Here is a 428,019-nt window from a genome sequence, read left to right as displayed (position 1 = left end):
CCGCACGCAACAGATCACCGGTCGAAAGTTGCACGAGGCCAAACTCCTCCTCAAGCATCCGGGCCTGCGTCCCCTTGCCAGCACCCGGAGGCCCCAGCAGGATCAATACAGCAGCGGTTGTGATCGTGTTGGCATCCATTTCACTTACCCCGCGCGGTTTGCGATCAGATCATCGACAACCGATGGATCGGCCAGCGTAGATGTATCACCGAGCGAGCCATAGTCGTTCTCGGCAATCTTGCGCAGGATACGGCGCATGATCTTGCCCGAGCGGGTCTTGGGCAGGCCGGGGGCCCACTGGATGACATCGGGCGATGCAATCGGGCCGATTTCGGTCCGCACCCATGTGCGCAGTTCCTTGGTCAACTCGTCGCTGGATTCAACACCGTTCATCAGGGTGACATAGCAATAAATGCCCTGGCCCTTGATGTCGTGCGGATAGCCGACCACGGCGGCCTCGGCGACCTTGGGGTGCGCGACCAGCGCGCTTTCCACTTCGGCGGTGCCCATCCGGTGACCGGACACGTTGATCACGTCATCGACGCGACCGGTGATCCAGTAATCTCCGTCAGCGTCGCGGCGGCAGCCATCGCCCGAGAAGTAATATCCCTTGTAGTCGGAGAAATAGGTCTTCTCAAACCGGTCGTGGTCGCCCCAGACGGTGCGCATCTGGCCGGGCCAGCTGTCCTTGATGGCCAGCACGCCTTCGACGTCATTGCCCTCGATCTCTTCACCGGATTGCGGATCGAGAACCACCGGGTGCACCCCGAAGAACGGTTTCTGTGCCGAACCGGGTTTTAGCGCATGGGCACCGGGAAGCGGGGTCATCATGTGGCCGCCGGTCTCGGTCTGCCACCAGGTGTCGACGATCGGGCATCTGCCCTTGCCAACGATATCGTTGTACCAGTTCCAGGCTTCGGGGTTGATCGGCTCACCGACCGTGCCCAGAATGCGCAGGCTGGACAGATCACATTTCTCGACCCACTCGTTTCCCTGACCCATCAGGGCCCGAAGCGCGGTGGGCGCGGTGTAAAACTGGTTCACCTTGTGCTTGTCGCAGACCTGCCAGAAACGGCTGGCGTCCGGGTAGGTCGGCACACCTTCAAACATCAGCGTGGTGGCACCATTGGCCAGAGGGCCATAGACGATATAGCTGTGTCCGGTAACCCAGCCCACGTCAGCGGTGCACCAGTAGACGTCGCCATCGTGGTAATCAAACACCAGTTCGTGGGTCAAGGCAGCATAAACCAAATAACCGCCGGTGCTGTGAACAACGCCCTTTGGCTGGCCGGTGGATCCGGAGGTGTAGAGAACAAACAGCGGATCTTCTGCGTTCATCTCGGCAGGTTTGCTGTAATCGTCTGCTTCCAGCGCCATGGCGTTATAGTCAAAATCACGACCATCGACCCAGGTGGTCTGTCCGCCGGTGCGCTTGACGACGAGACATTTGACGCTGTCCTTGCAATGCAGCAGGGCGGCGTCGGCATTCGATTTCAGCGCCGTCTTGCGACCGCCGCGTGGAGCCTCGTCGGCGGTGATGACAACCTTGGCATCCGATCCGTTGATCCGCGCCGCCAGCGCATCTGGAGAGAAGCCGGCGAAGACGATCGAGTGGATCGCGCCGATGCGGGCGCAGGCCAGCATCGCATAGGCGGCCTCGGGGATCATCGGGAGGTAGATGATGACCCGGTCGCCTTTGCCCACACCCATGGATTCCAGGATATTGGCCATCCGGCAGGTGCGGCGGTGCAGTTCGGAGTAGCTGATGTGTTGTGCCGCTTCGTTCGGATCGTCCGGTTCGAATATGATCGCCGTTTGATCGCCACGCGTCTCAAGGTGGCGGTCGATGCAGTTGGCCGAAACGTTCAGAGTGCCGTCCGCGAACCAGTTGATCTTGACGCTGCCGAGGTTGAAGTCGACGTCTTTCACTTGGGTATAGGGCTTGATCCAGTCGATCCGCTTGCCTTGCTCACCCCAGAATGCATCAGGATCATTGACGGATGCCGCATACATCTTGTCGTACTTTGCCGCGTCGACATGGGCATTGGCGATGACCTCTGCCGAAGGGGTATAGGATTTTTCCGTGGCCGATTCTGATGGTGCTGTCGTGTTCATACGAGGCTCCTCCCTCTGACTGTACTGCAAGGCTATTTTCAAGCCAGCGCCGGGAAAATGGACCCGACACATGTCCCGGCAGATAATAGCGGCGTCTGAAAATATTGGAATAACTTACCGAAACGAAACGATTAGTTTGTAAAGGTTTTTCGATTGCGGTGGGATTTCTGTAAATTCATGCCATCATTTCACATTTTCTTGTGCATGTGCAAGGCATTGACTGTTAACTGATTGTAAATGGTCCGCCGCTGTCCGGTCGCAGTGCAGGTTGCCGTCAGGTCATAAGACAAAAATACCCGGTGTGACATATTGTTCGGTCGGATTGTCTGTACCGCGATGGAGCATGGGGCGCGATGTCCAATGTCCGTTTTCGCCAGGGTCGAAGCGAATCGACCAGAGCCTGTCTTGCGGCATGATTCAGAACCCGGGGCTTGGCTTCACTGGGCCGTCGCGCTAGCGTTTGGGTCAAGCGGTCTGGTGAATGGACCGCAATATGGGAGAGTACCTTATGAACAAGATGTTGACCGGGGCGGTCGCCACGGCCCTTTCCGTATCTTTTGTCGCCGAAGCGTCGGCCACTGAATGGAACGTGTCCGTCTGGGGCAAGCGCCGCGCCTTTACCGAGCATATCGAGAAGCTGGCCGAGCTTGTGAGCGAAAAGACGGGCGGCGAGTTTACCATGAATGTCAGTTATGGCGGCCTGTCCAAGAACCGCGAGAACCTGGACGGGATTTCCATTGGTGCATTCGAGATGGCGCAGTTCTGCGCGGGCTATCACCCGGACAAAAACCGTCTGATCACGGTGCTGGAACTGCCGTTCCTCGGGGTCGAAAACCTGGACCAGGAAGTCGCCATCAGCCACGCCGTCTATGCGCACCCGGCCGTGCAGGACGAGATGGCACAATGGAACGCCAGGCTGCTGATGACATCGCCCATGCCGCAATACAACATTGTCGGCACCGGTGACCCCCGCGACGAACTTGCAGAATTCGAAGGCATGCGCGTGCGCGCCACCGGTGGTCTGGGCAAGGCGTTCGAAGCCGTCGGAGCCGTGCCCACGTCGGTCACCGCGACCGAAGCCTATCAGGCGATGGAGTCGGGTGTCGTCGATACCGTGGCCTTTGCGCAGCACGCGCATCTGTCTTTCGGCACCATCAACCAGGCTGACTGGTGGACCGCCAACCTCAATCCCGGCACCGTGAACTGCCCGGTTGTCGTCAACATCGACGCCTATGAAAGCCTGACCGACGAAGAACGCGACGCGCTGGACAGTTCGGTTGACGAGGCCATCGCCCATTACCTCGCGAACTATGGTGCACTGCTCGAGAAGTGGGACTCGGTTCTGGAAGAGAAGGGTGTCGCCAAGGTCGAGATCAGCGACGCCGAGCTGGACGCATTCCGGGCCACCGCCGCCGATCCGATCCGTGCGGCGTGGATTGCCGATATCGAAGGGCAGGGCCTGCCGGGTCAGGAATTGTATGATCTGGTGGAGTCGACACTGGCAGATGCCAAAGGCTCAAACTGATCCGGCAAGGATTGGAAATGCGGGGTCGCGCAGGGTGCGCGGCCCCGTTTTCGGATGAAGAGGTAAGTACATGGCGGGATCCGCGGCGGTTCTGGAAGACTCCAGCCTGCTGAGCCGACTGGACCGGGCGTTGTTGCCTGTCGAGCGGTTCTGCGCGTTGCTGAGCGGATTGGCGATATTCTCGCTGATGTTTCTCGCGGCCTACTCGGTCATCGGGCGCAAGTTCTTTGGCGCGCCACTCTTGGGATATGTTGACTATATCGAAGCCGCCATGCCGATCATCGCGATCATGGGGGTTTCCTATGTTCAGCGTGACGGCACCCATATTCGGATGGATATGCTGGTCGGCGCGCTGAAAGGACGTATCCTGTGGCTTTTCGAGCTGATCTCGATCCTTCTGATCCTGGCGCTGATCACCGCCCTTGCCTGGGGCGCATGGGAGCATTTCGCGCGGTCTTTCGATTGCGCACGCCCCTGGTGCAGCCGGGACAGTTCGATTGATATCGGCCTTCCGACATGGCCATCCAAGCTGGTGGTGCCGGTGGCGTTCGCCGTGCTGGTGCTGCGGTTGATCCTGCAAGCCGTGGGGTATGGGCGGGCGCTGGTGCTGGGGCTGGAAAATCCGGTGGCGGTGCCGCTGAACATGAGCGTCGCCGACCAGGCCCGCGCCGAGGCCAGCCAGCTTGCGGGGCATGACTGATGGAACCCATTGAAATCGGGTTGTGGACCAGCGCCGGGCTGCTGGTCATGGTGCTTCTGGGGATGCGGGTGGCCTTTGCCGCGGGCATGGCCGGGTTCGTCGGGCTGGTCTGGCTGCGTTGGAACGGGTTTGACTATGCCCCGGAGCGCTTTGGCAAGGCGCTGGAAGTCAGCGTGCGCATCGCCGGGCTGACCCCGCATTCCAAGGTCAGCGCGCAGGTTCTGAGCCTGATCCCGGTGTTTATCCTGATCGGCTATATGGCCTATTACGCCAACCTGACCACCGCGCTGTTCGAAGCGGCCAAACGCTGGATCGCATGGGTGCCGGGCGGGCTGGCGGTATCAACGGTTTTTGCGACCGCTGGCTTTGCTGCAGTTTCGGGCGCGTCGGTCGCCACGGCGGCGGTGTTTGCCCGCATCGCGATCCCTGAAATGCTGAAGATCGGGTACAACAAGCAATTCGCCGCCGGGGTTGTGGCGGCAGGGGGCACGCTGGCGTCGCTGATCCCGCCCTCTGCCATTCTGGTGATCTATGCCATCATCGTCGAACAGGACGTTGGCAAGCTGTTGCTCGCCGGGTTCATACCGGGTGCGTTTTCGGCGATTGTCTATGCCATCCTGATCATCGGCATCGCCGTGACCTTCAAGACCGTCGGCCCGCCTGTGCGCGGCTTCACCTGGGGCCAGAGATTCGCAGCCCTGCCGCCTGCGCTGCCGATCGTGGCGGTCGTCGTGATCATCATATTCTTTGTCTACAACCCGTTCGGCGACGCCTGGGGCACACCGACCGAGGGCGGGGCCATCGGCGCGTTCATCGTCTTTCTGATGGCACTCTATCGCGGGATGCGGTGGACCGAGTTGCGATCGGCCCTGCTGGACACTGCCAAGCTGACGGTGATGATATTCACGATCATCTGGGGTGTTCTGATCTATGTCCGGTTCCTTGGCTTCGCCGAATTGCCCGCGGCCTTTGCCGACTGGATCACATCGCTGAGCATGTCACCGATGGTGATCCTGATCTGTATCCTTCTGGCCTATGCCGTCCTGGGCATGTTCATGGATGCGATCGGGATGCTGCTGTTGACCCTGCCGGTGGTCTACCCGGCGGTCATGGCGCTCAACGGGGGCGAAATGGTGTCGGCGGCAGACAGCGCCTTTGGCATGTCGGGCAGCATGTGCGCGATCTGGTTCGGGATCTTGGTGGTCAAGATGGCAGAGTTCTGCCTGATCACCCCGCCCATCGGGCTCAATTGTTTCGTTGTCGCCGGTGTGCGCGACGATCTGACGGTTCAGGACGTGTTCCGGGGTGTGATGCCGTTCTTTGTTGCCGATGCCGTGACCATCGCGCTCTTGGTCGCGTTCCCCGCCATCGTTCTCTATCTGCCAAGCCTCGTCGGATAACAGGATCAGGGATCGCCGCCTGACAGGAACCGTTGCAGGCGGTCTGTGTCGATGGGTTTGAGCAACAGCGGCAGCCCGCGCTCCTGGCATTGCAGATCAAGCTCGATGCTGCGATTGGCCGATATGATGCAGGCGGGGGCAGGGCCAAACGCCTGGATGATGCTGGTCACGGCATCCAGGCCGGATTTGCCCTCATCAAGTTGGTAGTCGGCGATGATCACATCCGGGGCCATGTCGATATCGGTCAAGAGCGCCTGTGCCTCCGCCTCGCTCTGGCAGGGCAGCACGTCAAGGCCCCAGTTCTCCATCGTCAGGGTCAGGGCATTGCGCAGTTCTTTGTCGTTCTCGATCAGGAGCACGATCCGGTGTTGCAGGTCGCCCGGCCACGATTCCGGTGTCGTCATTTCGGTCGCCGATTGAGGTCGGTCGCGCGGGGCAAGCGGGAGTTCGACGGAAAACACCGTGCCGCGCCCGACCTGCGAGCGCAGTTGCAGCGGATGGCTCAGCAGCGCGCAGGCACGTTCGACAATGGCAAGTCCAAGCCCCATGCCATCAGCGGCGCTGGCGGTGGCGTTCAGCCGCTGAAATTCGCCAAATATCAGGTCCTGTTCCTCTTCCGCGATGCCGGGGCCGGTGTCCCAGACCTCGACCCGCACAGCGTTGCGCAGCCGTCGTGCACCCACCAGAACCCGGCCCTGGTTGGTATAGCGGATCGCATTGCTCATCAGGTTTTGAAGAATGCGACGCAGATAGGTGGCGTCGCTCTGCACGTCGGCCCCGGTGCGCAGCACGCGCAGATCCAGCCCCTTGGCGGCGGCGGTGGGGGCCAGTTCGTCGCGCAATTGCGACAACAGCCGGTCCAGCGATACGGTCGACAGGTGCAGGTTGGCCTGCCCGGAGTCGAGCTTGGAGATATCTAGCAAGGCGGAGAGGATGTTTTCCACGCTTTGCAAGGCGCTTGCCGCCATGGTCGCGCTATGATGGGATTGCGGATCAAGTGCCTCGCCATCCAGCGAGGCAACATAGAGCTTGGCGGCAGAAAGCGGTTGCAGCAAATCGTGGCTGGCGGCGGCCACAAACCGCGACTTGGAAGCATTGGCACGCTCGGCCTCGGCGAGAGCATCTTCAAGATCCAGCGTCCGTTCCATGACCCGAAGTTCGAGCATCTCATTGGCTTCGGAGATGGCCCGAATGGCCGTGCGCTCGGGTGTCACGTCGGTAAAACTGATGACAAAGCCGCGATCGGGCATTTCCTGCATGAATACCGCCAGGGCTCGGTTCGAGCGATGTTCGATTTCAAAGGACAACGATCCGCTACGGCGGGTGCCGCGAACCCAATCTTCGATCTCACCGTCAGCCAGATCGTCGGCGAGTGAGATTTCGGAGCGGAACTGATCATAGATCGTCTCGAAACTGCTGCCGATGGTGAACCGGCCGATCGGGATCGACAGCAATTCCCCGACCCGGCGGTTCCAGCCCACCAGACGGCCAAGCTGATCAAAGATGCACACGCCCTGGCGCAAATGCTCCAGCGTGGCGCGGATCAAAAGCGCCTGGTCATCCAGGATCCGGTCCCGTTCCTGCCGTTCCATCCGCATGATATCGGTCACGTCGGTTTGCAGGATCACCGTTCCGCCATCCGGCGTGCGATGCTCGCTGACCTGAACCCATCGGTCCCGCGACATGCGGACGTTAAAAATGACGCTGGCATCCTTGTGCCGGTCAAGCCGCTGAGCGGCCCAGATTTGTGGGGTTTCGCACTCCGGCAGAGAGAGATTTCCGCTGCTGCTGACGATGCGGACATATTCGGCAAAGCCCAGACCCGGCTGCAATTGGTTTCGAATGTCGGGCATGTGCATGCCAAACCGGCTGTTGCACATCACCAGTTCGTCCGCCGCATTGAAGAGCGCAAACCCTTCCTGCACCGTCTCGATCGCGTTTGCGAGGTTCGAGCGGGCCGCTTCGGTCTCGCGGTTGGCGATGGCGAGGCGGGCATTGGATTCATTGAGCAGATCAAGCGCGCGTTCCAGATCGCGTGTGCGGGCACGCACTTCTTCTTCGAGCAGGGCTGCGCGCTGAAACTGGGCATAGGCGGCACCGGCGGCATCGACGCTTTGTTCGACACGCTGCATCAGCGCGCCGGCGATGATCCGGAGCTTTTCATTCTGCCGCTCGATGGAATCCTGCGGGTTGATCAGAGAGTCAGTCATCGCGTCAGTCCTCGTCGGGCGGATAGATCGCGACGCCGGTCAGGGTCTGGTTCACATGCATCGAATTGAACTGTTCGCCATAGGTCGAGAAGCCGATCACCCGGTTGCGAGACAGGATCTCCGAGAGCGCGCCGGTCAACTGTTTTTCCTGTGCCTCAAGCCGGCGCAACACACAGTCGCAGGCAAGAATTGCATCGGGTTCCCCTTGCGTCGACAACAGACCGATTTCCCGCTCGAGATGGGCCGCCATGTTCTCGGGTTCGGCAAGGGTCAGGACAAGGCCGGTGTCGATGGCCGAAAAGAAATTCAGGTTGCCGTCCGGGTTCAACTGCTGGATCGCGCGCACGTGGTGTTGCCCGTCGATGCGCACCACAACCGGGTGCGCCGCGAAGGTAAAAGTCGTGAGCTGTTCCGGATCCTTGCCAAGCAGCCGCGCATACTCACGGGCTGCCGGTTCGGCGTTGATCTGATAGACGATCCGCCGGTCCGGATCGGCATTGGTCACCACCATTCGCTGATCAGTGGGGATCAGGTGGTCGGTCTTGAACACCTTGATCGGACAGCGGGTGCGGACCTGCAACATGGCGGCGGCATTGTCATGTGCAACACCATCGCTCAGCACATAGGTGGTGCCAAAATCCGTCCCATCCCCGGCAGAGCCACCAAACAGCGGAACAGGGCCAAGCCCGATCGAAAGTTCGGAGACAAAGGTATCTTCGCGTGTCGACATCCCGTCGATCATGAGGAAGGTGAACTCATGTCCCCAGTCCGGTTCATCCCGGATCATCGCGTTGCGATTGCGGATCATCCGGTCAATCACCGACTGGGCGTCATAGTCCCTCAGATTTTCGACCAGTAACGTCCGGGTGAGGAAATGACTGCGTGGCAACCCGACGGCCAGGATCTCGCCCTCGGCATAGCCGCGGCTTGATATCTCGCCTGCGGTCGTACAGCCGACAACCGGGGCAGGGGCAAATGCCGTCTTTGCGCGGGCGATGGTTGCGGCAACATCTGCCTTTGGCGTGACAAAGAGCAGGACAGCGGCAAGATCAGAGGGATTCAGCGCGCGGGCGAGATCGCCGACAGCGTCGGCAGCGTCGTGGTGCGCAAAGGCCGAGCGTACGATGCCTGACATGCGTGACAACGCACCGGACAGACCATTGGCCTGCTCCATGGCCGCTCCTCCCTGTTTGGCAGGCTGATGCTATGCAGATCAGATGCGGTCTGACAAGACACTGCCGAAACTGGTTTCCTTGGCAATCAGCACCGCCTGTGTTCGGCTCTGCACGCCCAGCTTGCGCATGATCGCAGTGACATGTGCCTTGACGGTGGTTTCGGCAATCGTCAGGTCATAGGCGATCTGCTTGTTCAGCTTGCCCTCACAGATCAGTTGCAGAATGCGGGCCTGTTGATTGGTCAGGCTTGCAAGGCGATTGACCGCATCATTGCGCGGTACGGTCTCGTCCTGTTCCAGCAGGTCATACCCCGGCGGTACGAAGATTTGCCCCTGGCCAAGGGTCTCGAACGCCTCACGAAAAACGGCGCGCTGGCTGTGTTTTGGAACAAACCCCGCGGCCCCGGCATGGATCACCGAACTGATCACCCGGTTGTCGGCCATGGAGGACACCACGACAATGGGCGCGTTGGCCGCATTGTGCATTCGGATCACCCCTTCGAGTCCGTTCACGTCGGGCAGGTTCAGATCCAGAACGATTACACCGGGCGCGTCATTCTGTTGCAGCCATTGCATCGCCTCTTCGAGCGTGGCGGCGCTGTTGATTCTGCCGATCCCTGCGACGGTCTGTAATGTCATTGACAGGGCGTCACAGAACAGCGGGTGATCATCTACGATCAACGCGGACTGAAACGTGGCGGGCGTGGTGGATTTGTTGATCATGTTCACGGGAAACCTATCGCCTTGCTTCCCTGAAGGCTAGCAAAGAGGTGCGAAGGGCGCACTTGTCGAATAGTCGTAGAAACGTAAATCGCGCGCCGGAGAGGCGCGCGTTCTGTCGTTATGGATGGTGACCTCAGTTGGAGGCGAGTTGTCTGGGCAGCTTGAACGTCCAGAGCATGCCGCCCTGATTGAGATAGTTGACCTTCTTGGCCACTTCGCCGCCCCAGAGCGGAACCGCACCGCCCCAACCGGAAATCAGCGAGACATATTGTTCGCCATCCAGTTCAAAAGTGATCGGCTGACCGACGATGCCGGACCCGGTGTTGAACGACCACAGCTTTTCGCCGGTTTCGTCATCAAGCGCGATGATTTCGCCCTCGGGGTTGCCAGTGAACACAAGCCCGCCAGCTGTGGTCATCACGCCGGCCCAGAGAGGCGCGTCGTTCTTGTATTCCCATTTGATATCGCCTGTGTCTGGATCAATCGCCTTGAGACTGCCGATATGGTCCTCGTAATTCGGCTTGATGGTAAATCCGGCACCAAGATAGGCGGCACCCTTCTTGTAGCTGATCGGCTCGTTCCAGATGTCCATGCCCCATTCGTTGGATGGCACATAGAAATTGCCCGTCTTCTGGCTGAACGCCATCGGCATCCAGTTCTTGCCGCCAAGGAAGGACGGAGATGCAAAGATCACTTCGCCCTTTTTCCCGTCCGCTGCGTCCGCCGGATTGCCCGGACGGTTTGCCTCGTTGAAGATCGGGCGGCCGGTTTCGTCAATCCCCTCGGCCGAGGGGATGTCCTTGACAAAGGGTGTCGCGCTGACAAACGTGCCATCTTCACGGTTCAGCACGTAGAAGTACCCGTTGCGGTCGGCGGTGGCATAGCGCTTGTTGCCCTCGCGATCCGTATAGGCCACGACTTCGTTTACACCGTCATAGCCCTAGCCTTCGCGCGGAGTGGTCTGGTAGTGCCACTTGATGTCACCCGTTGCAGGGTCGATGCCGATCCGGCTGGCGGCATAGAGGTTGTCACCGGTGTTGCCCTCTGTCGGCGTGGCCGCGTCACGCAGGTGGCTGTTCCATGGGGCAGGGTTGCCGGCGCCAAAGACCAGCGTGTCGGTGTCGTAAGAACCGCCAAGCCATGTCGCGCCACCGCCGGTTTTCCACATGTCGCCCGGCCAGGTCGCGTTCAGCGTACCGGTCATGGTGGACTCTTCGCCGTTCAGCGTGCCCATGTGGCCTTCGATCACCGGTCGCGTCCAGACCAGATCACCTGTATCCGCATCACGTGCCTGCACTTCGCCGATGATGCCGAATTCGCCGCCCGAATTCCCTGTGATGACCAGACCGTTCACGATCGGGGGCGCGGCGGTATAGGAATATCCGGCCTTGTAGTCGGCAACCTTCTTGCGCCAGGCGACGTTGCCGGTCTTCAGGTCAAGCGCAACGATGCGCGCATCCAGCGTGCCGAAGAAGATCTTGTCACCATAAATCGCGCCGCCACGGTTGACCACGTCGCAGCAGGGCAGGATACCCTCGGGCAAGCGGGCGTCATATTGCCAGAGTTCCTTGCCGGTCGCGAGGTCGATCGCATAGAGGCGGCTGTAAGAGCCGGTGATATACATCACGCCGTCATAGATCAGTGGCTGGGTTTCCTGGCCACGCTGCTTTTCACCGCCAAGGGAAAAGGCCCAGGCAGGCACCAGGTTCTTGACGTTGTCCTTGTTCAGGATCTCCAGCGGGCTGTAGCGCTGCAAATGGCGCCCCATGCCGTTGGTGACGATCTGGGTGGTGATCGACTGATCGTTTTTCAGATCGTCCTCTGTGACTTGGGCCTATGCAACGCCTGTTGCAAGAAGGCCTGCGGAAACCACGGCTATGAACCGGTTCATGGGTATCCTCCCCATTGGTGTCGAAATGCGCAGTCGACACACCAGTCAGGGCTGGCTTCGCGGCTGATTTGTATTATCAGAGGCAAGTGCTCAGCGCGAAATTGCACCATGGTCGTAGGGCGCGTTCCTGGTGCAAGATCCACCTCCATATGAATATTAAAATATCAAGAATTAAGCATGTTATGAGTCATTCTTGATGTAGATATCGAAACGAGCAGCCACATGCGCACGGTCGAATTCAGAGCGCTCAGGCGTGATCGTGGGTTACCTGCAGCATCCCTCACGCGTTAACCGCCAATGGCAGCTCGGTCAGGGGCGTGTGGCCGCGCCCCAGGGGAAACGCCCGACCTTGATCGTCTTGGTCGCCTTGCGGCTGGCCACGTTGATCACGGTCACATCGCCCGATACGCCATTGGTGGTGAACAATTGCGATTTGTTCGGTGAAAACGCCATGTGCCAGACGCGGCGACCGACCAGAACATAGTCTTCGACCTCATAGGTTTCGGCATTTACCACCGCCAGTTGGTTGGAGGGGCCGAGGGCGACAAAGGCGCTCTTTCCATCCTCGGTGAACTCAAAGCCGACTGGTTGCACGCGGTCCGGGTGCACGCCCTGGATCGCAAACTCGATCCGCGCCTCTCGGGACTGATCCCTGGTGTCAAACACCGTCACCGTGCCGCCGATTTCCGAACTGACCCAGAGCTCTGTTCCATCCGGGCTAAATTCGGCATGGCGCGGCCGGGCATCGACCAGCGTATTGGCATAAATCTCGCGGGAGTCGGTGTCGATCCAATGTGCCATATTGGTGGTTTCGGAGGTGGTGATCACCGTCTTGCCGTCCGGGCTCACCGCCATGCCTTCGGGTTCGATGCCGACATTGATCTGCGCCACCACCCTGCGGGTGTCGGTATCGACCACGGTGGTCACCGCATCATCTTCGTTGGCGATGTATAGATCGCGGTCATTGGGGTGCAGGACGAACTGTTCCGGATCCTCCCCCGAAGGCAACGCGTGCAGGATTTCGCCGCTGTCGGGGTCCATGACCTGAACCGTGTCGCTGTCCGACGCGCAGATATAGACACGGCTGAAATCCCGCGAAAACGTGATGCCGCGCGGGCGTTCGCCGGTTGGATAGGTTTGGATCACGCTCAGCGAATCGACATCGATCACGCTGACGGTGTTGTCCTTTTCGTTGGTCACCCAGATTTCGCCGGCCCATGCGGGCATTGCCAGCATCAGTGCTGTGCAGAAAAGTGGCCGTATCATTCAAATGCCTCGCATCCGCTCTCGGGCTGATCCAGCCCGAGGGAGTCCATTTCATTGAACTGGTGCAGAAAGCCGGGCAGGGGTGCCTGAATGACCAGCGCGCGCTCGATGACCAGCGGGACCGGCTGGCGCAATTGCCCGTTCCAGCGCCGGAAATTCAATGCCCGGCCTTTGAAACCCGCAAACTCGAACCGGTCCGACAGGATATAGGCCCTGAGGATGGCGACATCATCTGCATTGGTGCGGGTCACGGCCTCGCCCAGAACCCGCATGGCGGCCCACGCCGCATAGTCGTGCGGGGTCATGTCGCGGCGCGCCAGGTCATGAAAACGGCTCTGCAACTGCGCCGCCCCCCGTTGTTCGACGACCCGGTGCCAGGCGACGGGCCGCAGCCCTTCCGAACCTGCAACCGGTCGCGGGGTCCAGGTGTTATAGGCGATGTATCGGCCAAAATCATGCAGTTCATCGGCATTCAGCAGCATCGCGAAATCACCGAATTCCTGGGTGAACAACGGCACCTCCTGCGCCGCGTTCCGACGCATGTCGGCATCGAAGGTCCAGGTCTTTTCCGCAATCATGCCCAGCCCGTACTTCGTCGCGCTGTTTCTGAGAGCGGCGGCAAAGGCAATGTCCTGCGGGTAACTACCGGCCACCATCGCCAGCTTGTCCCAGCGTTTGAATACGGCGAACTGCATCAGGGCATCGGCCCGCATCGCATCCGATGGTATCGTATGAAGCAGATTGGCGCGGCAGCCGGTGTCACGCAACATGACATCGCGGGAACCAGCATTGAATAGCAGTGCCTCTGCGGCCTCGGGCAAATCTGCGATCCTCTGCGCCTCTGCCGCCGGGACATTCAGAACCAGGTTGGGTGATCGCGCCAAAGCGAGGCGCGCGGCCTCTGCCAGATCACCATCCGGGGCGACTTGCACTATGTCGAGCGTGTAGTCCTGCTTGAGAAACTGGCCAGTCGCGTTGTTTTCGATCTCCCCGAGCCGCGCCCCGGCGACCCCGAGATCATCGGGCATCGGATCGAGGTTGGACAGCACCGGAGGGCGCGGAGGGATCTGTTGCAGGAACGTGATAGTCACGTTCAGATCCGCTTGCGCCGGTGCAGCGCCGCACAACATCAACCCAAGGCCAAGTATGGTCTGTCTGAGCATGGCTCCTCCGTCACTGTCTACAGTCTGGGTGATGCGATTGGGCGCGACCATTAGACCATGGTCGAAGGAACCGCCGTGTTCGCGCAGGTCTAGAACCAAGGTCGAATACCGCGGTGCAGCATCGACGGGCTAAAAGGCCTGCAACACCAAACGTGAGGGAGATGGAGACATGTTGAGATTGCCGATCACGGTGCTTGGTCTGAGTGTGGCGGCGGGCATGGCGCTTGCGCATGGCGATGTCGCTCCACAGCCTGTCGACACCGATGCCCTTCCTGATGTGGGCGAGGAATGGCTGACCGAGAACCCCTATCGCGATGCCGGTCCCGAAGTCTGGGCCAAGGCGATCGAAACAGGCGATAGCGGCTACAACCAGAACTGTGCGCGCTGTCATGGACTGGGCGTTGTATCGGGTGGGCTGGCCCCCGATCTGCGATATCTGGAGGCCGAGGAATATGGCGACGAATGGTTCATCGAGCGATTTCAGACCGGCTATACCCAGAACGGAATCACAAAGATGCCGGCGTTCCGAGAGCTGCTGGGGCAGAAGGCCGCCTGGGCGATCCGAACCTATATCGAGACCCGCGCGGATGATGGCGCGCTGGACGAATATTCGGGCCGGCTCAAGGAAATACGGGATTCGTTGTCGCGTATGTCCGGTGGTGACGACGCCAGCGCGCTCCAGGCCGATTTGGCCGAGATCGCCGTCGAGATCGAAACCGCTTCTGGCGCACCTGTCGCCGACAGCCCGGCGTATCGCGCTGCCAACCTGATCTTGGGTGATGCGCCGATTGCCAAGGCCGCGACGGAGGCCTTGGCAATCGGCCTGTCGGCTGCACATTGATCCGACCGAAACCAAAGGGTTGCAGCTGGTGAGGGTCCAGCGGAGAGGGGCGTATGAAAAAGACGATCCATTGCGCTCTGCTTGCGCTGACGATTGGGTGCTCTGCAGCAAGCGGCGTCTGGGCGCGTTGCGCGGATCATGTGCCACAGCCCAAACCGCAGAACACCGCGCGCGACGTGGTCGGGGCAGATCTCGACACCATCCAGGAGCGCGGCTTCATCACCTTTGCGGCCTATGAGGATTTTCCGCCCTGGTCCTTTGAACAGGGTGGCAAGCCGGTTGGCGTCGATATCGATCTTGGCCGCTTGATCGCGAACGAATTGGGGGTCGAGGCCCGTTTCAATCTGGTGGCGGCAGGCGAAGCGCACGAGGCCGATCTGCGCAACTGGGTCTGGAAAGGGCCGGTGGTCAGTGGCAGCGTCGCCAATGTCATGCTCCATGTGCCCTATGACAGCGCATTTGCATGCCGGGTCGAGCAGGTCGTGTTTACCGGGCAATTCCATGTCGAGGATATCGCATTCGCCGACCGCAAGGCGGCCTATCCCGAGGATCCGCCGGTGCCGGCCTATTTCCGCTTTGATACCGTCGCCGTTGAGAATGACTCAATTTCCGATTTCTACCTGTCGGCCTTTCCCGGAGGGCAATTGGCGGCCAATGTGCGGCGGTATCCGACCATCGCAGACGCGATGGGGGGGCTTGCGCGGGGCGATACCAAGGCCGCGATGGGAACTCGCGCGCAGCTGGAATATGGGCTGGCGCCGGACCTGGGACTGCACGCGCCTCCTATGCCGGGCTTCGGCGCGGGGACCTGGACGGCGGGCATCGCCGTCCACTTCGCCTATCGCCCTCTGGTCTATGCTGTGGATGATGCGGTGGTTGCCGCCATCGGGGATGGGCGGCTGGAACAGATTTTCAACGATCACGGGCTGACCTTTCGCGCACCGGAACTGCGCTGACTCACCCCTTGGTCTCATTGCCGGACCGTGTCCCGGCCCATAATGTAAACGGATACAGCTGGAGGAGCCTAGCCATGCAGATGAATGATTCGATAGAAATTGCGGCCCCGCGACCCGTGGTCTGGCAAGCCTTGCTCAGCCCCGAAGTGCTTAAGGAATGCGTCCCCGGCTGTCAGGAAATGAGCGGCTCTGCCCAGGAGGGATTCGAGGCGGTCGTGGTTCAGAAGGTCGGCCCGGTAAAGGCGACATTCAAAGGGGCCGTGACCATATCCGATGTGGTCGACGGCGAAAGCCTGACCCTGAGTGGCGAAGGCAAAGGTGGCGCAGCGGGTTTTGCCAAGGGCGGCGCGAAGGTGACGCTGACGGATGCTGGCGAGGGAACGCTCTTGACCTACGAGGTCGATGCCAAGGTCGGTGGCAAGCTGGCACAATTGGGCAGTCGCATCATCGACGGCTTTGCCAAGAAGATGGCCGGACAGTTCTTCACCCGTTTCCAAGAGGTCGTGCAAGGACCAGAAGAAGATGATGCCGCAGAGGGTGGCGAGGATGAGCCGAGCAAGAAGGGTTGGTTGAAGCGCATGATCTCAAGCTGATTTGCCATAGCCGGCGAGATCAACGCTATCCGGCGGCCGCGAAGGCCGCCGTTTTCGCAACAGGCTTCCGGTGACTATGAGAGAGAGACAACCTGCCCGCGTGTATCCACAAGCGTTGCGTCCGGCGCTCCGGGCAATTTTGACAGGGCGTTCCGGATTGCAGGGACCGGCATCATGCAAAACGCGGTCGATGCCGCATCTGCCACCAGGTCGGTGGCATAGCCCTGTGCGATGCCGTTCAACGTCAGGGCCTGACCGGGTTCAAGCGCGACCCTATGCGGCGTTCGCCGGGTGCGAGCCCACCCGATCAGGCCTTGGGCCTGCGCGACTGGCTCTTGCCGCGATACCGCCAGCCAGAGTGGCTGGATCGTCGGGTCAAAGATACCGCCGGTGGCCCGGTGAACGCGGTCAGCGAGAGAAAGCAGCTGTGCAAACTCTGGTGCTGGATTTGCTAGCAAACCTCGCTGGTTCAGCATCGCGAGATCGGACGCCGGATCAAACAGGCTGAACAGGGTTTCAACACGCCTCAGCAAGGCGCGGACCTCTCGCAAAGCGTGCTCCGCCTGTGCGGGCGGCGCGTGGATCGTCAGCGAGGCTTCAGCCCCAAGCGCTACGTCCCGCCACCGCAGGGGCGCACCAAATGCGGGCGTTCCAACCGCGGCGGCAGCAATCGACAGAAAACGGCGGCGCGAGATCATTCGGCGGCCTCCCGGCGTCTGCCATCACGCCGCGACAAGACAAGAGGGACGCAACGGGTTTCGTCATTGTGGATACTCACGCAATCAAGACATTGGAAGCACTCGGAATATTGAATTTCGCCGGTCCTCTTGATCGCCCCATAGCTGCATTTGACCTTGCAGAGTTGGCAGGGGCTGCCGCATTCGGCACGGCGCGCGATCCAGTCGCGGCCACGCAGCAGGCCACCAATCGCTATGATCGCACCCAGAGGACAGACATAGCGGCAGAAACCCTTGAACAGCACCATGCCGGACATCAGCCAGACGGCCGCATAGGCGACATTGTACCACTCGCGCACAAAGAACGTGGTGACGGCGGTCTTGAAGGGTTCGATTTCGGCCACGAGGTCAGTGTGGTCTGGGGCCACGAACACCGTGGCAATCAGGCCGGCCAACAAGGCACATTTGACCAACTTCAGACGTGTGTCCCAGCGGGGCGATGGCTCGATCCGGGGCAGACGCAGGGCACGGCCCAGATGATGAGCAAATTCCTGCATGGCACCGAACGGGCAGAGCCAGCCACAAAACAGACCACGCCCCCACTGCACAAAACCGACAATCGTCACCGCCCAGATCAACAGCGAAAACGGATCGTAAAGCAGGAATGCAAAGCTGCCATTGTCAAACAGCGCCCGCACGGTGCCCAATACGGTGACGATCGACAATTGCCCCTGACCCCACCAGCCGACAAAACCGATCACGATCGCCAGTGTTGCCAGCCGGATCGGCGTGAACGCACGGCTTTCAGCGGGCGGGTTCATGCGGAAGAAGAGCAGCCAGACCAGAAGTGCAAGAAACCCCGCCAGCGGGATCATGTCGGTCATCCGGTTCTGCAAGGCCGACAGCCAGGGCGGCGCGGGAGTGGCCACTTCGGGCCGGTCAAAGAACCGCGCGCCCGTCGGGAACGCCGTTTGCAAGATCAAAGAACAGATCCGCATCGCGCAAGGCCACCGAAAATCCACTCTGTTCGGCGGAGATCCAGTCGGGCGCGGTGTTGCGCACGATTTCCGGGCCGACCAACCCGTGACGGGCGGTCTCGATCAACAGGATCGGTTCGTCATCGCCCGAGATTTCGAGAAAGCCCTGAAGCTCGTCCAGCCCACTGTCGTCCAGCACGGCGCGGGCGATTGACAGGGGACCGATATCGATGATCAACGGGTTCAGGTATGGGTCGTCAGGGTTGTCGGTGGCTTCGGGATCGTCGCTCTCCCAGATGGTGCCGGCAAAGGCCGCGTCGATTTCTGCGTTGGTGACCAGCAGACGCGTGGCGAGTCCGTCGCGGATGAGGGCCTCCCAGTCGAGCGGCTCTGAGTAGGCGGGATCGGGATAGGCGGGCGGCACGGTGCTGATGCCCTGCATCTTTTCCCGTGCGACGGCGAGGGCGGCGCCCATGATCGACTCATGCGCAATCCGCACAGAGGCGGTCGCCTTGGTCACACCATCCAGATAGACAAGCGAGCTGCCGCCGCTGCCACAGCCAAAAGGCGAGCCAACCACCAGCGACGAGGTGATCGAGTGCCCGGCATACTGTTCAAGGAACGCGCGAAACGGCGCTTCGCCAAGGCCCGAAACAAAGATCGGTTCGTTCTGTTCGATCAGCCGGACGTCGAGGAACTTGCCATCATGATCCAGCAGGACCAGCAGGTTGACCGGGGCGCCAGAGAATCCGGGAAGGGGAGCAAGCGGTTCTGTTTCAAAGACAAACCCGGCATCCGCGCGGCTGATGTCGATGAGTTCATAGACGCCGTCGTCGCCGATCGGATCACCCAGCGAATAGGGTTGCGGGACAAGCGCAGCGATGTTCTCGCGCAGCAAGGGTTCTGCGACAGCGTTCGCGCTGAACAGGAAGGCAAGAAGGATCGGTATGAACTGGGAGAGAGGCGCGCGCATTTGACGGAAAATGCGACCTTGGTCCAAGGGCGCGCACCTCTACGACCAAAGGATCATTTGAGCGCGGTAAAGGCCCGGCTAGAATACGCAATACAGAATTCTTGGGAGGATACGGAATGGCCTGGAAGACACCTAAACTCACGGAAGTGAACTGCGGCATGGAGATCAATATGTATTCTCCGGCCGACGACGACAGCCGCGACAACGAACCGGATCTGTTCTGAACCGATCAGGACCGTTTCGGGTGCCTGCCACCATATTGTGATGGCTGAAGGCGCCATAAAGTAGCGGTGCGCACCAACAATGCCGCGCTTGCGGAACGATACCCAAGAAGCCCGCGCCAGTGAAATCCGGCGCGGGTTTTCCGTGTCTGCCATCGGAACAATATCGGTGGCCTCGGCCACTGGTATTTCCGGTTGGTGCGTGTACCTTGGCCGCAGGGGTACGACAGCGGGGGCACCATGAAGGACACCTATCTGGAGAACGACGCCACGGGATTGGCGGCGCTTGTCGCGAGCGGCGAGGTTACACCCGATGTCCTGCTGGTGTGCGCGCTGGACCGCGTACGGACGATCAATCCTGCGCTGAATGCTGTCGTGATGCTGCAAGAAGATGTTGCGCGAAATGCGATCCGTGCCGGTCTGCCGGATGGGCCTTTCACGGGCGTTCCGTTCCTGCTCAAGGACCTTGGCGCCGAGGCAATCGATTTCCCGACCAACAATGGCTCGGTTCTCATGCGAGACAGCAGGCATCGCTATGACAGCGCGTTGTACTTGCGGTTGCGTGCGGCCGGTCTGGTCAGTTTCGGGCGCACGGCATCGCCGGAACTGGGTATTGGTCCCGTGACCGAGGCGCAGGTCTATGGTGGCCCGACGCGCAACCCCTGGAACACGGATTACACCTCGGGTGGTTCCTCGGGCGGTGCAGGGGCCGCCGTGGCCGCCGGGATTGTTCCCGTTGCCCATGGTAGCGACGGCGGCGGGTCGGTGCGCATTCCGGCAGCATCCTGCGGGCTGGTCGGGTTCAAGCCCACGCGCGCGCGCCTGCCGGAAGGGCCGGGAGCCGGCGAAGGCTGGGGTGGCATGGCGATTGACGGGTTCCTGACCCGCAGCCTGCGCGATACCGCCGCGCTGCTGGATGCGGTCAACGGGCCGGATTTGGGCGCGCCCTATTTCCCGCCACCGATGCAAGGCAACTTTGTCCAGGCGCTTGCGGCTCCGACCGGCAAATTGCGGGTTGCCCTGTGCCCCATGACTCTCAGCGGCACGCCCGTGCACCCGGATTGCGTCGCGGCAGTCGAGGCGGCAGGGCACCTTTTGGAAAGCCTTGGTCATCATGTCGGGCCGGTGCAGTTGCCGCCGGATCTGGATGTCGAGGCGATGATGATCGCATGGACCCGCATTGTTGCCTGTGGCACGGCGCTGTCGGTCCGAACTGTGCTGAATGGCAGACCTTTGAATCCTGCATTACTGGATGGCGTCACGCGGGGCGCGGTTGCGTATGCGGAACAGATTTCCGGCGCGGATTATCTGCACGCCATCGGAGAGATTCATGCCTTTGGCCGACGCATGGCGCATTTCCTGGCGCAGTGCGATGTCCTGGTGACACCAACGCTTGCGGCTCCACCTGCGCCGGTGGGCCAGTTGAAACCCGACAACGAGGATTTTCTGGCGTATCGGACCGGGCCGGGTGGTGTGTTCGAATATTCTCCCTTCACGGCCGCATTCAATGCCAGCGGGCAGCCTGCCGTGTCGCTGCCCCTGCATTGGAACGATAATGATCTGCCGATTGGTGTGCATCTGGCGATGCCCTTTGGTGCGGATGAGGCGCTGATGTCGCTGTCGGCGCAGATCGAGGCGGCGGCTCCCTGGTGGGGCAAGCAACAGGAACTCGTGGCGCGGTTGCCCTGAGACGACAGCAGGCGAGGCAAGGACAAGGTCATGACGGTCGCGGATATCATCATCGAGAATGGCAATCTGATCACCTTCGGCGGTGGTACGGGACGGGCCGAGGCCATAGCGCTGGCGGGCGGGCATATCCTCGCGGTAGGCACCAACGCTGCGGTTCGTGAAACCAAAGGGCCCGACACGCGGGTGATCGACGCGCAGAACGGTACCGTCCTGCCGGGGTTCATCGAAAGCCACATCCATCTGTTTTCCGGCGGTCTGGAATTGGGGATGCTGGACCTGTCCACCAGCCACGATCCCGCAACCGTTACGGCCAAGGTGCAGGAATACGCCGCGCAGCAACCGGATGCGCCAGTGCTCTATGCGATCGGGGCGCATTACGACCTGCTGGGAGCCGGGCGCTCTATCGACCGGCACGGACTTGACCGGGTAATCGCCGACCGGCCCTTTGCCGTTATGGCGGCGGACCATCACACCCTGTGGGCCAATACCCGCGCGCTCGCACTGGCGGGCATCCTTCAGGGAGGAAACGTGCCCGAGGGCAGCGAGATCGTGATGGGCGAAGATGGGCTGGCGACGGGCGAATTGCTCGAATCCGGCGCCTATGAATACGTATTGGCCGAGACCGCATCCGGTGGCCGCGACCTGTTGGGCATGACCACCGGCAACGATCCCGTGCCGCCTGCAACCGCAGGGCAGCGCGCGGCGGACAAGGCATGTCTGCGCGCCGGGTTGCAGCATCTGGCGAAAACCGGCGTCACCACGTTTCACAATATGGACGGCAATTTCTATCAGCTTGAATTGCTTTCCGAGATCGAGGCCGAGGGCGACTTGCTGTGCCGGGGCCAGATCCCGTTCCATCTCAAGAATTACGACCCGATCGACCGGCTCAACGAGGCGGACGAGATGCGCCGCCGCTATGACACGGACTGGCTCTGGTCCGGGCGGCTGAAACTCTTCCATGACGGAGTGGTGGAATCCGGGACAGCCGCAATGCTACGGCCCTATCCAAACTGGCCCGACAGCACAGGTGCTCCGTTGTTTGAGCCGGATCAATTCAACGAAATCTGCGTGCGCGCGGATGCAATGGGCTTGCAGATCTGTGTCCATGCCATCGGCGATGCCGCCGTGCGCGGTACGCTGGATGGCTATGCTGCCGCCCGTGCGGCAAACGGATCTCGCGACGGCCGCCACCGGATCGAACATATCGAGGTGCTGCATCCCGACGATCTGCCCCGGCTGCGGGAACTGGACGTGGTTGCCTCGGTTCAACCCCTGCATGCGCCTTGGGGTGGGCTGTTTCCACCCCCGGCAGAAGGGCAAATCCTGCACGAAGATCAAAAGCCGCTGTCCTATGCCTGTCAGACCATTCGGGAAACCGGCGTACCGATGATCTTTTCCAGCGACTGGCCTGTGGTCCCGGTCGAGGTGCTGCCGTCAATCGGAGCAGCGGTTGCGCCAATGTCGTTGGGCGGAAACTGGACCGATCAACGCCAGAGCCTGCATGATGCGCTGGAAAGCTATACCGCCATGGGGGCCTATGCCGAATTCAACGAGAGCAAGAAGGGCGGCCTTGTACCCGGCATGTTTGCCGATCTGGTGATCCTGTCCGGTGATCTGGACAAGGTTGCTCCGGAAGATGTCGGATCAACGTCGGTGCGGCTCACGATCTGCGGCGGACGCGTGACCTATGATGCCGACGCGAACTGGGACGCGCGCCAAGGCCAGTTTTGACGATTAATTCTGGCAGCAGGAGCATGAAACCTGCAATGCGTGAATTGCAGGGAGAGGATGGCCATGGATGAACCGCATGTACTGATCGCCGGTGGCGGGATTGGCGGGCTGGCGCTCGCCCTGACGCTGCATCAGATCGGGGTGAAGGCGACGGTGTTCGAAGCATCGCGTGAAATGCGCCCGCTTGGCGTTGGCATCAACCTGCAACCGAACGCGGTGCGCGAATTGCTGGACCTTGGACTCACAACCGACGATCTGGACAAGGTTGGTCTGCCTGCGCGGGAATGGGCGCTCGTCGGTCTGAATGGCAATGATATCTATGCCGAGCCGCGCGGACTTGAGGCGGGATATGCCTGGCCGCAATATGCCATGCATCGCGGCCGGTTCCACTTGCTGCTCTTTGAAACGGTCTTGGGCCGGCTGGGCGCGGATGCGGTACAATTGGGTCGGCGTGTTACGGGTTTCGAGCAACATTCTGACGGTCGCGTTACTGCGCTGATCGAGAGCGCCGAGGGTAAGTCGTTGCGCGAAACAGGCACCTTGCTGATCGGGGCGGATGGCATCCATTCCGCGATTCGCGCACAGATGTATCCGGACCAGCCGCCGATTCACTGGGGGGGTGCGCTGATGTGGCGGGGCACGACGCAAATGCGCCCGATCCGCACCGGATCGTCCTTTGTCGGTTTGGGAACGCACCGGCATCGGATGGTGATCTACCCGATCTCGCACCCGGACAGCAAAGGCCGCGTCACCGTCAACTGGATTGCGGAACAGACGATGGACCCCTCTCACGGTTGGGAAAAGAGCGGCTGGTTCCGACCGGTCAAAATCGAGAGCTTTGCGCATGAATTCGAGGCGTTCCGCTATGATTGGCTGGATGTGCCGGCGATGCTGGGTGCTGCGGATATTGCCTATGAGAACCCGATGATCGACCGCGATCCGATCCCGACCTGGGTGGATGGGCCGGTGGCTCTGATGGGGGATGCGGCGCATGCGATGTATCCGACCGGGTCCAACGGGGCGAGCCAGGCGATTGTCGATGCGCGCGTCCTGGGGAAATCGATGATCACCCACGGCGTTACGCCCGCCGCTCTTGCAGCCTATGACGACGAACTCTGCGGGCCGGTGTCACAGTTGATCCTGCGCAATCGCGGGGCAGGGCCTTTCGGTCTTCTTGATCTGGTGGATGAACGCTGTGGCGGTGAATTCGATGACATCGACGCCGTGATCCCGCCCGAGGAGCGGGCCGAGTTCATGGTCGGATACAAGCGCGCCGCCGGATTTGCCATCGAGCATCTGAACGCCGCGCCTCCGACGATTGCGATCGGGGCAAAGGTGGCCACGGCGTCCTGATCCGCGCCAGTACTTCAGAGTAAAGATCGCTGCGGTGATGTCCGGGCGGCAGGAGTCACAGGTCACGCGCGTTCGCTGTGCCTTGCTGTCCGCGAAGCGGAAGCTCCTCTTTTTGTTCGCGGGTTTGCGGCAAGTGGAGTCGAAGTCGTCTGCCCAGATATCAACTAACCGGCTGCAGCGTATTGATCGATGTTGGATTTCCCTCATTCACGAAACATGGAATCAGCACATCTCTCGCACTTGTCCGCCCTCGCGCAGTCGCAACGACTGGCGTTGATCCGCTTGCGGATGCGGCGCTATCCGGATCAGGTGGCATCGGGTGAGTTGGCGCAAGCGCTTGACCTCAAGTCGAGCACATTGTCAGGATATCTTGCGACGCTAGTAAGAAGAGGTTTGCTTGCACTGGACCGGTCGATGACAGTGTTGTTTCAGACAAGGAGATGTTGGTGTGACGGTTTATGCGATCAATGGCCTTGGCCGGATGGGCAAGCTGGCGCTGCGTCCGCTGTTGGAGCGCGGTGCACAGATCGCCTGGATCAACGATGCGACAGGCGATGCGGAGATGCACGCTCATTTGCTTGAATTTGACACGGTGCATGGACGCTGGCCCGCCACTTTTGATTTTGAGTCTGACAGGGTGATGATCAACGGGACAGGCTTGCCTTTTGTCGGCACGTCGGACCTGCAGGCGCTGCCTCTGGACGGGGTCGATGTCGTGATCGACTGTACCGGCACATTCAAGACAGAGGCGGCGCTCGCGCCTTACTTTGCAGCGGGCGTCAAGAAGGTCGTGGTCTCCGCCCCGGTCAAGGATGGGCCGACGGCCAATATCGTCTATGGCGTCAACAATGACAGCTATGATCCCGCCGTGCATCACATTGTCACCGCCGCCAGTTGCACCACGAACTGCATCGCGCCGGTGGTCAAGGTCATCCACGAAGCCATCGGAATCCGGCACGGCTCTTTCACCACGATCCATGACGTCACCAATACCCAGACCATCGTGGACCGCCCCGCAAATGACCTGCGCCGCGCCCGGTCGGCACTGAACTCATTGATTCCTACCACGACAGGAAGCGCATCTGCGATCATGTTGATCTACCCGGAATTGCAGGGGCGATTGAACGGCCATGCGGTTCGGGTGCCGGTGTTGAATGCCTCGCTGACCGACTGTGTGTTCGAAATGGAGCGAGAGACGTCGGTAGAAGAGGTGAACGCCTTGTTCAAGGCAGCCTCCAAAGGCGCACTCAAGGGTATCCTGGGCTATGAAGAGCGCCCGCTGGTCTCCGCGGATTACACCAACGACGCCCGTTCCACGGTCATCGACGCGCCGTCGACCATGGTGGTCAATGGCACGCAACTCAAACTCTATGCCTGGTACGACAATGAAGTGGGGTATGCGCATCGGCTGGTGGATGTGGCGATGATGGTCGGGGCGGTCGTGTGAGCATACGCCGCGACGGCCTGTCTGCCTACATCGTGGTGACGGCGGCCTATTGGGCTTTCATGCTGACCGACGGTGCGCTGCGGATGCTGGTGTTGCTGCATTTTCACACGCTGGGTTTCTCGCCGGTGCAGCTGGCCTATCTCTTTGTGCTTTATGAAATCGCGGGCATGGTGACCAACCTGTCGGCGGGTTGGATCGCCGCGCGGTTCGGACTCGCCACAACGCTGAATGTGGGGTTGGCGTTGCAGGTCGTGGCCTTGCTGGCGTTGGCGCAACTTGATCCCGGCTGGGCGATTGGTGCATCGGTTGCCTATGTGATGATGGTGCAGGGGGCGTCGGGCGTGGCCAAGGATCTGGCCAAGATGTCGTCGAAATCTGCGGTCAAGATTCTGGCCCCAACCGAGGACGGCGGGCTGTTCCGATGGGTGGCGCTGTTGACCGGCTCCAAGAACGCGGTCAAGGGTGTGGGCTTCTTGCTGGGCACGGTCCTGCTGGCGACCTTGGGTTTCTTCGGTTCGCTTCTCGCGATGGCGGCGGTGCTGGCGGCGATCCTGCTGGCGGTTGTGATCGCGATGCCGCCGGGCCTGCCTGCGGGACGCAAGTGCACGAAATTCTCCGAGGTATTCTCCAGATCGGCCAATGTGAACTGGCTTTCGGCGGCGCGGGTGTTCCTGTTTGGCGCACGCGATGTCTGGTTCGTCGTCGGTGTCCCGATCTACTTCCTCGCGGTGTTGTCAGATGGAACCCAGGCAGGGGACCGCGCGGCCTTCTTCATGATCGGCGCCTTCATGGCAGTCTGGATCATCCTTTACGGTGCGATCCAGGCCGTGGCGCCACATATCCTGAACGCCGCTAACCGGAGTGAGGCCGATCTCATCGGTGCCGCACGGCACTGGGCGCTGAGGCTCTGTATTGTTCCGGCAACCCTGGCGATCCTGGTGGTGCTGGCGGGTGAGGCCGCTGTCTGGCTGACCATCGCCCTTGTTGCGGGGCTGCTGATTTTTGGGGGTCTCTTCGCGGTGAACTCTTCATTGCACTCCTATCTGATCCTCGCCTTTGCGCGATCCGAGCGGGTGACGATGGATGTTGGGTTCTACTACATGGCCAATGCGGGCGGACGTCTGATCGGCACGGTGCTTTCTGGCCTGACCTATCAATTGGGCGGATTGGGTTCGTGTCTGGCAACGGCGGCCGTACTGATTGCGTTCAGCGCGCTGGCTGCCGGGAAACTCAACCCGCACGCGTCAGAAGATGCTGTTGCATGAGCTTTTGAAATGTAGCTGAGTGTCCGGTTCGCCTTGGGCCGCGCTGACGACCGGGGTCGATGTTCTGGTCGACATGCCGGTGATGTTGTCGCCGGTGACGTTTGCAAACCGGACCCGCGACACGTTCCCCCAGGGGAAATGTGACGGCGGGTTCTTTGCGGAAACTCTATCCGCCACGTGGATCAAGCAACTTTGCAAGCACACTGTCGCCGCTGATCTGGCCTATGATCTCGCCGTCCAGTGTCACGCCGACGGGACGCCCGGTTTCGAGGACCTGGGTCATCACGTCCTGGATCATCATATCCGGCGCGACGCAATCCACCGGGGCGGTCGACCCCACCGGTTCCATCACGTCCCGCGCGCAGAGCACGCCAAGCGGGTTCATGTGGGCCACGAAATCGGCAACATAGTCATTGGCAGGAGCCGAGAAAATCTCTTGCGGGGTGCCGCATTGCACGATGCGTCCGCCTTCCATGATGGCAATGCGATTGCCCAGCTTGAAGGCCTCGTCAAGATCGTGGCTGACAAAGATGATGGTGCGGCGCAGTTCCTTTTGCAAATCGAGCAATTCGTCCTGAAGCCGGGCGCGGATCAGCGGATCGAGCGCCGAGAACGGTTCGTCCATCAACAGGATCGGCGCGTCGGTGGCAAAGGCACGGGCGAGGCCAACACGCTGCTGCATGCCGCCCGACAGTTCGCCAACCTTGCGATCGGCCCAGTCCGAAAGGCCAACCAGCGCCAATTGCTGATCGACCTTGGCCAACCGGTCGGTGCGGGGCATTCCGGACAGTTCGAGCCCGAGGCCGACATTCTCGCGCACGCTGCGCCATGGCAGCAGGCCGAACTGTTGAAACACCATGGCGATCTGGTTCTGACGGATACGGCGCAGCGTCGTGGCGTCGGCACTGGTGACGTTGACCATGCCCGCGCCGTCATTGACGCTCACCGACCCACGCACCACCGGGTTCAGCCCGTTGACGGCCCGCAAGAGCGTGGATTTGCCCGAGCCAGACAGGCCCATCAGTACGAGAATTTCACCTTCCTGCACGGTCAGGGTGCAATCATGCACCCCCAAGACCTGACCCGTGGCGGATTGAATCTCGCTCCGCTCCTGCATCGCGTCCATCAACGGCAGTGCTTGCTCCGGCTTGTTGCCAAACACGATCGAGACGTTGTCGATGGCGACGGCGGCGGTGGGTTGATCAACCATCCTCTAGCGCTCCATCCGCAACATCCGGTCCAGCATGATTGCCAGCACCACGATGATGAACCCGCTCTCAAAGCCAAGCGCGATATTCACGGTGTTGATTGCCCGCAGGACCGGAACACCCAGACCGTCGGCACCGACAAGCGCCGCAATGACAACCATCGACAGCGACAGCATGATGGTCTGGTTCAGCCCGGCCATGATCTGCGGCAACGCATAGGGCAGTTCGACCTTGATCAGCGTCTGTCGGTTGGTCGCGCCGAAGGCTTGCGCCGCCTCAAGCAGCGGTTGCGGGGTCGAGGACACGCCCAGATGGGTCAACCGGATCGGCGCGGGCAGAACGAAAATCACCGTGGCGATCAGGCCCGGCACCATGCCGATACCAAAGAACACGATGGCGGGGATCAGATAGACAAACGTGGGCAGTGTCTGCATCAGGTCAAGCACCGGACGCATCGCGCGGTAGAGCCGCGGCCGGTGCGCCGCCGCGATCCCCAGCGGCACCCCAAGCGCCATGCAGAACACGCAGGCCGACAGGACCAGTGTCAGGCTTTCGGTGGTTTCTTCCCAATATCCCTGGTTGAGGATGAACAGGAACCCGATCGCGACGAACAGACAGGTTTTCCAACTGCGTTGAAACAGCCACGTGAGACCGACAAAGACCGCGATCACAACCAGTGGGTGCGGTGTTTGCAAAACCCAGAGGATGCCATCGATCAGCCCCTCCATCAGCGCCGAGAGCGCGTCAAAGAACCAAGCAAAGTTGTCCTGTAGCCAGAGAAAGAAGGCCTCGGCCCCATCGCCGATAGGGATCTTGCTGTTGGTCAACCAATCCATGGATGCTCCGTATCAGTCGCAGGGGCCGGGCACCGGATCAGTTCAAGAGGACCTTGCTGGCCTGTTCAAAGGCGTCATCGTCGCCCTCGACATCCTTGACGCCAACCAGCCATGTTTTCAACGTCTCCGGGTTCTTTTCAATCCACTCCGCCGCCGCCTCTGCCGGGTCTTTTCCATCGTCAAGGATTGCGCCCATGATTTCGTTTTCCATGGCCAGCGTGAACTCCAGGTTCATCAACAGCTTGCCGATATTCGGGCATTCCTCGACGTAACCGGCGCGGGTATTGGTAAAGACGGTCGCGCCGCCCAGATTGGGGCCAAAGAAATCGTCACCGCCGGTCAGGTAGGTCAGATCGAAGTTGGCATTCATCGGATGCGGCTCCCATCCAAGAAACACGATCGGCTCGCCCCGGCGGTCGGCACGTGCGGCCTGCGCCAGCATGCCCTGTTCGGAGCTTTCCTTGACTTCAAAGTCCGTCAGGCCAAAGGCACCCTGTTCGATCATGTCGAGGATCAGGCGGTTGCCGTCATTGCCCGGCTCGATGCCGTAGATGGTGTTCTCCAGCGCTTCGCCCTGCGCGGCGATGGTGTCAAACGAGGTGATACCCAGGTCGGCCCCGACCTTGTTGGTGGTCAGCGTGTATTTCGCGCCTTCCAGATTGGCGCGCACGGTGTCGACGGTGCCGGCCTCGCGATAGGCAGCGATATCGCCTTCCATCGTGGGCATCCAGTTGCCGAGGAACACATCGATATCGCCAGCGGCCATCGAGGTGTAGGTCACGGGCACGGACAGTACCTTGATATCGGTTTCGTATCCAAGCGCCTCCAGCACGACGGTTGTGGCGGCCGTCGTCGCGGTGATATCGGTCCAGCCGACATCGGAGAACGTGACCGAGGTGCATTCGGCGCTGGCAGTGGTTGCGGCAGCGGCAAGCGCAATCGCGGAAACAAATGTCTTGTTCATGGTGTGAAGTCTCCCTGTTTTTTCCGATTGATGCGCTCTGGTGGCAAAAATTGCAACCGCGCAGCGCGCTCAGCGTTGTTTTGCGTAGCGTTGTTCCTCTTCGAAGTAGGCGTCAAACCCGATCCGCGTTTTCAGTTCGCCAAAGGGCATCAGCGCGTCGGGCGAAGGGGTGCCGGTCTTGAAGGCGTCGAGCGTCTGCATCATGGCCCGCATGGAGGCCGCAAGCAACGTGAGGGGGTAGGCGGCGATCTTGAATCCGATGGCCTCAAGCTCGGACGGCGTCAGGGCCGGGGTCATGCCGCCTTCGACAATGTTGGCCATTTTGGGACCGTCAAGTTCGTCACAGACGCGGCGCATTTCGGCTTCGTCACGCGGCGCTTCGACAAAGAGGATGTCGGCTCCCAGACGGCGGAACTCACGTGCACGTTCAATCGCCTCGTCCAGGCCATGATCATGGCGGGCGTCGGTGCGGGCGAGGATCAGGATATCATGCCCTTGGGCGCGGGCGTCGGCTGCGGCGCGGATGCGTTCGTAGGCCTCATCGCGCGCGACCACGCTTTTGCCCGCGGTATGACCACAGCGTTTCGGGGCGACCTGATCTTCGATCATGACTGCGGCAAAACCGGCCTGCGCAAATCCTGCAACGGTGCGTTTGACGTTGAGGGCGTTGCCATAACCGGTATCACCGTCGCCAATGACCGGTATCGACACTGCGTTACAGATGTTGCGCCCCTGATCCAGCACCTCGCCATAAGACATGAGCCCGGTATCGGGCAAGCCCAGACGCGCGGCGGCAGTGGCAAACCCCGACATGAACGTCAGCGGAAACCCCGCCTGTTCTATGAGTTTGGCCGAAAGCGGATCAAAACAGCACGGCATGGTGATGAGGCCGGGTTCGGCCAGCAGCGCGCGCAGTTTGTCAGGTTGGGATTGGGGCATGTCAGGCATCACAATTTGAATGGAATATAAAGGGCGAGGTCGGGCCAAAGATATAGCAACACGACCATCAGCAGCATCAGCGCCAGAAACGGCAGGGTGCCGCGCGACACGTCAGAGAGGCTGGACCGGGTGACGGATTGGATCACATACAGGTTGAGACCGACCGGCGGCGTGATCAGGGCGCATTCGACCATGATCACCATGTATATGCCGAACCAGATCGGATCGAACCCCATGCCCATGGCGGCGGGCAGCAGGACCGGCGTCATGATCAGCACCATCGACAGCGCCTCGAACACCAGCCCCATGACCAGAAGCACAACCGAAACCAGCAGGATCAGCCCGACAGGCGTGGCGATGTTCTCGGAGATCATCACCGAGATTTCCTGCGGGATGCGAAAGAGCGTGATGGCTTTGCCAAAGATCTTTGCGCCGGCGATGATCAGCAGGATCGCAACCGTCGTGGCCATCGAGGCCATCATTGCCTCCCACAGCTTTGCCCAGCTGAGCGAGCGCAGGATGACACCGGTGATCAACAGCGACATGGCAAACCCGATGGCCGCGGCCTCGGTCGGAGTGAATGCGCCCGAGTAGATGCCGCCGAGGATGACGGTGGCGAGTGCAATGGAAGGCAGCGCACGCAAAGAGGCGCTTCGCCGTTCGCTCCAGCTTGCGGCGGGGACAGGGGTATAATCCTGCAGGAAACGGGCAGAGAATATCGAGTAGACAATGAAGAGCGCAATCAGGCCAAGGCCGGGGCCGATGCCCGCCATGAACAGCGCGATCACCGATTCTTCGGTGACAAATCCATAGATGATCAGCGGGATCGAGGGCGGGATCAGGATGCCAAGGGTGCCGCCTGCGGCAAGCAAGCCATACACGAACCGCTTGTTGTACCCGCGCGAGATCATTTCGGGGGCAGCAACCGTGCCGATGGTGGCGGCGGTCGCGACCGAGCTGCCGGAAATCGCCGCGAAGATGCCGCAAGACAGGATCGTCGCCACTGCCAGTCCACCGGGCCAGTGTCCGACCCACGCCTGGACGGCGGCAAAAAGATCGCGCCCGACCCCGCCCTTGAGCAACACGTTGGACATCAGGAGGAACAATGGCACCGCGAGCAGGATGAAACCGTCCATCGTGGACAGGATCGCCTGTGGCGCCATCAGCGGCGAAAACCCACCCACGACGAGCAGGCCAAGTCCGAGCGCCCCTAGCGAAAAGGCCACGGGCACCCCGACGAGCAGCAGGCCAAAGAGGGCGACGAGGATCAGGGCAACCGTCATTCCTCGGCACCGGCTGCAGAAGGTACGTCACCCTGCCAGGCACGCCAGAGGCAGGTCAGACAGGACAGGATCAGCAGCAGAAAGCCAATGGGAACCGAGGCTTCAGGCAACCAGGCGGGCAGGTCAAGCATGGTGCCCGTGGTGCGCCCGCGCTCAAAACTATCAAGGAAGATGTCATAGCCATAGATCAGGACAACAATCGAAAAGCACAGGATGACCAGCAAGGACAGGACTTCTGCCATCTGACGCAGGCGCGGCGGCATCTGTGCAGTCACGGCGGTGACCCGGATATGTCGACCATTGCTGAGCGCCCAGCCCATGGCAACGGGGCAGGCCCAGATCAGGCAAAGCTGGCTGAGTTCCGCAGCCCAGATCGTCGGCGCATTGAAGAAATAGCGCGCGACAACCTCATAGGTCAGCAGAACACCCGTCAGGGTCAGAAGCCCTGCTGCCAGCCACGCCATGCCGGTTTCGATCGCATTGACGATGCGCATGTCAGCTTGTCCTCGGGAAAGCTCCGCCCTGCGGTGACCGCAGGGCGGGGCGCGCTCAGAAGTTCCGGGCGGCGTCCAGCATCGCCTTGCCGGCATCGCCTGTCTTGGCAAGGAAGGCGTCATAGACAGGTTGCGAGACCTCTTGCCACTGCGCCAGTTCTTCGGCGGTCGGTGTGTAGATGGTCATCCCGTTTTCTTCGGCGGCGGCATAGGCGTTGGCCTCGATCGATGTCATTTCATCACGCACAGCGTTCTCGGCGTTGACCGCAGCCGCTGCAATGATGTCGCGGTGCTCTGCCGGCAGGCCATTCCACCAGTCGGTATTGGTCACGACAATGAACTCGATATCGGCGTGGTTGGAGACCGTGATGGTGTCCATCACTTCCCAGAGCGAGCGGGACTGAACCCCCGAAACGCCGGTCATGCCGATATCGACGGTGCCGCGCTGGTAAGCGAGGTATTGTTCAGAGCCCGAGATAATTGTCGGCGCACCACCTGCGGCTTCGCTGAAGTCACCGAGTGTCTTGCCAAAGACGCGGACCTTTTTGCCTTGCATGTCCGCTGGGGTCGCGATGGGGCCACCATTGGACAGCATGATCGCGCCGCCATAGGCCTGCCACCACAGAACGGTCGACCCGGTGTCCTTGATCGCCTCGTCGATCGGGCCGCGCACCGGGCTGTCGGGCGCGACGGCCTTGCGGACCTTGTCTTCGGTGTCAAAGAGGAATGGTTGATAAAAGATATCCACCATCGAGATATCGCCCACATAGCGCGTCAGCGACGCGACGCCAGCCTCGATGGCACCCGAGCCGACGGCCTGGGGCACTTCCTTGTCCTTGTAGAGCTGGGCGCTGTCATAGATTTCGACGGTGATATCGCCGTTTGACTTTGCCTCGACCTCTTCCTTGAACATCAGCAGATTCTGGCCCAAATGGCTCTTGAGCGGCAATTGCAGCGAGATGCGCATGGTGGTTTCGGCGGCTTGCAGTGTCACTGAACTGGCCGCAAGCATGGCTGCCGAGGCTAGCCCGGTTACTAATTTATTCATGGTTTCCTCCCTAGATCGTGCGATAGTTTTTGCCGAACAGGGGCCGGATTACAAGCAGTTTGCAGCCGGTTGTTAACGTGCCGGATGAAGTTGAGCCGGGTCGCGCGCACCGACCTATGGCACAGTACGACCCGCCAGGCTGTCTGGGGTCAGGCAACAGGGCGCCGAAGAGCGGCTGACCCCATTCGAAATTATTCCGCGCGATATCAGGGACGGCGCGAGACAGAAGAGCCCGTGTGGGATCGAACAGCGTCTGCGGGCGATCCAACGGTCGCGCTGCTGACGCCTGGGAATCGCAGGCCGACCTTTCCCAAGATGCGTTTCTGGCTTGTAGGATGAGGCTGACGCCAGGATGCGTCGCCTGATCTCCAGCTCCGCGAACGCGTTTCGTCGCATACCTGCCATACCGGGCCGATCGAACTGGGCAATCCGAAGTTGAGGCCGTGTCCAAATGGTGGGGCGAGGCGTGAAAGGCCGCATTGGACAGTCTGCCGGGTTTCCGGCTTTGGCGCCGGTGGTGCACGCCATGTTGTGACATTTGGTTTCGCTTCGACAAAAAACGTCCTAGGTTGGGGCTTGAAAGGATTGCGCCGTGCAGGACACCCCGTTGGACACAGATTCGCTGATCGCATGCCCGGTCTGTGATGCGTTGCATCATGTAACGGACGTGCCCGATAACACACGGGCGCGCTGCCACCGATGCCACGAAGTGCTGTTTGCGCCCAAGCCCGACGCGATGACACGGGTGGTAATGCTCGCCTGGACTGCTTTGATCCTGATGATCACGGCGGTGTTCTTTCCGTTTCTGGATCTGAGCGCGGGCGGATTTGAGCAGCACAGTTCGATAATGGATGCGATCACCGCCTTTTCGGATGGGTTGCTGTTGCCGCTCTCCTTTGCTGTCGCCGCGCTGATCGTGGTGCTGCCCGCCCTGCGACTGATCGCGATCCTTTATGCTGTCGGGCCAATGATGATCGGGTACGTACCGGCGCGCCATGCGACCGCCGCCTTTCGCTTTGCACAGATGTTGAGGCCGTGGTCTATGGCAGAGATCTTCATCGTTGGCGTTGCGGTTGCGTTGGTCAAGGTCGGGGGGCTGGCGACGGTCGCGGTGGGACCGGCCTTTTGGGCGTTTGTTGCGCTGGTCGTCGTGACGACTCTGAATGATACGGTAATGTGCAGGTTGACGATTTGGAAAACGCTCGAAGACCGAACGCGGTCCTGACCGCGCGCCAAGCGGGCCTTGTTGCCTGCACCACCTGTTGCAAGGTGCATCCCTCGGCGGACGCCCGATGCCGGCGTTGCGGATCGGTGCTGCGCAGCCGCGACGTGACCAGCCTTCAGCGGGTCTGGGCGTGGTGGGCGGCGGGGCTGATCATGTATGTCCCGGCAAATGTCTACCCGATGCTGCGCACGGCAACGCTGGGTCACGAAACCCAGAACACAATTGTCGGCGGCGTGATGGAGCTCATTGCGCACCATGCCTACGGCGTCGCCCTGATCGTGTTCGTCGCCTCGGTCATCATTCCAGTTGGCAAGTTCATCGCGATTGCCTTTCTCGCGCTCAGCATCAACCGCGCGTCGATCCTGAGTGCGCACGCGCGTCTGCGCCTCTACGAGGTGGTGGAGTTCATTGGACGCTGGTCGATGCTGGATGTTTTTGTCGTCGCCATCCTGTCGGCCCTTGTACAATTTCAGTTTGTGGCCAATGTGCATCCGGGGATCGCTGCGGTATCATTTGCCTTGTCGGTTGCATTCACGATGCTTTCTGCGCAAAGCTTCGATCCCCGACTGATTTGGGACGCGGATGAGGCCGATCCATCATGAGTGACGAACCGATCCCAGCCGATATGGACGTGAGCCCGCCGTCGCGGTCACCTTTGCGCAACCTGTCGGTGATCTGGATTGTGCCTGTTCTGGCGCTGATCATTTCGCTGCTGGTGGCGTGGAAGGCCTATTCCGATCGCGGCGTTCTGATCGAAATCACGTTCGAGAATGCAGCTGGTATCAAGGCCGGGGAAACCACGCTGCGATATCGGGAAGTGACGGTTGGCCTGGTCGAGAAGGTCGGATTTTCGCCGGATCTCAAGACGGTTGAGGTTTCGGTGCGGATCCAAAAGGAAATCGCCCCGTTCATGAACGAGACGGCGCAATTCTGGGTGGTGCGCCCCGAGGTGTCCGCAGAAGGAGTTTCGGGCCTCTCAACAGTGCTGAGTGGCGTCTATATTGACGGCAGCTGGGAGAACACCGACGGGCCGGCGATTAAGATCTTCGTCGGGCGCGAGAGCCGCCCCCTGATCGATGTCAACGAAAAAGGAACACGGGTGACCCTGCGGGTGTCGGAAGGCAAGACGATTTCTGGCGGCGTGCCGGTGTTCTACCGGGGTATTCGGGTTGGGCGCACGGAAGCCCCGCGCCTGAACAGCACCGGTTCAGCCGTGTTGGTAGATGCGCTGATCGAAGCGCCATATGACAGATACCTGACAACCGCGACCCGGTTCTGGGACATCTCGGGCTTTGCAGTGTCGCTTGGGGCCGGGGGCATCAAGCTGGATGTGGGGAGTTTCGCGGCACTTATCAGTGGCGGCGTATCGTTCAACACCTTCTTTTCCGGCGGTGCGCCGGTCGATGGCGGACGGGTGTACGAGCTATATTCCGATGAAGACACGGCCCGAGAGAACGCGTTTTCCCGTGTCTCGACCAAGTCGGTCATGGTTGCGACGATCTTTGATCAGGGGGTATCGGGCCTGTCAGCAGGAGCGGCCCTGAACTTCAAGGGGCTGAAGATCGGCGAAGTCGCGACCCTGTCTGCCTTTGTGAGTGAAGACGATGAAACGCCGCAGGTGCGCCAGCTGGTTACACTCAAGATCGACCCCGATCTGATGGGCCTGCCCGAAGGATCCACCTCGGAGGATGCGCTCGACTTTCTGACGTTTTCAGTAGAGAGCGGGGTCCGGGCGCGGCTGAACAAGGCGAGCCTCTTGACCTCGGCGCTGATCGTGGAACTGGTCGAGATCAAGGATGCGCCACCGGCCCAGTTTGACCGCAATGCCGAACCATATCCGATGCTGCCCAGTGTCGAAACGGACCTTCCCGATCTGAATGCCACGATGGAAGGCATGATGAAGCGGGTCAACGGGCTGAAGATCGAGGAACTGATTCAGCGGGCGACGAGCATGATGGCGAGCATCGAAGCGATTGCGACCAGCGAAAAGGTCCGCGCCGCGCCGGGCGAAATTGTCGGTCTGGTCGAAGACGCCCGCAAACTGGTTGCAAGCGACGCCATGAAAGCGTTGCCAGGTGATTTGCGTGGCACGCTTGAGGAACTGCGCACGACCATCGCCAATGCCAACGCAGAAAATCTGGTGGAGCAATTGGTTGCAACGCTGAAACGGGCAGAAGAAGCGGCGGACAGCCTGTACTCGGCTGCTGACCAGGCACCAGCAGTCATCGAGGAATTGCGCAAGGTCGCAGTCAAGGTGGAGGCATTGAAGGCGGAAGAGCTGGTCGATGCGACCACCGACCTGATGCGCAGCGCCAATGCGCTGATTGACAGCGAGGGCGCGCGTGACTTGCCCCCCGCGCTGACCGCCGCATTGGATGAGATACGCAGGTTGCTGGCTGATTTGCGTGAGGGTGAAGCCGTCGAGAACGTCAACGCCGCCTTGGTTTCGGCCAAGGATGCCGCCGGATCGGTAGAAACAGCCGTCGCGGGCCTGCCAGCTATCGCCAAGCGTCTGGAAGGGGTTGTAACCCAATCCGAACAGCTGATCGCAACCTATGGCGCGCGTTCGGATTTCAACGCCGAAACCCTGGCGATGTTGCGCGAAATTCGCACGACTGCACGCAGCATTGCGGCGCTCGTCCGTACGCTGGAACGCAGCCCCAATTCAATTCTTTTTGGAAAGTGATGCCATGACCGTATTCAGCCGTTTGGTATTGTGTCTGGCGATTGCTCCGCTGCTCGGGGCCTGTGGCGACAATGCCGCCCGTTACCTGCTGGACGCGCCATCCCCGGCGCAGAAGGTGGGCGTGCGGGTCAGAACGATCGAAGTGCGCGATGTGGCGTTGCCGGATTATGCATCGGCCTCGGAAATCATGGTGCAGGACGAGGCCGGCGCGCTGCATCCGGTGCCCAAGGCGATCTGGGCGGATGATCCGGTACGGGGCATTTCCCTGTTGCTGGCGCACAACCTGGATGCGGCCTCGACCGCCACCGCAATGACGGAACCCTGGCCGCTGGATCAGCCCCCGGATGCGCGGGTGGATGTGCGGGTCGAGCGGATGATTGCGCAATTTGACGATCAGTTCCGCCTGAGCGGACAATATGCCATTGCGTCTCCGGACCTGATCGTGCGCGAACGCATCGAGCGGTTCGATATCTTGCGGCCGATGGCGGATCAGTCGCCCGCCGCCGTGGCGAGCGCGACAAGTTCGGCCTTGCTGGCGTTGTCCGAGCAGATCGCGTCGAAGTTGCGATAACGCAATCCATTCGTTCGCCGTAGGAGTTAGGCAGACTACCCGTAGCACCAACAATTCTCCGCGCGGACACTGCCGTGTGGATATCCTTCGCAGTCGGGGCGCGGAGATACAACCGCCGCGCCCCTCCTCGTCTGGTGCTGATCAGTCCAGATCGAACCGGTCGGCGTTCATCACCTTGGTCCAGGCTGCGACAAAATCCTTCACGAATTTTGACTGGTTGTCATCCTGGGCATAGACTTCGGCGTAGGAGCGCAGGATCGAGTTCGAGCCGAACACCAGATCCATGCGTGTCGCGGTCCAGTTCGCCGTACCTGTCTTGCGGTCGCGGATTTCGTAGATGCCGTTGTCGACAGGGACCCACACGTTGGCCATGTCTGTCAGGGTCACGAAGAAATCGGTCGTGAGCGCGCCAGGGCGGTTGGTGAAGACGCCATGCTTGGTGCCGCCATGATTGGTGTCCATGGCGCGCATGCCGCCGACCAGTACCGTCATCTCCTTGGCGGTCAGACCCATCAGCTGCGTCCGGTCGAGCATCAGCTCTTCGGGGCTGACGACGTAGTCGGATTTCTGCCAGTTGCGATAGCCATCGGCCAGCGGCTCCAGCGGGTCAAAGCTTTCGGCGTCAGTCATCTCGTCGGTCGCGTCACCACGGCCCGGCGAGAACGGCACCGAAATGTCGGAGCCCGCCGCCTTCGCCGCCTGTTCGACACCGAGATTTCCGGCCAGCACGATGACGTCGGCCAGTGAGGCGCCGGTTTGCGCAGCGATCGGTTCCAGGACCGACAACACACGGGCCAGGCGCTCGGGCTCGTTGCCGACCCAGTCCTTTTGCGGAGCGAGACGGATGCGGGCACCGTTGGCGCCGCCGCGCATGTCCGAACCGCGATAGGTGCGGGCACTGTCCCAGGCGGTAGAGACCATATCCGACAGGCTCAGGCCACTGCCGGCGATCTTGGCCTTGACCGCGTCCACGTCATAGCCCGTCGGGCCCGCCGGGATCGGATCCATCCAGATCAGGTCTTCCTGCGGAACGTCGGGGCCGAGGTAACGGACCTTCGGACCCATGTCGCGGTGGGTGAGCTTGAACCAAGCACGGGCGAAGGTGTCCTTGAAATAGTCGGGATCGGCCATGAACTTTCGGCAGATCTCGTTATAGATCGGGTCCATCTTCATCGCCATGTCGGCGTCGGTCATGATCGGGTTGTTGCGTTTGGACGGATCAGAGGCATCGACCGGCTTATCCTCTTCCCTGATGTCGACCGGCTCCCATTGGTTGGCACCGGCAGGGGATTGTCGCACTTCCCATTCATGGCCGAACAGCATGTCGAAAAAGCCCATGTCAAACTTGGTCGGCTCGGCGGTCCAGGCGCCTTCCAGGCCCGAACTCATGGCATTCGCTGCCTTTCCCTGCAGGTTCGGGTTGATCCATCCCATGCCCTGTGCGTCGACGTCAGCGGCTTCGGGTTCCGCGCCAAGCAAATCTGCGGTGCCGTTGCCATGGGCCTTGCCCACAGTGTGGCCGCCAGCGGTCAGTGCGGCGGTTTCTTCATCATCCATCGCCATCCGCTTGAAGGTTTCGCGGATATGTTCGGCGGTCTTGAGCGGATCGGATTTGCCGTTCACCCCTTCGGGGTTGACGTAGATCAGGCCCATCTGAACGGCGGCAAGTGGATTTTCCATGGTTTCTGGATTGTCGACGTCATCATAGCGGGCGTCGCTGGGGGCCAGCCATTCCTTTTCGGCACCCCAATAGGTGTCGGTCTCTGGATGCCAGATGTCTTCCCGGCCAAAGCCGAAACCGAATGTTTTCAGGCCCATGGAATCATAGGCGATGTTGCCCGCGAGAACGATGAGGTCGGCCCAGCTGATCTTGTTGCCATATTTTTTCTTGATCGGCCAAAGCAGGCGCCGCGCCTTGTCGAGGCTGACGTTGTCCGGCCAGGAATTCAGGGGCGCAAAGCGCTGGTTGCCAGTGCCGCCGCCGCCACGGCCATCAGCCAGACGATAGGTGCCGGCAGCGTGCCAGGCCATGCGGATCATCAGGCCACCGTAGTGCCCCCAATCGGCGGGCCACCACTCCTGGCTCTCGGTCATGAGCGCGGTCAGGTCACCCTTCAGCGCCTCGACATCGAGCGTCTTGACCTCTTCGCGGTAGTTGAAATCCGCGTCCATCGGGTTGGTCTTGGTATCGTGTTGATGCAGGATGTCGAGGTTCAGCGCGTTCGGCCACCAATCCATCACCGACTTGCTGCTTTCGGTATTGCTACCGTGCAAGATCGGGCATTTGCCCGAAGTATCGATATCGTTTCCGTCCATGTCTTAGCTCCCGTTTTGGCTATTCTACCTGGCGTCATGAAACAGGCGTATGTCGGTTCTCTGGCCTCGGCGACGCTGTGCCGGGGCCTTGTCCGATCGGAGTATCGGCGCGACCAAGTGTCGGGCCGGCGAAGGATCGAACATGGGAATAGTGACTCCCCCCTGTTTTCTAGAATCGTTATAACAAGGCGTTGCGATCTATATAAGTTGTATTTTTTCATCGTTGCGATAAATATTTCTTATGAAAAATGTTACGCTCAAACAGTTGCGTTACTTCGAAGCGCTGGCGCTTCATCGGCATTTCGGTCGGGCCGCCGCGTCCTGTTCCATCACCCAACCGGCTTTGTCAGTGCAGATCAAGGAGTTGGAAAACGAACTGGGTGCGGTGTTGTTCGAACGCGCTGCGCGGCAGGTTCGGTTGACCACTCTGGGTGAGGCGTTCCTGTCGCGGGTGCAGGAGGTGCTGCGTGCGGTGGAAGGTCTGGGTGATCTGGCGCGGGCCTCACATTCGGGGATGGTGGGGCGATTGCGGCTTGGGGTGATTCCGACCATAGCTCCCTATCTGCTGCCCACGATCATCGGCAACCTGTCAGCGGCACATGGTGACCTAGACGTGTTCGTGCGCGAAACCATGACCCCAAAGCTGGTGCAGGAACTTCTCGACGGGCGGCTGGATGCGGCAATCGTGGCGTTGCCGATCGGCGAGCCGTCCTTGATCGAGGAGGAGTTGTTCTCGGAGAATTTCGTCCTGATCCGACCGAGTGCGGACGCGGAGAAATCGGTGCCCAACGGCGAAGAACTGCGACGAATGCGTCTGTTGCTGTTGGAGGAGGGGCATTGCTTTCGCGATCAGACCCTGGCGTTCTGCAATATCCAATCTTCGTTGCCGCGCGACGGGCTCGACGGGAGTTCGCTGTCAACCTTGGTGCAGATCGTCGATGCAGGGATGGGAGTCACGCTGATCCCGGATATGGCCGTACCGATTGAAACCCGCGCGGCGTCGGTGTCGATTGTACGTTTCGCAGACCCGCAACCCTCGCGCAGCATCGGGATGATCTGGCGCAAGACCAACCCACTGGGAAAGCAGTTGATGCAGATCGCCGACATCGTCCGCCAATCAGGCGCGCAGATACGGGATGGAGCAGGTCGGTCCAGCACCTGATCGGTCGGCGCGTTGATCGCGATCGGCCCCGTCGTCATCAATTCAGGCATTGCAATGCACGTCGAACGATCTGGTTTGATCGCTGTTGGACCTGCCCATTCTGCAGGCGGATCGAAATTTGATCGGTTGCGTTTGATGCCACCGGATTGACGCCAGAGGCAGAGTGGATGGGCCACCATCGCGCAATCGAAAACGAGACCCGATTGACGGGCTGTCAGAAAACGGTGGATATCGGAGCCGAGCGCCAGGCCATTGGCCCGTTCCAGCAATGCCTTGCGAATACTCGGAAAATTTGGAGATCGAGGCAACTGGCAGCCCGTAGGGGGCTGCCATTTACCCACCAAATCAGATGGTTATTCAAAAGTGGGACAGTCTATTTTCACATGTAACTTCATAGTTTTTCGCGGAGATTGTCCCACCGGAAGACAGCTTGTCAGAGCCAAAATTAAAAATTCTGCGCGAGGAAGCCGACAACGTACGACTCGAAATCTTAGTGCCCTGAAGATTCTGGTGTAGGCAGCTTCCACACAGTAGTGGTGATCGTTCTCCTGACGTCATAAAGGGTGAGATGCAGCATTAGATCGCTAAGCTGAAACAACTGGAGTCATGGCAGAATTGGTTAATTGGTTCCACCATAAAAGCTACGTGATCGCTCAGCCATTCTCGGTCGCCATTTCCAAAGCAGCAACTTTAGTTCCATAATCTACGGCCTGAAGGCATCCCAGATTGTCATTGATCCAATCAAAGAAAGCATCAAGCAGGAACTTCTCTAGGTAGTCATTAGGTAGAGACTTCTGATTTGCATCACTGATCAAGAGCTGAAGTATTCGTACGGCAGCAACGAGCAATGGTTTTCCAAAAACATCTCTCGCCACATCTATAGACTCTGCGCGAGGAGGGTTTATTAGACGAAAGCCAGAAACTTTTGCCTTTTCGGCTTTAACTTTAGATCGAAGTCTAGATCTATCGATCTCTGGCATTCTGTCTTGCCTCTTGACGTGCTTGAAGCAGGATGCAGGTTGTTTTCGATCAAATAACGACGAGTTTGCGGCGACAAGGATCATATCCGCCACAACTAGATGTCGGAATTGACTTATTAGAGACTGCTTGGCAGCATCAATTTTAGTTAGAATTTCTGATGGATCAAAGGTATCCAGCGCAAGCCTTCTAAAAGCGCGCAGTATAACTTCGCTGTTAAATAGTTCATTCTCCCAGCTATAAGTTCGGGTATATATCACATTGCAATTTTGAACCGATAAACCCCAAAAATTCGAATAGTCTCGGTCCATCGCCACGCAAACACTTCTTAAATTTCCATCGGAAATTTCTTTAGCAATTCCTTCAAGTGTTCTACAGCCACCAACTGCTAGGAATTTTATTGAACCGCGATTGCTGAATTGCCCGAAAATTCCTCTCCAGAAGCGGATATCAACAGATTTTTCATAGCCCCGCCCCCCCTCAAGTACTTCTTCTTTGGTGAGTGCATCTCTATCGCCGCCTTCGGTATACACAACCAAATCGACACCTTTTAGAATATGTAAGTTCTGTAGGCCAGACTTAGTTCTGATTAACGTCATTCGATCATCTTTTCCATGTCGATGACGTCATTTGAATAATGACTTATAATGTCTGGCGAATGCGTAGCAAAAATCACCTGACTATTGGGATTGAGCGCTCGCAGATTATCTACTAAGACTTCTTGCCAATCGACATGCAGAGAGAGTTCGGGTTCATCTGCAATATATGTCCACTCAGCATCTTTTTGCAGGAGAGCCTCAGCAAGGATAATGAATAGCTGCTTCTCGCCCGACGATAGTTCTGAGATTTGCATTGTTTTGCCAGACTTTGTATGGAATACCATCTCTCCGGTCGGCAAAACCTCTGCTGTTTTTCGGTGAAACATGGTATCCAGAATCGCAACAAAGGCATCTCTTGGTTTCAGGATTTCCTTTTCTTTCTCAACAACTCCATTCCATTCGCCAATCAGTGAGTGAATTTTGTACGCGTTGATTATCGCTACTAACTCAGCGGGTGTATATGAACTCTTATCCTCCTCATCTTTAATTGATTGCAATCGATCAAAGAACGCGCCTGTATCTCCAAGATACTCATCTTTGGGAATTTTAAAGCGATCAAATATATCAATAAGAGAAGATTTCTCTTCCACAAGATCAATTCCAGACAGGTTGCTATCCAGGGAAAATGAGTTATCACTAGATATAAGTGACCGAAACAGTTTTCTCTGAAAGTCCCGGGTCTGTTGGCTCGCATTCGAAGACAATTCGGAAAAATACCTCTCCAAACGATCCGAAGTTTCTCCAATTTTTCGATCTACATGAGTTTCATTAGACTTTCTGTCTGGACCGGTGCGTACGGTTGACACCCGGTTGATGGAGAGCCAATTCATTTTAATTAAGTCTGCCAACTCCATACGAAGGTCGCGGTGGCCAACTCCAGACGCAATGTGACGTCTGATAATCTTTCCTGTTCTCGGGTCGCGCACCGCTCGAGAGTAGGGGTCTCGTCGGTTAAACGGGTAATATTCCTTTACTTCATCCGCCGGAGTCTTTGCGGAATCTCGTACCTTATAAATAATGGAAGGATAGTGGTCATCTTCGTTGCGTGAGCGCTCTACAGTTACAGATGGTTTTCGTCTCGTAGCTCTGTCAAAAAGTACGATTTCAATCTTTTCAAATGGTAGCCTTTCTAAAGCATCTTCGTCGCATTGAAGAGCTGATGCGAGAATGTCGATTGCAGTAGTCTTTCCTGATCCATTGACGCCCACTAGAAAGTTTACTTCTGGGTTAAATTTTAGGAAGACGCGGTGATTCCCCCAGAAGCCTTCGATTTTTACGCTATCAATTGTCGGCATTGGCGGTTAACTCCGGATAATATTTTTTGCTTTTACTCTTTGTGGCGCGAGTGATCAGCCGAAGTGGTAAGAGTGATCCGCCCCAGAGGTAAGGGTTATCCGCCCCAGTGGTAAGGTCATTTCGACAACCAAGCAACATTTTCCGAGTTCTTTCAAGCGTGTGGCTCTTCCCCGCGCCTTTCCTCGCCCTCCCCGCACCACCCAATGGCCTCCCCCCGCGTCCCTTTTGGGGAGGGGGTGGTTTTCCAGAAGGCAGTACGCAAGTGGCCTGACATTGAATTGTGTGGGTCCGAACGTCGTTTCTGGGGAGGCCGGGGGAGACTTGAGGGAGGGGAAGCCGGGTTTTGGGGAGGGGATATATTCAATAATACTTAAATAAAACAGGTACCTAAGTAATATATTCTATCTACAGGGAAGATAGGGAGGGGTATATAACGCATACGAGAAAAACACCGGTAACAACGTATTTTTAGAGGGCGAGGGTTCAGGCCTCCCTGTCTTCCCCCGTATCCCCCGGCCGCGAAATCGACCGACCCCGATCAGGCGCTTTTGGGTCCTTCCTATAGGTCGCAACGTGGGTATATTCGCGCCCCGTTGTCTGAGGCGCGAACAGTGGCTGGCGGTATGGGCTTTTCGATTGGGGTTGTTGTTGATCGCCCGGAGGGTCCCGCAACTGGTGCTTTAAGTTGCATTCGTTGGCATGTTGGTTGTCACATTCTTGCCCCGAAAGATTTGTGCGCGCCGCGCCGAGGGCTGGGGACTGTCGTGGTCCCAGGCCAGCCGGGGCGCGGGGATACTCGTTTTTGCCTTTAGGTGCTTCCGCTTAAGCAGTTGGAGTAGATAGCCGGGCGCGGGTCCCCCGATCCACGGTTGTCAACTTAGTACCGGACGCGGGATGTGTCAGTCTTGTCGTGTTGGCTGGTGCCGTTCCGCGCCTCCGAGTTCACAACCTTCGAATCCAAAAAAATCTTGACAGGTTGCGAGTCGCTACATCGTTATGGTCCCCAGGAATGGTATAAACAAATCTTGGAGACATTAATGCAACGCGACGAAACTGCTAGGATGTATCCGCTCCTGTCGATCCTCGAAATTCTGCGGGTGACGCCAGCGGCATTTCATCAGCATGTTTACAAGGGTGCTCTCGCCGCCTCTTTGCAAGAAATTACAGAGACGTCGCTGGTCTCTCAAATATCAATCCCAATGCGTGGGACGGGCGTAGTCCGCGAGGGCGGTCGATTTATCACTCTCGAAGGTGCCGTTGGCTTGGGAGTGTTTTTTCGCCTGATTTCAGGTGGCGTTCCATCCGGTCTGGCTCTGCGCATGGCCCAGACGTTCATTTTTCTCGGTGAAACCGGGGATGGGACTCGGGCATTCCAGGCTGGCACACCCCGCCCTGGCGCGGACGTCTTTCCAACCGAGCTTGGCGACACAATCCTTGTGGCAATTTCAGACTCTTTGATCTTGGAAACAGGTGTAGGCGACGGATTCGCATTCGTTCCTGGGTCACATTTTACTGTGGAGCTGCTGGCGGCCTGGCTAGGCGAACAAGAAGCCGACAGTGCATCTGTTTGCCTGGTTAATCTGTCTGAGCTGATCGCGGAAATCCGCGCGGGCGTCGAGGACCTGGCCCCTGTTGTAATCGACGTGGAATACCTGCCCGGCACCCCCGCCGAGGACTGGCCGGACCGTCTGTCCGATCCGGTGGTGGCTTTCCTGTCAGAGCATGTGGACCGAGACCCGCGTGGGCGGACCCCGGCGCTGGATTTCCGTCTGGCGTTTTCCGCCTGGTATGCCCGTTGGAAGGGTGAACCGATTGCGGAACGTGGAAAGCGGGGCCGAGGCGTCAGTTCCGTATTGGGCGAGGCGCTGGCCGATCTTGGCGTCCGAAAAATGAAATCCAACGGAAAACTGACCTTCGCGGGCATCCAATGGCGTGAAATCCCAGCCACGCAAGCTCTGCTATCCGATGCTCTAGGCCGGGAATGATCCGGCACCCTCGTCCTTCCCCGCCGATCCCGAACCCCGAAAGGAACCCCTCCCGTGAACACCGGAACCACCAACCAAAACCCGATCGCTACGGCCCAGCTTGGCCGCGCGCATGTCGTGGCCGCCTGCCTGGCCGTGCTGACTCGTGAAATCTACGGCGCGGGCCTCGAGAAACACGACGCCCTGGACCTATTGCGGGACGCGCCGGACAAGATTGACGCCGCCTTGACGCGCGGCCCTGGCGCGCTGGTGGTTTACCGCCTTGACCGTCGCGGGGCGCGGGGTGTGGTCAGTGACAGCGAGTCCCGCCTGGAGCATTTCACGGCCGCCGCAGAACAAGAGGGCGCGACGCTTTTTGGCTTCTGTCCTGGCGCGATTGCTGAGCTGGCCGCCCATATCGACGCGGGCGCGGCGGCCCTGAAAAAGGACGCGTGAGCCATGAAACATGAGCGGTTTGCAGATTTGAACAGTCCCGCCTTCGGCCCGCAGGTTGCGGCGGAGGTGAAGGTGGAGGACGGGGACCGGACGGTCCTTCTGTCCTTCTCGAGCGAAATTCCGGTCCTGCGGGACACCCCCATGGGACCGGCCTTTGAGGTTCTGGGGCATGATCCAGGCGAGGTTGACCTGTCACGGCTCAACAGCGGATCGGCCCCAGTCCTCAAAGATCACCGGCGCAACGTGGACTCGATGGTTGGGACGGTTGTTTCCGCCCAGATCGAGGGTCGCCGGGGCCGCGCGCTTGTGCGGCTTGCGGACACGATAGAAGGCAACTCAATGCTAACCCGCGTGAAGGCGGGTGAAGTGCAGTCGGTATCGGTGGGTTACGCCGTCCATGAGTTGAAACCAGCGGGCGAACAGAACGGCTATCCCGTTTTGCGCGCCACAAAATGGGAAGCGGTCGAGGTTTCACTCGTCGCGGTCCCGGCGGACCCCACGGTCGGGGTCGGTCGGTCGCTGTCGGGCGGTTCTTCCGCGTCCATCCCTCACATTCCGAAAGGTTCAAACATGACAACTCCCACCACCGAAACGACGCAATACCAGCCCGCCCAGGCGGCCGGTTCCGTCAGCGCCGAACGCCGCCGCGCGTCGGACATTTCGATCATTGGCCGCAAGTTCAACATGCCCGCCGAGGACATCGGAACCGCCATTGCGGACGGCCTGTCCGTGGACGCATTCCAGCGGTCGATTCTGGACAGCATGGAATCCGACACCTCTACGGCAACACGGAGCCGCATGGGCCTACCCGCAATCGCGGCGGCCGAACGGTCCTATTCGCTGTCCCGTGTCGCCCATGCTCAAGTTACGAATGACTGGTCCGAGGCCGGTTTCGAGCTGGAAGTGTCCCAAGAGCTGAAACGCCAGATCGGCCGCAGCGCCTCGGGGACCTACGTTCCGACGGCCGCCTTGGCCGGGCGCGCCCTGGTCACGTCCACAACCGCGCCGTCGCTGATCGGCACCCAGCAGATGCACGATGCCTTTGTCGAGGTCCTGAAACCCCAGGTGCGGGTCATGGAGCTGGGCGCAACCGTTCTGCCGGGCCTGGTCGAAAACGTGTCGATCCCGCGCCAGACGGCCGGGTGTTCCGCCGAGTGGATCGCGGAAAACAGCGAGGCGTCGGAATCGTCGCCCGGTTTCGATGCGGTGACGCTGACCATGCACCAGCTGTCGGCGCATACGCGGATTTCCCGTCGCCAGCTCAAGCAAAGCCTGCCCGCCGTGGACCAGATCCTCACGAATGACCTGCGCGCCCAGATCGCGGTTGCCCTGGACAAGGCAGCGATTGCCGGGACCGGCGTTGCGCCTCAGCCAACCGGCATCCTGAACTTGCCTGGCATCGGGGACGTGGAAATGGGGGCGGACGGCGACTTCGTGACCTGGGCCAAGCTCATGGAACTGGTCAGCACCGTGGAGTCGGCCAACGTCGATCCCATGTCCCTGGGCTTCCTGTCCAATCTCAAGGTCAAGGGCCACCTCATGTCCACGCCGCGTATCTCGGGGACCGATACCATGATGCTGGACCCGGACGCGGCCGCCACGGCTGAGGACCTGCGCCTGGCCGGTTACAAGGTCCGCTTCTCGGGGAACGTGCCGTCTGACCTCACCAAGGGCGCGGGGACGAACCTGTCGGCCGTGATCTTCGGGGCTTGGGCCGACCTTCTGATCGGCCAGTGGGGCGGTATCGACCTGATTGTGGACGATGTGACGGAGGCCGCGAAAGGCAACGTCCGCTTGGTGGCGCATTCCGAATGGGACATTGCCGCCCGCCATGCGGAGTCCTTCGCGGCGATCCAGGACGCTCAGACTGCCTAAGAGCTAAGTCGCCATAAGACTGCACCACGCCGCAGCGGCGCTGCCCGTCCCCTTCAACGCCTGAACCGGGGCGGGCTATCCTTCCAACTCTTTGCGTCTGAGGTCCCATGCTGCAATCCGCGACCAAACACGACACTAACGCGGTGCCTCTGCCGACTCGGCGAGGCCTGTCGAGGGTTGAGGCGGCGGAATACATAGGCGTTGGCGCGTCTAAATTTGACGCGATGGTGGGGGACGGGCGTATGCCCAAGCCCAAGAAAATCGACGGAAGGCGCGTCTGGGACGTCCGTTCACTGGACCGATCATTTGATGCTTTACCTGGTGGTGACGACTCGGACTACAATCCTTGGGATGAGTAGATGACCGAGGAGACCATGAAATTTAGATTGAGATATGTTGTCGAGGATACAGACCGGCACGGAAACGTGCGGCTCTACTATCGACGCCACGGCCGGAAAGTGCGCTTGCGCGGCCCGACCGGATCACCGGAATTCCTGACCGACTACCGCCGCGCTGCGGCCGGTCCAAAGGAACCCAAGTCAACAACCAAACGGACAGGTCGCGTGAAGCCTGACACGTTCCATTGGCTCTGCACCCAATACTACAAGTCGTCTATGTGGGCCGGGCTGGACCCAAAGACTCAAAAGACCAGGCGCGCGATCCTCGAGCGTTTTGCGCTTCACAACGGCAATGGCGACAAACCGTTTCGGATGATGTTGGCGCGCCATATCCGTAAGCGTCGGGATGAAATGATGGCAACGCCAGAGGCGGCCAACAGCATGGTCAAAGTGCTACGCCAACTCTTTCGCTTCGCCGTCACCTATGACCTAGCCGACACGAATCCTGCCAAGGACGTGGAGCTTCTGAAATCGAACCCAGATGGCTACCACTCGTGGACCCTGTCCGAGATAGAGAAGTTCGAGGAAACTCATCCAGAAGGCAGCACAGCGCGCCTGGCTCTGGCTCTGGCGCTCTACACAGGTCAACGCCGGTCTGACCTAGTTTTGTTCGGGAAACAGCACGTCCAGAAGGGCTGGCTCGTATTTACGCAACAGAAGGGTAAAGGCCGAAATCCGGTCCGCTTGGAAATCCCGATTGTGCCAGAGCTGGATCGGATCATCGAGGCAAGTGAGACGGGCGACTTAGCCTTCCTCGTTAACGCCTATGGACGGCCGTTCACGAATGCTGGTTTCGGCAATCGGTTTCGAAAGTGGTGCGACGATGCAGGTTTGAAGCATTGTTCGGTTCACGGGCTCCGAAAGGCGGCCGCTGCGCGCCTGGCCGAGCTGGGATGTACCGAGTTCGAAATCATGGCGATCACGGGCCACCAGACCTCGAAAGAGGTCACACGATACACTAAGGCGGCTAGCCAAAAAGTGCGCGCCCAGGCGGCCTCTCAGAAGATGCGCGCCGGACAGAGTTAGAACAAAAGTGTCCCACTTTCCGCCCCCATTCGAAACGGTGGGACAGAACCGACGCTTAGCGCTCTGATATGTAAAGAAGAAAAATGAAAGTGGCAGCCCGTAGGGGAATCGAACCCCTCTTTCCAGGTTGAAAACCTGGCGTCCTAACCGATAGACGAACGGGCCAGCGTTGGTGCCGGTTCATTAGGCAATCGCTTTCGGGGGCGCAAGTAGAAAAATACGGTAACCGGCAAGAAAGTGATCCGGACGCGAGGCTAGGTGGATTGTGATGGCGCGGCGTCGTCGAGCCGGAGTTGCGGCGTCTTTCGGCCCCGCCAGCTGTTGATTTCGAGTCGCCCGGCAGCGTGAAAACGAGCGCCCCCGTGTTCCACCATGCGTTGGCCCAGCGGCGTATCAAAGGCGCCAAAGGCAATCGCGTCCAGCGACCCGCCCATGCCGTCATTGAGAGATAGTTTCAGATGCGCTTCGCCGACGCGCCGGGCATGTCGCACCTGCAGATCGGGCAGCGCAAACCGCGGGGCGGATGCGCCCGCGCCGAATGGGCCGGCCTGTTCGATCTGCTCGATCAACTCGATCGTCACGGCCTTGGGCATCAGAACACCATCCAGCCGCAAATCGGCGGGGCCGACCGTACCTGCGCCCTGGCGGGCGAGGAGATCGGACAGTCGATCCATCGCCTCTGGCAGGCGATCTCGCGCGACGGTGAGACCGGCGGCCATCTTGTGGCCACCTCCCTTGATCAACAGCCCTTCGGTGGCGAGCCGCTGGATTGCGGCGCCCAGATCAACGCCGGCAACGGAGCGGCCGGATCCTTTGCCTTCGTCCCCGTCCAGACCGATCACGATTGCCGGTCGGTTGGCCGCATCCTTGAGACGCGACGCGACAATTCCCACGACGCCGGGATGCCAGCCTTCGCCGGCGGCCCAGACCAGCGGGGCGTCCAATCCGCGGTTCTCGGCCTGCTCCAGCGCCGCCGCACGCACCGCGCCTTCGATGTCTCGGCGCTCGGTGTTGAGCAGGTCCAGTTGTTCTGCCAGCGCTTCGGCCTCGGTGGTGGAATCGGTCGCGAGCAGGCGCGCTCCGAGATCTGCTTTGCCGATGCGTCCGCCTGCATTGACCCGGGGTCCGAGCAGGAAACCGAGATGATAGCTGCTGGGCGCGGACTCCATGCGCGAGACATCAGACAACGCCACCAGACCCGGCCGTTCACGGCGGGCCATCACGCTCAGCCCTTGCCGCACCAGTGCCCGGTTGGCACCGATCAGAGGGGCAACATCGGCGACGGTGGCCAATGCGACCAGATCGAGCAGGGCCATCAGGTCGGGACCGGGGGGCATCTTTGCCTCGCGCATCTGTCGTGCGGTTTCCACCAGCATGAGAAACACGACACCGGCAGCGCAGAGATAGCCGAGATCGCCAGTTTCGTCCTGTCGGTTCGGGTTCACCACAGCCAGCGCCGGGGGTAGGGTTTCGCCGCCGAGGTGATGGTCCAGAACGATGACATCAGCGTCCCTGGCGGCCTCTATCGCTGCGTGCGAAAGCGTGCCGCAATCGACACAGATGACGAGGTCGTGCGCGGCGGCAAGCTGTGTCATGGCCGGGACGTTTGGGCCATAGCCTTCGTCGATGCGATCCGGAATGTAGAGCGTGGCATTCAGCCCCATATCCCGCAGCCAGACGATGAGGAGGGCCGCTGAACTGCCGCCATCCACGTCATAGTCTGCAAACACCGCGATGCGCTGGCGTTTGGCGACCGCCTCAAGGAACCGGGCGGATGCGGTCTGCATATCGCGCAGGCTGCGCGGGTCGGGCAAGAGATCCCGCAGGCGAGGAGAGAGAAACGCCTCGGCCTCGGCGGCGGGCACGCCCCGCCGGGTCAACACCTGACACACGGCCCGGGGCAGGGCCGTACCCTGCATCATCGCATCGGTGGCGCGTTCGGTTTCGGCATCCGGCCCGATCCAGCGACGCCCGGTCAGTGAGGACTCGATGTCGAGAAATGCCAAAACGGGCCTCTATCGCTGGGGTGTTCAGATCACCCGGAGGGCGGCAGGCGCGTCTCCGGGTGCATGATGTTCCGGTACTAGACTGGGGTCCGGTATTCCATGCGGCGCACGGATCCGGTCTTTGATCGCATCAAGAGGGTCTGGGTGGTCAGCCAGCCCGGCTCGCGCTTGATACCTGTCAGCAAGGTGCCGCCGGTGACGCCGGTGGCCGCAAAGATCACGTCCTGTTGAGCCATCTCATCGCGGGTATAGATCTTGTCGAGATCGCTGATTCCGGCCTTGGCGGCGCGGCCTTTCTCGTCGTCGTTGCGGAACAGCAGGCGGCCCTGAATCTGCCCACCCATACATTTCAGCGCAGCAGCGGCAAGAACGCCCTCGGGTGCGCCGCCCTGGCCCATATACATGTCAATGCCGGTCTTCTGTGCCTCGGCGCAATGCATGACGCCAGCCACATCACCATCGGTAATCAGCCGGATCGATGCCCCGGTGCTGCGAACCTCGGCGATCATTTCCTCATGGCGGGGCCGCTCCAGAATGCAGACGGTGATATCGGCAGGCCCACAGCCCTTTTCGGTGGCCAGCGCCGAGACCCTTGTGGCGGGCGGCATGTCGAGGCTCACCAGACCTTCGGAATAGCCGGGCCCGATGGCCAGCTTGTCCATGTAGACGTCCGGGGCGTGTAGCATCGAGCCACGCGGTCCCATGGCGATCACGGTCAGCGCGTTCGGCATGTCCTTGGCTGTGAGCGTGGTTCCTTCGAGAGGATCCAGTGCGATGTCGACGCCCGGGCCGTTGCCGGTGCCGACCTCTTCACCGATGTACAGCATCGGTGCCTCGTCACGTTCACCTTCACCGATGACCACGACTCCGGCGATGTCCAGCAGGTTCAGCTGTTCGCGCATGGCGTTGACGGCAGCCTGATCCGCAGCCTTTTCATCACCCCGCCCGATCAGGGATGCCGAAGCAAGTGCGGCCTGTTCGGCAACGCGGGCAAGGCCCAAAGACAACATGCGATCGTGGAATTCATTGGTTTCGGTCATGAAAAGCTCCTGTTTCGGGCAATGTTCAATATGATATCATACACTCTCGATGCGCAGCGCAACCGGCGGAGATGCGATGACATCGGTTTTTTCCATTTCGGCCAGTGCCTCGTCCAGCGCCGCGCGGGTCGTCTTGTGCGTGACGAACAGGACCGGTGCCGTCGAGTCAGAGTGACCATACTGGCGCATTCTGTCGATGGATACGCCCGCATTGCCGAGAATTGTCGCAATCTTGGCCAGCGCGCCGGGTTTGTCGAGCAGCGCCATGCGCAAATAGTAGGGCGCGGGCAGAACGGCGCGCGCGGATGGTGCGTCCATGAGGGTGGTGGCGGGCTGACCAAATGTCGGCAGCCGGAAGCCGCGCGCCAGATCGCAGACATCGCCCATGACCGCGCTTGCGGTGGGGCCTTCGCCGGCGCCGGGACCGCGCAGCACGATCTGTTCAACCGCGTTGCCCTCGATGACGATCATGTTGGTGCCGCCTTCGAGTTGGCCGAGCGGCGACGTGTCCGGCACGAGGCAGGGTTGCATGCGTTGTTCCAGGCCGCGCCCCGTGCGCTGTGCAACACCCAAGAGCTTGATGCGATAGCCCATGTCGGCAGCCTGACGGATATCGTCGATGGTGATCCGGTGAATGCCCTCCAGCTCGATCCCGTTGAAATCCGGTTTGGTGCCAAATGCGATGGAAGAGAGCAGTGCCAGTTTGTGACCGGCGTCGATGCCGCCGACATCCAAGTTCGGGTCAGCTTCGAGATAGCCGAGGTCGCTGGCTTCCTGAAACACTTTGTCATAGGGCAGTCCGGCATTCTCCATACGGGTCAGGATGTAATTACAGGTGCCGTTCATGACACCCATCACACGGGTGATTTCGTTTGCGGCGAGGCCTTCGGTCAAGGCCTTGATCACCGGGATGCCACCGGCAACGGCGGCTTCGAACCGGATCATCCGACCGGCAGCTTCGGCGCGCTCGGCGAGCGCCTGACCATGGATGGCCAGCATCGCCTTGTTGGCGGTGACGACATCCTTGCCCGCATCGATTGCCGCTTCGGTTGCATCCTTGGCCGGGCCATCGGTGCCGCCCATCAGTTCAACGAAGACATCCACGTCTTCGCGTTTGGCCAGCGCAACCGGATCGCTTTCCCAGTCATAGCTGCCCAGGTTGACACCACGGTCCTTGTCCGCGTCCCGCGCGGACACGGCGGCGATCTGAATGTCGCGCCCGGTGCGCGCAGACAACAGCGCCGCCTGGCTGCGTACAATCCTGACCACGCCCACACCAACGGTGCCCAAACCGGCTACTCCAAGCCGCAAAGGTGCTGTCATGAAGCTGTCCCTTATTCCTGTTGCTGGCTGTGCCTTAGCGGGTTCGATGCAGGGGCGCAACGCGTCACATGCCGTTGCCTAACTCTCCACCCCGACGCGCATGCGCGCCTCGGTTTCCTCGTCGACGACCGCGACACCGTTCAACCTGCGCGCTCGGTCCCGCAAGGCATCCCGGCGGCCTTCCAGGCCCTGCCGCACATCTTCGCTGCGTTCTTGCGGGTCGGGCAGGGGCACCAGCAGCGTCTCGATGGGCGCAAGCGCCGGATAGTCAGCACTCTCAAGGCGCGCAGGTACAGTGCCGTCCAGTTGTGGGATTTGCGCGCAGGCCGCCAACAACAGGAGCGGGCCAATCACCCGCACCCAGGCCTTGGGTCCTCTGGACTGTGATGACATCGGCACCTCTTGCGTCGCGATCTGGCCTTTGTGATGCCTGTTTGAAGGTCGCAGTGCAAGCAGGGGTTTTATCTGAACATATGTTCAGATAGCATCCCCGACATGGCTCGTACAACCGGTTCCCACTCCGATATCACTGGTCCGCGCATTCGCGACGTCGCGATGCGCCTTTTTGCTCAACACGGCTATGCGGCCGTTTCGATGCGCCAGATTGCCTCCGACGTCGGGGTGCAGGCCGGAGCTCTCTATAACTATACGCCCGATAAGCAAAGCCTTCTGTTCGGCCTGATGCAGGGACATATGGAAGACCTGCTCGCCGCACGGGCGGCGCGGGACGTGCCCGAGGATTCGCTTGCCCAGCTTGAGGATTTTACCCGCTTTCACATCGCGTTCCACATGGAGCGGGCAGATGCGGTCTTTGTCTCCTATATGGAACTGCGCAGTCTTTCTGACGAGAATTTCGCCACCATCGAAACCTTGCGTCGGCGGTATGAAGATGAACTTGAACAAATCCTGCGGCAGGGCGTTTGCACCGGTGTGTTTTCCGTGCCTGATACCAAGATCGCGACCCTGGCGCTGATCGCCATGCTGACAGGGGTGAACACCTGGTACCGGACCGGTGGCCGGCTGTCGGTCGAGGAGGTCGAAACTATCTATTGGGACATGGTTCGCAAAGCGGTTGCGCCCTGAGCAAAGGTTCTGGGCGCAACCGCTGTTTCTATGATCATAAACGTCCCTAGTGCGCCGGCTGAACAAACATGCCGTTGCGCAGATCCTGCATGGCCTGCCTCAATTCCGCCTGCGTGTTCATGACAATCGGGCCGTGCCAGGCGACGGGTTCATCAATCGGAGCGCCCGAGATCAGCAGAAACCGGACACCTTCGGGGCCCGCCTGAACGGTGATCTCGTCGCCGGCGCCGAACCGGACGAGGGTTCGATCACCGGACAGATCTCGGATATTGACCTCTTGCCCGGCCACTTCCTTTTCCAGCAAGACGCCTGTCGGGGCCGACGCATCGGCAAAGGCCGCAGCCCCTTCGAACACATAGGCAAACGCCCGGCGGTAGGTGTCGATGCGAAATGTCCTGCGCACACCTGCCGGCACCGACACATCAAGATATTGCGGGTCGGCGGCAATGCCATCAACCGGCCCAGACCTGCCCCAGAATTCACCCACGATGACCCGGACACGGGTGCCATCGTCGTCGATCACCTCCGGGATTTCCGCAGCACTCACGTCCTGATACCGGGGCGCGGTCATTTTCTGCGCTGAGGGCAAATTCCCCCAGAGCTGGAACCCGTGCATTTGCCCGGAAGCATTCCCGTGTGGCATTTCCTGGTGCATGATTCCCGAACCGGCGGTCATCCATTGCACGTCGCCAGCCCCCAGTGTTCCGCTGTTGCCGAGTGAATCGCCGTGGTCGACACTGCCGGACAGCACGTAGGTGATGGTTTCGATCCCGCGATGCGGATGCCACGGAAAACCCTTGATAAAATCCTCGGGCCGATCATTGCGGAAATCATCAAACAACAGGAACGGGTCGAGTTCGGTCGGATCCTGGAACCCGAAGGCACGGTGCAGCTTTACGCCTGCGCCTTCCATGGTAGGTATCGCCTTGCGGGTTTCGAGCGTTGGTCTGAGGGACATGGTTCTGCCTCCTGCGCTGAGTTTCACTCATCCTAATTTAGGTGTGATGCGGGGGTCCGCAATTATTGCTACCAAACCAAAGCTGTGCATCCGCGCGCAGACAGTCAGCGGTGGGCGACCCGCCTCGTCCGATGACATTTCAGGAAATTCTTGGTCGCAAATGGATCAGACCGGGACATCCTGACAGGTGAGGCTCAGAAAAATTCTCAGGGGAGTCTGTATCATGCGCGTTGGGTTTGTCGGGTTGGGGAATGTCGGTGGCAAGCTGTCCGGGAGCCTGCTGCGCAATGGAATCGACCTGTGGGTTCACGATCTGGATGCTGATCTTGTCACCGCCTTCGTCGCACGTGGCGCGGTCGCGGGCGGCAATCCTGCGGCCATGATGCGGGATTGCGATGTGGTAATCACCTGCCTGCCAAGCCCGGCAGCGAGCGACGCGGTGATGTCCGAAATGCTGGAGGAGGTCGTGGCGGGCAAGGTCTGGATGGAGATGTCTACCACCGACGAAGCAGAGGTCAGACGGTTGGGCGAGGCCGTACGGGCGCGGGGCGGGGCAGCAGTGGATTGCCCGGTTTCTGGCGGGTGCCACCGCGCCGACAGCGGCAACATCAGCATCTTTGCCGGGTGCGACCGACCGACGTTTGAGCGCGTGCTGCCCTTGCTGACCACGATGGGGCGGCGGGTTCTGCATACCGGGGATTTGGGCAGCGCCAGCATTCTCAAGGTCGTGACCAACTATCTCGCCACCGCCAATCTGGTCAGCTGTGCCGAGGCGCTGGTTGTGTCCAAGGCCGCCGGCATGGATCTGAGCGTGGCCTACGAGGCGATCCGGATCAGCTCGGGGACAAGTTTCGTGCATGAAACCGAAAGCCAGGTGATCCTGAACGGCAGCCGCGATATCTCGTTCACAATGGATCTCGTGGCCAAGGACATCGGCCTGTTTCAGCTGGTGGCCGACCGTTCGGGCGTGCCATTGGACATCAGCCCGAAACTGATCGACATTTTTGCCGATGGCATCGAGCGCTTTGGGCCACGCGAGCTCTCTCCCAATATCATCCGGCGTCTGGAAGAGGCCACGGGGCTGGATATCCGGGCACCCGGTTTCCCGGCCGAGATGGTCGATGACGAACCCGAGGAACCCGGCGCAGAAGTCATCATTTTGCGCGAGGGTTAGAGACTGTCTGTACATGCAGTGTCTGACTGCGATATGCGCAGGTTGATGCAACCGCCGGGAGGGCTCGATGCAAACGGACGTTATCGCAGTTGTGGAGGCCAGCGCGTTTCGGCGCTGGATGGCTGTGGCGACGCTGGGCGGGGTGGCCGTGCTCCTGATCTATTCCGGTGCCACGACAGGCACCTCGGCGATCTTGCGGACCTGTGCCATTGTTCTTGGCGTCTTTTCCCTGGTCATTGCCCTGCGGCTTTATCAGGCGACGCTGCATCGTATTGAACTCACCAGCGAAGGATTGCGCGACAGCAGTGGGGTCTCCATCGCCCGCCTAGACGAAATCCTGTCTATGGACAGGGGGTTTCTTGCCTTCAAACCGTCAAACGGTTTTGTTGTGCGAACCCATGTGCCAACTGTGAAAACCTGGCGACCGGGCCTGTGGTGGCGGTTTGGTCGCCATGTTGGCGTGGGCGGTGTTATTCCGGCACATCAGGCTCGTTTCATGGCGGATCGCCTTGCCGAACAACTCGCCGCGCGCCGCTGATCGCGGCCATCGGCGTAAGGCATAATAATTCGGATGGCAATGCTGGCCGCGGGGAGCGGTCTCAGCCGAGACTGCTTTGGCCGTTCCACTTGATCTGGTCAACGAACCGGGGCCGGGTGAACACGAAATTCTCCAGCTTGGTCTCGTCCATGCCGATCCTGAACAGTGGCGTGAACGTGTTTTCCGTTTCTACAAGGATGACAATTTCATTGTCCGGCATCGTCGGGAGCTTGCCTGCGAACTGGCTGATCGTTGCGTCGTTCAACGCGTCGGGAAAGCCGCGGTTTGCCGACCAGTTGACATAGTAGCGATTGTCGGGTTCATCCCAGCGGACGACGGAGATGCGCAAAGCGATGTCGCTCGGCGTGTGAGTCATCAAACCAAAGAGCTCGTACATGCTGTCGACATAGGCATCGTTGATATCGGTCGTTTCCCGGGAAATCAGATCGCTGATCGTATAGGCTGCTTTCAGATTTGCGGTGCTTTGATGATAGCCATCAAAATAGACGTAGGATGCCATGAACGCCCAGAACACAAAGGGCATCGCAAGGATGAATTCCACCGTCACGCTGCCACGTGTGTCATTCCAGAAAGTGGCGAGAAGGGTGCGCAGTCTTGCAGGTCGCATGGCTTACCTCGGCTCCTGCACAAATGCAGACGTGGATACGAGCGCGTATTGACCGGCGCCATCTTTCGCCATGCTCTTGCCCAGCCCGGTGGTGGGGAAAACCGGCGAAATCTTGGCGCAGGCCCGCAGGATCATCAGTTCGTTGTCGCCAGCGTCGTTCTTGAAGTTCACCTTGGGTTGCACCTCTCTGGATGCGTCGGTGCAGGAGGCTTCACGCACCACGCCCGTCCAGTTGCGCGGATCGACCTGGATCATCTCGAGCCTGAGGTTGGATTTGCAATTGCTGATGAAGCCGGCACGGTCGCAGATCAGGTCCTTGATCGCGTCGTGCTGTGGGGCAGAGCCGGTGCTGAGGCGAATATCGCGTACGGTCAGATCCATCGCCCGTTCCAGGCTGGAATGGTTCAGGGTCATGATACCCAATTCGATGCCTGACAGCATGAAGAGCAGCATGGCAGGAAAGGTGATCACGAACTCGATCGTCCCGTTGCCGTTCTCCGAACGCAGGAAGCGCCTGAACAGGATCGCAACCCGGCGCCTCACTGGGTCAACCTCAATTTGCGGATCGACGAGGCGATCGACGAGAAGGCAATTCGAATTTTCTCGCCATCCGTATCGCGTTTGACCTCAAAGAAGTGGGCGTCGGAACTGGAACAGTACTTCAGGATGTCGACACCGCCGGATGGGGCGTCAAAGCCAATTGTGAACACGATGATGTTGTTGTCCTTGGCAACATCGCAGATCCGCTCCGTGCGGCTGTTCTTGACCCAGGTATTCACATAGTTGCGAACATCCTGATACCACTTTCGGTAAGCTTCCGACGATGACATGAAGTTACTATTGTCATAGTTTTCATCCAGGTTCGCCTTGAGAGTCACATGCGCCCAAAGATCCGGATAGGCGAGGTTGATCGGCGTGCCGGGTTCAGACCGTTCCGTGCAGAACCAGTTTTCCGGTGAGGATCCGATACATCCTTCGTCGCTGCCTTCTGGATGATTTGCTCCATAGGGATGGTCGGCCCACATGTTGCCATCACTCACCAAGTTGCCATTGCTGTCGTAATGCTGCCCCTTGTTGTCGTCGGGCCAGAAATAGGCGTCCGCTGGCGGGTGATAGATCGAATACGCTTTCTCGTCATTGTTGAAGAAGACATTCGAGGACCCCTCGCGAAACCCCTCGTTGATGAAGTATTGAGGCGTGTTCTGCCCGTCGGTCATCAGGACGATCACCTTGAGTGTCTCGCCGTCGTTGTAATTTGTTGGCAGCTGCGACGCGCTTTCGGGAACATCGCCGATCGTGCTGAGCGAATTCATTGCAATGCGAAGGCTGGGATCAAGCAGCGCCGTCCCCCACTTCATTCCAACGTCGATCGACGTGTTGCCGCGGGCGGTCAGATTGCTGATATAGGATTTCAGGATCTCCGGATCGGATTGCATGAGCAGGATTTGGCGGTCGACATCGGCCTCGCAGACTGGCAGTGATTGATCGTCATTTCCGACCAGAGTGACGTCTGATTGCATAAGCCCATCAAATACGTACCAGGGGTCGAAATGCATCGTTCGCTGGTATGCGTCGATATAGGACATGGTCGCCGTATCGAAGTCATCGCTCGCGAAATTGATGCAGTTCGAATACCGGTGCTCTTCGGATACATTGAATTGTTCCATCAGGGTCTGCGGCACCGCAACTTGGGTCGCATAGGGGATGATCGACATCGACAGGTCACCCTCGGCGCTGTTGTCGGCCATGGTATCGACAAACTCTCGTGCAGCCGTGATCAGGTTCGGCAAACGGTTGTTGTTGTTCATCGAACCCGAAACATCAAGCACCAGCGAGATCTCGACACCGTCGATGCGTTCCTCTGCCGTGCCAGCGGCCGGCGCGATCAGCGTGTCCACGCCATTCATGTGCATGAACTGCGTATCGATTGCTGTGCTGGCCGTCGCCGAAACCACGCGATAGCCAAGACCCTCGTCCACTGTCACCGAGGTGAGATATTCACCCAGTCCCGATTTCGCGAAATAATCTTCCACGACCGCAGATGGGTCCATCGGTTGATCAAGGTCTGCCGCCGCGAGGACCGCGCGATCCAGAGTCGCCTGGAGTTTGGAACGGTCGCGTTCAAAGCGCATGAAGTCGATGCCGATCCCGGCAACCATCAGGATGATGAGAAATGCATAGACGCCAAAGACCAGCATCGCGCCGCTGTCGTCGCGTGCGAAGTCACGCAGAAAACCTGCACGCACGGGGGCGCATACGGATCGTCTGTCGGGGCGATTCAGTTTGCTGGCCTTGGCATTGGAACTCATCGTTAAACCTCATCCGTCCTATTAGGGACATCGGACAAAAAAAATCTATCAATCTATGTCAACGGAACGTGACGGAAATTGGACACAAATCGCGCCAGATTACGTATTTTTCCTACAAGTTTAGTACAATCCTATCTCGTTCGTCGCCGAATTCCCCGCTGAACCACGCGCCCTTTCCACCCTGCATTATGGTCGATTTCATGCAGTCATGTACAGGATCATGTCAAATATGTCGCCAAACTTCACCATCTCGTCATAGGTTGGCTCGTAGAACACAGCACAGATGAGTCGTTGTGAACGTTCGGGAGGAGTAACATATGAACCAGAGAAACGAGCCGACATTCCGCGAAAGCGTCGATCTGATGTTCAATCGCGCGGTGGCGCTGATGGACTTGCCGCCGGGGCTGGAAGAAAAGATCCGGGTATGCAACGCCACCTATACCGTACGTTTTGGTGTGCGGCTGCGCGGGCAGATCCAGACCTTTACCGGGTACAGGTCAGTGCATTCCGAGCATATGGAACCGGTCAAGGGCGGTATCCGCTTCGCCACGGGCGTCAACCAGGATGAGGTCGAGGCGCTCGCCGCGCTGATGACCTATAAATGCGCCTTGGTGGAGACACCGTTTGGCGGCTCCAAGGGTGGTCTGAGGATCGATCCGCGCCAATATGACGAACACGAACTGGAGCAGATCACCCGTCGCTTTGCCTATGAACTGGTCAAGCGTGATCTGATTAACCCGAGCCAGAACGTGCCTGCGCCTGACATGGGAACGGGCGAGCGGGAAATGGCGTGGATTGCCGACCAATACGCCCGCATGAATACTACGGATATCAACGCGCGGGCCTGTGTGACTGGCAAGCCGCCGAATGCCGGCGGTATTGCCGGCCGGGTCGAGGCCACGGGGCGTGGCGTGCAATATGCCCTGAGAGAGTTCTTCCGACATCCCGAAGACGTTGCAAAGTCCGGCCTGTCTGGGTCGCTGGATGGCAAGAGGATCATCGTACAGGGTCTGGGCAACGTCGGATACCACGCGGCCAAATTCCTGGCCGAAGAGGATGGTGCGATCATCACCGGCATCATCGAACGCGATGGCGCTCTGTTCAATCCGGGGGGTCTTGATGTCGAAGCGGTGTTCAACTGGATACGCGGGCACGGAGGGGTCACCGGTTTCCCGGATGCGGCCCATTCCGCCGAGGGGGCTGCGGTTCTTGAAGAAGACTGCGACATCCTGATCCCGGCCGCACTGGAAGGCGTGATCAACCTGCAAAATGCGGACCGGATCAAGGCGCCATTGATCATCGAGGCGGCAAACGGTCCGATCACGGCGGGGGCGGATGACATTCTGCGCGCCAGGGGAGTCGTCATCATTCCGGACATGTACGCCAACGCGGGCGGTGTGACCGTGTCCTACTTCGAATGGGTCAAGAACCTGAGCCACATTCGCTTTGGCCGCATGCAACGTCGGCAGGAAGAGGCGCGTCACCAATTGGTCGTGGACGAATTGGAGCGCCTGGACCGATATCTCGGCGATGCCTGGTCGATGACTCCCGACTTCAAGAAGAAATACCTTCGAGGTGCTGACGAGTTGGAGCTTGTGCGGTCTGGTCTGGATGACACGATGCGTACGGCCTATCAGTCGATGCACGAGGTTTGGCACGAGCGCGATGATGTCGACGATTTGCGAACGGCAGCCTACCTCGTCTCGATTACCAAGGTGGCGGCGAGTTACCGCGCCAAGGGGCTTTGAACGCCGTGTTGCATCTGAGGCCTGAGCAAACCGGCTAGATCCGGGGCCCAGGCGATCATAGCTGCGGCAAGGTCGCACCAAAGTGACAAGCCGTCGGACAAACAATTCAGCCCGCGCGTGTCTACGTACGGGCTGGAGCGTTGAATTGGCAAGGCTGGCGCTGGATGCATCTCTGCAACGGATCTTGTTCAGCATCGCATAAACGGATCGGCGTAACGGCGCGCGGCGATTCCCGTGAACCTGCCGGGTAACCTTGCAGGGCATCTCACGACGCTATCAGATTGCGTCATATCAAAATCAGTTGGGTTTTCGTCGAGAGCGCTGATAGGTCTTGGAAAATGAACGGGCAAGGGCAACGTCCTGCGCTCTCGCAAATGGGGAATGACATGCGTTTTTCCGGCTGGAAAGTCCTGACGGAGGGGCTGACCGGGAATCGGGGTTGGACGCCGCACTGGCGCGACCCCGAGCCGAAACCCGAATACGATATCATCATCATCGGCGGTGGCGGGCATGGGCTGAGCACGGCCTACTACCTTGCCAAGGAGCATGGGCTGACCAACATCGCCGTGCTGGAAAAGAACTATATCGGTGGTGGCAATGTCGGGCGCAACACGACCATCGTGCGCGCGAACTATTTCCTGCAGGGCAATTCAGAATTCTATTCGCACTCCCTCAAGCTCTGGGAAGGTCTGGAAGAGGACCTGAACTACAACGTCATGCATTCCCAGCGGGGCCTGATCAACCTGTTTCACTCCGATGGGCAGCGCGATGCATTTGCGCGCCGTGGAAATGCAATGATCAACCAGGGCGATGACGCGGAATTGCTCGACCGGGACGGGGTGCGGGCCCATCTGCCCTATCTTGATTTCGACAACGGACGGTTTCCGATCTATGGTGGTCTGTATCACCCGCGGGGCGGGACCGCGCGCCATGACGCGGTCGCCTGGGGCTATGCACGGGGTGCCGATCGGCGCGGGGTCGATCTGATCCAGAACTGTGAAGTCACCGGCATTGATATCGAGAATGGCAAGGTTCGGGGTGTTCGGACGACACGCGGAGATATCCGGGCCAAGAAGGTCGGTATCGTGGTTGCGGGGCGATCCGGGCAGGTCGCGGCGATGGCCGGGATGCGTTTACCGATCGAAAGCCATGTCCTGCAAGCCTTTGTCACCGAGGGGCTGAAGCCGGTGATCAACCATGTGATCAGCTTTGGCATGGGGCATTTTTATATCAGCCAGTCCGACAAGGGTGGGCTGGTGTTCGGCGGCGATCTCGATTTCTATGCGTCCTACGCTCAGCGGGGCAATCTGCCGATGGTCGAGCATGTGATGGAGGCGGGGATGACGCTGATGCCGATGATCGGCAAGGCCCGGGTGCTGCGCAGTTGGGGTGGCATCATGGACATGACGCCGGATGGCTCGCCGATCATCGACAAGACCGGAATTGGCGGGCTCTATATCGACTGTGGCTGGTGCTATGGCGGGTTCAAGGCGGTGCCGGCTTCGGGGCATTGTTTTGCGCACCTGATGGCGACGGATCGGCCACATGGGGCCGCGACGCGGTTCCGGCTCGACCGGTTTCGCAGCGGGGACGGGTTGTTGGATGAAGAGGGCACCGGCTCTCAGCATAATCTGCACTAGGCGATGGAGGACAGGATGGGAGCCTCCGGCGGGAGTATTGTTGCAAAGATGAAATCGGGGTGGGGCGCATGAGGATCACCTGTCCGGTGTGCGGCGAGCGGGATCGGCGTGAGTTCTACTATCAGGGCGCGGCGGTGGCGCTGGACCGGCCTCTGCCTGATGCGGATGCGGCGGCATGGGATGCCTATGTCCATCTGCGTGACAATCCGGCCGGGGTAACACAGGACCTGTGGTATCATGAGGCGGGATGCGGGGCCTGGATCGTGGTGACGCGCGATACGGTGAGCCATAATGTGCTGGGGAGCGTGCCGGCTGCGGAGATCGGGTCGTGAGGGTTGCGGGCAAAGGTCTGGTCGATCGTGCGACGCCGGTTCGGTTCAGTTTTGATGGCGCGGTGCATGACGGGTTCGCGGGCGATACGCTGGCCTCGGCGCTTTTGGCGAATGGGGTCAAACTGGTCGGGCGGTCATTCAAGTACCATCGCCCGCGCGGCGTTCTGAGCGCAGGCAGTGAGGAGCCCAATGCGCTGATGACCATCGGGACGGGAGCCGGGGCGGAGCCGAACGTACGGGCGACGGTGCAAGAGATCTACGACGGTCTGGAGGCACGGAGCCAGAGCCGCTGGCCATCGCTGAACCTTGATGTGATGGCGATCAATGATCTGGCGGCGCCGTTCCTGGGGGCAGGGTTTTATTACAAGACCTTCATGTGGCCACGTGCCTTTTGGGAAAAGCTGTACGAACCCCTGATAAGGCACGCCGCCGGGTTGGGCGCCTTGTCGGGGGAACATAATCCGGACCGGTATGAGAAAGCCTTTGCCTTTTGTGATCTGCTTGTGGTCGGGGCCGGGCCGACAGGTTTGATGGCGGCGCTGGTTGCGGCGCGGGCCGGGGCGGATGTGATCCTTGCGGATGAAGATTTTCGGGCCGGAGGGCGGTTGCTCGCAGAACGCGAAGAAATCGACGGCAAGCCCGGCGTCGTCTGGGCCGATGACGTTGTGGCCGAACTTTCGGCACGGCCCAACGTGCGTCTGAAGCCGCGCACGACCGTTACCGGGGCGTATGATCAGGGGACCTATGGTGCGCTCGAGCGGGTTGGCCATCATCTTGCGACGCGGCACGAGGCGCTGCCGCTTGAAACGTTCTGGCGAATCGTAGCCAAGCGCACCATCCTGGCTTCCGGTGCGATCGAACGGCCCGTGGCGTTTCGCAACAATGACCGGCCGGGCATCATGACGGCGGGTGCGGTCAGGGCCTATCTCAATCGCTGGGGCGTGGTTCCGGGGAACAAGGTGGCGGTGTTTGGGAACAATGACGATGCGCATCGCACCGCGCGGGATCTGCTGGCGGCAGGGGTTCACGTCGCCGCCCTGATCGACAGCCGACACGACGCGCCGGATATGGCGGGCGTTCGTGTGTTCAAAGGCGCGATGGTGTCCAACAGCAGAGGCCGCCGGGCGTTGGAAAGCATTACCATCCGCAGCGTCAGTGGTGAGGACAACCTGGCGGTCGACTGCCTGGCGATGTCGGGGGGATGGAACCCAACGCTTCATCTGACCTGCCATACGAATAGCCGCCCGGTATGGCGCGATGATATTCAAGCATTCGTTCCCGTTTCCGGTGCCGTGCCGGGTCTGCGCGCTGCGGGGGCCTGTAACGGGACGTTCTCCACCGCCGCTTGCCTGCGCGCGGGTGCCGATGCGGCCAAGGCGGCGCTGGCTGATCTTGGGCGCACACCGCAGGGAATAGATGTCCCGACGGCGGAAGACGATTTCTATAGGCTGGCGCCGCTTTGGGCGGTGCCAGGGCGCGGTCGGGCGTGGCTCGATTTTCAGAACGATGTCACGGTCAAGGATATCAAACAGGCCGCAACCGAGAATTTTCGTTCGGTTGAGCATATGAAGCGCTATACCACGCAAGGCATGGCGACGGATCAGGGCAAGAATTCGAACGTCGCGGCGTTGGCCATCCTTGCGGATGTCACCGGGCGCGCCATTCCCGAGACCGGCACGACGACGTTTCGACCGCCCTATAGCCCGGTGTCGATTGCCGCGATGGGGGCAGGGGCACAAGGCAAGGGGTTTGCGCCGCAGCGCTTTACCACCAGCCATGCCGCCAGCCTTGAACGCAACGCGCCGATGATCGAGGCAGGGCTTTGGTATCGACCCGGCTATTTTCCCGCGCCGGGCGAAACCAACTGGCGACAATCCTGTGATCGCGAGGCTGCGATGGTGCGAGACTCGGTTGGCATTTGCGATGTGTCCACGCTCGGCAAAATCGACATTCAGGGGCCGGATGCGGCCGTGTTTCTGGATTTCCTTTATACCAATGTGTTCAGTACGCTAAAGGTCGGCCGCGTGCGTTATGGGCTGATGCTGCGAGAAGACGGGCATGTGATGGACGATGGCACGACCGCGCGACTGGGCGAACAGCATTATATCATGACCACGACAACTGCGGCTGCCGGGCCAGTGATGCGACATCTCGAATTCGTGCATCAGGGATTGCGCCCGGAACTGGATGTAGCGGTCACCTCGGTGACCGAACAGTGGGCGCAGTTCGCAGTCGCGGGACCGAAATCGCGCGATCTGTTGAACGACCTGTTGGACGAGTCGGTGACCAACAAAAACTGGCCGTTCATGGCCTGTGGTGCGGTTTCGGTGCAGGGCATTGCAGGGCGCTTGTTCCGGATCTCTTTCTCGGGCGAACACGCCTATGAGATCGCCGTTCCGGCACGATTTGGCGACAGCCTGTTCCGAATGCTGCTCAGCCGTGCAGAAGCGATGGAGGGCGGGGCGTACGGGATGGAGGCGCTGAATGTGTTGCGGATCGAAAAGGGGCACATCACCCATGCGGAAATCCACGGCCGCACAACGGCGGACGATATCGGGATGGCCGGCATGGTTTCCGCCAAGAAGGACTGTATCGGCAAGACAATGAGCGCGCGTGCGGGCCTGTCGGGGCCGGAGCGCGAACAGCTGGTCGGCCTCAAACCGGTGGGAGATGTCAAACAACTGACCGCTGGCGCGCATCTGTTTGACCCCGGGGACGAGGCCGTGCGCGTGAATGACAAGGGCTATGTCACCTCGGTTGCCTATTCGCCGACACTGGGCCACATGCTGGCGCTTGGGTTCCTGCGAAACGGGCGCGCGCGGCATGGGCAACAGGTGCGGGTCGTCGATCATCTGCGCGAAATCGAGACGCTGTGCGAGGTCGTCGATCCGGTGTTCCTTGATCCCGAAGGAGGGCGTGTTCGTGGCTGATCTCATCGCAAGAACGCCCTGCAAGGGTATGTTGCCGCTGGAAATTGGCGGCGCGGTGCTGCGTGAATGCGATGTCGGCAGAATGACCTCGATCTCGCCATTCAAAGGACAGCAGGCGGCGGTTTCCGACCTTCTGAATTCTGTGCATGGGGTTGGCCTACCGGGTCCGAACCGGACCAGCAAAAGTTCCGGATGCCATGTGATCTGGTTCGCCCGTGGGCAGGTCTTGCTGATGGGTGCTGATCCGGATCCGGCGCTGGCAAGGCATGCGGCGCTCACCGATCAAAGTGACGCCTGGGCGGTTGTCGCGCTGGAGGGGGCCAGGGCCGAGGACGTGCTGGCGCGCCTGGTGCCCGTGGATCTGCGCGGCAGTACTTTCAAAATCGGGCACACGCTGCGCACGCAGGTGATGCACATGCATGCCTCGGTGATCCGCATCGCTACCGACACGTTCCAGATCATGGTGTTCCGCTCGATGGCGGAAACTCTCGTTCACGATCTCAGATCGGCTATGGAGGGTGTCGCGGCGCGGGGGTAGAGTATCTCGATCCAAACTGATTCCGGAGTACCCCAATGATCCGTCTCGCGCTTGTCGCTTGTCTATTTGCCACGCCCCTTCTGGCCGCCGAATCCAAAGAGCAAAGCTGTGGCTACCAGGCACAGGTCATCAGCGCCATTCAGAAGGCGCGGCTTGACCGTGTAAAACAGGCGGATGTGGCCTCGACCATCGCAGCCAGCAATCCGACATGGCCCGCAAACTACAACGCGGCGATCCCGCAGCTGACCGAATTTGTCTACAGCCAGAAGAAACGCGATCTGAAAAAGACCGATCTGGGTGCGAACCTGCAGCAGCAGTGTCTTGAAAACTGGGATCAGATCCAGGAAATGCAGAAGAAATTGAAGAACTGAGATGTCCCTGCCACCGGGTTTTCTGGAAGAACTACGCTCACGGGCCAGCCTGTCACAGGTGGTCGGACGCAAGGTGATCTGGGACGCGCGGAAGTCCAATCAGGGCAAAGGCGACATGTGGGCTCCGTGCCCGTTCCACCAGGAGAAAACCGCGTCCTTCCACGTGGATGACCGCAAGGGATTCTACTACTGCTTTGGCTGCCATGCCAAGGGCGATGCGATTTCCTTTATCACCGAAACCGAGAACGTCGGGTTCATGGAGGCGGTCGAGATTCTTGCGCGTGAAGCCGGGATGACGATGCCAGCGCGCGATCCCAAGGCGCAGGAAAAGACCGACCGGCGCAGCGAATTGGCCAAGGTCATGGAGCAGGCGGTGCAGTTTTACCGCCTGCAACTCAAGACCAGCGCCGCCGCCGACGCGCGATCCTATCTCGACCGGCGTGGTCTCAAGGCCGAGCCGCAGGACCGGTGGGAGATCGGCTTTGCGCCGGCTGGCTGGCAGGGATTGTGGGATCATTTGCGCGGAAAATCCGTCCCGGACGATATGATCCTGGCGGCAGGACTGGCCAAACCGTCGACCAAGGGCGGCAAACCCTATGACACGTTTCGCAACCGTATCATGTTCCCGATCCGCGACGCGCGCGGGCGGTGTATCGCCTTTGGCGGGCGGGCGATGGACCCGAACGACAATGCGAAATATCTGAACTCGCCGGAAACCGAACTCTTTGACAAGGGGCGGAGCCTCTACAATCATGGCCCGGCGCGCAGCGCGGCGGGCAAGGGGAAGCCGCTGATCGTGGCCGAAGGCTATATGGACGTGATCGCGCTGGTGTCTGCCGGGTTCGATGCATCGGTGGCCCCCCTGGGCACGGCGATCACCGAAAACCAGCTGCAGCTGTTGTGGCGCATCGCGCCGGAGCCGATCATCGCGCTGGATGGCGACACGGCGGGGCTGGGGGCGGCGATGCGTCTGATCGACCTCGCGCTGCCATTGCTTGCGGCGGGGCAAAGCCTGCGGTTCGTGATCATGCCTGAAAAAATGGACCCTGATGACCTGATCCGTGATCAGGGTGCCGGGGCGATGCAAAAGCTGCTGGATCAGGCGGTCCCGATGGTACAACTGCTCTGGCAGCGCGAAACCGAGGGGAAGAGTTTCGACAGCCCGGAACGCAAGGCGGCGCTCGACGCGACGCTGCGCGAGCGTATCCAGCAAATCCGCGACCCGTCGATCAGGGGGCACTATGGTCAGGCGATCAAGGAACTGCGATGGCAGCTGTTTTCGCCACGTCGATCCGGGGCAGGGCGCAAGCCCTGGAAACCGGGACAGACGGCAATGCCTGTTCCAATGGCCGGCACCAAGACTTCGCTTTTGGTGGCCGCGGATGACGCAGCCCAGGTGCACCTGCGCGAAGCAGTCATTCTGGCCACGATTATCGCCACCCCCAAGGTCGTTCGCGAGTTTGAGAGCGATCTTGAGCGGATGGTCTGCGCCGACCCCGCACACGCCCGGCTGCGCGATCTGGTCTTGCGCCACGCAGAGTCGCAAGATCCACCGTTAACAGACATCCTCGCCGAAGAAATTGGGTCTGGCACCCTTGAAAACCTGCATGCCCTTCGCCATGTCGCAATCAGCCCCTGCGTTCGAAACCCGGGCGATGTTGATCTGGCGCGCATGACGCTGACCGAAGAACTCGCCAAACTCACCACGCAACGCGGGCTGACTGCCGAAATTGCCGAAGCCCTTGAAGATGTTGCGGGCGGCGCCGATGAGGCTTTGACATGGCGGCTGTCGCAGGCCGCAGAGGCCCGGAACCGGGCTACACGCAGTGAACATGACGACAAGGCAGAATATGACACCGGCGACAACGGGGCGCGAATCAACAGGGATGAACGCGCGCGTTTTGAAGCCCTGTTGCAGCAGATTGGGCAACCCAAATCGCAGCGGTGATGTGTTTTGGTAAAGAATCACTAAAGAAAAACGGGTAGATGGGTAGCCGAATCACCAAATCACGCTAATGATTCGCACAGAGCGAATCACCCGAGACGCCCTAGCAGGAGCATCGCATGGCCGCCAAAGACAACGACGACCGCAAATCCGACGATCAGGACGGTGAAATGTCGCTCGACATGAGCCAGACAGCCGTCAAGAAGATGATCGGTGAGGCGCGCGAAAAGGGCTATATCACCTACGATCAGCTCAATCAGGTGTTGCCGCCCGATCAGGTCAATTCCGAACAGATCGAAGACGTGATGTCGATGCTCAGCGAGATGGGCATCAACATCATCGAGGATGAAGAGGCCGAGGAGGAAGAGCAAAAGGGCTCGACCGAAGTCGCGACGACCGAGAGCGCGCGAGAGGTTACGGTTTCGACCGGCACGGCCGAAAAGCTCGATCGGACGGATGATCCGGTGCGCATGTATCTCCGCGAGATGGGCAGCGTCGAGTTGCTCAGCCGCGAAGGCGAAATCGCCATTGCCAAGCGGATTGAGGCCGGTCGCAATACCATGATCGCCGGGCTGTGCGAGAGCCCCTTGACCTTTCAGGCGATCACGATCTGGCATGACGAACTGCTCAGCGAAGACATTCTGCTGCGCGATGTAATCGATCTCGAGACCACATTCGGCAACCAGCTGGATGAAGAGGAGGAGGTTCAGGCCCCGGTTGTCGGTGCCACCGTCACGGCCGAGAAGCCGGCGGAAGAGGAAACGCCGGAACTGGACGCGGATGGCAATCCGATCGTCAAGGAAGATGACGACGACGAGGACGAACAGGCCAACATGAGTCTCGCCGCGATGGAGGCGGCACTCAAGGATCAGGTGCTGACTACCCTTGAAACGATCTCCAACGACTATGCGCAACTGTCGGACATGCAGGATAACCGGATTTCCGCAACGCTGAACGAGGACAATACCTTTAGCGACGCGGCCGAGGCGACCTATCAGTCACTGCGCTCTGAAATCGTGACGCTGGTGAACGGGCTGCACCTGCACAACAACCGGATCGACGCCCTGATCGACCAGCTCTATGGCATCAATCGGCGCATCATGTCGCTTGACAGTGCCATGGTCAAACTGGCGGACCAGGCGCGCATCAACCGGCGAGAGTTCATCGACGAATATCGGAGCCGGGAACTTGACCCCAACTGGCTCAGCGATATGTCGGAAAAGCCGGGGCGTGGATGGAAGATGTTCATCGAACGCTCGTCGGACAAGGTCGAGGAATTGCGCAACGATATGGCGCAGGTCGGTCAATATGTCGGTCTTGATATCAGCGAATTCCGCCGCATCGTGCAGCAGGTTCAAAAGGGCGAAAAAGAAGCCCGGCAGGCCAAGAAGGAAATGGTCGAAGCCAACCTGCGTCTGGTTATCTCGATTGCCAAGAAATACACGAACCGTGGCCTGCAATTCCTTGATCTTATTCAGGAAGGTAATATCGGCCTGATGAAGGCCGTCGACAAGTTCGAGTATCGTCGGGGCTACAAGTTCAGCACCTACGCGACATGGTGGATCCGGCAGGCCATCACCCGCTCGATTGCGGATCAGGCGCGCACTATCCGTATTCCGGTGCATATGATCGAGACGATCAACAAGCTGGTCCGCACCGGTCGCCAGATGCTGCACGAGATCGGTCGCGAGCCGACGCCGGAAGAACTGGCGGAAAAGCTGCAGATGCCTCTTGAGAAGGTTCGCAAGGTGATGAAGATCGCCAAGGAACCGATTTCGCTCGAAACCCCGATCGGCGACGAGGAAGACAGCCAGCTAGGCGACTTCATCGAGGATAAGAACGCGGTTCTGCCCTTGGATTCCGCGATTCAGGAAAACCTCAAGGAAACCACGACTCGCGTTCTGGCCAGCCTCACGCCTCGCGAGGAACGGGTGTTGCGCATGCGGTTCGGGATCGGCATGAACACCGATCACACGCTGGAAGAGGTTGGACAACAGTTCAGCGTGACGCGCGAGCGGATCCGCCAGATTGAGGCTAAGGCCCTGCGCAAGCTCAAACATCCCAGCCGCAGCCGCAAGCTGCGCAGCTTCCTCGATCAATAGGAATTGAATAGACCCCGCCAAACCATTGGCGGGGTCATTCGTATCGGCGTCCTATTGCGTTTTAGTCAGGCCAGGCGTCCGACGGGCATCTTTGATAAATACAGCGTGATCACCCTTTGCCTGCGCCACAGTTGCTCTATCGTTGCTTCAGGACCAACCGGAGGACCCACATGAGCAACAAGTTGACAGGTATCGCGCTGATCGCCGGACTTGCCTTTGCAATCCCACAGACCGGCGAAGCCTTTACCAGCAAGCTGGGCGCGCGGGTGAATCAGGTCAATTCAGCGGTTTTCGAAGTCGTCCCCCGCAGCAGCGGGAATGGGCAGGTTTTCTGGTGCAGTGCCGCCGACTATGCCCAACGCGCGCTGCGGGCGTCCTGGCGGGCTCGCATCTACATTGCCCGTGGGCGCGCGCCGAGCGTTACGACGGGCCGGCGGTCATCCGTGCAGTTCACGCTTGATCCAAAGGCGGCTGGCATTACGCCTGCACCTCCGTCACTCAGCCTGAACGCGCTGAATGTCGGCGAGAGCATGACCGTTCAGGAGGCCTATGGATACTGCCAGAGATCCCCGATATTCTAGGTATCAGTGCCGCAGCAATATCTGGCGATGATCCGCGCGACAACTTTGATTGTTCTGTGCCGGCATCGCCGATTCGGGACCGTGTCCCACCACTTGGCACAGCGTGAGGTGAGCATATGAAATTCGTCGTTCGCATGACACTGGCAGGGCTGATAGCCGTGCTTCCGACCTGGGGATCGGCCTGGTGGTCGTTCAACCGACTCGAGGTGTATCCGGTCTCGGAGACCGCTTGGGAAGTCATCGCCGGAGTCGGGACAAGCGCCGCAGACTACTGGTGCGGAGCAGGGGACTTCGCCCAGCGGGTGATGGGTGTGCCCGCCGCAAGCCGCATCTATATCTGGAAAGCCGTCGGGCCGAGCGTGAACCGCCCCGGTCGAAAGGCGGTGCAATTTTCCATGTCGCCACCACCGGGTGCGGACACAACCACGGGTTACTCTCTCTCTGTAAAGCGTGCGGGCGACAGCCTTGCGCGGCATTCGGCGGTGCAATATTGCTTTCAGCTTGATGGACCCGACGTCTGGAACCGGTGGTAGGCAGATATGAAACCAAACCGAATCCCGTACCGGGCCTGCACACTCGTCCTCGCGGGCGCGATTGCTGCAATTGCCGCCCCGTCGATGGCCTGGCGGGCCACCAACAATCACACCGTAAATCCGCTCTCGGCAACCTCGTTCGAAGTGATCGGCAGAGGCGGCATCTCCAGTATCGACTACTGGTGCGCCGCCGGAGACTACGCCCGCCGCGCGCTCGGGGCACCGCTGGACCAACGTATCTACATCTCGCGTGCGCGCGGAGAGGCAGAAACCGAAAACGCAAAGTCCGCAGTTCAATTCTCGCTCGAGCCGCCCGTCGGAAGCGATCTGCGTCCGGCCTTCCTGTTGACCGTGACCAGGATTGGCGACAATCTGAGTGCCTGGGCTGCCTGGAACTATTGCCTTCCGCAGACAGGAGCCGAAGGATAGTCCGGTTGGGCTCTGCGGAACAGACCGAATTCAATATCGAAACCTGTGGGCCGGGGCTCTACGAGGTATCGCGCGATGTTGCCGGGTGGGTGCGCGGCACCGGGCGCGTCACTGGCCTGCTGACGCTGTTCGTGCGCCATACCTCCTGTTCACTGCTCATTCAGGAAAACGCCGATCCCGAGGTTCAGGATGATCTCGCGGCGTTCTTTGACCGGCTTGTCCCGCCAAGCACCGATCCTGCCATGGCCTATCTGCGGCACACTTATGAAGGCCCCGATGACATGCCCGCGCACATAAAATCGGCACTGCTGCCGGTCAGCCTGTCGATTCCGGTGTCGGATGCGAAACCGGTACTTGGCACATGGCAGGGGATCTTCCTCTTTGAACATCGCACGGCCCCGCATCACCGCCGTGTGGCCGCCCATCTGGCATGACATCCGCATCTTGCGGTGTGAAATCCCCTCTACCCAAATCCTAGCGGCTCGCCTATAATTCTCGGCAAGTGGGCCAAAGCACCCACAACGAGTGGCAGAAATCATAGGGGGACGGCTGATGCGCTGCCCGTTTTGCGGAAATATCGACACACAGGTCAAGGATTCACGGCCCGCCGAGGATCACGTCTCGATCAGGCGCCGGCGGTTCTGTCCGGCCTGTGGCGGGCGGTTTACCACCTACGAACGGGTGCAGTTGCGCGATCTGGTGGTGATCAAGACAAATGGCAAGCGCGAGGACTTCGACCGTGACAAGCTGGAACGTTCAATTCGCATTTCGATGCAGAAGCGCCCGATTGAACCCGAACGTATTGATCAGATGATCTCTGGCATCGTACGGCGACTGGAGAGCATGGGAGAAACCGATATTCCATCCAACAAGATCGGCGAGATCGTGATGGAGGCCCTGGCCCGGATCGACACGGTGGCCTATGTGCGTTTTGCGAGTGTTTACAAGAACTTCCAGGCCGCAGATGATTTTGAGGATTTCGTTCACGAACTGCGCCCGCAGACGCCGGAAGAGTGACCGACAGCGATATACGCTATATGGCACTGGCGCTGTCGCTCGGGCGCCGTGGACAGGGGGTGTGCTGGCCGAACCCCGCTGTCGGCTGTGTGGTCGTTCATGACGGACGCATTGTCGGGCGGGGCTGGACGCAACCGGGCGGGCGGCCGCATGCGGAAACCGTGGCCTTGGCACAGGCGGGCGAACAGGCTCGCGGTGCAACGGTCTATGTCACGCTTGAACCTTGCGCACACCATGGCCAGACTCCGCCTTGCACAGACGCCTTGATCGCGGCAGGCGTCGCGCGTGTCGTCGCATCGATAGAAGATAGCGACGCAAGGGTTGCCGGTCAGGGATTCGCCGCATTGCGCGAGCACGGGATAGAGGTGTCCACCGGCGTTCTGGCGGAGGAGGCCGCGCGGGATCATGCCGGATTTTTCCTGAGAACCGAACAGGGCCGCCCCTTGGTCACGCTGAAACTCGCCAGCAGCTTTGACGGGCGGATTGCCACTGAAACCGGCCAAAGCCAGTGGATCACCGGACCCCTGGCACGTCGTACGGTGCACGGGATGCGCGCGCACCATGATGCCGTGATGGTTGGAGCGGGCACTGCGCGGATGGACGATCCATCTCTGACCGTACGTGACCTCGGGATTGCGCAGCAACCGGTGCGTGTTGTGGTATCGCGATATCTCGACCTGCCGTTCATGGGCAAACTGGCGCGCACGGCGGGCGAGATCCCACTGTGGATTTGTCATGGCGAGGGGGCCGACGCCGAGCGGCTGAGGGCCTGGGCCGGGCTGGGTGCGCGCTTGTTGCCCTGCGGCGCACGCGGGATGCAGCTTGATCCGCAGGAGATCCTGCGCCAATTGGGCGACGCGGGGCTGACGCGGGTGTTCTGCGAAGGAGGCAGCGCGTTGGCGGCCTCGTTGCTGATTGCCGATCTGGTGGATGAGTTGGTCGGTTTCACCGCAGGGCTCGCCATCGGGGCTGACGGATTGCCCGCGATCGGGGGCCTTGGCATCACGCATCTGGCGAGTGCGCCACGATTTGAGCTGATTGAAACGCGCGAAATCGGACCAGACATCCTGCACCGATGGCGTCGCGCGATCTGAGCAATCCTGCTGCCGGTTGGATCAACGCCAGAGATATGCGTAGGTGGCAAACAGCCCTTGCAGCTTTGATACTGTGCGATTGACCGGGCCGGGCCGGGGCGTCGAAGCGTCATTGAGACGGTCGACAACCACTTCGACCGGGCAAGTCTGTCCGGTTACCGGGTCGAAATAACGCGGATAATCGATCAGTGCCGCATGCGCCAGGCCCAGCAGGTCCGGACGGGCCCGGCGACGCTCTGGGATATCGCCCAGATCGGTGGTCAGACCCCATCCGGCGTAGAACGGAGCGCCAACCGTGGTCACCGGGATACGGCGCAGCAACGCTTCGAACCCAAGCAGCGAGGTCATTGTCCAGACCTCGTCGACTTGCTCCAGCAGGGCGGTGGGATCGGTTTTTGTGGCGACCATGTCTGCATTCACGGCATCGATGACCCCGGGGCGAAGTCCGGCTTCGACATCGGGGTGCGGTTTGTAGATCACGCTGGCATCAGGGTGCGCGAGTCTGACCGCGCGCAACAAGGCAGCGTTGGTCGAGATATTGCCTGTGCCCAGACGGATGGAGGCGTCATCCTCGACCTGGCCGGGGACCAGGATGCGATGGCCTTCGGGCAGGGCGGTGGCCGGGCCACCGACATTGTACTTGCTGAGCCCGTTGCGGATGAGCGTCGTGATTAATCGCTCGACGCGCAGGCTCTGATCGGGCCGCAGGGTTTGGCGCGCCGCGACAAACGTTTCCAACCGGCTTGGTTGGTTGGGATCGTAGTAGATGCCCAGATCGTCAAGCGCGAGGGAAAGTGCCGGAACCAGGCTTGCGCCCAACCCGCGCGAACGCAGGAAACCGTCTTCTACACGAATCGTATCATTGGCTGAAGAGCGGGCACTGCCCCAGATCATATGGCGACGATCGGGGAATTTTCCTCGCTCCCTGTCGAATTTGACACGTTTGACACTGCCGAATGTCTGCTGCATCGGTCGGCGCTTCCAGAGGCGGATGCCGCTTGCAACCCATCCCTGCCGATCCTCGCGCCAGGCCCGGACCTGCGCCTCAAGATTGTCCAGCACTGTTTCCAACTCACACAGCCGATCTCGGAATGGATCGTACCAAGTGGGATAGAGGATCATGGCGGCGGCGAAAATCTGCGCCCGGGTCAGCTTGCGCGTGCGGCGCGGCACCGGGTTTTGATCCGTGCTCAGCCCCCATCCCGAATAAAACGGCTGACCAAAGACACGGGGCCTGTGCCCGGCAAGGATCGCCTCGAAACCCAGATGCGAGGACACGGTATAGACGCCAACGGCCCCGTCCAGAATTTCCCAGGGGCTGAGCGGATCATCTCTGAGGCTGACCCGGTTGCTGGCATCCGTCTCGGAATAATACCCGGACCGGAAACCCGCGCGGGTCTCGGGGTGCGTCTTGATGATCACCCGCGCACCGGGATGTTCTTCCTGCGCAAAGACCAGCATCTCGCGGAACAGGGCGTCATTGCCTTTGCTGGCCGTGACCGACGCATCGTCGCGGACCTGATCGAGCACGAGGACATAACCGGGATCGGGTGGTCGCAGAGCCGTGTCGTGGGTGTTGTATTTGCTCAGATGGTGGTCGCGAATGCGGGCGATGGCGCCTCTTGCACGGTCCAGAATCGCGGTGTCGTCCAACGGATCATGCGACAGGATCTGTTCCAGACCTGACGGATGTGACGGATCGAAATGAAGGCCTGCACGGTCCAGCAACAGCCCGACAGGTGGTTCTCCCGCTCGGCCTGGATGGATCGAGCGCAGAAAGGCGTCCTCGAGATGTAACAGCGGCACATTGCGAGTGCGCGCGATTCTCTGGCCGCGCCAGGCGGTAGGGCTATTGCCCCAGACCCCAACGAGGTCATCCGGGCCGGGCAGGCCAAGACGCAGGTCATATCCCGCAAGATGCAGAATTCGGCGCACCCGCCGTTGTGTCAGAAATCCGCCACTATAGGCATAGACCCGGGACCGATCGCTTTCCCCGGGTGTCGGCGCGTGGCCGCTCATACCTATTGGGTCAGGGTGGCGACATTCGCGATGGGGGTCAGCCCGCCTACGATGAGCGAAATCGACTTGCTCCACTGTGCATAAGGCGCCTCTGTCACATAGAGCGTATCACCGTCATGGATCACGAAATCGCGGGCCTGAAACACGCCGTTCGGCTCTTTGAGATTCAGCACATATACAAGCCGTTGCGCCCCCTGAAGATCGTCGCGACCGAGCACCTGGTTGGCAATTGCGGCCTTTTCGTTGCGGAAAACGAAGATACCGGTGGGATCGGAGGACACGGAGATCAAGCCGCCGACCTGCGCCAATGCATCCATCGCTGAGAGGTTCTTGGTCTCGAATTTCACACGTGCTTGCTGGCTGGTGGCGCCGATCGCGGTGTAGGCTCTGCTGTCTTCTTCAACGAGGATACGGTCGCCGCCGCGCAGGGCGATGTCCAGATTGGGGTCCTTGTAGAGGTCCTGAAACCAGACCGTTCCCTTTCGTGTGCCGCGAATGACCGTCACCAAGGCAATTTCGGGTTCGATGACGACGCCGCCAGCTTTGGCGAGCATCGCCGCCAGCGTACGGGTCGGGCGTTCGATGGGATAGACACCCTGGGCTCCGACACCGCCAACAAGAGAGACCGTCGAACCGTCACCGGCCAGGCGCCGCACTTCGACCTGCGGATCGGGAGTCTGGTCCATCAGCCGTTCGGTGATAACCGCACGCAATTGTTCCGGAGTGTTGCCGGCGGCGCGGATGCGACCGCCATAGGGTACAAAGATGTACCCGCCGCTGTCGACCTGAACCTCTTCAAGTGCGGTGGAATTGCCGACGTCGCCCGCGAGCAGACCGTCATCGACGTTTTCCCAGATCGTCAGGCCTAGCGTGTCGCCCGGGCGAATGGTGTCGGAGGTCAGCTGCGGCGTCGTCCTGAAATCGCTCGAAAACCCGAGCGCGGGTACAACGGCCGTGGCGCGGGTGACACGGTCATTGACCGAGACCACAAAGGCGTCCCCATCCTTTTGCAACGAACCGTCGAAAATCTGGCCTTTGGTCGGGCCTGCCTGCGGCAACGAACAGGCGGCCAGCGTACCGGCCATGACAGTGATTGCGGCGAATCTAACCCATCGGAACGAAACAGTTTTCACAGAGCGGCCCCCTCGACCCGGTGTCGGTGTTCATCATTTCTGCGCAACCTAGAGGAATTGGTATGGGATAACCAGTCATGGCCCAGCGATCTCAGGTGATCGCCCGCAGCTGTGGTTTCTGTGCCTCGGGACCGAATTCCCGTGCGGAATAAGGGTCCCGGGGATCAAGTATCATGTCCACGACACGGCGCAGCAATCTTTGCCGACTGCGGGCTGAATAGAAGCCTCCCGGCACCTGGCTGGTTTCCAGCAGATAGCGCCGGAAGATCAGGTAGGATGATGTATCAGGCCGACGCGGATTTGCGAAGAAGGCAGGCAACGGTTGATCAGAGATGAACTCGGGTTTGTCATAGACCGCGCGTCCGAAAATCCGCAGCGGCAGACCCCGCCAGAGGGCCTGTTGCCCGGCAGTGGAGTTGACCGTGACCACGCTGCGCGCATCATCCATAAGCCGGGCCAGCTTGCCGCCGCGCACGAAATGCACACGGTTGCAAAGCCCGTGTTCCTTTGCGATGCGGGCGATGTCCTGTGGCACAGGGGTGCGCCCGTCTTCCAGCGGATGGGCCTTGAAGACCAGATGATGATGCGGCGGCGCTCCTTCGGCAAAACCTGCGATGACCTGGGCCAGGAATTCAGCCGTGCTGTCAAAGCAGGAATGATCTTGAAAACTGGCGTCATGTTCGAGCTGCAGCAGCGCCAGATGGTAGGGATAGCCGCCCCGCCGAATGCGCGCTGTTCTCAGGCGGCGTTCGGCGGCATGCGCCGGAATCAGCAGCAATCGCTTGAGATGCAACAGGAACTCGCGGGTGACAGGCACCGTCCGATGCGGGCGAAAGTGACGATAGCCCCGGTTGGTGAACATCACGCACCAATGGTAGGCCGCGCCGTAGAACATGTGCTGGCGCATGTCGCCCCAATGCGCGGGCGGCGGTGGCGCCTCGATATCCGCGCGCTCAAGCTGTGCCTGCATTTCGGAAACGGCCATGTCCATCAGGCGGGAATTGCCGTTCGCGCCACCGCGTTCATACGTCACCCAATAGGGGCGCATATAGCCTTCCTCGAACACATGCACGGTGATGTTGCGGACGCGGGCGGCGGCAATGGCGGTGGCATGAACGCTGCGGGTGTCGCCGTAGAGCACGATATCCGTCACGCCATGCAGATCGAAGAGGCCGTCGACGGTTTCGGGCCAGTCCTCGGGGGTGCCGCGAAACGGGATGTAGCTTGGGCGATCAAACCAGAACGCGCGGTCCCCTGCATTGAATCCCACACGCAACACGCGGGCGCCAGTATTGCGCAGCATGCGTCCAAGCGCGTTGAAGAACGGGCCGTGCGGCCCCTGCAGAAACAGAAACACCCTTTCGCTGCGCGGCAATGACACCGTTGTTTGGCTGGCAGAAATGATCCGCTTGCTCCGGCACTGGGAAACAGCAAATTTATGGCCCGGCGTGTCGCGTTTGGCAAGACGTGGGGCTTGCCGCGCGGGGCATCGCTGGTTACGTGAGAAGAACAGATACAAGGGGGCGCAGCATGTTCACAGGCATCATCACAGATATAGGCACCGTGCGGGAACTGGATCAGCAAGGCGACCTGAGGGCGCGAATTGCGACTGGATACGATACTGCGGGCATCGATATCGGGGCCTCGATTGCCAGCGATGGCGTCTGTCTGACCGTGATCGCATTGGGTGATGACTGGTACGATGTACAGGTGAGTGCCGAGACGGTCTCAAAGACAAATCTCGGGGCCTGGACCGAAGGCAAGCGGGTGAACTTGGAACGGGCTCTGAAGGTCGGGGACGAATTGGGCGGCCATATCGTATCCGGCCACGTGGACGGGGTTGCCGAGGTGATCGCCGTGGTGGACGAAGGGGACAGCACCCGCGTGTCCTTGCGCGCGCCCGCCGATCTGGCGCGGTTCATTGCGCCGAAAGGATCGGTCGCGCTGAACGGCACGTCACTGACGGTGAACGAGGTCGAGGGGACGACATTCGGGATCAACTTCATCCCCCACACCAAGGATGTTACCACTTGGGGGGATGTCGCGGTCGGGGATCGTGTGAATCTCGAGATTGATACTCTGGCACGCTATGTCGCGCGACTGGCCGAGACCGCCGTGGTGTGAGCAACCGGGCAGGGGGCGCTGCCCCCTCCAGCGAAAATCCGGGATTTTCGCCGTTCACCCCCGGAGTGTTTTGACAAGGATGAAGCCAAGGGGCGAGGCTTTCGCCGATGACATCGCGTTCCGGGTCTGGCGTTCGTGACCCGTGTGGGGTATCTGCGCCGAGAGCAAACTGTGCACGGAAAGACGACCTTATGAGCTTTGAAACCCCAGGTCAGGTCGAGACCGACCTGCGCCATGCCATATCTCCGATTGAGGAGATCATTGATGCGGCAGGGCGCGGCGAGATGTTCATACTGGTCGACCACGAGGATCGCGAGAATGAAGGCGACCTGGTGATTGCCGCCGAGTTCGCCGATGCCAATGCGATCAATTTCATGGCGACTCATGGGCGGGGACTGATCTGTCTGCCGATGTCGGCGGACCGGGTTGACCGGTTGGGTCTTCCGATGATGGCCGTCAACAATAGTTCGCGGCATGAAACACCATTTACCGTGTCGATCGAGGCACGCGAAGGTGTCAGCACCGGCATTTCAGCGCCGGACCGGGCCCATACGGTCGCGGTCGCAATCAACGAACAGAACACGATGGCCGCGCTTGCGACGCCGGGGCATATCTTTCCGCTGCGCGCACGCAGCGGCGGTGTTCTCGTGCGCGCGGGTCATACCGAGGCAGCGGTGGATATCGCACGGCTTGCAGGGTTGAAGCCTGCCGGCGTGATCTGTGAAATCATGAATGCGGATGGCACCATGGCGCGCCTGCCAGAGCTTGTGGAGTTTGCCACATCGCATCATCTCAAGATTGGCACGATTTCTGACCTGATCGCCTATCGCAATCTCAACGACAACCTGGTGGATCAGACAGCACAGCAGAGCGTGACCTCGGAATTCGGGGGCGACTGGGATATGCGTATCTTTACCGACCAGACCCACGGGGTTGAACATGTGACGCTGATCAAGGGCGATATCACCACCCCTGAGCCGGTCCTCACCCGTACCCATGCGCTGCATGAGGCGAGCGATATGCTGGGATTGGGGCCGAAACCGGCGCGCGAACTGTCTCGTGCGATGGAGTTGATTGCCGAGGAAGGGCGCGGAATTGTCTGCCTTTTCCGCGAGCCGCGCCATTCGCTCTACGCCACGGAGGAAGAGGGGCCGCGGACCATCAAGCGGACCGGTCTTGGCGCGCAAATCCTGTCGGCTCTCGGGGTCAAGGACTTGATCCTGCTGACGGATTCACCACGCACGCGCTATCTTGGGTTGGATGCCTACGGGTTGTCGATCGTCGACACGCGCCCGATCATGTCCGAGGAATAGACCATGGCCAAATCTGAAACACACTATGTCCTGCCGCGTCCGGAATTCGACAAGCCGGTGAAACTGTTGATCGTCGTCGCGCCCTACTACAAGGATATCGCAGACGATCTGATCGCAGGCGCCAAGGCGGAAATCGAAGCCGTTGGCGGGAGCTGGGATTTGGTCGAAGTGCCGGGTGCGCTCGAGGTGCCGACCGCCATTGCGATTTCCGATCGGCAGTCGAATTTTGACGGGTATGTCGCCTTGGGCTGCGTGATCCGTGGGGAAACGACGCATTATGACACGGTCTGTAACGACAGCAGTCGCGCGTTGCAGCTGATGGGACTGCAGGGGCTGTGTATCGGCAATGGCATCCTGACGGTTGAAACCCGCGAACAGGCCGTGGTGCGCGCGAACTCCAATGACCAGAACAAGGGCGGCGGGGCGGCGGCGGCGGCCTTGCATCTTGTCGCGCTCGCTCGTAAGTGGGGCGGTCAGCGCAAGGGAGTTGGGTTTCGTGCCCCGACCGACCCGATTCTGCTGGCGGAAAAGAGCGACGGATCCACGACGGTATGAGCACTCCGACCACTGCCCTGTCGGGCAACCAGAAACGCAAGATGAAGTCAGCTGCGCGACTCTACGCGGTGCAGGCCCTGTTCCAGATGGAGCAGAGCGGGCAGACCAGTGAACAGGTTGTCGCCGAGTTTCTGGAACACCGCTTTGGTGCGACCTATGATGGTGACGAGATGTTGGATGGCGATATCGCGCTGTTCCGCCGCGCGGTCGAGGATGCGGTGAACTATCAGGCGCGGATCGACCAGATGACAGATCGTGCGTTGGTGGCCAAGTGGCCGATTGCGCGGATCGATCCGACGCTGCGCGGGTTGTTTCGCGCAGCCGGGGCAGAACTGATCAACAGCAACACACCGCCAAAGGTCGTGATCGTCGAATATGTTGATATTGCGCGTGCTTTTTTTCCCGAGGGGAAAGAGCCGAAATTCGTGAATGCGGTACTAGACCACATGGCGCGTGAGGCCAGGCCCGACGCATTCTAGAGCGTTTCGCGGCGTCCTGACGCGGGTGCCGCGCTTGGACCTGCGTCTATCATATGCTAGAATGAGAATATAGGAGAACGGCAATGCCCAAACTGGTCAAACTCTATATTCGCAACGTGATCATTGGTTTTGCCATCGCTGCCGCCTTTGTGGCGATTCTGTTGTGGTTCAACGTGATGAACATCTGGCATCTGGTGACCCATTCCGACGCCGGCATCCTTGCGGTGTTCCTGTTGTGGTTCATGCACGGGATTATTTTTGCCGGTGTTCAATTCGCCTGGGCGGTGATGTCACTGGCCGAGACGAAAGACAGCGGGCGGGGCGGCACACCGGTTGTCAGAACGCTGCGGCCTGCGTTTGTTGCTGCCACGGATCGCCGCAAGCACAAGGTTAGAAGCCGCCGATAAGGCTTTGGTGTTCAGGCGAAATGTGACGGGACCACCAATCAACCGTGTGGTTCTGATTCCCGAGGACCTGTATGTACAGGTGGGCGCCAGGTAAACGGACCAGGATCCGGACAGAGCCAGCTCCCTCGGATTTGCTTAAGGCCACCGGAATGCAACCGCTCACGCGCAGGGCAGAACCCGCCACCCACACCAGATAGGCGCAGATGACGGAACCGGCAAGAGGCGATCAGGCGGATTCAAGAAGAAGCGCGCGCATCCGACCAATATGTTCGTCCCAGCCCTTGTCCAGGTTGAGCGTCAGTCCGAATGCCTCCGCGCCCTGTGGCAGGCCGGAATGCTCCAGTGACAGGCGCGTGCCATCTGCCACTTCCTCTAGTGTCCATTTGACGAGGCTGACCGCATCGCCCATCGGTGCGATGGTGAAGGTGTATTCGAGGTATTCGGGCCGCCGTGCGGTGTTGACCGTCCCCCAGATCAGCAGATTGCCACTTTCGGCGCCGTACATTTTCAAATCGTTGCCCTGTTCCAGCCGAGTTGTCGGCTTGTGAAACCAGAGCGCCAGCTTTTCCGGATCGGTAAGATATGCCCAGACCTGTTCGGGTGTGGCGTTCAGATAGAGTGATTTTCGGATAACGGTGTCGGTCATGAATTGTCCTTTTCAATGGCTGTCTTGAGGTCGGCAAGCCGGTCGTCCCAGAACTGGTCGAAGTATTCGAGCCAACTGAGAACCGGGGCGAATCCAGTGGTGTTCAGGCTGTTGACGCGTTCGCGTCCGCGCGGGCGGACGCTGATCAGCCCACCATCGGACAAGACGTTCAGGTGTTTCTTTACGGCGGCTCGGGTCATGTCGAACTGATCGGTCAGTTGCGCAATTGTCATGTCGGTTTGCGAGAGCAGCTTGACGATGTCACGCCGGGTCGGGTCGGCGAGCGCACGAAAGCAACTCTGGGTCGGGTCGGTAGCAGGTTCAGTGTTCATATTGGATACCTTTTGGTATCATGCTTAATAGAGTACCAAAAGGTATCATGTCAACCTGCAGACGATGGAAATTCGATACTTGAAAAATGTTCACGTATTGTTCATGCTTGAGGCATGACTGATATGCTTTCCTCCATTGTCAAGCCAGGCCAACTCCTGGCGCGTGGTGTATGCCGACTGCTCAAGGGTCATGGCTTTGTTTCTGTTGAAGAACTCGTGCCGACCCGTGGGTTGAGGGTGGACGTGATGGGACTGGGTCCCAAGGGAGAAATCTGGGTAATCGAGTGCAAATCCAGCCGTGCGGATTTTCACTCGGACTCAAAGTGGCAGGGCTATCTGGAATGGTGCGATCGGTATTTCTGGGCGGTTGATCAGGATTTTCCGACCGATCTCCTGCCGCTCGAAACCGGCCTGATCATTGCTGACGCCTATGATGCGGAAATCATCCGCATGGCGCCGGAAGACAGGCTGGCCCCGGCACGGCGCAAGGTGATGGTTCAGAAATTCGCAATGCACGCGGCGCGACGGCTGCAAGCGCTTCGTGATCCCGGGGTGGGGACGCTGTTGTCATCCAGAGGTATCTCCGAGGAGGAGACGAGTTGATCAAGTATTGCTATCCGGATGGTGATTGGTGCTATCGCGCGCTCCACACGACGCACGCCGTGTTGCACACTGCCAAAGGCAAGCTGATCGCGCGGATGGAAAAAGGGGATGGATCAGGGCTGTATGAATTCGAGAGCACCGGGTTCGAACTGATCGGTCCGGGTCAAATCCATACCTAGTTTCAACGACCAAACTTGCCGCCGACCGCACGCGCCGCCTTTGCCGCCGCGACGATTTCTTCCGCGATTTCGTCTGCTTCTTCCGGCTCAAAGTCCATCGGCACTTCGATGCCCTGGGATTCGATGAAGATGCGCACCATGCCGGCGTCGGTCGGACCGATCTGCATGTTCGCTTCGATATCGCGCTCGGTGTTGATGCCCATGAGGTGCCTCCGTGACTCTGTTGTTCCTGCTAGCTTGGCGGGGGTTGAGAATCAAGCGCTCCCGCGCGCAGTGTGACCCATGGATGATGTCAACATACGCCGCTTCAGATCGACGGATGCACCCTGGCTGGTGCGGCAACATGGCGTGCTTTATGCGCGCGACGAAGGGTTTGACCCGTCGTTTGGTACCCTGGTTGCCGAGATCCTCGACGACTTCATTGCCAACCATGATCCCGACCGCGAGCGGGGCTGGATTGCGGTGCAGGGCGATCAGCGACTCGGCAGCATTTTTTGCGTCGCCGACCAGGAGACAACTGCAAAGCTTCGCCTGTTCCTGCTGACACCCGATGCCCGGGGCCGGGCCTGGGGAAACGCCTGCTTGCGACCTGCATGGGCTTTGCGCGAGAACAGGGCTATCGCGACATGCGGCTCCGGACACATGAGAGCCACCGCGCCGCCTGCGCACTTTACAAGGCGTCGGGCTGGCACCTTGTCGACAGCCGGCCCGTTCGATCATTTGGTGTCGATCTGGTGGAACAAAGCTGGCATATTGACCTTTAAGGTACTTGCATTCACTCTGTCCCTTGGCTAAATCGCTTGCCAGTGCCGCCTTAGCTCAGTTGGTTAGAGCGCCTGATTGTGGATCAGGAGGTCCCCCGTTCAAACCGGGGAGGTGGTACCACCACTCTTTATATCGTCGGTGATTGACGCGAAACAGGATTGGCAGCCGTTAGATGGCCCACACTTTGCGTTGTGTTGCAAGGTGGCTAGAAGCAATTCGCGTTAGATCTCAAGCGCTCAACGCTGCCTGAAATCAAGAATTTCAATACGTTAGCTGATATAAGACGACCCGAGTTGAACGCGAGACGCTCTAGGTTGCCGGTTGCGCTTCTGATGTGAGCCACGCAATCACCGCCTCAATCGCGGGGTTTCGTCTGGATTTGCGTTCGACGAGAAGATGGAAATCGTGCTGCCCCGGCATGATGTCCGGGATCACCTGCACCAGGTGTCCGGCGCTGATGTCGCGCGCCACGAGAAAGTGGCTGACCAGCGCGATGCCCTGTCCGGAGAGCGCGGCGTCGACCGCCAGGGTGGTTTGGCTCAATCGCAATCCGTGGCCGCTCTGATCCCTTACGTTCAAACGCTTGAGAAACGCGGGCCAGAGATCATGCGCGTCGTGCAGCTTGGGCAAGTGTGCGATGGCATCGCGGTCGAGCGGGACAGAGTGGTTTTCGATCAACGCCGGTGCGGCGACGGCCATGATTTCGTGCCGAAACAGCCTGATCGCATAAAGCGCTGCACCAAATGGCGGCGGGGCCTGTCGTATGGCCAGATCGATGCCGTCACTGTGAAAGCTCGACACTCTCTCGGTGGCGAGAATTTGCAGATCGATATCTGGATGAAGCGCCGAAAACCCGGGAAGGTTGGGGATCAGCCATTTCGCGGCGAAGGTCGGCGTGACGCTGATCCGAACGTCACCCGGCTCCGGTTTCAGGCTGTCCGTCGCCCGTCGCATGTCGTCAAAGGCCGTCGCGATATGCGCGTGATAGCTGCGCCCCGAGGGGGTAAGCGCCAGCCCCTTGGGTAACCGTTCAAACAGCAGCAGGCCCAGATGCGCTTCCAGTTGGCGGACCTGTTGCGCCACGGCACCTTGCGTGACGCCAAGGTCTTCTGCGGCGGCCCGAAATGTCAGGCGTCGACCGGCGGCTTCGAACGCGCGCAGACCGTTGAGGGGTGGGAGTTGCGTCATTTGACGATAGTATTTCTATTGGCAGGAAACATCAATTCTCAAGCGAAACCTATACCCCATGCGGCTAAACTACGTGGGATCATTGCATGGAGACCTCTAAAATGTCAGTAGAAAAAGTTGCGCTTGTCACCGCCGGTGGCAGCGGCATGGGCGCGGATGCGGCGCGGCGTCTGGCGGCAGATGGCTTTCGGGTCGGTATTCTGTCGTCATCCGGCAAGGGCGAGGCGCTCGGAAACGAACTTGGCGGTTTTGGTGTCACCGGTTCCAATCTCGACCCGGGTGCGCTTGCTGCGCTTGTCGATGGTGCGAAAGAGCGGTGGGGCCGCGTGGATGTGCTGGTCAATTCCGCCGGGCATGGGCCAAAGGGCCCGGTGCTGGAGATATCCGATGACGATTGGCACAGGGGAATGGATGTCTATCTCTTGAACGTGGTCCGACCCACGCGGTTGGTCACGCCAATGATGCAGGCGCAGGGTGGTGGCGTGATTCTCAACATTTCGACATTTGCCGCCTTTGAACCCGACCCGCTGTTCCCGACATCCGGTGTGTTTCGGGCGGGGCTCGCCGCCTTTGCCAAGCTCTTCTCCGATAAATATGCAGCCGACAACATTCGCATGAACAATATTCTTCCCGGGTTTATCGACAGCCTTCCGGAAACCGAGGATCGCATGGCGCGCATTCCCATGGGGCGATATGGCCGCGCTGACGAAGTATCTTCGATGATCTCGCTGCTGGCCTCGGACGGCGGCGGCTATATCACAGGTCAGAACCTACGGATCGATGGGGGACTGACCCGGTCGGTGTAACGCAAGAGACTTGCGCTGTTGCTGATTTGGATTGGGCCGCTGTGCAATCGGCGCGCAGGTCGCCCTGTTCGGTGCGTCGTTTTCAGGGTCAGCCGTTTGCTGATCCTGAATTCGAACGTCAGCGCACCGCTTCGATCGGGCCTTCGGCGCGGCCGTGAATGAACTGGTCGAGATAGGGGTCGCCGCTGCTGTCCATTTGGCTGACCGGACCCGTCCACTGGATCACGCCGTCATGCAGCATTGCGACGTTATCGGCGATAGCGCGGACGCTGCTCATGTCGTGCGTGATGGTCATCGCCGTTGCGCCCATTTCCACGACGATTTCGCGGATCAGATCATTGATGACACCGGACATGATCGGGTCCAGCCCGGTGGTGGGTTCATCGAAAAAGATGATTTCGGGTTCAGCGGCGATGGCGCGGGCCAGGCCGACGCGTTTCTGCATGCCGCCGGAAAGTTCTGCCGGGAAGAGGTCAGCGACCTTGGATTTCAGGCCGACCCTGCGCAGTTTTTCTATGGCTATTGCGCGCGCTTCCTCTTGCGGGCGCTTGAGTGATCCGCGCAACAGGCGGAATGCGACGTTCTGCCAGACCGGCAACGAATCAAACAGCGCACCCCCTTGGAACAACATGCCAAAACGCGCAAGAAAGGCATCTCGGTCTTGGGAAGCGGCGTCTTTGCCGTCCACAAGGATTTGACCGGAATCCTGTTTGATCAGGCCAAGGATGCACTTCAGCGCCACCGACTTGCCAGTGCCCGAGCCGCCGATGATGACCATCGACGTGCCCTTGGGGATGTGCAGGGTCATGCCGCGCAGCACCTCGTTGTCGCCAAAGGCCTTCTTGACGGACTCCATGCGGATCATATCGAAAAGAACACCCCTGTGAGAACGAAATTGGCAGCGAGGATCAGGATGGCTGCGGCTTCGACACTGTCTTTGGTGGCACTGCCGACGCCCTGAGCGCCGCGCCCGGATTGCATGCCATAATAACAGCCCATCAATGCCGCGATCACCCCGAAGGCCGCGCCTTTGACCAAGGAAGAGATCACGTCGCGCGCTTCCAGAAAATCGACGGTGTTCTGCAGATAGGCGGCGGAGTTGAAGCCGAGATTCTTGACCGCCACCACATAACCGCCACCAATGCCGATGATATCGCCGACGGCGACCAACAGCGGCACGGTGATGAGCGCCGCGAGCACCCGGGGTGCGACGAGGTACTTCATCGGGTTGGTCGAGAGTGTCACCAGGGCGTCGATCTGCTCGGTCACCTTCATGGTGGCAATCTCGGCGGCGATGGACGAGGTCACGCGGGCCGCGATCATCAGCCCGACAAGCACCGGACCAAGCTCGCGCACCATGCCAATGGCAACGATTTGCGGCACCACGGCCTCGGCATTGAAACGGGCCCCGCCGGAGTAGATTTGCAGCGCCAGCGCGCCGCCGGTGAAAATCGCGGTGAGTCCGACGACAGGCAGGGACAGCCAGCCAATAGTGAGCAGCGCGTTGAAGAGTTCGCGCGGGTAATAGGGCGGACGAAAGATGTGCGAAAACGCACGGGCGGCAAAGATCGAAATCCGCCCGACAAGCGCAAGCAAGGTCAGAACCGCACGACCCAGGCGTTCCAGCAGGGAAACCGGGTTCACGCGATGTACTCCCGCCGATACCGGCCACCGAGCGAGGTGAGGATCTCGTACCCGATGGTGCCCGCCGCCTGTGCCAGCGTATCGATGCTCTGGTGTTGGCCAAGGATTTCCAGCGAGTCCGGATCGGTGGGCAGGTCGGTGATATCGACCGTGATCATGTCCATCGACACGCGGCCCACCACCGGGCAGGGGGTATCGTCCGCGAAAAGCATGACGCCACCGGCGCCAAGTGCACGGTGCAGGCCATCCGCGTAGCCAGCCGCCACGGTTGCAATGCGCGCGGGACGCGGCGCAGTCCAAACGTTGCCGTAACCGACAGTCTCTCCTTCGGCGAGATCGCGGATCTGAATCACTGGCAGAGCAAGTGACACAACCGGTCTGGACTCGGTGAAGGGCAGGCCGCCATAAAGGCCGACGCCGGGGCGGGTCAGGTCGAAATGGTAATCGCGACCAAGCAGCAGACCGCCGGTGGCCGCCAGGGCGCGGGGAACATCGTTGTTGGCGGTGAGTTCGATGAAACTGCGCAATTGCTGGCGATTCATCGGATGATCAGCCTCGTCCGCGCAGGCGAGGTGAGACATCAGCAGGACCGGTTTCTGGGCCAGCGCAATGTCGCGCAGGGCCGCCCATTCGGCGGGCTCCATCCCCAGACGATTCATGCCGGTGTCCAGCTGAACGCCGAACCGGCCGGCTGGATGGCTTTCCATATGGCGCAACATCTGGTCGACCGAATTCAGCATCGGGATCAAATCATGATCGCGGATGAGCGCGGTGTCGCCTTCCATATGGCCCGAAAAGACCGAGATTCCGGGGCCCGGGCCAAGCGCCTGGCGCACAACGGCGCCTTCTTCGGCGGCGGCGACAAAGAATTGCCGGGCACCGGCGCGCGCCAGTGCCAGCGACACTTCTGCCGCATCCAGCCCATAGCCGTTGGCCTTGACCACGGCACCGGTCTCACAGCCAGTGAGCGCGTCCAGGGCATGCCAGTTCTCGGCAAGGGCGGTGAGGTCGACGGTTAGCTTTGCGGTGCTCATAGGGTGGTAATGACATGGGCGCGCGGGGCGTCAAGAGGGAATGCGGCATCGGGAGGCGGGGTGATCGGCAATTTGACGCGCAGCTTGCGTGGCGGAGCCGCTATAGGTGAGAGGCGCCGGCACCGGAAGGATGACGCCCGGGTCCCTGGATTTGCGCCGCCTTTGGCGGCGCGGTGGGCGAGGGGCGCTGCCCCTCGCGCTCCCAGGAGTATTTTTGCAAAGATGAAATCATGGATTTCGGCGCACAAAAACCTGCGACTGCAATGCACCAGGCGCGCGATGCTGCGAGGTCAGTTTCGGACTGCACGCAACTCAGAAGCTCTGTTCTCCGCCGGTTTGTTGCCAGGATTTCGCAAGGTTTCCGAAGCGGGTGAACTGGGCTTCAAAGCTGAGTTCGACGGTGCCGATGGGGCCGTGGCGCTGTTTGCCGATGATGACCTCTGCCTTGCCGTGCAGGCGCTCCATGTCGGCGATCCATTGTTCGGTGGCGGCCAGATCGTCTTCACCCGGCTTTTCACGCTCTTTGTAATATTCGCCGCGATAGACGAACATGACCACGTCGGCGTCCTGTTCGATGGAGCCCGATTCTCGCAGGTCGGAGAGCTGCGGGCGTTTGTCCTCGCGGCTTTCAACCTGGCGGGACAGCTGGGAAAGGGCGATGACGGGAATGTTGAGTTCCTTGGCGATGGCCTTGAGCCCCATGGAAATCTCGCCGATTTCCTGAACGCGATTGTCTGCGGTGCCGCGCACCAGTTGCAGATAGTCGACGATCAGCAGGTCCAGCCCGTGGGTCCGCTTCAGCCGACGAGCGCGGGCGGCCAGTTGTGCGATGGGAATGGCGGCCGTGTCGTCGATATAGAGCGGGCAGGCTTCGAGTTCCTTGGCGGCATCGACGAAGCGGCGGAATTCAGCCTCGTTCATGTCGCCCTGGCGGATCTTGTGGCTGGAGATCTCGGAGGCTTCGGCAAGGATTCGACCGGCGAGCTGTTCGGCGCTCATCTCCAGCGAAAAGAACCCGACGACGCCACCATCCACCGAGCCTTCGGTTCCGTCAGGCAGCTTGCCGCGCTTGTAGGCCTTGGCGACATTGAACGCGATGTTGGTAGCCAGTGAGGTCTTGCCCATCGAGGGACGACCGGCGAGGATCAGCAGGTCGGATTTGTGCAATCCGCCCAGCATCCTGTCCATGTCAACCAGATCGGTCGAGATACCGGCCAGACCGCCGTCGCGCATATAGGCGGCGTTGGCGACGTTGACCGCGTCGGTGACGGCACGCAGAAAGCTCTGAAAACCGCTTTCCGTCTGGCCCTGTTCGCTGAGTTTGTAGAGTTGCTGTTCCGCTTCGACGATCTGTTCGCGCGGTTCGCTGGACACATCGACGCGGCTGGCCTTGTCGCTGATATCCCGGCCAAGACCGATCAGCTGCCGCCGGATCGCCAGATCATAGACCATCTGGGCATAGTCGCGTACGGCAAAGGCGCTGATCGCCGCACCGGCGAGACGGACGAGATAGGCGGGACCGCCGAGTTCCTTCAGGCCCTCGTCATCTTCCATGAATGCCTTGAGCGTCACGGGAGAGGCGAGCGCGTTCTTGGCGATGCGGGCTGCAGCGATTTCATAGATGCGGGCATGCACCGGGTCGTAGAAATGTTGTGGACCGATGATGCTGGCAATGCGGTCATATACATCGTTGTTGGTGAGAATAGCGCCCAGAAGCTGCTGTTCTGCCTCTACCGAGTGGGGCATCGTATTCGCGCCGTCGGTTTCCGGGCTGGTTCCGTCAAAGCTGGTAATCTCGTTCATGTCGCCCCCATTTCGCCTCGTATGGCCGCGTGTTGTCGCTGGCTCTTTTTCGTACTGATTTGTCGATTGCAGTTGGTGCCGGGTGTTACCGCACGCTTGGCCAAGCCTGCAAATTGTATGTTTTTGTGGATAGCCTGTGCATATCCTTTGCCCGCTGCATGTTGAAGGCAAAAGGGGGCACAGGTCAACATCTGGTATGTGTTGGAAGGACTCGAGGAGCGCGAAAACGAGATGACTTGCCGGCAGCGACGGTGCGCCGCCGCCCGTTTGGGTCAGCTGGTCTGACGCGCTTCTTGCCAGGCGCGCGGATTGGTCAGAAACGATTCCACCTCGGTCAGGGTCTGTGCGTCAAACGCACCCGAGGCCTTTGCCTCGGCCAGCACATCCCACCAGGTGCAGAGGTGGTGCAGGGTGATTCCATGATCGGCGAGGCGCTTCTCGGTGTCCGGGAAGATGCCATAGTAGAAAATCACGGCGGTGTGGGCGCAGGTGGCGCCGGTGGCGCGAATTGCATCCACGAAGGAGAGCTTGGAGCCGCCATCCGTGGTGAGATCCTCGACCAGAAGCACGCGGTCGCCTTCGCTCATGACGCCTTCGATTCGGGCATTGCGGCCATAACCTTTGGGTTTCTTGCGCACATAGGTCATGGGCAGGCCCATGCGTTCGGCGACAAGCGCGGCAAAGGGAATGCCCGCGGTTTCGCCGCCAGCGATATTGTCAAATGCCTCGAGTCCGGCATTGCGCATGACAGTGAGGGTCATGAAATCCATCAGGGTGCTGCGGATGCGGGGATAGGAGATCAGTTTGCGGCAATCGATGTAAGTCGGGCTCGGCAGGCCGGACGCAAGGGTGAAGGGGGTTTCGGAGTTGAGATGCACGGCTTCGATTTCGAGCAGCATGCGGGCGGAGAGGCGGGCGATTTCCCTGGCGTCAGGGTAGCTTGTGGGGATCATGATCAGACCTATGAGCGTGCAGGGAGGGCAGGCGCCTCCGGCGGGAGTGTTTTTGACAAAGATGAAATCAGGCGGTGCGCCAGTAGACGTCAAATCCCGGATCAAAGACAGTGACGGGGCCATCGGCGCAGTCGATCTTTGACGGGAAGTCGGTTGGCATGTCGCCCTTTTCCATAGTCAGTGTGCGATCGTTGACGGGCAGGCCGTAAAAGGCTGGGCCGTTATGGCAGGCAAAGGCTGCGAGGTGGTCCAGCGCGTGCTCTTCTTCGAACACATGAGCAAGGAGCGGCATGGTGTTGGTCGCGGTGAAACAACCGGCGCAACCACAGGCGTGCTCCTTGAGCGCATCCACATGCGGGGCGCTGTCGGTGCCGAGAAAGAAGGAGGGTTCGCCCGAGGTGGCAGCGGCGCGCAGGGCGAGGCGGTGTTCTTCCCGTTTGGCGACCGGGAGGCAGTAGTAATGCGGCTTTATTCCGCCGACGAGGATATGGTTGCGGTTGATGATCAGGTGATGGGTGGTGATCGTGCCACCGATGGTGTCGCCACCGGCACGCACGTAGTCGACACCCTGTGCGGTGGTTATATGCTCCATCACGACGCGCAGGCCCGGCGTGGCGCGGCGGACCGGATCGAGCACCCGGTCGATGAACACCGCCTCGCGGTCAAAGATATCAATGTCGCTGTCCGTGACTTCGCCATGCACACAGAGTGGCAGGCCGATTTCGGCCATGCGGTCGAGCACGGCGCGCACCCGGTCGAAATTGGCAACGCCGCTGGCAGAATTGGTGGTGGCTCCGGCTGGGTAGAGTTTGACTGCCTTGACTAGATCGCTGGCCGCGGCGGCGGCGACATCGTCGGGATCGGTGTCTTCGGTCAGGTAGAGTGTCATCAGCGGCTGGAAACGGCTGCCCTCGGGGAGAGTCGCGAGGATTCGATCCCGGTAGGCACTGGCCTGAGCCCCGGTAACCACCGGGGGCACGAGATTTGGCATGATGATGGCGCGGGCAAAGTCACGGGTGGTTTCGGGTAAGACGGCCCGGAGCATCGCGCCATCGCGCAGGTGCAGGTGCCAGTCATCTGGGCGCGGGATCGTCAGTGTCTTGCTCATGACGCCCGGCTAGCACAGCCCGCTGGCGCAAACCAGAGGGGCGAGACGAAATGCGCCGTTTAAAACTTCGGCGCGTCGCGGCAGATTATTGGAAAAAAGGGGAAGGTAAGACATGGTGCAGCGGCTCACGTTCAGGCATCGGTACCCGATCGATGCGGACCGGTTGTTTGCGATGGCAATTGATCTAGATGTGTTGGAAACGGTGAGCCGCCCTTGGGTGCAGTTCGACCATCTGCCATCAGGACCAGCGCAGATCGGTCAGAGGATTGATGTGGCGCTGTCGTTGTTTGGTGTGCTGCCTGCCCAGCCCTATTCCATGCATGTCGTAACTTGCGACACCGAAGCGCGGGTGTTGCGCAGTGAAGAGCATGGCATCGGGATCGCGCGGCTGGTCCACGAGTTAGAGGTGAAACCGGCAGACACAGGCGCCATTCAGATTGACCGGGTAGAGATCGATGCGGGGTGGCAAACGGGGATGGCAGCACTTTGGGTGAGTACCATCTATCGCTGGCGGCACAGGATACTGCGCCGCTTGATCGAAGCGGGTTGACGGCGGGCGCTAGGTTCGTCCCTTCATGGCAAACTGGCTCAGCGTGGTCGCGGTGGCGTGATTGATTGGCTTGGACGCGGGGGTCATCAGCAAGCGGGCATAGAGTGCGCGATACGGCTCCTGCTCCATCAGCTTGAAAAACCGCGCATGGCGCCAACCGACTGCGGCCCGATGCAGGTCCGCAAGCCTCGGATCGGCGTGCAGATCGGCGAGAATGGGCGCTCGAAGCGGGTGGGTTCGGGCGATGCTATCGTCGGTGTCCGTATTGAAATTTCGATCAACCCAATACTCCATGCCGAGCATGTGGTCGCTGTGCACGGCACGCCCGCGATCGGCCTTGAGCACATAGCTTTCCATCGCACCCAGTGGATAATGGTTGAGTTGCACCAGCTTGTAGTTGGAGCGCCCGTAGTTGGAAAACAGCCGTCGGGTCTTGAACGGATCGTCCAGTTCGCGGCCCTCGCCGTCAAACCACCGGGCGTTGGGGAGCTTATCGAGGTTCGGGGCGCGGGGCCGGTGGACCCCAAGTTTTTCGTAGGTTCTGTCATTGCGGTAAAGCGTCTTGAACATGGCCGAGCGCCACGGCCAGAACATCGCGACGGGCGCGCAGCGGGTGAAGGTTTCGGTCACCGTCGAGTCGGTGTAACTGCGAATGTCGGCATTGCCGAAAAGCCGCCAGGTCAGAGTGATCGCCGTGGCCTCTGGCAGTGCCGCCAATAGCGACAGCAGTGTGTGATCGCCTGTGTGGATGTTGACAAACTCGTCAATGTCCAGCGGCAGGAGCCAGTCGGCAGAGTGTACGATATCAAGTCGTTCCGCCTGTTTCAGCGCGGTGAACTGTATGCCGCGCTTGTCATAGGGGCCATCGTTCCTGACGTGAGTGAGCCAGCCCATTTCGGCCAGCCTGTCGAGCATCGCGTCGGTGCCATCGCGGCAATCGTTGGAAAAGACCAGAAAGTCGGTGAAACCCACGGCACGATGGTGGGCGAGCCACTCCAGCAGGAACGCACCCTCGTTGCGCACCGTGAGAACAGCGAGAAATCTCACCTGCAGACCCGCATGCGCATCTCAGCTTTCCATATCGAGCGCCAGCGCATAGGCGACGCGTTCTGTTTCGGAAAGCTTGATCGCCAACGCCTGTTCATAAAGCTCCCTGAACTCGGGGTTTTCGTGAAGTTCCTCTGCCTTGGCACGATGCCAGTCGCGCCCTTTTTCATGCCATTTGCGCAGCGTATCATCCTGCATCAACCGGTCATATTCGGCCCGGACCCGTGGAATGTTGCGCTTTATGGTGATGTCGCGGAAATCGGACCAGTCCATGCGGATCCAATAGTTGATTCCGATCGAACGATCCACATGCAGCGCGCGCCCGCGTTGTCGTTTGATCAGAAAGCTCTCGGCGCTGCGCAGGGCATAGTGGTTGAGTTGCAGCAGGTCATACCCGATGGAGCGTCGCGAATTGCGCCAGCCGTTGTTGGCGACCTCTTCAGTCATGTCCTTGCCCGATCCGTTCACCCAGCGGACCTGATCGCGCAGGTCCTCGTCAAGCTTGTTGGGCCTGTGGCAGCTGATCTTGCCATAGGCACCGATATTCTTGAACATCGTCTTGAAACCCCACGCCGTATGTGGCTTTGGACAGTACTTCGGCGCGCATCGCTCGAACTGGTCGATGACGAATGCATCCGCCAGACGGGTCACACCGTCATGACCAAAGAGTCGCCACGTCATCGCAACATTCGTGGCGTCAGGGACGGCGGCGAAAAAATCGTCCAGCGTGCCGTTACCGGTGCGCACATTGATGAATTCGTCCACATCGATATGGATGAGCCACTCTGCATCGCGAATGACGGCTTCCTTGCGCGACATGTTGAGCGCATGTTGTTGCGGTGACTTGCCCCGCCATTTGTCATTGTTGCGGTGCTGAACGATGCCCAATTGTTGCAGACGGTTCAGGATCTTGTCGGTGCCGTCCGTGCAGTCGTTGGTGTAGATCAGGAAATTGTCGACCCCGATGGCGCGATGATAGGCGATCCATTCGACGATATAGGGCGCTTCATTCTTCATGCAGCCGACGATGACACGCCCGGATGAGCCGTTCGGCAGGATGCGCCGAGGTGCCGGGGCATAGGCGGCGGCAAGGTCTTCTTCGTTGACGGCCCCCAGCCGGTTATGCGGCGCATAGGGGGAATTGCGCAGCTTGTCGAAATTCTGCACGGCGAGCGGCGGCAAAACGGCACGCGCGGCGGGGGAAAGCCCTGTGGCATTTTCCGGTTTCGACGGGTGAGGCGCGGTTCCCTTGCGCGCCTCACCTGTGGCCTTGTCTATGCGATACATGAAGGCCAGTAGGTATTGGGTCGCACGAAACCCGTTGCCAGGACCGGGTTCGCGCCAGTGGTCTTGCGCCGGCTCGGGGCGGAGATCGGCGGCCCGCAATGCAGGATGGGCAGCAACAAGGGCCTGATTGTCTGCGGCAAATCGGTCTGAGATCGCCGACAACGCGCCGGGCGCAATCGGCTCACCGCCGATTTTGGTTTCGGCCAGCAGGGATTGCCAAAGGTCGCCGGGAATATTCCGCTGTCCGTTGCGCGTCAGCTGGTGAAACAGCGCATTCATCTGCCGCGCGCGTTCAACCCAGGCGGCGGAGGGCTGCGGCGGCAGTGCGTCCGCCGTGGTTTTCCCTAACGTTGGAGCAATGTCGAAGAGCGCGCGGATTGCGTCGGGCGCAGTCTCGGATGCCAGATCATCCTCATTCAGCGGGTGCAGGGTAACACTCTCCGGGCCAAAGCTGCTTTCCCAGAACCGGACAAGGGCGGCATAGTCCAGCCAGAAGGGCGCACCAGACGGAACTGACGTGTCTGCCTCTTGATCTGTGGTGTCGATACAGGATTGCCACCAATTCCCGCTGTCAGCGAGCGCCAGTTCCCGGTCAAGTGGCGTGCTGCGGCCGGTCATCACCTGCTGGCCGTAGTGCCGGGCAAATGCGCTTGCCTGTTCGTCCACCTGTGCAACGATGCGGATGTCGCCGCATATCGGGCTGAGCAGGCTCTTGAGACGCTCCAACTCACTGCCTTTGCAGAGCGTATGACCCAACCGGGAATCGGAGAGGATCAGGGCCTTGGGCTTATGGATCTCGATCTCGCGCGCCAGATCCGCACTCAGCCGGTCACGCAACGCACATTGTTGCTCTGGGCTCATCGGTTCGTTCTGATCCAGATCCTTCACCGCCTGGCAGACGGTCGCGCTTGCGGTTTGCGAAAACAGGAAGCCCTTGGCGATCATCTGATCACGCTTGTCAGACATGACACGTTGAATCCGCTCAGTGACCAAAGAGTCCAGCCCGAGATGAATCCAGATGCGCATCACTTGCTCCCCAACCGTTCGCGGATGGGGTTGGCATTGAGGTGCCCCCACCAGGGCAGGTCCCGTCCCAGAAAGGTCGCGATCCTGGCGCGGGCATCGGGGTCTGCGATATCGAATTCGAGAAAATTCGGGTCCTTCGCAAAGAACCGGGCGAGGGCGGCATAGTGGCCTTCGACCCATTGCACACGTTGTTTGGTGGTGTCGCCATACCCTTCCGGCAGGCCCGGGATCGCGCTGTCGGGCAGACGGGTCAGGCCCAGATCGGACCAGGCCAGCATGGATTGAGACAGGTCAAATGCATCACGGCGAGACGCCAGAAACCGAACGTCAGGATGGTGTCTTTTGATTGCAAGCAGCAACGCAAAATCCATCTGCGGCCACAGCGATTTCGCACCGCGCAGCACACTCATTTCCGAAAGTGCCGTGATCCCCGGCAGATGCGCGGCGGGATCGCCGGTTTCGAAATAGCCGCGATAGAGCAGATCGGCGACGGGCGTTCCCTTTTGCGCCGGATCGACGGTATTGCGCCCGCGCAAGCGATGGTCTGCCACTGCATACCCTGCCAGCCGCAGCGCCCTGGCCAGCGTGGTTGTGCCCGATTTCGGCAGGCCGAGGTTGACCACTTCCAGTGTCATGCTGCCAATCCCAAGGCGTTCAACAGTGCCTCTTCCTGCGGTGGCAGCGGATTGGCGCAGCGCAGTTGATCGCGCATCTGTTGATATTCGGGCAACGTGAGCAGCGCATCACGCCGCGCGATGTGGCGCGCAACACAGTCCCTGTGCAGAGCGTCGACCACGGGATCGCGCCGCAGGTCAGCAAGCGCGGTTTCAAGTGCGGGAAGGTAGCGATGGATGCTGATATCGGTATGGGAAGCATCGTTGCGTTCCCGCCAGTAGGTATCATCGAATGCGCGGTTTTCGCGATTCACATCGCCCCTGTCATTCTTGAGCAGGTAACTGTCCAGCGACCGCAGTGCATAGTGGTTCAGTGTCGCGAATTGCCGCGCGCCCTTTGCAGGAAAGCGGCGTATGCGCCGGGGATTCGCCGCAACGAGGAACCTGTGCGGTACATCGCGCCCCGATCCATCTGTCCAGCGCGGGCGCATGTCGGCGGCAAGGCTGCTTTTGAAAAATGGTCGGTGCGCGCCGAAATATTGCAGCGGAAAGTCATTGCGCACCAGCGTCTTGACTTCGATTGCGAATTCTCCGCACCAGAGGTCGGGGTTGTGCGAACGGGTGAACTGCGAAATCACCGGCGCATCTGCGAACGCCTCAATCCCGTTGTTGGCAAAGAACTGGAACGTCACTGAAATTGCCTGCGGATCACCGCAGGCTGTAATCAGGGCGGGGATCGTGTGATCGCCGGTGTGAATGTTCAGGAACTCATCGACATCGGCAACCCAGACCCAATCGGCGTCGGCCACGATGTTCTGCCGCCGTGCGTCTTTCAGCGCCTCCATCTGGTAGTTGCGCCCTTTCGCCGGGTTGGGCAAGTGGCGCACGATTCCACGTTCGGCCAGCGCGTCAAGCAGGTGGTCGGTTCCGTCGCTGCAATCGTTGGAGTAGAACAGGAAATCCGTAACACCGATCAGCCTGTTGAACAGGATCCATTCCAGCAGAAACGGCCCTTCGTCCTTGACGCAGGTCACGGCGGTGATCCGCATATCCGATTGCTGTCCGCCACGTGCCATGTGTTCTGCCTGATCTGAGGGCGCTGGTTCTGAGCCAATACCGCTTGTTAGTTACGCAATTGATGCCATCCGGGCCATATCGGGTCAATCATCGTGGTCAAACGCGTCGGATTTGAGGCAAATTGCGCCATTCTTCGGAGCCAGGTTTAGGACCAAGGTCGCAGGGCACCGTGCTTGACGGCACGGCGCGACTCATGACCTTTTAATAACAAAGGGAGATTTCATGCAAATACCGCCGTCTATCGAAGCCGTGCAGGAGATGTTGTCGGCGCAGGGTTATGTCTGTGGCCGGGCTTTGGCCACGGTCGTCTTCTTGTCGCTCAAGCTGGGCCGCCCATTGTTTCTTGAGGGAGAAGCCGGGGTCGGCAAGACCGAGATTGCCAAGGCGCTGGCCGCGTCGCTCAATCGACGCCTGATCCGGCTGCAATGCTACGAAGGGCTGGATGCTGCGAGCGCGGTTTATGAATGGAACTTCCCCGCGCAGATGATCGCCATCCGCACCGCCGAAGCGACGGGTACCGCAGACCGCGCCGCGCTGAACCGGGAATTGTTCAGCAGCGACTTTCTTGTCGAACGCCCGCTGCTCGAGGCGATGCGCCCGGATGAAAATGGCGCGCCGGTCTTGCTGATTGACGAATTGGATCGCACGGACGAGCCGTTTGAAGCGTTCCTGCTTGAGGCGTTGAGCGACTTTCAGGTGACGATACCGGAACTCGGTACGATCAAGGCGCCCGAGCCTCCGATCGTCATCCTGACCAGCAACCGCACACGTGAAGTGCATGACGCGCTGAAACGCCGCTGTCTCTATCATTGGGTCGATTACCCGGATTTCGACCGCGAGATCGAGATCCTTCAGGCCCGCGCGCCCGAGGCGTCCGAAGCTCTGAGTCGTGAAGTGGTTGCCTTTGTTCAGTCCCTGCGCACCGAGGATCTGTTCAAGAAACCCGGAGTCGCGGAAACAATCGACTGGGCCAAGTGTCTTCTGGCGCTGGATGTGATCAACCTCAGCCCCGAGGTCATTGCCGATACGCTGGGCGCGATCCTGAAATACCAGGACGACATCCAAAAGCTGCAGGGCTCGGAAGCCAAGCGCATCCTCGACGAGGCGAAGGCGACGCTGGAGGTGGCCTGATCGCGGGTATGTTCGCGATCCGCGATGCTGTAACCTGATCTGAATGGCGTGGGGGATAGGATGGATTTCGAGGCCCAGGATTCAACGAAGCTGATCATTCTGATGATCGCCGGCGCGGCCTTTGCCGGGGCGGGGCTGTGGCTGTTGTTGAAGCCGAAGCCCAGCGGATCGAGTGCAAAGATCGAGCTGTTCGGGCTGAAATTCGAGAGCTCCTCCGCCGGGCTGCTGGTGTTCCTGATCGGGGCGGCGTTTCTGGTGATCCCACTGTTTGTGCCGGAAAAAACCGGGGGACCGCGGATTGGTGGCGGAAGTATTGGCGAGGAACCTGCCGATCCGGTGGGCGGGCAGGCCGCGTCGGTTTCGAACCGCGCTGCGGTGGTGCTGCCCGACGCGCCAGGGATCGAAGAAGTGGAACCGAACGAGCGGGTGCAGCAGGCAAACCAGCTGAATGTCGGTGCCACGGTCGGCGGCAAGGTCCGCAAGGGTGATTTCGATTGGTACGTGATTCCTCTGCAAGCGCATCAGGGCAAGCGTCTCGTGGTGACTCTGCGCCATGTCGATGGCGGGCCTGTATACGGCGAAGTTTTCGATGCCGACGAACAGCGAGACGAGCAGTTGCAGACATCGGCGGGGGCGGATGTTGGGCGTGTCGAGATATCCGGGTCGCGTGCCTACGTGCGGGTTCAGCCGAACTTTCTCAACAAGCCGGCAGAGTATGAACTCACGTCCCGTGTAGAAGAGTTCTGAATGTCCAAATACACCCCCCTCGACATTCCCGACAATCCCAAGCTTGTCCACAACATCACGCATTTCGCCCGTGCCCTGCGCAAAGCGGGGCTGCCGATCGGCAGCGGGCGGGTGATTGACGCGATCCGCGCGGTTGAAGCGGCGGGGTTCAGCGACAAGCGCGACTTTTATTGGACGTTGCACGCCTGTTTCGTGAACAAGCCGGAACAGCGGGCGGTGTTCGCACAGATCTTCCGGCTCTACTGGCGCGATCCGCGGTTCATCGAACACATGATGGCAATGATGCTGCCCGCTATTCGTGGTGTGCAGGAGGATCGCAGCGCGCAAGCGGCGGAAAAGCGCGCGGCAGAGGCGTTGCTCGACGGCACAACCCCGGATCTGCCCGAGGGCGCGACCGACTCACCGGATGACGAGACCCTGATCGAGGTCGATGCCTCGATGACCATGTCCGCCGAGGAACGGCTGAGAAAGCTGGATTTCGAGCAGATGAGCACCGCAGAGGTCGCGCAGGCCAAGCGCATGCTGGCGCGGCTGACGCTGCCGGTCAAACCCATCCCGTCGCGGCGCGGCATCGCCAGCGCAAGGGGCGCGCGCATCGATTGGCGGGGCACGTTGCGCGCCAGCATGCGGCAGGGCGGAGAGCTGCGCGATCTGGCGCATCTGAAGCCGCGATTGCGCTGGCCCAATCTCGTCGTGCTCTGCGATATTTCCGGTTCGATGAGCCAGTATAGCCGGATCACCCTGCATTTCCTGCATGCGGTCTCCAATGCGCGCGGCGCGGGCTGGGCCAGGGTTCACGCCTTTACCTTCGGCACCCGCCTGACCAACATCACCCGGCACCTGAACCAGCGTGACGTCGATGCTGCGCTTGCGGCGGCAGGGGCCGAGGCGCAGGATTGGGAAGGCGGCACCCGCATTGGCGAGTGCCTGCACGCGTTCAATCGCGACTGGTCGCGCCGCGTGATGGGGCAAGGCGCGGTGGTTCTCTTGATCACCGATGGTCTGGACCGGGACGACCCGGAAGCGCTGGCGCGCGAAATGGAACGGCTGCACCTGTCGGCGCGGCGTCTGATCTGGCTGAACCCGCTGTTGCGATGGGACGGGTTTGCGCCCAAGGCACAGGGGATCGCGGCAATGCTGCCGCATGTCGACAGCTTTCGTGCGGGGCATTCGGTGGCCTCGATGCAGGACCTGGCCGAGGTCATTTCACGCCCGGATGATGTCGGCGAGAAAGCGCGGCTGATGGCAGTGCTGGACACGGCGCGCTAGGGGCGCGGTGTTTGTGTCGGCCACGCAGCGCAACTATGTATTCCGGGCCGGCAATTGCCCTGGGGAGGACAGAGATGGACCGATTTGACAACAGCCCGGAAACCGCGCTGGCCTGGCATCGCGAGGGCATCGGCGCGGCCTTGGCCACGGTCGTGCAGACCTGGGGCAGTGCGCCCCGTCGTGTTGGCGCACAGCTTGCAATTGGTGGCGACGGGCGGATCGAAGGGTCGGTTTCCGGCGGTTGTGTCGAAGGTGCGGTGATTGCCGAAGCGCTTGAAGCGATGGAAAACGGCACGCATTGCGTACTGGAATACGGAGTCAGCGATGACGACGCCTTTGCGGTTGGGTTGGCCTGCGGCGGCACCATCCGGGTGCTGGTCGAGCCGGTCGGCCCTGTGCTGCCCGAACCGGTGTTGGCCGAACTGGTCAAAGCCCGCGCGGGCCGCGTCGCGTTGGCCTATGAGGTCAACCTGCAAAGCGGTGAGCGGCAACTGGTGCGCGACGGCTATCCGCACCGGATGCGCATGGATCGCTCGGGGTTTGAAGAAGACGGGCAAACCTTTGTCGCCGTGCACAATCCACCCTTGCGGCTGATCGTGGTGGGGGCGGTTCATATTGCGCAGGCACTGGTGCCGATGGCGCGGATTGCGGGGTATGATCCGGTGCTGATCGACCCACGGGACGCGTTTGGATCCGATGCGCGGTTCCCCGGAGAGACCATTCTGCAGGATTGGCCGGACGAAGCCGTCTTAAAGCTGGGATTGGATACGCGTACCGCGCTGGTGCTGTTGACACATGACCCCAAGCTGGATGATCCAGCGCTTGAGGCGGCGCTGGCGGCGGACGTATTTTACATCGGCGCCTTGGGATCGACCCGGACCCATGCCAAGCGGGTCGACCGCATGATCCAAGCCGGATTCACGGATGAGCAGATCGCGCGCATTCATGGACCGGTCGGGCTTGATATCGGGGCGGCGGGACCGGCCGAAATCGCGGTGTCGATCCTCGCGCAGATGACGCAGGTTCTGAGACAGGGATGAGGTTTGGCCCGGTTCCCGTGGCCGAGGCGGTCGGGCATGTGCTGGCCCACTCCGTGCAATTGCCGGCGGGACGGTTGCGCAAGGGTATGATTCTGTCAAAGGGCGATGTCGCGGCGCTCGCGGCGTCCGGGTTTGACCAGATCACGGTGGCGCGGCTCGATCCCGGGGACATTGGCGAAAATGATGCCGCAGAGGCGCTGGCCAGGGCGCTTGTGCCTGATCCGAAGACGGCGGGGCTGCATCTGAGCGCACCGTTTACCGGACGGGTCAACCTGTTGGCGGACGGCCCCGGTCTGGCCCGGATAGATGCCGCCGCTATCGACCGCGTCAATCATGTGCATCCCATGATCACCGTCTCGACAGTGCCGCGCTGGCAGCGGATGGACCGCGATGGCATGGTCGCGACCGTCAAGATCATTTCCTACGCGGTGCCCGGAACGGCACTGGAACGGGCCTGCGAACTGGCACCGGGGGCCCTGACCCTGCAGCGCCCGATGCTGAGCCGTGCGGAGTTCATCGAGACCCGGATTTCCGGGCGGGCCGAGGGACCGACGAGCGACAAGGGGTATCGCATGATGCAGGGGCGTCTGGATCGTCTGGGCGTCGACCTGTCGGACCCTGTCGCGGTGGCCCATCGGATTGCTCCGCTGGTACAGGCGATCGCCGCCTGTGACGCCGAGCTGATCCTGATCCTGACCGGCTCCGCCACTTCGGACCCGACCGACGTGGCCCCCGAAGCGGTGCGGCGTGCAGGCGGCGAAATCATCCATTTCGGAATGCCGGTGGATCCGGGCAACCTGTTGTTTCTGGGCCGGATTGGCGCGCAAATGGTGATCGGCCTGCCGGGCAGCGCCCGGTCACCGGCTGTCAGCGGCGTGGACTGGGTCCTGGAGCGGGTGATTTGTGGTCTGCAGGTCAGCCCCCAAGATATCATGGATATGGGGGTTGGCGGATTGCTCAAGGAGATTCCGACGCGTCCCCAGCCGCGCGGATCAAGGAACTGACAGCATGTATTATGCTAAAGTCCTATAAGATTCTTGTTCTCAATGTGCGGACAGCGTGCTTAACTCCTGAAAAAGCAAACGACATCTACAGGGAGGAATGTGATGGTTGATGTGACCATGACGGTGAATGGTGTTTCGAAGTCCGGCTCGGTTGAAGGACGAACGCTGCTGTCCGGATTTTTGCGAGACGGTCTGGGGCTGACGGGAACGCATGTCGGTTGTGACACGTCCCAGTGCGGCGCCTGTGTCGTGCATGTGGATGGCGTTGCGGTCAAGGCCTGCACCATGTTCGCGGTAGAAGCGGACGGGGCCTCGGTCGATACCATCGAAGGTCAGGCCGATGCTGACGGGACATTGAATACCATCCAGCAGGCGTTTCAGGATCATCACGGTCTGCAATGCGGATTTTGCACGCCGGGCATGGTGATGTCGGCTGCGGCGTTGCTCAAGGAAAACCCCAAGCCCAGTGAAGCGGAAATCCGGGACTACCTGGAAGGCAATCTGTGTCGCTGTACCGGGTATCACAACATCGTCAAGGCGATCATGGCGGCCTCTGGTCAGGACGTGGCCGCGATCGCGGCAGAGTAAGACGGGGGGCCGGCCCCCCGAACCCCCCGGAGTATTTTCGCAAAGATGAAGGGGGCGGGGTGTAGACCGGCCTGTCGAAGTGTGGCGGGCAAACTCGCCGGGTTTTCACGGAGGACTATGAACATGCCTAAAGACAGTGGCATCGGCGCCAGCCCAAAGCGGCGCGAGGACGTGCGGTTTCTGAGCGGGACCGGAAATTACACCGACGATATCAATGTCCGGGGGCAGGCCTATGTGCATTTCCTGCGCTCGGATGTTGCGCATGGCAAGATCAACGGGATTGACACAAGTGTGGCGGCAGCGATGCCGGGCGTTGTGCGGATATTCACCGGCGCGGATTTCGAAGGGGTCGGCGGACTGCCCTGTGGCTGGCAGGTGACCGACAGGTTCGGCGAAGTGATGCAGGAACCGGGCCACCCGGTTCTGGCGCAGGGCAAGGTGCGCCATGTCGGCGATCCCATTGCGGCCGTTGTGGCGGACACATACGAGCAGGCGCGGGACGCAGCCGAGGCCATCGAGTTGGATATCGAAGATTTGCCGGCCGTTGTCGACATGAAGGCGGCGCTGGCAGACGGCGCAACCAAGGTGCATGACGATCTCACCAGCAACCTTTGCTATGACTGGGGCTTTGTCGAAGAGAACCGCGAGGCAGTAGATGCGGCGATCAAGGGTGCGGCGCATGTGACGACGCTGGAGCTGGTCAATCAGCGCATGGTGGCCAACCCGATGGAGCCGCGCGTTGCAGTGGGTGATTTCAACCGCGGGACCGGCGATCATACGCTATACACCACCAGCCAGAACCCACATGTGATCCGCCTGTTGATGGGTGCCTTCGTTCTGGGCATTCCCGAGCACAAGCTGCGGGTTGTCGCACCGGATGTGGGTGGCGGTTTTGGCACCAAGATTTTCCATTATGCCGAAGAAGCGTTCTGTACATTTGCCGCCAAGGCGGTGAACCGTCCGGTGAAATGGACGTCGTCGCGGTCAGAAGCGTTCATGTCGGATGCCCACGGGCGCGATCACGTGACCAAGATTGAACTGGCTCTGGATGCGGACAACAACTTTGTTGCGCTGCGCACCGATACGCTGGCGAATATGGGGGCCTATCTGTCAACCTTTGCGCCGTCGGTTCCGACCTGGCTGCACGGCGTTCTCATGGCGGGCAACTACAAAACGCCGCTGATCTACGTGAACGTCAAGGCGGTGTTTACAAACACGGTGCCTGTTGATGCCTATCGCGGGGCCGGACGTCCGGAGGCGACCTATCAGCTCGAACGGGTGGTCGATAAGGCAGCGCGCGAGTTGGGTGTGGACCCGATTGCGCTGCGTCGCCAGAACTTTATCACCGAGTTCCCCTACGCCACCCCGGTTGCTGTGGAGTATGACACCGGCGACTATCATGCGACGATGGACAAACTGGAAGAGATCGGCGATTTCGCTGGCTTTGCCGCGCGCCGTGCCGATAGCGAGAAGAACGGCAAGCTGCGCGGTCTGGGTGTGAATTGCTACATTGAGGCCTGTGGTATCGCGCCGAGTAGCCTGGTGGGCCAATTGGGCGCGCGCGCGGGCCTTTATGAGAGCGCTACCGTGCGGGTCAATGCCACCGGTGGTCTGGTTGTGATGACCGGCAGCCATTCGCATGGGCAAGGGCATGAAACGGCCTTTCCACAGGTGATTGCGGAGATGATCGGAATCGACGAAAGCATGATCGAGATCGTGCATGGCGATACCGCCAATTCGCCGATGGGCATGGGCACATACGGGTCGCGCAGTCTGGCCGTCGGGGGATCCGCGATGGTGCGGGCGACCGAAAAGATCATCAACAAGGCACGCAAGATCGCGGCACACCTGATGGAGGCCGCAGAGGCCGATATCGAGTTGAAGGATGGCGCTTTCAGCGTTGCGGGCACCGATAAATCGGTGGCATGGGGCGATGTGTGCCTGGCCGCTTATGTGCCGCACAACTATCCGCTCGAAGATATCGAGCCGGGGTTGGAGGAGACGGCATTTTACGATCCGTCGAACTTTACCTATCCGTCCGGCGCCTATGCCTGTGAGGTCGAAGTGGATCCGGAGACCGGTAAGGTGAGTATTGAGCGGATGATTGCGGCCGATGATTTTGGCAATGTCGTCAACCCGATGATCGTGTCGGGCCAGGTTCATGGTGGTCTGGCACAGGGCATCGGGCAGGCGTTGCTCGAGCACTGTATCTATGACGATGACGGTCAACTTCTGAGTGCGAGCTACATGGACTATGCCATGCCGCGTGCGGATGATCTGCCGTTTTACGAAGTCGATCATTCCTGCTGCACACCCTGTACCCACAATCCTCTGGGGGTGAAGGGCTGTGGCGAGGCCGGCGCGATCGGCTCACCGCCATCGGTGGTCAACGCGGTGGTGGACGCGCTGCAATCGGGCGGCAAGAACGTCACCCATGTCGACATGCCGCTCAGCCCGTCACGGGTATGGGCCGCGATGCAGGGCTAGGCTGAAGTAACGGGGCCGGGGGGCCAGCCCCCCGGAACCCCCCGGAGTATTTGCACAAAGATGAAGAGGCAGAGCTTCTTCTGGGAGGACTGAAATGTACAGTTTTGAAGTGGACAAACCGGACAGCGTCGATGCGGCGGTATCGGCATTGGCGGTCGAGGATGCACTGGCACTGGGTGGCGGGCAGACGTTGATCCCGACACTCAAACAGCGGCTGGCGAGCCCGTCGCGGTTGGTGAGCCTGACAGGGATTGCCGGCATGAAAGGGGTCAGCAGCGCAGATGGTGTTGTCACCATTGGTGGCGGAACCACCCATGCCAGGGTGGCGGTGGAAGCGGCGCCAGCCTATCCGGCACTGGCCGCTCTGGCCGGTAACATCGGTGATCCGGCGGTCCGCAATCGCGGCACCATTGGCGGTAGCCTTGCCAACAATGATCCGGCGGCCTGTTATCCGTCGGCAGCACTTGCCAGCGGCGCGACCATCGTCACGAATGCGCGCGAGATCGCGGCGGATGACTATTTTCAAGGGATGTTCACCACGGCGTTGGAAGAGGGTGAAGTGATCACCTCGATACGCTTTCCGGTGCCCGAAGCAGCGGACTATCAGAAGTTTGAACAGCCGGCATCACGCTTTGCGTTGGTGGGAGTCTTCGTGGCCCGTTTTGCAGACGGGGTACGGGTTGCCGTGACCGGGGCGTCGGAAGAGGGCGTGTTCCGGTGGAGCGAGGCGGAAGCCGCACTGACCGGAAGTTTCGCGGCAGATGCGATTGACGGGCTGAGCCTGAGCGGCGATGGCATGATCTCGGATCTTCACGGAACCGGGGATTATCGCGCGCATATCGTCAAGGTGATGACGCGGCGGGCGGTCAGGGCAGCGGGCTGAGCCGGTGAAGTCAGGTCTGACCGGAAAATTCACCTCCCTAGAGGGCCCATCCAGAGATCAGGCCCCGGGCGGTGTTGGCAAAATTCGGCCCCGGCCTGTTGCATGGTCTTCTACAGAGTTGCCAGCTAGCTGTTGAACACGTATCGTGAGGCGAGATTCAACCAGTCGGTGAATTTCTTTTGACAACAAGAGGGTGGAAGATCATGAAATTTAAGCTTTTCGCATTGGGCGCAGTCGCCCTCGGTTTGGCCGCTTGTGCACAGCCCGAGCCGGTGCCGGTTTATGTCCAGCCGACATTCGACAAGACAGGCAATGCAAGCTGTACCGCAGGTTACCAGCTGGCGACGACTGAAACCGGGGCGACAGTCTGCGCACCGATCAGCCAGTAAGGAAAGCTCTCCGGCTGATGCCGGCGCGGTTGCGCGCCGGTGACGTCAGTATCGGGACAGGCCCGAAAACGAAAACGCCCGGCAGATCATGCCGGGCGTTTGTCATTCAGCGCACGTTTGAAGCGGCCTCAGCCGCTGGTATCTACTTGTTCGGCAAAGGCCCGATCAGCATGACCATCTGGCGACCTTCCATCTTGGGGAAGTTCTCGATCCGACCGATATCCTTGGTGTCTTCGGCCACACGCTCGAGCAATTCGCGACCAAGGTTCTGGTGGGCCATCTCGCGACCACGAAAGCGCAGAGTCACTTTGACCTTGTCGCCGTTTTCCAGGAACTTGAACACGTTTCGCATCTTGACGTTGTAGTCATTGGTGTCCGTGTTCGGGCGGAACTTGACCTCTTTGATCTCGATGGTCTTTTGCTTTTTTCGGGCTTCGGCTTCGCGTTTCTGGGTTTCGTACTTGAACTTGCCGAAATCCATGATCTTGCAAACGGGCGGGTTTGCGTTTGGCGAAATTTCGACCAGATCCAATCCGGCTTCGTTGGCCATTTCGATCGCGCGGGCAGGGGTGACGACACCGACGTTTTCGCCCTCGGCTCCAATCAGGCGGATTTCGGGGGTGCGGATGTTTTCGTTTACGCGCGGGCCGGTATCTCGGGTTGGCGGCGCGTTATGGGGTCTGCGGGCTATGGAATCGTTCCTTTGATCGTTCGAATAACTGAAACGCAAACCTATCTTTGGCTGCGTCGCTGTTCAAGTCGCAATTCTTTGCCGAAATACACGCATTGCGGCACTTGAGCGGGAATTCCCCCTTGATTGTGACCGTAATGAAGCAGATCTAGCGGGCAACCGGTACCGGTCGGGTGCCCGTGTTTCAAAATTGGAGAATGTCATGAAGCCAGTGATCTGGGTTGTTGCTGCCGCCGCTGTTGTCGGTGCGGGCTATTACTACATGAACAATCAGGAAGAGGTGAATCAAGCCGTGACCGAAGCGGCCGACACGACCGAAACCGTTGCGGAGGAAGCCGTGACAGAGGCCACCGAAGCCGCAAGCGAGGCATCGTCGGCCGTCGGAGAGGCCGTTGATGCCACCGCCGAGGCTGTAGGCAGCGCCGTTGATACGACAGCAGAGGCTGTGGTTAAGGCCGTTGATGCCGCGACTGACGCTGTGGGCAGCGCGACAGATGCGGCTTCCAAAGCGGTGGATGATGCTGTGGACGCGGTGACGCCGACGGCGGACAGCGTGGAAAACGCGGCGAAGGATGGCGCTGACGCTGCAACCGAAACGGCAACGGATGCGGCAGAGACCGCCGAGGATGTGGCTGCGGAAGCAGCGGCAGCGGCGGACGCTGCCGAAGAGAGCGTGGCCAAAACGACCACCGAAGCCACAGAGGCGGCTGAAACGGTCGCTGATACTGCCGCCGACGCGGCCAGCACTGCGGAGAAGGCTGCAGCCGATGCCGTGGACAGCGCAACCGGGGCGGCCACCTCGTCGACCACCGATCTGACCGAGATCCTTACGGTTGAAGGGTTTGATTATGACAAGGCCGCAACGGCCCTGCAGGAATCGGATCTTGGCGCGGCGAAGAAGGCGACCTTGCTGGCGGGACTGAACCAGGCGCGAGACAATCCGGAACTACTCAAGGTGGCCCTGGAGCAAATCCGGTCTGCTATGGGTCTTTGATCGCTTGTACCCATCGGTAGGCCGCAGGTCAGTTGACATGCCGGCCTATCCATACCGGGAACTCGGGTTGGAACAGGGTGCCTGATGCGCCTGTTCGGAACGCCCCAGACCAAAAAGGGACGCCTGCCCAATTGAGGGGCAGGCGTTCTTGCCTTCAGGTAGCGGCGATGTCAGCCGACAAACGCCTTTTCGACCACGTAATGCTGCGGGTCGGAATTCGCGCCTTCCACTAGATCGAAATCTTCGAGAATTTGCTTGATGTCCTGGTTGAAGCTCAGCGAGCCGCAGACCATCGCACGATCGGATTCAGGGCTGATCGGAGGAATGCCGAGATCGGCGAAAACCGTTCCGTCCTGCAGCAGGTTGGTGATACGGCCCATCTTGGGGCTCTGCTCTCGCGTGGTGGTCGGGTAATAGCGGATCTTGTTCAGGTTCTCTGTTCCGATCAACTCCTGCATCATTTCGTCGGCCTTGAGCTCTTCGATCAACTGCCGACCGTATTCAAGCTCGGCGACATCGCGGCAGGTGTGGGTGACGATGACCTCTTCATAGTTCTCATAGGTTTCCGGTTCGCGCAGGAGCGAGGCAAAGGGCGCAAAGCCGGTGCCGGTGGCAAAGAACCAGATGCGCTTGCCGGGAAGCAGCGCGTCATGCACCAGCGTACCCACGGGTTTGGGACGCAGGATGATCTGATCGCCGGGCTGAATATGTTGCAACTTGCTGGTCAGCGGGCCGTCCTGGACCTTGATCGAATAGAACTCCAACTCGTCGTCCCATGCCGGGCTGGCAATGGAGTAGGCGCGCAGGAGCGGCTTGCCGTTGTCACCCAGAAGGCCGATCATCACGAACTCCCCTGACCGGAACCGCAGGCTTTGCGGGCGGGTCACGCGGAAGGAAAACAGCCGGTCGGTCCAGTGCCTGACGGCGGTGACCGTTTGGGCATCGGGCAGGGTCGGCGTCTTGACGGGTATGGCGTCGGTCGCGGCTTTGGTCACGGGGGTCATCTCTGTCATCGTTTGCACTGCCGGTCTGTTAGACCGACACCTCTGATTAAGCTTTGATGTATGTCAGGAAAAGGGGCCTTAGCCGCGCAGGCGCGATTGATAGTCGTGTTCCTGCCAATTTGCACGGGCCAGCCATTGATCTTCGGGCTGACGATTGGCCAGCGCCACGTCAATTTCGACCTCGTCAAACCCCGAACGTCGCGCCATCGCGTATTGATCTGCCAGCACATGACCCCGCGCGCGCAACCGGCCGGTATAGCCGCGCAGCCGCAATTGCCGCGCAATGGTAAAGCCGCGGCCATCAGCGGAACTGGGGAAATCAACGCGGATGATCTGCAGACCGGAATGCAATGGCACATCTGCCGGATCGGTGTCTGACGCCACATCCAGCGCCACCGCGTCATTGGCGGCCTTGCCTGCATCGCAATAGCCGGTGGTCCAGTCATCCGGGCCAAAGCCCGCGTCGGTTACGAGTACTGTCATGTTCTTGCTCCTATACGGACCATCTTGCCATTCACAAAATGGATGCCGCATTCGTCCTTGTTCTGGTCGCGCCAGCGTCCGGCGCGGGGGTCTTCGCCCTTGGCGACGGGTGACGTGCAGGGGGCACAGCCGATTGACGGATAACCCCGCGCAACCAGCGGATGCCGGGGAAGTCTGTTTTCGTCCATGTAGGCGCTCACGTCTTCGGGGGCCCAATGCGCCAGCGGGTTGATCTTGATGCGCCCGGTGCCGTCTTCGACCTCAAAGAAGTCAAGTGTCGCGCGCGTGCCGGATTGAAACCGTTTGCGTCCCGTGATCCAACCCTCATAAGGCGCGAGCGCCTTGTTCAGCGGCGCAGTCTTGCGCAGGGCACAGCAGGCATCCGGGTTGCTCCTGTGCAGGGTCCGGTCCGCGTCGCGTGACGCAATGTCGTCGGCGCGAATGATGCGCACGTTGCTCAGGCCAAGACGCTCGGACACCTCGGCCTGATAGACCAGCGTTTCGGTGAACAGCATCTCGGTGTCGATGAACAGGACCGGAGTGGACCGATCCACCACCGCCGCCATGTGCAACAGCACCACAGATTCCGCTCCAAAGCTCGACACCAGCGCGATATGCCCGGCCTCGCGCAACGCCCCTTGCATCACTGCAGTGGCGCTGTGATGCCGGTAACGCGCGTTCAGTTCGCTCACCCTGGCCGCAAGCGCAGATGGGTCGGGGCCACCGGCAGGCGCATTTTCTGCGAGATCAAGCATGGTGCTACTCGGCAGCCACGGCGGCCCGCGGATAGAGCGCCGACTTGAATGGTGCCAGCCCGATGCGCCGGTAGGTTTGCAGGAAGGTCTCGGACGATTCCTTGCGAAGGTCGAGATAGGCATAGACCAGCCGCTCGATGGCCGGGATCACGTCGTCGGCGGAAAAGCCGGGACCGACCCGTTCGCCGAGCGCCGCATCCTCGGTGGCATCTCCACCCAGGGTGATCTGGTAGTTCTCCACCCCTGCACGATCCAGACCCAGAATGCCGATATGTCCCACGTGATGGTGACCGCAGGCGTTGATGCAGCCCGAGATCTTGATCTTGAGCGGGCCGATATCGTTCTCGATCTTCAACTCATCAAACCGCGTGGCGATCTGCTGGGCGATGGGGATCGACCGGGCGGTTGCCAATGCGCAATAATCCATGCCGGGGCAGGCGATGATATCGCTGATCAGACCGATATTGGCGGTGGCGAGCCCATCCGATTTCAACGCCGCGTGGATCGCGGGAAGGTTGGACTTGTGCACATGCGGCAACACCACATTCTGCTCGTGGCTGATGCGCAGTTCGTCATAGCCATAGCGTTCCGCGATATCGGCCATCAGACGCATCTGGTCGGCGCTGGCGTCGCCCGGGGTGGCCCCATGCGCTTTCAGGCTGATCGAGACAATCGCGTGATCCGGGTCGCGATGCGCGGTCAGGTTGGTGTCGGCCCAGCTGCGGAACACGGGGTCCGCGTTGTAGGCGTCATCATAGGCCGCGACCGAGCCGGAGCGCAGCCTGGGCAAAGCAAACGCGGCTTCAAGCTCCGGCAACAGGTCCTGATCAACACCCGACCAGACCGGGCGCAGCCGATCAAAGATACGTTCCACCCGTTCGCGGATGTCGTCGATGCCATGCTCGTGGACAGTGATCTTGATCCGGGCCTTGTATTTGTTGTCGCGCCGTCCCAGCAGGTTGTAGACGCTGAGAACCGCTTCCAGATAAGGGAGCAGATCGGCCTGGGGCAGAAACTCGCGGATGACCTTGCCGATCATCGGAGTGCGGCCGAGTCCGCCGCCGACAAGCACCTTGTAGCCAATCTCGCCGTCCTGCTTCACGATCTGCAGGCCGATATCATGCGCCTTGATCACGGCGCGGTCGGTGTCGCTGCCGGTGACGGCGATCTTGAACTTGCGGCCCAGGAACTGGAACTCCGGATGATCGGTGGACCATTGGCGGATCAGTTCGGCAACCGGGCGGGGATCGGCGATTTCGTCTGCCGCCGCACCTGCGAAATGATCCGCGGTCACGTTGCGGATGGTGTTGCCACTTGTCTGGATCGCGTGCAGACCAACCTCGGCCAATGCGTCCAGCATGTCGGGGATGTCGCGCAGTTTCGGCCAGTTGTACTGAATATTCTGGCGGGTGGTGAAATGGCCATACCCCTTGTCCCAGCGTTCTGCCAGGTCGGCCAGCTTGCGCATCTGCGCGCCGTTCAGCGTGCCGTATGGGATTGCAACCCGCAGCATGTAGGCATGCAGTTGCAGATAGACGCCGTTCATCAGTCGCAGCGGCTTGAACTCGTCTTCGGTCAGGGAGCCGTCAATCCGGCGTTCGACCTGAGCGCGGAACTGGGCGTTGCGTTCGGCAAGAAACGCGGTGTCAAATTCGGTATAGCTGTACATCTGGTCTGTCCTGTCTGGAGATATCACGCGGCTGGCGGGCGGGGTGTCCTACCCGCGCGAACCTGCCTGCGTTTCCTGTTTGCCATGGGCATAGTTCGAAGGCCCGGTGCGGCGGAACTCCTCACGGAAATGAGTAGGTTGCGGCCCGGCAGCTGCGGGCAACATATCGGCCAGATAGGCACCAACCACGCGATCGGGTTGCCGCTCTGCGTTAAGCAGGCGTAGCTGGGAATGGGCCTCGTCCGTTATGATCTCCGCATCGGCAAGATCGCGGCTCCAGCCATCCGTGGCTGTCATATAGATCACATCGCCTTCAAGAAGATCCGACGCGGTGACGACTTTGGGAGTGAATTCGCGGGGCATCTGCTTGTTTCCTCAAGACTGCGTTGTTTCTGCGCTCAATATAGGAAATTTTTCTACGTTTACGCCAGACGCCTTGCTAAATAAGGAATATTGTTCCAAAAGTGACGCAGAAGAGAACATCTGACCTGAGCAAAGGGGGGAAACCGGAATGGCTGCGCGGATCGATGACGTAGATCGGAAAATTCTGGCGGAATTGCAGCGGGATGCAAGCCAGTCGCTGGACGATATTGCCCGCGCGGTGGGCAGTTCCAAGACCCCGGTCTGGAATCGTATCCGCAAGTTGCGCAAGGCGGGTGTGATCGGACAGCAGACTGTTGTACTGGACGCCGAGGCACTGGGATTCGAGGCCTGCTTTTTCGTCCTGATCCGCACATCCGAGCACGAGGCGGACTGGCAGGCGAGGTTCCTCAAGGCGTTACAGGACCGGCCCGAAGTGCAGGAAGCGCATCGGCTCGCCGGGGATATTGACTATATCCTCAAGGTCCGGGTGAAAAATGCGCGCGCCTATGACGAGTTCTATCAGGCGCTGATTTCAGAGGTGCGTGTGCACAATGTCACCGCACTCCTGTCGATGGAAGAAATCAAATCCACAACCATGCTGCCCTTGTAGGCGCGCCCGGTCTCTGCGCTCTGGTCACGACGAGGATGGCCCTGTTAGGGTCCGGGGGATGAACCGCCTACGACATCAACGAATCTGGATGGTGCTGGTATTCCTGCTTGCCGTTGCCGCTCTGGCTGGAGGCGTTTGGCGTTATGGGTATTTGCAGGCGCTCGAACAGCTTGCGCGCCGTGCAGAGGCGGATCTGGCACTTGCAAGCGACCGGCTGAGCACTGAATTGCAGGTCTATCAGGAACTTGCCGTGCTGTTGACCGACCACCCGATGCTGGTGGGGCTAGACGATCCGGACCGTCGCGCCGATGCGCAGGTGCAACTGCTGGAAGTGGCCGACAAGACAGCGGCGCTAGATGTCGCGTTTGCCGACACGTCGGGGCGCATTCTGGTGAGTGCAAACGGGCTGACAGCAGACGATGTATCCGACGAACCCTATTTTCGCCGGGCCTTGCAAGGGGCATTGGGGTCTGACCACGGGATTCGTGCGCCGCTGAACCGGCGCGCCTACTACTACGCGGCGCCCGCCTTCGATGCGGCCGGCCGGGTGCGGGGGGCGGTGGTCGTCGTGGCCGATGTGGCCAGTATCGAACTGGCCTGGCCCGGCAGCGCACCGGCGGTGTTCTTTACCGATGCCAACGGCGAGGTGTTCATCACCAATCGGTTCGAATTGCTGTTCTGGACCCGTCCTGAAAGCGGCATCGGGCTGGTCCCCCCCGAAGGGCCCGCCCCTGAGTTTCGCGCGGCGCGGACCGGGGCGCATGATATCTGGAATATTCGCTGGGGACCGTATGTTCCGACGCGCGCGCTGCATCTTCAGCGGCACCTGCCGGTTGTCGCGCTGACGGGAGAGATCCTTGTCAACGCGACACCCGCCCGGCGTCTGGCCTGGTTGCAGGCGTCTGCGGTGGCCGCGATCTGCCTGGCTTTTGGTGCCATGCTTTTTCTGGCGACCGAGCGGCGACGGACATTGGCCCAGGCCAATGCAGTTCTGGAAAGCCGCGTCGCCAAGCGCACACGGGCATTGTCAGAGGCGAACGCGCATCTGCGTCAGGAAATCATCGAGCGGCTGGAGGCAGAGGCCGCTCTCAAACGCGCGCAGGCTGATCTGGTACAGGCAGGCAAGCTGAGTGCGTTGGGTCAGATGAGCGCGGGGATCAGCCACGAGTTGAACCAACCGCTGATGGCGATCCGGTCGTTTGCTGAAAACGGCGCGCAATATCTGGAACGTGGGCGCAGCGACAAGGCGGGAGAGAACCTGTCGAAGATCACTGATCTGGCACATCGCATGGGGCGGATTATCCGTAGTCTCCGCGCGTTCGCCCGTCAGGAAAGTGAAGAGGTTCGGCAAGTGGATATCGTGGCGATCCTGGACGGTGTGATCGAGTTGACAGGCGCACGGATGCGGCAGGATGCGGTAGAAATCCGGTTTGCCCGACCGGAGCACCCGATCTGGGTTCGGGGGGGCGACGTGCGGTTGGGACAGGTTTTCGTGAACCTCTTGACCAACGCGGCTGACGCGATGGCGGGGCAAGACGACAAATGCATCAGGATCGAAGTGACCGAGACCGGCCCATTGACCGTGATCGTGCGCGACACTGGCCCCGGAATCGATTTGCCCGACAAGGTGTTTGAACCGTTTTATTCGACCAAGGTGGTCGGGGCGTCCGAGGGCATGGGGCTGGGGCTGTCGATTTCCTATGGGATCGTACAGAGCTTTGGTGGCGATATCCGTGGTGAAAATGCACCCGGCGGCGGGGCGGTGTTCAGCGTCCAACTGGAGCCTTGGCAGGCGGAGCAGGCAGCATGACGGGATTGCGGCGCGTCTTGCTGGTGGACGATGATGCGGCGGTGCGCGAAGCACTGGCGCAAACGCTGGACCTTGCAGACCTGGAGGTGACGACTGCGGGTTCTTTCGTGGCAGCCAAGGATCATATTCTGCGCGACTTTCCCGGGATCATCCTGTCCGACATCCGGATGCCGGGTCGCGATGGGTTTCACCTATTGGCCTATGCGCGCGAGGTGGACGAGGATTTGCCTGTGGTCCTGCTGACCGGCGAAGGTGATATTCCGATGGCCGTGTCGGCGATGGAAAAGGGCGCCTTCGATTTTCTGGAAAAACCCTGTGCACCAGCCGAACTTGTCGAAGTTCTGGGCCGGGCACTTGCGGCGCGGCAGACAACACTGGACATGCGGGCAGAGCGGGAGCGGGCCCAATCCGGGGATCCGGCGGCGCGCATGATCTTTGGCACATCGGCCCTGGCGGAAGGTGTTCGCGAACGGGTGCGACGTTTGGCGAAAACCGCAGCTGCGGTGTTTGTCACCGGCCCGCCCGGCAGCGGCGTGTCCAAGGTCGCCGAGGTGATACATCTCTGCTCGGAGCAGGCGCGGGGACCTTTTGAAAAGCGCGCGGCTGCGGGATTGGATCGCGCGGGCCTGCATCAGGCGTTGAGCTCCGCCGCTGGCGGAAGTCTGTTTCTGGACGAGATCCGCAATTTGCCGGCTGATACACAGATTACGCTGATCGAAGCGCTGGAAGAGACCGGGCAGGCGCGGGTGATGGCAGGCAGCACGGTCGACCTCGATGAGACCATGCTGAATGGCGATCTCTACTACCGACTGCAAGTGGCGTCGGTGCGGATACCGTCGCTTGCCGAACGTCCCGAGGATATTCCGGTGTTGTTTCGCCGCTACGTACATCAGGCGAGCGAGCAGGCGGGCCTCGGCGCGCCGCAGATCACGCCCGAACATCTGGCCGCCCTGATGGCGCAGGATTGGCCGGGCAACGCGCGATCTCTGATGAGCGCGGCGATGCGGTTCGTGCTGGGGATGCCGGAGGGAGTCAGCGAAGCGGCGGAACTTGGGCTCACTGAACAGATGGCGCGCGTGGAGCGATCGTTGCTGATTGCCGCGCTTGGCCGACAGAACGGTCATGCATCGGATGCGGCGAGGGCGCTCAAACTGCCACGCAAGACATTCTATGACAAATTGGCCAAGTACGGGATTCGCCCGGAGGATTTCCGCCGCTGAGGGTGTGCGGATTTCCGCACATTTCCCGGTTTGACTGTGTGGGAAATCGCACAACCACTCGACGCTGGTCTATCATTAATGTGAGAAGCGAGTTGTAATATGATGGAATATAATAAATAAATTGAAAGATGCTGCTATCGATCACAAAGTGTTGAGTGCTGCGATACGATCCGCTTCACTGCGTCCAGCGCGCTGATTCCGGCGCCAACTCTGGGTGCAAACCCGTATCAGACAAGATTACTTCGGGAGGAGAAACCGATGAAACTGTTTACCGCTGCCGCCACGGCAATGGCCCTGTCAATGACCGCAACCGCAGGCTTTGCGGCGTGCGACGATGGCGAAATCGTCATCAAATTCAGCCACGTCACCAACACCGACAAGCACCCAAAGGGCATCGCCGCGTCGCTGCTTCAGGAGCGGGTCAACGAAGAGATGAACGGCAAGGTTTGTATGGAGGTCTTCCCGAATTCGACTCTGTACAACGATGACCAGGTGCTCGAGGCGATGCTGCAGGGCGATGTGCAGATGGCCGCACCGTCATTGTCGAAGTTCGAGCAGTTCACCAAGGTGTTCCGCATTTTCGACCTGCCCTTCATGTTCAACAACATGGAGGCCGTCGACGCGTTCCAAACGTCCGAAGCCGGCCAGAAAATGAAGGAATCGATGACCCGTCGTGGCCTTTTGGGGCTGGGCTTCTGGCACAATGGCATGAAGCAGATGTCGGCCAACAAACCGTTGGTGACGCCAGCAGATGCGGCCGGTTTGAAATTCCGCGTGCAGAATTCCGACGTCCTCAAGGCACAGATGGCGGCGATGGGTGCGAGCCCGCAGCCGATGGCCTTTTCCGAGGTGTATGGCGCGCTGCAGACCGGTGTCGTGGACGGGCAGGAGAACACCTGGTCCAATATCTACGGCCAGAAGTTCTTTGAAGTTCAGGACGGTACCACCGAAACCAACCACGGCGTCCTGGACTATATGCTCGTGACATCGACCGATTGGTGGGACAGCCTGCCCGATGATATTCGCACCCAACTGGCGACCATCGTCGACGAGGTGACCCAAACCCGGAACGCCGCTGTGGGCGAAGTTGATGCTTCTGCCCGTCAGGCCATTCTCGATGCTGGCGCGACCATTATCGAACTGACGCCGGAACAGCGCACCGCGTGGGTCGAAGCGATGAAGCCCGTCTGGGCCGAGTTCGAGAGTGATGTCGGTGCGGACAACATTGCGGCCGCGCAAGAATTCAACGCCATGAACTGAGCGTCATACGCGCACTGGTCCGGCCCTCACGAGGGGCCGGACCCATTTGATTTCGCATCTTGAAACAGGGGGCAAGGCATTATGTCGGCCAAATACGAGTCAAACTCGGTCCTGGGCCGGGTGGTCAACGAACTCGAGGAAACCGCGATTGCAATTCTCCTCGGGCTGATGACCCTCATCACTTTCGTAAACGTTGTTCTGCGGTATGGCTTCAACACCGGCTTGATCTGGGGACTGGAGGCGACATCGTTCCTGTTTGCCTGGCTGGTACTGTTCGGGATCAGCTACGCGGTCAAGGTGACTGCGCATCTTGGTGTGGATGCGGTTATTACGCTGTTCTCCGACCCCGTACGCAAGGCTTTGGCCCTGTTTGCCGGGGCGGTCTGCATATTCTACGCGGCCCTGATCATGAAGGGTGCCTGGGATTATTGGGCTCCTTTCGCCGGGTTTGACGCGACCAGCGGGCGCTGGTTCCCGACGGGTTTCGCGCCGACTCGCGATCAGGCCTGGTACGAGGTCGTCGACATCCCGATCCCGGAATGGCTCCGCTGGATCGAGCCGATCATGAACGAAGGCGAGAGCTATGAAAAGCTTCCGCGTTTCATTCCCTACGCAATCCTGCCGATAGGTGCCGCCTTGCTTCTGTTTCGCTTTGTGCAGGCGACCATCCGGATCGCGCGCGGCGAGTCGGCAGGGCTGATCGTCAGCCACGAAGCCGAGGACGCCATCGCGGATGTCCAGCACATGAACCGGGGGGACTGAACCCATGGAAGTCGCCATTCTCTTTCTGATGGTCATCGGCCTCATGCTGGTCGGGGTACCGATTGCGGTCAGCCTTGGCATGTCCTCGATCATGTTCCTTCTGGTGCTCAGCGATACATCGCTGGCCTCGATCGCGCAGACGCTGTTTCAAGCGATGGCCGGCCACTATACGCTGCTGGCTATCCCGTTCTTCGTGCTTGCCTCGTCCTTCATGTCGACCGGCGGGGTGGCCAAACGGATCATCCGCTTTGCCATCGCGATTGTCGGCCATTTGCCCGGCGGGTTGGCGATCGCGGGTGTCTTTGCCTGTATGCTCTTTGCGGCCTTGTCGGGGTCGTCCCCGGCCACGGTTGTTGCCATCGGTTCGATCGTCATCGCCGGAATGCGGCAGGTCGGGTACTCCAAGGATTTTGCAGCGGGCGTGATCGCCAACGCCGGCACCCTGGGCATCCTGATCCCGCCCTCCATCGTGATGGTGGTCTATGCCAGCGCCACCGACGTGTCGGTTGGCCGCATGTTCCTGGCGGGAGTTATTCCGGGGCTGATGGCGGGCACCATGCTGATGTTCACCATCTACATTATCGCCAAGGTCAAGAACCTGCCCAAGGGCGACTGGCTGGGCTGGGGCGAGGTGTTTGCTTCGGGTCGCGAAGCGGGCTGGGGCCTGTTTCTGATTGTGATCATTCTGGGCGGTATCTATGGCGGTATCTTCACGCCGACAGAGGCTGCTGCCGTGGCTGCGGTCTATGCCTTCCTGATCTCCTGTTTCGTTTACCGCGACATGGGGCCACTGACCCGGCCGGAGGGGGAGCGCAATCTGACGCTGCTCGACAAGCCCGTCGCGCTGGTCACGGCGTTCTTTCACAAGGATGTGCGGGATACCCTGTTCGAAGCGGGCAAGCTGACGGTCACATTGATGTTCATCATCGCCAACGCTCTGATCCTGAAGCACGTTCTGACGGACGAGCAGATTCCGCAGCAGATCGCGGGCTCAATGCTGGCAGCAGGGTTCGGCCCGATCATCTTCCTGATGATCGTCAACGTGATCCTCTTGATCGGGGGGCAGTTCATGGAACCCTCGGGCCTGATCGTGATCGTCGCACCGCTGGTCTTCCCGATTGCCATCGAACTGGGGATTGATCCGATTCACCTCGGCATCATCATGGTGGTGAACATGGAGATCGGAATGATCACGCCACCTGTGGGGCTCAACCTGTTTGTGACCTCGGGCGTGGCCGGAATGCCGATGATGCGGGTTGTCCGTGCAGCGCTGCCGTTTCTTGCGGTACTGTTCGTGTTCCTGATCATCGTGACCTATGTACCATCGATCAGTACATTCCTTCCGAACACCTTCATGGGGCCGGAGATCATCGTCAAATAGCGCGCGATCGCGCATTTTGAACGCTGCAAATGGAATGGCGCCGTCTCAGGTCATGAGGCGGCGCCATTTGCGTTTTGCGGGCCCGTCTTCAGGGCCGGGCTGCTGTCACTGGGCGTTTCACTTGCAGCTGTCGCGCAATTCGAACCCGTGCTAGCATCTTGTCGCTGCCCGCAGACGTAACGGGAAGGGAGGCAACCGTGATACCAGAATTGAACCTGAACGCGTTGAATGCACGTGATCCTGGAGAAATGGCAGTGCTTGGCCGAGCCGTGCGCGAAATTGGATTTCTGACGGTGACCGGGACCAGCCTGAGCGCGGCGCGCGTGTCCCGTGTTCTGGACCTGTATCGCGCGTTCTTCGAACTGCCTGCGGCTGACAAACGCCCGGTGGATATGGTGCGCACGGGATCGAACCGGGGATGGGGCGCTCCGGGGTCTGAGCAGGTAGATCCGGGGGCGAATCCGGATTTCAAGGAAGTCTTTGATTGTGGATATGAACTGCCAACAGACCACCCGTTGGCATCGCAGGGCCTGAGCGTCTATGCGCCGAACCTCTGGCCGTCCATTCCGGCCGAGTTTCGGTGCGAGATACAAGACTATTACGCCGAGGCGCTCAATGTCGGGCGGCAGGTTCTGGCGGCGATCTCTGATGTGGCGGGCGATGATCCCTTTGGCTTTGACGGAGCGTTTGATGCGCCCATGGCGCTGTTGCGGGGCAACTATTACCCTGAGCGGCCGAACTGGGCTGGCGCAAAGGATTTCGGGATTGCCGCGCATACGGACTATGGATGTCTGACGCTTTTGGCGATGGACGGATCACCGGGGCTGACAGTGCAGATGCCGGATGGGAGCTGGCAGGCGATCGACGCGCAACCCGGTGTCTTTGTCATCAACTTTGGTGAGATGCTGGAGATGTGGACCGGCGGGCGCGTGAAGGCGACATTGCATCGCGTGGTCGGCGGTGCGAACGAACGGATCTCGGTGCCGTTGTTTCTCAACCCGTCTTATGACACCAACGTCGCGCCGCCGGGGGCGCGCGAACCGATCCTTGCGGGCGAGCATTTGTCGCGACGGTTCAACGAGACGTATCTACACCTGAAATCAAAGGCCTGATCGGCATCAGGCCGCGCTGTCAGGGGTGTTGAACTTGATCGATTCGCCGCAGCCACAGGCTTCGGACACGTTGGGGTTGTTGAACCGGAAACCGGATTCCAGTAGCCCGGTTTCATAGTCGATCTCGGTGCCGAAGAGAAACATCTGTGCCATCGGTGCGATCATCACGCGTGCGCCGTCCTGTTCGACCACTTCATCATTGGGATCAGTGGCTTGCACGTATTCCATGGTGTATTCCATGCCCGCACAGCCGCCTTTCTTGACGCCGATGCGCAGGCCGGAATGGTCGTTCTTGGCCATGAGCCTTGTGATCTGGTTGGCCGCTGCGGGGGTCAGGGTGACCGCCTGTTTGCCGGGTATTCCAAACATTTTACTGTTTCCTCAAAACGGCTTACGTGCCGTTCTTTACATGAATCCAAGTTCCAGACGGGCCTCGTCGCTCATCATGTCCATGCCCCAGGGGGGTTCCCAGGTGAGATCGACGTCGACCTGTTTGACACCGGGGATCGGATCGACCGCATCAGCGACCCAACCGGGCATTTCACCGGCGACGGGACAGCCCGGCGCGGTCAGGGACATGATGACTTTCACCTCGTTTTCCGGTGATATATCAATGGTATAGATCAGTCCGAGCTCATAGATGTTGACCGGGATTTCCGGGTCATAAACGCTGCGGCACGCCTCGACCACCGAGTCATAGAGCGGGTGATCGGTGGTGGAGGGCGCAATCAGCGGCGCACCTTCGAGCGGTTCCGGAGCGTGAGTCATGTGGGCCTCTGGGTTGTTCCTGAGTGATTATATAGGAATTAACGCGGAAACGTCCAGTGGGGGCGGCGACGCGGGGTGGGGTTATTCTTGCGAAACGGCCCCGGGCAACGGGTCAGAGTGCCATATGCAACCGGGGGGCGGCGGGATGGCGGCAACGTCGCGCCAGTCTTTGGGGACTGACGAGAGCCAACTCCAATAATCATCGTCCCATGCCGGATAAAGCGTCAACCAACCGCGCCAGCGCCCGAAATATTCCTTGTCTGGCAACGGATCAGGGTTTTTGGCAATCCATCGCCAGAGACAGGGCTGCCCGATTTGGTTCTTTCTGTCGTTTGGCACAAGGACGGAGCCATCAAAGAAGGCATTGCGCCAGTCTGTGAGAGCATCAATTTTGGCAGAGCGCAGATCCACGAACCTCAGCGCGCCGCCATTGTTTATGCTCGCGCTGAGGTTCGTGGCCGAAGCGATGTTCGGGTTTTCAAGGGTGCCTGTCAAGAGCGCCCAGCTGAGGTTCGCCTCCTGCATCTGCGCCCCGCTGAGGTCCGCCCCCTGCATCTGCGCCCAGCTGAGGTTCGCCCCCTGCATCTGCGCCCAGCTGAGGTTCGCCCCCTGCATCTGCGCCCAGCGGAGGTTCGCCCCCTGCATCTGCGCCTCGCTGAGGTTCGCCCCCTGCATCTGCGCCCAGCGGAGGTTCGCCCCCTGCATCTGCGCCTCGCTGAGGTTCGCCCCCTGCATCTGCGCCCAGCGGAGGTTCGCCTCCTGCATCTGCGCCCTGCGGAGGACCGCCTCCTGCATCTGCGCCTGCCAAAGGTTCGCCCCCTGCATCTGCGCCTCGCTGAGGTTCGCCTCCTGCATCTGCGCCCCGCCAAGGTCAGCACCGGACAGGGATGTTTCTGATAGGATGGCGTTGCGAAAATCCGGCGGATCGGCGTTGGGGGCGCTCCAGCGCGGTTTTTTCAGCGCAGCGAGGGCGGCGGTGCGGCGAGTTTTCCATTCGGTTTCAAAGGCCGCTGGTGGATCAGAGGCGGGTGTGGGCAACGCGGGTGTGTCGTCTTTGCCAAAGAGGAGACCGGGCAGGCGGCTGATCAGGCCGGGAACCGCAGCTGTCGGCGGATCGCAGGCTGGTTTTTCGCGGGCGCACCATTCGGACAGAAAATCCGCGCGCGCGATGTCATAGGGAAGCCAGTCGGCAGGTTTTTCGACCAGCGCGGCGCCGGTGAGATTTATGGGGGCAAGCGTGATCCAGTCCGAGGATTCAACCGTCCGGCTGTGGGTCAGCAGAGCGATGGCGGGGATCAACAGGAACAGAAGTACGGGTAATGCTTCAGTGTCCTGCCAGACACGGTGGGTGGACCGGTCTTGCGATGCCATGCGTCGTCGCATCATCGCGACACTGGCATAGCCGAAGGCGAGCGCGAAGAGCAGGCAGGTGCCCGCAAGCCCGGTCATCACCCAGTCGCGGGCGGGCATCGAGGCCCACCAGAGCCAACCGAGGATGGCGGGGCCGGCGATCCAGGCAAAGAGGGTGTTCCAGATGGCGTTGGGGATTTCCATGGCGCGGGGGGTGATGCAGGTGGGGTCGCGATAGGTGGCGCGCAACTTCAGCGCAACATCGCTGACCAGCCATGGGGTGATGGCGTCACCCAGCGGGGTTTTGTTGATGATTGGATCGGCGGCGCCGAGGGCGTCCCAGAGGCGGATCAGGTAGAGGTGGAAATAACCGTAGACGGCGGTGATGAGCAACGGCGCTGCGTAGAAGAACAGCCATGTGGGGACGCTGACGTTGACCAGGGGCAGGGCGGTGGCGCGGTCGACGCCGTAGAAGTCGATATGCTGCACGCCCATCAGGGTAATGGCGACAAAGACCAGAACACCCAGAAGCACGAACCACGTGTTGCGCGCGTTGGTGGTGAGCGCGTTGATGCGCGCGACGGGATCGGGGGTCTCGGACATGGATGCGCCTGTTGTCGGGTTCAGGGTCTGCGGGGACCCCGGATGTTCCAGTAGAATGCTTCGAGCTTGCGGCTGGGTTCTTCGAAAAACGTGTTCTCGTAGGCGGTGTCGAGCAGCGAGGGGCTGACCACGATTTTCTGCGACAGGATTTCAAAGAAACGGGCAATGCGCAGGTCGCGGATTTCGGCCCCCTCGCGGTGGCTGATCTTGCCGTAGATCGCGTAGCGGTCGTTGGAATAGGTCTGGCCGGCGCCTTCGATCTCGGCGCCGCAGCCGGGGACATTGCGGGCGTTGTAGGTGATGATCTCTCGGTCGCCGATGTAGTAGTAGAATTCATCGTTGCAAAACGCCTTGGCGGCCTTTTCGTGGGTTTCATAGCTTTGGACGACGACGCTGGTGCTGAGTGCGGTGCTGCAGGAGTTGGTCTGATCGCGCACATAGGCGCGCAACAATTCGGCATAGCTCTTGAGTTCGTTGGCCAGCAGCACCTTGGGAATGCCCGACAGCGCGGCCGTGGTGTTGCGGACGTATCCGATCAGCGGCTTTGCCGGGCAGTTGGCGTTGCCGATGCTTGCGGTGCCGCGGTTGATCAGACCCATGCCGGACAGGAACAACGGGGGCGACAGGATAAAGCCGTGCCGGCGGGCATTGGTGATCGTCGCGGGGTCGCAGAGGATGTCGATCTTGTCGCCGAGATATTCCAGACGACTGGGCTTGGGTGTGCCGTTGCGTTCGTCTTCCTGTATCAGGCAATCAACGTCCACAACCTTGACGTCCGAATAGCCGAAGCTGGTGGAGTCAGCGGGCCGGGTGACCTGCATGTCGGCGAGAACCGCATCACAGATCTTGCTCATGTAACCGGTGTAATTGTGCAAGGCGAGCGGTGCCTGGGGGGCGGCGCTCCAGACTTCGCGCAGGTTCTCGGAATAGTACGAGAACGGCCGGGCGTGACGCCGCACGCCAATGCGCAGCGATGTGATATCTGCCAGATCTGTAGAGTCAGGTTGCGGGCAGGTCGCGTTTTGGGGTGGCACGTTTGATGGGTATTGCTGTTGTGCACACAAGGGTGTTGCCAGCAACAGGAGAGCGGCCAAGGTATGTCCAAACGCGGGCTTCATTCTTCCGTTTCCTCGTCATTATCGCCACTGTCGTTGGTATCGTCCGAGTCCTTGCCAGTGTTCAGGCGTGTTCCCGAGGTTTCGGAAAACTCGACGAAAAAGGCAAAGAGAATTAGGAACAGCACCGGCAGCTGTGTCAGGATCAGCAAGTCGCGCGCGACATAGGACGTCAGCCAGAAGGCGTCGTGGTTCAGGGCCGTGCCGAGTGAGCCGGTGTTCCACCAGACCATCCAGAAACTATCGACCTCGATTGGCGGAAGGAACCGCAACGTGGCCATTGGCACCAGCCAGACAGAAAAAACATAAATCACCGACGTCAGCACCGCGAGAGAGAGCGTGGCCGGAAGGGCCCAATCGTCGTGTTTGTCGATGATGACAAAGACCGAGATCGAAAGAACGAAACAGGGCACGAAGTAGGCGACAAAATATTGCCAGTTTTCGACGAACAGAAATTCGATCTGCGATGTTGTGACATCAAAATCGGCATTCCAGAAGAGACGCAGGATAAAACCGATAGAGAGGGCGAACACACCGGCAAGCGCGGGAAGGATTGCACCCGTCAGAAGCCGCACGTAAGGTACGCGCTTCATCGTCCATCTCCGCCAAGCGTTCTGGTCCATCTGAACGTCTTTTTCAAAGATCGACATTTGCACGACGGCGGCGACCATCAGCAGCAGCGCCAGATTGTCAAAGAACGTCCACTCCATCATCTGCGTTTTCGAATCCTTGCGATAGTCTGCAAGCCCGCTCTCAAATGCCGCCTGGCATCCCTTTTCGGTGACGACATTGATCAGATCATCGGGAAGTTCATCGGAAGAATCTTCACCGGTCGGTACATAGTAGATATCACGGCAGGCGATGTAGCTGTTGTCAGTGCGGCCGAGCCGATCATAGATCTGCTCTGCCATCAGGTTTGGGTAGGTCTGAACTTCCTGTAACTTGAAGGACTGGTGAACAAAAAAGCCGGCAAAGGTGGCGATGACAGCCGCGAAAAACAGCGAGCCTGCGAAAGAATTCTGTTCCACCTTGTAGCCACGATCGGCAAAGGCCCTGACTTTTTGCAGGGCGCTTTGACGGTCGACATTCAGAACCGTGCGGCTGTTGCAGATGAAATAGACGGCAAAGACGGCGCGGGCGCTGTTGGCGACCTCGATGGCCTTTTCGCGCAACCGTTCAAGGCTCGCTTCGTCATATTTTTTGAAGTCGTCGATTTCGTCATGCAGCGTCTTTGGGCTGTCATCGTTTGGCTTGCGCTTGTTGCCCGGTTTTCCGATCGAGTCATCAAGGGTGGCGGAAATATCACCCAATTCCTTCATGCCGAGGAGCGGGAAATGGGTGGCGCGTTGACCACCGATAATCGCGGGGCGCAGCAGGTCGATGACGCGCAGGGCCTTGCAGATATCAAACAGGTACTGTTCCTTGCCCTTGGGCCGGTTATCCTCGACCTCCCGCCCCAACCTGGTTTGGGCATTGCTAAGCAATGAAGCCAGCAGGCCCTTGGTGCCCGTGGATATCTTTGCAGGGCGGCCGGGTTCGAGTGGTAGCGTGGTGACGGTCATCAGATCGCTGATTGATTTGGGCGCGATTTCCTCGGCCTTCAGCGGCTTGAGCTTCTCCCGGAAACTGGCCATCAGCGGCCCGGTCGGCGGGGTTGTTTCGGAGAGAAAATCGGGATCCTGCAGGCGGTCTAGTACCTGGTACACCCCGCGCGGAACGCCGGCGAGCCGGTGGGCAAGGGTGCGGATATGCAATTCTATATTGCGCGTGGCGCCGACCGAGTAGAATGCGATTATGAAGGCCGAGATGAAGAGCGGCTTGCCGTAATCGGTCCCGGACAGATCGAAGGGGTCGCTTTCCGGGCCGAGCGTCGTCCCCGTGGCTCCGACGAGGTTGGCAGCAGCGCTGGATTTGTAGATCAGTTCGACCAGTTCTGTCGATGAGAGAAGGACCGCGTAGCTGATCAGGTAGAGCAGCGAGTAGACGTAGAACCCGAAGTTCCATTCGCGGGGCGAGCAGAGGTGGCGCGCCTCGAGATGTTCAAGAATGCCGTAGAATGCGAAGGGATGATGCTTGGCCGAAACCGAGTAATTGCGCCGCGCCTCGATCACAAGCGTTATTGCGCCGAAAAGTATGACCCCGGCGTATATCAGATTGTTCATCTTTCAGACTTTGTCAGACGTCTACGAGCAACGTTCGACTGTCGGGTTACACGGTCCTGCGGCAGGGTCGCCAGGACGCTGCAGTGTGTCGACTGGCAAGATCAGCACAGCCAAGATGACGCTAAAAAATGCGTACTTCATGGGGTTACTCCAATAAATATTTACGACAATAAGGAGTTAGCGTAGCATGATTCTTTGTTTTCAGCAACTTTGACGCGAATTGTTCAGAGTTTTGCCCGCAGGCGGGGGTTGAAGGCTGACAGAGAAAACACCCGCTACGAGGCTTTGGAATACAAGCTTGAAATCAGAACGGGCTGATTTCGTCCGGCCATCGTCGAGGGTGTTCGCTGATGATCAGATGGACATCAGCGCCTGGCAGTTCGGTGCGAACGTCAGCAATCATCTGAAGGTTGATCCCGTCAACTCTGGACGCGGTTATGGGCTGACCGGGGTCGTAGTATGCAGTGACGAGGTGACTGCGCCCGAGCTTGATGACCGACAGGTCAACGAGTGTGCCGCCATGTTCTGCTATGGCGGGCCGGATCGCGCGGCGGGCAGTTGCCAGCGAGGCCGGGCTTGCGGTGACGCCTGCGAGTTCGCTCATGCCAGACATCAGGTCGCGCCGGTATTGTCCGACCACAAACAGGCAGAGAACCAGCACGACGATCGAGTCGCCGACAGGGGCGATCGGAGCGAGAAAGCCGTCGCGAAAAATGTAAACCGCACCAAGTCCGATGGCGGCGGCGGCGGTGATGATCCCGTCAAACATCGATGCCTTGGCCTCGAGTCGCAGGATATCGCTGGATTTTCCGGTGCGGCTCCAGGTGCGGTGATGCAGCGCCCAGAGCAGGAAGCAGGTTATGCCGATCAGGACGAAATAGATCATCAATGGCGCAAATACGAGTTGCGGTGGCGTGCCGCCGGACAGGAACTTGTAAATGTTCATGCTCGCAGAGGCGACAGCAAAAAACACGAGACCCAATAGCGACAGCGCACGGAAAGTCGCGAACAGGGCCTCGTCCGCAGCATATCCCATCGGACGCAGCCGGTCCGGACCAGCCTCGACATTCTGGCTGATGCGGCGGCCCAGAAAGGCCGCGGTAAAGCCGATCAGCGAGAACAGACCGTCAGTCAAGATGGCAATCGAATTGGACAGGATGGCTGCAACGATTCCGGCCACGGCCATGAACAGGTTGCCCCACATCGCGACTTGCAGCGAGCGGCCTTCAAGTTGGCGGATCCGCCCCGCACCCATCTGCGGGGAAGAAGCCGGGGGCCTGTCAGCCATTGATGTCGTCCTCAAAGGTCTTGACCTGACCTTTGGGCAACGCGAAATAGCGGCGCAGGCCGAGCCAGGTGACCAGCGACAGCGCCGCAAAGATCAGGAGCAGCAAGGGCAGCGTCACGGAGAGGCCAAGTGCCAGCAGCAGCGCCACGACAGCGGCACCGATGGCGAACCCCAGAAAGATAAAACCGGGGATCAGCATTTCGGCGATGCCAAGGATCAGGGCGAAACACAGCCAGGCCCACCAGAGCGACCAGAAGATCATCAGCTCCGGCCTTTCAGCATCTTGAAGGCGTCCCCAAACGCCTCAAGCGCGTTGGCGGGCAACAGGATCGTTTGCTTGCCATCGCCCGCACCGAGCGCATTCAACGCCGCGACCTGTTTCAACGCGACCTGGTATTGCGCGGCCTCCAGCCCGTTTTCCTGGATCGCCTTGGCCACGACACTGGTGGCATAGGCCTCGGCATCGGCCTCGATCCGGCGGGCCTTGGCGATCTGTTCGGCGGCATACAGCTGCGCGTCCGCATTCAATTCGACGGCGCGCTTGGATCCTTCGGCCTCGGTCACCTGCGCGCGTCGGGCGCGCTCGGCATTGAGCTGTTGCAGCATCGCGTCGCGGGTGGCCTGATCGAGATTGACGTCCAGGATCTCGGCGCGGGTGACTTCGATGCCCCAGTCATCCACCGCGTCCTCGACGCTGGTCTGGATCTGGCCAATCAACTGGGCACGGTTGGATTGCACCTCGTCCAGATCCATCTTGCCGATTTCGGCGCGCACGATGCCGGCGACGGTGGTGGCAATCGCCGCGTCCACGTCACGGATGCGATAGACGGTCTTTTCCGGCTCGAGGATGCGATAGAACACCGAGGTGTCGATCTGCACCAGCACGTTGTCCTTGGTGATCGCGTCCTGCGTTGCATTGGGCAACTGGCGTTCGAGGATCGAGATCTTGTGGCGCACCACGTCCAGGAACGGCACGATGAAGTTGATGCCCGGCCCCAGCACGGATCGCAGCCGGCCAAACCGCTCGACGACGTGCTTTTCCGATTGCGGCACGATGCGCACGCCTTTGAAGATGACAACGAACAGAAGGATCGCGCCAAAGATGTAGATGCCGCTGTCGCCGAGCAGCGCGAGAATCTGGTCTTCGGTCATGGGGACTCCTTGGGGTTGGCCGGTTCTGTATTTGACCTCTGCGGGCGCAATTATCAAGTCAATCCCGGCATGGGTGCAGGTTTTGCTGGCGTTGCGGAGACAGGCGGTGTGTGGTGGCCCGAACAGAGACGGGGGGATGGCGATGGATTGGGTTGCGATGGCGGCGCCTTGGCTGAAATGGGAAGCCGAGATCGAGGCCGCGCATGGCGTGATGCTGGACGGGCTGATGGAGCGCGCCGCGTTGCAGGCGGGCGAGGCGGTTCTGGATATCGGCTGTGGCAGCGGTGGCGCGACGTTGCGGGTGCTGGACGCCGTCGGGGCGGACGGGCGTGTCCTGGCGATTGACATTGCGCCGCCGATGACCGAGCGTGCCGCGGCGCGCTTGAACGGGCGAGCGGCGGTCGGGTTGGGTGATGCACAGCAATACGCGTTCCAGGCCGGTGGCTTTGACGCGGTGATTTCACAGTTCGGGCTGATGTTCTTTGCCGACACCGGGGCGGCGTTTGCCAATATCCGCCGTGCGGTCCGGCCCGGTGGGCGGTTCGATTTCGTGGCCTGGGGGGCACCGGTGAGAAACGATTGGTTCGCAATGCCGCGCCGGATTGCAACGGAAAGGCTGGGACCGGGAGAGCCGCCGGACCCACTTGCACCGGGGCCGTTTGCGTTTGCCGACGCGGCGCGGGTGACGGGCCTGCTGAAGGCGGCAGGCTGGCAGGCCGAGGTCGAGACCGTCGCGTTGGACATGTTGCCCAGGGGCACCCCACAAGAGCTGGCTGGCATGCAGATGGACATGGGGGCGGCGGCGATGGTCTTGCGCGAACGGGGCGGAACTGAGGCCGACCGGGCGGTCATTGCGGATGGTGTCCGTGACGGCTTTGCGGCGATGGAGCGCGACGGTCAGGTTCATGTGCCTGCCGAGGTGCATTATTTCTCGGCGGTTTCACCGGCCTAGTTTGGTGGGTGCAGCGGTTCTGCCGGTGCTCGCCGAAGGACTTGGGTCGCTTGGCCTGTGGCGTCGCAGCAAAGGGCGCGGCTGGCGCCGGGATCGTCGCCATTTGGCGAGCACGGACCGTCTGAATCCCGGACTTTGCCTTTTGCCGTATTTGCCGGTAACGGAAGCGGATGAGTGACAGAATTTCCTTTGCGCTGAACGCAACCGATGGCACCGCCCGCGCCGGGGTGATCTCGACCCCGAGGGGTGAGATCCGCACGCCAGCCTTTATGCCCGTGGGTACAGCGGCGACGGTCAAGGCAATGCTGCCCGAAAGTGTCGCCGCAACCGGGGCCGACATTCTGCTGGGCAACACCTACCACCTGATGTTGCGCCCAACGGCCGAACGCATTGACCGGCTTGGCGGTCTGCACCGCTTCATGAGCTGGGACAAGCCGATCCTGACGGATTCCGGTGGCTTTCAGGTCATGAGCCTTGCCGGGCTGCGCAAGCTGACGGCAGAGGGTGTCACCTTCAAATCTCATATCGACGGATCAAGACATGTGCTGACGCCGGAACGGTCGATGGAGGTCCAGCGCCTTTTGGGCAGCGATATCGTCATGTGTTTCGATGAATGCCCGGCCTTGCCTGCCGACAAGGCACGGATTGCCGAAAGCATGCGCCTGTCGATGCGATGGGCGAAGCGGTCGCGCGACGCATTCGGGGATCGTCCGGGTCATTCATTGTTTGGCATTCAACAAGGCGGGCTTGAGCCTGACCTGAGAGCGCAGAGCGCCGAGGCCCTGCGCGAGATCGGATTCGACGGCTATGCGATCGGTGGGCTGGCCGTGGGCGAGGGGCAGGAAGCGATGTTCTCGGTCCTGGATTTCGCCCCGGATATGCTGCCTGCCGATCGCCCGCGCTATCTGATGGGAGTTGGCAAGCCGGATGACATCGTCGGTGCGGTGGCGCGCGGGGTGGATATGATGGATTGCGTGCTGCCGTCGCGGTCTGGGCGGACAGGACAGGTGTTCACACGGCGCGGGGTGCTGAACATCAAGAATGCCCGGCATCAGGACGATCCCCGGCCACTGGATGCGGAATGTGGTTGTCCGGCCTGTCGCAACTACAGCCGGGCCTATCTGCACCACGTATTCCGCAGTCAGGAGATCATCAGTTCGATGCTGCTGACCTGGCATAACTTGCAATACTATCAGGACTTGATGCAGGGCATGCGTGTGGCCATCCGGGAAGGTGCATTCGCTGCCTGGGAAGACGCATTTCACGCTACGCGCGCTGAGGGCGACATTTCTCGCCTGTGACAAGCGGTCGGCTCGGGTGGCGTCCAAAGCCGCCAATCTAGGTTGCGACATCTTCGGGCGCGTCGGCGTGTGTAGATGCGGAGAGGGTCCGGATTTGATGCTGTTCTGTTGCGCGATGTCTTTGCGGCCTCTAGGCTTCCGGATGTCGGTGGTGCGCAGAATTGAACTCTGCGCAGCACCAGCGTGATAGCGTCTTGGGAGGACATCTGTGCGCGGTCTTTAGATTTTCGATGAAGGACGGTATTGTCTGCTGCGCCCTATGTTTGCTGGTCAGAGTCTGTGTTTTGCCAGGGTCGCTCCGGCACAAGTTGATTCCGGGTGGGATTGAGCTTTGGACAAACCAACTGGCGCACGACGCTGTTGGCCTGCGGCCAAGACGCCCCGCCCGCCATCCCGAAAGGTGTCTTTGGCTGGACGTGCGAGGGAGACGCGGGGCAGAGGCTTCTGTAATTCCGATCCATTTGACGCCTTGCCCTCGGCAGGCGCCCACGTCATTGTGACGGCCCAGAGATGTGTAGAGGTTGAATCGGCGGGGGAAGGCCCCACCTTGAACACCGAAGATCGGAGATGGCCGGGCGTTGCCGCAAAGCGGGGCGAGTGCCATCTTGCCAATGATAAGGACAGAGCATGCAAGATCCCCTGAATTCATCCTATCCGGTGCTGCCGTTGCGCGACATCGTGGTGTTCCCCCATATGATTGTGCCATTGTTCGTTGGTCGGGAAAAATCAGTGCGCGCGCTGGAAGAGGTGATGGCGGATGACAAGCAGATATTGCTGTCGAGCCAGATCGAGCCCAGTGAGGACGATCCCGACACAAATGGCATCTACGCGGTCGGCGTGCTGGCCAACGTCCTGCAACTGCTGAAGCTACCCGACGGCACCGTCAAGGTGTTGGTCGAGGGACAGGCGCGTGTGCGGATCACTGAATACCTCGAGAACGACAGCTTTTTCGAGGCGCGGGCGGAGTATCTGACCGAAATGCCGGGGGACGTGACCACCACCGAGGCGCTTGTACGTTCGGTTGGTAACGAGTTCGAGCGCTACGCGAAGGTGCGCAAGAACATCCCGGAAGAGGCCCTTGCCGCCGTTGGGGAATCGACCGAGCCTGCCAAGCTGGCGGATCTGGTGGCGGGCCACCTGGGGATCGAGGTCGCCCAGAAACAGGAGTTGCTGGAAACCCTGTCGATCAGCGAGCGACTCGAGAAGGTGTATGGCCTGATGCAGGGCGAACTGAGCGTGTTGCAGGTCGAGAAAAAGATCAAGACCCGCGTCAAGACCCAGATGGAGAAGACCCAGCGGGAATACTATCTGAATGAGCAGATGAAGGCCATTCAGAAGGAATTGGGCGATGGCGAGGAAGGCGAAGGCGAAATCGCCGAGCTGGAAGCCAAGATTGGCGAGACCAAGCTCAGCAAGGAAGCGCGCGAAAAGGCCGAGGCGGAGCTCAAGAAGCTCAAGAACATGAGCCCCATGAGCGCCGAGGCCACCGTTGTACGCAATTATCTCGACTGGATGCTTTCTATCCCCTGGGGTGTGAAGTCCCGTGTCAAAAAGGATCTGGCCAAGGCACAAAAGGTGCTGGATGACGATCACTATGGCCTTGATAAGGTCAAGGAACGTATCGTCGAATACCTGGCCGTACAGCAGCGCAGCAAGAAGATGAAAGGTCCGATCATGTGTCTGGTCGGCCCGCCGGGCGTGGGCAAGACCAGTCTTGGCAAATCGGTTGCGCGTGCGACCGGGCGCGAGTTCATTCGCATCAGCCTGGGCGGGGTGCGTGACGAGTCCGAAATCCGCGGTCACCGCCGCACCTATATCGGTTCGATGCCAGGCAAGATCATTCAGGCACTGAAGAAGGCCAAAACCACCAACCCGCTGATCCTGCTCGATGAGATTGACAAGATGGGCCAGGATTTCCGAGGCGACCCGGCGAGCGCGATGCTCGAGGTGCTGGATCCGGAGCAGAACAACACGTTCATGGATCACTATCTGGAAGTCGAATATGACCTCAGCAACGTCATGTTCCTGACCACGTCCAACAGCTATAACATGCCGGGTCCGCTCCTGGACCGGATGGAGATCATTCCGCTGGCTGGATACACCGAGGATGAAAAGCGCGAGATCGCCAAGCAGCATCTGATCGGCAAGCAGGTCAAGAACCATGGGCTGAAGGTCAAGGAATTCGAACTGACCGACGGGGCGCTGACCGACATCATCCGCACCTATACCCGCGAAGCCGGAGTGCGGAACCTGGAGCGCGAGATCGCCAAGGTGGCCCGCAAGAGCCTGACCAAGATCATCAAGGGCGAGGCAGAGAGCGTCACTGTGACGCCTGACAATCTGAACGAATTCCTTGGTGTGCCCAAGTACCGTTATGGTCTGGCCGAGCAGAAGGATCAGATCGGAGTTGTGACCGGGCTGGCCTATACCAGCGTCGGGGGCGAATTGCTGCCGATCGAGGCGCTGCGCCTGCCGGGCAAGGGGCGGATGAAGACCACCGGCAAGCTGGGTGACGTGATGAAGGAGAGCATCGACGCGGCCAGCAGCTATGTGCGTTCGATCAGTCCGAAAATCGGGGTGAAACCGCCACGGTTTGACCGGATCGACATTCACGTCCATGTGCCCGACGGGGCAACGCCAAAGGACGGGCCAAGTGCCGGTCTGGCCATGGTCACGTCGATCGTGTCGGTGCTGACCCAGATCCCGGTGCACAAGGACATTGCCATGACCGGCGAAGTCAGTCTGCGGGGCAACGCGATGCCGATCGGCGGTCTCAAGGAGAAGCTGCTCGCGGCGTTGCGTGGTGGCGTCAAGACCGTGCTGATCCCCGAAGAGAACGAGAAGGACCTGGCCGAGATACCCGACAATGTGAAGGACGGGTTGAAGATCATCCCGGTCAAGCATGTGTCCGAGGTTCTCAAACATGCGCTGGTGCGGCAACCGGAAGCGATTGAATGGGACGAGGCGGCCGAGGAAGAAGCCGCCGCAGCACGTGCCGCGCTCGCTCCGTCAGATGACAATTCGACCGCCAGGGCGCATTGATGTCAGGCAACAGAAGACAGGGGCGGTTCGGTATCGGGCCGCCCTTTTTGCGTCACTGGCCTTCGTTCGGGGGATCCGATAGAATCTCGGCGCGGCGGAGCACATGAAAGGTAACCGTATATGACAATTTCCAGTTCGACCGAAGCCGTCGACGACGTGACCGAAGCGGCCTTTGAACCCGAGTCGGCGTCAAACGAGATGAAAAAGAAAGAGCTCGTTGACCTCGTGGTCATCCGCTCGGGCATCAAGAAGAAAGATGCCAAGCCGGTTGTCGAGGCGATGCTCGCGGTTCTGGGAGAATCCATCGCCGAGGGTCGAGAACTGAACCTGCAACCCTTTGGCAAGCTGCGCATCAACCGCACGGTCGAGAAACACAATGGCCGGGTCACGGTTTGCAAGCTGCGCCAGAGCACGAACGCTTCAAACGACACAAGCACTCTTGCAGAGACGGCGCAGGACGGGTAATACCCCGCCTCACGGGTGATTAGCTCAGTGGTAGAGCGCTTCGTTCACATCGAAGATGTCAGGAGTTCAAATCTCTTATCACCCACCAAAGCCCTTCTTGTAAATCAGTGACTTGCGCGCGGTCTGCGCGAGAAGTCTGTCACTGCCTGTCGTTGCCTGTCACACACACGTCACACCGAACGCCTCCTAGCATTGGAGACACGGGTTATGGCAACTATCAGGAAACGCGGCAGTAAGTGGCAGGTGCAGGTTCGCTGCAACGGACAGACTGCATCCCGCACATTCACTAAACGCGCGGACGCGGTGAGCTGGTCGCGAAATACTGAGCGGCAAGCGGAACGTGGAGAACTACAGAACACATCAATACCTACAACCGAATGTATGACTTTGGCACAGGTGCTTGAGCGGTACCGGGATACGATTACAAGCACCAAACGGTGCGCGGATAATGAGCGGTACGCGATCAACGGGTTCCTGCGGTCGAACCTCGCACCTGTTAGGCTGGATAAGGTTACGCCAGCACGTGTAGCCAAGTATCGCGATCTTCGGCTTGAAGATGTGAAGCCTGCGACGGTCGTGCGCGAACTAGGCTGGCTACAACATGCCATCGACATCGCTTGCAGTGATTGGGGGCAGCATTTGCCCGACGGAAATCCAGCGCGGCAGGTACGTAGGCCGAAGATCGACAATAGAAGAGAGCGCAGGCTGCAGCAAGGTGAATGGCAGGCATTGCTTGATGCGGTCAGCGACCAACGCACCCCGTTGTTGAAGCCGTTGCTGCGGCTCATGGAAGCGCAACGGACCGATGACGAGGTTTATTTCCCGTCCGACAGCGCGCGCGATGTCCGGCATGAACCTGTCGTTATCGAACGAACGGACGAAGCTACAGAAACTGACAACGATGCAGGCATCAACAAGTTGGAGACCGACGCATGAACAACCGGCAAGCGAGAAGAAGAGCTGCACGCGGCGCGCATCGGGCCGATGTCGAAGCGTTTTACCGGTTGGAGGAGCGTAGGCTCTCTCAAGTGTCGGCTTTACGTATCTCGGACGCAGCAGCGACGTGTGCACTGGATACTATAGTGCCAACCTCGCGGGCTTCATGTTGGCGCGGGCAGTATCGCAGCAATCGCAGTGAAGCGTGTGCCCGGTTCAACCAATGTTTCAACGCAATGCACACGCAATGAAATGTGTGACAATCCGCAAAGATACACTCGCAATCGAGTGGTGCTTTGTGACGCGCACCTATGCCGCGCTATCTTCCCGTGCTTCTCGCATCGCTCTGTTGAAGAAATGCCGTATCGCTTTGTCCCGCGCTTCTTGGTCCGTCATGATGATGTTCCGCATCTCGGTTTCACGCTGGAACATGCGCACTGCACTTGCGAAGAATGCCTGCGAGTATGCGTTGAACACAACATCTGGCGGGTTGTTCTTCAACATCTCGGTCAGGTCTTCGGTCATGATGTCGAGATTTACTTGCTCGAACCGGATCATATCTGCTTCTGAGAACGTAGTGCCGTGACGTTCGTTGAACGCCTTCACAATCTCAGACAGTTCCTTCTGTTCGTCTTCGGTGTATGGCTTCGCGCCAAACTCTTCGATAGCTTTCAGCGCTTCATGATCGCCGGGTGACAACGCTGCATTACCGCGTTCTTTCTCCTCGATCTTGAACTTCTGCAGCGACAGCATGTCATCGGTCACCTCGATCTCTGGCGGCACTTCACGATCCGGCAGCATCCGCACGAGCCAAGCCAAGTATCCGTGCAACTTCTCCAAGTCGGTGTCACCAAGGTTCATCACCTGCGCAATGAACGTGTAGAAACGTAGATAGCTGCGGCACAGTTGCCGGAACTCTTCCTGCCGTCCTTCATCATCATCTACCTCGAAACGTGCGATTGTCTGTTTCACCAAGCCCTGCAGCGCGGCGCGATCCGCACCAGTCAACGCGCCTTTGAAGAAAGTCGTCGCGAACCGTTCGACTTCCTGCTTGTCGAGGTAGCCGAAAGTCATCAAGCGACTTTCAAGTTCATATACTTGGTTCGGATCAGTCATCGCTTCGAGCGATGTGACCTCGAAGTAAGGGCGGAATGCGGTTTGAATGTCCTCGATGGTGTTCTGGAAATCGAGCACGAACGTTTGCTTGTGAGGTCTGATCCGGTTCAGACGCGACAGTGTTTGCACCGCCTGCAATCCTGCCAGCTTCTTGTCGACATACATCGCGCATAGCTTCGGCTGATCGAACCCGGTCTGGTACTTCTCGGCGACAATGAGGATTTGATACTGCTCGGGGTACGGGGTGCCGTCCTTCTTAACGCCATCCAACCGGTTCGGCAGTTCACTCTCTGCGAAGCCTGTCAAATCAGGCTCTGTATACGTGACACCGTCTACATCGAGCGAACCCGAGAACGCTACGAGCGCTCTCAAATCATTGTAGCCTTGGTCTTCGATGTACTTCTTCAAACCGAGGAAGTAGCGCACCGCATGTTCTCGGCTTTGCGTGACGATCATCGCTTTCGCCTGACCGTTCAGTTCCTTCATCACGTGACGACGGAAGTGCTCGACAATCACTTCGACCTTCTGTCCGATAGCGGTCGGATGCAGTGACGCGTACCGCGCGACCTTGCGCTGACCTTTGCGCCCGCTCAGCGTTGGATCGTCATCGATTGCCTTCTCAAGTTCATAGTACGCCTTGTAGGTCATGTAGTTCTGCAGCACGTCGAGGATGAAACCTTCTTCGATAGCCTGACGCATCGAGTATGTGTGGAACGGATGGGGCAGGCCACCTGCGCCGACGGAGCCGAAACGCTGCATCGTTGTGTTCTTAGGTGTCGCTGTGAACGCAAAGAAGCTGATGTTCGGCTGCGGCCCACGGCTCTTCTGATACGCGGCAATGATGTCTTCTACATCGTCGCTGCTGTCAGCTTCGCGCGTCAGTGCCTGCGACATGGATTGCGCGGCCTTACCAGATTGACTGCTGTGTGCCTCGTCAATGATGACAGCAAACTTGCGCTTTCCTTGTCCGCTGATGGCCTCTAGGTGTTCCGTCGAGAACTTCTGGATCGTCGTGATGATGATCCGCGCACCTTTCTCAATCGCCTCCTTCAACTGATTTGATGTCCCGTCGATCTTCTTGACGACACCGGCAACCTGCTCGAACTGTGACACGGTCGCCTGAAGTTGGCGGTCGAGCACGATGCGATCTGTCACAATGATCGCCGTGTTGAACACCGCTTCGTCAGCGCTGTCGTGAAGATTGATTGTTTGATGCGCGAGCCAACCGATGGTGTTCGACTTTCCTGATCCGGCCGAGTGCTGGATGAGGTAGTTGTGTCCGGTACCATATGCACCAGCATGCGCGATGCACTTTCGAACAGCGCTGAGTTGCTGGAAACGTGGGAAGATCAGCACGTCCTGTTTGCCATTGCGTTCGAGGTGCATGAACCGCCCGATGATATCGAGCACCACCTCACGCGAGAAGATGGCTTTGCCCCAGTCACCTGAATGGTACAGGTATGCAACGCGGAACTCGCCCGCGACATCTGGGTTGCCTGCGCCGCCATCGCGACCGCGATTGAACGGCAAGAAACGCGTCTTCCCGTTCGCGAGGCGCGTTGTCATCGACACATTGTCTTCGTCGAACGCGAAATGGACCAATGCGCCACGCTTGAACGTCAGAAGCGGCTCGCCTGCGGGTGATCTGTCAGCCTTGTACTGTTTCTCAGCATGCTTGAACGTGGTGCCGGTCAGCGTGTTCTTTGCCTCCATTGTCGCGATGGGCAGACCGTTGACGAACAGCGCGATATCGAGCCGATTGCCGTGCTTCTCGCTGTATTCAACCTCCTTCATCACGCTTAGAATGTTGGCTTTGTATTCAGCCACGCGCTGCGGCGACAGAGCACTTGCGGGGCGGAAGTAGCAGAGCGCGAACTTGATGCCAGGAACAATCTTGATGCCGTTGCGCATCACGTCGAGCGCACCACGTGCCTTCAACTCTTTCTCAAGCTGCTTGAAGAGAGTGTCTTCAGCAGAGGTCGCGTAGTGCGCGACCAGCTTGGCCCATTCGTCAGGCTGGGTGGATTGCAAGAACTGGACGAGAAGCCCGGTGTCTATCGCCCGTTTCCGGTCGTAATGCGTGGCCGGATCGCGCTCGACGTAGCCTTCGCCATTGATCAACTTATCTATGAGGTGTTGCTGAACAACGAACTCTTTGTGCGCGCTCTGAGCAGTATGCGTCGTCATCCGGCGTCCTCATCGTCTTCCGGCACCAAGGTCCAGATGCGCTTGAGTGGTAAGGCGGCACGAATGTCTTCGGGCAAGTCAACGTACACACTCAACAAAGCGTCGATGAGTTCATCGCGCCCCCAGAACCGCACCCGGAAATACTGCCGGTTCGTCTCTTTCCGCACGGTATGCTTGAAGCCAGACCAACTGACGATCAGGCCATGGTCCGCACTCGCGTCTTGGATAAGCCCGTTAAGGCTCTGCAATGTCGGGTGATCTACAACGATGTTGCCTGACTTCACCTGCACAACTAGGCGAGGCGCATCGAAGCCAAGCGCGCCGCGCCCTGCAACGATATCATAACCACCATCCGGACCGGGCGGTGACACATGCGAAACGTATCCCTGCGCTTCAAGGATAGCGGCAACAAGTGCCGTCAACTCGTGACCGGTGAAGATGCTAGATATGCGCGCTTCGATCTGATTGCGTGCAATCTCAGACAGGTCGACAGACTGCGTACTTGCCTCACCACCGTTATCGTCAGGAGATATCGCTTGAACAGGCAAGTCAGGTGTCGCGCCGTGACCCGGATCAGTGCCACCGTTTGCTACGCTGAGTACGCGGCTCAAAGCATCATTACGACTGACTTCGCACACCGTCATAATCGCACCGAAGCTGTAGAGAAGGTCTTGTTTGAACGTGTCGCGCGGCACATCTGTGCGAAGCCACTTCACAGGTCGCGTCGGGCCAGTGACCGATCCGTCATACACATATGGACCGGTAACTTCCGCAATCGCGATGCCGCCCTGCTTCTTCAGCGGTGATACGACGATGTCACCAACCTGCATGCGGTTAACGAACTGGTTGACCTGTGCGGCGTAGTTGCGTTGCGTCCCGGTCTTGGCGTTCGGGTGCGCCGCAACAATGTGTTCAAGGATTGCTTCGCGGTCCGTCGCTGCAGACAGGTCCGTCGCTAAGCTGAACCCAATACCAAGCATGTTGTTCTCAAGGGCCGCGTCTTCACGCTCACCGTGTCTGCCAAGACGTACAAGCCAAAGTCGTTGTGTCATGCCGACATCTCCTCTTCGATCTGATCGAGGCGACGGTCGGTGCTGCCTTGCTTACCCCATGTTGTGACATCGATCTGACCGGTGACGGCGGCGGTGATCAGCGCGGATCGAAACTCAAGCAGCAGGGCGCGTGCTTCTTCGTTCTTCAACAACAACCGATCTTCTGTGTCGATGCGCGAATTCAGATCAGCAAGTAGCGCTTCTTGCGCATCTATGGGGGGGATGGGTAGCAGCATGTCTAGGAATGCATCGGGATAAAGACGCAGCCTCGATGAGTGGATACCCTTGCTACGGCGGGTGGCTTCAGCAACGAAAGGCTTCGATCTGATCAAACGCTCGACGTACTCAGGCAGCAGTGCTGCCGAGACTGGATGGTAGATGCCATACGAGGGGCTGATGATGCCATGCACAGGGCTAACTCCCATCGCACCCATCCATGCCCACATTGTGTTTATGACGATGTCGCCCTGATAGACGACCTTGTATCCCTCGTTGCTCTCGGCGAGGAACATGTTCACATCTTTCTCTGATCGCCTTGTAACACCGGTTAAGTGCGAAACGGTGAGAAGCTCTTCATCTCCTGTCGCAGAGCGCTCCTGTCTCTCCCGAAAGTGGACTTTCGCGCGCTGAGCCAACCAGCCTTCGGGCAACCGAGCCAACCAACGCGAGTTGGGCTCCATGCTTGAAGGCCCAACCAAAGAAACTGCGATGCGTGCATCGCGCGCTTCGCGAACCAAACTAGCAAACCGGTCCCGTTTCTCGATCAACTGATCGATGCGTGCGGTCTCGCGGTCGAGGAAGTCTGCGATGGATTTCTGCGTGTCGAGGTCGATGTCCGGGACTGGTATCTGCCCGAGCATCGACTGGTTGAGACCGTCTCGAGTGTCTTGGCTGGAAAGACCACGTATCTCGCGATAGAGCGACCGAAGCCACCAAAAGAGATACCGGTTGTGGCCCTTGTAGTCATCGATACATGCCAAAGACTGGTTCCCGAAAGCGTCGATGCCCATCTGAGCGACAGTTGCCTTAGTCTTGCCTTGACCGGCCAGCGCCATGACCAGCGATCCTTGCGGAAACAGCTTAGTAGCACTTCCCCGAACCGCTTGCTCCGTGATGTGCGCGGTAGGCTGCATGATCAGTGACTGGTTAACTTCGCCTGAACCGATCCAAGGCAGATCACCGTCAGTCCAGAACTCTTCGTTGTTCTTGTCAGGCGTGCCGCCTGAGTAGATACGTGCGCACAGGCCCAAGCGGATGGGAGCGCGCGGTAGGCTACTCGTTTGAGGAAAGCTGTCTTTGATGCGACCGCTCACGCTGCAACCTCCTTCAACAACCCTGCGATCTCAGCTTCGAGTGACTTCAGTTCGGCGTCGATCTCTTCAAGTGGGCGCGGCGGTACGTACTTGTAGAAGTATCGGTTGAAGTTGATCTCGTAGCCAACACGTCCGACTTCTCCGTCGCTTGCGTCTCGGTGCGTCTCATCCACCCATGCATCGGGCACGAACGGCGAGACCTCTCGTGCGACATACTCCTGCCAATCTTCGCCAAGTGGCACCAGTTCATGATCGCGCAGGTCGCTGTCAGCTTCGGCGCTGCCCTTCTTGTCGGTGCAGATGTCTGCGTCTTCATCACGCTCCGAAAGCGCCGACATGATCGCCTTCTTCACCGGTGCACCGATTTTGATGCCCGCCGCCTTGAACGTCTGTGTCAAACCGTCGTCGAACCGCGTGCGGTTGGTGATCAGTTCGTCGGGCATGGCGTGCAAAGCTGCTTCGATGGCGTCACGTTCATGCTCACCCAGCTTCATGAACGCCTTCTCATCGGCCAAACCTGCGATCCGTTCGTCTGAGGCTTGGAAGTTCAGCTTCAGCGGACGCTCAACACGCACTTCGCGATACCCGAAGTCAGTCGTATCGAACACCTTCGACACTTCCTCGTCAGCATCCGCAAAACTGGAGTAGATGCGCACGATCTCATCACGTGCTTCGTCCGGTATCTCGCGCCGTTTCGAGCCGAGCGACTTGCGCATCGACTTCCAGAAGGTCTCACCACTGGCGTCGATCAGTTGCACCTTGCCTTGACGGGCGGCGGGTTTGCGGTTCGTCAGCAACCACACGTAGGTTTGGATGCCGGTGTTGTAGAACAGGTCCGTCGGTAGTGCGACGATGGTTTCAACCCAGTCGTTCTCAAGCATCCAGCGACGTATCTCACTTTCGCCGGAACCCGCGCCGCCTGTGAACAGAGGCGAGCCATTCATGACGATACCAATGCGCGATCCGGCTTCATCGTCACGCATCTTGGCGATCATGTGCTGCAGGAACAGCAACTGTCCGTCCGAGATGCGCGGCAGGCCAGCACCAAACCGGCCTTCGTGACCCATCTCTGCAGCTTCGTCCTTGATCGTTTCGGCATACTTCTTCCAGTCAACACCATAGGGCGGATTGCTGAGCATGTAGTGGAAGTGCTTCGCTGCGTGTGCGTCCTGCGTCAGTGTGTTGCCGTACGCGATCTGTTCTGGATCGTGGCCCGTCACCAGCATGTCGGACTTGCAGATGCCGTAGCTTTCGCCGTTGAGTTCCTGCCCAAAGAGTTCAACACGGATCGACGGGTTGAAGTCCTTCAGTGCCTCTTCAGTTAGCGCGAGCATACCACCCGTTCCGCATGCGGGGTCATACACTTGCCGGATGATGCCGCGCCCGGTAAGCTTGGCGTCGTCATTTGCAATCATCAGATCGACGATGAGGCGGATCACCTCACGAGGCGTGAAATGTTCACCTGCGGTTTCGTTCGAAATCTCTGAGAACCTGCGGATCAGTTCCTCGAACAGATATCCCATCTCGATGTTCGACACGGTGTCGGGGTGCAGGTCAATCTCGGTAAAACGCTCAAAAACGTTCCACAGTATGCCGCCTTCCTTAAGTCGCTTCAGTTGATCGGTGAACAGAAACTTGTCGAGGAAGATGTCGCGCACATTGGACGAGAAGTTGGTGACATAGTCGATCAGGTTCTCATGCAGTTGACCCGCGTCTTGACCTTTGAGCGTGTCGAATGTGAAGCGCGACAGATTGTACACTTTCACGTCACCGCCGACAGCACCGAACAGCACCATGTCCCGCGTCGCATCGTCGACACCGTCAGGCAAACTGCTCTCTGCGTCGAGCACTGCTTGTTTGCTCGCGGTGAGAATGCAGTCGAGACGACGCAACACAACGAACGGCAGCACCACCTTGCCGTACTCGGACTGCTTAAAGTCGCCGCGCAGTATGTCCGCGATGGACCAGACGAAAGAACTGAGACTGCTTACCTTCGGATCGGCCATCGATCCTCCTCACTATAGTTTGTTGTGTTGTCTGTGCGGTTTCGTCGCAAGGTTGAGCCGACATTACAAACTCGCGCAAGTGTTTGCCAGTCAATCGCATGCGTGTTCGCGACATCACTACACCGCACCAAATGAACGTCGGGGGACGCGGATGACATCTCTCCCGCCAGCACCGCACTTCAACTACCCCGTGTTTGGATTTCGGCGGGGGGAGTGTTGCAGTGCGGGTGGTGGGGTCAGTCGGTAACGCACAACGCACAACTCGTGACAATGTCACAGCATCTGCAGCGATGCGTGTGTGTTTGGTCAGCATCATCAGCGTTTTTGTCACTCGCTTGTCACACACAAACGCAACATGCACCTTGCAGCGGTGCATGGCATGTTGAACATGTGCGCGCACTGTGCGATACATAACTCACTGAAATCAAATGGCGTTTGTCGGCGTGTGATGACAGTGACGATACATGCAGGGCAATAGAGCGCTTCGTTCACATCGAAGATGTCAGGAGTTCAAATCTCTTATCACCCACCAGATTTCGGGGCGCAGCCATGGGCGGCGCCCATTTCTGTTGAGGGTCTGGCATGTCCTTGCCCGAGTTGCTGGTCCAGTGTCATGGCGCGAGCGAATGGAATCGCGAGGGGCATTGCACATCCGCGTGTCGGGCAAAGGCGTTTCTTGCAGACCTGAGCGGCGAGCAAGGGGCGGAAACCACATTCGCAACGGCGAGAGCATAATGCTGTCATAAGGGCTTGCGCGCACCTGCGGCTTTTCGTAAATGCATCGTCACGGGTGATTAGCTCAGTTGGTAGAGCGCTTCGTTTACACCGAAGATGTCGGGAGTTCGAGCCTCTCATCACCCACCATGAATTCTTTACAATGTATCAAGTGCTTACGCGTCTGTTGTGAGCAGTTGTTTGCCGTTTGCAAATGTTTCCGCTGCATTCAGACGCTACAGATGTCTCTTATAAACGGAGATGTGGACGCTGGCGAAAGTGAATAGGCGACCGAGCGGCAAAGGCCATCGGAACCGCGTCCGGAAAGCCGTTGAGGCGATCCACGACAGCAATCAGGAAATTCTGGACCATGCGGCTGTCGGCGTCACGGAATTTGACACGGACATCGACCGGCACGGCGTCAGCCAAGTTCGACCCGGGACAGGGTAAACTGTTGGTTAATCTGTCGTTCCACCGTTTAGGCCGCCGATAAACATGCCCCTGATACATCAATGCCCGATGTCGCGCGGATAGCATTTGCGCGCTCTTAGCCAGTTTTTCGCCCAATTGGGGCATTGATCCGAAGGATATGATATGGCCACAACAGCCTACAGTTTATTGGCCGACTGGAATGCCGCGAACCGGTATACCTCCAGCGGTGAAACCGATGTTATTCTCAGCAACACCAGTGGGCGTGTCGTCAATTGGGTTCTGACGAGTTCTGATGCGGCGCCATCGCTGAGCGCGGCGCAGGGACATCCGCTCTTGCCGTATCAGAGCCGGGCAATGAAGGTGCTCGATGGTGAGCGACTGTGGTTCTGCGGTGCCGGGGCCAGCGTTTCGCTGGGGATCTGAACAAGTCGACCCCGGCATGTTGGCCTAGTGTCGGTAGAGGCGCGCCAGCAAGACCGGGGTCAGCAGCATGGGCAATTGGTAGCAGCCCAGGAAGACCAGCAGTGGGGCGGTGAGCTCGGGTGGCAACGCCACGAAAAAAAGCGATACGTTGCGATTACCGGCGACAAACGCGCGCGCGCCCGAGACCGGATCGCGCCCCAGGCCAAGCATGACGATCTGGGTGCCGAAATTTGCGGCAAAGGCGATCACCAGCCAGAAAACGAAGGTTGCAGGTGCTGTGGCGATGGCGTCCGAAACAGACGCCATGAGCGCGATGACGAATATCGCCAGCGCAAGGACGGACAGGCCGTCGATCCGTTGTAGGGTTTGCGGGCCGGTGTCGGTGAACGCGATGCGCCGCAACAGGAGCGCACCGCCGCCGGCCAGCAGGATGGTCAGAACCAGCCTCAGGGTCGCGCCCAGGATCTGTTCGGCGGAACCAAGGGCGGGCATGAACCAGAAGACTGGCAGCACGGTCACGGGCAGCAATACGCTGCCCAACACCATGAGTTGCATGGCGGTCGGGACATCGAGCCGCATGATGGCGGCGATGTTCGGGCTGCTGACGATGGGCGGTGCACAGGCAAGCAGAACCAGCGCCAATGTCACCGGGGACTGTGCCGCGCCAAGGGCAAAGGCAATCGCCAGCACGGTCATTGGCAGCATGAGCTGACCGACAAGCACAAACCACGCCGCACGGGGCAGGCCGCTGCCAAGCGCCCGTAAATCCGTTGGCGACAGGCGCAGCGCACCCAGAAACAGCAGGATCACGACCATCTCGGGTATCCAGCCTGACAGGACTTGAGCAGGGCCGGGCAAGGCGATGCCTGCCGCCAGTCCGGCCACCAAGACCGGCCGCGCGTAACGTGTGGCCAGCAGCAATGGGTCGGGCAGGCTCATCCAGGTGACTGGCGGATGTTCTCGGGCAGCCAGGTGGCAAGTTCCGGCCAGACCACCAGGATCACCACCATGACCATCATCAACAAGACCATCGGGATCGCGGTCTTGGCAATATAGGAGATTTCGTGGTTGGTCATGCCTTGCAGCACAAAGAGGTTGAATCCAATGGGCGGCGTTACCTGCGCCATTTCAACAACCACCACGATGAAGATTCCAAACCAGATCACGTCGATGCCGGCCTGGCGGATCATCGGTTCAACGATCGCCATGGTCAGCACGACCGAGGATATTCCATCAAGGAACATCCCGAGCAGGATGTAGAACAGGGTGAGTGCCACGATCAGCACCACGGGCGACAACTCCATCTGGTCGATCCAGCCTGCGAGTGCGCGCGGCAAGCCGGTAAAGCCCATGGCAAGTGACAGGAACGAGGCGCCCATCAGGATCAGGGCGATCATCGCCGAGGTCGCGGTTGCGCCCATCAGGCTTTCGCGGAAGGTCGACCATGTCAGCGACCCCTGCGCACCGGCGAGCAGAAGCGCGCCGAGCACCCCCACCGCCGCCGCCTCGGTTGCTGTGGCCCATCCGAAATACATCGACCCGATCACCAGCGAAACCAACATCAGAACCGGGATCAGGAACCGGCTCTCGCGCAGCATGTCGCGCAAGGATAGTTCCGGTTCGGGCCGGGCGTGTTCGGACTTGCGCAGATAGTGCCAGCCGATGATGTAGGTGGTGAAGAGCCCCGCCAGTACAAGACCCGGAATGATTCCGGCCATGAACAGCTTGGTGATCGATTCATTGATGGTGACGCCGTAAACGATGAGCGTCAGCGATGGCGGGATCATCAGGCCCAGCGTGGCGGCCCCGGCGAGCGTACCGATGATCATGTATTCCGGGTATCCGCGCGCGCGCAGTTCCGGGATCGACATCTTGCCTACCGTTGTCAGGGTGGCGGCTGACGACCCCGAGACGGCGGCAAAGATCGTGCATCCGGCAATATTGGTGTGCAAGAGCCCGCCAGGCAGGCCACGCATCCAGGGCGCAAGCCCGCGAAACATGTCTTCAGAGAGCCGGGTGCGATAGAGAATCTCGCCCATCCAGATGAACAGGGGCAGGGCGGTCAGGGTCCAGCTTGAGGCCCCTGTCCAGATTGTCGTCAACATCGCGTCGCCGGCGGGTCGGCTGGTAAACAGCTCCATCCCCACCCAGGCGACTCCCATCAGGGCGAGACCGATCCAGACTGAACTTCCCAGAAGCGCGAAGAGCACGAAGAGAAAGATGATCGTTGCATACAGCTCGCTCATTCCACGGCCTCCGATCGGATGCGGCTTTGGCCGGTGGCGGCCATGCGGGTCAGATTGTCCCAGAGCGCGACGGCGAGCAGGATGGTGCCGATCGACATCGGCAGTTGCGGCAGCCAGACAGGGGTGAACACCCATTCGCTGCCGGTTTGCGCCCACAGGTCTCCCCATTGGCCCGGTGCGGTGCGGACCATGGCAAAGACCGACAACAGCCATTCGGGTACCATGTCCTGTCCTTGCGTGCGGTCGTTCAGAATCTTGGAAAACAGGTTGGTCTTGACCGCGTAGCGCGCGAAGTAGGTGGCGGTGATCGCGGCGATCAGGGTCGCGAACAGGTCGAGCCAGCGATGGGTGAACGGGTTGAGATTGAGAAAGATCGACACCCGGATATGCGCACCACGGTTGAGCGCATAGGCCAGTGCAAAGAAGGAAGTGGCCGCCATTGCATAGCCCGCGAATTCGGTCGAGCCGGGAAAGGCGATGCTGCTCCAGCGCGCCATCATCTGCAACACGATGATCACAAGGATCAGCACAAGGAACACGGCGGAAATCGCGCCGCTGAGCAGGTAGAGCCGGTCGAGCAGGGACCAGACTGGAGATAGCAGGTGTTGCGCTGTCTCGGGGCGGATTGCGCAAAGCACGACCAGCGCCGTGGGCAGCACAAAGAGCCAGACCCAAAGGGGCAGCCCCATCCAGACGGACCAGTCGCTCATTGCGTGCTCCTTGCAGAAAGATGCGGCGCGCGACCTCTGCGCGCGCCGCCGATTTTCGTGTTACTGCGCCTTGTAGGCATCGATGATCGCCTGACCGTCCGCTCCGGAGGTGGCGAGCCAGTCATCCTGCATCTTCGCACCGATCGCCTGAAGCTCGGCAAGGAATTCAGGGCCGGCATCGGTGACGGTCATGCCGTTGGCTTCCAATTGCTCGAAATACCAGTCCGCCAGCTCTTCGGATTTGGCGAGACAGGCGGCACCGGTTTCATCGGCAGCTTTCTGAACGGCGGCCTGTGTGTCGGCATCCAGCGCATCCCATGCCTGCTTGTTCACCATCACGTAGTTGCGGGGCAGCCAGGCGTTGACCTTGTAATAGTGGCTGAGGTGTTCCCAGACCTTGCGGTCATAGCCAGTGGACCCCGAGGAAATGAACGCCTCGGCAACGCCGGTGGCAAGCGCCTGGCTCAACTCGGCCGCTTCGACCTGTACCGGAATCATGCCAAGAGCTTCGGCGAATGCGGCTGTCGCGGTGTTGTAGCTGCGGAACTTGACGTTCTGCGTATCGGCTGAGGATTTCACTTCCTTGTTGAAGTAGAACCCCTGTCCGGGCCACGGGCAGGTGTAGAGCGTGACCAGGTTCTGTTCGGTCAGTGCCGCGTTGACTGGGTCCTTGGCGGCTTGCCAGAGCTTCTCGTTGTCCGCGAAGGATGTGGCGAGGAACGGAACGTTGTCCCAGGCCAACAGCGGTGTTTCGTTGGCATGCGAAGACATCAGGCGCTCGCCGATCGGCACTTGCCCGGTCTGGATCGCGCGCTTGATCTCGCCGCCTTTGAACAGCGAGCCACCGGGATGCACGGTGATGACGAGGTCACCTCCGGAATACTCGCCGACCTTGTCCGCAAAGACCTGCCCCATTTCCGAGTGGAAATTCGAGGCGGAATAGGCCATCGGCATGTCCCAGCTATCGGCCTGTACAGCGCCGTTCAGGGCCAGCGTCGCGATGGCCGCGCCCATCAGTTTCGTCAATTTCATCGTTACGTCCTCTCTGTTGGTTGGATATTACGCCCGTCGATCCGGTGAATAGGCCGACAGGTCGGTGTTGACCGGTTGCCCGGTGATCATCTGCGCCAGCCAGCGCCCCGTCTTGGGGCCGCCGCTGAGGCCGATATGATGGTGGCCATAGCCGACATAGACATTCCGTGCTGCCGGAGTCTGGCCGATGACGGGAATGGAGTCCGCTGTCGCAGGCCGATGGCCCATCCATTCCACGGTGTCGTCGTAGGTGAGGTTGGGAAACAGCCGTGCGACCTGGCGTTTCAAAAGGTCAAACGGGGCCTTGGAGGGACCGGCCTCAAGCCCGCCGAATTCCACGACCCCGGCGCAACGAAGCCGTCCATCCATCGACCCCGCCACGAATTTCCCCGCCGCCACCATGATCGGTGACTTCAGAGTGATCGACGGGTTGACGAATTCCACATGATAGCCACGTTCGGATTCCAGCGGCACTGTGATGCCAAGTTCGCGCGCCAGCGGGTCGCTCCACACTCCTGCAGTAACGACAAAGCTGGCGGCGGTGATTGTTCCGGCGGTGGTCCGTGCGGCGACGGCGTTTGCGTCATCGCGGTCAAATCCCGTGACCTCACCGGCAAGCAACCTGCCACCCTGAGCGACAAAGTGATCGGCCAGCGCCGTCACGTAGGCACCGGGGTCGGTGATCAACCCGTGATCGGGACATTCCACGCCATAGCCAAAACAGCCATCAAGTGCCGGGTCGTAGGCGGCGATGTCTTTGGCCGTCATTTCGCGAAACTGGTATCCGCGCTTGCGGCGGATGCCCCAGCCATAGCTGTCGGCCTCAAAGGCGGCCTTGTCCGGATAACCAAAGAGATAGCTGCCGGGTTTGACAAAGGCGGCGGCCGGATTGTCCTTGGCAAGGGCAAGGTGCTGATCGGCGCAATCGCCGAGCAATTCGGTGAGTGCCTGCGAGGTGCGTTCGACCTGCGCATCCGTGCCATTGGCAAGATACCGGCGCAGGAAGGGCAGCAGGCGAGGCAGATAGCCCCATTTCAGGAACAGGGGCTGGTCGGGGTCGAACAACATCCTGGGGGCCTTGGCCAGCAGTCCCGGAACGGTCACCGGCACCACGGCGCAGGCCGCCAGAATGCCACCGTTGCCATAAGAGGTTCCGCCCGCCGGGCCAATCCGGTCGATCAGCGTGACCTTCGATCCGGCCCGCTGCAGCCAAAGCGCCGTGGACACCCCGACAATGCCCGCGCCGATGACCAGCACGTCTGTGTTATGTCCCGTCACGAAATCCCCCGGCTGCCGCTGGCGCAGATTGGCGTGTTACCGGTCTAAAGGCCAACGGTTTTTTCCTGCCCCCTAGGCAACCCATTCAGAAACCGGGGCCGCGGCCTCGTGCAGGGGCTGGCTGATGATATCGACCAGCGTCGGGCCGGGATGGACCACGGCCTGCGCCAGAACCCGGCGCAGGTCGGCGGGGTCTTCGACGGTAAAGGCCGTCACGCCAAAGGCGCGGGCGACGGCGGCGTGATCCGTGCGATTGAAATCGACGTTGTAATACCGCTTGTCGAAGCCGGCATTTTGCCCGGCCTTGATCCAGCCGAATACAGCGTTTGAAAAGACGATGCTGGTGATCGGCATGTTATGGCGCACCATGGTTTCGAACTCGCCACAGCAAAACCCGAACGAACCATCGCCCATCAAGGCCAGCGTCTTGACAATGGGTCGTCCCACATGCGCGCCCATCGCCGCCGCCAGCGCATAGCCGAGCGCTCCGTGGGCGCGATTGGTGATGAAATGGCGCCCCGCCTGCGGCCATCGGTAGTGGGCCGAGACATAGGGGCAGGGCGTGCCGGGGTCGGCCACGATCGTGGTGTCGGGGTCCAGGATGTCCGCCAGCGCCGCCATCACCGCCTCGGGACGGATCGGTCGTTCGGCGCTGTTGGCGAGCGGTGCAAAGCCAGCCTGTTTTGCGCGCCACGCGTTGGCACAGCGGCGGATGCCATTCTGGGCTGACACGTCAGCACGCGTGCTCACCTCGGTGTTCAGCGCGTCAAGGGCCAGGCGCGCATCGGCACAGATCGCCACTTCGGTCTGGTAGTTTGCGCCGATCACCATCGGGTCGCTGTCGATGTGGATGATGGTCTTGTCCGGTGGCGGTGAGCGCCATCGCTCGGTCGTGACCGATCCGGCCCGGCAGCCGATGAACAGGATCACATCGGCCTCATCGACCGCCGCGCGGGTATCGGGAATGCCGCCGTTCGATCCCACCACGCCGAGCGCGCGGGGATCGGTTTCGGCAATTGCGCCTTGTCCGGAAACCGTCGTCGCGATTGGAAGATCGAGCAATTTCGCCAATTCTGCAAGGGCATCGAACGCCCCGGCGATCACTGGTCCGCCGCCACAGATTGCCACGGCGGCTTGCGCGCGCGTCAGGACGTCGGCGGCAGCGATGATCGCGTCCGGATCGGGGGCTGTGGGTTCGGCCGGAAAGATCCGGTGGCGTGGATCGGCCCAGACTTCGGCCCCTTCGACCGGGGCTTGCTGGGTGTCAAACGGCAGCGCCAGATGCGCGGCACCCGGTTTGCCGGTGGTCATCGCCCGAAATGCCGCGCGCACCATCGCGGGCAGACGGGTCGCGTCATCCAGCGAGGCATTCCACTTGGTCACCGGTGAAAACAGCGCCACCTGATCCAGTTCGGTCAGCGGGTATCTCCCGCGTGACGTGGTGGCAACGTCGGTGGTGATGGCCAGGATCGGAACCGAGCTATCGTTGGCCTCCACCACTCCGGGCAGAATGTAGGTCGCGCCACCCCCGGACGGCCCTTCGCAGACGCCCGGCTTGCCGGTAACGCGGGCATACCCATCGGCCATGTAGGCCGCATGGCGCTCGTCGCGGGTCAGGATATGGGTGATGCCATGATCCATGCGCGCCAACGCGTCATAGAACGGCAGGGTGGTGTCACCACAGAGGCCGAACATGTGCTGCACGCCATAGGCCTGCAACATCCGGACCATGGCTTCGGCACCGGTGAGATCATTGCTCTCTGTGTTCATCTTTGTCCCCGGTTTGATATTGCAGCTTGATCAGACGCTTCGCCCGCGCAACGCTGCGGCGGGTGAGATCCATGACAGGTGCAAACGGGAGTAAAGGCAAGTGGCGAAAGTGACGGGCGGCAAGGCAGTGTATGGGGCGTCGGTGGGGATATTGATGCTGGACGCGCGCTTCCCGCGCATTCCCGGTGACATGGGCAATGCCGCGACCTGGCCGTTTCCGGTGCACTACCGCGTGGTGCGCAGGGCCTCGCCGGATCGGGTTGTGCGGCAGGGCGCCACTGGGTTGCTGGATGCGTTTGTCGACGCGGCGCGCGACCTTGTCGGCGACGGAGTGGATGGGATCACCACCAATTGCGGGTTCCTGTCGCTGTTTCAGGAGGAGTTGGCGAAGGCCGTCCCGGTGCCTGTCGCAACATCCTCTCTGATGCAGGTGGCGATGGTGAACCGGCTGCTCGCCCCCGGTAAACGCGCCGGAGTTCTGACCATCTCCGGGTCGACGTTGACGGCGGATCACCTCGCGGCGGCGGGCGTGCCCCCTGAGACGCCGATAGGATCGACCGAAGGGGGACTCGAATTCAGCCGGGCGATTCTGGGCAACGAGTCAGAGCTTGACGTCGAATTGGCGCGTCAGGACAATGTCGAGGCGGCGCTTTCGATGACAGAGGCACACCCCGAACTGGGTGCGATCGTGCTGGAATGTACGAACATGGGGCCATATGCGGCGGATATCGCAAGGGTCACCGGATTGCCGGTGTTTTCCATCGTGAATTTCATCACCTGGTTTCAGGCCGGATTGGTGCCCTGTCGCTATGATCCGCCAGCGGGATGATGCGAAAATTGAGTCCTTATCCCGCCGGGTTTTCGCGATTTCTGCGCAAATCGGTCGTTTTCACCTCGGAGCCGTGGGTTATGTCAGGCTGTTTGGCGGGATAAGAGGTTCCGGCAACATTTCAGCGGTCCTGCGACCGGTCCATCATACTGCAGACGTCACCGCCCGCCGAGAGTCAATTGAACAAATACTGATCTGGCCGGAAATCCCCTGCGAGACGCGGTACTCGTATTCCTGCGTTCTCATTGCGGCAGTGCGGGAACCAAAATCTGCCTGTTGAACGGGGTGGTCTGCCGATTTTCGGACGTCGAGATTGGATCCCGACCGGAAAGGAACTGGAATGCCTTTCTTGAACGACATCAAGGTCTTTTCGTCTTTGAAGGCAGCGGTGCAAAAAGGCGTGTCCGTCCAAAGCGCTAATCCCGGATCTTGCCAAGCCAGGCGATCACGACGTCTGCAATCGCCTGCGGATCCTGATGGATCAGCCAGTGGTCAAGATCGGGCAGGGTAATGCGGGTGAGATTCGGAGCGAACGCCTCAAGCCCTGTGGTCGCCTCGGGCAAGAGCGCGGTGTCACGATCGCCCCAGATGAGCAGGTGCGGGCAACGCACCATCAATCGCTCAACCGGCAGGGCCATCAGGTCGGTCAACGGTTTGCCCGGATCCGCGATGCGCAGGGGCGAGGCGCGATACCAATGGATCATCGTTTTGAGCCGCCCGGGCCGGGACCATTCGGCGAGATAGGCCGCGCGCGCTTCATCGGTCAGCCAGCCGGTGTCCATCTTGGCAAGGAACAGGTCGCGCATCCGGGCAAAGTCATCGGCTGCGAGCAAATCATGACTGTCGTCGCGACGCAGGAAATTGATGTATTGGCTGGCCTCGGATTGTGCACCCCCGGCCGCCATGGCGCGCTGAAACGGCGCCGGGTGGACACCATTGGCGATGATCAGGCGGCTGACCAGATCGGGTTTGAACATGGCCAGCCCATAAGCCACCGCCGCACCCCAATCGTGCCCCATGACGGTGACCGGCGTACCGATCTGTGCGATGAGCTCTGCCATGTCTCCGACCAGCGCCGAGGTGGTGTAGTTTTCGACCCCGTCCGGTGCCCAACTCTGGCCATAGCCGCGCTGATCCGGGGCGATGCAGTGGAAATGATGGGCCAGCAAGGGGGCTAGATCGGCCCATGCACCGCCATATTCGGGAAAGCCGTGCAGCATTAGCAAGGGCGGCAGGGAGGTATCCCCCCAATTGCGCAGAAAGAACGGTTTGCCCTGCAATGTGACGGTTTCGCTACGAACCTCGTTGGTCATGATCTGGCCTCGCCTGTTGGCTGATTTCCGCACCGCGCCCGAGTTTGATGACCATGACGCAGGTGTACCCCTGAATGTGACAGTTTCTTGACAGGGATCAAGGTGCGCAGATGAAAGGTGGGCTAGGCGGTGTGCAGGTCCAACCCCAGCCGGAGATGCGAATGACCCTGCCCAAAACTGCCGATGTCACCTCAAACTCAAAAGATGCCAATACGACGGCCGCCGCCCTGGATCCAGCCGCCGAGGCCGCGATCTCGTCGACATCGGCACCTGTCGCCGGACAGATACCCGGCGCGCCAACAACGGAGCAGGTGCGGCGCGCGTTTGAGAGCGGCAGATACCCCTATTCCCGCAAGCTGAGCCGGCGCACCTATGAAGCGGACAAGGCGAAATTGCAGGCGGAACTGCTCAAGGTGCAGCTTTGGAGCCAGGAAACCGGCCAGAAATTCGTGCTGCTGTTCGAAGGCCGTGACGCTGCGGGCAAAGGAGGCACGATCAAGCGGTTCATGGAGCACCTGAACCCGCGCTCGGCCCGCGTGGTGGCGCTGAACAAGCCGACCGACGAAGAAAGGGGCCAGTGGTATTTCCAGCGTTACGTTCGCGAATTGCCCACGGTGGGAGAAATGGTGTTCTATGACCGATCCTGGTACAACCGTGCGGGCGTGGAAAGGGTGATGAATTTCTGCGATCCGGCAGAGTATCTCGAGTTCATGCGCCAGACTCCCGAACTTGAACGCATGTTGGTTCGCTCGGGGATCCGCCTTTACAAATACTGGTTCTCGGTCACCCAGAATGAACAGAAACGTCGGTTCGAAAGCCGCGAAACCGACCCGCTCAAGCGGTGGAAGCTGAGCCCGATCGACAAGGCATCGCTCTCCAAGTGGGACGACTACACCGAAGCAAAGGAAGCGATGTTCTTCTATTCGGACACCGCAGATGCCCCCTGGACCGTGATCAAGTCAAACGACAAGAAACGCGCGCGGCTGAATTGCATGCGGCATTTCCTGGCATCGCTGGACTATCCGGACAAGGATCACGATGCCATCGGCGCGCCTGATCCGTTGATTGTCGGACAGGCGCATCACGTCATCCACAATTCCGGTCATATCCTCGGAACCGCGCTGCACCCCAGTGGGCGCGTAAAGCCCGCGACGGCGTCCTGAGCGGTCTTTCATGAGGGCCTGATCCGGTTCGGATCAGGCCATTGTTCAGCTGTCAGTCCGGATTTCCAAGTCAGCGGGCAACGCCGCATTCTGGATGCGGGTCGCGTTGGTCAGGTCGTTTCCCTCGGCCCGAGCCTGGGCCGCCGCAGGATCCAGGCCATGCGCCAGCCAGCGGTTGATCAGACGCGCGCGCAGCGTTTCAAGCGGTTCCTGCAAACGGATCGACACATCCCAGAGCGCAGCCAGGTCGCGCCAACCGGGCTCGTCCAGCAGCAGGTAATTGCCCTCGACCAGCACGATGCTGCATTCGGGACCGACATGCGCCCTGCCTGCAATCGCGATATCCCGGCTTCGGTCAAACTCCGGGTAGTAGACATCCGTGTCGTTGGCAAGCGCCTGGATCAGTCGCTGGAAACCCCCGAAATCAAAGGTTTCGGGCGCGCCCTTGCGCTCCAGAAGGTCGCGATCTTTCAGGATCCTGTTGTCCAGGTGAAACCCGTCCATCGGAACCACCCGAACCTGCGCGCCGATCTTGGCCAATTGTTGCGCCACATTCTCCGCCAGCGTGGATTTACCGCTGCCCGGGGCGCCTGCGATCCCGACGAGACATCTCCTGTTGGCGGATCGACAGGCAAGGATGCGGGTGATCAGCGTTTGTGTTGTATTGGCTGCTTCGCTCATGTGTTTCCCGGTTCCTGATAGGGCCATATGTGGTTCGGTTTGTCTGAGCGGGCCATTCGGGGCGATGCCCCGGATGATCGGACCCGGCCTATGAACGGCAAGCCGAAGATGGCAGAGCGCCATCCCGCGATCAACAACAGGAATAGGATGGTACCCGAGGCCGGACTTGAACCGGCACGCCCGTTAGGGCAACGGATTTTGAATCCGTCGTGTCTACCATTCCACCACTCGGGCACGGGCTGCGTATATCGCGGGCAATCGCGGTCGTCCAGACACAACCTGCGCCCAAATGCGGTGGCTGCCGCTTTTTGGATTCGGCATGATTTCAACGTCTGGCGTGCGTTTCGGAGTAGGCAGAGAGGCTCACAAATCAGTGCGAAACCGTGGCCACGGCGGAAAAAGTGACCTGACCCAGTTGACGCTGTCTGCGCCGCGTGGTTTTCGAAATGAGCCCTTTGACCAGAGTTGCAGGCCCGATGCTCAGAAAGACCTATGATCGTACGATCCAGCTTGCCGACCATCCGCATGCGCTGTGGTGGCTGGCCGTTGTTGCCTTTCTGGAAAGCTCGGTCTTTCCGATTCCGCCCGATCTCCTGATGATCCCGATGATTCTCGCGCGGCCGCAGCGCGCATGGCTGATTGCAGGGGTTGCCCTCGTGGCCTCGGTGCTGGGCGGACTTCTGGGCTATGCAATCGGGGCGCTTGCCTACGATAGCATTGGCCAGCCGATTCTCGCCGCAATGGGAAAGGCCGACGCGATGGCCGAATTCAATACGCGGTTCAACGACTTCGGGTTCTGGGCGGTTCTCACGGCGGGGGTCACCCCGTTCCCCTACAAGGTGATCACCATCATGTCGGGTTGGACCGGGATGCCGCTTGCAACCTTTGTCGCAACATCGATCCTTGCCCGTGCATTGCGATTCTTTGTTGTGGCCGGGTTGCTTCGTGCATTTGGCGCACCCGTGCGTGAGTTCATCGAAAAGCGGTTGGGGCTGGTGTTTACGCTTTTCATCCTGCTGCTGATCGGTGGCTTTGCGACGGTCAAATACCTGTGACGCGGCGGACGTTTGTACTGGCGGCCGCCACGGGGTCTCTTGCGCTGCTCGCGGGGGCCTTTGCGTTTCAGTACATCGGCGGCATGGCACCCTGCAAGATGTGTCTGTGGCAGCGCTGGCCGCATGCGGCTGCAATCCTGATCGGCGCCGTTGCGCTGGCGGTTCCGGGGCGTTTGCTGCCATTGATGGGCGGTCTGGCCGCATTGGGCACAGCCGGGATCGGGGCCTATCATTCAGGCGTCGAACGCGGATGGTGGCAGGGGCCTACCACGTGCACATCCGGGCCGACGACGGGGCTGACACCGCAGCAGTTGCTTGATCAGATCATGGCCGCGCCGCTGGTGCGCTGTGACGAGGTGCCGTGGGAGTTGTTCGGATTGTCGATGGCCAGCTGGAACATGATCGCTTCGGTGTTCCTGGCGCTGCTCTGGTTTGCGGCCATGCGGCAGTCGCGCTGAAAGATCGGCGACCATCGTCGTCGTCCTGTCAAGGTGAGTGTCGCCCGCCGCGCCGAGTTCGGAGCGACGGACTTTGCAGTTTGCGATTGTGTGGTCAGCCGTCGCGTTTCTCGGAGACAATGATCTCGAGCTGATCCGCGGGCAGGTAGCCGCGCAGCAGTTCGTCGTGCAGCACGAAGGTTGGTGTGCCGCTGATCTGCATGCGTTGTGCAAGCGCGCGGGTTTCGGCGATTTCGGCGGTGATATCCTCGTCGGCCATGCGTGCAAGGATGGGGGCGCTGTCTAGTCCCAACCCGTCCGCGAGGCGACCCAGGATCACGTCATTCACGTCGCCGTCCAGTTCCATCAGGGCATCATGCACCTGCTCATAGGCCTCATCGCCAGCCACCTTGCGCGTGGCGATGGCAAAGCGCGACGAGATCATGGATGCTTCGCCGAGAATCGGAAACTCCTTGACGATCAGGCGGATGTTTCCATCGGCGGCGAGCAACTTGGCGACTTCGGGCTTGGCGCGCCGGCAATAGCCACAGCGATAGTCCATGAATTCGACCAAAGTGATGTCGCCGTCCGGATTGCCGCCCACCCAGGAATAACCGTCATCAAACAACGCGTCCGCGTTGTCCTTGACCAGCGAGACATCCGCCTGCGCCTGGTCCTGTGCATTGCGTTCTTTCAAGAGATCGACGGCCTCGATGATGATCTCGGGGTTGTCCATCAGATAGGCGCGGACCTCGGCCCGGAACGCCGCGCGCTCGGTTTCGGTCAGGTCGGTCAAGTCTGCGGCGCTGGCCGATCCGGCCAGCAGGGCGAATGCGGTCAGGGTAGGGGCGGCGAAGCGGATCATCGTTTTCTCTTCCTTTTGGAAAGCTGTTCTGAGGCAATGAACACATCTTGTGCCCGCTGCCAAGGTGCGTAACCCTCCGGTAACGACCTTGTGGCCCCGCGTGCCTGATGTCCGGCGACCGTTTTTACGCCGCTGGAACACGGAATGATCGGCGGGGTAGGAAGAGGCCATACCGGCGCTGCCGATGCGGGTGCAGGCAAGCGCGCTGACCAGATACCAGACTTCCAGTCACAGCGGAGTTGACGTTGCTCCGGATAAGCGGTCAAAGCGCAGGACCGCACCAGGGGAGAAGCACATGCGCACCTCAAGCAGATCACAGGTCGATCCGTTCATCGTGATGGATGTCATGGAGGCGGCGCGCCGTGCCGAGGAAGCCGGTCGCCGGATCATCCACATGGAGGTTGGCCAACCGGGGACCGGTGCCCCCAGACAGGCGATGCACACCTTGTCCACAGCGCTTGAGAGCGAGCCCTTGGGATACACCGTAGCGCTCGGCTTGCCCGCACTGCGGCGACGGATCGCACGGCTTTACGGCGACTGGTACAATGTCGATCTTGATCCGGGACGGGTGGTGGTGACATCCGGCTCTTCCGCCGGGTTTCTTCTGGCATTTACGGCATTGTTTGACACCGGCGACCGGGTCGGGATCGGTGCACCGGGATATCCGAGTTATCGCCAGATCCTGCGGGCGCTCGATCTGGTGCCTGTCGATCTGCCGACGGCTCCCGAGAATCGCCTGCAACCGGTGCCCGCTGATCTTGCGGGGATGGACCTTGCCGGACTGATGGTGGCATCGCCCGCCAACCCGACCGGCACGATGCTGGATCGCGCTGCGATGAGCGGTCTGATCGATGCAGCCGCGGCACAGGATACGGCCTTTATCAGCGACGAGATCTATCACGGTATCGAATACGAAGCGATAGCGGTCAGCGCGCTGGAACTGACAGATGAGTGCTATGTCATCAATTCGTTCTCCAAGTATTTCAGCATGACGGGCTGGCGCGTTGGCTGGATGATTGTGCCCCAGGATCACGTTCGCGTACTGGAGCGGATCGCGCAGAACATGTTCATCTGTGCGCCACATGCAAGCCAGGTGGCGGCGCTGGCGGCGATGGAATGCGACGACGAACTGACCGCGAATCTTGCCGTCTACAAGGCCAACCGGGCCCTGATGCTCGACGGGCTTCCAAAGGCTGGATTCACCAATATCGCGCCTCCCGATGGTGCGTTCTATGTTTATGCCGACGTGTCCGATCTGACAGATGACAGCCGTGCCTTTGCCGCCGAAGTTCTTGAAAAGGCAGGCGTGGCGGTGACGCCGGGCCTCGATTTCGACCCGGTGCGCGGTCACGGCACACTGCGTTTTTCCTATGCAAGGGCGACTGCGGATATCGAGGAAGGTCTGTCGCGTCTTGCCCGTTTCATGGCCGATCGCGGATAGTGCTGTTCTGCTACGCTGCGTCATGCGTGTTTTTCCGCTGACTTTGTGGCATGGCCGACGAATATTTCGCGTTGTGTTTTGACCCTCTGCCCGGTCATCCCTATATAGAGGCCACCGCGCCAGCAGAGGCTATCAAGTGATCCGTTTCGTCCTATCCTTCTTTGGAGCGATTTTTACGCTCGTGACCCTTGGGATCGCCGTGCTGGCCCTCAGCATCGGTGCGGTGTTCTGGATCTATGGGCGCGACTTGCCCAGCCACGAGTCGCTGGCGAACTACAAGCCCGCGACGATCAGCCGGATCTATTCCGGCGAAGGTCACATGATCGACGAATTCGCCAAGGAGCGGCGGCTGTTTGCCCCTGCGGACGAAATTCCGGAGCTTGTAAAGCAGGCCTTTATCTCTGCGGAAGACAAGAACTTTTACACGCATGCGGGCTATGACACGCGCGGCATCGCGGCGGCGGCGTTCGAGGCGGTGAAATCGCGCGGACAGAATGTGCGCGGTGCCTCGACCATCACCCAGCAGGTGATGAAGAACTTTCTGCTCTCGGCGGATCGCAAGATCGAACGCAAGATCAAGGAAATCATTCTCGCGGCGCGCCTTGAGGAAACCCTCGACAAGGAACAGATCCTCGAACTGTACATGAACGAGATCTTCCTGGGGCAGAATTCCTACGGTGTGGCGGCGGCCAGCCAGACCTATTTCAACAAGACGCTGGCCGAGCTTACGCCGCACGAGGCGGCGATGCTGGCCGCGATGCCGCAGGCTCCGAGCAAATACCACCCGGTTCTGGCCAAGGAACGCGTGACCCAACGGCGCGATTATGTTCTGCGGGAGATGAAGGAAAACGGCTATATCGATCAGGCCACGTATGAATACGAGGTGCAACAACCGCTACGGTCGGTGCAGAACGGCGATTTCGAAGGCTTCCGGACCTCGTTGCCACCGAGGGACTATTTCACCGAAGAGATCCGCCGCCAGCTGAAAGACGATTTCGGGGATGGCGAGTTCTTTACGGGCGGTTTCACCGTTCGCGCCACGATCGACGAGGAAATGCAGACGGTTGCCGCCGAGTCGTTGCGCCGTCAGCTTGAAAGATATGACCGTGGGCGCGGAATTTGGCACGGAACCGAGGACAATATTCCTGCCGAGAGCCTTACAGACGAGGCCAGCTGGCGCGAGGCGCTGCGCGGCGCGGACGTGCCTCGCGACGTCGTGCTGAATGGCCAGTGGTATCCGGCCGTGGTTCTGGAAATGGGAGCACAGGATGCCCGGATCGGCATCGAGGGTGTCGACGAGGACGCGGATGGTCATTGGATCGTGGCCAAGGACGTTCAATGGGCGCGAAAGCGCAATCGCGATGGCACGCTGGGCCGCAAGGCGCAGGTGGCGGATGATCTGCTGGATGTCGGCGACGTGGTGCTCGTGCGCGCGATGACCAACGACGATGACGGATCGTTCATCCGCTGGACCCTGCGTCAGGTCAGCGACGTTCAGGGCGGCTTCATGGCGATGGACGTCAACACCGGGCGCGTGCTGGCGATGCAGGGCGGATTCTCCTATCAGGATTCGGTGTTCAACCGCGCGACGCAGGCGCAACGCCAGCCCGGATCGAGTTTCAAACCCTTTGTCTACGCGGCGGCGCTGGACAGCGGCTATAGCCCTGCGACGATTGTCGTGGACGCCCCGATCGAAGTGAACACGCCCCAGGGTCTTTGGCGACCGCGCAACTCTTCAAACAAGTTCTATGGCCCGACGCCGTTACGGACCGGGATCGAACAGTCGCGGAACCTGATGACCATCCGTCTTGCGCAAGAGGTGGGCATGTATACGGTCGCCAATTACGCCGAGAAATTCGGCGTTTATGACGACATGGGTCCGTATCTGGCCAACGCGCTCGGCTCCGAAGAGACCACGCTCTACAAGATGGTGGCCGCCTATGCGATGTTCGCCAACGGTGGTGAGCGGGTCGAGCCGACGCTGGTTGACCGGATCCAGGACCGCTATGGCAAGACCATATACCGACATGACCAGCGCGACTGTGTCGACTGCAATTCCGCAGCGCTGCAACCCGGGTCGACGCCACGGATCGTGAGCGATCGCGAGCGGGTAATGGATGCGGTGACGGCCTATCAGCTGACGTCGATGATGAAGGGTGTGGTTGACCGCGGCACCGCGAGCGGTGTCGTCAAGCTGCCGGTTCCGACGGCGGGCAAGACCGGTACCACCAACGAGGCGCGCGATGTCTGGTTCATCGGATTCACCAGCAACATCGTGGCGGGCTGTTACATCGGCTATGACCGGCCGCGCCCGCTGGGGCGCAGTGCCTATGGCTCGTCGTTGTGCGGCCCGGTCTTTCAATCGTTCATGACCGAGGCGACCGAAAAATATGGCGGCGGTCCGTTCGAGGTGCCTCCGGGCGGCTACTTTATCAAGATCGACCGCTTCACCGGTGGAAGGCTGCCCGACAGTGCCAGCGGCCCCAACGTGGTTGCCGAGTATTTCCGGGATGGGACCCATCCTGACTTTGGCCGGACCTATGACGGTGGCTTTGCCATGGGCTCCAACCTTCCGCTGGTTGAAGGAGTCGGCGGCGGCGGGCGACAGGTCAAGACATCGACAGGTGGCACGGCGGTTGTCGGACCCAAGGCCAATTTCGGAACCGTAAGCTCTGGCGGGCTGTATTAACGCGGTTGCTGCAAGCTGCGCTTGCCGCTCCGGCGGGGCTGGTTTATCACCGGGTCTCACAGAGTGAACCGCTAGGATTGCCATGCGCGCCGAGACCCAGAATACCGTTGCCGAAATCGAGAAATCGCTGGAGCTGTTGGCGCAGCGGCTGGACTGGGAAACCGCGCCGCACCGGCTCGAGGAATTCAATGCGCGCGTCGAGGACCCCAACCTCTGGGATGATCCGGACGCCGCGCAAAAGCTGATGCGCGACCGGCAGATGCTGGTCGATGCGATGGAAACCTACGAGACGATCAAACGCGACATGTCTGACAATGTCGAGATGATCGAACTGGGCGAGATGGAAGACGACCAGGAAGTCGTGACCGATGCCGAGAAGGCGCTCAAGGCGTTGGCGGTCAAGGCCGCGCAGAAAGAGCTTGAGGCACTGCTTGATGGCGAGGCGGACGGAAACGATACATTCCTTGAGATCAACGCCGGGGCAGGCGGCACCGAAAGCTGTGACTGGGCGTCGATGCTGGCCCGGATGTATGTTCGCTGGGCCGAGAAAAAGGGCTATAAGGTCGAACTTCAATCAGAGAGCGCGGGGGACGAGGCAGGGATCAAGTCGGCGACCTACAAGATCAGCGGCCAGAACGCCTATGGGTGGCTGAAATCCGAGAGTGGCGTGCACAGGCTTGTGCGGATCAGCCCGTTTGACAGCGCCGCCAAGCGGCACACCTCGTTTTCATCGGTCTGGGTCTATCCGGTGGTCGATGACAACATCGAAATCGAAGTGAACGCCGCAGATATCCGCATCGACACCTATCGCTCTTCCGGCGCCGGTGGACAGCACGTCAACACCACGGATTCCGCTGTGCGGATCACCCACCACCCGACGGGAATTGTGGTGACGAGTTCCGAGAAGTCGCAGCACCAGAACCGCGATATCGCGATGAAGGCGCTGAAATCTCGGCTATACCAGCTGGAGCTCGACAAGCGGAACGCGGCGATCAACGAAGCGCATGAAAACAAGGGTGACGCGGGCTGGGGTAATCAGATCCGCTCTTACGTACTGCAGCCCTACCAGATGGTCAAAGACCTGCGCACCAATCATGAAACGTCAGATACCAAAGGCGTGTTGGACGGTGATCTGGACGGCTTCATGGGCGCGACACTGGCGCTTGACGTGACCGGCAAGAGCCGCGCAGAGGCGCAGGGCGCGGGCTGACGAGGCGAAAGTACCAAGCTTCATCTGGCGTCTCGGTCTCGGCTCGAACCAAAGCCGCAACGTGACCTCAAGACAACGTATTGGATGACCTAACGCTACGTTAATTACAATTCGCCGCATTTTTGTCATGGATCGTATCTATCTGTTTCTCGCCTGGATAGGAGAGCGTGACGCATGGCTACGGAAATCATCAATTCCAGACTGACCGAAACCTACTATTTTGATGCCAATGACACTGTCATCGTCAAGCAATCCGGTTCAGTGATTACGGATGAATGGCTTGGGATCACCAATCGCGAAGAGTCCGATATCGGTGTGAGTCTTCATGTCATGGGGCATGTTTCGGCTGATGGGGCCAGCATTGGTTTCGTTTCAGATCCTGGAACCGGGCTGGGAACGGGTGCACGGACCGATGTCAGCATCGGGGACACCGGATACGTTTCAGGCCAATTGGGCTTGCTGATCTATCAAGCGTTCGGTGCCGATGTTCGCGTTGCCGGACGTATTGACGGCAGTTACGGCGGCATCCAAACAGGTTCGCCTGATACCACCATCAGGGTTTCTGGAGAGGTGAATGGCTTCAGGTCCGGGATCCAGATATCCAGCCAGGGGACCGATCCTGATGGGCTTTGTTCGGTGTTCAATAGCGGCTCAATTACATCCGACGTCGGTGCGGCCATCGAAGTCTGGGATGCCGGAGGGGTGGTCCGCAATGTTTCGATCATTTCTGGAGCGGTGGGAGTTTGGTCCCTTGGCAATCAGTCACTTACGATCAGGAACGAAGGTACGATTTTCTCGGGTCTGGACAACGCAATAGAGCTCTATGACAGTGAAGAACTGGCGACCATCAACAATTCGGGTGTCATTGACGCCAAAGGGAATGCAGTTCACCTCGTACAGGTTGATGCACGTCTGATCAACTCGGGGACATTGACCGGAGATCGTGGCATCTGGATTGATGCCGATGGTGATTTGGTCCTGCGCAATTCCGGAATCGTCGCTGGCAACACAGAGGCGATGTTTGACCATGGGTGGGGTCAACGGGACGTGGTGAACAAGGGTCTGATCGCGGGTGATATCGAGGCGAGCCAGAGCGAAGGTGCTTACCAACTCATCAACCATGGGACCATCGCGGGTGATATCCGTTTCGGGTCTGATGGGGATTACTACAAGCTGACCCAATCTGGAATCATGACCGGCGAGGTTGACGGTGGATCGGGAGACGACACACTGATCGGCAATGACGGGGCCGATCGGCTTGCGGGGAACGCAGGCCGTGATTGGCTGCGTGGCCGGGATGGCGATGATACCTTAAACGGCGGCTCTGGCGAGGACCGGCTGCATGGCGGCGCTGGAAATGACATCATTGATGGTGGCATAGATAATGCGCCCGATGGCGGTGTTGCGGGACACACGGATCGGTTGACTGGCGGCGAGGGGGCCGACATCTTTGTGTTCGGCGAGAAAAGTGGCCGGGACCGGGTTGTCGATTTCGAAGATGGTACCGACATCCTGCGGCTGGACGGGCATGCCGGCGGGTTCGACGCGCTCACGATATCCGACCGGAACGGAAATCTGCTCGTGCATCATGACAACGGATCGATTGTATTGGTTGGGCAGGCCGGTCTGATGCTGACGCAGGCGGATTTTGAGTTTGGCTGAGCACAGGGCGGGCTGGATTCTCTGAACCTGCTCGCCATCCAATCCACGGCGACACTGGTGTTCTGGCGATGTGCGCCTTCTGAGGAGGGCCATGGGTGAATTGAATTCGCCTCCGTCCCTGACCGACACTGCCGCCAGATGTGCCTATATTGTAAGCGATATTTGTGCTACCTATTCGGCGCATTATTGCGTCTGAAGATTTTAAGGGGATATAGAAAATGACAGTCATCAATCCGGTCTTTGATGGGTCCACTCCGGTCGTGCGGCTTCCGGGTCAGCCTGATGTAACCTGGGATATTTCAAGTGGTTTCATGGGGTATTACAGTGCTTTCAATGGAACACCGGCGGATCCGTTGATCGCAAACGTCAGCCTGACGGGATCGAACTGGACCGTGGCCGCGATGCGGTTTGGCGCAAGTGCGTCGAATACCACCAACATCACGGACAGCGCGGGTGGTTCAAACCGTAGGATTGACTATCTGAAACTCGGCGACAATTCGGACGTCGACCTGATTTCGACACGGGTCAGGTATATCGACGGCGGTGAAGGTGCCAGACACGATATTCAACTCGGGTCGGGCAATACGGATTCTGTAAATCTCGGCGCCGACAAGAACTTTGTGATTACGGGCTCTGGCTATGTCGGAAACATCGATATCTGGAACGGCCGTGGGATTATCACGATCACCGGCAACGCAGGAAGTGTCGATACACACAGCAGGAATGACAGGATTACGGTTGATGGCGGGAATCTCTCCTATGCCATCGTGCAGGGTGGCGCAGACACCGTCATGGTCCAGAATGGTGGATATCTCGGAACCGTGAGTGATTCCAGCGGGCGGGGCACATTTACCGTTTCTGGAGATAGCAGCATTCAGACCCTCAACGCCCAAGACGGAAACAAGACCGTGACAATGAATGATACGTCGCGCATTCAACAGATGAGACTGGGAAACGGCGATCATACAGTGACCACCGCTGACCGATGGGTGGATAGTCTGGTGACATGGGACTCCAGCAATACCGTGACCATCGGCACCGGCGGAATTGCGTCGATGGTGTTTTACAGTGAGAACGGAGAGACGCATACGATCACGGCGAATGGGTATGTCGGCAGCCTCGACACGACCGACCGGCGCAACGACCCCGATGATGATCAGGGTGCGGATGTGACACTGAACACATTCGCGGGATCGATCCGTCTTGGCAATGGCGATGACACCGTTCAGACCGGGGATGGTGAAAGCGGTTGGGTCGAACTGATCTCTACCTTCGGCGGCAATGACGTGGTGACACTCGGCTCGGGTGGGGCAGGTGCAGTGCACGCCAGCCGGGGTGACGACAGAATCAACGTCAAAGAACTGTTCTACAACGAAGAAGACGACGGTGTCGCCATACGCGGTGGCAGCGGAACCGACACGCTGAGTTTTTCGGCGTTTTCCGAAGGGGTCGCCTTCAGTCTTGAGGAGGATGGCAGATTTCAGGAAGTTGCAACCGATGCCGGGTACTTCAGCGAGGTAGGCATTGAGAACCTGACCGGAACCGCGAGTGCTGACACGTTGACCGGTGATACAGGACGGAATGAACTTATCGGCAGGGGTGGTGCGGATATCATCCTGGGTGGTGGCGGAAATGATACGATCAAGGGTTATGCCGGAAACGACACGCTCTATGGCCAGGCTGGCAGGGATACCGTGACAGGCGGTTCCGGAAGGGACACCATCGATGGCGGTTATGGCAACGACACGCTGAGCGGAAATGGGGGGGCCGACATCTTCGTGTTTGGCAACAACAGCGGCACCGACAGAGTCCTGGATTTTGTCGACGGCCCCGACACGCTGCGCCTCGTGGGGCATACTGGCGGTTTTGGTGACCTGACGTTTTCAAACGCCAATGGGAACCGCGAGATTGAGCATGATAACGGCACAATCGTCCTGGTGGGGCAGGCCGGTCTGGTGTTGACGCAGGCGGATTTTGATTTCGTTCTCGCCTGACCGTGTTGTGCAAGTGCAATCAGGGGCTTGCAAGACATAGGGCAGAGGGTAGGCTGGTCTCATCGTGAACCGAGGAGCCGCGCAGATGACCCTGACCCAGCGATCCGCAAAGAGCTTGCTCGCTGACCTGTCAAACGGTTCCCTGTCGGCGGTCGAATTGATGCAGGCGACGCTTGCGCGGATTGATGCGGTCAACGGCAAGGTGAATGCGATCGTGGGGTTGCGCGATCCGGATGCCCTGCTTGCAGAGGCGCGCGAGAAGGACCGCCGACCAAGCCGTGGTCCACTGCACGGCCTGCCGATTGCGGTCAAGGATTTGGTCAATGTCGCCGGGATCCTGTCGACCCACGGATCGCCGATATTTGCCGACGCCGTGCCAGAGAAAGATGATCTGATTGCAGAGCGGATGCGGGCGGCGGGTGCCATCCTGATCGGCAAGACCAATACGCCTGAATTCGGACTCGGCAGTCACACGTTCAACCCTGTTCACGGTGCGACCCGAAACCCCTATGACACGTCGCGCAGTTGCGGCGGCTCGTCCGGAGGAGCTGCGGTGTCGCTCGCCGCTGGCATGACGGCCTTGGCGGATGGATCGGACATGATGGGCAGCCTGCGCAACCCGGCCGCCTGGAACAATGTCTACGGGTTCAGGCCAAGCTGGGGCCGGGTGCCCTCGGAACCGGTTGGCGATACGTTCCTGCATCAGTTGTCGACACTTGGACCAATGGGACGCAGCCCTGAAGATGTGGCGATACTGTTGGATGTGGTTGCGGGGCCGGATCCGCGGCAACCGCATGGGCTGGCGGCGGACCCCGTGGCCCCACTGGCGCATCTCGACCCCAAGGGGTTGCGGATTGGATGGCTGGGCGATTGGGATGGTGCCTTTCCGATGGAAGACGGCATTCTTGACCTATCGGCAGATGCGCTGAGCGTGATGGAAACGCTCGGGTGCATCGTGGAACCCGTAGCCGCCCCGTTTTCCGCAGATGCGATGTGGCAAAGCTGGATCGACCTGCGGTCATGGCAGGTATCAGCCGGGCTTGCTGCGCATCTTGCCGAGGGCGCGAAACTGAAGGAAAGCGCGATCTGGGAAACAGAGCGGGGGCTGGCGCTGACCGCGATGGATGTCCACAGGGCAAGCATTGTCCGGTCGGAATGGTTCAAGGCCGCAGCAGCCCTCTTTGAAACCTATGATGCGTTGATCCTGCCGTCTGCACAGGTCTGGCCGTTCGATGGGGATATCCCATATCCGACCAGTATAGCCGGCCATTCCATGGACACCTACCATCGCTGGATGCAGGTGGTCGTGCCCATCAGCCTGATCGGGCTGCCGGCGCTCGCGGCCCCTGCAGGCTTTGGGCCCCAGGGGCTTCCGATGGGGGTCCAGATTTTCGGACCGCGCGGCAGCGACGCAAGACTACTCGCCCTTGGCGCGGCCTATCACGCGGCGACGGATTGGCCGCAACATCTACCGCCCCTATAGGGCCAGGCATTTCGGGGAGGAAGCAGGATGGCGACACAACTCGAGCACGGAGCTCCACCATTGCAACCGGTGTCGGGCGATATCCTGCGCACTGCACTTGCACGCGGTTGGCAGGATTTTCGACGGGCACCGGTTTACGGGCTGGCCTTTGCCGGGTTCTACGTGATGGGCGGGTGGCTCATGGCGCTGATCACGGCGCAGACACAAACGACGTTCTGGCTGGTGCTGGCAGCGATCGGATTTCCCTTGATCGGACCATTCGCGGCAGTGGGGCTGTACGAGGTGTCCCGTCGACTGGAAAAGGGCATTCCACTGGATTGGGGTGGGGTGCTCGGCGTTGTCACCCACCAGAGCCGGCGCCAGTTGCCATCGATCTGCGCAATCATCATCGTGGTGTTCCTGTGGTGGTTCTTTATCGGCCACATGATTTTCGCGCTCTTCCTGGGTCTGTCGACGATGACCAATATTTCGAGCTCGTTTGACGTGTTCCTGACCGCGAACGGATTGACGATGCTGGCGGTCGGAACGGTGATTGGTGCGCTATTCGCGCTTCTGCTCTACATGATCACGGTGCTTTCATTGCCGTTGTTGCTGGATCGCGAGGTTGATTTCGTCACCGCGATGATCACCAGTTTCAAGTACGTCACGGCCAACCCGTTGCCAATGCTGGCCTGGGCGGCATTCATCGCGATTGCAACATTTGCGGCGCTGTTGCCGTGGTTTCTCGGCTTGTTTCTGGTGTTGCCGCTCTTGGGGCACGCGACATGGCACCTCTACGATCAGCTCAAGGAGGGTGCTGCGGCCTAAAGCGTTCGGCGTTAAACCTGAGTCACCTAACGCTGCCTGAAATCATAGATTTCAACGCGTTAGGTGACACCAGATGATCCAAGTTAAACGCGAATCGCTCTACGACGACTCGCGGCCGTCGGCAATCAGCCGGGCGCGCAGGTCGGGCGCAGCGGGATGGTCCTGTTCCAGGGCAAACACATAGGCATGGGTGAGGTAGAACCCCGCCGCCTCAGGCGTGTCGGCAGTTTCGGCGGCCTCGCGGTAAAGAGCGACAAGCGCGCGGTGATCGCGCGCCGCGTGCGCCGCCAGCAACCGCGCGTCAAGTTCGCTCATTCGGCGGCCCGGGACTGCGCGCGATGGGTCTCAATCTTGCTGGCCACCCAATCGTGAAACAGGTGCGTCGGCCCGTCCATCGCCGGAGAAAACCGCCCACCGTCAAAGCCGGGTGCCTGCCGACCGCGTTGCATGCCCTCGACAACAAAGATATCCTCTTCGAACACCGTTTTCCATTGCTGGGCATTGCGGGCGCGCAGCCCTTCGTCGGTGGCCGGTTGGGTATAGAAAAGGTGCACATGCTCGATGGTGTGACCGACGCCATCGGGAACTAGGATGATGGCAAAGGCGTGATCACGATGCACGCCCAGCAGTACGTTGGGATAGGCGGCGATGTATTCGGCGGCCGTATCCCATTTGTCGGTCAGCCCGTCAAAATCGGGAAAGACGTCGCCGTTTTCGTTGCGGATTTGGCGGTAGACCAGCGTCCCCTGTCCGGAATACTCTCCCTGTTTCTCGATATGATAGTGATCTTCAAGGCGGGAATAGCTGTTCAGACCGGGGTGTACCCAGGGCAGATGATAGCTCTCGCAATAGTTTTCGATGGCGAGCTTCCAGTTGCAGTGCACCTCCAGCTGAAAGCGGCTCTCTGCGCCACCATGAAATAGGGGCTTGTCAAACTCGGACCAGCGGTCCAGCAGGTCCGACATGGCGTCCTCGAACGCAGGCGCATCGCCGGACAGGTTGATCCAGACAACGCCGAACCACAGGTGGCTGCGTACCTCGATAAGCCCGAGGGTGTCGCGATCAATGTCCGCATGGGTGTTCAGGCCGGGGCCACCAACGTGGGGCGTACTGACCAGGCGACCGTCGGTGGCATAACACCAGCTGTGATAGGGGCAGCGGATCGCGCCTTCGATCTTGCGCGGCTCTGCGACAAGGATCATGCCCCGGTGCCGGCAGGTGTTCTGAAAGACCCTGACATCGCCCTGTTTGTCGCGGATCAGAAGCAGAGGCATGCCGAGAAAGCTGATCGGAACGGCATCGCCCGCTTCTGGAACATCGAATGCGGTGGCCAAACCGGCCCATTGCGAGAACAACAGCGCCTGTTTCTCTTCCTCGAACACGTCGGCGTCAATGTAGTGGGCGTTTGGCAGGCCCTGTGCATTCTGAATTGGGCGGCGAACGGCGGACAGGTCCGAGAGGGGCTGGGGCATGGGGCACTCCTTGGCTTGCCCACCTGCCGTACACGCAAGGGTATCGCGTCTCCGCTCTCTCTGCGACGAAAGTTATCTCACCGCGACACCAATCTGCGGAAATCGGCCTCGGGCCGTCAGCGAAACGGATCGTTGGGCTGCAAGAGGCGGCGATGGAAGGGCAGGAGTTCGTCTTCGGTCTTGAACCCCGTAGTGCGCGCGGCTTCCAGAACATCGCCCCAGGTCCCTTCTAGATGCTCGTAGACCATGCGTGTCACCCGGGTGCCGGTGGTGCTCTCTCGCACCGTGCGTGTCACGTATCCGACCCAGAAGTTGTTCTCGAACGAGGCAACACGCGCCAGATAGTTGAACGAACTGGTCATCGCCTTCCGGCGCGAGATCATCAATGCGACACCGTCATCCTGGCGAATCACGTATCCCCGGAACTCGCGCGCTTTCGCGTCTATCGGTAGCCCTTGCTGCCGCATTGCTTCGCGGGCCTCGTAACCGCGGACATAGACGTGTTCGGCGTGGCGGAACACGTGCACAAGGCCAACAACGAATTGGCTTTCATTGACGAAACTGCGTCGTGAAAACCGGTAGAATCCACTGGGGAAGTTCTCGTCACTTACTTCGTTCACACCAGGCCCGGTAAAGTTTGCGAGCACCGGACCATTGAGAATCGACCCGCTGGTGTCGAGGTTGTCGACAGGATCCAGTAGGATGCGGGCATCCACCTGGAAGAACGCACAAATCCGATCGAGCACGTCCGGACGCGGAAAACTCTCGCCTGAAAGATAGCGATTGAACTGGGTCCGATTGATTCCAAGCTGACGGGACAATTCCGAGATAGAAGAATAGCGTTTGGACAACGTGCGCAGGTTTGCGCCAAACATGTTGCGCAGTTCAGCCGGAGATCGTGTCGATTTGGACATAGAGCCTCCAATAGTAATGTGCGCTTGCACATAAGTGCCTACAAGACTGGCATATGGAAACACCAAACTTGGGATTGATTTTTCGTTTTTGACGCCAAGTCGCATCAATTGTGACGCCAATATGGGTCATCAAGCTACTTGTTCAGACACAAATTGCAAGAGTGCGACGCCAGGTTTTCCATGTCTGATTGTAAAGAATTGCCTCAAACTTGGTTTAGAGAGATTAAGTGGGAAAAATCATGTTTGGTGTAGTGCTCTGGTGTGACGAGGAAGACCACAAGGCGGTTATTTGGTGCGAAGATCATGGTGATCTCGCATTTTATCGATCGCCCAGTGAAGTGCAGTCTGTTTCTATGGATGCAGGTGACTGGGTTGAATTCGACCTGTCCATGGATCGGAACATGCGGTTCGCGCACAATCCCAGATTGATCGCGGAAGGCGTGTTTCCGGAGTTGCCGGAATCGCTCGAGACTGTCGGAAACATACAGGTTTCTCCTGCCGCGCAAGCGCAAAAACATCGTGGATCGGCCGAGATCATACCATTTGCGGCAACACTTCAATCGGGACGCGGCCAGCGTCGCACTGCCACTGCAAGCCGCGCCTGAGACCACTGATCATTTCTGACTGCTGTCGCGAGTGTTCAAGACGGGCGCGGGCCCGCCTGAACAATTGCATCATCAGTCGCCGCGCAGCAGGGCTGCGATGCCAGTGCGCGCAATTTCGGACAGACCCAGTGGTCGCATGAGATCGGCAAACGCATCGATTTTTTCCGGCGCGCCGGTGATCTCAAAGACAAAGCTCGTCAGGGTGCTGTCAACAACGTTGGCGCGGAAGATATCGGCAAGCCGTAGTGCCTCGACACGCTTTTCCCCATCTCCGACGACCTTGAGCATGGCCAGTTCCCGCTCAACGGATGCCCCTTCGACGGTCAGATCGTGCACCTCGCGAACCGATACGATGCGTCCCAATTGCGCCTTGATCTGTTCGATGACCTGTGGCGTGCCGGTGGTGACGATGGTGACCCGGCTCAGGTGGCCGGTGTGATCGACTTCGGCCACTGTCAGGCTTTCGATGTTGTACCCGCGGCCCGAGAACAGCCCGATGACCCGGGCCAGCACGCCGGGTTCGTTTTCGACCAGGACGGCAATGGTGTGACGTTCCTGCGTATCGGAAAAGGTCGGGCGCAGGTTGTAGGCCGAATGCTTGGTCGCGCCTTTTTTGATGTGTAGGGCAGACATGGTGTCTTTCTCCTGAGATGTTCCGCATGCCAGGCGCGTCGCCGTGCCTGACCACCGTTATCCGGCAAGGTCCCTAAACCAGAACCGCGCCGCCGGCCTGAATCACGCCTTGGGTTTCCGCTTCGCCCAGAAGCATTTCATTATGCGCTTTGCCTGAGGGAATCATCGGAAAGCAGTTTTCGTGCTTTTCGACGAGACAGTCAAAGATCACCGGGCCATCGTAATTGACCATTTCCATGATCGCATCGTCCAGATCGGCCGGATCCTTGCAGATGATCCCCTTGGCGCCAAACGCTTCGGCGAGTTTCACAAAATCGGGCAGGGCCTCGGACCAGCTGTGCGAATACCGCTCGCCATGCAGCAGTTCCTGCCACTGGCGAACCATGCCCAGACGCTCGTTGTTCAGGATGAACTGCTTGACGGGTAGCCGGTATTGCACCGCCGTTCCCATTTCCTGCATGTTCATGAGCCAGCTTGCCTCGCCGGCGACATTGACCACGAGACTGTCGGGATGGGCCATTTGAACGCCGATCGACGCAGGAAACCCATAGCCCATGGTGCCAAGTCCACCGGATGTCATCCAGCGGTTGGGTTCTTCAAAGGTGAGATACTGCGCCGCCCACATCTGGTGTTGACCAACCTCGGTGGTGATATAGCGGTCCATGCCCTTGGTCAGCGCTTCGAGGCGGGACACGGCGTGCTGTGGCCTGATCACCTTGTCGTTGGGCGTATACGCGAGGCATTCGACCTTGCGCCATTCGTTGATCTTCATCTGCCATTTGGCGACGGCTTCGGCGTTTGTCTTGCGACCGCGCGACTTCCAGACCTTCAGCATGTCCTCGAGAACATGGCCGACATCGCCGACGATCGGAATATCGGTCTTGATCACCTTGTTGATCGAGCTGGGGTCGATGTCGATATGCGCCTTGATGGATTTCGGGCTGAATGCGTCGATCCGCCCGGTGATCCGGTCGTCGAACCGCGCCCCGATATTGATCAGCAGGTCGCAATCATGCATCGCGAGGTTGGCCTCGTAGAGACCGTGCATCCCGAGCATTCCAAGCCAGTTCTTGCCGCTGGCCGGGTAGGCGCCCAGACCCATCAGGGTCGAGGTGATCGGAAATCCGGTCGCGTCCACGAGTTCACGCAAGAGCTGGCTTGCCGCCGGACCCGAGTTGATCACGCCGCCGCCGGTGTAGAATATGGGGCGCTTGGCCTTTTCCATCGCCGCGACCAGTTCGGTGATCTCTTCGAGGTCGCCCTTGACCCGCGGCTGGTAGTGAGACGCGGTGGGCGATGGCTTGGTATACGTACCGGTCGCAAACTGCACGTCCTTGGGGATGTCTACCAGCACCGGGCCGGGACGGCCGGATGTGGCCACGTGAAAGGCCTCGTGAATAACGCCGGACAATTTGTCGGTGTCTTTCACCAGCCAGTTATGCTTGGTGCAGGGGCGGGTTATGCCAACTGTGTCAGCTTCCTGGAACGCATCCGATCCGATCATGAATGTCGGCACCTGGCCGGTGAAAACCACGATCGGGATGCTGTCCATCAACGCGTCGGTCAGCCCGGTGACCGCATTGGTGGCACCCGGTCCGGACGTCACCAGGACAACGCCCGGCTTGCCGGTGGCGCGGGCATAGCCTTCGGCCGCGTGAACAGCGCCCTGTTCGTGGCGCACCAGCACGTGCCGGACATCGTTTTGCTGGAAAACCTCATCATAGATGGGGAGCACAGCGCCGCCTGGGTATCCGAAAACCGTGTCCACGCCCTGATCCTTCAGCGCCTGCACCAACATCTTTGCTCCGGTCATTTCACGTGTCATCTGTTTTTGCTCCATCCGAGACAACGTCCTGCGCACAAAAAAGCCCCCGTTTTGGCGGGGGCGCATGGGTCGAAATATGGTTTACCGTCACCGGCCCATGCGCGTGGTTCCTGCGATTACGACTAGGCGTGACATAGTCACCGCTCCTTTTCATTCTGCGGGGACATTAGGTTCGCAAAACAGGGGCGTCAACCGCCAAATGTCGTGTAATCACACCTCAACATGAGGTCACCTGCGGCGTTTTGTTGCGTCTGGTTGGGGTCTTGCGAAATAAAACAATCAATTTCACTCGCACCAGGACCGTTTGTAACATTGGCTTTGTTTGTGGCGGTGTCGCCGGTATTGGGACGGAAACTGCCCCGGATACCGCAAATGCACGGCGTAGCCGTTGTGTGAATCCCGTCGGGACATGGACGACTCCGACGGTGAGTGGTGTCAGAGCCGGGTAGGGCGACCGTCCGGCAGGCTGATATTCGCAACCTGTTCAGCGATTGGGTCAGTAGAGAGCGGATGGGTGTCGGCGCTGAATTCCCTCGGGTTTGAGACCGATTTCCACTCGCCGCCAATATAGACCTCAAGACCCGAGAACTTGGCCTTGTATCCCATTTTCTGACTGCCCGGCACCCAGTACCCCAGATAGACATAGGGAAGGTTGGCATTCCGGGCGATTTCAATGTGATCCATGATCATATGCGTGCCCAGGCTATCCTGAAGCCTGTCGGGCGCATAAAACGAATAGACCATGCTCAGCCCGTCTTCGAGGACATCAGTCAGGCTGACCCCGACAAGCGCGTCTGCCTCGCGGTCGCTGTATTCGATGACCCGGCTGCGAATGGGGGTCTCCTCGATCATGGCCGAGAACTCGAAAACGTCCATGTCCGCCATGCCGCCATCCGCGTGTCGCGCATCGAGGTAGCGACGGAACAGGTCATACTGCTCTTCTGTTGCCCAGGGCGAGGTCGCGTGCCGAACCAAACCTGCGTTTCTGCGTGCGGTACGCTTCTGGCTCTTGGTGGGTTTGAAACGCGTGATGTCGATTCGGGCGGAGAGGCAGGCCGAGCATTCCGCACAGGAGGGCCGGTAGAGTACGTTTTGCGAGCGCCGGAAGCCCTGCTGGCTCAACCCGTTATTGAGACGATCGGCATTGTCACCTTGCAACGAGGTGAACAGCTTACGCTCCATCCTGTCCTCGAGATAAGGGCAGGGTTGAGGTGCTGTCACATAGAATTGTGGCGCAATGGGCAGGGTATGTCGCATGAATGGTCCGCGGTTGCTTTCACCAAAATGATAACAACCGATCTCTGGGTCGCCAAGAGTGGAATTAGGCGCGCAGTTCAGACCTTCGGTTTAGGGCAACCGTGCCCAGAACGGCGTCGGTCAGGCCCTGACCCCGTGCGCCGGTCAGCATCATGACGATGGAAATCACCTGCAGGATCGGGAGGGCAATGCTGACGGTGTAGCCCGCAGTATGGGCGAGCGCCATCGGCAGATCGAACTGGTTTCCGTCGGCGGTCCGGAACTCGATGCCGACAAACCGCATGCCCCAGGTCGCGGACCCGTTCGCCATGGTGACCACGCGATAGCAGAAGCTAAGGACGATCCATAGGACACCAAAGAAAAATGCGCCAACAAAGACGGTCAGCAAAACGGCAACGAGGCACATCAGCAGCACGAGGAACGTATCTATGATCCATGCGAGCAGGCGCTTGAACGGAACAGAGGAATAAAACTCCGGCTGGCGGTCCGGATCCGGCAGATTGTACATCGCAAATACCCTGAATTGACAGTCAGAACGAGACCTGCCCCCGGGTTCAGGCGGGGACAGGTGGTGTGATATCAGGCTGCTTCGCCGTCGTCACGGTCGCGGTTGGCCTGCTTGGCGCGTTCGTCCATGAACTGGTCGAACTCGGCCTTGTCCTTGGCTTCACGTAGACGTTCGAGGAAGGATTCAAAGTTGTTCTGTTCCTCTTCCAGGCGGCGCAGGGTTTCCGTCTTGTAGGCGTCAAATGCGCTGTTTCCTGTCGAGGACGACACGGTCATGCGATTTTGTTTCCACGAAGTGCGGCGGCTGCAGGATTTGCTGAACATGCGTTTGCTCCAGATCATGTAGAAAAGAAAGGCGAGGCCAACGGGCCAGAAGAACACAAAGCCAAGGACCATTGCTGCGATCCAGGCTCCTTTGCCCTTGCTGTCAAGCCAGGACTCGGCGCGGGAAAACCAGCCCGGATGGGACGTGGCGGGAACGGGTTCGGTCATCATGGTCATGGTCGTCTCTCTCCTGAAGGTGTTTCAATGTGAATGTCTTTCACATCACCAAGATCGGGATTGAGGTGCGTTATTGCAAGGCCATATGTGAATGTTTTTTACATTAACTTAATTTATGCAGTAAAGTCAGATAGTTCTGAATGGGAGATTCTTTTCAAATCGGCCGGGGAAATGCGAAAAACATGATGCGGAGTCCCTGCTGCCGCCCAGATCTCTTCGAATTCCAGCAACCTTGGGTCCATGAAGGCGCGGATCGGGTTGAGGTGTCCCACCGGCGCGACCCCACCAATTGCAAACCCTGTTTGCGCGCGGATCAGCGCCGCATCTGCCTTGCCGAGGGGTTCGCCAGCCACAGCGGCAGCCTTGCGTTCATCGACCCGTTTGCCGCCTGCGGTCAGAAACAGGATGGCGTCGGTGCTGTCCTGTCCCTGAAAAATGATCGATTTGGCAATCTGGTCAATCTCGCACCCGATGGCGCGGGCCGCATCAAGTGCCGTGCGGGCCAGTTTGGTTTCTTGTATCTCGGGCGCGAGTCCAGCGACCCTAAGGGCGGCGCGGACACGTCTCATACTTTTGCTCATGGCGCGTACCCTGACCTCATAGGGTCGAGATCCGCAAGCCGTTCCTGCATTGACGCGCTCGCCGCCCGGCTTCACTCTGCGTTCATGTCATTGTGCAAGAACATAACCCGCATGCCACGCGCCTATGATCGCGACCTCGGGGCCGAGGCCCGCGCCGCTGTGCCGGGGGCCTCTGGTGATCTGGCGTCCTTGATCGAAGGCGCGGCCGGCAGCAGCCCCTATCTGCGGGCGCTGATCGCACGCGAAGCAGATTGGCTGATCGAGGCCGCAGATGATCCTGACGCCGCGATTGCGGCCTGTATTGCGGACATAGCCGCGTTGCCGCCAAACCAGCTCAAGAGCGGATTGCGGCAGGCCAAACGCCGGGTCGCGCTGATGACGGCACTGGCCGATCTGGCCGGAGTATGGCCCTTGGAGCGGGTGACCGGAATTCTCACCGATCTGGGCGGACAGGTCTGTGATGCGGCGATCAAGTCGGAAATCGCGAACCTGATCCGGCGCAAGAAACTGCCGGGACTGACCGAGGATGATGTAGCAACTGCCGGTGGGCTGTTTGTGCTGGCGATGGGCAAGATGGGCGCGCATGAACTGAACTATTCCTCGGACATCGACCTGATTTGCCTGTTTGACGAAACGCGCTTTGATCCTGATGACTTCTACGAGGCACGTCAGGGCATGGTCCGGGCGACGCGCAATATGTGCAGTCTTCTGAGCGAACGCACGGCCGAAGGCTACGTGTTTCGCACTGATCTGCGCCTGCGTCCCGATCCGGCAGTCACTCCTGTCTGCATGGCGGCGGAGGCGGCCGAGAGGTATTACGAGAGCCTTGGTCGCACATGGGAACGCGCCGCCTATATCAAGGCGCGGCCCGCGGCGGGCGACATTGCAGCAGGGGAGCGGTTCCTGAATACGCTTACCCCGTTTGTCTGGCGTCGGCATCTGGATTTTGCGGCCATCCAGGACGCCCATGACATGCGCTTGCGCATTCGCGAGAACAAGGGCACCGGTAGGGCGCTTTCGGTGCCCGGTCACGACATGAAACTTGGACGGGGTGGCATTCGCGAGATTGAGTTCTTCACCCAGACACGCCAGTTGATCGCCGGGGGAAGGGATGTCGGCCTGCGGCAGCGCGAAACCGTGGCCGGTTTGGCAGCACTTGCCGAGAAGGGCTGGATTCCCCCCGATGTCGCAGTGCAACTGAGCGATCACTACCGCGCCCATCGCGAGGTCGAACACCGGATTCAGATGGTCAATGATGCGCAGACCCACAAGGTGCCGCAATCTGACGAGGGGATTTCCCGCATTGCCTGTCTGATGGATACGACGCCCACCGATTTGCTGGCGAGCATCGGGCAGAGGTTGGGCGAAGTTCACGCATTGACCGAGGACTTCTTTGCGCCGGATCATGCGCCACCCCCTGCGCAGGCGCCGGTCGATTTCGATGCCAGTATTCTGGCGCGCTGGCCGACCTATCCCGCGCTTCGGTCGCAACGGGCGCAACAGATATTCGAACGTCTCAGGCCCGAACTTCTGGTGCGGCTGGGGCGGACGTCAAAGCCCGAGGAGGCGTTGCTTGCCCTGGATGGATTCCTGTCTGGTCTGCCTGCGGGCGTCCAGTTATTCTCCCTGTTTGAAGCCAATACCCAACTGATCGACCTGCTGGTTGATATCGTCGGCACATCACCGGCCCTGGCGGGGCATCTGTCGCGCAATGCAGGGGTCTTTGATGCCGTGATCGGCGGTGACTTCTTTTCCGACTGGCCGGGTTTCGAAGCGCTTGAGGCCGAGTTGAAGCGGCTGTTGCGGGAAGAGCCCGACTATGAAACCCAGCTGGACACCGCGCGCCGGTGGAACAAGGAATGGCATTTTCGTATTGGTGTACATCACTTGCGAGGTCTTGTTGATGCCGAAACGGCAGGGGCGCAATATGCGGATCTCGCGAGGGCGGTGATTGCCGCGCTCTGTCCTCTGGTGGTCAGGCAATTTTCCGTCAAGCATGGCCCGCCGCCGGGGCGCGGTGCATCCGTGCTCGGGATGGGCTCGCTCGGCGCGGGGCGATTGAATGCCATGTCCGACCTTGATCTGATCGTGATATATGATCCGCAGGATGTGGATGCGTCGGATGGTCGGCGCCCGCTGGCAACACGCACCTATTTTGCGCGGATGACACAGGCGTTGATCACCGCGCTGACCGCACAGATGTCACAGGGGCGCCTGTACGAGGTCGACATGCGCCTGCGCCCTTCGGGAAGCCAGGGTCCGGTCGCGACCAGCTGGTCGAGCTTTCAAAACTATCAAGAGGACGAGGCATGGGTCTGGGAGCATCTCGCGCTGACTCGCGCGCGCGTGATCGCGGGGGTTGAGGAACTGGCGGATGATATCGAAGCCTTCCGCAAGGCCATTTTGTCAACGCGTCGGGATCGCAAACAAGTGCTGAACGAAGTTGCCGAAATGCGCAAGAAGATCGCGGGAGCCAAATCGCCAGAGGGTGTGTGGGATGCCAAGATCGGTGCGGGCCGGATGCAGGATATCGAACTCGTTGCGCAGGCCGGTGCCTTGCTGTCCGGTTCCGGGGCGCGCGACGTGGCCTCGGGATTGCAAGGGGCGGTGGATTGCGGCTGGATGGATGCAGAGAACGCGGCACAGTTGAATGTCTGCTACGATCTTTGCTGGTCGGTGCAGACCTCCGCGCGCCTGCTTTCGGGTCAAACCCTGAAATTGGCGGATCTGGGCGAGGGTGGGGCTGCGTTCTTGTGTCGAAGCACGGGATACGACACGCTGGAGGCGTTGAGCGAGGCACTTGAAACCGCATACACAGAGGCCGCCGCTGTGATCGGGTCTCTGTTGCCGTCAGAGGAAGAGCCATGAAATCACGCGGCGAAATGGATCCAAAGGGCCTGATCTTTGAAGCCTACCAGATCGAAAATATCAGCGCTGCCGAATGCCGGTCGATCTTTCTCGACTGGGCGCTGAGCCTTCCGGAAGACAGCGAGACCGGCGCCGCGCTGCGCCACCTCATCGCGCAATATGCCGATCCTGCGCCGGATCATCCGATGTCAGCAGTCCTGCGCGACGGGCTGACCTCGATTGCATCGCCGCGGCGGCGGGGGGGATGGCGCTCGCGCCCGAGAAACTGAAGGCTGGCGTTCCGTCATCGCGCTGCAACCTCTGTTATAGCGCAGATGATGCGGCTATGAGGGCGTCATGACACTATCCTTGCCAACACCCGACCTGCCGCGCGTTCGCCTGAAACCCAAGGCAAATGCCCGTGGGATTCGTCATGGTTTCCCCTGGGTCTATGCCAGTGACCTTGTAACAGACCGGCGCACGCGTGCCTTGAACGCAGGCACCATTGCGGTGCTTGAGGATGACAAGCGCAGTCCGCTGGGCCTTGTCGCCGTTAATCCGGACTCAAAGATCATTTGCCGGATGCTTGAGCGCGACATATCCGTGCCCCTGGACAGGAGGTGGTTCGGACTGCGCCTGGCCAAGGCATTGCAACTGCGGGAACGACTGTTTCGTGATCCGTTCTATCGTCTTGTGCACGCCGAGGCCGACGGCCTGCCCGGTGTCATCATCGACCGGTTTGGTGACATCTGCGTGGTGCAACCCAACGCCGCCTGGGCCGAAATGCATCTTGAGATGCTGACCGAGGCCCTGATCGAAACCACCGGTGTCGGGACCGTTCTGAAGAACGCCAGCGGACGGACGCGGACGCTTGAGGGGCTGGACGATCTGTCGGGTGTGCTGCGCGGATCGGCTCCTGACGCACCTATCCCGGTTCCGATGAACGGGGCAATCTATATGGCCGATCTGACGGGCGGGCAGAAAACCGGATTGTTCTTTGACCAGCGCCCAAATCATGCCTTTGCAGCACGGCTTGCATCCGGTGCGCGGGTTCTCGACGTGTTTTCCCATGTCGGCGGCTTTGCCCTTGCCGCGCTGGCCGGTGGTGCCGCGCGCGCGCTCGCGGTCGATGGCTCGGCCCCGGCCCTTTTGCTTGCCGAGCAGGGCGCGGCAGCAGCCGGAATGTCGGAGCGGTTCGCAACGCGGCAGGGGGATGCGTTTGACGTTCTCACGGCACTTGGTGCCGAAGGGGCACAGTTCGACATTGTGATCTGCGATCCTCCGGCGTTTGCGCCGTCAAAATCCGCGCTCGAACCCGGTTTGCGCGCTTACGAGCGTCTCGCGAAACTGGCCGCGCCGCTGGTCGCCGATGGTGGATATCTGTGCCTGTGTTCCTGTTCCCACGCCGCTGATCTTGGCCGGTTTCACGCGGCAAGTGCGCGTGGTATCGGTCGTGCCGGGCGGCAGGCGCAGCTGATCCATACGGGGGTTGCCGGCCCGGATCATCCGCAACTTCCGCATCTTGCGGAAAGCGGTTATCTCAAGTCATTGTTCTTTCGCCTGTGAAAATCGTTATCGACACCTGCGTGCTCTATCCGACCGTGATGCGCGAAGTGCTGCTGGGGGCCGCTGGGGCCGGGCATTTCGTGCCGGTGTGGTCCGCGCGGATTCTCGAGGAGTGGGCGCGGGCCGCCGTCAAGCTGGGACCAGACGGCGAGGCGCAGGCGCGTGCGGAAATCGCCCTGCTGCGCAACGCCTGGCCAGATGCAGAATGCCCGCCCGCACCGGGATTGGAACAGCGATTGTGGCTGCCCGATGCGGCCGATATCCATGTCCTTGCCGTTGCGGTCGCGAGTTCATCGGATGCGATCATGACCCTGAATGCCAAGGATTTCCCGCGACGCGCGCTGGACGAGCAGGGTCTGAAGCGTCTGGATCCGGATGGCTACCTGCTGTCTCTCTGGCAGATCGATCCGGACGGCATCACGGAAGTTGCCGAACGCGTCCTTGTCGAGGCCCGACGATTGTCCGGCGACAATTGGGAAATGCGATCGCTCCTGAAAAAGGCAAGACTGCCGCGATTGGCCAAAGCAGTGACGAAGTGATCGCGACCTCAGCTCGGGGCGTGCCACTTGCGCTCCAGTTGTTCGAGCGCCTCGATCCGCTGATCGGTATGCGGGTGGCTCAGCAACCAGGCCGGGGCCATGCCGGCCCGTTTTTCTGTCAGCGCGTCCAATTTGCGAAACAGCGATTTCTGTGGCTCGACACCTATTCCCGCCTTGGTCAGCAGGGCGGCGGCATAGGCATCAGCCTCGTACTCATCCGAACGGGACAGCCCGGCGGCAAGCAAGCTGGTCAACATGTTGGCAATCCAGATCCCGATAAAGGGGATGAACCGTCCCAACACCATGACCAGCGCTGTGCGCAAGGCGTTCTGGCCTGAAAAGTCGATCATGCGCCGCCGGGAATGACCCAGGGCGACATGTCCCAGTTCGTGGGCGATGACGCTGGCCATTTCTTCGCCGGTCACCTCACCGTTCTGAAACTTGCGATAGAACCCGCGCGTGATGAAAATCCGCCCGTCGGGCGCAGCCAGACCGTTGACCGGGTCGATCTCGTAGACATAGACCGGAATCCGGTGCAGATCGAGTGAGGCGGCGAGCCGGTCGGTCAGTCGCTTGAGGTGTGGATCAGCAAGTTCGGTCGATTTCTGGTCAAGTTCCTTGCCCGTCCGCCAGACAGAGAAGCGATACATCGCCAGGGCATACAGAATCGCCAAGAGGATCGGTGTGAACTTCAGCATACTATAGATATGGCCACCGGTGCACGTTTCGGCAAGGGATCAGCAGGTGATCAAAGCAGTTGCATGCCGCGACAGCCGCTCTGCACCTGTTGCGGTCACACGCACGCTGTGGCCGAGGCTCATGGCCAACCCCGCATCGCTGTCCATCAGGATCATGTGCAGGAAGAAGACCTGATTTTCCTGCATGAGCAATGGGTTGCCCTCGTAGAACATCGGAAAATCGACCCAGATCGGCGTATAGACCGCACCCATGCCATAGCCACAGGCCTGCAATCGGGATGTGCCGAACCCATGCGCATCAAAGACGCGGGCATGGGCGTCATAGACATGTCCCATCGGGTTGCCGGGGCGAATGGCGGCTTCGCAGGCGGCGAGCGCTTCTTCGGTGGCGTCGTGCATTCGGAGTTGGCGTGGATCGGGCGTACCGATGACAACCGTGCGCATCATCGCCGCGTGATACCGGGCATAGGCGCCCGACCATTCCAGCGTGAGTTGGTCGTGAGCATCCAGATGTCTGCGACCTGAGTAATAGCGGCAGAGCAGGGCACCGGGACCCGAGCCAAGGATGAACTCATTCCCGGCGTAGTCGCCGCCGCCTCTGAAGACTGCGCCCTGCATCGCAGCAAGAATGTCACCTTCGAATGCGCCTGCACCGGTGATCACGATCGCGGCGTCCAGCGCATCATCGGACAGGTTCGCAGCCCGGCGGTGCATGGCAATCTCGGCGGGCGACTTCACCCGGCGCAGATCCCGGATCAGCGAAGAGGCATCGATCAGATCGGGGAGTACCGCGCGCAGCAACTGGCCATTGGCATCGGTCAGACCGGCTGTCTGGCTTTCAAATCCCAAACGCCCGTGCGCCACGCCCAGATCGGCCAGCAGGGACCGGAGATTGTCCGCAGGCATCGCCCCCTGATGTTCCGGCCAGACGTGAATGTGATCATCTGGCAGCGTCGAGGTCAGCTTTGCCTGACGCAGATCCGGCAGGCGGGTCAGGAGATGCAGATCGCCTGCGGCCGTCAGAACGAGGCACTGAAACATCGCGAAACCGAAGGTGTCATATCCGCAAATCCATAAATGACTTTCCGGCGCGAACATCAACAGCGCGTCAAGCCCGGCATCCTCTACCGCGCGCGTGGCTGCGGTCTGGCGGGCAGCATATTCGGCGGTGTCAAAGTGCAATGGCATCAGGTGTCCCAACTGGCTGGCATCCGGACCGGGCCGCGAAAGGCCCAGCCAGAAAACGGAACATCGCCCGTGATTTTCAGGTTTTTCAGATGCTTGAACACCAAAGGCAATGCAACTTCGGCAATCAGGGACCGCGACGCCGCGGCACCTGCGCAGAAATGCGGTCCGGCCCCAAAGCTGATCGCGGCCTGTGTGTTGCGGGTGATGTCGAACCGGTCTGGATCATCAAAGTGAGCCTCATCGCGGCAGGCGGAACCGAACATCAGAAACACCTTGTCGTCCGGCTCGAACGTCACGCCCTGAACGGTATCAGACCGGGCAACGCGACGGGGTGACATGCCAATCGGGCTGTTCCAGCGCGCATATTCGGCGAACGCCTGAGCAAACTGTGCCTGTCCATCACGGATCAATTGCAGTTGTTCGGGGTGGGTCAGCAAGGCCCAGATCGTTCCCGCGATGGCGTCGCGGGGTTCATTCTGTCCGCCCGAAATGATCAACTTGATGTTCGCACGAATGTTCGGATCAGCGAGCCCCGCCTGTCGCTGCACCTCCAGCGCCGAACGGGGCGGAGGAGCGTCTTGCATGCGGTCGATATGGACGTCGATCAGCGCCGTCGCGGCGTTGCATCGTGCGGTGACATGCGGGTCGCCCGCATAATTGGCGCAGCCATCGATCATCGCCTGGCTGACCCCGTCCATTTCAGCCGCCTGCATTTCGGTCAGCCCGGTGATCGCCTTGAGCGCTTCGGCGGAAACGGGCATCGCATAGTCCCTGACGAGATCGCAGCGGCCTCTGGGCTGCAACTCTCGCAGGATCGACAGCGCCGCGCGCTGGAAGATCGGTTTCCAATGATCCTGTACCGTGCGCGGGCTGAGTGCAGGGAACAGGATGCGACGTTCCTGCTGGTGCCGTTCCCCATCCTTGCGCATCATGTTCTCACCCATCAATCGGGTCATCAGCCCGTCGGGCTGCACCGAAGAGAACACATCGATCCGTTTTTCCTGGGTGTGGATGTCATCGCGCCGCGTGATCAGCGTTGCTCCCAGTTGCGGCACATATGTAATGGGCGCATTGTGCCGCATCTGCGCGAGCGCCGGGTAGGGATCAGCGGTGAAGGCTTTCAGATCGATGTCGGTGATCGGTGCGTCGGACATGCGAACAGCCTAAGCAGACCGCGAGCCTGTGCAAAGACCTGATTTGTTGGACCGCACGGGTGTTAGCGCGTCAGCGCCTTCATCCCACGGCTCAGCCCGTCGAGCGTCATTGGCACCATCTGATCGGCGAAGATCTCTTGAATCATCTGGATCGAATGGGTGTAGGACCAGTATTTTTCCGGCACCGGGTTGATCCAGAGGTTGCTGCTCCATTGCTCGCGGGCCCGTTGCAACCAGACGCTGCCAGCTTCTGCATTCCAATGTTCATTGGCCCCACCGGGATAGGCGATTTCATAGGGGCTCATCGACGCGTCGCCGACAAAGATACATTTGTAGTCCGGCCCATAGGTCCGCAGCACTTCTTGCGTGGAGATTTGCGCATCCCAGCGGCGTCGGTTGTCGCGCCAGACGGCTTCATAGAGACAATTGTGGAAGTAGTAATATTCCAGATGCTTGAATTCGCTGCGCGCGGCAGAGAACAGTTCTTCCACGACTTTCACATGCGGATCCATTGATCCGCCGATATCCAGAAACAGGACAACCTTGACCGCGTTGTGGCGCTCCGGTCTCGTCTTGACGTCGAGATAGCCGTGCTCGGCAGTGGCGCGAATGGTTCCGTCAAGGTCAAGCTCTTCGGCCGCGCCTTCGCGCGCCCAGTTGCGCAGGCGCTTGAGCGCGACCTTGATGTTGCGGGTGCCCAATTCGACCGTGTCATCGAGGTTCTTGAATTCGCGCTTGTCCCAGACCTTGACCGCACGCTGGTGTCGGCTTTCCTTCTGCCCGATGCGAACACCTTCGGGGTTGTAGCCATAGGCACCAAAGGGACTGGTGCCGCCGGTGCCGATCCACTTGTTGCCACCCTGGTGCCGGCCCTGCTGTTCCTTGAGGCGCTCCTTGAGCGTCTCCATCAGCTTGTAAAACCCGCCAAGCGCCTCGATCTCGGCCTTCTCCTCTGCGGACAGATGCTTTTCGGTCATCTTGCGCAGCCATTCGGCAGGAATGTCGACGGCGTCCATCACCTGTTGGAAGCTTATTTGCTCCAAGCCCTTGAAGCTGGTGGCAAAGGCGCGGTCGAATTTGTCGATGTTGCGCTCGTCCTTCACCATCGACACGCGGGCAAGGTAGTAGAATGCTTCGACATCATAGGTGGCCAACCCAGCCTTCATGGCTTCGAGAAAGCTGAGATATTCGCGCAACGAAACCGGGACCCCGGACTTGCGCAGATTTTCGTAGAATGGAACAAACATCGGATCAGCCCACGAGCCGATCAATCAAGACGGTGGCGATCATCGCGACGATTCCGAATGCCATCGCCGATGCGGCGGCGTATTGCGCCATATCCGCAGCTTTGCCGCCGCCTTTCCTGGCGAGGATCACACCGAAAACGGCCCCCAGCAGAACACCTGCGATCACGATCATCGTCTGTTACCCGTTTGATTGGCTGTTACGCTTGTTGTGGGGGTTCAGCGACGAAATTTCCTGCATTTTCGCCCGCACCGCCCAATCCGTGCCAAAGCCGTATCTTGCCCATCCGACGCTGTCCAGCCTCACGGTGCGCGCCGCTTCGGTCTGGCCGGTCTGATCCAGCGCCTCTGCCTTGAGCAGCATCAGCGTGGACAGCAGCGCCGCGTTTTCAGATCGGGCCGCGACATCCAGATAGGGCTCGATCTGGCGCAGGGCATCGGAGCCAGCGCCCCTCGCGACCGCATATGCGGCTGTCTGGGTCACGATATAGGCCTGATGGAGTTGAGTGTCGGGGGCCCTGCGCAGATAGCTGAGCGCATTGGAATAATATTGCTGCGCCAGCTCGGCATCGTCGGGTTGGGTCATGCGGCCCAGCATGTAGTAGCCAAAGGCCCGGCGATGGTCCTGCCATCCGAGTTGCTGCGCTGTCGCGGCGGCGGATTGTGCGGCGCTGCGACGCTCTGCCGTTCCGGCTCCCGGACCCAGAACAATCTGCACCGAGTCGATCCAGGTACGCGGAGTGGGCGCTATGGCATGGGTCGGAAGCCGATTGCCGCTCGGGTTGATCCGCGACAGGATATCGGGCAGCTCGGTTGCGACTTCGGCCTTGGTCATGCCGCTGTAGATCTCGGGCGCGTAGGTGGCGCGCAGGATCAGCATGTCAAACCCGGTCAGGACCGTGTGTACGTTGTCGTCGTTGAACACCGAGTTGGACAGCCGATAGAGATCGTTCAGCGGGCCAAGCGCCTGAGCGAGTTCCTCGTGCAGGCAGTCGCGGATTTCCTGTGGAGTCGAATCATAGGGAAGAAAGATCGCCATGGTCTCGCGTTTCCTGAGCGTCGACCAATTGGTTTCCGGGCTGCGGCGTTTGCGGCGGTATTCCTCGATGCTGGACACATTCGGCACGACGAAACACGCCGCCTGCGGCAGGGCGCGGCGGATTTCGGCGCGGGAGATTGCCTGAATGGTGATGCTCGCGCGATCGCCCTGAGTTTGACGGATGTTGATGCCCGCTTCCTGGCGGAGTCGGTCGAGCAACCTGCGCAAGTCCGGCTCCAGGCTTGCGGGAGGCTTGCCGGTGACGCGCACGGTGATCGGGGCCTCAAACCGGGTAAACACCGGCAGGCTGCGGCCGCTCTCCAATTCGAAATGCAAGGAGAGGAAATCAGCCGCGATGTTGGCGTTGGATTGTGACGGCGCACTTGGTCGCGTCGCGGCAAAGCCTTTCATCGGCGGCAGGCTCGACTCGGCAATCGCGGCCCGGGTCGGCGTGTCGCCTAGTGGCCTTGCCGTGCATCCGGCGCAAATGGCGACAGTCAGAAACAGGACGATACGGATCATGGGCGTTGATAACGGATAAAGGGTGTGACCTTTGCGATGCGATCATACAAGGTTCGGGCGGTTTCGTTGAAATCCTGTGTAAGCCAGTAGACCGCTGGCGTGCCGTTCTTGTCCGCCACGGCATAGACGGCCTCGATCAGCGCGCGGCCAACCCCGGTGCCCCGGTATTCGGGGCGGGCGTAGAGGTCTTGCAGATAGCAGATATCTTCGATTTTCCAGGCGTGGCGGTGAAAGAGATAATGTGTCAGCCCCACCAGTCGCCCGTCCTGTTCGGCAACAAGGGCGTTGAAATCGCGCGGGTCATCCCCCAACAGTCGCGTGAATGTGCTGTCATAGACCTCTGGCGCGACGCTGGTCTCGTAGAATTCAAGATAGGCGGTCCACATCTCGGACCATTGCGACAGGTCTTCTGCGCGCAACGGACGGACAATGAGTGTGGGCGTATCAGACATGACGCCGAGTCTGACCAACCCGGTCGCACCATTCAAGACAAAAAACGCCTTTCACATCCGGCTTGGCGTTTTGGTAGCCGCGTCGGGGTTCGGGCACAGGATCGTCAGTTCGGCATCAATCGACGTTTGCGGCGGGTTCCCACGCCGAAAAGAGGCTTGTTCGCGTGCTGTGTGAATCCCGGTTTCAGGCGGCGACGCCGATCAACGACACCTGATTGCGGCCGGCATGTTTCGCTCCGTAAAGTGCTCGGTCGGCCTGGCTGATCAGCAACTGGGCGTGCTGGTCAGGTTGGATCTGTGCCATCGAGTGGGGTGGCGAGCCGACGACGACGCCGATGCTGGTGGTGACATTGATGGGTTGGGACACGCCGGCGCAATGAAACGGCAGCGCATTGATCTGGCGACACAGCCGATCAGCCGCGAGAGTCGCGGCGTGTTGATCGGCGTCGGGTATTACGATCATGAATTCTTCGCCACCCACGCGGGCGATCATGTCACGTGCGCGCACCTGGCTTTGCAGCCGGCGCGCCGTCTCGATCAGAACGGAATCGCCCGCCGGATGGCCAAAACAATCATTGATCTGCTTGAAATGATCGAGATCGGCCAGCATCACCGCAAAACTGCTGCCGGTCCTCGCGGCCTCGTTGGCGGTCGCGGCCAGATGCGGCAGCGCATATCGGCGATTGAACAATCCGGTCATCGGATCGCGCACCGCAGCACGCAGCCCATCGCGAACAGAATCGCGAAACCGGTCGGATTGTTTCTTGCGACGCAGTTGCGCATCGATTCTGAGCGATAGCTCTTCGGCGCAAAACCCGTTCTGCAGGATATCATGCGCGCCGCGGTCAAGCGCGTCGGCACCAAGATGGCGGTCAGTTTCCGGTATGATGGCAATAAGCGCGGCCTGACTGCTGAAAGCGCGGGACCTGAGATCGACGAGCAATCGCAATGCCGGCTCGGTCCTGTCGTCTGTCAGATCCACGATGATGGCATCGGGCGGTTGCCCGGTCATCATGGCATGAATGTCGTCAATCCGATGGCACTGCAGCTTGTGGTTGGACAGGTCCTTGAGTCGCGCCCGCCACACCGCGCCCGTGCAGGCCTGACTGGTCAGCAAGGCGATGTTCGATGGCGGGGCAAAGGCTGCGGCGGGTTCGGCAAAACCCATCGCGGGTTGGGAACTGTCGCGCAAATGCAGTTCTTCGGTGCTGCTTCTGGCGCGAATGAGACTCCGGATACGGGCCTGCAGGATCAGATCGTCGAGCGGCTGGCACAGCACGTCGTCGATGCCGCCTTTGAGAGCCGCGAACCGCGCCGCCCGATCGTTGTGCGCCGTCACGGCGATGATCGGCGTGTTGCGCATGCTGTCGTCGCGGTTCAGCAGCGCACGCACGTCGTGCGCGCTGCCGTCAGGCAGTGTCATCGCAGTCACGATAAGCTCCGGGCGGGTACGGCGAATCAACGCCTCAAGCCCGTCGATCCCGTTACTCTGGACCACATGATAATAGGCCGCAGATAGCTGAACCTTCAGCATGATGCGGTTTGTCGATACGCCGTCTACGATCAGAATGGTGCCTTGCACGCGTGGCGCCTTTCATGTCTTGCGTTAATATTGTTTCAAAGTGTTTATGAGAGTCCTTAACAAACTGTTTCCGATCAGGGAAAAGCCAGATCACTATGCAATATTCCGCCGACGCTGCCGAAACGCTCGCTCTCAAGGTGCTGACCTGGCTGCTTGGGCAGGACGATCTTCTGCCGGTTTTTCTGGGGGCGAGTGGCGCGTCCGAACAGGACCTGAGAACCCGGGCCGCAGAACCAGAGTTCCTTGGCTCAGTGTTGGATTTCCTGATGATGGACGATGACTGGGTGGTGCAATTCTGCGAGGCCGAGACGATCCCGTATGAACACCCGATGCTCGCACGCGCCGCGCTTCCGGGTGGGGCGCAGGTACATTGGACCTGATGAAACCCGACCGTGAAAGGCAGTGCCCGTGACAATTTCGGCCATCCTCTTTGACAAGGACGGAACCCTGTTCCAATTTGGCGCCACGTGGGAGGCCTGGGCCAGTGCCTTTCTGCTGCGGGCGACAGAGGGCGATAATGTGCGCGCAATCCACCTTGGAAAGGCGATCGGCTTTGATTTGCCCGCAGGCCGTTTCCGCCCGGACAGCGTCGTGATTGCCGGGACACCGGCCGAAGTCGCCGATGCGCTTGTACCGCATCTGCCGCACATGGCCCGGAATGCGGTGATCGACATGCTGAACGAAGAGGCCGAGATGGCGCCGCAGGCCGAGGCGGTGCCGCTGCTACCTTACCTGCAAGCCCTGCGTGCACAGGGAATGCGGCTTGGTGTGGCGACCAATGATGCCGAATCGCCCGCTCGGGCGCATCTGAACGCCGCTGGCGTTGCGGAGTGTTTCGATTTTGTGGCCGGGTTTGACAGTGGACATGGCGCCAAGCCCGCGCCGGGTCAGTTGCTGGCTTTTTCCAGAGCCGTCAATGTGCCGCCCGCGCATGTCGTGATGGTCGGGGACAGCACCCATGACCTCAGAGCCGGGCGCAGCGCGGGCATGACGACCGTCGGAGTGTTGACCGGGATGGCACGCGCCGATGAACTCGATCCTTTCGCGGATGTGGTTCTGCCCGATATCGGCCATTTGCCCCGCTGGCTGGGCCTGTAGGCGTCAGTCACCGAAAGCGACCATCTGGTCTCGAAAACGACAGGTGCTGTCGCGTTCAGACCGGAAGACGCGGCGGGTGTGTTGCTCAATGACGGGCACATATCGGAGGTCGGATCATGGCGGATGGTACAGCACGCAAACGGCGCGCGGGCGGTCGGGCCGGCAATGCGGCAAGGCGGGGCGGTTTGGTGATCGAGCAGATGGCCTGGAACCCGCCAATCAACATAGACCGGCCCGTCGAACCCCTGACCGAAGAGGGGGTTGCCGCCATTCATCTCGGGGCGATGGAGATCCTCGAAGACATCGGGATCGCCATTCTGAACCCCGAGGCGCTCGAGATATTCCGCGAAGCCGGGGCCCGGATCGAGGGTGATGTCGTGCGCCTTGGGCGCGACTTCATCATGGAGATGGTCGCCAAGGCCCCGTCACAGTTTACGCTGACGCCCCGCAACGCCGAGCGGCAAATCACGGTTGGCGGGCAAACCCTGTTGTTCGGCAATGTGTCGTCACCGCCGAATTACTGGGACATGGAAATCGGAAAGAAGGTGCCGGGCACGCGCGAGATGTGCCGCAACCTGCTGAAATTGACACAGTATTTCAACTGCATCCACTTCGCGGGCGGTTACCCGGTCGAGCCTGTGGACGTGCACGCCAGCGTTCGGCATCTGGATGTTCTCTATGACAAACTGACGCTGACCGACAAGGTGATGCACGCCTATTCCCTGGGCAAGGAACGGGTCGAAGACGTCATGGAAATGGTGCGGATCGCGGGTGGTCTGTCGCATGAAGAATTTGACGCAACCCCCCGTATGTACACGAATATCAACTCTACGTCTCCGCTCAAGCACGACTATCCGATGCTCGATGGCTGGATGCGGCTCGCCCGGCGCGGTCAGGGGCTGGTGGTGACACCGTTCACGCTCGCAGGGGCGATGGCACCGGTGACGATGGCCGGGGCCGTGGCGCAATCGCTGGCCGAGGGGCTGATCGCGATTGCGCTGGCGCAGTACATCAACCCGGGATGCCCCTGTGTGATCGGTACATTCACCAGCAATGTCGATATGAAATCGGGCGCACCGGCCTTTGGCACGCCGGAATACATGCGGGCGACGCAGATGACCGGGCAATTGGCACGGTTTTACGGGTTGCCGATACGATCCAGCGGTGTCTGTGCCGCCAACGTTCCAGACGGGCAGGCGATGTGGGAAACATCCAACAGCCTTTGGGCGGCGGTGCAGTCCGGCTCCAATATGGTCTATCACGCGGCGGGCTGGCTTGAGGGTGGTCTGATCGCCAGCCCCGAGAAGTTCATCATGGATTGCGAGATTCTGCAGCAGATCCAGCGCTATATGGATCCCTCACTTGTCGCCACAGGGCCGGACGAAATCGCGCTTGATGCGATCCGCGCGGTGGGCAATGACGGGCATTTCTTTGGAACTCAGCATACGCAGGATCGCTACACCACGGCCTTCTATCAACCGTTTCTGAGCGACTGGAAGAATTTCGAGGGATGGGAGGCGGCCGGCGCGATCTGGACACCGGAGCGTGCGCATCACCTGTTCAAACAGATCATTGCCGAGTTCGAGGCCCCGCCAATGGATGAGGCCATCCGCGAAGAACTCGCGGCGTTTGTCGCCCGCCGCAAGGAAGAGGGCGGCGCACCGACGGATTTTTGAACCTGACGGTTTACGCTCATCGGCGCATTCGCGCTGGCCTGTCCGCGGGGGTCGCAGTAGGCTCGCCGCGATGAAGAACAAGCGATCAGATCACGCCGCGCCAATGGGCCAGATGCCGGGGACCGAACATCGCCTGATCATGGCCGGACTGGGCGGCATTGCGGGTCTGGCGCTTTGGGGACTGGGGGATCGGTGGGGCGATCCTTCCGTGCCGCCAGCCCTGTTTCTGGCACTTTTCACCTTCGTTGCGACATATTCGATCGTTGCCCTGGCTCTGTCCGGACCGGTTGCCGTCGCGCGCGCGCTGATCGGCGCACTTGGCTTCGCCGTGTTCCTTACGCTGCTGGTCAGCATTGCGGGAATGCGATACATGGTGACAACCGATCTTCTTGATGAACCCGTGATGGTAAGCGTCGCTGCGGTCATCGTGCTGTTCTGTACGCCGTTCCTGCTGGTCTGGTTGCAGGATCGCTCGGCGCTGCTGCGCTATGACAGGCTGTTTGATGCGGCATGGATGCTGACGGCGCGCTATGCTCTGGCATGGGTATTCGTGGCGGCGTTCTGGCTGATTGCCTTTCTCAGCGATGCCTTGCTCGAACTGGTCGATATCGAGGTGATCGACTCGTTCTTGCGCCCGGGTTGGGTGCGTTTTGGCCTGAGCGGAGCGGTGCTTGGCCTCGGCCTCGCCGTCGTACAGGAACTGCGCCATACCCTGTCGCCCTATCCGCTGTTGCGGTTGTTGCGCCTGCTGGTTCCGCTGGTGCTGGTCGTCGTCTCGGTGTTCCTGCTGGCGGTGCCGCTGCGTGGGTTGGATCGTCTGTTCGGAGAGTTTTCGGCCGGGGGCACCCTGTTGGGTGCGGCGGCGGTCGCGGTGTCCCTGATCAGCATGGCGCTGGACCGCGATGACAGGATGGCGGTCCAGACGCGGGGGCTGAGGTCCGCAACGCAGGTCCTTGCGGTTCTGATGCCGCTGCTGACGGCGTTGACGGTCTGGGCGGTGATCACGCGGGTGCGCCAGTATGGCTGGACTCCGGATCGTATCATGGCGATGACGGTGGCGCTATTCCTGCTGACCTACGGGATGGCATATTGTGGTGCGGTGCTGCTGCGCGGTGGCTGGATGAGTCGCATCCGGCAGATCAACGTCGCAATGGCCGTGCTGGTGATCGCGGTGGCGGGCTTGTGGATGACACCCGTTCTGGATGTCTACCGGATCTCGACCGCCAGTCAGGTTTCCCGCTTCGAAACGGGCCGTACGACGATGGATCAACTGGCGCTCTGGCCGCTTGCGCATGAATGGGGTCGGGCCGGAAAATCGGGTCTTGCTGCGCTGCAATCCACGGCCGACACGTCGGACAGTACGGGCCTGATCCAGCGCATCGTTGCCGTACGCGAGGCCACGAACCGCTATCAGTTCGAACAACAGGTCCAGCACCGCGACTTGCCGGAGCGGGCCGCCGAACTCTTGGAATTGCTCCCGATACGCCCGGCCGGTGCGGTGCTTGATGCGGAAACTCTGCAAGACATTCCGGTCTTTGCCCTGAATATGTGGTTGAACGGATGTCGACATGTAACCGCCGATGGCCGGCCTGGCTGTGTGCTGGTCAAGGGCGCATTTGTTCCGTCCGTTTCGGCAGATGAACAGGCCATGATCCTGTTTCTGGATGACGACGCTGACACGCGCATCAGCCATGTGGTGCTGCGCCCTGACGATGGGTTCGTGATGCGTGATGTCTTTGATCCGGCGACACGGGCCTGGCCCAGCTTGCCTGCGGCGACGATATCCGAGATTCAGGACGGTGCCTTTGATCTGCGACCAAGCGGCGTTAACGCGCTGTCGGTTGGTGGAAAACTGCTGGCACCATCGCAATAGGCCATAATAACTAATTCGCATTTTACCTGTTGGGCGTTTCTTAACAGGCACCGGCGACAGTCGCTTTGATAAACAAGCGAGTCTGATATGCACGGGCTGATTAACAAGGCAATTCAATCGTTCTTTTGTGCCACCTATGGAACGGCGCGGTGGCTGCGGGTGACCGAAGCTGCGGGGTTTGAAAGCCCGGAATTCGAGGCGATGCTGATCTATGACAAAGATCAGTCGCGCCACCTGCTCGAGGTCATCGCCCTTGAACTGGACCGACCCGTGAACGAGGTGCTTGAGGATATCGGCACGTTCCTCGTTTCCAATCCCCAGACGGAGTCGTTGCGCCGGTTGCTGCGGTTTTGCGGGGTCAGCTATCTGGACTTCCTGCATTCACTCGATGACTTACCCGACAGGGCGCGGCTTGCGGTCTCGGATTTGCACCTGCCGGCCTTGGAACTGCGTGAACATGCCGCCGGTCGGTTCAGCCTGACCTGCGCCCCGGGCCTGCCGGGGTTCGGAGATGTGCTGGTCGGTGTCTTGCGGGCGATGGCCGATGACTACGGTGCCTTGGCAATACTCGACCATTCCGGCGGCAGCAACGGGCGCGACGTCATCACGATCACCTTGATCGAATCCGCATTTGCCGAAGGCCGGAGCTTTGAACTGGGAGTGGCGAAACCATGATTGCGCAGGATCATCTCGCCGACTGGCTCTGCACCCTGTGCCCGATGCATCTTATGCTGGACAAGACAGGTCGTATTACCGGAGTCGGTCCCACCCTGCAAAAGCTGCGACCGGATGCGCTGATGGTCGGGCAGCGGTTTCTGGAGCTTTTCGAACTGACCAGGCCAAGGTCCGTGACGAATATGGAAGGCCTGCTTGCGCATTCTGGCGCCAAGCTGCACCTGCAGTTGCGCGATGTCCCACGTACCGCGCTCAAGGGGGTTGCCGTGCCGATTGCACAAGGGGCGGTTCTGAACCTGTCGTTCGGCATTTCGGTTCTGGATGCGGTAAGGGACTATGCACTGACCAGTGCCGATTTTGCAGCGACGGACCTGACCATCGAACTCTTGTACCTGGTCGAGGCAAAGAGCGCTGCGATGGAAGCGTCGCGCAAGCTCAATCAGCGACTGCAGGGTGCAATGATTGCCGCCGAAGAGCAGGCATTCACTGACACACTGACCGGATTGAAGAACAGGCGGGCGATGAATCATGTTCTGTCGCGGATGGCGGCGGGGTCCCGGGCGTTTGCGCTCATGAACCTTGATCTCGATTTCTTCAAGGCTGTGAACGATACGATGGGGCATGCTGCCGGGGATCACGTGCTTCAGGTTGCGGCCCGTATCCTGGTCGAGGAAACGCGTGATCAAGATATGGTCGCGCGCGTCGGGGGGGACGAATTCGTGCTGATGTTTGACGGGCTGCGTGACAAGCGCCGGCTCGGCGGGATCGCCCGTCGCCTTGTCGCCCGATTGCAGGAACCGGTGCCATTCGAGGGTCAGGTCTGCAAAATCTCGGCGAGCATTGGGACGGTTCTTTCGGTGCAATCCCCCGGTCCCGATCCGGCGGACTTGCTGCACAAGGCAGATCTTGCGCTCTACGCTTCCAAGCGGGCAGGGCGGGGGTGCCACACCTTCTATGAGGAAACACCGACCGATCCGACAGGTTTTTCGCAGAGTGACGAGGCCGGGAGTCCATCGCTGCCCCGCGGTAGCGCGGCCTGATCCCACAGGCCGATCCTCAACCGGCGTGGCAATTGAAGACGCCTGCAGGTAACCAAAGCGTCGGCGGCGCGCTGGAGCGACCAGCCTTCCCACTGGCCCTATGAATGGCTCGCCGCGCAGGGGGAAAAATTCTCGAGAATCGTCAGATATGCATCTTGATGGCCAGCCGGGCGCGGGTTGCGCTCAATTTCTGCCGAACCGCCAATACGACCCTTGCAGCAGCCAAGCCCCCCGGCATAGGGTTAAGTTGTTGATAACCGGGCTTTCATGATGGCGCATGACAGGCGATCACAGTGCGGAGCGACACAGGAGACAGGTGTTTTGGAAAAGCAGGTGGCATGCGACTTGCCGTAACCCTTCTGGCGATTGCGCTGGTCGCAGTGATCGGGGCATCCGTTTACCTGTTGCTGCAGTCTTGCGGCTTGCGGCTGCCCTTCACCGGAACGACCATCAGCTTTTGCGACTCCGAGGAAAAGCTGCGGGTGCGGGCGGATCTGGCTTTGGTCGATCGCGCCAATGACGATCTGGCCATCCGAATAGGCGCATTGGAACAGAAACTCGGCGGGCTGGTCTGCAAGGCCGAGCCACCGGCACCACCCCCTCCACCCCCGCCGCCGCCCAAACCACCGGCAAAGCGTACAACGCCAAGCGGGCTGGCTCCGGATGCGTTCGACAAGAACGATATCTCCGTGATGGAGGGGTGCTGGCAATTGTCGTCCAATTATGCGGTGCGCGATATCAACACCGGCCGGATCACCCGGTTCAAATACTGGCGCATCTGTTTTGACAAGAATGGCAATGGAACGGAAATCATGCGTTCAACCAATGGCGTGCGATGCGAAGGACGGCTTTCCGGCAGAATGCGGGGCAACGGCACATTGACCATGCGCGAGCCGGGCAACCTGCAATGCAGCGACGGCTCCTCGATCTTTCGTCGGGATGTCAGTTGCAAGCTCGACGCGCGCGGCAATGCGAATTGCGATACGCACCAACCTGAAACCAATGGACGCGGCGCCGCGACGTTGCGCCGGGCCGGGAGATAGCAGCGATGGCCGACCACTTTCTATCCAAGACACGCGTAGCCCCCGAAGACTTTGTCGAAGCGGGCGGAACACCGGTGCTGGAACGATACGACGCCTTGCGGGCGCTGCTGAGCGAACGGGCCGGGCCCGAGGTGGCCGCGCTGTTTGCCGAGCCGCTGATCAGCCACGGAAATGATGCCGCCCCTCCGACAGTGGCCTGGTACGCCGACACGACGGGAGAGCCGCGCGCGCTGTCCAGCCTGTCACCCGCAGAACGGGATCGTGCCGAGGCCTATCTTTCGGATCATCTGCGCCCGTTGCGTGCACTCGCCGATCAGCCAGAGAGCGCCGATCTGGCGCTTGGCGCGCTCAGCACCTATGGGCGCGACGATGTCGTAATGGTCGGCGATCGTCCGATGATCGTGAACTGGGGTCTGATGCCCGACTGCCGCGGTGCCAACGTATCAACGCGCCCGGAGCATTTTGCAGCGAACCTGGGTCGCTATCTGACTCTGCCAACTACGGGCGCGAGAGTGCCGGAGGCCGCACCGGTCGCCGCGCCTGCCGTTGCCCCGGCGGCCGCTGCAGCGCCGGTGGTTGCGGATGGTCCTGTTCAGCGTCGGATCACACGATTGGCCTGGGTGCCGCTCCTGATTCTGTTGTTGTTGGCCGGTGGCTTTCTCGCCTGGCTTCTCATGCCGGGATCGCGCCTGTTTCACACCGACGCGCCGCCGGTGATAACCGAAGAGGCGACTTTGCGCGCGGCGCGTGAACTCAACGACAGCCTGCGTGAACGCCGGACCTCCCTGGCATCCGCGCTGGAGGGCGCCATGTGCCGCGCGGATGGAATGCTGGTGCTGCCCGATGGTCTGACCCCTGAAGGGCTGAGCCCGCCCGCGCTTGGCGTCAAACCCGAAAGCCGGGCGAGCATCGCTCCCAACGCGCTGTTGCCGAGCAGCCCCGCGCGCGTGGTGTTACCGGATGCGGCCGATCCGGATGCAGAGACTGACCTGCTCGCGGTCATCGAAGCGCGCACCGTTCTGGTGCTCGCCGGTTCGGGAAACGGCCGGGGCGCGACCGGTTCCGGGTTCGTTGTCGGCCCTGATCTGATCATGACCAACCAGCATGTAATCGCGCCTGCATTGGCGGACGGGGGACAGATAATCGTAACCGGTGGCAATCTCGAAGCACCGCAGATCGCCACGGTGGTCAAGAGTCAGGGCCCGCTGATGCAGACCGGGGGTGATTTTGCACTCTTACAGATTGCCGATACCGGCGTGTCCGCCTTTCAGGTCCATGTCCCGCAGGAATCGCTCAAGCTCAGCAACGTGGTGGCGGCGGGGTATCCGGGTGACGTGATGGCGAGTGATATCAACTTCGCGGCATTGAAAGCCGGAGACGTGGATGCAGTGCCGGGTCTGACCGTGACCGAAGGAATCGTCAACACGGAGCAGCAGATCGGGCCGGAAACGCATGTGTTGATGCATTCCGCCGCCTTGTCCAGCGGCAATTCGGGAGGGCCGCTGGTCGACATGTGCGGGCGGCTGGTCGGGGTGAATACATTCGTGCGCGCCGGGCGTTTGCAAAATCGCGGGTTCGCCCTGACCACTGCAGACATGATGGCGTTCCTGCAAGGGACCAACGCCACACCTGCAATCGATAGCGCCGCCTGTGCGCCTGTTGTCCAGCGGGCAGCGGCCGGTGCCCGCAAGGCAGAGGCAGAGTAGGCCGCGCATGTTCGAGACCCTGCTCGCCACCACGTCCTCCGAAGGGCTGCAACCGTTGGGATCTGCGGCGCAGCGGTCCTACGAACTGGTAAGCGATACTGTCCGCAGCCGGCTTTCGCCAGAGCACGCCAACCTGTTTGCCGAACCTGTGGCAACCGAGCATGGCGACATGATCGATTGGTATGCTCCGGTCACGGGCAGGGCGGTGCCAATCGCCGATCTGGGAGAAGACGCTGCCGCCGAATTGCGTGATCGGCTGGGTCATCTCATCGCGGATATTCGGAGCGAAGCAGAGAGTCTGGCGGACAGCCCTGACGTCCAGGATCAACGTCTGGCAGAGGCGTTGAACAATGCCATCGAAATCCCCTCGGAGTCGATGATCCACGCGGTGCGCCAACCTGATGGTTCGGTGCAGCCCGTTCTGGTGCATTGGGCCTGGCTTGGTGCGGAACGCAAATCGGTGCGCGGCATCCTGACGGCAATGGTGCCACGGCCGCAAACGATTGCGCCCGCGGGCACTGCGGTCGAGGCTGATCCGCCTCGATCAAGGACCTGGTGGTGGCTGATTTTACTCGGGTGGCTGCTGCTGGCGGCGATGCTGGCGTACATCCTCTACCTGATGATCGCGCCCTGCGGGCTGAATGGCGGTCGATTGTTCTTTTGTCCAAGACCCGCGCCTGAGATTTCCGCGATACCGGTCGAACGGCAGGTTCTGGAAGATGAAATCGCGGCGCTGCAGCATGAACTCGCCCTGTTGGATCGGGCCTGTCAGGCGACGATCCCGGTGTTGCCCACCACGCCGGATGCGGCCCCGACACCAGACAAGCCCCCGGTGGAAACGCCGGAGCCTGTGCAGACACCGACACCTGAACCCCAGGACAAGACCGAGCGCGACAGCAAGGATGTCATACGTGATCTTGATGCGCGTGGGGCGCGGCGTGCCGAACTGAACTTTGCGCTCTCCTGGAACACGCTGGATGACATTGATCTGGCGGTGACGTGTCCGTCCGGGCAAACGATCTCCTATTCCAACCGGGGCGATTGTGACGGGACGCTTGATCTGGACGCGAATGTGACACGGGCGGGTGCGATCGAGGATCCGGTGGAAAACATCGTATTCGATAAGGCAACGCCCGGACTCTACAAGGTCAAGGTGCGGCTCAAGAGCAATCGGGGCGACGGCGACAAGCCGGTGACGCTGCATGTCTTGCGGCGGGATGGCCGAAGCCTGACATATTCTGGTACAGTCAGTGACAAGGCCCCCGAGTGGTCGCTAAATATAAGTATTTCGAGGTAGGCAGGATGCAGCAATCTGAACACCTGGCGCAGTTGGTCGAGTGGCGGGACGAGGTGACGCTTGTTCCGTACTCGGGTACGCAGATCCTCGATTTTGGTTTCCGCATGGACAAGATCGAACTGAAGAACGCCCGTTTCGTCGAACGGGTGGTTGGCGGCACCGAAGCCGCCGAGGAATGGGCCTTGCTGCCACTGACTGGCGACGCGGAAAGCGACGTTGTGGTGGAAGAGGCTGCGACACCTGAGGATGACGAATATTCAGTGCGATCCGTCGCTGCGCTCGAGCCGTTCCTGTCAAAGTGGATTCCGGTTCCGGTACTGCGGGTCAAGACCGACCGCGGGGCAGGAGGAGAAGAACGGTTCGACCCCGGCCCGTCTAGCTGGGCGCGGATGCGAACGGTTGAACTGGACGAGCCCGATCCGCTGACCGGCGATACGCACCGTGTGCAACTGGCATTGGATACCGCGCTGATCGATGGGGACCAGAGTTTTCAATATCTTGCGCCCGAGCGCAGCGATGCCGAGAAATCACGCGATTTCCGTTTTGTGGCCGACCCTGCGCGGATGGATTGGTTCCTGCGGCGGCTTGACCCGGCGAGTGACGGGCAGATGCTGGACTTGCAGAAATGGGTGTCGGACTGGCTCGATGACCTGTTCATGTCCTACAAGCGGGCAGAGCGACCCGGGCGTCGGATCACGCATGACGACCTGCCCCACAAATTCGAACACTGGGCGCGATACCTGGCTTACCTGCGGCTGATCGACCATGCCGTGCGTATTCCGAAACTGCGCTTTGCCAATACCGTCAGCGCCTATGACAGCACCGCACCGGTCGAAGTCGAACTGGTTCTGGACGTGGGCAATTCGCGCACCTGCGGCATCTTGATCGAGCGGTTCCCAGGCGAGTCCCGGCTTGATCTGGCACGGTCTTTTCCGCTGGAAGTTCGTGATCTGTCGCGGCCCGAATTTCACTATTCCGGCCTGTTCGAAAGCCGGGTCGAGTTTTCCGAGCATCGCTTGGGTGACGAGCGCTATGCCAGCCGGTCAGGGCGGCGCAATGCCTTCCTCTGGCCCAGCTTTGTGCGGATGGGGCCCGAAGCCCTGCGGCTGGTGGCAGGAGAGGAAGGCACCGAAACCGCCTCCGGACTGTCCAGCCCCAAGCGGTATCTGTGGGATGACAAGCCGGTCTTGCAGGACTGGCGTTTTCACCATCATTCCGATCCCACCAATCTGCCCAAGGGGCTGCGCGCGGCGATGCGCCATCTGAACGAGGCGGGTGATGTGCTGGAGCAGATCGTGGCCGATGAAAAGGCGCGACTGCGCCCGCGCGGCAAGACCCCGAAGACCCCCGCCATCCGCCCCCGATTCTCGCGGGCATCGCTGTTCGGCTTCATGCTCGCCGAAATCATATCCCACGCGCTGATCCAGGTGAACGCACCGGCCAGCCGGGCCCGCCGCCCGCAATCGGAGCTCCCGCGCCGGCTTGACCGGATCATCCTGACCCTGCCGACTGCGACGACCGCGCAGGAACAAGCGATCATTCGCTCCAAGGCCAAGGGGGCGCTGGCACTGGTCTGGGCGATGATGGGGCTGCGCGACAGCGAGAGTTCGATCAGCCGGATGCCGGACCTGATTGTCGAATGGGACGAGGCCAGCGCGACCCAGATGGTCTACCTCTATTCGGAACTCACCCAGAAATTTGATGGCCGTATTGATCGTTTCCTGACGCTGAAAGGCAGGCCGCGCGCGCAAGAGCCGGGGCAGGCGGCGGCACCGTCTCTGCGGTTGGCCTGCATCGACATCGGCGGTGGCACCACCGATCTCATGGTCACGACCTACTGGGGCGAAGCGGGGCGGGTCCTGCATCCGCGCCAGACCTTCCGCGAAGGGTTTCGCGTGGCGGGAGATGACATGCTGCAGCGGGTCATCGCGGCGATCATCCTGCCCGGCTTGCAGCAGTCGATTGAACAGGCGGGCGGACGGTTCGTGGGGGAAAAGCTGCGCGAATTGTTCGCGGGCGATATCGGCGGGATGGACCAGCAGAGCGTACAGAAGCGCCGCCAGTTCGCCCTGCGCGCGCTGATGCCGCTCGCGGTGGCCATCCTCAAGACCTGCGAAACGGCGGTCGAGTTTGAACCGCTGTCGCTCGGCATTCGCGACGTCTTGCCGCTTGATGAAACGGCAGAGGACGACCTGCATATGCCGGTTGCGCTCATTGCCTATATCGAAGATGCAGCGCGTGATCTGGGGGCCAGCGACTTTCGGCTGGCCGATGTGCAGTTGACGTTCAGCCGCGAAGATGTGGATGCCATCGCGCGCGAGGTGTTTCAAAAGGCACTAAGCAACCTGGCAGAGGTGATCGCGCACCTGGGTGTGGACGTGGTCCTGCTGACCGGGCGGCCCTCGCGGTTGCCGGCGGTGCGTGCGATCCTCGAGGAAATGCTGGTCGTTCCACCCAACCGGCTGATTTCCATGCATGACTACAAGACCGGGCGTTGGTATCCGTTTCGCGATCCGGTCACGCAGCGGATCGGCGATCCCAAATCGACGGTCGCCGTGGGCGGTATGCTGATCGCGCTCAGCGACGGTCGCATCCCGAATTTCAAGGTGACGACCAGTGCCTTTCGCATGCAGTCTACCGCGCGCTACATCGGCGAAATGGACACGTCGGGGCAGATCATGGCCGAACGTGTCCTGTTTGCCGATGTTGATCTGGACGCCCGCAAGACGGAAAGCGACCTGATGGCGCGAACGACCATGTATACCCCGATCTATCTGGGATCCCGGCAATTGCCGCTGGAACGCTGGACGACGACGCCGCTCTACCGGCTGGACTTCGCAACACAATCGGCCCAATCGCGCGCGCCGTTGACCGTGACGTTCGAGCGAAGCGAATTCGACGAGGATCCTGACCGTGAAACCAGCGAAACGGCCCTGCGCCGCGAGGCAATGCGCGAGGCATTTGCAGTGACCGAACTTGAAGACAACGAAGGCACCGGCATGAAGGTGGGCGAGGTCGAATTGCGGCTGCACACGCTGGGGTTCCAGGATGACTACTGGATCGATACCGGCCTGTTCCGGTTGTGAGAGGGTGACGAGTATGACGGCACAAGACCAACAACTGCTGGCCGGGGATTGCACCGAGTTCGCGGAATTGACCGCACAGGCACAGGCGTGGATCGAAGACCCGGAAAATTCGGAACTGGTCGGGGCCGAAACCAAGTCTCTCGTGCATATGATGCGCCGCAATGCGCGCCGTGCGCGCAGGTTGGCCCGCGCTGCCCAAACCCGCATGTCGGTCAGCGTCTTTGGCCCGAGTCAGGCGGGAAAGTCGTTTCTCGTTTCGGTTCTGGCTCGTCCCCCGGATGGGCCGCTGGTTGCCGATTTTGACGGGCCGGGCGGGACGCTGGACTATATCCGCGAAATCAATCCCGAAGGCGAAGGCGAAAGCACCGGGCTGGTGACACGTTTCACCATGGACCGTGCGCCTACGCCTGACGGATACCCGGTGCGGCTTACATTGCTGAGCGAAGCGGACATCGTGCGCACCTTGCTCAACAGTTTCTTCATGGATGGCGACCGGTCGGAAGTCAGCCCCGAGCCCACCGAGATTGCCGCGCATCTTGATGCCTTCAAGGCCCGTGCCGTCGGCGCGCGTGCCGGGATGACCAGCGACGACGTTTACGAGATCGGCGAATACGTCGAAGCCGCCTTTGGCCGCGAGGCCTATGCCGTGGCTCTGCGCCCGTTCTGGGAAGAGGCGGCGACGATTGCACCGACATTGGACATTGCGGACCGCGCCGCATTCCTTGCTCCGCTCTGGGGCGGGCATCAGGCGTTTTGCGATCTGTATGTCCGGTTGGCCGATGCTCTGGCACAACTTGGTCACGCCGAAGAGGTCTTTGCCGGGTTGAATGCCCTGGTACCGCGCGAAACCTCGATCATCGACGTCAAGACGCTGTCGGGTTCGGCAGACGGTGCACCGCTGTCGGTGGTCGCAAAAGGGCGGTCTCCGGTAACGTTGCCCCGGTCCGTCGTGTGCGGTCTGGCGGCAGAATTGGTGCTGCCGATGCAATCGCTGCCCTCGGCGATGTTCTCGGAAACGGATCTGCTGGATTTCCCCGGCGCGAGAAATCGCTTTGAGCAGGATTTGAACAAGGCATTCGCGGGCGGTGCAGAGCAGATACTGCCCGAACTCCTGCTGCGCGGAAAGGTCGCCTATCTATTTGATAGATATGTGCAAAATCAGGAAATCACCTCGATGTTGCTCTGCGTTCCGGACAGTAACATGGAAACCGTCGATCTGCCGGGCCTTGTCCAGAACTGGATCGGAAATACGCATGGGGCGACGCCCCAATTGCGGGCACAGACCGATTGCGTGCTGTTTGTGGTGCTGACCAAATTTGACAAGCATCTGGGAGATTCCGCGGCAGAAGGTGGCGATGAGACCCGGTTTGAACGGCGCATGGCTGCGTCGCTCCTGGAAAAATTCGGACGCGGCAGTGACAACTGGGTCGGGGAATGGACCCCGGACAAACCGTTTTCCAACTGTTTCTGGCTGCGCAATCCGAACTATTATGTCGACGGGTTGATGGAGTATGACGCGGGCAAACGCGAAACCCGCATTCGACCTGAAAAGCAGCCTCGCATTGCCGAACTGCGCGCGGGTTGTCTGGCGGCTCCGTCGGTGAGACGCCACTTTGCCGATCCGTCCGCAGCTTGGGATGCGGCAATGTCATTGAACGACGGCGGTGTCGGTTACCTGATTTCGGCGCTCGAAAGAGTCTGCAAACCCGACAGCAAGCTGCGCCAGATTGGTGCGCAGCTTGATCAGGCGCGGCAGGAACTCAGACAGGCGATCAGTCCGTTCCATGTGGCCGATGATTTGCAAACCCGAATTGCCGAGAAGAAACAAGTTGTAAGCCGGATCATCGACGATCTGGAAGACGCCTTGGCGCGGCACCGCTTTGGTGCGGTACTCGCGGCGCTGATGGTCGATCAGGACGAGATCGAGGGCCGTATCGCGCGGGTGCCAAGCTCTGTCCGGATCACCAGCGCTGTGAGCGCGGCAGGCGGCGGTAGCAGCCCGGCAACTGCCGATGCCCCGGTCTTGCAGCGCCCCGGCCGGCCAGCGCGTCCGGATCCAACCGTTCAAGCTGAAGATGTGAGCCAGCCGGATGTCCGCACCATGACGCTGGAACAGTTTCAGTCCGAAACAGCGATCGAGCTCTGGATCGACCGGATGAAGCAGTTTCGCGATGACCGTCTGCGTCGCAAAGCCTATGGGCTGGGCGATGTCACGGCAGGCGATCTGGTGGCAGAGCTGATACATGCCGCGCGACGGACCGGATTGGGTCGGGACACGGCGGAAGGGCTCAAGGAAATCAACTTCGGGCTGACAGTCGAGAAACAGGCACAGCCTGCCTCGATCCTGGGTGCGGAGAGCATCAACCGGTTTGTGTCTACTCTGGGCATGCTGGACGTGGCGGAATCCGACCGCCCGCAGGTGCAGACCTCCGATGGCGGGAACCGCGCGATCTTCAGCGCGCCGCCCGCCGCTGATAGCGTCGACGACTTGCCAGCAACGCCCAAGGCGATGGCAGAGCAAATGTGGAGCGACTGGGTGTTTGCCCTGGATGCCGTTGCGCTTGCCAATGCCAAGGATGGTGCCGGTGGTGAAATCAACATCGAACAGAACCTGCGCCTTGGCCAAATTCTTGCCTCGTTGACCGGGCCGTCTGCCGCATGACCTTGCGGGTTCACCCCGACCCGCAGGAGCCTGCCGGTGGTTTTGCGTTTCTGGAGCTTGAGACAGGCAGCCTGCCGGACGGGCCGCAGCATGTCGCTGTCTTTGATGCATTTGGCGAGCGCTGGCTGGCGCGCGCCAAAGATACCGACGCGTCTGGCGGCATTGGCAAGGCGCTTTGGCAGACGGAGCGATACGAGTTCGGGCCTTACGAAGTGTATCGGCACGATGGTGCAGATTGGGTGCGGATCGGGCCGGAGATTGTCAATCAGCTAGATGAATACGCGCCTTTGCGTTTCACCTTGGCCGGTCGAACCCATGAAGTAAGCTGGCCAGACAATGTTCCTCAGCGTGCGGGCGCTGCGGTGTTGGGCGGGTTGCAGCCGGTTGGCCGCAAGCAGGCCGAGATCATCGACCGGCGAGTCGGGACGGTGGAACTGGACAGCCCCGAGGATGACGGGATCGTCGTTCCCGAACGTCCCGTCGCGACTGAAAACGCACCCGAGGAGTTGGGCGTCGAACCCGAACCCGGTCGGTCGTGGTTGTTGCCCTTGCTGTTGGCAGTAGTGTTGGTCGGGGCATTCCTCGCTTGGTATTTCTGGCCGGACCCGGAACCCGCGCCCGCGCCCGCGCCCCTCGCGACCGGGCAAGCTGAGCCCTGCAGCCGTGCAACACTTGCCGCGACCAGGGGGGGCTTTGTCGCAATTGCCGACGCGATCCGTGCCTGCGGATCGGATGTTCAGCCGGATACCGCGCTTAGCCTTGTGGAAGAGGCCGCAGCAGTCGATGATCCGGATGCGCTGTTGTTGTTTGGCACGCTCTATGATGGCGAATCGCTGGATCCGAGGATCGAGAATCTGACCGGTCTCACATTTGTGGATGATCCGGCGCAGGCGGCGGAATACTATGCGCGTGCGGTCAACGCCGGATCCGATGCAGCAGCCGAGAACCTGAGCAAGACATGCGAGCGTTTGGCCGACGATGACGCGACCTTAGCCAGAGGGGCTTATGATGATTTCTGTTCGTAACTGGTTTCATGTGCGTGCGGCCATTGCGGGCTGTGTCGTCCTGATGATGCCGATGGTTGTTCCGGTGGTCGCGGTGGCGCAGGGTACGGAACGGCCCTTGCTCGTCGAAGGGCGCAAGACAGTCTATCAACGGGTTCTGACCCGCCCCGGCGCGCTCAGCTATCCAACGCCGGGTGAGGCCGCGACGCGCGGTTATCCTGCGTTTCAGCCGCTCTACATCTATGATGTTCAACCGGGCTGGTTCCAGGCCGGCCCTTCGATCAGCGGCGGGGCGACCGGTTGGGTGCAGGCCGGATCGGTCGTGCCCTGGAAACAGAACATCGTAGCGGCCTTTACCAACCGCGCGGGGCGAGCGCGGCAGTTTCTCTTTGAGAGCGAAGCCCAGCTGCGCCGGATGATGGAACACGAATCACTGCGCGAGACGCAGACCCGGATGCTGGCCGAAGTCGCGGCCGGAAGCGTCCCGGAAGCGCGCGGGATCGTCGCCGTGGAACCGCCGGAATACGTCAACATCGTCGATCAGCTTTACCTGATGCCGATCCTTGATTTTGTTCAGGATCTGCATCCGCTGAACTACGAGGAAAACCTGTTGATGAAGGTCGCCTCGGTGCCGCTGCGCGAAGCAACAGAGCCGGCGCAGGCGCAAGCCGACAGTTTTGATGCCGGGATCGTCTTTGTTTTTGATACCACCCAGTCGATGGAACCCTACATCCAGCGTACGCAGGCGGCGGTGGAACAGATCGTTGACGATTTGCAGGGCACCGAGATCGGTAAGCGGGTGCAGTTCGGTGTCGTCGCATTTCGCGACAACACCGAGACCACGCCCGAACTGGAATACCGGACGCGCACATTGTTGCCATTGCAACGTCGTCAGGATCAGACCCCGGTCGTAGCCACGATCCGCGCCGCAACCCGTGTCGCGCAGATCAATTCGCCGGGCTTCAACGAAGACAGCCTGGCCGGTGTGGAAGATGCGGTCGATCTCACCGACTGGAGCGGTGGCGGTCGCGATCCGTTCGACGCCAGGATCGTGATCCTGATCACCGATGCCGGTCCCAAGGACGTGCGTGATCCCAATGCCCGAACCCAGATTGGGGCCAAGGAATTGCAGCGGGATGCGCAGGACAAGGGTGTTGCAATCATGACCCTGCACCTGCAGACCCCGGCAGGCGGCGAGGCTCAACATGCCTATGCCGCCGCGCAGTATCGCGATCTGTCGCGGTTTCACGAAGACACCTTCTATTACGGGATCGAAGATGGATCGCCGCAGGCCTTGCAGGATTCTGTCACGCGGCTGGTCACTGCGATTACCGATGTGATTCGCGTTGCACGCAATGACGCACCCGTGCTCGCACCCGAAGATACCGGCCAGGAGATGGTCAATCTGGGTCTTGCCCTGCAACTGGCCTATCTGGGCCGGTTGCGTGGCACCCAGGCGCCAGATGTGATCGAAGGCTGGGTGTCGGAAAAGGCGGTCGAGGATCCGTCAAAACTGGCCATCGAACCGCGGTTGCTGGTGACCAAGAACGAAATGGCGACGATGGCCGACTTGCTGTCGCAACTCTTGACGCTTGGCGAACAGAGCCGGAGCGCGGAAGATGCGGCGAGTTTTTTCACCCAGGTGCGGGATGTCGTGGCACGAATGGCGCAGAACCCCGATCGGTTGATCAACACCGAAAGCGACACGTTGGGCGGCGCGCTCGAATTCCTTGATGATCTTCCTTATGAAAGCCAGTTGATGTTGACGACCGAGGATCGCTGGGCGCAAAGCGCGATGAACAGGCGGGCCATTCTGGACGGGATGCGGCAGAAACTGGCACAATATCGCAAATGGTTGCTCGACCCGGATGTCTGGACCCCGCTCTATGAAGGCGCGCCGGATGGTGAATATGTCTTTGCGATGCCATTCGATGTGTTGCCCTAGGGCCGATGGTGCGCGGTCTGACCCTTACGGATGGCCGGATTGAACTGCGCGACCGCGATCGTGCGTTCCGGTTGCAGGTTGATGAGCTGACGCTTGCGCCGGGGCAGGCCGTGGCCCTGACGGGAGCCAGCGGATCGGGCAAGACGCTGTTGCTGGAATTGCTCGGGCTGTTGCGCGCGCCGGGTAAGGGGACGGTCTTTTTGTGTGACGGCAAGAACTTGGCGACGCTTTGGGGCAGGGGCGTGCGCGATGCCGATCTGGCGCGGATGCGCGGGCAACTGTTCGGGTTTGTGCCGCAGACCGGCGCGTTGATGCCGTTTCTGTCGGTGACTGAAAACATCGCGCTTCCCCAGCATGTGACCGGACGCGAAGATGCTGCATGGTGCACGGCGCTGATCGACCGGTTGGGGATCGGCGATGTCGCGTCCCTGATGCCGGGGGCGCTGTCGATCGGCCAGCGGCAACGCGTGGCCATCGCGCGCGCGCTGGCGCACAGGCCGCCCTTTGTCATCGCGGATGAACCCACCGCCGCGTTGGACAGTGACAGCGCTGACGTGGTGTTGGATCTGCTCCTGGCTGCGGCGAAAGAACAAGACAGCGGCGTGATCCTGTCAAGCCATGACACCGACCGAGTCGCGCGCTTTGGTATTCCTCGTCTTGCGCTGACCACCGAGTCACAGAATGGTGTCGTGACCAGCAGGCTGGAGCCGGCGCCATGTTGATCGCGACGCTGGCATGGCGCGATCTGATGCGGGATCGGTTCTTTCTGTTCTGCAACGTGGCGATCATGGTTGGAATCCTTGTGCCGCTCCTGGTGTTGTTCGGCGTCAAGAACGGCGTTTATTCGGCGCTGATCGGAGAGATGCTCGCGGACCCGGCCAACCGGCAGATCGACACACAGGGCAATGCCTCTTTCACGGACAGGGATCTTGCCCCCCTGCGCGGCTGGCCGGAGATCGCGTTTCTGACACCCAAGGTGCGGGGCCAGTTCGATTTCATGAACGTCCGCGCGAAAGGAGGGCGCAGAATGCGGCCCGCGCTGATCATCCCCACGGGGGGCGGCGATCCGACATTGCCGCGCGGCACCGAGATCGCGGGCAACCAGGTTGCGGTCAGCGCCCAACTGGCCGCGCAGCTTGATCTGGACGCTGGCACCGAACTGCAGTTGATCAGCCAGGCCGAGGGCCGTCCCAGGCAACTTGTTCTGCCGGTCACCGTGGCGGTGATCCTGCCGGAAACGGCCACGGCGGGGCGCGCGGTGCTGGCCCCTTTCGAAATGCTGGACTTGATCGAAGCCTTCTATGATTCCTACAGCCTGCCGGATCATGGCATCACAGGGACGCGCGATCTGGCGGACCGGGTGCCGTCCTACGAGGGGGTGCGGGTCTATGCCAGAGGTCTTGAGGACGTCGCAGCACTTCAGGCCCGGATCGAAGATCACTTGTCCATCGGCACCACGGCGCGCACCCGCGAGGTTGAATCGTTGCTTGGTTTGGGTCGCAAGCTGAACCTTGCCCTTGGGTTGACCGCCGCGTTGGCCGCGCTTGGTCTTGGCGCGGCGCTGGTGCTTGGGTTCTGGTCGGACGTCAGCCGAAAGAAGACGGTCCTGGCCGGCATTGCGCTGTTGGGTATTCCCGGTCACACGCTCGCGCTCTTTCCTGTGGTTCAGGCGCTGATCACGTCGCTTGCGGGTTTGGCGCTCTCTTTTCTGCTGTATCTTGGTGCCGGCCGCATCGCCGGTGCGATGTTCGGACAGGGGCTTCCCGATGGCGCGTCGCTGACGCAGATACCGGCCGCACAGGGGGTGGCGATCTGTCTTGGAGTGCTTGTGCTGGTTCTCGGAGCTGCGGCGGTTGCGGCGTGGTCGGCTCAGCGGCTGGACCCGGCAAGCGTTCTGCGGGAAGGGTCGTGATCATGCGCCTTTGGTTGATCGTCATCCTGACACTTCTGGCGTGTCAGCTTTCCGCCCAGCAGGATTGGCCGCGCGAGCTGATCGATCCCGCCGCTGACACCGATCCCGCCGATCTGCTGTTGCCAATGCCCTGTGGCGCGGCAATGGCGTTCCAGAAGGTCAGCGTACCGCTGGATGCAACCGATCCCCTGGCCGATCGGCGTGTGCGTTTGGGCCAATCGCGTGACCAGACCGGTTATTCCGACTACCTGTTGCCCGCCTATCTGCGCGGGCCATTTCGCGATGACGACGCAGGGACCACATATTACTACATTGCCCGGTACGAACTCACACATGGTCAGTATCGGGTCCTGAATGGGGATTGTGCAGCGCCAACACGGGCGGACCGGCTGGCGCAAGGTGGGCTTGGCTGGTTTGACGCGGTGACCCTGACGCAACGATACAACGAATGGCTCCTTAAGAACGCGGTCGGGGCCCTGCCACAGGTCGACGACGTCCCTGCCTTTCTTCGCCTGCCGACCGAGGCCGAATGGGAGTACGCAACGCGTGGTGGCGCTCGGGTGGACGCAACACAGTTTCCGGCGCCGGTGTTCTTTGGCAAAGGTGATCTGCGGGATTTCGCCCGCTTTCAGGCGTCCGGGTCGTCGCGCGGCAAGTTGGGCCCTGTGGGAGTGCGCAACCCCAACCCGCTGGGGCTGTTTGATGTCTATGGCAATGCCGAGGAACTCATGCTCGAGCCGTTTCGGCTGAACGCGATAGGCCGTTCCGGCGGGCAGGTCGGGGGCATCGTGACGCGGGGCGGTTCAGTCCTCTCGACGGCCGATCAGATTTACAGCGCTCAGCGGACCGAATACCCGCCCTATGATGCTGCCAAAGGCACACCGCTGCGGGCCGAGACGTTTGGAGTGCGCCTCGTCCTTGCCGCACCGATCACAACGAGCGACCAGCGGCTGAACCAGATACGCGAACGATGGATGGATTTGGCCAATGCCGACCAGACTGGCGCGACCGTGGATCCGGTTGCCCGGATCACCACGCTGATCGAGGCCGAAATCGACCCAAGGCGCAGGGACGAGCTTGATAATCTGAAGCTTGAATTCCGCCGTGCCCGCGACCGCGCGCAGACCGCGCTCCAGCAATCCGCGCGCGCGACACTTCTGGCGGGCGCTGTCTTCGTGGATTCTCTGGACGAGAATGCCGCGGATATCGAGAACAAGGCGGGCAATATCCGATTGCTTATCGATTTGCAGCGCGCCGGAGAAAACAGCGCGGTCTATGGGCGGCAGGTCGAAAAGCACGTGGCCGAGATCAAACAGATGCGGCATGTACAATCGACCTATCTGCTGTCCTTTCGTGCGGCTTTGGAAACACTGACGACAGATATCGGCGCCACCGATCGCGAGGCCGCCTATAACGTGTTGCGCGAAGAACTGTCCTTGTCCGGACGCGACAAAACCCTGCGTACGCTTGATCGTTTCTGGGAAGATTTAGCCGTCTATGATGCTCGTCCCGACATCAACCCCACACAATTGCTCAAGGTCGCACTCGATTGACCAGCCTTTGGCAGCTATGCGCCGATTCCCTTCACAATGCTGCCAGATCCGTGCCGGAACGGTGGCATTTCGGGTGGGTGATCTTGACAACAAGGGCGATGGGTGGTCCGCTGTTCGGGTAAGAATTGGTATTTCAACCGCATAAGGCTGTTGGTTGGCACGAGGCCCGTGTCTTGCCACGCCTTTTCTAGCGTGAGGTTTTTAGATATGTTCACCAAGAGATTGTTTACATCACTGGTCGCGGCCAGCCTGATTGCCGTGCCGGCGCAACGTGCCGTCGCCGGCGACGCCGCCGCGTTGCTGGGCGGTGCATTGCTGGGCGGCATCATCGTCAACGAAGTGCACAAGAACAAGCAGCGCCAGCGCACGACCACCCGAAGAACCACGCGTACTTATAGCAGCGGCATTTCATCGGCACAGCGCGCCGAGAATCGTCAGGTTCAGACGGCTCTCAATTATTTTGGATATCACGTCGGGTCCGTAGACGGATCGCTCGGTCGCAAGAGCCGCTCCGGAATTTCCCGCTACCAGGCGGATATGGGTTTCCAGCCGGATGGCTACATGGATACCTACGAGAAAGACTTCCTTCTGGGCAGCTATCAGCGTTCGCTGGCGAGTTCTTCGGTGCCGCCTTACAACCAAATCGTTGCGACGCAAGGCTATGGCGGCCTGTTGCGGACCTACCGCAACGAACAGCTGGGTATCCAGACGCCAAATCCGAATATCCAGAGCGCCGCCGTTCAAGCGCCGGCCCCCGTTCCGGTTGCGCCCGCGCCGGTGCCTGTTGCGGCTCCGGCTCCCACACCGGCCCCTGCGCCGGTGCCAACGCAGCCTGAGCCGGTGACGGCGCGTGCAGATACCGGAGCCTTGCCCGATTTCACTTTTGGTCAGGTGCCAAAATCTGTGAATGAATATTGCAATGAAATCAATGTTCTGACTGCGGCAAATGGTGGAATTACAACGGCAGGTCGGGTGACGGACGCCGAGTTTGCGCTGAACGAACAATTCTGCCTGGCACGAACCCATGCCATGGCCGAAAGCACGTCGATTGTGTCAACGATTCCGAACATGACCGACGCGCAGATCGCGCAGCAATGCGAAGGCCTGTCACAGGCGATCGCACCGCATATGGTTGCACTTGAAACTGCGCGTCCTGACAAGGTGATCGGGGATACCGCAGGCTTCCTGCAAGGTTCCGGCCGCCCGATGGACCAGTTGGTCTCCGGGGGTAAGGTATGTCTGGGTGTCGGTTATCGCACCGACAACGCGTCGATGGCGCTTGCCTCGGCGGTGTTGCTCGCATCCTCAGGCCAGCTTGGCTATGGTGAAATGGTCAGCCACCACATGCGGGAAGGGTTCGGCACGGCCAAGGCATCGCCACAACAATCCGGTGCATGGATGAACCTGGCAATGGATTCGCTCGCCGGCGGCGGCACGACTGTATTGGGCCAGTCCTCTGACCGTGTTGCCGTTCTCAAAGAGGCGATGCAGGGCGGAAGCTCTGCTGCGAACTCGGCAGCGGCGCTTCCTGTCTTTGCGGCTCCTTCGAACAACTGAGTTTTGCCAGATCTGCCCAGTGCTGTCCGAGTTGCGGACGGCGTATGACAGAGACTAGCGTAACAAGCCATCAAAGCCAATTTTGAGACCCCGGCAAGCCACTGTTTGCCGGGTTTTTTTGTGCGTTGCGGAACGGGTGTCGTTGCCTGTGTCAGACCTTCTTCTTGAGTATTTCCTTGCGCTTCTTTTCGTATTCGGCCTGAGAAATTGCACCGGCATCCAAAGCGGCCTTGAGGTCGGTCAATTCCTGTCCGGTGGTTGCCGTTGTCATGTGCGTCGTGTTGCGCGCGCCGCCGCCGCCACAGGCCGAAACCGCGACGAGTGACAGAATGAGAAAGCCGCCGATAGCGATGCGTTTCATAATGGTTCCTTGCTGCTCTTCAAGTTATCTCACATGAGTTTAGCCGGCCATTTACATCGACAAGGTTAAGCCGTGGTGCATCTTCAGCAAAAAAATCGCCGTCACGCACACGCCATGGGGACTGGTGTTATAAGGCAAGACCCGTCAGCCTGTACCAAGTCCAGATTTCGGAGACCAGGCATGATCATCGTTCACCATCTCAACAATTCGCGTTCCCAACGCATTCTCTGGCTGCTCGAGGAACTTGGGCTTGAGTATGATCTCAAGACCTACCAGCGCGATCCGGAAACCAACCTTGCGCCGCCGGAGCTGCTGAAGATTCATCAACTTGGAAAGTCCCCGATGATCGAGGATGACGGACGTTTGATCACCGAGAGCGGAGCGATCGTCGAATACATCTGTTCGCGCTACGGGGCGCAGATGGTGCCCTCCGCAGACAGCGACGATTGGATTACCCATCAGGAGTTGATGCATTTCGCCGAAGGGTCCGCGATGACGCCCATTCTGCTGGCCTTGTATGTTGGCAAGCTGGGGGCGGCAGGGGCTCCGCTTGGGCCCAGGATTGAACAGCAATTGGATACACATTTCAACTACATGGAGGCCGTTCTTCGTCCATCCGGTCATTTCGTGCTTGATGATCTGTCAGCCGTCGACATCATGATGAGTTTTCCCGCCGAAGTCGCGGTGCGTCAAGGACGCGGTGATGCGCATCCCAAGTTGGCTGATTTTGTCGAGCGCATCCATGCACGCCCCGGATTCGTCCGGGCGCTGGAGCGGGGCGGAAGCTACGCTTTTGCGTGAATGCAGCCTGCGCCGGATTGGGTCCGTGCTGCACGTATGGCTAGGCTCGAAACGCTCTAGCCGCCCTTCAGACGCTGCATCAGGAAAACCTCACTATCCGGTTGCACCGGCTCTGTCAGGCTGCTTGCAATGACGCGCCCATCGACCGCGACTGATACGCCAGCGTCAATGGCCTCCTGAAGTCCGGGATGCGCTTTGACGAGGCCCTCGAGGACCTCGCCAACTGTTTTCGCCTCGACCTCGACCTTGTCGTTGCCATCGGCAAGCGCGCGCAGACCGGACCAGAGGTTGACCTCAACCATCGCGCTGCTTTTCCAGCGCGGCGAGAATGCGGGGCGGTGACATCGGCAGTTCACACAGCCGCACGCCCGCCGCCGCAGAGACCGCGTTGGCAATGGCCGCAAGTGGCGGGCAGATCGAGGTTTCGCCGACGCCACGCACGCCATAGGGATGTCCCGGATTGGGGACCTCGACGATCACGGTGTCAATCATCGGCAAGTCGCTGGCGACAGGAATCCGGTAGTCAAGGAACACGGCGTTCTGCAGACGCCCGTCCTCGCCATAGATGTATTCCTCATTCAGCGCCCAGCCGATGCCCTGTGCCGCACCGCCCTGGTACTGGCCTTCAACATAGGTGGGGTGGATCGCCTTGCCCGCATCCTGCACCACGGTATAGCGCACCACGCTGGTCTTGCCGGTTTCCGGATCGACCTCGGCATCGACGATGTGGGTGGCAAAGCTGACCCCGGCACCTTCGGGCGTGGCCTCGAAATGGCCGACGATGGGGCCACCGGTCGCGCCCATGCGCTTGGTGATCTCGGCAATGGGCAGCGGGTCGAAATCTCCGGCATTGGGACCAGAGGGCACGGCACACCCGTTTTCCCATTTCACCGCGTCTTCGGGGATGCCCCATTTGGCGGCCGCGCGGCCGCAGAGCCTTTTTACAGCATCGCGCGCCGCCTCGATGGTGGCGAGACCGCTGGCATAGGTGACGCGGCTGCCGTGGCTGACCTCGTTGTAGCCAAGCGTCGCAGTGTCGGCGATGGTCACGCGGACGTTGTCATAGGGAATGCCAAGCTCTTCTGCCGCCATCAGCGCCATGGATGCGCGGCTGCCGCCGATGTCCGGGGTGCCGACCGCGAGCTGGGCGGTGCCATCTTCGGAAAGAGCGAGGGTCACGGCGGTTTCTCCGCCATGATTGAACCAGAAGCCACAGGAAATCCCACGGCCCTGACCGGCTTTAAGCGACGCGGTGTAGTGCGGGTGCGATTTCGCGGCCTCGAGCGTTTCGACCAGCCCGATCCGATCGAACATCGGCCCAAAGCTGGCTTTGGTGCCCTTCTTTGAGGCGTTCTTCAACCGGGTTTCGATCGGGTCGAGATCGAGTTGGTTGCAGAGTTCGTCGATCACTGATTCCACCGCAAAGGCCGCCATCGGCGAGCCGGGCGCGCGGTAGGCCGCCTGTTTCGGCCGGTTGGCGATCACGTCATAGCCGACCTGATGCACGTTCTTCAGCGCATAGGGGGCAAAGGCGCACATGGCCGTGAATTCCATCGGCGCGCCGGGAAAGGCCCCGCCTTGCAGGCGGAAGGTGCCTTCTGCGGCGGTGATGATACCATCCTTCTTCATGCCGATCTTGATATCCATCGACGTGGACGAGGTTGGCCCGGTGGCGCGGAACACCTCGGACCGGGTCATGACCAGCTTGACGGGTTTATTGGTCTTGCGGGCCAGCGCCAGCGCCACGGGTTCGATGAACACGGCGGTCTTGCCGCCAAAACCGCCACCGATTTCAGACGCCGTGACACGCAGGTTGGCGGTTTCCAGACCCAGCAGGGCGGCGCAGATTTTCTGCACATTCCAATGGCCCTGGGTGCAGCACCACAATTCGCCCTTGCCATCACCACCCAGCGTCGCGAGACAGGCGTGAGGTTCGATGTAGCCCTGATGGGTGGCCTCGGTCTTGAAATGATCCTTGATCACCAGATCGGCCTCGGCAAACCCGGCCTCGACATCGCCGTGACCACTCTCGTGATAGCGCACCACGTTGGGGTGCAAACCCTCGGGCACGGATTTGTCGGCGGCACCGGCACGGATCACCGGGGCGTCATCGGCCATTGCCTTGTCAACGTCGGTGACGTGGGGCAGGGCCTCGTATTCGACCTCGATCAGCCTGGCGGCGTCCCGCGCGATCAGGGCGCTCGTGGCGGCAACGGCGGCGACGGCGTGGCCGTCATAGAGCGCGGTGTCGCCCGCCATCACGTTTTCAAGGATGTTCCAGTTCTCTCCGGTCAGCCCGGTCGCGAAATCGCTGCGGGTGACGACACCTTTGACCCCGGCCAGTGCCGTGGCCTTCGAGGTGTCGATGTTCTTGATCCGGGCATGCGCGTGTGGACTGCGCACGATGGTCGCAAAGAGCATGCCGGGCGCGGTGGCGTCGGCACCAAAGCGTGCACGCCCGGTCACCTTGTCTATGCCATCGGGGCGGTTCGGACGTGTGCCGACCTGCGTGAAACCATTGGTTTTCTGAGCATCAAGTGCCATTACGACGCCTCCCGCATGTCTGCTGCCGTGTCCATCACGGCGCGAATGATCTTATCATAGCCAGTGCAGCGGCAGAGATTTCCCGCCAGCCAATAGCGCACTTCGGTTTCCGTGGGATTCGGGTTCTTTTTCAGCAACGCCTCGGTCGCGACCAGGATGCCGGGTGTACAGATGCCGCATTGAAGGGCGGCATACTCGATGAATTTCTGTTGCAACGGGTGCAGCTCTTCGCCGGTGGCCATGCCTTCGATGGTGGTGATGTCGTGGCCTTCCGCCTCCGCCCCGAGCACGAGGCAGGAACACACCAGCCGTCCGTCGAGCGTGACCGAACAGGCGCCGCAATCGCCGGTGCCGCAGCCTTCCTTGGCCCCGGTAAGACCGAGACGGTCGCGCAGCACATCCAGCAGGGTCTCGCGTGGATCACACAGGTATTCGACCTGATCGCCGTTGATGGTCGTGGTAACGTGTATCTTGCTCATGGTTCAGCTGTCCTTTTCGCCCTGGGCGCGGGCGTAGGCGATTTTCGCGGCGCGTTGGGCCAGCACGCCAGCCACATGGGTGCGGAACTTGACGGTGCCGCGTTTGTCATCAATCGGGGAACAGGCCGCGCTGGCCGCGGCTGCGAGGGCGGCCAGAGCCGCGTCGTCAAGCGTGGTGCCGATGATCGCCTCTGCGGCCTCGGGCACCAGCCGCACCGTGGGAGCAACCGCACCAAGCGCGACACGTGCCTCGGTGATCGTTTCTCCGTCAAGACGCAGGTTGATACCGCAGCCGACGACCGCAATATCCATTTCCGTGCGGGGGATGAACCGCAGATAGGCATCTCCGCCCTGTGATGCGCGCGGTGGCAGATGCACGGCGGTGATCATTTCGCCGGTGCCGAGACTGGTCTTGCCGGGACCGGTGGGGATGTCTTCGACCGCGACCTGACGCGTGCCGCCCGGGCCGGTCACGGTGACGCTGGCCCCGGCCGCGACCATGGCAGGCACCGCGTCGGCGGCGGGCGAGGCGTTGCAGAGATTGCCGACCATGGTGCACCGCCCCTGGATCTGGGTCGATCCGATCAGGTCGGTGGCCTCGACAACGCCGGGCCAGTCGCTGCCTAGATTGGGGTGTTCGCTCATTTCGGCGCCGGAGACGGCGATGCCAATCTGCCAGCCGCCATCGGACATGCGGGTGATGTCCTGGACGCCGCTGATCCCCTTGATGTTGATCAGGGTGTCAGGCGTCAGGATGTCGGCGCGCATCTGCACGAGCACGTCGGTTCCGCCCGCGAGAAAGCGCGTGGTGCCCGAGGCCTCTGCTGCGATCGCAATGGCGTCATCAAAACTGGTCGGAGTGTGGTAGTGCATGTGTCGGGCTCCCGCTGGACTTGCCACGCAACTGTTTCAGATCATGCAGCCAACGGCAACACCTGCCAGACTGTTTGCATCGCTGTTCGGGCTGCGCATAGGATCGGGAAAATTTAAAGGGGCAGGGTGATGACGGAAATGAACGGTGCAGAGAGTCTGGTGCGGTCCCTGATCGCAAGCGAGGTGGATACCTGTTTCACCAATCCGGGCACCTCAGAGATGCATTTTGTGGCGGCGCTGGACCAGGTGCCGGGCATGCGATCGGTTCTGGCGCTGTTTGAAGGTGTCGCGACCGGTGCGGCGGACGGGTTTTACCGGATGGCGGGGCGCCCGGCCTGTACGCTGCTGCATCTGGGGCCAGGGCTGGCAAACGGGCTTGCCAATCTGCATAACGCGAAAAAGGCCGGGTCCGGCGTGGTCAACATCGTCGGCGAACACGCGGCGAGCCATATCGAACTGGATGCGCCGCTGACCTCCGACATCGCGGGTATCGCACGCCCGGTCTCCCACTGGGTTCATGCGTCTGCGAGTGCCGCCGATGTCGGGGCGGATGCCGCACGCGCGGTCCAGGCCGCACGGACGCCGCCGGGGCAAGTCGCGACATTGATTCTGCCAAGTGATACGGCCTGGACGACAGGCGGGCAGGTGGCCGAACCCTGCGCTGTGCCCGAGCGCGGACATCTGGATACGACAGCGCTGGATCAGGCGATTGCCGCGTTGAAAGGGTCCGACAGCCTGCTGTTGCTGGGCGGCGGGGCACTGAGCGATGCAGCGCTGGATGCAGCCGGGCGGATCGCGGCGCAGACCGGATGTGCCTTGCTGTCGGAATGGTCCAACGCCCGGATGGAACGCGGCGCGGGCCGGGTCGCGGTTGGCAAGGTGCCTTACCCGATTGATCTGGCTCTGGACGCGCTCGGCGGGTACCGGCGTATCGTCTTGGTGGGCGCGCGCGCGCCGATCGGGTTCTTTGCCTATCCGGGCAAGCCAGCGGTTTTGACCCGCGACGATGCCGATATCATACCGCTCGCGGGCGCCGGCGATGATCTGGTCGGCACGCTAGAGGCGCTGTCGGACGCAGTTGGGGCGGCGGAACGGCTACCCGCCGGCATTGGAGCGCGACAGGACATCGGATTGCCGCAAGGCCCAGCCACCTCCGAAGCGATTGCCGCGGTATTGGCCCGTACGATTCCGGAAAACGGTATCGTGGTGGATGAATCGGTGACTACCGGTCGCGCTTTTTTCGGTCCAACGACAGGCGCATCGCCACACACATGGCTAAACAATTGCGGCGGGTCTATTGGCTACGGACTACCTGTGGCGATCGGGGCGGCGATTGCCTGTCCGGACCGCAAGGTTCTGGCGCTGATCGGCGATGGCAGCGCGATGTACACACCGCAGGCGCTGTGGACAATGGCCCGCGAGCAACTGGACGTGACCATCGTGATCTTTGCCAATCGCAGCTACCAGATCCTGCGCGGCGAGTTGACCAATGTGGGGGTGCAGAACCCGGGTCCGCGCGCGGTTGACATGTTGTCCCTGAACCGGCCTGATCTGGGTTGGATCGAGATGGCGCGCGGCATGGGGGTTGATGGGTGCCGCGCCGAGGATGCGCCGGGGCTGGAAGCGGCGATCAAGGCAGGCTTGTCCGTTTCCGGACCATATCTGATCGAACTGGCCTGCTGAGCGTCTGCCCGGTTGCGCCGCAATAAGGAGAAAACGAGATGGAAATATTTCCTGCGGGTAACCGCCCGTCACGGCGTGCCAGTTCGGACTGGTTCACCGGAACCGTCTGGCAAGACCCGATCGTCGAAGCGCCTGATCCGGCGCGGCTGCGTGCATTGCGGGTGAGTTTTGAACCTTCGGCGCGCACGGCCTGGCACACGCACCCGCTGGGCCAGACGTTGTATGTGACGGAGGGCGTCGGTCTGGTTGGCCTGCGGGGACAAGCGCCGCGTGTGATCCGCGCCGGAGACACGGTGTGGATACCTCCGCAAGAGGAGCATTGGCATGGCGCGGCACCTGACACCGGTATGGCCCATATTGCAATGCAAGAGGCACGGGACGGGTCGGTCGCCAACTGGCTGGAGCATGTTTGCGAAGACGATTACGGCGCCGCGCCCAAGGCGTGACGCTGTACGGGTCGGCGGCGCGTGGCCCGACGTCGATGCCGTTGGTTGGCGACTTGCCTCAGAACGGGATTTCGTCATCCATGTCGCGCGAGGATGGCGCGCTCTGACCGCCGCCTTGGCCACCACCACCCTGGCCGCCGCCAAAGCGATCGTCCTGCGGGCCGCTGTCATAGCCGCCGCCCTGACCACCGCCGTAGCCGCCGCCCTGACCGCCGCTGCCGCCATCACGACCATCGAGCATGGTCAAGGTACCGCCAAATCCTTGCAGAACAACTTCAGTCGAATAGCGATCCTGACCGGATTGATCCTGCCATTTGCGGGTCTGTAACTGACCTTCAACATAGACCTTACTGCCTTTGCGCAGGTATTGTTCGGCAATGCGAACAAGCCCATCGTTAAAGATGGCAACGGAATGCCATTCGGTACGTTCGCGCCGCTCGCCGGTGTTCTTGTCTTTCCAGTTTTCGCTTGTGGCGATACGCAAATTACACACTTTGCCGCCGTTCTGAAATGTTCGCACTTCGGGATCGCGGCCCAGGTTTCCGATGAGAATGACTTTGTTGACTGAGCCGGCCATGGCGCTTCCTGTTCCTGTAAGTTGTAGACTGCACCCGAATCCTGATGATCCGGTTTGCGCCAGACTATACGTCCGGGACAAATGTTTAAACAATGTAAACGCCACACGGACGCCGATGTCTGGCATTTCCGGATGAATTGGGTATAGTGCGCGCCGAGGAACAGTGAGCAGGAAGTGGGCCGGATGCGCAGGTTGGCGTTGACGATTGCGATCGCGGGCATAGGGCTGGCGCATGCCGCACATGCGGATATGTTCTCGACAAAGAACAAGCGGAACCTGTTTGCCTCGCAGACGCGGGTGCTCGATGGCCGCGCGTCCAAGCAGTACGCAAATTCAGCGCGGCTGAAACCGCCGACGATTCACGCGCCCAGCAAAGGCGGCACACAGTCCTATCGCGGCAAGTACCGGGGCAAGTACCTGAGCATGGCCAAGGAGGCGGCACGTCGGCACAATGTGCCCGAGGAGCTTTTCGCGCGACTGGTGCAACAGGAATCCGGCTGGAATCCGAATGCCCGTTCGCACAAGGGGGCGCTTGGGCTGGCGCAGCTGATGCCGGCGACCGCGCGGGCGCTTGGCGTCGATCCCAAGAATCCCTATGAGAATCTCGATGGCGGTGCACGGTATCTCGCACGGCAATTTCGCGCGTTTGGCTCGTGGCGGCTGGCCTTGGCGGCGTATAACGCCGGGCCGGATGCCGTCAAAAAGCACGGGGGCGTGCCGCCCTACAAGGAAACCAAGAACTACGTGAAGGTGATCTGGGGCAAGGGCTGATCCCTGACCAACCAGCTAGCGGGTTTTCGCCGCAATCCCGGGATGCCGGGAACTTTTTCAGGGCATGGACGTTCTCTCTTCAGCATCTGCCGCAGTGGCGGCGGAGACAGAAAAGGAGATCAAACATGCAAGTTCGTTCAAAATTCTTGATGCTGGGAGCGGCCTCGGTGATGTCGCTCTGCACGGCGCTGAGCGCCACTGCGGAAGATGCAAAGGTCAAGGAGGTGACCGTCGACGTCGCGATCGACGCGAGCGACGATTCCAACGTGCTCGAACTCTATCCGCAATTGCAGAACGATCTGGAAACCGCCGTGATTGAACGCGTGGCAACCGCCGACGATCCGGAGGGCTACATCGTTGACGTGACGCTTCAGGATGTCTCGCTGGACGGCGACTCATTGCTGCCTGACAGTATGGAATTCAACCAGATGGAAGGTGTCGTTGCGGTCACCAGCCCGCAAACCAACGCCACCCCGGTGACCCGCGCGATCAATCTGGTTGCCATGTCAGCCGATGGTTCAGCACCCGAAGGCTATGTGGTCATCGAACCGAGCAAGGCAGATTTCTACTTTGCCCTGATCAACGCTTTCGCGGACGAAGTCGCCGACAACCTGCCGGAATACATGCGTGAGGCAGCGCGCTGACCGAAGTATCTGAGCAAGACTGGAAATGGACTAGCAGGGACGCCCGCGGTTTCGTAAGCGGGCGTCTTTGTGAGCGGATTACTCCGCCGCTATCTGGATCACCGGTTCCATCTCGGCAAGTTTCTCGTCGCTGAGATGGCATTTGACCTGATGATCGCCAGCCAGCACCCGCACCGGGGGCACTTCTTTTTCGCAGAGATTGCCGGGCACTTCGGATTTCCAACGGCAGCGGGTCTGGAACGGGCAACCGCTCGGCGGGTTCATCGCGGACGGAATATCACCTTCCAGCACGATATGCTTCTTCTTCACCGACGTATCGGCAATGGGAACCGCCGAAAGCAGCGCCTCGGTATAGGGGTGATAGGGCGGCGAGAAAACCTGATCGGTGGTGCCCAGTTCGACCACGTGGCCGAGATACATGACCATGACCCGGTCCGACAGGTAGCGCACGATTGAAAGGTCGTGGCTGATGAAGAGCAGCGTGGTCTTTTCCTCGCGCTGGATCTCCATCAAGAGATCGGTGACAGCAGCCTGGACCGACACGTCGAGCGCCGAGACCGGCTCATCCGCGACGACGATGCGCGCGCCCCCGGCAAAGGCGCGCGCGATGCCGACGCGCTGTTTCTGCCCGCCGGAAAGCTGCCGGGGCATGCGTTCCGCAAAGGCGCGCGGGAGTTTCACCAGATCGAGCAGTTCCAGCATCCGCGCCTTGCGCTCGGCCTCGCTGTTGCCGATGCCGAAGATTTCGAGCGCCCGGATGATCTGGCGACCGACGGCCATCGACGGATTCAGCGTGTCAAACGGGTTCTGGAACACCATCTGCACGTCGCTGATGGTCTTGGTGTCTCGCTTTTCGATGGGGATATGTTCGATATTCTTGCCATCGAGCAGGATTTGGCCCTCGGTCGCCGTTTCCAGTCCCATCAGCACCTTGGCAAAGGTGGATTTGCCGCAACCGGATTCACCGACGATGGCGAGAGTTTCGGATTCGCGGGCCTCGAAGCTGAGGGTTTCGTTGGCCTTGACGACCTTCTTGCTGGCTCCGCCGAATATGGCATTTGCCGCAACCTCGTAGTATTTCTTGAGATTGTCCATCTTGAGGACGACTTCGCCGATCTCGCCCTTGACCTTGGTTTCCGCCAGTTCCATCGGCGCGTTCCAGTCGATTTCCTTGAACTTCAGACAGCGGGTGTGGTGGCGATCATTGCCTGGCACCGGCTCCATCATGATGTCGCCCTGATCACAGCGGCCTTCTTCGAAATAGTCGCATCGTGGACCGAAGTTGCACCCCTTGGGCCGCTCGTGGGGCAGGGGGAAATTGCCGGGGATCGCGACCAGTGGGCGGCTGTTCTTGTCGGCACCGGGCAGGGGGATCGAACGGAAGAGCGCCTGAGTATAGGGGTGCTGCATCTCGTCAAACACATCCTCGATGCTGCCGCGTTCGACGGCCTCGCCGGAATACATCACGCAGATCCGGTCGCAGGTTTCCAGTACCAGGCCAAGGTTGTGGCTGATGAACAGCATGGAGGTGCCATATTTGCGACCCAGATCCTTGACCAGTTCGACAATCGCGGCCTCGACCGTGACATCGAGCGCGGTGGTGGGCTCATCAAGGATCAGAAGCGCCGGTTCAGACATCAACGCCATCGCGATCACGATACGCTGTTGCTGACCACCCGAGAGTTGGTGCGGGAAGGAATTCAGGATACGTTTGGGGTCGGGCAGCTTGACGTCCGTCACCACCTGAAGGGCGCGCTCGAAGGCCTCTTTTTCCGATGCGCCCTGATGAATCATCGGCACTTCCATCAGCTGTTTGCCGATCTTCATTGCCGGGTTCAGCGAGGCCATGGGTTCCTGGTAGATCATCGCGATTTCGCTGCCCCGGATGTCGCGCAGTTCCTCTTCGCTCATCTCCGACAGATCGCGCCCCTTGAACTTGATCGAGCCGCCGACGACGCGCCCGTTTTTGCCGAGATCCTGCATCACCCCCAAGGCCACGGTGGATTTCCCACAGCCGGATTCACCGACAAGGCCAACCGCCTCACCGGGTCTGACGGTGACCGAGAAGTCCATGACCGCCGGGATTTCCCGCAACCGGGTGAAGAACGAGATCGACAGCTTGTCGATTTCAAGGATCGGTCCGTCGTAATCCAGTTTTGCCATGTCGTGTCCCCTGTTGCGGGTTGTTAGGAAAATGAGTGCCTTGCGGCACATTCTTGTTTCTTGTTTGTCGCCCATTGGTTGAGTGGGCGCCAACAATCGTCAGTGTGCGGCGCCTGCAAAAGACTGCGTCTTTCGCGCTGCGCCACCGCGCGTCAGAACATCCTCAATCCTTGAGGCTCTCCTCACGCAGTCCGTCTGCCAGCAGGTTAAGACCTAACACCAAAGAGAGCAGTGCAAACGCCGGAGGCAGGGCGGGGTGCAGGTAGATCGACAAGAGTTTGCGCCCTTCGTTGATTGTGCTGCCCCAGTCCGGGCTTTCGGGTGGCAGGCCGAGGCCAAAGAACCCGAGGGTGCCGAGCAGGATGGTGGTGTAGCCGATGCGCAGACAGAAATCGACGATCAGCGGGCCGCGCGCATTGGGCAGGATCTCCCACAACATGATGTACCACGGTCCTTCGCCACGTGTCTGCGCGGCAGCCACGTAGTCGCGGGTCTTGATGTCCATGGAAAGCCCGCGCACGATGCGGAACACCGTGGGTGAGTTCACGAAGACCACAGACACGAACACCACGAGAATGCCGCCTGGAATGTCGAAGATGTCAAGCACGCCGGGCAGGATAGAAACCTTGGTGCCGACCTCGGAGATCAGCGACAGGTAAAGCCAGAGCATCACGCCCAGCACGCCGATGAGGAGCGGGGTCCGGAAATTTGGCTGCGTGTAGTAGCGCGAGTTCAGAAGGACGCCGACAAAGACGATGGGAAAGACAAAGAGTACCGTCGCCATGTAGTTGGGCACGCCGGTCGCCACGATTTCCGGTGTGACCAGCAGGTAGAAGAGCAGGATCACCGGGAAGGCGAGGATGAGGTTGGCAAGAAACGACAGCAATGTGTCGAGCCGCCCGCCGTAGTATCCCGCCGGCAGGCCCAGCGTGATGCCGACCATGAAGGCGAACAGCGTCGCAAGCGGCGCGATCTGCACCACGACCCACGCCCCGCTGACCATGCGGCTGAACACGTCGCGCGCAAGGTTGTCGCCGCCGAGCAGGTACCACCCATACTGGCCCTCTTCGGGCGAGGCGAGCGGCGTACCGGGCACCTTGTTCTTCATACCGGAAATCTGTGCCAGCGGATCATGGGTCACGATCAGGTCGAGCGCGCCGAAGATACCGGTAAAAACCCAGAACATCACCAGGGCAAACCCGATCATGCCGATCGGACTGTCAAAGAGTTTGCCGTAAAGACCCAGCCTGCGCTTGAAGGCCACCGACACGGCAAACAGGATGATGAGCGCGATCCACACCGAGGTGAACTGATAGAGGACGCGGATGATGATATCGAATGTGCCGAGAGGTTCCATATTCTCTGCCCTCCCTTAAGATATGCGGATGCGCGGGTTGAGGTACACATAGCCGATATCCGATATCAGCTGGGTCACCAGAACCACGATCACAGAAACCACCGACACCGCGAGCAGCAGTTCGATGTCGTTGTTGCCCGCCGCCTGCACCAGCACCCAGCCAAAACCCTTGTAGTTGAACAGGGTCTCGACGATGACCACGCCGTTCAGAAGCCACGGGAATTGCAACATGATCACCGTGAACGGTGCAATCAGGGCGTTGCGCAGAGCGTGTTTCATCACGATGTTGGAGAATTTCACGCCCTTGAGCCGCGCGGTCCGGATGTATTGTGCTGTCATCACTTCAGTCATGCTCGCCCGTGTCATCCGCGCGATATAGCCCATGCCGTAAAGCGATATGGTCAGGACCGGTAGAAAGAAGTTTTCGAAATTGGCGCTCTCCATCGCCGAGGTGGCGGTGCCTTTGAACCATTTCAGGCCAACGGCGGAAGAGGCGAACACCGCGATGAAGATGACGCCGGAGACATACTCAGGCGTTGCCGTGGTGATGATCGAGAAGGTCGAAAGCGTGCGGTCGGTGGCGGACCCTTCGCGCATACCGGCGAGCACTCCGACGAGCAGGGCGGAGGGGATCATCAGCACCAGAACCCAGAACATCAACTTGCCCGTAAGACCGAGCCGCGTGGCGATGATGCCCGAGACCTCGTCCTTGAACACGGTGGAATACCCCCAGTCTCCCTGAAGGATGCCACAGAACGTTCTGGCGTCCGCGGCCTCATCCACCGTGGCGGTTCCCCGTATGCAGCGGCCAGTGATGCCGTCCTCGGTTTCAAGCGTCCAGCCGGGCAGAACACCCAGCCATTGACCATATTTGACGGGCAGGGGTTGCAAATATCCTTCCTTGGTCAGCCAGCTTGTGACCGCCTCGTCCGACATGCGGAAATTGCCCTGAGTCTTTGCGAGCTTTTCGAGGTTCGGGTAGAGATTGGTCAGAAAAAACACGATGAATGTGAGGCAAATCGCCGTTATTATCATCACGCCCGTTCTGCGCAGAATGAATAGTCCCATGATGTCCCCTGTCGGTCAGCTGCGGGATGGCCCGGTTGTGTCCGGTGTCTGTCTTGCAAGGGCGTTTGCGGCCCCGGTCCCGAGAGGTGCCCCGCCCCGGCGGACCGGGGCGGGAATGTGCGCTGGCTTAGGAGGCCAGGCCCCATTTGTATTGGTGATGCTCAAACGCAATGTGCTGATCTGTCCCGATCAGACCCTCGCGCATGTGGCGGTACAGCGCTCGCCAGTAGGGCTGAATGGTCACGCCCTCTTCCTGGATCAGCGCAGCCGCCTTGCCTGCAATCTCGCGGCGCCTGTCGGAGTCGGCAATCGCCAGAGCATCCGAGAGCAGCGCGTCGAACTCCGCATTCGCCCAGCCGAATTCGTTCCAGGCCTCGCCGGAGCGATAGGCAAGGGCCCAGATTTGCACACCCAGCGGGCGGTGGTTCCAATTGGTCGAACTGTAGGGATACTTGGTCCAGTCGTTCCAGAAGGTCGAGCCGGGCAGAACCGAGCGTTTGACCTGGAAGCCCGCGTCGCGCAGCTGTGCCGCGACGGCATCCGTGGTGTTCTTGCGCCAATCGTCATCGATGGACAGGATTTCATGCTCGAAATCCATCATCCCGGCCTCTTCCATCAGGGCCTTGGCCGCTTCCGGATCGTGCTTGGCCGCGCCGACATCAAAGTACTCTGGGTGCTTGGGCCCAAGATGGGTGTTGTTGGAGACTTCGCCACGCCCGCCATAGCCGAGTTCCAGAAGGACCGCGTTGTCGACTGCCATCGCCAGTGCCTGACGCACACGCTTGTCGGCATAGGGCTGGGCACCATCGACTTCGGCAAGCTGGTTGGGGCGGATCACGACGGTGGCCATGGTGACCACTTCGGATTTCACCAGACCCAAGCCGTCAAGCACGTCGATGAATTCGCCGACGCTTTCATGCAGCATGTCGACTTCTTCGGATTCAATCGCAGCCAGCCATGCCGCCGGATCGGTGCCGTAGTCGACATATTCCACGCGATCCAGATAGGGGCCGCCGTAAACATCGGTGCCCCACCAGGAATGGTCGGCGTTGCGCACGAGCGTGCACTTCACGCCGACTTCCAGCTCTTCGATCAGGAACGGGCCGGTACCGACATTGGCGGTAAAATCGTCAACCTGATAGGTCGAATGGGTGATGGCGGCAGGATAATCAGACATGCCCGCGATCAGCGAAATATCCGGTTGCGGCAGGTTGATCTTGATGGTGTGGTCATCGACCACCTCTATGCCGCCTTCGATGGCCATGCCGGTTTCTTCGTCGATCAGAGTGGCAAACCGACCCGCCATCGAATTGCCTTCGAGGTTCTTGTCACACCAGCCGGCAATGTTGCGCGCGACGTCTTCGGCAGTGAAGGGATCGCCGTTGTTCCATGTCACGCCCTGTCGTAGATTGAGCATGTACTGCGTCGCGTCGTCGTTGATCTCCCAGCTGTCGAGCAGCATGCCGCGGAAGGTACCGTCGGAATTGTATTCAACGAGGTATTCCAGAGTGCCGCGGGTCTGGTTACCCAATTCGCTCCAGTCATAGGTGCGCGGATCCTTCAGGGCACGCACGCTGGTCTGCACCCGGATGGTGCCGCCAGGCTGGGGTTCGCCCTGGGCCTGGGCCGGCATAGGCAGCCCGGCCATGGCATAGGCGGCCGCGGTTGCGACGCCGAATGTCGACGCGCGTGCCAGAAAATCGCGGCGGGTGATCTTGCCTTCGCGATATTCCTTTGCGTGCATCTCGGCAGCCCAATGGACCGGCTTGCCGTTGATTGTTTGCTGGGTCATGTAGCTCTCCCTGTGGATTGGATGATCGGATCGGAATGACATACCAGTTAGCCCCTGCCGGTTTGGCAGGGCCCTGCTTGGCTTATGATTGCTTTTGAGTTCATCCCCTACGGTCATTCGGCACGAGATTCGGCCATAGGTCAATGATCGCTTTCGACATTCTGGTAATATTTGCGACATGTTGGAGGTCAAGAAACGACATGACGGGATAGATGACGCAGGTTTCATGATCCGAAGGGTACGCGCTGTTTGATGGAAAAGTCGCGTGTCGCGTTCCGACGTCGCCGCTCAGATATCGGGATGAACCGGTGTCCAGCCTTGCATCCGTGCGCGAAACCACGTGCGTTGGCGTTTCGCGAATTGCCGGGTGGCAATCGTGGCGCGCTCCCGTGCGTCCTCAAGACTCAACTCGCCTTGCAGATGTGCGACCAGTTCGGGAACGCCGATGGCGCGACACGCGGGCAGGGACGGATCATAGCGGTCAAGCATTGCCCGGACTTCATCCAGTGCACCATTGTCCAGCATCTGGTCAAAGCGGCGCGCGATGCGCTGGTTCAGCCAGTCGCGCGGGGCGTCAAAGACCAGCGGAACCACGTCTTTCAAGGGCAGCGCGGGGGGCGGTGTGTCGGCCTTCCAGTCGGCCAGTGCGCGCCCGGTCGTGGCTTGCACTTCGTAAGCACGCTGAACCCGGGCGCGGTTCCGGGTGTCGAGACCGGCGAGGGTGCGTTCATCCACCGCGGAGATCAGCGCATCATGGCTCATGGCGTCGGCCTGCGCGCGAATCCCGGCGGGGGTCGGCGGAATGTCTGCGATGCCCTGGGTCAGTGCGGAAAAGTAGAGACCAGTCCCGCCCACGATGATCGGGCGGCGTGGCCCCGCGAGCAACGGCAGCACCTCGCGCAGCCAGTGCCCGGCGGAATAGGAATCGGTACACTGTACATGGCCGTAGAGCATATGGGGTGCACGCTCCTCTTCCTCTTCCGAGGGTCGTGCTGTCAGAATGCGCCAGCAGCGATAAACCTGGCTGGCATCCGCATTGATGATGACGCCGCCGTCGCGCTCGGCGATTTCCAGCGCCAGCGCGGATTTCCCCGAAGCGGTCGGACCGGCAATCAATACGGGTCTATTTTTTGGAATATCAGTAAATTGCATTCTTTTCTTCAACCCATCCCGTCGCGTATCGTGAGATTCTTTCGGATCATTGTGTGTGACCGCAGGATGGCGAGTTGTACCCGGACGCGATTTCCTTCATTTTGCGCGCAAATAAACCCGTCCTGCCGCGGAGCGCAACATGACCCCTTCCTCAAACCCCGACACCGCAACCGCGCAAGACGCGCAAACGAGCATCGCCTTTCGACGGGTGATGCTCAAGATATCGGGCGAGGCGTTGATGGGGGATCAGGGATATGGTCTGCATCCGCCCACGGTACAGCGGATTGCCCAGGAGGTGAAATCGGTTCACGATCTGGGCGTTGAGATTTGCATGGTGATTGGTGGGGGCAACATCTTTCGGGGGCTGCAAGGGTCCGCGCAGGGGATGGAGCGGACCACTGCGGACTACATGGGGATGCTGGCGACGGTGATGAATGCGCTGGCGATGCAATCTGCACTCGAGGGATTGAACATCCATACGCGCGTTATCAGCGCAATCACCATGAATGAGGTTGCGGAACCCTATATCCGCCGCCGCGCCGTGCGCCACCTCGAAAAACAGCGGGTCTGTATCTTTGCAGCCGGGACCGGCAACCCGTATTTCACCACCGACACGGCGGCAACGCTGCGCGCCAACGAGATGAAATGCGAGGCGATTTTCAAAGGCACAAAGGTCGATGGAGTCTATGACAAGGATCCGGCGAAACATGACGATGCCAAGCGGTATGATGTCGTATCCTACGATGATGTGCTGGCAAAGCGGCTGGGCGTGATGGATGCAAGTGCGATCGCACTGGCGCGCGACAACAACCTGCCAATCATCGTGTTTTCCCTGGACGAGCCCGGCGGTTTTCGCGGCATTCTCGCGGGCGAGGGCACTTATACCAAGGTTCAGGGGTAACGCTGCGCCGGGGCCAGGTCTGCACTTTTCGCGCAAAATCGATGCGACAAGTGCCGCTGGCGTTTCTCGGTTCTTCTGCTAATAACGTGGCGGAAGGCCAGCAGTGATACTGAACGGCACGAAACGGAACGCGCATTTCGGGAGAACAGAGCGATATGTCTGACGACTTCATGCTGGACACGGATGATCTTGAGCGGCGGATGGATGGCGCGATGGCCAACCTGCGCACGGAATTTGCATCGTTGCGGACCGGACGCGCAAGCGCGTCGATGCTGGAGCCGGTGATGGTCGATGCCTATGGCGCGCTGACGCCGATCAACCAGGTCGGCACCGTCAACGTACCCGAGCCGCGTATGGTTACGATCAACGTCTGGGACAAGGGATTGGTCGGCAAGGTGGAAAAGGCAATCCGTGAAAGCGGGCTGGGAATCAATCCGCAGCTCAATGGAACGATCATCATGCTGCCGATCCCCGAGCTGAACGAAGAGCGCCGCCGTGATCTGACAAAGGTGGCCGGGCAATATGCGGAACATGCGCGGGTGTCGATCCGCAATGTACGTCGTGACGGTATGGATCAGATCAAGAAGGCCAAGTCCGACGGGTCGGTTTCGGAAGACGATCAGAAATTCTGGGAAGAGACGGTGCAGGAACTGACCGACAAGCATATCGCTGGCGTGGATACTGCGCTGGAAACGAAACAAGCGGAAATCATGCAGGTTTGAAACAGGGCGGCACGACACCGGTTCCGGATACGGCGCCTCCGGGCGGACCACGTCATGTGGCAATCATCATGGATGGCAATGGGCGATGGGCGCAGGCGCGCGGTCGGCCGCGCCTGTTCGGGCATCACGCCGGGGCGCGCAGGGTGCGCGAAGTGGTCGAAGCCTGCCCGGAACTGGGCATCAAGTACTTGACGATATTTGCGTTTTCGACCGAGAACTGGAAACGGACTCAGGTCGAAGTGGCTGGCCTGATGAGCCTGTTTCGCCGCTATATCACCCGTGAGGCACGTGCATTGAAGGAGCGCGGTGTGCGGGTTCGCTTTATCGGCGACCGGCTGAGGCTTGATGAAAAACTGGTCCTGCTTATGGATCAGCTTGAGGAGATGACCTCAAACAACGATCTGGTCCATCTGACCATCGCCCTGAACTATGGAGGGCGCGACGAGGTGGCGCGCGCAACCAAACGGCTGGCGCAGGATGTCGCCGGTGGGCGGTTGAGCCCGGATGATGTCGATGAGGAAACCCTGCCGCGCTATCTCGATACCCATGTGTTGCCCGATCCGGATCTGGTGATCCGAACCAGTGGCGAGGCCCGCATCTCGAACTTTCTGCTGTGGCAGTCGGCTTACTCCGAATATGAATTCATCGATACGCTCTGGCCTGATTTCTCCGGTGAAGAATTGCGTCGCCTGTGCACGAGCTATGGGACACGCGACCGCAGATTCGGCGCCGTTCCCGCATGAGCGGTTCAGGACGCTGGGCGGATCTGGCACCACGCATTGGCTCTGCGATTGTCATGGTCACGATCGGGATACTGGCCGTCTGGGCCGGGGCCGATGTCTTTCACATCTTTGTCGCAGCCGTATGTGGCGCGATGATCTGGGAATTGTTGCGGATGCTGAACGGGCAATCCGGACCGCTGGTCATCGCGATTGCCTGCACGGCGGCCCTGTCGCTGATCCTCGCGATCCATTTGCCGTCGGTCTATGGCCTGCCAGTACTTGCGGTGCCGGTACTGCTTGGGGTTGTGACCTTGCGCCAACATCGTCTGGTCTGTGGCGCGTTCATGGGGCTTGTCCTGCTGGCCGGGCTCGAAATGGCGATTGTGCGCGATGATTTCGGTCTGGTCTGGATCATCTGGCTGATCGTGATCGTGATCGTGTCGGACGTTGCAGGCTATTTTGCCGGTCGTACATTGGGTGGCCCGAAGTTCTGGCCAAAGGTCAGCCCGAAGAAAACCTGGTCCGGTACGGTGGCCGGGTGGCTCGGTGCTGCGGTTGTGGGACTGGTCTTTGCCATGCTGCAGGACACGAGCCTGTTGCTGGTGCCATATTCCGTCCTCGTCGCGTTTGCGGCGCAGATGGGTGACATTGCCGAGAGCGCGGTCAAGCGCATGGTCGGCGTCAAGGATTCCAGCACCCTGATCCCCGGTCACGGCGGATTTCTCGACCGGTTTGATGGCATGCTGGGGGCATCGTTCTTTGTTCTCGTGATCGCGGGCCTATGCGGATTGCCGCCGGGAGCGGTGTGATGCGACGGGTGTCGATCTTTGGCGCGACCGGGTCAATCGGACAGAATACCATCGACCTGATCCGGAACGCGCAAGCGGAGTATGACGTGGTTGTGCTGACGGGTGGGCGCAACATCGCGCAACTGGCCAAGGATGCGCGTGCGTTGAATGCCGACGTGGCGGTGACGGCCTTTTCGGACCTGCTTGAAGACTTGCGTGCCGCGCTGGCGGGCAGTGGCGTTGAAGCGTCCGCCGGGCCGGAGGCCCTGGTCGAGGCCGCGTCCCGGCCCGCCGATTGGGTGATGTCGGCAATTGTTGGTGCCGCGGGTCTGAAACCGGGACTGGCGGCGTTGGAGCAGGGCGCGACACTGGCCTTGGCCAACAAGGAATCGCTGGTCTGTGCCGGGGCGCTGGTGCTTGAGACGGCAAGGACCGCCGGCGCACGATTGCTGCCCGTGGACAGCGAGCATTCGGCGGTGTTTCAGGCGCTGATCGGGGAAGAACTGGACACGGTCGAGCGGATCATCATAACCGCCAGTGGCGGAGCATTCCGTGATTGGCGGCTGGAGGATCTGAAAGATGCAACGCTGGCCCAAGCGTCAAGCCATCCAAACTGGGATATGGGCCAGCGCATCACCATCGACAGCGCGTCCATGTTCAACAAGGCGCTGGAACTCATAGAAACCAAAGAGTTTTTCGGAGTTTCTCCTGAGATGATCGAAGTCGTTGTCCACCCTGAATCGTTGATTCATGCGATGGTCGGCTTTAACGACGGGGCGCTGATGGCGCATGTGGGTCCGCCTGACATGCGCCATGCGATCGGTTTTGCCCTGAACTGGCCGAAACGGCGCACCCTGCCGGTCGAAAGGCTGGATTTGGCGACGGTCGGCGAGATGACGTTTCGTGCACCCGAAGAAGCGCGTTACCCCGCCTTGCGTCTGGGGCGGGCGGTGATGAATCGCGGCGGTCTGTCAGGGGCGGTGTTCAACGGGGCCAAGGAGCGGGCGTTGGACGCCTTCCTTGCCGGCCGCATCGGATTTGTGGATATGGCGGAGATCGTCGAAGATGTCCTGACCCGGTTTGAAGCCGAACCCGGACTAGTAGATGAGACGATGACCCTTGAAACCGTGATGCAAACGGACCATCTCGCCAGAGTATGGGCAGACTCCGCAATGGAAAAACGAGCAGGATAAGAGTTTGGATCTAGTTTCGCTGATTCCGCAATTCGGCGGACTTCTTTACACGTTGCTCGCGTTTGTCGTGGCACTCTCTGTGATCGTGGCCGTGCATGAATATGGCCACTACATCGTCGGGCGCTGGTCCGGTATCCATGCCGAGGTGTTTTCGCTGGGCTTTGGGCCGGTGCTCTACAGCCGCATGGACAAGCGTGGTACACGCTGGCAGATCGCGGCTCTGCCCTTTGGCGGGTATGTGAAATTCCTTGGCGATGCCAACGCGGCGTCAGGCAAGGATTCCGAGGCGATGGAAACCGCAGAAGGCGACCCGGCGGAATTGCGGCGCACGATGCATGGCGCACCGCTCTGGGCTCGCACGGCCACCGTTGCAGCGGGGCCGATCTTTAATTTCGTGATGTCCATTCTGGTGTTTTCGGCCATCGTTCTGACCCGCGGCGTTGTGAGCGAGCCATTGACCGTCGGTGAGGTTCAGGACTTGCCTTCCGGCTTTCATCAACTGACCGAAGGCGATGAGATCATCGAGATCGCCGGCACCATGGCACCGTCGTTTGACGATGCTGTCGCCTGGTCCGGGTTCACCCGCGACATCCCGGTCGAGCCGGGCCTTGACTACACGGTGCGGCGGGACGGGCAAGAGCGCGTGGTGCAAGGCCCGTACCTGTTTCCACCCTATGTTTCGCAAGTGGCCCCGCGCAGTGCCGCGATGGATATCGGGCTTCAATCGGGTGATGTGATCACCGCCATTGATGGCGCGCCGATATTTGCCTTTGATCAGCTGAAAACTGCGGTTGAATCCTCGGATGGCCGGGTGTTGTTACTGGATGTGTGGCGGAACGGTGAAACCCTGGAATTCGCGCTGGCACCACGCCGCACGGACGAGCCGCAGGCAGATGGCGGGTTTGTCACCCATTGGCGTATCGGCATTGCAGGGGGGATGGCCTTTGTACCCGCGACCGAGGCCGCAGGGCTGGGTGAGGCCGTGGTTGGCGGAACCGTGCAGACCATGGCGGTGATCTCCAGTTCGCTGTCGGGTCTATGGCACATGATCACGGGGGCAATCAGCACCTGCAACATGTCCGGCCCGATTGGTATTGCGGAAACATCCGGAGCGATGGCATCGCAAGGCGCGCAGAGCTTCATCTGGTTCATTGCAGTGTTGTCGACGGCGGTCGGGCTCTTGAACCTGTTTCCAATTCCCGCGCTGGATGGCGGGCACCTGGTGTTTTACGCCTACGAAGCCGTGGCGGGCAAACCGCCCAGCGACGGGGCGTTGCGCATTCTGATGGCGATTGGGCTGGGTCTGATCCTGTCGCTGATGGTGTTCGCCCTTGGCAACGATCTGTTCTGCTAGTACCGGTCAGTCAGCGCGAGACTGTTGCTTTTTGGGGTCCAAATCCCACGGTCTCGCCGAGCAAGGGACTACGGCGAATGAGTGATGCATTTCTCCGAAAGTATTGAATTTGTTCAACCCTAGAGAGTTTCTCTTCAGTCGTGGCCTCGCAGTGACGCTTTGACGGCACAAGTTTGCCCCAGTCTTGCCACATTCTGCCTATAGTTGTCTTCGCGTCCGCCAGAACAGGTCGGAAGCCAAGGGAATAGGGTCATGCACGCATTGCATAGAACATATCGCGGTCTCAGCCTGATGGTCGAGCTGAACGCGGACCGTCTGTTGTTCCTTTTGGCGATTGCAACCGCGTTGGTTGCCAGCGGGTATCTGGCCGGTCTGTAACGCCCGCTGAACCTGTTTCCGTCCGACGCCGCACCACTCAGAACAGTGCCCCGAACAGCCCGCATGCCATGTGGTTTTGACATCATCTTCCAATCCCGATAATCACAATCCCAAAGCTGTGATGAACGGGGTTAAGACTGATGGGTTTGGGCTGGGCTGTGGGTATATCTCGTGATCGCGCATTAAGATGCGTCAACATATTGTATCGAGGGGTGATCCCGTTTTTCCTTGTCTTTGCAACGGTTTCGTTGTTCTCGGCAGGGCTTGCAGCGGCGCAATCCTATACCTTCAACTCGATTCAGGTCGAAGGCAACAAACGGATCCAGACATCGACGATTGCCGCTTACACGGGAATCAATCCCGGTAAAGCAGTCAGTGCGGGTGAACTGAACGCCGCGTATCAGAGAATCGTCGACAGCGGCGTCTTTGAGAGCGTGGACCTTGAACCTCGGGGCAGTACCTTGCGGATCATCGTCAAGGAACGGCCGACGATCAACCGGATCAGCATCGAGGGAAACCGCCGGCTCAAGGATGAAGACCTTGAAGAGTTCATCGATTCCAAATCGCGGCAGGTGTTCAACCCGACCATTGCCGAAGCCGACGCCGCAATCATCGCCGAAGCCTACTCGCAACAGGGCAGGATTGCCGCCACGGTCACGCCGCGCATCATTCGGCGGAGCGAAAACCGGGTCGATCTGATCTTTGAAATTGCCGAAGGTGAAACGATCGAGGTCGAACGCGTCAGCTTTGTCGGCAACCGGGTGTTTTCCGATCGACGGTTGCGCCGTATCCTGGAGACCAAGCAGGCGGGCATTCTGCGGGCCTTCATCAGATCAGACACGCTGATCGAGGAGCGGATCGAATTCGACAAGCAGGTCTTGCGCGATTTCTACCTGTCGCGCGGCTATGTCGATTTTCGGGTTCTGGGGAGCAATGTCGAACTGACCCAGGAGCGCGACGGTTTCTACCTCGTGATGAATGTGCAGGAAGGCCAGCAGTTCAAGTTTGGGCAGATTTCTACCGTCAGCGAGATCACCGGAGTCAACGCGGCCGAGTTTCAAAATGCACTCAAGCTGCGCCCCGGTGTGGTGTATTCGCCATCCCTGGTCGAGAACTCGATTGCCCGGATGGAGCGGCTTGGAATCAAGGAAGGGATTGATTTCCTGCGGGTCGAGCCGAGGATCACACGCAATGACCGGGACCTGACACTTGATGTGGAGTTCGCCTTGGTAAAGGGGCCGCGCATTTTCGTCGAACGGATCGACGTCGAAGGCAACACCACCACTCTGGACAGGGTCGTGCGCCAGCAGTTCCGCATTGTGGAGGGCGATCCCTTCAATCCGCGCGAAATACGTGAAAGCGCAGAACGCATCCGCGCTCTCGGCTTCTTTGGGACCGCCGACGTGGAAACGCGCGAAGGCTCGACCCCCGCGCAAGTCATTGTCGATGTAGATGTCGAAGAACAACCGACCGGTTCACTTAACCTTGGTGGTTCCTATTCGGTGGTCGACGGGTTTGGTATTGCCATCGGTCTGACAGAGAACAACTTCTTGGGCCGCGGCCAGCGGCTTTCGTTCAGCATTTCGACAGCGCAGGAATCAGATGCCTATGTTCTGGGGTTCACCGAACCCTACCTTCTTGGGCGTGACTTGCAGTTCAATATCGACCTTGGCGTTGCCTCGAGTTCCTCCAGTTTTGCGAGCTATGATATCGATCGCGCCTTCTTCGCTCCATCACTGACCTTCCCGATCAGCGAAAACGGCCGGATTCAGATGCGTTACAGCTTTAGCGACAGCGAAATGGAAGCACGCGGCACGCCCGCTGAGGATTTTAGTGGCGCCGTCATCTTGCGCGAGATCGAACAGGGGCGTCGGTCGAGCAGTGCATTCGGTCTCAGCTATATCTATGATAGCCGTCTGACGGGCCTCAACCCAAGCGCCGGCGTACTGTTCCAGATTGGCGCCGATTTTGCCGGTCTTGGCGGTGACGACAAATATGTCAAAACCTCAGCCAAGGTGATCGCTCAGAAAATGATCCTGAACGAGGAGGTGGTGCTCAGGGCATCCTTTGAAGCAGGTGCGTTGAGCTGGCGCTCGGAAACGCCAAGCCGCTCCATCGACCGGTATATTCTGACACCCACCATCCTGCGCGGTTTCGAGCCCGCCGGTATCGGGCCCCGTGACCAATCCAACGGGTTTGATGACGCGATCGGCGGCAACTATTATGCCGTCGCCCGGTTCGAGGCAGAGTTCCCGCTGGGACTGCCCGAGGAATTGGGGCTGCGTGGCGGCGTTTTCTATGACATCGGCAATCTTTGGGGCACCCAAAATGTGGATACCGCCGGCGCGATGTGTGGTGGTGTTGCCGGGGTTTGTGGTGCGGATGGATCATGGCGCTCCGCGATCGGGGTCTCGCTGCTCTGGACAACCGGTTTTGGTCCGCTGCGATTCAACTTCAGCAAGGCACTGCAAAAAGAGATCTTTGACAAGGAACAGAGCTTTGATCTGACGATCCAGGCGCGGTTCTAACTGCGGATGATGCCTCTCGCGGCACGCCTGCGGTCCGCTCTGACCAGTCTGGCCCGGGTGGTCGCGCTGCTCTTGGTCCTTCCGGCCGGAGCGTTCGCGCAGCAGCTTGGATTGCCAGACAGCGTCATCCTGACGATCTCCTCGGAGCGGCTCTTCAGCGATTCCGCGTTCGGAAAACGTGTGGCGCGCGAGTTTGAGGCCGCAAGCGGCGAGCTTGCCCGAGAAAATCGGCGGATCGAACAGGAGCTTACCCTGGAGGAACAGGAGCTGACCGACCGGCGCCCCAACATGGAACCGGCGGCATTCCGCGAACTGGCCGATGCCTTCGACGCGAAGGTCAAGGAGTTCCGCCGGACACAGGACGCCAAGGCCCGTGCGTTGGTTCAGAAGAACGAGGAAGAACAGGTCAAGTTCATCCAGGCCGCGCGCCCGATTCTCACGGATCTGATGCAGGAGGCCGGCGCAGGCGTGGTGCTGGAACGCTCCAGCGTGTTCCTGAGCGTCACGGCGATTGACGTGACAGAAGTGGCAATCAACCGATTGAATGCAACGATCAGGGATGGTGTCACGCCATCTGATGACCCCGCCGACAGGAACTAGCGCTATTGGTCATTGACGTCTGCGTTACGGTTCGCCCGGATCGGGCGTTCGGAACGCCATTTGGTCAGGTCGAAATACGCTCGTGCAACTTGCCCAAGCGTGACCGGGTTGCTAGTCAGGTTCCTGCAGTCCCAATTTCAGGAACATGTTTAATGCCAGACGACTTGAAACGCGCAGACATTCATCTGATCCAGCGAATCCTGCCACATCGCTATCCATTCCTGCTGGTGGACAAGGTTGAAGAGATCAACGGCACGATCTCGGCGCGGGGCTACAAAAACGTCACGATGAACGAACCGCACTTTCAGGGGCATTTCCCGGGCGCGCCGGTGATGCCCGGTGTCACCATCGTCGAAGCGATGGCGCAGACGGCGGGCGTGATGATCGGTGTCGGTGCCGATGTGGTGGATCAGGATTTGCTGATCTATTTCATGTCGATCGACAAATGCAAGTTCCGCCGCAAGGTGATCCCCGGAGATGTCCTGATCATGGAGCTTGAGACCCTGCGCGGCAAACCCGGTGGCAAGGTCTGGAAATTCGGAGGCAAGGCAACCGTGGACGGTGAACTGGCCGCCGAGGCGGAGTTTACCGCCATGATCGACCTTCCCAAGGGTTGACGGCATGGCGCAGGTGCACCCCACTGCGGTGATCGAGGACGGCGCGCGGTTCGGACAGGACTGTGTCATCGGTCCGCTTTGCGTGGTGGGCGCAGACGTGGTGCTGGGTGACCGGGTCGAGTTGAAAAGCCATGTGGTCGTTACCGGCAAGACAGAAATTGGCGACGACACCGTGATCTTTCCCTTTGCCGTCATCGGTGAGATTCCGCAGGATCTGAAGTTCAAGGGCGAGGACAGCCGGTTGATCGTCGGTGCCCGCAACCGCATTCGCGAGCATGTGACGATGAATGCCGGCACCGATGGCGGTGGCGGCGTGACCCGCGTCGGTGACGACGGGCTGTTCATGGCGGGCTGCCACATTGCCCATGACGCGCAGGTCGGAAATCGGGTGATCGTGGTCAATTCGGCCGCCGTCGCCGGGCATTGCGTGCTGGAGGACGACGTGATCATCGGCGGACTGGCGGGTATCCATCAATGGGTTCGGATCGGCCGCGGGGCCATTATCGGAGCGGTGACCATGGTGACAAATGACGTGATCCCCTACGGGCTTGTGCAGGCCCCACGCGGCGAGTTGCACGGGCTGAACCTCGTCGGACTGAAGAGGCGCGGGGTGGCAAGGTCAGACATCACGGCGTTGCGGGCGGCGTTTCAAATGCTGGCACAGGGCGAGGGAACCTTTCACGAGCGCGTCGAGCGTCTGGGCAAGGAAAGCGATAGTCAACAGGTTCACGAGATGGTGGATTTTGTACTCGGCCATACCGACCGGTCCTTTTTGGTCCCGGGGCGCTGACCCATGGGATTGGCCCTGATCGCGGGCGCAGGCGGGTTGCCTCACGCCCTTGTCCGACAGCTTGAAACGCGCCCGGTCGTCTGTGCGCTGGCCGGGTTTGAGCCGGACAACCTACAGGTGGACGAGACCTTCCGACTGGAAACGCTTGGCTCGCTTCTGGCAGGCCTGAAGACAAGGGCCGTGCGCGAGATTTGTCTTGCCGGGTCCATCAACCGTCCCGTTATTGATCCGTCAGCCATTGATACGGCAACGATGCCGTTGGTACCGCTGCTCCAACAGGCGCTGACGCGGGGCGATGACGGGGCATTGCGGGCGGTGATTTCGGTGTTTGAGCAGGCTGGTTTCGCGGTTCGGTCGGCACATGAGATCGCGCCGGGGCTACTGCCCGCGGCGGGATGCATGACAGATTGTGAGCCGGACGATCGCGCGCGTGCGGACGCCGCGCGCGCCGAGGAGATCGTTAACGCGATGTCGGCGGTGGACGTGGGGCAATGTTGCGTTGTGCAAGCCGGACAGGCCTTGGCGATCGAGACTGTCTATGGAACCGACTGGATGTTGCAGAGCCTTTCCGCGCGGCCGGAAGCCGAGCCGAGAGGTGGCCTGCTCTTCAAGGCGCCGAAACGGAATCAGGACATGCGCGCGGATATGCCAACCATCGGTGTCGATACCATCGCCGCCGCCGCCGCAGTCGGATTGCAAGGCGTGGTGATCGAAACCGACGGGGTGATGGTGCTGGATCAGGCAGAGGTCGGGACGGCATGTGATCGTGCTGGTCTGTTCCTCTGGGTGCGGGACCGGAGCCACTGATGCGTGTCTTTCTGATTGCGGGAGAGCCATCGGGTGACCGCTTGGGTGGCGCCTTGATGGAAGGTTTGCGCAGCCTTGTACCGGACGTGCATTTTGAGGGCGTGGGCGGCGCGCAGATGCAGGCGCAAGGGCTGAACAGCCGGTTTCCCATGGAAGAGCTGAGTGTCATGGGCATTGCCGAAGTGTTGCCGAAGTACATGCATCTGAAGCGACGGATATCCGAGACCGTGCGGGCGGTGATCGAGGCCCGACCGGATGTATTGATCACGATCGACAGTCCGGATTTCTGTCTGCGTGTGGCCAGTCAGGTTAAGGCCGCCGCGCCGATCCGCACAGTGCATTACGTGGCGCCGACGGTCTGGGCGTGGCGACCGGGGCGGGCAAGGAAGATGGCGCAGATGATCGACCAGGTGCTGGCACTGTTCCCGTTCGAGCCTCCGTACATGGAAGCAGCCGGAATGCAGTGTGACTTTGTCGGGCACCCAGTCGTCGGCGAACCGCAGGCAACGCCGGAAGAGGTGGCGGCGTTTCGCTCGGTCTTTGACCTTGGCGATGAGCGCTTTGTGCTGGTGCTTCCGGGATCGCGTCATGGCGAGGTGTCGCGCTTGACGCCGGTGTTCGGTCGCGCGCTGTCACGGTTGGCGCAAACGCATCCGGACCTGCGGATCGTCGTTCCGGCGGCGGCCCCGGTTGCAGATCTGGTGCGCGAGCGCGTGGCGGACTGGCCCGTGGGGACGGTGGTGATCGACCCGCGGGAATTTGCGGCGCAGGACGCGCAGGCGCACAAGAGAGCGGCGTTTCGCGCAGCAGATGTAGCGCTCGCGGCATCAGGCACGGTATCCTTGGAACTGGCGGCGGCGCAGACGGCGATGGTTGTGGCCTATACGTTCAACTGGCTGAGCTGGCAGATCATCAGCCGCATGGCCCTGATCGACACCGTGACTTTGGTCAACCTGGTGAGCGACACCCGCGTCGTGCCGGAATGTCTGGGGCCTGACTGCCAGCCTGACCAGATCGCCACCGCATTGGACGACGTCCTGACAGACCCGACCGCGCAGGCGCAGGCGATGGAGGTCACGATGCATCGCCTCGGGCGGGGCGAGGCCTCGCCAGGGCTGCGCGCTGCCCGAGCTGTTGTGGATCGGCTCTAGAAATGGCGCGCCTTTGGCGCGACTTGGTTTCTTGGCACCGCTGCGCGGTGCGGCCTCCGGCGGGAGTATTTGTCCAAAGCTGAAAAGAGTTGCTCAATTCGAGACCAATTTGGTTCAGATCCTGACCCTGGCCCTGGACCTTCAAAACAGTTGATCGGTTTCTCCGCAAACGCCGGAATGCCCTAGCCGCGCCAGATCCAGCCGCCACCGAAGATTCGGCTGCCACCGGTTTCGTAGAACACGCAAGCCTGACCCGGAGAGACACCTTCCTCGGGATCAAACAGTTCAACCGTCGCGGTCGTCTCGGTCAACGGCCGCAAGATCGCGTCGCGTGGCGGACGGGTGGAGCGCACCTTGACCGAAATGTGCCATTCTAAGCGACTGGTCAGCGGGACATCGCCAAGCCAGTTGATTTCTCGTATCGGGATCGTTCGCGTGGCAAGCAGCTCCTTTGGGCCAACGATGACCTGACGTTTGTCGACATCGAGCCGCACAACGTAGAGCGGATCGGATAAGCCACCAATGCCCAGACCGCGACGCTGGCCGATGGTGTAGTGGATGATACCGTCATGCTGGCCCAGCACCCGGCCATCCGCGTGAACGATTTCACCTGGTTCGGCGGCATCCGGGCGCAATTTTTCGATCACGGCCGCGTAGTTGCCATTGGGCACAAAGCAGATGTCCTGACTGTCGGGTTTGTCGGCGACGCTGAGCCCGTATTTTGCGGCAAGCGCACGGGTTTCGGCCTTGGACGGCAGATGTCCGAGCGGGAAGCGCAGAAAATCGAGCTGTTCGGGGGTGGTAGAGAACAGGAAATATGATTGATCGCGCGCGTGATCTTCGGCGCAGTGCAACTCTGCTCCTCGGGTTCCGACCTTGCGCTGGATGTAGTGGCCGGTGGCCATGCAGTCGGCCTCGAGATCGCGGGCGGTTTCAAGCAGATCCTTGAATTTGACCCGTTCATTGCAGCGGATACAGGGTACCGGTGTCGCGCCGGCGAGATAGCTGTCGGCAAATTCGTCGATGACCGCATCCTTGAAGATATTCTCGTAATCCAGAACATAATGTGGAAAGCCGCGTTCTTCGGCGACGCGGCGAGCATCATGAATATCGAGCCCGGCACAGCAGGCGCCTTTCTTGGCCAGCGCGGCACCGTGATCATAAAGTTGAAGGGTTACACCGACCACGTCATATCCATGGTCGGCCAGAACCGCTGCGACCACGGAACTGTCGACGCCGCCCGACATGGCCACGACAACCCGCGTTTCAGCCGGGGATTTGGCGAAGCCAAGTGAATTGAGCGGGGTGTCTGTATCCAGCGCCATGTCGGCGTCTCCTGCACGATTGGGAAGGCCTCGCAGAATATAGGAAAATCGTAGAGACTCACAAGGGGCGGTTTCATGCCTCGTTAAGCCTGCTGGGTCACATTCGGGTGGGTGATGTAGAGGAATGGCAGATGTTTCTGAAAAAGGTGGAGGGTCCGCGCGCGGTGACGCTTCCGGATGGGGCAATCATGACGCGGGCCGATTTACCCCCGGCCAATACACGACGCTGGGTCGCGTCCCGCAAGGCGGCGGTGGTGCGCGGGGTGCTGTATGGTTTGATGACACAATCAGATGCGCTTCGAACGTACGGGCTGAGCGATGAAGAGTTCAAGAGCTGGATCGCCGCGGTCGCGGACCATGGCGAAGATGCCCTGAAAGCGACTGCACTCAAAAAGTATCGACAACCATAAGTTGCAATGTCATAATCAATTTTGACGGTAACGCACGGTTAACTTTTCTTGTTCAAGGTTAATGCGGAACGGGAAAACGATTGAGGCGGAGAACTTGGAATGCGCGTATTACTGGTTGAGGATGACCCAACGACGTCAAAAAGCATCGAATTGATGCTGACACATGCCAATCTGAATGTCTATGCAACCGATCTTGGTGAAGAGGGCATCGATCTTGCAAAGCTCTATGACTATGACCTGATCCTTCTGGACCTGAATCTGCCTGACATGCATGGCCACGATGTCCTGCGGCAATTGCGTCTGGCCAGGGTGGAAACGCCGATCCTTATCCTGTCGGGCGCTGATGATACGGAGAACAAGATCAAGGGATTTGGGTTCGGTGCGGATGACTATTTGACCAAACCATTTCACCGTGAAGAACTCGTAGCACGAATTCACGCCATTATTCGAAGATCAAAGGGACATTCGCAGTCGATTATTCATACTGGCAAGATTGCGGTCAACCTGGACGCGAAAACCGTCAGTGCCGGGGATCAACCGGTGCATCTCACTGGCAAAGAGTATCAGATGCTCGAGTTGTTGAGTTTGCGCAAGGGGACGACGCTGACAAAGGAAATGTTCCTCAATCATCTTTACGGCGGAATGGACGAGCCGGAACTCAAGATCATCGACGTTTTCATCTGCAAGCTGCGCAAGAAACTCAGCATTGCCACGGATGGCGAGAACTATATCGAAACTGTCTGGGGGCGCGGCTATGTTCTGCGCGACCCGCAAGGCGACCAAATAGAAAGCCCGCGTCTCGCTGTTGGCGCCTGACCGCGCACAGAACGAAATCGCATACCCTGACCGGGTCGGGCCGGGGTTGGTACCACCACTCACAACGATTGCGATCTGGACCTGACCCATGCTGCGCCCTATCACTGGTCTGAAAACCGGTGTGGGGCGGAGTTTTGACAGAGCATAAGAACATAGAGCAGATGACTGCCGACGAGGCCAGGGCGGAACTGTCCCGTCTCGCGGCACTGCTTGAGTCGGCAAACGCTGCCTACTACATTTCTGATGCGCCTGAATTGTCGGACGCAGATTACGACGCTCTGCGACGTCGCAATGCCGAAATCGAGGCGCGCTTCCCTGATCTCAAGCGTGAAGACAGCCCGTCAGAGCAAGTCGGTGCCCGCGTTGGCGACGGCTTTGCCAAGGTTGCCCACAGGGTGCGGATGCTGTCGCTGGGCAATGCGTTCGATGCGGGCGAGGTCACGGCATTTGATAGCAGCATTCGCAAATATCTGGGGATGTCCGCGTCCGATCCGCTCGCCTATACGGCAGAACCCAAGATCGACGGTTTGTCCTTGTCCTTGCGGTATGAAAACGGTGTGCTGCTGGAGGCCGCAACGCGCGGAGATGGTTCGGTCGGCGAAAACGTGACCGCCAATGCTCGCACCATTGATGATATCCCCGATAAACTGAGCGGCGCGCCCGCGGTTCTTGAGGTGCGCGGCGAGGTCTATATGTCGCATCCGGATTTTGCGGCCCTGAATGCGCGGCAAGACCACAGTGGCGGCAAGCGGTTTGCCAATCCACGCAACGCGGCTGCGGGGTCACTGCGTCAGCTGGATGCCGGCATTACAAAGTCACGGCCATTGCGGTTTTTTGCCTATAGCTGGGGTGAATTCTCCAAGCCCTTGGCAGAGACCCAGATGGGCGCAATGACACGTTTGGCGAAGATGGGATTTGCCACCAATCCCTTGACCAAACTCTGCGCCGGACCCGAAGAGATGATCGGGCATTACGCCGAGATCGAAGCACAACGCGCGACATTGGGCTATGACATCGACGGGGTGGTCTACAAGGTCAATGATCTGGCGCTGCAGGGGCGGCTTGGGTTCCGGTCCACAACACCTCGCTGGGCGATTGCGCACAAATTTCCCGCAGAGCTTGCCTGGACCCGGCTGGAAGCGATCGACGTTCAGGTCGGACGGACCGGTGCTCTCAGCCCGGTGGCGCGGTTGATGCCTGTCACCGTGGGCGGAGTCGTGGTGTCCAACGCGACCTTGCACAACGAAGACTATATCGCCGGTCGGGATGCGCGAGGCCAGGAGATCCGGGGCGGCAAGGACATTCGTGTCGGTGATTGGGTGCAGGTCTATCGGGCCGGCGATGTGATTCCCAAAGTTGCCGATCTCGATCTGAACAAGCGCCCGGCAGAGACGCAGCCCTACCAGTTTCCGACGCTTTGCCCGGAATGCGGCAGCGAAGCGATTCGCGAAGAGGGTGATGCGGTGCGACGCTGTTCCGGTGGAATGATCTGCCCTGCGCAGGCTGTTGAAAAGCTGAAACATTTCGTGTCGCGCGCCGCCTTCGATATCGAGGGGCTTGGCGCCAAGCAGGTCGAACAGTTCTATCTGGACGGATGGGTCAAGGAACCGGCCGACATCTTCACGCTGCGCGATCGATATGGCAGCGGTATGCAGCAACTCAGGAACCGTGAAGGATGGGGCGAGAAATCCGCAGCGAACCTCTTTGAAGCGATTGAGGACAAGCGCAGCATTCCTCTTGGGCGGCTGATCTTTGCTCTGGGGCTTCGTCATGTGGGTGAGGCGGCGTCGAACCTCTTGGCGACGCATTTTGGCACGTGGAGCGCGTTTGAGACCGCGATGACCCGCGCCGGCCCGAAAGAGGGGCCCGACTGGGACGATCTATTGTCCATTGACGGCGTTGGCGTGGTCATGGCGACATCGCTGGTGACGGCATTCGCGCAGGAAAACGAACGGGCGTCCATCGACCGGCTGGTGGCGCATCTGACCGTCAAGGAAGCGAAACGGCCCGATACATCCGGCAGCCCGGTGGCGGGCAAGACCGTTGTGTTCACGGGAACGCTGGAAAAGATGACCCGCGCCGAGGCCAAGGCACGCGCCGAGGCATTGGGGGCAAAGGTGTCCGGATCGGTGAGTGCCAAGACCGATCTTCTGGTCGCCGGTCCGGGCGCAGGCTCCAAGGCCAAGAAGGCAATTGAACTGGGGATTGAGACGCTGGATGAAGACGGTTGGCTACAGTTGATCGGCGCGGCATGAGCGGACGACCGGAGCCGCTTTTTCCGCTGTTTGCGGATCTGGAAACATTGCCGGGCGTCGGCCGGAAAACGGCGCAACAATTCGGACAACTTGGATTTGAAACGCCTCGCGACCTGCTGTTTTCATTGCCTTATGCGGTTGTGGATCGGCGTCGTCGGAACACGATCAAAGGGGTGGATTTACCCTGCACGCTGACGGTCGAAGTGACGGTTGGCGCGCATCGACCGTCCTCGGGGCGTGGCGGGGCGTATCGGGTTCATGTCGAGGATGCCGAGGCGGATTTTCAATTGGTGTTTTTTCATGCGCGCGGCGATTTCCTGAAACGGCAATTGCCCGAAGGCGCGCGGCGGGTGGTATCAGGCAAGCTCGAACTGTTCGATGGCATGGCGCAGATGGTGCACCCTGACCATATGTTTCCCCCGGATGAGGCCGGGGAGATCCCGGAGTTTGAACCCGTGTATCACCTGACCCAAGGTGTAACGCAAAAGACCGTCTACAAGGCTGTGCAAGGGGCGCTGACGCGGCTGCCAGAGTTGGCGGAATGGATTGATGCCGATCAGGCAGAGCGCCAGGGCTGGCCCGATTGGGCCACGGCGATACGCGCAGTCCATGCACCTGCGGGCCTGGATGATGTCCTGGCCACCACGCCCGCGCGTGCGCGCCTGGCTTATGACGAATTGATGGCGCATCAATTGACGTTGGCGCTGGCTCGGCAGAGGGAACGAAAGGCGCGGGGTATCGTAACCCGAGGCACCGGAGATTTGCAAGGCAAAGTATTGCAATCATTGCCCTATCGCCCAACCTCTGCGCAATCCAGGGCATTCGAGGAGATCGCTGCCGACATGGCGGCGCCTCAGCGGATGAACCGGCTGTTGCAGGGGGATGTGGGGGCAGGCAAAACGCTTGTGGCGTTCATTGCTTTGCTGGTCGCGGTCGAGGCCGGCGGGCAGGGTGTGATGATGGCCCCGACCGAAATCCTCGCACGCCAGCACCTGCAAGCGCTGCGACCTCTGGCGGAGGACGCCGGTGTCGTGCTGGAAATCCTGACCGGCCGCGACAAGGGAGGCGAACGCAGGGCCAAGCTGGCGGCGCTTTCGGAGGGCAAGATACAGATCCTGGTGGGAACCCACGCCGTGTTTCAACCGGATGTGACGTTTTGCGATCTGCGGCTGGCGATTATTGACGAGCAGCATCGGTTCGGTGTGCGACAGCGGCTGGAACTCGCAGAGAAGGGTGTGGCTGCGGATGCGCTGGTGATGACCGCAACGCCGATTCCGCGCAGCCTCGCGTTGGCGCAGTATGGCGACATGGACGTATCGGTGCTGGATGAAAAGCCTCCGGGGCGCAAGCCGATCAAGACCGCCGTTGTCAGCACCGAACGCATGGATGAAGTGACCGGACACCTGCGCGGTGCGATTGAGGACGGACGGCAATGCTATTGGGTCTGTCCGCTTGTCGAAGAGTCCGAAATCGTGGATCTGACTTCTGCCGAGGATAGGTTCAAGCGGTTGCGCGCCGTGCTGGGCGACGGGGTCGTGGGGTTGGTGCACGGCCAGATGCCCCCTGCGGACAAGGATGCCGCGATGGCGGCTTTTCAAGCTGGCGAAACCAAGGTTCTGGTCGCAACCACGGTGATAGAAGTCGGGGTGAACGTGCTGAACGCGACAATCATGGTGATCGAGCGGGCAGAGACCTTTGGGTTGGCACAGTTGCACCAGCTTCGCGGCCGAGTTGGACGAGGCTCGGCGCAATCCACCTGTTTGCTGATGTATCAGCCGCCCTTGTCCGAGGGCGGGCGCAAGCGCTTGGAGGTGCTGCGCGAAACCGAGGATGGGTTCGTCATCGCCGAAACCGATTTGGCCCTGCGCGGGGCCGGCGATGTCATCGGCACCGCACAGTCTGGGCTGCCACGCTTTCAGATTGCCGACCTGGAACGACAGGCGAGCCTGATGGCCGTGGCCCAAAGCGATGCCCGGGCATTGCTGGCCAAAGACCCTGATCTGAGTTCCCAGCGGGGGCGTGCGGCGCGGGTGTTATTGTGGCTGATGCGGCAGGATCGCGCGATCCGTTTGATTTCAGTGGGTTAGCCACGGAATGCCAAAAAGTTCGCAAATGTTCTTAAAAAGTTCTTTACAATAGCACCTCAAAATGAGAACAAAAGGTCAACAAATGCTTAACGACTGACCAAGAGAGCAAATGCCATGATGAGCCAGATCAAGATCGTCCTTCACCGCACGCAGGACACGCTGTTGCAGGACGCAATCGGGGCCGGGGCGTTGGTTGTCATGTTGGTGGTCGCGCTGCATCTGCCCGGACTTTACTGATACGAGTTCCTCTGTTTCTGCCTGCAATCTCATGCCGGACGACCTGCATCACGTCCCATATCGATGCAAAGGGGTCCTGTCCTGTTCCCCTCGGATCCATGCCTCTTGGGTCCACCGGTCGCTCCGGATCCCGCATGAGAGAGCTTTGACTGCCGCCGCCATCCGCCCGGGATGCGCGGCGGCTTTTTTTGGGGGATCAGGCGCAGTTGGCCTGTTCGGCCTGTTCGATGGCCTCGGCGGTTGCCTCAAGCGCCAGAAGGATCGAAGCGTGGCGGTTCTTGTAGTCGCGCGCAGGGATCAGCACTTCGAGACCGTCAAACGGCGCGTCAGGGACCGGACCATCCTGTTTGAGCATCGCCTTGAGCTGATCGCGCGCGGTTTCAATCTGCGCGCGCGTCGTGCCGATGATGGCACTCCCGACAACAGACGCAGAGGCCTGTCCAAGCGCGCAGGCCTTCACGTCTTGTCCGAAATCCGTGATCCGCCCGTTAGCGACGCAGACATCAACCGTAACAGTCGACCCGCAGAGCGGCGACCGCTTCTTTACCGTGGCGTCAGGGGAATCGAGCCGATCAAGATGCGGAATGTCGGCGGCCAGCGCGAGAATGCGGGCCGAGTAGAGCTTGATCAGGTCGGTGTCGCCGGACATGTCTTTCCCTCTTGCTGTCTTCCCCCTACATAAGGCCGCAAATCCGTGATGCAAAAGGTTTTCCGCCATGCCGTTTGAACCCGATACCTTGGTCTATAATGATGCCGGGTTAATTCCGGCGATCGCACAGGATTGTGAAACCGGCGAAGTCCTGATGATGGCCTGGATGAATGCCGAGTCTGTTCAAAGGACGCTGGCGACAGGGCGGGTGACCTATTGGTCCCGGTCGCGGCAAGCCTTCTGGGTCAAAGGTGAAAGCTCTGGGCACGTGCAGGCGCTTGTCGAGTTTCGGTTTGATTGCGACCGCGATTGCGTGTTGGTGACGGTTCGCCAGACCGGTCCCGCCTGTCATACAAACCGGCGGAGTTGTTTTTATACTGCGGTGCGGGACGGGAGCGAGTTTGAACTGATGGCGCCGGAAGGCTGAAGAGTCCCTTGTCGGATGAGGGGCGCTGCCCCTCAAACTCCCCGGAGTATTTATTGCAAAGATGAAGGGGCCAAGGTCGCTCGGAGTCCAACCATGGCGCGGATGTCAGCGGGGGTGGCCCCTTCAGCACGGAATTTTGAGATGGCGCGCGCGTCATCGCGTTTGGCCAGACGCTTTCCCGCCGCGTCGCGGATCAGGCGGTGGTGGTGATAGACCGGAGTTGGCAGGTCGAGAAGGTGCTGCAGAAGGACGTGGATTTGTGTGGCCTCAAACAGATCCTGCCCCCGCACCACGTGGGTGATACGCTGGGCGGCGTCGTCCAGCACGACAGACAAATGATAAGATGTACCCATGTCGCGACGCAGCAGCACCACGTCACCGACGGTGGTCAGAAGGTCCGTTCCCGGAATGTGAATGGCACCGTGCTCGCCATCGGATCCCGCTCCGGTTTCTGTGAAATGAAGCGGATTTTGTGCCACAGCGGCCAGCGCGCGGCTGATGTCGAGGCGCAGCGCGGAGTTTTTCGGGTAAGGCAGCGTTGTGTCAGGCGTTTGCGGCCTGCAGGTGCCGGGGTAAATCAGACCATCCGGACCATGAATGGGCGCGCCTTCCTGCGGTGCGGAGGCGGCGGTTTCGATATCACGGCGTGAGCATGTGCAGGGATAGAGCAACCCCCATGCCCAAAGTTGGTTCAGTGCGTCTGTATAGGCCTCACCGCGCTCTGACTGACGTAGCACGGGGCTGGGCCAATTCAGACCGAGCCAGTGGAGATCATCGTAGATTGCCGTTTCCCATTCCGGGCGGGAGCGAGATTGATCGATATCTTCGATCCGCAACAGGAATTGCCCGCCTCTGGCGGTTGCCATGTCATGGGCGAGGAACGCGGAATAGGCATGGCCAAGATGCAGGGGTCCGGTCGGGGATGGAGCAAATCTTGTGATGAAATTCACAATTTTTCAACAACATAGACGTTGCACTTGAGGTTGATGCCAGGCAAGTGGTCGCCATACTCTCTGAACAGTAGCCGGGCTGCACCGCAGTCGAGGTATTCATTCAGCCTGCCTTCGTTTGCAGGATCCTGAAGCGCGTGGTCATTGAAGGAGAACACGAGCAAGCCACCGGTTGCCAGCCCCGCCATCATCGTGTCGAAGGCTGAAATTGGGGCTGCTCCCGCGCCGATGACCCCGATGGCCGCAATCGCCGCATAATCGCCCGGCGTATTGGGCAGGGGCGCATCGGCCGCGATCTGTTCGAGGTTGCGGTAGAGCTTCTTAGTACGGGCCTGTTCCAGCATTTCGGCAGAGAGGTCGACGCCGTCAATGCTGCTGAAGCCTTGCAGCTTGAGCGCCAGTCCTGAAAGCCCGGTGCCGCAACCGAAATCGAGTATCGGCTGGTGCGGATCCTTGCTTTGGGCCCGCAGTGCGGCGGCGCAGCGGCCCGGCGTGGCATAGCCGTTTTTGCCGATTTCCGCCTCGTAGCTGGCGGCCCAGTCATCATAAAGCTTTCGGGTGCTGGCGGCATCGCGCGCGCCATAGGCCTTGTCGAGGAATCCGTTGGTCATATCGCAAGAGTAGGGGGCAAGTTCAGGCCGCGTCCAGTGCTGTTTGCCCCAGCCACGCGTGCCAATGCTCCTTGGCCCGGTCGGTGTAGGCCTTGTAGCGATCCTTGCGCCCCCGACGACCGCCCTTCATCCCCTCGACCGGGGGGAACAGGCCGAAATTCACGTTCATCGGCTGAAACGTCTTGGCATCGGCACCCCCGGTGATATGGGTGATCAAGGCGCCCGTGGCGGTCATTGGCGACGGTGGGGCGATGCTTTGACCCAGCAACTCGGCCGCGACCATGCGTCCTGCAAGCAGACCCATTGCTGCGCTTTCCACATAGCCTTCAACCCCGGTGATCTGTCCGGCAAAGCGGATATTCGGGCGCGATTTCAGGCGCATGCGGTCATCCAGCAGGCGGGGCGAATTCAGGAAGGTATTGCGATGAATGCCGCCAAGGCGGGCGAATATGGCATCTTCCAGACCGGGGATCATGCGCAGCACCTCGGTCTGTGCACCATATTTCATCTTGGTCTGGAAGCCGACGATATTGTAGAGCGTTCCGAGCGCGTTGTCGCGACGCAGTTGGACCACGGCGTGGGCCTTGATCTCGGGTTGATGCGGGTTGGTCAGGCCGACGGGCTTCATCGGGCCGTGGCGCGGGGTTTCACGACCGCGTTCAGCCATGACTTCGATCGGCAGACACCCGTCAAAATAGCCCGCAGTTTCACCGTCGTGAAACTCGGTCTTTTCCGCGGCGAGCAACGCGTCGATGAACGCTTCGTATTGCGCCTTGTCCATTGGACAGTTGAGATAGGCTGTGCGCTCTTGCTCGGTCTCGCCCTTGTCATAGCGCGACTGCATCCAGGCCTTGGACATGTCGATACTGTCGAAATAGACGATCGGGGCAATGGCGTCGAAGAACGCCAGTGCTTCGCGTCCTGTCTCTGCCTGAATGGCGGCACCCAGCCCGGCAGATGTCAGCGGGCCGGTTGCAACGATCCAGCTTCCTGCCTCGGGCAGGGTGGTGATTTCCTCATAGGACACCGTGACACGCGGGTGCGCCATGAGCCGGGCGGTTACGGATTGTGCAAAGATGTCGCGATCCACGGCGAGCGCACCACCGGCGGGCAGGCGATGGGCATCGGCGGCCGACATGATCAAACCGCCAGCGGCGCGCATTTCCCAATGCAGTAGTCCGACCGCATTCTGTTCGGAATCGTCCGAACGGAACGAGTTGGAGCACACCATCTCGGCCAAATTGCCGGTCTTGTGGGCAAAGGTCCCGACCTTGGGCCGCATCTCGTGAATGATCACGTCCACGCCCATTTGTGCCGCCTGCCAGGCCGCCTCGGAGCCGGCCATGCCACCGCCGACGATATGTAGAACTGCTGTCATGACAGGCCATGTAGGGCAGGTGCCCGCACAGCGCAACTGGTACGTGGGAAATGCCGGCAGGGCCGGGAAACGGCGACGGTCGCCGCTGAAAACCATCGAACTGGTGAGAGAACCAGTCTGGAGGGACTTTCATTCAGCGGCGACCGATTTTCGCAAGGGCCTAACCCTTAGATAAAATTTGACACAGTCCCGGCCCTTTTGAAAGCCCTGGGTTAACGAAAGGTAAACGGCATGAACTACGGCTATAATTTTGCGGGTCTACTGATCCCAATCGGGCATCCGCTTGTCGATGAAAGCCGCGATTCCCTCCTCGGTGTCGCGAATCATCATGTTCTGCACCATCACGTCACCACAATAGGCATAGGCTTGCTCCAGAGGCTGCTCAAGCTGCTCATAGAACGCGTGTTTGCCGATCTTGACCGCTGCGCCAAGTTTGGTCGCCAACGTGTTGGCAAGATCGGCCGTTTCGCTGGCCAGCCGGTCGGCAGGCACCGATCGGTTGATCAGGCCGAGGGTCTCGGCACGCGGGGCGTCGATGAATTGGCCAGTGGTCAGCATCTCAAAAGCCTGTTTTCGCGGAATATTTCGTGACAATGCCACCATCGGTGTCGAGCAGAACAGGCCGATATTGACCCCATTGACACCAAAACGCGTGTCTTCTGCCGCAACCGCCAGATCGCAGGAGGCCACCAATTGGCATCCCGCAGCGGTCGCGATCCCGTGCGCTTGCGCGATCACCGGCTGGGGCAGGGACCGGATACTCAGCATCATCGCGGCGCAGCGGTTGAACAGGTCGCCGAAATAGGCACGCCCGCCGTCCTCGCTCTGGCGTCCGGCGGTCATCTGCTTGAGATCGTGGCCTGCGCAAAACGCCTTGCCCGCGCCCGAGATCACCACCGCCCGAACGCTATTGTCTTCTCTCAGCACGTCAAATTCGGCCTGGAAGGCGGCGATCATCTCATCAGACAGCGCGTTGAGGCGCTCGGGCGCGTTCATCTTCAGGTGCGCCACGGCCCCGGTGTCGCTACGTTCCAATATTGTCATCTTGCCCTCACTCATATTTGCGGTGACGTTATGCGCCAAACGCATCGGAGGAAAGCATGCAGCCCAAATTCACGCCATCCGAGATGATGGAATTCCTCAACGAGGTATTTCCGCAGGTCAGAGGCGATTATGCCATTGATCATTTGGACGGTGAAACCGTGACCATGCGGCTTTTTACGGCTGATCATCATTTGCGCCCCGGTGGCACTGTGTCTGGCCCGTCGATGTTCGCACTTGCGGATATCACCGCTTATGTGGCGACCATGGCGCCGATCGGGAAAGAGGCGCTGGCGGTGACCACCAACATTTCGATGGATTTCATGCGCAAGCCCGAAGCCGGACGTGATCTGATTGCGAAAGGCACCCTTCTCAAGCTGGGGCGGGCGCTCGCTGTCACTGATGTACTGATCTATTCCGAAGGGACGGACAAACCCGTTGCGCGGGCGAGCCTGACCTATTCGATCCCGCCGTCGCGCTAGCCCGAGGTCAGAGTGGCTCGGGCGCGCCGAAAAAGTCGATGATCTGTGCCAGCTTGCCCTCTGCGTCCGGGGTTCCGAAATCGATCCCGGTGATGGCGACCTTTCCCTCTGCCGTGACCATTTGCCAAGTGAAGTAAACATGATCATTGTGTGTCAGCAGTTTGCTGGTCAGTTCAATCCGTGCGCCATCCGAACCCGCCTGAAATCCTGCGATCAGTGCGTCCAATTCCTGTCATCCGTTCGTCGTGTTCTGCGGACCTTGTATGTTCCGCTTTCCGCCCACGCCCGGGCCAGAAGCGTTGCGCGCCTGTCCGGATCGGTTTCGAGCCACGCGACGCCATAGGTGGCACCGGTTTCCTCGATGGTTTGGGTCATGCGACTGTCCTGTGACAATGCAACGCTGCGATCATACCGGCGCTGCCGCACATAAAGAAGGGTCTTATTGCAGGTTGTGGTTGGGGTAAAATGATACCCAATTTATAAGGTGTTGAAAAAGCGGAATAAAGTGATGATGGTGGCTCTTGACTGTGGTCTGGTCTGGACGTAAACCCCGTCCATCGAATTCAGGTGGGTGCGCGTTGCGCCCGCTTTTCACGTCAAACAGGAAACCCCTGCCATGAAAACCTTTTCTGCCACACCAGCAGATATCGACAAGAAATGGATCCTGATCGACGCCGAAGGCGTTGTTCTGGGTCGTCTTGCGTCGATTGTTGCCACGCGTCTGCGCGGCAAGCACAAAGCGTCCTTCACTCCGCATATGGATATGGGCGACAATGTCATCATCATCAACGCCGAAAAAGTGCAGATGACCGGCAAGAAGCGCGACGAGAACTTCTATTGGCACACCGGCCACCCCGGCGGGATCAAGAGCCGCACCAAGCAGCAGATCCTCGAAGGTGCCCACCCTGAGCGCGTTGTCACGCAGGCCGTCAAGCGGATGCTGCCCGGCAACCGTCTGAGCCGCCAGGTCATGACCAACCTGCGCGTCTATGCAGGCACCGATCACCCCCACGAGGCGCAAAGCCCCGAAGTTCTGGATGTCAAATCCATGAACAAGAAAAACACCCGGAGCTGATGAGTCATGTCTGAAGAAATCAACACACTCGAAGACCTGAACCAGGTCGCCGGTCTCGAAACGGCTCCGGCCGTGGAAACCATTGCGCGCGAGCCCGTTCGCGACAATCTGGGTCGGTCCTATGCCACCGGCAAGCGGAAAGACGCGGTTGCCCGTGTCTGGATCAAGCCGGGTTCCGGCAAGGTCACCGTCAATGGCAAGGAACTGAAGACCTATTTCGCACGCCCGGTGCTGCAGATGATCTTGCGCCAACCCTTCACGATTGCCGGCGTCGAAGATCAGTTCGACGTCAGTGCAACCGTCAAGGGCGGCGGCCTCTCCGGTCAGGCCGGTGCGGTCAAGCACGGCATTTCCAAGGCGCTGCAGCTTTATGATCCCAGCTTGCGTGGCGCCCTGAAAGCGGCCGGCTTCCTTACACGTGACAGCCGCGTCGTGGAACGCAAGAAATACGGCAAGGCCAAGGCACGCAAGAGCTTCCAGTTCTCCAAGCGCTAGACGCATATCGCATTCAGACTCGAAAGGTCGCGCAAATTGCGCGGCCTTTTTTTGTATCGAAGCAAGAGAGACGGCACGGCCAGAGAGCGATTTCTCTGAAATGCCTGAATGTGGCACGATATCAGCCATGCCGCGGGAACATTTGCGAAGTACAGACGGAGATTGCCTGTCTCAATCGCATTTCAAATTCATGGCGGGTTCAAGACTGTCAACCGCATCCTGATTACACTCTACGAATTTGTGCGGGACCTTTCAGGCGCGAGCGCGAAACGGCGATAGAGTAGGGGTTTGCGCCTGCGATAGGGCCGCTGACGGTGTCATTCAACACAATGCGTCACGTTTTTTTGACACTGTCCCGATTTGTGTCAGCTTCGCCAAGCAATGCACGTAAAGGGACAAGGCGGCTCTAAATATGGTAGGACGCCCTTCATGGGTGCCGATATGTGGGAAATCTATCGATCGAAAAACCTGTGAATCATGAACAGATGTGAACATCTGGCCGGCAAAACCCAAAAAAGGCTTTACGAATCATGGGCACGTCCCGCATCCTGAGCCTGTTTTGAATGAGTGATTTTTTTGACCGGAGGCAGCGGTGCAAGTCGCATATGCCATCATTTTTTTTATATTCGTCGGGGTGTCAGAGACCCTTCGGCATGGCGTGTTCGGGCTAAACTCATCTGATACACCCATCACTATCTACGGCGCGCTTACTCTTTGCGCCCTGCTTCTTCTGCGAAGTGACTTAATAACGACTATGCACTGCCCCAAAGACCCCCTCTACGGAAGCGAACGGTTGAACTGGTCATGGCCCCGGACCGCATTGGGGGTGTTTCTTGGGCCGTTGCTCTGGATTGTGCCGGTCGCCTATGGCTTTGCCTTGATCCAGATCAATGTGAACCCGATTGTCGTCGATTCGCTCATTCAGACAATTTTTGCGCAGGTGCTTTTGGTTGTTGTTGCCGAGGGTTTGTTCTTTCGCGAGGTTGTGATCAAGGCATTTGGCCGCGATATTCTGCCAGTCTATGTCATCTCGATACTAGCCTTGTTCATTTTCTATGTGCCAGCCGGCGTGCCCGAGGCCCTGATCGTGGCAGGGTCAGGAATCTATTACCTGACGTTACGCCTGATAGGGACTAACATCTGGATCGTGGCCGCGCTGCATGGAGCAACTTTGATCCTGTTTGGCGAGGTCTTGTCGCTTGGACTGGCCCAGAGCCAGCTCTGGTCCTATTCGATCTATTTTTTCTCGGCATCGGCAGCCTTGTCGCTATTGGTTTTCATGCTCTTTGCCACGTCCTCAAGGGAGGCACGTTATGCCTGACGGCCAATTCCAGAACGAAACTCCGCAGGACGCGACGACGCAAATCAAACCGTCGCGATACACCATCCTGATCCCTCTGATGGGGGACCGGCATCTGGCGTACAACACGGTTTCGCAATCCTTCTCGATCTGGGATTCCGAGGACATGGCGCTGTGGAAAGACCTGGCCATCTCCGGCACCATGGCATTCTCGCCGGTCTATCGCAGCTTTGTGCAGGGCGGCTATGTGCTCAATGCGGATGCCGACGAATTGGAAGTTGTGCGCGCCAGCTATGACCGTGTGCGTCACAATGACGGACACATGATGCTGACCATTGCGCCGACACTGTCCTGCAATTTTGGCTGTCACTACTGTTTTCAGGGGCTCGACAAACCACTCACCAAGATGACTCCAAAGGTGCGGACGGCGACCAAGGCGTTTGTTCTGGATCGGTTGCAGGGCAAGAAGAGCTTTCACATGACCTGGTATGGCGGCGAGCCGTTGATGGATCAGGAAGCGATCTGGGACATTTCTGCCGAAGCGATCAGGCATTGTGACGAGAACGGCATCAAATACAGTTCGATGATGATCTCGAACGGCTACAAGATGACGGTGCCGGTGGCGGAAAAGCTGCAAAAAGCGCGGGTGACGCGGGTCCAGATCACCATTGACGGGGATGAAGCAGCACATGACAGCCGCCGTCACCTGACCAGCGGGCGCGGCACGTTCCAGAAGATCATCGACAACATCAAGGCTGTCACTGCGCGCAAGCTGCTGAAGGTGTCTGTGCGGGTGAACATCGACGGTCAGAATGAAGGCGAGGCCCGCGCGGTTCTCGACGTGCTGAACCAGAACGGGCTGAGCCTCAAAACCGGGGTATCGGTTTATTTTGCACCGGTCGAAAGCGTTGCGGAAAATTCCAGTGGTTGCGACAGTTGCCTGTCCAAGACCGATTACGCGGACGTGGAAAACCGCCTTCAGGCGCTGGCGTTTGAAAAAGGGCTGATGGCGATGCCCAGGATGCCGCGGTTCCTTGGGATGTGCACGGCGGTCAAGCCCAACAGCTATGTGATCGTCCCGAATGGTGACCTGCATAAATGCTGGGACACAGTGATGGACTCGAATTTGCGCGTCGGCAGTGTCATGGGGAATACCCGCAAGAAAGACGCCGGGACCGAGGCGATGTGGAACAACTGGTCCCCGTTTGAAAACGAAGTTTGCGGAAGCTGCAAGTTGCTGCCCTCCTGCGGCGGCGCCTGCGCGTTCAAGTTTGTACACAATGACTATGCGTCGGGGGAGGCAGGCAAGCTGCCTTGCCCGAGTTTGAAATTCAATATGGCCGAGCAACTGTTTCTTCGCGCGAAAGCGCGGGGGTTCGTCACAGATGACGACTGGCATCAGAAAAACAGTCCAACGGTCACCGATGATGGATTGCTGACGGGCAACCGGCACACGCTGGATTCCGTGGGCGCTGTCCATCACGCGCTGAGGGCGAACGCCTGAGGCGCCACCAAAAGAGGCGCCGGACCAATTTTCGGTCTGGCGAATGGGGAGCGGCCCTTGGGTTGTCTCATTTTTTGAACTTGGAGATCTAGACTATGACACTTTTCGCAATCCTGCGTTCTACGACGGCCGTCACTGATGCCGAGGCTGAAGACATCAACGAACTGACATCCAAAGAAGCGTGCGCGATCACCGGCGGCATGCCGATCCCGGATCCGGAGCAATCCGAGAATTCCGGTAACGAAGGTGACGAAGCGGACGAGGGGAACGAAGACGACGAAGGCGACGAAAACGACGAGGGCAACGAAGACGACGAGGCCGACGAGGGGAACGAAGACGACGAAGGCGATGAAAACGACGAAAACGACGAAGGCGATGAAAACGACGAATTCAACGAAGGCAACGAAGACGACGAGGCCGACGAAAACGACGAAGGCGACGAAGGCGACGAAAACAACGAAAACGACGAAAACGACGAAGGCAACGAAAACGACGAAAACGACGAGGGTGACGAAAACGACGAAAACAACGAGGGCGACGAAGACGACGAAGGCAACGAAGGTAATGAAAACGAAGCCACAACCGTGTTCGACCAGTTTGCTGACGACGAAGGCGACGAAGGCAACGAAGGCACCGAAGGCGACGAAGAAACCGTAGTGTTCGACGAAGACGACGAAGGCAACGAAGACGACGAGGGCAACGAAGGCAACGAAGGCGACGAGGCCGACGAGAACAACGAAGGCAACGAAGACAACGAAGGCAACGAAAGCAACGAAAACGACGAAGGTGACGAAGGCGACGAAGACAACGAAGGCAACGAAAGCCTCTTCGACTTCGAGGATGAAGGCGACGAAGACGACGAGGGCGACGAAGGCAACGAAGGCGGCGAAGGCGACGAAGGCGACGAAAACGACGAGGGCTTTGAGAGCGACGAGAACAACGAAAACAACGAAGGTGACGAAGGCGACGAGAACGACGAAAACAACGACGGCGACGAAGGCAACGAAAACAACGAAGGCAACGAAGGCAACGAAAACGCCGAAGGTGATGAAGGCGACGAAGACAACGAGAACGACGAAGGCAACGAAAATATCGGAGTCTTCCAGGAAAACGACGAGGATGACGAGGGCAACGAGGAAGACGAAGGCGACGAAAACGACGAAGGCGACGAAAACAACGAGAACGACGAAGGCGACGAAAACGACGAGAACAACGAAAACGACGAAAATGACGAGAATGATGAAAACGACGAAGGCAACGAGGGGAACGAAACCCTTGTAGTCGACGACCTCGTTGGCAACGGCTTTGAGGGTGACGAGGGCGACGAAGGCAACGAAGGCAACGAAGATAACGAAAGCAACGAAGGCAACGAAAACGACGAAGGCAACGAAGGCGACGAAGACAACGAAGGCAATGAGAGCCTGTTGGATTTCGAGGATGAAGGTAACGAAGACGACGAGGGCGATGAAGGCAATGAAGGCGGCGAAGGCGACGAAGGCAACGAAAACAACGAGAACATCGAAAACGACGAAGGCGACGAAGGCGACGAGGGCAATGAATTCAACGAGGTGCTCGTAGATCCGGATGTCTACAACAACGAAAACGAAGGCAACGAAGGCAACGAAGACGGAACCGGCGGCCTTCAGGAAGGCAACGAAAACGACGAAGGCGACGAAGGCGACGAAAACGACGAAGCCAACGAGAACAATGAAGAAGACGAAGGCGACGAAAACGACGAAGGCAACGAAAACAACGAAGGCAATGAAGGCGACGAAGGCGTGTTCACCGGCAATGAAGGGGACGAATCCGACGAGGGCAACGAAGGCAACGAGGGCGACGAAGACAACCAGGGCGACGAAGACGACGAAGGCAACGAGCCTGCGATCCCTGGCCTGAATGACGAAGGCGACGAAGGCAACGAAGGCAACGAGGATATCGGGCCCCTGCAAGAGGGTAACGAATCCGACGAGGGTGATGAAGGCAACGAGAATTTCGGTGGCCTTCAGGAAGGCAACGAGAACGACGAGGGCGATGAAGGCGACGAGTTCGACGAGTTCGACGAGAACAACGAGGACAATGAGAACAACGAAGGCGACGAGAACAACGAAGGTGATGAAGGCAACGAAGACGACGAAAACGACGAAGGTAACGAGGACGACGAAGGCAACGAAGATGACGAACAGGATGAAGGCGACGAAGGCGACGAAGCCGACGAGAACAACGAAGGCGACGAAGGTAACGAGGATGCGACGCCGAATGATGAAGGCGACGAAGGCAACGAAAACGTCATGGACGACGAAGGCAACGAAGGCAACGAAGGCAACGAAGGTGACGAGGGCATCGGTGCCGGCCAGGATGAAGGCAACGAAGGCAACGAAGGCAACGAAGGCGACGAAGGCAACGAATCCGGTGCCGATGAAGGCAACGAAGGCAACGAAGGCAACGAAGGCGACGAAGGTGACGAGTCCGGTGCCGACGAGGGCAACGAGGGCAACGAAGGCAACGAAGGCGATGAAGGCAACGAGACAGGTGCCGATGAAGGCAACGAGGGCGATGAAGACGGCAACCCCGATGATGAAGGCGACGAAGGCAACGAAGGCAACGAAGGGGACGAGGGCGATGAGACTGGCGCCGACGAAGGCAATGAAGGCGACGAAGGCAACGAAGGCGACGAAGGTGACGAGCCTGGCGCAGACGAAGGCAACGAAGGCAATGAAGGCAACGAGGGCGACGAAGGGGATGAGTCCGGTGCCGATGAAGGCAACGAAGGCAACGAAGGCAACGAAAATGACGAAGGCAACGAGTCCGGTGCTGACGAAGGCAACGAAGGAGACGAGTTCACGCCGAACGATGAAGGCGACGAGGGCGACGAAGGTGTGCCTGCTGCAGCCGGGTTCGCATGTGGTGCCGATGGAGGCAGCGACGAAACCGATGCCTGCGGAACGGATGCCTGTGCGGTTGATGCCGGTGGCGCGTCGGGAGGTGATGATGCAGATGACCTCTTTGGTGCCGACCTTGCCGGTGGTCTGGATGACCTCGACGCAGGTGTCTGAGAGACCGTTTAGCTAACGGGGCGCAGGGCGGTGTTCTTTGCAAAGACATCCATCGCCCTGCGTCACCAGACGCAGACGCTCTCATGCCCCTCGGATCTGTTCCCTGCGAGCAGTTCCGCTCTGGTCGGACCCGCCTGAACGGCGACCCCGGCCCACGATGCAGGACCGGCAATGGCCCTGCATTTTTCGTTCCAGCCCTGGAGTTCCGGGTATTGGGACGCATGATTTTTTTGGCAACGCAACGCATGCAAAGACGAAGGCACGGTTATGCAGTTCATCGATCAAGCATCAGGTTTCGCGGTAAAATCCATGTCGCTGAACACGGCGATCGTGGCCGGACGGGCCACTTTGCAAATGGAACCGGATGGAGCCCGGATTGCGGCCTGCTTTCGCCCGACTTTGGAAGCCGCCAACAGCTTTGACCGAGAGATCAACGAGAGGCTGAAGTTCAACGCATTGACGACTCCGGAAAAGCTTGACCTGATGATTGCAGAGTTGCTTCCTCGTTTCTTTTATGCAGACAATTTCGCAAAGACGGGCCGCGACATCTGGCATGTGGCGTTCCTGGTGGATGGGCGGCATCGGCGCTCGCTGCTGATCGATGCAGATGGCGTGCGCGCCGTGGATGATCCGACCATTCCTCCGGCCGTCGAGATCGAAACCGACATCATGACGCTGATGGCAATTCTGCGCTCGGTGATTGCCGAGTATCACACCAAGAAGCTCGATCCGGAGGCGTTGTGATGGCTCAGTCCGCACCCAGTGCATGTGCTGCGATTGAGGTGATTGGCAGGCCCGCGTCTTGTCAACGCATTAGGATGAGGTGTTAAGCCCATGAAACTCTTTTCTGTTTCCGTCGGACTTCTGTTGGCCGCCCTGGGCGTTTTTTATGTCCCGGTCTCATTCTCGGTCGACGGGTTTGGTCTGGTCGTAAACCCGGGCGGCGTGCGGACCATTCGGGCAACTGAACCGGGCGTAGTGGTGCATTACCCATCGCAGGATGGGCGCTTCCTGCCGGGCCAGATCGTGACGGCCGTTGTTGATCGGACGGCGGTGGCGAATAACGGGTTGCTGGAAGGAACCATGCGCCGCGAACTTGCCAAGATCGAGAGCGATCATCTGGAGCGGGTCTCCAAACTTCAGGTCGAATTGGGACGTGATCGCGCAAAACTGGCCGCGACGACGGAACGTCTGGCGGCCCGCACCGACCTCAAGGACAACACCGCGGCAGTCCTCGCAGCCTTGCAATCCTTCAATGCAGACAACGTATCCGACATCGATGAGCTGAACGAAGCGCGCCTGGAGCAGATCGCCCGCCTTGAGGACCTTGTCAAACGCTCGGGCGAGGTGTCCGCGTTGCCTGCGCAGAAGCTGGCGTCGATGATGGACGATATTCAGGGTGATCGCCTGGCCGTGATTACGAGCAAAGGCACCAAGTTCTCATCAGACAAGATGGTTCTGGACATGGTCAAGACCTTGAATGATTTGAGATATGACAACTCCATCGACGCTGCAGAAGTCGAAATTCTGACCGAGCGGCTCGACAATCTGAAGATGCAGATGAAGGAGCTGGAAACGTTGCGCCAGACGACCCGCTCGGAGGCCGCTGCACGCTATCTCGCAAAGGCCGTCGTGCCGCAGGTGGCGATTTCCGATGGGATATCGCTCGATATGCGCACACTCCAGGGAAGCCGCGCGGATGTGGACAAGAGCGATGCCTTGCGCCTGCTCGCCACCGGCAAGGAAGTCTCTGGCCTGTTCATGCTGATTTATGGCACGCCCGAAACCGGATCGATTCAGCTGCGCTATGATGGCCGCGAGATCATCTTGCCGCTTCCGGCAGATCAGACCCGGTTCAAGGACGTCCTGACTGATGCAGGGCTTGCGATCCGCGATGTGCGCATTGACCGGCAGACCGCCGGGTCTTTTGAGCTTATCTCGGTGTTTGCCGAGTTTGCTGAACCACTAAAGGCGCGTCTGACGGTGTCGTCGACCATGGCCCGCACCGAGAATGATCTGCCCGTGCTGGTGACGACAATCATCAACCTGCCCAAGGCGGCCGATCCTGCGGCTGACGGGGCCGAAGCGCATGAGATCGTTGGGTTCCTCGAAAACCGACATGCGGTTGTGTTGCGCCCGGGTCAGGCCGTGCGTGGCTCGATCAGCGATACGCGGACAGGGTCGGACATCCTGTTTGATGCAATTCTGCTCGATCGGGATTTCTCGACCGTTGACACCAAGGAGCTTGGGATCCGGCTTGGGAATGCCTCGCTTGCGACCAAGATCATCAAACGCGGTGTGCTCTCGCAGGTCGTTGTCGGTGTCAGCGAAAGCTCGGCCCAGCAGATCGACCATCTGCCCGGCGCGGTGGTGCATCTCAGCTTCCCGCTGGCGCGGCAATCCCTCTTCAGTTTCCTGTTGGCCCGAAATGCTGCAATCTAGCCTCTTCTGGATCGCCTCTGTCTGGACCCTCCTGACCAGACGCCGCGCCTTTGTCCTGCAGACCGGACGCACCGATTGCGGCGTGGCCAGCGCACTCACGCTGCTGAATCTGTTTCGGCGTCCGGCGAATGCGGTACAGGCTGTCGAAGACATGGATTCCGACCGCACCGGTACCAGCCTGGAAGCCCTGCGCCTTTACTTTCAGGATCGTCACGGCTTTGTCGCCAAAGCGCTGAAGGTGCCCGCAACAAGCCTTCGCAAGATCAAGGGCAAGGCGATCCTGCATATGCGTCAGCAGCATTATGTGGTGCTGCTTCGGGCAAGCGCAGAGGGCGTTCTGGTCTTTGATCCGGCAATGGGTCCGGTGTATTACCCGACGGCCGATTTCGCGAGCCTCTATTCCGGCAGCCTTCTTGAAGTTCAAAAACCGTCGGATGCCCGGACTCTTCCGGCACGACAGGAGCATTCGAAGCCGGTTGGTGCGGCAAGGCGGCGGAGCGTCGAACCCGTGGCCCTGTTCATCGTCGGCTTTGCGACCCGGTTGCTGGAGTGTGCGATCCTGCTTTGCCTGGTCGCGGTGCTCTATCTCGTGTTGAACCAGGCCAGTTTCCCGTCACTGTTGATGGCCTTTGGGCTGATCGGCGTCTGCGGTGTATTGCTGCTGGTGGCGCATCAGGTCAAATTCGAGGGCGAGGATGGATGGATCCGTCGCAATCAGAACCGCCTGTGGAGCGGCGTTCTGCGCACGGCGGTGCGGGGCAGGGATCTCAGCGGCTTTCGGGGCCGCCCCGAACACGAAGTGTCAGGCGCGTTGCGGCGTGGCCTCAGCGTCGCAATACCGCAACGGTCCCAGGTTCCGGCAGCCCTTGGTTCCTTTGTCGCCGTGCCGGCACTGCTTTGTTTTCTCAGCCCGTATGTCGCCGTTGCGCACCTCGTGCTGTTCGGCATCCTGCTCGTCGTCGTTCAGCTCGATGACGTCAATGTCTGCCGCCGTTCGGTGCGCAAGGGTATTGGCCGCTACAGCAAGCTGGGTCTGGGTGTCGACATGCTCAACTCCTTGTCGGCCCCCGATCTCTTTGGCGAGATTGCGAAATGGATGGTGATCGGTGTCGCCGGGTTGGCCGTTCTTGTCGGGGCCCTGCCACCGGTGGCGTTGATGTTCTGGATCCTCGCCGCGATGCAGATCGTGCCACTCGATTTCCGGCGGGTGATGACCATCGCGCCGGGTCTCGCCGCGCGCAAACCGGTGTCCGAACTCACCGCCAGCGAGGTCCCGCTGCGCCGTCAGCGAGTGATGGGACCGGTTGATCTCAAGGTGAAACATGCCTCCGGCCTGACCCGGATCGAAGGCATTACGCCCCTGACACGCGGCCTGCAACAGCCGGATCTTACCGTGCGCGAACAACGTTTGATCATGGCCGATGTCGTTCGTCAGGCGCTTGAAAACCTGCCTGCGGACGAACGCCCCGACCATATCGGTGTGGTGCGCATCTTTGGCCCGGGACAAGACGCAACGCTGGCCGATTTCGAACATCTGATGATCGCGCGGGAGTCCCGTCCCGGCACCATGCTTCCTGTGCCCAAGGATACCCGCGCAATTCTCGACAAGGGGCTCGAAGATACCTTGTTGCGTGACCTGCACAGCTGTGCCCCCGGTGATTTTCCGGTGTTCTGGGATTTCCGGGAACGGCTTGTGCTCAAGGATTTGCAAGCCCGGCTGAAGGATTCCGGGGTGCACTGTGCCGGACATCTGACAATGCGGAAACTGACACTGGTGGAGGCGGCCTGAGACATGAGCATGAGCTATCCGATCCTTGGTGATATCTGGCCTTACCGTGAAGCGACGGTTCCGCCCGAACTGGCGCCACTGCCTATGGACGTGTTTTTTTCCGATCCCAAGGGCAGCAGCATCACTGCAGCGCAATGGTCTGTGACCGATGATCCCGACGAAGCACCGCGCGCCGGCTATGCGCTCCGTTTTCTGCAACGGGATGGCCAGGGAGAGCTGGCGCGCTGGCACCCGGCGTCCGGCGAATGGCGGACAGTGCGGCGTTTTCCGGTTCCGGTTCGCGACACCGCCTGCGCCATCATCGAATTGCGCGGCGTGGTCCTGGGTAACATCTCTGACGTTCCGAGCCTGACAAAGCGGCTGAACGCGCTGTTGCAGAGCGAACAGCGCGAGATGAAGGCCTATAGGCTGATCTCGAAGGTTCTGTCCGTCATGTCGATCATCGTGCTGTTCTATGCGGTGCGGCGCGGCGTGGAGATTCGCGCGATCGAACCGTTTGCCCTGATCTTTGCGCTGGCTGCGGGAATCGGGCTGATTGCCGTGGGGCTGCGCGCCCGCTGCAAGACACTCAGCGAAGAGGGGTTGATCCGGGTTCGCGAACAGTTTCAATTCGAGTATCGCGCGGCGCAACACGCGCCTCTGACGGTTAACAACCTGACCTCGATCCTGCGCGAGAACGATCGCAAGCGCGAGGAAGAGGCTGTCATTTTCGGCTTTCTGCTCTTGCTGTGTTTCGTCTATTTCATCTCGCCTCTGGTCGTGATCGGGGTGATCGTGGCGTTGATCATCGTGACATTGACCATCGGGGATCGTGGCATCCTGCGGGCACTTGGCATGGCCTATGACCGTGCAGAGACCCGGCTCGAAAAGACTTTCCTGTCGTTTCGGGCGTCCAACGATCACCTTGCGCCCGTTGCGCTCAGGACCGCCAAGAAGGAGGTCCTGCGTGACAGGTTGCGTCGCTATGGAGATATGCAGGGCAAAGTGCGTGAAACCCATGCACGGTTTCGTCTGACACAGGATCTGGGCATGGGTATCGCGTTTCTGATCATCTTTGCCTCATACGCCTTTCCGATTGCGGCCGGCTTTCAGAAAATGTCGATCACGCTGTCAGACTCCCTGGTCTCGACATCGCTGTTCTCTGTCGCGCCTGTGGTGGTTCTGCTCAGCATTGCCAAATCCACCGTCGCCTTGTCGCAGATCGCCAACAGACGGTTGATGGCATCGGCGAAGTAACAACACCCGCGATCACAACGGAATGCCACCACAAGAAAACGGCCCCGGATCACGCCGGGGCCGTTTTGCCGTTCTTGAATTGGTCTATTTCTTGGTGGGCTTCTTGAACTGGTTGATGTTGAAGCTGATGATAATCCGCTCGGCCTCGGGACCATCGCCTTGCGCCAGGTTCGGATCGACGGCGTGATACAGCCAGCTTGGGAAGAACAACATCTTGCCGGGCACGGGCTTGACCTTGACCTTGCTCCAGCACTCGGTCTTGCGGCGCTTCTTCGGGATGTACGTCGGCGCGTTCATGATCGTCACCACGCGGGGATCAACAAAATCGATCGCGCCGGCGCCTTCGGGCGCCTGGACATAATAGACACCGCTCCACAAAGCGCCGGGATGAATGTGGGCGCGGTTGGAGCTGAGAGGCGGGTTGGTGATTGACCACATCGTGGAAACCTTCAGATCGCGCCCGGTGTCATAGCCGAGATTGTCGCCGATGCCCGCCAGCATGGCGTTGATCCGCTTGGTCAGGCGGCTGAATTTGGGATCCTTGTGCAGATTGTTGTGGCTGTGCCAGCCCCCGAGCGACCGGTAATTGGACCGTTCGATCCCTTTTGAATCCTTTTCGCGTTCGGCGAGGATCGCGGCCAGGATTTCCTTGTTCATCGTCTCCGCGTCGTGCAGCTTGGTGGAATAGACCAATGTCGGAAAATAGTCATCGCGGCGCAGTTCGTCCTGCGCACCCTGTGATCCAATCTGTGCTATTGTTCGGGTCATGTTCGTCTCCTCAAAATTTGGAATTGGCAAACAACGTCAACCGTTTGAGTGCCACATTTGGTTGAATACATTTCTTCAAGTTGGGCTCCGGGTCACTCGCATCCTTCGGGCGGAGGCATTGGCGGTGAAACCTGGGGTGTGGTATTCAGAATCGTCTCTACGACGGCAATACGTGCGGGCACGAGGCGCGCAATGTCGGCACTGTCGACCGGCGGGATACGTCCGGGATGACGCAAAAGGGAATACGCGAACAGCGCCGTTTCCGCCAAATCCTCGCGGTCCGGACGGCTGGCGGCATAGCGGGTCAGGAACCGGCCGTCCTGCTCTTGTGCCGCGATCCACTCTGGCGACAACCGATATTGATCATCCAGCGTCGCGTGCACGCCTTCATGCAGCAGCGATTCCTCCAGATGGTTTTCCGAGATGCGCCGGTCGGACATCTCGGAATAGACAAACACCTTGCCGGTGCCCGCATGAAATCCCTGATCGCCCTTGTGAACGCCAAGCTGGCGGATGCCATGACGGAACACCAGTGGCACCCGACCCAAACGGTGGGTGTATTTCTCCGCCTCTTCACGGGCGGCCTCTGGGGTTTCGAACTCCGGGTTCAGGATGATATCCATCGCAGGCATGTCGCTGAAATGGGCCGTGAAGAGGAATACTTCGAGATCGAATTCATTGTCTTGCCGCTTGTCCCACATCTGGCGTGTCGTGCGACCTTCATAGGCCAGGCACACGAACGTCGATGGATCGCTGTCCTGAATGATGTCAAAGACGGTATCCGCAGTTGCATCAAAAGGATAATCGTCTGCCGCCCAAGTGGTTTGCGGGATCGCGGTCAAGGACAATGTCAGGGCCAACACGCTGCCTGCGCTGTACAACGCCGGGGTCGGCAAGATTTTTTCTGCGAAGCGCGTGAACATACCCTATCACCTTGGAGTCTGGTGGCGTTCCCACCGAAAGCCTTAAAATTCATATACTTGTAAAAAACGCTGCCGCTTTGAGCGGCACACGATCATATTGAACAAGAAAGAGACTAGCGAAGCGGGCAGGCTCGCGCAACGTAGTGTTTTCCTTACCTGTCGCCGTTTGCGCAACGGCATATCGCCGTGTCTGGCATGCCATGGATCTCTCCAATGATCGCAGGTGATTTGGTCGATGCACGGCGGTGGCCGATCTGGCAAGATCACGATCAGATTGCAAAACGGGGCAGGGAACCATGCTGAACGGTATTCGAGTTGTCGAGATTGAAGGGCTTGGTCCGGGGCCATTTGCCGGGATGCTGTTGGCAGACCTGGGGGCAGATGTCATCGTGGTGCATCGTGCGGCCGGCGAACCGGCCCCGGGAATGCCGGAGCGGCCCATTCTGGATCGCGGCAAACGCTCGATCACGCTTGATCTCAAGTCGCCACAGGACCGCAAGACCGCCCTTCGGCTGATTGCAACGGCGGACGCCTTGATCGAAGGCTTTCGTCCCGGGGTGATGGAGCGTCTTGGGTTGGGACCAGAACCGTGCCACGCACTCAACCCGGCGTTGGTTTATGGTCGGATGACCGGGTGGGGGCAGGATGGCCCGCTGTCGGATCGGGCCGGGCATGACATGAACTATATCGGACTTGCCGGTGCCCTCTGGCACGCCTCGCCAATCGGGCAACCGCCGATCGCGCCGCCGACCCTGATCGGGGATATCGGCGGCGGCGCGCTTTATCTCGTGGTCGGTATCCTTGCCGGTATCCTGAACGCGCGCGCCACCGGACGCGGAACGGTTGTCGATGCCGCAATCTACGATGGGGCCGCGAACATGATGAACCTGTTGATGAGCCTTGCGCAATCCGGCGGGTTCTCTTCTGAGCGGGGGCAAAGCCTGCTGGATGGCCCGCATTGGAGCCGCACCTACGCAACTTCGGATGGCGGGTTCATGAGCGTTCAGTGCCTGGAACCCAAATTCTATGCGATGTTCCTCGATCTGCTTGGGCTGGCTGACGATACGGATTTCGCAGACCAGTTTGATCGCAGGAAATGGCCCGTCTTGTCCAAGCGTCTGGAATCCTTGTTCGCAGGTCGATCGCTGGGCGAATGGCAGGCGGTGTTCGAAGGCACCGATGCCTGTGTAGCGCCGGTGCTGACGCCCGAACAGTCTTTGCATCATCCGATCAACAAAGCCCGCCAGACCTGGCATGACACGGGCGGGACACTTCAGGCCGCGCCCGCGCCGCGGTTTGCCGGTGCCGCAGCCTGGTCTCCGCGTCCGGTGCCCGCGCGCGGAGAGCACAGCGATGAGATTATTGCCGAACTTGACGAAAACGGAGGTTGAGGTGGCGCACTGAAATGGCGCGACCGGCCCGTTTTCCATGCCGTGCGGGTGTCGGTTGAGACTCCCTGTTGTCCTGCCTGTGCAGCAGACTTGACAACGCAGGCCACCGGTGGAACCCTCCGAGACTTCGGGAGGGGTGATGAGGCACCATTTAAATAGCTGATAGTTTGAGAAAATCGGGCCGGCGTATCGCCGCCGGAATATGGAGCCGTCAACCCCTCTACCTTCGTCTGACCAAGAATTTGACACGGGAGAATCTGGATGAAATATCAATCAAAGCTGACGCTGGGTGCGTTGGTCACAGCGGCATTCATGGCACCGGCAGCCATGGCCGAAGAGTTTATCACCATCGGCACCGGCGGCGTGACCGGGGTCTACTATCCGACAGGCGGTGCCATCTGCCGCCTTGTGAACAAGGGCCGCAAAGAGCATGGCATTCGTTGCTCGGTCGAATCGACCGGTGGATCGGTCTACAACATCAAGACAATCCGCGCGGGCGAGCTGGAATTCGGCGTCGCGCAATCTGACTGGCAGTACCATGCCTTTAACGGCACCTCCGAGAATTTCGAGGCCGATGGCCCGATGGAGGATCTGCGCGCGGTGTTCTCGGTGCATCCGGAACCCTTTACCGTGGTGGCCCGCGCCGATGCCGGGATTTCGAGCTTCGAGGATCTCAAGGGCAAACGGGTCAATATCGGCAACCCGGGCTCGGGTGCACGCGGTACAACCGAAGTCGTGCTGGGCGCGATGGGCTGGAGCATTGACGATCTTGCACTGGCGACCGAGCTCAAGGCAGCGGAACAGGCCGCGGCTCTTTGCGACAACCAGATCGACGCCATGATCTATACGGTCGGCCACCCGTCTGGCTCGATCCAGGAGGCCTCGACCGCCTGTGACAGTGTGCTCGTGAATGTCACCGGCGAAGCCATCGACAAGCTGATCGCTGACAACAGCTACTACCGGACAGCCACCATTCCCGGCGGGATGTATCGTGGCACTGACGAAGATGTCACCACATTCGGTGTCGGCGCGACCTTCGTGACCTCCGCGAATGTCTCTGACGAAGCTGTTTACGCGGTTGTTGCCTCGGTCTTCGACAATTTCGACGACTTCAAGAAGCTGCACCCGGCCTTTGCCAACCTCACACCCGAGGAGATGGCCACCGCAGGTCTGTCGGCGCCGCTGCACCCCGGAGCGGCCAAGTACTACAAGGAAAAGGGCTGGATCGAATAAACCAGCTTTGCCGGGGGCGGTACGCTGCCCCCGGTTGTCTTGTAACTGAACAACAAGAAAATCGCACGAATGCGATGATCAGGGAGAGTGAATGATGGCCCAAGATACGCCGGGCAAAGGCCCTCTAAGCGAAGAAGAACTGCAGGAACTGGTCTCGTCCAGCGATGCAGGCGCGCGCAATCCCGCCGGTGCTGTCGGCACGTTCCTCGCCATTGTCGCGGTCGTCTGGTCGGTGTTTCAGGTGCTTCTGGCCTCGCCCATTTCCAACCTCGTGCTGCCGGGTGCGGTCATCAACAACGACCGCTCGATCCATCTGGCCTTTGGTCTGTTTCTGGCGTTCATGGCCTATCCCGCGCTGAAATCATCGCCCCGACATTACATCCCGATCCAGGACTGGATCATGGGCGTCCTCGGTGCGTTCATCGCCATGTATGGCTTCTTCTTCTACGAAAAGATTGTGAAATCCGGCGGCCTTGCGGATGACACCGACAAGTGGTTCGCACTGCTCGGCCTGCTGCTGCTGTTTGAAGGCGCGCGCCGCGCACTTGGCCCCGCCATGGCAATTATCGCCACGATTTTCCTTCTCTACGTCTTTTTTGGCGCATCACCGTGGGTGCCCGATGTCATCCGCTGGAAAGGGGCCAGCCTGCAAAAGGCGATGAGCCACATGTGGATCACGTCCGAGGGCGTGTTCGGCATCGCGCTTGGGGTTTCAACCAAGTTTGTCTTCCTGTTTGTGCTGTTCGGTGCCTTGTTGGACAAGGCCGGCGCGGGCAATTACTTTATCAAGATGGCCTTTGGCGCGCTTGGCCACCTGAAGGGTGGCCCGGCCAAGGCGGCCGTTGTCGGCTCTGCCGCGACCGGACTGATTTCCGGCTCGTCCATCGCCAACGTCGTGACCACCGGTACATTCACAATTCCGCTGATGAAACGAGTCGGCTTTTCAAGCGAAAAGGCCGGCGCCGTGGAAGTGGCAAGTTCGGTCAATGGTCAGATCATGCCACCGGTCATGGGTGCCGCCGCGTTCCTGATGGTCGAATATGTCGGCATTTCCTATGTCGAGGTCATCACCCACGCCTTTTTGCCGGCCGCGATTTCCTATGTTGCGCTGGTCTATATCGTGCATCTTGAGGCGGTCAAAACCAACATGCCCACCCTGGGCGATCGGGCTGTGTCGATGGGAAAGACCATCGGCGGCATGGCTCTGTTCTTCGTGGGCTTCGCACTGCTTTGCTATGGTGTGCAATATCCGGTCAAGGCGATCATCGCCCTGATGCCGGGTGCCTCCGGTCTGACCCTTTCGGCGCTTGTCGTCGCGGCCTATGTCGCGCTGCTCTGGCTTGCTGCGGGGACCGACGACCTGGTGCCCGATGATCCCAATGCCGAAGTGGTCGAACTTCCCGTTGTGAGCGAGATTTATCGTGCCGGTCTCTACTACCTGCTGCCGATCATCGTGCTGGTCTACTTCCTGATGATCGAACAGAAATCACCCGGCCTGTCCGCCTTCTGGGCGACCACACTCCTGTTCGTGATCCTGCTGACCCAGAAACCGCTCAAGGCGATCTTCCGGGGTCAGACCAACATGACGGAAACCTTCATGAACGGCGTTGCCGATCTGTGGCAAGGCCTGATTGACGGGGCGCGCAACATGATTGGTATCGCGCTCGCAACCGCAACGGCGGGCGTGATCGTCGGCACCGTCACTCTGACCGGGGTCGGGCAGGTGATGGCCGATCTGGTCGAATTCCTGTCGGGGGGCAACCTGATCCTTATGTTGGTGATGGTCGGACTTCTCTCGTTGATCCTTGGTATGGGGCTGCCGACCACGGCGAACTATATCGTGGTCAGTTCGCTGATGGCGGGCGTCGTGGTGGAACTGGGTGCGCAATCGGGACTGATTGTGCCGCTGATCGCGGTGCATCTGTTCGTGTTCTATTTCGGGATCATGGCGGATGTCACGCCACCTGTGGGTCTTGCCAGCTTTGCTGCTGCTGCGGTGTCTGGAGGGGATGCCATCAAGACCGGGTTCGTGGCCTTCTTTTACAGCCTGCGGACCGTGGCGTTGCCGTTTGTGTTCATCTTCAACACCGATTTGCTGCTGATTGACGTCGGGTGGGCGCAAGGCATCCTTGTCGCCATAACAGCGACCATCGCGATTCTTGTGTTCACCGCTGGCACCATGGGCTGGTTCCTGACCAAGAACCGCATCTATGAAAGCGTCGTATTGATCCTGATCGCCTTTGCGCTCTTCCGGCCTGACTTCTTCATGAACCGGATCCAGCCCCCGTATCAGCAGATTGAACCGACCACATTGGTCGAGCGTCTGGACACCGCACCGACAGGTCGGGAATTGCGCGTCGTGGTCAGCGGACCTGATTTCGATACAGGCGAGCCCAAGGAAACCACCATGCTGCTGACCGTTGGCCCTGAAACCAGCGGACAGGAAAGGCTGGACGCTCTGGGGCTGATCGTCATGGAAGAGGACGGCATCGCCAAGCTGGATGAGCCGATGTTCGGGACGCCGGCTTCCGGCGATCTGGGCAGCTTTGATTTCTATGGCGATGAACCCGTGCAACTGGCGATTGTTCAGGTGCCGGCGGATCAAATGCCCAAGGAACTGGTCTTTATCCCGGCGCTGATCCTGCTCGGATTGCTCGCCTTCCTTCAGCGCGCGCGCGCGTCCCGACAAGGAGATCCCGCATGACAAAATCCGTTCTCTGTGCCGTTGATGTGAGCGACGGCGATGTCGATAGTCCGGTCCTGAAAGAGGCCGTGCAATTGGCCGATATGCACGGGGCCCAGCTTGATGTGATCACGGTGCTGCCCGATTTCGGCAACAGCCTGGTCTCGGGTTTCTTCAAGCCCGATTTTCACAAGCATGCGGAGGAAGAAGCCGCCAAGCACCTGCAGGCACTTTGCCTGGCGACCCTCGGCGAAGAACGCAACAAATCCGTGCGCCACGTGGTTGCAACCGGACCCGCCTACAAGGAAATCCTGACCGTCGCGGAAAACGCGGGCACCGATCTGATCGTGATCGGTGCGCACAAACCCGACATGAAGGATTTTCTGCTGGGTCCCAACGCCGCGCGGATCATCAACCATTCGCAGTGCTCGGTCTACGTGGTCCGCTGATCCCACGCGGTTGGACGCGGGACGCATCCTAGTCCTGGGGCTGCAGCAGCACGATGTAAAAGGCGGTGCCCTTGTACCGCGCGGCGCTGACCGTCGCATGATACTGGCCGATCCGCTGGTGCTTGATATGGCGGCAGGTGCAGGTCTGCGTGATGCCATGGGCCAGGATGTCTTCAGGTCGTTCTCGGATCTGGAGATCAAGTGCCGCATAATCGAACATCGTACGCGACCACGGCCCGTAGTTGCCCGCATCAAAGGATTGCCGCGCAATCTTGTTGGCATAGCGCACCACATGATCCGCATCCACGATCAGCACCGAGGCGGGCAAAATCTCGAGCCCTGCGCGCAGTTCGTTTTCAGGGTTGTTTGACGTCAGTATTTGCGTGACGTTTCCAGCAGTGTCGACAACGGGCACCAACAAGCGCCGCCATGTAGTGATAAATACCCGATCGGGCGGTTGATGCACGGTCAGCACGCGCTCTTTGCGCCGCCGGACTTCACCAAAAATTTCGGTGTAGAATTTGCTGATGTGTGCGGGAAAATCAGCGGTTGTCCTCTTGGTCATGTCGCGGCCATAGAACCGTGTGATCCCCTGTCCGAAATGGGCATAGCGATACGCGTGCCCATCCTCGGCCAATTCCACGATGGCGAGCCAGTCCTTCATCGCCCCGAAACAGGACAGGTCGAGCTGGTCCTCGGAAATTGCATCCTGACCACCGGTAAGCCGATCACAGGCCATATGGAACGCGGTGGTCGACCGGCATTCGACCATTTCGGCATGAGGTCGCCACATCACGAACGGTGGTGGTGCTCCTGCAGCGGCAAAGGCGTCTGCAATACCGTCGCCGTCATAGCAGGGCACTGACTGCAGAGGTTTGCCCAAGGACCGAGGGGCAGGGGGCGTTGTCGACGGCATCCAGGACAATCCAAATCAGGAAACAATTTGCAACAATATGTGATTATTGTGCTGCCAATCCTTTCGAATTGGTTAACGCGGCATGGCGCGCACGTCCCGCCATCCGCTATTGGCTAACTGAAACGTAGCGGCGACTTCTTCAGCACCGGCCACTGAGTTGGGCAATGCCCGTAGATGACAACTGCGTCCTGTTGGGTCGCCAAGGTCATGAGCCGCTCTCCATTGGCATGGGCCAGGGAGGCATCCCAAGCCCCTGCAAAGCCCCCGGCCATTTCCTCGGGTCGCGAGATCGCATCCGACGTCAGCAAAACAGACCCGGTCTCTGGCAGGCGCAGGAGCACGGCCAATTGTCCTGGCGTGTGTCCCGGCACCAAGAGGATCTGCAGGCCGGGCGCGATCTCGGTGTCGGTCTCGATCAACACATAATCCCGCGCGGGCCAGTCCATGGGCTGCGCAGCTCCCCAGTAGAGCGGTTTTGGCAATCTGCGTTCGGCCCTCGCCATCACGATCGGAGCCTGCGGGCAGGCGTCGAGCCCGCCGACATGATCAATATGCGTGTGGGTCTGGATCATCAGATCTATTTGATCCAGCGACGTGCCTGCCAGTTTCAACTGTGCAGCCGGAAGATTTTCCGGCCCGCAGTGCAGCACGGTGCCAAACACCTCCAGCCCATCCTCGGCTGTCGCCGCCACAGCGTCGCGGACGTATTTCGCGGGAAAGCCGGTATCTACCAAGAGTTGCTCCCCAGCACTGGTGCGGATGAGGAAGCCGCAGATCCCGATGACCCGCCGGTTGGCGTTAACCCGAAACAGCCCGTAGTCCAGAATCCAGAGCGCCACAGGATGACCGAGCAACAGATGCTCGCGAGCCATCGGCTGATTCAAGTTTTCTGGTTCCATTCCAACGCTCCTGTCCCTAGCGTTCTAGCACATCGTCGGAACAGAAAAACGGGGCAGACCATGAAACGGCTCGATGAAACTGCGCGGGGTGTCTTTACCATCGCCGTGACGCCCTTCAAACCCGATGGCGCGCTTGATCTGCACAGCATCGACCAGATGGTGGACTATTACGCCGAGAAGGGCGCGACCGGTCTGACAATCCTTGGGATCATGGGCGAGGCGGGCAAGCTGTCGGCCGATGAATCCAGGTCCGTTATTCGCCGCGTGGTGGCGCGCAGCGATTTGCCCGTGATCGTCGGCGTTTCGGCACCCGGTCTGGCAGCGATTCGTTCGCTGGCGGACACCGCGTTGGAGATCGGTGCGGTCGGAGTCATGGTTGCGCCACCCTGGACGCTCAGGACCGATACGCAAATCCTTGGGTATTATCGCGACGTGTCCGAAACCCTCGGCGACATCCCGTTCGTCTTGCAGGATTTTCCGTTGGTCACGAATGTTGTCATTTCTGCCGAAACCATTCTGAAAATCGTAGCGGACTGTCCCAATTGCGTGATGCTCAAGCACGAGGACTGGCCGGGCCTGGACAAGATCACGACTTTGCGTGCGGCATCTGACGCGGGGGCGCGGCGCATCTCGATCCTGTGTGGCAATGGCGGCCAATTCCTGCCCGAAGAACTGCGGCGTGGCGCGGACGGGGCGATGACGGGCTTCGCTTATCCGGAAATGATGGCCAGGGTTGTTGCCGCGCATGATGCGGGCGATGTCGACCATGCACAGGAGGTCTTTGACGCTTACCTTCCGGTTGTTCGCTATGAATCCCAACCCGGTCTGGGGCTTGCGGTGCGGAAGTACATCCTCGCAAGACGGGGCGCGATTGCACATGATACTGTAAGAAAGCCGGGCAAACCCTTGTCTGAAAATACTATTCGAGATCTCGAATTTCTTGTCACGCGGCTGGAAAAGCGGCTCGCCACGGTTCACTCATAACCCGTCATCTCAAGATACCCGCGGCCAGCGTGGCTCCCCATGACGGTCACGGGGCCTTCCCAATAGGGGAATGACGTTCCCATCCAGCTTTGCGGGTTAAGGGCCGTCACCGTGATGTTCAGGTCCTGTGCAGGCAGGGCGACCTGCCAGACGGTGGGAATGCGTCGATCCTCTACAACGGCTGTCTCAATGGGCTCGATTTCAAGAGCACCGTTTGGCAGGGAAACGCTTGACCCATCGGGGTGAATCCAGGTTGCCGACGTGTAGCCATCACCGCTGTCGCGCAATCGAAAACCCATCATGCGCGCTCCGCTGTCAAAGGAAAGCGAGAACCAGTCCCACCCGGTTTGATCTTCGGACAAGGGCTGTGATGACCACTCGCGATCCAGCCAGCCCTGGCCCGTGACATTGACCGGCCCATCGGGCAACTGCAGCGTTCCGGTGACCGAATAGGCCGGTTGCGAATAGTAATAGCTCGCCTTGCCATCTTCGGTTTTGGTCGAATATCCGGCCTCTCCATGCAAAACCAGGGGCGTATCAGCGTTCAGCAGCAACTCATACTGAAAGGCTTCGCCGCGCGCCGTCAGTTTGAGTTCGGACAACCCCTTTTTTGGCTGTCCGGTCATTTGCCAATCGTCGATCCATGCGGAAAAAGGCTCTGCGATCACACCCGCCTGACCAATCCCCCCACGTGCGATGCGCTCGTCAAACTGATGGGTGGTTTCGCTGGTGAGCGCCGCGTGACCCATCCACAACTGCGGCGACTGCCATCCGGCATCCTCATACGGTTTCAGGGCGGACCGGAACAGTGTCCACTGAACACCGTAGGAGTGACCGTCATCGCCTGTCAGTGTCGAGGTGAGATACCACCATTCGATCCGAAACGCCGGGTGCGCGCCATGATCGGCGGGAAAATCGAGGGGCTGGCCCGGTTGCGGAATTGCAAACCCCTCGGCATCCGTTCCAAGCCCCGCAAACCCCTGCGCGTTCGCAGGTTGCGAGATGCATAACATTAACAGAACTATGCAAGCCCTAGCGTTCATTGCTGAATACTCTCAACATATCTGCCGGTGGTGTGGTCCGCAGGCGTCTGGCCGGGATCACGGCGGCGATCCCCCCTGCGATCAATGCGAGAACAGCAAGACGCGCCCAGTCCAAGGGGAACAGGTGCATCGGCAATCGCCAGCCAAAGGCTTCGACATTGATGACATCCAGCAGAACCCAGGCCAGAGCCAATCCAAGTGGCAAGGCAAGACAGGCGGTCAGGGCGGTGAGCGCAACACTGCGGAGCACTTCCAGCCAGGCAAGCCGTTTGCGTGTCAGGCCGAGCGCCCAGACCGGGGCAAGCTGCGGCAGGCGCAGGGTCCACAGGGTAAGAAGGCTGGTCAGGATTGCAAAGCTGGCAGCACCCAGGGTCAGGACATTCAGGGCACCGGTGACGACAAATGTCTTTTCGAACACGCCAAGGGAACGTGCCTTGATCGCGGCCTGATCAACGATCGCCGAGGTGGGGAGGCCGAAGGTGCTGCGCAATTCATCGACGAGGCGCACGGATAGATCCGGGGCGATGCGGACACCGAATTGTCGATTGGGCACGCTGGGAACGTGCAACAAGAGGGCAGGCAATGACACGATGGCCTGAGCGTTGGGATTGCCATAGTCCGAATAGACCCCGACGATTTCGACGGTCCAGCCTGATCGCAATGCGATCTCATCCCCCGGCCACAGATCGGTGCGCCGCGCCAATTGCTCGTTGATCAGCACGGTGCGCTCGGTGTGGAGCCGGTCCCAGACGCCGGGCAGGGCCTCGATCAGCGGCCAGTGATCGCGATATGTGGCGTGATCGGCGATGCCATAGACTCGCCCGGGCTGATCCGCGAGGCGGAGTTCGCCATAGCGGATCGGCAAGACCGCATCGCTGCGCGAAAGCAGCCAGTCGCGGATTGCGGCGCCTTCGTCATCGGAGCGGGCCGTGACATAGAGTTCTGAGGCAAGGCGTTGATCGAGCCAACCGGTGAACGTCAGCCGAAAGCTCGATACCATGGTGCCGACGCCGATGTTCGTTGCAAGCGCCAGCAGGAGCGCCATCAGCGCCAACGACAGTCCGGGCATGTGGCTGCGCAGATCGGCCCAGACCCATTGTGCCACAGGATCCCGGGCGCGGGCACTGATCCAGCCGAGGACCTGCCCGAGAATCGGTGGCAGCAACAGTGCGGCCCCCAGCATCAAACCGGCCAGCAAGGCAAAGCCCGCGATCAGCCCCTGTGCGAGCCCCTGAACGAGAAAACCTCCAACGACCAACCCGACGCCGGTCAGTGCCTGAGTCCGGTCGCGGGAGGCCGAGCCAAGCCGCCAGCTTTGCAGGCCCGGGGCGGCCAGGATGGGCAGGCGGTGCAGATGCCAGACGCCTTGTCCGCCAGCAATCAAGGCACCGAGCAGGGCAATCGCGAGACCACTTGCGATCCACGCAGGGCGCAGTGTGAGGGTGCCTGTGACCGGTGCACCATACAACCCGCGCAGGCTTGCCGCGACGTCGGGCAAGAGTGCTGCGGCGACAAGATAGCCGATGATCAGCCCCAGAAATCCCGCCAGCAAAGCCAATGCCAACAGCTCGAAAAGTAACAGTTCCGTCAAGACGCCCAAAGGCACCCCAAGGGCCCGCAGGGATCGGAACATGCCGCGCCGCTGATGAAAGGCAAGGCCAACCGTTCCGTTCACGATGAAGAGGCCGACGGCAAAGGAGAGTAGGCCAAAGGCCGTGAGGTTGAGGTGAAAGCTGTCGGTGAGCCGGGCAATATCCGCGTCACCGTTGGGCTCGGAGAGGACGAGATCGGGGGCGATGTCAGATAACGGCACAAGCCCGGCGGGCTGATCGGGCAGCACCAGGATCCGGCTGATCTCGCCCGATCTTTCCAACAGGCTTTCAGCTATGGCGATATCGGTGAGAACGATGCCGACAGGCAAGTGATCGGTCACGATCAAGGGCGCGGGCAACGCGGCGACAGCCAGTTTGTCCGCGGTTTCGGGATGGGCGAAAAGGCGTCCGGGCGCAGTCAGGATATCTGCGGGGTCAAGCGTCTCTTGATCGGACGCTGGGGCAGGCGGAACCGGATAGCTGAGCGAGTCGACGCCAAGCAGGGAAATCGTAGTGCTATTCAACCTGACACGCCCTTCAAGAATGGGGCTGAGTTGCCAGCCCGCACGGCGCAGTTGCACGTATTGCGCGACGGGGATTGAACCGTTTGGTGCGGTGAGGCCTAGCAAGCGGTTCGCGCCCAGTTGTTCGGCGGCCTGGGCATAGCTCGCCCGCGCCTGCCCGTTGATTGCCTGGACGGCCGACCATAGTCCGGTGGCGAGGGCAAGCCCGAGCACGAGCGTGACGAGTTGCAGTGGCTGCCTGCGCCAATGCGACAGCAGGGCAGCAAGGCCGGTGCGTCTCATGCGATGCGGCCGCAACTGAGGAGCAGATGCCGGTCAAGCCGGTCCGCTATTCTGCGGGAATGGGTGACGAGAAACAATGCGGTTCCCGACTGTTTGACCAACTCGATCATCAGGTCAAATACAAGATCGCCGGTGCGCTCATCCAGGTTTCCAGTCGGCTCGTCCGCCAGCAGAAGCTTGGGCCGCACGGCTAGGGCGCGGCCAATGGCAACCCGCTGCATCTGTCCGCCCGACAGGTGTTCGGGATAGCGATGGGTGTGGTCGTGCAATTCGAGCCGCTCGGCCAGAAATGCGATGTGGTCGGGATCTTCCTGGCCGGCAAGACGGGCATGAAAGGCCAGGTTCTGGGCAACGGTCAATGATGGGATCAGGTTGAACTGCTGAAACACCAGGGCGACCGTGCCACGCCGCAACGCGGCGCGCGCGGCGTCATCCAGTCCCGACAAGGCCTTTCCATCAAGATGAATTTCGCCGCTGTCAAACCCGTCCAGAGCGCCGACAAGATGCAACAGCGTACTCTTGCCGCAACCGCTCTCACCGGTCAGGGCGAGCGTTTCGCCCGTGTCCAGTTCGAGCGAGACATCGTTTAGAATCGGCAGGTCCGGATCGCTTCCGGGGTATCGTTTGGTGATGTTCTGGACACTCAACAACACGCATCACTTCCTTTGCTTGCCAACTGGATGATGGCGCGGATTGCACCGGTGTCCACCACCGACCACAAATGCGGCCAAGATGTCGCGTTGGCAATGGATTCGGGTGCCCGGCATTGACATGACTGATCGCACATCGGCGAAATGAACCGCAACGCACAAGCGTCGACACGGAAACCGAAACCGGGAAATGCAGCCATGACAGTTGTCCAACAGGTACTCTGGGGAAGCGCTGTGCTCGGGCTATGCCTGATCATCCATGTGAGTTGTCTCGCGGTATGCGCACGGGTGTTGGAATCGATTTCGCAACGGGTGCGTCACCGCAAGCTCGCCATGCAGATCGCGATCATGTTGATGCTGGCCCTCGGCATCCTGATCGTTGCACTCACGATCGAGGTCTGGATCTGGTCAACGATCTGGATCCTATTCGGGATCTTTTCTGATTGGAATGAATCGGTCTATTTTTCTCTGGTGACCTTTACGGCGCTTGGCTACGGCGATCTTGTGGTTGGACCCGAGGCGCGGATTTTTGCAACCTTTGCCGCGGTGACGGGTCTGCTGAGTTTCGGGCTGAGCACTGCGTTTCTTGTGGCTGTGACCAATCGGCTCCTTGTGGCGGACCGGGAAGACCATCATTCGCGAACCCTCCGGCGTCATTGACCCTGTCTTGTGATCGAATTACGACCTATCGCGCCGGGGCGGCCGGACCAGACGCATGTTCGGCGGCCAGTCTGACCCTCAGATGGTTCACCCTTGTTCGTATTTCATCGCGAACCGCGCCATCTCTGCTTGGGTCCCGCAAGGTTTCGATCCAGTGAGCTGGCGGCTGAAAACCCGTCTTTCGGTTCCATTTCAGCGGTGAAAGAACGGCACGCGCTTTGGTTGGCAGGATGTCGGGGATGTCATAACCTGCCAGTGTCGCCCAGACACCGGTCCAGCATCGTGCGACGGACCACGGGTTGTAGCCGCCACCGCCAAGCACCAGGAACCGGTCACAAAGACGGCGCAAGGCGGCGACGGTTTTCCAATGGCTGGAGTTGGACAGCGCAAGGCGCGACAATGGGTCTTCCAGCAGGGCATCCGCTCCGCATTGCAGGATCAGGGCGTCGGGGCGAAATCGCTCCACCGCGGGCAAAATGAACCGGTCCAGGATCAGATCGTATTCGGTGTCATTGAGATCTCGCGGAACCGGCAGATTGAAGGAAGTTCCTCCGGCCGTGTCTTCAAGCGCTCCGGTGAACGGCCAGCGGTTTTCCTCGTGCACGGAGACCAGGCGGACTCCGTCCGCATCCTGAAACGCCGCCTCTACGCCATCGCAATGGTGCGCATCAATATCCACGTAGGCGACGCGCCGGAGGCCTTGCCGCTGCAGCGACAGGATTGCCAGAACCGGGTCGTTGAAATAGCAAAAACCGCTGGCGCGATCGGGCATTCCGTGATGGGTGCCGCCGCCCGGGACATAGGCGATCCCGCCATCAGCGATCAACGCGGTACCGAACATGACGCCACCGACAGATGTTGCGGGACGGCGAAACATGTGCGGGTGAACGGGGTTGGACAATGTTCCAAGTCCGTGACGTCTGCGGGTCTCTTCGCTGACCTTCTGGCTGTCTTCGGCGGTTTGCAGGGCGGTGACATAGCCGCTGGTGTGAAACGCCTGCAAGGCGCTCGGTTTGGCGCGCGGACTGGAGCGGTATTGGTGTTCTGGCAACCAGCCCATGGCGCAGCAGAGGTCCGTCACCGTCGGCACCCGTGGAATCGCCAGTGGGTGCGCACCGCCATAGCTGGAGGCGCGATAGACCCGTGCGCCGATAAAGATCGGGTCTGATTTCATGCCGCGCTCCGATTTCATCCCGGGTCGTGCCTTCCCGTACCGGTTTCGGGCGCGGTGGCGGCGGTCGCGAGGTGCCCATCCTTGGACATCAGGATCGCCAGAGGGCGCATGGCCGGGATCTGCGCGAACACGATCAGGATGCAGACGGTTAGAGGGACACTCATGAATGCTCCGAGCAGTCCCCAGATCGCGGACCAGAACGTCAGCGCCAGGATCACCATGAAGGTCGAGAGGTTCAAGGATCGACCAGTGAGCGCCGGATCGAGAATGTTGCCGACGAGAAACTGAACCGAACCGCAGCCAAGCGTGATCAACAGAAATGGCGAAATCGTTTCGAACTGAATCAGCGCGACCAGCGCTGGCAGAATTACGGCGAGTACGGAGCCGATCGAAGGGATGAAATTCAGCGCGAACGTCAAAACCGCCCAGGTTTCCGCGAACTCCAGCCCCAGAAGGCGAAACACCGCATAGCTGAACAGCGCTGTCAGGGCGCTGACAAACGATTTGACGCTGACATAGCGTTGCAGGCTCCTGGATATTGCGTCGGAAATACTGCGGATTTCGTTTCTCAGCTTTTGATCCCTTGCGGCAAGCTCGAACTTGGTGCCCAAGACCGCGCGTTCGCCGATCATGAAGACCACGTAGAGGCAGATCAGAAAAAAGGTGCTCAGAAAGGTTCCAGCGCTGCCAAGGGCGCTGACGGCGATGCGGGACATGTCGATCTGGATGATGTTGGTGCGGATGAACGCAACGACGTCTTCGCCGAGCAGGGCTGCGATGCGGGTCAGCGCGGTATCCACCTGCGACTCATAGTAGGGCAGAGCCCGTGCAAATTGTGACGCCTGGTTGGCCAGGATATATGTCACCGCAAACAAGCCCACAAAGGCCGCCGCCGTTCCCAGAAGATAGCTCAGCCATTGTGGCGGGTGCCAACCTCCGACTTGCGATCTCGCGATTTTGTCGCTGAGTGCTGTGATGAGCACAAAGATCAGCGCCGCCAGCGTCAGCGGAATCAGAAATCCCGCACCCGCATAGAGGCCGCTGATGATCAGCGTTGCGATCAACAATATGTCGCGCCAAAGCGCCAGTGCAGATTTCCCGGGCGTGTCGTTTGCCACGATTTCATCGCCTTGCGGTATCACCCTGCCACCTCTTCGCCCAAACCGGAGCAGGGCGAACGAAACGGTACACCCTGACCCGTGTCTGCAGTCTTGTTGGTTAGCTCACCGCTTTAGCGGCGATGGTTCAAAGTCACGCAGTGATGTTGCATCCCCCGCCGCAGTTGTGCAACCTTTCGGCGACTTCCTCCACGTTCCAGCGTGCGAGACAGGCAGGCATGTAGACTTCATTGAGTTACCCGGATCAGGAAAAATTGTGAACAATCCCGTTCTCTCTCAAGCCATTCTGATGGCTAGCGCCCTCAAGGACGCGGCGGTGCGCTTTAACGCCAAGGGTGGTTGGGTGATGAGCAGCCATGTGGCGATGTCGCTGATGATGGCGCTGTTTCCGTTTGTCCTGTTTGTCGTGGCACTGGCGGCGACGCTGTCGCAGGAAATTGATGTCGACAATCTGATCGAACTGATCTTTGGATCGTGGCCGGATGAGATCGCGCAACCGATCACCTCCGAGGTTCGTTCGGTTCTGGCCTCCGCCAATTCCGGTCTTTTGACGGTCGGTGGCGTTCTGGCGATCTACTTTGCCTCAAATGGAGTCGATGCGGTGCGCCAGGCCATGATTCAGGCCTATCGGGACATCGAATCGCGCCCGTATTGGAAGGCGCGATTGATTTGCCTGACATTCGTCGCCGTCGGCGGGGCGATATTGATGATTGCCGCAACGATTGGCCTCGCGGTGCCGCTGTACCTGCGTTTCGTTTCCAACGTTGTGCCATCTGATGTGATGGGCTGGCTGGCCAGTGACACCTTTGCAACCCTGATCGCGGTTTTCCTGCTTGGGGCAGGTGTCGCGGCCTGTCACATCTGGCTGCCTGGCCGTTCGCACTCTCTGTCTGAGATTCTTCCCGGTGTGATCCTGACGATCCTGCTGTGGGGTTTGGCCGGGGCTGGCTTTTCCTACTATCTCACCCGGTTTGCCAGCTACAGCGCCACGTATGCCGGGTTGGCCGGGGTCATGGTGGCCTTGATTTTCTTGTATCTGATGTCGGCGTTGCTGATCCTGGGGGCGGAATTCAACGGAGCGCTCGCAAAGCGTGCCTTGCAGGACAAGGGTGCTGTCAGCCCCTGAACCCGGTGGCCACCACGAATTTTTCCGAACTGTCCGAACGCGACGCGGGTGGCTTGACGTTCATGACCTTGGTGAATTTCTGCTTGAGCAATTTCTGCAATTCGCCCTCGGTTCCGCCCGCGAGCACCTTGGCGACAAAGGTTCCACCGTCTTCGAGCACGTCAAAGGCAAAGTAGGCCGCGGCCTCGCAGAGCGCGATGATGCGCAGGTGATCTGTCTGCTTGTGCCCGGATGACGATGCCGCCATGTCCGACATCACAACATCGGCCTTGCCGCCGAGCCATTCCTTGACCTGGGTGTCGGCATCATCGGCCATGAAGTCGAGTTGATGGATTTCCGCGCCGGCCACCGGTTCGACATCTTGCAGGTCAATACCAAGGATGCGGCCCACTGCCTTGTCCGTTCTTTCACCCATCGCGTTGATGCGTTTGACCGCCACCTGCAACCAGCCACCAGGGGCGCAACCGAGATCCACCACGCGCGCGCCCGGCACCAGGAACCGGAATTTTTCGTCGAGTTCCAGGATCTTGAACGCCGCCCGCCCGCGGTACCCCTCGGCCTGGGCCCGCTTGACATAGGGGTCGTTCAACTGCCTTTGCAACCAGCGGGTCGAACTCAGCGTGCGGCCGCGCGCCGACTTGACCTTGACCTTGAGGTCGCGTTGGCCGCGTCCGGACGTGTTTTTTCCTGTTGGCGTCTTGCCCATGGTGATCACCCAGTTCGTATCGCTTTGGTCTCTACTGCCACCGGCCCCTCACCGCAAGGCGGGCAGGGGCGCCTAGAACGGCCCGTCCTCGAGCACACCATCCGCGCTCATCTGCGCATAGAGCAGACCCTCGCGCAGCCCGCGATCCGCCACCGACAACCGGTCCGTCGGCCAGCATCGCAGCAGCGCCTGCAGGATCGCCGATCCTGACATGATCAGGGCCTGCCGGTCCTCGCCAATCCGCGGATCCTTGCGCCGTCCGACCGGGCCTAGGTCCAGATAGTTGCGGATCACCTTGTCGATCTGATCGCTGGTCATGCGCAACCCATCCACCTTGGTCCGATCATATCGTTTCAACCCAAGATGACTGGCCGCAACGGTTGTAACGGTGCCGGAGGTGCCGATGATCTGAAACCCTTCGCGCGCCTGAATGTCCTTATAGGGTGCGAACTCGGCCAGGTTCTCTTCAAAGAACCAGCTCATCAGCGCAAACCGGGCCGAGTCATCGTCGACATCGCTGAACTGATCACGCAGGGTGGCGACGCCGAGCGGTACACTGATCCAATCCACCACCTTTGCCGCCGGAAACGGGCTTTCGGGCGGGTGGAACCCGGCATGCAGCCGCATGATCGCTTTGGGACGGTCACGGCGCGGAACCGAACTGATGTCGATCCAGACCAGCTCTGTCGAGCCGCCCCCGATATCGACCACCAACAACTGCTCGGTCTTGGTGCTGACAAGGGGGGCGCATGAGATCACCGCGAGGCGGGCCTCTTCCTCGGGCTGTATCACCTCCAGCGATAATCCTGTTTCGCGCCGCACCTGTCGTATGAACTCGCGCGAATTCTTGGCCCGTCTGCAGGCCTCGGTGGTGACCAGCCGCATGCGCAGTACCTTGTTGCGCTTGAGTTTTTGCTGGCAGATGCGCAGCGCCTGAACGGTGCGCGCCATCGACGACCGGGACAGACGCCCCGTCCGCTCCAGACCCGAGCCGAGTTGCACGGATTTGGAAAAGCTGTCCACCACATGAAATCCGCTGCCCTTGGGTTGGGCAACGAGCATGCGGCAGCTGTTTGTACCCAGATCCAGAGCCGCATAGAGCTCTGCCGGATCGGGCGGTTTCGGCGCAGGGCTTTCGACCGCTATAGGGAACGCGCCCGCACCATTGGGACGCTTGGGCGCCATTTGACACGCCCTCCGATTTCAAGTTGGCCTCACGATAGGCGCGCATTTGAATTATCGCAAGATGCCGTGATTGAACGCGCATTCAATATTGTCATGAAGATTTTGGGGGCTTGCTGCGGTGGCCTAACGATTGCCACTGGTTTAGGGATTGCTGCGCAGGTCGCTGTCACCGCGTGTTCTGTCGAAAACAGGCGTCGTCCGACCCAGGTGGTGCATTAGACAGGGCGCACGAAGAGGAAGGAATCAGTCATGCCAGACGTCACCGTAGTGTTTTGGCGCGACATCCCCGCCCAGGTCATCGTGGGCAAGGGCCGTCGCGGCGCAAAACGGCAACTGGAAGAGCGCTTTGAACAAGCGATTGACCGGGCGGCGATGAAGGTCAACGCCAAGGATACGGATGCCTATCTTGCAGAATGGCGCAAAGCCGCGCCCTATGTGGTAGAAGGTGAACCGACCGAGGTGGCCGAAGCCGAGGCAGTAAGACTGGAAACTGAATACGACCGGGACCGGATCAAGGCCCTTATCGACAACGATGGATGGGCATGAGCCTGACATCATTCTGGGAGGCCACCATGGCTTTGTTGAATTTCAAGAAACGTGACACCCCGGTTTCTGGTCCGGTCAATGAACAGGTCGAGGCCTTTTTGAAGGGCTATTCGATCGAAGTGATGCCGCGGACTGCCGAAAAGGTCGATGACTTTCGCGATTTGCTTCCCGAAGGCACGCGGGTCTACGTCGCCCATATCGAGGGCACGCCGATCGAAGACATGGTCGCAACCGCAGCGCGGCTCGCCCGCGATGGTTACCCTGTCATGCCGCATTTTCCGGCCCGGATCATCCGGGACAAGGCGACACTTGCCGACTGGATCGCCCGCTATCAGGGCGAAGCCGGAGTTGAGCAGGCCCTGCTCTTGGCTGGCGGCGTGGCAAAGCCCGCCGGTGAATTCGACAGTTCCATGCAACTGATGGAAAGCGAGCTTTTTGACAAGGCAGGCTTCAAACGTTTGCATGTCGCCGGCCACCCCGAGGGAAACCGGGATATCGACCCCGATGGTAGCATGAAGAACGTCGAGCAAGCACTTACCTGGAAACAGAAGTTTGCAGAACGGACCGATGCCGAAATGGCGCTGGCCACGCAGTTTGCGTTTGACGCGAAACCGATCATCGCCTGGGCGGAGCAGCTGCGCGAGGCGGGTATCGACTTGCCGGTGCACATCGGGATCGCCGGCCCGGCGAAGCTTCAGACCCTGATCAAGTTCGCGATCGCCTGCGGCGTCGGCCCCTCTCTGAAGGTGCTGCAGAAGCGGGCGATGGATGTCAGCAAGCTGCTCTTGCCATATGAACCGACCGATGTGCTTGCGCAGTTGGCGGCCCACAAGGCGGCGCACCCGGATTTCAACATCACCAACGTGCATTTCTTCCCGCTTGGCGGGATCAAGACCAATGCAAGCTGGGCTATCTCTCATGGCGGCGCTTCTGGCCGCCCCGCAAACCAGTCCTGAAAGGCCACCCATGACCCGGACCATCGTCGAAAGCAAAACCAAGACGGCCATCATTGGCTTTGATCAACCCTTCTGTGTAATCGGCGAGCGGATCAACCCGACCGGGCGCAAGAAGCTTGCGGCAGAACTGGAAGCCGGGGATTTTTCGACCGTTGAAAAGGATGCGCTGGCGCAGGTTGCGGCGGGGGCGACCGTTCTCGATATCAACGCGGGTGTAGTCTACAATTCAAACCCCAACCCGAACGAAACAGAACCTCCGTTGATGACGAAAATCATTCAGATGGTTCAAGGGCTTGTGGAGGTACCTCTGTGTATCGACAGTTCGGTTCCCGGCGCGCTTGAGGCCGGGTTGGCGGTAGCTGAGGGGCGTCCGTTGCTCAACTCGGTGACCGGCGAGGAAGACCGGCTCGAACTGGTCCTGCCACTGGTCAAGAAATACAATGTGCCGGTGGTCGCGATTTCGAACGATGATACCGGCATTTCCGAAGACCCTGACGTGCGCTTTGCGGTTGCCAAGAAAATTGTCGAACGGGCCGCCGATTTCGGCATTCCGGCGCATGACATCGTGGTCGATCCGCTGGTGATGCCGATTGGCGCGATGGGAACGGCCGGCCTGCAGGTTTTCACGCTGGTCCGCCGCCTGCGCGAGGAACTGGGGGTGAACACGACATGCGGTGCGTCAAACATCAGTTTTGGCCTGCCCAACCGGCACGGGATCAACAACGCGTTTTTGCCGATGGCCATGGGCGCCGGCATGACCAGCGCAATCATGAACCCTGTTGCATTGCCGGTGCCGGCATCCAAGATCGCCGCGAAACGCGCCGAAGTGGCAGCGGCGGGGGTTGTCCTGCCTGACGACCTGGATGACCAAACCTTTGTGGAACTCTTCGGCATGGGCTCGACCAAGACGCTGGCCGGCTCTGAGATGGAAGCGATCCGCGCCGCGAACTTCCTGACCAACAACGACCCGCATGGTGGCGAATGGATCCGCACCAACAAGCAGCCGGTCAAGGCCGGTGACGAGGGCCGGGGGCGGGCTGGCCGCACGGGCGGACGTCGTCGCAGGGCCTGACACAACCCGCATCGGGCGTGTTCGCCTCGCCGGAACGGACAACAGGTTCGCCGGCCTTCTCAGGCAATCTTGACCTTGGCTGGCACCGGTGCCGGTTTACCGGGGTCCGGTTGCCAGGCGAGGTAAGGGAAAGCAGACTTGCGAAAGCCGAAATCGCCGGCATAGATTGAACGGGCACCGGTGCAAAGGGCACGCATCGGCGCAATTCATCGTGGCAAGGGGCAAGGCATGGGCCACCCCGGATCAGGCACCAAAGGAGACAAGGCATGACCGACACGGCAAAGGATCTGGCAGAGACCATTCGCGAAATAGAAGAGGTCGATACCTGTATCACCGACCTCGAGGCTGATGCCCGGCGCGACCCCAAGACAAATGCGGCGCGGCACAATAAATTCGCCTGCAAGACCATGCGGCGATATCGTGTTCGTCTGGTGGATGAGCGGGACAAATTGCTCGCAGGGCTGACCGGCGACGAATAGTGCCCTTGCCGATCCGGCGAATCCTGACATAGCTGTTCTGGGAGCGATCGCGTCGAACCGGGCCGCTCACCATACAGTGGAGGCGCGTAAATTGCCGGAAAATCCAAAATTCTCGGACCGCGTGGCAGTTGTCACCGGTGGGGCGCAGGGTATCGGGCTGGCGGTCGTCAAGGCCTTGCTCGCCGAGGGCGCCCAGGTTGCGGTGTGGGACATGAACCCGGACGCGGCGCAGTCGGCGCTGGACGGGCAGGCGGTTCTTGTCGTTGGCTGTGATATTGCAGACTGGGAGAGTGTTCAGAGCGCGACCAGGGAAACCGAAGCGCACTACGGGCGCATCGACGTATTGGTCAACAGCGCCGGGATTGCGGGACCGAACACAACGGTCGAGGACTATGACAACAACGCCTGGCAGCAGATCATCCAGATCAACCTGACCGGCACCTATTTCACCAACAAGTCCGTCATAACCGGCATGAAGGCGCGTGGCTACGGGCGCATCGTCAACATCGCGTCGATTGCCGGAAAGGAAGGCAATCCCAACGCCTGCGCCTATTCCGCCTCCAAGGCCGGGGTCATCGGGTTCACCAAGTCGCTTGGCAAGGAACTTGCCGGGTTTGATATCGGGGTTAACTGTGTCACGCCGGCGGCGGCGCGGACTCCGATCTTTGACCAGATGAGCCAGGAACATATCGACTACATGCTGTCCAAGATCCCCCGAAACCGATTTCTTGAGGTCGATGAGGCCGCCCGCATGATTGTCTGGCTGGCAAGTGCGGAGAATTCGTTTTCGACGGGCGCGGTCTTTGATCTTTCCGGTGGTCGGGCCACCTATTAACGCCGACAGTTGCAACGAAGGACTTCAGATGAAAACCATAGCTGGATTCGATCGCATCGGCGAAGAAAACGCATTTGCGGTTCTGGCCCGTGCCGGGGCGTTGGCGGCAGAGGGCATGGACGTGATCAACCTCGGCATCGGCCAGCCCGATTTCCGAACCCCGGACCATATCGTCGAGGCCGCGATCAAGGCGCTGCGGGACGGGCATCACGGCTATACGCCCGCGACAGGCATCCCGGAACTGCGCGCTGCGGTTTCGGGCGATCTGCACCGCCGGTTCGCGGTCGAGGTCAACCCGGACAACGTGCTGATTGTTCCCGGCGGCAAGGTCACCATGTTCAGCGCGATCATGATGTTCGGTGAACCGGGTGCGGATATTCTCTATCCTGACCCCGGATTTCCGATCTATCGTTCGATGATCGAGTTCACCGGCGCGCGTCCGATCCCTGTCCCGATCCGCGAAGAGAATGGATTTGCCTTTTCCGCCGACGAGCTGCTGTCTCTGATCACTCCGCAGACACGCTTGATCATCGTGAATTCGCCTGCCAACCCCTGTGGTGGCGTGACACCCAGGGGTGAGATTGACGCGCTCGTCGCCGGGCTGGCCGACCGTCCGGACATCGCCATCATGTCCGACGAAATCTACGACCAGATGCTCTATGACGGTGAAGAGCATGTCAGCCTGCTGAGCTATCCTGAAATCCGTGACCGGCTGATCCTGCTGAATGGCTGGTCCAAGACCTATGCGATGACCGGCTGGCGGCTGGGCTATTCGGTCTGGCCCGATGACCTCTATAACAAGGCCCGCAAGCTGGCGGTCAACGCCTGGTCGTGCGTCAATGCGCCTGCGCAATATGCGGCACTTGCGGCGTTGACCGGGCCGCAGGATGCGGTCAACAAGATGCTGCTGGAGTTCGATGCACGGCGAAAACTCGTCGTGGACCTGCTCAACGGGTTGCCCAATGTCAGCTGCATCCCACCCAAGGGCGCGTTCTATGCCTTTCCCAACATCTCGGCGACGGGTCTCAAGGCCAAGGCACTTGCCTCGGACCTTCTTGAAAAGACCGGCGTGGCGACCATTGGCGGGCCCGATTTCGGGGTGTTGGGCGAGGGCTACATCCGACTCAGCTATGCAAACTCGCAAGACAATATCCGGCGGGCTGTAGCGCGAATGGGCGACTATCTGGCCGACAGCCAAAACAGGACGGATCGGCCTGTGATATTGTAGCATCGGATTGATCAACAGATCGGCACTTCCGGCATCTCGGCGCTGATTGCCGCTGCGGCGCTCTTGCATATGACTGAAATCCGGGCAAGACAGGCAGACCATGTGCTGATCACTCTGATCGCTGCACAGACGGAGACTTGTTGAATGACCCCCTTTGCTATCGCTGGCCTGCAGATGCACGTTTCAGCGCTTCAATCCAACGTCGAAGGCATGATCCATCGCCTGGATATCCTTATGGCGCGCTTTCCCTGGACCCAGATGGTTCTGTTCAGTGAACTGGCCCCTTATGGCCCGCTCCACCGATACACGCAGCCCAGGCAGAACGAGGCGGTATCCCAGTTCTGCGAAGCGGCGCGTCGACACAAGGTCTGGCTGATTCCGGGATCCATGTTCATCAGGGGCGAAGACGGGCTGATCAGAAACACATCATTCGTCATCAACCCCGATGGCGATGTGGTGACAAGCTATGACAAGATGTTCCCGTTCCGTCCTTACGAGGTGGATGTCGAAGCAGGCACGGAATTCTGCGTCTTTGATGTGCCGGATGTCGGGCGGTTCGGCCTGTCGATCTGTTATGACATGTGGTTTCCCGAAACCACGCGACAGCTGACGGCGCAGGGCGTCGAGGTTCTGCTCCACCCTGTCCTGACCGGAACGACCGATCGCGACGCCGAACTTGCGATCGCGCGCGCCACTGCCGCACAATTTCAGTGCTACGTCTTTGACGTGAATGGTCTTGGCGCGGGTGGTGTCGGCAAATCATGTGTTGTTGATCCCACGTCCATGGTCCTGCACCAGTCCGCCGGGCAAGAGGACATGTTCCCGATCGAAATCGATCTCGACATGGTGCGGCGTCAGCGCGAAGTCGGCATGAAGGGGCTGGGCCAGGTGCTCAAGAGCTTTCGTGACCGCTCCACCGATTTTTCCGTCTATGACAGAAACAGCGGCACCGATGCCTACCTCAAGACACTTGGACCTCTGGAGATGCAAACGCAGGGAACCCGGGCGGGTCTTCACGTAGATGTGCCGGCCGAACCCGCTCAAACAGGGATGGAGCAGGAATCCGATGCAATTTCGGGCAGAGCTGCACCCGTGACCTTTCCTTTTGCAGGCAAGACTTCGAACGGCTGAGCGATTGGTTAAACTAACCTGTTGATATTTTTCTGAAACAGTCAGATGCTTGTCCTTCGGGAGGACTTTTGATGCATTCTGTTTCTGACTATTATTCAGCGATCCAACTTCGGGCGGATCGCTGGAGCGCACTTCGAGACGCAACCAGCGCGCTGACAGAGGAGAATTCCTCGAAGAGGCTGGAATCACTACGAAAGAAGACCGACGACCTCTTCAATTCACTTTCCCTGATCGAACCCTATTGGGCGTTTCCGGGTATGGCGGCGTTCGAGCATATGCGACGCCAGTTCGGCCACGGGAACTATGACGATCTCGCATTTTCCGTCGGGCGTGTGACTCGCGCCCTTGCAACCGGAGCCTACAGGCGGCGTCACATCCCGCTCGAACGCGACAGCATGGACAGCGAAGAGCATGATGACGAGTCGCAGCTGTCGCCAGAGGCCCGCGCGCTCAGCAAGCCATATTTCGAAGTTCTGATCGTCGACAATGTGAGCGAAGATCAGGAACGCTGGCTGCGCTCCAACATGGCACGTATGCGGCGTCCCGAAGATCAGTTTGCCTATCAGGCGCTTGTGGTGCCCAGCCTCGAAGATGCGTTGATCGCGGTTCTGTTCAACTACAATATTCAGGCCATTGTGGTCCGTCCGGGTTTGACATTGCGGTCCAAGATGGATCAGCCGATCCTGCACAAGTATCTGGACCGGGCCGGCGGGGTCGAGCAGTTTGATGAGATGCAGCCGGAGGCCTATGGCCCCGAACTGTGCCGCCTGATCGCACGGGCCCGACCCGAGTTGGATGCCTACCTGATCACCGAGAGATCCGTGGAAGATATCGCGGGGCTGGATCTGGGGATCTGTCGGCGGGTTTTCTACAATCAGGAGGACTTTCTCGAACTGCACCTCAATATCCTGCGTGGCGTGCAGTCGCGTTTCAAGACACCGTTTTTCACGGCGCTTGTCGAGTACTCCAAGCAGCCCACCGGCGTCTTTCACGCGATGCCGATCAGTCGCGGCAAATCAATCAGCCGCAGCCACTGGATTCAGGACATGGGCGCGTTCTATGGCCCCAACATCTTTCTCGCGGAAACCTCTGCGACATCCGGAGGGCTGGATTCTCTGCTGGAACCGCACGGGCCGATCAAGCGTGCGCAGGAACTCGCAAGCCGCGCGTTCGGATCGAAACAGACCTTCTTTGCGACCAACGGCACGTCGACCTGCAACAAGATCGTTGTTCAGGCGCTGGTCAGCCCGGGCGATATCGTGCTGGTCGACCGGGATTGCCATAAATCGCACCACTACGGCATGGTGCTCGCCGGTGCGCAGGTGGTCTATCTCGACAGCTATCCGCTCAACGAATACTCGATGTATGGAGCGGTGCCCCTCAGGGAGATCAAGCATCAACTCTTGGAACTCAAGGCGGCGGGCAAGCTTGATCGCGTGCGAATGCTGCTGCTGACCAACTGCACATTCGATGGCGTTGTCTATAACGTCGAACGCGTCATGGAAGAATGCCTGGCGATCAAGCCCGATCTGATCTTTCTCTGGGACGAAGCCTGGTTCGCGTTCGCGAGGTTCAACCCGACCTATCGCCAACGCACAGCGATGCACGCCGCCACCGAACTGCGTGCGCGCTTCAAGACCGACAAACATGTGGCTGCCTATGAAAAGCAGCAGGAAGAACTTGCCGATGCTGATGACGAAACGTTACTGAATACACGGTTGATACCGCCGCCGCATGCGCGGGTGCGGGCCTATGCAACGCAATCCACCCACAAGACGCTGACCTCTCTGCGTCAGGGTTCCATGATCCACGTCAACGATCAGGACTTCAAGGGCGAGGTGGAACAATCGTTTCACGAAGCCTACATGACCCATACGTCAACGTCGCCGAACTATCAGATTATCGCCAGTCTCGACGTTGGCCGCCGGCAGGTCGAACTGGAAGGGTTTGAATTCGTTCAGCGGCAGGTCGAGGCCGCGATGTCGATGCGCCGTTCGATCGCCACGCATCCGTTGCTCAAGAAGTACTTTCGGGTGCTGACTGCGGGCGACATGATCCCAGAAACCCATCGCGAGAGCGGCGTCACCAGCTATTTTGACGCCGAGCAGGGCTGGACCGATATGTGGGACTGCTGGCAGCATGACGAATTCGCGCTTGATCCCACCCGGGTGACTCTTGCCGTCGGCGGCACCGGATGGGATGGCGATACATTCAAGACCGAGATCCTGATGGATCGCTATGGTATCCAGATCAACAAGACGTCGCGCAACACCGTGTTGTTCATGACAAATATCGGCACGACCCGGTCCAGCGTCGCCTATCTGATCGAGGTGCTGGTTGAAATCGCAAAGGGATTGGACGACCTTCTGGATGACGCCAGCCGGATGGAAAAACTCGGCTTTGATCGTCGGGTCAAGAACCTGATGGAAGATCTGCCGCCATTGCCCGATTTCAGCCGCTTTCACGATGCATTCCGCACCGATCTCGGCACGTCGGAAGGCGATATTCGATCTGCCTTTTTCCTCAGCTACGAGGGCGATAATTGCGACTACATGGAATTGGACGGTTCCCTGAAGCAAGCGCTCGACAGCGGCAAGGAAGTCGTTTCAGCCGGTTTCATCATTCCCTATCCGCCGGGGTTTCCGATCCTGGTGCCCGGGCAGGTGGTCAGCAGCGAAATCCTCGCCTTCATGCGAGCCTTGGATGTAAACGAGATTCATGGATATCGGTCCGACCTCGGGTTGCGCGTGTTCACGCCGGAGGCACTTGAAAAGCATGCAGAACTAAATCTGAAAACTGCAGCAGAATAAGAACTGGGAGAAAGACATGGCTACCAAAGCATTGAAGAACATTTCCGAAATTCGACGGTTCTTTCACCGGAACGATGACCCGATCTATTTCATCTCGGCGACCAACTTCAATCTGCTCGGCATTGACGAGTGGGTGAAGAACTTCAAGTACATTTGCTACATTGACTGTTACGACGGCAAGCATCCCAACACATTCGTGCCCTCTGAACAGCCGCATGCCGAGTTCCAGAGCATCGAGGACATCAACAACTACCTGCTTCAGCACAAGGAAGTGATCGACTTTGTCAAACGGCGCGGCGGCAAGCCAAAGTTCGTGTTCCTGATGTTCGACGAAGAAACCGAGCGGTTGTCCAAGGAACTGGGCGCGGACGTCTGGTTCCCCAAGGCCAAGCTGCGCACCCAGATGGACAACAAGATCGAAACCGTGCGGATCGGCGACAAGGCCGGCGTTCCGTCGGTGCCGAACGTGCTGGCCGAGGTCAAATCCTATGAAGACCTGCGCAAGACCTGCGAAAAAGGCGGAATTGGTCACGACCTCGTTCTGCAATCGGCCTTTGGCGATTCCGGCCACACCACGTTCTTCATCAAGAGCGAGGCCGATTTCCGCCGCCACGAGCACGAGATCATTGGCGAAGGTGAAATCAAGATCATGAAGCGGATCGATTGCCGTGGTTCGGCGATCGAGGCCTGTGCCACAAAGGAAGGCACCATTGTCGGGCCGTTGATGACCGAACTGGTCGGTTTCAAGGAACTGACACCGTATCGCGGCGGCTGGTGTGGCAACGAAATCCTGTCCACCGCCTTTCCGCCCAAGGTCCGCAATCAGGCCCGTGACCTGACCTTCAAATTCGGTGAACAACTTCGCAAGGAAGGCTATCGCGGATATTTTGAACTGGATTTCCTGATCGACAAGAAAACCGGCGAGCTCTGGCTGGGCGAGTTGAACCCGCGAATCACCGGGGCGTCATCGATGACCAACCATGCAGCGTTTGCCCATGCGGATGCGCCGCTGTTCCTGTTCCACCTGCTGGAGTTTTCCCGCAAGAAGTTCGATCTGGATGTGGACGAGTTGAACGCCCGCTGGGCCGACCCGGACATGATCGACAGCTGGTCGCAAATGGTGATCAAACACACCGACGATAGTGTCGATATTTGCACCCAGGCGCCCGAGACCGGGATCTACAAGATGCTCGCCGATGGCCGTGTGGTGTTCGACCGGTTCGACTATCACCGCCGCGCCGTGGAGAGCGAGAACGAAGCGTTCTTCCTGCGCATCCTGCAGCCCGGCGATTATCGGTACGAGGGGGCTGATATCGGTATCCTCGTGACGCGAGAACGGTCGATGACCAAGGGTTTCAAGCTGAACGAACGGGCCAAACGCTGGATTCACGGGATCAAGCAATCGGTTTCGGCGAAACCCCTGTCCGTTGCTCAAGCCGAACCAGCGCTGAGTGATCCCGCCTTCAAGATCATGTAAGGGGTTCGCCATGCTCTGGCGCGCCATAAGCGAAGAGAACCCCGGTCCCTTATGGGCCGGGTTGTTTTCCGAGTACTGGCCCGATTACCGAAGATGGTGGTTGCGGGAGGGCGACAGCGTGCGCCCCACCTATATGGAAAGTCGACGCGCGCTGAAGCATCACATGCCGGAAATTGTCGAGCTCTACGACCAGCTCTGCGAACTGGCGGGCGGTGGCGATCAGGCATCGCGCTTTCTCAGTTTTTACTGCCCGCCGCCGTACCTGTCGGGATGTTCACAGGCAATCTGGACCGGCAAGGAGCCTGTTCTGATCCGCAACTATGACTACAACCCCAACGCCTTTGACAGCCTGATCCTCAAAACCAATTGGATGGGGCGTTCCGTCATGGGCATCAGTGACGGTCTCTGGGGGCTGGTGGATGGAACCAATGATGCTGGGCTTGCCCTGTCACTGACATTCGGAGGGCGACGCATCGTGGGGCAGGGGTTCGGGGTGCCGCTGATCCTGCGCTATGTGCTGCAAACCTGCAAGACCGCAGAAGAGGCGGGGGAAGCGCTGGCCCGCATTCCCACTCACATGAGCTATAACGTGACGGTGCTCGACAAGAAGCGGAACTATCTGACGGCGATGATGGCTCCGGACCGGCCTGCCGTCATCACCCATGCCGCCGTTGCGACCAATCATCAGGAAGCGGTGGAATGGGTCAGCCATGCACGGTTCACGGCAACCGTCGAACGCGAGCGCTATCTGTTGCAGCGGCTGACTCTGCACCGGGATCCGCAAGAGACCTTTATCAACGCATTTCTGAAACCGCCGCTCTATTCCATGGCGTTTTCGGTCGGATTCGGCACGCTCTATACGGCGGTCTACAGACCGCGCAAAAAGGAAATGGAAATCCGCTGGCCGGGTACGGTCTGGTCGCTGTCGATGAAAGATTTTCAGGACGGCAGCCGCGTCGTGCGCTTGCCGGGAAACGAAGCCGCAAACGTCACGCGGGAACTCTCATTCTAAAGTGTTTCGCGTTCGTCTTGCGTCATCCGGTATCACTTGACGCGTTGAAATCTATGATTTCAGGCCGCCCGCAGGCCGAGAATTTCACGCGCCTGCGCCGGGGTCGCGATCGGGCGTTCATGTTTCTCGCACAACTCGGCCGCCCGCGCGATCAAGGCGGCGTTTGACGGCGCCAGACGTTCGCGGTCAAGACGCATGTTGTCCTCGAGCCCCGCACGGGTATGGCCGCCGGCCGCGATGGCCCACTCGTTGACGACAAGCTGATTGGATCCGACACCTGCGGCGCACCATTCGGCATCCGGCGCGCGGCATTGCATGGTATGAACATAGAAATCAAACACTTCGCGATCGCATGGCATGGCGTTTTTGACACCCATCACGAACTGTACATAGAGGTTGCCAAACAGGACTCCCGCTTCGCTCAGCCGGATGGCGTGCAGAATGTGGCTCAGATCGAACGCCTCGACCTCGGGTGTAACCCGGTAGGTCCGCATCTCGCTGGCGAGCCAGTCAACCAGATCGGGCGGATTTTCGTAGACACGGGTGGGAAAGTTGTTGGATCCGACCGAGAGCGACGCCATGTCGGGTGCAAGAGGCAACATGCCGCCGCGCGACTTGCCCGCGCCGGATCGACCGCCGGTCGAGAACTGCACGATCACACCGGGACAGTGTTTCTCGAGCCCTTCCTTGAGCCTTGCGAATTTTTCCGGGTCCGATGACGGCGATTCATCATCGTTGCGCACGTGTGCATGGATGATGCTTGCCCCGGCTTCGAATGCCTCATGGCTGCTTTCGATCTGTTCCTGCACCGTGACGGGCAGGGCGGGATTGTTTGCCTTGGTCGGCACGCTGCCGGTAATGGCACAGCACAGGATACAGGGTTTGGACATGATAGACCTCAAACGTCAACAATGCGGTTTCACCTTCACTCCGAAGCCGGCTCTCGAAACAGTGTGGCATCTGCCGTGTCGACAAAGTTCAGGCAGTCATTCAGCCTGATAATCCCGCCCGACGCAACCATCGTCGGGGTGACAGGACGGCACTGAGGACTTTGTTGCCATGCTTGACCGGCGTTCGACGTCTTTCGCGATCACGGTTCAGATGCGACCGATACGGTGCGCACTCGGCATGAATGCCGGCGATACTGGACCGTCGTTGTGGCTTGTTGCCGTGACCTGGCGCGCTGGCACACCACAAGCGCGTCGGTGGTAACGGTGTCTGCGAGACAGCCAACCGGTTGGGTGCCTTTGGGTCAACTTGCGCCAAAGCCGATTTGCGCGGGATGGTGGCGACGCTAAACCACCGGAAGTGTCGTTTTCAGGATCGAAAGCCATTGCAATTCCGCTGCTTCCGAATACGCTGGCGCCACATTGAAGGAGGTGCGGTTGTTGTCCGCTCCCCCCGAAATAATAAAAACAGTACCGACCCAACAGGAGGAATATCGGAATATGGAACGACGCAAGTTTTTGAAGGGTGCCGCGATTGCCGGCACCGGTGCGGCCCTGGCGGCACCGGCCATCGCCCAAGGTGGCAAGACCATCACCATCGTATCGACTTGGCCCCGGGATTTCCCCGGTCTCGGTCTTTCGGCACAGCGACTGGCCGAGCGAATCAATGTGGTTTCCGGTGGCTCACTTCGGACCGAGTATTTCGCGGCCGGCGAGCGCGTTGGTGCGTTCGACGTCTTTGACGAAGTCGCCAGCGGCAACAGCCAGGCCTATATCGGCGCTGAATACTACTTTGGCGGCAAGCACCCGGGCTTCAATTATTTCACGTCCGTCCCGTTTGGCATGACCACACCGGAATGGAATGCGTGGATCAAATTCGCTGGTGGTCAGGAACTGTGGGATGAACTGGCGGGCGAGTTTGGTCTCAAGACCCTCACGTGCGGCGGCACCGGTGCGCAGGCCGGTGGCTGGTTTAACAAGGAAATCCTTTCACCCGATGATCTGAATGGTCTGAAAATGCGTATTCCCGGACTTGCGGGTGCCGTGATGACCAAGCTGGGCGTGTCTACCGTGTCGCTGCCGGGCGGTCAAATCTATGAAAACCTGGTGTCCGGCGCAATAGAAGCGACCGAATGGGTTGGTCCGTACAACGACTATTTCATGAAGTTCTACGAAGCCGCCAAATACTACTATACCGCCGGTATGCACGAGCCGGGTGGCGGACTGGGCTTTGGCATGAACAAATCCTGGTGGGAAAGCCTGTCTGACTACGAGCAGGCGGTGATTACAGCCTGCTGTAACGAAGAAATGGCGGCTCAGATCGAAGAAGCATCGGCCAAGAACGGCGAATATCTGGGCAAACTCGTGAACGAGCACGGCGTTGAAGTGCGCGCGTTCAACGAAGAGGTCTGGGACGCATTCGGCAGTGCAGCTGAAGAAGTGTTCGAGGAAACGCGCGATCATTCGCCGCTCGCGGCCAAGATCAACGATGCCTACCAGGCGTCGCTGCGCGAGATCGGTGGCTGGCGCGCCATCGCCGAGATCGAGTTCACCAAGCAACGCAACCGTATTCTGGACATTGGTTAAGTCCCGAACGGAGTGAAACAGGCAGGGGACAGTCATCAGGCTGCCCCCTGCCATTCAGCAGGTGCTCCGCTGACCCGGCGTGAGTCTGGCCCGACCTGAACCGGGCCGTATGATTGGGGAAATCGCAATGAACGCTACCTCAGAGGCAGAGATTCTGTCGCCCCGCGGTGCACCCGCGCCCTATGTGCGGTACTTCGGTTGGGCCACGTTGTTGGTCCTTTTCGCTTTCTTGGTCAACAATGTGCTTATCGTCTGGTACGACTATCCGACACTCATGTCCCTGGTCGACGGTACGGACACGCGTGCCTGGGTACTGGCCGCGACCTACCTGCTGGCGTTGGTGGGGGCGGGGCTTCTGGTTCACCGAACATCAACCCGGACGCTGCGGTATGACGCCAAGTTGATCAGCGATTTCAATGCCTACCTGATACGCGGCTGCTATTTTGCGGTCCTGTTCGTGGGGGTCGCGGATTTCACCATTGCCTTCTTGCGGGTTGAGGGGCTGCTGACAGCGCTGGTGTCGTCAGACATGTCCAAGGAGCTGACCCGGTCCCGGTTCATCGGCCCTTATGTTCACGTCCCGCTGATCCTTCTCGGGTTTGTGTTTGCGTTCTTTTCGCGGTCATTGGGCTTTATCTGGCTCGCGCTTCTGATCGTCGTCGCCGAACTTCTGATCGTCGTCTCGCGCTTTGTCTTTTCGTATGAACAGGCGCTGATGGGCGATCTTGTGCGCTATTGGTATGCGGCGCTGTTTCTGTTCGCCTCTGCATATACATTGCTGGAAGAGGGCCACGTGCGGGTCGATGTGCTCTATGCCGGTTTTGGCGCCCGCACCAAAGGACGGGTAAATTCGGTCGGGTGCATCTTCCTCGGCATCGTGACCGCGTGGACCATCATCCTCATTGGCCTAGGCTCCAAGCAGGCCATCATCAACGCACCAATCGCGAATTTCGAGGTGTCGCAGGTCGGCACCGCGGGCATGTTTGTCAAATACCAGATGGCGGCGTTTCTCGCGATCTTTGCTGTGACGATGCTGATCCAGTTTGTCAGCTACCTGTTCGAGGCTGTCGCCGACGCGCGCGACGAACCCGGCAAGCGCGAAGTCGCTGCCATTTCACACTGAGGCCGCACGCATGGAACTCCTTTTTCTATTCATCCTGATTGTCATCATGGCCTCGGCCCTGGCGTCGGGCTTCCCGGTTGCCTTTGCATTGCCGGGGTCGGCGATCATCACGATCGTTCTGGCGGCAAGCAGCGGGTATTTCTTTGCGGGCAGTCCCGACGCCTATTTTCACTCTGGCGGACCGTCGCAGTGGCTGACGGCGGGGGTGACCAACCTGCGAGGGGTCTATTGGGAAGTCGAACGGGACACGCTGATCGCGATTCCGCTGTTCATCTTCATGGGCATCATGCTGCAGCGATCCAAGATCGCCGAAGACCTCCTGGTGACCATGGCGCGGTTGTTCGGCCCCGTTCCCGGTGGTCTGGGTATCTCGGTCGTGTTTGTGGGTGCGTTGCTCGCGGCCACAACGGGGATCGTCGGCGCAACGGTGGTTGCAATGGGCATGATCTCATTGCCCGCGATGCTGCGTAACAACTATTCCCAGTCGCTCGCCACCGGCACAATTGCCGCCTCCGGTACTTTGGGGCAGATCATTCCACCGTCGATCGTGCTGATCATCCTTGCGGACCAGTTGGCCAGCGCTTCGGATCAGGCCAGCACCGCCCGCAAGGCGCTCTACAAGGAAGCAACCGGCGAGCTGAGCATGCCAAGCGTCTTTGACGTGGCCTCGACCAGCGCTGGTGAAATGTTCCTCGGGGCGTTCGTACCCGGCATCGTTCTGGTGCTGGTCTACATGATCTTTATCCTGATCTACGCGATCCTGCGGCCGAAATCCGCACCGGCCGTACCCTATGAAGGTGCCCGCGATATGGCGTTCTGGGTCAATGTCACCCTGACTCTCGTGCCGCCGCTTGCGCTCATTTTCCTGGTTCTGGGATCGATCATCACGGGCGTTGCCACGGTGAACCAGGCCGGTGCCATCGGCGCGGCGGGTGCAATCATCATGGCAGGCTACCGAATTACCGAACAGAACAAGCTGACCTACTATCCGGCTCTGCTGACGTTCCTCGCGCTTGGGATGATCGTGTTTGCGCTGTCCAGATACAACATGAACATCAAGGCCATTCTGGTTGTCGGCGGTGATATGACGGGGATCGTCATCGGCGTCACCGCCGTAATTTTCCTGATCATCGCGCTGGTCTGGAGCGGTATCCGCGTTCTCAAGGTCGACAACACGCTGCACGAAGTGATGACCGAAACCGCCAAGACCACGTCGCTGGTGTTTATCATCCTGCTGGGTGCCGCGATGCTGACGGCGGCGTTCCGTGCCTTTGGCGGCGAGGAACTGGTCCGTGATTTCCTCAATTCGCTTCCGGGTGGATTCTGGACGCAGTTCATCATCGTGATGGGCGTGATCTTTGTCCTCGGCTTCTTTCTCGACTTTATCGAGATCGCCGTGGTCGTCGTGCCAATTGTCGCCCCGATCCTGCTGGCAGATCCCGAGGCGAACATTACCGCAGTATGGCTGGGCGTGATGATCGGTCTGAATATCCAGACGTCGTTCCTGACGCCACCGTTCGGATTCGCGTTGTTCTATTTGCGAGGCGTTGCTCCGGCGATCGTCAAGACCGTGCAGATCTACAAGGGTGTCATTTCCTTTATCGGCCTGCAACTTCTCGCGCTTGCGATCGTTGGCTACTATCCGCAACTGGTCAACTATTTGCCGAACCGGATGAGCTTTCTGTCGGAAACATCGCCGCCTCCGCGAAATCCCCAGCTTCAGCAATGTCTTGAGGAATACGTGCTCGAACAGGTCCTGATCAATGGCGACGCGATCAACGGTGCGATTTCCAAGGCGCAGACGCTTGATGTGTCGGTCTTGCCCAAGAGCATGGCGTCCGATCTGAGCGGCGCCTTTGAGAGTGCGGACAAGGCTGTGAACCTTCTTGATGAGGTCACTGCAACCGAGGCCGCTGTCCAGGCCGCGTCTGATGAGTATCGACCGATCATGCGTATCGTTCGTAACCTTGAGAAAGACATGCGCAAACTGGATGTGAAAATCGAGGATCTGCAGAACTCCGCACGGTTCATGAATGAAGAAAGCGACGCACCACGGCGCGAAAGGATCAAAGAGCGCATTGCCGAACTGGAGGCCCAGAAAGACGTCATCGCTGCAGATATTCCGGAAAGCTGGGACGCGACGCACACGACCTTTGCGACGCTGACCAAGGCCGAAGATTCCGCCCGCAATCAATACCGGCGAGCCGCAGACGACGCGGTCGAACCGGCGATCGAGTTCCTGGCGGTCATGGATGCCAATGCTGAATTCGCAGCGCTTGAGGATGAGTTGAAAGGCTTGTCCGACACCGTGGCGAACGGCGCGCGTGCAGATGCGGAGGCTGCTATAGACGAGATTGGCAAATCGTTTGCCAAGATCGCTGGGTCGCGGGATGTGGCCTCGGCATTGTCCCAGTCACGCCGGGCGTTGCGTGATGGCAAGGAGGACCGGGCCAAGGCGGTGTCCGAATATGCCAAAGCCGTCTCGGCCTATGAGGAGCAGATGCGCTGGCGTGTCGCGGCAGAGAAGGACCTGCGCCCCGGTGTCGAAGCCTATATCGCCGCAATCTCCGAAAACGTTGGCGCACGCCAGCAACCCCGGTTCAGTCGCGATCAGGCCTTGTTCCTGGCGAAGTGCAACTCTGTACACCGGGACCTGTCGCTCAACTTCTGAGCGGCGGATCATCAGCGTTTCAACGGGCGGTCGTGGGAACAACGGCCGCCCGTTTCCTGTTTGAGAAGCTGCTTCGAGATCTGGCCAAGGACGACGTCTTTCTGAAGCGCCTCACCACAGGGCATGGTCCTAACGAAAAAAGCCGCTGCAATTTGCAACGGCCTTTCCCTGGTGCGTCTTTGTGTATTGTTAGGGGCGTCAGCCGCCCCAGGTGCGGACGACGCCGCAGTCCATATGGACGAAATTCGAGCGGGAATAGCGGCCGACACCCCCTGCGCTGCAGGCACTGGCGGCGCGCGCCATCTGGCTGACGGAGCGGGAGGAAAGCCGAAGATCGGCGGCCTGACCCTTCATATGCAACGAATTCTTGGCGACACCGCGAGATCTTCTGCGCAACATGGCATTGGTCTGGGGGCTGCGATAACCGGACAACAGCATGTAGGGCTCGTTGATGTCCATCAGGTTATGCGCTGCGGCCATGATGTCGATGGTCCGCAGGTCAATGCTCTTGGTTTGGTCGGTGCGCCAATCGCGCATGAAGTAGTTGACCTCTTTGACCGCGTCCTTGATGTACTGTCCGTCAATCCAATAGATCATGTCCAAACGTTCACCCGTGCGCCCGGAATACATCCGGATCCGGCGAATATCACCGCCGCCCCGAAGGAAACCTGCCGCTTTGGAAAGGGTTGGAGTCGCTGCTACTGCAGTTGCTGCAAATGCACCCAATAGGGCACGCCGGGTAAAACCCGATGAGTCGTTCTGTCTCATGTTCTGCGCCGTCCTGTACGCTTCTATTCCTGCCCGCGCGCGATGTTACGCCCGCATTCTCACATCGTTGTTACATCCATCCCCTGATGTGTCGTTTTCATGCCACATTATTGCCAACATTCCAAGCTGGGAATTGTGCAAGTTTTAGATATGCTGGATTTTCGGCGAATTTTTGCGCAACGAACAAAACGCGACTCCCGAGGGTTGGCTAGGCGATGCAGTCAGGCATCAGGGTAACATCGGGTTAGCCCTGACGACAAAGTTTGATGGACAAGCCCGTCTGCGTTCCTAATTCTTACAGAAGATGCGAACGATTTACATTGGTTACCGATTTCAAGGAACGCCCCATGACCGAATATTTGAAACTTCCCCAAGACTTCAGGCCGCTGGGTTTGATTGCTGCGGCGCTTGTCATGTGTTGGCTTTGGGTCACTCCTTCGATCGCCCAGGTGACAGCGTTCAAGCAGGCCGTTGCCGAAGCTGCGTCGACCGACTCTGACATTGCAGCGTTCTACCGTTCCAACGATTTCGAACCGCTGTGGACGGGCAAGTCCAGCGAACACCAGACCCGTCGCGTCGAATTGATACGGGCACTTTCGGCGGCCGATATCCATGGATTGTCACCCGCCCGCTACAATGTTGCGGCGCTGCTGCAGCAGATGGAAGCCGCGCGCACGACACGTGATCTGGGTCTGGTCGAGATTGAGCTCAGCAAGACGTTCCTGCAGTATGCGCGCGATGTGCAAAGCGGTACGCTGGTACCGTCGCGCATTGACAGCGGGCTTGTGCGGCAGGTGCCATATCGCGACCGGACCGCGCACATGACGAATTTCGCCAGGAGTTCGCCGCGTGAATTCCTGAAGGCGCTTCCTCCGCAATCCGCACAATATCGCGCGCTGATGAAGGAAAAATTGCGGCTTGAAGGGGTGATGGAAAACGGAGGGTGGGGCCCAACCGTGTCCGCTGGCAGTCTCAAGCCCGGACAAGGCGGTGCGCCGGTTGTCGCGTTGCGCAACCGATTGATTGCCATGGGCTACATGAGCCGCAGTGCCTCCCAGAGCTATGACACGCAAATCGAGAAAGCCGTCCGGCTGTTTCAACAGGCGCATGGTCTCACCGCAGACGGCGTCGCCGGCAAGGGGACGATGAGCGAAATCAACGTCTCGGTCCAGCAGCGGTTGAAATCCGTGATTGTTGCGATGGAGCGCGAACGCTGGATCAACATGGAGTTGGGCCCACGGCATGTGCTGGTCAACCAGACCGATTTTACCGCCAAGATCGTCGACAACGGCAAGGTCACGTTCCAGACACGTTCGGTGATCGGCAAGAATACCAGCGACCGGCGCAGCCCGGAATTCTCGGACGAAATGGAGTTCATGGTCGTGAACCCAAGCTGGTATGTCCCGCGTTCGATTGTCACCAAGGAATACCTGCCGAAACTCAGAAATAATCCGAATGCGGTTGGACATATCGAGATCACCGACAGCCGGGGGCGTCGCGTCAACCGTGCCAATGCCAATTTCAGCCAATATACCGCGCGGAATTTTCCCTATGCGATGCGCCAACCCCCGAGCAGTCGAAATGCGCTCGGTCTGGTCAAGTTCATGTTCCCAAACCGCTACAATATCTATCTGCACGACACCCCGTCCAAGAGCCTTTTTGACCGCGAGGTCCGGGCCTTTTCGCACGGTTGCATTCGACTGGCCGACCCGTTTGATTTCGCCTATGCGCTCCTCGCCAGACAATCCGACGATCCCAAGGGCAAATTTCAGCGCATTCTGAAATCGGGCCGTGAAACCAAGGTCATGCTGGACATGCCGGTGCCCGTGCACATCATCTATCGTACGGCTGTGATCGACCCCAAGGGCAAGGCCGAGTACCGCCGCGATGTCTATGGCCGCGACGCCAAGATCTGGAAGGCGCTCGAGAATGCGGGGGTGACTCTGGGCGCTGTTCAGGGGTAGTCAAGGACCCGGAGCCTTTAGCAACGGGGAGCAACAATGACTTTTACGATTGAACAGATTGCAACCGCGCTTGGCGCTGACGCGGTCGGTGATTTGTCCCTTGCCATCAAAGGCGCAGCGGAACCGGCAGATGCGAAGCCAGACGAGCTGGCGCTTGCCATGTCCCCAAAATACGGCGAAGCGCTGACGGCTGGGCGTGCGCGCGCTGCGATCCTCTGGGAAGGTGCCGCCTGGCAAGACATGGGTCTGGAGGCCGCGATTTTCACCGGGCGTCCGCGCATGACGATGTCCAGCCTAACGACGATGCTGGATCCCGGCCAGGGATTTGCGCCGGGTATACACCCGAGTGCGGTGATTGATCCGACCGCAGAATTGGCCGCAGACGTTTCGGTCGGCCCGTTTTGCGTCATTGCTGCAGGGGTACGAATTGGCCAGGGATCAACGATCGGCCCACATTGCACGATCGGAACCGACGCCCGGCTTGGTGCACAGGCCTATCTGCGCGAAATGGTCAGCATCGGTGCGCGGGTTCAGATCGGGGACCGGTTCATCGCGCAGCCCGGGGCGCGGATTGGTGCCGATGGCTTCTCTTTCGTCACGCCAGAGGTGAGCGGTGCCGAGAACGTGCGCAAGACGCTGGGCGATCAGGGGGATGCCAAGGCGCAAAGCTGGGTCCGGATCCATTCGCTTGGATCGGTGGAAATCGGCGATGATGTCGAATGCGGCGCCAATTGTACGGTCGACAACGGCACTATTCGGAACACCGGGATCGGTAGTGGGACCAAACTCGACAACCTGGTCCATGTTGGCCACAACACCCGCGTCGGAACCGATTGCCTGCTCTGTGGCCAGGCCGGGATCTCGGGCTCGGTCGATATTGGCAACAATGTGATCCTTGGCGGTCAGGTCGGTGTGGTCGACAACATCTTTATCGGCGATAATGTGATCGCAGCGGGCGGCACCAAGATCCTGTCAAATGTGCCGGCCGGACGCGTGCTGATGGGATATCCGGCGGTCAAGATGGAGACCCATACCGAGATGTACAAAGCGCAGCGCAGGCTTCCTCGTTTGGTGCGTGACGTCGCAGCGTTACAAAAGGCTGTTTTCAAAACAGGGGCGAAAGACTAGATCAGCGCCAGAAGCACAGCTTGGGACCCACCTATGAGCATCAAAGAGAAGGTCATTGCGATCATCGCGGAACAGGCCGTTCTTGAAACGTCTGACGTGGCGATGGACAGCACACTTGAGAGTCTCGGTATCGACAGCCTTGGCCTGGTGGAAAGTATCTTTTCCATCGAGGAAGAGTTCGACATCACGATACCCTTCAACGCCAACGAACCGACTGACAGCGATTTCGATATTTCCAGCGTCGCCGCCATCGTCGCCGGAATTGAAAAGCTCGTGGCGGAAAAGGTATAGGGCAGGGCGGTGTCGCAATGAACCGGGTCGTCATCACCGGCGCTGGCACGATCAACGCGCTTGGGCATTCCGTTGCTGACACCATGGCGGCAATGCGCGAAGGGCGCTGTGGGATCGGCGAGTTGGACTTCCGCGACGTGGATCGGCTGTCCATTCGCATCGGTGGTCAGGTGCGCGGGTTCGAGGCCGAGCGGCGCTTCAACCGCCAGCAGATGTCGCTCTACGACCGCTATACACAATTCACGCTGACCGCGGCCAAGGAGGCGATCAGCCAGTCCGGGCTCGAGTTCCACGGCGATCTATCGGCACGATCCGGGGTCGTACTGGGGACGGCCGGTGGTGGTGTGTCAACATGGGACGACAACTATCGCAGCGTCTATGAAGACGGCAAGAACCGGGTGCATCCGTTTGTCGTGCCCAAGCTGATGAACAACGCCGCGGCCAGCCATGTCAGCATGCAATACAATCTCAAGGGGCCGTCCTTTACGGTCTCCACGGCCTGCGCCAGTTCCAATCACGCGATGTCACAGGCCTTTGCCATGGTCCGCAGCGGCATGGCCCCGGCGATGATCACCGGCGGCTCTGAATCCATGCTCTGCTTTGGCGGGGTCAAGGCTTGGGAAGGCTTGCGGGTCATGTCGCGGGACGCCTGCCGCCCGTTCAGCCTCGGCCGCAATGGGATGGTGCAGGGCGAAGGTGCGGGTGTGTTCGTCTTTGAAGACTACGAACATGCGCGTGCGCGCGGCGCCGACGTTCTCGCCGAGGTCGCCGGGTTTGCGATGACGTCGGATGCCTCGGATATCGTGATGCCGTCCAAACAGGGCGCGGCCCGCGCAATGGCAGGCGCGCTGAGCGATGCGCGCGTCGCGCCGTCAGAGGTCGGTTACATCAATGCCCACGGCACCGGCACGGCGGCCAATGACAAGACCGAATGCGCGGCGGTTGCCGATGTGTTCGGGCCGCATGCCGACAATCTGATGATCAGTTCCACCAAATCCATGCACGGGCATCTGATCGGTGGTACGGGTGCGGTGGAACTGTTGGCCTGTATCATGGCGCTGCGCGATGGCGTTGTCGCACCGACCATTGGCTATGAAGAGGCCGATCCCGAATGCGCGCTTGACGTGGTGCCCAATGTCGCACGCGATGCAAAGGTCGAGGTCGCGGTTTCGAACGCCTTTGCGTTTGGCGGGATGAATGCAGTTCTGGTGTTGCGCAGGGTCTGACGAAAAACGCCGGACCAATTGGCCCGGCGTCTGGAGTTGAATTGTAGTCGGCCGTTACTGCTTGACGACATCCACGGCGTCAAAGCCCGCCGTAAAGCCCTTGAGCGATAGCGTCAGCGTGACCACCTGATCCGGTGCCGGGGCAGGAACCAGTGACACGGTCGCCTTGTTGCCCTTCTTGAACGTATCGATGTCTTCCTGCGTCAGCCCGATTTGCGCGGCACAGCCGATAGGGCTGCAATAGGTATAGTTGTAGCGTTTGCCCGGGGCGTCATCGACCGCGATGGTCAGCTGCGCAGGCAGCAGTGTTTCCAGTGGCACCAAGATGGTCGCACCAGCGGCAGCCTGGCCGCCGTTTTCAATACGGAACAGCGAGATTTCGGCAACCGGGTTGCCTGTGTCATCCCGCATGACCTGAAGGAGAGAACAGGGATCGGTTTCCGCTTCGGTGCGGATGCAGGCCAAATCCCAATCACCGATCTTCTCCTTGGAATATCGCTCGCCCAGTTTGGGGCCTTCGGTCACGGCCTGGCCCAGATCCAGTTGCGGGCTGGTGACCGGCGCGGCGTCTTCGGTCGCCGTGGTGTCATCGGTGGTCTCGGTTTCCTGTGCAAGCGCCGGAAACGTCATGGCCGCAAGCGCCAGGGCCGCGATTGGGGAAAGGTGTTTGAACATGTGCCTGTCTCGTTTGTTTATGTTTACACTGAGCATCCTGCACGCCATCGGCGATTCCATTGCGCACAGTCCGCAATTGCGCAGGCTTTATCATGGCAGTGCACCAGTGTCAGGCGGATATTGGTCCAGTTGCTGTACTGTTGGTTACTTTCCGCCCGTAAAACGCGGCGCGATCGACGGGCAAAGCACAACGAGAAAAGGGGGCCGTAAAGCCCCCTTTAAGTATAGATTGTCTCCCCGTCGGACTGGCCGACTTATTTATGGCGCGAGGTTACGAAAGGCCTGCCCATCGGTCAACAGCTATGCCGAGAAAAAGGCGTGAAATCTGACACTTTCACCCGAGAAACAGGTTTGAGCGCAAAAAAGGCCGTACCCGAAGGCACGGCCAGTCTAACAGGGAGGAAGTGCTCGCCGGGCCAAGCGGCCCTTGGTGGCGAGCGAATTTACTATGGCAGCCAAAAGTTAAGTTAGTATGGTCGGTGCGACAGGCGTGATAAGTCAGGGGGCAGGCGGGTATGGATGACAATGTGTTTATCGGTGGTGGAGGCGTGGATTACGCCAGCCCGCAGGGATTGAGCCTGAAATATGCGAACCGGCATGGTCTGGTCGCCGGCGCAACCGGGACCGGCAAATCCGTCACGCTGCAGATCATTGCCGAGGGGTTCAGCGATGCTGGTGTTCCTGTCTTTCTCTCTGATGTCAAAGGCGACCTGTCGGGGCTGGCCAAACCAGGACGGGTAGAACACAAGCTGCACGACGCCTTTACCGCCCGCGCGGCAAAAATCGGTTTCACCAGCTATGGATATCGGGCCTATCCAGTGACATTCTGGGACCTTTTCGGAGACCAGGGCCATCCGGTGCGGACAACGGTTGCCGAAATGGGGCCGCTGCTGCTGGCCCGGTTGCTCGAATTGTCCGAGGCGCAGGAAGGCATTCTCAACATCGCGTTCCGCCTGTCGGACGAAGAGGGGCTGCCGCTGCTTGATCTCAAGGATCTGCAATCGTTGCTGGTCTGGATCGGCGAAAACCGCGATACGCTGTCCCTGCGCTATGGCAATGTTTCGACCGCGTCGATCGGTGCCATTCAGCGCCGGTTGCTCGTACTCGAAAATCAGGGTGGCGATAAGCTCTTTGGCGAACCGGCCCTGGAGCTGGCCGACATGATGCGTACAGATGCCGACGGAAGGGGCATGGTCAACATCCTGGCGGCGGACAAGCTGATGGGCGCACCGGGGTTGTATGCGACATTCCTGCTATGGCTGCTCAGCGAATTGTTCGAAGAGCTTCCCGAGGTCGGCGACCCGGACAAACCCAAACTGGTCTTCTTCTTTGACGAGGCGCATCTCCTCTTTGACGACGCACCCAAGGCGCTGGTCGACAAGGTCGAGCAGGTGGCCCGGCTGATCCGTTCCAAAGGGGTCGGGGTCTATTTCATCACCCAGAACCCTGCTGACGTGCCAGAGGACATTCTGGGCCAGTTGGGCAACCGCATCCAGCACGCCCTGCGCGCCTTCACCGCCAAGGACCGCAAGAACCTCAAGCTGGCGGCTGAGACCTATCGCGAGAACCCGCGCTTTTCGACCGGAGAGGCAATCCGCGAAGTCGGCGTGGGCGAGGCGGTGACCTCGATGCTGCAGGACAAGGGCGTCCCCGGAATCGTCGAACGAACGCTGATCCGCCCACCATCGTCTCAGCTTGGCCCGATCACGCCCAAAGAGCGAAAGGCACATCTGGCGACATCTGACATGGCAGGCAAATACGACACCACACTTGACCGCAAGTCGGCTTACGAAATTCTAAGCCAACGGGCCGAGAAGGCGGCAGCCGAGGCCGCGAAATCCGAGGAAAAGGCCGAAGAGATGGAACCGATGTTCCGCGAATTCAATGCCGGACGCCGATATTCCGGCACGCGCGTCAGCCGCTCGACCTCGCGCAAGACCACAAAGAGCGGCGGCGGATTTGCCGAGGCCCTGACCAAGAACGTCATGAAAGAACTCTCAGGCACCACTGGCCGACGGATCGTACGCGGTATCCTCGGCGGTTTGTTCAAAGGACGCTAGGACAGCGCCTATTCCCGGAAACGAAGACATGGGCGCGGTCGCCGAAGGTGAAGTCGCCTCAGCTATTCTTGCGCCGTTCGCCCTCTGCCCGGCACACGGCATCCCCTTGCTGAACAGACATTGAATTTGGCCTGTCGATCGCACGATCCCAGAGCACCCGTTCCGGCGTATAGAGCTGGCAGGTGACGACGCCTTGTGCCGTTTTCACCTGTACGGGTGTGGTTTCGTAATCGGCAGGAGAGGGGGCGCAGCCTGCGACAGCAAGAGCCGAGAGGATCACGGCGGCGGGTACATAGGGAACTTTCATCTAGGAATCCTTACTCATTCAAGACAGCTAACGGCTTGTCTCCATTCACTACCGCGAAACGGGCCTCCGCGGCACGGGGAATTTAGCGCAGCGGAGACACCGAATTGTTAACATCAGAAGATCCACAAGCTTACACCGTCGACTCTTACTTTTCGGGGATCAATCCCCGTGGACTGAATCGCAAGACCAGGATCAGAACCAGCCCCATGGTCAGCAATCGCATATGCGCTGCGCTGTCCAGCAGGTGCGATTTCAACGGACCATCCGACATCCCCGATGTCAGAACGTCCAACAGGAAAATCCCGATCGGTTCGACCTGAACCCAGAGGAACCAGATCAGCATCGCTCCCAGAACCGAGCCGAAATTGTTGCCGGATCCGCCCACGATCACCATCACCCAGACCAGGAACGTGAACCGCAGCGGCTGATAGGTGCCCGGCGTCAGTTGCCCGTCCATGGTCGTCATCATCGCCCCGGCGATCCCGCACACGGCACTTCCCAGAACAAAGACCTGCAGGTGGCGACGGGTCACATCCTTGCCCATTGCTTCGGCTGCAACCTCGTTGTCGCGAATCGCACGCATCATCCGGCCCCAGGGACTCTTGAGCGCCTTTTGCGCCATCCAAAGCAGCACCAGCAAGACGATCAGGAACAGCAGCGCATAGCCCAACTTGACATACAGGGTAGAGGCGGTGACGGGGTCGAGACCGAACCCGGCGGCACGCTCGACAAAGCCCGGATCATTCTGCAGATCGATTTCGTACGGAACCGGGCGGGGAATGCCGACCACGTTCTTGACCCCGCGCGACAACCAGTCTTCGTTCTTGAGTATTGCGATGATGATCTCGGCAATCCCCAAGGTTGCAATCGCCAGGTAATCCGACCGCAGCCCCAACGCCGTCTTGCCGATCAGCCACGCGGCCCCCGCCGCGAGCAGCCCGCCAAAGGGCCAGGCCAGGATAACCGGCAATCCAAGCCCGCCCAGATACCCCGTGATCGCCGGCTCCACCTTTTCGACGGCTTCGACCGACGGATCAAGAACCGCGCGATACAGGAAAAACCCACCCAGCAGCAGTGCGATCAACGTGATGTTGCGCGCCGCGCCCGGCTGCATGCGCTTCAGCAGGAAAACGGCGGCCACAACCGTCAGCGCACCCAGAACAAGGCCTGCTATGACGCCGGCACCACCAGCGGCCCAGGCCGCGGGCGTCGGGGGCATGGAGACCAGAACAGCGGCCAGCCCACCGAGCGCGACAAAGCCCATGACGCCGATATTGAAGAGCCCAGCGAACCCCCATTGCAGGTTCACGCCAAGTGCCATGACGGCCGAGATAAGCCCCATGTTCAGGATCAACAGCGCCGCGTTCCAGCTCTGCATGAAGCCGGTCAGCAGGATCAACCCGCCGACAATCGCAAAGAGCCCGGTGTTCTTCACTGCCTCGCTCATAGCGCTTTCCCCCTGAAAATACCGGTTGGACGGAACAGCAGCACGATCAACAGGATCACAAAGGACACCGCGAACTTGTAATCCGTACTCAACAACTGCACGAGCCCAGAGGGTTCCAGCGATTCCGGCATCAGATAGATGAGGATTTTTTTCCAAGCATAGGTGATCGTGACCTCGGAAAAGGCGATGATGAACCCGCCGGCAATTGCGCCCAGCGGACTGCCCAGCCCTCCGACGATCGCACTGGCAAAGATCGGTAGCAGAAGTTGGAAATAGGTGAAAGGTTTGAACGACTTGTCCAAACCATACAACACTCCCGCCACCGTCGCGAGGGCCGCGACGATGAACCAGGTGTACATCACCACCCGCTCCGGATTGATTCCCGAAAGCAACGCCAGGTCTTCATTGTCGGAATAGGCCCGCATGGATTTCCCCGTGCGGGTCCGGCTCAGGAACCAGAACAGCAATGCCACAACGACAATCGCCGTGATGACCGTGATCCCCTGACTTGTCTTGATCGCAAGCCCTTCATCCAGCCCTGTCATCTGTTTGAAATCGCGCGCCGAGATAATGAACCGGGCTCCGTCCGAGAAGTTTTGGTCATCTGGCCCGATAATGAACCTGACGAGACCGTTCATGATGAACATGACACCCATCGACACGATCACGAGAATGACCGGCTTGGCTTTTTGTTCACGATAGAATTGGTAGACCATCTTGTCGGTTGCCAGGACCAGCAGCGCACAACCCAAGATGCCAAAGGGCAGGGCAAGCAGGGCGGTCGGCAATGGACCAAGGCTGATGCCAATCGATTGCATCCACCAGGTCACAAGAATGGTCACCATCGCCCCGAACGCCATGGTATCGCCATGGGCAAAATTCGAGAACCGAAGGATCCCGTAGATCAGCGTGACTCCCAAAGCCCCAAGCGCCAGCTGGCTGCCATAGGACATTGCGGGGATCAACACATAATTCGCGAGGGCGACGATGGCATTGAGAAAATCCATCACGGCATGCCCTCATCCCTGCGCGGATACAAATCGTCAGGCAGTCGGAATATCCGGCCAAAGGTCCGTTCCAAATAGATCATAACTCAGCCCCCTAGGAACGATTTGCGCACGTCGGGATCAGCCAGCAAATCCTTGCCGGTCCCTGAATAGGCATTCGCGCCCTGCACCAGAACATAGCCCTTGTCGGCAATTTCCAGCGCCTGCCGCGCGTTTTGCTCGACCATCAGGATCGGAATGCCGGTGCGCGCCACCTCGATAATCCGGTCAAACAACTCGTCCATCACGATCGGGCTGACACCGGCGGTGGGTTCGTCCAGCATCAGAACCTTGGGCCGCGTCATCAATGCGCGCCCCACAGCGACCTGCTGGCGCTGCCCGCCTGACAATTCGCCCGCTGCCTGGCTGCGCTTTTCCTTCAGGATCGGGAACAGGTCATAGATCTGAGACATCGTATCGGAAAAATCATCGGTGCGGATGAACGCGCCCATCTCAAGGTTCTCTTCCACGGTCATCGAGGTGAAAATGTTGTTGGTCTGCGGCACAAACCCCATCCCCTTGACCACGCGATCCTGTGGCGACAGCCCGGTAATCTCCTCACCGTCCAGCCGCACCGACCCCTGGCGTACATCGAGCATGCCGAAAACCGCCTTCATCGCAGTGGACTTGCCGGCGCCATTGGGCCCGACGATCACGGCAATCTCACCCTTGTCCACGGCGATTGTACAATCATGAAGAATGTCTGGACCCTTGCCATAACCACCCGTCATGCAATCCCCGATCAGAAAGGCACTTGCAGTGTCCATCGCCTGTCCGGTGCCCGGAGACGGTCGCAAGGTACCGGCCCCATGCGGGTTTGCAATGGACCGGTCCGTGTTGCCACGATCGCCATAAGGATCAGAAGACATGCCCGCCCCCTTCATCTTTGCAAAAATACTCCGGGGTTTGGGGCAGCGCCCCAACGGACAAATCGAATGCGCCGCAGGCGCGCAATTGAACCAACGGGATCATGCGCCCACCTTGTCCTTGTTCTTGAGCCCGGTCCCCAGATAGGCTTCGATCACGAGTTCATTGGCCTTGATCTCGTCCAATGTGCCTTCGGCGAGGACCTTGCCCTCTGCCATGCAGATCACCGGATCACACAACCGTCCAATGAAATCCATGTCGTGCTCGATCACCACAAAGGTATATCCGCGTTCCTCGTTCAGTCGAATGATCGCGTCACCGATGGTGTTCAGCAGAGTCCGGTTCACACCCGCACCGACCTCATCCAGAAACACGATCCTTGCGTCCACCATCATGGTGCGGCCAAGCTCCAGCAGCTTTTTCTGCCCCCCCGACACCTGCCCGGCCTTGTGATCGGCCAGATGCTCGATGGTCAGGAACTCCAGAACCTCGTCGGCCTTGGCCCGTAAGGCGCGTTCTTCGTCGGCAATCCGCTTGCGGCCAAACCAGGTGTTCCACAGTGTCTCGCCCGTTTGTCCACCGGGCACCATCATCAGGTTCTCGCGGCAACTCATCGACGCGAACTCATGCGCAATCTGAAAGGTGCGCAGCAATCCCTTGTGAAACAGATCATGCGGGGGCAGCCCGGTGATATCCTCACCCGCCATGGTGACCCGCCCGGAAGTTGGTTCAAGAACGCCAGCTATCACGTTGAAAAGGGTTGTTTTGCCGGCTCCATTTGGTCCGATCAACCCGGTGATCGATCCCTCGGAAATTTCCAGCGACGCCCCGTCAACCGCGTGAAATCCGCCAAAATGCTTGTGCACGTCTTCAACGACGATCATCGCACCCCCTGCGCCGCGCTGTCGCGGCTTGTCCCTGTTCCGCTTTGCGCGGTTATCAATGTTGAAACAGCCCGGTCATATTGCACCGGGCTGTTTGTGTGTTCAGGTTGCTGCGATCAGCGGAAGTTGACGGTTTCGTTCTTGCCGTCCTTGACCTCGATCTCCCGATAGCTGCCGGCACTTTCGCCAGGTCCGATCAGTTCGACCGCAGATGCGCCGACATAGTCGACGTCGCCGCCGTTCTTGATGATCTCAAGACCCTTTGCCAGTTCGCCGGGATAGATCTTCTCTCCGGGTGCATTGGCAACTTCGAGGATCTTGGATCCGTATTCTGCCGGATCGGTCGAATTGGCTGCCTGCATTGCAAGCATGAACAGCGCCGCCGCGTCATAGCTTTCTGGCGTGTAGGGCGAGGTCGCGTCGAACGCGTCTCCGGCCATGGCCGTCAGCTTTTCGATCCCATCACCACCGGAGCCGGCAATCTGACCGAAGGAACCGTTCAGATCCGGGCCGACATTCTCGGGCAGGCTGTCACCGATCATCCCGCCGGGCAGGCCGAAGGTGTCAAAGGCACCGGAATCGAGCGACGCGTTGATGATGCCCAACCCGCCTTGGTCCAGATATCCGGCCACAACCAGCATGTCGCCGCCAGCAGAGGCCAGCGCGCCGACCTCTGCGGAATAGTCCGCCTTGCCGTCTTCATGGGCTGCGCTGATGGTGATTTCACCTCCAACGGCCTCGAAAGACGTGACGATCGCATCGGCGAGACCCTTGCCATAGTCGTTGTTGGTATAGGTCAGGGCGATCGACTTGATACCACGATCCGTCAGGATATCCGCCATCACCTGACCTTCGCGGGCGTCCGAAGGTGCGGTGCGGAAGAACAACCCGTTGTCATCCATCGTGGACAGGCCGGGCGATGTCGCCGAAGGTGAAATCATCACCATCCCGTTGGGGATCGCAACGTTCTGAAGGATTGCACCGGTGACGCCGGAACAGTCGCCGCCGATCAGGCCGTTGATGCCGTCGGCAATCAGGCGTTCGGCGTTGGCCGTGGACAGACCATTGTCGATACATCCGGTATCGGCCCGCATCGGGGTCACTGTCGCACTGTCGAGCAGCGCACCGCTATCCGTGACTTCTTTCATCGCCAGTTCAGCACCTGCAGCCATCGCGCTGGTCAGGGATTCGATTGGACCGGTAAAGCCGATCAGGATGCCGAGTTTGACGTCTTTCGCATGGCCGTCCGCAAAGGCCGCGCCGGCGATCAATGCTGTGGCCGTTGTGGCCAAGAGCAGTTTTTTCATTTGGTTTCTCCCGTGTTGGAACGCAATGTTCAAACGGAACCCTAGGCAAGGTGCCAGCAAAAGAAAAGTCCCATGTCGCGGTGCTTTCCGCCGGGTCAGATCCTCCGGTGGTGGTTTTGCCAAACGCGGATGCCGGCCTAGGTAGAACCGCGAAGAAAAAGAGGTTTGCCATGCTCTATGCCCTGATCTGCGCTGTTGCGGCGCTCGTCACCACCGAATCGACGGCGGGAACCCTGAGGACGACCGCGGGCGATGTTCAGATCGATCCGATGATCACCGGGCTTGATCGTCCCTGGGCGGTCGATTTCCTGCCCGGGGGCGCATTTCTGGTCACCGAACGGGATGGCGATCTTCTGCATGTGGCACATGGCAAGGCGACCAGGGTCGACGGCGTGCCCCGGGTGCGCGCCTCGGGGCAGGGCGGCCTGCTTGACGTGACGATCCCCCGCGACTTTGCGAGCAGTCGCGAGGTTTTGCTGACCTATTCCAAACCACAGGGCGGTGGTGCGGACACCGCCCTGGCCTCGGGTCGGTTGAATGCCGCCGGAACAGCGCTCACAGAGCTACGCATTCTGTTTGAGGCTACCGGTGGTGGCCGTGCCGGCCGGCATTTCGGAAGCCGTGTGATCGACGCTCGGGACGGAACACTCTTCATCACCATCGGTGATCGCGGTCAAAGCGAACGAGCGCAGGATCTTGGTGCCTACAATGGCAAGATCGTGCGGATCAACCGGGACGGTTCCGTGCCTGCGGACAATCCGTTTGTCGGCGCGGCCGGGGCACTGCCCGAAATCTGGTCGCTGGGCCATCGCAATCCACAGGGCGCGGACATGGATTCGCAGGGTCGCATCTGGACTTCTGAACATGGGGCGCAAGGTGGCGACGAAGTGAACATGATCCGCAAAGGTCGAAACTATGGCTGGCCGATCATCTCTTACGGCAAGCACTACTCCGGCAAGAAAATCGGTGAAGGCACTTCACGGCAGGGGCTCGAGCAGCCCGAGCACTACTGGGACCCGTCCATCGCGCCCTCGGGGCTGTTGGTCTATTCCGGTCGGCTGTGGCCGGATTGGCGGGGTGACATCTTTGTCGGCTCCCTGAAATTTGACTATATCAGCCGACTTGACGGGACACCCCTTCGTGAGGCCGCACAGATCAAAGGTCCTGAAACCGAACGCGTGCGCGATATCGTCGAGGCACCGGACGGATCGATCTGGTTCGTTTCGGTCGGGCGAGGTTCAATCTATCGCCTCTCGCCCGCACCCTGAAACGCGGCGCGGAGCAGCCGATAATAGGCGGTATCGCACCACTCTGTCCCACCATAGAGAAAATCCTTGTCGCCGGCCTTTCCAACGCAGACACCGTCAAATTCAAGAATGAACTCGTATCTTGCCTCCGGATCCGCACGCATGAATGCCTCCAGAAACGCCTGCGTCGGTGCCAGTTCTTCATGCGCAGGATGGCTCCAGTAGCGCATGGTTTGCGGGTCCGAGAATATCGCGTGCAGCGGCATCAGGTCGTCGGGCCGCGCCGGCCGCAACAACAACAACCGCGTCCGGATCAAACCGAAAGCCGCGCCGCATGGCTGCCGCGCTCGCGGTAGGGTGTCGTGTCATAATGCGCCCGGTAGCATTTGGAAAAATGGCTGGGCGAAGCGAATCCACAGGCCAGCGCCACGTTGATCACGCTCATGTCGGTCTGCATCAACAGGTTACGCGCCTTTTGCAACCGCAATTCCATGTAGTATCGCTTGGGCGAACGGTTGAGGTATCGTCGGAACAGCCGCTCGAGCTGCCGGGTCGACATGCCAACGTCCTTGGCCAGGACCGACGGGCTGATCGGTTCCTCGATGTTCTGTTCCATCATTTGAATGACCTGGCTCAACTTGGGGTGACGCACGCCAATCCGCGTCGGGACCGACAGGCGCTGCGTGTCCTGGTCGGTGCGGATGCTTGAATAGATCAACTGATCCGCCACTGAGTTGGCAAGGTCCTCGCCGTGATCGTCCGCGATCAGCTTCAGCATCAGGTCGATGGAGGAGGTACCACCCGCCGTGGTCATCCGGTTGCCGTCGATCACGAACACCGACTTGGTAAGCACGACGTCTTCGAATTCTTCTGCAAAGCTGTCCGAGTTTTCCCAGTGGATCGTCGCCTTCTTGCCGTCGAGAAGACCGGCCTTGGCAAGCGCAAACGCCGCCGTGCACAATCCACCTACCAACAGCCCCTTGCGCGCCTCGCGCCGCACCCAGCCGAGCAATCGCTTGGTGGTCGCGGCCTGCATATTGATGCCCCCGCAGATCAGGACGGTGTCATCGCGAGTCAGCTCGTCCAGATCTCCGTCAAGCTGAAACGACGTGCCCGCCGAACAGGTCATGGTCTCGCCGCCTTCGCCGATCAGCCGCCACGTATAGAGGTCCTGTCCGGCCATGCGATTTGCAATCCGCAGGCTTTCCAGTGCCGAGGCAAAGCTCAGCAGCGTGAAGTTGTCCACAAGAACAAAAACAAAGCGGCGCGGTTTCAGCGGTTTCGTTTCGACATCGACAACTTTGCGTTGCTCTTTCATTGATCTCATTCCTTCGAACAGCACCCCGTCAATTTCACCTTGCTCAAACCCTATCTACGACGTCAAGGGACGCAATTCGCATATGGCAACCTGCGCCGGGCTTTTGTATAGAGGCAACCTGAGACGCGGAACGGAGATCAGAGCGATGAGTAAGTGGCAAAAAACCGGCTGGCGCAGCAAGCCTCGGATACAGATGCCCGACTATACCGACCAGCCGGCATTGAACGCGGTCGAGGCGCAACTGGCCAAGTATCCGCCGCTGGTCTTTGCCGGCGAAGCCCGCCGTCTCAAGACGCATCTCGGCGCGGCGGCGCGTGGCGAGGCGTTTCTGCTGCAGGGTGGCGATTGCGCCGAGGCCTTTGATCAGTTCAGCGCCGACGGCATCCGCGACACGTTCAAGGTCATGCTGCAAATGGCGATGGTGCTGACGCATGGTGCAAAGGTGCCTGTGATCAAGGTCGGACGCATGGCCGGACAATTCGCCAAGCCGCGCAGCGCCCCGACCGAGGTGGTCAACGGTGTGGAACTGCCCAGCTATCGCGGTGACATCATCAACGAACTGGCGTTTACACCCGAGGGCCGTATCGCCGATCCCGGCAAGATGCTGCAGGCCTACACGCAGGCCGCCGCCACGCTGAACCTGCTGCGCGCGTTTTCCACCGGTGGATATGCGGATGTGCATCAGGTGCACGCCTGGACCCTTGGATTTACTGAAAGCGAAGAGGCGGAACGCTATCGCGAAGTGGCCAACCGGATCAGCGATACGCTCGATTTCATGAAGGCGGCTGGGGTCAACCAGGACACCGCGCACACGCTGCAATCGGTCGAGTTCTACACCAGCCATGAAAGCCTGCTGCTGGAATACGAAGAGGCGCTGACCCGGCGCGATTCGACATCCGGCAACTGGCTCGCCGGCTCCGGTCATCTGATCTGGATCGGCGATCGCACGCGGCAGCCGGACGGCGCCCATGTGGAATTCGCAAGCGGTGTGCTGAATCCCATCGGTCTAAAATGCGGCCCGACGATGACCAGCGACGATCTCAAGCTCCTGATGGCCAAGCTGAACCCGGAAAACGAGCCGGGCCGGTTGACCCTGATCGCCCGCTTTGGCGCAGGCAAGGTGGCCGAGCATCTGCCCCGTCTGATCCAGACAGTGCGCGAAGAAGGTGCCGAAGTGGTCTGGGTTTGTGATCCGATGCATGGCAACACCGTCAAGTCGTCGAGCGGCTACAAGACCCGGCCGTTTGAGTCCGTCCTGCGTGAAGTTCGGGAGTTCTTTGCAATCCATGCCGCCGAAGGCACGGTGCCCGGTGGTGTGCATTTCGAGATGACCGGCCAGGACGTGACCGAATGCACGGGTGGCGTTCAGGCAGTCAGTGACGAGGATTTGTCAGACCGGTATCACACCGCATGTGATCCGCGCCTGAATGCCAGCCAGTCGCTGGAACTGGCCTTTCTCGTGGCCGAGGAGTTGTCCAGCCTGCGGGCAAACCGTCAGCAACGCGCAGCGGGCTGATGCAATCTCAAGGCGCCGGGGCTTCCGGCGCCTTTCGTGTTCGAATCCGTGCGATCACTCGTCAGTCTTGACCAAACGCAGCCAGGGCGCCTTGCCGCCCAGCACGGTCTGCGCCTCGGCAAAGCCCTGCACCGCCTTCTGTGCCGGCTCGCGACTCTCGACGCCTGCCGCCAGATCCCGGATCTGCGTATCGACGATATCAAAGCGGCGCGGTGCGCGGCCAAAGTCACCATCCGCGACAAGGACCCCAAGTATCCGGCTGCAATCGCCCAGATCACTCTTCAGCGGCAGCAGGATCATGCGCGCTTCGCAGGGACCGCGCAGGCTCTGCCGTTCGCCCGTCAGGCACAGTTCCGCAACCGCTGGCGTGTCAAAGACATACTCCAGCATCGCGGCCATCCCTTCGCGCCCATCCGTGGTGAAGAATGAGGTCACCGGCATACCGCGCACTTCCATTCCGGCAAGCTGGCACAGATGCTGCCCGGCCAGGCGGAACCGGCCCACGCCCGGAGCCACGCGCTCGAGGATGAAGGCATATTCCAGAACCTGCTCCAGCCCGCGCGGATCGATCTGTGAGCGGAACGGGATCTCGGCGCCGTCACGCAACGCGCTCCAATAGGCTTCGGCCTGTCGGATTGGAGACAGACTTGCTCCACTGCGGAACCGGTCCATTGCAACCACCTTTCCCGTGTCATTCTGGCGGAAAATACTGAACATGTGTTTGTCTCTCTTGCGCATCCGCCCCGATCGCGCGCGGTTTGCCGTCTGGCGAAACCCGCCCGTAGGACTTGCTTCATAATGATTACCTAAGTGTTAACGTGACATATTTTTTGAGAATTTGAACAAGAACCTTAGCATTTGGTTAACCCTGGGCCGATGTCGCATCCTCGGGCGTTTTTGGCGGGGCTTGCCCTGTATCGGGCAAACACATTAGGTAGGCCCCGACAGGACACACGGCAGTCCACGAGCAGGGCAGGGGCGCAGATGATCAACTCGATGACGGGATTCGCCTCGGCAAAAGGGGAACTCGTGCCCTATTCCTGGGGCTGGGAACTGCGCAGCGTCAATGGCAAGGGACTGGACCTGCGCCTGCGCGTGCCTGACTGGCTTCAGGGGCTGGAGGCGGCGCTGCGCGCAGACCTCGCCAAATCCGTCGCGCGCGGCAATGTCACGCTGTCATTGCGCATTGCCCGCAATGACGACTCCGGAGACTTCGTACTCAACCGGGCGGCCATGGGCGCGGCACTGGATGCAATGTCGGTGATCGAGACCGAGGCGCAGCAACGGGGCATCACGCTCGCCCAGTCACGCGCCAGCGATCTGTTCTCGCTACGCGGGATGTTCGATGCCGGCGCGGGCGACGATGACAATGCAGTATTGGTTGCACGGTTGCGGGCGGATTTCCCGGCGCTCGTCGCTGCCTTTCTGGAGATGCGCAAGACCGAGGGGACCGCATTGCAGGATGTTTTGATCGAACAACTCGACCGGGTTCAGACCTTGACCGCACAAGCCGCCACACTGGCCGAGGCCCGCAAGGAGGCGATGGCCGATGCGCTCAAGTCCAATCTCGCCCGCGTGCTGGACAATGCCGATGGGGCCGATCCGGCGCGTGTGGCGCAGGAACTCGCGATCATCGCCGTCAAGGCGGATGTGACCGAAGAGATCGACCGGCTCGCGGCCCATGTCGCCGCCGCGCGCGATCTTCTGGCCAAGGGCGGGGCGGTCGGGCGCAAGCTGGATTTCCTGATGCAAGAGTTCAACCGCGAGGCCAACACGCTCTGCGCCAAGTCCCAGTCCACGGAGCTGACCGCGGTGGGGCTTGATCTCAAGGCCGTGATAGACCAGATGCGCGAACAAGTGCAAAACGTGGAATAACGAGGGGAAATCGTACGAAATGGCAGACCGGCGCGGGCTCTTGATTATCCTCTCTTCGCCTTCGGGCGCGGGCAAATCCACGCTGGCGCGACGATTGCGCGACTGGGACGATTCGATCGTGTTCTCGATCAGCGCCACAACCCGCACCCCGCGACCGGGTGAAACAGACGGGGTCGACTATTTCTTTACGACGGAATCAGACTTCAAGACCCAGGTTGCCACCGGGGAGATGCTGGAACATGCCCATGTCTTCGGCAATTTCTACGGCTCACCCCGCAGTCCGGTTCAGGCTGCGATAGATGCCGGGCAGGACGTTCTCTTTGACATCGATTGGCAGGGTGCGCAGCAGATCCGCAACTCGGCGCTCGGGCAGAATACGCTTTCGATTTTCCTGCTGCCCCCGTCGATCACGGAACTGCGCCGCCGGCTTGAAGGCCGGGGGCAGGACGATGCCGAGACGATTGCGCGTCGGATGCAGAAAAGCTGGGACGAGATCAGCCACTGGGACGGCTATGATTTCGTTCTTGTCAACGATGATCTGGACGCCACCGAAGCGCGGCTCAAGACCATCGTCACCGCCACGCGTTTGCGCCGCAGCCAGCAACCCGACCTGACAGGCCATGTGCGCACCTTGCAGGCTGAATTCGAGGAGAACTCATGACGATATATGCTCTGGACGGAAAGTCCCCAAGGATCGATCCCGACACCTGGGTTGCGCCGGATGCCAATGTCATCGGTCTTGTGGTGATGGAGGCCGGCACTTCAGTCTGGTTTGGCACGACAATTCGCGCGGATCACGAGCAGATCCATATCGGGAAAGGTTCCAACGTACAGGAAAACTGTGTGATGCATGTGGATCCCGGGTTTCCGATGACGATCGGCACCAATTGCACCATTGGCCACAAGGTCATGCTGCATGGCTGCACGGTGGGTAACAATTCCCTCATCGGAATGGGGGCCACGGTGTTGAACGGTGCAAAGATCGGCAAGAATTGCCTGATCGGGGCAGGGGCGCTGGTGACCGAAGGCAAGGAGATCCCGGATGGCAGCGTCGTGATGGGCACACCGGGCCGCGTCGTCAAACAGCTTGACGACAAGGCACAGAAGATGCTGGCAACCTCGGCCTCGCACTATCACGAGAACATGGTTATTTTCCGCGAGCAGCTAAAGGTGGTCGGGTGAAAAAGAACGCAAGAGGGTCGCTGGTCCGTCCCGATCCGTTGCCGGATAGTGCAAGCCATCCGGTAGTTACGCCGCTGTCGCCATCGGTTGTCTATGCCAGCGAAACGCCGGACATGCTGGACGATCAATATGAGGGTCGCCTGCATGGGTATACATATTCCCGCGAAGGCCACCCCAATGCCGATGTCGTCGCCGCCCGCTTGGACGCGATGGAAGGGGTCAGCGGCGGCATCGTGACCGGTTCGGGCATGGCGGCGGTCACGGCGGTCATGCTGGGCTTGCTTGACGCGGGCGATCACGTGGTCGGTGGCAATCAACTCTACGGCCGGTCGATGCGCCTGATGAACGAGGATTTGCCTCGCCTTGGCATCGCCACCACGCTGGCCGACCCAGGTGATGCGGCCGCAGTTGCGGCGGCCCTGCGCCCCGAAACACGCATGCTGTTGGTCGAGGTGGTTTCCAACCCGACCTTGCGGGTGGCGGATATCGAAGGGCTGGCGGCGCTTTGCCGCGAGCGCAATATCCTTCTGGCGGTGGACAACACGTTTACCACCCCACGCGGATTCCGGCCATTCGAACACGGTGCCGATATCGTTATCCACTCGCTTACCAAACTGCTGGCGGGCCATTCGGACGTGATGCTTGGCTATGCGGTTGCCCGCGATCCGGCGTTGGCCGAAAAGCTGCGGGTCTTTGCCGTGACGACCGGCCTGACCCCCAGTCCCTTTGATTGCTGGCTGGCGGAGCGCGGCATGCTGTCGTTTGAACTGCGTTTTGATCGTGCCCAGCAGACGGCCGCCATTCTGGCCGATCACCTCGCGAGTTTGCCCGGCGTCACGCGGGTGATTTATCCACTGCGCGCCGATCACCCGGATCACGACCGCGCCAAACTGCTCTTGAACGGGCAGGGCTGCAACATGGTCAGTTTCGAACTGAATGGCGGTCGTGCCTCGGCCAATGCCTTTACCCGTGCCGCCGATGGGCTCAGCTTTGCGCCCACGCTTGGCGATGTCGGAACCACGCTGTCGCATCCGGCGTCTTCGTCACATCGCGTCATGAGCCCTGCCGAACGCAAGGCAAACGGCCTCAGCGAAGGGTTTTTTCGGGTGTCCGTCGGCCTGGAGGACCCTGACCACCTCAAGTCGATCTTTACGGATGCCGTTGCCGCTGCCACCGCTGTCCGGACTGATGCCTGAAACCTCGCTGGACCTGCTCTTGCGCGCGACGCCGTTGCCAACAGTCGTGATCAACGAGTCAGAGTGGATCATCGCTGCCAATGCCGAAGCGCTCAAGATGTTCAGTTCGGAGATGGTCGGTCGGCATTTCACCACCGTGTTGCGACAGCCGCAGGTGATCACCGCCATCGAGGCAACGCTAGCCGATCACGGCGAACATCTTGCCCGGCACAGACTGGGCAGTGCAGATCAGGACGCGCCGCTTGACGTGACCTGCCGGTATATCGAGATTGCCGGGCAGGGAGAGCCGGGCGCGGCGGTGGTCAGCTTTCAGGATCGCGCGGACATGGAGCATGCGGGCCAGATGCGCCGCGATTTTGTTGCCAACGTCAGTCACGAGTTGCGCACGCCCCTGACAGCGCTGATCGGCTTTATCGACACTCTGCGCGGCCCTGCACGTGATGATTCCGAGGCACGCGATCGTTTTCTCACGATCATGGAACAGGAAGCCGGTCGGATGAATCGCCTTGTCGGTGATTTGCTGTCGCTCAGCCGCGTCGAGGCAGAGGAACGTGTGCGCCCGACCGGTCGGGTCGAACTTGGCCCGTTGCTGTCATCTACGCTATCGTCACTGACCCCACTGGCGGACGCCAATGGCATCGCCCTGACCGTGGCGGGACCTGATCAACCCGTGGTCGTTCCGGGCGATGAAGATCAACTGCGCCAGGTCTTTACCAACCTCATCGAGAACGGCATCAAGTACGGTGGCGCGGGTAAAGAGGTTGCCTTGACCATCCGCCTCTGTGACCGAGACGCGGCCCTGCGTGTGCCAGCCGCCATGGTTGAAGTCCGAGACAAGGGTCCCGGAATCGACCCGATTCATTTGCCGCGCCTCACTGAACGATTTTATCGGGGCGACAATCACCGGTCTCGGCAACTCGGCGGGACCGGTCTCGGGCTGGCGATTGCAAAACACATCGTCAACCGCCACCGGGGCCGCATGAAAGTCGCCAGCGAACCCGGTGAAGGTGCAACATTCACGGTGATCCTTCCCCGCCAGAGGCATTAACGGGGCAGGGGGTCTTCGGGTTCCGCCTGCGTTGCCAACCAATCGCGAAAGCGAAGCAATGCGGGGTCCTGCGCCTTTTCCAGGGGCCAGACCAAATAGTATGCGCCATGAGCCTCGGTCGGCGCGCCATGAAGCGCAACCAGATGACCGCGCGCGAGGTCCTGCTCAACCAGATAATCCGGCATCAGCGCAACGCCCAAACCATGCTGTGCCGCCTGGGTAATGGTCGAAAACTGGTCATAGAGTGGTCCGGTCAAAGAGCCGGTCAACGCAACGTCCTGCGCCCGGAACCAGTCGGCCCAGGCATCGGGGCGCGTTTCAATATGCAGGAGCGGCATGCGCAACAGGTCTTTAGGGGTCAGCGCACTCCGATCCCGTACCAGCGACGGAGCGCAAACCGGCAGCAGGTGTTCATGTCGGAGCAGTAGATGCCCGGTTCCCGGCCAATCCGCCTGACCGTAATGAAGTGCAGCATCAAAACCTTCACTGGCAAAGCTAAAGCGTTGCAGGCGGGTGTTCATGTTGACGGTGATCTGCGGATACAAGCGTGCGAATTCCGGAAGACGCGGGACAAGCCAGCGCATTCCAAAGGTCGGCAGGATCGCGAGGTTCAGGGTTCCTCCATCCGGTGCGATCCGAAGCCGCAGTGATGCCTGCGCAATCTGTTCGAGCGCCTGCCGCACGTCGCCCGCATATTTCTGCGCCGCCGGCGTCAGCGTCAGCCGCCGTCCGTCCCGCAGGATCAGATCGAGACCCATCTGGTGTTCAAACGCCTGCAACTGCCGGCTGACCGCGCTCTGGGTCAACGAAAGCTCTTCGGCGACTGCGGTGGCGCTCCCCAGCCGATCCAGTGCTTCGAGCGCACGCAGCGAGGAAAGCGATGGCAATAGGCGGCGAGGGGTGCTCATATATGCGGTATACTCATAGGTGTATGTGAATGTCTCGCTGTATTTTGCTGTGTCGGCGACCTATGGTGGCGCGAAACCAGCCCGCTCAGGAGCCACGCATGAACATTTCGCATAAACCCAGCCTCAAGGCCAAAGACGCGCCGGATCTCGGCCAATTCACCTGGGAGGATCCTCTGCGGCTGGAAGACCAACTCACCGAAGATGAACGTATGATCGCGCAAAGTGCCCGCGCCTATGCACAGGAAAAGCTGCAACCGCGTATCCTGAATGCCTTTGCCAATGAAGAGACCGATTCCGGGATCTTTCGGGAAATGGGTGAAATGGGCCTGCTGGGCGTGACGGTGCCCGAGGAATACGGCGGGATTGGCGCGGGCTATGTCAGCTATGGCCTGGTGGCGCGCGAAGTGGAGCGTGTCGACAGCGGCTACCGGTCGATGATGTCGGTCCAAAGCTCGTTGGTCATGTACCCGATTTATGCCTATGGCAGCGAAGAACAGCGTCAGAAATACCTTCCCAGGCTGTCGAGTGGTGATTTCATCGGTTGCTTCGGGTTGACCGAACCCGACGCCGGGAGCGACCCGGCGGGCATGAAGACCCGCGCGGTCAAGACGGCGTCGGGGTATAAGCTGACTGGGTCCAAGACATGGATTTCGAACGCGCCAATTGCGGATGTGTTCGTAGTCTGGGCAAAGTCCGAGGAGCATGGAGGCAAGATCCGAGGATTCATCCTTGAGAAAGGAATGAAAGGGCTGAGCGCGCCCAAGATTGCCAACAAGATGAGCCTTCGTGCGTCCATCACCGGTGAAATTGTCATGGATGGCGTCGACGTCGGCGAAGACGCGCTGCTCCCCAATGTTCAGGGGTTGAAGGGGCCATTCGGATGTCTGAACCGGGCGCGATATGGCATCAGCTGGGGCGCCATCGGGGCTGCCGAATTCTGCTGGCACGCTGCGCGGCAGTACGGGCTGGATCGCCATCAGTTCAAGCGTCCTCTGGCGCAAACGCAACTGTTCCAGAAGAAGCTGGCCGACATGCAGACCGAAATTGCACTCGGACTGCAAGCGAGCCTCCGCGTTGGTCGCCTGATGGACGAGGCGAATGCAGCCCCTGAGATGATTTCGATCATCAAACGCAACAATTGCGGCAAGGCCTTGGATGTCGCACGTTTGTCGAGGGACATGCACGGCGGGAACGGTATCAGCCTCGACTACCAGGTGATCCGTCATCTGTTGAACCTGGAAACGGTGAACACATACGAGGGCACGCATGATGTGCATGCTCTTATCCTCGGGCGGGCGCAGACCGGGCTTCAGGCGTTTTTCTAGGGCCGTATGGCAGGGTGCGGTCGTGTTTTCGCGCGACCGCACAAATCCGAGTGGCGTTTTCTTGGAGTCTAGGCTGCTTTACAAACTTTCCTGAGATAGATGTTGCACACAGGTTGAAGTGTCACTCTGCGCGCAAAGTAGAAATGTCACCCATGGCGGTTCCGGAGCATGGCTGGGCAGGGCGGAGACCTCACGGGTCGCAGCGCTGAATAGCCACGCGTCTGTCGTTATTCTGTGCGTGTGATGGTGGCGTTTCGATCTTATCTTTGGCGCCGCTTTGTCTTGTTCAGCCTTGATGTGTTCCAACACGGCGCTGAGGCGCTTGTTCTTGGTGATCTCTGCATACTTTGTGCCTGATCGCTGCGGGTCCGTCTGGCTGAAACGTTTTCAGCAGCCGGTGAACCTGTCGTCGACTTGATCCTGACACGTTCGCCACAGTCACAGCGTCAACCGGCCTAGAGTCTTTTGGCTCAATACTTCAACACGGTTCAGCTCGCGCTCGCTCATAATTATCAGTCCCACAGCCACACTCCAATCCTACTTGCTCAACAGGGAAGTGTGACACCTTTATTTTGCAGATGTGGGACATTATCGCTTTGCGACTACATTCGAAAAGCCTATAATCAGTATTATGTTAAATTAAGCAAAATTATGTGAATTATGATCCAATTGGACGAGGCCAATACCTAGCGAAACGCAGTTTCGTCATGCGGTACACCATTGGAAGTTCTTTCGATCCGGTCTAACATTCCTCAACCGGCAGAGTCGCTGATGTCCGGACCACCGTGACCGAGCGGTCGCTTATGCCTAGGGAGGAAGTCAGATGTGTGATCTGTGTGGCCTGGGCCGCACCGGATCGTTCGGTTCGAATTTGTGACAGCGATATCGCTGAACGAGGCTGTGCGCCGCGTGACCATGACCAAACCGGGCTTTGAGGTGGAAACCGTAGAAATTCGCAGGGTTCATTACCGTGCGTTCAAGAACATTGCAATCGCATCGCTCGGCGGTGTCACCGTGTTCCAGAATGCCTGGTGGACGACCGAAGAGCTAAAATACGTGTTTGAAGACAGTCGCGCGCCGCTGGTTTTTGCGGATGCGGAGCGCTGCAAGAGACTGATGCCATTGGTGAACGAGATGGATCTGACAGTGATCGGGGTTCGGGATGCCGAGACGCTGACAGAGGCGTGCTATTCCGACCTGATCAATCGCGCGTCCATTGCGCACGCTCCTGATATCCTCATCGACACCGATGACGACTTTGCAATCATGTACTCTTCCGGCACCACAGGGCATCCCAAAGGTGTGGTTCAGACCCATCGTGGTGCAATGAATGCTGTTCATACCTGGTTGATGCAGGCCGAATTGGCACCGTTGATCAATCCTCCCACCCCCGACGCATCAACGCCCCATCGTCCGGCGGCTCTTATCGTCACACCGTTGTTCCACGTCACAGCAACGCATCCCCTGTTTCTTCTCAGCATACCTGCGGGAGCAAAGCTGATGCTGATGGAGAAATGGGATGCCATCACTGCTGCAAGGCTTGTTGAGTCAGAGAAGATCACGCGGTTTCTGGGTGTACCAACACAATCTATTGAACTGGCCAGAGCGGCAAAGACTCTGGATATCTCTCTGGAAAGTCTGGATAATATCGGTTCCAGTGGAGCCAAGCGCCCACCGGCGCAGGTTGCGGATATCGCGAATGCGTTTCCAGATGCCGATGTCGCAACCGGATGGGGCATGACCGAAACCAACACCAACGGGATCGGGATGGTCGGCGATGAATATGTGAGACGGCCGGGCGTTTCCGGACGCCTCTGTCCGCCGATCCAGGAATTGAAGTTTGTTGACGAAAGCGGGCAAGATGTCCCACCCGGATCGCTCGGTGAAATCACGGTAGAAAGTCCGTGTAACATGCGGTGTTACTTGAACAAGCCCGACGCAACGGCAGAGGTGTTTCAGGACGGATGGTTGCGCACAGGCGATTTGGGCTACATTGACGATGAGGGCTATGTCACCATTGTTGATCGCCGCAAGAACATCATCATCCGCGGCGGCGAGAACATCGCCTGTCTGGACGTCGAAAAAGCACTGCACCGGCACCCTGCGGTGATCGAGGCATGCGCGTTTTCGGTCCCGGATGAGCGGTTAGGCGAAATTGTCGGTGCTGTCGTCCAGACGGAAAGAGGCCAACCGGTGACACATGACGATCTGACCCGGTTTCTCGGCGAACATATCGCGCCATTCAAGGTGCCTGGGCATATCTGGATGCAGGCGACACCCCTGCCCCGTGGCGCCACCAAAAAGACCGATCGCCGCACGCTGCGCGAACAATGTCTGGCGACACTGGATGACAGGAAGAGATGCTCGTGAACGCGCCGAGCTGGCCGCGCGCCGTGAAACTGAACAGGTTTGACTGATATCAACAGGAAGGGGATCCCATATGGTCCATGACAACACGCCACTGGAGCTGAACAATCTGGAAATGTCTGACAAGGCCAAGCCATTGCTGGCCGCCGTGGTCAAACATATTAGAGAGAACGTCGATCCGATTACAGACGAATTCTATCGTCTCGGAGAAGGTCGCGCCGATCGCTGGTCGTATGCACCGGGTCAGCTTGAGTTGCTGGAAAGTGCCAAGGTCAAGGCGCGGAACTCCGGGCTGTGGAATTTCTTTTTGCCAAATGCGGAAACCGGCGAAGGGCTGTCAAACCTGGACTATGCCTACATCGCAGCGGAACTGGGCAAGAGCCCGCTGGCACCCGAAACCCTGAACTGTTCGGCACCCGATACCGGAAACATGGAAGTTCTGGAACGGGTCGGAACGCCCGAACAGAAAGAGACATGGCTCAAGCCCTTGCTCGCTGGCGAAATCCGCTCCTGTTTCGCGATGACCGAGCCCGATGTCGCAAGCTCTGATGCGCGCAATATCTCGACCAGCGCGGTTCTCGATGGCGATGAATGGGTCATCAACGGCGAGAAATACTATATCTCCGGTGCCGGTGATCCGCGCTGTAAGATCATGATCTGCATGGTCAAGACTTCACCAGAGGCCGAGTCCTTCCGTCAGCAGAGCCAGATCCTTGTGCCGATGGATACGCCAGGTGTCGAGATTGTCGGCCCGATGTGCGTCTTTGGGCACGATGATGCGCCGCATGGGCATATGCACATCAAGATGACCGACGTGCGCGTGCCTGCCACCAATATGCTCTGGGGTGAAGGGCGCGGGTTTGAGATCAGCCAGGTTCGATTGGGACCCGGACGCATCCACCACTGCATGCGCTCGATCGGCCAGGCGGAAAAGGCGTTGGACCTGCTGATCGAACGCGGAGTGTCCCGCGAGGCGTTTGGCAAGAAGATCATCGATCTCGGCAAGAACATGGAGACCGTGTCGCGGATGCGGATCGAAATCGAGGCGATGCGCCTGATGGTGCTCAAGGCCGCGCGGGCAATGGACGTGCTTGGCAACAAGGAGGCGCGGATCTGGGTCAGCATGATTAAGGCAATGGTGCCCGAAAAGGTCTGCCAGATCATCGATCAGGCGATGCAGGTGCATGGGGCCACCGGGCTTTCGCAATGGTCCCCGCTGTCGGAAATGTACACCGGGCAACGCACGCTGCGTTTTGCTGATGGTCCTGACGAAGTGCACCATCACGTCGTCGCACGTGCCGAAGTGAAGGATTTCCAGAACTCGAACCATCGCAAGTCCGATGGCAAGGGACAGGCCCGTGGCAGAATGTTCGAGGGGCCCTGAAAAAATGGCAGATCTCTTTGATTTGACAGGTAAGGTCGCGGTGCTCACCGGGGCCTCCAAGGGCATGGGTTTGCACATGGCAACGGCTCTGGCGCGCAAAGGCGCGATGGTCGTGATCTCGGCACGCAAGCAGGATCAACTGGATGCCGCCGCGGCGCAGATCAATGCGGACACGGGCGCGGCGCGCGCCATTCCCGTGGCCTGCAATATCGGATACAAAGAGCAGTTGCAGGCGCTTGTGGACACCGCGCATGCGCGCGCCGGCCCGATTGATATCGTCGTCGGAAATGCCGGGGTAAACCCATACTACGGGCCAACCTCAGGCATTCCGGATGACGCCTATGAAAAGACGATGTCGGCAAACGTACAATCCAATCTGTGGCTCGCAAGGATGACGGCCCCCGATATGGTTCAGGCGGGCGGTGGATCGATGATGTTCACCAGTTCCATCGGAGCGTTCAAGCCGTCGGAAATGCTGGGCACCTATGGCATGTCCAAGCTGGCGCTGATTGGACTCGTGCGCAACCTCGCAGCAGAATTCGGACCCGACGGCATACGCGTGAATGCGATCTGTCCGGGCTTGGTCAAGACCGATTTCGCCCGCGAACTCTGGGACAAGCCCGAGGTTGAAGAGCGGATCCGCAAGGATATCCCGCTGCGTCGGTTGGGCGAGCCTGAAGACTTCGAAGGGATTGCCGTATTCCTGGCATCGGATGCAAGCCGCTATATGACCGGACAGGCGCTGACAGTGTGCGGTGGCTCCAACATGTGGACATGAGGATAAGATTATGGAGTTGAAGGACAAGATTGTTGTCGTCACCGGTGCCGCGAGCGGGATCGGACGTGCGCTGGCGCTGCGGTTTTCGGCGAAGGGTGCCAAAACTGTGGTCTGTGTCGATCTCAACCTGAAGGGGGCGAGCGAAACTGCCGAGCAGGTCGATGGTGTCGCCTTTGAGGTGAACGTCGGACGTGAAGGCGATATCGCGGCATTGATCGACAGGGTTGAAAGCGACATCGGGCCGATTGACCTGTTCTGTTCCAATGCCGGGATTCTGACGCTTGGGGGCATGGAGGTGCCCAACGAAGACTGGCAGAGGATATGGGATATCAACGTGATGTCCCATGTCTGGGCGGCGCGCCATCTGGTTCCCCGGATGATCGAGCGGGGTGGCGGGTATCTGCTGAACACCGCCTCTGCCGCCGGACTGCTGAACCAGGTCGGGGCCGCGCCTTACGGCGTGACCAAACACGCGGCAGTCGGATTGGCGGAATGGCTGGCGCTCAGCCACGCGGATCAGGGCATCCGCGTCTCCGTTCTCTGCCCGCAGGCCGTGCGCAGTGAAATGACGCGGGGCCACGAAGGGTCTGTCGCAGCGATGGACGGGATGCTGGAACCCGAGGTCGTCGCCGATGCCTGTGTAAGAGCGATCAACGAGGAGACCTTTCTGGTCCTGCCGCATCCCGAAGTTCTCGGATACATGCGTCTAAAAACCGAAAATTACGACCGCTGGATCGGCGGCATGCGCAAGCTCAACCGGATATACGGAGCGGGCTGAGCCCATAGACCGAACGCGCAGTACCCGCAAACATGTGGGCCTGTGCATCGGCATCATGATCCATTGCGATTTTCTTGAAGGCGTTCCACAAAACCGCGTAGCTGACCGAGACGCGATCGACCGGAAAGTTGCTTTCGAACATGCAGCGCTCCGGGCCAAAGCACGCGATCATGTGCCGGAACCATGCGCCCTGTGCGGCCACGAGTTCATCTGACGACGGTGGCCGATGCCGTTCATGCCAGGCCCACCCGTTGTCGGGCATCGACAGCCCGCCCAGTTTGGCCATCACATTCGGACAGCGCGCCAGTGCCGTCATATCCTCTTTCCAGACCGCATGGACCGTATTGCGCCGACCGGCAAAGCGTCCGACCCCAAGCGGCGTACCAAGGTGGTCCAACACAAGCGTCGTGCCCGGAACGGCCTTTGCAAGCGCCAGAAACGCGTCTGCCTGATGATGGTAGTGCCATGTGTCATAGGTCAGACCGCGCTCGCCCAGCAGGGCGACACCCCGGCGAAAGTCGGGATCGGCATACAGCCCATCATCGCCCCGTCCGGGGATCATCAACCTGTGTGGTTCGGGATCACGCGCGCCCGAATGGCGAATACCGACCAACCGCCCCTGCCCGGCTTTTACATGTGCGTCCAGAAGATCGGACAGATCCGGTCGCCGCAGGTCGGCATGTGCGATGATCCCCGCGATCCGGGCTTTGCCTGCGGGAATCGAGGCGGCCAGCCTGGCGATATGGGCCGTTTCCCCAACCGGGTGAAACGCCGGATCACCATCGCTGCGATAATACGAACGGCACTCGACATAGACGGTCTGAACCACGTTGTGCCCGGCCCCGGTATCGCTGTGCAGCGCGTCCAGTTCATAGACCGCATCGCCGTGCCGCCACAGGTGATGGTGCGGGTCAACGATTTCCCGCTCTGGGTCGATGATGTCTTCCCGTACAGAGGCAAGCCAATCCTCGCGCAACTCGATCCCCGGCGTCCAGTTCGGATACCGACGCCCGTCGTTCATGCCTCCGGCTTCCGTATCGGGCGCATCAGGCCCTCTTGTACCACGCTGGCGACCAACGTGCCGTCCTGACGATAGATGGATCCCCGGTTGAACCCGCGCGCACCACCGGTGAACGGCGCATCCATCGCGTAGAGGTGCCAGTTCTCAAACTGGATTGGCGCGTGAAACCACATGGCGTGATCGAGGCTGGCCGTCATCGTCTTGCCCTGAAACCAGGTCAACCCATGCGGGCGCAGCGACGAGCCAAGCAGATACATGTCAGACGCATAGGCCAGCAGGACATGCTGTGTCTTTGCGTCGGCTCCTGCCGCATCCGGCATCCGAAACCAGATGTGGTTCACATCACCAGCGGGTTCAGGCGTCAGAAAATCGCGCGGAGCAACTTCGCGAATTTCGATCGGGCGTTTGCGCAGGAAATCTGCACGAAATTTCTCGGGCATATGCTCGGCAAACTCGTCCCGCCGCTCGGCGTGGGAAACAAGGCCTTCCGGGCCTTCGACCTCGGGCATCGGATGTTGATAATCCCAGCCGTCTTCCTGCACATGGAATGACGCCGACATGTTCAGGATCTGCCGCCCGTGTTGGATCGCAACAACGCGCCGGGTGGTAAAGCTGCCGCCGTCCCGTGCGCGATCAACGCTGTAGATCACCGGGATCGACGGATCACCGGGCCGAATGAAATAAGCATGAAGCGAGTGGCAAAGGCGATCGGGGACGGTCTTGTACGCAGCGGCCAGCGCCTGTGCGATTACCTGCCCGCCGAATATGCGCATCGTGGTTTCGCCGCCGGAGCCAATCCCGCGAAACAGATCGACTTCGAGCTGTTCAACATCCAGCAGGTTCAGCAGTTCTTGTCCGACACCGGTCATTGATCTCTTTTCCTTTCCGGGCCGAATTTCAAGCACGCGATCGCGCATAGACGACGAACGCGTCAAAGCTGTCCGGGTTGGCCATGGAATCGCGGTTGACCACCTTCTTCGGATCCCCGCCCAACAACACCTTTTTCACCGGTACTTCCAGCTTCTTGCCTGACAATGTCCGTGGCACTTCGGCGATCTCCACGATTTCGTTCGGCTGAAACCGCGCAGAGACCGATGTACGGATGGCGTCGTTGATCCGTTCTCGCAGCGCATCAGTCAGGGCTGCCCCGTCAGACAGGACCACGAAAAGCGGCATATAGCTTTCACGGCCCAGATACTCCAGATCGACAACAAGCGAATCCATCACCTCGGGCAGGGCTTCTACAGCCTGATAGATCTCGGCGCTGCCCATGCGCAGACCTTTGCGATTGATCGTGGCATCCGACCGCCCATAGATGATCGAGCCGCCCTCTGGGGTGATCTCGATCCAATCTCCGTGCCGCCAGACGCCCGGATAGGTATCAAAGTAGCTGTCATGCAGGCGCGTGCCATCCTCATCCCCCCAGAAAAACAAAGGCATGGACGGGAGCGGTTCGGTGCAGACCAGTTCACCCACCTGTCCGATCAGGTCGTTGCCGTCATCGTCAAAGGCGCGGACGGCATTGCCAAGGAACCGGCACTGCATCTCGCCCGCTCGGACCGGCATCATCGGATTGCCCCCGACAAATGCCCCGGCCAGATCGGTGCCGCCGGAAAACGGGGCCAGCCAGACATCCGACTTTACCGCGTCATAGATCCAGTCATACCCATCGGATGTCAGCGGAGAGCCGGTCACGCCAATCGAGCGCAGCGCGCCCAGATCAAGCGTGTCCGCGGGACGGATACCTGCCTTGACGCAGGTGGTCACAAAGGCCGCGCCTGCTCCAAAGAACGTCAGCTGGTGTTTAGCGACAAACCGCCAGAGTTCCAATAGGTCGGGATGGTTGGGGGCCCCGTCAAACAGCGCCAGTGTCGCGCCGCGCGCCAACGCGACCATCTGTGCATTCCACATGATCCAGCCGGAGGATGTGAACCAGCAGAACCGATCCTCGTCGCCCAGATCCTGATGCAACGATTGTTTGGCCCCTTCGATCAGAACCCCGCCATGCCCATGCACAATGGGCTTGGGATTGCCGGTGGTGCCGGAGGAATAGACGATCCACAGCGGATGATCGAAAGGCACCTGTGTAAAGACCGGGTCGTCGCTGCCACCTGTCAATTCCGACCATGCGGTGCCACCATCGGGAACCGATCCGACAACAGGGACCCAGATGGTCTCTTCCAGTGACGCAAGCCCCGCCGCGATGTCGTTCAGCACCTCTCGTCGGTCGATGATCTTGCCACCATGCACATACCCATCCTGCGCGATCAGCAGTTTGGGTTCGATCTGTCTGAACCGGTCCAGAATGGCCACATGCCCCATATCAGGGGCACAGAGCGACCAGATCGCACCGATGCTGACAGTGGCAAGAAATGCGATCATCGTGGTTTCGGTATTCGGCAGAACAGCGACCACACGATCACCCTGCCCCACGCCCATCGCCCGGAACCGTGCCGCAACACTGGCGACCTGTGCAGATAGATCGGCCCAACTCATCCGGGTTTCGCCAAAGGTCTCGGACTGCACGATCAAGGCTGTCCGCTCCGGTGTCTTGGCAGCCTGTCGCAGCATATGCTCTGCAAAATTCAGATGTGTGCCGGGAAACCATACGGCGCCGGGCATCTTGCGATGTTCCAGGACTGCGGTGCGGGGCGTGCTGCTTTGCAGATCGAAATAGTCCCATATGGCGGCCCAGAAGCCCTCAAGGTCGCTAACGCTCCACTGCCAAAGGACGTTGTAATCGGAAAAGCCCAATCCGCGCGTCTCTTCCAGCCATCCGATGAAGGCAGCCAATCGGGTGCCCTCGGATTGCTCGTCCGTGGGTGTCCAGAGCACCGGGCGTGTATCGGTCATTGCATCAGCGCCCCATGTACAAGCGCCTTGAGTTGTGGACGCGCGGGATAGGAACTGGACGGCGAAAGCTGCGTGAAGAAGACGATCGACAAATCCAGAACGGGGTCGATCCAGAAGAAGGTGGATGCCATGCCGCCCCAGCTGAAATCACCGACGCTGCCCGGGCTGCGAACGCGGCCGGGCTCCAGCACGACCGATCCGCCAAGGCCAAAGCCCATGCCTTCCATCGGTTGTTCGGCAAAACTCTGCGGACCCATCGAAGCGATATCTCCGGGCAAATGATTGCGCATCATGAATGCGACCGTGCGTGGCGACAGGATCCGCCCACTTGGGCTGGATCCACCCCGGCGCAGCATTTCGACAAAGGTCATGTAGTCGTCGATCGTGCCGACAAGACCGCCGCCACCCGAGTGCATGGTTGCCGTCTCGAATGGTGAGGACCCCGCTTCGTCCGTCAGTCGCAAGGTATCTGCGCCTTTTTCCGCAGCATTCAGATCCATCGCGCTGCCCGTGAGGGGCGTATAGAGCGACGCGAACCTGTCACCCCTTCCTTCGGGCACCGAGAACCGGGTCTCTGCCATCTCTAGCGGATCGAGAATGGTCTCGGCAAAAAAGACATCCAGAGGCCGCCCGGATACGACCTCTATGATGCGTCCGAGAATATCAATCCCGACCGAGTATTCCCAACGGCTGCCGGGGCGAAACGCCAGCGGCAGTGCCCCCAGATGATCGGCCATATCGGCCAGCACCCCTTGGTTTGGGCCGAACATGATCTTCTGCTCATCCATTTCCTGCGACAGCACGCCGGGATTGAAAGGATAGCTCAGCCCGCTTGTGTGTGTCATGAGCTGGTGAACCGTTGGACTTGCGCAGGGTTCGACCTGATCCAGCCGTTCGGCACCGGGCACCAGCGCGGTCATATCCTTGAAGGCAGGCAGGAAATCAGACACCGGCGCGTCGAGATGGAACAGGCCCTCTTCGACCAGCGTCATTGCGGCGGTGGTGGTGATCGGCTTGGTCATCGAGTAGATTCGGGCCACGGTATCGCGCTCGAACGGAAGCGCCGCGTCGATATTTCGCTGTCCGACCGCGTTGAAATAGACCTCCTGCCCACCGCGCGCGATCAGAACCGATGATCCCGGATATTTGCGATCCTGAACGTAACGATCCATCCACGTTGCAATCCGATCTAGCCGCTTGCGGTCAAATCCAGAGCTTTCCGGGTTGGTAGTCTGCATGTCAATTCGCCCCATCTTTTTGCCCTCAACGCCATGCGCTGCAAAGCTCTGCTATCCGATCATCTGTTTCATCGCGGCGACTGTTTCATCATTGAACCAGCCCCCCTCCGGAGTATTCCCGCCATCTGCCATCGCACGCTCGATCCTGTCGCAAACCGCGCCCCGGATCTGGCGTTTTACGCTTGCAAAGGTTTGCGGAGGGAGGGTTGCCATCTCTGCCGCCTGCGCAATTGCAGCTGATTTCAGGTGTTTCTCCGCGACGATTTCATCCACTATCCCCGCGGCCAGCGCCTTTTCTGCATCAATCGGTTGCCCGGTCAGCATCATGCTTCGCAACAGGTTGGCGTCCAGCGTCGCGCGCGCGATCTCCAGCGGTCCCACCGGGAAATCCGCACCGACACGAACCTCGGCAAGCCCAAATCTTGCGTTGGGTGCTGCCAAACGAAAATCGCTGCCCAGTACAAAGAACAGACCCCCGGCAATCGCTGCCCCGTTGACGGCCACAACCGTGGGTTTCGGGCAGGCAAACAGGGACAGGAAGCCGACGTTCAACCCTTTGACGATGGCGTTCTGTGCGTCCAGATCGAATTTCTGCGCTTCAATCAGATCCAGACCCGCAGAAAAAACCTTGAAATCACTTGAAATTGCAACGGACCTTACGGATTGGTCAGAGATCATGTCTCCAACCAGATCGGCAAAATCCATCAGGAATCCAGCGCTCAACGCGTTGACGGGTGCGCGGCGCAGCGTGATCTCAGCTACGCCGTTTCCGTGATCGGTTCGGAACAAATGATCCATTGTGACGCCTCCTCCAAAGCTCGCCGTTCCACAGTGCACCGGGCGGCCTGCCCATCATTTATCCGGTCTTGATGGCAAGATCTCAACCGACAGAGACGGGAGAAATCAGGAGGACTTGCAATGGGCTGCCAGTTATCCATCCTGCTCCTCATCAGGCAGACATGCGTGAGTGTCTGTGCCTAGACTTCGAGCCATTCCTTGCGCACATCTTCCCGGGCGCGCAATTCATCCGGGGTTCCCTCAAAGACCACTTGCCCGTGCCCCATGACATATACGCGGTGGGCGATGTCCATGGCGATGGCCAGTTTCTGCTCCACCAGCAACGTCGCGATCCCGCGCCTTGCGATTTCCTGCAGCAACTCGGCGACCTTTTGCGTCATCTGCGGCGACAATCCTTCGGTCGGTTCGTCGATCATGATGAAATCCGGGTCACCCATGAGGGTCCGGCACATGGTCAGCATCTGTTGCTCACCACCGGACAATACCGACGCTTCGACATCGGCGCGGTTCTGCAGGTTCTCGAACAGATCGAACATGTCCTGCATCGACCAGCGCCCGGCCCCATCCTTTTGGCCTGGTTTGAGGCCAAGGATCAGGTTCTGCCGCGTGGTCAGTCCCGGAAAAATATCGCGATTTTCAGGGACATATCCCAACCCGAGATTGGCAACTTCAAATGCTTTCTTGCCTGCGAGTTCCTGCCCCTTGAAACGCACGGACCCCTGCGGTGGGACCTCGCCCATGATGGCCTTGCAAGTGGTCGAGCGCCCGACACCATTGCGACCCAGAAGGGCAACAATCTCGCCTTCCTGAATGTTCATATTCACGCCCTGAAGAATGTGGGATTTTCCGTAGTAGGCGTGAAGATCTTCGACTTCCAGCATATCAGTGCTCCGCCTCCAATGCCGCGCCCAGATACGCCTCTTGTACCTTTGGGTTGGCGCGCACTTCTTCGGGACGACCGGTGGCAATGATCTCGCCATACACCAGAACCGAAATATAGTCGGCCAATCCAAAGACGACGCCCATGTCATGCTCTACCATGATCAGCGTCTTGTTGACCGTCACCTGCCGGATCAGATCCATGATGTAATCGGTTTCCGAATGACTCATACCGGCGGTTGGTTCATCCAGCATGATCACATCCGCACCCCCCGCCATCGTTATCCCGATCTCAAGCGCGCGCTGTTCCGCATAAGACAGCGTCCCGGCGGGCAACTCGCGACGTTCCGTCAGGTTGATCTGCTCAAGTACCGCGTCGGTGGCCTCGGTCAGTTCGCGGGATTTGCTGACCATGTGCCAGAAGGAATACCTGTATCCCCGGCTCCAGAGCAGCGAGCAGCGGACGTTTTCGAAGACACTCATGTTCGGGAATATGTTGGTGATCTGAAAGGAGCGGCTCAGGCCCATCCGGTTGATCTGAAACGGTGCCAGCCCCTTCAGATCCTGACCGTGTAGCTTGATCTTTCCGCCGCTGCACGGAAATCGACCGGTGATCAGGTTGAACAGGGTCGACTTCCCTGCGCCGTTCGGCCCGATCACGGCGTGCCGCTCGCCTCGGGCGATGGACAGGTTCACACCCCGAATGATCTCGGTCTTGCCAAAGCTCTTGCGCAGGTCGTCAATCAGAAGCGCGGGCGTCCCGGCCTGTCCCGGCTGACTGCTCATGACGGATTCCCTCCGATCGTATTGGCGTCGTGCCACGCGGCTTTCAGCTCTGGCAGATTTCGGCGGGTTATCCAGAAGCTGACAACCATCACGGCAAACATCGTGATCCAGGGCAACACGGCGTGACTGTCAAATGTCATCCAGAACAGCGTCATTTCATGCTCACCGGTCGCTGCATGCCGAACGTGAAAGACTGTCTCGATCAACGCCGCCAAGCCCAGAGTGCCGATCACTGCCGGAAGCAATGTCTTGATATATGGTACAACCAGCAATCCCGCCTTGCCGAGCCGAATGGCGGGAACATGCATCATCAGAATACCGGCCATGCCGCCAGGAAAATACATCACCGTCGCGACAAAGAGCGCACCCAGATAAAGCTGCCAGAGTTCGGTTTCGAGGCTGAGCACTGTTTGCAGCAGTGTGAACAACACCGCTCCGATGATTGGCCCAAAGAAAAACCCGACCCCCCCAAGGAAGGTGATCAACAAGATCCAGCCGGATTGCACAAGGTTCAGATTTTCTTCGGTCAGAATTTCATAGTTGATCGCGAACAGGCCGCCCGCAATGCCGGCGAAAAAGCCGGACGCACAGAAGGAAAAGAACCGGACCCAACGCGCGGAATATCCGAGAAATTCGGCCCGTTCCGGGTTGTCGCGAACCGCGTTGGCCATCCGACCGATCGGGGTGCGCGAATACAGATACATGAGGAATGCAGACAGCAGCAGCCAGAAGGCGATCAGGTAGTAGACCTCGATCTGTTGCAGGAACTCGACCCCAAAGACCGGCATCCCATAGGTCCGGTCGCCGCTGACACCTTCCTCACCGCCGAAAAAGACGACGATGATTACCGAACAGGCCGCGATCAACTCGCCAACCCCAAGCGAGATCATCGCGAACACGGTGCCCGCCTTGCGTGTCGAGAAGGAGCCGACAATCGTGGCCAATCCCAGACCAAACAAACCCCCAAACAGCGGCAGCACCGGCAGTGGCAGGGGCAGACTATAGTCTTCGACGTAGTTCATGATGTGAACACACATGAAGCCGCCGACGCCCATATAGACCGCATGACCAAAGGACAGCATCCCGCCCTGCCCCAGCAGCATGTTGTAGGCCAGGGCAAAAATGATGGTGATCGCCATCTGGTTCATGATCGTGATGGCGCTGTTGGATGCAAAGACGAAGGGAACAATCGCCAGGATCACAGTCGCCAGGATCCAGGGCATCGCCATAGCGAGCGTGATGCCGCTGCGGCGGGTGGTCGCGCTCTTGTTTGCCATGTCGCTCATACGTCACGCTTTCCAAACAACCCGTAGGGGCGGAAGACGAGAATGAGCACCATCAACAGATAGGGCAGAATCGGCCCGATCTGCGGCAAGGTCAGGGACCACAAATCCCGCCAGGCGCTTTCGGACAGATCGATGGGTTGTTCAAAACCCATGGCGATCAGGATGTCAGCCATGGCGACGTTGTAGCTTGCCGCGAAGGTGGTGATCCAGCCGATCAGGAGCGATGCAACCAGCGCCCCCCACAGCGATCCCAACCCCCCGATCACGATGGTTACGAACACGATGGATCCCAACAGAAAGGCCATGCCCGGAAAGGTCCCGAGAACCGGACCGGCAATAACCCCGGCGACGCCCGCAAGCGCGGTTCCAACGCCAAACACGCCCATGAAAACCAGAGGCACGTTGTGCCCCAGGGCCTCGACCGTTTTCGGATAGCTCAGCGCGGCCTGAATCACCATTCCAACCCGCGTTCGCGTAAGGATATAGAGCAGTGCCAGAAAAATGGCGATGGACACGAAGATCATGAACACCTTGTAGGCCGGGATCGAATTGCCAGAGATCGAGAACAGGGTGAATTGCAGAATTTCGGGCGGATTATACGGCATCTGGCTCTTTCCCCAGACGAATTGCACCACCTCTTCGATCAGCAGGGCCAGTCCAAAGGTAAAGATGAGCTCTGGAACATGGCCATATTGGTGCACCTTTCGCAATCCATAGCGTTCAATGCCCGCACCGGCGATACCGACGATCAGGGGGGCCAGAAGCAACCCCATCCAGAACCCCATGAAGGTGCTGATCTGGTACGCGAAATAGGCTCCCAACATGTAAAAGCTGGCGTGGGCGAAATTCAGGACTCCCATCATCGAAAAAATGAGGGTCAGCCCTGCGGACAGCATGAACAGCAGCAATCCGGTGACAAGCCCGTCGATCAGATTGACGAGTATGAGATCCATCTCAGTCTCCCCGGCGGAATGATATAGGTGGAATGTGAAAGGCCCCTACCCCCGAGATTTCAGGGATAGGGGTTAGCGTGCCGCTGTCAGGGACGCTTCATCTTGCAGGTGGTGTCACTGTCCATTGCCGCCATTTCGACGGTGTTGACAGTAACCGCACCGAACTCGGAATTGTCGAAGTCGATCTGCACACCTTCATTGGTATGCGCCATGATGTGAACATCCTGAATGGCCTGATGGTCCTGTGGACGCATATAGACCTTTCCGCCCCAGATGGACTCATGCTCCATGCCCTCAAGGGCGTTTCCGACGGCGACCACGTCATCCGCAGTGCCCGCGGTCTCGATCGCCTTCGCGAGCATTTCAATGACGTTGGTGATCCGGGGCTGCGAGGTATCGGATTCTGGATACTTCTCACGGAACGCAGAAAAATACTCCATGGCGGATTCTTCCGGCGGGTTCAGTTTGCCTTCCGAAACCTGCATCAGAATGCCTTTGCCACTTTCGCCAAAGGCTGCGGTAATACCGTCTGAACCCGCATAATAGTTGAAGATCGGGCCGGTATAGCCGTTTTCGATCACGGCCTTGCCGAGGCCCAGCATGTCGGAGCCCCAGTTGCCGGTGATCACGGCATCCGCTTCGGCAGCGACGATCTTGCGCGCGTAAGGGGTAAAGTCCTTCACCTTGCCGATGGGATGCAACTCGTTGCCGACGATCTCGATGTCGGGCCGCTTTTCCCCGAGCATACCGACAGCGGCAGCGGCGACGGCCTTGCCGAACGAATAATCCTGCCCGATGACATAGACCTTGGAGATGCTTTCGTCTTGCGCGATCACATCCGTCAGCGCGTCCATCTTGATGTCGGCGTTGGCATCAAAGCGGAAATGCCAGAAATTGCATTTGTCGTTGGTTAGCGCGGGATCGACCGCCGAATAGTTCAGGAACAGCACCCGGGTATCGGGATTGCGCTTGTTATGCTTTTCAATGGCTTCTGTGAGAGCGTTGGCGACGCCCGAGCTGTTGCCCTGTACGATGTACCGAATGCCCTGATCGATGGCGACCTGAAGCTGGATCAGGGATTCCTTGGGGCTGATCTTGTTATCAAATCCAACGATCTCGAACATATCGCCACCGAGAACCCCGCCCTTTTCGTTGACGAGCTTTTGAGCCGCGAACTCGTACTGGTTCAATCCGTTTGTCCCGGTGCTGGCAAATGGCCCCGACAGCGGGTCGATGAACGCGATCTTGATGTTCTCGGCAAATGCCGCGCCTGCACTGATGGCCAGTGCCAGAACGCTGGATACACCTACTCTGGTGGTGATGCGCATGTCGTTTTCTCCCTATCACGCAGCTTGACTGTTCTCGGTGTTCATTTCTTACGTCAAGCACTGCGCGAAGAGTTGCATATCGGCGTTCAAAGTCAAGCATTCTACAGTGCCTCACGCGGCGTAACTCCGTGGTCGCAAATGACCACCGTCGATATCAAGGTTGCTCGCGCAACCACCTGCCCATCGAGTTGCCTGTTGCTGGAGATCGACAGCGAAAAAAACACGTTAGGAAATCAAAATATATATATGTTTTCAAACCATAAATCTGATCAATTTCCGGGAAAGACTCGCTGCAACTCCCGCATGCAGGTTTAAGAGTCGGGCATGTCAAATCGCGGTCAGCGGATTGCTCCAGAACGAGCAGCAGACAGCCGCGATCGATCAAGATATCCTAATCATCGCAAGCGTGAGAACCGGTATTTGTTCCGCAGAGTAAAATCGGGTTCCACAATTTTTGAGCCGATTCTGTGGCGTGCCCTAACCGGACGGGCGGCAACTCAGAGTCTGAGCCGCATCAATCAGGCTCTTGGCGTAGTGCTGTTCAAGTTGCTTCTTTTTGACATGAAACGCCGGCCCGCCCACATTCAAACCATAGACCCGCGCACCGTTCAGGGAATAGACCGGAACCGCAATGCCATTTACATCTGGACGCCAGTCGCCGTATCCGGTGCAAAAGCCGTTCGCCTTGTATTCATCCATCGCCCGTTCGATGCTGCTCTGACGTGCCTCCTGCCCGTCCGGGTCACGTTCATTGGCATATCGAAATACTGCGGCCCGATCCCTGTCACTCATCCCGACAAGTATTGACCGTCCGGCCGCGGAAAAGAACAGGGGCAGTCGTGAGCCCACATGCATTGTCAGCGAAATCTCCTCCCGTGATCTTTGCACGGCAACATAGACCGCATCCATTCTATGCCGTTCCGCCAGCGCGCAGGTGATGTAAGAGTTTGGACCATTGCGCAACGCGCGCATTGCATCCGCAGCGCGTTCCCCGATCTCCATTCCCGACAGCACACCATAGCCCAACTGCAGCACACCAGCGCTGAGCCGATAGCTTCCGGTGCGCGCATCCGCTACCAGGTAGTCCAGTTTGCAAAGCGTATGTGTCAGGCGTGAAATCGTGGGTTTTGGCAGGCCCGTGCGTTCGGAAATATCGTTGTTTGTCAGATCGGTTTCATTGGGGCGAAAGCACCGCAGAACATCCAGACCACGCGCAAGCGCCGTGATGAAATTGCGATCCTTCGCCTCCTCCGCGTTGGCTCCGAACTCTGTATCCGACATGTTTGCCTCCCTTCACAGCGACAGTGCCGCCCTATTCTGACAGCGCTCTGAGCCCGTGATCGGCGAACACCGGCACATATTGGCCGATCTTCATTGCCCGCTCGGGGTTGCTGGCATTACCATCCAACGCTCGTTTCAAAACACCCTGAATGATCGCCGCCATCCGGAAGAAACAAAAGGACAGGTAGAACCCGAAATTCTCGATCTCGGGTAATCCGCGGCGCTCGCAATATCGGGCGATAAACTCGGCGTCACTTGGCAGCCCAAGCGCCTGACGGTCAACACCTGCAAGCCCCCGACCCTCTCGGCCCGGCGGCATCTGCCACTGCATGATGACCGATGCGAGATCGGCAAAGGGATGGCCAATGGTGGACAATTCCCAGTCCAGCACGGCGAGACAGCCCGTGCCGCCCTTTTCAAAGATCATGTTGTCGAGGCGATAGTCGCCGTGCACCAGGGTGCGTTGGCCATCCTCTTCCGGCATCCGTTCGACCAGAAGGCGCATCAATTCATTCATGGCCGGGACGGGATCGGTTTCAGAGGCGCGGTATTGTTTTGACCAACGCTCCACCTGTCGCTGGAAATAGCTGCCCGGCGGGCCATAATCCGACAGCCCAACCGCCTCGATATCGACCATGTGCAGCGCTGCTAGAACCCGGTTCATGTCGTCGATCACGGCCCCACGCCCATCGTTGGTGACATCCGGCATGGTCGGGTCGTTGAAATTGCGACCGTCCATATGCTCCATGATGTAGAACATCGACCCGATCACGCTGTCGTCTTCGCACAGCAGATGCATCTTGGCGACCGGCACGTCGGTGCCGGCCAGCGCCTTTTGAACGCGAAATTCGCGATCTACGGCATGGGCGGATTTCAGCAACGTTCCCGGCGGCTTGCGGCGCAGAACATAGTTGCGTTCCGGCGTCATCAACAGGAATGTCGGGTTGGACTGACCGGTTTCGAACTTGCGCGCCGACAGGGGGCCGGAAAACCCTTGCAGATGTTGCGTCAGGTATCTGCCGACCGCTTCAAGATCGAGTGTTTGCGTCTCGTTCGTCATGGCCAATCCTCAGCTGAAGGTAAGCATTTTTGCCCGATCCGGCGTAGAGAAATGCGGGGTGGCGTTGAATTCATGCAGCAGAAAGGTCGAGGCGTTGAAGAAGAACCGCGTCCAGGACGTATTCTTGACCTGAAGATTCAGCGCCATCATCTGTGCGTCCGGGGCACCAAGGCTTGCCTTGACCAATTCACCAATCGGGCCACCGGAACTGATCACCAGAACCCGCCGCGCCGTGGTGTCGGTGGAAAATCTTCGGGCGTTTTCAACGCGATCTGAGAATTGTTTCCAGCTTTCCCTGGCTCCGGCCAATCCACCGGCCTGCCACTCAAGAATGGTCTCGCGTAACGTGCGAAAATGGGTCTTGCGATCGTGGCGCACAGGGTCGGGTACATTTCCCTGAAACCGCACCGATAGCAGATCGTGAAAATCATATTCGTTCAGACCCGCGTGCTGCTCCGGTGGCTCGGCAAAGCCCATGGACGCAAGGGTCTCGTGCTGGCGGGTCAACGAACCGGTCACCAACCGGTCCGGCACCCACCCGGATGTGCGCAAGGCCTCTCCGGCCAGTTCCGATTGTTGATGCCCAAGATCTGACAACTGATCATAGTTATCCGCCCCAAAGCTTGCCTGAGCATGCCGGATGACCAGAAGCTCTGCCATCTAGGTCGAGAACTCGTTGGCCAGCCGCGCCCCGACCTCAAGAAACGCGCGTTCGATCCCGTCCACCAACTCCGCCGTATCCATGACTTTGTCGATGGCCCCAATCCCCTGCCCGGATCCCCAGATTTCTTTCCAGGCTTTTGGTTTGGACGATCCCGATCCGAAATTCATCGAACTCGCATCGGCGGACGGAAGGTTCTCGGCATCCATTCCTGCGGCGGTGATCGAAGGTTTGAGGTAGTTCCCAGAAACCCCGGTAAACAACGAAGACGTCACGATATCCTCGGCCCCGCTGGTGACGATCATCTCCTTGTATTCGGCCTGTGCATTGGCTTCGGTGGTGGCGATGAACGGCGATCCCGCATAGCCGAAATCCGCCCCGAGCGCGCATGCCGCCAGCAACGCCTCTCCGGTGGCGATGGCCCCCGACAACAGCAGCGGCCCGTCAAACCATTCTCGAATTTCGCGGATCAGGGCAAAGGGCGATTGCGGTCCGGCATGTCCGCCGGCCCCGGCCGCCACGGCGATCAACCCGTCGGCACCTTTGTCGATCGCCTTCTTGGCAAAGGTATTGTTGATGATGTCATGCAGAACGATCCCGCCACAATCATGCGCGGCTTCGTTCACTTCGACGCGTGCGCCAAGCGACGTGATCCAGATCGGAACCTTGTAGCGGTTGCAAATCTCCAGATCACGTTCCAGCCGCACGTTTGATCGATGTACGATCTGGTTGACCGCAAAGGGTGCTGCGGGCCGGTCGGGGTTCTCCTGATTGTGGCGGTCGAGTTCGTCGTTGATCTGTTGGAGCCATATCTCCAGCAACGGCGGCTCGCCCTCGGCCTCGCGGGCGTTCAACGCGGGAAACGACCCGATGATCCCGGCCTTGCATTGTGCAATGACCAGTTCGGGGCCGGACACGATGAACATCGGTGATCCGACCAGCGGCAGGCGCAATCCGCGCAACGCCGCAGGCAAATGGCTTTCATCCCGGTTCCAGGCAACCATCACAGCACCCCTGGTGCGGCGGCGCGGGAGCCACCAAAGCAGGTCCGGGCAACCGGCGCATGAGAAGTGGAAATCGCGGTGTCGTGCATGGCCAGTTCCTTTCAGGTCCAATCCAGCGTCAGCCCACGGGCATTCGCGGCATTGATCACGTATTTTCTCGTTTGTTCAAAGGCGTTTGAAAGTTCTTCCTGACCGTCCGGATCCGCGACGTCAGCAAACCGTTCGGCGACATCTTCTGGCGTGATGTCACCGGTCAGGGTGATGCCCTGAGTTTCATACACCCGCGTCTGTGCAAAGCATCCCGCCCCGGCACCCAGCATCACCCGGCTCGGGGCATCCTCGCTGACCAGATACAACAGGCCCGGCGTGATCGTCTCCGGTGCCATCAGCGCCAGCGCATCCGCGGGAATGAGAGATTCCGTCATCCGCGTTGCCGCAGTCGGCGCCAGCACATTGACCCGGATATTGTCACGCGCACCTTCGATATGCAGCACGTTCATCAGCCCCATCATCGCCGCCTTGGCCGCGCCATAGTTGGACTGGCCGACGTTGCCATAAAGCCCGCTGCCCGATGAGGTCAGGACAATCCGGCCATAGCCCTGTTCGCGCATGATCGACCAACAGGCATGGCTGACCGTGGCACTGCCCATCAGGTGCACGTCCACCACCTTGCGGAAATCATCGAGGCTCAGCTTGCCAAAGGTCTTGTCGCGCAGGATGCCGGCGTTGTTCACGGCAATGTCGATCCGTCCCCATGTGGCCATCGTCCGTTGGACCATGTCATCGACGCCCGCGGGATCCGAGACATCGGCCCCGTGCGCCATCGCCTCACCACCTGCGGCCTTGATCTCTTCAACCACGGCCAGCGCCGCGTCCGAGGACATGCCAGACCCGTCCGTCGCAACTCCCAGGTCATTCACCACCACCTTGGCACCACGCGCGGCCAGACCCAAAGCGTGTGAACGCCCCAGCCCCACACCGGCGCCGGTCACGATCGCCACCCGGTCGTCAAACCTGATCGTCATGCTTTACCGTCCTCTTCTATTCCATTGCACTTGCAAAGATATTCGGCGCGGTCATCACGTTGATGCCACCGCTGACCGGGATCACGGCACCGGTCACATAGGCCCCGCCACGTCCACAGAGAAACAACATGCATCCGGCGATATCTTCATCCCGCCCGACGCGCCCCAAGGGCACATCGGCACCGACCTTTTCGCGCAAGACCTCGTCGCCGGTGGCAAAGGCCGTCATCCGTGACACGAAGGGTCCGGGTGCCAGCGCATTGACAGTTACGTGATGTCCGGCAAGTTCCTTGGCGAGGATCTTGCTCAGATGCAGGACGGCAGCCTTGGAGGCGGAATAGGCGTACGCGCCATCGCCCATCGGTACTTCACCCATGACCGACCCAACATTGACCACCCGCGCCGGATCCTCTGTGGTGCCGGACGCGATCAGCATCGGCATCAGCTTTTGCGTCAGATGAAACAGCCCGGCCACGTTGACCGCGTTCACCTTTTCCCAGGCGGCAAAAGGATACTGACCCAGCGGTGCACCCCAGGTTATGCCCGCGTTATTCATCAGGATATCGAGCCGATCCGTCCGGTCCGCGACCGCCTTGGCCAACGCGTCGACACCCTCTTCGCTGCCGACATCCCCGGCAAAACCCTCGGCGGACCCGTCCGCATCCAGCGCATTCAGTTGCTCCGCGACGGCCTCGCAGGCCTCACCCTTGCGCGATGCAATCAGCACACGCACCCCTGCGCGGACCAACGCCTCGGCGGCCATGCGCCCGATGCCGGTTGCGCCGCCCGTGACGACTGCGGTTTTCCCATTCAGGGAAAACAGGATATCCGGTGTCATGGTGGGTTCCTTTCCGTCGCGCGTCGCCGTTCCGCTGTGCAGAATTGCATTTCGAATTTCGATTGACAACACTGATTTGCGGGGAAACAGTCGCGCGGTATGTTTGCGGCTCTGAACCGCGACTTCAGGGAGAGATGCACATGCATGCAATGCTGAGCCTTGCCATCGGTGGGCCCGAAACGCTGGAACTGACCGAATGTCCCGATCCACAGCCAAAAGACGGCGAGGTGATCGTCGGAATTCGGGCGTCAGGGGTCAATTTTCCCGACACTCTGATGATCCGTGACTTGTATCAGATGAAACCACCGCGCCCGTTTGCGCCCGGTGGCGAGATCGCAGGCGATATCCTGGCCGTTGGCAAGGGCGTCGCGGGATTTGCCGTTGGCGACCGGGTGCTGGCGTTGACGGGCTTTGGCGGTTTTGCCACGCATATAGCCATTGATCCCACCCGGCTCATCAAGATCCCCGACGACATGCCCTACGAGGACGCGGCCTGTTTCATCTTTACCTACGGCACCTCGCATCACGCTTTGAAGGACCGCGCCAAACTGAAAGCCGGTGAAAGCCTGCTGATCCTTGGGGCTGCGGGCGGTGTTGGGGCCGCCGCCATCGAACTGGGCAAGGCGGCAGGGGCACGGGTCATTGCCGCGGTCTCCAGCGCCGAAAAAGCAGAGTTCTGTAAATCCATCGGGACCGATGAGACAATCATCTATCCGCGCGATATGGATCGCGACGCGCAAAAGGCGTTCTCGGGCGAGATCAAGAAACTGGTCGGGTCCGAAGGCGTCAATGTCGTCTATGATGCCGTGGGTGGGGCCTATGCCGAGCCTGCCGTGCGCGCACTTGCCTGGGAAGGCCGGTTTCTTGTGGTCGGATTCCCCGCCGGCATTCCTGAACTTCCGCTGAACCTGACACTGCTCAAAGGCTGTCAGGTGGTCGGGGTGTTCTGGGGGGCGTCGACGGTGCGCGACCCCAAGGGGCATCTGGAAAACGTCGGCGAGCTGTTTCAACTCTACGCCGAGGGCAAGATCAAACCCCGGATCAGCGCACGCTTCCCGCTTGCTCAGGCCGCCGAGGCGCTCAACATGATGCAAGAGCGCAAGGTGATGGGCAAAGTCGTCGTAACGATGGATTGATCGTCAACTCAGATGCGAAATATCGTTGAACCCCTGCACGATCATCCTGTCCCCGTGGATCACGATGCGGCTGATCGAGCCATTGGCGACCTTGTTGAACGCGAAGGGTTGCGATCCGCTGGCAATTGCCAGGGCGGCCCCGACCACACCCGCATGTACGACCACCGCGACCCGCTCATCCGGATGCGCCGCCGCAATCCGCAACAGACCTGCCCGGACACGCGCATGCAGGATGGCTGTGGTTTCCGCACCGGGGATTTCGCCCCATTCCTGCCGGGCAAACGCGCGCTGGAATTCCGGCGCGTTTTCGGCGGCCTTGATGCGGTAGAGCCCGCCGTCCCACTCGCCCAGATGGATTTCGCGCAGATCGGCCTCGACACGCGGCTCAAGCCCGAGGCGTTCGGCCAGTGGCGCGGCGGTCTGATGGGTCCGGCGCAGGTTCGTCACATAGATCGCGGACAGCGGTTCACGCTCCAGGCGCGCGGCCACGGCCAACGCCTGTTCTTCACCTTCGGGATGCAACGCCGGGTCGCCATGCCCATCCTTCATCGGAAACGACACTCCGGGGCGCGCGGCTTCGGTGCGGCCATGACGGATCAACAACAGATCTGCCGCGCCCGGTGGCGGCGAAAACTTGGTCTGGTGATACTCTTTGCTCATGCGCTGCGGGCCTCCCTTTCGCTCTGTCCCGGACGACTACCGGGATCAGCCGCCGTTTAACAGCCCGACAAGCGCACCTAACCCAGGACCTGAACATGACCAACCGAATGATCGCGATCTCTGAATTGCCCAAGGGCGAACTCACACAGGCGCATTTCACGGCATTGGACGGCGACGTGCCAGCCGCAGGGGATGGCGAGGTGCTGTTGCGCACGATCCTGATGTCAATCGACGCCGCCAACCGAAGCTGGATGCAGGGAGCGACCTATCGCGATGCGGTCAAGGCCGGGGACATCATGCCGACCTACGCGATCTGCGAAGTGATGGAGAGCAAGAGTCCAAAGCTGAACAAGGGCGATATTGTCGCGTCGGAATCGGTCTGGGCCGAATATGTGACGCGTCCCGCACACAAGGTGCAGAAACTGCCCGATATCCGGCCTTTGTCCAATCTGATGTCTGTCTACGGGATCGCGGGCAAAACCGCGTTTCATGGTCTGGTGAATGTTGCTCACCCCATTGCCGGGGAAACCGTGCTTGTCTCTGCCGCGGCCGGCTCGGTCGGCGGCTATGTCGGGCAGATCGCCAAGGCCCTCGGGTGCCGCGTCGTCGGGATTGCCGGCGGAGCGGAAAAATGCGGATGGGTTGTGGACACGCTCGGGTTTGATGCCTGTGCGGACTATCGCGAACCTGGCCTGTTCAAGGCGTTGCGCGCCGTCTGCCCGGATGGTGTGGATGTCTATTTCGACAATGTCGGAGGCGCGGTACTGGAGACCGCACTGGCCGTGATGAACGAAAGAGGCCGTATCTCCTGCTGTGGCGCGATCAGCCAGTATGACACCGACGCCCCAACCGGTCCGCGCAACCTGCCGGGATTGGTGGTGGTGAAACGGCTGCGGATGGAGGGCTTTATCGTGATGGATTTCGCCAAACAGGACGCGACCGCCCTGCGTGCGCTGCAAATCTGGGTCAACAGTGGCCAGATCAAGGTCTTCGAAGACATAGTCGAAGGGCTCGACTCTGCGCCCGCCGCTCTGATTGGCCTGCTGGCAGGCGAGAACAAGGGCAAGCGCATGGTGCGTGTCGGCCCCGATCCCTGATCCCTCCATCAGACATCAACCACAGGAAAACCCATGGCCGCGATTGATGACGCATTGAAAAACGCCCAGGCACTTCTGGGAACAGAGGTCGGCGTATCCAACTGGATCACCGTGGATCAGCCGATGATCGACACCTTTGCCGACGCGACCCACGACACCCAGTGGATCCATGTAGATCCCGATCGTGCGGCGGCGGAAACGCCGTTTGGCGGCACCATCGCGCACGGGTTCCTGACGCTGTCGCTGGCAAGCCGTTTTGCCTATGACTGTTTCCCGATGCTGCCCGGTCAGGTCATGGGTATCAACTACGGCTTCAACAAGCTGCGCTTTCTGTCGCCGGTCAAGTCCGGGTCGCGGCTGCGCGGACGGTTTGTACTGTCAGAGGTGACCAAACGCAACGAGACCAATCTTCTGCGCGAGAATGCCCTGACCATCGAAATTGAGGGTCAGGACATCCCCGCACTGGTTGCGCAGTGGCTCGGATTGGCAGTTTTTGCCTGATTTGCCGCCTTGACGCCCTCGGAACTGGACAGAACCGACCATTCGTGCCTAAGACCAACGCACAAAAAGGAACCTGGCACCATGAACGGCATTCTGATCCTCAACGGCCCAAATCTGAACCTGCTTGGGACCCGCCAGCCAGAGGTCTACGGGACAACCACGCTGGCCATGGTCGAAGACGCCTGCCGCGCGCATGGTAAAGCGATCGGAGTGAACGTGTCCTGCCACCAGACAAATCACGAGGGCGGCATGGTCGATGCGATCCATGCGGCCAAGGGGGTGCAGGCGGGGCTCGTGATCAATGCCGGAGCCTATACCCACACCTCTATCGCACTGATGGACGCGGTCGCCTCGGTGGAGTTGCCTGCGGTCGAAGTCCACCTGTCCAACATTCATGCCCGCGAGTCGTATCGCCACGTATCCTATCTGGCAAAGGTCGCTCTCGGGCAAATCTGCGGGTTCGGGCCGCAGGGGTACATCCTGGCGCTTGATGCGCTCAAGTCCCATCTGGAAGGGTCATAACCTGTATGGAACTGCGTGAGTATCTGCACTTCATCACCAACACGCAAAGCCTGGAAGAACTCTGGCCGGTTCATACCGCCCAGATGGAGAAATTCGGCTTTGACCGGCTGATCTATGGGTTCACCCGATATCGGACCGAAACCTCTCTGGGTGATCCTGACGATTTTACAATTCTCAGCAACCACAGCCCGGAATACCTCGCAGGCTTTCTTCACGGAGGGCTGTATTTTCATGCGCCGATGCTGAACTGGGCGCTGGAAAATGAAGGTGCGGGCAGCTGGCGGCAAATCTACGAGAAATTTGACCTCGGCAAGCTGACGCCCGAGCAGATCAAGGTGGTGCAGTTCAACCTGACCTTCAAGGTCAAGTCGGGGTACACGATCAGTTTCAAATCGATCTCGCCGCGTTCCAAGGGCGCGATCTCGCTGGCGGCGAAGGCCGAGATGTCTCAGGAAGAGATTGATCAGGTCTGGGCGGAACATGGCACCGACATCCACCTGATGAACAATGTCGCGCATCTGCGCATTCTCACACTCCCCTACACGCCCCCCAACAGGGCGCTGACCAAGCGCCAGCGCGAGGCGCTGGAATGGGTCGGCGACGGCAAGACCACGCAGGATATCGCCATCCTGATGGGGCTGACTTCGGCCACGGTCGAAAAACACCTGCGGCTCGCGCGCGAGTCGCTCTCGGTGGAAACCTCGGCCCAGGCAGTGCTCAAGGCGGCGTTGCTCAACCAGATGTTTACGATGCCCGCAGAGACTTGATTTCATTCAGGTTTTAGCCTGTGAAGGGTGGAAGGTTTCCCCGAGGTAAGGAATACATTACTTTTGTTAACGCGCATTAAGTCGCAAAGTACAGTTGTTCCGTGAGTGGTGGCTTTAGCCTGGGAACATCGGGAAACGAACCTTGATATTGCAAGGCTCTCTTACCTGTCCGGCTCGTGCGTGTATTGATCCACGTATTGAGTCGGAAACTTTGAATAGCCCCATCCATCCCCATTGAACCGGGGCATTCAATTGATCGGAGCCGCGCTCTTGCAAACGCGGCTCCGACTTCATTTTCCGCCGGCGTTCTGCCCATCTCTCAGGGGGTCTGGACTCTGACCGAACGTCATTCCCCCAAACAGAAAGGGCCCGCCCGGCGATCTGCCAGACGAGCCCCGTCAATCATTGTGGATTTGATCAGCCCTGAACGGCCTTCGCCACTTCGCTGGCGAAATCCTCTTCCTTCTTCTCGATGCCTTCGCCCACTTCGAGCCGCACGAAACCCGTGATCGTGGCACCGGCTTCTTTTGCGGCTTCGCCGACGGTCAGGTCGGGATTCACCACGAACTGCTGGTTCAGCAGGGTGGATTCGGAGACGAACTTTTTCATCCGGCCAATGATCATCTTTTCAATCACCTGCTCGGGCTTGCCGCTTTCGCGGGCAATGTCCATCTGAATCTGCTTTTCCTTCTCGACTACGGCGGGGTCCATGTCGTCTTCGCTCAACGCCGCAGGGTTCACCGCCGCAATGTGCATCGCAACCTGCTTGCCAAACGCGTCGTCACCGCCGCTCTGTGCAACCAGAACGCCGATCTTGCCCATGCCGGGGGCGGCTGCGTTGTGAACATAGGACACCACCGCGTCGCCCTCGATGACCGACATCCGGCGCACCGACATGTTTTCGCCGATGGTGGCGATCTTGTCGGTGATCACATCAGCAACCGACTTGCCACCCATGTCCGCTGATTTCAGAGCCTCGATATCGGAGACGCCAAGCGCGGTGCGTGCGATGCCGCTGACCATTTCCTGGAATTCCGCGTTCTTGCCGACAAAGTCGGTTTCCGAATTCACTTCGACCGCAACACCCTTGCCACCGTCGACGACGACGGCAACCAGGCCTTCGGCGGCGACGCGGCCGGATTTCTTGGCGGCTTTTGCCAGGCCCTTGGTGCGCAGCCAGTCAACGGCGGCGTCCATGTCGCCATCGGTTTCGGTCAGCGCCTTCTTGGCGTCCATCATGCCTGCGCCGGTGCTGTCGCGCAGTTCCTTCACCATCGATGCGGTAATTGCCATGTTCGGCTCTCCTGTCCAGGAATTTTCAACGGGTGCAGCGCGAGCAATACTCGCGCCGCATATCAGGTTCATGTCAGACCACCGCGAACCGCGGCGGCAAACCGATCAGCTGCTTTTGGCGGCCTTTTCCAGGGTCTTTGCGGTGGACTCGATATCCATCGGCGCATCCTTGGCCATGGCGTCGTTCGACACGGTCTCTGTCGACGCGTCGCCAACTTCAACGGCTGCAGGCTCGGCAACGGCTTCTTCAACCGGAGCGTCTTCCATTGCACCCAGATCGACGCCGGCTGCCCCCAACTGTGCCGACATGCCGTCCAGCGCGGCGCGCGCGGCAAGATCACAATAGAGCGAGATTGCACGGGCGGCGTCGTCATTGCCCGGAATGATGAAGTCAACGCCATCGGGGGAACAGTTGGTGTCGACAATCGCAACCACCGGGATACCCAGCTTGTTGGCCTCGGCGATCGCCAGCGCTTCTTTCTTGACGTCGATCACGAACAACAGGTCAGGTGTGCCGCCCATTTCGCGGATACCGCCCAGCGACGCCTGCAATTTGCCCTGATCGCGTTCCATGCCAAGACGTTCTTTCTTGGTCAGGCCTTCGGCACCGGTTTCCATCTGCTCGTCGATTTGCTTCAGGCGCTGGATCGATTTGGAAACGGTCTGCCAGTTGGTGAGCGTACCGCCCAGCCAACGGTGGTTCATGTAATACTGCGCGGATTTCTCGGCCGCTTCCGCGATCGGCTGGCTGGCCTGACGCTTGGTGCCCACAAACAGGACGCGGCCACCCTTGGCGACTGTATCACGAATGACCTGCAACGCCTGATCCAGCATCGGAACAGTCTGTGTCAGGTCCATGATGTGAATGCCGTTGCGCGCGCCATATATGTAATGCGCCATACGCGGGTTCCAGCGCTGTGTCTGGTGACCAAAGTGTACGCCTGCTTCCAGCAGCTGGCGCATGGAGAACTCGGGAAGAGCCATGCTCGTTTTCCTTTCCGGTTTTATCCTCGGCGGGGGTCTCGACGCGATTGCGCCAACCGGCGGACCTTTGAGGATGTCTCCCCCATCGGCCCAACCCCGCCTGCGGGTTGAATGGTGGGGCCATACTGTACGATGATCCCGGACGCAAGCCCTTACCCACACGGTTTCGATCCACCTGCGCGTCTACATGAAACACGAATGCCGCAAAGGCAAAGATGCCTGACCAGTCGATATGGCAGAGGCGCGGATTTGTCATCCCATGCCAATCGGTGAACAAAATCGCCGGTTCTGCTTCGGCCGTCGCAAAACTGTTGTCAGAATCGCGCAGTTGGTTAGGCTGTGCTACATTGCACTAGATCAATTTCCTTGGGGGGAAAGCCATGAAAATCAAAACTTTGCTCGCTGCCGCTGCGTCTACGGTAGCCCTGTCGACGGGTGCCTGGGCGCAGACCGAGATTCAATGGTGGCACGCGTTCACCGGTCGGCTTGGCGAACTTCTTGCAGAGCAGATCGAAACCTTCAACGCCAGCCAGTCCGACTATGTGATTGTCGGAAACCACAAGGGCAACTATTCCGAAACACTCAACGCCGGCATCGCCGCGTTCCGAGCCGGTGAGCAGCCGCATATCCTGATGGTGTTCGAAGTCGGCACAGCCACGATGATGGCAGCAGAGGGCGCGATCAGACCTGTTTACGAAGTGATGGCCGAAGGTGGCGCACCGTTTGACCCGGATGGCTATCTTGGCCCGGTCAAAGGCTATTACACCACCACGGACGGCGAAATGCTCTCGCTGCCCTACAATTCCTCGACTCCGGTTCTCTGGGTAAACCGCGACGCATTCTCGGCGGCCGGGCTTGATCCCGACATGGACCTGTCCACATGGCAGCAGGTCGGAGAGGCGCTGGACGCACTGAAGGAAGCGGGCCATGCCTGCCCGCTGACCACCGCCTGGCAGAGCTGGATCCACCTCGAAAACTTCAGCACATGGCACAACCAACCCTTTGCCAGCCAGGAAAACGGATATGCCGGGCTTGATACCGAACTCACGCTGAACGGGCCGGTGCAGGTTCAGCACATCCAGCAGATGGGTGATTGGGCCAGAGACGGCAAATTCATCTACAACGGTCGTCGCAACGAAGGCGGAGCGAATTTTCGCGCCGGGGAATGCGCGTTGTTCACCGAATCTTCTGCAGGTTATGCCGGGATCAAGGCCGAAGCCGAATTTGATTTCGAGATCCGCCCTCTGCCCTATTGGGATGGTGTCGAAGGGGCTCCGCAGAACACGATCATCGGCGGCTCATCGCTCTGGGTTCTGGCCGGGCATGATCCGGAAGAATACAAGGGTGTCGCGGAATTCCTGAGCTTCCTGTCGACATCCGACATCCAGTCGAAATGGCATCAGGATACCGGCTATCTGCCGATCACCCTAGCCGCTGCCGAACAGACCAAGGCCGAAGGGTTCTACGAGGCCAATCCTGGCACCGATATCGCCATTCAGCAAATGACCGGTGCGGCCCCAACGCCGAATTCCAAAGGCCTGCGCCTTGGCAGCTTTGATCAGATCCGCGGGATCATCGACGAGGAACTCGAGGCGGTCTGGTCCGGTGACAAGGACGCGCAGGCCGCTCTGGACAGCGCGGTTGAACGGGGCAACCAGTTGCTGCGCCGCTTTGAACAAGCCAATCAATAGCGGCTTTCGCCTGAACTTTCTGCGCCCGGCCCCGCCCGGGCGCAGAGACCAATCACCCCACGGACAGCACTCTTGACCGCAACATTTGGTCAGGATCACCTGCCCCACCACTGATCGAACCGGAATGGAAAAGCGCGTAACCTTCAAGGGCTGGCTGCTCCCGCTCCTGCTGCTCTTGCCGCAGGTGATCATTACGGCGGTCTTCTTTTTCTATCCTGCGGGCCAGGCCGTCTGGCAGTCGCTATTCATACCCGATCCCTTTGGCCTGAAATCTCAGTTCGTTGGGCTTGGGAACTTTCACTACCTGCTGGGGGATCCCTATTACCGCGCGTCATTTGTGACTACGGCCGTTTTTTCCGGGCTGGTCACGATCGTCTCGATGGGCATCGCACTCTATTTCGCGCTGCTTGCCGACCGGCTGATCAAGGGAGCGGGCACCTATCGCACGCTGTTGATCTGGCCCTATGCGGTGGCCCCGGCGGTCGCGGGCGTGTTGTGGCTGTTCATGTTCAACACCCGCGTCGGCGTTGTTTCCTGGTATCTCGGCCTGCTTGGCTATGACTGGAACCATGTGCTGAACCAGACCGAGGCGATGGGCCTTGTCGTGGCCGCCTCAAGCTGGGGGCGGATCAGCTACAACTTCCTGTTCTTTCTCGCAGGGCTTCAGGCCATTCCACGTTCGGTCATCGAGGCCGCCGCCATTGATGGCGCGCGTTTCTGGACCCGGTTTCGAACGATCGTCTGGCCGCTGCTGTCGCCCACCACCTTTTTCCTGCTGGTCGTCAACATCGTCTATGCCTTCTTTGAGACCTTCGGGGTCATCCACACGATCACCAGCGGTGGTCCGCAGCAGGCTACCACGATCCTTGTCTACAAGGTCTACGCCGACGGTTTTGTCGGGCAGGATCTGGGCAGTTCCGCGGCCCAATCCGTTATTTTGCTCTTCGTCGTCGGGCTGCTCACCATCATCCAGTTCAAATTCATCGAACGGCGGGTGCATTACTGATGGCAGAGCGCACCGGCATGGTCGAAACACGTGGCACGGGTCTGTGGCTGACCCATGCCGGTCTGATTGTCGGCATTCTGATCATCTTCTTTCCGATCTGGCTCGCCTTTGTCGCATCAACCGTGACACAGCCCGAAATCACACAGCCGCCGATGCCGCTCTGGCCTGGCAATCAGTTCTTTCAAAACTACCGCGATGCACTTTTCTCCGGGGTGAACGCGCCGGTGCTGCGGATGCTGGCGAATTCGCTTGTCATGGCGATGGGTATCGCCATCGGCAAGATCCTGATCTCGCTGCTTTCGGCCTTTGCCATCGTCTATTTCCGCTTCCCCGGACGCCGGTTGTTTTTCTGGCTGATTTTCCTCACCCTCATGCTGCCGGTCGAGGTTCGTATCGTCCCCACATACGAGGTCGTCGCCGGATTTGGCATGCTCAACAGCTATTCGGGCCTCATTTTTCCGCTGATCGCCAGCGCCACTGCAACCTTCCTGTTTCGCCAGTTCTTTCTGACGGTTCCGGACGAGCTCGCCGAGGCCGCCCGCGTGGACGGTGCGCGCCCGATGCGGTTCTTCTGGGATATTCTGCTGCCGATGAGCCGCACCAACATTGCGGCCCTCTTTGTGATCCTGTTCATCTATGGCTGGAACCAGTATCTCTGGCCCCTGCTCATCACGACAGATCCGTCGATGAACACGATCGTCATGGGCATCAAGCAGATGTTTCCGTCTGGTGACGACACCGCCGACTGGCCGGTCATCATGGCCACATCGATCCTGGCCATGCTGCCCCCGATCATTGTGGTAATCAGCATGCAGAACCTGTTTATCCGCGGCCTTGTGGACAGCGAGAAATAGACCATGGCAACGCTCAAACTCAGCAACGTCAAGAAGCGCTTTGGCAAGACCGAGGTGATCCACGGCGTCGATATCGACATCGCCGATGGCGAATTCATCGTGATCGTGGGGCCGTCCGGATGTGGAAAATCCACCCTGTTGCGGATGGTCGCCGGATTGGAAACAGTGACCGGCGGTGACATCGAAATCTCTGGCAAACGCGTCAATGATCTGGAACCGATGGATCGCGACATCGCGATGGTGTTCCAGAACTACGCGCTCTACCCGCATATGAACGTATTTGACAACATTTCCTACGGCTTGAAGATCGCAAAAGTGCCAAAGGACGAGATCGCCAGCCGGGTCGCGACTGCGGCCAAGATGCTGCAACTCGAAGACTACCTGCTCCGAAAACCCCGCGAGCTTTCGGGCGGTCAACGCCAGCGCGTCGCCATGGGTCGCGCCATCGTCCGCAAGCCGGCGGTGTTCCTGTTTGATGAACCGTTGTCGAACCTCGACGCCAAGCTACGCGTGCAGATGCGGCTTGAAATCAAGGCGTTACAGAAGGAACTTGGCATTACGTCGGTTTATGTGACCCATGATCAGGTCGAAGCGATGACCTTGGCTGACCGCATGATCGTGATGCATGATGGGGTTGCCGACCAGATCGGTGCGCCGCTTGAAGTCTATGCCAACCCTGCCACGCAGTTCGTTGCCGGGTTTATCGGATCACCGGCAACGAACTTTGTGCCACCCGCGTCCCTGAGGACACCGCGACCGGGTCTTGCCACCATCGGGGTGCGTCCCGAACACGCGCACATCGTCCCTTCCGGCGAAGGCCATGCAAATGGAATCGTCACTTTTTCCGAAGCCCTTGGTGCGGAAACGCTGATCCATCTCGCGCTGCCATCAGGTGATCAGTTCACCGTGCGTCAGGACGGAGCATTGCGTGCCAGGCAGGAAGGCGAGCACTGCGGCATTGACTGGTCACCCGACGATGAAATCCAATTTGATGAGGGCGGTCAGCGGATACGCGTCGCCTGATCAGTTATCCTGGCGTCATGGCAGGCCCGAACCACGCCTTCGCAATGTGCGGCCAGCGCTTTGCGATTGGCAAAATCCGCAACCCGCACCGCCGGATGATAGACCAGTTCAACCGATCCGGGACGGCGCACCGCAAGCGTCTTGAGCAGGTGTTCCGCAAACTCCATGTCACCCCACCAGCCATAGAACCGCGCCGGTTCGCCCCGAGGCGCATGATAGATCACGTTCACCGGTTGGATATGGGCGATGTTTCTCAACTCGTCACTGAAGAACGCAGCGAACAGCGTTGTTTTGAATGGCAATATCCGAAACCCGTCGGTCGACGTGCCCTCTGGAAAGAACAACAGCTTGTGCCCGGCAAGCAGCCGTTGTTCAAAGAGCTGCGTCTGCTCGCGCGCCCGCGCCGGGTTGCGTTCGATAAAAACCGTTCCGGTCGCGCGGGCCAGCCAACCAATCCCGGGCCAGCTTGCAACTTCAGACTTTGAGACGAAATACACCCGTTTGCGGGCGTTCAGCGCAAAGATGTCAAGCCACGAGGAATGATTGGCCACCACGGCGCCGTGCTCGATCATCAATTCGCCCGATGTCGAGAACCCCATGCCAAGAATCCGAAACGCAGCCCGACAGACGAATTGGGTGATGTATGGCGTCAGTGGCCGTTTCAGGCCAAAAAACGGTTTTTCGACGAGCCGGATCAGCAGGAGTAACAGCAGGCAACCAAACACCAGGACCGCCAGCGCAGTGCCGCGTAGGATCACACGAACCCAGCCCAAGGCGCCTATGCGGATCGGATCCGGATCCGACCCACTGTTCCACGTCGGGTTCATTCTGCCCGCTCACCCGAATAGAGCCGCCTCTGGCGATCATTCATCTGTGCCGTGTCCAGAACAAGGCATACATCGGTGGTGTTGAACGCATGATCCAGACAGGCCCCTTCTCCGACGCTGCCGCCAAGCCGCAGATAGGCTTTGATCAGTGCCGGCATTTCGACCATCGCCCGGCGGCGATCAAGCTGATCCGGCGGGACAAGATCCATTCTCTGGAAACGCTCGGGTCGGGCACGCACGCGCAATTCGGGTGGCGCCAGATGGGCGTGGTGCAACATGGAAAGAGGTTGAGCAAGCGCCCGCGGATCAGTGCCATGAAAGCTGGCGACACCAAACAGGATGTCGATATCATGGGTATCGACATACCGTGCCAGCCCGCTCCACAAATGGTACATCGCGATGCCTCCGCGATAATCGCGATGCAGACAGGAGCGGCCAAGTTCAAGCAACCGGCGGCCCGTGGCTTTGAGAGAGCTCAGATCATATTCGTCATCGGAATAGAACTGTCCTGCCCTGGTCGCCTGATCGTCACGCATCAGCCGATAGACTCCGACAACCTGACGGGTAGGATTGTGAAACACCAGGAGGTGATCGAAATACGGATCAAACCGGTCACGCTCCAAACCGTTCTCGTGATCCACAAGAGCGCCCCCGCCCCCCAACTCTCGCACAAAGACGTCATAGCGCAGCGCCTGTGCTGCGCGCCGTTCGTCGTCTGTGGTTGCCAGCCTGACGGAAAATTCGGGCTCGGATTCAGGCATTTTGGCTGCGTTTCATCTGTTCGGAATTCAGTTGGAGCCAGATAGCCTGCATTGATGCGCATTGGCAACATACGCGGCGGGTTCGCGAAAAATTAACCATTCGTAAACCGGTTTCAGGAATCAAAGACGGGAACCAGCGACACGCGTGTGCCGTCAATGACCACCTTGCCCTGCTCGCGAAAGTTAACAGTGATCTTGCCGCCAACATTTGATTGCACCTGCCCCAGACCCCAATCATTGAAATCGGGGTGGCGCACAAGCATACCGGGTTCGAGTATCGCGTTGAGATCGGTCACAACAGGCCCTGAAACGGAGGAATGACGTGGGACAGAGTAACCACAATCTGGCGTCCTTGATAGGGTCCAGAATCTGCCATGACCTGATCAGCCCGATCGGCGCCATCACCAACGGGCTCGAATTACTGGATATGGCCGGGGGCATGCAGGGACCGGAACTGGAGCTGATCAGCGACAGCGTCGGGAATGCCGGTGCGCGAATCCGGTTCTTTCGCATCGCCTATGGGGCAGCCGGGGAACAGATGCTGGGCCGTACCGAGGTCCTGTCGGTGCTCGACGATGTGAGCCGCGGTGGTCGGTTACGGCTGCATTGGAGCCCCCTTGAACCACAGAGCCGCGCCTGTGTGCGTCTGGCGTTTCTGGCCATCCAGTGTCTGGAGACGTCCATGCCCTACGGCGGGGATGCCAACGTAGGGGTCGAAGGTGACCGGTGGCGCGTAACAGGCACCTCCGAAAAGCTGAACGTCGATAGCGCCTTATGGGCCGGTCTGTCCGCGCCGGACACGCTGTTGCATGTCACCCCGGCTCAGGTGCAGTTTGCCCTGATGCCGACCGTGGCCGCAGATCTCGATCGCAACGTGTCGACGGAGCAAGCGGATGGTCAGATCGCGATCTGCTTCTGAGACGGCGCGCGCCTTATGCGCGCACTGTCCCATCGCCGCGCACAAGGTATTTGAAGCTGGTCAACTGCTTAGCCCCAACCGGGCCACGCGCGTGCATCTTGCCGGTGGCGATGCCGATCTCGGCCCCCATGCCAAACTCACCACCATCAGCGAATTGGGTCGAGGCATTGTGCATCAGGATGGCACTGTCCAGTTGTTCAAAAAAGCGGGCGACGGCCTCCGCGCTCTCGGTAACGATGCAATCCGTGTGATTTGAGCCATAGGCCCGAATATGGGCAATTGCCGCGTCGATATCGGTCACCGGCTTTGCGGCGATGATCATGTCAAGATATTCCCGACCCCAGTCTTCGTCTTCGGCAACAATCGTGCCCTCAATCGCCGCCAGTGCGCCGTCCGCCCGCACTTCGACACCCGCCGAAACCAGCGCCGCGATCACGTCTGCCCCGATGGTATCGGCGATATCTTCATGGATCAGCAGGCACTCTGCCGCGCCGCAAATCCCCGGCCGGCGCGTCTTGGCATTCAGCACGACGTCAAGCGCCTTTTGCAGGCTTGCGTCCCTGTCCAGATAGATATGCACGATACCTTCCAGATGGGCAAAGACCGGAACGCGTGCCTCGCGCTGAACCAATCCGACCAGCCCCTTGCCACCGCGCGGCACGATCACATCGACCGTGTCCGTCATCGTCAACAGTTCCGACACCGCGGCGCGATCTCGGGTGGGCACCAATTGGATCGCGTCTTCGGGCAACCCGGCAGCACGCAACCCCGCGACCAGACAGGCATGGATGGTGGAAGACGAATGAAAACTCTCTGAACCGCCCCGCAAGATGACCGCATTGCCGGATTTCAGACACAACGCCCCGGCATCCGCCGTCACGTTGGGTCGGCTCTCGTAGATCACACCGATCACGCCAAGAGGCGTGCGAACCCGGCTGATGTGCAACCCCGTGGGCCTGTCCCATTCTTCCAACACCTCGCCAACCGGGTCGGGTTGTTCCGCGACGGCCCGCAGGCCCTCGACGATCCCCTGGATGCGCGTGTCGTCCAGCATCAGGCGATCCATCATCGCGGCAGACAGCCCTTTGTCGCGGCCGTACTCCAGATCACGGGCATTCGCGGCAATGATATCGTTACGCTGCAGCCAGACCGCATCGGCGGCGGCCATCAATGCGGCCCGCCTGCTCTCGGCGCTGGCAAAGGCGAGCGCCTGGCTGGCGATCTTGGCACGCGTGCCGATATCGGCCATCAATGCGGGAATGTTATCCATGTCTTTCATTGTCTGCGCCCCTGTCTGTGCGTCACTGCCGGATACCACCTTGCGTGGCGGATTCGGCAAGAAGTCTAGAATGCCATATCGTCACGATGGATCAAAGCGGCCCGGCCCGGATAGCCTAGCCGGTCTTCGATATCCGACGATTTGCATCCCATGATAGACCGTGACTCGGACGCGGTATAGCGCGTAAGCCCCTGCCCGATCTTGTGGTTCTCCGGATCGGAGATCTCGACCGGATCACCCCGACCGAACGCGCCCTCAACCTTGACGACACCGGCGGGCAGCAAGCTCTTGCCTCGGCTCAGCGCCCGTGCCGCGCCGGCGTCCACCGTGACCATCCCCCGTGGCTTCATCGCACCGATCCAGCGCTTGCGCGCGGCCTGCGGATCAAGCTGCGCCGTGAACCAAGTGGCATTCGCACCATTTTCAAGCGATTGCAACGGGTTGGCGGTCGACCCTTCGGTGATTACCATGGCGCACCCGCCAGCAGTCGCCATCTTGGCGGCCATCAACTTGGTCTTCATCCCACCCTTTGAAAGCCCTGATCCCGCATCACCTGCCATCGCCTCGATCGCGGGAGTGATGGTGTCGATCAGGTCATATCGGGTCGCATCCGGATCCGTGGCCGGATTTGCCGAGTAGAACCCGTCTACATCGGACAACAAGATCAAATGATCCGCCCCGATGGTCACCGCGACCTGCGCCGCAAGACGGTCGTTGTCGCCATAGCGAATCTCATCCGTCGCGATGGTGTCGTTCTCATTTACAATCGGCACGGCCCCCAAGCCGAGCAGCGTTTCCAGCGTTGCCCGGGTGTTCAGATACCGCCGTCGGTTCACGCTGTCTTCCAGCGTCACGAGAACCTGCGCCGTGGTGATGCCATGCGGGGCCAGCGCCTCTTCATACGCACGGGCAAGGCGTATCTGGCCGACCGCGGCCGCCGCCTGCGATTGTTCCAGGGCCAGATCGCTGGCTGGCAGGCCCAGAACGCCTCGCCCCAGTGCAATAGACCCCGATGACACCAAAATCACGTCGGCAGCAGCGCGTTTCAGCCATGCCACGTCATCGGCCAGGGATTTCAGCCAGTCTGCCCGCAGCGCGCCAGTGTTTCGATCGACCAGCAGGGCCGATCCGATCTTGACGACGACGCGCCGGGCTTTGGTCAGGGACGCCACGTGTCTTCCTCGGTGTCTGGCTTGTGGCGCAGGCGATCGGCGTCGATTTGCGAGCGCAGGCTGCGCAATACGTCCTGAACTCCCTCGCGGCTAACGCCTGACATCACCATGACCGGACCGCCGCTTGCCTGCTCCAGATCCGCCAGTGCCGCTGCACGTTCCTCCTCGTCCAGCGCGTCGATCTTGTTGAGCGCGGTAATCCGTGGCTTGTCGGCCAGTTCGCCGCCATAGGCCTCAAGCTCGCCAATGATGGTCTGGTAGTCCTCGACGACGGTTTCGGACGTTCCATCCACAAGATGCAGCAATACGGCGCAGCGTTCCACATGGCCCAGGAACCGGTCGCCAATCCCGCGCCCTTCGTGCGCACCGGCAATCAGGCCGGGAATGTCGGCGATGACAAACTCAACATTATCAATACCTACGACACCAAGGTTCGGATGCAGCGTCGTAAACGGATAGTCCGCGATCTTGGGACGGGCATTCGAGGTCGCCGCCAGAAACGTGGATTTTCCGGCATTGGGCATCCCCAGCAATCCGACATCCGCAATCAGCTTCAGCCGCAGCCACAGGGTGCGCTCGACACCCTCCTGCCCGGGATTTGCCCGGCGCGGGGCCTGGTTTGTCGAGGATTTGAAATGCAGGTTTCCAAACCCACCATTGCCACCCCGCGCAAGCTGGACGCGCTGGCCAACTTCGGTCATGTCGGCGATGACGGTTTCCTGATCCTCGTCCAGGATCTCGGTCCCGACCGGGACACGCAACACGATCTCGTCGCCATCCTTGCCGGTGCGCTGACGCCCCATGCCGGGTTGACCGTTCCTGGCAAAGAAATGCTGCTGATAGCGAAAGTCGATCAACGTATTCAGCCCGTCAACCGCCTCGGCCCAGACCGTTCCGCCATTGCCGCCGTCGCCGCCGTCAGGACCACCATATTCGATGTATTTCTCGCGACGGAAACTGATACAGCCGTTTCCGCCGGCGCCGGACCGGATATAGACCTTTGCGAGGTCCAGGAATTTCATAACTCTAACACCTTATTTTCAAGGGCTTGCGACCTCTGACCTTGGCACACGCCGCAGTTCGGTCTTGCGCTGCATCGCTGTGCCACATCGTTCGGTCCCGAGGCAAGGGGCTGCGCGATGAATGACCAAGAAGACCAGACGCGCATGAAACGACCGGGCCGATGCCGGTTGTCACCCCGCCTTCTTCTTACGGATCACCTTTTCTGCCAGATCGCGCGCGATGGCGAAGGCACCCTTGATCTTGTCGCTGTCCTTCTTCCAGTCGCGGCGCACAACAATCTTGTTGTCGCGAACCTTTGCCAGGCCGCGCTGGTCCTGGATAAAGGAGACGAGTCCTTCCGGGCTGGCAAACTTGTCATTGTGGAACTGGATCGTCGCGCCTTTGGGGCCGCCATCAAGCTTGGAAATGCCGGCGCGTTTGCACATCGCCTTGATCCGCACCACCAGAAGCAAGGTGTTCACCTCTTTGGGAAGCTTGCCGAACCGGTCGATCAGTTCCGCCGCAAACCCTTCGAGTTCGACCTTGGTCGACAGCGCCGACAGACGGCGATAAAGCCCGAGGCGCACGTCGAGATCCGGCACGTAGGTTTCCGGGATCAGCACTGGCACACCGAGGTTGATTTGCGGTGCCCATTGATCGTCTGCTTCGCTCAGACCTTCAAGTTCGCCGGCCTTGATCTTGGCAATCGCCTCTTCCAGCATCGATTGATAGAGTTCATAGCCGACGTCACGCATCTGCCCGGATTGTTCCTCGCCCAGCAGGTTGCCTGCCCCACGTATGTCGAGATCCTGACTGGCCAGCGTGAACCCTGCCCCAAGCGTGTCGAGGCTGCCCAGCACGCGCAGGCGTTTTTCGGCGGTGGCTGTCAGGCGCGCGCGCGGTTTCGTCGTCAGATAAGCATAGGCGCGGGTCTTGGAGCGACCGACCCGGCCCCGGATCTGATAGAGCTGCGACAGGCCGAACATGTCTGCGCGGTGGATGATCATGGTGTTGGCGGTCGGAATGTCGAGACCGGATTCCACGATGGTGGTCGCAAGCAGCACATCGAATTTGCCATCGTAAAAGGCATTCATCCGGTCGTCCAGCTCACCTGCCGCCATCTGTCCATGCGCGACAACAACAGTGAGTTCGGGCAATTGCTCTTTCAGGAAGGCTTCGATTTCCGGCAGATCGGATATACGCGGCACGACGTAGAACGATTGCCCGCCGCGATAATGTTCGCGCAGCAGCGCCTCGCGGATTGTGACCGCGTCAAACTCGCTGACATAGGTCCGGATCGAAAGACGGTCCACCGGTGGCGTGCCGATGATCGACAGATCGCGCACGCCTGAGAGCGAGAGTTGCAACGTACGCGGGATCGGAGTGGCGGTCAGTGTCAGCACGTGCAGATCGCTGCGCAACTGCTTCAGACGTTCCTTGTGTGTGACGCCGAAGTGCTGCTCTTCGTCGATGACGAGCAAGCCAAGGTTCTTGAACCGCACGCCTTTGGCCAGCAGGGCATGGGTTCCGATGACAATGTCCACCGTCCCGCGCGTCAATCCGTCGCGCGTGAGTTGCGCTTCCTTTGCCGGGACAAAACGCGACAATTGCCGCACCTGGAAAGGAAAGCCGCGAAACCGTTCGGCAAAGCTCTTGTAGTGTTGTCGCGCCAGCAGGGTGGTCGGCGCAATCACCGCCACCTGTACACCGGACATGGCGGCCACAAAGGCCGCGCGCATCGCCACTTCGGTCTTGCCAAAGCCGACGTCTCCGCAAATCAGCCTGTCCATCGGCTTGCCGCTGACCATATCGCCCAGCACATCCGCGATGGCGGCCAGCTGATCGTCGGTTTCCTGATAGGGAAAACGGGCGGAAAACGCCTCCCAAGCGTGGTGCTCGGACTCAAGCACCGGGGCCCTGCGCAAGGCGCGTTCGGCGGCGACCCGGATCAACCGGTCGGCCATCTCGCGGATGCGTTCCTTGAGTTTGGCCTTTTTCGCCTGCCACGCACCGCCGCCGAGACGGTCGAGCAGCCCCTCTTCGTGTCCGTACTTCGACAGCAGTTCGATGTTCTCGACCGGCAGGTACAGCCGCGCGTTCTCGGCATAATCCAGCAGCAGGCATTCATGCGCCGCGCCGGCGGCGGTGATCACCTCCATGCCCTGATAACGTCCGATGCCGTGATCCACATGCACCACCAGATCGCCGGGGCTGAGCGATTGGGTCTCGGTCAGGAAATTCTCGGCCTTGCGGCGCTTGCGGGCCGTTCGGATCAACCTGTCACCCAGAACGTCCTGTTCCGCGATCACCGTCAGGTTAGCGGTTTCAAACCCGTTCTCCAGCGCCCAGACCGCCAGATGCAACCCGCGTTTGCCGATGCGGGACGCGTTGGGGATGGCGATGGTCTCTGCCAGACCTTCGTCTTCGATCAAACCGGAAAGCCGCTCGCGCGCGCCCTCGGAATAGGATGCGATGACAACCGGTCCTGTCTGCATCCTGGCGCGAATGTGATCGGCCAGCGCGCCAAAGAGGCTGATCTGTTCCTGCTGGCGTTCCGGTGCAAAATTGCGTCCGATCCGCCCGCCCGCATCGATGACACCCGGCCCGGTCGCTTGCGGCAAGGGATGAAACTGCAGGACGTGTCGATCGGCGGTGGCGTCCTGCCAAGCAACGTCGGTCAGATAGAGCAATTCCGGCGGTGCCGGCTTGTAGACGCTGTCGATCCGGGATTTCACCTGCATGGCCAGTTTGCGGGTTTCATACTGATCCTGAATGCCGTCCCAACGGGACAGCCGCGCGGGCGTCACCTGATCGTCCTGCGTGACGTTGACACCGGGCAGATAGTCAAACAGCGTTTCCAGACGGTCATGAAAAAACGGCAGCCAGTGTTCGATCCCCTGATGCTTGCGCCCTGCGCTGACCGCTTCGTAGAGCGGATCGTCGGTGCCGACTGCCCCGAATTCGATCCGGTAATTCTGGCGGAACCTTGTGATTGCCGCTTCGTCCAGTATGACTTCGGACACCGGAGCAAGTTCGATGACGTCCAGCTTTTCAGTGGTCCGCTGGCTCACCGGATCAAACCGGCGGGCCCCGTCCAGAACATCACCAAAGAGGTCCAGACGCACCGGCCCACCCTCTCCCGGCGGATAGATATCGATGATTCCCCCGCGAATGGCATAGTCGCCCGGCTCCATCACGGTCGGACTCTGGCTAAAGCCCATCCGCACGAGAAACTGACGCAGGGCGGCCTCATCGATCCTGTTTCCGACACGCGCGGTAAAGGCTGCATCGCGCAGGATACCCCGCGCCGGCACCCGCTGTGTTGCGCTGTTGAGCGTGGTCAGCAGGATGAACCGGTCGGGCATCTGGTGCACCAGTGCCGCCAATGTCGCCATCCGTGCCGCCGAGATATCCGCATGGGGTGACACCCTGTCATACGGCAGGCAATCCCAGCCCGGAAAGGTCATGACCGGCATGTCTGGCGCAAAGAATGTCAGCGCCGCGCGCAGCGCCGCGAGACGTTTGTCATCGCGGGCGATATGGATCACCGGAGCGTTCTCGCGCGCGACCTCGTCCAGAATGAGGCGCGCGTCAAAGCCTTCGGGGGCTCCGCCGACGGTGATATGACCCGATGGCTTCATCTCTTTCCGCTCCGCTCGATTTTTGTCTTAGCTGCCCAACACGCCGATGGTGAGATTTTGGTACATCCCCCAGAGCGCCGTGAAAAAAATGGAGATCATTCCGATCACCTGCGTGAAAAAGCGGTGCCGTGCGAGACGTTTGCGCAATAGCTCGCCAGTGGCAGCTTCCTGTTCGATCCTTCTGGCGGTGGCAAGACTCATCGCGCCCACCAGGGACATCGGAAACACCAGAAACAGCAGGGCTTGCGCAAATTCGACATGATACCAGAAGCCCAGCACTGCAAGCCCGGACAACATGAAACAGGAAAAGCCCAGAAGCCAGATGCCGGAAACCCGGGCGATGTAAAGCAGCCGATTGACATTCACCCGTGTAATTGTCTCCAGGTCATGCTCGGCTTGCCCTCCGACACGACGTGCACGCAGCACCATGTCAAATGGCACGCCGATCACCCAGTGGCTGGCCGAAGACCAGAACACGGCCAGCGCGATCCAGAACCAGAGGTTCGAGAAGGACCGCATGTCGATCAGTTCGAAAATGGACGAGTACCAATCCACGCGCTGCCCTCGGTTCCGCTTGCCGGCTCGATTTGCAGGTGGACCCGCGTTGCTCTTGCCGATGACGGCTTTCCATGCCACCCAATGACGGATTGTTCAAGGAGAGTGCGCCATGAAACCCACTGTTGCCCCCTTTCCCGCGGCGCGCCTGCGCCGGACGCGGCAGTCCGCATCCCTGCGCGGGCTGGTGCGGGAGACTGCGCTGTCGGTCGAAGATCTCATCTGGCCGATCTTTGTGCGCACGGGAAACGGGATCGAAGAACCGGTTCCCTCAATGCCCGGGGTCTTGCGTCGTAGCGTCGACAAGGTCGTCGTCGCCGCCCGCGAGGCGGCGGACCTCGGCATTCCGGCGATCTGCCTCTTTCCCTACACGGGCCTTGAAGAGCGCACCGAAGACTGCGCCGGGGCCTGGGATCCTGACAATCACACCAACCGCGCCATCCGGGCGATCAAGGCCGAGGTGCCCGAGATCGCGATCATGACTGACGTGGCGCTCGACACCTACAACATCAATGGCCACGACGGATTTGTCGTGGATGGCGAGATCGTCAACGACCCAACGGTCGAGGCGCTTGTCAAGATGGCGCTGGCGCAGGCCGAGGCCGGGGCCGACATCATCGGACCAAGCGACATGATGGACGGCCGCATCGGCGCGATCCGTGCGGCGCTGGAACATGCGGGGCATCAGAACGTGATGATCCTGAGTTATGCTGCCAAGTATGCAAGTGCGTTCTACGGCCCGTTCCGCGATGCGGTTGGGGCTTCGGCGGCGCTCAGCGGTGACAAGAAGACCTATCAGATGGATCCGGCCAATTCGGACGAGGCGCTGCGCCTGATCGAACGAGACCTGAACGAAGGTGCCGACATGGTAATGGTCAAGCCCGGCCTGCCCTATCTGGACATCTGCCGTCGGATAAAGGACTCGTTTGGTGCCCCCACCTTCGCCTATCAGGTCAGCGGCGAATATGCGATGATCAGGGCCGCCCAGGAAAACGGCTGGATCGATGGTGAGCGGGTAATGATGGAGAGCCTGATGGCGTTCAAACGCGCGGGTTGCAACGGCGTTCTGACCTATTTCGCCCCCGACGCCGCACGTCTCTTGAGCACCTAGAGCGTTTCGCATTCAGCCTGGGCCATCTGGCATCAGCTGACGCGTTGAAATCTATGACTTGACGCAATGTTTGATGATTTGGGTGCAACGCGAAACACATTTGCCGGTCCTTTCACGGCTGCGGAATCGCTTTTTCCGAGGTAGGACATCTCCTACTTTTTCGTTGCCTGGAATTCTGGCACACTTGTCGTGATGACGCTCGGCCGGTTGATCCAGCCGTGCGGGCGGAGTCGCTGTGCGTGTCGGGTATTTCTCCGATGCTTCTACGGTTGGTATTTGGAACAGGCGGTATGCTTCATGTCTTTGCACTCTACTCCGATTAAAGGTGCGTCGCGGTGACCGGCGTCAACGAATTGATCGCATCGGTTCGCGCGTCGGGCGACCAACGTATCGACGCGATATTGCACATCCGATACTGGTCCGATGGAGAGATCACCTACAGCCTTCCGCGACACGCGAGTGTCTATGGATCCGGCTATGGTGGCGGTGAAAACCAGGGCCTGATACAAGCGTCGGCCCTGATGCGCGAGACGCTGATCCGAAATATTGATGCGAATAGCGAAGCGGGAACACACCGCGGTTTTGCTGTCGAAGGCTTCACCGCACTCGATGTGTCAGCCGGCCCGGCACGGAATGCGACCATCAGACTGGCCCAGACAAGCTCGGATCCCTTCGATTTCGGGACGGCGTGGGGATATTACCCGGGCACGTTCGCCACTTCGGGTGACATCTGGGTCCACACTGACCGGTTTGACTATACGAGCCCCAAACCCGGAAATTATGCCCATCACACGTTGATCCACGAAATCGGACACGCGCTGGGGCTCGCCCATGGGCACCAAAGCACCGCGTTCGGCGCCTTGCCTGCGGCCTATGATGCAATGGAATATACTGTGATGACCTATCGATCGTACGAGGGGTCTGTTCCCGGTCAATATTCCAACGAACCCACCGGATACGCGCAAAGCTACATGATGCTGGATATCGCGGCGCTGCAGTATCTCTATGGCGCAAATTTCGAAACCAACAGCGGTGACACGATCTATTCCTGGCTGCCCCAGACGGGCGATACGCTTGTTGACGGCATCAGTGCCTTCGAAACAGCGGGGAACCGGATATTTGCGACAATCTGGGATGGCGGTGGCGAAGACACCTATGACCTCAGCGCGTATGAGGTAGCAGTAACGGTGGATCTCGCACCCGTCGGGCATTCGTCCTTTGGTGAGGCGCAATTGGCGCGGTTGGGCACCGGTGTGTACGCCAAGGGCAATATCTACAACGCTTTGCAATATGAAGGTGATGCTCGTTCGCTCATCGAGAATGCGAACGGTGGTTCAGGAGCAGATAAGATCGTCGGAAACGATGCCAACAACAGGCTCGAAGGCCGGTCTGCAGATGACCTGCTTGAGGGCGCGCGCGGTGACGACAGTGCATGGGGCCAAAGGGGCAATGACACGCTGAAGGGCGGGCGCGGCGAGGACAGGCTGGTCGGCGGCCATGGCAATGACCGGCTTTTCGGCGGCACTGACAACGATAAACTTCTGGGAAGCGCCGGGCATGACCGGTTGTTTGGCCGCACAGGCGATGACGACCTGAAAGGGGGTTTGGGCAATGACCTGATCGCTGGTGGCAAAGGCAAAGACCGGTTGGCAGGCAATCACGGCAATGATCAATTCCTGTTCAAAGACTTCAGCGATAGCACCGTTGGCGATGGCGCCGACCTGATACGTGATTTTGAACAGGGCTTTGACAGAATTGATCTGTCGCCTCTCGGTGGACCACCACTTGCGTTCGAGGGCACCGGCACTTTCAAGACAGGTATCGGCAGCGTGATCTACTCCCACGACGCAGATGAAACCCGGGTGCTGGCCGATGTGGATGGCGACGGTGTCGCGGATTTCCAGATCGATCTGATCGGGCTGATAGATTTGACCGAAGCCGATTTCATACTTTGACCGGGAGCAGCGATGGCGCCGTGACCCCTTCAGAATCAAGCACAATACCATTCGAATAGCAGCGATAAGTTGCCGAGTCGCAGCGCTTGCATCGTGACAATGCGCGAGATCTTGCGTATATTTCGCGGCAAGGTCGGTCAAAACGGCCAAATCAGGCAAACATTTACAGGCAAAATTGACATGAGCAGCATCACCAGAACACCTACGCCACGCGTGGCAATGACCCGGCGCGGATTTACCTGCGGTGCGTTGGCAGGCACGACATTGATCGCAGCCTGCGGCAACGGGATTGGCAGCAACGGCGCCGCGACCATCGACGCACGTGCCGATGCCACCCTGACACAGATGTACCGAACTTATCCCAACACCCGCGATCTGGCGGCCAAATCCAATGGCATGCTGATCATGCCGCTGGTGACCGAGGCCGGGTTCGGATTTGGCGGTGGCTATGGCCGGGGCGTTCTTCGCGTGAACGACGTGACGGTGGATTACTACTCCAACACCAAGGCGAGCGCCGGATTTCAGATCGGGGCGAAGCAGTACGCGCATGTGCTGTTCTTCATGACGCAGGACGCGCTTGAGGGGTTCCGCCGCGCCAGTGGCTGGACCGCCGGGGCCGAAATTGACTATGTCACACCGGAAGGTGGCGAATCCGCATCCACGGATAGCAATGTTCTGACGGCACCGATCCTGGCGGCGATCTTCGGTCAGGCGGGGCTCTATGCCGGTGCCACGCTGGAAGGCGCGAAATACACCCGTATCATTCCCTGATTGGCCCTTGAACAGGCACGCGTCGCCTGGCGTGCGGGCGACGCGGTGGTAAATCTCACAGGCACTAGGGCGTTTCGCGTTTAACCTGGATCATCTGGTGTCACCTAACGCGTTGAAATCTATGATATCAGGCAGCGTTAGGTGATTCAGGTTTAACGCGGAACGCTTTTTGCCATCACGATTTACTGCGGTCGCTTTTATGGCGTTTCGCGCAATAGCTGAACAACCAAAGGTGTTGTCAGATAGCCGAATCCATTCGAGACGCACCCTCGTCACCCTGCTGCGCGGAGGCGCTTTATCAGGCTGGAGGTGTCCCAGCGTCCGCCGCCCATCCGCTGCACGTCCTTGTAGAATTGATCGACCAATGCCGTCACCGGCAATGATGCGCCCGTTTCATCCGCCGTGCTCAGGCAGATATCGAGATCCTTGCGCATCCAGTCGACGGCAAACCCATGTTCAAAATGATCGTCCAGCATGGTCTCGTAGCGATTGGCCATTTGCCAGGAACCGGCGGCTCCCTGGCTGATCACCTCGACCACCGCACGCCCGTCGAGCCCGGCGGTTTCGGCAAAATGCAATGCCTCCGACAATCCCTGCACCAGCCCCGCAATCGCGATCTGATTACACATCTTGGTCATCTGGCCCGCGCCACTGTCACCGATGCGGCGGCAAATGCGGGCATAGGCCGCGATAATCGGTTCGGCGCGGTCATAGACCGCTGCGTCACCGCCGCACATGACCGACAAGGCCCCGTTTTCGGCCCCGGCCTGCCCGCCCGAAATCGGCGCATCGACAAAGCCGATCCCGTCCGATTCGGCAGCGGCGTACAGCTCGCGCGTGACTTTTGCCGACACCGTCGTGTGATCGACAAGAACCGAACCCGCCGCCATGCCCGCAAACGCACCAGCCTCTCCAAGGCAAACGCTGCGCAGGTCATCGTCATTGCCGACACAGGATATAACGAACTCGGCACCTTGCGCCGCTTCGCCTGGAGTGTCTGCCCGCGCGCCGCCATGTTCCGCGACCCAAGCTTCAGCTTTGGCGGGCGTTCTGTTGAACACGGTTACCTCGTGCCCGGCTGCCTTGAGATGCCCTGCCATCGGGTATCCCATGACCCCCAAACCCAGAAACGCCAGTTTCGCCATGTGCTTTCCCTCCGACCCTGTTTGAAATAGATTGCGTCAGTATCTAACAGGCATCTTTGCCAGACAAAATCGTCAAATAGTCCGCCAAGGGCCGGCGATCATCGTGAGGACAGAATGAGCATCGTTTTTCGCTGGTTGTTGCGCGTTGCCGCCGGGCTGATCGGGTTCGTCGTGGTGATGGTCGTGCTGATCTACTACCTGGCCGGTCAATCCCTTCCCGACTATGATCGGACCGTGCGCGTCACCGGGCCATCCGCGCCGATCGAGATCGTCCGTAACAACGCCGACGTCCCGCATATCTTTGCCGAAACCGATCCGGATGTGTTCTTTGGTCTTGGCTATGCCCATGCTCAGGATCGCCTTTGGCAGATGACCATCATGCGGCGCACATCCCAAGGCCGACTGTCCGAGGTTTTCGGACCGCAGACCGTTTCGACGGATCGGCTGCTGAGGCGGCTGGATATCTATCGGCTCGCCGCGCAGTCCGTTGGCGCTCAGGACGATCAAACGCTGCTGGCGCTGAATGCCTATTCGGCGGGCGTCAACGCGCGCCTTGCCGAGATCAATGACGATGCCCTGGGTCGTGGCGCGCCCGAGATGTTCCTGTTCAACGCACCGATCGCCCCCTGGACGCCTGCGGATTCCCTTGCCCTCGTCAAGCTGATGGCGCTGCAACTCTCCGGGCATGCCAGCGACGAAGTCCTGCGGGCGCGCGTTTCCCTGATGCTGGACGATCCTGCACGGGTTTCAGATGTGCTACCAGATGCGCCGGGTTCAGGTGTCGCCTCCCTGCCCGAGTACTCGGACCTGTTTCCCGGCCTGCCCCGCTATGCAGAAAGGACGGGAACGCAACGCGCGCCGCTGACGCCTGTTGCCCGACGCGGGATGGCCGGGGCGTCGAATGCCTGGACGGCGGCTCCGTTTCGCTCTGCCGCCGGGGGAACATTGCTGGCCAACGATCCTCATCTCGGTTTCACCGCCCCGTCGATCTGGTATCTGGCGCGACTGGAGCTTGCCAGCGGTGGCGTGATCGGAGGCACCATTCCCGGAATTCCGGTTGTCATGACCGGACGCAGTGACAAGCTCGGCTGGGGGCTGACATCTGCCTACCTGGATGATCAGGATCTGTTCATCGAGCGGCTGAACCCCGACAATCCCGAGGAATACCAGACGCCGGATGGCTTCAAACCGTTCGAGAGCCGCCCGTCGATCATCGAGATCAAGGATGCGCCGCCGATTACCCTGACCCTGCGCTGGACCGACAACGGGCCGGTCCTGCCGGGTAGCCAATATGATCTCGATGCCATTACCCCGCCCGGTCACGTGGTTGCGCTGAGTTGGTCGGCGCTCAGCCCGCAGGATACGTCGCTCTCTGCGGCCATGGCGATGATGGAGGCGACATCGGTTCAGGAAGCGATCAGGCTGAACGAAGCCTATATCGCACCCGCTCAGAACCTCTCGTTGATCGACAAGGACACCATCGCCCTGAAGCTGATCGGCGCGGTGCCGCGGCGGGATCCGCAGCACCAGAGCCAGGGGCGCATGCCATCGCAGGGCTGGCGACCGGAAAACCGCTGGCAAGGGCGCATGCCCTATGCATCGAATCCGGAGTTTGTTTCTCCGACTGGCGGGATCCTCGGCAATACAAACAACAAGATCATCGAACGGCCATTTCCCGACCATATCTCGTTTGTCTGGGGCGATACCCAGCGGGTGAACCGCTGGCAACGGCTCATGCAAACACGCGAGGTTCACACGCGCGACAGTTTCATCGAAGCACAGCTTGATCCCGTCAGCTTTACCGCCCGGTCACTTCTGCCGCTGATCGGGGCCGATCTGTGGTTCACCGGTCAATCCGCGCCCGACGGCACACAGGAGCGGCAGCGCCAGATAGCACTGTCCCTCTTGGCCGACTGGAACGGCGAAATGAACGAGCATCTGCCCGAACCGCTGATCTATTCGGCGTGGTTGAGGGCGCTAAATGAACGATTGATGCGGGATGAACTGGGGCCTTTGGCGGATGAATTCAAACATGTCGATCCGCTGTTCATCGAGCGGGTCTATCGCGACATCGACGGGGCGAGCATCTGGTGCGATGTGCGTCAGAGCGCGCCGGTGGAAACTTGTACCGATATGGCGCGGCTTGCGCTCGACGACGCGCTGTACTGGATCGGCGATACCTATGGCACGGCGCTGGAAAGCCTGCGGTGGGGTGACGCCCATCAGGCGGCCCATGATCACCCGGTCCTGGGCGATGTTCCGATCCTGCGCTATTTCGTCAATATTCGGCAATCGACCAGCGGTGGCGACAACACGTTGTTGCGTGGACTGACGTCCGGCGAAGACCCGGCCCCCTTTGAGAACGTGCATGGCGCCGGGTATCGCGGCGTCTATGACTTTGCGGATCCGGACAGTTCGGTGTTCATCATCTCCACGGGTCAGTCCGGGCATTTCTTGTCGCGCCACTATGACGATCTGGCGCAGCTTTGGCGTCGCGGTGAGTACATCCCGATGTCGCTGGATCAGGACCTTGCACGGGCGGCGGCGGTCGGCACCACGATCCTCTTGCCCAAGGGCGAATGACTCTGTGACTGACTTCGCAACCGGATTGATCGCGCTTGGGGCGCTATTTCTGTTGGGGCTTGTCGCAGATCAGGCGGGTCGGCGCACCCGCCTGCCGCGCGTAACTCTGTTGCTTGCCTGCGGTCTTGCCGTCGGGCAGGCCGGGTTCGATCTGATCCCGGCAGAAATCACTGCGCTCTATCCAATGGTCTCGGTCATCGCTCTCAGCATGGTTGCGTTCCTGCTTGGTGGTGCGCTGTCCCTTCAGACCTTGCGCGCCCATGGCACAGCGATCCTGTTGATCTCCTTGTCGGTTGTCGTCGTTACGCTGGGGATGGTGTCCCTCGGGCTGTGGGCAATGGGACTTCCCCTGGCGGCCGCCCTTGTTCTTGGAGCCATTGCAACAGCGACGGACCCGGCATCGACATATGATGTGCTGCGCGAAACCGGAGCCGACAACAGCTTTACCCGCACGCTCAAGGGCATCGTCGCCATCGATGACGCATGGGGGTTGGTTGCCTTCAGTCTTGTCATGGTGATCGTTCTGGCTTTGACGGGAAGCGGTGAAGACGGACAGGTGCTTGGCACCGCCGTCTACGAAATCTTTGGCTCTGTCGCTCTGGGTGTGGCCGTCGGCGTGCCTGCTGCCTATCTGACCGGCCGTCTTTCAGACGGCGAACCGCTGCGGATCGAGGCGCTCGGGTTGGTGTTCTTTACCGCTGGCCTGTCGATCTGGCTCGGGCTTTCCTATCTGATCAGCGGCATGACCGCGGGCGCACTGATCGTGAACCTAGCGCGTCATCATACCAAGGCTTTCCACGAGATCGAGTATATTCAATGGCCGTTCATGGTGATCTTTTTCATCCTTGCTGGTGCGACGCTGGATCCATCGATGCTGTTGGCCATTGGCCCGATGGGAGCGGCCTATGTGCTTCTGCGCCTGATTGCCCGACTGGTCGGCGGCTGGATTGGCGGCGCGCTCGCCGGCGTGTCTCCCCGGCAACGTCCGTGGTTCGGCCCGGCGATGTTGCCACAGGCGGGGGTTGCCATCGGAATTGCCCTGCTGGCGGCAGAGCATCTTCCGGAGTTCGGCAGTTACATTCTCGCGCTGACCATCGGTGCCACGGTTATTTTCGAGCTGATCGGGCCATTGGCCACCGGGTTCGCTGTTCGCAAATCAATCGATGCCGAGGGGGGTGATCGAGCGCGCTAGAGTGCCTTGAACTGTGCCTGCTGACGCGCGGTCCAGATCACTGCGATATCGAACCCGTCATCGGTCTGGCTTTCCGTCTGCACAACATCCTGCTGAAACAGCCAGGCACGCTGCCGACCTTCGGAAAAGCTCAGATGCAGGTCTTCCTCAAAGCGGGTGCCTTGCAATATTTCGGCAATCGCAGTGAGCAGCGCGCTGATCCCCTCGCCCGTGAGCGCAGACAGGCAGAACAATCCATCGTCCCGCGCGGCGCGGGCCCTCAACGCATCCTGTGCCTCCGGATCCAGCAGGTCGAGCTTGTTCCAGACCTCGATCTGCGCGCGCTCCTGATCAACACCCAGAGAATTCAGGATGGTCTCGACATCTCTGGCCTGCTCGTCGGTTTCCGCGTGGCTGATATCGCGCACATGCACGATCAGATCGGCGGCAAGGACCTCTTCGAGCGTGGCACGAAACGAGGCGACCAGTTCCGTGGGCAGGTCGCTGATGAACCCGACCGTATCGGACAGGATGATCTCCGGACCATCCGGCAACGCGACCCGTCGCATGGTCGGGTCAAGCGTCGCAAAGAGCATATCCTTGGCCATGACGTCGGCCCCGGTCAGACGGTTGAACAATGTCGATTTGCCCGCGTTGGTGTAACCGACCAGCGCGACGATCGGAAACGGTACTTTTGCACGCGCCTTGCGATGCAGTTCACGGGTCTTGACCACCTTGTCCAACTGCCGGCGCAACCGGACCAGTTGTTCATCAATTGCCCTGCGGTCGGCCTCGATCTGGGTTTCGCCGGGACCACCGACAAAGCCGAGCCCGCCACGTTGCCGTTCAAGGTGCGTCCAGGCCCGAACCAGCCGGGTCCGCTGATAGGACAGCGCCGCCATCTCGACCTGCAACACGCCTTCACGGGTGCGGGCGCGATCACTGAAGATCTCGAGGATCAGACCCGTGCGATCCAGAAGCTTGACGCCCAACGCCTTTTCGAGGTTGCGCTGTTGCACAGGTGTAACCGGGCCGTCGATCAGAACGAGTTCGATCTCGGCGGCCTCAAACTGTGTTTTCAGCTCTTCGATCTTGCCTTTGCCAAAGAGCATCCCCGCATGGGCCTTGGGCAAGGGAACAATGGTTGCGCCGACCACCTCCAGGTCCGGAAGTGCGGCGGCCAATGCGATGGCTTCCTCAAGCGCCGGGGCAGATGCACGGCGGTCGGGATCGGTTCGGATATCGGGATGCAGCACCCAGGCTCGGGTGCTTATCCGGTCATGGTCCATCAAGTGGCGTCTTCGCCCTCATAGAGGCTGATCGGCTGGGCCGGCATGATCGTGGAGATTGCATGCTTGTAGACCAGTTGCGATTGCCCGTCACGGCGCAGCAGCACACAAAAGTTGTCAAACCATGTGATGACACCCTGCAACTTGACGCCATTGATGAGGAAAATGGTAACCGGAACCTTGGTCTTGCGTACATGATTCAGGAAAGCGTCCTGAAGATTCTGTCTGTCAGATGCCATATTTGAAATTCTCGCCATTGTTCTTGCCGAATGCCGCGGACCGGCATTGCCCCTAGGGCGCGAGTATGTCGCGGCAAGCAGGGAACTTCCACCCAAAAAATCAGCCTGTTACGAGAGACGCGGAAAGAGCTAATTGTTGCGCCACATGCCGGGGGTGAAAAGCGCGATGATCGCCAGTGTTTCAAGGCGCCCCAGCACCATTGCCGCGCACAGGATGCCCTTGGCGACGGCGCCCAGTTCCGCCAGCTTGATCGGCGTTTCCGCTGCAAACTCGATCAGCGGCCCGGTGGTCGAGAGCGCCGCGATGCTGAGAACGATGGCATGTTCGAAACTCACACCAAGTGCCGCGAGCGCAAGGCTGATCGCAGCAAGAGACATCGCGAACAGCATGAAAAAGACCCATGCAATGAACGCCCCGTTCTTCTGGATCCGGTCGGCGTGGTGGACTGTATCGACCGACGACGGGTGCACCAGCTTCTCCATTTCGCGCAGCCCGTTCAGGTACAGCGCATAGACCCGGAGCAGCTTGACCCCGCCCGCAGTTGTCGCAACGCCGCCCCCGATGACCGACAGGCCCAGCAGGATCAGACCGGGCGTTCCAAGTCCGGACCATTGTCGCGCCTCTTCCCAGTCCGCGCTTTCGAACCCCGTGGTGGTGAGAAAGGAGATCACCGTGAACATCGAGCCCCAGAACGCACGCAAGGCCAGCATGAAATCTTCGCCCTCGGTCACCTCCAGTGATGCGATCCAATGGCGAAGAAACAACAGGGTCGGCAGTCCAAAGACCAGGAGCAGACCGATCCGGAACTCCGGGTCGGTTTCCAGCCGCCGGAACCCGGCTGTATTGGTCGTGTCGCTGGAAAATGTCAGCCGCGACAGTGCAAAGAACATGAACAGAAAGAGCAACGCTTCGCCGGCGACGCCCGAGGTCGAGCCTTCGATCCCGCCCACTGGTGAAATTCCCGAGGTGGCCATGACCGACATCGCGTGGCACAGCGCAGTCAATGACTGTTCCCCCGACATCAGCAGAAGAACCCACAATGTCAGGGTCAGCCCGACATAGATCGGCGCAAGCATCGCAGTAATACGAATCAGACGCTTGCGCGGATCGGCGCGGGCGATCATGCTGGGACCCGACGCCGCGCGACCCGGCTCTCCGCGCGTTGTCACCTCGAAGCCGCCGAGCGACAGCGGCGCAAGGATAGCAGATGCCGCGATCCACATCAGCATACCGCCCATCCAGCCCACCTGCGCCCGCCACAGATGCAGCGGCGGGGTCAGCCGGCCCGGATCGGCAAACAGATCGGCGCCCGTGGTCGTGATCGCGCTGACCATGTCGAAATAGGCATTCAGATACGAGGTCGTCTGAAGCGCGTCTTGCAGCGGAATCGCCAGGAACAGTGGTAGAATTGCGAAAGCAAACAGCAGCGACAACAGCTGACCCAGCGTGCCATAGCGGGGAGTCCGGTCACCAAGCGCCAACCCGATGAGGATGACGCAGATCAGCCCCAGAAGGCCGGAATAGAAAAACGATTGGGATGCCGGGTGGTTATCGCGCACAACCGCATAGGCGGCAGGCACAAACATGGATGCGGAAAAAACCCCCCACAGCAGGAGGGAAAGCGGCAGGCGCCAGATGCGGCCGGTAGGGGTCCGTTCGCGCTTCATGATCAGAAAAAGTCGATCGAGACCTGCATCAGCCGCTCGACCTCGGGCACGTCGTCAGCCATTGCAAACAGGGCAATCACATCCTTTTCCTCAATCCGGAATCCTCCGGTCGGGCGTTTGATCTCGCCCTCGCGCATGATCGCGCCCACCAGAACGCCTTCGGGAAAGTCGATATCGCGGATGCGCTGGCCTGCCAGTGGCGAGGTCGACATCACCTCCGCCTCTATCACTTCGGCCTCGGCGTCACCGATAGAATACACCGCCCGCACCCGCCCGTGACGGATGTGGCGCAGGATCGAACTGACTGTGGTGGCACGCGGATTGATATACGCGTCGATCCCCAGCGGCGCCATCATTGGCACAAGTGTCGGGTCGTTGATCAGGGCGATGGCATAGGGGCACCCCTCTGCCTTGGCCCGGACCGCAGTCAGCATATTGGTCTTGTCGTCATCGGTGACCGCCAACATGGCATCGGCGCGATCGATCCCCGCCTCGCGCAGCAGCGTCGCGTCCAGCCCGTCGCCATGCAGCACGATGGTACGCTCCAGCGCATCGGCGGCCAGCTCCGCAGATTTCCGGCTTTTCTCGATTACCTTGGCGCGCGTCCGCTTCTGGCGTTTTTCCAGCGTCTTGGCGACCGTCAGCCCGACATTGCCGCCGCCGACGATGACCAGTCGTTCCTGATTGTGCTGTTCCTTGCCGAAAATCTCCATCGCGCGACCGACATCATCGACATGGGAAAAGACATAACATTCGTCGCCGACGAACAGCTGATCGTTTGGCTCTGGCGCAAACAACCTGCCGTCCCGTCGCACGCCCACGACGATCGACCGCAGCGTCGAAAACAGGTCCGTCAACTGCCGCAAAGGCGTGTTCACCACCGGGCATTCGTCATCGATGGCAATGCCCAGCAACTGCGCCTTGCCGTCCATGAAGGTTTCGGTGTCGAACGCCGCGGGTGCCGCCAGCCTTTGCATCGCGGCCGCGGCGACTTCGCGTTCGGGGCTGATCACCACATCAATGGGCAGGTGATCGCGCCGGTAAAGATCTGAGTAGATCGCCGTCAGATAGGATTGCGAGCGCAGCCGCGCGATCTTGCGCTGGATCGAAAACACCGAATGCGCCACCTGACAGGTCACCATGTTGACCTCGTCGGAATAGGTGGCGGCGATGATCATATCCGCATCACGGGCCCCTGCCCGGTCGAGTACATCCGGATAACTGGCAAAGCCCGCGATCCCCTGCACATCAAGTGTATCGGTTGCCCGTCGCACGAGATCAGGATTGCTGTCGACGACAGTGACATCGTTGGATTCGCCTGACAGGTGACGCGCGATCTGCCAGCCAACCTGACCGGCACCGCAAATGATGACCTTCATGCGCTATTGACCCTTGGTCCGGTATTCTGCGTTCATTTGCATGACAGATGCCCCTAGACGGGTCAATTCAATTGTCACCCGCGCAGAGTTGGTGCAGATTGGAGCCATGAGACCACTCATGCGGATTATCGTGGCAGGACTTGCGGTTGGCGCTTGCGGACCGCTGTCGCTCTACTATCAGCCGGGCGTCCAGGTGAGCCGGATGCAATCGGATGCAACCCGCTGCGAGGTCACGGCACTCAAGGACGCACCCGTGGCCAACCAAATCCGGCAAAGGCCACCCGTCTATTTTCCTGGCAACCGCTATTGCACAAGCAACGGTTGTTTCTACTCCCCCGGATATTGGGTTGGCGGGGGCCTATACTCGGTTGACCTCAATCAGGATCTGCGGCGACGCGTTCTGGACATCTGCATGGCGAAAAAGGGATATCAACCGGTCAGCATCCCGCGTTGTCCCGCCAATGTCGCCGCGGCTGCGCCACGTGCGGTCACGGCGACTCTGCCAGCGCTGGCGCAAAACTCCTGCGCGATACGATACGATGATGGCAGCTGGCAGATCGTGACACCGCAGGCGCCGATTTCGTCGGAGTAACCCCGGCGCGCCAACGCATGGCTCCGCCTGAACCTCCACATCTGTATCTATTGACGGCGCGGCAGGAAAGATCGTTACTTGGCGACAACTATGTTCTGCAAACCAGAGCTGATACAGAACCGAATTCATTGATCATTACTTTTTGGGAGGAAAAACGTCATGAATCTGAGACCGGACCCGACATTTCACGCGACACCGAAACTGGCCATGGCCGCCCCCGTCGAAAAACTTGCCTTCACACTCATGCTCAGCCCGGATGGGTCGCAACCGGATGGGCTGGCGATCGTCGATGTCGACCCGAGCTCGAAAACCTATGGAGACGTCGTCCATACCGTGATCATGCCCAACACCGGGGACGAATTTCATCACTTTGGCTGGAACGCCTGCTCATCGTCGCTGAGCCCGCTGACCGGACATGCCTTTCTTGAGAGGCGTTATCTGATCATCCCCGGTATCCGGTCCAGCCGGATCTATATCATTGACGTCAAGGAGCCGCTGAAGGCCAAGATCCACAAGATCATCGAACCCGAAGAACTGTTTGAAAAAACCGGCTATTCCCGCCCCCACACCATTCATTGCGGACCCGAGGGCATCTATGTCTCGACGCTAGGTGGCGGTGGTGCAGATGGGACAGACGGGCCTCCGGGCATCTTCATCATGGATTGCGAGACCTTCGATATCCTTGGCCGCTATGAGATGGATCGCGGGTTGCAGGACAAGCATTACGATTTCTGGTGGAACCTGCCCCGCGACTACATGGTCAGTTCCGAATGGGGCCTGCCGCCGCAGTTTGAAAACGGCATCGTGGCCGAAGATCTTCTCAGCAACAAATATGGCCACAGCATCCACTTCTGGGACCTGCGCGGGCGGCGCAATATCCAGACGATCGACCTGGGTGAAAACCACCAGATGGCGTTGGAGATCCGGCCGGCGCACGATCCGGCCAAGCAATACGGCTTTTGCGGCGTGGTGGTCGACACGACCAATCTGCAAGGCGCGATCTTTACCTGGTGGCGCAACGACGATGGCACGTTCGAGGCCAAGAAGACCGTTACGATTGACCCGCAGCCTGCCGATGCAGCCGACCTGCCGGAGCTGCTCAAGGGATTTGGTGCGGTTCCGCCGCTGGTGACGGACATCGACCTGAGCCTTGACGACAAATATCTCTATGTCGCTTGCTGGGGCACGGGCGAGATGCACCAGTATGACGTGTCTGACCCGATGAATCCGGTTCTTGCCGACAAGGTCGAGATTGGCGGCATCGTCAAGAAGACGCCGCATCCCAATGGCAGGACCTTTGGCTATGGACCGCAGATGGTCGAGATCAGCCGCGATGGCAAACGCGTCTACTGGACCAATTCGCTGTATTCGACATGGGACGACCAGTTCTATCCGGGCGAACGTGGCGCCGCCATGGTCATGGCAAACGCCGCAGAAGATGGTGGGCTGACGCTCGACGAGGCGTTTTGGGTCAAATTCCCCGACGGCTATCGCAGCCATCAGATTCGCCTTGAGGGCGGCGACTGCTCGACCGATAGTTTTTGTTATCCCAACAGCTAGGCGTGGATGAGCCATCTGTGGCGGCCCTGTGGTGGGCCGTCATCGCTTCGGGCGTTTACCACGGCGTGAACCCGGGAATGGGCTGGCCCTTGTCGGTCTCTGCGGCGCTCATGGAAGGGCGTCGTTCCGCGCTTGGCAAGGCGTTGCTCATGCTTGCGCTTGGCCATTTTCTGGCGATGTCGGCGATCCTGCTGCCCTTCACGATGATGTTTGCGCTGGTCGACTGGCAGCGCGAAATCCGCATCGGAGCCGGTATCCTTGTGATTGGCGCAGGTCTCTACCTGTTGATCAATCGCCGTCACCCCAGGATGCTGGCACGGGTCAAACCGACGCGTCTGGCGCTCTGGTCGTTTCTCGCAGCGATGGCGCATGGTGCAGGGCTGATGCTCTTGCCGATCTATCTGGGGCTGTGCGACATCGACGAAGGCGATGCGGGACATCAGGCCGCGGCGGACCTGATGCTGAGCAATCTCGATACATCGCTGGCTGTGGCATCGGTTCACACGGCCGCAATGACCCTGTCCGGCGGGATCGTGGCCTTTGGCGTCTATACGTGGCTGGGCCTGAAATTTCTCTCAAAGGCTTGGATCAACATGGATATTCTATGGGCGCTGAGTCTGGTGATTGTCGGCGCGCTGGCCATCTGGACTGCGCTCTGACGGGCGGCCGTCGCGAACCGCCCGCGGTGTTCCGGCGCCCTACTCCGCCGCTTCGGCGGTTTCCTGTTCCACATGCGCAACCCGCGCGCCCGATTTGCTGGACGTCACAACGCCCAGCGATTTCAGCTTGCGGTGAAGTGCGCTGCGCTCCATCCCGACAAAGGACGCCGTGCGGCTGATATTGCCGCCAAACCGGTTGATCTGCGTCAGCAGGTACTCCCGCTCAAACGCCTCGCGCGCCTCGCGCAGTGGCAGTGTTGCGAGCGCACCGGACAAGACCACCCGGCCTTCCTCGGCTGACGACACTTCATCCCCGGGCAATTCGCGCGCTTCGATCGGGCCATTGCCCTCGCCCAGGATCAAGACCCGTTCGATCAGGTTTTTTAATTGGCGCACATTCCCGGGCCAGACCATCGTCTGCATCAACGCAATCGCTTCGTCCGAGATCGTCCGATGTGGCAGGCCCTGGTTCTTGTGGCAAACATCGATGAAATAGTCGGCCAGAACGGGCACATCCTCGCGCCGCTCCTCCAGAGAGGGCACTGCGATCGGCACGACATTCAACCGGTGAAACAGCTCCTGGCGGAAGCGCTCCGCCCGAATTTCCTCCTCCAGATTTCTGTTCGTGCTGGAAATCACCCGCAGATCGACCCGCACCTTGTCGTTGCCGCCAACCCGTTGGAACTGTTGATCAACCAGAACTCGCAGGATTTTGGACTGTGTTCCTATCGGCATATCGGCGACCTCGTCAAAATAGACGACACCGCCATGGGCTTGTTCAAGCAGGCCGGGTTCGACACCGCGCTCGGCACTCTCGCGGCCGAACAGTACCTCTTCCATCCGTTCCGGCTCGATGCTGGCGCAATTGACGGTGACGAATGGTGCGCTGGCCCGGTTCGAATGCGCGTGAATGTAGCGGGCAGCGATCTCCTTGCCGGACCCGGCGGGTCCGGTCAGCATCACACGACCATTGGACTTGGTGACCTTGTCCAGATTGCTGAGCAGCGTGCGAAAGGCGGAACTGGTGCCGATCATCTCTGCCGCTGCCCCATCGCGATGCTTGAGCGCGCTGTTTTCACGGCGCAGACGCGACGCCTCCATCGCGCGGCGGATCACCACCAGCAACTGATCAATGTTGAAAGGCTTTTCAATGAAATCGTAAGCGCCCTGCTTGATCGCGGCGACGGCGATTTCGATATTGCCATGTCCCGAAATGATCACCACCGGCACATCCGGATTGTCGCGTTTCACCGCCTTCAGAATGTCAATTCCGTCCATTCTGCTGTCTTTCAGCCAGATATCCAGGATCAAAAGCGCCGGTGGCTCGGTGTTGATGGCCGACATGCAATCGTCCGAATTGCCAGCCAGCCGGGTCGCGAATCCTTCATCTTCGAGGATATCACCCACAAGTTCCCGAATATCGCGTTCGTCATCGACGATCAGAATATCACTCATATCGCTCCTGCTCTTTCTGCCGCTGCCTCGCCTGCCTCGGCGGCGTTTGGTTCAGTTACATTTAAGGTGGCCAGCCGGATCACAGCCATTGCGCCATAATGGGACTGTCCGTCAAATACCGGCGCATCCTCGAGGGACAGCGTGCCCCCATGCTCTTCGATAATCTTCTTCACGATGGGCAATCCCAATCCGGTGCCCTCGTCGCGGGTCGTGACATAGGGTTCAAACAGCCGGGCGCGATCTTCCGGCAGACCGATCCCGTTGTCCGCAATGGTGATCAAACAACCCTGTCCGGACGTCGCAAGTGAAACCCGTATCTCTGGAGCGAGATCATCCGGAGGCCTATTTTTCTTAAGGGTTTCAATCGCCTCACCGGCATTCTTGATAAGGTTTGTCAACGCCTGCGACATCATTGTCGCGTCCAGCTCTGCCGAAACCGCGCCGTCGGGCAAAGCTGCGCTGATTTTCACATCAGGTTGCCCGGTCTGCTGCAACAGGACCGCATCGCGCACCAGCGCAACCAAATCCTCGTTGCGCCTGTCGGGTTCGGGCATCCGCGCGAACTTGCTGAACTCATCCACGATCCGGCGCAGGTCGTTGGTCTGGCGCACGATCACATCGGTCATCGCCTCGAGCTTGTCGCAGTCCTCGCCGACGACGGGGCCGAACTTGCGCTTGATGCGTTCCGCACTCAGCTGGATCGGGGTCAGCGGGTTCTTGATCTCATGCGCAATTCGGCGGGCGACATCGCCCCATGCCGCCATTCTCTGGGCACTGACCAGATCGGTGACATCATCAAAGGCGACCACGAACCCTTCGAGACTGCCATCCGCCTCGCGCCGGGTCGACATCCGCACGAGCAGGTTTTCCATCCGTCCTTGCCGCGACACCTTGATCTCGCTTTGTGCGACCTCGCCGGACCCGGTTCGCAGACTTTCAAACAATGCGCCGAATTCCGGGACCGCAACGGTCAGGGCGAGATCCTGCTCATGTCCCGTCCAGTCCAGCAAGCGTTCCGCAGACCGGTTGACCAAAGTTACCTTGCCGTTGGAATCCAGCCCGACAACTCCTGAAGTCACCGAGGTCAGGACCGAATCAAACATCCGGCGGCGACGTTCGATCTGGCGCGTGTTATCCAGCAGGCGTTCCCGTTGCCCTTTGAGCTGATAGGTCATCTGGTTGAAATACCGGCCAAGCAAGGCAATCTCGTCATCGCCCGGCTCTTCGTCCACCTGAACATCCAGATCGCCGGATCCGACCTTTTGCGCCGCGGTCGTCAGGCGTCCGACCGGTCGGCTCAATCGTTCGGCAAACCAAAGGCCAGACCAGATCGCAGCCAGAACGAGGATGAGCGCAAAGCCCAGATACAGCAGCCCGAATTCAAACAGCACCCGGCCACGTTCATTCTCAAGTTGCTGATAGAGAACGACGGTTTCCTTGGTCTCGTCCAGCAGGCTCAGAATGTCGCCATCCACCTCACGGCTGACATAGAGGAAGCGGTCGACGAATGTTTCCAACGGCAACAGCGCTCGAAACTCGTTGTTGTCCCAATCCTGAATGATCACGAGGTTGTCTTCTTTTACCTCGGTCAGCTGTTGCCGGGTTGGCCGTTCAAAATCGAAGAGGTAGGAGCCTTCGCCCCGCGCCCGGATCTCGCCCGTGCCGTCGATGATATAGGCTTCGCGCAACCCGCGTTGGATCTGCGCCTGACCCTGTCCGAGGTACTGGCGCAATTCGGCATCGTTGACAAAGACATTGACCCGGCGGGTCGTGGCTAGGAATCGCGCCAGCGCTCGCGCGTCCTGCGCCAGGTTTTCCCGGTGTTCCTGTTCATAGGCTTCGGCCGCCGACAGCGACGAGCCGACCACCTGACGGACCCGTTCGGAAAACCAGCCCTCAAGCCCGATATTGACCGTCAGCCCGGCAAACACCGCGACAATCACGGTGGGGATCAGGGCAAGCAGCGCAAAAACCGCCGTCAGCCGCAGGTGCAGGCGCGAACCCGCCGATCTGGCCCGCCGCGCGGCAATCAGCCGTGTCACCTGCCCGAGAACAAGCGTGGCCACGACCAGAATATAGACAAGATCCGCCAGTAGGATAAAGCGCAGCGACGGAGACGAGGCATGTTGGTCGAACGGTCCAAGAACCATGAAGGTCGCCAAGGCAAGCGCCGGCCCCAACAGCACCAGACCCAGCGTGCCCACATTCTTGGCCCGTCTGGTCTTGCGCCATCGGTTGAAGGTCATGAACGGCCTGTTCTGTGACCGGGTTGTCACGTGTCGTCCTCATTCTGATGTGCCGCTCGCGCGGCTTACCGCAATATTTCGTGGTCTTGTCCCGGTGCAATTTGTCGATGACACCGGTCTGCCACGCTTATGTGGCGGTTTTACATCAATTTGCGTCGCCGTGTCACCTCTATATCGAGATCCGTGATCTTCTTGCGCAAAGTATTGCGGTTGATACCCAGCAGATCGGCACATTTGGCCTGATTTCCGCCTGTCGCCTCAAGAGCGATCTTGATCAATGGGATTTCCATTTCCTTCAGGATCCGCGCGTAGAGCCCCGGCGGTGGCAGCATATTACCATGCAGGTCAAAGTAGCGGCGCAGATGCCGCTCGACCGACGCGGAGAGTTTCTCCGCACTCCCCTGTCCAAGGACCGGCTCCATCTCGGGCTGGTTGCCCAGCACCGCCTCAACTTCGGCACGGGTGATTTCATCGGCGCGACTGGTGAGGGCCAGGCGGCGAATCGTGTTTTCAAGCTGCCTGACATTGCCGGGCCAGCTATAGACGCGAAACAGTTCCTGCGCCGCTTCACTGAGCCAGCGTTTGGCGGACCCCTCGCGCTCAGCGCGGGTCAGGAAATGTTCGGACAGCAGCGCGATATCATCGACGCGCTCGCGCAGGGCGGGCACATACAGCGTTGCGCCACTGAGGCGATAATAGAGATCCTTGCGTAGCCTGCCCTTTTCCATGGCATCGGCCAGATCGCCCTGCCCGGTCGCCATGAATCGCGGAACGTGATCACCCGGCGCGTCGATCATGCGGACGATGCGGGCCTGAATCTCGTCATCGACATCGGCGACCTCGTCTATCAGAACCGTCCCGCCCTTGACCCGTGCCAACACCCGCGCAGGCCCTGCGAGTTCCTGCAGATCGGCGCTGGTCACCGAGACGAATGGCAGGGTCCGACGATCGGAGAAGTCATGTATGGCACGCGCAATCAGGGATTTCCCGGTGCCGCTTTCACCCGAGATCAGCACCGGCAGATCGGTGTTCATCACCTTGGCCACCAACCCATAGAGTGCCTGCATGATCGGCGTCCGTCCGACCAGCGGCAGGTCCTCGGGGCGCTCATCCACACTCCGGGCGGCGGTGCCTCCGGGTGCGCGCCGCCTGAGTTCGAGCGCGCGTGACGTTCGCTTCATCAGGTCGGGCAGATCGAAGGGTTTGGGCAGATAGTCATAGGCCTCGGCCTCGGCGGCCTGGATCGCCGTCATGATCGTGTTCTGCGCCGAAATCACGATCACCGGAAGCCCCGGCCGATCCTCTGCAATCTTGGGCAGCATTTCGAGCCCGTTGCCATCGGGCATCATCACGTCGCTTATCACGACGTCCCCTTTGCCTTCGCTCACCCAACGCATCAGCGTCGTCAGCGAACTCGTGGCGTGTACCTTGCACCCTGCGCGGGTCAGGGCCTGGGTCAGAACCGTGCGGATCGTGCGGTCGTCATCAGCGACGAGTACCGTGCCGTCCATCAGGAAGTCTCCTCGTTATCAAGGTTGCGGGGCACTCGCGGCAGTGACAGGCGGAAAACCGTTCGCCCGGGCACCGAGGTGACCGAGATCCAGCCGCCATGCTCGGAAATGATCTTGCTCACCAGCGCCAGCCCAAGCCCGGTGCCGTTTTCGCGCCCCGATACAAACGGATCGAACACATCGGCACGGATATCCGCTGGCAGGCCAGGACCATCGTCGATGATCTCGACCTGCAGCGGCAAGGACTGTCCGCTGCCATCTGCGCGGCGAAGTCGGAAGGAATGTTCAAAGTAGCTGTGGATGCGGATCGTGCCGCCGGTTGGGTCGGCCACTTCGGATGCGTTTTTCAGCAGATTCAGGATGACCTGCAACAATTGATCCGGGTCACAATAAGCCATCGGCAGCGACGGATCGTAATCCTCGATGATCCGCATATGCGCGCCAAAGCCAAGCAAAGCCGAGCGGCGGGCACGGTCCAGAACATCGTGTATGTTCACCGCACGAAATTCAGGAGACGACAGGTTTCCAAACTGCTCCACTTGCTCAAGCAACTTTACGATCCGGCGGCCTTCTGCGACAATAAGATCCGTAAGTTCGAGTTCTTCCGGCGGCAAGTTCATGCTCAGAAGCTGGGCAGCCCCGGTAATCCCTGCCAAAGGGTTCTTGATTTCGTGCGCCAGCATTTCGGCCATGCCGATTGCCGATTGCGCCGCCGATTTCACCGAGTGGCTCTGCGTCATGCGCCCGGCCAGTTCACGCGGCGAGATCATCATGATCATCGTAGTGGGCTCGGCAATCAGCGGCGCAATCTGCAACGCGCATTGCAGCGGCGCGCGGCTGACCGATCCGACGTCGATATCATTGACGAACAGGGGTGTGCCATTCTTGCGGGCACGTGCAAAGGCGTCTTCGATCGGCGCGTCGATTGCCACCTGGTCCCAGACCGGGGTTCCGAGAACGGCTTTGGCCGAAAGATTCAAAAAACCCTCACCGGCCGAATTCACATCGATGATCCTGTCTTCGACATTGATCAGAAATGCGGGGATCGGCAAGGAGGCCCAGATATTCGCGTCAGAGATCATGCCGCGGCACCCTCTGGCTTTCGGGAAAGGGCGTCGGTCAAGTGCCGCAGCGCCTCGTTCGGATCTTTCGAAGTCAGGATCATACGGCGCATTCCAGCCGGCGTGCCGACGGTATCCATGTACCAACCCAGGTGCTTGCGGGCGACGCGCAGGCCAAGATCGACACCATAGAATGACAGCATTGCCTCATAGTGCCCGCAGACCAGAGCCACCAGCGCGCCGCCTTCTGGCACAACGGGTGCAGGCGTATCCCAAAGGTCATGCGCAACCCGCGCCAAGAGCCACGGCTTGCCCTGCGCTCCGCGTCCGATCATCACGCCATCCGCGGCGGACTGCGCCAGCGCGCTCTGTGCGGTGGTCGTGTCGGTGATGTCCCCATTCGCGATCACCGGAATATCGACCTGCTGCTTGACGCGTGCAATTGCCTCCCAATCGGCGCGGCCCTTGTAGAACTGAGCGCGCGTGCGCCCGTGGATCGTGATCATCTGCACCCCGGCTGCCTCGGCGCGGCGTGCGACGTCGGGCGCATTCAGGCAATCGCTGTCCCACCCCAGCCGGGTCTTGAGCGTCACCGGCACGTCCACCGCGCCGACGACCGCCTCGATCAGGCGCAAGGCATGATCGGGGGTTTTCAACAGGGCAGAGCCGGCGTAGCCGTTGGTGACCTTCTTGGCCGGGCACCCCATGTTGATGTCGATGATCGCGGCACCGCGGTCGGCAACCTGACGCGCAGCCTCGGCCATCCAATGGGCCTCGCGCCCGGCAAGCTGCACTGCGGTATTGGCGACGTCAGCGCTCAGTTCGGCGCGCTCGCGGACGCCGGGTTTGGCCTGGACCATTTCCTGGCTGGCGACCATTTCACTGACCACAAGGCAGGCGCCAAAGCTCTGGACCAGATCGCGAAACGGCCGGTCAGTGATTCCGGCCATCGGCGCCAATATCACCGGCGGGGTCAATACGGCCGTGTTCAGTCGTGGGGTCAAATGCCCAATCCTTGTGCAGTCGCCTCTCGTCTAGAGAAAACACCACTCGCATACAATGTTCAGCAGGCCTTATCTGCCGTCAGAAAATGCAGATGCACAATTATTGGGCAAGCAGGTCGGGGTGATTGCCACTGACTAACCCACAGCCTAAACACGAAACGCAGGATCTGCCCGGTGTTCGTCCGGAGGCAGCACGGAATTGTAGAGGCGTAGGATGGATATCAGGCTGGGAAACGGATTTGACGTGCACAGGTTTGAACCTGGCAGCAAGGTCACGCTCTGCGGCATCGACATTCCGTTTGACCGCGCGTTGCAAGGTCATTCCGATGCGGATGTCGGCATGCACGCGCTGACGGATGCGATCTATGGCGCCTTGGCGCGCGGCGATATCGGCCAGCATTTTCCGCCCAGAGATGACAGGTGGAAAGGTGCCGCAAGCGACATCTTTCTGCGCCATGCGGTAGATCTGGCCACCGAAATGGGACTGTCCATCAGCAATGTCGACGTCACGCTGATTTGCGAAGCCCCCAAGGTCGGACCACATGCGGCGTCGATGCGCGCGCGCCTTGCCGAGATCATCGGGCTGGACGTGGCGCGCGTCTCGGTCAAGGCGACAACCTCGGAGCGGCTGGGCTTTACCGGGCGCGGTGAAGGCATAGCGTCGATCGCCACCGCAACGCTGGTGTCGGCATGAACCGTCTGGCGCACCTGATCGCCACCGTCTGTGGTGTCGGCCATCTGCGTCCGGCGCCGGGAACATGGGGATCGCTGGTGGCGCTGCCGCTGGGCTGGCTTGTCCATCTGATCGGGGGGTTTCCGCTGTTCGCGCTGGCCATTGCTGCAACGTTTTTCAAAGGTCTCTGGGCCACGCGACTGGTGACGCGGGACAGTGATGATCACGATCCGTCGGAAATCGTCATCGACGAGGTGGCAGGTCAATTGATCGCCCTTGCGCCGCTCAGCTACACGGCCTGGTCGATGGATATTGACATCACCCGGATGTGGCCGGGCTGGATCGCGGCGTTTCTGTTGTTCCGCCTCTTCGATATCAGCAAACCCTGGCTTGTCGGCTGGGCCGACCGGCGCGGCGATCCGCTCGGCGTGATGCTTGATGACGTGATTGCCGGGGTGTTTGCGGCCCTTGGCGTGATCCTGCTCGCCGGAGTGTGGCATGGGGTGCTGGGATGGTAGACGTCGCCGCCCTGCTCGCCCGCGCCCGCGACGCGCAGATACGGATCGCCACCGCCGAAAGCTGTACCGGTGGTATGGTGGCCGTCGCTCTTACCGATATTGCAGGTTCGTCCGACGTTGTGGACCGAGGTTTCGTTACTTACTCCAACGACGCCAAGAGCCAGATGCTGGGCGTCAGCGCGGAAACTCTGGACCGGGTTGGTGCCGTCTCCGAAGAGGTCGCGCACGAAATGGCCGACGGCGCTCTCGCCCAGGCGCAGGTGGCGTTGGCCGTGTCGATCACTGGAATCGCCGGCCCCGGCGGCTCAGAATTCAAACCCGAAGGACGGGTGTGCTTTGGGCTGGCGATGACAGGCCGGATGACAACGACCGAAACCATCGACTTCGGCGCGTTGGGCCGTGCGCGGGTGCGCAGATCAGCGTGCGATCATGCGCTGACCCTTCTGGCCCGCGCGCTTTCGCAGAGCTGATTTGTTCCCGTCGCACGCGTAAACTTTTCGCCTGAATTCGCAAAGATTCGGACGCGCCCTCACCGGGGCGCTGTGGTACTGATCACCCCCGCTGCGGTCCGACAAGGAAACCGAAACGCCGGTCTTTATCGCAACGCCCATGGCGTGTGCGTCTATGACCTGACCGGCCCGTTCTGATGGCTGTGGGTTTTGTCTCGTCATCAAGCACTCACGAGGCCGGCAAACCCCTGTGGGCGGCCCTCGCCCTTCAGTATCGACCAGGCAAGACTCTCCAGATCGGCACCAATCAGTCCAACGGCCTTGCGACGGACGCGGTCTTGCCGCTCTGCAAGATCAAGTGGCGCTTGCAGATCATGGGTGGCTTCACTCCACACACCGACCTTGCGCAGAACGGATAGCACGGCCTGTGTCTCGTTCAGGCTCTCATCGGCTTTCACGGTGATCCGGGTACGCAAAGCGGTGATGCGAGGATCCGTGCAAACCCTGTCGGAAAAGCTCTCAAGCCGCGCCGTGTCGTAACCGACCGCCCGCATGGCCAGCACGGTCGCATAGCTGAACTTCGCCCCAAGACCGGTGGTCGGCGCTGGCTGATTGCAAACGCTCATCCAACGCGGATGGGTCCGCACGGTCATCTTTGCTATTTCCGGCGCCGCGATATCCAGGATACGCGCGGCCTCCAGTGCTGCGTGCAGCCCGTGGCAACAGGCATGGAATTTGTGGCTTACGGTTTCAAACAGCCAACACTCTCCCAGACCGTCGAGCGCCGCGGCCTCGTTCGCTTCGCCATCATGGGTCGCACCAAAACCGAACGGCCCGGTGAGCGCGTCGGGGTTTGAGCGGAACCCCCGCGCCACCAACAGTGCCGCCTCGACCCCGGTGCTGGCCGCAAGGCCTGCGTTATAGGGTTTGCCCATCGTGCCGAATTGCGCCTTGAGACCGGCCGCGCGCGTTGAGATCAGGCCAAGCACTTGCGCCATGTCGTCTGCCGACAGCCCGAGAATCCGACCGGCGGCCAGCCCCGCACCGAGCGCACCCGCCGTAGCGGTCTGGTGAAAGCCGGACTGGTAATGCGCCCGCCCCAGCCACAGCCCCATGCGGATCGAGCCTTCCATCCCGACCAAGGCGGACTCAAGTATGTCGACCGTCGGGCAAAGCCGCTCTTCCGCGAGCGCCAGAACTGCCGGGAACACCGCCACCGAAGGATGTCCGATATGGGCGAAGTGGGTGTCGTCATAGTCGAGCGCATGTGAGATCGTGCCATTGACCAGTGCGGCGGCACGCGCGGGCAGCGCTGCCGTCCCTCCGAACACATGTGCCTGCCCTGCTCCGCCTTCATCCTGTGCCATCTCGCGCACAATGCGTGACACCGGTTCCCCGGCCCCCGCACGACCGACGGCCAACCAGTCGAGCGCCGAGAGGCACGTCACTCGCTGAGCGATGGAACTTGCAGAAATGGGGCCTGCGGCAAAGGCGGCAAGGCGTGATGTCAGCGTGTCAGTCATCCCGTCACGTTACCTCTTTCGCCCGGTCCGTAAAGCAAGAAGTCTCAGCCGGCGTAGTCTGCGCATGGTTCTTCGCCGGGCCAATACATCCACCCCGCGCTCTTGAACGGGCCCCAGACCGGCGCATGCACCGTGACATAGCGCCACCCGGCCTCTCCGGCACCCTGAACGGCGTAATGGGCAAAATGCACGTAGTCTCCGGGGCCAACCTGCCCGATCGCGCGAAATGGCTCGTGATGCCCGTCGTAAAGCGGGGTCTGCGGTCCGGTCCAACCCAGGCACCCCCCTTCGAATTCATCGCGGACCGGAAAATCCGTCAGCACCCGGCGAAAATTGATATCGTCCATGTCCAACCACTGGCGATTTGTATCGATGCGGCAGGCATGCTCCACCTCAAGGCGCAGGATCTCATTGATGACAGGCCGGTAGTAGGGATCGGGCTGCACCTGCTTGCCAATGCAGTCGGAATTGTCAAACAGCGCCTGCCCCAAAGCGCTGTCGAAACAATAACCGGCGCGATCCATGATCAGATTTCGGGTGAACCAGACGTCCTCGCAGCCGGTTTCCGCCTGTGCAGGAACGGCGAGCCAGAGCAACGGGACGATGAATAGAAACCGCATGGCACGAGAGTGCGCATCCAGAGGGTTTGCGTCAAGCGCCGGTGCCATAGAGCGCGGCGGCGCGGGTTTCGAACGCCCGCACGATCCGCTGCATCGCCTCATTGAAGACAAGGCCGATCACCTTTTGCAGGATCGCATTCTTGAACTCGAAGTCCACGTGAAAGGCCACGTCGCAACCCGTTGCCGTATCGGTAAACGACCAGTTCGATTTCATGAACTTGAAAGGCCCGTCAATATACTCGGTGTCGATCTTCTTCTGTTCCGGCCAGAGCGTGACCCGGCTGCCAAACCGTTCGCGAAAGACCTTGAAGCTGATCACCAGATCCGCTTCCATCACCTCTGCGTCACCCTTTGGTGTCACGCTGCGCACCCGCGCTGCGGCGCACCACGGCAGAAATTGCGGGTAGGATCCGACGTCCGCCACCAGATCATACATCTGCTGGGCCGAGTATGGCATGGGTCGGTTTTCCGAATGGGTTGGCATGTGTTCGGGCCCGGCAGTTCATGGATGACAGTGGCGCGTCATGTCGTATGGTTGGGTCAAAAGATCAAGGGGGGACCATGCCAGAGCGGCCATATGTCATCGACGAACTGATTTCCGCCAAGGCGATTGCCGCGCGGATAGAAGAGCTATGCCGCAGTATTCACGCGGAGTTTGACGGAACCGACAAACTCGTCGTAGTGGGGCTGTTACGCGGCAGTTTTGTCTTTATCGCAGATCTGGTGCGCGAACTGGATCTGCCGATCGAGGTCGATTTCCTCGAAGCGTCGTCTTATGGCGACAGTACCGAAAGCAGCAGGGAAGTGCGCATTCTCAAAGACTTGCGAGGCGCAATTGAAGGCCGAGACGTGCTTGTCGTTGAAGACATCGTTGACACTGGGCACACGCTGAATCACGTCGTTGGTCTGCTTTCCAGCCGCCAACCCGCCCGCCTGAAATCCATCGCGTTGCTGGACAAACCCAGCCGGCGAGAGGTCGATTTTCGGGCCGACTGGATTGGATTCGAGATACCGGACGAATTCGTGGTGGGATATGGAATCGACTTTGCCCAACGCAATCGCAACCTGCCGCATATCGGCAAAGTGCGATTTACCTAGTCAATGCCCCGGATTCCGGTGGTTCCATCCAATGTCGGAGCCCGCTCGGCAAGGTAGGTCAGGATCCGCTCTCGTACGATGCGGATGCGTGGCACATCGCGCAGATCAGAATGGGTGCCGACCCAGATCGGCACCGATAACATCGGCATCGCACCCGGATGACGCACCAATCCTGGCGTTGTCTCACCCACGAAAACCGGCAGAATCGCCGTCCCCAAACCCAGCTTTGCAAGTTCGCGCAGGACGAGGAAGCTGTCGCTGCCGGTGGCGATCCTGTCCGCCGGAATATGTGTTTCCATCCACTTCGCAGGAATCGATCTCGCCAACGCACCCGACAGGCTGAGCCAGCAATCGCTGGCACCCGGCGTGTGATAGGCGCGAAAGGCAAGCGTTGCACGGCTGTCCCCGGTCATCTCATCCGGCAGGGCCAGCGCCGGGCGCACGGAGATGTCGGCCTGCATGCGGGCGAAATCTGCATGGGTGTTGGTGCTCAGCAGGTTGATCTGCAATTCTGTTGATTCCGCGTGAAGCTGCGCGACCAACGGCGGCAACAGAACCTGGCAAATCGAATCCGTTGATGAAACACGAACTTCTCCACGCAACGGTGCCACGGTTCCATGCATCAGCCGCTCGACAGAAAGTATGCCGTTTTCGACCTCGCGCGCCGCATCAATCACCCGCGCTCGCTCGGGCAAGACCTGATACCCCGTTGCGGTACGCTCGAACACGGCGCCGCCATGGTCGGCTTCAAACGCCGCCACGCGTCGCAGGACGGTTGCGTGGTTGACACCCAAGGCCCGCGCCGCTGCGCTGACAGTGCCCATGTCCGCCACCGCCAGCACGTAGCGCAGGTTATCCCAGTTGGAGCTGTGCAAGAATAACGAGTCCCTTTGCATTATTTGACAGTATATCTACAAAATATCACATGTATACTCGGCCTACTCGACAGGGTTATCTGGGAGAATCTGAATGAAATATGTACCTACTTTGATTGCCGGCATCCTTGCTGCCGGCGTGATCGGCACGGCCGCGATCAGCGACTCGCACGCGGACAAGGCAACATTGTCAGCAGTCAAGGCGCGGCAATCGTTGATGTCGCTTCAGGCATTCAACATCGGCCTGCTGGGTGGCATGGCCAAGGGCGACATCGAATACAACGCCGAAGCCGCCACCGCCGCCGCAACCAATCTTGCGGCTTTGGCAAAGTTCGACCAGTCCCGCATGTGGCCTCCGGGTTCTGACAATGCTGCACTGGGCGATGACGTGACCGAGGCGCTCCCGGCAATCTGGGCCGCGGACAGCAAGATCGGCGATGCTTCGATGGCGCTGGTAGAATCCACGACGGCAATGCAGGCTGCGGCTGGCGAAGGTCTTGACGCCCTGCGCGGGGCAATCGGCCCCGTTGGCAAGGCCTGCGGCGGTTGTCACGAGGACTATCGCAAGGCCGACGACTGACCTGTTTCAAGTGAATTGAACCGGGGGCACCTGTCGCGCCCCCGGCAAACGAGGCAAGGATGCGAAAATTCCTCATTGGTTGCCTGCTGTTGGCGGGCCTCGTTGCAATCGCCCTGTGGGTGTTGAGCCGTCCGATGCCCCTTGCGGATGACGCGATGGCGGGACTCACCGGAGACCCGGTCAATGGGGAAACGGTGTTTTGGGCCGGTGGCTGTGCCTCCTGCCACGCGGATCCCGACGCCAAGGGTGAAGACAAACTGATCCTGTCAGGCGGCTACCGGATCGTAAGCCCGTTCGGCACGTTCATCGCGCCCAATATCTCTCCCGGTCCAGCCGGGCTCGAAGGCTGGAACGCACTGGATCTGGCCAACGCGCTGAAGGCTGGCGTGTCACCAGAGCGCACGCATCTGTACCCGTCTCTGCCCTATACGACCTACATTCGAATGACGCTTCAGGACGTCGCCGATCTCAAATCATTCCTCGACACGCTACCGGTGTCCGAGCGGCCAAGCCTTGCGCATGAGTTGAGCTTTCCGTTCAACATCCGCCGTGGTCTTGGCCTGTGGAAGCAGCTCAACCTGACCTCGGCCTGGATTCTGACCGCCCCATCAGACCCCGAGATCGAACGTGGCCGCTATCTCGTCGAAGCACTCGGACATTGCGGCGAGTGTCACTCACCGCGCGATGTGACCGGGGGGCTCGACCGCAGCCGTTGGATGCAGGGCGCACCCAATCCGTCAGGCAAGGGCAAGATTCCGGCGATAGATCCGCAATCGCTGAAATGGAGCGCGAGCGACATCGCCTATTACCTGGAGACCGGCTTTACCCCGGATTACGACAGCGCCGGTGGCCAGATGACGAAGGTCGTCCAGAGCATCGCGCATCTGAGCGCCGAAGACCGCAACGCGATTGCGGCCTATCTCAAGGCCTTGCCTGGTACCGATTGAGGCCTTGCGCCAATGGTGCCGGCTCAGACAAGCCCCAGCTTTGCCTGCCGCGCGTCGCGCAAACGGGCGAAATCATCCCCGGCGTGATAGGACGAGCGCGTCAGCGGAGTCGCCGAAACCATCAGGAACCCCTTACCAAAGGCCGCCTTTTCATAGGTCTTAAATTCTTCGGGCGTCACGAAACGATCAACCCGATGGTGCTTTGGCGTTGGTTGCAGGTACTGCCCGATGGTCAGGAAATCCACATCCGCCGCGCGCATGTCATCCATCACCTGTTTCACCGCCTGGCTGTCTTCGCCAAGCCCTACCATGATGCCGGATTTCGTAAAGACGCCGGGATCGAGCTCCTTGACCCGCTGAAGCAAGCGGAGCGAATGAAAGTAGCGCGCGCCAGGGCGCACCGACGGATAGAGCCCGGGTACTGTTTCCAGATTGTGGTTAAATACATCGGGCCGGGCCTCGACCACGACCTCAAGAACAGAAGGATCGCATTTCAAAAAGTCCGGTGTCAGGATCTCGATCGTGGTTTTCGGGCTGCGATGGCGAATCGCACGGATGGTCTGGGCGAAATGATCCGCGCCACCATCTTTCAGATCGTCACGATCCACCGACGTGATTACCACGTGGTTCAGCCCCAGCTTTTCAACCGCATGGGCCACCCGTCCCGGCTCGAACGCATCCAGTGTGTCCGGACGACCGGTGGCAATATTGCAAAACGTACAGCCGCGCGTGCATATTTCGCCCATGATCATCATGGTCGCGTGGCCCTGGCTCCAGCATTCGCCGACATTTGGACAGCCCGCCTCTTCGCAGACGGTGACCAGATTATTGTCGCGCATGATCTTGCGGGTATCGGCATATCCCTTGCCGCCCGGCGCCTTGACGCGAATCCATGCCGGCTTTTTCGGCTGGGCGTTGTCAGGTCGATGCGCCTTTTCCGGGTGGCGCTGCTCGGGAATCTTCAGGTCTCGCGTCATGTCACTTCCGGTTTGCTGGATTGATTGGCTCAGATAATATCATAACGCCGCGTCATGAGAACTGCCAGCATCACATGGGCGGTATGCATCATAGCCTTGCAAACGTGTTTCGTTATGTGAACCAAATCCTTGCTTTGAGCGACGCTCTGCCGCGATACTGATTCGATAGTTGGATTTTTCCTTGCTGCCACGGTTGCCGCGGCAGCGCGAACTGATAGCGAGGTGTTGGTGTGCCGAATATTGAAGCATGGGAACTGAAGGCGAAGCTCTTTGAGAAGAAGTGCATCGCGATGGAAAAGGACGTTGCAAAGGTCTGTCCTTTAACCGATGCGACGGCGATCAAGGCCAAGATGAAGGCCAATCGCAAAATGGCCTATGACCTGGAAGACAAGCTGTCGGAGACGATCCCGGCGGCGATCAAGAAGGGGATCACCGGCAAGAAATGGAAGGACTTTTTTGATGACAAGGATTTCAAGAAAGCTCTCGGGGAATGGGAAGCGTCGCTCGCCGAACAACAAAACCTCGTCAAATCCCTCGAAGACCTGAGCAACAACGCGAAGAAGCGGTTTCAGGAATTCAAGCGCGCACGAGACGGGTTTGAAAAGGAAATGAAAAAAGCCGGCGAATCCGAAAAAGACAACCAGACAGTCAAGAAATGGCTCGACAAGTCATCGTCAGTCCTCGCTGAACTCACCCTGTCCAAAAGTGCATTCGGAACGCTGAAAGCCAAGGAGGCCTTTTTCGGCGCGAATCTCAAGAAATCGAGAGACCTGATTGTCACCAAGGCGCTGAAAGAAGGCAAAGGCGACGAACTTCCCGACATGCTGCTCGAAAACGCCAAGCGCGGGCAAACCGATACCAAGGCAAAACGTCTGGGGCGCAATATCACGAAATTTACGACGCATGCCAAAATGCTCTGCGCCAAGGAGAAGTTCGAAACAATTCCCACCGCAAATCCCGCCAAGAACAATCTGGAGAAAGATGTTCAGAGCGCCAAGGCCTGTCTGAAGAAGGCGGCTGAACATCTGAAGAACCTCGAAGGCATCAACAAGGAATTGCAGGCCGCAAAGAAGAAGCAGGCCAAATTGATCGCGGCGCATAATGAACAGGGAAAAATGAATGCGTTGATCAACACCGTCGCTGCCGAGCATAAGGCCGGCGAAGATGCGTTCAATGCGGCCGAAGATCTGGTCGAGGAAGCCGACAGCAAGCTCTGAGCGAGACCGCCTGTAGCCTTATGCTCTCGCTCCGGGTGATCAGGCCGAACCGGCCACCGCCGCGCGTCACCCGATCATGCGGTCCGGTTCGTTCAGACCGTCGTAATGCTGTTTCAATCGTTGCAATGCGATCCGCAGGACGATCTTGCCCGACCGCGCCGACCAGCCCATTTTCTTTTCCGCAGTTTCGAGCCCCTCCAGATAGCAGCAGCAACGCAGTGCCACATCGCTGAGGCCGGGGCCAAGATTGGACAGCGCCTGCGCCACGCGGTCACGGGCTTCGGAAGGGCGTGTGCCGGCATCTGGGCCCGCACCAAACCCACCGCGTCCGCCACCTGTCAGGAAATGGTCCCAGTTCTGCGCAACCCGTGGTCCCATCTGGGCCAGTTCGAAATCCTCGCGCAATCGTTCGCCCACGCGCACCAGCGCGTCTTCGAGAAACGGCTTTCCGTCCCGATCCTTGCGCCGTGCCAACGCGATCAACGGGCTTTCCGATAGGTTGTAGCGGGTCCGCCGTGGCGGCGCGGCCCGGTCACCGGTCGCCGGCGAACCCGGTTCGCCGGTGACGATGAACGGAGCCTGGGCCTCGGCGAACCCATGCTCCTTTTCCTTGCGGGCGCGGTTCTCCTGGTCGGCCAGCAATTGCCCCAAAGCGGCGCGGCCCGCCGCTGTGATGCGATACCGGCTGATCCGGCCCGGATTTGCACAAGCGATCCAGTCTTTCAGCGCCATCGCCTGCGCGATGGCACAGTCCACCACCGCAGTCCGGGTGCTCGTCGTGCCCTCTCCATCGCGCACGATCACCGCCTTTTCCATGTTCTCTGCAACCGCGAGCACAGCGCCGGATTCGCACAACCGTCGTAGAACACGGCGCGCCTCGCTTTCCAGAGTGGCGGCATCGGGCGCTGGTACTGACAATTTTGCACTGTGGTTCATAGATCTGTTGTCCTCTATCGCTTTACCCGGGCCGCCAACGTCTGATGCGTGGGATCGGGGTATGGAAAAATGGATGTCTGCCAGCATCGCCAACGCCGCATCGACCAGGGGATCGTCACGTCGTGTCTCCACCTTGCGGATCTGCCGCAGAACGGTGGACGCATGGCAACGGGCGCTCCGGGCGAGATCGCGGATCGGTTGCCCGGCTTCGGTATGTGCCAGATAGCGTTGAACGCTGTCCGGAACCCAGATGGGCAGTGTCTCCGCAACTTGATTTTCCATGTTGATCTGTCCTCGAAATCATCAGGGCAGTTTCAGTTACCTATTCATTAACCAACAACCTATGGGCGATTCTATTACTCTAGCGTTAATGGAGCACCCACCCGTTCACCATTGTTTTTAAATGATAAACAGTAGTGAAACAGCCGGACGATGGTTTCGGAAAGAGCGCAACACCCGCCAAGGTTGTGCAATAGATCGGACCCATAAGGAAAACGAGGGACAAGGGAATTCGGAAAATGCAAGATGTAATGAGCATGTTGACCGCACTGCGCCGCCCACAGCTTTTGATCCGTGCCGCACAATTCGGCGCACGGGAATATCGCCGTGATCGGCACCTTCAACGTCTGCTGGGATATGGCGCGTTGCCGCGTCCGGCTGCGGCAATTCTGCGCTTGATGGACATCGAACGCACGCTAAATGATCAGCGCAACAGCGATGATGCCGGCTACGCGTTGGCGCAGCATGTCGACGTTCTGATTGCCATGATGGGCGAAGCGCAGTTGCTGCGCTCTGCACGATCAGACGCAGCTACATGAAGGCGTCAGGCATCGACTCTTTCTTGGCTGCGACATAGGCCTCCAGCGCTGCCTGGATCGCCGGGTCAAGCGCGGGCTGTTGATAAGTCTCCAACAGCCGCGCCACGCGGTTTGATGCGAGAGTCTGCGTATCGCGCGCGCCCTCTTCATCCCAAGTCTCGAAAGGTTTGTAATCAAACACTTCCGAACGCCAGAACGCGGTCTTGAAATTTTCCTGGGTATGTTCGCAGCCCAGATAGTGACCACCGGGTCCGACTTCGGCTATGGCGCCCATGGCCTGCGCGTCCTCGTCAACGGATACGCCCTGTGCCAGCTTGTGCAATACGCCGAGCTGATCCGCATCCATGACGAATTTCTCGAAACTGCTGACCAAGCCGCCTTCGAGCCAGCCACAGGCGTGGAGCATGAAATTGACCCCGCCCAGCAACGCGGCGTTCAGCGTGTTCGTGGTTTCATAGGCGGCCTGCGCATCGGGCAATTTCGAAGCGCAGAGCCCGCCGCCCGAGCGGAACGGCAGCCCCATGCGCCGCGCAAGCTGCCCGGCGCCATAGAGGATCTGGCTGGCTTCAGGCGTGCCAAAGGTCGGCGCACCGCTGTTCATGTCGATCGACGTGACAAACGCGCCGAAGATCACCGGCGCTCCGGGTTTGATCAGCTGGGAATACGCGATCCCCGCCATCACTTCGGCCAGAACCTGTGTCAGCGTTCCCGCCACCGAAACCGGCGCCATTGCACCGCCCACGATAAAGGGTGACACGATGCAGGCCTGGTTGTTCTTGGCATAAACCTCGAGTGCGCCCATCATCACGTCATCAAATGTCAGTGGCGAATTGACGTTGATCAACGACGTCATCACAGTGTTCTGCTGAACGAACTCCTTGCCGAACAGGATTTCACACATCTCGACCGAATCCTGCGCGCGACTGGGTTCGGTCACCGACCCCATGAACGGCTTGTCGCTCAGCGTCATATGAGCCAGCAACATGTCGAGATGGCGCTTGTTTACCGGAACATCGGTCGGTTCACAGACGGTGCCGCCAGAGTGGTGAAGCCATTTGGACATATAGCCCAGCTTCACGAACTTGCGGAAATCCGCCATGGTCGCATAGCGTCGGCCACCCTCGGCATCGCGCACGAAAGGCGGACCGTAAACCGGTGCCAGTACAAGGTTCTTGCCGCCGATCTCGACATTGCGCGCCGGATTGCGGGCATGCTGCACAAAGCTTGACGGCGCGGTCTCACAAAGTTTGCGTGCAAGTCCTTCGGGGATTCGCACCCGTTCCCCGTCAATCTCGGCACCCGCCTCGCGCCAACGTTCCAGCGCCACCGGATTGTTCACGAAGTTCACGCCAATTTCGGCCAGCACCTTTTCGGCATTGGCCTCGATGATTTCCAGAGCTTCCGGCGTCAGAATTTCGAAATTCGGTATGTTCCGCTCGATATACTTGGCCGTTTCAACGCTCACCGCGGTCCGCTCGGCCCGTCGCGCAGCCCCGCCGCCACCCCGTGTTCTGCGTTTGGAATTTGCTTCGGTCATGCCCACGTCCCCTGTTGAAAACGGCTTCTGAGCCTGTGGTGTACCCTACCCTGCTAACCTTGCCGGGAAAGATTGCGGCGCATGCGGGGTAAAAGCGACATATGCAGCTTCGCCGAATGCTTTGACCCGCAGCAGATGCCGGGTCATTATGACCGTCACCCATGGGAGGGCGGCACAATTTCCGAAACAGAATCAGAACGCAAAACCCTGAACGCCGCCGAAATTGGCGCGATTGCGCATCTTTACCGTGGCGAGGTTTATCGCAGCACCATCTGGCGCACCCGGCTGGACACAACCACCAACTGGGCCGTCGTCACACTCGGGGTCGCCCTGTCCATCGCGTTTTCGTCACCTGAAGCATCGCCGCTGCCGCTGGTTCTGGTTGGCGTTCTGATCATCCTGTTCCTGATGCAGGAAGCACGACGGTATCGCTATTTCAACGTCTGGCGGGCGCGGTCCCGCTGGCTCGAAACGCATTTCTATACCCATCTGCTCTATGATGGGGATCTGCACATGGAGGAGAACTGGCAAAAGGTTCTCGCCGAGGATTATCTGCATCCGCGCTATCATGTGAGCCTGATGGTCGCCGTCGGACGGCGAATCAGACGGAACTATCTTTGGATTCTACTGATTCAGTCGATGGCCTACATCGGCAAACTGGCGGTTCATCCAACCTCGGTAGGAAGTTTCGAACAATTGATGGATCGCGCGGATATTGGCCCGGTGCCGGGCCAGATCATTGTCTCCCTTGGTTTGGCCTATGTCGTGACCTGGTCCGGGATCGCTATCTGGAGCCAGCGCTCGGACAAGGCGCGCGCGAAATTGCGTGGCAATGGTGGCGCGAATTCGATGGGGTAAGCCACGGGCCGCCCGCCCCCCTTGCCAGCGTGTACGCGCCGCCCTAAAGGCAGAGCATGACCCAGACATCCCATGACCGCCTTCTCATCATCGACTTCGGCAGCCAGGTGACGCAGCTCATTGCCCGCCGCCTGCGAGAGCTGAATGTCTTTTGCGAAATTCACCCCTATCAGAACGTGACCGATGCGTTTCTGGCCGAGTTTGCTCCGAAGGCCGTGATCTTTTCCGGCGGACCGGATTCGGTCATGCGCGACGGAAGCCCGCGGCCACCTCAGACTGTCTATGATCTCGGCGTGCCGATCCTGGGGATCTGCTATGGCCAACAGGTCATGATGTACGATCTGGGCGGCAAGGTCGAAGCCGGCGAACAGGCCACCGCCGAATTCGGGCGCGCCTATGTCACGCCTTCGGACAAGCGCAGCGAGTTCCTGAAAGGCTGGTTCATGGATGGATCAGGCCGGGAGCAGGTCTGGATGAGTCACGGCGACCATGTCTCCGAAATCGCGCCGGGTTTTGAAGTCTGCGGCACCTCGCCCGGCGCGCCCTTTGCCATCACCGCCGATCTGGACCGGGGGTTTTATGCGGTGCAATTTCACCCCGAGGTTCATCACACGCCCAATGGCAAGACGCTCTACGAGAACTTCGTCCGCGCTGCGGGTTTCACCGGCGACTGGACGATGGATGCCTATCGCGAGGAAATGATCCGCAAGATCCGTGAACAGGTCGGCGACAAAAAGGTCATCTGTGCGCTCTCCGGTGGCGTCGACAGTTCGGTTGCCGCGATCCTGATTCACGAGGCCATTGGCGATCAACTGACCTGTGTGTTTGTCGATCACGGGCTGTTGCGGATGAACGAGGCTCAGGAAGTCGTGGCGATGTTCCGCGAGCACTATAATCTGCAACTGATCCATGCGGATGAAAGCGAGTTATTTCTCGGCGAACTCGACGGCGTCAGCGATCCTGAAACCAAGCGCAAGATCATTGGAAAACTATTCATCGACGTGTTCCAGAAATACGCCGATACGATCGAAGGGGCAGAATTCCTCGCCCAGGGCACTCTGTATCCGGATGTGATCGAATCGGTGTCGTTCTCGGGCGGTCCCTCGGTCACGATCAAGAGCCACCACAACGTTGGCGGCTTGCCGGAAAAAATGGGCCTCAAGCTGGTCGAGCCTCTCCGCGAACTCTTCAAGGACGAAGTGCGCGTGCTGGGCCACGAACTTGGCCTTCCCGCCAGTTTCATCGGTCGGCACCCGTTCCCCGGCCCCGGCCTCGCCATTCGCTGTCCGGGCGAGATCACCCGCGAAAAGCTGGAGATTTTGCGCAAGGCCGACGCGGTTTACATCGACCAGATCCGCAAACACGGTCTCTATGACGACATCTGGCAGGCCTTTGTCGCGATCCTGCCGGTACGCACTGTCGGGGTGATGGGCGACGGGCGCACGTATGACTATGCCTGCGCCCTGCGCGCGGTGAATTCAGTGGATGGCATGACGGCGGATTATTACCCGTTCAGCCATGATTTTCTCGGCGAAACCGCCACTCGAATCATCAATGAAGTCAAAGGCATCAATCGCGTGACTTATGACGTCACGAGCAAGCCACCGGGCACCATCGAATGGGAGTAACCGGCGCGATGGCCTCGTGGCAGAATCCGGTTTGACGCGATGAATACCACGCTCAAGGCTGCTCTCTGGATGACCGGGGCCATTGCTTCGTTCTCCTCGATGGCAGTGGCCGGGCGCGAGGTCAGCTTTGCGCTCGATACCTTTGAAATCATGATGTACCGCAGCGCCATCGGCGTGGTCATCGTCGTCGCGATCCTGGCTCTGACCGGCACCTTGGGCCAGATTTCACGACAGCGGATCGGGCTGCATTTCCTGCGCAATCTCGTGCATTTCAGCGGCCAGAACCTGTGGTTCTACGCGATCACCGTCATTCCGCTCGCTCAGGTCTTTGCGCTGGAATTCACATCGCCGCTGTGGATCATCATTCTGTCTCCGCTGGTACTGGGTGAACGGCTGACACCGATGCGCGCCTTCTCAGCAGCACTTGGTTTTGTCGGTATTCTCATCGTCGCGCGGCCCAGCCCGGACACCATCAACATCGGCATCATGGCGGCGGCATCAGCGGCGATCTTCTTTGCCTTCACCGGCATGTTCACCAAACGGCTGACCCGGACGGACAGTGTTGGCTGCATCATGTTCTGGCTGACGCTCATGCAGCTGGGCTTTGGCTTGCTGGCTGCGGGGTTTGATGGTGATATCGCCCTGCCAGACATGCAAACGGCGCCCTGGCTGGTCGTCATTGCGCTTGGCGGCCTGCTCGCACACTTCTGCATCACCAACGCACTGGCCATCGCGCCCGCGACCGTTGTCATGCCGATCGACTTTGCGAGGCTTCCCACGATCGCGGTGGTCGGCATGCTGCTATACAACGAGGCGCTGGATGTCTGGGTGTTTGTCGGCGCGGCGGTGATCTTTGCCGCCAACTATCTGAACATCGTGTCAGAAACCCGCAAGATCCGGGTCGCCAGCGGCGGCTGACTGCCACCTTATGGCGGAATGACGAATCAAAAGATCATTTCTCCGCGGGCCTGGGCCGAATTGTTGCTGCTTGGTTTGTTCTGGGGCGGCTCGTTTCTGGCGATCCGCATTGCGCTTGACGAAGTTCCGGTGGTCACGGCGGTGCTGCACCGGACCGGCTGGGCGATGCTGGTCTTGTGGGTTGTGGTGTTCGCCGCACGCTTGCCAATCCCGCGCGAACCGCGCGTCTGGGGCGCGTTTCTGGTCATGGGGATGTTGAACAACGTCATCCCCTTTGGCCTGATGAGCTGGGGGCAACTCTATATCGAAACCGGCCTGACCTCGATCCTGAACGCCGCTACCGCGATCTTTGGCGTGCTTGTTGCCGCCGTCGTCTTTGCCGACGAGCGCCTGACACCACGCAAGGCAATGGGTGTCGGACTGGGCTTTCTCGGTGTTGCCACCGCCATTGGCCTGTCCAATCTCGCGACCTTTGATCTGCGCAGCACCGCGCAGCTTGCCGTCCTCGCTGGCACCGTCAGCTATGCCTTTGCGAGTGCCTGGGCCCGTGCGCGCCTCGGTCATCTGCCGCCACAGATCGCCGCCGCCGGGATGCTGACCGGATCGACCCTGATCCTTCTGCCTGCCGCACTGGTCATTGACGGTCCCATCTCCCTCGATCTGCAACCGGTCACATGGGCGGCCATCGCCTACTACGCGCTGATTGCCACGGCGGGGGCCTATCTGCTCTACTACCGCGTCCTTGCGATGGCTGGCAGCGGCAACCTGATGCTGGTCACGCTTCTGATTCCGCCCGTAGCCATCATCCTCGGCGCTCTGGTGCTCGGCGAAGAGCTTCACCCCCGTGCCTATGCCGGCTTTGCGCTGCTGGCTCTGGGTTTGCTGATCCTGAACGGAACGCTCGGGAAACGGCGCAATTGACCCCGCCCGCCTCGCTGAGTAGCTAGGCGAAAAAGGGACGGGTTTGATGATCTACAAATCGGCGCAGGACTGGCGCGCATCACCGACAAAACGCATTCTCTTCTTTGGCATGTCCGGCCTTGGCAAGACCCATATCAGCCAGATGCTGCGGGATTCCGGCGGCTGGTTTCACTACAGCATCGATTACCGCATCGGCACCCGTTACATGGGTGAATACATCGCCGACAACGCCAAGGCCGAGGCGATGAAGGTGCCGTTTCTGCGCGACCTGCTGCTGTCGGATTCGATCTATATCGGATCGAACATCAGCTTTGCCAACCTGACACCGGTGTCCGCCTATCTGGGCAAGCCCGGCAATCCCGACAAGGGCGGGCTGACCATGGAAGAATACCGTCGTCGTCAGGAACAGTTCCGGCAGGCGGAAGTTCATGCGCTGCTGGATACCGAGTACTTCATTGATCGTGCGCAACGCCTTTATGGCTACTCCAACTTTATCTGCGACACCGGGGGATCGATCTGCGAATGGGTCGACGCGGACGACCCCGACGATCCGCTCCTGTCCGAGCTGTCGCAACATGCGCTGATGGTCTGGATCAAGGGCGACGAGGCCCATACCCGCGACCTGATCCGCCGCTTTGACAAGGCACCCAAGCCGATGTCCTATCAACCCGATTTCCTGACTCGAATGTGGGAAACATATCTAAGCGATAACAATATACTGGAGCGCGATATTGATCCGGATGCCTTCATCCGCTGGACCTATGCGCAAGCGCTTGCACACCGCCAGCCGCGCTACGAGGCGATGGCCCGATGGGGCGTGACGGTAACGGCCGATCAAATCGCGTCGGTGCGGGATACGCAGGATTTTGACACGCTGATCACAAACGCAATCGCCGAGCGCGCCTAGGGCGTTTCGCGTTTGGTCTGGTCCCTCTTCTTTCACCAAACGCGTTGAAATCTGTGCCTCGGGCCGCGTTCGGTGATCGGGTCAGCGCGAAACGCCTTAGCCACGGCAGGCCGCAATCGCACCTTGCAAGGCCGCGGCGGCGCCCTGCAGGTTCACGCTCATGACATGGCTGCCGCGCATGTCGCTGATCCAGGCAGATTGTCCATAGATCAGCGCATTCAGAAACTGTCCACCCGGTATGACATTCATGGTCAGTTCCCCGCGTGAGCGATCGAACGGAACCGTGAACTGCTGCGCACCGATCCGAAACCGCAGCAATCCGGGCGGACCCTGATGGCGATACAGCATCAGATAGCTCTGCCCCTGGCGATCACACATATAGTAGAATCCCGTGCCATTCGCCTGCCCCGCATCGACGCCGGCAAATTGGGTGACACCGTCGGCCGCCAAACCACTTTTCCAGGGCGATCCGACCGCTGGCGCGGAATATTGCGGTGTCGGTCGCTGTACGCAGAGTCTCTCGACGCATTGATTGTATTGGGCACTATGGGCACCGGGCGAACCCGCCAGACACCGCCAGATACATCGCTGTTGCTCCATCGGATCCCCGGACTGCGCCTGTGCGACCGAGGCTGCAAGGCAGATCAGCGCCGCGATCCAGCACGTTCTCATAGCCCATTCCAGTTCATTCAGCGCGCTCTCCTTCGTTCACACTACAGTTATCACCAGCATCTTTTTCTGTCTTCCCCTGACTGTCCTGATCCGCCGGACCAAGCCCCCTTGGCACCACAGCAACACCGTACTATCTAACCCGTTCAATTTCCTTGAAAGCAGAGCCAATGCCCATCAAGATTCCCGCCGACCTGCCCGCCTACGATGTTCTGACCCGTGAAGGCGTCATGGTCATGGCCGAGGATCAGGCCGCGCGTCAGGATATCCGGCCTCTGCATATCGGGCTCTTGAACCTGATGCCCAAGAAGATCCAGACCGAGACCCAGTTTGCACGCCTGATCGGGGCCACCCCGTTGCAGATCGAATTCAGCCTGATCCGCATGTCCGAGCACCAGACCAAGACCACCGCATCTGGTCACATGGAGAGTTTCTATCGTCCGTTCTCCGAGTTGCGCGATACGAAGTTCGACGGGCTGATCATCACCGGCGCCCCGATCGAACACCTTGAATTCGATCAGGTAACTTATTGGGATGAAATCTCGGAGATCTTCGAGTGGACCCAGACCAACGTGCATTCCACGCTTGGTGTCTGCTGGGGCGGGATGGCGATGATCAACCATTTTCATGGCGTCAGGAAACATATGCTGGACCACAAGGCGTTTGGCTGTTTCGGGCACAACAATCTTGCCCCGGCATCACCCTATCTGCGCGGGTTTTCCGATATCTGCGTGATCCCTGTATCGCGCTGGACCGAGATGAGGCAGGATGAGATCGATGCCGCCAACGGGCTGAAGACACTGCTGGGCAGTGACGAGGTCGGACCCTGTCTGGTCGAGGACCGGGCGCATCGTGCGCTCTATATCTTCAACCATTTCGAGTATGACAGCGACACCCTGAAACAGGAGTATGACCGCGACGTGGCCGAGGGCACCGCGATCAATGTCCCGATCAACTACTACCCCGGCGACGATCCGACCAAACCGCCGCAAAACCGCTGGCGCAGCCACGCGCACCTGCTCTATGGCAACTGGATCAACGAGGTCTACGAGACCACGCCGTTCGATATCGAAAAAATAGGACTGGAAACGACTGATCTGCGCGCTTGATTAGGAGTATGGCTGTCAAAGCACTCATACTGATTCTCGCGGCGCTGGCGCTATTCTGGACCATCGTTCTGGTGCGCGCCCACCGACAGGAGGAGCAGGCCGAAATCCGCTTTCCGCCGCAGGGGCAGATCATCCGTGTCGGCGAAACCGACGTGCATGCGGTGGTGATGGGCAACGGACCCGCAGTGGTCTTGATCCATGGCGCGAGCGGCAACACGCGGGACCTGACCTTTTCGCTGGCGCCGCGTCTGGCCAAGAACTACCGCGTTTTTGTCATTGATCGCCCCGGGCTTGGCTATACCGACCGGCTGAACAATACCGGAGCCACGTTGCGCCAGCAGGCGGATCTGCTCAGACAGGCCGCGCAACACCTCGGGGCCGAGAATCCGATTGTTGTGGGCCACAGCTATGGTGGCGCGGTGGCGCTGGCCTGGGCAACGGATCACCCCGACAGCCTTGCGGCCCTTGTTCCGGTTGCCGCGCCCTCGAACCCCTGGACCACGCCGCTTGACCCGCTCTATCGGGTGACCTCGTCCTGGTGGGGCAGCCGGATCGTGGTGCCGATGATCACCGCCTTTGTGAGCGAGGACCGCATTGATCGGGCCATTGCATCGGTCTTTGAACCGCAAAGCCCGCCAGATGGTTACGCGGCTCAGATCGGGGCCGCTCTGACCTTGCGCCGGGTGTCCATGCGCGCCAATGCCGATCAGCGCGCCAACCTGCTGGACGAAATCAAGGCTCAGGTCGCGGATTACGCCCGGATCACCGTGCCCACCGAAATCGTTCACGGCAGCTCCGACGATACGGTCGGCCTGTCCGTTCACTCGGAAAAGCTGGTTCATCAAATTCCGGGCGCAGTTCTGACCCGACTGGAGGGGATCGGGCACATGCCGCAGCACACGTCCGAGGACGACATTGTGGCGGCAATCGACCGTGCCGCGAAACGTGCGGGTTTGCGTTAAGGCCCTTAACATCCCATATTACTGAAAAGACAGACAAAAGGATTTGTCTATGGACCTCCCGTTTGACGGCGCGATCAGTGCCTTTTTCAAGAACGACGCGCCCGAAGAGATCAGAAACGCGATCAAGCGTGCGGAAAAGGGCGATATCCTGTCTTCCAGCTATCCGCATAGCGAGCGGCTCGCCCGCAAGGTCTATGAAAAGGAATTGCGCACGCTGCAGATCGAACTGGTAAAGATGCAGGCCTGGGTGAAAGCGAGCGGGCAGCGCATCGTCATCGTGTTCGAAGGCCGCGATGCATCCGGCAAGGGCGGGACCATCAAACGGTTCCGCGAAAACCTGAACCCGCGTGGCGCCAAGGTGATCGCGCTGTCCAAACCCTCGGATGCGGAACAAAGCCAGTGGTATTTCCAACGCTACATTGATCACCTGCCCTCGGCCGGCGAAATCACGTTCTTTGATCGCAGCTGGTACAATCGCGCGGTGGTGGAAAAGGTGCACGGTTTTTGCACCGATGCGGAACGCGAACGCTTTTTCCATCAGGTCACGCCGTTCGAACAGGCGCTGGTCGATGACGGAATTCTGCTCTTCAAGTTCTGGATAAATGTTGGTCGTGCCGAACAATTGCGCCGGTTCCTGTCACGGGAATCGGATCCGCTGAAGCAATGGAAGCTGAGCAAGATCGATGTCGACGGCCTGAAGAAATGGGACGCCTATTCCGACGCGATCAGCGAAACCTTGAACCGGACCCATACCAAAGTGACGCCATGGACCATTGTCCGCTCGGACGACAAGCGTCGCGCGCGGCTGAACGCGATTCGCGCTGTTCTGGATGCCCTGGATTACAAGCGCAAGAACGACAAGGCCCTGGGTCATATCGATGACAAGATTTGCGGCGGACCGGACATCTGGGATGTCTAAGCGCGGCTACCATCATGGCAACCTGCGCCAGGCCCTGATCGATGCCGCGCTGGAGTTGATCGAGGTCAAGGGGCCGACCGGCTTTACCCTGTCGGAAGCCGCAAAACAGGCGGGTGTCACCCCGGCTGCCGTCTACCGTCACTTCGAAGGGCGCGAGGACCTGATTGCCGAGGCCGCGCGCCAGGGGTTCGAGATGTTCGCCGATCTCATGCAATACGCTTATGACAAGGGCCAGCCCTCGGCACTGGCTGCATTCGAAGCGACGGGCCGTGCCTATCTGGCTTTTGCCCGCAAGCATCCGGGCCATTACATCTCGATGTTTGAAAGCGGGATTTCCGTGAACCGAACGCCGGAACTGGCGGTGGCCTCGGCGCGTGCTCGCGATGTGCTGGAACGCGCCGCTGCGGATCTCTCGGAACATATCCCCCCCGAGAAACGCCCTCCCGCCTCGATGTTCAGTGCCCATATCTGGGCACTCAGCCACGGGGTCGTGGAGCTTTACGCCCGCGCCACGCCGGGCAACCGCTCGCCTTTTCCGCCCGAAGAACTGCTTGAATCCGGCATCGGGATTTACCTGCGCGGTCTCGGGTTGATCGAACCGGATAGCTAGACCGCCCGTCCGTTGATTGGTATGCGGTGTCTGAAGCCCACCTTCCTGAGTTCGGTGTGATTTGAGGTTCAAGGCCTGTTGGATGACAGGAGGTGAGTTTCTCAATGGAGACTACGAGAGAGTTTCTCAAAGGTCTGGGTGTCGAAGTCTCAGTTAGCGGGCATCGACGGTTGCCGGATGGCGTGAAAGCGCGGATTGTGGCGGAAACGCTGGTGCCGGGCGCGACGGTGAATGAGGTGGCGCGCAAATACGATCTGCGTCCGAACCACCTGTCGGCGTGGCGGCGGATGGCCAGGGATGGCGACCTTGTTCTGCCAGCGCCGGATGCCGGGGCGGAGTTCGCCCCGTTGGTGGTTTTCGATGTCGAACCGCCTTCGCCGGTCGAAGCTGCTGAAGCGGCGCATCAGGCAATCGAGATCATGGCCGGGTCGGTTTCTGTCCGGCTGGATGGTGCCACATCTACGGGCCGGATTGCGGAAATTGTGCGTGCTCTCGGGGGTGGCGCATGATTTTTCCGTCCATACCATTGGCTGACAGGCGAATGGAACATTCGCCGTGAGGCCGGGTGCGCATTCTGGTGGC

At 60.0% G+C, this 428,019-nt stretch carries 388 protein-coding genes, 5 tRNA genes and 3 pseudogenes; 215 read left to right on the top strand and 181 right to left on the bottom strand.

All coding sequences use genetic code 11. The features are described from left to right. On the bottom strand, positions 1-139 hold a 139-nt coding region (locus QO231_RS06830; protein ID WP_316774576.1), incomplete at its 3' end, for a nucleoside monophosphate kinase. 5 nt (positions 140-144) lie between these two features. After that, positions 145-2,115 (bottom strand): acetate--CoA ligase, encoded by a 1,971-nt coding sequence (gene acs, locus QO231_RS06825; RefSeq protein ID WP_316774561.1) that lies wholly within the window; start codon positions 2,113-2,115, stop codon positions 145-147. Between the two features lie 508 nt (positions 2,116-2,623). Here acs and QO231_RS06820 point away from each other — a divergent pair. The 3 genes from QO231_RS06820 (at position 2,624) to QO231_RS06810 (ending at position 5,740) form a co-directional block, all read left to right on the top strand. After that, positions 2,624-3,640, top strand: coding sequence for a C4-dicarboxylate TRAP transporter substrate-binding protein (locus tag QO231_RS06820; protein WP_316774559.1), 1,017 nt, complete (start codon positions 2,624-2,626; stop codon positions 3,638-3,640). A 70-nt stretch (positions 3,641-3,710) separates the two neighbouring features. Then, positions 3,711-4,340 carry a TRAP transporter small permease subunit gene (locus tag QO231_RS06815; protein WP_316774558.1) on the top strand — a complete coding sequence of 210 codons (630 nt, stop codon included), beginning with the start codon at positions 3,711-3,713 and terminating at the stop codon, positions 4,338-4,340. Further along, entirely contained in the window at positions 4,340-5,740 is a 1,401-nt protein-coding gene (locus tag QO231_RS06810) for a TRAP transporter large permease (protein WP_316774556.1), read from the top strand. The genes QO231_RS06815 and QO231_RS06810 overlap by 1 nt, the downstream gene beginning before the upstream one ends. A 5-nt stretch (positions 5,741-5,745) precedes the next feature. Here the strand turns inward: QO231_RS06810 and QO231_RS06805 are convergent, their stop codons facing one another. The 6 genes and pseudogenes from QO231_RS06805 to QO231_RS06780 all read right to left on the bottom strand — a co-directional run bounded on the left by QO231_RS06805 (position 5,746) and on the right by QO231_RS06780 (position 14,167). Further along, positions 5,746-7,950 carry a PAS-domain containing protein gene (locus tag QO231_RS06805; RefSeq protein ID WP_316774554.1) on the bottom strand — a complete coding sequence of 735 codons (2,205 nt, stop codon included), beginning with the start codon at positions 7,948-7,950 and terminating at the stop codon, positions 5,746-5,748. Positions 7,951-7,954: 4 nt separating this feature from the next. Continuing rightward, positions 7,955-9,124 carry an FIST N-terminal domain-containing protein gene (locus tag QO231_RS06800; protein ID WP_316774553.1) on the bottom strand — a complete coding sequence of 390 codons (1,170 nt, stop codon included), beginning with the start codon at positions 9,122-9,124 and terminating at the stop codon, positions 7,955-7,957. 39 nt (positions 9,125-9,163) lie between these two features. After that, positions 9,164-9,847 carry a response regulator transcription factor gene (locus tag QO231_RS06795; protein ID WP_316774552.1) on the bottom strand — a complete coding sequence of 228 codons (684 nt, stop codon included), beginning with the start codon at positions 9,845-9,847 and terminating at the stop codon, positions 9,164-9,166. A gap of 133 nt (positions 9,848-9,980) precedes the next feature. Then, a pseudogene (locus tag QO231_RS06790) lies at positions 9,981-11,738 on the bottom strand (PQQ-dependent methanol/ethanol family dehydrogenase). Positions 11,739-12,047: 309 nt separating this feature from the next. Further along, positions 12,048-13,004 carry a YVTN family beta-propeller repeat protein gene (locus QO231_RS06785; protein WP_316774550.1) on the bottom strand — a complete coding sequence of 319 codons (957 nt, stop codon included), beginning with the start codon at positions 13,002-13,004 and terminating at the stop codon, positions 12,048-12,050. Then, a complete protein-coding gene (locus tag QO231_RS06780) occupies positions 13,001-14,167 on the bottom strand; it encodes an ABC transporter substrate-binding protein (protein WP_316774548.1) in 1,167 nt (388 codons plus the stop codon). Before QO231_RS06780 ends, QO231_RS06785 begins: the two co-directional genes overlap by 4 nt. 169 nt (positions 14,168-14,336) lie before the next feature. Between QO231_RS06780 and pedF the strand changes: the two genes are divergently transcribed. The 3 genes from pedF (at position 14,337) to QO231_RS06765 (ending at position 16,557) form a co-directional block, all read left to right on the top strand. Continuing rightward, positions 14,337-15,008, top strand: coding sequence for a cytochrome c-550 PedF (pedF, locus tag QO231_RS06775; protein ID WP_316774546.1), 672 nt, complete (start codon positions 14,337-14,339; stop codon positions 15,006-15,008). Between the two features lie 53 nt (positions 15,009-15,061). Continuing rightward, a complete protein-coding gene (locus QO231_RS06770; RefSeq protein ID WP_316774544.1) occupies positions 15,062-15,964 on the top strand; it encodes a substrate-binding periplasmic protein in 903 nt (300 codons plus the stop codon). 74 nt (positions 15,965-16,038) lie between these two features. Next, entirely contained in the window at positions 16,039-16,557 is a 519-nt protein-coding gene (locus tag QO231_RS06765; protein ID WP_316774543.1) for a CoxG family protein, read from the top strand. A 74-nt stretch (positions 16,558-16,631) separates the two neighbouring features. On the opposite strand, the gene QO231_RS06760 is transcribed toward QO231_RS06765, so the two are convergent. From QO231_RS06760 to QO231_RS06750, 3 genes are read right to left on the bottom strand one after another with little or no spacing between them, the layout of a single operon-like run. Next, positions 16,632-17,255: an FAD:protein FMN transferase gene (locus QO231_RS06760; RefSeq protein ID WP_316774541.1), complete on the bottom strand. Its 624-nt coding sequence runs from the start codon at positions 17,253-17,255 to the stop codon at positions 16,632-16,634. Then, entirely contained in the window at positions 17,252-18,217 is a 966-nt protein-coding gene (locus QO231_RS06755) for a 4Fe-4S binding protein (protein ID WP_316774540.1), read from the bottom strand. The genes QO231_RS06760 and QO231_RS06755 overlap by 4 nt, the downstream gene beginning before the upstream one ends. After that, entirely contained in the window at positions 18,174-19,184 is a 1,011-nt protein-coding gene (locus tag QO231_RS06750) for a hypothetical protein (protein WP_316774539.1), read from the bottom strand. Before QO231_RS06750 ends, QO231_RS06755 begins: the two co-directional genes overlap by 44 nt. A gap of 116 nt (positions 19,185-19,300) precedes the next feature. Here QO231_RS06750 and pqqA point away from each other — a divergent pair, with 116 nt between their 5' ends. The 7 genes from pqqA (at position 19,301) to arsJ (ending at position 26,890) form a co-directional block, all read left to right on the top strand. Then, positions 19,301-19,408, top strand: coding sequence for a pyrroloquinoline quinone precursor peptide PqqA (gene pqqA, locus QO231_RS06745; RefSeq protein WP_316774538.1), 108 nt, complete (start codon positions 19,301-19,303; stop codon positions 19,406-19,408). A 237-nt stretch (positions 19,409-19,645) separates the two neighbouring features. Continuing rightward, positions 19,646-21,094 carry an amidase gene (locus tag QO231_RS06740; RefSeq protein WP_316774537.1) on the top strand — a complete coding sequence of 483 codons (1,449 nt, stop codon included), beginning with the start codon at positions 19,646-19,648 and terminating at the stop codon, positions 21,092-21,094. Between the two features lie 30 nt (positions 21,095-21,124). Beyond that, a complete protein-coding gene (locus QO231_RS06735) occupies positions 21,125-22,825 on the top strand; it encodes an amidohydrolase (protein WP_316774536.1) in 1,701 nt (566 codons plus the stop codon). A 63-nt stretch (positions 22,826-22,888) separates the two neighbouring features. Beyond that, positions 22,889-24,178 (top strand): flavin-dependent oxidoreductase, encoded by a 1,290-nt coding sequence (locus tag QO231_RS06730; protein ID WP_316774535.1) that lies wholly within the window; start codon positions 22,889-22,891, stop codon positions 24,176-24,178. Positions 24,179-24,367: 189 nt separating this feature from the next. Further along, positions 24,368-24,760, top strand: coding sequence for a helix-turn-helix domain-containing protein (locus QO231_RS26095; RefSeq protein ID WP_394356578.1), 393 nt, complete (start codon positions 24,368-24,370; stop codon positions 24,758-24,760). Beyond that, the gene (locus QO231_RS06725) at positions 24,642-25,625 is read left to right on the top strand and encodes an ArsJ-associated glyceraldehyde-3-phosphate dehydrogenase (RefSeq protein WP_394356580.1); all 984 of its coding nucleotides are present in this window, start codon (positions 24,642-24,644) and stop codon (positions 25,623-25,625) included. The genes QO231_RS26095 and QO231_RS06725 overlap by 119 nt, the downstream gene beginning before the upstream one ends. Then, positions 25,622-26,890, top strand: coding sequence for an organoarsenical effux MFS transporter ArsJ (gene arsJ, locus QO231_RS06720; protein WP_316774532.1), 1,269 nt, complete (start codon positions 25,622-25,624; stop codon positions 26,888-26,890). The genes QO231_RS06725 and arsJ overlap by 4 nt, the downstream gene beginning before the upstream one ends. Positions 26,891-27,056: 166 nt before the next feature. Here arsJ and choV read toward each other — a convergent pair whose 3' ends face one another. From choV to dctP, 7 genes are all read right to left on the bottom strand, one after another. Next, positions 27,057-28,100 carry a choline ABC transporter ATP-binding protein gene (gene choV, locus QO231_RS06715; protein ID WP_316774530.1) on the bottom strand — a complete coding sequence of 348 codons (1,044 nt, stop codon included), beginning with the start codon at positions 28,098-28,100 and terminating at the stop codon, positions 27,057-27,059. A 3-nt stretch (positions 28,101-28,103) separates the two neighbouring features. Continuing rightward, entirely contained in the window at positions 28,104-28,934 is an 831-nt protein-coding gene (gene choW / locus QO231_RS06710; RefSeq protein ID WP_316774528.1) for a choline ABC transporter permease subunit, read from the bottom strand. 37 nt (positions 28,935-28,971) lie between these two features. After that, positions 28,972-29,898 (bottom strand): choline ABC transporter substrate-binding protein, encoded by a 927-nt coding sequence (gene choX / locus QO231_RS06705; protein ID WP_316774526.1) that lies wholly within the window; start codon positions 29,896-29,898, stop codon positions 28,972-28,974. A 69-nt stretch (positions 29,899-29,967) separates the two neighbouring features. Next, on the bottom strand, positions 29,968-30,837 hold the full coding sequence (locus QO231_RS06700) for an isocitrate lyase/PEP mutase family protein (protein WP_316774525.1): 870 nt from the start codon (positions 30,835-30,837) through the stop codon (positions 29,968-29,970). Between the two features lie 8 nt (positions 30,838-30,845). Beyond that, positions 30,846-32,120, bottom strand: a complete 1,275-nt coding sequence (locus QO231_RS06695) for a TRAP transporter large permease (RefSeq protein WP_316774523.1) — start codon at positions 32,118-32,120, stop codon at positions 30,846-30,848. Further along, positions 32,117-32,614 (bottom strand): TRAP transporter small permease, encoded by a 498-nt coding sequence (locus tag QO231_RS06690; protein ID WP_316774521.1) that lies wholly within the window; start codon positions 32,612-32,614, stop codon positions 32,117-32,119. The genes QO231_RS06695 and QO231_RS06690 overlap by 4 nt, the downstream gene beginning before the upstream one ends. A gap of 55 nt (positions 32,615-32,669) precedes the next feature. Beyond that, positions 32,670-33,662 carry a TRAP transporter substrate-binding protein DctP gene (gene dctP / locus QO231_RS06685; protein ID WP_316774519.1) on the bottom strand — a complete coding sequence of 331 codons (993 nt, stop codon included), beginning with the start codon at positions 33,660-33,662 and terminating at the stop codon, positions 32,670-32,672. 607 nt (positions 33,663-34,269) lie between these two features. Between dctP and QO231_RS06680 the strand changes: the two genes are divergently transcribed. From QO231_RS06680 to QO231_RS06665, 4 genes are all read left to right on the top strand, one after another. Beyond that, positions 34,270-34,887 carry a paraquat-inducible protein A gene (locus QO231_RS06680; protein WP_316774516.1) on the top strand — a complete coding sequence of 206 codons (618 nt, stop codon included), beginning with the start codon at positions 34,270-34,272 and terminating at the stop codon, positions 34,885-34,887. Positions 34,888-34,991: 104 nt separating this feature from the next. Further along, positions 34,992-35,489: a paraquat-inducible protein A gene (locus QO231_RS06675; RefSeq protein WP_394356577.1), complete on the top strand. Its 498-nt coding sequence runs from the start codon at positions 34,992-34,994 to the stop codon at positions 35,487-35,489. Next, positions 35,486-37,573, top strand: a complete 2,088-nt coding sequence (locus tag QO231_RS06670) for a PqiB family protein (RefSeq protein WP_316774510.1) — start codon at positions 35,486-35,488, stop codon at positions 37,571-37,573. Before QO231_RS06675 ends, QO231_RS06670 begins: the two co-directional genes overlap by 4 nt. 4 nt (positions 37,574-37,577) lie before the next feature. Then, on the top strand, positions 37,578-38,144 hold the full coding sequence (locus tag QO231_RS06665) for a PqiC family protein (RefSeq protein ID WP_316774509.1): 567 nt from the start codon (positions 37,578-37,580) through the stop codon (positions 38,142-38,144). 141 nt (positions 38,145-38,285) lie between these two features. Here the strand turns inward: QO231_RS06665 and katG are convergent, their stop codons facing one another. Continuing rightward, positions 38,286-40,460, bottom strand: a complete 2,175-nt coding sequence (gene katG, locus QO231_RS06660) for a catalase/peroxidase HPI (protein ID WP_316774508.1) — start codon at positions 40,458-40,460, stop codon at positions 38,286-38,288. A gap of 241 nt (positions 40,461-40,701) precedes the next feature. Between katG and QO231_RS06655 the strand changes: the two genes are divergently transcribed. Next, positions 40,702-41,622 (top strand): hydrogen peroxide-inducible genes activator, encoded by a 921-nt coding sequence (locus QO231_RS06655; protein WP_316774506.1) that lies wholly within the window; start codon positions 40,702-40,704, stop codon positions 41,620-41,622. A 653-nt stretch (positions 41,623-42,275) separates the two neighbouring features. Here the strand turns inward: QO231_RS06655 and QO231_RS06650 are convergent. Further along, complete coding sequence (locus tag QO231_RS06650) at positions 42,276-43,199, bottom strand: DUF4435 domain-containing protein (RefSeq protein WP_316774504.1); 924 nt, start codon at positions 43,197-43,199, stop codon at positions 42,276-42,278. Beyond that, complete coding sequence (locus QO231_RS06645; protein ID WP_316774502.1) at positions 43,196-44,494, bottom strand: AAA family ATPase; 1,299 nt, start codon at positions 44,492-44,494, stop codon at positions 43,196-43,198. Before QO231_RS06645 ends, QO231_RS06650 begins: the two co-directional genes overlap by 4 nt. A gap of 906 nt (positions 44,495-45,400) precedes the next feature. Here QO231_RS06645 and QO231_RS06640 point away from each other — a divergent pair. From QO231_RS06640 to QO231_RS06625, 4 genes are all read left to right on the top strand, one after another. Next, positions 45,401-46,480: a hypothetical protein gene (locus QO231_RS06640; protein ID WP_316774499.1), complete on the top strand. Its 1,080-nt coding sequence runs from the start codon at positions 45,401-45,403 to the stop codon at positions 46,478-46,480. A 54-nt stretch (positions 46,481-46,534) separates the two neighbouring features. Further along, positions 46,535-46,915 (top strand): hypothetical protein, encoded by a 381-nt coding sequence (locus QO231_RS06635; RefSeq protein WP_316774497.1) that lies wholly within the window; start codon positions 46,535-46,537, stop codon positions 46,913-46,915. A gap of 3 nt (positions 46,916-46,918) precedes the next feature. After that, positions 46,919-48,790 carry a phage major capsid protein gene (locus QO231_RS06630; RefSeq protein WP_316774495.1) on the top strand — a complete coding sequence of 624 codons (1,872 nt, stop codon included), beginning with the start codon at positions 46,919-46,921 and terminating at the stop codon, positions 48,788-48,790. Positions 48,791-49,149: 359 nt separating this feature from the next. Next, complete coding sequence (locus tag QO231_RS06625) at positions 49,150-50,214, top strand: tyrosine-type recombinase/integrase (RefSeq protein WP_316774493.1); 1,065 nt, start codon at positions 49,150-49,152, stop codon at positions 50,212-50,214. 90 nt (positions 50,215-50,304) lie between these two features. Here the strand turns inward: QO231_RS06625 and QO231_RS06620 are convergent. The 5 genes from QO231_RS06620 to QO231_RS06600 all read right to left on the bottom strand — a co-directional run bounded on the left by QO231_RS06620 (position 50,305) and on the right by QO231_RS06600 (position 54,976). Beyond that, positions 50,305-50,379: transfer RNA gene (locus QO231_RS06620), tRNA-Glu, on the bottom strand. A gap of 89 nt (positions 50,380-50,468) precedes the next feature. Further along, complete coding sequence (recJ, locus tag QO231_RS06615) at positions 50,469-52,220, bottom strand: single-stranded-DNA-specific exonuclease RecJ (RefSeq protein WP_316774490.1); 1,752 nt, start codon at positions 52,218-52,220, stop codon at positions 50,469-50,471. A gap of 77 nt (positions 52,221-52,297) precedes the next feature. After that, the gene (gene glpX / locus QO231_RS06610; RefSeq protein ID WP_316774488.1) at positions 52,298-53,260 is read right to left on the bottom strand and encodes a class II fructose-bisphosphatase; all 963 of its coding nucleotides are present in this window, start codon (positions 53,258-53,260) and stop codon (positions 52,298-52,300) included. A gap of 36 nt (positions 53,261-53,296) precedes the next feature. After that, positions 53,297-54,583: a homoserine dehydrogenase gene (locus QO231_RS06605; protein ID WP_316774487.1), complete on the bottom strand. Its 1,287-nt coding sequence runs from the start codon at positions 54,581-54,583 to the stop codon at positions 53,297-53,299. Positions 54,584-54,661: 78 nt separating this feature from the next. After that, positions 54,662-54,976 (bottom strand): hypothetical protein, encoded by a 315-nt coding sequence (locus QO231_RS06600; RefSeq protein WP_316774486.1) that lies wholly within the window; start codon positions 54,974-54,976, stop codon positions 54,662-54,664. Positions 54,977-55,078: 102 nt separating this feature from the next. On the opposite strand from QO231_RS06600, the gene QO231_RS06595 reads away from it, so the two are divergent. Next, positions 55,079-55,666 (top strand): TetR/AcrR family transcriptional regulator, encoded by a 588-nt coding sequence (locus tag QO231_RS06595; RefSeq protein ID WP_316774484.1) that lies wholly within the window; start codon positions 55,079-55,081, stop codon positions 55,664-55,666. Between the two features lie 46 nt (positions 55,667-55,712). Here the strand turns inward: QO231_RS06595 and QO231_RS06590 are convergent, their stop codons facing one another. Beyond that, on the bottom strand, positions 55,713-56,624 hold the full coding sequence (locus QO231_RS06590) for a pirin family protein (protein WP_316774483.1): 912 nt from the start codon (positions 56,622-56,624) through the stop codon (positions 55,713-55,715). Positions 56,625-56,847: 223 nt separating this feature from the next. On the opposite strand from QO231_RS06590, the gene QO231_RS06585 reads away from it, so the two are divergent. Both QO231_RS06585 and QO231_RS06580 read left to right on the top strand, forming a co-directional pair. Continuing rightward, positions 56,848-57,798 (top strand): NAD(P)-dependent oxidoreductase, encoded by a 951-nt coding sequence (locus QO231_RS06585; protein WP_316774480.1) that lies wholly within the window; start codon positions 56,848-56,850, stop codon positions 57,796-57,798. A gap of 67 nt (positions 57,799-57,865) precedes the next feature. Beyond that, on the top strand, positions 57,866-58,336 hold the full coding sequence (locus tag QO231_RS06580; RefSeq protein WP_316774478.1) for a hypothetical protein: 471 nt from the start codon (positions 57,866-57,868) through the stop codon (positions 58,334-58,336). A 61-nt stretch (positions 58,337-58,397) separates the two neighbouring features. Here the strand turns inward: QO231_RS06580 and QO231_RS06575 are convergent, their stop codons facing one another. From QO231_RS06575 to QO231_RS06565, 3 genes are read right to left on the bottom strand one after another with little or no spacing between them, the layout of a single operon-like run. Then, on the bottom strand, positions 58,398-58,964 hold the full coding sequence (locus tag QO231_RS06575; RefSeq protein WP_316774476.1) for a TadE/TadG family type IV pilus assembly protein: 567 nt from the start codon (positions 58,962-58,964) through the stop codon (positions 58,398-58,400). A 3-nt stretch (positions 58,965-58,967) separates the two neighbouring features. Beyond that, entirely contained in the window at positions 58,968-59,507 is a 540-nt protein-coding gene (locus QO231_RS06570; protein ID WP_316774474.1) for a TadE/TadG family type IV pilus assembly protein, read from the bottom strand. Further along, positions 59,504-61,273, bottom strand: a complete 1,770-nt coding sequence (locus QO231_RS06565; protein ID WP_316774471.1) for a TadE/TadG family type IV pilus assembly protein — start codon at positions 61,271-61,273, stop codon at positions 59,504-59,506. The genes QO231_RS06570 and QO231_RS06565 overlap by 4 nt, the downstream gene beginning before the upstream one ends. Positions 61,274-61,590: 317 nt before the next feature. On the opposite strand from QO231_RS06565, the gene QO231_RS06560 reads away from it, so the two are divergent. The 14 genes from QO231_RS06560 to ribD all read left to right on the top strand — a co-directional run bounded on the left by QO231_RS06560 (position 61,591) and on the right by ribD (position 76,533). Further along, positions 61,591-63,021 carry a Glu/Leu/Phe/Val family dehydrogenase gene (locus QO231_RS06560; protein WP_316774468.1) on the top strand — a complete coding sequence of 477 codons (1,431 nt, stop codon included), beginning with the start codon at positions 61,591-61,593 and terminating at the stop codon, positions 63,019-63,021. A 386-nt stretch (positions 63,022-63,407) separates the two neighbouring features. Continuing rightward, the gene (locus QO231_RS06555; RefSeq protein WP_316774465.1) at positions 63,408-64,661 is read left to right on the top strand and encodes a sarcosine oxidase subunit beta family protein; all 1,254 of its coding nucleotides are present in this window, start codon (positions 63,408-63,410) and stop codon (positions 64,659-64,661) included. Between the two features lie 68 nt (positions 64,662-64,729). Further along, complete coding sequence (locus tag QO231_RS06550) at positions 64,730-64,993, top strand: sarcosine oxidase subunit delta (protein ID WP_316774463.1); 264 nt, start codon at positions 64,730-64,732, stop codon at positions 64,991-64,993. Beyond that, positions 64,990-67,923 (top strand): sarcosine oxidase subunit alpha family protein, encoded by a 2,934-nt coding sequence (locus QO231_RS06545; protein WP_316774460.1) that lies wholly within the window; start codon positions 64,990-64,992, stop codon positions 67,921-67,923. The genes QO231_RS06550 and QO231_RS06545 overlap by 4 nt, the downstream gene beginning before the upstream one ends. Next, positions 67,916-68,461, top strand: a complete 546-nt coding sequence (locus QO231_RS06540) for a sarcosine oxidase subunit gamma (RefSeq protein ID WP_316774457.1) — start codon at positions 67,916-67,918, stop codon at positions 68,459-68,461. Before QO231_RS06545 ends, QO231_RS06540 begins: the two co-directional genes overlap by 8 nt. A 35-nt stretch (positions 68,462-68,496) precedes the next feature. Next, positions 68,497-68,832: a hypothetical protein gene (locus QO231_RS06535; RefSeq protein WP_316774454.1), complete on the top strand. Its 336-nt coding sequence runs from the start codon at positions 68,497-68,499 to the stop codon at positions 68,830-68,832. Position 68,833: 1 nt separating this feature from the next. Continuing rightward, positions 68,834-70,780: a DNA primase gene (gene dnaG / locus QO231_RS06530; RefSeq protein WP_316774451.1), complete on the top strand. Its 1,947-nt coding sequence runs from the start codon at positions 68,834-68,836 to the stop codon at positions 70,778-70,780. A gap of 116 nt (positions 70,781-70,896) precedes the next feature. After that, entirely contained in the window at positions 70,897-72,879 is a 1,983-nt protein-coding gene (gene rpoD, locus QO231_RS06525; RefSeq protein ID WP_316774448.1) for an RNA polymerase sigma factor RpoD, read from the top strand. 170 nt (positions 72,880-73,049) lie between these two features. Continuing rightward, positions 73,050-73,460, top strand: a complete 411-nt coding sequence (locus tag QO231_RS06520; protein WP_316774447.1) for a hypothetical protein — start codon at positions 73,050-73,052, stop codon at positions 73,458-73,460. Positions 73,461-73,576: 116 nt separating this feature from the next. Beyond that, complete coding sequence (locus tag QO231_RS06515; protein WP_316774445.1) at positions 73,577-73,993, top strand: hypothetical protein; 417 nt, start codon at positions 73,577-73,579, stop codon at positions 73,991-73,993. A 6-nt stretch (positions 73,994-73,999) separates the two neighbouring features. After that, positions 74,000-74,422, top strand: coding sequence for a hypothetical protein (locus QO231_RS06510; protein WP_316774443.1), 423 nt, complete (start codon positions 74,000-74,002; stop codon positions 74,420-74,422). A 5-nt stretch (positions 74,423-74,427) separates the two neighbouring features. Next, on the top strand, positions 74,428-74,856 hold the full coding sequence (locus QO231_RS06505; RefSeq protein WP_316774440.1) for a secondary thiamine-phosphate synthase enzyme YjbQ: 429 nt from the start codon (positions 74,428-74,430) through the stop codon (positions 74,854-74,856). Positions 74,857-74,974: 118 nt separating this feature from the next. Further along, positions 74,975-75,439 carry a transcriptional regulator NrdR gene (gene nrdR / locus QO231_RS06500; protein ID WP_316774438.1) on the top strand — a complete coding sequence of 155 codons (465 nt, stop codon included), beginning with the start codon at positions 74,975-74,977 and terminating at the stop codon, positions 75,437-75,439. Then, positions 75,436-76,533 (top strand): bifunctional diaminohydroxyphosphoribosylaminopyrimidine deaminase/5-amino-6-(5-phosphoribosylamino)uracil reductase RibD, encoded by a 1,098-nt coding sequence (ribD, locus tag QO231_RS06495; protein ID WP_394356576.1) that lies wholly within the window; start codon positions 75,436-75,438, stop codon positions 76,531-76,533. Before nrdR ends, ribD begins: the two co-directional genes overlap by 4 nt. 21 nt (positions 76,534-76,554) lie before the next feature. On the opposite strand, the gene QO231_RS06490 is transcribed toward ribD, so the two are convergent. The 3 genes from QO231_RS06490 to QO231_RS06480 form a co-directional block, all read right to left on the bottom strand. Beyond that, positions 76,555-78,552 (bottom strand): capsular polysaccharide biosynthesis protein, encoded by a 1,998-nt coding sequence (locus QO231_RS06490; RefSeq protein ID WP_316774436.1) that lies wholly within the window; start codon positions 78,550-78,552, stop codon positions 76,555-76,557. A 2-nt stretch (positions 78,553-78,554) separates the two neighbouring features. Continuing rightward, the gene (locus QO231_RS06485) at positions 78,555-79,637 is read right to left on the bottom strand and encodes a polysaccharide biosynthesis/export family protein (RefSeq protein ID WP_316774434.1); all 1,083 of its coding nucleotides are present in this window, start codon (positions 79,635-79,637) and stop codon (positions 78,555-78,557) included. Between the two features lie 139 nt (positions 79,638-79,776). Next, positions 79,777-81,042 carry a capsule biosynthesis protein gene (locus QO231_RS06480; RefSeq protein WP_316774432.1) on the bottom strand — a complete coding sequence of 422 codons (1,266 nt, stop codon included), beginning with the start codon at positions 81,040-81,042 and terminating at the stop codon, positions 79,777-79,779. A 173-nt stretch (positions 81,043-81,215) separates the two neighbouring features. On the opposite strand from QO231_RS06480, the gene QO231_RS06475 reads away from it, so the two are divergent. From QO231_RS06475 to QO231_RS06455, 5 genes are all read left to right on the top strand, one after another. Further along, on the top strand, positions 81,216-81,809 hold the full coding sequence (locus tag QO231_RS06475; RefSeq protein WP_316774430.1) for a riboflavin synthase: 594 nt from the start codon (positions 81,216-81,218) through the stop codon (positions 81,807-81,809). 191 nt (positions 81,810-82,000) lie between these two features. After that, on the top strand, positions 82,001-83,122 hold the full coding sequence (gene ribB, locus QO231_RS06470; RefSeq protein ID WP_316774428.1) for a 3,4-dihydroxy-2-butanone-4-phosphate synthase: 1,122 nt from the start codon (positions 82,001-82,003) through the stop codon (positions 83,120-83,122). 3 nt (positions 83,123-83,125) lie between these two features. Further along, a complete protein-coding gene (locus QO231_RS06465) occupies positions 83,126-83,677 on the top strand; it encodes a 6,7-dimethyl-8-ribityllumazine synthase (protein WP_316774426.1) in 552 nt (183 codons plus the stop codon). Then, positions 83,674-84,156, top strand: a complete 483-nt coding sequence (gene nusB / locus QO231_RS06460; RefSeq protein ID WP_316774424.1) for a transcription antitermination factor NusB — start codon at positions 83,674-83,676, stop codon at positions 84,154-84,156. Before QO231_RS06465 ends, nusB begins: the two co-directional genes overlap by 4 nt. An 83-nt stretch (positions 84,157-84,239) precedes the next feature. Continuing rightward, positions 84,240-84,563: a hypothetical protein gene (locus tag QO231_RS06455; RefSeq protein WP_316774422.1), complete on the top strand. Its 324-nt coding sequence runs from the start codon at positions 84,240-84,242 to the stop codon at positions 84,561-84,563. Positions 84,564-84,789: 226 nt separating this feature from the next. On the opposite strand, the gene QO231_RS06450 is transcribed toward QO231_RS06455, so the two are convergent. Both QO231_RS06450 and QO231_RS06445 read right to left on the bottom strand, forming a co-directional pair. Further along, on the bottom strand, positions 84,790-85,209 hold the full coding sequence (locus QO231_RS06450; protein WP_316774421.1) for an SRPBCC family protein: 420 nt from the start codon (positions 85,207-85,209) through the stop codon (positions 84,790-84,792). Beyond that, the gene (locus QO231_RS06445) at positions 85,206-85,541 is read right to left on the bottom strand and encodes an ArsR/SmtB family transcription factor (RefSeq protein ID WP_316774419.1); all 336 of its coding nucleotides are present in this window, start codon (positions 85,539-85,541) and stop codon (positions 85,206-85,208) included. Before QO231_RS06445 ends, QO231_RS06450 begins: the two co-directional genes overlap by 4 nt. Before the next feature lie 114 nt (positions 85,542-85,655). Here QO231_RS06445 and QO231_RS06440 point away from each other — a divergent pair, with 114 nt between their 5' ends. After that, positions 85,656-86,144, top strand: coding sequence for an MmcB family DNA repair protein (locus tag QO231_RS06440; RefSeq protein ID WP_316774418.1), 489 nt, complete (start codon positions 85,656-85,658; stop codon positions 86,142-86,144). Then, positions 86,141-86,323 carry an SRPBCC family protein gene (locus tag QO231_RS06435; protein ID WP_316774416.1) on the top strand — a complete coding sequence of 61 codons (183 nt, stop codon included), beginning with the start codon at positions 86,141-86,143 and terminating at the stop codon, positions 86,321-86,323. The genes QO231_RS06440 and QO231_RS06435 overlap by 4 nt, the downstream gene beginning before the upstream one ends. 2 nt (positions 86,324-86,325) lie before the next feature. Here QO231_RS06435 and QO231_RS06430 read toward each other — a convergent pair whose 3' ends face one another. Next, on the bottom strand, positions 86,326-86,526 hold the full coding sequence (locus tag QO231_RS06430) for a DUF6324 family protein (protein WP_316774413.1): 201 nt from the start codon (positions 86,524-86,526) through the stop codon (positions 86,326-86,328). Positions 86,527-86,605: 79 nt separating this feature from the next. Between QO231_RS06430 and QO231_RS26090 the strand changes: the two are divergent. Continuing rightward, positions 86,606-87,087, top strand: a pseudogene (locus QO231_RS26090) (N-acetyltransferase family protein). A gap of 44 nt (positions 87,088-87,131) precedes the next feature. Further along, a tRNA-His gene (locus QO231_RS06420) sits at positions 87,132-87,208 on the top strand. A 189-nt stretch (positions 87,209-87,397) separates the two neighbouring features. Here the strand turns inward: QO231_RS06420 and QO231_RS06415 are convergent. Next, a complete protein-coding gene (locus tag QO231_RS06415; protein WP_316774409.1) occupies positions 87,398-88,276 on the bottom strand; it encodes a LysR substrate-binding domain-containing protein in 879 nt (292 codons plus the stop codon). Between the two features lie 101 nt (positions 88,277-88,377). Here QO231_RS06415 and QO231_RS06410 point away from each other — a divergent pair, with 101 nt between their 5' ends. Further along, entirely contained in the window at positions 88,378-89,082 is a 705-nt protein-coding gene (locus QO231_RS06410; RefSeq protein WP_316774408.1) for an SDR family oxidoreductase, read from the top strand. Positions 89,083-89,200: 118 nt separating this feature from the next. Here QO231_RS06410 and QO231_RS06405 read toward each other — a convergent pair whose 3' ends face one another. The 6 genes from QO231_RS06405 to pyrC form a co-directional block, all read right to left on the bottom strand. Next, positions 89,201-89,947 (bottom strand): ABC transporter ATP-binding protein, encoded by a 747-nt coding sequence (locus tag QO231_RS06405; RefSeq protein WP_316774407.1) that lies wholly within the window; start codon positions 89,945-89,947, stop codon positions 89,201-89,203. After that, positions 89,944-90,726, bottom strand: coding sequence for an MlaE family ABC transporter permease (locus QO231_RS06400; protein ID WP_316774406.1), 783 nt, complete (start codon positions 90,724-90,726; stop codon positions 89,944-89,946). Before QO231_RS06400 ends, QO231_RS06405 begins: the two co-directional genes overlap by 4 nt. Continuing rightward, complete coding sequence (gene alr / locus QO231_RS06395) at positions 90,723-91,760, bottom strand: alanine racemase (protein WP_316774404.1); 1,038 nt, start codon at positions 91,758-91,760, stop codon at positions 90,723-90,725. The genes QO231_RS06400 and alr overlap by 4 nt, the downstream gene beginning before the upstream one ends. 312 nt (positions 91,761-92,072) lie before the next feature. Beyond that, the gene (locus QO231_RS06390) at positions 92,073-93,563 is read right to left on the bottom strand and encodes a replicative DNA helicase (protein WP_316774403.1); all 1,491 of its coding nucleotides are present in this window, start codon (positions 93,561-93,563) and stop codon (positions 92,073-92,075) included. Positions 93,564-93,835: 272 nt separating this feature from the next. Continuing rightward, a complete protein-coding gene (locus QO231_RS06385) occupies positions 93,836-94,516 on the bottom strand; it encodes an orotate phosphoribosyltransferase (protein WP_316774401.1) in 681 nt (226 codons plus the stop codon). A 67-nt stretch (positions 94,517-94,583) separates the two neighbouring features. Beyond that, complete coding sequence (gene pyrC, locus QO231_RS06380; protein WP_316774399.1) at positions 94,584-95,624, bottom strand: dihydroorotase; 1,041 nt, start codon at positions 95,622-95,624, stop codon at positions 94,584-94,586. Positions 95,625-95,796: 172 nt separating this feature from the next. Between pyrC and QO231_RS06375 the strand changes: the two genes are divergently transcribed. Further along, a complete protein-coding gene (locus tag QO231_RS06375; RefSeq protein WP_316774397.1) occupies positions 95,797-96,174 on the top strand; it encodes a hypothetical protein in 378 nt (125 codons plus the stop codon). Positions 96,175-96,183: 9 nt separating this feature from the next. On the opposite strand, the gene QO231_RS06370 is transcribed toward QO231_RS06375, so the two are convergent. The 4 genes from QO231_RS06370 to QO231_RS06355 are packed head-to-tail and all read right to left on the bottom strand — an operon-like array spanning position 96,184 to position 101,197. Further along, positions 96,184-97,221 carry a glycosyltransferase family 2 protein gene (locus QO231_RS06370; RefSeq protein WP_316774395.1) on the bottom strand — a complete coding sequence of 346 codons (1,038 nt, stop codon included), beginning with the start codon at positions 97,219-97,221 and terminating at the stop codon, positions 96,184-96,186. Positions 97,222-97,242: 21 nt separating this feature from the next. Beyond that, a complete protein-coding gene (locus tag QO231_RS06365; protein WP_316774394.1) occupies positions 97,243-99,534 on the bottom strand; it encodes a glycosyltransferase family 2 protein in 2,292 nt (763 codons plus the stop codon). Next, positions 99,534-100,169: a hypothetical protein gene (locus QO231_RS06360; protein WP_316774392.1), complete on the bottom strand. Its 636-nt coding sequence runs from the start codon at positions 100,167-100,169 to the stop codon at positions 99,534-99,536. The genes QO231_RS06365 and QO231_RS06360 overlap by 1 nt, the downstream gene beginning before the upstream one ends. Next, positions 100,166-101,197 (bottom strand): glycosyltransferase family 2 protein, encoded by a 1,032-nt coding sequence (locus QO231_RS06355; protein ID WP_316774574.1) that lies wholly within the window; start codon positions 101,195-101,197, stop codon positions 100,166-100,168. The genes QO231_RS06360 and QO231_RS06355 overlap by 4 nt, the downstream gene beginning before the upstream one ends. 250 nt (positions 101,198-101,447) lie before the next feature. On the opposite strand from QO231_RS06355, the gene QO231_RS06350 reads away from it, so the two are divergent. The 9 genes from QO231_RS06350 (at position 101,448) to QO231_RS06310 (ending at position 110,763) form a co-directional block, all read left to right on the top strand. After that, entirely contained in the window at positions 101,448-102,356 is a 909-nt protein-coding gene (locus QO231_RS06350) for an AAA family ATPase (RefSeq protein WP_316774391.1), read from the top strand. 60 nt (positions 102,357-102,416) lie between these two features. Then, positions 102,417-103,103: a hypothetical protein gene (locus QO231_RS06345; RefSeq protein ID WP_316774389.1), complete on the top strand. Its 687-nt coding sequence runs from the start codon at positions 102,417-102,419 to the stop codon at positions 103,101-103,103. Continuing rightward, positions 103,104-104,372, top strand: coding sequence for a vWA domain-containing protein (locus QO231_RS06340; RefSeq protein ID WP_316774387.1), 1,269 nt, complete (start codon positions 103,104-103,106; stop codon positions 104,370-104,372). A gap of 74 nt (positions 104,373-104,446) precedes the next feature. Continuing rightward, entirely contained in the window at positions 104,447-105,412 is a 966-nt protein-coding gene (locus tag QO231_RS06335; protein WP_316774384.1) for an XdhC family protein, read from the top strand. Next, complete coding sequence (locus tag QO231_RS06330) at positions 105,409-106,416, top strand: molybdopterin-binding protein (protein ID WP_316774383.1); 1,008 nt, start codon at positions 105,409-105,411, stop codon at positions 106,414-106,416. Before QO231_RS06335 ends, QO231_RS06330 begins: the two co-directional genes overlap by 4 nt. A 102-nt stretch (positions 106,417-106,518) precedes the next feature. Next, positions 106,519-107,004 carry a (2Fe-2S)-binding protein gene (locus QO231_RS06325; protein ID WP_316774381.1) on the top strand — a complete coding sequence of 162 codons (486 nt, stop codon included), beginning with the start codon at positions 106,519-106,521 and terminating at the stop codon, positions 107,002-107,004. Between the two features lie 123 nt (positions 107,005-107,127). Then, complete coding sequence (locus QO231_RS06320; protein WP_316774379.1) at positions 107,128-109,491, top strand: xanthine dehydrogenase family protein molybdopterin-binding subunit; 2,364 nt, start codon at positions 107,128-107,130, stop codon at positions 109,489-109,491. Between the two features lie 94 nt (positions 109,492-109,585). Continuing rightward, entirely contained in the window at positions 109,586-110,374 is a 789-nt protein-coding gene (locus tag QO231_RS06315; protein WP_316774377.1) for an FAD binding domain-containing protein, read from the top strand. Positions 110,375-110,577: 203 nt separating this feature from the next. Then, positions 110,578-110,763 carry a hypothetical protein gene (locus QO231_RS06310; RefSeq protein ID WP_316774375.1) on the top strand — a complete coding sequence of 62 codons (186 nt, stop codon included), beginning with the start codon at positions 110,578-110,580 and terminating at the stop codon, positions 110,761-110,763. A 142-nt stretch (positions 110,764-110,905) separates the two neighbouring features. On the opposite strand, the gene infC is transcribed toward QO231_RS06310, so the two are convergent. Further along, the gene (gene infC / locus QO231_RS06305) at positions 110,906-111,493 is read right to left on the bottom strand and encodes a translation initiation factor IF-3 (RefSeq protein WP_316774373.1); all 588 of its coding nucleotides are present in this window, start codon (positions 111,491-111,493) and stop codon (positions 110,906-110,908) included. A gap of 163 nt (positions 111,494-111,656) precedes the next feature. Here infC and QO231_RS06300 point away from each other — a divergent pair, with 163 nt between their 5' ends. Then, the gene (locus QO231_RS06300; protein ID WP_316774371.1) at positions 111,657-112,448 is read left to right on the top strand and encodes a translation initiation factor 3; all 792 of its coding nucleotides are present in this window, start codon (positions 111,657-111,659) and stop codon (positions 112,446-112,448) included. Between the two features lie 170 nt (positions 112,449-112,618). Here the strand turns inward: QO231_RS06300 and QO231_RS06295 are convergent, their stop codons facing one another. The 5 genes from QO231_RS06295 to QO231_RS06275 form a co-directional block, all read right to left on the bottom strand. Next, entirely contained in the window at positions 112,619-113,461 is an 843-nt protein-coding gene (locus QO231_RS06295; protein ID WP_316774370.1) for a ferredoxin--NADP reductase, read from the bottom strand. Between the two features lie 69 nt (positions 113,462-113,530). Next, complete coding sequence (locus QO231_RS06290; protein WP_316774369.1) at positions 113,531-113,935, bottom strand: DUF934 domain-containing protein; 405 nt, start codon at positions 113,933-113,935, stop codon at positions 113,531-113,533. Beyond that, a complete protein-coding gene (locus QO231_RS06285; protein WP_316774367.1) occupies positions 113,932-114,690 on the bottom strand; it encodes a phosphoadenylyl-sulfate reductase in 759 nt (252 codons plus the stop codon). The genes QO231_RS06290 and QO231_RS06285 overlap by 4 nt, the downstream gene beginning before the upstream one ends. A 4-nt stretch (positions 114,691-114,694) precedes the next feature. Continuing rightward, the gene (locus tag QO231_RS06280) at positions 114,695-116,359 is read right to left on the bottom strand and encodes a nitrite/sulfite reductase (RefSeq protein ID WP_316774365.1); all 1,665 of its coding nucleotides are present in this window, start codon (positions 116,357-116,359) and stop codon (positions 114,695-114,697) included. A 48-nt stretch (positions 116,360-116,407) separates the two neighbouring features. After that, complete coding sequence (locus tag QO231_RS06275; RefSeq protein ID WP_316774364.1) at positions 116,408-116,722, bottom strand: DUF2849 domain-containing protein; 315 nt, start codon at positions 116,720-116,722, stop codon at positions 116,408-116,410. A gap of 148 nt (positions 116,723-116,870) precedes the next feature. Between QO231_RS06275 and QO231_RS06270 the strand changes: the two genes are divergently transcribed. The 7 genes from QO231_RS06270 (at position 116,871) to QO231_RS06240 (ending at position 124,877) form a co-directional block, all read left to right on the top strand. Continuing rightward, complete coding sequence (locus tag QO231_RS06270; protein ID WP_316774362.1) at positions 116,871-117,332, top strand: Lrp/AsnC family transcriptional regulator; 462 nt, start codon at positions 116,871-116,873, stop codon at positions 117,330-117,332. Between the two features lie 58 nt (positions 117,333-117,390). After that, a complete protein-coding gene (locus QO231_RS06265; RefSeq protein ID WP_316774361.1) occupies positions 117,391-119,142 on the top strand; it encodes a sensor histidine kinase in 1,752 nt (583 codons plus the stop codon). Continuing rightward, the gene (locus tag QO231_RS06260; protein WP_316774359.1) at positions 119,139-120,362 is read left to right on the top strand and encodes a sigma-54-dependent transcriptional regulator; all 1,224 of its coding nucleotides are present in this window, start codon (positions 119,139-119,141) and stop codon (positions 120,360-120,362) included. The genes QO231_RS06265 and QO231_RS06260 overlap by 4 nt, the downstream gene beginning before the upstream one ends. Positions 120,363-120,620: 258 nt before the next feature. After that, positions 120,621-121,622 (top strand): TRAP transporter substrate-binding protein, encoded by a 1,002-nt coding sequence (locus QO231_RS06255; protein WP_316774358.1) that lies wholly within the window; start codon positions 120,621-120,623, stop codon positions 121,620-121,622. 81 nt (positions 121,623-121,703) lie between these two features. After that, positions 121,704-122,384, top strand: a complete 681-nt coding sequence (locus QO231_RS06250; RefSeq protein WP_316774356.1) for a TRAP transporter small permease — start codon at positions 121,704-121,706, stop codon at positions 122,382-122,384. Positions 122,385-122,388: 4 nt separating this feature from the next. Next, positions 122,389-123,765, top strand: a complete 1,377-nt coding sequence (locus QO231_RS06245) for a TRAP transporter large permease (protein ID WP_316774354.1) — start codon at positions 122,389-122,391, stop codon at positions 123,763-123,765. A gap of 197 nt (positions 123,766-123,962) precedes the next feature. Continuing rightward, complete coding sequence (locus tag QO231_RS06240; RefSeq protein ID WP_316774352.1) at positions 123,963-124,877, top strand: isopenicillin N synthase family dioxygenase; 915 nt, start codon at positions 123,963-123,965, stop codon at positions 124,875-124,877. 6 nt (positions 124,878-124,883) lie between these two features. Here the strand turns inward: QO231_RS06240 and QO231_RS06235 are convergent, their stop codons facing one another. From QO231_RS06235 to QO231_RS06200, 8 genes are all read right to left on the bottom strand, one after another. Beyond that, positions 124,884-125,246, bottom strand: coding sequence for a HesB/IscA family protein (locus tag QO231_RS06235; protein ID WP_316774351.1), 363 nt, complete (start codon positions 125,244-125,246; stop codon positions 124,884-124,886). Positions 125,247-125,282: 36 nt separating this feature from the next. Beyond that, complete coding sequence (locus QO231_RS06230) at positions 125,283-125,645, bottom strand: SUF system Fe-S cluster assembly protein (RefSeq protein WP_316774350.1); 363 nt, start codon at positions 125,643-125,645, stop codon at positions 125,283-125,285. 81 nt (positions 125,646-125,726) lie between these two features. Beyond that, complete coding sequence (locus QO231_RS06225) at positions 125,727-127,598, bottom strand: pentapeptide repeat-containing protein (RefSeq protein ID WP_316774349.1); 1,872 nt, start codon at positions 127,596-127,598, stop codon at positions 125,727-125,729. A gap of 20 nt (positions 127,599-127,618) precedes the next feature. After that, on the bottom strand, positions 127,619-128,716 hold the full coding sequence (locus tag QO231_RS06220) for a substrate-binding periplasmic protein (RefSeq protein ID WP_316774348.1): 1,098 nt from the start codon (positions 128,714-128,716) through the stop codon (positions 127,619-127,621). Next, the gene (locus QO231_RS06215) at positions 128,713-130,875 is read right to left on the bottom strand and encodes a hypothetical protein (RefSeq protein WP_316774347.1); all 2,163 of its coding nucleotides are present in this window, start codon (positions 130,873-130,875) and stop codon (positions 128,713-128,715) included. The genes QO231_RS06220 and QO231_RS06215 overlap by 4 nt, the downstream gene beginning before the upstream one ends. A gap of 304 nt (positions 130,876-131,179) precedes the next feature. Next, entirely contained in the window at positions 131,180-132,163 is a 984-nt protein-coding gene (locus QO231_RS06210) for a cation transporter (protein WP_316774346.1), read from the bottom strand. Further along, positions 132,156-132,425: an NfeD family protein gene (locus tag QO231_RS06205; RefSeq protein ID WP_316774344.1), complete on the bottom strand. Its 270-nt coding sequence runs from the start codon at positions 132,423-132,425 to the stop codon at positions 132,156-132,158. Before QO231_RS06205 ends, QO231_RS06210 begins: the two co-directional genes overlap by 8 nt. After that, on the bottom strand, positions 132,425-133,315 hold the full coding sequence (locus tag QO231_RS06200) for an SPFH domain-containing protein (RefSeq protein WP_316774343.1): 891 nt from the start codon (positions 133,313-133,315) through the stop codon (positions 132,425-132,427). Before QO231_RS06200 ends, QO231_RS06205 begins: the two co-directional genes overlap by 1 nt. Positions 133,316-133,457: 142 nt before the next feature. Between QO231_RS06200 and QO231_RS06195 the strand changes: the two genes are divergently transcribed. From QO231_RS06195 to QO231_RS06170, 6 genes are all read left to right on the top strand, one after another. Next, a complete protein-coding gene (locus QO231_RS06195; protein WP_316774341.1) occupies positions 133,458-134,267 on the top strand; it encodes a class I SAM-dependent methyltransferase in 810 nt (269 codons plus the stop codon). Positions 134,268-134,437: 170 nt separating this feature from the next. Next, positions 134,438-135,568, top strand: coding sequence for a tRNA guanosine(34) transglycosylase Tgt (tgt, locus tag QO231_RS06190; protein WP_316774339.1), 1,131 nt, complete (start codon positions 134,438-134,440; stop codon positions 135,566-135,568). A 627-nt stretch (positions 135,569-136,195) separates the two neighbouring features. Next, positions 136,196-138,610: an endopeptidase La gene (lon, locus tag QO231_RS06185; protein ID WP_316774337.1), complete on the top strand. Its 2,415-nt coding sequence runs from the start codon at positions 136,196-136,198 to the stop codon at positions 138,608-138,610. 120 nt (positions 138,611-138,730) lie between these two features. Further along, the gene (locus QO231_RS06180; protein WP_316774336.1) at positions 138,731-139,075 is read left to right on the top strand and encodes an HU family DNA-binding protein; all 345 of its coding nucleotides are present in this window, start codon (positions 138,731-138,733) and stop codon (positions 139,073-139,075) included. A 13-nt stretch (positions 139,076-139,088) separates the two neighbouring features. Next, positions 139,089-139,163 (top strand) — tRNA-Val (locus tag QO231_RS06175). Between the two features lie 119 nt (positions 139,164-139,282). Continuing rightward, positions 139,283-140,011, top strand: a complete 729-nt coding sequence (locus QO231_RS06170; RefSeq protein WP_316774334.1) for a hypothetical protein — start codon at positions 139,283-139,285, stop codon at positions 140,009-140,011. Between the two features lie 309 nt (positions 140,012-140,320). On the opposite strand, the gene QO231_RS06165 is transcribed toward QO231_RS06170, so the two are convergent. Genes QO231_RS06165 through QO231_RS06150 form a run of 4 tightly spaced genes read right to left on the bottom strand, consistent with a single transcriptional unit; the run spans position 140,321 to position 147,685 of the window. Then, on the bottom strand, positions 140,321-143,314 hold the full coding sequence (locus QO231_RS06165; RefSeq protein WP_316774332.1) for a type I restriction endonuclease subunit R: 2,994 nt from the start codon (positions 143,312-143,314) through the stop codon (positions 140,321-140,323). Next, complete coding sequence (locus QO231_RS06160; RefSeq protein ID WP_316774331.1) at positions 143,311-144,366, bottom strand: restriction endonuclease; 1,056 nt, start codon at positions 144,364-144,366, stop codon at positions 143,311-143,313. Before QO231_RS06160 ends, QO231_RS06165 begins: the two co-directional genes overlap by 4 nt. Further along, complete coding sequence (locus tag QO231_RS06155; protein ID WP_316774330.1) at positions 144,363-145,679, bottom strand: restriction endonuclease subunit S; 1,317 nt, start codon at positions 145,677-145,679, stop codon at positions 144,363-144,365. The genes QO231_RS06160 and QO231_RS06155 overlap by 4 nt, the downstream gene beginning before the upstream one ends. Beyond that, positions 145,676-147,685 carry a class I SAM-dependent DNA methyltransferase gene (locus QO231_RS06150; RefSeq protein ID WP_316774328.1) on the bottom strand — a complete coding sequence of 670 codons (2,010 nt, stop codon included), beginning with the start codon at positions 147,683-147,685 and terminating at the stop codon, positions 145,676-145,678. The genes QO231_RS06155 and QO231_RS06150 overlap by 4 nt, the downstream gene beginning before the upstream one ends. 788 nt (positions 147,686-148,473) lie before the next feature. Between QO231_RS06150 and QO231_RS06145 the strand changes: the two genes are divergently transcribed. Both QO231_RS06145 and QO231_RS06140 read left to right on the top strand, forming a co-directional pair. Continuing rightward, positions 148,474-148,549: transfer RNA gene (locus tag QO231_RS06145), tRNA-Val, on the top strand. A gap of 444 nt (positions 148,550-148,993) precedes the next feature. Beyond that, the gene (locus QO231_RS06140; RefSeq protein WP_316774326.1) at positions 148,994-149,254 is read left to right on the top strand and encodes a hypothetical protein; all 261 of its coding nucleotides are present in this window, start codon (positions 148,994-148,996) and stop codon (positions 149,252-149,254) included. 24 nt (positions 149,255-149,278) lie between these two features. Here the strand turns inward: QO231_RS06140 and QO231_RS06135 are convergent, their stop codons facing one another. From QO231_RS06135 to QO231_RS06110, 6 genes are all read right to left on the bottom strand, one after another. Then, on the bottom strand, positions 149,279-150,193 hold the full coding sequence (locus tag QO231_RS06135) for a hypothetical protein (RefSeq protein ID WP_316774324.1): 915 nt from the start codon (positions 150,191-150,193) through the stop codon (positions 149,279-149,281). Continuing rightward, on the bottom strand, positions 150,190-151,500 hold the full coding sequence (locus QO231_RS06130) for a TRAP transporter large permease (RefSeq protein WP_316774322.1): 1,311 nt from the start codon (positions 151,498-151,500) through the stop codon (positions 150,190-150,192). The genes QO231_RS06135 and QO231_RS06130 overlap by 4 nt, the downstream gene beginning before the upstream one ends. Beyond that, positions 151,497-152,210: a TRAP transporter small permease gene (locus QO231_RS06125; protein ID WP_316774320.1), complete on the bottom strand. Its 714-nt coding sequence runs from the start codon at positions 152,208-152,210 to the stop codon at positions 151,497-151,499. The genes QO231_RS06130 and QO231_RS06125 overlap by 4 nt, the downstream gene beginning before the upstream one ends. Positions 152,211-152,270: 60 nt before the next feature. Further along, positions 152,271-153,242, bottom strand: coding sequence for a TRAP transporter substrate-binding protein (locus tag QO231_RS06120; protein ID WP_316774317.1), 972 nt, complete (start codon positions 153,240-153,242; stop codon positions 152,271-152,273). A gap of 27 nt (positions 153,243-153,269) precedes the next feature. Then, positions 153,270-154,520, bottom strand: a complete 1,251-nt coding sequence (locus tag QO231_RS06115) for an NAD(P)/FAD-dependent oxidoreductase (RefSeq protein WP_316774315.1) — start codon at positions 154,518-154,520, stop codon at positions 153,270-153,272. 72 nt (positions 154,521-154,592) lie between these two features. Then, the gene (locus QO231_RS06110) at positions 154,593-156,290 is read right to left on the bottom strand and encodes a thiamine pyrophosphate-binding protein (protein ID WP_316774313.1); all 1,698 of its coding nucleotides are present in this window, start codon (positions 156,288-156,290) and stop codon (positions 154,593-154,595) included. A 100-nt stretch (positions 156,291-156,390) separates the two neighbouring features. On the opposite strand from QO231_RS06110, the gene QO231_RS06105 reads away from it, so the two are divergent. Beyond that, a complete protein-coding gene (locus QO231_RS06105; RefSeq protein WP_316774312.1) occupies positions 156,391-157,119 on the top strand; it encodes an aspartate/glutamate racemase family protein in 729 nt (242 codons plus the stop codon). Positions 157,120-157,535: 416 nt separating this feature from the next. Here the strand turns inward: QO231_RS06105 and QO231_RS06100 are convergent, their stop codons facing one another. After that, on the bottom strand, positions 157,536-158,432 hold the full coding sequence (locus tag QO231_RS06100) for an alpha/beta fold hydrolase (RefSeq protein ID WP_316774310.1): 897 nt from the start codon (positions 158,430-158,432) through the stop codon (positions 157,536-157,538). A 161-nt stretch (positions 158,433-158,593) separates the two neighbouring features. Between QO231_RS06100 and ppk2 (QO231_RS06095) the strand changes: the two genes are divergently transcribed. Then, positions 158,594-159,595, top strand: a complete 1,002-nt coding sequence (ppk2, locus tag QO231_RS06095; RefSeq protein WP_316774309.1) for a polyphosphate kinase 2 — start codon at positions 158,594-158,596, stop codon at positions 159,593-159,595. A gap of 45 nt (positions 159,596-159,640) precedes the next feature. Here the strand turns inward: ppk2 (QO231_RS06095) and QO231_RS06090 are convergent, their stop codons facing one another. After that, positions 159,641-160,276: a nucleoside triphosphate hydrolase gene (locus QO231_RS06090; RefSeq protein ID WP_316774307.1), complete on the bottom strand. Its 636-nt coding sequence runs from the start codon at positions 160,274-160,276 to the stop codon at positions 159,641-159,643. 148 nt (positions 160,277-160,424) lie between these two features. Continuing rightward, a tRNA-Leu gene (locus tag QO231_RS06085) sits at positions 160,425-160,510 on the bottom strand. Between the two features lie 242 nt (positions 160,511-160,752). On the opposite strand from QO231_RS06085, the gene QO231_RS06080 reads away from it, so the two are divergent. Beyond that, positions 160,753-161,331 carry a YqaA family protein gene (locus tag QO231_RS06080; RefSeq protein WP_316774305.1) on the top strand — a complete coding sequence of 193 codons (579 nt, stop codon included), beginning with the start codon at positions 160,753-160,755 and terminating at the stop codon, positions 161,329-161,331. Next, on the top strand, positions 161,328-161,789 hold the full coding sequence (locus QO231_RS06075; RefSeq protein ID WP_316774303.1) for a disulfide bond formation protein B: 462 nt from the start codon (positions 161,328-161,330) through the stop codon (positions 161,787-161,789). The genes QO231_RS06080 and QO231_RS06075 overlap by 4 nt, the downstream gene beginning before the upstream one ends. A 94-nt stretch (positions 161,790-161,883) precedes the next feature. On the opposite strand, the gene QO231_RS06070 is transcribed toward QO231_RS06075, so the two are convergent. Further along, a complete protein-coding gene (locus tag QO231_RS06070; protein ID WP_316774301.1) occupies positions 161,884-162,633 on the bottom strand; it encodes a DsbA family protein in 750 nt (249 codons plus the stop codon). Positions 162,634-162,928: 295 nt separating this feature from the next. Here QO231_RS06070 and QO231_RS06065 point away from each other — a divergent pair, with 295 nt between their 5' ends. The 7 genes from QO231_RS06065 to QO231_RS06035 all read left to right on the top strand — a co-directional run bounded on the left by QO231_RS06065 (position 162,929) and on the right by QO231_RS06035 (position 173,919). Then, on the top strand, positions 162,929-164,074 hold the full coding sequence (locus tag QO231_RS06065; protein ID WP_316774299.1) for a pyridoxal phosphate-dependent aminotransferase: 1,146 nt from the start codon (positions 162,929-162,931) through the stop codon (positions 164,072-164,074). A 136-nt stretch (positions 164,075-164,210) separates the two neighbouring features. After that, positions 164,211-166,763 (top strand): penicillin-binding protein 1A, encoded by a 2,553-nt coding sequence (locus QO231_RS06060; protein WP_316774298.1) that lies wholly within the window; start codon positions 164,211-164,213, stop codon positions 166,761-166,763. Positions 166,764-166,845: 82 nt separating this feature from the next. Continuing rightward, positions 166,846-167,973, top strand: coding sequence for a peptide chain release factor 2 (prfB, locus tag QO231_RS06055; protein WP_316774297.1), 1,128 nt, complete (start codon positions 166,846-166,848; stop codon positions 167,971-167,973). Between the two features lie 174 nt (positions 167,974-168,147). Beyond that, entirely contained in the window at positions 168,148-169,635 is a 1,488-nt protein-coding gene (locus QO231_RS06050; RefSeq protein WP_316774295.1) for a calcium-binding protein, read from the top strand. 218 nt (positions 169,636-169,853) lie between these two features. Next, entirely contained in the window at positions 169,854-171,629 is a 1,776-nt protein-coding gene (locus QO231_RS06045) for a hypothetical protein (RefSeq protein ID WP_316774293.1), read from the top strand. An 85-nt stretch (positions 171,630-171,714) separates the two neighbouring features. After that, positions 171,715-173,112, top strand: a complete 1,398-nt coding sequence (locus tag QO231_RS06040; protein ID WP_316774291.1) for an amidase — start codon at positions 171,715-171,717, stop codon at positions 173,110-173,112. A gap of 27 nt (positions 173,113-173,139) precedes the next feature. Continuing rightward, positions 173,140-173,919 (top strand): DUF2189 domain-containing protein, encoded by a 780-nt coding sequence (locus QO231_RS06035; protein ID WP_316774290.1) that lies wholly within the window; start codon positions 173,140-173,142, stop codon positions 173,917-173,919. Positions 173,920-174,018: 99 nt separating this feature from the next. Here the strand turns inward: QO231_RS06035 and QO231_RS06030 are convergent, their stop codons facing one another. The 3 genes from QO231_RS06030 to QO231_RS06020 form a co-directional block, all read right to left on the bottom strand. Next, positions 174,019-174,234 carry a hypothetical protein gene (locus QO231_RS06030; RefSeq protein ID WP_316774288.1) on the bottom strand — a complete coding sequence of 72 codons (216 nt, stop codon included), beginning with the start codon at positions 174,232-174,234 and terminating at the stop codon, positions 174,019-174,021. After that, positions 174,231-175,391: an aromatic ring-hydroxylating oxygenase subunit alpha gene (locus QO231_RS06025; protein WP_316774286.1), complete on the bottom strand. Its 1,161-nt coding sequence runs from the start codon at positions 175,389-175,391 to the stop codon at positions 174,231-174,233. The genes QO231_RS06030 and QO231_RS06025 overlap by 4 nt, the downstream gene beginning before the upstream one ends. A gap of 116 nt (positions 175,392-175,507) precedes the next feature. Continuing rightward, positions 175,508-176,305 (bottom strand): helix-turn-helix domain-containing protein, encoded by a 798-nt coding sequence (locus tag QO231_RS06020; protein ID WP_316774284.1) that lies wholly within the window; start codon positions 176,303-176,305, stop codon positions 175,508-175,510. A 239-nt stretch (positions 176,306-176,544) separates the two neighbouring features. Here QO231_RS06020 and QO231_RS06015 point away from each other — a divergent pair, with 239 nt between their 5' ends. After that, positions 176,545-176,910: a hypothetical protein gene (locus QO231_RS06015; RefSeq protein WP_316774282.1), complete on the top strand. Its 366-nt coding sequence runs from the start codon at positions 176,545-176,547 to the stop codon at positions 176,908-176,910. A gap of 72 nt (positions 176,911-176,982) precedes the next feature. On the opposite strand, the gene ilvN is transcribed toward QO231_RS06015, so the two are convergent. From ilvN to QO231_RS05985, 6 genes are all read right to left on the bottom strand, one after another. Then, entirely contained in the window at positions 176,983-177,543 is a 561-nt protein-coding gene (gene ilvN, locus QO231_RS06010) for an acetolactate synthase small subunit (protein ID WP_316774280.1), read from the bottom strand. Between the two features lie 73 nt (positions 177,544-177,616). Further along, positions 177,617-179,368, bottom strand: coding sequence for an acetolactate synthase 3 large subunit (locus QO231_RS06005; RefSeq protein ID WP_316774277.1), 1,752 nt, complete (start codon positions 179,366-179,368; stop codon positions 177,617-177,619). Between the two features lie 435 nt (positions 179,369-179,803). Next, a complete protein-coding gene (locus QO231_RS06000) occupies positions 179,804-180,625 on the bottom strand; it encodes an arginyltransferase (protein WP_316774275.1) in 822 nt (273 codons plus the stop codon). A gap of 64 nt (positions 180,626-180,689) precedes the next feature. Further along, complete coding sequence (locus QO231_RS05995) at positions 180,690-181,133, bottom strand: RDD family protein (protein WP_316774273.1); 444 nt, start codon at positions 181,131-181,133, stop codon at positions 180,690-180,692. Positions 181,134-181,204: 71 nt separating this feature from the next. Further along, positions 181,205-181,633, bottom strand: a complete 429-nt coding sequence (locus tag QO231_RS05990) for a DUF2852 domain-containing protein (protein ID WP_316774271.1) — start codon at positions 181,631-181,633, stop codon at positions 181,205-181,207. 113 nt (positions 181,634-181,746) lie between these two features. Then, a complete protein-coding gene (locus QO231_RS05985; RefSeq protein WP_316774269.1) occupies positions 181,747-182,214 on the bottom strand; it encodes a YbaK/EbsC family protein in 468 nt (155 codons plus the stop codon). A gap of 84 nt (positions 182,215-182,298) precedes the next feature. Here QO231_RS05985 and QO231_RS05980 point away from each other — a divergent pair, with 84 nt between their 5' ends. The 4 genes from QO231_RS05980 (at position 182,299) to QO231_RS05965 (ending at position 187,166) form a co-directional block, all read left to right on the top strand. After that, positions 182,299-185,082 carry a [protein-PII] uridylyltransferase family protein gene (locus QO231_RS05980; RefSeq protein ID WP_316774268.1) on the top strand — a complete coding sequence of 928 codons (2,784 nt, stop codon included), beginning with the start codon at positions 182,299-182,301 and terminating at the stop codon, positions 185,080-185,082. After that, the gene (locus QO231_RS05975) at positions 185,079-185,351 is read left to right on the top strand and encodes a hypothetical protein (protein WP_316774266.1); all 273 of its coding nucleotides are present in this window, start codon (positions 185,079-185,081) and stop codon (positions 185,349-185,351) included. The genes QO231_RS05980 and QO231_RS05975 overlap by 4 nt, the downstream gene beginning before the upstream one ends. Positions 185,352-185,418: 67 nt before the next feature. Continuing rightward, a complete protein-coding gene (locus QO231_RS05970; protein WP_316774264.1) occupies positions 185,419-186,627 on the top strand; it encodes an RSP_2647 family RNA methyltransferase in 1,209 nt (402 codons plus the stop codon). Continuing rightward, on the top strand, positions 186,624-187,166 hold the full coding sequence (locus QO231_RS05965; RefSeq protein WP_316774262.1) for an RSP_2648 family PIN domain-containing protein: 543 nt from the start codon (positions 186,624-186,626) through the stop codon (positions 187,164-187,166). The genes QO231_RS05970 and QO231_RS05965 overlap by 4 nt, the downstream gene beginning before the upstream one ends. Before the next feature lie 8 nt (positions 187,167-187,174). Here the strand turns inward: QO231_RS05965 and QO231_RS05960 are convergent, their stop codons facing one another. From QO231_RS05960 to QO231_RS05925, 8 genes are all read right to left on the bottom strand, one after another. After that, positions 187,175-187,864, bottom strand: coding sequence for a M48 family metalloprotease (locus tag QO231_RS05960; RefSeq protein WP_316774261.1), 690 nt, complete (start codon positions 187,862-187,864; stop codon positions 187,175-187,177). 39 nt (positions 187,865-187,903) lie between these two features. Further along, complete coding sequence (locus QO231_RS05955; protein ID WP_316774259.1) at positions 187,904-189,052, bottom strand: M24 family metallopeptidase; 1,149 nt, start codon at positions 189,050-189,052, stop codon at positions 187,904-187,906. Beyond that, a complete protein-coding gene (locus QO231_RS05950; RefSeq protein ID WP_316774257.1) occupies positions 189,052-190,206 on the bottom strand; it encodes a cytochrome P450 in 1,155 nt (384 codons plus the stop codon). Before QO231_RS05950 ends, QO231_RS05955 begins: the two co-directional genes overlap by 1 nt. A gap of 62 nt (positions 190,207-190,268) precedes the next feature. Then, positions 190,269-191,453 carry a vWA domain-containing protein gene (locus QO231_RS05945; protein WP_316774254.1) on the bottom strand — a complete coding sequence of 395 codons (1,185 nt, stop codon included), beginning with the start codon at positions 191,451-191,453 and terminating at the stop codon, positions 190,269-190,271. 4 nt (positions 191,454-191,457) lie between these two features. Then, positions 191,458-191,625 carry a hypothetical protein gene (locus tag QO231_RS05940; protein WP_316774252.1) on the bottom strand — a complete coding sequence of 56 codons (168 nt, stop codon included), beginning with the start codon at positions 191,623-191,625 and terminating at the stop codon, positions 191,458-191,460. A 6-nt stretch (positions 191,626-191,631) separates the two neighbouring features. Next, a complete protein-coding gene (locus tag QO231_RS05935; RefSeq protein WP_316774251.1) occupies positions 191,632-193,011 on the bottom strand; it encodes a DUF2927 domain-containing protein in 1,380 nt (459 codons plus the stop codon). Continuing rightward, a complete protein-coding gene (locus tag QO231_RS05930; RefSeq protein WP_316774249.1) occupies positions 193,008-193,463 on the bottom strand; it encodes a GNAT family N-acetyltransferase in 456 nt (151 codons plus the stop codon). The genes QO231_RS05935 and QO231_RS05930 overlap by 4 nt, the downstream gene beginning before the upstream one ends. 184 nt (positions 193,464-193,647) lie before the next feature. After that, a complete protein-coding gene (locus QO231_RS05925) occupies positions 193,648-195,045 on the bottom strand; it encodes a diguanylate cyclase (protein WP_316774247.1) in 1,398 nt (465 codons plus the stop codon). 95 nt (positions 195,046-195,140) lie between these two features. On the opposite strand from QO231_RS05925, the gene QO231_RS05920 reads away from it, so the two are divergent. The 17 genes from QO231_RS05920 to QO231_RS05840 all read left to right on the top strand — a co-directional run bounded on the left by QO231_RS05920 (position 195,141) and on the right by QO231_RS05840 (position 219,172). Next, positions 195,141-195,425: a DUF3572 domain-containing protein gene (locus QO231_RS05920; RefSeq protein ID WP_316774245.1), complete on the top strand. Its 285-nt coding sequence runs from the start codon at positions 195,141-195,143 to the stop codon at positions 195,423-195,425. A 28-nt stretch (positions 195,426-195,453) separates the two neighbouring features. Further along, positions 195,454-196,143, top strand: coding sequence for an HAD family hydrolase (locus QO231_RS05915; RefSeq protein ID WP_316774243.1), 690 nt, complete (start codon positions 195,454-195,456; stop codon positions 196,141-196,143). Positions 196,144-196,259: 116 nt separating this feature from the next. Continuing rightward, positions 196,260-197,819, top strand: a complete 1,560-nt coding sequence (locus QO231_RS05910; protein ID WP_316774241.1) for a trimethylamine methyltransferase family protein — start codon at positions 196,260-196,262, stop codon at positions 197,817-197,819. 70 nt (positions 197,820-197,889) lie between these two features. Further along, a complete protein-coding gene (locus QO231_RS05905; RefSeq protein ID WP_316774239.1) occupies positions 197,890-199,692 on the top strand; it encodes a DUF4153 domain-containing protein in 1,803 nt (600 codons plus the stop codon). Positions 199,693-199,779: 87 nt separating this feature from the next. Beyond that, positions 199,780-200,367 (top strand): heme NO-binding domain-containing protein, encoded by a 588-nt coding sequence (locus tag QO231_RS05900; protein WP_316774237.1) that lies wholly within the window; start codon positions 199,780-199,782, stop codon positions 200,365-200,367. Beyond that, positions 200,364-201,407 (top strand): diguanylate cyclase domain-containing protein, encoded by a 1,044-nt coding sequence (locus QO231_RS05895; protein WP_316774235.1) that lies wholly within the window; start codon positions 200,364-200,366, stop codon positions 201,405-201,407. Before QO231_RS05900 ends, QO231_RS05895 begins: the two co-directional genes overlap by 4 nt. Positions 201,408-201,745: 338 nt before the next feature. Further along, entirely contained in the window at positions 201,746-202,450 is a 705-nt protein-coding gene (locus tag QO231_RS05890) for a hypothetical protein (RefSeq protein ID WP_316774233.1), read from the top strand. Positions 202,451-202,455: 5 nt separating this feature from the next. Then, positions 202,456-204,156 carry a serine protease gene (locus tag QO231_RS05885; protein ID WP_316774232.1) on the top strand — a complete coding sequence of 567 codons (1,701 nt, stop codon included), beginning with the start codon at positions 202,456-202,458 and terminating at the stop codon, positions 204,154-204,156. A 7-nt stretch (positions 204,157-204,163) separates the two neighbouring features. After that, entirely contained in the window at positions 204,164-205,453 is a 1,290-nt protein-coding gene (locus QO231_RS05880) for a hypothetical protein (RefSeq protein WP_316774230.1), read from the top strand. Positions 205,454-205,458: 5 nt separating this feature from the next. Beyond that, positions 205,459-208,539 carry a virulence factor SrfB gene (locus QO231_RS05875; protein WP_316774228.1) on the top strand — a complete coding sequence of 1,027 codons (3,081 nt, stop codon included), beginning with the start codon at positions 205,459-205,461 and terminating at the stop codon, positions 208,537-208,539. Between the two features lie 13 nt (positions 208,540-208,552). Next, positions 208,553-211,201: a virulence factor SrfC family protein gene (locus QO231_RS05870; RefSeq protein WP_316774226.1), complete on the top strand. Its 2,649-nt coding sequence runs from the start codon at positions 208,553-208,555 to the stop codon at positions 211,199-211,201. Then, positions 211,198-212,226: an SEL1-like repeat protein gene (locus tag QO231_RS05865; protein WP_316774223.1), complete on the top strand. Its 1,029-nt coding sequence runs from the start codon at positions 211,198-211,200 to the stop codon at positions 212,224-212,226. Before QO231_RS05870 ends, QO231_RS05865 begins: the two co-directional genes overlap by 4 nt. Beyond that, positions 212,207-214,150 (top strand): vWA domain-containing protein, encoded by a 1,944-nt coding sequence (locus tag QO231_RS05860; RefSeq protein WP_316774221.1) that lies wholly within the window; start codon positions 212,207-212,209, stop codon positions 214,148-214,150. The genes QO231_RS05865 and QO231_RS05860 overlap by 20 nt, the downstream gene beginning before the upstream one ends. A gap of 8 nt (positions 214,151-214,158) precedes the next feature. Then, positions 214,159-214,872 (top strand): ABC transporter ATP-binding protein, encoded by a 714-nt coding sequence (locus QO231_RS05855; protein ID WP_316774220.1) that lies wholly within the window; start codon positions 214,159-214,161, stop codon positions 214,870-214,872. Next, positions 214,866-216,062, top strand: coding sequence for an ABC transporter permease (locus QO231_RS05850; RefSeq protein ID WP_316774219.1), 1,197 nt, complete (start codon positions 214,866-214,868; stop codon positions 216,060-216,062). Before QO231_RS05855 ends, QO231_RS05850 begins: the two co-directional genes overlap by 7 nt. A 2-nt stretch (positions 216,063-216,064) precedes the next feature. Next, entirely contained in the window at positions 216,065-217,615 is a 1,551-nt protein-coding gene (locus tag QO231_RS05845) for a formylglycine-generating enzyme family protein (RefSeq protein WP_316774218.1), read from the top strand. Between the two features lie 207 nt (positions 217,616-217,822). Continuing rightward, the gene (locus QO231_RS05840; protein ID WP_316774217.1) at positions 217,823-219,172 is read left to right on the top strand and encodes a peptidoglycan-binding domain-containing protein; all 1,350 of its coding nucleotides are present in this window, start codon (positions 217,823-217,825) and stop codon (positions 219,170-219,172) included. 151 nt (positions 219,173-219,323) lie between these two features. On the opposite strand, the gene QO231_RS05835 is transcribed toward QO231_RS05840, so the two are convergent. After that, a complete protein-coding gene (locus QO231_RS05835) occupies positions 219,324-219,533 on the bottom strand; it encodes an SHOCT domain-containing protein (protein ID WP_316774216.1) in 210 nt (69 codons plus the stop codon). A gap of 180 nt (positions 219,534-219,713) precedes the next feature. Between QO231_RS05835 and QO231_RS05830 the strand changes: the two genes are divergently transcribed. Beyond that, positions 219,714-220,334, top strand: coding sequence for a glutathione S-transferase family protein (locus QO231_RS05830; RefSeq protein ID WP_316774214.1), 621 nt, complete (start codon positions 219,714-219,716; stop codon positions 220,332-220,334). Positions 220,335-220,390: 56 nt separating this feature from the next. On the opposite strand, the gene QO231_RS05825 is transcribed toward QO231_RS05830, so the two are convergent. From QO231_RS05825 to QO231_RS05810, 4 genes are read right to left on the bottom strand one after another with little or no spacing between them, the layout of a single operon-like run. After that, complete coding sequence (locus QO231_RS05825) at positions 220,391-220,636, bottom strand: MoaD/ThiS family protein (RefSeq protein WP_316774212.1); 246 nt, start codon at positions 220,634-220,636, stop codon at positions 220,391-220,393. Then, a complete protein-coding gene (locus QO231_RS05820) occupies positions 220,629-222,878 on the bottom strand; it encodes a xanthine dehydrogenase family protein molybdopterin-binding subunit (protein ID WP_316774210.1) in 2,250 nt (749 codons plus the stop codon). Before QO231_RS05820 ends, QO231_RS05825 begins: the two co-directional genes overlap by 8 nt. Further along, positions 222,878-223,357 (bottom strand): (2Fe-2S)-binding protein, encoded by a 480-nt coding sequence (locus QO231_RS05815; RefSeq protein WP_316774208.1) that lies wholly within the window; start codon positions 223,355-223,357, stop codon positions 222,878-222,880. The genes QO231_RS05820 and QO231_RS05815 overlap by 1 nt, the downstream gene beginning before the upstream one ends. A gap of 3 nt (positions 223,358-223,360) precedes the next feature. Further along, complete coding sequence (locus QO231_RS05810) at positions 223,361-224,230, bottom strand: FAD binding domain-containing protein (protein ID WP_316774206.1); 870 nt, start codon at positions 224,228-224,230, stop codon at positions 223,361-223,363. 138 nt (positions 224,231-224,368) lie between these two features. On the opposite strand from QO231_RS05810, the gene QO231_RS05805 reads away from it, so the two are divergent. Together QO231_RS05805 and QO231_RS05800 are read left to right on the top strand one after the other, a co-directional pair. Then, positions 224,369-225,913, top strand: a complete 1,545-nt coding sequence (locus tag QO231_RS05805; protein WP_449421104.1) for an acetolactate synthase large subunit — start codon at positions 224,369-224,371, stop codon at positions 225,911-225,913. Between the two features lie 38 nt (positions 225,914-225,951). Then, a complete protein-coding gene (locus QO231_RS05800) occupies positions 225,952-226,359 on the top strand; it encodes a (R)-mandelonitrile lyase (RefSeq protein ID WP_316774201.1) in 408 nt (135 codons plus the stop codon). A 58-nt stretch (positions 226,360-226,417) separates the two neighbouring features. Here QO231_RS05800 and ssb read toward each other — a convergent pair whose 3' ends face one another. Next, positions 226,418-226,936 (bottom strand): single-stranded DNA-binding protein, encoded by a 519-nt coding sequence (gene ssb, locus QO231_RS05795; protein WP_316774573.1) that lies wholly within the window; start codon positions 226,934-226,936, stop codon positions 226,418-226,420. Positions 226,937-227,119: 183 nt separating this feature from the next. Between ssb and QO231_RS05790 the strand changes: the two genes are divergently transcribed. Together QO231_RS05790 and QO231_RS05785 are read left to right on the top strand one after the other, a co-directional pair. Further along, a complete protein-coding gene (locus tag QO231_RS05790; RefSeq protein ID WP_316774199.1) occupies positions 227,120-227,707 on the top strand; it encodes a lytic transglycosylase domain-containing protein in 588 nt (195 codons plus the stop codon). A 125-nt stretch (positions 227,708-227,832) separates the two neighbouring features. Then, complete coding sequence (locus QO231_RS05785) at positions 227,833-228,351, top strand: hypothetical protein (RefSeq protein WP_316774197.1); 519 nt, start codon at positions 227,833-227,835, stop codon at positions 228,349-228,351. Positions 228,352-228,429: 78 nt separating this feature from the next. Here QO231_RS05785 and QO231_RS05780 read toward each other — a convergent pair whose 3' ends face one another. The 5 genes from QO231_RS05780 to miaA all read right to left on the bottom strand — a co-directional run bounded on the left by QO231_RS05780 (position 228,430) and on the right by miaA (position 235,883). Continuing rightward, on the bottom strand, positions 228,430-230,514 hold the full coding sequence (locus QO231_RS05780) for an ABC transporter ATP-binding protein (RefSeq protein WP_316774195.1): 2,085 nt from the start codon (positions 230,512-230,514) through the stop codon (positions 228,430-228,432). 163 nt (positions 230,515-230,677) lie between these two features. Continuing rightward, complete coding sequence (locus QO231_RS05775) at positions 230,678-231,871, bottom strand: ABC transporter permease (protein ID WP_316774193.1); 1,194 nt, start codon at positions 231,869-231,871, stop codon at positions 230,678-230,680. A 15-nt stretch (positions 231,872-231,886) separates the two neighbouring features. Further along, a complete protein-coding gene (locus QO231_RS05770; RefSeq protein ID WP_316774191.1) occupies positions 231,887-232,939 on the bottom strand; it encodes an ABC transporter permease in 1,053 nt (350 codons plus the stop codon). A 127-nt stretch (positions 232,940-233,066) separates the two neighbouring features. Further along, the gene (locus tag QO231_RS05765; protein WP_316774189.1) at positions 233,067-234,731 is read right to left on the bottom strand and encodes an ABC transporter substrate-binding protein; all 1,665 of its coding nucleotides are present in this window, start codon (positions 234,729-234,731) and stop codon (positions 233,067-233,069) included. A 288-nt stretch (positions 234,732-235,019) separates the two neighbouring features. After that, positions 235,020-235,883 carry a tRNA (adenosine(37)-N6)-dimethylallyltransferase MiaA gene (gene miaA, locus QO231_RS05760; protein WP_316774187.1) on the bottom strand — a complete coding sequence of 288 codons (864 nt, stop codon included), beginning with the start codon at positions 235,881-235,883 and terminating at the stop codon, positions 235,020-235,022. 139 nt (positions 235,884-236,022) lie between these two features. Between miaA and pyrH the strand changes: the two genes are divergently transcribed. From pyrH to lpxB, 13 genes are all read left to right on the top strand, one after another. Beyond that, complete coding sequence (gene pyrH / locus QO231_RS05755; RefSeq protein ID WP_394356575.1) at positions 236,023-236,784, top strand: UMP kinase; 762 nt, start codon at positions 236,023-236,025, stop codon at positions 236,782-236,784. 155 nt (positions 236,785-236,939) lie between these two features. Further along, entirely contained in the window at positions 236,940-237,506 is a 567-nt protein-coding gene (gene frr, locus QO231_RS05750) for a ribosome recycling factor (RefSeq protein WP_316774185.1), read from the top strand. Then, positions 237,503-238,249, top strand: coding sequence for a polyprenyl diphosphate synthase (gene uppS, locus QO231_RS05745; RefSeq protein ID WP_316774182.1), 747 nt, complete (start codon positions 237,503-237,505; stop codon positions 238,247-238,249). The genes frr and uppS overlap by 4 nt, the downstream gene beginning before the upstream one ends. Continuing rightward, positions 238,246-239,037, top strand: coding sequence for a phosphatidate cytidylyltransferase (locus QO231_RS05740; RefSeq protein ID WP_316774181.1), 792 nt, complete (start codon positions 238,246-238,248; stop codon positions 239,035-239,037). The genes uppS and QO231_RS05740 overlap by 4 nt, the downstream gene beginning before the upstream one ends. Continuing rightward, positions 239,037-240,209, top strand: coding sequence for a 1-deoxy-D-xylulose-5-phosphate reductoisomerase (dxr, locus tag QO231_RS05735; protein ID WP_316774180.1), 1,173 nt, complete (start codon positions 239,037-239,039; stop codon positions 240,207-240,209). The genes QO231_RS05740 and dxr overlap by 1 nt, the downstream gene beginning before the upstream one ends. Positions 240,210-240,213: 4 nt before the next feature. Then, complete coding sequence (rseP, locus tag QO231_RS05730) at positions 240,214-241,563, top strand: RIP metalloprotease RseP (protein WP_316774178.1); 1,350 nt, start codon at positions 240,214-240,216, stop codon at positions 241,561-241,563. A gap of 252 nt (positions 241,564-241,815) precedes the next feature. Continuing rightward, complete coding sequence (locus tag QO231_RS05725) at positions 241,816-241,941, top strand: hypothetical protein (protein ID WP_316774176.1); 126 nt, start codon at positions 241,816-241,818, stop codon at positions 241,939-241,941. Between the two features lie 140 nt (positions 241,942-242,081). Then, on the top strand, positions 242,082-244,469 hold the full coding sequence (bamA, locus tag QO231_RS05720) for an outer membrane protein assembly factor BamA (RefSeq protein ID WP_316774174.1): 2,388 nt from the start codon (positions 242,082-242,084) through the stop codon (positions 244,467-244,469). A gap of 6 nt (positions 244,470-244,475) precedes the next feature. After that, entirely contained in the window at positions 244,476-245,069 is a 594-nt protein-coding gene (locus tag QO231_RS05715; protein ID WP_316774172.1) for an OmpH family outer membrane protein, read from the top strand. A gap of 152 nt (positions 245,070-245,221) precedes the next feature. Beyond that, positions 245,222-245,686, top strand: a complete 465-nt coding sequence (fabZ, locus tag QO231_RS05710; protein ID WP_316774170.1) for a 3-hydroxyacyl-ACP dehydratase FabZ — start codon at positions 245,222-245,224, stop codon at positions 245,684-245,686. Between the two features lie 4 nt (positions 245,687-245,690). Beyond that, positions 245,691-246,476, top strand: a complete 786-nt coding sequence (gene lpxA / locus QO231_RS05705) for an acyl-ACP--UDP-N-acetylglucosamine O-acyltransferase (protein WP_316774168.1) — start codon at positions 245,691-245,693, stop codon at positions 246,474-246,476. 3 nt (positions 246,477-246,479) lie between these two features. Further along, complete coding sequence (locus tag QO231_RS05700) at positions 246,480-247,283, top strand: LpxI family protein (protein ID WP_316774166.1); 804 nt, start codon at positions 246,480-246,482, stop codon at positions 247,281-247,283. Further along, on the top strand, positions 247,283-248,434 hold the full coding sequence (gene lpxB, locus QO231_RS05695) for a lipid-A-disaccharide synthase (protein ID WP_316774164.1): 1,152 nt from the start codon (positions 247,283-247,285) through the stop codon (positions 248,432-248,434). Before QO231_RS05700 ends, lpxB begins: the two co-directional genes overlap by 1 nt. 182 nt (positions 248,435-248,616) lie before the next feature. On the opposite strand, the gene mnmA is transcribed toward lpxB, so the two are convergent. Beyond that, positions 248,617-249,759 carry a tRNA 2-thiouridine(34) synthase MnmA gene (gene mnmA / locus QO231_RS05690; RefSeq protein ID WP_316774163.1) on the bottom strand — a complete coding sequence of 381 codons (1,143 nt, stop codon included), beginning with the start codon at positions 249,757-249,759 and terminating at the stop codon, positions 248,617-248,619. A gap of 131 nt (positions 249,760-249,890) precedes the next feature. On the opposite strand from mnmA, the gene sciP reads away from it, so the two are divergent. The 5 genes from sciP to QO231_RS05665 all read left to right on the top strand — a co-directional run bounded on the left by sciP (position 249,891) and on the right by QO231_RS05665 (position 255,564). After that, the gene (sciP, locus tag QO231_RS05685; RefSeq protein ID WP_316774161.1) at positions 249,891-250,169 is read left to right on the top strand and encodes a CtrA inhibitor SciP; all 279 of its coding nucleotides are present in this window, start codon (positions 249,891-249,893) and stop codon (positions 250,167-250,169) included. 99 nt (positions 250,170-250,268) lie between these two features. Next, positions 250,269-250,985: a response regulator transcription factor CtrA gene (ctrA, locus tag QO231_RS05680; RefSeq protein ID WP_316774159.1), complete on the top strand. Its 717-nt coding sequence runs from the start codon at positions 250,269-250,271 to the stop codon at positions 250,983-250,985. 161 nt (positions 250,986-251,146) lie between these two features. Continuing rightward, positions 251,147-253,240, top strand: a complete 2,094-nt coding sequence (gene ligA / locus QO231_RS05675) for an NAD-dependent DNA ligase LigA (RefSeq protein ID WP_316774157.1) — start codon at positions 251,147-251,149, stop codon at positions 253,238-253,240. After that, a complete protein-coding gene (recG, locus tag QO231_RS05670) occupies positions 253,237-255,327 on the top strand; it encodes an ATP-dependent DNA helicase RecG (protein WP_316774155.1) in 2,091 nt (696 codons plus the stop codon). The genes ligA and recG overlap by 4 nt, the downstream gene beginning before the upstream one ends. 114 nt (positions 255,328-255,441) lie before the next feature. Further along, on the top strand, positions 255,442-255,564 hold the full coding sequence (locus QO231_RS05665; protein WP_316774153.1) for a hypothetical protein: 123 nt from the start codon (positions 255,442-255,444) through the stop codon (positions 255,562-255,564). A gap of 196 nt (positions 255,565-255,760) precedes the next feature. Here the strand turns inward: QO231_RS05665 and QO231_RS05660 are convergent, their stop codons facing one another. Further along, positions 255,761-256,213 (bottom strand): iron-sulfur cluster assembly scaffold protein, encoded by a 453-nt coding sequence (locus tag QO231_RS05660; RefSeq protein WP_316774151.1) that lies wholly within the window; start codon positions 256,211-256,213, stop codon positions 255,761-255,763. A gap of 67 nt (positions 256,214-256,280) precedes the next feature. Between QO231_RS05660 and hisI the strand changes: the two genes are divergently transcribed. Further along, on the top strand, positions 256,281-256,640 hold the full coding sequence (hisI, locus tag QO231_RS05655) for a phosphoribosyl-AMP cyclohydrolase (RefSeq protein ID WP_316774149.1): 360 nt from the start codon (positions 256,281-256,283) through the stop codon (positions 256,638-256,640). A gap of 50 nt (positions 256,641-256,690) precedes the next feature. Here the strand turns inward: hisI and gluQRS are convergent, their stop codons facing one another. From gluQRS to QO231_RS05635, 4 genes are all read right to left on the bottom strand, one after another. After that, positions 256,691-257,590: a tRNA glutamyl-Q(34) synthetase GluQRS gene (gene gluQRS / locus QO231_RS05650; RefSeq protein ID WP_316774147.1), complete on the bottom strand. Its 900-nt coding sequence runs from the start codon at positions 257,588-257,590 to the stop codon at positions 256,691-256,693. After that, complete coding sequence (locus QO231_RS05645; RefSeq protein ID WP_316774146.1) at positions 257,587-258,201, bottom strand: class I SAM-dependent DNA methyltransferase; 615 nt, start codon at positions 258,199-258,201, stop codon at positions 257,587-257,589. Before QO231_RS05645 ends, gluQRS begins: the two co-directional genes overlap by 4 nt. Before the next feature lie 22 nt (positions 258,202-258,223). Beyond that, on the bottom strand, positions 258,224-259,579 hold the full coding sequence (gene trmFO, locus QO231_RS05640; RefSeq protein ID WP_394356574.1) for a methylenetetrahydrofolate--tRNA-(uracil(54)-C(5))-methyltransferase (FADH(2)-oxidizing) TrmFO: 1,356 nt from the start codon (positions 259,577-259,579) through the stop codon (positions 258,224-258,226). A gap of 258 nt (positions 259,580-259,837) precedes the next feature. Beyond that, a complete protein-coding gene (locus QO231_RS05635) occupies positions 259,838-260,638 on the bottom strand; it encodes an enoyl-CoA hydratase (RefSeq protein WP_316774142.1) in 801 nt (266 codons plus the stop codon). 41 nt (positions 260,639-260,679) lie between these two features. On the opposite strand from QO231_RS05635, the gene QO231_RS05630 reads away from it, so the two are divergent. Beyond that, positions 260,680-261,102 carry a PaaI family thioesterase gene (locus QO231_RS05630; RefSeq protein ID WP_316774140.1) on the top strand — a complete coding sequence of 141 codons (423 nt, stop codon included), beginning with the start codon at positions 260,680-260,682 and terminating at the stop codon, positions 261,100-261,102. Positions 261,103-261,109: 7 nt separating this feature from the next. Here QO231_RS05630 and QO231_RS05625 read toward each other — a convergent pair whose 3' ends face one another. Continuing rightward, complete coding sequence (locus tag QO231_RS05625) at positions 261,110-261,328, bottom strand: hypothetical protein (RefSeq protein ID WP_316774138.1); 219 nt, start codon at positions 261,326-261,328, stop codon at positions 261,110-261,112. Further along, positions 261,316-261,477 carry a hypothetical protein gene (locus QO231_RS05620; RefSeq protein ID WP_316774137.1) on the bottom strand — a complete coding sequence of 54 codons (162 nt, stop codon included), beginning with the start codon at positions 261,475-261,477 and terminating at the stop codon, positions 261,316-261,318. Before QO231_RS05620 ends, QO231_RS05625 begins: the two co-directional genes overlap by 13 nt. A 241-nt stretch (positions 261,478-261,718) precedes the next feature. Here QO231_RS05620 and rplM point away from each other — a divergent pair, with 241 nt between their 5' ends. The 9 genes from rplM (at position 261,719) to QO231_RS05575 (ending at position 273,996) form a co-directional block, all read left to right on the top strand. Continuing rightward, positions 261,719-262,177 (top strand): 50S ribosomal protein L13, encoded by a 459-nt coding sequence (gene rplM / locus QO231_RS05615; RefSeq protein ID WP_316774135.1) that lies wholly within the window; start codon positions 261,719-261,721, stop codon positions 262,175-262,177. A gap of 6 nt (positions 262,178-262,183) precedes the next feature. Beyond that, positions 262,184-262,672 (top strand): 30S ribosomal protein S9, encoded by a 489-nt coding sequence (gene rpsI / locus QO231_RS05610; RefSeq protein WP_316774133.1) that lies wholly within the window; start codon positions 262,184-262,186, stop codon positions 262,670-262,672. A 793-nt stretch (positions 262,673-263,465) separates the two neighbouring features. Beyond that, entirely contained in the window at positions 263,466-263,993 is a 528-nt protein-coding gene (locus QO231_RS05605; protein WP_316774130.1) for a type II CAAX prenyl endopeptidase Rce1 family protein, read from the top strand. Continuing rightward, the gene (locus tag QO231_RS05600; protein WP_316774128.1) at positions 263,986-265,476 is read left to right on the top strand and encodes a radical SAM/SPASM domain-containing protein; all 1,491 of its coding nucleotides are present in this window, start codon (positions 263,986-263,988) and stop codon (positions 265,474-265,476) included. The genes QO231_RS05605 and QO231_RS05600 overlap by 8 nt, the downstream gene beginning before the upstream one ends. Before the next feature lie 95 nt (positions 265,477-265,571). Continuing rightward, complete coding sequence (locus QO231_RS05595; protein WP_316774126.1) at positions 265,572-268,529, top strand: hypothetical protein; 2,958 nt, start codon at positions 265,572-265,574, stop codon at positions 268,527-268,529. Between the two features lie 309 nt (positions 268,530-268,838). Further along, the gene (locus tag QO231_RS05590) at positions 268,839-269,273 is read left to right on the top strand and encodes a hypothetical protein (protein ID WP_316774124.1); all 435 of its coding nucleotides are present in this window, start codon (positions 268,839-268,841) and stop codon (positions 269,271-269,273) included. A 90-nt stretch (positions 269,274-269,363) separates the two neighbouring features. Then, positions 269,364-270,971: a hypothetical protein gene (locus QO231_RS05585; RefSeq protein WP_316774122.1), complete on the top strand. Its 1,608-nt coding sequence runs from the start codon at positions 269,364-269,366 to the stop codon at positions 270,969-270,971. Then, positions 270,958-272,760, top strand: coding sequence for a cysteine peptidase family C39 domain-containing protein (locus QO231_RS05580; protein ID WP_316774119.1), 1,803 nt, complete (start codon positions 270,958-270,960; stop codon positions 272,758-272,760). Before QO231_RS05585 ends, QO231_RS05580 begins: the two co-directional genes overlap by 14 nt. A gap of 3 nt (positions 272,761-272,763) precedes the next feature. Further along, positions 272,764-273,996 (top strand): hypothetical protein, encoded by a 1,233-nt coding sequence (locus QO231_RS05575; protein WP_316774117.1) that lies wholly within the window; start codon positions 272,764-272,766, stop codon positions 273,994-273,996. Positions 273,997-274,080: 84 nt separating this feature from the next. Here the strand turns inward: QO231_RS05575 and QO231_RS05570 are convergent, their stop codons facing one another. After that, the gene (locus tag QO231_RS05570) at positions 274,081-274,764 is read right to left on the bottom strand and encodes a TIGR02466 family protein (protein WP_316774116.1); all 684 of its coding nucleotides are present in this window, start codon (positions 274,762-274,764) and stop codon (positions 274,081-274,083) included. A gap of 92 nt (positions 274,765-274,856) precedes the next feature. Beyond that, positions 274,857-275,687, bottom strand: coding sequence for a hypothetical protein (locus QO231_RS05565; protein ID WP_316774115.1), 831 nt, complete (start codon positions 275,685-275,687; stop codon positions 274,857-274,859). 296 nt (positions 275,688-275,983) lie between these two features. Here QO231_RS05565 and QO231_RS05560 point away from each other — a divergent pair, with 296 nt between their 5' ends. From QO231_RS05560 to QO231_RS05545, 4 genes are all read left to right on the top strand, one after another. Further along, positions 275,984-277,078 (top strand): CaiB/BaiF CoA transferase family protein, encoded by a 1,095-nt coding sequence (locus QO231_RS05560; RefSeq protein WP_316774113.1) that lies wholly within the window; start codon positions 275,984-275,986, stop codon positions 277,076-277,078. Between the two features lie 261 nt (positions 277,079-277,339). Beyond that, positions 277,340-278,311 (top strand): TAXI family TRAP transporter solute-binding subunit, encoded by a 972-nt coding sequence (locus QO231_RS05555; RefSeq protein ID WP_316774111.1) that lies wholly within the window; start codon positions 277,340-277,342, stop codon positions 278,309-278,311. Between the two features lie 94 nt (positions 278,312-278,405). Further along, complete coding sequence (locus QO231_RS05550; protein ID WP_316774571.1) at positions 278,406-281,015, top strand: TRAP transporter permease; 2,610 nt, start codon at positions 278,406-278,408, stop codon at positions 281,013-281,015. Then, positions 281,012-281,443, top strand: a complete 432-nt coding sequence (locus QO231_RS05545) for a universal stress protein (protein ID WP_316774109.1) — start codon at positions 281,012-281,014, stop codon at positions 281,441-281,443. The genes QO231_RS05550 and QO231_RS05545 overlap by 4 nt, the downstream gene beginning before the upstream one ends. Positions 281,444-281,471: 28 nt before the next feature. Here QO231_RS05545 and QO231_RS05540 read toward each other — a convergent pair whose 3' ends face one another. Both QO231_RS05540 and QO231_RS05535 read right to left on the bottom strand, forming a co-directional pair. Beyond that, on the bottom strand, positions 281,472-282,359 hold the full coding sequence (locus QO231_RS05540) for a hypothetical protein (protein ID WP_316774107.1): 888 nt from the start codon (positions 282,357-282,359) through the stop codon (positions 281,472-281,474). Between the two features lie 113 nt (positions 282,360-282,472). Further along, positions 282,473-283,258, bottom strand: a complete 786-nt coding sequence (locus tag QO231_RS05535) for an N-acyl homoserine lactonase family protein (protein ID WP_316774105.1) — start codon at positions 283,256-283,258, stop codon at positions 282,473-282,475. A 60-nt stretch (positions 283,259-283,318) separates the two neighbouring features. On the opposite strand from QO231_RS05535, the gene QO231_RS05530 reads away from it, so the two are divergent. After that, a complete protein-coding gene (locus tag QO231_RS05530) occupies positions 283,319-284,242 on the top strand; it encodes a dihydrodipicolinate synthase family protein (protein WP_316774103.1) in 924 nt (307 codons plus the stop codon). Here QO231_RS05530 and QO231_RS05525 read toward each other — a convergent pair. The 3 genes from QO231_RS05525 to QO231_RS05515 are packed head-to-tail and all read right to left on the bottom strand — an operon-like array spanning position 284,233 to position 288,336. Beyond that, the gene (locus QO231_RS05525; RefSeq protein ID WP_316774101.1) at positions 284,233-285,285 is read right to left on the bottom strand and encodes a lipocalin-like domain-containing protein; all 1,053 of its coding nucleotides are present in this window, start codon (positions 285,283-285,285) and stop codon (positions 284,233-284,235) included. The genes QO231_RS05530 and QO231_RS05525 overlap by 10 nt on opposite strands. Further along, complete coding sequence (locus QO231_RS05520) at positions 285,275-287,683, bottom strand: ABC transporter permease (protein WP_316774098.1); 2,409 nt, start codon at positions 287,681-287,683, stop codon at positions 285,275-285,277. Before QO231_RS05520 ends, QO231_RS05525 begins: the two co-directional genes overlap by 11 nt. Then, entirely contained in the window at positions 287,680-288,336 is a 657-nt protein-coding gene (locus QO231_RS05515; protein ID WP_316774097.1) for an ABC transporter ATP-binding protein, read from the bottom strand. The genes QO231_RS05520 and QO231_RS05515 overlap by 4 nt, the downstream gene beginning before the upstream one ends. A gap of 195 nt (positions 288,337-288,531) precedes the next feature. On the opposite strand from QO231_RS05515, the gene QO231_RS05510 reads away from it, so the two are divergent. Next, entirely contained in the window at positions 288,532-288,993 is a 462-nt protein-coding gene (locus tag QO231_RS05510) for a potassium channel family protein (RefSeq protein ID WP_316774094.1), read from the top strand. Between the two features lie 25 nt (positions 288,994-289,018). Here the strand turns inward: QO231_RS05510 and QO231_RS05505 are convergent, their stop codons facing one another. Both QO231_RS05505 and QO231_RS05500 read right to left on the bottom strand, forming a co-directional pair. Continuing rightward, the gene (locus QO231_RS05505) at positions 289,019-290,167 is read right to left on the bottom strand and encodes an acetoin utilization protein AcuC (protein WP_316774092.1); all 1,149 of its coding nucleotides are present in this window, start codon (positions 290,165-290,167) and stop codon (positions 289,019-289,021) included. A 14-nt stretch (positions 290,168-290,181) separates the two neighbouring features. Continuing rightward, on the bottom strand, positions 290,182-291,285 hold the full coding sequence (locus QO231_RS05500; protein WP_316774090.1) for an AI-2E family transporter: 1,104 nt from the start codon (positions 291,283-291,285) through the stop codon (positions 290,182-290,184). Between the two features lie 256 nt (positions 291,286-291,541). Here QO231_RS05500 and QO231_RS05495 point away from each other — a divergent pair, with 256 nt between their 5' ends. Then, positions 291,542-292,411 carry a YihY/virulence factor BrkB family protein gene (locus QO231_RS05495; RefSeq protein ID WP_316774089.1) on the top strand — a complete coding sequence of 290 codons (870 nt, stop codon included), beginning with the start codon at positions 291,542-291,544 and terminating at the stop codon, positions 292,409-292,411. Here QO231_RS05495 and QO231_RS05490 read toward each other — a convergent pair. After that, on the bottom strand, positions 292,401-293,117 hold the full coding sequence (locus QO231_RS05490; RefSeq protein ID WP_316774088.1) for an RlmE family RNA methyltransferase: 717 nt from the start codon (positions 293,115-293,117) through the stop codon (positions 292,401-292,403). The genes QO231_RS05495 and QO231_RS05490 overlap by 11 nt on opposite strands. 72 nt (positions 293,118-293,189) lie before the next feature. Further along, positions 293,190-294,302, bottom strand: a complete 1,113-nt coding sequence (locus QO231_RS05485) for a Ppx/GppA phosphatase family protein (RefSeq protein ID WP_316774086.1) — start codon at positions 294,300-294,302, stop codon at positions 293,190-293,192. A gap of 249 nt (positions 294,303-294,551) precedes the next feature. On the opposite strand from QO231_RS05485, the gene QO231_RS05480 reads away from it, so the two are divergent. Genes QO231_RS05480 through QO231_RS05470 form a run of 3 tightly spaced genes read left to right on the top strand, consistent with a single transcriptional unit; the run spans position 294,552 to position 296,876 of the window. Beyond that, positions 294,552-294,848 (top strand): virulence factor, encoded by a 297-nt coding sequence (locus tag QO231_RS05480; RefSeq protein ID WP_316774083.1) that lies wholly within the window; start codon positions 294,552-294,554, stop codon positions 294,846-294,848. A gap of 26 nt (positions 294,849-294,874) precedes the next feature. After that, on the top strand, positions 294,875-295,804 hold the full coding sequence (locus tag QO231_RS05475; protein ID WP_316774569.1) for a methylenetetrahydrofolate reductase: 930 nt from the start codon (positions 294,875-294,877) through the stop codon (positions 295,802-295,804). A gap of 10 nt (positions 295,805-295,814) precedes the next feature. Next, on the top strand, positions 295,815-296,876 hold the full coding sequence (locus QO231_RS05470) for a methyltetrahydrofolate cobalamin methyltransferase (RefSeq protein ID WP_316774081.1): 1,062 nt from the start codon (positions 295,815-295,817) through the stop codon (positions 296,874-296,876). Between the two features lie 59 nt (positions 296,877-296,935). On the opposite strand, the gene QO231_RS05465 is transcribed toward QO231_RS05470, so the two are convergent. Further along, a complete protein-coding gene (locus QO231_RS05465; RefSeq protein ID WP_316774080.1) occupies positions 296,936-297,073 on the bottom strand; it encodes a hypothetical protein in 138 nt (45 codons plus the stop codon). Between the two features lie 69 nt (positions 297,074-297,142). Here QO231_RS05465 and QO231_RS05460 point away from each other — a divergent pair, with 69 nt between their 5' ends. The 7 genes from QO231_RS05460 to QO231_RS05430 all read left to right on the top strand — a co-directional run bounded on the left by QO231_RS05460 (position 297,143) and on the right by QO231_RS05430 (position 305,848). Beyond that, a complete protein-coding gene (locus QO231_RS05460; RefSeq protein WP_316774079.1) occupies positions 297,143-297,355 on the top strand; it encodes a hypothetical protein in 213 nt (70 codons plus the stop codon). Positions 297,356-297,446: 91 nt separating this feature from the next. Then, complete coding sequence (locus QO231_RS05455) at positions 297,447-298,190, top strand: SDR family NAD(P)-dependent oxidoreductase (protein WP_316774078.1); 744 nt, start codon at positions 297,447-297,449, stop codon at positions 298,188-298,190. A 28-nt stretch (positions 298,191-298,218) separates the two neighbouring features. Next, the gene (locus QO231_RS05450; RefSeq protein WP_316774077.1) at positions 298,219-299,418 is read left to right on the top strand and encodes a pyridoxal phosphate-dependent aminotransferase; all 1,200 of its coding nucleotides are present in this window, start codon (positions 298,219-298,221) and stop codon (positions 299,416-299,418) included. A 144-nt stretch (positions 299,419-299,562) separates the two neighbouring features. After that, positions 299,563-300,549: a carbon-nitrogen hydrolase family protein gene (locus QO231_RS05445; RefSeq protein ID WP_316774075.1), complete on the top strand. Its 987-nt coding sequence runs from the start codon at positions 299,563-299,565 to the stop codon at positions 300,547-300,549. 71 nt (positions 300,550-300,620) lie between these two features. Further along, a complete protein-coding gene (locus tag QO231_RS05440; protein WP_316774074.1) occupies positions 300,621-303,359 on the top strand; it encodes an aminotransferase class I/II-fold pyridoxal phosphate-dependent enzyme in 2,739 nt (912 codons plus the stop codon). A gap of 16 nt (positions 303,360-303,375) precedes the next feature. Next, positions 303,376-304,836: a biotin carboxylase gene (locus QO231_RS05435; RefSeq protein WP_316774072.1), complete on the top strand. Its 1,461-nt coding sequence runs from the start codon at positions 303,376-303,378 to the stop codon at positions 304,834-304,836. A 10-nt stretch (positions 304,837-304,846) separates the two neighbouring features. Beyond that, entirely contained in the window at positions 304,847-305,848 is a 1,002-nt protein-coding gene (locus tag QO231_RS05430; RefSeq protein WP_316774070.1) for a C45 family peptidase, read from the top strand. Between the two features lie 59 nt (positions 305,849-305,907). Here the strand turns inward: QO231_RS05430 and QO231_RS05425 are convergent, their stop codons facing one another. Continuing rightward, positions 305,908-306,738 (bottom strand): BKACE family enzyme, encoded by an 831-nt coding sequence (locus QO231_RS05425; RefSeq protein WP_316774068.1) that lies wholly within the window; start codon positions 306,736-306,738, stop codon positions 305,908-305,910. Between the two features lie 558 nt (positions 306,739-307,296). Between QO231_RS05425 and QO231_RS05420 the strand changes: the two genes are divergently transcribed. The 3 genes from QO231_RS05420 (at position 307,297) to QO231_RS05410 (ending at position 312,176) form a co-directional block, all read left to right on the top strand. Continuing rightward, positions 307,297-308,382 carry a TRAP transporter substrate-binding protein gene (locus QO231_RS05420; RefSeq protein WP_316774066.1) on the top strand — a complete coding sequence of 362 codons (1,086 nt, stop codon included), beginning with the start codon at positions 307,297-307,299 and terminating at the stop codon, positions 308,380-308,382. 127 nt (positions 308,383-308,509) lie between these two features. Beyond that, the gene (locus tag QO231_RS05415; protein WP_316774064.1) at positions 308,510-309,505 is read left to right on the top strand and encodes a TRAP transporter small permease subunit; all 996 of its coding nucleotides are present in this window, start codon (positions 308,510-308,512) and stop codon (positions 309,503-309,505) included. Between the two features lie 10 nt (positions 309,506-309,515). Next, positions 309,516-312,176, top strand: coding sequence for a TRAP transporter large permease subunit (locus QO231_RS05410; protein ID WP_316774062.1), 2,661 nt, complete (start codon positions 309,516-309,518; stop codon positions 312,174-312,176). 198 nt (positions 312,177-312,374) lie between these two features. On the opposite strand, the gene QO231_RS05405 is transcribed toward QO231_RS05410, so the two are convergent. Next, positions 312,375-312,944, bottom strand: coding sequence for a YcbK family protein (locus tag QO231_RS05405; protein WP_316774060.1), 570 nt, complete (start codon positions 312,942-312,944; stop codon positions 312,375-312,377). 413 nt (positions 312,945-313,357) lie between these two features. Here QO231_RS05405 and QO231_RS05400 point away from each other — a divergent pair, with 413 nt between their 5' ends. From QO231_RS05400 to QO231_RS05385, 4 genes are read left to right on the top strand one after another with little or no spacing between them, the layout of a single operon-like run. Next, positions 313,358-314,908, top strand: a complete 1,551-nt coding sequence (locus QO231_RS05400) for a L,D-transpeptidase family protein (protein ID WP_316774567.1) — start codon at positions 313,358-313,360, stop codon at positions 314,906-314,908. A 36-nt stretch (positions 314,909-314,944) separates the two neighbouring features. After that, positions 314,945-316,036, top strand: a complete 1,092-nt coding sequence (gene lpxD, locus QO231_RS05395; protein WP_316774059.1) for a UDP-3-O-(3-hydroxymyristoyl)glucosamine N-acyltransferase — start codon at positions 314,945-314,947, stop codon at positions 316,034-316,036. Positions 316,037-316,069: 33 nt separating this feature from the next. After that, complete coding sequence (locus tag QO231_RS05390) at positions 316,070-316,327, top strand: acyl carrier protein (protein WP_316774057.1); 258 nt, start codon at positions 316,070-316,072, stop codon at positions 316,325-316,327. A 17-nt stretch (positions 316,328-316,344) separates the two neighbouring features. After that, the gene (locus QO231_RS05385) at positions 316,345-317,553 is read left to right on the top strand and encodes a beta-ketoacyl-[acyl-carrier-protein] synthase family protein (RefSeq protein ID WP_316774055.1); all 1,209 of its coding nucleotides are present in this window, start codon (positions 316,345-316,347) and stop codon (positions 317,551-317,553) included. Positions 317,554-317,607: 54 nt separating this feature from the next. On the opposite strand, the gene QO231_RS05380 is transcribed toward QO231_RS05385, so the two are convergent. Further along, the gene (locus QO231_RS05380) at positions 317,608-318,228 is read right to left on the bottom strand and encodes an invasion associated locus B family protein (protein WP_316774053.1); all 621 of its coding nucleotides are present in this window, start codon (positions 318,226-318,228) and stop codon (positions 317,608-317,610) included. 515 nt (positions 318,229-318,743) lie between these two features. Here QO231_RS05380 and QO231_RS05375 point away from each other — a divergent pair. Continuing rightward, positions 318,744-320,288, top strand: coding sequence for a helicase HerA-like domain-containing protein (locus QO231_RS05375; RefSeq protein WP_316774051.1), 1,545 nt, complete (start codon positions 318,744-318,746; stop codon positions 320,286-320,288). A 58-nt stretch (positions 320,289-320,346) separates the two neighbouring features. Here the strand turns inward: QO231_RS05375 and QO231_RS05370 are convergent, their stop codons facing one another. The 6 genes from QO231_RS05370 to QO231_RS05345 form a co-directional block, all read right to left on the bottom strand. Next, the gene (locus QO231_RS05370; RefSeq protein WP_316774049.1) at positions 320,347-320,595 is read right to left on the bottom strand and encodes a hypothetical protein; all 249 of its coding nucleotides are present in this window, start codon (positions 320,593-320,595) and stop codon (positions 320,347-320,349) included. Positions 320,596-320,740: 145 nt separating this feature from the next. Next, positions 320,741-322,042, bottom strand: coding sequence for a branched-chain amino acid ABC transporter permease (locus tag QO231_RS05365; RefSeq protein WP_316774047.1), 1,302 nt, complete (start codon positions 322,040-322,042; stop codon positions 320,741-320,743). After that, positions 322,039-323,049 carry a branched-chain amino acid ABC transporter permease gene (locus QO231_RS05360; protein WP_316774045.1) on the bottom strand — a complete coding sequence of 337 codons (1,011 nt, stop codon included), beginning with the start codon at positions 323,047-323,049 and terminating at the stop codon, positions 322,039-322,041. The genes QO231_RS05365 and QO231_RS05360 overlap by 4 nt, the downstream gene beginning before the upstream one ends. Positions 323,050-323,135: 86 nt before the next feature. Next, on the bottom strand, positions 323,136-323,957 hold the full coding sequence (locus QO231_RS05355; RefSeq protein ID WP_316774043.1) for an ABC transporter ATP-binding protein: 822 nt from the start codon (positions 323,955-323,957) through the stop codon (positions 323,136-323,138). Positions 323,958-324,056: 99 nt separating this feature from the next. Next, positions 324,057-324,839, bottom strand: coding sequence for an ABC transporter ATP-binding protein (locus tag QO231_RS05350; protein WP_316774041.1), 783 nt, complete (start codon positions 324,837-324,839; stop codon positions 324,057-324,059). Between the two features lie 116 nt (positions 324,840-324,955). After that, positions 324,956-326,146, bottom strand: coding sequence for an ABC transporter substrate-binding protein (locus QO231_RS05345; RefSeq protein ID WP_316774039.1), 1,191 nt, complete (start codon positions 326,144-326,146; stop codon positions 324,956-324,958). Between the two features lie 170 nt (positions 326,147-326,316). Here QO231_RS05345 and QO231_RS05340 point away from each other — a divergent pair, with 170 nt between their 5' ends. Beyond that, entirely contained in the window at positions 326,317-327,414 is a 1,098-nt protein-coding gene (locus QO231_RS05340; RefSeq protein ID WP_316774037.1) for a PQQ-dependent sugar dehydrogenase, read from the top strand. On the opposite strand, the gene QO231_RS05335 is transcribed toward QO231_RS05340, so the two are convergent. Together QO231_RS05335 and QO231_RS05330 are read right to left on the bottom strand one after the other, a co-directional pair. Further along, complete coding sequence (locus QO231_RS05335) at positions 327,390-327,692, bottom strand: GNAT family N-acetyltransferase (protein ID WP_316774035.1); 303 nt, start codon at positions 327,690-327,692, stop codon at positions 327,390-327,392. The genes QO231_RS05340 and QO231_RS05335 overlap by 25 nt on opposite strands. Before the next feature lie 14 nt (positions 327,693-327,706). Beyond that, positions 327,707-328,711, bottom strand: a complete 1,005-nt coding sequence (locus tag QO231_RS05330) for a GlxA family transcriptional regulator (RefSeq protein WP_316774034.1) — start codon at positions 328,709-328,711, stop codon at positions 327,707-327,709. Between the two features lie 145 nt (positions 328,712-328,856). Here QO231_RS05330 and QO231_RS05325 point away from each other — a divergent pair, with 145 nt between their 5' ends. After that, on the top strand, positions 328,857-330,227 hold the full coding sequence (locus tag QO231_RS05325) for a class II 3-deoxy-7-phosphoheptulonate synthase (RefSeq protein ID WP_316774033.1): 1,371 nt from the start codon (positions 328,857-328,859) through the stop codon (positions 330,225-330,227). Positions 330,228-330,281: 54 nt separating this feature from the next. On the opposite strand, the gene QO231_RS05320 is transcribed toward QO231_RS05325, so the two are convergent. Further along, the gene (locus QO231_RS05320) at positions 330,282-330,944 is read right to left on the bottom strand and encodes a PAS domain-containing protein (RefSeq protein ID WP_316774032.1); all 663 of its coding nucleotides are present in this window, start codon (positions 330,942-330,944) and stop codon (positions 330,282-330,284) included. A gap of 279 nt (positions 330,945-331,223) precedes the next feature. On the opposite strand from QO231_RS05320, the gene QO231_RS05315 reads away from it, so the two are divergent. Genes QO231_RS05315 through QO231_RS05295 form a run of 5 tightly spaced genes read left to right on the top strand, consistent with a single transcriptional unit; the run spans position 331,224 to position 335,528 of the window. Further along, positions 331,224-332,102: a YicC/YloC family endoribonuclease gene (locus QO231_RS05315; protein ID WP_316774030.1), complete on the top strand. Its 879-nt coding sequence runs from the start codon at positions 331,224-331,226 to the stop codon at positions 332,100-332,102. 19 nt (positions 332,103-332,121) lie between these two features. Beyond that, entirely contained in the window at positions 332,122-332,763 is a 642-nt protein-coding gene (gene gmk, locus QO231_RS05310) for a guanylate kinase (protein ID WP_316774028.1), read from the top strand. After that, complete coding sequence (locus QO231_RS05305; protein WP_316774026.1) at positions 332,760-333,284, top strand: gamma carbonic anhydrase family protein; 525 nt, start codon at positions 332,760-332,762, stop codon at positions 333,282-333,284. Before gmk ends, QO231_RS05305 begins: the two co-directional genes overlap by 4 nt. Next, positions 333,281-334,480, top strand: a complete 1,200-nt coding sequence (locus tag QO231_RS05300; protein WP_316774024.1) for a trans-sulfuration enzyme family protein — start codon at positions 333,281-333,283, stop codon at positions 334,478-334,480. The genes QO231_RS05305 and QO231_RS05300 overlap by 4 nt, the downstream gene beginning before the upstream one ends. Then, positions 334,473-335,528, top strand: a complete 1,056-nt coding sequence (locus QO231_RS05295; RefSeq protein ID WP_316774023.1) for a sensor histidine kinase — start codon at positions 334,473-334,475, stop codon at positions 335,526-335,528. Before QO231_RS05300 ends, QO231_RS05295 begins: the two co-directional genes overlap by 8 nt. Here QO231_RS05295 and QO231_RS05290 read toward each other — a convergent pair. After that, positions 335,525-336,436: a LysR family transcriptional regulator gene (locus QO231_RS05290; protein ID WP_316774020.1), complete on the bottom strand. Its 912-nt coding sequence runs from the start codon at positions 336,434-336,436 to the stop codon at positions 335,525-335,527. The two genes, QO231_RS05295 and QO231_RS05290, sit on opposite strands and share 4 nt — an antisense overlap. Positions 336,437-336,534: 98 nt before the next feature. Between QO231_RS05290 and QO231_RS05285 the strand changes: the two genes are divergently transcribed. From QO231_RS05285 to QO231_RS05265, 5 genes are all read left to right on the top strand, one after another. Then, entirely contained in the window at positions 336,535-337,761 is a 1,227-nt protein-coding gene (locus QO231_RS05285) for an acyl-CoA dehydrogenase (protein ID WP_316774018.1), read from the top strand. Positions 337,762-338,634: 873 nt separating this feature from the next. Next, positions 338,635-340,131 carry a class I adenylate-forming enzyme family protein gene (locus QO231_RS05280; RefSeq protein ID WP_316774016.1) on the top strand — a complete coding sequence of 499 codons (1,497 nt, stop codon included), beginning with the start codon at positions 338,635-338,637 and terminating at the stop codon, positions 340,129-340,131. A 70-nt stretch (positions 340,132-340,201) separates the two neighbouring features. Further along, entirely contained in the window at positions 340,202-341,512 is a 1,311-nt protein-coding gene (locus QO231_RS05275; RefSeq protein WP_316774015.1) for an acyl-CoA dehydrogenase family protein, read from the top strand. A 4-nt stretch (positions 341,513-341,516) separates the two neighbouring features. Continuing rightward, positions 341,517-342,290 (top strand): SDR family NAD(P)-dependent oxidoreductase, encoded by a 774-nt coding sequence (locus QO231_RS05270; RefSeq protein WP_316774014.1) that lies wholly within the window; start codon positions 341,517-341,519, stop codon positions 342,288-342,290. Positions 342,291-342,300: 10 nt separating this feature from the next. Beyond that, a complete protein-coding gene (locus tag QO231_RS05265) occupies positions 342,301-343,068 on the top strand; it encodes an SDR family oxidoreductase (protein WP_316774013.1) in 768 nt (255 codons plus the stop codon). On the opposite strand, the gene QO231_RS05260 is transcribed toward QO231_RS05265, so the two are convergent. The 16 genes from QO231_RS05260 to QO231_RS05185 form a co-directional block, all read right to left on the bottom strand. Next, on the bottom strand, positions 343,043-344,089 hold the full coding sequence (locus QO231_RS05260) for an amidohydrolase family protein (protein ID WP_316774012.1): 1,047 nt from the start codon (positions 344,087-344,089) through the stop codon (positions 343,043-343,045). The two genes, QO231_RS05265 and QO231_RS05260, sit on opposite strands and share 26 nt — an antisense overlap. Further along, positions 344,086-344,958 (bottom strand): acyl-CoA thioesterase, encoded by an 873-nt coding sequence (locus QO231_RS05255; RefSeq protein ID WP_316774010.1) that lies wholly within the window; start codon positions 344,956-344,958, stop codon positions 344,086-344,088. The genes QO231_RS05260 and QO231_RS05255 overlap by 4 nt, the downstream gene beginning before the upstream one ends. A 28-nt stretch (positions 344,959-344,986) precedes the next feature. Then, positions 344,987-346,942 (bottom strand): acetoacetate--CoA ligase, encoded by a 1,956-nt coding sequence (locus tag QO231_RS05250; protein ID WP_316774008.1) that lies wholly within the window; start codon positions 346,940-346,942, stop codon positions 344,987-344,989. After that, positions 346,939-348,180, bottom strand: coding sequence for a serine hydrolase domain-containing protein (locus QO231_RS05245; protein WP_316774006.1), 1,242 nt, complete (start codon positions 348,178-348,180; stop codon positions 346,939-346,941). Before QO231_RS05245 ends, QO231_RS05250 begins: the two co-directional genes overlap by 4 nt. A gap of 51 nt (positions 348,181-348,231) precedes the next feature. Continuing rightward, on the bottom strand, positions 348,232-348,978 hold the full coding sequence (locus QO231_RS05240; RefSeq protein WP_316774004.1) for an enoyl-CoA hydratase/isomerase family protein: 747 nt from the start codon (positions 348,976-348,978) through the stop codon (positions 348,232-348,234). Between the two features lie 179 nt (positions 348,979-349,157). Continuing rightward, the gene (locus tag QO231_RS05235) at positions 349,158-349,859 is read right to left on the bottom strand and encodes an ABC transporter ATP-binding protein (RefSeq protein WP_316774002.1); all 702 of its coding nucleotides are present in this window, start codon (positions 349,857-349,859) and stop codon (positions 349,158-349,160) included. A 1-nt stretch (position 349,860) separates the two neighbouring features. Continuing rightward, entirely contained in the window at positions 349,861-350,643 is a 783-nt protein-coding gene (locus QO231_RS05230) for an ABC transporter ATP-binding protein (protein ID WP_316774001.1), read from the bottom strand. Then, positions 350,640-351,929, bottom strand: a complete 1,290-nt coding sequence (locus tag QO231_RS05225) for a branched-chain amino acid ABC transporter permease (RefSeq protein WP_316773999.1) — start codon at positions 351,927-351,929, stop codon at positions 350,640-350,642. The genes QO231_RS05230 and QO231_RS05225 overlap by 4 nt, the downstream gene beginning before the upstream one ends. After that, positions 351,926-352,882: a branched-chain amino acid ABC transporter permease gene (locus QO231_RS05220; protein WP_316773997.1), complete on the bottom strand. Its 957-nt coding sequence runs from the start codon at positions 352,880-352,882 to the stop codon at positions 351,926-351,928. The genes QO231_RS05225 and QO231_RS05220 overlap by 4 nt, the downstream gene beginning before the upstream one ends. A gap of 86 nt (positions 352,883-352,968) precedes the next feature. Then, positions 352,969-354,210 carry a branched-chain amino acid ABC transporter substrate-binding protein gene (locus QO231_RS05215; RefSeq protein WP_316773995.1) on the bottom strand — a complete coding sequence of 414 codons (1,242 nt, stop codon included), beginning with the start codon at positions 354,208-354,210 and terminating at the stop codon, positions 352,969-352,971. Positions 354,211-354,687: 477 nt separating this feature from the next. Further along, positions 354,688-355,491: an IclR family transcriptional regulator gene (locus QO231_RS05210; protein WP_316773993.1), complete on the bottom strand. Its 804-nt coding sequence runs from the start codon at positions 355,489-355,491 to the stop codon at positions 354,688-354,690. A gap of 31 nt (positions 355,492-355,522) precedes the next feature. Next, positions 355,523-356,551 (bottom strand): phosphotransferase family protein, encoded by a 1,029-nt coding sequence (locus QO231_RS05205; RefSeq protein ID WP_316773991.1) that lies wholly within the window; start codon positions 356,549-356,551, stop codon positions 355,523-355,525. Positions 356,552-356,560: 9 nt separating this feature from the next. Continuing rightward, the gene (locus tag QO231_RS05200) at positions 356,561-357,211 is read right to left on the bottom strand and encodes a histidine phosphatase family protein (protein WP_316773990.1); all 651 of its coding nucleotides are present in this window, start codon (positions 357,209-357,211) and stop codon (positions 356,561-356,563) included. Next, entirely contained in the window at positions 357,212-358,216 is a 1,005-nt protein-coding gene (locus tag QO231_RS05195) for an NAD(P)H-dependent flavin oxidoreductase (protein WP_316773989.1), read from the bottom strand. Positions 358,217-358,317: 101 nt separating this feature from the next. Then, positions 358,318-359,241, bottom strand: a complete 924-nt coding sequence (locus QO231_RS05190; protein WP_316773987.1) for an SDR family NAD(P)-dependent oxidoreductase — start codon at positions 359,239-359,241, stop codon at positions 358,318-358,320. 16 nt (positions 359,242-359,257) lie between these two features. Beyond that, positions 359,258-360,079 (bottom strand): SDR family NAD(P)-dependent oxidoreductase, encoded by an 822-nt coding sequence (locus QO231_RS05185; RefSeq protein ID WP_316773986.1) that lies wholly within the window; start codon positions 360,077-360,079, stop codon positions 359,258-359,260. A 140-nt stretch (positions 360,080-360,219) separates the two neighbouring features. Here QO231_RS05185 and QO231_RS05180 point away from each other — a divergent pair, with 140 nt between their 5' ends. Further along, a complete protein-coding gene (locus QO231_RS05180; RefSeq protein WP_316773985.1) occupies positions 360,220-361,215 on the top strand; it encodes an NADPH:quinone oxidoreductase family protein in 996 nt (331 codons plus the stop codon). 3 nt (positions 361,216-361,218) lie between these two features. On the opposite strand, the gene QO231_RS05175 is transcribed toward QO231_RS05180, so the two are convergent. Continuing rightward, the gene (locus QO231_RS05175) at positions 361,219-361,875 is read right to left on the bottom strand and encodes a histidine phosphatase family protein (protein ID WP_316773983.1); all 657 of its coding nucleotides are present in this window, start codon (positions 361,873-361,875) and stop codon (positions 361,219-361,221) included. Between the two features lie 95 nt (positions 361,876-361,970). Between QO231_RS05175 and QO231_RS05170 the strand changes: the two genes are divergently transcribed. From QO231_RS05170 to QO231_RS05155, 4 genes are all read left to right on the top strand, one after another. After that, complete coding sequence (locus QO231_RS05170; RefSeq protein WP_316773981.1) at positions 361,971-362,972, top strand: NADP-dependent oxidoreductase; 1,002 nt, start codon at positions 361,971-361,973, stop codon at positions 362,970-362,972. A 33-nt stretch (positions 362,973-363,005) separates the two neighbouring features. Beyond that, entirely contained in the window at positions 363,006-363,473 is a 468-nt protein-coding gene (locus QO231_RS05165) for a MaoC family dehydratase (protein ID WP_316773979.1), read from the top strand. 81 nt (positions 363,474-363,554) lie between these two features. Next, the gene (gene aroQ, locus QO231_RS05160; RefSeq protein ID WP_316773978.1) at positions 363,555-363,995 is read left to right on the top strand and encodes a type II 3-dehydroquinate dehydratase; all 441 of its coding nucleotides are present in this window, start codon (positions 363,555-363,557) and stop codon (positions 363,993-363,995) included. Between the two features lie 5 nt (positions 363,996-364,000). Continuing rightward, positions 364,001-364,762 carry a helix-turn-helix transcriptional regulator gene (locus QO231_RS05155; RefSeq protein WP_316773977.1) on the top strand — a complete coding sequence of 254 codons (762 nt, stop codon included), beginning with the start codon at positions 364,001-364,003 and terminating at the stop codon, positions 364,760-364,762. A 417-nt stretch (positions 364,763-365,179) separates the two neighbouring features. Here the strand turns inward: QO231_RS05155 and tsf are convergent, their stop codons facing one another. Both tsf and rpsB read right to left on the bottom strand, forming a co-directional pair. After that, entirely contained in the window at positions 365,180-366,055 is an 876-nt protein-coding gene (gene tsf, locus QO231_RS05150; protein WP_316773975.1) for a translation elongation factor Ts, read from the bottom strand. Positions 366,056-366,160: 105 nt separating this feature from the next. After that, complete coding sequence (gene rpsB, locus QO231_RS05145; protein ID WP_316773973.1) at positions 366,161-367,039, bottom strand: 30S ribosomal protein S2; 879 nt, start codon at positions 367,037-367,039, stop codon at positions 366,161-366,163. 380 nt (positions 367,040-367,419) lie between these two features. Between rpsB and ugpB the strand changes: the two genes are divergently transcribed. The 4 genes from ugpB to QO231_RS05125 all read left to right on the top strand — a co-directional run bounded on the left by ugpB (position 367,420) and on the right by QO231_RS05125 (position 371,613). After that, positions 367,420-368,730, top strand: coding sequence for a sn-glycerol-3-phosphate ABC transporter substrate-binding protein UgpB (gene ugpB, locus QO231_RS05140; protein ID WP_316773972.1), 1,311 nt, complete (start codon positions 367,420-367,422; stop codon positions 368,728-368,730). Between the two features lie 124 nt (positions 368,731-368,854). Then, positions 368,855-369,736 (top strand): sn-glycerol-3-phosphate ABC transporter permease UgpA, encoded by an 882-nt coding sequence (ugpA, locus tag QO231_RS05135; protein WP_316773971.1) that lies wholly within the window; start codon positions 368,855-368,857, stop codon positions 369,734-369,736. Between the two features lie 17 nt (positions 369,737-369,753). Further along, positions 369,754-370,590, top strand: coding sequence for a sn-glycerol-3-phosphate ABC transporter permease UgpE (gene ugpE, locus QO231_RS05130; RefSeq protein WP_316774565.1), 837 nt, complete (start codon positions 369,754-369,756; stop codon positions 370,588-370,590). Between the two features lie 3 nt (positions 370,591-370,593). Beyond that, positions 370,594-371,613, top strand: coding sequence for an ABC transporter ATP-binding protein (locus tag QO231_RS05125; protein WP_316773970.1), 1,020 nt, complete (start codon positions 370,594-370,596; stop codon positions 371,611-371,613). On the opposite strand, the gene QO231_RS05120 is transcribed toward QO231_RS05125, so the two are convergent. The 3 genes from QO231_RS05120 to QO231_RS05110 all read right to left on the bottom strand — a co-directional run bounded on the left by QO231_RS05120 (position 371,592) and on the right by QO231_RS05110 (position 373,497). Further along, on the bottom strand, positions 371,592-372,440 hold the full coding sequence (locus QO231_RS05120; protein WP_316773968.1) for a lysophospholipid acyltransferase family protein: 849 nt from the start codon (positions 372,438-372,440) through the stop codon (positions 371,592-371,594). The two genes, QO231_RS05125 and QO231_RS05120, sit on opposite strands and share 22 nt — an antisense overlap. Then, positions 372,437-373,201: a GNAT family N-acetyltransferase gene (locus QO231_RS05115; RefSeq protein ID WP_316773966.1), complete on the bottom strand. Its 765-nt coding sequence runs from the start codon at positions 373,199-373,201 to the stop codon at positions 372,437-372,439. Before QO231_RS05115 ends, QO231_RS05120 begins: the two co-directional genes overlap by 4 nt. Before the next feature lie 113 nt (positions 373,202-373,314). Next, positions 373,315-373,497, bottom strand: a complete 183-nt coding sequence (locus QO231_RS05110; RefSeq protein WP_316773965.1) for a DUF3553 domain-containing protein — start codon at positions 373,495-373,497, stop codon at positions 373,315-373,317. Between the two features lie 26 nt (positions 373,498-373,523). Between QO231_RS05110 and QO231_RS05105 the strand changes: the two genes are divergently transcribed. Then, positions 373,524-374,120, top strand: coding sequence for a histidine phosphotransferase family protein (locus QO231_RS05105; RefSeq protein WP_316773964.1), 597 nt, complete (start codon positions 373,524-373,526; stop codon positions 374,118-374,120). A gap of 13 nt (positions 374,121-374,133) precedes the next feature. On the opposite strand, the gene QO231_RS05100 is transcribed toward QO231_RS05105, so the two are convergent. From QO231_RS05100 to QO231_RS05080, 5 genes are all read right to left on the bottom strand, one after another. Beyond that, positions 374,134-375,399 carry a glutamate-5-semialdehyde dehydrogenase gene (locus QO231_RS05100; protein ID WP_316773962.1) on the bottom strand — a complete coding sequence of 422 codons (1,266 nt, stop codon included), beginning with the start codon at positions 375,397-375,399 and terminating at the stop codon, positions 374,134-374,136. Positions 375,400-375,464: 65 nt separating this feature from the next. Then, positions 375,465-376,571 carry a glutamate 5-kinase gene (gene proB / locus QO231_RS05095; protein WP_316773959.1) on the bottom strand — a complete coding sequence of 369 codons (1,107 nt, stop codon included), beginning with the start codon at positions 376,569-376,571 and terminating at the stop codon, positions 375,465-375,467. Continuing rightward, entirely contained in the window at positions 376,559-377,593 is a 1,035-nt protein-coding gene (obgE, locus tag QO231_RS05090) for a GTPase ObgE (RefSeq protein ID WP_316773957.1), read from the bottom strand. The genes proB and obgE overlap by 13 nt, the downstream gene beginning before the upstream one ends. 171 nt (positions 377,594-377,764) lie before the next feature. Beyond that, positions 377,765-381,214 carry a transcription-repair coupling factor gene (gene mfd / locus QO231_RS05085; protein WP_316773956.1) on the bottom strand — a complete coding sequence of 1,150 codons (3,450 nt, stop codon included), beginning with the start codon at positions 381,212-381,214 and terminating at the stop codon, positions 377,765-377,767. A gap of 27 nt (positions 381,215-381,241) precedes the next feature. Continuing rightward, on the bottom strand, positions 381,242-381,769 hold the full coding sequence (locus QO231_RS05080) for a component of SufBCD complex (protein WP_316773954.1): 528 nt from the start codon (positions 381,767-381,769) through the stop codon (positions 381,242-381,244). 112 nt (positions 381,770-381,881) lie between these two features. Here QO231_RS05080 and hemB point away from each other — a divergent pair, with 112 nt between their 5' ends. From hemB to QO231_RS05065, 3 genes are all read left to right on the top strand, one after another. Then, positions 381,882-382,880, top strand: coding sequence for a porphobilinogen synthase (gene hemB, locus QO231_RS05075; RefSeq protein WP_316773952.1), 999 nt, complete (start codon positions 381,882-381,884; stop codon positions 382,878-382,880). A 335-nt stretch (positions 382,881-383,215) separates the two neighbouring features. Next, positions 383,216-384,835, top strand: coding sequence for a M10 family metallopeptidase (locus QO231_RS05070; protein WP_316773951.1), 1,620 nt, complete (start codon positions 383,216-383,218; stop codon positions 384,833-384,835). A gap of 180 nt (positions 384,836-385,015) precedes the next feature. Further along, positions 385,016-385,606, top strand: coding sequence for a lipid-binding SYLF domain-containing protein (locus QO231_RS05065; protein ID WP_316773949.1), 591 nt, complete (start codon positions 385,016-385,018; stop codon positions 385,604-385,606). Positions 385,607-385,878: 272 nt separating this feature from the next. On the opposite strand, the gene QO231_RS05060 is transcribed toward QO231_RS05065, so the two are convergent. Further along, positions 385,879-386,751 carry an NAD(P)-dependent oxidoreductase gene (locus QO231_RS05060; protein ID WP_316773948.1) on the bottom strand — a complete coding sequence of 291 codons (873 nt, stop codon included), beginning with the start codon at positions 386,749-386,751 and terminating at the stop codon, positions 385,879-385,881. A 114-nt stretch (positions 386,752-386,865) separates the two neighbouring features. Here QO231_RS05060 and QO231_RS05055 point away from each other — a divergent pair, with 114 nt between their 5' ends. Together QO231_RS05055 and QO231_RS05050 are read left to right on the top strand one after the other, a co-directional pair. Then, positions 386,866-389,334 carry a penicillin acylase family protein gene (locus QO231_RS05055; RefSeq protein ID WP_316773946.1) on the top strand — a complete coding sequence of 823 codons (2,469 nt, stop codon included), beginning with the start codon at positions 386,866-386,868 and terminating at the stop codon, positions 389,332-389,334. Between the two features lie 4 nt (positions 389,335-389,338). Next, positions 389,339-390,526 carry a cation:proton antiporter gene (locus tag QO231_RS05050; RefSeq protein ID WP_316773944.1) on the top strand — a complete coding sequence of 396 codons (1,188 nt, stop codon included), beginning with the start codon at positions 389,339-389,341 and terminating at the stop codon, positions 390,524-390,526. Here QO231_RS05050 and hflX read toward each other — a convergent pair. From hflX to trkA, 4 genes are all read right to left on the bottom strand, one after another. Further along, positions 390,523-391,794 carry a GTPase HflX gene (gene hflX / locus QO231_RS05045; RefSeq protein ID WP_316773942.1) on the bottom strand — a complete coding sequence of 424 codons (1,272 nt, stop codon included), beginning with the start codon at positions 391,792-391,794 and terminating at the stop codon, positions 390,523-390,525. The two genes, QO231_RS05050 and hflX, sit on opposite strands and share 4 nt — an antisense overlap. Next, a complete protein-coding gene (gene hfq, locus QO231_RS05040; RefSeq protein WP_027260655.1) occupies positions 391,794-392,033 on the bottom strand; it encodes an RNA chaperone Hfq in 240 nt (79 codons plus the stop codon). The genes hflX and hfq overlap by 1 nt, the downstream gene beginning before the upstream one ends. A gap of 129 nt (positions 392,034-392,162) precedes the next feature. Continuing rightward, positions 392,163-393,701: a TrkH family potassium uptake protein gene (locus tag QO231_RS05035; protein WP_316773939.1), complete on the bottom strand. Its 1,539-nt coding sequence runs from the start codon at positions 393,699-393,701 to the stop codon at positions 392,163-392,165. Between the two features lie 2 nt (positions 393,702-393,703). Then, positions 393,704-395,080: a Trk system potassium transporter TrkA gene (gene trkA / locus QO231_RS05030; RefSeq protein ID WP_316773938.1), complete on the bottom strand. Its 1,377-nt coding sequence runs from the start codon at positions 395,078-395,080 to the stop codon at positions 393,704-393,706. A 118-nt stretch (positions 395,081-395,198) separates the two neighbouring features. Here trkA and QO231_RS05025 point away from each other — a divergent pair, with 118 nt between their 5' ends. From QO231_RS05025 to QO231_RS05015, 3 genes are all read left to right on the top strand, one after another. Continuing rightward, positions 395,199-395,672 (top strand): hypothetical protein, encoded by a 474-nt coding sequence (locus tag QO231_RS05025; protein WP_316773936.1) that lies wholly within the window; start codon positions 395,199-395,201, stop codon positions 395,670-395,672. A gap of 159 nt (positions 395,673-395,831) precedes the next feature. After that, positions 395,832-397,232 carry a selenium-binding protein SBP56-related protein gene (locus QO231_RS05020; RefSeq protein WP_316773935.1) on the top strand — a complete coding sequence of 467 codons (1,401 nt, stop codon included), beginning with the start codon at positions 395,832-395,834 and terminating at the stop codon, positions 397,230-397,232. A gap of 2 nt (positions 397,233-397,234) precedes the next feature. Continuing rightward, positions 397,235-397,891 (top strand): hypothetical protein, encoded by a 657-nt coding sequence (locus tag QO231_RS05015; RefSeq protein WP_316773934.1) that lies wholly within the window; start codon positions 397,235-397,237, stop codon positions 397,889-397,891. 39 nt (positions 397,892-397,930) lie between these two features. Here the strand turns inward: QO231_RS05015 and ntrX are convergent, their stop codons facing one another. The 5 genes from ntrX to dusB form a co-directional block, all read right to left on the bottom strand. Then, positions 397,931-399,346, bottom strand: a complete 1,416-nt coding sequence (gene ntrX / locus QO231_RS05010) for a nitrogen assimilation response regulator NtrX (RefSeq protein WP_316773932.1) — start codon at positions 399,344-399,346, stop codon at positions 397,931-397,933. Continuing rightward, positions 399,343-401,592 carry a sensor histidine kinase NtrY-like gene (locus QO231_RS05005; RefSeq protein WP_316773930.1) on the bottom strand — a complete coding sequence of 750 codons (2,250 nt, stop codon included), beginning with the start codon at positions 401,590-401,592 and terminating at the stop codon, positions 399,343-399,345. The genes ntrX and QO231_RS05005 overlap by 4 nt, the downstream gene beginning before the upstream one ends. 140 nt (positions 401,593-401,732) lie before the next feature. Then, positions 401,733-403,103 (bottom strand): sigma-54 dependent transcriptional regulator, encoded by a 1,371-nt coding sequence (locus QO231_RS05000; protein WP_316773928.1) that lies wholly within the window; start codon positions 403,101-403,103, stop codon positions 401,733-401,735. Then, positions 403,103-404,185: a two-component system sensor histidine kinase NtrB gene (locus QO231_RS04995; RefSeq protein ID WP_316773926.1), complete on the bottom strand. Its 1,083-nt coding sequence runs from the start codon at positions 404,183-404,185 to the stop codon at positions 403,103-403,105. Before QO231_RS04995 ends, QO231_RS05000 begins: the two co-directional genes overlap by 1 nt. Continuing rightward, on the bottom strand, positions 404,182-405,168 hold the full coding sequence (gene dusB / locus QO231_RS04990) for a tRNA dihydrouridine synthase DusB (protein ID WP_394356573.1): 987 nt from the start codon (positions 405,166-405,168) through the stop codon (positions 404,182-404,184). The genes QO231_RS04995 and dusB overlap by 4 nt, the downstream gene beginning before the upstream one ends. Before the next feature lie 214 nt (positions 405,169-405,382). Here dusB and ispF point away from each other — a divergent pair. From ispF to QO231_RS04975, 3 genes and pseudogenes are all read left to right on the top strand, one after another. Then, positions 405,383-405,862, top strand: a pseudogene (gene ispF / locus QO231_RS04985) (2-C-methyl-D-erythritol 2,4-cyclodiphosphate synthase); the annotation flags it as partial. Then, complete coding sequence (locus QO231_RS04980) at positions 405,859-406,359, top strand: phosphatidylglycerophosphatase A family protein (RefSeq protein WP_316773924.1); 501 nt, start codon at positions 405,859-405,861, stop codon at positions 406,357-406,359. The pseudogene ispF and the gene QO231_RS04980, both read left to right, overlap by 4 nt. Then, positions 406,353-406,829 carry a CinA family protein gene (locus QO231_RS04975; RefSeq protein ID WP_316773922.1) on the top strand — a complete coding sequence of 159 codons (477 nt, stop codon included), beginning with the start codon at positions 406,353-406,355 and terminating at the stop codon, positions 406,827-406,829. The genes QO231_RS04980 and QO231_RS04975 overlap by 7 nt, the downstream gene beginning before the upstream one ends. A 200-nt stretch (positions 406,830-407,029) precedes the next feature. On the opposite strand, the gene QO231_RS04970 is transcribed toward QO231_RS04975, so the two are convergent. Genes QO231_RS04970 through QO231_RS04960 form a run of 3 tightly spaced genes read right to left on the bottom strand, consistent with a single transcriptional unit; the run spans position 407,030 to position 409,435 of the window. Then, entirely contained in the window at positions 407,030-408,331 is a 1,302-nt protein-coding gene (locus QO231_RS04970; RefSeq protein WP_316773920.1) for an MmgE/PrpD family protein, read from the bottom strand. 44 nt (positions 408,332-408,375) lie between these two features. Beyond that, positions 408,376-408,951 carry a DUF4453 domain-containing protein gene (locus QO231_RS04965; RefSeq protein WP_316773919.1) on the bottom strand — a complete coding sequence of 192 codons (576 nt, stop codon included), beginning with the start codon at positions 408,949-408,951 and terminating at the stop codon, positions 408,376-408,378. Between the two features lie 31 nt (positions 408,952-408,982). Continuing rightward, on the bottom strand, positions 408,983-409,435 hold the full coding sequence (locus QO231_RS04960; protein WP_316773918.1) for a type II toxin-antitoxin system RatA family toxin: 453 nt from the start codon (positions 409,433-409,435) through the stop codon (positions 408,983-408,985). Between the two features lie 77 nt (positions 409,436-409,512). On the opposite strand from QO231_RS04960, the gene hpt reads away from it, so the two are divergent. After that, positions 409,513-410,049 carry a hypoxanthine phosphoribosyltransferase gene (gene hpt, locus QO231_RS04955; RefSeq protein WP_316773916.1) on the top strand — a complete coding sequence of 179 codons (537 nt, stop codon included), beginning with the start codon at positions 409,513-409,515 and terminating at the stop codon, positions 410,047-410,049. Here hpt and QO231_RS04950 read toward each other — a convergent pair. After that, the gene (locus tag QO231_RS04950) at positions 410,046-410,924 is read right to left on the bottom strand and encodes a LysR family transcriptional regulator (protein ID WP_316773914.1); all 879 of its coding nucleotides are present in this window, start codon (positions 410,922-410,924) and stop codon (positions 410,046-410,048) included. The genes hpt and QO231_RS04950 overlap by 4 nt on opposite strands. Positions 410,925-411,018: 94 nt before the next feature. Here QO231_RS04950 and QO231_RS04945 point away from each other — a divergent pair, with 94 nt between their 5' ends. Together QO231_RS04945 and QO231_RS04940 are read left to right on the top strand one after the other, a co-directional pair. Then, a complete protein-coding gene (locus QO231_RS04945; RefSeq protein ID WP_316773912.1) occupies positions 411,019-411,504 on the top strand; it encodes a c-type cytochrome in 486 nt (161 codons plus the stop codon). Positions 411,505-411,563: 59 nt separating this feature from the next. After that, positions 411,564-412,451, top strand: a complete 888-nt coding sequence (locus tag QO231_RS04940) for a cytochrome c (RefSeq protein WP_316773909.1) — start codon at positions 411,564-411,566, stop codon at positions 412,449-412,451. A gap of 23 nt (positions 412,452-412,474) precedes the next feature. Here the strand turns inward: QO231_RS04940 and lipA are convergent, their stop codons facing one another. Then, positions 412,475-413,428: a lipoyl synthase gene (gene lipA / locus QO231_RS04935; protein WP_316773907.1), complete on the bottom strand. Its 954-nt coding sequence runs from the start codon at positions 413,426-413,428 to the stop codon at positions 412,475-412,477. A gap of 230 nt (positions 413,429-413,658) precedes the next feature. On the opposite strand from lipA, the gene QO231_RS04930 reads away from it, so the two are divergent. After that, positions 413,659-414,645, top strand: coding sequence for a hypothetical protein (locus QO231_RS04930; RefSeq protein WP_316773904.1), 987 nt, complete (start codon positions 413,659-413,661; stop codon positions 414,643-414,645). Between the two features lie 66 nt (positions 414,646-414,711). On the opposite strand, the gene QO231_RS04925 is transcribed toward QO231_RS04930, so the two are convergent. Further along, positions 414,712-415,863 (bottom strand): DUF6456 domain-containing protein, encoded by a 1,152-nt coding sequence (locus tag QO231_RS04925; RefSeq protein WP_316773901.1) that lies wholly within the window; start codon positions 415,861-415,863, stop codon positions 414,712-414,714. Between the two features lie 248 nt (positions 415,864-416,111). Between QO231_RS04925 and QO231_RS04920 the strand changes: the two genes are divergently transcribed. After that, complete coding sequence (locus QO231_RS04920) at positions 416,112-416,399, top strand: DUF6477 family protein (protein ID WP_316773899.1); 288 nt, start codon at positions 416,112-416,114, stop codon at positions 416,397-416,399. Here QO231_RS04920 and QO231_RS04915 read toward each other — a convergent pair. Further along, the gene (locus QO231_RS04915; protein WP_316773897.1) at positions 416,392-417,936 is read right to left on the bottom strand and encodes a trimethylamine methyltransferase family protein; all 1,545 of its coding nucleotides are present in this window, start codon (positions 417,934-417,936) and stop codon (positions 416,392-416,394) included. The two genes, QO231_RS04920 and QO231_RS04915, sit on opposite strands and share 8 nt — an antisense overlap. 81 nt (positions 417,937-418,017) lie before the next feature. Between QO231_RS04915 and QO231_RS04910 the strand changes: the two genes are divergently transcribed. From QO231_RS04910 to QO231_RS04890, 5 genes are read left to right on the top strand one after another with little or no spacing between them, the layout of a single operon-like run. Next, on the top strand, positions 418,018-418,794 hold the full coding sequence (locus QO231_RS04910; RefSeq protein ID WP_316773896.1) for a DUF2270 domain-containing protein: 777 nt from the start codon (positions 418,018-418,020) through the stop codon (positions 418,792-418,794). Positions 418,795-418,850: 56 nt separating this feature from the next. After that, positions 418,851-420,422: a glutamine-hydrolyzing GMP synthase gene (gene guaA, locus QO231_RS04905; protein WP_316773894.1), complete on the top strand. Its 1,572-nt coding sequence runs from the start codon at positions 418,851-418,853 to the stop codon at positions 420,420-420,422. A 39-nt stretch (positions 420,423-420,461) separates the two neighbouring features. Continuing rightward, positions 420,462-421,340 carry a DMT family transporter gene (locus QO231_RS04900; protein ID WP_316773892.1) on the top strand — a complete coding sequence of 293 codons (879 nt, stop codon included), beginning with the start codon at positions 420,462-420,464 and terminating at the stop codon, positions 421,338-421,340. An 18-nt stretch (positions 421,341-421,358) separates the two neighbouring features. Next, complete coding sequence (locus QO231_RS04895) at positions 421,359-422,261, top strand: DMT family transporter (RefSeq protein ID WP_316773891.1); 903 nt, start codon at positions 421,359-421,361, stop codon at positions 422,259-422,261. 46 nt (positions 422,262-422,307) lie between these two features. Beyond that, positions 422,308-423,168, top strand: a complete 861-nt coding sequence (locus QO231_RS04890; RefSeq protein ID WP_316773889.1) for an ATPase — start codon at positions 422,308-422,310, stop codon at positions 423,166-423,168. 96 nt (positions 423,169-423,264) lie between these two features. Here QO231_RS04890 and QO231_RS04885 read toward each other — a convergent pair whose 3' ends face one another. Next, on the bottom strand, positions 423,265-423,840 hold the full coding sequence (locus QO231_RS04885; RefSeq protein WP_316773887.1) for a hypothetical protein: 576 nt from the start codon (positions 423,838-423,840) through the stop codon (positions 423,265-423,267). A 167-nt stretch (positions 423,841-424,007) separates the two neighbouring features. Between QO231_RS04885 and metA the strand changes: the two genes are divergently transcribed. The 5 genes from metA to tnpA all read left to right on the top strand — a co-directional run bounded on the left by metA (position 424,008) and on the right by tnpA (position 427,946). Next, on the top strand, positions 424,008-424,946 hold the full coding sequence (metA, locus tag QO231_RS04880) for a homoserine O-acetyltransferase MetA (protein WP_316773885.1): 939 nt from the start codon (positions 424,008-424,010) through the stop codon (positions 424,944-424,946). A gap of 8 nt (positions 424,947-424,954) precedes the next feature. After that, a complete protein-coding gene (locus QO231_RS04875) occupies positions 424,955-425,908 on the top strand; it encodes an alpha/beta fold hydrolase (protein WP_316773883.1) in 954 nt (317 codons plus the stop codon). A gap of 49 nt (positions 425,909-425,957) precedes the next feature. Then, positions 425,958-426,827, top strand: coding sequence for a polyphosphate kinase 2 (ppk2, locus tag QO231_RS04870; RefSeq protein WP_316773881.1), 870 nt, complete (start codon positions 425,958-425,960; stop codon positions 426,825-426,827). Next, the gene (locus QO231_RS04865; RefSeq protein WP_316773878.1) at positions 426,820-427,437 is read left to right on the top strand and encodes a TetR/AcrR family transcriptional regulator; all 618 of its coding nucleotides are present in this window, start codon (positions 426,820-426,822) and stop codon (positions 427,435-427,437) included. Before ppk2 (QO231_RS04870) ends, QO231_RS04865 begins: the two co-directional genes overlap by 8 nt. Before the next feature lie 104 nt (positions 427,438-427,541). Beyond that, positions 427,542-427,946 (top strand): IS66-like element accessory protein TnpA, encoded by a 405-nt coding sequence (gene tnpA / locus QO231_RS04860; protein WP_316773876.1) that lies wholly within the window; start codon positions 427,542-427,544, stop codon positions 427,944-427,946. Positions 427,947-428,019 lie beyond the last annotated feature (73 nt).

This window comes from Sedimentitalea todarodis (assembly GCF_032595355.1).
GTDB classification, from domain to species: Bacteria; Pseudomonadota; Alphaproteobacteria; order Rhodobacterales; family Rhodobacteraceae; genus Sedimentitalea; species Sedimentitalea todarodis.
The sequence above is the reverse complement of the archived record's forward strand: the minus strand, read 5'-3'. Positions and strand labels throughout refer to the sequence as shown.

What these genes read in the sequence shown, in the direction of transcription:
- QO231_RS06520 (WP_316774447.1), top strand. Translation starts at nt 73,050, where the DNA reads ATGAGCAACAAGTTGACAGGTATCGCGCTGATCGCCGGACTTGCCTTT.
- QO231_RS06295 (WP_316774370.1), bottom strand. Translation starts at nt 113,461, where the DNA reads ATGACAGAGATGACCCCCGTGACCAAAGCCGCGACCGACGCCATACCC.
- ctrA (WP_316774159.1), top strand. Translation starts at nt 250,269, where the DNA reads ATGCGCGTATTACTGGTTGAGGATGACCCAACGACGTCAAAAAGCATC.
- QO231_RS06665 (WP_316774509.1), top strand. Translation starts at nt 37,578, where the DNA reads ATGACCGTATTCAGCCGTTTGGTATTGTGTCTGGCGATTGCTCCGCTG.
- QO231_RS05800 (WP_316774201.1), top strand. Translation starts at nt 225,952, where the DNA reads ATGGAAATATTTCCTGCGGGTAACCGCCCGTCACGGCGTGCCAGTTCG.
- mfd (WP_316773956.1), bottom strand. Translation starts at nt 381,214, where the DNA reads ATGAAGCCATCGGGTCATATCACCGTCGGCGGAGCCCCCGAAGGCTTT.
- QO231_RS05780 (WP_316774195.1), bottom strand. Translation starts at nt 230,514, where the DNA reads ATGGCAAAACTGGATTACGACGGACCGATCCTTGAAATCGACAAGCTG.
- QO231_RS05700 (WP_316774166.1), top strand. Translation starts at nt 246,480, where the DNA reads ATGGGATTGGCCCTGATCGCGGGCGCAGGCGGGTTGCCTCACGCCCTT.
- QO231_RS05285 (WP_316774018.1), top strand. Translation starts at nt 336,535, where the DNA reads ATGAACATTTCGCATAAACCCAGCCTCAAGGCCAAAGACGCGCCGGAT.
- QO231_RS06475 (WP_316774430.1), top strand. Translation starts at nt 81,216, where the DNA reads ATGTTCACAGGCATCATCACAGATATAGGCACCGTGCGGGAACTGGAT.
- QO231_RS06015 (WP_316774282.1), top strand. Translation starts at nt 176,545, where the DNA reads ATGTTTGGTGTAGTGCTCTGGTGTGACGAGGAAGACCACAAGGCGGTT.
- QO231_RS06285 (WP_316774367.1), bottom strand. Translation starts at nt 114,690, where the DNA reads ATGCTTGATCTCGCAGAAAATGCGCCTGCCGGTGGCCCCGACCCATCT.
- QO231_RS06455 (WP_316774422.1), top strand. Translation starts at nt 84,240, where the DNA reads ATGCCCAAACTGGTCAAACTCTATATTCGCAACGTGATCATTGGTTTT.
- lipA (WP_316773907.1), bottom strand. Translation starts at nt 413,428, where the DNA reads ATGACGCGAGACCTGAAGATTCCCGAGCAGCGCCACCCGGAAAAGGCG.
- QO231_RS05830 (WP_316774214.1), top strand. Translation starts at nt 219,714, where the DNA reads ATGATCATCGTTCACCATCTCAACAATTCGCGTTCCCAACGCATTCTC.
- QO231_RS05665 (WP_316774153.1), top strand. Translation starts at nt 255,442, where the DNA reads ATGATGAGCCAGATCAAGATCGTCCTTCACCGCACGCAGGACACGCTG.
- QO231_RS06070 (WP_316774301.1), bottom strand. Translation starts at nt 162,633, where the DNA reads ATGATCCGCTTCGCCGCCCCTACCCTGACCGCATTCGCCCTGCTGGCC.
- QO231_RS06090 (WP_316774307.1), bottom strand. Translation starts at nt 160,276, where the DNA reads ATGAGCGAAGCAGCCAATACAACACAAACGCTGATCACCCGCATCCTT.
- QO231_RS06275 (WP_316774364.1), bottom strand. Translation starts at nt 116,722, where the DNA reads ATGCCCCGCGAATTCACTCCCAAAGTCGTCACCGCGTCGGATCTTCTT.
- QO231_RS05155 (WP_316773977.1), top strand. Translation starts at nt 364,001, where the DNA reads ATGGAACTGCGTGAGTATCTGCACTTCATCACCAACACGCAAAGCCTG.
- mnmA (WP_316774163.1), bottom strand. Translation starts at nt 249,759, where the DNA reads ATGGCGCTGGATACAGACACCCCGCTCAATTCACTTGGCTTCGCCAAA.
- QO231_RS05970 (WP_316774264.1), top strand. Translation starts at nt 185,419, where the DNA reads ATGACACTATCCTTGCCAACACCCGACCTGCCGCGCGTTCGCCTGAAA.
- QO231_RS05870 (WP_316774226.1), top strand. Translation starts at nt 208,553, where the DNA reads ATGACGGCACAAGACCAACAACTGCTGGCCGGGGATTGCACCGAGTTC.
- QO231_RS06810 (WP_316774556.1), top strand. Translation starts at nt 4,340, where the DNA reads ATGGAACCCATTGAAATCGGGTTGTGGACCAGCGCCGGGCTGCTGGTC.
- QO231_RS05385 (WP_316774055.1), top strand. Translation starts at nt 316,345, where the DNA reads ATGAACCGGGTCGTCATCACCGGCGCTGGCACGATCAACGCGCTTGGG.
- QO231_RS06440 (WP_316774418.1), top strand. Translation starts at nt 85,656, where the DNA reads ATGACTGATATGCTTTCCTCCATTGTCAAGCCAGGCCAACTCCTGGCG.
- QO231_RS05235 (WP_316774002.1), bottom strand. Translation starts at nt 349,859, where the DNA reads ATGCTGGAAGTCGAAGATCTTCACGCCTACTACGGAAAATCCCACATT.
- QO231_RS05000 (WP_316773928.1), bottom strand. Translation starts at nt 403,103, where the DNA reads ATGGACGGCACGGTACTCGTCGCTGATGACGACCGCACGATCCGCACG.
- QO231_RS05035 (WP_316773939.1), bottom strand. Translation starts at nt 393,701, where the DNA reads ATGAAGCGCGAACGGACCCCTACCGGCCGCATCTGGCGCCTGCCGCTT.
- QO231_RS04980 (WP_316773924.1), top strand. Translation starts at nt 405,859, where the DNA reads ATGAACCGTCTGGCGCACCTGATCGCCACCGTCTGTGGTGTCGGCCAT.
- QO231_RS06080 (WP_316774305.1), top strand. Translation starts at nt 160,753, where the DNA reads ATGCTCAGAAAGACCTATGATCGTACGATCCAGCTTGCCGACCATCCG.
- QO231_RS06165 (WP_316774332.1), bottom strand. Translation starts at nt 143,314, where the DNA reads ATGACGACGCATACTGCTCAGAGCGCGCACAAAGAGTTCGTTGTTCAG.
- QO231_RS06750 (WP_316774539.1), bottom strand. Translation starts at nt 19,184, where the DNA reads ATGCGCGCGCCTCTCTCCCAGTTCATACCGATCCTTCTTGCCTTCCTG.
- QO231_RS05920 (WP_316774245.1), top strand. Translation starts at nt 195,141, where the DNA reads ATGCAATATTCCGCCGACGCTGCCGAAACGCTCGCTCTCAAGGTGCTG.
- QO231_RS05630 (WP_316774140.1), top strand. Translation starts at nt 260,680, where the DNA reads ATGCAGCCCAAATTCACGCCATCCGAGATGATGGAATTCCTCAACGAG.
- QO231_RS06385 (WP_316774401.1), bottom strand. Translation starts at nt 94,516, where the DNA reads ATGATCCCCACAAGCTACCCTGACGCCAGGGAAATCGCCCGCCTCTCC.
- QO231_RS05810 (WP_316774206.1), bottom strand. Translation starts at nt 224,230, where the DNA reads ATGCACTACCACACTCCGACCAGTTTTGATGACGCCATTGCGATCGCA.
- QO231_RS05445 (WP_316774075.1), top strand. Translation starts at nt 299,563, where the DNA reads ATGACCCCCTTTGCTATCGCTGGCCTGCAGATGCACGTTTCAGCGCTT.
- QO231_RS06815 (WP_316774558.1), top strand. Translation starts at nt 3,711, where the DNA reads ATGGCGGGATCCGCGGCGGTTCTGGAAGACTCCAGCCTGCTGAGCCGA.
- QO231_RS06255 (WP_316774358.1), top strand. Translation starts at nt 120,621, where the DNA reads ATGAAACTGTTTACCGCTGCCGCCACGGCAATGGCCCTGTCAATGACC.
- ugpE (WP_316774565.1), top strand. Translation starts at nt 369,754, where the DNA reads ATGGTCGAAACACGTGGCACGGGTCTGTGGCTGACCCATGCCGGTCTG.
- trmFO (WP_394356574.1), bottom strand. Translation starts at nt 259,579, where the DNA reads ATGACAGCAGTTCTACATATCGTCGGCGGTGGCATGGCCGGCTCCGAG.
- hemB (WP_316773952.1), top strand. Translation starts at nt 381,882, where the DNA reads ATGAAACCCACTGTTGCCCCCTTTCCCGCGGCGCGCCTGCGCCGGACG.
- QO231_RS05860 (WP_316774221.1), top strand. Translation starts at nt 212,207, where the DNA reads ATGATGATTTCTGTTCGTAACTGGTTTCATGTGCGTGCGGCCATTGCG.
- QO231_RS06130 (WP_316774322.1), bottom strand. Translation starts at nt 151,500, where the DNA reads ATGAGCGAGCTGTATGCAACGATCATCTTTCTCTTCGTGCTCTTCGCG.
- QO231_RS05620 (WP_316774137.1), bottom strand. Translation starts at nt 261,477, where the DNA reads ATGACCCAAACCATCGAGGAAACCGGTGCCACCTATGGCGTCGCGTGG.
- QO231_RS06340 (WP_316774387.1), top strand. Translation starts at nt 103,104, where the DNA reads ATGTCCAAATACACCCCCCTCGACATTCCCGACAATCCCAAGCTTGTC.
- QO231_RS05980 (WP_316774268.1), top strand. Translation starts at nt 182,299, where the DNA reads ATGTCATTGTGCAAGAACATAACCCGCATGCCACGCGCCTATGATCGC.
- QO231_RS06740 (WP_316774537.1), top strand. Translation starts at nt 19,646, where the DNA reads ATGAAGGACACCTATCTGGAGAACGACGCCACGGGATTGGCGGCGCTT.
- ligA (WP_316774157.1), top strand. Translation starts at nt 251,147, where the DNA reads ATGACTGCCGACGAGGCCAGGGCGGAACTGTCCCGTCTCGCGGCACTG.
- QO231_RS04910 (WP_316773896.1), top strand. Translation starts at nt 418,018, where the DNA reads ATGCGGGGTAAAAGCGACATATGCAGCTTCGCCGAATGCTTTGACCCG.
- QO231_RS06445 (WP_316774419.1), bottom strand. Translation starts at nt 85,541, where the DNA reads ATGAACACTGAACCTGCTACCGACCCGACCCAGAGTTGCTTTCGTGCG.
- QO231_RS05785 (WP_316774197.1), top strand. Translation starts at nt 227,833, where the DNA reads ATGCAAGTTCGTTCAAAATTCTTGATGCTGGGAGCGGCCTCGGTGATG.
- QO231_RS06350 (WP_316774391.1), top strand. Translation starts at nt 101,448, where the DNA reads ATGCAAATACCGCCGTCTATCGAAGCCGTGCAGGAGATGTTGTCGGCG.
- QO231_RS05390 (WP_316774057.1), top strand. Translation starts at nt 316,070, where the DNA reads ATGAGCATCAAAGAGAAGGTCATTGCGATCATCGCGGAACAGGCCGTT.
- QO231_RS06110 (WP_316774313.1), bottom strand. Translation starts at nt 156,290, where the DNA reads ATGAACACAGAGAGCAATGATCTCACCGGTGCCGAAGCCATGGTCCGG.
- QO231_RS06330 (WP_316774383.1), top strand. Translation starts at nt 105,409, where the DNA reads ATGAGGTTTGGCCCGGTTCCCGTGGCCGAGGCGGTCGGGCATGTGCTG.
- QO231_RS06235 (WP_316774351.1), bottom strand. Translation starts at nt 125,246, where the DNA reads ATGTTTGGAATACCCGGCAAACAGGCGGTCACCCTGACCCCCGCAGCG.
- aroQ (WP_316773978.1), top strand. Translation starts at nt 363,555, where the DNA reads ATGAACGGCATTCTGATCCTCAACGGCCCAAATCTGAACCTGCTTGGG.
- QO231_RS05540 (WP_316774107.1), bottom strand. Translation starts at nt 282,359, where the DNA reads ATGCCGTCGACAACGCCCCCTGCCCCTCGGTCCTTGGGCAAACCTCTG.
- QO231_RS06230 (WP_316774350.1), bottom strand. Translation starts at nt 125,645, where the DNA reads ATGACTCACGCTCCGGAACCGCTCGAAGGTGCGCCGCTGATTGCGCCC.
- QO231_RS06245 (WP_316774354.1), top strand. Translation starts at nt 122,389, where the DNA reads ATGGAAGTCGCCATTCTCTTTCTGATGGTCATCGGCCTCATGCTGGTC.
- dctP (WP_316774519.1), bottom strand. Translation starts at nt 33,662, where the DNA reads ATGAATAAATTAGTAACCGGGCTAGCCTCGGCAGCCATGCTTGCGGCC.
- QO231_RS05825 (WP_316774212.1), bottom strand. Translation starts at nt 220,636, where the DNA reads ATGGTTGAGGTCAACCTCTGGTCCGGTCTGCGCGCGCTTGCCGATGGC.
- QO231_RS05885 (WP_316774232.1), top strand. Translation starts at nt 202,456, where the DNA reads ATGGCCGACCACTTTCTATCCAAGACACGCGTAGCCCCCGAAGACTTT.
- QO231_RS05635 (WP_316774142.1), bottom strand. Translation starts at nt 260,638, where the DNA reads ATGAGTGAGGGCAAGATGACAATATTGGAACGTAGCGACACCGGGGCC.
- QO231_RS05170 (WP_316773981.1), top strand. Translation starts at nt 361,971, where the DNA reads ATGACCAACCGAATGATCGCGATCTCTGAATTGCCCAAGGGCGAACTC.
- QO231_RS06050 (WP_316774295.1), top strand. Translation starts at nt 168,148, where the DNA reads ATGGCTACGGAAATCATCAATTCCAGACTGACCGAAACCTACTATTTT.
- QO231_RS05815 (WP_316774208.1), bottom strand. Translation starts at nt 223,357, where the DNA reads ATGAGCAAGATACACGTTACCACGACCATCAACGGCGATCAGGTCGAA.
- QO231_RS05565 (WP_316774115.1), bottom strand. Translation starts at nt 275,687, where the DNA reads ATGTTCACGCGCTTCGCAGAAAAAATCTTGCCGACCCCGGCGTTGTAC.
- QO231_RS05545 (WP_316774109.1), top strand. Translation starts at nt 281,012, where the DNA reads ATGACAAAATCCGTTCTCTGTGCCGTTGATGTGAGCGACGGCGATGTC.
- QO231_RS06160 (WP_316774331.1), bottom strand. Translation starts at nt 144,366, where the DNA reads ATGACACAACGACTTTGGCTTGTACGTCTTGGCAGACACGGTGAGCGT.
- QO231_RS05595 (WP_316774126.1), top strand. Translation starts at nt 265,572, where the DNA reads ATGACACTTTTCGCAATCCTGCGTTCTACGACGGCCGTCACTGATGCC.
- QO231_RS05550 (WP_316774571.1), top strand. Translation starts at nt 278,406, where the DNA reads ATGGCCCAAGATACGCCGGGCAAAGGCCCTCTAAGCGAAGAAGAACTG.
- rpsI (WP_316774133.1), top strand. Translation starts at nt 262,184, where the DNA reads ATGTCTGAAGAAATCAACACACTCGAAGACCTGAACCAGGTCGCCGGT.
- ribB (WP_316774428.1), top strand. Translation starts at nt 82,001, where the DNA reads ATGAGCTTTGAAACCCCAGGTCAGGTCGAGACCGACCTGCGCCATGCC.
- pyrH (WP_394356575.1), top strand. Translation starts at nt 236,023, where the DNA reads ATGACCCCTTCCTCAAACCCCGACACCGCAACCGCGCAAGACGCGCAA.
- QO231_RS04915 (WP_316773897.1), bottom strand. Translation starts at nt 417,936, where the DNA reads ATGACCGAAGCAAATTCCAAACGCAGAACACGGGGTGGCGGCGGGGCT.
- glpX (WP_316774488.1), bottom strand. Translation starts at nt 53,260, where the DNA reads ATGACCGAAACCAATGAATTCCACGATCGCATGTTGTCTTTGGGCCTT.
- QO231_RS06065 (WP_316774299.1), top strand. Translation starts at nt 162,929, where the DNA reads ATGCGCACCTCAAGCAGATCACAGGTCGATCCGTTCATCGTGATGGAT.
- acs (WP_316774561.1), bottom strand. Translation starts at nt 2,115, where the DNA reads ATGAACACGACAGCACCATCAGAATCGGCCACGGAAAAATCCTATACC.
- QO231_RS06670 (WP_316774510.1), top strand. Translation starts at nt 35,486, where the DNA reads ATGAGTGACGAACCGATCCCAGCCGATATGGACGTGAGCCCGCCGTCG.
- QO231_RS06170 (WP_316774334.1), top strand. Translation starts at nt 139,283, where the DNA reads ATGGCAACTATCAGGAAACGCGGCAGTAAGTGGCAGGTGCAGGTTCGC.
- QO231_RS05975 (WP_316774266.1), top strand. Translation starts at nt 185,079, where the DNA reads ATGAAATCACGCGGCGAAATGGATCCAAAGGGCCTGATCTTTGAAGCC.
- QO231_RS04940 (WP_316773909.1), top strand. Translation starts at nt 411,564, where the DNA reads ATGCGAAAATTCCTCATTGGTTGCCTGCTGTTGGCGGGCCTCGTTGCA.
- QO231_RS05440 (WP_316774074.1), top strand. Translation starts at nt 300,621, where the DNA reads ATGCATTCTGTTTCTGACTATTATTCAGCGATCCAACTTCGGGCGGAT.
- QO231_RS04960 (WP_316773918.1), bottom strand. Translation starts at nt 409,435, where the DNA reads ATGCCAACCCATTCGGAAAACCGACCCATGCCATACTCGGCCCAGCAG.
- QO231_RS05210 (WP_316773993.1), bottom strand. Translation starts at nt 355,491, where the DNA reads ATGTCGGATACAGAGTTCGGAGCCAACGCGGAGGAGGCGAAGGATCGC.
- QO231_RS06490 (WP_316774436.1), bottom strand. Translation starts at nt 78,552, where the DNA reads ATGAGCGGCCACGCGCCGACACCCGGGGAAAGCGATCGGTCCCGGGTC.
- QO231_RS06290 (WP_316774369.1), bottom strand. Translation starts at nt 113,935, where the DNA reads ATGACAGTACTCGTAACCGACGCGGGCTTTGGCCCGGATGACTGGACC.
- QO231_RS06820 (WP_316774559.1), top strand. Translation starts at nt 2,624, where the DNA reads ATGAACAAGATGTTGACCGGGGCGGTCGCCACGGCCCTTTCCGTATCT.
- QO231_RS05905 (WP_316774239.1), top strand. Translation starts at nt 197,890, where the DNA reads ATGAAGAACAAGCGATCAGATCACGCCGCGCCAATGGGCCAGATGCCG.
- QO231_RS06785 (WP_316774550.1), bottom strand. Translation starts at nt 13,004, where the DNA reads ATGATACGGCCACTTTTCTGCACAGCACTGATGCTGGCAATGCCCGCA.
- miaA (WP_316774187.1), bottom strand. Translation starts at nt 235,883, where the DNA reads ATGCAATTTACTGATATTCCAAAAAATAGACCCGTATTGATTGCCGGT.
- QO231_RS06580 (WP_316774478.1), top strand. Translation starts at nt 57,866, where the DNA reads ATGCAAACGGACGTTATCGCAGTTGTGGAGGCCAGCGCGTTTCGGCGC.
- QO231_RS06765 (WP_316774543.1), top strand. Translation starts at nt 16,039, where the DNA reads ATGCAGATGAATGATTCGATAGAAATTGCGGCCCCGCGACCCGTGGTC.
- QO231_RS05060 (WP_316773948.1), bottom strand. Translation starts at nt 386,751, where the DNA reads ATGGCGAAACTGGCGTTTCTGGGTTTGGGGGTCATGGGATACCCGATG.
- hfq (WP_027260655.1), bottom strand. Translation starts at nt 392,033, where the DNA reads ATGGCATCTGACAGACAGAATCTTCAGGACGCTTTCCTGAATCATGTA.
- QO231_RS05020 (WP_316773935.1), top strand. Translation starts at nt 395,832, where the DNA reads ATGAATCTGAGACCGGACCCGACATTTCACGCGACACCGAAACTGGCC.
- QO231_RS06360 (WP_316774392.1), bottom strand. Translation starts at nt 100,169, where the DNA reads ATGACACTGGAAGTGGTCAACCTCGGCCTGCCGAAATCGGGCACAACC.
- QO231_RS06510 (WP_316774443.1), top strand. Translation starts at nt 74,000, where the DNA reads ATGAAACCAAACCGAATCCCGTACCGGGCCTGCACACTCGTCCTCGCG.
- QO231_RS05245 (WP_316774006.1), bottom strand. Translation starts at nt 348,180, where the DNA reads ATGCAGACTACCAACCCGGAAAGCTCTGGATTTGACCGCAAGCGGCTA.
- QO231_RS06795 (WP_316774552.1), bottom strand. Translation starts at nt 9,847, where the DNA reads ATGATCAACAAATCCACCACGCCCGCCACGTTTCAGTCCGCGTTGATC.
- QO231_RS04965 (WP_316773919.1), bottom strand. Translation starts at nt 408,951, where the DNA reads ATGCGGTTTCTATTCATCGTCCCGTTGCTCTGGCTCGCCGTTCCTGCA.
- QO231_RS06125 (WP_316774320.1), bottom strand. Translation starts at nt 152,210, where the DNA reads ATGAGCGACTGGTCCGTCTGGATGGGGCTGCCCCTTTGGGTCTGGCTC.
- QO231_RS06600 (WP_316774486.1), bottom strand. Translation starts at nt 54,976, where the DNA reads ATGTCATCACAGTCCAGAGGACCCAAGGCCTGGGTGCGGGTGATTGGC.
- QO231_RS06345 (WP_316774389.1), top strand. Translation starts at nt 102,417, where the DNA reads ATGGATTTCGAGGCCCAGGATTCAACGAAGCTGATCATTCTGATGATC.
- QO231_RS05185 (WP_316773986.1), bottom strand. Translation starts at nt 360,079, where the DNA reads ATGACACCGGATATCCTGTTTTCCCTGAATGGGAAAACCGCAGTCGTC.
- gmk (WP_316774028.1), top strand. Translation starts at nt 332,122, where the DNA reads ATGGCAGACCGGCGCGGGCTCTTGATTATCCTCTCTTCGCCTTCGGGC.
- QO231_RS05315 (WP_316774030.1), top strand. Translation starts at nt 331,224, where the DNA reads ATGACGGGATTCGCCTCGGCAAAAGGGGAACTCGTGCCCTATTCCTGG.
- QO231_RS05960 (WP_316774261.1), bottom strand. Translation starts at nt 187,864, where the DNA reads ATGCTGAAGTTCACACCGATCCTCTTGGCGATTCTGTATGCCCTGGCG.
- QO231_RS06735 (WP_316774536.1), top strand. Translation starts at nt 21,125, where the DNA reads ATGACGGTCGCGGATATCATCATCGAGAATGGCAATCTGATCACCTTC.
- QO231_RS06135 (WP_316774324.1), bottom strand. Translation starts at nt 150,193, where the DNA reads ATGAGCCTGCCCGACCCATTGCTGCTGGCCACACGTTACGCGCGGCCG.
- QO231_RS06365 (WP_316774394.1), bottom strand. Translation starts at nt 99,534, where the DNA reads ATGCGCATCTGGATTCATCTCGGGCTGGACTCTTTGGTCACTGAGCGG.
- QO231_RS05585 (WP_316774122.1), top strand. Translation starts at nt 269,364, where the DNA reads ATGAAACTCTTTTCTGTTTCCGTCGGACTTCTGTTGGCCGCCCTGGGC.
- QO231_RS05510 (WP_316774094.1), top strand. Translation starts at nt 288,532, where the DNA reads ATGACAGTTGTCCAACAGGTACTCTGGGGAAGCGCTGTGCTCGGGCTA.
- QO231_RS06315 (WP_316774377.1), top strand. Translation starts at nt 109,586, where the DNA reads ATGTACAGTTTTGAAGTGGACAAACCGGACAGCGTCGATGCGGCGGTA.
- QO231_RS05580 (WP_316774119.1), top strand. Translation starts at nt 270,958, where the DNA reads ATGCTGCAATCTAGCCTCTTCTGGATCGCCTCTGTCTGGACCCTCCTG.
- QO231_RS05350 (WP_316774041.1), bottom strand. Translation starts at nt 324,839, where the DNA reads ATGATCGTCGTTGAAGACGTGCACAAGCATTTTGGCGGATTTCACGCG.
- QO231_RS06800 (WP_316774553.1), bottom strand. Translation starts at nt 9,124, where the DNA reads ATGGAGCAGGCCAATGGTCTGTCCGGTGCGTTGTCACGCATGTCAGGC.
- QO231_RS06625 (WP_316774493.1), top strand. Translation starts at nt 49,150, where the DNA reads ATGACCGAGGAGACCATGAAATTTAGATTGAGATATGTTGTCGAGGAT.
- QO231_RS05430 (WP_316774070.1), top strand. Translation starts at nt 304,847, where the DNA reads ATGCTCTGGCGCGCCATAAGCGAAGAGAACCCCGGTCCCTTATGGGCC.
- QO231_RS05600 (WP_316774128.1), top strand. Translation starts at nt 263,986, where the DNA reads ATGCCTGACGGCCAATTCCAGAACGAAACTCCGCAGGACGCGACGACG.
- QO231_RS06730 (WP_316774535.1), top strand. Translation starts at nt 22,889, where the DNA reads ATGGATGAACCGCATGTACTGATCGCCGGTGGCGGGATTGGCGGGCTG.
- QO231_RS05305 (WP_316774026.1), top strand. Translation starts at nt 332,760, where the DNA reads ATGACGATATATGCTCTGGACGGAAAGTCCCCAAGGATCGATCCCGAC.
- pqqA (WP_316774538.1), top strand. Translation starts at nt 19,301, where the DNA reads ATGGCCTGGAAGACACCTAAACTCACGGAAGTGAACTGCGGCATGGAG.
- QO231_RS06555 (WP_316774465.1), top strand. Translation starts at nt 63,408, where the DNA reads ATGCGTTTTTCCGGCTGGAAAGTCCTGACGGAGGGGCTGACCGGGAAT.
- QO231_RS06690 (WP_316774521.1), bottom strand. Translation starts at nt 32,614, where the DNA reads ATGCGCATCGTCAATGCGATCGAAACCGGCATGGCGTGGCTGGCAGCA.
- QO231_RS05375 (WP_316774051.1), top strand. Translation starts at nt 318,744, where the DNA reads ATGGATGACAATGTGTTTATCGGTGGTGGAGGCGTGGATTACGCCAGC.
- QO231_RS06575 (WP_316774476.1), bottom strand. Translation starts at nt 58,964, where the DNA reads ATGCGACCTGCAAGACTGCGCACCCTTCTCGCCACTTTCTGGAATGAC.
- choX (WP_316774526.1), bottom strand. Translation starts at nt 29,898, where the DNA reads ATGAACAAGACATTTGTTTCCGCGATTGCGCTTGCCGCTGCCGCAACC.
- QO231_RS05415 (WP_316774064.1), top strand. Translation starts at nt 308,510, where the DNA reads ATGAACGCTACCTCAGAGGCAGAGATTCTGTCGCCCCGCGGTGCACCC.
- QO231_RS06270 (WP_316774362.1), top strand. Translation starts at nt 116,871, where the DNA reads ATGGCTGCGCGGATCGATGACGTAGATCGGAAAATTCTGGCGGAATTG.
- QO231_RS05295 (WP_316774023.1), top strand. Translation starts at nt 334,473, where the DNA reads ATGCCTGAAACCTCGCTGGACCTGCTCTTGCGCGCGACGCCGTTGCCA.
- QO231_RS05450 (WP_316774077.1), top strand. Translation starts at nt 298,219, where the DNA reads ATGAAAACCATAGCTGGATTCGATCGCATCGGCGAAGAAAACGCATTT.
- nusB (WP_316774424.1), top strand. Translation starts at nt 83,674, where the DNA reads ATGAGCACTCCGACCACTGCCCTGTCGGGCAACCAGAAACGCAAGATG.
- QO231_RS05465 (WP_316774080.1), bottom strand. Translation starts at nt 297,073, where the DNA reads ATGCGTGCCCTTTGCACCGGTGCCCGTTCAATCTATGCCGGCGATTTC.
- QO231_RS06310 (WP_316774375.1), top strand. Translation starts at nt 110,578, where the DNA reads ATGAAATTTAAGCTTTTCGCATTGGGCGCAGTCGCCCTCGGTTTGGCC.
- tgt (WP_316774339.1), top strand. Translation starts at nt 134,438, where the DNA reads ATGAGTGACAGAATTTCCTTTGCGCTGAACGCAACCGATGGCACCGCC.
- QO231_RS05575 (WP_316774117.1), top strand. Translation starts at nt 272,764, where the DNA reads ATGAGCATGAGCTATCCGATCCTTGGTGATATCTGGCCTTACCGTGAA.
- QO231_RS05900 (WP_316774237.1), top strand. Translation starts at nt 199,780, where the DNA reads ATGCACGGGCTGATTAACAAGGCAATTCAATCGTTCTTTTGTGCCACC.
- QO231_RS05770 (WP_316774191.1), bottom strand. Translation starts at nt 232,939, where the DNA reads ATGGGACTATTCATTCTGCGCAGAACGGGCGTGATGATAATAACGGCG.
- QO231_RS05660 (WP_316774151.1), bottom strand. Translation starts at nt 256,213, where the DNA reads ATGTCCGGCGACACCGACCTGATCAAGCTCTACTCGGCCCGCATTCTC.
- QO231_RS05120 (WP_316773968.1), bottom strand. Translation starts at nt 372,440, where the DNA reads ATGAACCCGACGTGGAACAGTGGGTCGGATCCGGATCCGATCCGCATA.
- pedF (WP_316774546.1), top strand. Translation starts at nt 14,337, where the DNA reads ATGTTGAGATTGCCGATCACGGTGCTTGGTCTGAGTGTGGCGGCGGGC.
- QO231_RS06645 (WP_316774502.1), bottom strand. Translation starts at nt 44,494, where the DNA reads ATGCCGACAATTGATAGCGTAAAAATCGAAGGCTTCTGGGGGAATCAC.
- QO231_RS05425 (WP_316774068.1), bottom strand. Translation starts at nt 306,738, where the DNA reads ATGTCCAAACCCTGTATCCTGTGCTGTGCCATTACCGGCAGCGTGCCG.
- QO231_RS05890 (WP_316774233.1), top strand. Translation starts at nt 201,746, where the DNA reads ATGCGACTTGCCGTAACCCTTCTGGCGATTGCGCTGGTCGCAGTGATC.
- QO231_RS06560 (WP_316774468.1), top strand. Translation starts at nt 61,591, where the DNA reads ATGAACCAGAGAAACGAGCCGACATTCCGCGAAAGCGTCGATCTGATG.
- QO231_RS06225 (WP_316774349.1), bottom strand. Translation starts at nt 127,598, where the DNA reads ATGTCCGAGACCCCCGATCCCGTCGCGCGCATCAACGCGCTCACCACC.
- QO231_RS06465 (WP_316774426.1), top strand. Translation starts at nt 83,126, where the DNA reads ATGGCCAAATCTGAAACACACTATGTCCTGCCGCGTCCGGAATTCGAC.
- QO231_RS06040 (WP_316774291.1), top strand. Translation starts at nt 171,715, where the DNA reads ATGACCCTGACCCAGCGATCCGCAAAGAGCTTGCTCGCTGACCTGTCA.
- QO231_RS05570 (WP_316774116.1), bottom strand. Translation starts at nt 274,764, where the DNA reads ATGACCCGAACAATAGCACAGATTGGATCACAGGGTGCGCAGGACGAA.
- QO231_RS05165 (WP_316773979.1), top strand. Translation starts at nt 363,006, where the DNA reads ATGGCCGCGATTGATGACGCATTGAAAAACGCCCAGGCACTTCTGGGA.
- QO231_RS06485 (WP_316774434.1), bottom strand. Translation starts at nt 79,637, where the DNA reads ATGGCCGGTACGCTGGCCGCCTGTTCGTTGCCGCAGGCAGGCCCGACC.
- QO231_RS05180 (WP_316773985.1), top strand. Translation starts at nt 360,220, where the DNA reads ATGCATGCAATGCTGAGCCTTGCCATCGGTGGGCCCGAAACGCTGGAA.
- QO231_RS06590 (WP_316774483.1), bottom strand. Translation starts at nt 56,624, where the DNA reads ATGTCCCTCAGACCAACGCTCGAAACCCGCAAGGCGATACCTACCATG.
- QO231_RS04895 (WP_316773891.1), top strand. Translation starts at nt 421,359, where the DNA reads ATGACGAATCAAAAGATCATTTCTCCGCGGGCCTGGGCCGAATTGTTG.
- QO231_RS05865 (WP_316774223.1), top strand. Translation starts at nt 211,198, where the DNA reads ATGACCTTGCGGGTTCACCCCGACCCGCAGGAGCCTGCCGGTGGTTTT.
- QO231_RS05270 (WP_316774014.1), top strand. Translation starts at nt 341,517, where the DNA reads ATGGCAGATCTCTTTGATTTGACAGGTAAGGTCGCGGTGCTCACCGGG.
- QO231_RS05380 (WP_316774053.1), bottom strand. Translation starts at nt 318,228, where the DNA reads ATGTTCAAACACCTTTCCCCAATCGCGGCCCTGGCGCTTGCGGCCATG.
- QO231_RS06180 (WP_316774336.1), top strand. Translation starts at nt 138,731, where the DNA reads ATGACAATTTCCAGTTCGACCGAAGCCGTCGACGACGTGACCGAAGCG.
- QO231_RS06515 (WP_316774445.1), top strand. Translation starts at nt 73,577, where the DNA reads ATGAAATTCGTCGTTCGCATGACACTGGCAGGGCTGATAGCCGTGCTT.
- QO231_RS05355 (WP_316774043.1), bottom strand. Translation starts at nt 323,957, where the DNA reads ATGTCTTCTGATCCTTATGGCGATCGTGGCAACACGGACCGGTCCATT.
- QO231_RS06020 (WP_316774284.1), bottom strand. Translation starts at nt 176,305, where the DNA reads ATGTCCAAATCGACACGATCTCCGGCTGAACTGCGCAACATGTTTGGC.
- recG (WP_316774155.1), top strand. Translation starts at nt 253,237, where the DNA reads ATGAGCGGACGACCGGAGCCGCTTTTTCCGCTGTTTGCGGATCTGGAA.
- prfB (WP_316774297.1), top strand. Translation starts at nt 166,846, where the DNA reads ATGCGCGCCGAGACCCAGAATACCGTTGCCGAAATCGAGAAATCGCTG.
- QO231_RS05330 (WP_316774034.1), bottom strand. Translation starts at nt 328,711, where the DNA reads ATGAAAGAGCAACGCAAAGTTGTCGATGTCGAAACGAAACCGCTGAAA.
- QO231_RS04885 (WP_316773887.1), bottom strand. Translation starts at nt 423,840, where the DNA reads ATGAGAACGTGCTGGATCGCGGCGCTGATCTGCCTTGCAGCCTCGGTC.
- QO231_RS05765 (WP_316774189.1), bottom strand. Translation starts at nt 234,731, where the DNA reads ATGACCCAGCAAACAATCAACGGCAAGCCGGTCCATTGGGCTGCCGAG.
- QO231_RS05910 (WP_316774241.1), top strand. Translation starts at nt 196,260, where the DNA reads ATGGCGGATGGTACAGCACGCAAACGGCGCGCGGGCGGTCGGGCCGGC.
- QO231_RS26095 (WP_394356578.1), top strand. Translation starts at nt 24,368, where the DNA reads ATGTTGGATTTCCCTCATTCACGAAACATGGAATCAGCACATCTCTCG.
- tsf (WP_316773975.1), bottom strand. Translation starts at nt 366,055, where the DNA reads ATGGCAATTACCGCATCGATGGTGAAGGAACTGCGCGACAGCACCGGC.
- QO231_RS06700 (WP_316774525.1), bottom strand. Translation starts at nt 30,837, where the DNA reads ATGCCCCAATCCCAACCTGACAAACTGCGCGCGCTGCTGGCCGAACCC.
- QO231_RS05475 (WP_316774569.1), top strand. Translation starts at nt 294,875, where the DNA reads ATGGCTTTGTTGAATTTCAAGAAACGTGACACCCCGGTTTCTGGTCCG.
- QO231_RS05215 (WP_316773995.1), bottom strand. Translation starts at nt 354,210, where the DNA reads ATGCGCATCACCACCAGAGTAGGTGTATCCAGCGTTCTGGCACTGGCC.
- QO231_RS06325 (WP_316774381.1), top strand. Translation starts at nt 106,519, where the DNA reads ATGGTTGATGTGACCATGACGGTGAATGGTGTTTCGAAGTCCGGCTCG.
- frr (WP_316774185.1), top strand. Translation starts at nt 236,940, where the DNA reads ATGTCTGACGACTTCATGCTGGACACGGATGATCTTGAGCGGCGGATG.
- QO231_RS05555 (WP_316774111.1), top strand. Translation starts at nt 277,340, where the DNA reads ATGAAATATCAATCAAAGCTGACGCTGGGTGCGTTGGTCACAGCGGCA.
- choV (WP_316774530.1), bottom strand. Translation starts at nt 28,100, where the DNA reads ATGGTTGATCAACCCACCGCCGCCGTCGCCATCGACAACGTCTCGATC.
- QO231_RS05985 (WP_316774269.1), bottom strand. Translation starts at nt 182,214, where the DNA reads ATGAGCAAAAGTATGAGACGTGTCCGCGCCGCCCTTAGGGTCGCTGGA.
- QO231_RS05100 (WP_316773962.1), bottom strand. Translation starts at nt 375,399, where the DNA reads ATGAAAGACATGGATAACATTCCCGCATTGATGGCCGATATCGGCACG.
- QO231_RS06200 (WP_316774343.1), bottom strand. Translation starts at nt 133,315, where the DNA reads ATGACCGAAGACCAGATTCTCGCGCTGCTCGGCGACAGCGGCATCTAC.
- QO231_RS05005 (WP_316773930.1), bottom strand. Translation starts at nt 401,592, where the DNA reads ATGACCTTCAACCGATGGCGCAAGACCAGACGGGCCAAGAATGTGGGC.
- QO231_RS05740 (WP_316774181.1), top strand. Translation starts at nt 238,246, where the DNA reads ATGAGCGGTTCAGGACGCTGGGCGGATCTGGCACCACGCATTGGCTCT.
- metA (WP_316773885.1), top strand. Translation starts at nt 424,008, where the DNA reads ATGCCCATCAAGATTCCCGCCGACCTGCCCGCCTACGATGTTCTGACC.
- obgE (WP_316773957.1), bottom strand. Translation starts at nt 377,593, where the DNA reads ATGAAATTCCTGGACCTCGCAAAGGTCTATATCCGGTCCGGCGCCGGC.
- QO231_RS05775 (WP_316774193.1), bottom strand. Translation starts at nt 231,871, where the DNA reads ATGGAACCTCTCGGCACATTCGATATCATCATCCGCGTCCTCTATCAG.
- QO231_RS05370 (WP_316774049.1), bottom strand. Translation starts at nt 320,595, where the DNA reads ATGAAAGTTCCCTATGTACCCGCCGCCGTGATCCTCTCGGCTCTTGCT.
- lpxA (WP_316774168.1), top strand. Translation starts at nt 245,691, where the DNA reads ATGGCGCAGGTGCACCCCACTGCGGTGATCGAGGACGGCGCGCGGTTC.
- QO231_RS05025 (WP_316773936.1), top strand. Translation starts at nt 395,199, where the DNA reads ATGCGGATTATCGTGGCAGGACTTGCGGTTGGCGCTTGCGGACCGCTG.
- QO231_RS06355 (WP_316774574.1), bottom strand. Translation starts at nt 101,197, where the DNA reads ATGCGGATCACCGCCGTGACCTGCGTCAAGGACGAAGGGCCGTTTCTG.
- QO231_RS06030 (WP_316774288.1), bottom strand. Translation starts at nt 174,234, where the DNA reads ATGAGCGAACTTGACGCGCGGTTGCTGGCGGCGCACGCGGCGCGCGAT.
- lpxB (WP_316774164.1), top strand. Translation starts at nt 247,283, where the DNA reads ATGCGTGTCTTTCTGATTGCGGGAGAGCCATCGGGTGACCGCTTGGGT.
- QO231_RS05410 (WP_316774062.1), top strand. Translation starts at nt 309,516, where the DNA reads ATGGAACTCCTTTTTCTATTCATCCTGATTGTCATCATGGCCTCGGCC.
- rplM (WP_316774135.1), top strand. Translation starts at nt 261,719, where the DNA reads ATGAAAACCTTTTCTGCCACACCAGCAGATATCGACAAGAAATGGATC.
- QO231_RS06280 (WP_316774365.1), bottom strand. Translation starts at nt 116,359, where the DNA reads ATGTACAGCTATACCGAATTTGACACCGCGTTTCTTGCCGAACGCAAC.
- QO231_RS05875 (WP_316774228.1), top strand. Translation starts at nt 205,459, where the DNA reads ATGCAGCAATCTGAACACCTGGCGCAGTTGGTCGAGTGGCGGGACGAG.
- sciP (WP_316774161.1), top strand. Translation starts at nt 249,891, where the DNA reads ATGTTTCTGAAAAAGGTGGAGGGTCCGCGCGCGGTGACGCTTCCGGAT.
- QO231_RS05725 (WP_316774176.1), top strand. Translation starts at nt 241,816, where the DNA reads ATGCACGCATTGCATAGAACATATCGCGGTCTCAGCCTGATGGTCGAG.
- QO231_RS06595 (WP_316774484.1), top strand. Translation starts at nt 55,079, where the DNA reads ATGGCTCGTACAACCGGTTCCCACTCCGATATCACTGGTCCGCGCATT.
- QO231_RS04920 (WP_316773899.1), top strand. Translation starts at nt 416,112, where the DNA reads ATGAGCATGTTGACCGCACTGCGCCGCCCACAGCTTTTGATCCGTGCC.
- QO231_RS06220 (WP_316774348.1), bottom strand. Translation starts at nt 128,716, where the DNA reads ATGAAGCCCGCGTTTGGACATACCTTGGCCGCTCTCCTGTTGCTGGCA.
- QO231_RS06550 (WP_316774463.1), top strand. Translation starts at nt 64,730, where the DNA reads ATGAGGATCACCTGTCCGGTGTGCGGCGAGCGGGATCGGCGTGAGTTC.
- lon (WP_316774337.1), top strand. Translation starts at nt 136,196, where the DNA reads ATGCAAGATCCCCTGAATTCATCCTATCCGGTGCTGCCGTTGCGCGAC.
- QO231_RS06780 (WP_316774548.1), bottom strand. Translation starts at nt 14,167, where the DNA reads ATGCTCAGACAGACCATACTTGGCCTTGGGTTGATGTTGTGCGGCGCT.
- QO231_RS05320 (WP_316774032.1), bottom strand. Translation starts at nt 330,944, where the DNA reads ATGTTCAGTATTTTCCGCCAGAATGACACGGGAAAGGTGGTTGCAATG.
- rpsB (WP_316773973.1), bottom strand. Translation starts at nt 367,039, where the DNA reads ATGGCTCTTCCCGAGTTCTCCATGCGCCAGCTGCTGGAAGCAGGCGTA.
- QO231_RS05325 (WP_316774033.1), top strand. Translation starts at nt 328,857, where the DNA reads ATGAGTAAGTGGCAAAAAACCGGCTGGCGCAGCAAGCCTCGGATACAG.
- QO231_RS06215 (WP_316774347.1), bottom strand. Translation starts at nt 130,875, where the DNA reads ATGAACAATCTGATATACGCCGGGGTCATACTTTTCGGCGCAATAACG.
- pyrC (WP_316774399.1), bottom strand. Translation starts at nt 95,624, where the DNA reads ATGAGCAAGACACTGACGATCCCGCGCCCAGATGACTGGCACCTGCAC.
- QO231_RS06195 (WP_316774341.1), top strand. Translation starts at nt 133,458, where the DNA reads ATGGATTGGGTTGCGATGGCGGCGCCTTGGCTGAAATGGGAAGCCGAG.
- QO231_RS05850 (WP_316774219.1), top strand. Translation starts at nt 214,866, where the DNA reads ATGTTGATCGCGACGCTGGCATGGCGCGATCTGATGCGGGATCGGTTC.
- QO231_RS05065 (WP_316773949.1), top strand. Translation starts at nt 385,016, where the DNA reads ATGAGCAGCATCACCAGAACACCTACGCCACGCGTGGCAATGACCCGG.
- QO231_RS05590 (WP_316774124.1), top strand. Translation starts at nt 268,839, where the DNA reads ATGTCGCTGAACACGGCGATCGTGGCCGGACGGGCCACTTTGCAAATG.
- QO231_RS05820 (WP_316774210.1), bottom strand. Translation starts at nt 222,878, where the DNA reads ATGGCACTTGATGCTCAGAAAACCAATGGTTTCACGCAGGTCGGCACA.
- ugpB (WP_316773972.1), top strand. Translation starts at nt 367,420, where the DNA reads ATGAAAATCAAAACTTTGCTCGCTGCCGCTGCGTCTACGGTAGCCCTG.
- QO231_RS04945 (WP_316773912.1), top strand. Translation starts at nt 411,019, where the DNA reads ATGAAATATGTACCTACTTTGATTGCCGGCATCCTTGCTGCCGGCGTG.
- QO231_RS05715 (WP_316774172.1), top strand. Translation starts at nt 244,476, where the DNA reads ATGATGCCTCTCGCGGCACGCCTGCGGTCCGCTCTGACCAGTCTGGCC.
- QO231_RS05840 (WP_316774217.1), top strand. Translation starts at nt 217,823, where the DNA reads ATGTTCACCAAGAGATTGTTTACATCACTGGTCGCGGCCAGCCTGATT.
- QO231_RS06605 (WP_316774487.1), bottom strand. Translation starts at nt 54,583, where the DNA reads ATGACAGCACCTTTGCGGCTTGGAGTAGCCGGTTTGGGCACCGTTGGT.
- QO231_RS05360 (WP_316774045.1), bottom strand. Translation starts at nt 323,049, where the DNA reads ATGGATTTTCTCAATGCCATCGTCGCCCTCGCGAATTATGTGTTGATC.
- QO231_RS06655 (WP_316774506.1), top strand. Translation starts at nt 40,702, where the DNA reads ATGAAAAATGTTACGCTCAAACAGTTGCGTTACTTCGAAGCGCTGGCG.
- ssb (WP_316774573.1), bottom strand. Translation starts at nt 226,936, where the DNA reads ATGGCCGGCTCAGTCAACAAAGTCATTCTCATCGGAAACCTGGGCCGC.
- QO231_RS06450 (WP_316774421.1), bottom strand. Translation starts at nt 85,209, where the DNA reads ATGACCGACACCGTTATCCGAAAATCACTCTATCTGAACGCCACACCC.
- QO231_RS05560 (WP_316774113.1), top strand. Translation starts at nt 275,984, where the DNA reads ATGCTGAACGGTATTCGAGTTGTCGAGATTGAAGGGCTTGGTCCGGGG.
- QO231_RS05490 (WP_316774088.1), bottom strand. Translation starts at nt 293,117, where the DNA reads ATGGGCAAGACGCCAACAGGAAAAAACACGTCCGGACGCGGCCAACGC.
- QO231_RS06630 (WP_316774495.1), top strand. Translation starts at nt 46,919, where the DNA reads ATGAAACATGAGCGGTTTGCAGATTTGAACAGTCCCGCCTTCGGCCCG.
- QO231_RS06695 (WP_316774523.1), bottom strand. Translation starts at nt 32,120, where the DNA reads ATGACGGTTGCCCTGATCCTCGTCGCCCTCTTTGGCCTGCTGCTCGTC.
- QO231_RS05470 (WP_316774081.1), top strand. Translation starts at nt 295,815, where the DNA reads ATGACCCGGACCATCGTCGAAAGCAAAACCAAGACGGCCATCATTGGC.
- QO231_RS05530 (WP_316774103.1), top strand. Translation starts at nt 283,319, where the DNA reads ATGAAACGGCTCGATGAAACTGCGCGGGGTGTCTTTACCATCGCCGTG.
- QO231_RS05485 (WP_316774086.1), bottom strand. Translation starts at nt 294,302, where the DNA reads ATGGCGCCCAAGCGTCCCAATGGTGCGGGCGCGTTCCCTATAGCGGTC.
- QO231_RS05200 (WP_316773990.1), bottom strand. Translation starts at nt 357,211, where the DNA reads ATGGCAGAGCTTCTGGTCATCCGGCATGCTCAGGCAAGCTTTGGGGCG.
- QO231_RS05115 (WP_316773966.1), bottom strand. Translation starts at nt 373,201, where the DNA reads ATGCCTGAATCCGAGCCCGAATTTTCCGTCAGGCTGGCAACCACAGAC.
- dnaG (WP_316774451.1), top strand. Translation starts at nt 68,834, where the DNA reads ATGTCCCTGCCACCGGGTTTTCTGGAAGAACTACGCTCACGGGCCAGC.
- QO231_RS05835 (WP_316774216.1), bottom strand. Translation starts at nt 219,533, where the DNA reads ATGAAACGCATCGCTATCGGCGGCTTTCTCATTCTGTCACTCGTCGCG.
- QO231_RS05945 (WP_316774254.1), bottom strand. Translation starts at nt 191,453, where the DNA reads ATGTTTGTTCCATTCTACGAAAATCTGCGCAAGTCCGGGGTCCCGGTT.
- QO231_RS04890 (WP_316773889.1), top strand. Translation starts at nt 422,308, where the DNA reads ATGATCTACAAATCGGCGCAGGACTGGCGCGCATCACCGACAAAACGC.
- QO231_RS06260 (WP_316774359.1), top strand. Translation starts at nt 119,139, where the DNA reads ATGACGGGATTGCGGCGCGTCTTGCTGGTGGACGATGATGCGGCGGTG.
- choW (WP_316774528.1), bottom strand. Translation starts at nt 28,934, where the DNA reads ATGGATTGGTTGACCAACAGCAAGATCCCTATCGGCGATGGGGCCGAG.
- QO231_RS05265 (WP_316774013.1), top strand. Translation starts at nt 342,301, where the DNA reads ATGGAGTTGAAGGACAAGATTGTTGTCGTCACCGGTGCCGCGAGCGGG.
- ppk2 (WP_316774309.1), top strand. Translation starts at nt 158,594, where the DNA reads ATGACCCTGCCCAAAACTGCCGATGTCACCTCAAACTCAAAAGATGCC.
- QO231_RS05260 (WP_316774012.1), bottom strand. Translation starts at nt 344,089, where the DNA reads ATGAACGACGGGCGTCGGTATCCGAACTGGACGCCGGGGATCGAGTTG.
- QO231_RS06805 (WP_316774554.1), bottom strand. Translation starts at nt 7,950, where the DNA reads ATGACTGACTCTCTGATCAACCCGCAGGATTCCATCGAGCGGCAGAAT.
- QO231_RS05895 (WP_316774235.1), top strand. Translation starts at nt 200,364, where the DNA reads ATGATTGCGCAGGATCATCTCGCCGACTGGCTCTGCACCCTGTGCCCG.
- QO231_RS04970 (WP_316773920.1), bottom strand. Translation starts at nt 408,331, where the DNA reads ATGACTGACACGCTGACATCACGCCTTGCCGCCTTTGCCGCAGGCCCC.
- QO231_RS05275 (WP_316774015.1), top strand. Translation starts at nt 340,202, where the DNA reads ATGGTCCATGACAACACGCCACTGGAGCTGAACAATCTGGAAATGTCT.
- QO231_RS05195 (WP_316773989.1), bottom strand. Translation starts at nt 358,216, where the DNA reads ATGGTTGCCTGGAACCGGGATGAAAGCCATTTGCCTGCGGCGTTGCGC.
- QO231_RS06210 (WP_316774346.1), bottom strand. Translation starts at nt 132,163, where the DNA reads ATGGCTGACAGGCCCCCGGCTTCTTCCCCGCAGATGGGTGCGGGGCGG.
- QO231_RS06565 (WP_316774471.1), bottom strand. Translation starts at nt 61,273, where the DNA reads ATGAGTTCCAATGCCAAGGCCAGCAAACTGAATCGCCCCGACAGACGA.
- QO231_RS05505 (WP_316774092.1), bottom strand. Translation starts at nt 290,167, where the DNA reads ATGAAATCAGACCCGATCTTTATCGGCGCACGGGTCTATCGCGCCTCC.
- trkA (WP_316773938.1), bottom strand. Translation starts at nt 395,080, where the DNA reads ATGAAGGTCATCATTTGCGGTGCCGGTCAGGTTGGCTGGCAGATCGCG.
- QO231_RS05460 (WP_316774079.1), top strand. Translation starts at nt 297,143, where the DNA reads ATGACCGACACGGCAAAGGATCTGGCAGAGACCATTCGCGAAATAGAA.
- QO231_RS06760 (WP_316774541.1), bottom strand. Translation starts at nt 17,255, where the DNA reads ATGATCTCGCGCCGCCGTTTTCTGTCGATTGCTGCCGCCGCGGTTGGA.
- QO231_RS05365 (WP_316774047.1), bottom strand. Translation starts at nt 322,042, where the DNA reads ATGAGCGAGGCAGTGAAGAACACCGGGCTCTTTGCGATTGTCGGCGGG.
- rpoD (WP_316774448.1), top strand. Translation starts at nt 70,897, where the DNA reads ATGGCCGCCAAAGACAACGACGACCGCAAATCCGACGATCAGGACGGT.
- QO231_RS06535 (WP_316774454.1), top strand. Translation starts at nt 68,497, where the DNA reads ATGATCCGTCTCGCGCTTGTCGCTTGTCTATTTGCCACGCCCCTTCTG.
- QO231_RS06265 (WP_316774361.1), top strand. Translation starts at nt 117,391, where the DNA reads ATGAACCGCCTACGACATCAACGAATCTGGATGGTGCTGGTATTCCTG.
- fabZ (WP_316774170.1), top strand. Translation starts at nt 245,222, where the DNA reads ATGCCAGACGACTTGAAACGCGCAGACATTCATCTGATCCAGCGAATC.
- QO231_RS05955 (WP_316774259.1), bottom strand. Translation starts at nt 189,052, where the DNA reads ATGCCATTGCACTTTGACACCGCCGAATATGCTGCCCGCCAGACCGCA.
- QO231_RS05995 (WP_316774273.1), bottom strand. Translation starts at nt 181,133, where the DNA reads ATGTACAATCTGCCGGATCCGGACCGCCAGCCGGAGTTTTATTCCTCT.
- QO231_RS06415 (WP_316774409.1), bottom strand. Translation starts at nt 88,276, where the DNA reads ATGACGCAACTCCCACCCCTCAACGGTCTGCGCGCGTTCGAAGCCGCC.
- QO231_RS05220 (WP_316773997.1), bottom strand. Translation starts at nt 352,882, where the DNA reads ATGGATCTCATACTCGTCAATCTGATCGACGGGCTTGTCACCGGATTG.
- QO231_RS06205 (WP_316774344.1), bottom strand. Translation starts at nt 132,425, where the DNA reads ATGATCTTCTGGTCGCTCTGGTGGGCCTGGCTGTGTTTCGCCCTGATC.
- QO231_RS05480 (WP_316774083.1), top strand. Translation starts at nt 294,552, where the DNA reads ATGCCAGACGTCACCGTAGTGTTTTGGCGCGACATCCCCGCCCAGGTC.
- bamA (WP_316774174.1), top strand. Translation starts at nt 242,082, where the DNA reads ATGGGTTTGGGCTGGGCTGTGGGTATATCTCGTGATCGCGCATTAAGA.
- QO231_RS05790 (WP_316774199.1), top strand. Translation starts at nt 227,120, where the DNA reads ATGCGCAGGTTGGCGTTGACGATTGCGATCGCGGGCATAGGGCTGGCG.
- QO231_RS05250 (WP_316774008.1), bottom strand. Translation starts at nt 346,942, where the DNA reads ATGACCGATACACGCCCGGTGCTCTGGACACCCACGGACGAGCAATCC.
- QO231_RS05845 (WP_316774218.1), top strand. Translation starts at nt 216,065, where the DNA reads ATGCGCCTTTGGTTGATCGTCATCCTGACACTTCTGGCGTGTCAGCTT.
- dxr (WP_316774180.1), top strand. Translation starts at nt 239,037, where the DNA reads ATGCGACGGGTGTCGATCTTTGGCGCGACCGGGTCAATCGGACAGAAT.
- QO231_RS06100 (WP_316774310.1), bottom strand. Translation starts at nt 158,432, where the DNA reads ATGACCAACGAGGTTCGTAGCGAAACCGTCACATTGCAGGGCAAACCG.
- QO231_RS05940 (WP_316774252.1), bottom strand. Translation starts at nt 191,625, where the DNA reads ATGATCGTGATCGCAGGTGTTCTGCTGGGGGCCGTTTTCGGTGTGATC.
- QO231_RS05930 (WP_316774249.1), bottom strand. Translation starts at nt 193,463, where the DNA reads ATGTCTGATACGCCCACACTCATTGTCCGTCCGTTGCGCGCAGAAGAC.
- QO231_RS05190 (WP_316773987.1), bottom strand. Translation starts at nt 359,241, where the DNA reads ATGACGATCAGGTTTGACGACCGGGTGGCGATCGTGACCGGCGCCGGT.
- QO231_RS06025 (WP_316774286.1), bottom strand. Translation starts at nt 175,391, where the DNA reads ATGCCCCAGCCCCTCTCGGACCTGTCCGCCGTTCGCCGCCCAATTCAG.
- alr (WP_316774404.1), bottom strand. Translation starts at nt 91,760, where the DNA reads ATGAGCACCGCAAAGCTAACCGTCGACCTCACCGCCCTTGCCGAGAAC.
- QO231_RS06430 (WP_316774413.1), bottom strand. Translation starts at nt 86,526, where the DNA reads ATGGGCATCAACACCGAGCGCGATATCGAAGCGAACATGCAGATCGGT.
- QO231_RS05240 (WP_316774004.1), bottom strand. Translation starts at nt 348,978, where the DNA reads ATGGATCATTTGTTCCGAACCGATCACGGAAACGGCGTAGCTGAGATC.
- nrdR (WP_316774438.1), top strand. Translation starts at nt 74,975, where the DNA reads ATGCGCTGCCCGTTTTGCGGAAATATCGACACACAGGTCAAGGATTCA.
- QO231_RS06405 (WP_316774407.1), bottom strand. Translation starts at nt 89,947, where the DNA reads ATGATCCGCATGGAGTCCGTCAAGAAGGCCTTTGGCGACAACGAGGTG.
- QO231_RS06140 (WP_316774326.1), top strand. Translation starts at nt 148,994, where the DNA reads ATGGCCACAACAGCCTACAGTTTATTGGCCGACTGGAATGCCGCGAAC.
- QO231_RS05125 (WP_316773970.1), top strand. Translation starts at nt 370,594, where the DNA reads ATGGCAACGCTCAAACTCAGCAACGTCAAGAAGCGCTTTGGCAAGACC.
- QO231_RS05935 (WP_316774251.1), bottom strand. Translation starts at nt 193,011, where the DNA reads ATGATCCGTATCGTCCTGTTTCTGACTGTCGCCATTTGCGCCGGATGC.
- QO231_RS05950 (WP_316774257.1), bottom strand. Translation starts at nt 190,206, where the DNA reads ATGTCCGACGCACCGATCACCGACATCGATCTGAAAGCCTTCACCGCT.
- QO231_RS06150 (WP_316774328.1), bottom strand. Translation starts at nt 147,685, where the DNA reads ATGGCCGATCCGAAGGTAAGCAGTCTCAGTTCTTTCGTCTGGTCCATC.
- lpxD (WP_316774059.1), top strand. Translation starts at nt 314,945, where the DNA reads ATGACTTTTACGATTGAACAGATTGCAACCGCGCTTGGCGCTGACGCG.
- QO231_RS06320 (WP_316774379.1), top strand. Translation starts at nt 107,128, where the DNA reads ATGCCTAAAGACAGTGGCATCGGCGCCAGCCCAAAGCGGCGCGAGGAC.
- QO231_RS05255 (WP_316774010.1), bottom strand. Translation starts at nt 344,958, where the DNA reads ATGACCGGTGTCGGACAAGAACTGCTGAACCTGCTGGATGTTGAACAG.
- QO231_RS06585 (WP_316774480.1), top strand. Translation starts at nt 56,848, where the DNA reads ATGCGCGTTGGGTTTGTCGGGTTGGGGAATGTCGGTGGCAAGCTGTCC.
- QO231_RS05225 (WP_316773999.1), bottom strand. Translation starts at nt 351,929, where the DNA reads ATGAGCGACATGGCAAACAAGAGCGCGACCACCCGCCGCAGCGGCATC.
- QO231_RS04925 (WP_316773901.1), bottom strand. Translation starts at nt 415,863, where the DNA reads ATGGAAAATCAAGTTGCGGAGACACTGCCCATCTGGGTTCCGGACAGC.
- tnpA (WP_316773876.1), top strand. Translation starts at nt 427,542, where the DNA reads ATGGAGACTACGAGAGAGTTTCTCAAAGGTCTGGGTGTCGAAGTCTCA.
- hpt (WP_316773916.1), top strand. Translation starts at nt 409,513, where the DNA reads ATGCCAGAGCGGCCATATGTCATCGACGAACTGATTTCCGCCAAGGCG.
- QO231_RS05230 (WP_316774001.1), bottom strand. Translation starts at nt 350,643, where the DNA reads ATGAGCAGTCAGCCGGGACAGGCCGGGACGCCCGCGCTTCTGATTGAC.
- QO231_RS06650 (WP_316774504.1), bottom strand. Translation starts at nt 43,199, where the DNA reads ATGACGTTAATCAGAACTAAGTCTGGCCTACAGAACTTACATATTCTA.
- QO231_RS05420 (WP_316774066.1), top strand. Translation starts at nt 307,297, where the DNA reads ATGGAACGACGCAAGTTTTTGAAGGGTGCCGCGATTGCCGGCACCGGT.
- QO231_RS05990 (WP_316774271.1), bottom strand. Translation starts at nt 181,633, where the DNA reads ATGACCATGATGACCGAACCCGTTCCCGCCACGTCCCATCCGGGCTGG.
- QO231_RS05535 (WP_316774105.1), bottom strand. Translation starts at nt 283,258, where the DNA reads ATGGAACCAGAAAACTTGAATCAGCCGATGGCTCGCGAGCATCTGTTG.
- QO231_RS05520 (WP_316774098.1), bottom strand. Translation starts at nt 287,683, where the DNA reads ATGAGACGCACCGGCCTTGCTGCCCTGCTGTCGCATTGGCGCAGGCAG.
- ntrX (WP_316773932.1), bottom strand. Translation starts at nt 399,346, where the DNA reads ATGAGTGATATTCTGATCGTCGATGACGAACGCGATATTCGGGAACTT.
- QO231_RS05345 (WP_316774039.1), bottom strand. Translation starts at nt 326,146, where the DNA reads ATGAAAAAACTGCTCTTGGCCACAACGGCCACAGCATTGATCGCCGGC.
- QO231_RS05405 (WP_316774060.1), bottom strand. Translation starts at nt 312,944, where the DNA reads ATGAGACAGAACGACTCATCGGGTTTTACCCGGCGTGCCCTATTGGGT.
- QO231_RS05290 (WP_316774020.1), bottom strand. Translation starts at nt 336,436, where the DNA reads ATGAGCACCCCTCGCCGCCTATTGCCATCGCTTTCCTCGCTGCGTGCG.
- katG (WP_316774508.1), bottom strand. Translation starts at nt 40,460, where the DNA reads ATGGACGGAAACGATATCGATACTTCGGGCAAATGCCCGATCTTGCAC.
- QO231_RS04975 (WP_316773922.1), top strand. Translation starts at nt 406,353, where the DNA reads ATGGTAGACGTCGCCGCCCTGCTCGCCCGCGCCCGCGACGCGCAGATA.
- QO231_RS06035 (WP_316774290.1), top strand. Translation starts at nt 173,140, where the DNA reads ATGGCGACACAACTCGAGCACGGAGCTCCACCATTGCAACCGGTGTCG.
- QO231_RS05525 (WP_316774101.1), bottom strand. Translation starts at nt 285,285, where the DNA reads ATGAACGCTAGGGCTTGCATAGTTCTGTTAATGTTATGCATCTCGCAA.
- QO231_RS05880 (WP_316774230.1), top strand. Translation starts at nt 204,164, where the DNA reads ATGTTCGAGACCCTGCTCGCCACCACGTCCTCCGAAGGGCTGCAACCG.
- QO231_RS05340 (WP_316774037.1), top strand. Translation starts at nt 326,317, where the DNA reads ATGCTCTATGCCCTGATCTGCGCTGTTGCGGCGCTCGTCACCACCGAA.
- QO231_RS04995 (WP_316773926.1), bottom strand. Translation starts at nt 404,185, where the DNA reads ATGATCTCTGACGCGAATATCTGGGCCTCCTTGCCGATCCCCGCATTT.
- QO231_RS04875 (WP_316773883.1), top strand. Translation starts at nt 424,955, where the DNA reads ATGGCTGTCAAAGCACTCATACTGATTCTCGCGGCGCTGGCGCTATTC.
- QO231_RS06410 (WP_316774408.1), top strand. Translation starts at nt 88,378, where the DNA reads ATGTCAGTAGAAAAAGTTGCGCTTGTCACCGCCGGTGGCAGCGGCATG.
- QO231_RS05645 (WP_316774146.1), bottom strand. Translation starts at nt 258,201, where the DNA reads ATGACCAACGGATTCCTCGACAAGGCCTATGGCGCGCGCGATGCCGCC.
- QO231_RS05805 (WP_449421104.1), top strand. Translation starts at nt 224,369, where the DNA reads ATGAACGGTGCAGAGAGTCTGGTGCGGTCCCTGATCGCAAGCGAGGTG.
- QO231_RS04900 (WP_316773892.1), top strand. Translation starts at nt 420,462, where the DNA reads ATGAATACCACGCTCAAGGCTGCTCTCTGGATGACCGGGGCCATTGCT.
- QO231_RS06005 (WP_316774277.1), bottom strand. Translation starts at nt 179,368, where the DNA reads ATGACACGTGAAATGACCGGAGCAAAGATGTTGGTGCAGGCGCTGAAG.
- QO231_RS05435 (WP_316774072.1), top strand. Translation starts at nt 303,376, where the DNA reads ATGGCTACCAAAGCATTGAAGAACATTTCCGAAATTCGACGGTTCTTT.
- hisI (WP_316774149.1), top strand. Translation starts at nt 256,281, where the DNA reads ATGCCGTTTGAACCCGATACCTTGGTCTATAATGATGCCGGGTTAATT.
- ppk2 (WP_316773881.1), top strand. Translation starts at nt 425,958, where the DNA reads ATGGACCTCCCGTTTGACGGCGCGATCAGTGCCTTTTTCAAGAACGAC.
- QO231_RS04865 (WP_316773878.1), top strand. Translation starts at nt 426,820, where the DNA reads ATGTCTAAGCGCGGCTACCATCATGGCAACCTGCGCCAGGCCCTGATC.
- QO231_RS06390 (WP_316774403.1), bottom strand. Translation starts at nt 93,563, where the DNA reads ATGAACGAGATTACCAGCTTTGACGGAACCAGCCCGGAAACCGACGGC.
- QO231_RS06375 (WP_316774397.1), top strand. Translation starts at nt 95,797, where the DNA reads ATGGCAATTGATCTAGATGTGTTGGAAACGGTGAGCCGCCCTTGGGTG.
- QO231_RS06000 (WP_316774275.1), bottom strand. Translation starts at nt 180,625, where the DNA reads ATGCGACATACCCTGCCCATTGCGCCACAATTCTATGTGACAGCACCT.
- QO231_RS06300 (WP_316774371.1), top strand. Translation starts at nt 111,657, where the DNA reads ATGAAGCCAGTGATCTGGGTTGTTGCTGCCGCCGCTGTTGTCGGTGCG.
- QO231_RS06045 (WP_316774293.1), top strand. Translation starts at nt 169,854, where the DNA reads ATGACAGTCATCAATCCGGTCTTTGATGGGTCCACTCCGGTCGTGCGG.
- QO231_RS05205 (WP_316773991.1), bottom strand. Translation starts at nt 356,551, where the DNA reads ATGACGAACGAGACGCAAACACTCGATCTTGAAGCGGTCGGCAGATAC.
- QO231_RS05400 (WP_316774567.1), top strand. Translation starts at nt 313,358, where the DNA reads ATGTGTTGGCTTTGGGTCACTCCTTCGATCGCCCAGGTGACAGCGTTC.
- QO231_RS05055 (WP_316773946.1), top strand. Translation starts at nt 386,866, where the DNA reads ATGAGCATCGTTTTTCGCTGGTTGTTGCGCGTTGCCGCCGGGCTGATC.
- QO231_RS06250 (WP_316774356.1), top strand. Translation starts at nt 121,704, where the DNA reads ATGTCGGCCAAATACGAGTCAAACTCGGTCCTGGGCCGGGTGGTCAAC.
- QO231_RS06335 (WP_316774384.1), top strand. Translation starts at nt 104,447, where the DNA reads ATGGACCGATTTGACAACAGCCCGGAAACCGCGCTGGCCTGGCATCGC.
- QO231_RS06120 (WP_316774317.1), bottom strand. Translation starts at nt 153,242, where the DNA reads ATGAAATTGACGAAACTGATGGGCGCGGCCATCGCGACGCTGGCCCTG.
- ugpA (WP_316773971.1), top strand. Translation starts at nt 368,855, where the DNA reads ATGGAAAAGCGCGTAACCTTCAAGGGCTGGCTGCTCCCGCTCCTGCTG.
- QO231_RS06770 (WP_316774544.1), top strand. Translation starts at nt 15,062, where the DNA reads ATGAAAAAGACGATCCATTGCGCTCTGCTTGCGCTGACGATTGGGTGC.
- ilvN (WP_316774280.1), bottom strand. Translation starts at nt 177,543, where the DNA reads ATGTCTGCCCTACACATCAAAAAAGGCGCGACCAAGCATTCGGCCTAC.
- hflX (WP_316773942.1), bottom strand. Translation starts at nt 391,794, where the DNA reads ATGGACCATGACCGGATAAGCACCCGAGCCTGGGTGCTGCATCCCGAT.
- guaA (WP_316773894.1), top strand. Translation starts at nt 418,851, where the DNA reads ATGACCCAGACATCCCATGACCGCCTTCTCATCATCGACTTCGGCAGC.
- QO231_RS05175 (WP_316773983.1), bottom strand. Translation starts at nt 361,875, where the DNA reads ATGAGCAAAGAGTATCACCAGACCAAGTTTTCGCCGCCACCGGGCGCG.